Origin of the sequence: Paenibacillus polymyxa, assembly GCF_001719045.1 — a bacterium.
GTDB lineage: Bacteria > Bacillota > Bacilli > Paenibacillales > Paenibacillaceae > Paenibacillus > Paenibacillus polymyxa_B.
In genome coordinates, this window is record NZ_CP015423.1 from 1,820,001 (window position 1) to 2,281,373 (window position 461,373).

Annotated in this window: 365 protein-coding genes, 14 tRNA genes, 7 rRNA genes, 2 pseudogenes, 1 riboswitch and 1 other annotated feature (2 of these 390 running past the window's edge); of the genes and pseudogenes, 65 read left to right on the plus strand and 323 right to left on the minus strand. The window is 46.5% G+C overall.

Annotation, left to right across the window (positions count from 1 at the left end; all coding sequences use genetic code 11):
* The 15 genes from AOU00_RS08265 to AOU00_RS08335 all read right to left on the minus strand — a co-directional run.
* Positions 1-848 carry the 5' portion of a nucleotidyltransferase-like protein gene (locus AOU00_RS08265; RefSeq protein ID WP_237166322.1) on the minus strand. The gene continues 7 nt to the left of window position 1, outside the view, so 848 of the gene's 855 nt are visible here — the first part of the coding sequence; it begins with the start codon at positions 846-848; its stop codon lies off the left edge, out of view.
* A gap of 136 nt (positions 849-984) precedes the next feature.
* On the minus strand, positions 985-2,703 hold the full coding sequence (locus AOU00_RS08270; RefSeq protein WP_069290368.1) for a glycosyl hydrolase family 18 protein: 1,719 nt from the start codon (positions 2,701-2,703) through the stop codon (positions 985-987).
* A gap of 183 nt (positions 2,704-2,886) precedes the next feature.
* Positions 2,887-3,318: a Fur family transcriptional regulator gene (locus AOU00_RS08275; protein WP_013311903.1), complete on the minus strand. Its 432-nt coding sequence runs from the start codon at positions 3,316-3,318 to the stop codon at positions 2,887-2,889.
* A gap of 108 nt (positions 3,319-3,426) precedes the next feature.
* A complete protein-coding gene (locus tag AOU00_RS08280; protein ID WP_069290369.1) occupies positions 3,427-4,830 on the minus strand; it encodes a DUF4097 family beta strand repeat-containing protein in 1,404 nt (467 codons plus the stop codon).
* Positions 4,831-4,837: 7 nt separating this feature from the next.
* On the minus strand, positions 4,838-5,491 hold the full coding sequence (locus tag AOU00_RS08285; RefSeq protein WP_069290370.1) for a hypothetical protein: 654 nt from the start codon (positions 5,489-5,491) through the stop codon (positions 4,838-4,840).
* A gap of 83 nt (positions 5,492-5,574) precedes the next feature.
* On the minus strand, positions 5,575-6,288 hold the full coding sequence (locus AOU00_RS08290) for an MgtC/SapB family protein (RefSeq protein ID WP_023990255.1): 714 nt from the start codon (positions 6,286-6,288) through the stop codon (positions 5,575-5,577).
* A 98-nt stretch (positions 6,289-6,386) separates the two neighbouring features.
* Positions 6,387-6,848 (minus strand): GNAT family N-acetyltransferase, encoded by a 462-nt coding sequence (locus AOU00_RS08295; RefSeq protein ID WP_069290371.1) that lies wholly within the window; start codon positions 6,846-6,848, stop codon positions 6,387-6,389.
* Between the two features lie 131 nt (positions 6,849-6,979).
* The gene (gatB, locus tag AOU00_RS08300; RefSeq protein WP_013311908.1) at positions 6,980-8,425 is read right to left on the minus strand and encodes an Asp-tRNA(Asn)/Glu-tRNA(Gln) amidotransferase subunit GatB; all 1,446 of its coding nucleotides are present in this window, start codon (positions 8,423-8,425) and stop codon (positions 6,980-6,982) included.
* Positions 8,426-8,451: 26 nt separating this feature from the next.
* A complete protein-coding gene (gene gatA, locus AOU00_RS08305) occupies positions 8,452-9,909 on the minus strand; it encodes an Asp-tRNA(Asn)/Glu-tRNA(Gln) amidotransferase subunit GatA (protein WP_069290372.1) in 1,458 nt (485 codons plus the stop codon).
* Between the two features lie 27 nt (positions 9,910-9,936).
* Positions 9,937-10,224 carry an Asp-tRNA(Asn)/Glu-tRNA(Gln) amidotransferase subunit GatC gene (gatC, locus tag AOU00_RS08310; RefSeq protein WP_013311910.1) on the minus strand — a complete coding sequence of 96 codons (288 nt, stop codon included), beginning with the start codon at positions 10,222-10,224 and terminating at the stop codon, positions 9,937-9,939.
* A 304-nt stretch (positions 10,225-10,528) separates the two neighbouring features.
* Positions 10,529-10,915, minus strand: coding sequence for a hypothetical protein (locus tag AOU00_RS08315; RefSeq protein ID WP_061831452.1), 387 nt, complete (start codon positions 10,913-10,915; stop codon positions 10,529-10,531).
* 80 nt (positions 10,916-10,995) lie between these two features.
* Positions 10,996-11,205 carry a hypothetical protein gene (locus AOU00_RS08320; protein WP_061831453.1) on the minus strand — a complete coding sequence of 70 codons (210 nt, stop codon included), beginning with the start codon at positions 11,203-11,205 and terminating at the stop codon, positions 10,996-10,998.
* 242 nt (positions 11,206-11,447) lie between these two features.
* Entirely contained in the window at positions 11,448-12,077 is a 630-nt protein-coding gene (locus AOU00_RS08325; protein ID WP_061831454.1) for an MBL fold metallo-hydrolase, read from the minus strand.
* Positions 12,078-12,080: 3 nt separating this feature from the next.
* Positions 12,081-12,650, minus strand: a complete 570-nt coding sequence (locus AOU00_RS08330) for a thioredoxin family protein (RefSeq protein ID WP_061831455.1) — start codon at positions 12,648-12,650, stop codon at positions 12,081-12,083.
* Between the two features lies 1 nt (position 12,651).
* The gene (locus tag AOU00_RS08335; RefSeq protein WP_069290373.1) at positions 12,652-13,266 is read right to left on the minus strand and encodes an undecaprenyl phosphate transporter UptA; all 615 of its coding nucleotides are present in this window, start codon (positions 13,264-13,266) and stop codon (positions 12,652-12,654) included.
* A gap of 144 nt (positions 13,267-13,410) precedes the next feature.
* On the opposite strand from AOU00_RS08335, the gene AOU00_RS08340 reads away from it, so the two are divergent.
* Entirely contained in the window at positions 13,411-13,734 is a 324-nt protein-coding gene (locus AOU00_RS08340) for a hypothetical protein (RefSeq protein WP_013311916.1), read from the plus strand.
* Positions 13,735-13,814: 80 nt separating this feature from the next.
* On the opposite strand, the gene AOU00_RS08345 is transcribed toward AOU00_RS08340, so the two are convergent.
* Both AOU00_RS08345 and AOU00_RS08350 read right to left on the minus strand, forming a co-directional pair.
* Entirely contained in the window at positions 13,815-15,029 is a 1,215-nt protein-coding gene (locus AOU00_RS08345) for a class I SAM-dependent methyltransferase (protein WP_025721769.1), read from the minus strand.
* A complete protein-coding gene (locus AOU00_RS08350) occupies positions 15,016-15,672 on the minus strand; it encodes a DUF6483 family protein (protein WP_069290374.1) in 657 nt (218 codons plus the stop codon). Before AOU00_RS08350 ends, AOU00_RS08345 begins: the two co-directional genes overlap by 14 nt.
* Positions 15,673-16,066: 394 nt before the next feature.
* On the opposite strand from AOU00_RS08350, the gene AOU00_RS08355 reads away from it, so the two are divergent.
* Positions 16,067-16,633 carry a pyridoxamine 5'-phosphate oxidase family protein gene (locus AOU00_RS08355; protein WP_069290375.1) on the plus strand — a complete coding sequence of 189 codons (567 nt, stop codon included), beginning with the start codon at positions 16,067-16,069 and terminating at the stop codon, positions 16,631-16,633.
* A gap of 93 nt (positions 16,634-16,726) precedes the next feature.
* Here the strand turns inward: AOU00_RS08355 and AOU00_RS08360 are convergent, their stop codons facing one another.
* A complete protein-coding gene (locus AOU00_RS08360; protein WP_069290376.1) occupies positions 16,727-17,521 on the minus strand; it encodes an alpha/beta fold hydrolase in 795 nt (264 codons plus the stop codon).
* An 88-nt stretch (positions 17,522-17,609) separates the two neighbouring features.
* Positions 17,610-18,200 (minus strand): spore protease YyaC, encoded by a 591-nt coding sequence (gene yyaC, locus AOU00_RS08365; RefSeq protein WP_069290377.1) that lies wholly within the window; start codon positions 18,198-18,200, stop codon positions 17,610-17,612.
* A gap of 120 nt (positions 18,201-18,320) precedes the next feature.
* Here yyaC and AOU00_RS08370 point away from each other — a divergent pair, with 120 nt between their 5' ends.
* Positions 18,321-18,548, plus strand: a complete 228-nt coding sequence (locus AOU00_RS08370) for a DUF1128 domain-containing protein (RefSeq protein WP_013373034.1) — start codon at positions 18,321-18,323, stop codon at positions 18,546-18,548.
* 196 nt (positions 18,549-18,744) lie between these two features.
* Here the strand turns inward: AOU00_RS08370 and AOU00_RS08375 are convergent, their stop codons facing one another.
* Entirely contained in the window at positions 18,745-19,464 is a 720-nt protein-coding gene (locus AOU00_RS08375) for a pirin family protein (RefSeq protein ID WP_069290378.1), read from the minus strand.
* 231 nt (positions 19,465-19,695) lie between these two features.
* Between AOU00_RS08375 and AOU00_RS08380 the strand changes: the two genes are divergently transcribed.
* The 4 genes from AOU00_RS08380 to AOU00_RS08395 all read left to right on the plus strand — a co-directional run bounded on the left by AOU00_RS08380 (position 19,696) and on the right by AOU00_RS08395 (position 21,816).
* Positions 19,696-20,400, plus strand: a complete 705-nt coding sequence (locus tag AOU00_RS08380; RefSeq protein ID WP_069290379.1) for a phosphatase PAP2 family protein — start codon at positions 19,696-19,698, stop codon at positions 20,398-20,400.
* 137 nt (positions 20,401-20,537) lie between these two features.
* Entirely contained in the window at positions 20,538-20,795 is a 258-nt protein-coding gene (locus AOU00_RS08385) for a GlsB/YeaQ/YmgE family stress response membrane protein (protein WP_069011991.1), read from the plus strand.
* Positions 20,796-20,846: 51 nt separating this feature from the next.
* A complete protein-coding gene (locus AOU00_RS08390) occupies positions 20,847-21,248 on the plus strand; it encodes a YtxH domain-containing protein (protein WP_023990268.1) in 402 nt (133 codons plus the stop codon).
* A gap of 91 nt (positions 21,249-21,339) precedes the next feature.
* Positions 21,340-21,816 (plus strand): DUF5665 domain-containing protein, encoded by a 477-nt coding sequence (locus tag AOU00_RS08395; protein WP_061831461.1) that lies wholly within the window; start codon positions 21,340-21,342, stop codon positions 21,814-21,816.
* A gap of 115 nt (positions 21,817-21,931) precedes the next feature.
* Here AOU00_RS08395 and AOU00_RS08400 read toward each other — a convergent pair whose 3' ends face one another.
* The 11 genes from AOU00_RS08400 to AOU00_RS08450 all read right to left on the minus strand — a co-directional run bounded on the left by AOU00_RS08400 (position 21,932) and on the right by AOU00_RS08450 (position 33,979).
* On the minus strand, positions 21,932-22,891 hold the full coding sequence (locus tag AOU00_RS08400) for a magnesium transporter CorA family protein (protein WP_061831462.1): 960 nt from the start codon (positions 22,889-22,891) through the stop codon (positions 21,932-21,934).
* Positions 22,892-23,011: 120 nt separating this feature from the next.
* Positions 23,012-23,785 (minus strand): sigma-70 family RNA polymerase sigma factor, encoded by a 774-nt coding sequence (locus AOU00_RS08405; RefSeq protein ID WP_013311929.1) that lies wholly within the window; start codon positions 23,783-23,785, stop codon positions 23,012-23,014.
* Positions 23,782-24,234, minus strand: coding sequence for an anti-sigma B factor RsbW (rsbW, locus tag AOU00_RS08410; RefSeq protein ID WP_061831463.1), 453 nt, complete (start codon positions 24,232-24,234; stop codon positions 23,782-23,784). The genes AOU00_RS08405 and rsbW overlap by 4 nt, the downstream gene beginning before the upstream one ends.
* An 18-nt stretch (positions 24,235-24,252) precedes the next feature.
* Positions 24,253-24,591, minus strand: coding sequence for an STAS domain-containing protein (locus AOU00_RS08415; protein WP_023990272.1), 339 nt, complete (start codon positions 24,589-24,591; stop codon positions 24,253-24,255).
* 99 nt (positions 24,592-24,690) lie between these two features.
* Entirely contained in the window at positions 24,691-26,361 is a 1,671-nt protein-coding gene (locus AOU00_RS08420) for a response regulator (protein WP_069290380.1), read from the minus strand.
* Positions 26,362-26,380: 19 nt separating this feature from the next.
* The gene (locus AOU00_RS08425) at positions 26,381-27,250 is read right to left on the minus strand and encodes a CheR family methyltransferase (RefSeq protein WP_023990274.1); all 870 of its coding nucleotides are present in this window, start codon (positions 27,248-27,250) and stop codon (positions 26,381-26,383) included.
* Positions 27,251-27,329: 79 nt separating this feature from the next.
* A complete protein-coding gene (locus AOU00_RS08430) occupies positions 27,330-31,049 on the minus strand; it encodes a response regulator (RefSeq protein ID WP_069290381.1) in 3,720 nt (1,239 codons plus the stop codon).
* The gene (locus tag AOU00_RS08435) at positions 31,033-32,214 is read right to left on the minus strand and encodes a PP2C family protein-serine/threonine phosphatase (protein WP_069290382.1); all 1,182 of its coding nucleotides are present in this window, start codon (positions 32,212-32,214) and stop codon (positions 31,033-31,035) included. Before AOU00_RS08435 ends, AOU00_RS08430 begins: the two co-directional genes overlap by 17 nt.
* A gap of 235 nt (positions 32,215-32,449) precedes the next feature.
* Complete coding sequence (locus tag AOU00_RS08440; protein WP_023990277.1) at positions 32,450-32,791, minus strand: YflT domain-containing protein; 342 nt, start codon at positions 32,789-32,791, stop codon at positions 32,450-32,452.
* Between the two features lie 96 nt (positions 32,792-32,887).
* The gene (locus tag AOU00_RS08445; RefSeq protein ID WP_069290383.1) at positions 32,888-33,406 is read right to left on the minus strand and encodes a hypothetical protein; all 519 of its coding nucleotides are present in this window, start codon (positions 33,404-33,406) and stop codon (positions 32,888-32,890) included.
* Between the two features lie 51 nt (positions 33,407-33,457).
* A complete protein-coding gene (locus tag AOU00_RS08450) occupies positions 33,458-33,979 on the minus strand; it encodes a DUF948 domain-containing protein (RefSeq protein ID WP_069290384.1) in 522 nt (173 codons plus the stop codon).
* A 260-nt stretch (positions 33,980-34,239) separates the two neighbouring features.
* On the opposite strand from AOU00_RS08450, the gene AOU00_RS25730 reads away from it, so the two are divergent.
* Positions 34,240-34,407, plus strand: a complete 168-nt coding sequence (locus AOU00_RS25730) for a DUF1328 domain-containing protein (RefSeq protein WP_028541846.1) — start codon at positions 34,240-34,242, stop codon at positions 34,405-34,407.
* A 125-nt stretch (positions 34,408-34,532) separates the two neighbouring features.
* On the opposite strand, the gene AOU00_RS08455 is transcribed toward AOU00_RS25730, so the two are convergent.
* Together AOU00_RS08455 and AOU00_RS08460 are read right to left on the minus strand one after the other, a co-directional pair.
* Positions 34,533-35,699 (minus strand): C40 family peptidase, encoded by a 1,167-nt coding sequence (locus AOU00_RS08455; protein ID WP_025718737.1) that lies wholly within the window; start codon positions 35,697-35,699, stop codon positions 34,533-34,535.
* Between the two features lie 191 nt (positions 35,700-35,890).
* The gene (locus tag AOU00_RS08460; protein ID WP_061831470.1) at positions 35,891-36,760 is read right to left on the minus strand and encodes a cation diffusion facilitator family transporter; all 870 of its coding nucleotides are present in this window, start codon (positions 36,758-36,760) and stop codon (positions 35,891-35,893) included.
* Between the two features lie 410 nt (positions 36,761-37,170).
* On the opposite strand from AOU00_RS08460, the gene AOU00_RS08470 reads away from it, so the two are divergent.
* Entirely contained in the window at positions 37,171-37,356 is a 186-nt protein-coding gene (locus tag AOU00_RS08470) for a hypothetical protein (protein WP_029517162.1), read from the plus strand.
* 156 nt (positions 37,357-37,512) lie between these two features.
* Here AOU00_RS08470 and AOU00_RS08475 read toward each other — a convergent pair whose 3' ends face one another.
* The 8 genes from AOU00_RS08475 to isdC all read right to left on the minus strand — a co-directional run bounded on the left by AOU00_RS08475 (position 37,513) and on the right by isdC (position 47,601).
* Positions 37,513-39,141, minus strand: a complete 1,629-nt coding sequence (locus tag AOU00_RS08475) for an ABC-F family ATP-binding cassette domain-containing protein (protein WP_061831472.1) — start codon at positions 39,139-39,141, stop codon at positions 37,513-37,515.
* A gap of 281 nt (positions 39,142-39,422) precedes the next feature.
* On the minus strand, positions 39,423-40,202 hold the full coding sequence (locus tag AOU00_RS08480; RefSeq protein ID WP_069290385.1) for an ABC transporter ATP-binding protein: 780 nt from the start codon (positions 40,200-40,202) through the stop codon (positions 39,423-39,425).
* On the minus strand, positions 40,192-41,175 hold the full coding sequence (locus AOU00_RS08485; RefSeq protein ID WP_069290386.1) for a FecCD family ABC transporter permease: 984 nt from the start codon (positions 41,173-41,175) through the stop codon (positions 40,192-40,194). Before AOU00_RS08485 ends, AOU00_RS08480 begins: the two co-directional genes overlap by 11 nt.
* Before the next feature lie 14 nt (positions 41,176-41,189).
* Positions 41,190-42,149, minus strand: a complete 960-nt coding sequence (gene isdE / locus AOU00_RS08490) for a heme ABC transporter substrate-binding protein IsdE (RefSeq protein WP_061831475.1) — start codon at positions 42,147-42,149, stop codon at positions 41,190-41,192.
* A 162-nt stretch (positions 42,150-42,311) separates the two neighbouring features.
* Entirely contained in the window at positions 42,312-45,917 is a 3,606-nt protein-coding gene (locus AOU00_RS08495; RefSeq protein WP_069290387.1) for an NEAT domain-containing protein, read from the minus strand.
* Positions 45,918-46,015: 98 nt separating this feature from the next.
* Positions 46,016-46,513, minus strand: coding sequence for an NEAT domain-containing protein (locus tag AOU00_RS08500; RefSeq protein WP_069290388.1), 498 nt, complete (start codon positions 46,511-46,513; stop codon positions 46,016-46,018).
* Between the two features lie 32 nt (positions 46,514-46,545).
* Positions 46,546-47,013, minus strand: a complete 468-nt coding sequence (locus tag AOU00_RS08505) for an NEAT domain-containing protein (RefSeq protein ID WP_025718712.1) — start codon at positions 47,011-47,013, stop codon at positions 46,546-46,548.
* 72 nt (positions 47,014-47,085) lie between these two features.
* Positions 47,086-47,601: a heme uptake protein IsdC gene (isdC, locus tag AOU00_RS08510; protein WP_069290389.1), complete on the minus strand. Its 516-nt coding sequence runs from the start codon at positions 47,599-47,601 to the stop codon at positions 47,086-47,088.
* A gap of 398 nt (positions 47,602-47,999) precedes the next feature.
* On the opposite strand from isdC, the gene AOU00_RS08515 reads away from it, so the two are divergent.
* From AOU00_RS08515 to isdG, 4 genes are read left to right on the plus strand one after another with little or no spacing between them, the layout of a single operon-like run.
* Entirely contained in the window at positions 48,000-48,980 is a 981-nt protein-coding gene (locus tag AOU00_RS08515) for an ABC transporter substrate-binding protein (RefSeq protein WP_069290390.1), read from the plus strand.
* Between the two features lie 9 nt (positions 48,981-48,989).
* On the plus strand, positions 48,990-49,988 hold the full coding sequence (locus tag AOU00_RS08520; protein WP_172828278.1) for a FecCD family ABC transporter permease: 999 nt from the start codon (positions 48,990-48,992) through the stop codon (positions 49,986-49,988).
* Positions 49,985-50,776, plus strand: a complete 792-nt coding sequence (locus AOU00_RS08525; RefSeq protein WP_061831482.1) for an ABC transporter ATP-binding protein — start codon at positions 49,985-49,987, stop codon at positions 50,774-50,776. The genes AOU00_RS08520 and AOU00_RS08525 overlap by 4 nt, the downstream gene beginning before the upstream one ends.
* A gap of 1 nt (position 50,777) precedes the next feature.
* A complete protein-coding gene (gene isdG, locus AOU00_RS08530) occupies positions 50,778-51,128 on the plus strand; it encodes a heme oxygenase (RefSeq protein WP_069290392.1) in 351 nt (116 codons plus the stop codon).
* A gap of 219 nt (positions 51,129-51,347) precedes the next feature.
* On the opposite strand, the gene AOU00_RS08535 is transcribed toward isdG, so the two are convergent.
* The 4 genes from AOU00_RS08535 to AOU00_RS08545 form a co-directional block, all read right to left on the minus strand.
* On the minus strand, positions 51,348-52,358 hold the full coding sequence (locus AOU00_RS08535; RefSeq protein ID WP_025718701.1) for an MBL fold metallo-hydrolase: 1,011 nt from the start codon (positions 52,356-52,358) through the stop codon (positions 51,348-51,350).
* A gap of 211 nt (positions 52,359-52,569) precedes the next feature.
* On the minus strand, positions 52,570-52,680 hold the full coding sequence (gene cydS, locus AOU00_RS27690) for a cytochrome bd oxidase small subunit CydS family protein (protein WP_414126406.1): 111 nt from the start codon (positions 52,678-52,680) through the stop codon (positions 52,570-52,572).
* A 6-nt stretch (positions 52,681-52,686) separates the two neighbouring features.
* Positions 52,687-53,718 (minus strand): cytochrome d ubiquinol oxidase subunit II, encoded by a 1,032-nt coding sequence (locus AOU00_RS08540; RefSeq protein ID WP_069290393.1) that lies wholly within the window; start codon positions 53,716-53,718, stop codon positions 52,687-52,689.
* Positions 53,715-55,061 (minus strand): cytochrome ubiquinol oxidase subunit I, encoded by a 1,347-nt coding sequence (locus AOU00_RS08545; protein ID WP_061831486.1) that lies wholly within the window; start codon positions 55,059-55,061, stop codon positions 53,715-53,717. Before AOU00_RS08545 ends, AOU00_RS08540 begins: the two co-directional genes overlap by 4 nt.
* 416 nt (positions 55,062-55,477) lie before the next feature.
* Here AOU00_RS08545 and AOU00_RS08550 point away from each other — a divergent pair, with 416 nt between their 5' ends.
* Both AOU00_RS08550 and AOU00_RS08555 read left to right on the plus strand, forming a co-directional pair.
* The gene (locus AOU00_RS08550; RefSeq protein ID WP_069290394.1) at positions 55,478-56,611 is read left to right on the plus strand and encodes a virulence factor; all 1,134 of its coding nucleotides are present in this window, start codon (positions 55,478-55,480) and stop codon (positions 56,609-56,611) included.
* Between the two features lie 121 nt (positions 56,612-56,732).
* A riboswitch (Lysine riboswitch) is annotated at positions 56,733-56,935 on the plus strand.
* 134 nt (positions 56,936-57,069) lie between these two features.
* Positions 57,070-58,536, plus strand: coding sequence for an amino acid permease (locus tag AOU00_RS08555; RefSeq protein WP_069290395.1), 1,467 nt, complete (start codon positions 57,070-57,072; stop codon positions 58,534-58,536).
* Positions 58,537-58,654: 118 nt separating this feature from the next.
* On the opposite strand, the gene AOU00_RS08560 is transcribed toward AOU00_RS08555, so the two are convergent.
* Positions 58,655-60,031, minus strand: coding sequence for an MFS transporter (locus AOU00_RS08560; RefSeq protein ID WP_069290396.1), 1,377 nt, complete (start codon positions 60,029-60,031; stop codon positions 58,655-58,657).
* A gap of 47 nt (positions 60,032-60,078) precedes the next feature.
* Positions 60,079-61,206: a transglutaminase domain-containing protein gene (locus AOU00_RS08565; protein ID WP_069290397.1), complete on the minus strand. Its 1,128-nt coding sequence runs from the start codon at positions 61,204-61,206 to the stop codon at positions 60,079-60,081.
* A 280-nt stretch (positions 61,207-61,486) separates the two neighbouring features.
* On the opposite strand from AOU00_RS08565, the gene AOU00_RS08570 reads away from it, so the two are divergent.
* Genes AOU00_RS08570 through AOU00_RS25735 form a run of 3 tightly spaced genes read left to right on the plus strand, consistent with a single transcriptional unit; the run spans position 61,487 to position 63,945 of the window.
* Positions 61,487-61,732 carry a FeoA family protein gene (locus tag AOU00_RS08570; protein WP_016820309.1) on the plus strand — a complete coding sequence of 82 codons (246 nt, stop codon included), beginning with the start codon at positions 61,487-61,489 and terminating at the stop codon, positions 61,730-61,732.
* On the plus strand, positions 61,723-63,732 hold the full coding sequence (feoB, locus tag AOU00_RS08575) for a ferrous iron transport protein B (RefSeq protein ID WP_069290398.1): 2,010 nt from the start codon (positions 61,723-61,725) through the stop codon (positions 63,730-63,732). The genes AOU00_RS08570 and feoB overlap by 10 nt, the downstream gene beginning before the upstream one ends.
* A 36-nt stretch (positions 63,733-63,768) precedes the next feature.
* Positions 63,769-63,945: a FeoB-associated Cys-rich membrane protein gene (locus AOU00_RS25735; RefSeq protein ID WP_081330694.1), complete on the plus strand. Its 177-nt coding sequence runs from the start codon at positions 63,769-63,771 to the stop codon at positions 63,943-63,945.
* An 87-nt stretch (positions 63,946-64,032) separates the two neighbouring features.
* Here AOU00_RS25735 and xylB read toward each other — a convergent pair whose 3' ends face one another.
* Positions 64,033-65,556 (minus strand): xylulokinase, encoded by a 1,524-nt coding sequence (gene xylB, locus AOU00_RS08580; RefSeq protein ID WP_069290399.1) that lies wholly within the window; start codon positions 65,554-65,556, stop codon positions 64,033-64,035.
* Between the two features lie 57 nt (positions 65,557-65,613).
* Entirely contained in the window at positions 65,614-66,930 is a 1,317-nt protein-coding gene (xylA, locus tag AOU00_RS08585) for a xylose isomerase (RefSeq protein ID WP_061828897.1), read from the minus strand.
* Between the two features lie 134 nt (positions 66,931-67,064).
* Between xylA and AOU00_RS08590 the strand changes: the two genes are divergently transcribed.
* Positions 67,065-68,237: an ROK family transcriptional regulator gene (locus AOU00_RS08590; RefSeq protein WP_069290400.1), complete on the plus strand. Its 1,173-nt coding sequence runs from the start codon at positions 67,065-67,067 to the stop codon at positions 68,235-68,237.
* Between the two features lie 181 nt (positions 68,238-68,418).
* Here AOU00_RS08590 and AOU00_RS08595 read toward each other — a convergent pair whose 3' ends face one another.
* The gene (locus AOU00_RS08595; protein WP_007432162.1) at positions 68,419-68,649 is read right to left on the minus strand and encodes a glutaredoxin family protein; all 231 of its coding nucleotides are present in this window, start codon (positions 68,647-68,649) and stop codon (positions 68,419-68,421) included.
* A 58-nt stretch (positions 68,650-68,707) separates the two neighbouring features.
* Positions 68,708-69,649 carry a thioredoxin-disulfide reductase gene (gene trxB / locus AOU00_RS08600; RefSeq protein ID WP_023990316.1) on the minus strand — a complete coding sequence of 314 codons (942 nt, stop codon included), beginning with the start codon at positions 69,647-69,649 and terminating at the stop codon, positions 68,708-68,710.
* A 281-nt stretch (positions 69,650-69,930) separates the two neighbouring features.
* Here trxB and AOU00_RS08605 point away from each other — a divergent pair, with 281 nt between their 5' ends.
* On the plus strand, positions 69,931-70,662 hold the full coding sequence (locus AOU00_RS08605) for a ZIP family metal transporter (RefSeq protein WP_061828899.1): 732 nt from the start codon (positions 69,931-69,933) through the stop codon (positions 70,660-70,662).
* Positions 70,663-70,743: 81 nt separating this feature from the next.
* Here the strand turns inward: AOU00_RS08605 and AOU00_RS08610 are convergent, their stop codons facing one another.
* Both AOU00_RS08610 and AOU00_RS08615 read right to left on the minus strand, forming a co-directional pair.
* Positions 70,744-71,205, minus strand: coding sequence for a hypothetical protein (locus tag AOU00_RS08610; RefSeq protein ID WP_069290401.1), 462 nt, complete (start codon positions 71,203-71,205; stop codon positions 70,744-70,746).
* Between the two features lie 10 nt (positions 71,206-71,215).
* The gene (locus tag AOU00_RS08615) at positions 71,216-71,770 is read right to left on the minus strand and encodes an NAD(P)H-dependent oxidoreductase (protein WP_061828901.1); all 555 of its coding nucleotides are present in this window, start codon (positions 71,768-71,770) and stop codon (positions 71,216-71,218) included.
* 132 nt (positions 71,771-71,902) lie between these two features.
* Here AOU00_RS08615 and AOU00_RS08620 point away from each other — a divergent pair, with 132 nt between their 5' ends.
* Together AOU00_RS08620 and AOU00_RS08625 are read left to right on the plus strand one after the other, a co-directional pair.
* A complete protein-coding gene (locus tag AOU00_RS08620; RefSeq protein ID WP_069290402.1) occupies positions 71,903-72,538 on the plus strand; it encodes an efflux RND transporter periplasmic adaptor subunit in 636 nt (211 codons plus the stop codon).
* A gap of 9 nt (positions 72,539-72,547) precedes the next feature.
* Positions 72,548-74,071, plus strand: coding sequence for a DHA2 family efflux MFS transporter permease subunit (locus AOU00_RS08625; RefSeq protein WP_069290403.1), 1,524 nt, complete (start codon positions 72,548-72,550; stop codon positions 74,069-74,071).
* Between the two features lie 101 nt (positions 74,072-74,172).
* Here the strand turns inward: AOU00_RS08625 and AOU00_RS08630 are convergent, their stop codons facing one another.
* The 28 genes from AOU00_RS08630 to AOU00_RS08770 all read right to left on the minus strand — a co-directional run bounded on the left by AOU00_RS08630 (position 74,173) and on the right by AOU00_RS08770 (position 112,091).
* Positions 74,173-76,155 carry a heavy metal translocating P-type ATPase gene (locus tag AOU00_RS08630; RefSeq protein WP_335582238.1) on the minus strand — a complete coding sequence of 661 codons (1,983 nt, stop codon included), beginning with the start codon at positions 76,153-76,155 and terminating at the stop codon, positions 74,173-74,175.
* 308 nt (positions 76,156-76,463) lie between these two features.
* Positions 76,464-77,915, minus strand: a complete 1,452-nt coding sequence (locus tag AOU00_RS08640) for a PEP-utilizing protein (protein ID WP_069290405.1) — start codon at positions 77,913-77,915, stop codon at positions 76,464-76,466.
* Between the two features lie 306 nt (positions 77,916-78,221).
* On the minus strand, positions 78,222-80,663 hold the full coding sequence (locus tag AOU00_RS08645) for a heavy metal translocating P-type ATPase (protein WP_069290406.1): 2,442 nt from the start codon (positions 80,661-80,663) through the stop codon (positions 78,222-78,224).
* A 186-nt stretch (positions 80,664-80,849) separates the two neighbouring features.
* Positions 80,850-81,218: an ArsR/SmtB family transcription factor gene (locus AOU00_RS08650; RefSeq protein ID WP_007432172.1), complete on the minus strand. Its 369-nt coding sequence runs from the start codon at positions 81,216-81,218 to the stop codon at positions 80,850-80,852.
* A gap of 158 nt (positions 81,219-81,376) precedes the next feature.
* Positions 81,377-82,498, minus strand: coding sequence for an NADH:flavin oxidoreductase (locus AOU00_RS08655; protein ID WP_069290407.1), 1,122 nt, complete (start codon positions 82,496-82,498; stop codon positions 81,377-81,379).
* A gap of 177 nt (positions 82,499-82,675) precedes the next feature.
* Positions 82,676-83,011 carry a cytochrome o ubiquinol oxidase subunit IV gene (gene cyoD / locus AOU00_RS08660; RefSeq protein ID WP_013311980.1) on the minus strand — a complete coding sequence of 112 codons (336 nt, stop codon included), beginning with the start codon at positions 83,009-83,011 and terminating at the stop codon, positions 82,676-82,678.
* On the minus strand, positions 83,012-83,620 hold the full coding sequence (gene cyoC, locus AOU00_RS08665; protein ID WP_023990327.1) for a cytochrome o ubiquinol oxidase subunit III: 609 nt from the start codon (positions 83,618-83,620) through the stop codon (positions 83,012-83,014).
* Positions 83,620-85,596 (minus strand): cbb3-type cytochrome c oxidase subunit I, encoded by a 1,977-nt coding sequence (locus tag AOU00_RS08670; protein ID WP_013311982.1) that lies wholly within the window; start codon positions 85,594-85,596, stop codon positions 83,620-83,622. The genes cyoC and AOU00_RS08670 overlap by 1 nt, the downstream gene beginning before the upstream one ends.
* A 25-nt stretch (positions 85,597-85,621) precedes the next feature.
* Entirely contained in the window at positions 85,622-86,605 is a 984-nt protein-coding gene (cyoA, locus tag AOU00_RS08675) for a ubiquinol oxidase subunit II (protein WP_061828908.1), read from the minus strand.
* 346 nt (positions 86,606-86,951) lie between these two features.
* Entirely contained in the window at positions 86,952-87,200 is a 249-nt protein-coding gene (locus AOU00_RS08680; protein WP_061828909.1) for a hypothetical protein, read from the minus strand.
* Between the two features lie 223 nt (positions 87,201-87,423).
* A complete protein-coding gene (locus AOU00_RS08685) occupies positions 87,424-88,770 on the minus strand; it encodes a GH1 family beta-glucosidase (RefSeq protein ID WP_069290408.1) in 1,347 nt (448 codons plus the stop codon).
* The gene (locus tag AOU00_RS08690; protein WP_069290409.1) at positions 88,767-91,247 is read right to left on the minus strand and encodes a glycoside hydrolase family 95 protein; all 2,481 of its coding nucleotides are present in this window, start codon (positions 91,245-91,247) and stop codon (positions 88,767-88,769) included. Before AOU00_RS08690 ends, AOU00_RS08685 begins: the two co-directional genes overlap by 4 nt.
* Before the next feature lie 106 nt (positions 91,248-91,353).
* Entirely contained in the window at positions 91,354-93,048 is a 1,695-nt protein-coding gene (locus tag AOU00_RS08695; protein WP_069290410.1) for an ABC transporter substrate-binding protein, read from the minus strand.
* Between the two features lie 74 nt (positions 93,049-93,122).
* Positions 93,123-94,025 (minus strand): carbohydrate ABC transporter permease, encoded by a 903-nt coding sequence (locus AOU00_RS08700; RefSeq protein WP_023990333.1) that lies wholly within the window; start codon positions 94,023-94,025, stop codon positions 93,123-93,125.
* 15 nt (positions 94,026-94,040) lie between these two features.
* On the minus strand, positions 94,041-95,054 hold the full coding sequence (locus AOU00_RS08705; RefSeq protein WP_069290411.1) for an ABC transporter permease: 1,014 nt from the start codon (positions 95,052-95,054) through the stop codon (positions 94,041-94,043).
* A gap of 454 nt (positions 95,055-95,508) precedes the next feature.
* The gene (locus AOU00_RS08710; RefSeq protein ID WP_069290412.1) at positions 95,509-95,892 is read right to left on the minus strand and encodes a cupredoxin domain-containing protein; all 384 of its coding nucleotides are present in this window, start codon (positions 95,890-95,892) and stop codon (positions 95,509-95,511) included.
* Positions 95,893-95,947: 55 nt separating this feature from the next.
* The gene (cydC, locus tag AOU00_RS08715; protein ID WP_069290413.1) at positions 95,948-97,714 is read right to left on the minus strand and encodes a thiol reductant ABC exporter subunit CydC; all 1,767 of its coding nucleotides are present in this window, start codon (positions 97,712-97,714) and stop codon (positions 95,948-95,950) included.
* Positions 97,695-99,455 (minus strand): thiol reductant ABC exporter subunit CydD, encoded by a 1,761-nt coding sequence (cydD, locus tag AOU00_RS08720; protein ID WP_069290414.1) that lies wholly within the window; start codon positions 99,453-99,455, stop codon positions 97,695-97,697. Before cydD ends, cydC begins: the two co-directional genes overlap by 20 nt.
* Positions 99,455-100,468: a cytochrome d ubiquinol oxidase subunit II gene (cydB, locus tag AOU00_RS08725; RefSeq protein ID WP_061828918.1), complete on the minus strand. Its 1,014-nt coding sequence runs from the start codon at positions 100,466-100,468 to the stop codon at positions 99,455-99,457. Before cydB ends, cydD begins: the two co-directional genes overlap by 1 nt.
* Positions 100,455-101,861, minus strand: coding sequence for a cytochrome ubiquinol oxidase subunit I (locus AOU00_RS08730; protein ID WP_069290415.1), 1,407 nt, complete (start codon positions 101,859-101,861; stop codon positions 100,455-100,457). Before AOU00_RS08730 ends, cydB begins: the two co-directional genes overlap by 14 nt.
* 404 nt (positions 101,862-102,265) lie before the next feature.
* Complete coding sequence (locus AOU00_RS08735; protein WP_069290416.1) at positions 102,266-103,924, minus strand: response regulator transcription factor; 1,659 nt, start codon at positions 103,922-103,924, stop codon at positions 102,266-102,268.
* On the minus strand, positions 103,917-105,707 hold the full coding sequence (locus AOU00_RS08740) for a cache domain-containing sensor histidine kinase (protein WP_069290417.1): 1,791 nt from the start codon (positions 105,705-105,707) through the stop codon (positions 103,917-103,919). The genes AOU00_RS08735 and AOU00_RS08740 overlap by 8 nt, the downstream gene beginning before the upstream one ends.
* A gap of 162 nt (positions 105,708-105,869) precedes the next feature.
* Positions 105,870-106,451, minus strand: a complete 582-nt coding sequence (gene def / locus AOU00_RS08745) for a peptide deformylase (RefSeq protein ID WP_069290418.1) — start codon at positions 106,449-106,451, stop codon at positions 105,870-105,872.
* A 299-nt stretch (positions 106,452-106,750) separates the two neighbouring features.
* Complete coding sequence (locus tag AOU00_RS08750) at positions 106,751-107,725, minus strand: polysaccharide pyruvyl transferase family protein (RefSeq protein ID WP_023990345.1); 975 nt, start codon at positions 107,723-107,725, stop codon at positions 106,751-106,753.
* Positions 107,700-109,079 (minus strand): lipopolysaccharide biosynthesis protein, encoded by a 1,380-nt coding sequence (locus AOU00_RS08755; protein ID WP_069290419.1) that lies wholly within the window; start codon positions 109,077-109,079, stop codon positions 107,700-107,702. Before AOU00_RS08755 ends, AOU00_RS08750 begins: the two co-directional genes overlap by 26 nt.
* A 72-nt stretch (positions 109,080-109,151) precedes the next feature.
* Entirely contained in the window at positions 109,152-110,105 is a 954-nt protein-coding gene (locus AOU00_RS08760) for a glycosyltransferase family 2 protein (protein WP_069290420.1), read from the minus strand.
* A 39-nt stretch (positions 110,106-110,144) separates the two neighbouring features.
* Positions 110,145-111,086: a glycosyltransferase family 2 protein gene (locus AOU00_RS08765; protein ID WP_023990348.1), complete on the minus strand. Its 942-nt coding sequence runs from the start codon at positions 111,084-111,086 to the stop codon at positions 110,145-110,147.
* A gap of 204 nt (positions 111,087-111,290) precedes the next feature.
* Positions 111,291-112,091, minus strand: coding sequence for a DUF1836 domain-containing protein (locus AOU00_RS08770; protein WP_069290421.1), 801 nt, complete (start codon positions 112,089-112,091; stop codon positions 111,291-111,293).
* A gap of 206 nt (positions 112,092-112,297) precedes the next feature.
* Between AOU00_RS08770 and AOU00_RS08775 the strand changes: the two genes are divergently transcribed.
* Both AOU00_RS08775 and bacA read left to right on the plus strand, forming a co-directional pair.
* A complete protein-coding gene (locus AOU00_RS08775; protein WP_172828279.1) occupies positions 112,298-113,686 on the plus strand; it encodes a hemolysin family protein in 1,389 nt (462 codons plus the stop codon).
* A 127-nt stretch (positions 113,687-113,813) separates the two neighbouring features.
* On the plus strand, positions 113,814-114,611 hold the full coding sequence (bacA, locus tag AOU00_RS08780; protein ID WP_081330696.1) for an undecaprenyl-diphosphate phosphatase: 798 nt from the start codon (positions 113,814-113,816) through the stop codon (positions 114,609-114,611).
* A 141-nt stretch (positions 114,612-114,752) separates the two neighbouring features.
* Here bacA and AOU00_RS08785 read toward each other — a convergent pair whose 3' ends face one another.
* The 7 genes from AOU00_RS08785 to AOU00_RS08815 all read right to left on the minus strand — a co-directional run bounded on the left by AOU00_RS08785 (position 114,753) and on the right by AOU00_RS08815 (position 120,774).
* On the minus strand, positions 114,753-115,079 hold the full coding sequence (locus tag AOU00_RS08785) for a thioredoxin family protein (protein WP_025721930.1): 327 nt from the start codon (positions 115,077-115,079) through the stop codon (positions 114,753-114,755).
* Between the two features lie 210 nt (positions 115,080-115,289).
* The gene (locus AOU00_RS08790; protein WP_069290422.1) at positions 115,290-116,201 is read right to left on the minus strand and encodes an aldo/keto reductase; all 912 of its coding nucleotides are present in this window, start codon (positions 116,199-116,201) and stop codon (positions 115,290-115,292) included.
* A gap of 157 nt (positions 116,202-116,358) precedes the next feature.
* A complete protein-coding gene (locus tag AOU00_RS08795) occupies positions 116,359-117,102 on the minus strand; it encodes an alpha/beta hydrolase (RefSeq protein ID WP_069290423.1) in 744 nt (247 codons plus the stop codon).
* A gap of 33 nt (positions 117,103-117,135) precedes the next feature.
* The gene (locus AOU00_RS08800; protein ID WP_069290424.1) at positions 117,136-118,116 is read right to left on the minus strand and encodes a siderophore ABC transporter substrate-binding protein; all 981 of its coding nucleotides are present in this window, start codon (positions 118,114-118,116) and stop codon (positions 117,136-117,138) included.
* 12 nt (positions 118,117-118,128) lie between these two features.
* Entirely contained in the window at positions 118,129-118,887 is a 759-nt protein-coding gene (locus AOU00_RS08805) for an iron ABC transporter ATP-binding protein (protein ID WP_028541804.1), read from the minus strand.
* On the minus strand, positions 118,881-119,831 hold the full coding sequence (locus tag AOU00_RS08810; protein WP_013312013.1) for an iron chelate uptake ABC transporter family permease subunit: 951 nt from the start codon (positions 119,829-119,831) through the stop codon (positions 118,881-118,883). The genes AOU00_RS08805 and AOU00_RS08810 overlap by 7 nt, the downstream gene beginning before the upstream one ends.
* Positions 119,821-120,774: an ABC transporter permease gene (locus AOU00_RS08815; RefSeq protein WP_069290425.1), complete on the minus strand. Its 954-nt coding sequence runs from the start codon at positions 120,772-120,774 to the stop codon at positions 119,821-119,823. Before AOU00_RS08815 ends, AOU00_RS08810 begins: the two co-directional genes overlap by 11 nt.
* A 323-nt stretch (positions 120,775-121,097) precedes the next feature.
* Here AOU00_RS08815 and AOU00_RS08820 point away from each other — a divergent pair, with 323 nt between their 5' ends.
* From AOU00_RS08820 to AOU00_RS08835, 4 genes are all read left to right on the plus strand, one after another.
* A complete protein-coding gene (locus tag AOU00_RS08820) occupies positions 121,098-121,775 on the plus strand; it encodes a response regulator transcription factor (RefSeq protein ID WP_069290426.1) in 678 nt (225 codons plus the stop codon).
* Positions 121,772-122,689: a sensor histidine kinase gene (locus AOU00_RS08825; RefSeq protein WP_069292026.1), complete on the plus strand. Its 918-nt coding sequence runs from the start codon at positions 121,772-121,774 to the stop codon at positions 122,687-122,689. Before AOU00_RS08820 ends, AOU00_RS08825 begins: the two co-directional genes overlap by 4 nt.
* A gap of 108 nt (positions 122,690-122,797) precedes the next feature.
* On the plus strand, positions 122,798-123,475 hold the full coding sequence (locus tag AOU00_RS08830) for an ABC transporter ATP-binding protein (RefSeq protein WP_069290427.1): 678 nt from the start codon (positions 122,798-122,800) through the stop codon (positions 123,473-123,475).
* On the plus strand, positions 123,472-126,018 hold the full coding sequence (locus AOU00_RS08835) for an ABC transporter permease (protein ID WP_069290428.1): 2,547 nt from the start codon (positions 123,472-123,474) through the stop codon (positions 126,016-126,018). The genes AOU00_RS08830 and AOU00_RS08835 overlap by 4 nt, the downstream gene beginning before the upstream one ends.
* Before the next feature lie 111 nt (positions 126,019-126,129).
* On the opposite strand, the gene AOU00_RS08840 is transcribed toward AOU00_RS08835, so the two are convergent.
* Positions 126,130-126,660, minus strand: a complete 531-nt coding sequence (locus tag AOU00_RS08840) for a GNAT family N-acetyltransferase (protein WP_069290429.1) — start codon at positions 126,658-126,660, stop codon at positions 126,130-126,132.
* A gap of 249 nt (positions 126,661-126,909) precedes the next feature.
* On the opposite strand from AOU00_RS08840, the gene AOU00_RS08845 reads away from it, so the two are divergent.
* The gene (locus AOU00_RS08845; RefSeq protein ID WP_053326124.1) at positions 126,910-127,884 is read left to right on the plus strand and encodes a ring-cleaving dioxygenase; all 975 of its coding nucleotides are present in this window, start codon (positions 126,910-126,912) and stop codon (positions 127,882-127,884) included.
* 162 nt (positions 127,885-128,046) lie between these two features.
* On the opposite strand, the gene AOU00_RS08850 is transcribed toward AOU00_RS08845, so the two are convergent.
* The 4 genes from AOU00_RS08850 to AOU00_RS08865 all read right to left on the minus strand — a co-directional run bounded on the left by AOU00_RS08850 (position 128,047) and on the right by AOU00_RS08865 (position 134,552).
* Positions 128,047-129,744 (minus strand): M3 family oligoendopeptidase, encoded by a 1,698-nt coding sequence (locus AOU00_RS08850; protein WP_053326125.1) that lies wholly within the window; start codon positions 129,742-129,744, stop codon positions 128,047-128,049.
* A 237-nt stretch (positions 129,745-129,981) separates the two neighbouring features.
* On the minus strand, positions 129,982-130,791 hold the full coding sequence (thiD, locus tag AOU00_RS08855) for a bifunctional hydroxymethylpyrimidine kinase/phosphomethylpyrimidine kinase (RefSeq protein ID WP_013312022.1): 810 nt from the start codon (positions 130,789-130,791) through the stop codon (positions 129,982-129,984).
* 197 nt (positions 130,792-130,988) lie between these two features.
* Positions 130,989-132,395: a DNA-binding protein gene (locus tag AOU00_RS08860; protein WP_069290430.1), complete on the minus strand. Its 1,407-nt coding sequence runs from the start codon at positions 132,393-132,395 to the stop codon at positions 130,989-130,991.
* A gap of 246 nt (positions 132,396-132,641) precedes the next feature.
* Positions 132,642-134,552, minus strand: a complete 1,911-nt coding sequence (locus AOU00_RS08865) for a bifunctional 2',3'-cyclic-nucleotide 2'-phosphodiesterase/3'-nucleotidase (protein ID WP_069290431.1) — start codon at positions 134,550-134,552, stop codon at positions 132,642-132,644.
* 257 nt (positions 134,553-134,809) lie between these two features.
* Between AOU00_RS08865 and AOU00_RS08870 the strand changes: the two genes are divergently transcribed.
* The 4 genes from AOU00_RS08870 to phnE (AOU00_RS08885) all read left to right on the plus strand — a co-directional run bounded on the left by AOU00_RS08870 (position 134,810) and on the right by phnE (AOU00_RS08885) (position 138,327).
* Positions 134,810-135,778 (plus strand): phosphate/phosphite/phosphonate ABC transporter substrate-binding protein, encoded by a 969-nt coding sequence (locus AOU00_RS08870; RefSeq protein WP_025722520.1) that lies wholly within the window; start codon positions 134,810-134,812, stop codon positions 135,776-135,778.
* Positions 135,779-135,911: 133 nt separating this feature from the next.
* Positions 135,912-136,682, plus strand: coding sequence for a phosphonate ABC transporter ATP-binding protein (gene phnC / locus AOU00_RS08875; protein ID WP_039273947.1), 771 nt, complete (start codon positions 135,912-135,914; stop codon positions 136,680-136,682).
* On the plus strand, positions 136,679-137,533 hold the full coding sequence (phnE, locus tag AOU00_RS08880; RefSeq protein WP_028541790.1) for a phosphonate ABC transporter, permease protein PhnE: 855 nt from the start codon (positions 136,679-136,681) through the stop codon (positions 137,531-137,533). Before phnC ends, phnE (AOU00_RS08880) begins: the two co-directional genes overlap by 4 nt.
* Entirely contained in the window at positions 137,530-138,327 is a 798-nt protein-coding gene (gene phnE / locus AOU00_RS08885; RefSeq protein ID WP_013312028.1) for a phosphonate ABC transporter, permease protein PhnE, read from the plus strand. Before phnE (AOU00_RS08880) ends, phnE (AOU00_RS08885) begins: the two co-directional genes overlap by 4 nt.
* Positions 138,328-138,413: 86 nt before the next feature.
* Here phnE (AOU00_RS08885) and AOU00_RS08890 read toward each other — a convergent pair whose 3' ends face one another.
* The 14 genes from AOU00_RS08890 to AOU00_RS08955 all read right to left on the minus strand — a co-directional run bounded on the left by AOU00_RS08890 (position 138,414) and on the right by AOU00_RS08955 (position 152,152).
* Positions 138,414-139,544 carry an aminotransferase class V-fold PLP-dependent enzyme gene (locus AOU00_RS08890; protein ID WP_069290432.1) on the minus strand — a complete coding sequence of 377 codons (1,131 nt, stop codon included), beginning with the start codon at positions 139,542-139,544 and terminating at the stop codon, positions 138,414-138,416.
* Between the two features lie 162 nt (positions 139,545-139,706).
* A complete protein-coding gene (gene cysW, locus AOU00_RS08895; RefSeq protein ID WP_069290433.1) occupies positions 139,707-140,582 on the minus strand; it encodes a sulfate ABC transporter permease subunit CysW in 876 nt (291 codons plus the stop codon).
* A gap of 92 nt (positions 140,583-140,674) precedes the next feature.
* On the minus strand, positions 140,675-141,508 hold the full coding sequence (gene cysT, locus AOU00_RS08900) for a sulfate ABC transporter permease subunit CysT (protein WP_039273937.1): 834 nt from the start codon (positions 141,506-141,508) through the stop codon (positions 140,675-140,677).
* A gap of 78 nt (positions 141,509-141,586) precedes the next feature.
* Positions 141,587-142,648 (minus strand): sulfate ABC transporter substrate-binding protein, encoded by a 1,062-nt coding sequence (locus AOU00_RS08905; protein WP_069290434.1) that lies wholly within the window; start codon positions 142,646-142,648, stop codon positions 141,587-141,589.
* A 354-nt stretch (positions 142,649-143,002) separates the two neighbouring features.
* Positions 143,003-143,686: a hypothetical protein gene (locus tag AOU00_RS08910; protein ID WP_039273932.1), complete on the minus strand. Its 684-nt coding sequence runs from the start codon at positions 143,684-143,686 to the stop codon at positions 143,003-143,005.
* A 116-nt stretch (positions 143,687-143,802) separates the two neighbouring features.
* Positions 143,803-144,297 (minus strand): putative periplasmic lipoprotein, encoded by a 495-nt coding sequence (locus tag AOU00_RS08915; protein ID WP_039273930.1) that lies wholly within the window; start codon positions 144,295-144,297, stop codon positions 143,803-143,805.
* A gap of 28 nt (positions 144,298-144,325) precedes the next feature.
* The gene (locus AOU00_RS08920) at positions 144,326-145,189 is read right to left on the minus strand and encodes a leucine-rich repeat domain-containing protein (protein WP_069290435.1); all 864 of its coding nucleotides are present in this window, start codon (positions 145,187-145,189) and stop codon (positions 144,326-144,328) included.
* A gap of 131 nt (positions 145,190-145,320) precedes the next feature.
* Complete coding sequence (locus tag AOU00_RS08925) at positions 145,321-146,622, minus strand: pyrimidine-nucleoside phosphorylase (RefSeq protein WP_025722513.1); 1,302 nt, start codon at positions 146,620-146,622, stop codon at positions 145,321-145,323.
* Between the two features lie 32 nt (positions 146,623-146,654).
* Positions 146,655-147,362, minus strand: a complete 708-nt coding sequence (deoD, locus tag AOU00_RS08930; RefSeq protein WP_039273925.1) for a purine-nucleoside phosphorylase — start codon at positions 147,360-147,362, stop codon at positions 146,655-146,657.
* 88 nt (positions 147,363-147,450) lie between these two features.
* Positions 147,451-148,635 carry a phosphopentomutase gene (deoB, locus tag AOU00_RS08935; protein ID WP_172828280.1) on the minus strand — a complete coding sequence of 395 codons (1,185 nt, stop codon included), beginning with the start codon at positions 148,633-148,635 and terminating at the stop codon, positions 147,451-147,453.
* A gap of 29 nt (positions 148,636-148,664) precedes the next feature.
* The gene (locus tag AOU00_RS08940; RefSeq protein ID WP_039273923.1) at positions 148,665-149,843 is read right to left on the minus strand and encodes a NupC/NupG family nucleoside CNT transporter; all 1,179 of its coding nucleotides are present in this window, start codon (positions 149,841-149,843) and stop codon (positions 148,665-148,667) included.
* Positions 149,844-149,918: 75 nt separating this feature from the next.
* A complete protein-coding gene (locus tag AOU00_RS08945) occupies positions 149,919-150,314 on the minus strand; it encodes a cytidine deaminase (protein WP_029519322.1) in 396 nt (131 codons plus the stop codon).
* A gap of 31 nt (positions 150,315-150,345) precedes the next feature.
* Positions 150,346-151,008 (minus strand): deoxyribose-phosphate aldolase, encoded by a 663-nt coding sequence (gene deoC / locus AOU00_RS08950; protein WP_039273921.1) that lies wholly within the window; start codon positions 151,006-151,008, stop codon positions 150,346-150,348.
* A 208-nt stretch (positions 151,009-151,216) separates the two neighbouring features.
* On the minus strand, positions 151,217-152,152 hold the full coding sequence (locus AOU00_RS08955; protein WP_039273918.1) for a DNA-binding transcriptional repressor DeoR: 936 nt from the start codon (positions 152,150-152,152) through the stop codon (positions 151,217-151,219).
* Between the two features lie 275 nt (positions 152,153-152,427).
* On the opposite strand from AOU00_RS08955, the gene AOU00_RS08960 reads away from it, so the two are divergent.
* On the plus strand, positions 152,428-152,841 hold the full coding sequence (locus AOU00_RS08960) for a chemotaxis protein CheW (RefSeq protein WP_069290436.1): 414 nt from the start codon (positions 152,428-152,430) through the stop codon (positions 152,839-152,841).
* Between the two features lie 60 nt (positions 152,842-152,901).
* Here the strand turns inward: AOU00_RS08960 and AOU00_RS08965 are convergent, their stop codons facing one another.
* The 6 genes from AOU00_RS08965 to AOU00_RS08990 all read right to left on the minus strand — a co-directional run bounded on the left by AOU00_RS08965 (position 152,902) and on the right by AOU00_RS08990 (position 161,390).
* On the minus strand, positions 152,902-154,023 hold the full coding sequence (locus AOU00_RS08965) for a slipin family protein (RefSeq protein ID WP_069290437.1): 1,122 nt from the start codon (positions 154,021-154,023) through the stop codon (positions 152,902-152,904).
* An 822-nt stretch (positions 154,024-154,845) separates the two neighbouring features.
* Positions 154,846-157,764 carry a glycosyl hydrolase gene (locus tag AOU00_RS08970; protein ID WP_069290438.1) on the minus strand — a complete coding sequence of 973 codons (2,919 nt, stop codon included), beginning with the start codon at positions 157,762-157,764 and terminating at the stop codon, positions 154,846-154,848.
* 261 nt (positions 157,765-158,025) lie between these two features.
* Positions 158,026-158,334, minus strand: coding sequence for a hypothetical protein (locus AOU00_RS08975; protein ID WP_155765232.1), 309 nt, complete (start codon positions 158,332-158,334; stop codon positions 158,026-158,028).
* A gap of 13 nt (positions 158,335-158,347) precedes the next feature.
* Complete coding sequence (ribD, locus tag AOU00_RS08980; RefSeq protein WP_069290440.1) at positions 158,348-159,448, minus strand: bifunctional diaminohydroxyphosphoribosylaminopyrimidine deaminase/5-amino-6-(5-phosphoribosylamino)uracil reductase RibD; 1,101 nt, start codon at positions 159,446-159,448, stop codon at positions 158,348-158,350.
* Positions 159,445-160,209: a GTP cyclohydrolase II gene (locus AOU00_RS08985; protein WP_069290441.1), complete on the minus strand. Its 765-nt coding sequence runs from the start codon at positions 160,207-160,209 to the stop codon at positions 159,445-159,447. Before AOU00_RS08985 ends, ribD begins: the two co-directional genes overlap by 4 nt.
* 83 nt (positions 160,210-160,292) lie before the next feature.
* Positions 160,293-161,390 (minus strand): FAD-dependent monooxygenase, encoded by a 1,098-nt coding sequence (locus AOU00_RS08990; protein WP_069290442.1) that lies wholly within the window; start codon positions 161,388-161,390, stop codon positions 160,293-160,295.
* A gap of 251 nt (positions 161,391-161,641) precedes the next feature.
* Here AOU00_RS08990 and AOU00_RS08995 point away from each other — a divergent pair, with 251 nt between their 5' ends.
* Positions 161,642-161,977 carry a winged helix-turn-helix transcriptional regulator gene (locus tag AOU00_RS08995; RefSeq protein WP_069290443.1) on the plus strand — a complete coding sequence of 112 codons (336 nt, stop codon included), beginning with the start codon at positions 161,642-161,644 and terminating at the stop codon, positions 161,975-161,977.
* Between the two features lie 169 nt (positions 161,978-162,146).
* Here AOU00_RS08995 and AOU00_RS09000 read toward each other — a convergent pair whose 3' ends face one another.
* The gene (locus tag AOU00_RS09000; RefSeq protein ID WP_069290444.1) at positions 162,147-162,539 is read right to left on the minus strand and encodes a winged helix-turn-helix transcriptional regulator; all 393 of its coding nucleotides are present in this window, start codon (positions 162,537-162,539) and stop codon (positions 162,147-162,149) included.
* A 149-nt stretch (positions 162,540-162,688) separates the two neighbouring features.
* Between AOU00_RS09000 and AOU00_RS09005 the strand changes: the two genes are divergently transcribed.
* Positions 162,689-163,207: a DJ-1/PfpI family protein gene (locus AOU00_RS09005; RefSeq protein ID WP_069290445.1), complete on the plus strand. Its 519-nt coding sequence runs from the start codon at positions 162,689-162,691 to the stop codon at positions 163,205-163,207.
* A 193-nt stretch (positions 163,208-163,400) separates the two neighbouring features.
* Positions 163,401-164,102 carry a YoaK family protein gene (locus tag AOU00_RS09010; RefSeq protein ID WP_069290446.1) on the plus strand — a complete coding sequence of 234 codons (702 nt, stop codon included), beginning with the start codon at positions 163,401-163,403 and terminating at the stop codon, positions 164,100-164,102.
* A 12-nt stretch (positions 164,103-164,114) separates the two neighbouring features.
* On the opposite strand, the gene AOU00_RS09015 is transcribed toward AOU00_RS09010, so the two are convergent.
* Positions 164,115-165,290, minus strand: a complete 1,176-nt coding sequence (locus AOU00_RS09015) for an alanyl-tRNA editing protein (protein ID WP_069290447.1) — start codon at positions 165,288-165,290, stop codon at positions 164,115-164,117.
* A 238-nt stretch (positions 165,291-165,528) separates the two neighbouring features.
* Between AOU00_RS09015 and AOU00_RS09020 the strand changes: the two genes are divergently transcribed.
* The 3 genes from AOU00_RS09020 (at position 165,529) to AOU00_RS09030 (ending at position 168,754) form a co-directional block, all read left to right on the plus strand.
* Entirely contained in the window at positions 165,529-166,062 is a 534-nt protein-coding gene (locus tag AOU00_RS09020) for a MarR family winged helix-turn-helix transcriptional regulator (RefSeq protein ID WP_069290448.1), read from the plus strand.
* Positions 166,063-166,200: 138 nt separating this feature from the next.
* Positions 166,201-167,520, plus strand: coding sequence for an HlyD family secretion protein (locus tag AOU00_RS09025; RefSeq protein WP_069290449.1), 1,320 nt, complete (start codon positions 166,201-166,203; stop codon positions 167,518-167,520).
* A complete protein-coding gene (locus tag AOU00_RS09030; protein ID WP_069290450.1) occupies positions 167,504-168,754 on the plus strand; it encodes an ABC transporter permease in 1,251 nt (416 codons plus the stop codon). Before AOU00_RS09025 ends, AOU00_RS09030 begins: the two co-directional genes overlap by 17 nt.
* 96 nt (positions 168,755-168,850) lie before the next feature.
* On the opposite strand, the gene AOU00_RS09035 is transcribed toward AOU00_RS09030, so the two are convergent.
* Positions 168,851-169,411: an NAD(P)H oxidoreductase gene (locus AOU00_RS09035; protein WP_069290451.1), complete on the minus strand. Its 561-nt coding sequence runs from the start codon at positions 169,409-169,411 to the stop codon at positions 168,851-168,853.
* A gap of 162 nt (positions 169,412-169,573) precedes the next feature.
* Here AOU00_RS09035 and AOU00_RS09040 point away from each other — a divergent pair, with 162 nt between their 5' ends.
* Positions 169,574-169,969 (plus strand): winged helix-turn-helix transcriptional regulator, encoded by a 396-nt coding sequence (locus AOU00_RS09040; protein WP_013373192.1) that lies wholly within the window; start codon positions 169,574-169,576, stop codon positions 169,967-169,969.
* 41 nt (positions 169,970-170,010) lie between these two features.
* Here AOU00_RS09040 and arsC read toward each other — a convergent pair whose 3' ends face one another.
* The 4 genes from arsC to AOU00_RS09060 form a co-directional block, all read right to left on the minus strand.
* Positions 170,011-170,430, minus strand: a complete 420-nt coding sequence (gene arsC / locus AOU00_RS09045) for an arsenate reductase (thioredoxin) (RefSeq protein WP_069290452.1) — start codon at positions 170,428-170,430, stop codon at positions 170,011-170,013.
* Positions 170,431-170,455: 25 nt separating this feature from the next.
* A complete protein-coding gene (locus tag AOU00_RS09050) occupies positions 170,456-171,745 on the minus strand; it encodes an arsenic transporter (protein ID WP_069290453.1) in 1,290 nt (429 codons plus the stop codon).
* An 88-nt stretch (positions 171,746-171,833) separates the two neighbouring features.
* A complete protein-coding gene (locus AOU00_RS09055; RefSeq protein ID WP_069290454.1) occupies positions 171,834-172,187 on the minus strand; it encodes an ArsR/SmtB family transcription factor in 354 nt (117 codons plus the stop codon).
* A 79-nt stretch (positions 172,188-172,266) separates the two neighbouring features.
* On the minus strand, positions 172,267-173,859 hold the full coding sequence (locus tag AOU00_RS09060) for an alkaline phosphatase family protein (protein WP_081330698.1): 1,593 nt from the start codon (positions 173,857-173,859) through the stop codon (positions 172,267-172,269).
* A 188-nt stretch (positions 173,860-174,047) separates the two neighbouring features.
* Between AOU00_RS09060 and AOU00_RS09065 the strand changes: the two genes are divergently transcribed.
* Positions 174,048-174,821, plus strand: a complete 774-nt coding sequence (locus tag AOU00_RS09065; RefSeq protein WP_069290455.1) for an alpha/beta fold hydrolase — start codon at positions 174,048-174,050, stop codon at positions 174,819-174,821.
* Positions 174,822-174,829: 8 nt separating this feature from the next.
* Here AOU00_RS09065 and AOU00_RS26230 read toward each other — a convergent pair whose 3' ends face one another.
* On the minus strand, positions 174,830-175,003 hold the full coding sequence (locus AOU00_RS26230) for a hypothetical protein (protein WP_155765233.1): 174 nt from the start codon (positions 175,001-175,003) through the stop codon (positions 174,830-174,832).
* 113 nt (positions 175,004-175,116) lie between these two features.
* Here AOU00_RS26230 and AOU00_RS09070 point away from each other — a divergent pair, with 113 nt between their 5' ends.
* From AOU00_RS09070 to AOU00_RS09075, 3 genes are all read left to right on the plus strand, one after another.
* On the plus strand, positions 175,117-176,622 hold the full coding sequence (locus AOU00_RS09070) for an alpha/beta hydrolase family protein (RefSeq protein WP_069290456.1): 1,506 nt from the start codon (positions 175,117-175,119) through the stop codon (positions 176,620-176,622).
* 88 nt (positions 176,623-176,710) lie between these two features.
* Positions 176,711-176,884 (plus strand): helix-turn-helix domain-containing protein, encoded by a 174-nt coding sequence (locus AOU00_RS25745; protein ID WP_231109398.1) that lies wholly within the window; start codon positions 176,711-176,713, stop codon positions 176,882-176,884.
* Between the two features lie 182 nt (positions 176,885-177,066).
* On the plus strand, positions 177,067-178,293 hold the full coding sequence (locus AOU00_RS09075; RefSeq protein WP_069290457.1) for a sugar efflux transporter: 1,227 nt from the start codon (positions 177,067-177,069) through the stop codon (positions 178,291-178,293).
* 7 nt (positions 178,294-178,300) lie between these two features.
* On the opposite strand, the gene AOU00_RS09080 is transcribed toward AOU00_RS09075, so the two are convergent.
* Together AOU00_RS09080 and AOU00_RS09085 are read right to left on the minus strand one after the other, a co-directional pair.
* Entirely contained in the window at positions 178,301-179,518 is a 1,218-nt protein-coding gene (locus AOU00_RS09080) for a macrolide family glycosyltransferase (RefSeq protein WP_069290458.1), read from the minus strand.
* Between the two features lie 189 nt (positions 179,519-179,707).
* Entirely contained in the window at positions 179,708-183,016 is a 3,309-nt protein-coding gene (locus AOU00_RS09085; protein WP_069290459.1) for a pectinesterase family protein, read from the minus strand.
* A gap of 188 nt (positions 183,017-183,204) precedes the next feature.
* On the opposite strand from AOU00_RS09085, the gene AOU00_RS09090 reads away from it, so the two are divergent.
* On the plus strand, positions 183,205-184,044 hold the full coding sequence (locus tag AOU00_RS09090; RefSeq protein WP_023990412.1) for a helix-turn-helix transcriptional regulator: 840 nt from the start codon (positions 183,205-183,207) through the stop codon (positions 184,042-184,044).
* Between the two features lie 225 nt (positions 184,045-184,269).
* On the opposite strand, the gene AOU00_RS09095 is transcribed toward AOU00_RS09090, so the two are convergent.
* The 8 genes from AOU00_RS09095 to AOU00_RS09125 form a co-directional block, all read right to left on the minus strand.
* A complete protein-coding gene (locus tag AOU00_RS09095) occupies positions 184,270-185,307 on the minus strand; it encodes a threonine aldolase family protein (protein ID WP_069290460.1) in 1,038 nt (345 codons plus the stop codon).
* Positions 185,294-185,755, minus strand: coding sequence for a MarR family winged helix-turn-helix transcriptional regulator (locus AOU00_RS09100; protein ID WP_069290461.1), 462 nt, complete (start codon positions 185,753-185,755; stop codon positions 185,294-185,296). The genes AOU00_RS09095 and AOU00_RS09100 overlap by 14 nt, the downstream gene beginning before the upstream one ends.
* 175 nt (positions 185,756-185,930) lie before the next feature.
* Positions 185,931-189,041, minus strand: coding sequence for an efflux RND transporter permease subunit (locus AOU00_RS09105; protein ID WP_069290462.1), 3,111 nt, complete (start codon positions 189,039-189,041; stop codon positions 185,931-185,933).
* A complete protein-coding gene (locus AOU00_RS09110) occupies positions 189,038-190,429 on the minus strand; it encodes an efflux RND transporter periplasmic adaptor subunit (protein WP_069290463.1) in 1,392 nt (463 codons plus the stop codon). The genes AOU00_RS09105 and AOU00_RS09110 overlap by 4 nt, the downstream gene beginning before the upstream one ends.
* A 201-nt stretch (positions 190,430-190,630) precedes the next feature.
* Positions 190,631-191,281: a response regulator gene (locus AOU00_RS09115; protein ID WP_069290464.1), complete on the minus strand. Its 651-nt coding sequence runs from the start codon at positions 191,279-191,281 to the stop codon at positions 190,631-190,633.
* Positions 191,278-192,510, minus strand: coding sequence for a sensor histidine kinase (locus tag AOU00_RS09120; protein WP_069290465.1), 1,233 nt, complete (start codon positions 192,508-192,510; stop codon positions 191,278-191,280). The genes AOU00_RS09115 and AOU00_RS09120 overlap by 4 nt, the downstream gene beginning before the upstream one ends.
* 251 nt (positions 192,511-192,761) lie before the next feature.
* On the minus strand, positions 192,762-192,932 hold the full coding sequence (locus AOU00_RS26570) for a hypothetical protein (protein ID WP_165179260.1): 171 nt from the start codon (positions 192,930-192,932) through the stop codon (positions 192,762-192,764).
* Positions 192,933-192,951: 19 nt separating this feature from the next.
* A complete protein-coding gene (locus AOU00_RS09125) occupies positions 192,952-193,146 on the minus strand; it encodes an H-type small acid-soluble spore protein (protein WP_069290466.1) in 195 nt (64 codons plus the stop codon).
* Between the two features lie 199 nt (positions 193,147-193,345).
* Between AOU00_RS09125 and AOU00_RS09130 the strand changes: the two genes are divergently transcribed.
* A complete protein-coding gene (locus AOU00_RS09130) occupies positions 193,346-194,545 on the plus strand; it encodes a macrolide family glycosyltransferase (RefSeq protein ID WP_069290467.1) in 1,200 nt (399 codons plus the stop codon).
* A 75-nt stretch (positions 194,546-194,620) separates the two neighbouring features.
* Here the strand turns inward: AOU00_RS09130 and AOU00_RS09135 are convergent, their stop codons facing one another.
* From AOU00_RS09135 to AOU00_RS09165, 6 genes are all read right to left on the minus strand, one after another.
* Positions 194,621-196,036 carry a glycoside hydrolase family 32 protein gene (locus AOU00_RS09135; RefSeq protein WP_069290468.1) on the minus strand — a complete coding sequence of 472 codons (1,416 nt, stop codon included), beginning with the start codon at positions 196,034-196,036 and terminating at the stop codon, positions 194,621-194,623.
* Positions 196,037-196,119: 83 nt separating this feature from the next.
* Complete coding sequence (locus AOU00_RS09140; RefSeq protein WP_069290469.1) at positions 196,120-196,947, minus strand: carbohydrate ABC transporter permease; 828 nt, start codon at positions 196,945-196,947, stop codon at positions 196,120-196,122.
* Positions 196,947-197,831 (minus strand): carbohydrate ABC transporter permease, encoded by an 885-nt coding sequence (locus AOU00_RS09145; RefSeq protein ID WP_069290470.1) that lies wholly within the window; start codon positions 197,829-197,831, stop codon positions 196,947-196,949. Before AOU00_RS09145 ends, AOU00_RS09140 begins: the two co-directional genes overlap by 1 nt.
* A 61-nt stretch (positions 197,832-197,892) precedes the next feature.
* Positions 197,893-199,218, minus strand: a complete 1,326-nt coding sequence (locus tag AOU00_RS09150) for an ABC transporter substrate-binding protein (RefSeq protein ID WP_069290471.1) — start codon at positions 199,216-199,218, stop codon at positions 197,893-197,895.
* A gap of 164 nt (positions 199,219-199,382) precedes the next feature.
* Positions 199,383-200,360: a LacI family DNA-binding transcriptional regulator gene (locus AOU00_RS09155; protein ID WP_069290472.1), complete on the minus strand. Its 978-nt coding sequence runs from the start codon at positions 200,358-200,360 to the stop codon at positions 199,383-199,385.
* 306 nt (positions 200,361-200,666) lie between these two features.
* Positions 200,667-202,013 (minus strand): cellulase family glycosylhydrolase, encoded by a 1,347-nt coding sequence (locus tag AOU00_RS09165; RefSeq protein ID WP_069290474.1) that lies wholly within the window; start codon positions 202,011-202,013, stop codon positions 200,667-200,669.
* Between the two features lie 385 nt (positions 202,014-202,398).
* Between AOU00_RS09165 and bglS the strand changes: the two genes are divergently transcribed.
* Complete coding sequence (gene bglS, locus AOU00_RS09170; protein WP_061828971.1) at positions 202,399-203,112, plus strand: beta-glucanase; 714 nt, start codon at positions 202,399-202,401, stop codon at positions 203,110-203,112.
* A gap of 873 nt (positions 203,113-203,985) precedes the next feature.
* Here the strand turns inward: bglS and AOU00_RS09175 are convergent.
* The 8 genes and pseudogenes from AOU00_RS09175 to AOU00_RS27010 all read right to left on the minus strand — a co-directional run bounded on the left by AOU00_RS09175 (position 203,986) and on the right by AOU00_RS27010 (position 246,065).
* Entirely contained in the window at positions 203,986-221,463 is a 17,478-nt protein-coding gene (locus AOU00_RS09175) for a non-ribosomal peptide synthetase (RefSeq protein ID WP_069290475.1), read from the minus strand.
* A 229-nt stretch (positions 221,464-221,692) separates the two neighbouring features.
* On the minus strand, positions 221,693-223,426 hold the full coding sequence (locus AOU00_RS09180; RefSeq protein WP_069290476.1) for an ABC transporter ATP-binding protein: 1,734 nt from the start codon (positions 223,424-223,426) through the stop codon (positions 221,693-221,695).
* Positions 223,423-225,249, minus strand: a complete 1,827-nt coding sequence (locus tag AOU00_RS09185) for an ABC transporter ATP-binding protein (protein WP_061832125.1) — start codon at positions 225,247-225,249, stop codon at positions 223,423-223,425. Before AOU00_RS09185 ends, AOU00_RS09180 begins: the two co-directional genes overlap by 4 nt.
* Positions 225,239-228,547, minus strand: a complete 3,309-nt coding sequence (locus tag AOU00_RS09190) for a non-ribosomal peptide synthetase (RefSeq protein WP_069290477.1) — start codon at positions 228,545-228,547, stop codon at positions 225,239-225,241. Before AOU00_RS09190 ends, AOU00_RS09185 begins: the two co-directional genes overlap by 11 nt.
* Positions 228,548-228,701: 154 nt before the next feature.
* Positions 228,702-243,653 (minus strand): amino acid adenylation domain-containing protein, encoded by a 14,952-nt coding sequence (locus AOU00_RS09195; protein WP_420488440.1) that lies wholly within the window; start codon positions 243,651-243,653, stop codon positions 228,702-228,704.
* A 26-nt stretch (positions 243,654-243,679) separates the two neighbouring features.
* Positions 243,680-243,805 carry a hypothetical protein gene (locus AOU00_RS27450; RefSeq protein ID WP_257785372.1) on the minus strand — a complete coding sequence of 42 codons (126 nt, stop codon included), beginning with the start codon at positions 243,803-243,805 and terminating at the stop codon, positions 243,680-243,682.
* A 568-nt stretch (positions 243,806-244,373) separates the two neighbouring features.
* A pseudogene (locus tag AOU00_RS09200) lies at positions 244,374-245,261 on the minus strand (aminotransferase class III-fold pyridoxal phosphate-dependent enzyme); the annotation flags it as partial.
* Between the two features lie 414 nt (positions 245,262-245,675).
* The gene (locus AOU00_RS27010) at positions 245,676-246,065 is read right to left on the minus strand and encodes a PDDEXK family nuclease (protein ID WP_231109526.1); all 390 of its coding nucleotides are present in this window, start codon (positions 246,063-246,065) and stop codon (positions 245,676-245,678) included.
* Between the two features lie 453 nt (positions 246,066-246,518).
* On the opposite strand from AOU00_RS27010, the gene AOU00_RS25750 reads away from it, so the two are divergent.
* The gene (locus tag AOU00_RS25750) at positions 246,519-246,818 is read left to right on the plus strand and encodes a helix-turn-helix domain-containing protein (protein WP_081112527.1); all 300 of its coding nucleotides are present in this window, start codon (positions 246,519-246,521) and stop codon (positions 246,816-246,818) included.
* Between the two features lie 1,042 nt (positions 246,819-247,860).
* Here AOU00_RS25750 and glmS read toward each other — a convergent pair.
* From glmS to AOU00_RS09340, 26 genes are all read right to left on the minus strand, one after another.
* Positions 247,861-249,693: a glutamine--fructose-6-phosphate transaminase (isomerizing) gene (glmS, locus tag AOU00_RS09210; protein ID WP_061832056.1), complete on the minus strand. Its 1,833-nt coding sequence runs from the start codon at positions 249,691-249,693 to the stop codon at positions 247,861-247,863.
* Positions 249,694-250,326: 633 nt separating this feature from the next.
* Complete coding sequence (gene glmM, locus AOU00_RS09220) at positions 250,327-251,667, minus strand: phosphoglucosamine mutase (RefSeq protein ID WP_013312125.1); 1,341 nt, start codon at positions 251,665-251,667, stop codon at positions 250,327-250,329.
* Between the two features lie 69 nt (positions 251,668-251,736).
* A complete protein-coding gene (locus AOU00_RS09225; protein ID WP_061832058.1) occupies positions 251,737-253,206 on the minus strand; it encodes a CdaR family protein in 1,470 nt (489 codons plus the stop codon).
* Entirely contained in the window at positions 253,203-254,036 is an 834-nt protein-coding gene (gene cdaA, locus AOU00_RS09230; RefSeq protein ID WP_013312127.1) for a diadenylate cyclase CdaA, read from the minus strand. Before cdaA ends, AOU00_RS09225 begins: the two co-directional genes overlap by 4 nt.
* A gap of 221 nt (positions 254,037-254,257) precedes the next feature.
* Positions 254,258-254,881 carry a zf-HC2 domain-containing protein gene (locus AOU00_RS09235; RefSeq protein WP_039275208.1) on the minus strand — a complete coding sequence of 208 codons (624 nt, stop codon included), beginning with the start codon at positions 254,879-254,881 and terminating at the stop codon, positions 254,258-254,260.
* Positions 254,882-255,030: 149 nt separating this feature from the next.
* Positions 255,031-255,597 (minus strand): RNA polymerase sigma factor SigW, encoded by a 567-nt coding sequence (gene sigW / locus AOU00_RS09240; RefSeq protein ID WP_016818747.1) that lies wholly within the window; start codon positions 255,595-255,597, stop codon positions 255,031-255,033.
* 191 nt (positions 255,598-255,788) lie between these two features.
* Positions 255,789-258,581 (minus strand): phosphoenolpyruvate carboxylase, encoded by a 2,793-nt coding sequence (gene ppc / locus AOU00_RS09245; RefSeq protein ID WP_061832059.1) that lies wholly within the window; start codon positions 258,579-258,581, stop codon positions 255,789-255,791.
* Between the two features lie 738 nt (positions 258,582-259,319).
* Positions 259,320-259,390: transfer RNA gene (locus AOU00_RS09250), tRNA-Gly, on the minus strand.
* Between the two features lie 9 nt (positions 259,391-259,399).
* Positions 259,400-259,473 (minus strand) — tRNA-Pro (locus tag AOU00_RS09255).
* 20 nt (positions 259,474-259,493) lie between these two features.
* Positions 259,494-259,570, minus strand: a tRNA-Arg gene (locus tag AOU00_RS09260).
* Between the two features lie 5 nt (positions 259,571-259,575).
* Positions 259,576-259,650, minus strand: a tRNA-Gly gene (locus tag AOU00_RS09265).
* A 10-nt stretch (positions 259,651-259,660) separates the two neighbouring features.
* A tRNA-Leu gene (locus AOU00_RS09270) sits at positions 259,661-259,741 on the minus strand.
* A gap of 11 nt (positions 259,742-259,752) precedes the next feature.
* Positions 259,753-259,828, minus strand: a tRNA-Lys gene (locus tag AOU00_RS09275).
* Positions 259,829-259,832: 4 nt separating this feature from the next.
* Positions 259,833-259,907, minus strand: a tRNA-Gln gene (locus AOU00_RS09280).
* A 55-nt stretch (positions 259,908-259,962) separates the two neighbouring features.
* Positions 259,963-260,038: transfer RNA gene (locus AOU00_RS09285), tRNA-Val, on the minus strand.
* 11 nt (positions 260,039-260,049) lie between these two features.
* A tRNA-Glu gene (locus AOU00_RS09290) sits at positions 260,050-260,121 on the minus strand.
* Between the two features lie 11 nt (positions 260,122-260,132).
* Positions 260,133-260,205: transfer RNA gene (locus tag AOU00_RS09295), tRNA-Thr, on the minus strand.
* A gap of 3 nt (positions 260,206-260,208) precedes the next feature.
* A tRNA-Asn gene (locus tag AOU00_RS09300) sits at positions 260,209-260,284 on the minus strand.
* A gap of 19 nt (positions 260,285-260,303) precedes the next feature.
* Positions 260,304-260,420: ribosomal RNA gene (gene rrf / locus AOU00_RS09305) — 5S ribosomal RNA — on the minus strand.
* A 147-nt stretch (positions 260,421-260,567) separates the two neighbouring features.
* A 23S ribosomal RNA gene (locus tag AOU00_RS09310) occupies positions 260,568-263,494 on the minus strand.
* A 189-nt stretch (positions 263,495-263,683) separates the two neighbouring features.
* Positions 263,684-263,759, minus strand: a tRNA-Ala gene (locus AOU00_RS09315).
* Positions 263,760-263,780: 21 nt separating this feature from the next.
* Positions 263,781-263,857 (minus strand) — tRNA-Ile (locus AOU00_RS09320).
* 38 nt (positions 263,858-263,895) lie between these two features.
* Positions 263,896-264,012 (minus strand): 5S ribosomal RNA (gene rrf / locus AOU00_RS09325).
* Between the two features lie 103 nt (positions 264,013-264,115).
* Positions 264,116-265,671, minus strand: a 16S ribosomal RNA gene (locus AOU00_RS09330).
* The 16S, 23S and 5S rRNA genes sit together here with 13 tRNA genes alongside, the layout of an rRNA operon.
* 420 nt (positions 265,672-266,091) lie before the next feature.
* On the minus strand, positions 266,092-266,322 hold the full coding sequence (locus AOU00_RS09335) for a hypothetical protein (RefSeq protein WP_013312131.1): 231 nt from the start codon (positions 266,320-266,322) through the stop codon (positions 266,092-266,094).
* 192 nt (positions 266,323-266,514) lie between these two features.
* Entirely contained in the window at positions 266,515-267,129 is a 615-nt protein-coding gene (locus AOU00_RS09340) for a stage II sporulation protein M (RefSeq protein ID WP_069290479.1), read from the minus strand.
* 98 nt (positions 267,130-267,227) lie between these two features.
* On the opposite strand from AOU00_RS09340, the gene pdaB reads away from it, so the two are divergent.
* Together pdaB and gerD are read left to right on the plus strand one after the other, a co-directional pair.
* Positions 267,228-268,007: a polysaccharide deacetylase family sporulation protein PdaB gene (pdaB, locus tag AOU00_RS09345; protein WP_061831406.1), complete on the plus strand. Its 780-nt coding sequence runs from the start codon at positions 267,228-267,230 to the stop codon at positions 268,005-268,007.
* A gap of 106 nt (positions 268,008-268,113) precedes the next feature.
* Positions 268,114-268,866: a spore germination lipoprotein GerD gene (gene gerD / locus AOU00_RS09350; protein WP_061831405.1), complete on the plus strand. Its 753-nt coding sequence runs from the start codon at positions 268,114-268,116 to the stop codon at positions 268,864-268,866.
* Positions 268,867-268,901: 35 nt separating this feature from the next.
* On the opposite strand, the gene AOU00_RS09355 is transcribed toward gerD, so the two are convergent.
* The 87 genes and pseudogenes from AOU00_RS09355 to rfbC form a co-directional block, all read right to left on the minus strand.
* Positions 268,902-270,008 carry an Mrp/NBP35 family ATP-binding protein gene (locus AOU00_RS09355; RefSeq protein ID WP_069290480.1) on the minus strand — a complete coding sequence of 369 codons (1,107 nt, stop codon included), beginning with the start codon at positions 270,006-270,008 and terminating at the stop codon, positions 268,902-268,904.
* A 59-nt stretch (positions 270,009-270,067) separates the two neighbouring features.
* The gene (gene cwlD, locus AOU00_RS09360; RefSeq protein ID WP_061831403.1) at positions 270,068-270,844 is read right to left on the minus strand and encodes an N-acetylmuramoyl-L-alanine amidase CwlD; all 777 of its coding nucleotides are present in this window, start codon (positions 270,842-270,844) and stop codon (positions 270,068-270,070) included.
* Between the two features lie 68 nt (positions 270,845-270,912).
* Complete coding sequence (gene sat, locus AOU00_RS09365) at positions 270,913-272,082, minus strand: sulfate adenylyltransferase (RefSeq protein WP_061831402.1); 1,170 nt, start codon at positions 272,080-272,082, stop codon at positions 270,913-270,915.
* A 53-nt stretch (positions 272,083-272,135) separates the two neighbouring features.
* Positions 272,136-272,828, minus strand: a complete 693-nt coding sequence (locus AOU00_RS09370; RefSeq protein WP_069290481.1) for a phosphoadenylyl-sulfate reductase — start codon at positions 272,826-272,828, stop codon at positions 272,136-272,138.
* 1,247 nt (positions 272,829-274,075) lie between these two features.
* Positions 274,076-274,468, minus strand: a complete 393-nt coding sequence (gene rpsI, locus AOU00_RS09375; protein WP_013312140.1) for a 30S ribosomal protein S9 — start codon at positions 274,466-274,468, stop codon at positions 274,076-274,078.
* A 20-nt stretch (positions 274,469-274,488) separates the two neighbouring features.
* Entirely contained in the window at positions 274,489-274,926 is a 438-nt protein-coding gene (gene rplM / locus AOU00_RS09380) for a 50S ribosomal protein L13 (RefSeq protein WP_013312141.1), read from the minus strand.
* Between the two features lie 183 nt (positions 274,927-275,109).
* Positions 275,110-275,895: a tRNA pseudouridine(38-40) synthase TruA gene (truA, locus tag AOU00_RS09385; RefSeq protein ID WP_061831400.1), complete on the minus strand. Its 786-nt coding sequence runs from the start codon at positions 275,893-275,895 to the stop codon at positions 275,110-275,112.
* A gap of 151 nt (positions 275,896-276,046) precedes the next feature.
* Positions 276,047-276,412, minus strand: coding sequence for a 50S ribosomal protein L17 (gene rplQ / locus AOU00_RS09390; protein ID WP_013312143.1), 366 nt, complete (start codon positions 276,410-276,412; stop codon positions 276,047-276,049).
* A gap of 34 nt (positions 276,413-276,446) precedes the next feature.
* Complete coding sequence (locus AOU00_RS09395) at positions 276,447-277,391, minus strand: DNA-directed RNA polymerase subunit alpha (RefSeq protein WP_007432558.1); 945 nt, start codon at positions 277,389-277,391, stop codon at positions 276,447-276,449.
* 135 nt (positions 277,392-277,526) lie between these two features.
* Positions 277,527-277,922 (minus strand): 30S ribosomal protein S11, encoded by a 396-nt coding sequence (rpsK, locus tag AOU00_RS09400; protein WP_013312144.1) that lies wholly within the window; start codon positions 277,920-277,922, stop codon positions 277,527-277,529.
* 19 nt (positions 277,923-277,941) lie between these two features.
* Positions 277,942-278,310 (minus strand): 30S ribosomal protein S13, encoded by a 369-nt coding sequence (rpsM, locus tag AOU00_RS09405; protein WP_007432560.1) that lies wholly within the window; start codon positions 278,308-278,310, stop codon positions 277,942-277,944.
* 21 nt (positions 278,311-278,331) lie between these two features.
* A complete protein-coding gene (gene rpmJ, locus AOU00_RS09410) occupies positions 278,332-278,445 on the minus strand; it encodes a 50S ribosomal protein L36 (RefSeq protein WP_003333770.1) in 114 nt (37 codons plus the stop codon).
* 118 nt (positions 278,446-278,563) lie between these two features.
* Positions 278,564-278,779, minus strand: a complete 216-nt coding sequence (infA, locus tag AOU00_RS09415; RefSeq protein ID WP_006212898.1) for a translation initiation factor IF-1 — start codon at positions 278,777-278,779, stop codon at positions 278,564-278,566.
* Positions 278,780-278,781: 2 nt separating this feature from the next.
* Complete coding sequence (locus AOU00_RS09420) at positions 278,782-279,090, minus strand: KOW domain-containing RNA-binding protein (RefSeq protein WP_013312145.1); 309 nt, start codon at positions 279,088-279,090, stop codon at positions 278,782-278,784.
* A 9-nt stretch (positions 279,091-279,099) separates the two neighbouring features.
* Positions 279,100-279,639: a M24 family metallopeptidase gene (locus AOU00_RS09425; RefSeq protein WP_061831399.1), complete on the minus strand. Its 540-nt coding sequence runs from the start codon at positions 279,637-279,639 to the stop codon at positions 279,100-279,102.
* Positions 279,640-279,644: 5 nt separating this feature from the next.
* Positions 279,645-280,289, minus strand: coding sequence for an adenylate kinase (locus AOU00_RS09430; RefSeq protein ID WP_061831398.1), 645 nt, complete (start codon positions 280,287-280,289; stop codon positions 279,645-279,647).
* A gap of 90 nt (positions 280,290-280,379) precedes the next feature.
* Positions 280,380-281,678, minus strand: coding sequence for a preprotein translocase subunit SecY (secY, locus tag AOU00_RS09435; RefSeq protein WP_061831397.1), 1,299 nt, complete (start codon positions 281,676-281,678; stop codon positions 280,380-280,382).
* On the minus strand, positions 281,678-282,118 hold the full coding sequence (rplO, locus tag AOU00_RS09440; RefSeq protein WP_013312149.1) for a 50S ribosomal protein L15: 441 nt from the start codon (positions 282,116-282,118) through the stop codon (positions 281,678-281,680). The genes secY and rplO overlap by 1 nt, the downstream gene beginning before the upstream one ends.
* Positions 282,119-282,161: 43 nt before the next feature.
* The gene (gene rpmD / locus AOU00_RS09445; RefSeq protein ID WP_013312150.1) at positions 282,162-282,347 is read right to left on the minus strand and encodes a 50S ribosomal protein L30; all 186 of its coding nucleotides are present in this window, start codon (positions 282,345-282,347) and stop codon (positions 282,162-282,164) included.
* Positions 282,348-282,359: 12 nt separating this feature from the next.
* Positions 282,360-282,857, minus strand: a complete 498-nt coding sequence (gene rpsE, locus AOU00_RS09450; protein WP_013312151.1) for a 30S ribosomal protein S5 — start codon at positions 282,855-282,857, stop codon at positions 282,360-282,362.
* 27 nt (positions 282,858-282,884) lie between these two features.
* A complete protein-coding gene (gene rplR, locus AOU00_RS09455; protein ID WP_007432568.1) occupies positions 282,885-283,253 on the minus strand; it encodes a 50S ribosomal protein L18 in 369 nt (122 codons plus the stop codon).
* Between the two features lie 115 nt (positions 283,254-283,368).
* On the minus strand, positions 283,369-283,911 hold the full coding sequence (gene rplF / locus AOU00_RS09460) for a 50S ribosomal protein L6 (RefSeq protein WP_013312152.1): 543 nt from the start codon (positions 283,909-283,911) through the stop codon (positions 283,369-283,371).
* A 33-nt stretch (positions 283,912-283,944) separates the two neighbouring features.
* Positions 283,945-284,343, minus strand: coding sequence for a 30S ribosomal protein S8 (gene rpsH, locus AOU00_RS09465; protein WP_007432570.1), 399 nt, complete (start codon positions 284,341-284,343; stop codon positions 283,945-283,947).
* Between the two features lie 32 nt (positions 284,344-284,375).
* The gene (locus AOU00_RS09470; RefSeq protein WP_010348808.1) at positions 284,376-284,561 is read right to left on the minus strand and encodes a type Z 30S ribosomal protein S14; all 186 of its coding nucleotides are present in this window, start codon (positions 284,559-284,561) and stop codon (positions 284,376-284,378) included.
* 76 nt (positions 284,562-284,637) lie between these two features.
* Positions 284,638-285,183 carry a 50S ribosomal protein L5 gene (rplE, locus tag AOU00_RS09475; protein WP_007432571.1) on the minus strand — a complete coding sequence of 182 codons (546 nt, stop codon included), beginning with the start codon at positions 285,181-285,183 and terminating at the stop codon, positions 284,638-284,640.
* 31 nt (positions 285,184-285,214) lie between these two features.
* A complete protein-coding gene (gene rplX, locus AOU00_RS09480) occupies positions 285,215-285,568 on the minus strand; it encodes a 50S ribosomal protein L24 (protein WP_013312155.1) in 354 nt (117 codons plus the stop codon).
* A 36-nt stretch (positions 285,569-285,604) separates the two neighbouring features.
* The gene (gene rplN, locus AOU00_RS09485) at positions 285,605-285,973 is read right to left on the minus strand and encodes a 50S ribosomal protein L14 (RefSeq protein ID WP_007432573.1); all 369 of its coding nucleotides are present in this window, start codon (positions 285,971-285,973) and stop codon (positions 285,605-285,607) included.
* A gap of 34 nt (positions 285,974-286,007) precedes the next feature.
* Positions 286,008-286,271 (minus strand): 30S ribosomal protein S17, encoded by a 264-nt coding sequence (gene rpsQ, locus AOU00_RS09490; RefSeq protein ID WP_007432574.1) that lies wholly within the window; start codon positions 286,269-286,271, stop codon positions 286,008-286,010.
* 50 nt (positions 286,272-286,321) lie between these two features.
* Positions 286,322-286,519, minus strand: a complete 198-nt coding sequence (rpmC, locus tag AOU00_RS09495; protein ID WP_007432575.1) for a 50S ribosomal protein L29 — start codon at positions 286,517-286,519, stop codon at positions 286,322-286,324.
* Positions 286,509-286,943, minus strand: coding sequence for a 50S ribosomal protein L16 (gene rplP / locus AOU00_RS09500; RefSeq protein ID WP_007432576.1), 435 nt, complete (start codon positions 286,941-286,943; stop codon positions 286,509-286,511). Before rplP ends, rpmC begins: the two co-directional genes overlap by 11 nt.
* A 2-nt stretch (positions 286,944-286,945) precedes the next feature.
* Positions 286,946-287,611, minus strand: a complete 666-nt coding sequence (rpsC, locus tag AOU00_RS09505) for a 30S ribosomal protein S3 (RefSeq protein WP_013312156.1) — start codon at positions 287,609-287,611, stop codon at positions 286,946-286,948.
* A 13-nt stretch (positions 287,612-287,624) separates the two neighbouring features.
* Complete coding sequence (gene rplV, locus AOU00_RS09510) at positions 287,625-287,957, minus strand: 50S ribosomal protein L22 (protein WP_013312157.1); 333 nt, start codon at positions 287,955-287,957, stop codon at positions 287,625-287,627.
* A 36-nt stretch (positions 287,958-287,993) separates the two neighbouring features.
* A complete protein-coding gene (gene rpsS / locus AOU00_RS09515) occupies positions 287,994-288,272 on the minus strand; it encodes a 30S ribosomal protein S19 (protein WP_007432579.1) in 279 nt (92 codons plus the stop codon).
* A gap of 72 nt (positions 288,273-288,344) precedes the next feature.
* Positions 288,345-289,175 (minus strand): 50S ribosomal protein L2, encoded by an 831-nt coding sequence (gene rplB, locus AOU00_RS09520; protein WP_013312158.1) that lies wholly within the window; start codon positions 289,173-289,175, stop codon positions 288,345-288,347.
* A 30-nt stretch (positions 289,176-289,205) separates the two neighbouring features.
* Entirely contained in the window at positions 289,206-289,496 is a 291-nt protein-coding gene (gene rplW, locus AOU00_RS09525) for a 50S ribosomal protein L23 (protein ID WP_014278314.1), read from the minus strand.
* A complete protein-coding gene (gene rplD / locus AOU00_RS09530) occupies positions 289,496-290,119 on the minus strand; it encodes a 50S ribosomal protein L4 (RefSeq protein WP_013312160.1) in 624 nt (207 codons plus the stop codon). Before rplD ends, rplW begins: the two co-directional genes overlap by 1 nt.
* A 26-nt stretch (positions 290,120-290,145) precedes the next feature.
* Positions 290,146-290,769, minus strand: coding sequence for a 50S ribosomal protein L3 (gene rplC / locus AOU00_RS09535; RefSeq protein ID WP_013312161.1), 624 nt, complete (start codon positions 290,767-290,769; stop codon positions 290,146-290,148).
* Positions 290,770-290,801: 32 nt separating this feature from the next.
* Positions 290,802-291,110 carry a 30S ribosomal protein S10 gene (gene rpsJ, locus AOU00_RS09540; protein WP_005544556.1) on the minus strand — a complete coding sequence of 103 codons (309 nt, stop codon included), beginning with the start codon at positions 291,108-291,110 and terminating at the stop codon, positions 290,802-290,804.
* A gap of 339 nt (positions 291,111-291,449) precedes the next feature.
* Positions 291,450-292,640, minus strand: a complete 1,191-nt coding sequence (tuf, locus tag AOU00_RS09545) for an elongation factor Tu (RefSeq protein ID WP_023990558.1) — start codon at positions 292,638-292,640, stop codon at positions 291,450-291,452.
* Positions 292,641-292,734: 94 nt separating this feature from the next.
* On the minus strand, positions 292,735-294,813 hold the full coding sequence (fusA, locus tag AOU00_RS09550) for an elongation factor G (protein ID WP_029514491.1): 2,079 nt from the start codon (positions 294,811-294,813) through the stop codon (positions 292,735-292,737).
* Between the two features lie 47 nt (positions 294,814-294,860).
* Entirely contained in the window at positions 294,861-295,331 is a 471-nt protein-coding gene (rpsG, locus tag AOU00_RS09555; RefSeq protein WP_007432586.1) for a 30S ribosomal protein S7, read from the minus strand.
* A gap of 50 nt (positions 295,332-295,381) precedes the next feature.
* Positions 295,382-295,804 carry a 30S ribosomal protein S12 gene (rpsL, locus tag AOU00_RS09560; protein ID WP_007432587.1) on the minus strand — a complete coding sequence of 141 codons (423 nt, stop codon included), beginning with the start codon at positions 295,802-295,804 and terminating at the stop codon, positions 295,382-295,384.
* A 144-nt stretch (positions 295,805-295,948) separates the two neighbouring features.
* Positions 295,949-296,200 carry a ribosomal L7Ae/L30e/S12e/Gadd45 family protein gene (locus AOU00_RS09565; RefSeq protein ID WP_007432588.1) on the minus strand — a complete coding sequence of 84 codons (252 nt, stop codon included), beginning with the start codon at positions 296,198-296,200 and terminating at the stop codon, positions 295,949-295,951.
* 216 nt (positions 296,201-296,416) lie between these two features.
* Positions 296,417-300,031: a DNA-directed RNA polymerase subunit beta' gene (gene rpoC / locus AOU00_RS09570; protein WP_029514492.1), complete on the minus strand. Its 3,615-nt coding sequence runs from the start codon at positions 300,029-300,031 to the stop codon at positions 296,417-296,419.
* Positions 300,032-300,171: 140 nt separating this feature from the next.
* On the minus strand, positions 300,172-303,717 hold the full coding sequence (rpoB, locus tag AOU00_RS09575; protein ID WP_061831396.1) for a DNA-directed RNA polymerase subunit beta: 3,546 nt from the start codon (positions 303,715-303,717) through the stop codon (positions 300,172-300,174).
* Positions 303,718-304,072: 355 nt separating this feature from the next.
* Positions 304,073-304,675, minus strand: a complete 603-nt coding sequence (locus AOU00_RS09580; protein ID WP_061831395.1) for a class I SAM-dependent methyltransferase — start codon at positions 304,673-304,675, stop codon at positions 304,073-304,075.
* Between the two features lie 148 nt (positions 304,676-304,823).
* Entirely contained in the window at positions 304,824-305,189 is a 366-nt protein-coding gene (gene rplL / locus AOU00_RS09585; RefSeq protein ID WP_010348819.1) for a 50S ribosomal protein L7/L12, read from the minus strand.
* Positions 305,190-305,257: 68 nt separating this feature from the next.
* Positions 305,258-305,761, minus strand: coding sequence for a 50S ribosomal protein L10 (rplJ, locus tag AOU00_RS09590; protein WP_013312168.1), 504 nt, complete (start codon positions 305,759-305,761; stop codon positions 305,258-305,260).
* Between the two features lie 74 nt (positions 305,762-305,835).
* Positions 305,836-305,987, minus strand: a sequence feature (ribosomal protein L10 leader region).
* 68 nt (positions 305,988-306,055) lie between these two features.
* The gene (gene rplA / locus AOU00_RS09595) at positions 306,056-306,748 is read right to left on the minus strand and encodes a 50S ribosomal protein L1 (protein WP_013312169.1); all 693 of its coding nucleotides are present in this window, start codon (positions 306,746-306,748) and stop codon (positions 306,056-306,058) included.
* 87 nt (positions 306,749-306,835) lie between these two features.
* The gene (gene rplK / locus AOU00_RS09600) at positions 306,836-307,261 is read right to left on the minus strand and encodes a 50S ribosomal protein L11 (protein ID WP_007432595.1); all 426 of its coding nucleotides are present in this window, start codon (positions 307,259-307,261) and stop codon (positions 306,836-306,838) included.
* Positions 307,262-307,334: 73 nt separating this feature from the next.
* Entirely contained in the window at positions 307,335-307,868 is a 534-nt protein-coding gene (gene nusG / locus AOU00_RS09605; protein WP_007432596.1) for a transcription termination/antitermination protein NusG, read from the minus strand.
* Positions 307,869-307,890: 22 nt separating this feature from the next.
* Positions 307,891-308,082: a preprotein translocase subunit SecE gene (gene secE, locus AOU00_RS09610; protein ID WP_013312170.1), complete on the minus strand. Its 192-nt coding sequence runs from the start codon at positions 308,080-308,082 to the stop codon at positions 307,891-307,893.
* A 20-nt stretch (positions 308,083-308,102) separates the two neighbouring features.
* Positions 308,103-308,252: a 50S ribosomal protein L33 gene (gene rpmG, locus AOU00_RS25755; RefSeq protein ID WP_023990562.1), complete on the minus strand. Its 150-nt coding sequence runs from the start codon at positions 308,250-308,252 to the stop codon at positions 308,103-308,105.
* 334 nt (positions 308,253-308,586) lie between these two features.
* Complete coding sequence (gene sigH, locus AOU00_RS09615) at positions 308,587-309,231, minus strand: RNA polymerase sporulation sigma factor SigH (protein WP_016324748.1); 645 nt, start codon at positions 309,229-309,231, stop codon at positions 308,587-308,589.
* Positions 309,232-309,393: 162 nt separating this feature from the next.
* Positions 309,394-309,915 (minus strand): NYN domain-containing protein, encoded by a 522-nt coding sequence (locus AOU00_RS09620; protein ID WP_007432599.1) that lies wholly within the window; start codon positions 309,913-309,915, stop codon positions 309,394-309,396.
* A 4-nt stretch (positions 309,916-309,919) separates the two neighbouring features.
* Positions 309,920-310,666, minus strand: a complete 747-nt coding sequence (rlmB, locus tag AOU00_RS09625) for a 23S rRNA (guanosine(2251)-2'-O)-methyltransferase RlmB (protein WP_013312173.1) — start codon at positions 310,664-310,666, stop codon at positions 309,920-309,922.
* A 55-nt stretch (positions 310,667-310,721) separates the two neighbouring features.
* Entirely contained in the window at positions 310,722-311,180 is a 459-nt protein-coding gene (locus tag AOU00_RS09630) for a Mini-ribonuclease 3 (RefSeq protein ID WP_069290482.1), read from the minus strand.
* Complete coding sequence (gene cysS, locus AOU00_RS09635) at positions 311,177-312,580, minus strand: cysteine--tRNA ligase (protein WP_069290483.1); 1,404 nt, start codon at positions 312,578-312,580, stop codon at positions 311,177-311,179. The genes AOU00_RS09630 and cysS overlap by 4 nt, the downstream gene beginning before the upstream one ends.
* Positions 312,581-312,604: 24 nt before the next feature.
* A complete protein-coding gene (cysE, locus tag AOU00_RS09640; protein ID WP_069290484.1) occupies positions 312,605-313,285 on the minus strand; it encodes a serine O-acetyltransferase in 681 nt (226 codons plus the stop codon).
* Between the two features lie 487 nt (positions 313,286-313,772).
* Positions 313,773-315,233, minus strand: coding sequence for a glutamate--tRNA ligase (gene gltX, locus AOU00_RS09645; protein ID WP_069290485.1), 1,461 nt, complete (start codon positions 315,231-315,233; stop codon positions 313,773-313,775).
* A gap of 39 nt (positions 315,234-315,272) precedes the next feature.
* A complete protein-coding gene (gene ispF, locus AOU00_RS09650; RefSeq protein ID WP_025723806.1) occupies positions 315,273-315,749 on the minus strand; it encodes a 2-C-methyl-D-erythritol 2,4-cyclodiphosphate synthase in 477 nt (158 codons plus the stop codon).
* The gene (gene ispD / locus AOU00_RS09655) at positions 315,746-316,444 is read right to left on the minus strand and encodes a 2-C-methyl-D-erythritol 4-phosphate cytidylyltransferase (RefSeq protein ID WP_061831389.1); all 699 of its coding nucleotides are present in this window, start codon (positions 316,442-316,444) and stop codon (positions 315,746-315,748) included. Before ispD ends, ispF begins: the two co-directional genes overlap by 4 nt.
* A 69-nt stretch (positions 316,445-316,513) precedes the next feature.
* A complete protein-coding gene (locus tag AOU00_RS09660) occupies positions 316,514-317,599 on the minus strand; it encodes a PIN/TRAM domain-containing protein (protein WP_069290486.1) in 1,086 nt (361 codons plus the stop codon).
* A gap of 193 nt (positions 317,600-317,792) precedes the next feature.
* On the minus strand, positions 317,793-318,539 hold the full coding sequence (gene pssA / locus AOU00_RS09665) for a CDP-diacylglycerol--serine O-phosphatidyltransferase (RefSeq protein ID WP_069290487.1): 747 nt from the start codon (positions 318,537-318,539) through the stop codon (positions 317,793-317,795).
* Positions 318,540-318,593: 54 nt separating this feature from the next.
* Positions 318,594-319,670, minus strand: coding sequence for a DNA integrity scanning diadenylate cyclase DisA (gene disA / locus AOU00_RS09670; RefSeq protein ID WP_013312183.1), 1,077 nt, complete (start codon positions 319,668-319,670; stop codon positions 318,594-318,596).
* Positions 319,671-319,682: 12 nt separating this feature from the next.
* Positions 319,683-321,056 (minus strand): DNA repair protein RadA, encoded by a 1,374-nt coding sequence (radA, locus tag AOU00_RS09675; protein WP_013312184.1) that lies wholly within the window; start codon positions 321,054-321,056, stop codon positions 319,683-319,685.
* A 240-nt stretch (positions 321,057-321,296) separates the two neighbouring features.
* On the minus strand, positions 321,297-323,741 hold the full coding sequence (clpC, locus tag AOU00_RS09680) for an ATP-dependent protease ATP-binding subunit ClpC (protein WP_023990572.1): 2,445 nt from the start codon (positions 323,739-323,741) through the stop codon (positions 321,297-321,299).
* A gap of 44 nt (positions 323,742-323,785) precedes the next feature.
* Positions 323,786-324,850 carry a protein-arginine kinase McsB gene (locus AOU00_RS09685; RefSeq protein WP_039274956.1) on the minus strand — a complete coding sequence of 355 codons (1,065 nt, stop codon included), beginning with the start codon at positions 324,848-324,850 and terminating at the stop codon, positions 323,786-323,788.
* 28 nt (positions 324,851-324,878) lie between these two features.
* Positions 324,879-325,403, minus strand: coding sequence for a protein-arginine kinase activator protein McsA (locus tag AOU00_RS09690; protein WP_023990574.1), 525 nt, complete (start codon positions 325,401-325,403; stop codon positions 324,879-324,881).
* A 69-nt stretch (positions 325,404-325,472) separates the two neighbouring features.
* Positions 325,473-325,937 carry a CtsR family transcriptional regulator gene (locus AOU00_RS09695; RefSeq protein ID WP_013312188.1) on the minus strand — a complete coding sequence of 155 codons (465 nt, stop codon included), beginning with the start codon at positions 325,935-325,937 and terminating at the stop codon, positions 325,473-325,475.
* A gap of 539 nt (positions 325,938-326,476) precedes the next feature.
* Positions 326,477-327,664 (minus strand): GNAT family N-acetyltransferase, encoded by a 1,188-nt coding sequence (locus AOU00_RS09700; RefSeq protein WP_061831388.1) that lies wholly within the window; start codon positions 327,662-327,664, stop codon positions 326,477-326,479.
* 163 nt (positions 327,665-327,827) lie between these two features.
* Positions 327,828-327,944 (minus strand): 5S ribosomal RNA (rrf, locus tag AOU00_RS09705).
* Between the two features lie 146 nt (positions 327,945-328,090).
* Positions 328,091-331,015 (minus strand): 23S ribosomal RNA (locus AOU00_RS09710).
* A 233-nt stretch (positions 331,016-331,248) separates the two neighbouring features.
* Positions 331,249-331,324, minus strand: a tRNA-Ala gene (locus tag AOU00_RS09715).
* A 97-nt stretch (positions 331,325-331,421) separates the two neighbouring features.
* Positions 331,422-332,977: ribosomal RNA gene (locus AOU00_RS09720) — 16S ribosomal RNA — on the minus strand.
* A 378-nt stretch (positions 332,978-333,355) separates the two neighbouring features.
* Positions 333,356-335,371 carry an NAD-dependent DNA ligase LigA gene (gene ligA / locus AOU00_RS09725; RefSeq protein ID WP_069290488.1) on the minus strand — a complete coding sequence of 672 codons (2,016 nt, stop codon included), beginning with the start codon at positions 335,369-335,371 and terminating at the stop codon, positions 333,356-333,358.
* Positions 335,372-335,461: 90 nt separating this feature from the next.
* Positions 335,462-337,786, minus strand: coding sequence for a DNA helicase PcrA (gene pcrA / locus AOU00_RS09730; RefSeq protein ID WP_069290489.1), 2,325 nt, complete (start codon positions 337,784-337,786; stop codon positions 335,462-335,464).
* Positions 337,787-337,827: 41 nt separating this feature from the next.
* Positions 337,828-338,538 (minus strand): heptaprenylglyceryl phosphate synthase, encoded by a 711-nt coding sequence (locus AOU00_RS09735; RefSeq protein WP_061831731.1) that lies wholly within the window; start codon positions 338,536-338,538, stop codon positions 337,828-337,830.
* Positions 338,539-338,664: 126 nt separating this feature from the next.
* A complete protein-coding gene (locus AOU00_RS09740; RefSeq protein WP_069290490.1) occupies positions 338,665-339,537 on the minus strand; it encodes a phosphatidylinositol-specific phospholipase C/glycerophosphodiester phosphodiesterase family protein in 873 nt (290 codons plus the stop codon).
* A 106-nt stretch (positions 339,538-339,643) separates the two neighbouring features.
* Positions 339,644-341,044: an undecaprenyl-phosphate glucose phosphotransferase gene (locus tag AOU00_RS09745; protein ID WP_069290491.1), complete on the minus strand. Its 1,401-nt coding sequence runs from the start codon at positions 341,042-341,044 to the stop codon at positions 339,644-339,646.
* Positions 341,041-341,949 (minus strand): glycosyltransferase family 2 protein, encoded by a 909-nt coding sequence (locus AOU00_RS09750; RefSeq protein ID WP_069290492.1) that lies wholly within the window; start codon positions 341,947-341,949, stop codon positions 341,041-341,043. Before AOU00_RS09750 ends, AOU00_RS09745 begins: the two co-directional genes overlap by 4 nt.
* A gap of 371 nt (positions 341,950-342,320) precedes the next feature.
* Positions 342,321-342,413: a putative holin-like toxin gene (locus AOU00_RS27695; protein WP_219727884.1), complete on the minus strand. Its 93-nt coding sequence runs from the start codon at positions 342,411-342,413 to the stop codon at positions 342,321-342,323.
* A gap of 185 nt (positions 342,414-342,598) precedes the next feature.
* Complete coding sequence (locus tag AOU00_RS09755) at positions 342,599-343,240, minus strand: glycosyltransferase family protein (protein ID WP_237166330.1); 642 nt, start codon at positions 343,238-343,240, stop codon at positions 342,599-342,601.
* Positions 343,241-343,258: 18 nt separating this feature from the next.
* Positions 343,259-343,543, minus strand: a pseudogene (locus AOU00_RS27015) (glycosyltransferase); the annotation flags it as partial.
* A gap of 158 nt (positions 343,544-343,701) precedes the next feature.
* The gene (rfbD, locus tag AOU00_RS09760) at positions 343,702-344,574 is read right to left on the minus strand and encodes a dTDP-4-dehydrorhamnose reductase (RefSeq protein WP_069290494.1); all 873 of its coding nucleotides are present in this window, start codon (positions 344,572-344,574) and stop codon (positions 343,702-343,704) included.
* A gap of 1 nt (position 344,575) precedes the next feature.
* On the minus strand, positions 344,576-345,595 hold the full coding sequence (gene rfbB, locus AOU00_RS09765) for a dTDP-glucose 4,6-dehydratase (protein ID WP_069290495.1): 1,020 nt from the start codon (positions 345,593-345,595) through the stop codon (positions 344,576-344,578).
* A gap of 27 nt (positions 345,596-345,622) precedes the next feature.
* The gene (gene rfbC / locus AOU00_RS09770; RefSeq protein ID WP_069290496.1) at positions 345,623-346,168 is read right to left on the minus strand and encodes a dTDP-4-dehydrorhamnose 3,5-epimerase; all 546 of its coding nucleotides are present in this window, start codon (positions 346,166-346,168) and stop codon (positions 345,623-345,625) included.
* Positions 346,169-346,251: 83 nt separating this feature from the next.
* Here rfbC and AOU00_RS09775 point away from each other — a divergent pair, with 83 nt between their 5' ends.
* Positions 346,252-348,126, plus strand: a complete 1,875-nt coding sequence (locus tag AOU00_RS09775; protein ID WP_069290497.1) for a hypothetical protein — start codon at positions 346,252-346,254, stop codon at positions 348,124-348,126.
* A gap of 68 nt (positions 348,127-348,194) precedes the next feature.
* Here AOU00_RS09775 and AOU00_RS09780 read toward each other — a convergent pair whose 3' ends face one another.
* The 8 genes from AOU00_RS09780 to AOU00_RS09815 form a co-directional block, all read right to left on the minus strand.
* Positions 348,195-349,298, minus strand: a complete 1,104-nt coding sequence (locus tag AOU00_RS09780) for an acyltransferase family protein (RefSeq protein ID WP_069290498.1) — start codon at positions 349,296-349,298, stop codon at positions 348,195-348,197.
* Positions 349,299-349,357: 59 nt separating this feature from the next.
* Entirely contained in the window at positions 349,358-350,086 is a 729-nt protein-coding gene (locus AOU00_RS09785; RefSeq protein ID WP_069290499.1) for a sugar phosphate nucleotidyltransferase, read from the minus strand.
* A 13-nt stretch (positions 350,087-350,099) separates the two neighbouring features.
* Positions 350,100-351,239 (minus strand): glycosyltransferase family protein, encoded by a 1,140-nt coding sequence (locus tag AOU00_RS09790; RefSeq protein ID WP_061831720.1) that lies wholly within the window; start codon positions 351,237-351,239, stop codon positions 350,100-350,102.
* A 69-nt stretch (positions 351,240-351,308) separates the two neighbouring features.
* The gene (locus AOU00_RS09795; protein ID WP_237166385.1) at positions 351,309-355,145 is read right to left on the minus strand and encodes a glycosyltransferase; all 3,837 of its coding nucleotides are present in this window, start codon (positions 355,143-355,145) and stop codon (positions 351,309-351,311) included.
* Positions 355,146-355,187: 42 nt separating this feature from the next.
* Complete coding sequence (locus AOU00_RS09800; RefSeq protein WP_013312205.1) at positions 355,188-355,601, minus strand: FAD synthase family protein; 414 nt, start codon at positions 355,599-355,601, stop codon at positions 355,188-355,190.
* The gene (gene asnB, locus AOU00_RS09805; RefSeq protein WP_237166331.1) at positions 355,598-357,124 is read right to left on the minus strand and encodes an asparagine synthase (glutamine-hydrolyzing); all 1,527 of its coding nucleotides are present in this window, start codon (positions 357,122-357,124) and stop codon (positions 355,598-355,600) included. Before asnB ends, AOU00_RS09800 begins: the two co-directional genes overlap by 4 nt.
* A gap of 25 nt (positions 357,125-357,149) precedes the next feature.
* Positions 357,150-358,457 (minus strand): ABC transporter ATP-binding protein, encoded by a 1,308-nt coding sequence (locus AOU00_RS09810; RefSeq protein WP_028542103.1) that lies wholly within the window; start codon positions 358,455-358,457, stop codon positions 357,150-357,152.
* Positions 358,458-358,467: 10 nt separating this feature from the next.
* Complete coding sequence (locus AOU00_RS09815) at positions 358,468-359,256, minus strand: ABC transporter permease (protein ID WP_028542104.1); 789 nt, start codon at positions 359,254-359,256, stop codon at positions 358,468-358,470.
* Positions 359,257-359,406: 150 nt separating this feature from the next.
* Here AOU00_RS09815 and AOU00_RS09820 point away from each other — a divergent pair, with 150 nt between their 5' ends.
* A complete protein-coding gene (locus AOU00_RS09820; protein WP_061831717.1) occupies positions 359,407-361,866 on the plus strand; it encodes an O-antigen ligase family protein in 2,460 nt (819 codons plus the stop codon).
* Between the two features lie 112 nt (positions 361,867-361,978).
* On the opposite strand, the gene AOU00_RS09825 is transcribed toward AOU00_RS09820, so the two are convergent.
* The 3 genes from AOU00_RS09825 to galU all read right to left on the minus strand — a co-directional run bounded on the left by AOU00_RS09825 (position 361,979) and on the right by galU (position 367,769).
* Complete coding sequence (locus tag AOU00_RS09825; protein WP_061831716.1) at positions 361,979-363,319, minus strand: lanthionine synthetase C family protein; 1,341 nt, start codon at positions 363,317-363,319, stop codon at positions 361,979-361,981.
* A 3-nt stretch (positions 363,320-363,322) separates the two neighbouring features.
* Positions 363,323-366,532 (minus strand): lantibiotic dehydratase, encoded by a 3,210-nt coding sequence (locus tag AOU00_RS09830; protein WP_061831715.1) that lies wholly within the window; start codon positions 366,530-366,532, stop codon positions 363,323-363,325.
* Positions 366,533-366,890: 358 nt separating this feature from the next.
* On the minus strand, positions 366,891-367,769 hold the full coding sequence (gene galU, locus AOU00_RS09835) for a UTP--glucose-1-phosphate uridylyltransferase GalU (protein WP_061831714.1): 879 nt from the start codon (positions 367,767-367,769) through the stop codon (positions 366,891-366,893).
* Positions 367,770-367,957: 188 nt separating this feature from the next.
* On the opposite strand from galU, the gene AOU00_RS09840 reads away from it, so the two are divergent.
* Both AOU00_RS09840 and AOU00_RS09845 read left to right on the plus strand, forming a co-directional pair.
* Positions 367,958-368,989 (plus strand): glycosyltransferase family 2 protein, encoded by a 1,032-nt coding sequence (locus AOU00_RS09840; RefSeq protein ID WP_061831713.1) that lies wholly within the window; start codon positions 367,958-367,960, stop codon positions 368,987-368,989.
* Between the two features lie 14 nt (positions 368,990-369,003).
* Positions 369,004-369,441: a GtrA family protein gene (locus AOU00_RS09845; RefSeq protein WP_257785374.1), complete on the plus strand. Its 438-nt coding sequence runs from the start codon at positions 369,004-369,006 to the stop codon at positions 369,439-369,441.
* 136 nt (positions 369,442-369,577) lie between these two features.
* Here the strand turns inward: AOU00_RS09845 and AOU00_RS09850 are convergent, their stop codons facing one another.
* From AOU00_RS09850 to AOU00_RS09865, 4 genes are all read right to left on the minus strand, one after another.
* Positions 369,578-372,088: a U32 family peptidase gene (locus AOU00_RS09850; protein WP_069290501.1), complete on the minus strand. Its 2,511-nt coding sequence runs from the start codon at positions 372,086-372,088 to the stop codon at positions 369,578-369,580.
* A gap of 422 nt (positions 372,089-372,510) precedes the next feature.
* The gene (locus AOU00_RS09855; RefSeq protein WP_069290502.1) at positions 372,511-372,951 is read right to left on the minus strand and encodes a GNAT family N-acetyltransferase; all 441 of its coding nucleotides are present in this window, start codon (positions 372,949-372,951) and stop codon (positions 372,511-372,513) included.
* A 193-nt stretch (positions 372,952-373,144) separates the two neighbouring features.
* The gene (locus AOU00_RS09860) at positions 373,145-375,058 is read right to left on the minus strand and encodes a stalk domain-containing protein (protein ID WP_069290503.1); all 1,914 of its coding nucleotides are present in this window, start codon (positions 375,056-375,058) and stop codon (positions 373,145-373,147) included.
* A 49-nt stretch (positions 375,059-375,107) separates the two neighbouring features.
* Positions 375,108-376,352 (minus strand): S1C family serine protease, encoded by a 1,245-nt coding sequence (locus AOU00_RS09865; RefSeq protein WP_069290504.1) that lies wholly within the window; start codon positions 376,350-376,352, stop codon positions 375,108-375,110.
* A gap of 359 nt (positions 376,353-376,711) precedes the next feature.
* Here AOU00_RS09865 and AOU00_RS09870 point away from each other — a divergent pair, with 359 nt between their 5' ends.
* Positions 376,712-378,337 (plus strand): nitrite/sulfite reductase, encoded by a 1,626-nt coding sequence (locus AOU00_RS09870; protein WP_069290505.1) that lies wholly within the window; start codon positions 376,712-376,714, stop codon positions 378,335-378,337.
* A gap of 112 nt (positions 378,338-378,449) precedes the next feature.
* On the opposite strand, the gene AOU00_RS09875 is transcribed toward AOU00_RS09870, so the two are convergent.
* From AOU00_RS09875 to uvrB, 3 genes are all read right to left on the minus strand, one after another.
* A complete protein-coding gene (locus AOU00_RS09875; RefSeq protein WP_069290506.1) occupies positions 378,450-379,661 on the minus strand; it encodes a hypothetical protein in 1,212 nt (403 codons plus the stop codon).
* Between the two features lie 410 nt (positions 379,662-380,071).
* The gene (gene uvrA / locus AOU00_RS09880) at positions 380,072-382,933 is read right to left on the minus strand and encodes an excinuclease ABC subunit UvrA (RefSeq protein WP_069290507.1); all 2,862 of its coding nucleotides are present in this window, start codon (positions 382,931-382,933) and stop codon (positions 380,072-380,074) included.
* 171 nt (positions 382,934-383,104) lie between these two features.
* The gene (gene uvrB / locus AOU00_RS09885; RefSeq protein WP_061829965.1) at positions 383,105-385,096 is read right to left on the minus strand and encodes an excinuclease ABC subunit UvrB; all 1,992 of its coding nucleotides are present in this window, start codon (positions 385,094-385,096) and stop codon (positions 383,105-383,107) included.
* A gap of 208 nt (positions 385,097-385,304) precedes the next feature.
* Here uvrB and AOU00_RS09890 point away from each other — a divergent pair, with 208 nt between their 5' ends.
* Together AOU00_RS09890 and AOU00_RS09895 are read left to right on the plus strand one after the other, a co-directional pair.
* The gene (locus AOU00_RS09890) at positions 385,305-386,132 is read left to right on the plus strand and encodes a flagellar motor protein (RefSeq protein ID WP_013312221.1); all 828 of its coding nucleotides are present in this window, start codon (positions 385,305-385,307) and stop codon (positions 386,130-386,132) included.
* Positions 386,116-386,931, plus strand: a complete 816-nt coding sequence (locus tag AOU00_RS09895) for a flagellar motor protein MotB (protein WP_061829964.1) — start codon at positions 386,116-386,118, stop codon at positions 386,929-386,931. The genes AOU00_RS09890 and AOU00_RS09895 overlap by 17 nt, the downstream gene beginning before the upstream one ends.
* A gap of 236 nt (positions 386,932-387,167) precedes the next feature.
* Here AOU00_RS09895 and AOU00_RS09900 read toward each other — a convergent pair whose 3' ends face one another.
* Positions 387,168-387,395, minus strand: a complete 228-nt coding sequence (locus AOU00_RS09900) for an aspartyl-phosphate phosphatase Spo0E family protein (protein ID WP_023990607.1) — start codon at positions 387,393-387,395, stop codon at positions 387,168-387,170.
* Positions 387,396-387,601: 206 nt separating this feature from the next.
* Positions 387,602-389,011 (minus strand): DNA-binding protein, encoded by a 1,410-nt coding sequence (locus tag AOU00_RS09905; RefSeq protein ID WP_061829973.1) that lies wholly within the window; start codon positions 389,009-389,011, stop codon positions 387,602-387,604.
* Between the two features lie 255 nt (positions 389,012-389,266).
* On the opposite strand from AOU00_RS09905, the gene AOU00_RS09910 reads away from it, so the two are divergent.
* Positions 389,267-389,656, plus strand: coding sequence for a helix-turn-helix domain-containing protein (locus tag AOU00_RS09910; protein ID WP_023990609.1), 390 nt, complete (start codon positions 389,267-389,269; stop codon positions 389,654-389,656).
* A gap of 84 nt (positions 389,657-389,740) precedes the next feature.
* Here AOU00_RS09910 and AOU00_RS09915 read toward each other — a convergent pair whose 3' ends face one another.
* On the minus strand, positions 389,741-391,138 hold the full coding sequence (locus AOU00_RS09915) for a helix-turn-helix domain-containing protein (RefSeq protein WP_061829963.1): 1,398 nt from the start codon (positions 391,136-391,138) through the stop codon (positions 389,741-389,743).
* A 42-nt stretch (positions 391,139-391,180) separates the two neighbouring features.
* The gene (locus tag AOU00_RS09920; RefSeq protein ID WP_069290508.1) at positions 391,181-392,578 is read right to left on the minus strand and encodes a helix-turn-helix domain-containing protein; all 1,398 of its coding nucleotides are present in this window, start codon (positions 392,576-392,578) and stop codon (positions 391,181-391,183) included.
* A 296-nt stretch (positions 392,579-392,874) separates the two neighbouring features.
* Here AOU00_RS09920 and AOU00_RS09925 point away from each other — a divergent pair, with 296 nt between their 5' ends.
* Together AOU00_RS09925 and AOU00_RS09930 are read left to right on the plus strand one after the other, a co-directional pair.
* Positions 392,875-393,450 carry an RNA polymerase sigma factor gene (locus tag AOU00_RS09925; protein ID WP_061829961.1) on the plus strand — a complete coding sequence of 192 codons (576 nt, stop codon included), beginning with the start codon at positions 392,875-392,877 and terminating at the stop codon, positions 393,448-393,450.
* On the plus strand, positions 393,422-394,558 hold the full coding sequence (locus AOU00_RS09930; RefSeq protein ID WP_069290509.1) for a DUF4179 domain-containing protein: 1,137 nt from the start codon (positions 393,422-393,424) through the stop codon (positions 394,556-394,558). The genes AOU00_RS09925 and AOU00_RS09930 overlap by 29 nt, the downstream gene beginning before the upstream one ends.
* Positions 394,559-394,630: 72 nt before the next feature.
* On the opposite strand, the gene AOU00_RS09935 is transcribed toward AOU00_RS09930, so the two are convergent.
* The 9 genes from AOU00_RS09935 to ftsE all read right to left on the minus strand — a co-directional run bounded on the left by AOU00_RS09935 (position 394,631) and on the right by ftsE (position 407,145).
* Positions 394,631-394,990, minus strand: coding sequence for a BLB8/JUQZ-1 family protein (locus AOU00_RS09935; RefSeq protein WP_069290510.1), 360 nt, complete (start codon positions 394,988-394,990; stop codon positions 394,631-394,633).
* 279 nt (positions 394,991-395,269) lie between these two features.
* A complete protein-coding gene (locus AOU00_RS09940; protein WP_069292029.1) occupies positions 395,270-399,334 on the minus strand; it encodes a glycosyl hydrolase in 4,065 nt (1,354 codons plus the stop codon).
* Between the two features lie 301 nt (positions 399,335-399,635).
* A complete protein-coding gene (locus AOU00_RS09945) occupies positions 399,636-400,019 on the minus strand; it encodes a hypothetical protein (RefSeq protein WP_069290511.1) in 384 nt (127 codons plus the stop codon).
* Positions 400,020-400,292: 273 nt separating this feature from the next.
* Complete coding sequence (locus tag AOU00_RS09950) at positions 400,293-400,850, minus strand: class I SAM-dependent methyltransferase (RefSeq protein WP_023990616.1); 558 nt, start codon at positions 400,848-400,850, stop codon at positions 400,293-400,295.
* Between the two features lie 177 nt (positions 400,851-401,027).
* Complete coding sequence (locus AOU00_RS09955; RefSeq protein WP_069290512.1) at positions 401,028-402,344, minus strand: PDZ domain-containing protein; 1,317 nt, start codon at positions 402,342-402,344, stop codon at positions 401,028-401,030.
* Positions 402,345-402,508: 164 nt separating this feature from the next.
* On the minus strand, positions 402,509-403,975 hold the full coding sequence (locus tag AOU00_RS09960) for a S41 family peptidase (RefSeq protein ID WP_069290513.1): 1,467 nt from the start codon (positions 403,973-403,975) through the stop codon (positions 402,509-402,511).
* A gap of 206 nt (positions 403,976-404,181) precedes the next feature.
* Positions 404,182-405,465, minus strand: a complete 1,284-nt coding sequence (locus AOU00_RS09965; RefSeq protein ID WP_069290514.1) for a M23 family metallopeptidase — start codon at positions 405,463-405,465, stop codon at positions 404,182-404,184.
* An 86-nt stretch (positions 405,466-405,551) separates the two neighbouring features.
* On the minus strand, positions 405,552-406,469 hold the full coding sequence (gene ftsX, locus AOU00_RS09970) for a permease-like cell division protein FtsX (RefSeq protein ID WP_013312238.1): 918 nt from the start codon (positions 406,467-406,469) through the stop codon (positions 405,552-405,554).
* Positions 406,459-407,145 carry a cell division ATP-binding protein FtsE gene (gene ftsE / locus AOU00_RS09975; protein WP_023990620.1) on the minus strand — a complete coding sequence of 229 codons (687 nt, stop codon included), beginning with the start codon at positions 407,143-407,145 and terminating at the stop codon, positions 406,459-406,461. Before ftsE ends, ftsX begins: the two co-directional genes overlap by 11 nt.
* Before the next feature lie 223 nt (positions 407,146-407,368).
* Here ftsE and AOU00_RS09980 point away from each other — a divergent pair, with 223 nt between their 5' ends.
* The gene (locus tag AOU00_RS09980; protein WP_069290515.1) at positions 407,369-408,787 is read left to right on the plus strand and encodes a VanW family protein; all 1,419 of its coding nucleotides are present in this window, start codon (positions 407,369-407,371) and stop codon (positions 408,785-408,787) included.
* A 71-nt stretch (positions 408,788-408,858) separates the two neighbouring features.
* On the opposite strand, the gene AOU00_RS09985 is transcribed toward AOU00_RS09980, so the two are convergent.
* Positions 408,859-410,022: an S-layer homology domain-containing protein gene (locus tag AOU00_RS09985; protein ID WP_069290516.1), complete on the minus strand. Its 1,164-nt coding sequence runs from the start codon at positions 410,020-410,022 to the stop codon at positions 408,859-408,861.
* Between the two features lie 265 nt (positions 410,023-410,287).
* Between AOU00_RS09985 and AOU00_RS09990 the strand changes: the two genes are divergently transcribed.
* Positions 410,288-411,076 (plus strand): alpha/beta hydrolase, encoded by a 789-nt coding sequence (locus tag AOU00_RS09990; protein WP_069290517.1) that lies wholly within the window; start codon positions 410,288-410,290, stop codon positions 411,074-411,076.
* A gap of 74 nt (positions 411,077-411,150) precedes the next feature.
* Here the strand turns inward: AOU00_RS09990 and AOU00_RS09995 are convergent, their stop codons facing one another.
* From AOU00_RS09995 to argC, 13 genes are all read right to left on the minus strand, one after another.
* Complete coding sequence (locus AOU00_RS09995) at positions 411,151-412,785, minus strand: glycosyltransferase family protein (RefSeq protein ID WP_069290518.1); 1,635 nt, start codon at positions 412,783-412,785, stop codon at positions 411,151-411,153.
* A gap of 103 nt (positions 412,786-412,888) precedes the next feature.
* Positions 412,889-414,490 carry an ArnT family glycosyltransferase gene (locus AOU00_RS10000; protein ID WP_061829948.1) on the minus strand — a complete coding sequence of 534 codons (1,602 nt, stop codon included), beginning with the start codon at positions 414,488-414,490 and terminating at the stop codon, positions 412,889-412,891.
* Positions 414,487-414,906 carry a GtrA family protein gene (locus tag AOU00_RS10005; RefSeq protein ID WP_061829947.1) on the minus strand — a complete coding sequence of 140 codons (420 nt, stop codon included), beginning with the start codon at positions 414,904-414,906 and terminating at the stop codon, positions 414,487-414,489. Before AOU00_RS10005 ends, AOU00_RS10000 begins: the two co-directional genes overlap by 4 nt.
* Entirely contained in the window at positions 414,869-415,876 is a 1,008-nt protein-coding gene (locus tag AOU00_RS10010; protein ID WP_025721702.1) for a glycosyltransferase family 2 protein, read from the minus strand. The genes AOU00_RS10005 and AOU00_RS10010 overlap by 38 nt, the downstream gene beginning before the upstream one ends.
* Before the next feature lie 23 nt (positions 415,877-415,899).
* The gene (locus tag AOU00_RS10015) at positions 415,900-418,359 is read right to left on the minus strand and encodes a cyclic di-GMP-binding domain-containing protein, MshE-related (protein ID WP_069290519.1); all 2,460 of its coding nucleotides are present in this window, start codon (positions 418,357-418,359) and stop codon (positions 415,900-415,902) included.
* Entirely contained in the window at positions 418,352-418,603 is a 252-nt protein-coding gene (locus AOU00_RS10020) for a hypothetical protein (protein WP_069292030.1), read from the minus strand. Before AOU00_RS10020 ends, AOU00_RS10015 begins: the two co-directional genes overlap by 8 nt.
* A gap of 449 nt (positions 418,604-419,052) precedes the next feature.
* A complete protein-coding gene (gene argH, locus AOU00_RS10025; protein ID WP_069290520.1) occupies positions 419,053-420,465 on the minus strand; it encodes an argininosuccinate lyase in 1,413 nt (470 codons plus the stop codon).
* A gap of 87 nt (positions 420,466-420,552) precedes the next feature.
* Positions 420,553-421,788 carry an argininosuccinate synthase gene (locus tag AOU00_RS10030; RefSeq protein WP_061829944.1) on the minus strand — a complete coding sequence of 412 codons (1,236 nt, stop codon included), beginning with the start codon at positions 421,786-421,788 and terminating at the stop codon, positions 420,553-420,555.
* Between the two features lie 63 nt (positions 421,789-421,851).
* Positions 421,852-422,808 carry an ornithine carbamoyltransferase gene (gene argF / locus AOU00_RS10035; RefSeq protein ID WP_069290521.1) on the minus strand — a complete coding sequence of 319 codons (957 nt, stop codon included), beginning with the start codon at positions 422,806-422,808 and terminating at the stop codon, positions 421,852-421,854.
* A 48-nt stretch (positions 422,809-422,856) separates the two neighbouring features.
* Positions 422,857-424,119, minus strand: coding sequence for an acetylornithine transaminase (locus tag AOU00_RS10040; RefSeq protein ID WP_069290522.1), 1,263 nt, complete (start codon positions 424,117-424,119; stop codon positions 422,857-422,859).
* Between the two features lie 53 nt (positions 424,120-424,172).
* Positions 424,173-425,012 carry an acetylglutamate kinase gene (argB, locus tag AOU00_RS10045; protein WP_061829941.1) on the minus strand — a complete coding sequence of 280 codons (840 nt, stop codon included), beginning with the start codon at positions 425,010-425,012 and terminating at the stop codon, positions 424,173-424,175.
* Positions 425,013-425,130: 118 nt separating this feature from the next.
* Positions 425,131-426,357, minus strand: a complete 1,227-nt coding sequence (argJ, locus tag AOU00_RS10050; RefSeq protein WP_069290523.1) for a bifunctional glutamate N-acetyltransferase/amino-acid acetyltransferase ArgJ — start codon at positions 426,355-426,357, stop codon at positions 425,131-425,133.
* Between the two features lie 103 nt (positions 426,358-426,460).
* Positions 426,461-427,510, minus strand: coding sequence for an N-acetyl-gamma-glutamyl-phosphate reductase (argC, locus tag AOU00_RS10055; RefSeq protein ID WP_069290524.1), 1,050 nt, complete (start codon positions 427,508-427,510; stop codon positions 426,461-426,463).
* A gap of 416 nt (positions 427,511-427,926) precedes the next feature.
* On the opposite strand from argC, the gene AOU00_RS10060 reads away from it, so the two are divergent.
* A complete protein-coding gene (locus tag AOU00_RS10060; protein ID WP_069290525.1) occupies positions 427,927-428,850 on the plus strand; it encodes an SMP-30/gluconolactonase/LRE family protein in 924 nt (307 codons plus the stop codon).
* A 94-nt stretch (positions 428,851-428,944) separates the two neighbouring features.
* Here the strand turns inward: AOU00_RS10060 and AOU00_RS10065 are convergent, their stop codons facing one another.
* The 4 genes from AOU00_RS10065 to hpf form a co-directional block, all read right to left on the minus strand.
* Positions 428,945-429,844 carry a YitT family protein gene (locus AOU00_RS10065; protein ID WP_069290526.1) on the minus strand — a complete coding sequence of 300 codons (900 nt, stop codon included), beginning with the start codon at positions 429,842-429,844 and terminating at the stop codon, positions 428,945-428,947.
* A gap of 97 nt (positions 429,845-429,941) precedes the next feature.
* A protein-coding gene (gene prfB / locus AOU00_RS10070) for a peptide chain release factor 2 (protein WP_155765234.1) occupies positions 429,942-431,055 on the minus strand; the annotation gives its coding sequence in 2 pieces (ribosomal slippage) (positions 429,942-430,982 and positions 430,984-431,055; 1,113 coding nt in all).
* A 461-nt stretch (positions 431,056-431,516) separates the two neighbouring features.
* The gene (gene secA, locus AOU00_RS10075) at positions 431,517-433,967 is read right to left on the minus strand and encodes a preprotein translocase subunit SecA (RefSeq protein WP_069290528.1); all 2,451 of its coding nucleotides are present in this window, start codon (positions 433,965-433,967) and stop codon (positions 431,517-431,519) included.
* 412 nt (positions 433,968-434,379) lie between these two features.
* Positions 434,380-434,940, minus strand: coding sequence for a ribosome hibernation-promoting factor, HPF/YfiA family (hpf, locus tag AOU00_RS10080; protein ID WP_013312261.1), 561 nt, complete (start codon positions 434,938-434,940; stop codon positions 434,380-434,382).
* A gap of 434 nt (positions 434,941-435,374) precedes the next feature.
* Between hpf and AOU00_RS10085 the strand changes: the two genes are divergently transcribed.
* A complete protein-coding gene (locus AOU00_RS10085) occupies positions 435,375-446,477 on the plus strand; it encodes a DUF7507 domain-containing protein (RefSeq protein WP_069290529.1) in 11,103 nt (3,700 codons plus the stop codon).
* A 159-nt stretch (positions 446,478-446,636) separates the two neighbouring features.
* Here the strand turns inward: AOU00_RS10085 and AOU00_RS10090 are convergent, their stop codons facing one another.
* The 16 genes from AOU00_RS10090 to csrA all read right to left on the minus strand — a co-directional run.
* On the minus strand, positions 446,637-446,834 hold the full coding sequence (locus AOU00_RS10090) for a cold shock domain-containing protein (protein WP_013312263.1): 198 nt from the start codon (positions 446,832-446,834) through the stop codon (positions 446,637-446,639).
* A gap of 262 nt (positions 446,835-447,096) precedes the next feature.
* On the minus strand, positions 447,097-448,185 hold the full coding sequence (locus tag AOU00_RS10095; protein ID WP_061829932.1) for a hypothetical protein: 1,089 nt from the start codon (positions 448,183-448,185) through the stop codon (positions 447,097-447,099).
* A 322-nt stretch (positions 448,186-448,507) separates the two neighbouring features.
* A complete protein-coding gene (locus AOU00_RS10100; protein WP_237166335.1) occupies positions 448,508-449,428 on the minus strand; it encodes a DUF2920 family protein in 921 nt (306 codons plus the stop codon).
* 80 nt (positions 449,429-449,508) lie between these two features.
* Positions 449,509-450,657 (minus strand): aminotransferase class I/II-fold pyridoxal phosphate-dependent enzyme, encoded by a 1,149-nt coding sequence (locus AOU00_RS10105; RefSeq protein ID WP_061829930.1) that lies wholly within the window; start codon positions 450,655-450,657, stop codon positions 449,509-449,511.
* A gap of 19 nt (positions 450,658-450,676) precedes the next feature.
* Positions 450,677-451,303 (minus strand): acetyltransferase, encoded by a 627-nt coding sequence (locus tag AOU00_RS10110; protein ID WP_061829929.1) that lies wholly within the window; start codon positions 451,301-451,303, stop codon positions 450,677-450,679.
* 12 nt (positions 451,304-451,315) lie between these two features.
* Positions 451,316-452,455 carry a UDP-N-acetylglucosamine 2-epimerase gene (gene neuC / locus AOU00_RS10115; RefSeq protein ID WP_061829928.1) on the minus strand — a complete coding sequence of 380 codons (1,140 nt, stop codon included), beginning with the start codon at positions 452,453-452,455 and terminating at the stop codon, positions 451,316-451,318.
* Complete coding sequence (gene neuB / locus AOU00_RS10120) at positions 452,452-453,480, minus strand: N-acetylneuraminate synthase (protein ID WP_061829927.1); 1,029 nt, start codon at positions 453,478-453,480, stop codon at positions 452,452-452,454. Before neuB ends, neuC begins: the two co-directional genes overlap by 4 nt.
* Positions 453,481-453,496: 16 nt before the next feature.
* Positions 453,497-454,213 carry an acylneuraminate cytidylyltransferase family protein gene (locus AOU00_RS10125; RefSeq protein WP_069292031.1) on the minus strand — a complete coding sequence of 239 codons (717 nt, stop codon included), beginning with the start codon at positions 454,211-454,213 and terminating at the stop codon, positions 453,497-453,499.
* The gene (locus tag AOU00_RS10130) at positions 454,213-455,232 is read right to left on the minus strand and encodes a UDP-N-acetylglucosamine 4,6-dehydratase family protein (protein WP_061829925.1); all 1,020 of its coding nucleotides are present in this window, start codon (positions 455,230-455,232) and stop codon (positions 454,213-454,215) included. The genes AOU00_RS10125 and AOU00_RS10130 overlap by 1 nt, the downstream gene beginning before the upstream one ends.
* 29 nt (positions 455,233-455,261) lie before the next feature.
* Positions 455,262-457,070, minus strand: coding sequence for a motility associated factor glycosyltransferase family protein (locus AOU00_RS10135; protein WP_081112448.1), 1,809 nt, complete (start codon positions 457,068-457,070; stop codon positions 455,262-455,264).
* 128 nt (positions 457,071-457,198) lie between these two features.
* Positions 457,199-457,543: a hypothetical protein gene (locus AOU00_RS10140; RefSeq protein WP_061829923.1), complete on the minus strand. Its 345-nt coding sequence runs from the start codon at positions 457,541-457,543 to the stop codon at positions 457,199-457,201.
* Positions 457,543-457,926 (minus strand): flagellar export chaperone FliS, encoded by a 384-nt coding sequence (gene fliS / locus AOU00_RS10145; protein ID WP_061829922.1) that lies wholly within the window; start codon positions 457,924-457,926, stop codon positions 457,543-457,545. The genes AOU00_RS10140 and fliS overlap by 1 nt, the downstream gene beginning before the upstream one ends.
* Before the next feature lie 14 nt (positions 457,927-457,940).
* Positions 457,941-459,413, minus strand: coding sequence for a flagellar filament capping protein FliD (fliD, locus tag AOU00_RS10150; protein WP_061829921.1), 1,473 nt, complete (start codon positions 459,411-459,413; stop codon positions 457,941-457,943).
* Positions 459,414-459,427: 14 nt separating this feature from the next.
* Positions 459,428-459,811 carry a flagellar protein FlaG gene (locus AOU00_RS10155; RefSeq protein ID WP_061829920.1) on the minus strand — a complete coding sequence of 128 codons (384 nt, stop codon included), beginning with the start codon at positions 459,809-459,811 and terminating at the stop codon, positions 459,428-459,430.
* Between the two features lie 173 nt (positions 459,812-459,984).
* Positions 459,985-460,755 carry a flagellin N-terminal helical domain-containing protein gene (locus AOU00_RS10160; RefSeq protein WP_061829919.1) on the minus strand — a complete coding sequence of 257 codons (771 nt, stop codon included), beginning with the start codon at positions 460,753-460,755 and terminating at the stop codon, positions 459,985-459,987.
* A 388-nt stretch (positions 460,756-461,143) separates the two neighbouring features.
* On the minus strand, positions 461,144-461,373 hold the 3' portion of the coding sequence (csrA, locus tag AOU00_RS10165) for a carbon storage regulator CsrA (protein ID WP_061829918.1). The gene runs 4 nt beyond the window's last position; the window shows 230 of its 234 coding nt (coding positions 5-234); its start codon lies off the right edge, out of view; its stop codon occupies positions 461,144-461,146.

Below are 461,373 nucleotides of genomic sequence, written 5' to 3' on the forward strand. Positions count from 1 at the left end.
AGGGAGTAACGCAGTTCACGATTTTGCCCACGATCCCTAAAATCCCCGGCAGCTGTTTCTCTAATAAGTGAACGATATACCAGTTTACGGAGCACGACGGTAAGATCCAATTGAAGATTCTTTAGTTCTGGATGGTTAATAAGTTCATTTATAGACCAGGGTTCCCGTCTGCTGCCTAATATACGGAATAGCGGAGATGAGCACTCCTCCATTTTTGACATCACTGAAAATTCACAAGCAAGCAATACTAGTTCAACCCGTTGTTCCAAGGTTTCCGTACTTAATGTGAGTTCGTTATACAGTTTGTCAATCGTTCGATCCAGAGGCTGTACCTGAACCCATAAGTGAATCTTTGGATAAATCCCCCGTTCAATGAGTTCAATAGATGCCCAATGATCCAATGCTTTCAGAACACTTTGATAAGCGTCAATGATCCGCCCTTCTCGCACCGCTCTTTTACCATGAACGTAATTGACCAGAAAGCGGGAGAACTCATGAAATCGCTTCTGCTCCCGTAGTGGATCGTTAAAATCAACAATTTCCTGTCTTAAAAGACGGACCCTCTCATCCCGTTCCCAGACAATACGACCTTCTAGCACATAATCTATAATGTTGGCTTGTTCACCAGCGATAATCCATTCCTTCAGACAACTGAGCGTTGCGTACAACACTTGGCATCTTAAGCCATTCATAAATAAGTGTTGAATAGAACGAACCGGCTTGGTGCCTTCTCCAATAATTAGAATGAGTTCATCAAAGTCATACAACATCGAACCGTGAAAATACTCTCCCGGCTTTCTGTACGAAATAATACCTATTGAATCTTCCTGCAACAATTCATCATACATTAGGTTTAATTTGGTTAGCTGCACTTCTCCCTCCATACCTGCAAGGCGGCTATGACCGCAAATTGGATATTTGGATACATGTGATCATTTCTACATAAATAAGAAACTTCCTTCTTCAATTGTATAAATTTTTATCTTATTCACTTATTTTTTTCAGTGTTACCCAAGCGTTTTCATCTGCAAAGGTTCGATTCCACGCCCCAATTCCTCCGAGCTTCAGCGATTTGGCAAGTTCTACTCTTGCCTTCAAAGATACCTGATCCTCTAGCCAAATCTTTTTGACCACGCCGTCTTCTGTATACTCGACATAATTCTGGCCTTCGGCAGCTCTAAACTTGGGCTTCAAGTTAAATTCGGCTATGATACCGGCTGCTGACTTCATACCAAGTGATTTGGAGGTGACCTTAATCTTCCCTTCTTTGGGAGTCTCGGACCACACGCGAGTATATAACGGAATACCTAAAATCACTTTTTGAGGCGGCACTTCATCTTCCTGAATAATTCGCTTAATTGACGCTTCCGTCCATGGTAGCGAGGCGACAGAACCAGCCTTTGGACTAGCCGCCCAATGCTCATCATACGCCATTACCATAAGGTAATCTGTGATGGTGCCCAATGATTTTCGATCCAAAAAAGCTGACCACATCTCACTTTGAGATTTAGGCGTAACATCAATGGACAGTATCAAATCATGTTCCCTAGCCATCGGTTTAAGTTCCCGCAAAAATTGGGTGACATTGGGGCCATCCTTTGTATGAACATTTTCAAAGTCAATATTAATACCATCCAGATCATTTTCTAGGGCAAGTGAAATCATCTGATCAACAATCGCCTTTCGACGTTCAAAGGTAGACAATGCTTCAGTTGTTAATTCGGGATTAAAGCTGTTGCTCAACAAGCCCCAAACCTCCATCCCCTTGCGATGTGCCCAGCTGACATAGGCAGGATCTGCCTTGCTTTCTACAGTGCCCTCAGGATCGACGACACTGAACCACGTAGGACTCACCACATTTACTCCAGGCATAGGATCAAACTTGGAAGGATCGGGCTTGCGATTATAGACGGCTTCCCAAGCGAGGTTTACTGGCCTACCCTCCCAATGTTTTTCCGAGATGGACAAATCGTCTTTAGCCGAAGGGATCACAAGCTCTTCTCCTTCAGCGATATGGTCTGACTTAATGTATCCCGCATAGCCATTGTCTAATTGAACAAAATACCAATCTCCTTGTTTGGACCAAATACGTACCTTCGTCCGCTGAGATATATCTGTCAAAATGAAAGATAGGCTGGAGGCTTCTTTACGCAAGGCAATTCTAGCATCCTGTGGGCCATCCTTCTTTTCTACACTCCCCAGCCTGACCTTCTCTCCAGCTTTCATTAGGATGACAGCACCAGTTACAGGGTCTTCGTGTATAGAAACGCCGTATACTTCACGTACAGCCTCTATCGGGATATATACCTCTCCACTGATCACCTGAGGGGCTACGCTAAGCGCATATGTCTTACCATTCAGTTCCCCTTGTGCCTTCGAAACCTTCATATAGAGCAGGCTTTGTCTCGTCGCCATAATGACGGTTTGGCTATCATCCTCATAGCGAACCGTAGGATCAATTTGACTTTGCACCAATTTAAGCGGCATCAGCATGTTCTTGCCCGAGCTTTGAGCTTCATACCCAGTCAACTTGCCCTGCATAAAAATAGGACGGACACTGCCCTGCCAATCGGGTTTCTCGTGAAGGGGATTACCAAACCATACGACAGTAATTGCGCATATAATCGCTGCAAATAATAGCAGGCTTGCCGCTCCTTTGAATCGTGAACGTTTACGGCGGCGTCTGGAATGATTTCTGGCCAATATTGAACCTCCATTGTATGAACTTTGAATTCGTATTTTGTAACCACAACAGATTACTTAAAACAAAAATACAGTGATTTAAATAAAAAAACGCGGTAAATCCCCACTTATGGGGAATTCCTCACGTTTCCAATCCATTACAATATATACATACCGCACAAAAAACTTCTATTCCTTGTTTCGTTACGTTTGTTTGTTACTACAAGCTTTGCATACTCCGTGTAACTCCATACGATGTCCATGCACCTCGAAGCCTGTTTCCAACGCGGCATGGCGTTCCACATCAGCCAAATAGGGATAACTGAAATCTTCAATCTTTCCGCATTTTTCGCAAATGATGTGATAGTGCTCCGAAATATTGGCATCATAACGACTGGCGTTATCTCCATAGGTCAACTCATGTACCATACCCGCTTCTATAAACATCTTTAAGTTATTATAAACCGTAGCCACACTCATACTTGGAAACTTGGACTCAAGCGCTCGATATATTTCATCTGCAGTCGGATGCCCCATGGTTTCCATCAAATAGTTTAATATGGCATGACGCTGGGGTGTTATGCGTACACCTGTCTTCTTCAGAAGTTCCAAAGCATGCTGGACGCGTGCCGCCATATATGTCCACCGCCTTATCCCTTACTTACGATCCTATCAATTACCACGCATCTATTTACAACTTACTTCTAAACCTACTCACATTGTACGGTCTACTCAAGTTTCTTGTCAACGCGCCGTATTGTCGCCGGATGTTCCTATAGAGGTATCTGACTCAGGAGCTCCGGGTTCAGCCGGAGAGCTATCAGATGTATCGGGCGCAGTCGTACCCCCGGAATCCTCCAAGTCGGGTAACGACGGCATCAGTAACTTTTTAATCGTTAAATTGCTGTTACCCTCTACGTTGATCGCATACTTACCTGTCCCATTCTGGCCTGAAATACTTTTACTATCTATTTTAAATGGAAAATCGGATTGAAGATTACCATAACTGCTTGAACCCTCTAACTGAAAATCTCCATTCGACGGAAGATCCAATACGATATCACCGACAGCACTGTATATTTTCCAATCTCCGCCCACCTGCTCGCTATGCACTTTGATAGAGCCATTAAGCGAATTTGCATTCAGCTTGGCTGTAGAATTCAGCACATTCATGTCACCATTCTGAGTATCTACGGTGATGTCCCCTTCCGAGCGAGCGAGTTGAATATCACCTACCATGGTGTGTAGTGTCACAGCTCCTTCAATATCTCCTGCCTGCATATCGCCACGGTTCGTGCGCACATCTACATCTCCAGAAATCCGATGCAATTTAACCTGACCGTTCAACGTGCCTCCCTTGACATTGCCGATAGCGTCATTAACAGTGAGATTTCCATTACCGCTCTCGAGCCGAATGCTGTCAATAGCATCAACTCCATTCAAGGAAATATTCCCGTTGGAGGTTCTAATCTGCACATTGAACCGCCGGTCCTCCGGCACGGTGATCAGCATATTCACACGGGGCTGACGTTTGCTTGATGCTCCGTACGACTTTGCCTCTGGACGAATCATGATAGTCTTGCCGTCGGTAGAAGTCAGTGAAGAAGCTTGAGCAATCTTGTCCGCTTCGGCAGCAGGCGCTTGATCCACCCATAGAGTCCCTCGTACCTCTATATTGGACACAGGCCGTCTGATTAGTGTTACATCACCATTAACCGAATCAACTACTAAATCGGACGTCTGCATAGTTACAGGTACCAGTACACCACCCATATCATACCGATTCTCTTTAGCCTGGCTAAAATCCATAGAGGCTGACGTCAGATTGAGACTGACCCGGTTCCACAGATACATATAATGATTTTGCTGGGTCACGATAAAAACCGAGGCTGCCACTACCAAAGCGGACAGAATCCCCTTTAGGTCAGGCCTGAATCGCCTTCCGTTGTCAGACTTGCCTTCTTTCCGATAGTACACAGCAAAAAAAATCAGATATTCCAGTCCCCAAAGCACGAAGATTACGGGCCACCAAACGAGGAGCTGAAGCATATATTCAGTATTTTGAAACACATCTACAATAAGCAAAATGCCTACAGCCATCAACAGAAGCGAAGAGGTGTAGCGACCGACTCTTATTTTACGGTGCACGCCAGCTTCACCCTCTTTCTTTCAACTTTTTACGCTTAAAGGACAGAAAGGCTTCCCTTAGAAAAAGGGATAAACCGATCATCATTAATAAAATGGCCAGCGTCAGGAATCCATAATCCTCAAAGAAATTGCTCAACCAGCGAGGTTTCATGCGAAACAAAATCATAAGCCCACCGCCTGCCACCATCAGCACAGCAAAAGCAAAGCCTCTCTCCCATGCATAAAAAGGACTACTTTGCTGACCTTTAGCATCCATTCGTGCATAACGATCTGGCTTACGCCGATAACGAACCATGTAATCTGCTGACTGTAAGACATCATATACATTATAAAAATATAAAACGGGTATGAACAATCCAAGCAAAATAAGTAATGGGATGTTAATCCTCAAGCCATCAGAAGAAACATACAGCATCGCAAAAATATCTAGCAGGAGCAACACAATAAAACTAAGCCCCCTAATAAACAGCCCTAAAAAAAGATGTCCCAGTCCGGGTAACAATGCGGCCATGATAATGGCAATCACTTTGCGAAATTTAGCGTATTTTAGACGCTTCCCCTGTCTGGGTTGTTCCCGCTGTTCCGGCGCTTGTAGCTGCCCAGCCTCTCCAGACGGTAACGGTTGTTCCGAGTTCATGCCATCCTCCCCTTTGAATCCCATGCGTGGCTCCGCTGAAAAATACTTCAATGCTTACATAGTACCCCAATCGGATTTAAGAGTAACTGTTAAAAAAAGGTATACTATTACTCAACAGAGACTGCAGCTATATCTTCCCATTGTCGTAAATCAGCTGCAATACGTACGGGATTAAAATCATGACGGGACAGCACCTCTAGGGAAACCTCCATACTCTGCCGATCTGGATGTAATTCGTGAAATGGGACATTTTCATGTTCTTTAATCATTATTTTACGTATTTCCACTTTTTCTTGCTCTAAATAAGTCGAAATCTGCTCCAGCAATCCGTGAGACGACAATCCGTACAATGTAATAAGATGACGCTTGCGTCCACGCATATATCGGAGTTCGACTTTGTTAAATACCCATAAATTTAAAAACACGAGCACCGTTGCCGCAATAGACGGGAAATAAAAGCCTGCTCCGACCCCAAGACCAATGGCAGCCACGACCCAAATGGAAGCCGCAGTCGTTAGTCCGGTAATCGATTTACCTGTGAACATAATCGTCCCTGCACCCAAAAAGCCTACGCCAGTGATTACAGCCGTAGCCAAACGAGCGGGATCTATGCGTACATTAGCTTCTTTAATAAAATCGGCAAAGCCGTAAATGGAGAGTAGCATAATCAGCGTCGAACCAAGACTGACCATAATATGAGTCCTCAAACCAGCTGCGTGATTGGAACGTTCGCGTTCAAAGCCAATGAATCCACCGAGAAGCATGGACAGCAAAAGCCGTAAAATGATATGTGAATCGTCTATAATCCACGGATTATTCATTCAAGTCACTCCTCCCGGTTATGTCGTACTTCCCACTCCGGGTGCGCGGTTTGTGGGCTTATGTGCATTTTTAATGCCAATTTAATGATATTTCAATGCTATTCCAACTTATGCAGATGGTAGGTGGTTAATTCCACGCCTGGGGCGACCTCCGCCGCAGATACGGGGCGAAAGCCATGTTTTCGATACAATGTCACCGCAGGAGTATTTAAAGTTCCTGTAGAGACGATAAACAACGGGATATTTTGATATTCATTCAAAACATGCTTCATTAAAGAGTCTGCAATACCTTTTCGAAAATGATCTGGGTGAACCATCATACGTGTAAGGGTAAGCGAATCGGGCGACTCAGACTGCACAGCCAGTGCCCCTAGCAATTCACCTTCCTCCAGCCACCCATAAAAAGACTCTCCACAGCTTCTCAGCGTATCCAATGTATCCATCAGTGGAGGAATCTCATCAAACCCAATCAGCTCAGCTTCCAGCCTATAGGCAACGTGCTGTAGACGCCATATCTGACTGACGATATCATCATCTTCCAATGAACATAGGGTAACCATGCTGTTTTCCCTCCTAAGGAAACTCATAAAATGCCATCAGGATTCTAAAGTTTGTTCGTGCCAATCGTTCTCAGCGTCTATGCAAAAGGGGCCTGTCCCTAAAAGACAAGCCCCCTGTCAAATCTATGCCATTAGCGGTTCAGCACTTCCGTCAGTAACTTATTAGCAAGGCCAGGGTTTGCCTTTCCCTTGCTCTCCTTCATCACCTGACCGACTAGGAAGCCGATGGCCTTTTGCTTGCCGGCTTTGTAATCTTCGACCGATTGCGGGTTAGCTGCTACAACTTGTTCGACAATGGTCAAGATTGCACCCTCATCACTGATCTGTACAAGCCCTTTTTCTTCAACAATTTGCTGTGGCAGTTTATCACTTTCCAGCATTTCCTTGAAGACCGTTTTGGCGATTTTGCTATTGATCGTTCCCTTCTCCAGCAGTCCGATCATTTCGCCCAAGCCCCGACCGGTCAATTTAACTTGCGACAGCTCTACACCGGCACTGTTCAAATAGCCGAGTAGATCCCCCATAATCCAGTTGGATACTGCTTTGGCATCCTTGGTGAATTGAAGGCTATCCTCGAACAAATCGGCCAATGGCTTGGAGGACGTAATCACCTGAGCATCATACTCAGGTAATCCATATTCCGAAGTGTAGCGTGCTTTACGCTGGTCAGGCAATTCAGGAATCGAAGCACGGATGCGTTCTTTCCATTCCTCATCTATATGCAGTGTAACCAGATCCGGGTCTGGGAAATAACGATAGTCATGGGCCTGTTCCTTACCACGCATAGACAAGGTTTTACCTTGTGCCTCATCCCAACGACGTGTCTCCTGTACAATCGTTCCGCCTTCGTCCAGCGTCTGCTCCTGTCGGAACTGCTCATATTCCAGTCCGCGCTGTACGCCACGGAAGGAGTTCATGTTTTTCAGTTCCGCTTTAGTTCCCAGCTCTTTTTGTCCATGCGGACGAAGACTGATATTCGCGTCGCAGCGAAGTGATCCTTCCTCCATCTTCACATCGGATACATCACAATACTGCATAATGGCACGTATTTTTTCCAGATAGGCCTTGGCTTCTTCCGGCGAAGATATTTCCGGCTCCGAAACGATCTCGACCAATGGTGTGCCGACCCGATTAAAGTCGACCAAAGATGCGTAGCCACCATCAACATGTGTTAATTTCCCTGCGTCCTCTTCCAGATGCAGTCGAGTAATACCGATACGCTTTGTCTCACCATTCACTTCAATATCAATCCAGCCATTTTCGCCAATGGGTTGATCGTATTGTGAGATTTGGTAAGCCTTAGGTGAATCGGGGTAAAAATAGTTCTTACGGTCAAACTTGCTCACATCAGCAATGGTGCAATTCAGCGCCATTGCTGCTTTCATTGCATAATCAACGGCCTGACGGTTCAATACCGGCAATACCCCTGGATGACCGAGACAGACCGGACATGTATGAGAGTTGGGTGGTGCTCCGAAGGATGTCGAGCATCCACAAAATATTTTAGACTTCGTATGCAATTCCACGTGCACTTCAAGTCCGATGACCGTCTCATATTTGGATGTAGTTGTAGACATGAATAGGTTCCCTCCTTTTTAGCAAATTACAGCTGCGGACGCTGCTTGTGAAATTCGGTATTTTGTTCAAAAGCATGAGCTACGCGTAGCACGGAAGACTCGTCAAAGGCCTTTCCGATAATTTGTAGTCCGACTGGCATTCCATCCGCAAGACCACACGGAATGCTGATGGCTGGCACACCAGCCAAGCTCACCGGAATCGTCAAAATGTCGTTCAAATACATCGTCAATGGATCATCCACTTGTGAGCCGATTTTGAAAGCAGTTGTCGGTGCAGTAGGTCCGATAATTACATCATATTGTTCAAATACACGATCAAAATCCTGTTTAATCAGTGTGCGCACTTTTTGAGCTTTCAAATAATAAGCATCGTAGTACCCGGAGCTGAGTGCATAGGTACCCAGCATAATCCGACGCTTCACCTCGGGACCAAAACCCTGCGTACGGGACTGATGGTAAAGATCAAGCAGGTTGTCCGGATTGTCAGAACGCACACCATAGCGTACGCCGTCAAAGCGGGCCAGATTGGACGACGCTTCGGATGAAGCCAACAGGTAGTAAGTCGCTACCGCATATTCCGTGTGCGGAAGAGATACCTCTTCCCATACCGCGCCCAATCCTTCCAGCGTTTTCAGTGCGTCGAGCACCTTTTCCTTGACCTGTGGATCTACGCCTTCACCAAGATACTCTTTAGGCACAGCGATACGAAGTCCTTTTACATCCCCGGTTAAAGCGTTCAAATAATCAGGAATGTCTACCTTTGCAGAAGTGGAGTCCTTCTGGTCATAACCTGCAATAGCTTGTAGGACATAGGCCGAATCCTGAACATTTTTAGTAATAGGTCCAATTTGGTCTAAAGAGGAGGCAAAAGCCACCAGTCCAAAACGGGATACTAGACCATAGGTTGGTTTCAGGCCAACTACACCGCAGTAAGAAGCGGGCTGGCGAATGGAACCACCTGTATCCGAACCGAGCGTGAAATAAGCCTCACCCGCTGCAACAGCCGCAGCCGAGCCGCCACTGGAACCGCCGGGAACACGTTCTAAATCCCAAGGGTTACGTGCAGGGAAAAAGCTGGAGTTCTCGTTAGAGCCGCCCATGGCGAATTCGTCCATGTTCATTTTACCGAGTGTCACAGTTTGCGCTGCGCGCAACTTGCTAACAACTGTGGCATCGTAAACAGGATCAAAATTTTTCAAAAACTGACTGCCACATGTTGTACGTAGCCCTTCTGTCACAATATTATCCTTAATACCAACCGGCAGACCAAACAATAATCCTCTTTCCTCTCCGGAAATCAGCTGATCATCCAGCTCACGTGCGGATGCACGGGCCTGTTCCTCGTCAACGGTAATATAAGCTCTGATCTTGTCTTCCCGCGCACCAATTGTCTCCAGAGCGTGTCCCACCAGATCACTCACGGAAATTTCCTTTTGATGCAGCTTGTTATGTATCTCGGGCAATGTGTTATTGAACAAGCTCAATTTGCATCCTCCTTTCAAATATGAGATCTATTCCAGAACAGCAGGAACCTTAAACTGTCCGTCTTCTTCTTCAGGTGCATTGCGCATCACTTGCTCATGTGTCAAACTTTCACGAACTTCGTCGTCTCGCATGACATTGCTGACGTGCAGCACATGAGTGGTCGGTTTTACCTGCTCCGTATCCAGCTCATTCAGCTTCTCCGCATAATGGAGAATGGCGTTTAATTGTCCTGTCATCGTTTCTTCTTCAGCCGCGGTCAGATTCAACCTAGACAGCTTGGCTACGTGACGGACATCTTCCGTGGAAATGTTCATACAAAACCCTCCTCATGTATATGAGGATTTTGCAAAAAGTCCAATAAGCGACTGGAATCGAATTTTGCAAAATCCTGATATTAAAAAATGCTGCACCGAACTTTGAAATAACGTTTTTAATTATAGGATAGAACCCTTTACAATTCAATCTTTGACGCGGTACAGAAGCAAACTGTACACCAATGAGGGAAATGTTGCTAAAAGAATATAAAAAAAGCACCTCTCGGTGCTCTTTCGAGATAACTATAAGAGCTGAGATTGTGCCCATTATATATTTTTAAAAAGAGTCGGCAGTAGCCGACCCCTATATCCAAGCACGCAAATTGACTTGTCTGATAAAATCAGCCTGTGACAACAACTCTGCCGCGGTTTCTTCTTCTTCAGTCTCTACCGAATCAAGACCACCGTTCATTACATGCTTGAACAGTTGCTCATTATGAGTAGCAAGGGCATAATCTATCAGCGCTTCACGCTCAATCCGCTCGGCTTCTAGCTTGAGAATACTCTCCTCCAGCTCGATGTCCCCGGATGGTACAAAAAAATTGCGGTTCACCTTCGGTACGCGAATGACATAGTCAAAAGCATTGTCCGCATTACGGTCGTAAGCAATGATATAACCATGTTCGCCCACAGGAAGATTCTGCTCAAAAGCATCCGCGACGATCATAATTCTAGCTCCTAAATGATGCATCGTTAGCCCCCCCGTTTGTCTGAACTTATCTGCTAAGTCTACTAAAAAAAAAGTAGCTTGTCTATATCATCTATGTATCTTCATAATCGACCGTCTCCACGTCCCAACCTGTGTTCATTCAATCTCACATGCCAGTTTTGTGAAGGGATTCCGCCCCGTCGTTTCACCTTTTTCCAAGTTATGATCTTCGGTTCGGAACCTACCACAGAATCTTCAATATCTATTATATTGGGAACACGGAAACTACCTCCAATCTCACGTTGTACCCCATATATATGTTTTCTTTTCATTCTTGCTCCCCCTTGTGATCTGACGGCCTCATGCCTCTTTATCCTCTTAATGGGCAAAAAAAAGAACGCAAACCGGGATTCATCCACAGCTTGCGTGCTTCGCGAGTTTAGTATGTAACTTTAATAAATTTATGTTAACAAAAATAAAAACCTTTGTCTATACATAATTTATAATTTGTTGTCGAATTGGGGCAAAACTTGTCACACCTTTAATTTTGCCCCTCCTGAAAGGTTCATCACATTTACCGGATATACGGATTGTTAGCTTTCTCATAACCGATGGACGTTTTGGGACCGTGACCGGAATAGACTGTAACGTCATCTCCGAGCGGAAACAATTTGTTTTGAATAGAATCGTATAAATCCCGTTCCCGGCCACCCGTCAGATCCGTGCGTCCAACGCCCTGACGGAATAGCACATCCCCGGAAAAAAGATCTTTGCCACACAGAAAGCTGACACTTCCGGGTGAATGGCCCGGTGTATGGAACACCTTGAACGTGTGCCCGATCAGGTTCAATTGCTGACCTTCCGCCAAATCATATTCGGCAGGACCGGTTGAGATTGGTGGAGATGCCTCTGGCCACATCAAGGAGCCATTCAGCTTAGGAGATGTGAGCCAGTCTTGCTCCAAGGCGTGCAAATACACCGGGCATCCTTTAGCATTGCGAATCTCCTCCACCCCACCAATATGGTCAAAATGGGCATGGGTCAGCAGGATAGCTTCAATAGTCAGAGACTCAATCGCCCTCAGCAAAGGACCCGGATTCATTCCTGGATCAATAATAATGGCGCGCTGTGGATCATCCCCTTGAAGCAAATAAGCGTTCGTCTGAAGTGGACCGAGATTAAAGCTGCGAATAGATAGCACCATAAGTTAAAATCCCGAGATCAGCTCACGTAATTCCTGAACAATCACAGGATGGACCTCGGTTCCCTCCCCATATTTTTCAGCCATTTCTTTACGAGCAACTGCGATTTTTTCTTGATAATCATCGGCTTCCCGATCTGGATTTTCACGTTTGAATTCGATCATAATTTGTTGGACATGTGCAGGGCGTGGTCCCCAGTGGCCAAGTACGTGACCTCCTGTATCCGCAAAAATCACAATCGGTACAGCACGTCCGCCCATTGTCAGGAAGTCATCCATCAGCGCCTGATGGTTTTCCAAGATTAATACTTCGGTCGGAATCCCGCTATTTTCCAGTGCACGGAACACAACTGGCACATTACGTACCACATCCCCACACCAGTCGGCAGCCAAAATAAGCACGCGCAGATCATCCCGATGGTTCAGGCTTTCAAAATACTCTCGATCCTCTTCGCGATTCCACACAAACTGATCGTACCCAGAGCGGAAGGCTTCTTTGTTCTTTTCCATGCCCTCCATAAACTGTTCAGGGCTTAAGCCCTTTCCGAAGTATTGCGATACATTAGTACGGCTCATGTTATACACTTCCTTTTTTGTTTTTGGACAAAATCCATTTGATAACAAAATAAATGATCAAGAGCGCAAGGGCAACCAGCAAAATCGGTTTGATGTAAGGTGCTGCCACTTCGTCAATTTGCTCCCACTTGTCTCCTAGCAGCATACCTAAATATATAAACAAAACAGACCAAGGTATAATCGCTAGCGTTGTCAAAATAATAAAGCGCCATACGTTCATTCGAGCCAACCCGGCAGGGATTGAGATGGCATGACGCACAACAGGAATAAAGCGAGCTGTGAAAATGACCCCTGTGCCGTATTTGTTAAACCAGGCTTCAGCATGGTCGACATGACTTTTTTTGATAAGTATGTATTTCCCGTACTTATCTAATACCGGTCTGCCGCCATAGCGTCCAATCCAGTAAATGAACAACTGGGCCAGAACCCCGCCAATCGTTCCAAAAACGACTGCGCCAAAAAAATTAATATGACCCGAGGATACTAAAAAGCCACCATAAGCGAGGACAATTTCGCTTGGAATGACCTCAACCATCAAGCCTAGCATAATACCAAAATACCCAAGACTACGAATGATCTCAAACAAATAATTAATGATACTAGATATTTGGTCCAATTCTCTTCCCACTCCCTGCCTGTTTCTCTATTTTCATTAGTGTATCACAGCGGCAGAACAAGTCGCCACTTCGACCAAATAGGGAGGTCAGTGACCCCGGCTCCTCTGCCCGCATAAGTTGGGAGAGAGAGGAGGGGGTACAATATGCCTCCCGGCAAATTCCCCAAACATGACAATTCACAATCCCGTTTACCCACGGCTCGTGGTATCCGCCGCGCATGTACCAAAGAGTTGTATCGAACCTGCAAACGTCTGCCTGTTCACATTGCTCCTGATCTGGTCAAGCAGGGCGAGGAGCTATACTGCCGCAAGGTCGTCGGACACCTTATCTGGATTGCGGAAAACCATAGTAATCGCAAACTACTATGCGACTGGTGGGACGAAGATGTCAGCGAGGAGCTCGCGGCATTGTGGAAGGTGGATCGCGATGTCTTGTGCACCGCTTTTAGAAGCGCCTATGGCGGATAGATATTGGCGTACTGCAACCATGAACTGTGAACTACAAAAAAGTGGAGCCACCCCGCAGTGGCTCCACTTTTACTATATTCCTAGCTATGTGTCTGCTTCTTCCCCGCTCCTTCGGGAAGCAAATCCGCACAAGCGCGTTCCAAATAAGGATCAGCATGAATAAAATCCCGAAATGCTGTGTATTCACGCCACAAAACGGATTGTTCTCCCGCCTGCCCTTTGACGGCACGAATCAGAATATTTTTAGGTGTATGCTCCATGTCGATAAATTCCAATAGCTGTGTCCGATATCCCATCATATCCAGCAGTTTGGCCCGGATTCCATCCGTTGCCAGTGCAGAAAAACGCTCCTTTAAAATACCGTGGGAAAGCAAAGGCTCCAATACTGGATTTTCTAGTTGGCTGAACAGCTCATGCTGGCAACACGGAACCGACAAAATAACGGATGCTCCCCAGCGGACGGCCTTTTCCAGCGCCGCATCTGTTGCTGTATCACAAGCGTGCAAGGTAACGACCATATCCACCTGTTCCAGTTCGTTATAGTCTGCGATATCACCGACCAAAAACTCCAACTGTCGATATTGCAGCTTTTGAGCCAGAACATTACAGGTTTCAATGACATCTGCCTTCAAGTCCAAACCAACGATCTGCAATGGTCGCTTTTGCTGTACAGCCAAATAGTGATACAGAGCAAAGGTCAAATACGATTTGCCACAACCAAAATCCACAATCGTCAATGGGCGGCCTACCGGAAGGCTAGGCAATACATCCTGCACCATTTCGAGAAAACGGTTAATTTGACGAAACTTATCATACTTGCGGGCCAGTACCTTACCATCCTCATTCATAATCCCCAGCTCAATCAGGAAAGGAATTCGCTCTCCTTCTTCGAGTACATATTGCTTTTTGCGATTATGAGACAGGTCGGCTTTACTTTTGCTCGGTGACTTTGTCAGAATGGATACTTTATATTTTTTACTGATCAGCACTTGGTAGTCTGCATCTTTGGCGCATAGAAGTCCTTGGCGGAACGTGTCCTCAAACAAGGCAGTCATACGCTCATTAGCTTCGTCAGGGGTCAGATTTTCATGAATGACTTTGTTGCTATAATGAAAAGCAAACTGGTAATGCAGCTTATTTTTCAATTCTACAGGTTTGATTTGCACTTTAGTAAAAGAAGCATCCTCCCGTTTGCGAAGCTGACTCAGCGTCGCTGTTATGAGGGATCCTCCCGTGGTCAATTGGTATATAAGTTCGCGCAGTGAATCCAAAAGGTACATCTCACTTTCTTTCATGTAATTGGGTGATCTCGGTCAAACCCTCGGTGACTTCCTGGCGTGAAATTCCACCCAGCTCCAGCTCTGCATTGGTCTTATCCAGTAATTGACTGTAAAACGCCTCCGCTTCGGATAGAAGCTCTGGCTGCTCCCATGCCAATCCAAACCAGACATCGGCGGCTTCGTCCAGCCTGTTTTCTCGCTCGTAATGAACAGCCAACAGTTTGCTGGTTTCAGGGGGAAGCTCATATTCACGCACCAGTTTCACGATACACGCTATTCGTTCAGGCAAGACCTGCAGATCACGAGTCGCGCCATTCGTATCGCTGTACAAATATAAATGAAGAGATTTCATCAAGATTCGTATGCCCTCGTCTGTTCTGCTGGTTTCCAGGTAAATCACGGCTTCTTCTTCCAAAATGCGAGCCACCTGCTGAAGCTTATCCGCTTCAATTCCAGGGCCCAATCGGAAAAGCTCAATAATTTGTTCCGGCGGCAATCGTCTGAGCAGATCTGAACGAAGACGAAACTGCTTGTTGAGCAGGTCATCTAGCTGTTTTAGCGCTTCGACATGTTTATTTTCACGCCTTAGACCGAGCACCGATGCTACTGCGGATGTCAATTCTTCCATCATACTGAGCAAATAATCTTTTCTAAGCAAGCCGTTCCCTTCCTTTCATCCCGATGCCTAGACAACCAGAAACTCTGTCTTCTGATTGTATGACATCCTTGTCTAAAAGCCAAATGCCCTACCATGCAGAAATACCACTTATAACCTTCACCCTCAGTTAATAACATCAATGATCAGGAAGTCAGAATGCTCACGTATGGCAGTGAATTCCTACGATACAGTACTTTATAGCTGATCATGTGACTAGCGAATGACGGTTTTTTTTAAATCAATATTGCTTCTTCGTTAGTGTTGTGATATTTTTGTTTCATACGAAACAAAAAATAATCAGTATATTTAAACATCCCACAAAATAATTCATAGTAATTATTTTCTTTAGAAACAAAATTTATATGAATATTTTTGTGAGAAAGGATGATGGAGTTTGGGTAAACAATTTAGCTCGATATTACCGGAACATCAAGAGTTTATACAGCGGCAGCACATTTTCTTTGTAGGATCAGCACCGCTATCCAAGACAGGGCACGTTAACCTTTCCCCCAAGGGATATGATTCCTTTCGTATTCTATCGGACCAAAGGGTAGCCTATCTCGACTTGGCGGGAAGCGGCAACGAGACAAGCGCCCACATTATCGAGAACGGACGGGTAACAATCATGTTTTGTGCATTTGAGGGCGCTCCCAGTGTACTAAAGCTCTATGGTACTGGTACCGTCGCGCTGCCCGATACTAAGCAATGGAATGAACTGTACCCTCTCTTCAAACCGCTTCCCGGTGCAAGACAAATCATTGTTGTGGACGTTCACATGGTGCAGAATTCATGTGGTTTTGCGGTTCCCTTTATGACATACACGAGCGAACGGGAAAAGCTGAAGGAAGTCTCGATTCAGATGGGAGAAGAAGCACTTAAAAAATATGCCTATGAGAAAAATCTGGAGAGTATTGACGTTTTGCCGACAGCGTTTGCCTTTAACAAAAGCAATATAAATTAGACACCTTACACACCTAAAAATAATTGACTACTCAAAAACCGGAACCTTCTGTTTATCACATCAGAAGGTTCCGGTTTTTGGGCTTACCTTAGTCTACCTTTTCAAGTTTTGCTCTAAAAATGTCAAGATGGTGTTCGCTAATAACTCCGGTGCCTCGAACAGGCTCATGTGACCTGTTTCCGGTAGGGTAACCTGAGTTACTCCGGCCCGATCTGTTGTAAACGTCCGCGCTGGAGGAACCGCCTGATCCTGCTCACCCGCTACTAAAAGGGCTGGCAATGCAGAAGCCGACAACACATCCCGCCGATCAGTACGCTCGCGCATAGCCAGTGATGCTCCGACGGCTCCTTGTGGTGGTGTTTTGTAGCCAATTTCTTTGACTTTAAGTAATTGGCTGGACATTGACTTCACATGATCAAGAGCAAACAGTCCCGGTACGAGTCCATCTACAAAGGTCGTAATCCCCTCCGTTTGGATGGTGGATACAGCCTTATTCCGCTTTTCTTTACCTTCATCCGTATCTGCATATGCTGTGGAATGAATCAGTCCAAAGGCTGTCAGGCGTTCTGCATGTCTCTGCACTGCCGAAAGGGCAAGATAGCCTCCTAGGGAGTGACCAAACCAGGCAGCCTGAGGAATGTCCAATTGTTCTTGAAGTTTAAGCACATCATCTGCCATTTGATCAATAGTATAGGCTCCTAGTGGAGCATCGCTGCGTCCGTGTCCACGCAAGTCTGGAACAATACAACGATAGCTTTGGGATAGCAAGGGAACAACCTCATCCCAGTAGGAAGAGCTTCCGCAAAATCCGTGCAATAGAATGATCGGATCTCCTTTTCCCTGTTCGGCATAGCAGATCGTCGTTCCTTCGCATAATACCTTTTCCATGTGGAACCCTTCCTTCTCTGTATATAATCTATTGGATCTGAATATATTAGTGAGTAGAACATGCTGATGTATATTATTAAGCAGACCATCAATATCTGAAACGGTAACCCTCTGGAAAATCTTGCAAATCTGTTTTTAAACCAAATTCATAAGCCGCCGCATTAGCAATATGCGCAGCCATGGTCATGACCAAGTGAAGCGACGTCATTTGGAGTGTCCAATAGGGTTTGGGACTGCGCTCATTCACAATCGCTGCAACACTATAATGACCAACAGACGGCAGAGACAGCCCCACCGATCGCGCAGGAGTTAGCGGTTCACGCGCAATAAGAAACATTCCCGTTGAGCCGTGCTGTCCAAGACAAGCATCTATGGCGATCACATGATGATCTTGGGGAATGCACTCCAAGTATGAAACCAGATGATCTGCATCACAGGGCTCCGTCATTGTGCCAATCACGTGCGGAAAACCTTGCTCCTTGAGCATGGTGCCTACCAGTGGCCCGAGTGAATCACCCGATGAGCGATCTGTACCGATGCAAACAAAAGTCAACTTATCTATAGCATGCTGATGATGAATTTCTCGGAAAAACGGCGCGAGTCCATCTCGATCTGTTTTCTTTACATTATGTTCTAAGGACGAGCGACCGGGTGCGGAAGCTCGATTATACAAAGACAACTTTGTCCATCCTCCTTGATTCGGTTGTATATCAGTAATCTGGCTTTCAGTACATTCTACAACAAAAACATGATACAATACAGGCAACTTCCCCTGTTATGAAAGGATGGAAAATTAACGATGGATTTGTCTGTACCGTCTCATGCCAACATTGAGTATATGATTGAGGGTATTAAAACCAAGCTCCGTATGGCGAGTGGTGCTGCTATGCAGGCATCCGCTTTCTCGCTGGAGCAATACGAGGACATCCATGATGTCTATGATATGGTGATAAGCAAGCCTAACCTGAGCATTTCAGAGGTTGAAGCTATTGTTTCTGAACTGGGTAGATTGCGTAAGTCCTCCTGAATTAGCTTATAGGAATACAGCTCAGCTGTATTACAACCTATCATCATGAACAACAGCCTTCATGATAGTGGCCCTGTCAGCGTAAATAAAGCTCGTATCTCCGCTCGTCTCAACAGACGTGCACCGGGATACGAGCTTTATTTTTTCGAATGCATATGCGCATTTTCATACACTTCTTCACTCACTCAAGGATACTTCAAGGCAAATCCGCTAACACCAGTTCAGATATATCCTCATTGCCTGTAGCTCGTATCTTTAAGTTACAGCTTTTTTGAATTCGCGCGGCATCGCCAGGCCCTAACTGAAAATCCCCATCCTGGCACGTAACTTCCACATGACCGTTAACTACATAGATGTGGGTGCGGCGCTCCTCTTGCTGCGGATATTCAAGCTGCTGTCCTTTTTCCAATCTGCTCAGATACAGATTTATATCCTGCGCGATGGATAACGCCCCCTCCACTTCTGAACCAGACACAACAGGCTGAAGCCGATTTAGACGTTCACTGTGCTTGAATCTTTGCACCTGATAAGAAGGCTGAATGCCAGGACTCTCGGGTAAAAACCACATTTGCAAAAAACGAACCGGTCTTTCATCCCCAGTATTTCGCTCTTCATGTTCAATTCCGGTGCCTGCACTCAGAACCTGGATCGAGCCGCTTTTCAAATCCTGCTCATGTCCTAAGCTGTCGCTATGATGCAATTGGCCTTCAATCACGTAGGTGACGATTTCCAAATCGTGATGCGGATGTCTTTTGAAGCCTTGCTGCGGTTCAAGCTCGTTATCATTATGGGCTAGCATACAGCCAAAATGGGCATTGCTCGGATCTTCATAATCGGCAAACGAAAAGCTAAACTCACTATGAATCCACCCTTTATTTGAGGTATGTCTTTCTGCCGATGTCACTATTTTAATCATCCTTAACACCTCCATGGATTACAGTTCCGTAAAGCAGCTTTGCTTCGTGATGACTATTCCACTTCCGGCCCTGGCATTACAAACGCTGTGATACGATCCCTTTACCCCGGGCTTATATGCCTCAATCAGCCTGTCGTCTCCGTCGGGTTTTGCTCTTAAGTTCATTATTAGTTAAGTTAATAGTACGAAAAATTGAATCTATCATAGCCATAAGGAGGAGATTTATTACATATGCTATCTCATGAACCCCAACCATCCCGGTTCCTACCAAGCTATTTGCGCCGTAGTCTGTGTGCATCTATTATCATGATCGCTGTGTTGCTTCTCATCGCCTACTCTGTGAAGTGGATTGGCACAGCTCCTTTTCTATATTGGGATGAACGCATACAGGATGCCGTTTTTCCAGACACAGCAGCTGCTCGTTACCAACTGCTAACCATCGCTATATTCATTACATCTTTAGGTTCACTCCGCATGTCGTTGATCATCGCCCTCGGTGCTGCTACCTTGTGTTGGGTCAGCCTTCGTTCAAAAGCTTATTCCTTTGCGATCCTAAGCAGCTTTACGGCGATGTGGGTGCTAAATACGCTCATTAAGGAAATTTTGCAACGGGAACGTCCGTCACTTCAACATTTGGTTGAAGCCGGGGGTTATAGTTTTCCCAGCGGTCATGCGATGATTTCTATGGGATTTTTCGGAACGATATTTGCCATTTGGACCATAGAACGAAAGATTCGTGGGCGTTCGCTCTTTCTTCCGTGCGCTCTGGGTGCACTACTGATTCTCTTGATTGGATTAAGCCGCGTATATCTAGGCGTTCACTTTCCTACAGATATCGTGGGTGGCTATATTGCGGGTATAATTTGGCTGGTGTTTACCGTTCCTGTGATCTATTGGCGAGCGCGCATGCAGCTTCCTTCCACTCCCCACCGGTAAATGTCTGAGTCGGCTTTTTGTTTCACTCCGGGTCACGACGTTTATATACGAAGTAAGCAAGGCTCAGCAATATCGAAGCTCAGCATTCATCAAAAACGTTATGGTTTTGTGAACTTAGGATAAGGGAGGCGATCCTTGTGTGGGGAATTGTACTAAGTATTGTAATGGCTATTATTATCGGATTGATTGGCGATGCACTGGCTGGTCATGAAATGCCTGGCGGCATTGCCGGCTCTATGATTGCTGGATTTGTAGGAGCTTGGCTAGGTGTCATGCTATTGGGAGACTGGGGCCCGGTCATCGGAGATTTTGCAGTCATTCCAGCCATACTCGGAACCGCATTGTTCGTGTTCTTGCTCGGACTGGCGTCCAGGCTATTAAGAAGGGCTACCTAAAATTTTATATATATTTTTTATTCTTTAATTCTATAAGAGGAGTGATATAACATGAGTAACATTGACAATCAAAATATGGCAAGTACTTCAGGTTTTGCAAAAGGTTTATTTATTGGAGGTTTGATTGGTGCTGCCGCAGCCCTGCTATTCGCGCCGAAGCCGGGTCGTGATTTGCGTAGTGATCTGTCTGATAAAATTACAGTTGTCTCCGATAAAACAAAGGACGTGGCATCTGTAGTGAGCAGCAAAGCGACAGATTTGGCCAAAACCGTTTCCACCAAAACAGCAGATGTAGCCAAAACGGTATCCGAGAGCAAAGACAACATCGTATCCAGCGTAACCAAGGCTTCTGCAGATGTCGCTAATGAAGCAGCCAAAGCGGATAAAGAAGTTATGGATGCAACGGCTCAAGCGGCCAAGGATACGCAAAAACAATTGAATGCAAATTCCTAACAGCTACACATTCTGATGGCAAAAAATAAGCCCTACACTGAACAGCCAGCATGCAAGAAGCTGGCTGTTTTTAAATGATAGAAAGGCTGGGATGACAATGAACAAGCCAAATTCCTATGGAGATGATCTTACCGCGAAGAACAAAAGAACCTTTCATCCCCTACAGGCTCAAGATCAGCCAGATGAAGTTTCATCCAAGCAGACTTCTTCTACTCATAATCATGTTAAAACACATGATCAGGAGAGGGACTTTGATGTAAATGAGCATCCTTTTGAGCTGCGCCATGAGGTCAAGCGGCTTAACAAACGCTTAGATCAAATAGCAGATACGCTCGAAAGAGCAGAATTCAAAGATATTCTGGAGAACTACTCCAGCACTAAAAGAAGAATTATGAGCAATCTGACCGCAGGCATTGCACGTGGTCTCGGTCTTACGCTGGGCACAGTGGTTATACTCGCCTTGCTCGCTTGGTTGCTCAGTTTCCTGGTACAGTTAAATCTTCCGGTCATCGGAGATTTCATCGCCGAATTATTAGGATATATCAAAATGAGCCAAGGTACTAAGTAATCGTCCTTATCTCATTTAAAAACGATCCATCGTAACCGATAATAGACTCCTCAAAGAGCCTCCAGTTACGATGGATCGTTTTTTATTTGTACATTGTAACAGCTGTAATCAACCGCTACAATTTGTTGCGCTTGTTAGCCTTCAATAAATCTCCTGTCCACCCCTTCATCATCAGCCAGCCGTACATTCCCGCCATACTTAGCAATGTGGCAATAATCACGGTGGTAAAACCCCAGCCTGTTTTAATCCAAGGCAGATTTTCAAAGTTCATGCCCCATATAGCGCCCACTACGGTTGCTGGTGTAAATACGGCGGTGACAATGGTGAGCGTCTTCGTAATCTCATTCCCCCTAAATGCGGAAATGGCGTCGTCAATGGAGATCAATGTGTCGATTTCCTTTTCATAATGCAGGAAAAGTCCTTCCATCCGAGTAACACGGTAAAGTAACTGCTTAAAAAAACGATTCTCCTCCAGTTGATCCAGATATGCCTCCCGAGAAGCCGTCACCAGCTCTGAAAAAGGAATGAACATATTGCTCCAATACAACAGCTCGAAACGTGCATTCAATATAGAATCCATCAGCGTACGGGCATTCCTTTTCTCCATCTCCTCTTCCAGTCTTCTCAGGTTGATCTCGAACTTATCCATACCTGTATGAAAATAATGAAGCACGGCTCTCGCCAATACAAACATGCCGTCAGCTGCATCCTCACACTGTTCCAGCATTTTTTGGCGTTCCGCGGTGTGCATGATTTCACGGGTATTTTGATCCAGATTTAACGTCACTAACTTCTGGTTTAGAACCAAAAAATAAAACTTGTTGCAATTACGCTGACTGTCGATCTCCTCCTGAACGGAGTAGATCAGCGACCCGTACATTAAGGGCTGATTGCCATCTGGAAAGCGCACAGATATAAAGCTGGATGGAATGTCCTCTACCTTGTCCAGCCATTCCGCGGCTTCTGGGAGCTTCTCCTTCAAGTGCTGTATGACCGAATCTTGCCAATTCCCAGCACTGATGTCCCACCATTCCCATCCTCCACGAAAGGAAGAAATCTGTTCAAATGCTGTCATGGATTCCAACCTTCCTCCCAACTTTTTTCGCTTTATAAAAAGGACACGCTTCCCATATCGGAATAACGTGTCCTTACGATGTGACGCCAAATATGTTAAGCCAAGAATTCCGCGGTCTTCTCATGAAATAGAGGAATTAGACATAATCTGCTTCAGCTTTTCCGTTGCCCGCTTCTGAATACGTGAAACGCTCATCTGCGATACGCCCAACGTCTGTGCAATCGCACGTTGAGATTGACCGTCCTGAAATGCCAGAAGAAGCACCTTTTGTTCCTGCTCCTTCAGTTGGCTTAAAGCCTGCTGCAAATCCATTCGTTTTTCCACAGTGTCATAATCGTTAGCATCCGAGCTAATGAGCTCGCCTAACGTAGCTGCACTCTCTTCCTGAGATAAAGGAGAGTCTAGTGAAACATAGTGATAGCACTCACGACCAGCAAGCACCTCGATCGTTTCTTCTACGGTAAGATCCAAATAGGTCGCAATCTCGTCTACATTGGGTGAGCGTTCCAATTTAACGGTCAGTTCATCAATAGCATGTTGAACAAGCGCACCCTTTTCCTTAATGCGGCGAGGAACCTGGATGTACCAGGATTTGTCGCGCAAATAATTTTTCATATGTCCCAGCATACTTTTCATAGCATACGGTTCAAATGGGATACCCAAGCTGATATCGTATTGCTGAAGCAGACGTATCAAAGCCATCTGACCGGTCTGATATAAATCCTCGTATAAGTCCGGACGGTTACGGGAGATCTTCCCGGCAGCCATCTTGACCATTGGCTCATACTTGCGGATCAGCACGGTAGCAATCTCGTTATCTTTTGTTTGCTGGTACTCCCAGATTAGACCAACGGCTTCATCCATCGACTCCGGGGGAGTTACCTTTTCATTCATACTCTTTCCTCACTTCTGGTTAGGCGCTTTACCAGCACCACTTCGGTGCCTTTTCCTGTCTCATTCAAGATATGGACATCGTCCATAAGCGCCTGCATGAGATAAAAGCCTAATCCGCCTATCTGCGCATCATTCAACTCCTTGTCATGCAAGGATGCGATACGGGACGGGTCCTCCACACGTTCAAAGCTCTCCCCTTCATCTTTGACACGAATGGACAACGAAGCTTCATCAAATTCAAATGTCACTTCCACGACTCCCCCCTCATGACCATATGCATAAAGGACAGAGTTATTACAGGCTTCCGATACAGCCACTTTCATGTCTTCAATATCCTCATAAGAGAATCCCATTTTCGCGGCAATACCGTATAAATTTAATCTTACAATATCAACAAAGTCAGCAGTTGCCGGCAAATTAAGAACTACTTTTTGAATTTGAGCATTCATTTCTTTTTCTTTCCTTTCCTATTGGGAATTCTCCTGGGGGACAAAGAATTTGGCAATACCGGTCATATCAAACAGCTTTTGAATTTGAGGCGGTACCTCTTGAACAGCAAAGCGAGACTCCATCCCATGCCTTGCTTTTAAAATGGATAACAAGATACCAATACCCGTGCTGTCAATGTATTTAAGGTCTCTCAAGTTAATAATCAAATCTTGGCTGGACTCCCCCACCAAAGGCTCCATCACCAGACGAAAATCAGGTGCTACCGAAAGATCCAACTCTCCACTCAGATAAACGGTATTTACGCCATCGGTTGTTTCTGTAATTGCATTAAATTTCTCATTTTTATTTGTATTCATAGGCCTACTCTCCCGAAAAAAGATTTCCCTACATACTAACCCATTATACGAGCGTTTGAATCACGGTATAACTTTTTAAACACTACCAAATGCCACCATCTAGGCTTCATTGATTTGATCTTTACCCGGCTGCATTGGAAAATGGTCCGGAGAATGCCGTAGCAACGCCTGTTTTACACTGCTGATTTTAACGGGCTTACTAATATAATCGTTCATCCCAGCTTCAATACATCGAGGCTGAATACCCTCCATGACGTTAGCCGTCATGGCGATAATGGCAGGTTGGGATCTTCCCGCCAATTGTTTACGCATTCTACCCGTACATTCCAGACCGTCCATCACGGGCATCTGCAAGTCCATAAAGATATAGTCATAGTCCTGATTCGCCATGACCATATCAAGCGCCTGTTGCCCATCTGCTGCCACATCTGAAGCTAAACCAAGCTTATCCAGTATATTAACCATTAGCTTCTGGTTGATCGGATGGTCATCCACCACCAGTACAGGTTTACGACTTGGAGACTCCTGATGTGGAATTTCCCAATCGTGGCTGGACTCCCCCTTCAGTTCATTTTCCTCAGCAAAGCCAAGCTTCATTGTAAAATGAAACGTCACGCCTTGTTCTCCACTCGTATCTACACGAATATCTCCGCCCATCATATTCACCAAGGTTTTACAAATGGCAAGTCCTAACCCGGTACCACCATATTTACGCGTCATTGAAGAATCCAGTTGGGAAAAGGGCTGAAATAGCCTTCCGACCTTAGCCGAATCAATGCCAATGCCTGTATCCTTCACAGAAAACTCAACGGTAAGTCCATTGTCACTGTGCTCTTTGACAGATGCGAAGACATATACCCCGCCTCGGTCTGTAAATTTGACGGCATTGGATACCAGGTTAATCAATACTTGTCGCAATCGCCCCATATCTCCATATAACACCGGTGGCATCTGTTCATCGAGAAAATAAACCAGCTCCAAATTCTTTCGGTTGACTTCTACTGTAAACAGGCTGAAAACTTCCTTGATACAGGAAACCAGATCAAAAGGATATTCCTCTACCTCCATTTTGCCTGACTCCAGCTTGGTAAAGTCCAGAATATCATTAATGACCGCTACCAGCGCGTCTGCGCTACGACGGATGATATCAGCATATTCCTGCTGATCGGTCTGCAGCTCTGTCTCCATCAGCAGATCAATCATGCCAATAACACCGTTCATAGGTGTACGGATCTCATGGCTCATCATTGCCAGAAATTCCGTTTTGGCATTGGCAGCAATCTCTGCTGCCTCCTTGGCGGCAATCAGTTCGCTGTTCATCTTCTCAAGCTCCTGCGTCTTGTGGTGAAGCAGCATGGATTGTGTCTTCAAGCGTTTGTTTGTCAGATACATTTGCACGAAGCCTTCAATTTTGGACTTGAGAATTTGAGGGATGAACGGCTTCACCATATAATCAATACCACCGGCCGAATATCCCGCAAACAAATGCTCAGCTTCCTTGCTGTTAGCTGAAATAAAGATGATCGGAATATCCTTTGTTTTCTCTCTGGCCTTGATTAACTTTGCAGTCTCAATTCCATCCATACCCGGCATCTGCACATCAAGGACTACAAGTGCGAATTCATCTTTTAATAGACATCGCAGCGCTTCTTCCCCGGATGTGGCTTTTACCAGATTATATTGTTCACTCTCCAGCACCGCCTCAAGAGCGAGCAGGTTCTCAGGTCTGTCATCTACCAGCAATATATGAATCGGTTCATGAAGCCCCATGGAATCCTCCTAAGCATCTCTATTTAATCTTCCGGTATATTTTTTCTATCCGGTCCAGCGGCTCGTAGGAATCACTATAATCGGTAAAATGTATGGATTCCTTGGCCCCAAGCACCAACACACCAAAATGACTTAAGCTATCATAAAACAACCCATGTACATGGTTGCGAAGTTCGTCGTTAAAATAGATCATGACATTCCGGCAAAAAATCACATTGAACTCGTTAAAGGACCGGTCTGTCGCTAAGTTGTGCTCCGCAAAAATAATATTCTTCCGTAAAAAAGGATGAAACATCACTGAATCATACTTGGCTGTATAATATTCAGAGAACGATTGTGTGCCCCCGGACTCCAAATAATTTTTGGTATACAGCTTCATTCGGTCGATCCCGTATACGCCTTCCTTCGCCTGCTGTAAAGACAGGTTATTCATATCCGTCGCATAAATGCGAGCCTTATCATATAAGCCTTCTTCATGCAGCAAGATCGCCATAGAATATACTTCCTCACCAGTGGAACAACCTGCATGCCAGATTCGAATGTACGGATACGTTCGCAAAATAGGAATGATTTTCTGCCTGAAATTTAGAAACAGCTCCGGGTCACGGAACATCTCGGTCACCGGAATGGAAAGGCTTTGTACCAGTCTATCGAAGGCGCTGCGATCATGCAGCACCTTCTCCTGAAGTCCTGATATCGTGCTTACGTTCTCGGACTGCGCATGATAATAAACACGCCGCTTAATCGAAGGCAGAGCATAGTTACGAAAATCGTAGCCGTACAGCCGATGTATACCTTCCAGCAACAGCTCAATCTCAATCAATTCCCGCTCAGTATCATTCGATTTCACTTCATTAGCAGCATTATCCGCCATATCCTTAGATGTCATAATCTCTCTCCAATTCCTAAATAGGTTTTGCCTATGCCGCTCCAATCATGTGTCGATTTATATTACCCATTTTTTTGGGTTACGAATACAACCAAACCCGCATTAATGATAAAAGCTGTTCGGTTTGAATCGGTTTTTTCACATAATCGGAAGCGCCTGCCTCAATACACTTGGAACGATCATCCTTCATGGCCTTGGCTGTCAGGGCAATAATAGGCATCTTCTCGAATTGTGGCATTAGCCGGATACGTCGCATCGCTTCATATCCATCCATTTCCGGCATCATCATATCCATCAGCACCAGATCAAAATCAGGTGTCTGTTCCAGCAGTTCCAGTGCTTCTCTTCCATTTTCCGCAAAGGTAACCTCCATACGATAGCTTTCCAGCACACTAGACAGAGCAAATACATTGCGAATATCATCGTCTACCAACAATATTTTTTTTCCTTCAAACAGTTCTTCCTTGTTGTATAGCTTCTGCAAAATTTTGCGTTTGTCCTCAGGAAGGTTCGCCTCTACACGATGCAAGAACAACGTTGTTTCGTCCAAAAGCCGTTCCGGCGATTTAACATCCTTAATAATAATAGACTCTGCATATTTACGAAGTTGCGTTTCTTCTTTGCTATCCAGATCTTTGCCTGTATAAATAATGATCGGCAGATCAGTTAGCTGCTCATTCTCTCGAATACGATCCAGCAGTTCAAAACCAGTCATATCGCTCAGCATCAGATCCAGTACCATGCAGTCATACCGCTGGGTAGCCAGCTCATTTAGTGCTTCCTGACCTGTCGATACCGCCGTAATGGCAACATCATCATGATCGATCAGCTCAATAATGGATTTACGCTGATTATCATCATCTTCAACCACAAGGAGACGTTTGACCATCTGGTCCGTATACGATTTGATATGTGAAAATGCTTTATCCAGACTTTCCTTCGAAGATGGCTTTTTGAGATAGGCAATCGCACCCATCATCAAGCCCTGCTTCACATCATCTATGACCGAAATAACATGCACTGGAATATGACGTGTCGATGAATTTCCTTTTAGCTCGCCCAAAATGGACCAGCCATCCATCACAGGTAATTGAATATCTAATATAATAGCGTCCGGCAAATAAGACTGAGCCATGTTGAGCCCATCGTCTCCTTGGAGAGCGATCAGGGCCTTAAAGCCCCGACTACGGGCCATATCGTACAAAATATTAGCAAAATTAATATCATCCTCAATAATCAGCAGCACTTTATCCTGTGAGGTAATCTCGTTTCGGTCGTCCCCCGGATGTATAATGTCCGCTGCTTTGTTTTTCGAAGGCATCTGATATAATGGCAAACGTTTAGCAGGCATAATCATGGGAAGATCCGTTTCTGCCGAGGCTACGACATTCTCAAAATCCGAATTCACAACCGTACCGTTAAATTCCTCTCTCGAATGAGAATCCATATCCTCAGCCGTTGGCGTTTGTTCCGGCAAATACAGTGTGAAGCAACTGCCCTGTCCCTGCTCGGATTCCACCGTAATAACGCCGCCCAACAATCTGGAAAGCTCGCGGCTGATCGACAGACCTAGTCCTGTCCCTCCGTACTTCCGGCTGGTTGTACCGTCTACCTGCTGGAAGGCTTCGAAGATCAGATCCGTTTTATCGGAAGCAATCCCAATGCCCGTATCACGCACAGATAGAGCCAGATAGGCTCTTCTTGGATTTAGCAGACCAGGAAGCTGCTCTCCGTTTGCCCGGGATACATTGAAACGAATAGAACCTTCCGTGGTGAACTTGAACGCATTGGACAGCAAATTACGTAAAATTTGTTTGAGACGATAACCGTCACTGATAATGGCATCTGGCAGGTTCTCTTCAATCTCGGTATGCAGTTGAAGCTCACGTTGGGCTGCGACCGGAGCAAAATTCTGCTCCACAAACAGTTCCAGTTCCTTCAAGTGGACCGCTTCATGGTTAATATCCATTTTTCCAGCGTCCACTTTGGATAAATCCAGAATTTCATCAATCATTTTCAACAAATCGGCGCCTGACATATAAATGGTTTGTGCATATTCCACTTGCTTTGGCTTGAGATTGCCTTCCTTGTTCTCAGACAAGAGCTGAGAAAGAATAAGCAAGCTATTTAGCGGAGTACGCAGCTCATGAGACATATTGGCCAAAAACTCGGATTTGTATTTGCTTGTGATTCCTAGCTGCATTGCTTGTTGCTCCAACTGAGCTCGTGCATGTTCAATCTCGTCGTTCTTTTCTTCCACTTCTCGAACTTGTTCTTCTAGCGCTCTCGTTTTGGCAATCAGTTCAGTATTAAAATGCTCCAATTCTTCTTGTTGACGTTGTAACAATTCCTCTGAACGCTTGAGTTCTTCTGTTTGCTCCTCCAAATTTTCGTTGGAGCGCTTGAGTTCCTCTTGCTGAGTTTGTAGTTCTTCGGATTGGCATTGCAATTCCTCAGTAAGTGCCTGAGATTCGCGCAGCAATTGCTCTACACGCATCCGTCCCTTGATATTGTTCAGAATGATCCCCAAGCTCTCTACTAATTGAGCAAACAGCTTGGTTTCCAGATCACTGAAGCGATCCAGTGACGCTATTTCTACAGCACCAATACACTCATCCTCGAACAAAATAGGGAAAATCATAATTCCCACGGGCTTACTTTCTCCTAAGGCAGAGCCTATGGACAAATATCCGTCAGGAGCCTCTGTAATCAAGATCGGCTTACGATCCAGAACACATTGTCCGAGCAATCCTTCGCCCACATGGATAATGTCCCTAATCGAATTTTCGCCAGTCACCTTTGCATAGGAACCGTATAACTTAAAACGGTTGTCTTCTACATCTTTCCCTTGCAAATAGATGGCTCCATAGCTGCCTCCCAAGATGGGCGTAAACTCACTAATGAACATCTGAGCAACCTGCTCCAGTGAATTTACGCCACGGAACAACTCAGTCACCCGAGCAGTATTGGCATTAAGCCAAGTTTGGTCCTTCTGCGTTTGAAGGACGGAATGTTCAAATTTCCGCTTTTCTTCCAAGTCTCCGGCCATTTGTTGAAATACACGAGCGACCTCACCAATTTCATCTTTGGAGGCAACACTTATTCGGCTGATGGCCCTGTACTTTCCCTTGCCAAAACCATTAATCATGAGATTCACGACATTTAGACCTTTGGCAATGCTTGGGAGCACCCACAAAATAACCAGTAAGCCCATGATCAGGCCGGCGGCCATCAGAATTGTGGTAATCTGCACAGATTCTTCATACGCCAAATTGGCCTGCTTCATGTCGCTATCAATTTCCCGATCCTGAAAAACGGCAAGGGCATTAATACTATCCATCGCCTCTTCTTGGGCAGGCAAACCAGTACTATTGCGGAAAGCGTTAGCCTCATCAATACGATCTTGCCCCAACAAAGAAACCAGTCTTTGTTCGTAACTTAAAAATTCATTCCACGCGACGGCTACCCGATCAACCTGCTGTTGCTCTTCACTGGTGCCGGAATTCGTTTGCAGACTAGTCAGCACTTTCGTTCCAGTAGCCGAAATATCGTCCAGCTCGCGTTTGGCCTCACTAACGGAGGAACCTGGATTCAAGATCAGATTGGCCATCACTTTGGCCATATCATTCACCTGCCCGCGAATAGCTGTTGTTTTCCGGACCTTCATATATCGATCCTGATAAACCTGGTTTAGCTGTTCATTCAGGCTCCCCATCCGGTCATAGCTGATTAGCGTCAGCACAAGGAGGATCGCCATAAGCGATCCAAAGCCGATCAGCAGTTTATTTCTGATTTTCATGCAAGCTCTCTCCCTCTTTCAATGAAATCCAGATCAGGCACTTATCATCATCGCGATCCTGTGGCGTCTCATTACGAAAAAATGCATCCAGCATCGCTTCTTCGTTCCATTCCTCATACTTACGTAGACACTCAGTCAGATACTCCAACTGCTCCTCATATTCACCTTCCACCGCTTCCAGCAAGCCATCCGTATACAAAGCGATATGTCCAGTTCCTTCATAATGAATCGTGTGCATTTCTGCATCAATCTTATCAAACAAACCAACCGGGCTACATGCACGGTCAAATTTGGTAATGCTGCCATCCTGGTTGAACAGCAAACCGGGAGGATGTCCCGCATTTACATAGTCAATTCGCCGTGAACGGGTATCAATCACCATATAAATCGCCGTAAAATAATACTGTACCAGCTGCTTGCCCAGATCCAGTTGATTAAAACGACGATTCAGCTCTTGTATGACTTTCTCAGGCTCCACATATGTGGTCACCGTATCCTTAAGTACAGACGCAATGAACATGCAGAACAACGAGGAAGAAATGCCATGCCCCATCATATCAAGCAAAATGATGGCATATCGCCCCTCCCCTAACGGATACCATGAATATAAATCCCCTGCCAGTTCAAAGGAAGGCTGATAGAGCGCATTCACTTGCAGCACTTGGTCATGGATGGCAGGACTAAGCACCGCCTGCTGCACCATCGCGGCCAGCTTCAACTCATCCTGAATTCGCTGATCCCGATCCTTATGCCAATCCTTCTCCTGTTTGAGACGCAAGGCAGACCGGATTCGCGCCATGAGCTCTACCTTGTTGATCGGCTTCGTGACGTAATCGACGGCTCCCACATCTAGAGCTTCGGCCAATTTTTTGGAATCTCCTACCGCCGTTACCATAATAATCGGGATATCTTTTAAATGCTCATATTCCTGCACAATACTGCAAGCTTCAATGCCGTCCATTTCAGGCATCATCATATCCAGCAGCACCAGATCAATATCGGAAGGACGGGGCCGAAGACTAATGGTACGGTCGCCGATTCCCAGATGCTCCAACATTTCTGCGGCCGAGCTAGCAGAGATCACATCCCGATAATTTTCTTTTTTCAGTATTTCACGAATAATAATGACATTCGTCGGGTTATCGTCAACAATTAGAATTCTCATTGGCCTCTCCTTATCTGTAACTCATGTATTATACTATACCTGCTTAAACGGCAACACCCTTGTTGATTGGAAGTAGTGTTTCCGTAAGAAGGCATTCCAAAAACATAGATAAGGAATGAGGCTAAAACCCCATTCCTTATCTATGTTTTTGGAGGACCCGCGAAACACTTGTGCTGCGGTCAACATCCTCTTTTTCGAATCTAATGTCACTCTGCTTTTATGTTGAACAGCAATATCACGCTTTTTTAGCAATGACCAGCACTTTACCCTGATCCAGTTCTTTTTCATAAAAGTCAGCTTCGGTATCTGTAAATCCCAAAGAAGTAATTTTAGCGCGAAGCTCATCGCCACGGGAACGGAACAAGTTGGCTAATGAATCGAAAACGCCCTCTTCCTTAATCCCGATTTCCTTGGCATCCACCGTATCGGCAATACGATCTGTCCGATCCTGATCATGAGCGAGCACGAACACATCCTCATAACGATAGCCCGTGTTACGCAACTCATTTACTGCTTCAACGGCTTGTACACCGTTATCTACCACTTTGGCATAAGATTTATGATTGGTCTGATTCATGTTTCTCACGCTCCTTTAAGGATTGACTTCTCTGACTATTACACTTCACATATCCATTTGAAACTTCCATGTTATGTCACGCCTCGTAAAAATCGATTACCACTCCGTTTCATCAAAAAACTCAACATACTTAGGTTTATCAGACGTCTCATCCATAAACACTTTGATTGCACGTTGTCCGCGTACATAGACCTCTCCGTCTTCCGCCGTGAATTGCGAGCCACCCAGCGCCTGATCCAGCGTTTTCCGTTGCAGCGGCAGCCACTTATCATTTACCTTGATTCGACCAGCAGCAGGATCTACATGCACATAAGAAACGACGTCCTCACGCATACCTACGACAACATCTGGATATTGGTATTCTGTAGAAAGCAGCAGCGTATCTTTTTTGACTCGTATTGGCTTACCCAGTTTTTTTAATACATCCGCACGGGTATCATCCAGAGATATGCCATTTAAGGTATGAAAATCTGCTGGTACAGCATGTGGAGTGGGTATCGTCTGCACAGTCCTAACCATATGCCCCGCTGTTTGCGGGGAAACGGTTTGCTGAACCGTATCCTGTCCGGAAAAGGGAGTGAGCAAACCAGCAGCTAGTAATAACGTCTTCATCATAAATCTCACCCTTTCAATGAATTTCCTGTAGTTTACGGTTCAGCCACTATGCTACTGACGCATTTTCTGCCACACCCCAGCAGCGATGTCTACATAACCCAACCAGTTTTTACCCGGTTTGGCCGCAGGTTCCTCATACGTCGCATTGTAGCTCTGAACCGTCCGCTCCGTTGCGGTCAAAGGTCTATTCGGTGTCGTTGCCTTGATCGCGTGATCCGTTCTGGAGGTATTACTCGCAGCGCTATGCGATTTCTGAAACCGTGTCATTAACGCTGTTGAAGCCTGCTTGGCAGCCAGCGTCACTTCGCTGAGTACCTCTCCCAAGTTTCTAACCGATTCCATCACTGGCTCCACTTGCTTCAATTTATGATCAACGTCTGCGGTGATGTCATTCGCATGTCGAACCGTTTGTTTTACTTCATAACTCAGTTCATCTATCGTTTTTTGTACATCCTGCAAGGTTTGAGTCACCTTATCCAGAGAGCCTTGTGCTGCTTTTAACGTTTTGATGAGGAAAATAACGAGAACTGCAAATGCGATAGCAATAATAAAAATGCTGACCTGTGTTAACATAGCGTAACCTCTCTTTCGTCTTTCACGATGATGTTTATGATTACTGCATAGTTACCCTTTAGATTCAGACACGAAACAACGTCCAGGCTGGCTTCTTCTCCGCTCCAAACGTTATGATTCACGGACTCTCGCACCGTTTAAAACACCATATAACGATGGCACAGCCACGAATAATCTATAGAAGTCATTGTCATCTGCAACCACGCTCTATCGGAGCGTGAGTATGCCACATTATATACAATTAAAGGAGGATACAGAACATGCTAAAATGGTCCGCTTTATTCTTAATTTTTGCTGTGATCGCCGGGATCTTAGGTTTTTTTGGTATCGTCGTGTCCATAGCTGCTACAATCGCTAAAATATTATTTGTGATATTTCTGGTGTTGTTCGTCATTTCACTCTTTACCGGAAGAAAACGGGTTTCATAGTTATCGGATGCTAGCTGCACAAGAGCAATATTCTAAATGTTTATAAAAAAAGGATGTTCCCACCCTGGTTAACAGGGCTGTGGAACATCCTTTTTTGATGTAGCTTTTTAACAGTTAGCAGCGCTTTATTGAATCACGCTGCCCCCAAACAGGAAACGATCCTGCCAAGGCTTACTGAAATCCGTAACTTTTACACCGCCACCCGCTACAGAAAACGTATGGAGAAGCTTGTTGTCTCCCAAATATACAGCTACGTGTGTAATCGTTTGGGAGGAATTATCCAAGGACGTGTACGCCCCGGAAGATGCATTATAATTTGTAAAGAAGAGCAAATCGCCACGCTTCAGTGTAGTCATGTCCGTATTCGGCTGACTGTTTTGCTTGATCCACTCACCCTGTGAACGAGAATCTGCCGGAAGCTGGATACCTACAGCCTGACGGAAAATTTGACGGGTAAATGCCGAGCAATCAAAAGTAGCCGTACTGTTACGATCTGAACCATATTCATATGGTGTTCCGAGATAAGTCATCCCCGTGTTAATAACCTGCTCTATTGCAGCCGCTGCATCACCGGAAAACATGTTCATAGTTGACGCAGGAGAGGCTGTCACAGGTATTGCGGTAGTATCAGGAGTGGTTGTCACCGGAGCAGACACAGGTTGCTGCACAACAACGCCCTCACCAATACGAATATACTGTGGAGACGAGCTGACGTAGCCCACCGTACCATCAGCATTGGTAACCTTGAACCAATAAGCATTACTTGGGTCGGTAATCGTAACGACATCCCCTGCATTCAAATAGCCCAAAACCTCGGAAGAAGTGGATGCCTCCGCCCGCAAACGAACGGACGTTTGAATCGTGGCTTTCGTTTGACCGGCAGAACTATTCACTGAGGCGACTGCCTCTTTAGCTGAAACATTTTTAACTGACTCTGTGGCTTCCGATTTACGAGTGGTAGACGGGGTGACAGCAGCAGCGACGCTGGTAGCGCCAATTTTTATGTACTTGTCGGAGCTGCTAGTGTATCCGGTTACTCCATCAGAAGTCTTGATCTTATACCAATAGCTGTTCGTTTTCTCCAATACCGTTACGGCCTCTCCCTGCTTCATAAAGCTGACTACATCCCCTGTAGTCGAAGGACCGGATCTAAGCTTTACAGCCGCCTGAATAACCGCCTTCTGTCCTGTGGATGCTGTTGATGCCGCTGCGTCAACCTGACCCGGCGCCACATGAATTGCTGCCAACAGCGCGGCTGACGTCATGAGCATTCCCATCACGCGTCTTCTCAATGTTGCACCTCCTGGCTGTTTTTACGAATTTGAAGAGCATATCCAATTCCGACGAATATAGCCGGACATGCCTTCATTATAGTAAAAGCAGCAGGAAGAGAGATATAATCCAAACGTCACAAAAGGAAGCGTATACGCCTTTTACATATAGGTCTAAAGTCACTTTTAATACTAACAATTTAATAATTAATCTATAATTTGGGTTCTACATGGACATGGACATGCATCGTGTTATGAACCTCTTGCAGGCGTTCCTCAATCCGGTCGCTGATCCGATGCCCTTCAATCAGGCTGAGTTGCGGATCCACCTCAATGACCACATCCACCAGCGCATGATTGCCGTGTACACGTGCCTTAACGTCCCGAATCCCCTCTACTCCAGGTATACAGGCAATCGTACTCCGTAAGTCAGACAGTTCTTGCTCATCAAATCCATCGGTCAAGCTGTGCGTGGAATCCTTAAAAATATCCCATGCTGTTTTACATATGATGAATCCTACCGCGATCGCAGCTACAGTATCCAGCCAGGGTAGCCCGAACTGTGCGCCGATAATGCCAACTGCTGCCCCAACACTGACAAGTGCATCCGATAGATTATCCTTGGCCGCTGCCAGCAAAGCCTTATTGTTAATTTGCCGTGCCAGTCTGTTATTGTAAAGGTACACTCCCAGCATAATCACCGCACAAATCACAGCTACACCCGCTGAGGTGATATCCGGTATTTGCTTTCCGCCCTTAAAAATGCTCCCGATCCCATCAATAAGCACCTGCAAACCGACGACAGCCATAATAAAGGACGCCAGCAGCGCCGCGATCGTTTCTGCCCGAAAATGTCCATAGGCATGGTCAGAGTCCGGTGGTTTTTGGGAAATTCTCAGCCCCACCAGTACAGCAACCGACACTACAATATCGGTGACATTATTGAAGCCATCCGCCCGCAACGCGCTAGAAGCAAATATATATCCGCTAATCAGCTTAAAGGCGGACAGCAAGAGATAAGCAGCAATGCTCACCCACGCCCCACGCTCACCTTTTCGTATTTCTTCATAGACATTTACCACAACGTAGGACACTCCTTCAAATATATAGTTTCCAGCAGAACGATCTCACCGGGCCCAAAATAAAAATAGCAGCATCGCTGCCCTGAATAATAACAATTTGTCTTGGGTTAACTGTTATTTTCAGGATAGCAGACGAACTTTGTGTGGGTCTAGAGAAACAGTCTTTCCGCTCTGCATCGCTGTAGTAACAACGAAAAAGTATTGCCAGACCCCATTCCTGTAGGTTACACAAAACATTTTTTCCTTCACACAAAAAACATACGTTTTCTCTTCCACCCCACCCGAGATGTGTGTTATCATTGTTGCCCTTGTCCCTTCTTTTAAAAACGTATAAAATGAGGACACAGCCGCGTTTTTCTTCAATCCAGCATGATTGACATGAATCTGGCGGCAACAGGAGGAATTTATTCATGAGCGATGCCAATGAACCACGTAAAGTTAATCTCGCAGATGCCATTCGGGAAAAGCTGGCACAAAAAAAACAGCAGTCCGGCGCTTCACAGCAGGGCGGCTTTCAAGGCGGTTCCACCAAAACACTGAAAAGCCAAAATACGAAGAAGCCGAACAACCAACGCCGTCGTACAGGCGGATCATAATCCACCTCATAGCCTTAATAGGGTATCAAAGGTCTGGCGTACCTCACTGCCAGAACCAAGTAAGCTATGGGCATGGTACAAAAACGAAAAAGAGGAGTCTCCCTGCCATCTTAATGGCCTGAAGGAGCTCCTCTTTCGTTTATCTAGTTGCTGAAGTTAGCCGATTTCTACCGGATACATACGTTCACGCAACTTTGTGATTTCTTCATTTTCCAAGTACTCATCATAGCTCATCGTACGGTCGATTACGCCGTTTGGTGTAATTTCCACGATGCGGTTCGCGATCGTTTGAATAAACTGGTGGTCATGCGATGTGAACAATATAGTACCATCAAAATCAATCAGACCATTGTTCAGCGCTGTGATGGACTCCAGATCCAAGTGGTTGGTCGGTTCTTCCAGCAGCAACACATTGGCACCGTTCAGCATCATTTTCGCCAGCATACAGCGAACCTTTTCGCCCCCGGACAGCACACTTGCTTTCTTAAGCGCTTCTTCTCCAGAGAAAAGCATACGTCCCAAGAAGCCGCGCAGGAACGTTTCGTCCTGATCCTTGGAATATTGACGGAGCCATTCCACAAGATTCATGTCCACACCTTCAAAATAGGTGGAATTATCTTTCGGGAAATAAGCCTGGCTAGTTGTAATCCCCCAAGAAAATTCTCCGCTGTCTGCTTCAATCTCGTTCATCAACACCTGGAAGAGCGTCGTTTTAGGCAAACCGTTCGGACCCACAAACGCGATTTTATCGCCCTTGTTCACAACCAGACTGAACTCGTTCAACACTTGCTCGCCTTCAACGGTTTTACTGAGACTGTCTACGGTCAGCAGTTGTTTGCCTGCTTCACGCTCAGGCTTGAAGTTAATGAACGGATATTTACGGTTTGAAGGACGGATATCGTCCAGCGTAATTTTATCCAGTTGCTTTTTACGTGAAGTTGCCTGTTTGGACTTGGAAGCATTCGCGGAAAAGCGCTGAATAAAGGCTTGCAGTTCCTTGATCTTTTCTTCCTTCTTCTTGTTCGCATCACGAGTCAATGCAAGCGCAAGCTGGCTGGACTCGTACCAGAAGTCATAGTTGCCGACGTACATCTGGATTTTACCAAAATCGATATCCGCAATATGCGTACATACCTTGTTCAGGAAGTGACGGTCATGGGATACAACGATGACGGTGCCTTCATAGTCCATCAAGAAATTTTCCAGCCATTGAATGGATTCGAGATCCAAATGGTTGGTAGGCTCATCAAGCAGCAAATTGTTGGGACGACCAAACAACGCTTGAGCCAAGAGAACGCGTACCTTGTCGTTCCCGCTCATCTCAGACATATTTTTATCATGCAGGTCACGCGGAATACCAAGACCGATCAGCAATGCAGCTGCATCCGGCTCGGCATCCCAACCGTTCAGCTCTGCAAATTCGCCTTCCAGTTCACCGGCACGCAAACCGTCTGCTTCGGAAAACTCCGTTTTAGCGTACAGCGCATCTTTTTCCTTCATGATTTCATACAGACGCGTGTGACCCATAATAACGGTTTCCAGAACCGGGAATTCATCGTATTCATAATGGTTCTGCTTGAGGACTGCCATCCGTTCGCCCGGTGTCATGTGAACCTCACCAGAATTGGCTTCGATTTCACCGGAAAGAATTTTCAAAAAGGTGGATTTACCCGCGCCATTCGCCCCAATCAGGCCGTAGCAGTTCCCAGGAGTAAATTTGATATTTACGTCTTCAAAAAGTGGGCGTTTACCATAACGAAGCGTTACGCCGCTTGTACTGATCATATAAGCATACCATCCTTATCATTAGTAAAGTGCTAAACACAAAATTACCGACGGCAATAGTATAACACACAAAAGATCGGATTCGAACCGTAGTATAAGCATAACCGCCCTGAATCTCATCCAATATCTTATAAATAAAATAAAAAATGCTTCTGTCTCCACGATTGTCACCTGACAAACACATGGACCAGAACCATTTTCATGTTTTAAATTCGTTGAGATGCCGTGAGGACAGACGCGTTATTCAGTCGCAGCATTGATTGTTCTGTGCGTCGTAAACGTCAGGAAACCCCGACACCTATCGGAATGAGGTACATGCCCGCTTCATCATCCTGTTTGATTACGACCTCCACGTCATAGACCGCCTGGATCAGCTCAGATGTAACGACCTCTGTAGGTGGGCCGTTCGCTATAATACGCCCTTCCTTCATGGCAATCATCACATCGCTATACCGAATAGCCTGATTGATATCATGCAGCACCATCACGATGGTCAGTCCATGTTCCTGGTTTAACTGCCGAATGAGCTCTAAAATTTCAAGCTGGTAGTACATATCCAAATAGGTGGTCGGCTCATCCAAAAATAAAATTGGCGTCCGCTGTGCCAAGGCCATTGCAATCCATACACGCTGCCGTTCTCCTCCTGAGAGCTGATCCAACGTGCGAGTTCTACGTTCGTTCAGGTTAGTGCAGGCTATTGCCCACTCGATCGCCTCCTCATCCTCATCACGTCTCGCTGTGAACATGTTCTTATGCGGCAACCTTCCGAAGCTGACGAGCTTTTCTACAGTCAAGTCGGAAGGTGCCTCATTCTGCTGATGGACTACCGCCAGTTGACGGGCCAGCTCCTTGGGCTTGTAGTGGGCTATCTCCTTGCCGTCCAGAATCACCTGGCCCAAGCGGGGAACAGCATTGTTGGACATCACGCTGAGCAGCGTCGATTTGCCGCATCCATTGGGACCAATTATGGTCGTAATCCGTCCCGACTCAATAACAGCATTAATAGCGTGCAGACGATCCGTTTTCCGATCATATGTGAAGGTTATATCCTTAATGTCCATAGGTGCGATCCGCCTTTCTGATCAGGAATATCAGGAACGGCCCGCCAATGACGGCCATAATAATAGAAGCCGGGATTTCATTGGGAGCAAGCACCGTCCGCCCCAGTGTATCCGCGAGCAGCAGCAGCAAGCCGCCGCATAATGCAGAAAATGGAATCAGCCACTTATGATCCGAGCCAACTAGGTAGCGGGCACAATGCGGAACGAGCAGGCCGATAAAGGCAATTACTCCTGCGATGGCTGTAGCCGTTGCTGCAAGCAGCACTGCAATCACAGAAATCAAAAGTCGTGCGCGCGTTACATTGAATCCTAGATTTTTAGCTGTTTTATCTTGAAGGGACAAGAAATTGCACCAAGAGAACACGAGCATGGCTAAAATTAGCCCAATCCCGCCATAGGTCACAATAACCTCGACATCTACCCATTTTTTCATAGACAAGGTTGATGTAGTGACCTGGTTAATACTGGTGACCGCATAACTGCCTCGATAGTTAAACGACTGACCTAGACCGGAAAAAATGGCGTTCACAGCTACCCCGATCAGAATGAGACGAATCGGATGCAAGCCAGATTTCCACGAAAACCCATAAACCATTAGGCAGGCTAACGCACCTCCAATAAATGAAAAGAACGGCATCCAGAAATAAAGCGCCGGAAAGACCGTCACCGCAATCAGCGAGATCAATGCCGCTCCCGAAGAAATGCCGATAACCCCAGCATCCGCCAGCGGATTTTTCATGACGGCTTGCAGTAAAACACCCGCCACTGCAAGGGCTGCACCTGCCATTACGGACACGAAAATTCTCGGTAGTCTCAGGTCCTTGACCACATTCACCTGATCATCTGTACCTGTCCACAATCCGGTCACCAACTGACTCAAATCCACCTTGAGACTGCCTGTCATCGCTGAATACAGCATGACGCCAACGAGCAAGACAATTACAACAATAAGGCTCCAACCTTTTTTGGACATGTCATCAGCTTCCTTTAATTCGAAGGATACAGCATTTTCATCAGCTCATCCAGCGCCGAGTTTGCCGCTAAATTCCCTGTTGTGCCAAACAACGGTTCAGGCAGATCATAGACATGCCCATTTTTCACAGCGTTGAAATGCTTCCAGATATCGTTAGTTTTGAACTCTTCATCGAACATTTTCACTACTTCATCCGGCATCCCGTGTGCAGCGCGCAAAATGATATCGGGGTTGGATTGCTGCAAGGCTTCGGTATTGTGGGCAATGAACTCCACCTTCTCGCCCTGAACCACATTGGTTCCGCCTGCAATTTTAACCAGATCCCCAATATAGGAATGCTCGGTAGCCACCAGATAGCTTCCCGGTACTCCCAGCAAAATCAATACTTTAGGGGATTTCTTCCCTTTGATCTTTTGTTGAATCTCGGCTACTTTGGCATCCAAAGCTCCATTAATCTCTTTGGCCTTATCGGCTTTGCCAAACGTGTCTCCCAGCTTTTGAATTTCTTTTTGCATATTCGCGAGACTTTCAAAATTTAAAAATTCGGCATTGATTTTCAAATCTTTAAATTTAGGCTCCAGATCATATTTCAGTGTCGTCACCGACAGTACGTCCGTCGGCTTCAATGACATCACTTTTTCCATATCAGGACTCATCGGATTACCCACATCAGGCACATCCTTGTAACGGTCAGGCAGCACTTTCGTGCTTGTCGGCTTGCCTGCCAAATCCAGGCCTAGTGCATCCGTGATTTCCGCAATGGCTACCGTAGTCGCCACAATACGAGGAGCTTGAGCTTTACCGTCAGACGACTTTCCGGTTGCATTAGATGTTGCCGCTGATTTCGAACCATCGCTCTGGTTCTGCCCGGCCTGTGCCCCTCCCGAACATCCAGCCAGCAACAAGATCACGATGCCGATTAACATATACAAACCAAATGTTTTTCCTTGAGCCAATGCTATATACCGTTTCATGAAAATCCAGTCACCTCAATTCAAAATGTAGAAAAACAGTCAGTAGGAGCCCCAACTTTTCGGGTATGTAAATGCTGACAAGTCTTGATGCCGGGGCACCAAGACTTGCTCGCATACAAACTTTGCTGTTATTCAGACTTCATTGATTATCACAACCTGAGGCTACTTCGCTTTTAGGCTTTCTTCATCAAATTGGAACTGAACTGTATACCAGTGATCATACGGCACTCCGCCAAGGACCAAACCAGGCACAATGACGTGTGTGTAAGCACCCATTTTCTGAGACAAGTCCCCTACCTCGAATTGAACGACACGTGTATCGCCGGATGTCGAGATTACTTCCACATCTTTCAGGGTACCGTTTTGCTCTACTTGGAGAGCTGGCATCCATGAGCTATTTTTCAAAGTAATTTGAATATAGCGCTTGTCTCCCTTTTCAATCAGTGTAGCTGGCTTGTCGAGATAACCGTCCATAACGGAAGCTTCACTCGTTTTATCTTTAAATACGTTGTAATTAATCGTGTATTGCTTCTCGGAAGCCGTTTGAACCGGTTGCTCAACTACTGGTTTTGTTTCAGCCACAGATGCAGTTGTTTCTGCTGCCTTGTCCGTAGAAGCTGCTGTTGGTTCAGTTGCGGTTGCAGTTGTAGCTGCATTGACTCCCTCACCTTTAAGCGATGCACGGTCAAATTGAATCTGTCCGCCGAATTTCTCATTTAGAATGTATTTCTCAGGCAGATATACCTGTGTGTACACACTCAACTTTTTATCCAGATCAGGCACTTCAAACGCAATAGTGTGCGTGTCACCTTTTGTGTCGGAAGCCACAATCGTTGGATTGGCATAACGGCCTTCAAAATCCGTTTGGAATAGCTTCAAAGCCTGGTTGTCCGTAACGGTTACATGGGCCTGAACTTTACCATCTTTCACAATCAATTTCGCTAGATTTTGTACAAAAGGAGCCGCTAGAGAATCCTTATCCGTTCCGTTCGCAAGCACACGGAAGTTCGCAGTGTACTCTCCATCCGCTAAGTTGTTTTTCCCTTTTTCTGCTTCAGCCGACTTCTTGTCGTTGTAATAAGCTACATTACTGGTATCGAATTTAAATTCAAAATCGTATACCTTCTCTACCCGATCCTCCGTCTTAAAGACCATCGGAGTGGCACTTGCCACTTTAGGGGCTTCATAGACAACTAGTTGGCCTTTTACATTGTTTTTAAAGTCATTTACGCTAAAACGAACGTGCTTCGTATTGCTTGCTGCATCTTCCTGGGTCACTTCTGCGTCTCGGTAGTCCCCGCTTGCGTTGTCCCAAATGCGCAACGCCTTCACTTCATTACCGTTTTGCAGCTTCAGACCTACAAATTGTTTGTCGCCTTCCACGACCAATTGCGCTGGTTCATTAGTGATAAAGCGTTGAGCTGGAGAATCCACTCCTGTGGAACCATCCGACAACAGAATGCTGAATTTCAAGGCATATTTCCCATTGACAAGCTTGTCAAAATCCAATTTTACGATAGGATCTGTAGCTCCTGTAGAGGAAGGCTCGACAAAGCTGCGAATAGTAGCAGGCTCGAATTGAAATTGCACATCATATACGTGATCATATGGGATGCCGCCCAAATCCAATCCAGGTACGATCACATGCGTATTCACTGTCACTTTATCCGAGAGATTTGGCACTTCAAATTGTACTGTTCTTGTATCTGCGGAGGTCGATTGCTCAACCACCGGAGCTTCTGCACCATTTACTTTAAAGGTTTTGATCCAGCTGCTCTTGTCCATTTTGATCTGAATCACATTTTTACCGGACTGTCTTAGCAGTGTGGCTGGTTTTTGCATATAGCCATCCATCACAGATATTTCATTGCTTCCATTTTTGAGGACGGAGAAATCAATGCTGTATCTGCCGTTTTCAGTCACGGGAGTTGTGCCGCCGTCTGTTCCTTTTACTGCAATGCTGCTGCGGTCAAATTGCAGACGAAGCTTATGATCCATCTCATAAACCCCACCCGGGTAGGTCGTGCTCACGTGTACTTGTGCATTCAGAATAGCATCCAGATCCGCTACTTTGAATTTCACAACACGTGTATTAGCATTCTTGTCCTCACTTACGATATCTGCATCTGTCAACGTTCCGTTTTGTTCTGTTTTGAACTCCGTCACCGTTGCGCTGTCTTTGATGGTAAAGGAAGCTTCATACTTGCCTTTCAATGCCGTCAGTGTCGCTGGAGATAATAAATATTGCCCCATTGCCGATTTTTGATCCTTTGTTGCGTGCAATGCATCGAAATGGATTGAATACGTTCCATCAGCTAAAACCTTTCCTGGCGTCCCAGGATCAACCGGGGATGGAGTATTAGCTATGCTGCTCTTGTCAAATTGCAGACGAAGCTTATGATCCATCTCATAAACCCCACCTGGATAGGTCGTGCTCACATGTACTTGTGCATTCAAAATCGCGTCCAAATCCGCTACTTTGAATTTCACAACACGCGTATTGGCTGTCTTGTCCTCACTTACAATATCCGCATCTGTTAACGTTCTGTTTTGTTCTGTTTTGAACTCCGTTACTGTGGTGCTATCTTTAATGGTAAAGGAGACTTCTTTTTGTCCCTTCGATACCGTCAAAGTCGCTGGAGACAACAGATATTGTGCCATCGCTGACGCTTGATCTTTTGTGGCGTGCAGCGCGTTAAAGTTAATCGAGTACGTTCCATCCGCCAAATCTGATGGTGCGGGTGCAGAGGCCAGCTGAAGATCTACGTTATAAGTATTCACGTAGCCCAGCTCAGGCCAGTTGATGCTTACCCATGCGTTCAGCTTGGCAGGCAGATCTTTTACTTCAAACTCGATCATACGTGTATTCGCAGTTTGATCTTCACTTACAACAGAGGTGTCGGTTAACACTCCATTTTGCTCTACCTTGAAACCATCAATCTGCTTACTGTTCTTTAATGTAAATTGGACATATCGTTTACCACCACGCTCAATTAGAGAGCCTGGTTTCTCCGTATACCCATCCATCATTGACTTTTCATTGCTTTCATCTTTCAAAAGGGTAAAGTCCAAATCAGCGAGTTTCTCTCCTGTATTAGGAGGCGTTACCGGTGGTGTTACAGGTGGAACCGTTGGATTCTCCGTTGAGTTTTTAAGTCTCAAACTGGAAGGATCAAACTCAATCCATTCCTTCACTGAACGGTCTGGATCGGTATCTACATACCATGGAGAACTGCTATTAAATCCAAACTCCGTATTTACATTTTGATGAAAATCATAAACATCGAAGCTTACAGTCCCGGAAGTTTTCCCAGAATCCACCTCTATTTTTGCGGGAGCTGTTTCCCCGTTTTGTTCAACTAAAAATTTCGAAAGACCTTGAGATTCCGCAAACTTAAATGAAAAATGGTATTTTCCATCCTTAATGATCAAATCTCCAGGATAGGTATAGTTTGTTTTGAAGCTTGAATCCCTAGTGCTACCGCTGACTGTCTTTCTTAAAGGTTTGTAATCGATCAGGTATTCTCCATCTGCATAGGTCGCATCAGTAGTGGTCACAGCATTGGTAGGCTCAGCATATGTGCTGGGCACTTCTACCGGAATCTCATAAGTAGCATAAGTAGCACTAGTGACTGTAGTGCTTAAATCGGGCAAATTCGACGAAGTGGACTCACCCTCAGGTGTTGCTCCTACATATGGTGAAAATAAAGAAAACAACATTAGAATAGCAGCAAATGTCGTTATAAATTTGTTAAATCGGCTTTTCAAGGTGATGTATCCCCCTACTTAAAATATACTCATTTGGAGCTTTGAAACTAAGCTCCAAATGAGTATTCAATTCAAAATTATATTTTCAAAAAGAAGTCTTAGATATCGCTGTCGTCGAATTGGAATTGAACAACATAGTCGTGATCGTACGGAATACCACCAGTGTATTCTGCAGGCACACTTACATGCAGTTTAACGTTCAATTTTTGAGACGGGCTAGTTACAGGGAATTCGACTATTCTTGTATCCCCTGATGTGCTTACTACAGTCGCATTCACATACTGACCGTTTTGTTGAGTTTTGAATTCAGTAACCCAAGCACTCTTGGTAATAGCTACTCTCACTTTATATTGACCATTCGTAACAATCAGTGTGGCTGGTTTTTTCACATAACCATTTGTATCCATGTAAGATGGCTGAGTCGTTCCATCTTTATAAACGGTATAAGGCAATTGATACGTTCCATTAGGCAAAGCCGCGTTTGCTTTATTGGCAGAAAATGGAGCTAGTACCACAAAAACAAGCGCTGCCATCACTACAGTAAGCATTACTTTTTTCAAAGACCATTTTTCCATACGATTCATAATCATGTTCATGTTCTTAATCTCCTTTTACGCTTTATTTTGGATTAGATTTCGTCGAATTGCAGTTGTACATCGTACTTGCCTGTGTAGCCGATTACTGGAATTGTGATTTCAGCGTAAGCATTCACTTTTGCATTCAGATCAGCAACTTCGAATTCCACTACACGAGTGTTGTTCGCAGTATCTGTGCTTACCACAGTCGCATCTTGCAGTACGCCATTTTGCTCTACTTTGAACGTTGTAATCAGATTGCTGCTTTTCACAGTCAGACGAACGACATTTTTGCCATTAGCTACCGTAACCTGAGCAGGCTTCGTCAGGTAGCTATCCAATCGAGAAGTTTCATTGGTTTGATCCTTCAGAACGGTATAGTCTACGTTATACGTGCCGTCGGCTGCTGCCGCTTTAGCTGAGAATGGAGCAACGAGTGCAAAAACAAGCGCTGTCATGATCAATGCTACAAATACCTTCTTAAAAGAAAATTGCTCAAAGCGATTCATTACCATATTCATATCTACACACACTCCTCCATTTTTTATGCTTCAATTTGTGTTGATTTTATGAACGATAAAGATGGCTTGAATTTACTTCTTGGAAGATTTAGTTGATTTCGCTGACTGGACGGCTGCTATTTTTTTGACGCTTTTGGAATCAAAAGCGAAGCGGATCGTATAATCATGATCGTAGTTATACGCAGGGACAGTAACATGGATTTTAGAGATTAACGGGCTGTTCACACTCGTAATTGGAAATTGTACGGTGCGGGTATCGGTTTTGGCATCCTTATGGATGACCTTTGTATCGATGATTTTGCCTTTGTAATCTACTTTAAACCCAGTTGTCCATTCGCTATGATTCAGCTTAATTTGCATGGTCATTTGACCTTTTTTTACATACAACTTAGCTGGTTTTTCAAAATAATCATTAGCCATGGACACCGAATCATTTTCTGCCTTGAGGATATTGTATTTGAGCGTGTATGTACCATCCGCCAATGTTGGAGAAGCCGCAGCGGCTACTACAGATGACGAAGTTGGCCAAAAGCTCAGCACACTCACCAGCAGAAACACAGCAATAATTGCAGAATACCCCTTCTTCATTTTGACAGCAGTCCCTCCCCACGAGAATAAACTAATTGATTATCATTCTCAATTGATAATTTAAAAAAAATAGCTCTTTTCGAGCTTGTCTCCCCACCTCTCTATTCCATAATTTCGCAAAATCAAGTAAACCCATCACCAATATATCTTACACTTTTCGAAAATGTCAATATGTATTTGCATGTACATAATCCCTTGATATATGCTATTTTTTAAGAAAAATTTGTAGTTCCTTCTTCTATAATTCGAATTACTCTCTTTTATTTTTAATTCAAAATTTATTTAAAAATTTACCTTTTTCAATTGACAATCCTCAGTGATATTCATTATCATTCTCTTATACATAAATGAAAATGATTATCATTATTGTTTAACTTGAAAATTGCAGGAGGAATAACATGAAATCTTATGTGTTGTGGTCATCCGCAGCGCTTTTATTGACAGTTACCGGATGCAGTAATGGTACCTCGACCGCAGATCACAAACCAGCCAGTGCTTCCGTATCTACCGCTTCAAGCACGACAAGTGGCGCGACGATTCAAGTTACTGATTTCTCAAAACGGATGTTGGCCTTTCAAAAGGTCCCTCAACATATCGTTGCGCTCAGCAATGGCGATCTGGATATTATTTACGCATTGGGCGGGACAGCCGTGGGCAGGCCCAACTCCAATGGACCCTCCGTCGTACCTGCTGCTGAAAACGTTCAGCAAATAGGCTCCACTCACGAAGTTGATCTGGAGAAAATTACGATGCTCAAACCGGATGTCGTGCTAGGCAATTATCCTATGAATGAAAAAGACATTCCAGCCATTGAAGGAGTCGGTTCACAGCTGCTGCTGACGGGAGCCAATTCAGTTCACGATATTCAGTCGCAAATTACGCTGTTCGGACAATTACTGCAAAAGCAGGCTCAGGCCGTGAAGCTAAATCAGCAAATTGACCAACAAGTAGCTAAGCTGCAAAAGGAAACCGCTTCTGCCTCCAAACCGAAGGTGTTGCTGGTCTACGGAGCCCCGGCTACGTATATGGCGGCACTGCCAAATTCACTAAGTGGAAACATACTGGAAGCTGCGGGTGGCTCGAACATCGCCGCTGATTTTCCGGGCCTGCAAAATTTCCCGCAATATGCGCAGCTGAACACAGAACGCATCATCGAGGCTGACCCTGACTACATCTTCATCATGACCCATGGCAATACGGAAGATGTTAAAGCCGCATTTATAAAAGAAATGCAGGAAAATGCAGCTTGGAACGGAATCCGAGCAGTCAAAAACAATCAGGTCGAGGTTTTACCTTCAGATCTGTTCGGTACGAATCCGGGCACACGTGTCACTAAAGCGCTGGATTTGATGCATCAAAAGCTGTATCCGGCGAAATAGGCGATGGAGATGAACAAACTACAGCGCGCCAGAAGACGCACCATCGCCTGGATTACCCTTCCGATTCTACTGCTGGCCGTCTCTGTGTACGGTCTGGCCTACGGTTCGGTGTCGATTCCACTTCAAGAAATCTATCATGTTTTGCTACATAATGATGAATCTACCTATCGCACGATCCTGATAGATCTCCGGCTACCTAGAGTATTAGTAGGTTTACTGGTGGGAGCTTGTCTTGCAGCTTCTGGAGCACTTCTTCAAGGTGTGATGAAAAATCCATTGGCTGACCCTGGCATTATTGGTGTATCGGCTGGAGGTGGACTTGCCGCCGTCATTACGATGGTGATGCTTCCACAGCTCAGCTACCTTCTTCCGATAACCGCCTTTTTGGGAGCCTTCCTGAGCGCAATCGTCATTTATCTGCTGGCTTGGGACCGAGGGGCATCGCCTGTCAAAATTGTGCTCGCTGGCGTTGCGATCAACGCGCTGCTGGGCGCACTCACTAACGGCGTAATGGTCATGTACAGCGACCGCGTACAGGCCGTTCTTCCTTGGCTATCCGGCGGATTAAACGGAAGAAGCTGGCATCATCTAGAGTTTATGGCGCCTTACGCCATCATTGGATTAATCGCCTCTTTCTTTGCAATTAAACCTGCTAATTTACTGCTGCTGGGCGACGATTCAGCACAGCTGCTTGGTCAGCGAGTAGAGCTTCAACGTATGCTCATTATCCTGCTGTCTGCCCTGCTCGCCGGTACAGCGGTCAGTGTAGCTGGGCTAATCGGCTTTGTAGGACTGGTCGTTCCCCATGTCATACGGCTGCTAATCGGGGAAGATTATCGTTTCCTCCTCCCCCTTTCCATGGTAGGCGGTGGAACGCTGGTTGTCCTAGCAGATACGGTGGCACGATCTTGGTTTGACCCGATTGAACTGCCTGTAGGTATTTTGTTAGCCGTCATCGGGGCACCGTTCTTCTTAATCCTGCTCAAGAAACGGGGGAGTTTCGGATGACAGCCATTCAGAGTGAGCATATCTCCTTACAACGTGGGTATTTCCAGCTGGACGATGTGAATATCACCTTGCCTGCTGGTCAGCTCACCGCGATCGTCGGACCGAACGGTTCAGGCAAGTCCACGCTTTTGCGGATTATGACCCGGTTGCTCAAGCAGGATCAGGGTCAGGTTTCCGTGCTGGGCAAACCCGTGCAGGAGTACAAGCGGCGTGATTTTGCCCAGACGATTACAATGCTGCCGCAAATGAAGGATATGCTGCCGTTATTGACGGTCCGCGAGCTGGTCGCTTACGGGAGATCTCCTCATGCCAAAGGCTTGAGGGTACGCCATACCGGACAGGACCAGCAAATCGTGGACCATGTCATGAAGATCACGGGCATCCAGCCCTATGCAGATCGAATGTTCCATACTCTATCAGGAGGTGAACAACAAAAAGCGCGAATTGCAATGGCTTTGGCCCAACAAACAGGTATTCTTTTGCTCGATGAACCGACCACTTTTCTGGATATCGCCCACCAATTTGAAGTTATGGATATGCTGCGGCGTATCAATCACGAGTCCGGCTTGACGATTGTTATGGTACTGCATGATTTGCAGCAAGCTGCGGCCTATTGTCATCATATGATTGCACTTAAAAAGGGACGAATCGCCGTTGCCGGCGAACCCCGTGAGATTTTGACGTCTGCTTTTCTTCGCGACATTTATGAAATGAACGCTACCATCAAATTTGAGGATGGCTATCCGGTTATTATACCGACCATACCACATCATTCAGGAGGAATTTAATATGGTTATCGTTACAAATACATCTAAAATCACACCGGGCAATGCACATTTACTCATCGAAAGATTTAACAAAGAAGGAAAAGTTGAAAAAATGGAGGGCTTTCTCGGTCTGGAAGTACTGCTGACTGAAAACACGAAAGATTATGAGGAAGTAACCATCAGTACACGCTGGAAAGAAAAAGAGAACTTCCAAGGCTGGACGAAAAGCAAAGCATTCCGCGAATCCCATAGCCATCGTCAAATTCCGGACTATATTATTGAAAATAAAATCACGTTCTATGAAGTTAAAATCGTTCGTCATCCCATCGCCAACAGCGATTCCTCTTTGGCAAGTGATTCCGAAGCAGTTTAATCCTGCATTATAGCTAAAAACCAAAAAAAGCGGCTCGGCAGGCAAAATTAATTGTCCGCCGAGCCGCTTTTTTTATCAGGATTTTGCAAAATTTGATTCCAGTCGCTCCGAAGTACAAGATATAGACGAACTAAAACATTTCGATCTATATCTTATTCATTGGAAGTCGCTTATTGGATTTTTGCAAAATCCTCTTATATAAGGATTATGTCGAATTCCTCAGATTGTAGTTGAGCAGCGACGTCCAATTTTCAGCGTCTCTCCGTGCCCAAGAACATGAATGCGTTCCTTCGCAATACCCATACGCTCACGCTCCGCTTCGAGCCGGTCCAGCGCCTCTCTTGGCGTATCATCCGCCAGCTTGAAGGCTCCGTAGTGCATCGGAATCATCTGATCTGCGCCACAATCTACAAACCCTTGCAATGCCTCCTCCGGTGTCACGTGCTGCGAGGTCATGAACCATTCCGGTTCGTACGCGCCAATCGGCATAAAGGTCAGATCAATGGCAAAGCGCTCGCCAATCTCCTTAAACCCACGAAAATATCCGGTGTCTCCCACAAAATACAACGTTGGTGCATCCTCTGAGTCTGCACTAGAATGAGGATTGGATTCCGTGACGGACGTGGCAGAGCCAATCACCTGCTGTTCACTTTGCAGAACGTATCCACCCCAATGCGAAGTATTGGTATCAAACGGCGTGCGTCGTGTCCAATGCTGGGCTGGAACAAACGTAAATCGTACCCCTCCTACCGTAAAATGCTCCCACCATTGCAGCTCATGACAGTTACGAAAACCTTTGCGGATCATTTTCGCCTTTAACCCCGAGGGGACAAGCATCAACGTATCTGCACGATATAATTTCCGCAACGATTCTAAATGTAAATGATCATAATGGGAATGAGACAGCAGAATGATGTCCAGTGGTGGTACATCCTGAATACGAATGCCGGGCGGAGCCAACCTTTTATCAAAAGCCATACGCTCTGCCCATACCGGATCGGTGACGATATTCAGCCCAAGATACTGGATGAAAAAGGTGGAATGTCCCACCCAGGTGGCTGTCGCCATCTCCCGATTGCTATGCAGAAATTCCAGCTCCGGGGGATGGTTTGGCACAACGAACGTATAATCCTTTATTTTGCTGCGTCGCTCCTGCCGCCATTGTCTGAATTGCTTGATTGTTTTATCGGTATTTACATGATCCATATTGTTAAAACGTACTTTGGGCATGATGCAGCTCCCTCCCTGATGAACCCGTTCTCCAAAAAACACAGCGGTTCAATTTAACTATATATTGTCACTCGAGTGTGAACATAAAATGATGCAACATCCTGATATATGTAAAGTATAATTCAATCACGTCTGTAAAGGAAATTCTGCGATAATACAGCAAAAACAGACCTCCCGTATCAATCAGGAAGGCCTGTTCTACCTGTAGTTGTCAGTCCTGTGGATTTTTAAAGCGTGCCGAATAAATAAACAAAAACGCTATCGCCACGACAATAATGATAGGTGACTCGTACATAATCGTAAAATGCTCGAAAGCAGCCACTCTAACTCACCCTTTCTTCCCTTCATGTCCGCGCACATATTTTGCATCGAATAGAAACAATCTTAATATCAGAATCAGCGAAGGGATCAGCACTAGCAAACCCGCAACAAACGCCGTAATCAACGCATACGCCATCGTAGAATTTGTAAAGCTGTCGTAGACATTAATGTAGGGATACAGAACATACGGGAGATGCGAGCGGCCGTAGCCATACCAGGCAAATGCAAATTGCAGCATCACCAATATGAATGATACCCCCAGATGCCGCCGCTGCCATACCAGATAAACTGCTCCCGCAAAGCATATGAAGGATGCAACAAACATCCAGGCTATGTTCAGCATATTGGTAAAATGATCTGGATTTTGTTTGTTAATCTGAAAAAATGCGAGCAGACTCGCAACAATCGTTGGACCGCTCCAAAGCAGCGCATATCCCCGTACAATTTCAAAAGCGACCTTGTCTCCCGCCCTTTTGGCATAATAGGCCAAAAACATCGCCGAGATATACAGCACGCTCACCAGCGCCAGAATAATAACCGCCCACGTGTAGGGATTACTTAATAGCTGACCCCATTGCAGGTGTACACCTGTACTGTTTTCTATAATAATGCCGCCCTCCGAAATAGCGAGAACTGTGGACAGTGCCGCCGGAATCAGCAACCCTGTCGCACCGTACAACGCCATGTAGACGATATTATTTTTACCGGAATGCCCATACGTATTGTATGCATAATACACTCCCCGGATGGCAAGAAGCACAATCGCAATACTGCCGGGAACGAGTAACGCCGTACCATAGTAATATGCTGCATCCGGGAAGAACCCGTTTAATCCCACCACAAAAAAGATGAGAAATACGTTTGTTACCTCCCACACCGGGGATAGATACCGTTGAATGATATTGTGGATTTTGTTCTGGTGGCCTGTTAACACACTGTAAAAGCTGAAAAACCCTGCACCAAAATCAATGGATGCCACAAGCAAATATCCGAACAGGAACGTCCACAAAATGGCGATACCTACAATTTCATAGCTCACTTGCCTTCAGCCCCTTCCAGGCCCAGCTGCCTTATCTCTTCCACCGCATCCTTATTGCGGAATAGCTTGCTGAGTACCTTAATGGCCGAGAAACACAACACCAGATACAAAATAACAAACAACACCAGCATCCACCCGACACTCGTAGAAGTGGTTGCTGCTTCGGAGACCTTCATATATCCGCGTAAAATCCACGGCTGTCTACCGACCTCCGCAAACATCCATCCGAGCTCAATAGCTACCATCGCCATCGGCCCCACCAGAATGAGCGCCAACAGCAGCCATCTGGGGTACGGTTTGCGACCTGGCAAACGCTTGCGGATCAGATACAGCAGTGGGATGACGAGAATCAGCACTCCTGTGGTGATCTTGAGGTCAAACATATAATGAATAGACAGCGGCGGACGCTCCTCCACCGGATAGTCATTTAATCCCTTAACCTCCGTACTGGGCAAATTACCAGCCAACACACTAAGTGCATAAGGCACTTTCAGCGCATACTTGATTTCACCGTTCTTATCCATGTATCCGCCATATACGAAGGGCGCGTGTGTCATCGTATCAAAATGCCATTCGGCGGCGGCCAGCTTCTCCGGCTGATATTTGGCCAGAAATTTACCGGATGCGTCTCCAATCATCACGGTGCTGATGGCAAACACAATGGTACAGGTAGCAGTCAGCTTCAGCGCCTTTTTAAAATAAGGGTGATTACGCCCTCGCAGCATGCTGTAAGCAGCCAGCCCCATCAGCACACCAGCGCTCAATGTATACGAGGAAGCCAATACATGGGACACTTTGGTCGGCGTAGCCGGATTTAGCATAGCCTCGATGGGATGAATATTTGTCATGACTCCATTTTTGAGTGTAAAGCCTTGAGGTTGGTTCATGAACGAGTTCACAGTTGTAATAAAAACCGCTGAGGCAGACGAGGCAATCGCTACCGGGATGAGCAGCATCAGGTGAAAATATTTGCTTTTAAACCGATCCCAGGTATACAAGTAGATGCCCAGGAATATAGCTTCAATGAAAAAAGCAAACGTCTCCAAAAATAGAGGCAGCGCAATCGCTTGTCCAGCCACCCGCATAAAGGTGGGCCAAAGCAAGCTGAGTTGCAGACCAATGGAGGTGCCTGTAACGACACCCACGGCAACGGTAATGACAAACCCTCGCGCCCACCGTCGGGCCAGCAGTGTATAATGCGGATCACCAGTTCGCAGCCCGCGCCATTCTGCTAGTGCAATCATTAAGGGTACGCCGACGCCGATGGATGCAAATACGATATGAACAAACAGGGTAATTCCGGTCAGCATCCGGCTTAGCAATACAGGGTCCAGTGAAGACAAATGGGTTTCACTCCTTCATTTCACATTTTAAACATCGCAGATCACTCTGGATTACCAACTAAGGAGTCAAGCGAGCTATGCTTTTAATTACGGCATATAGCATGATGGCCGCAATTACTATACATACAATAATGAGCGTTCTTTCCTGCTTGCGGAACATAGGAACGCCTCCTTCACTTATCTATTGGCGCATTTTGGTAACCTATTCACAGTTTGGTTCATTCTATCGAGTTTTAACCCTGCTTCTGCATTGAATGTAGCAGTATTTCTTTTTAGTGTTTACCTGAATTAGTGTGAGATATGTCATTGTGTTTTTCCTGTATACGCGAACTTATCTTTGGAGACATTCGCAGAATGAGTTACAATACAGATAAGCTATATATGGAGAACTTTTGAACAGGAGGCTGTACTGAGCTATGAAAATAACATCTATCGAGCCTACTCCCAGTCCGAACACCATGATGCTGCATCTGGATGAGCGACTGGAAGCGGGTATCCGCAGAACATATACACGGGACAATGAGCGTTCCGCTCCCCCATTTATCCGGCGCATGCTGGGCATTGAAGGGGTCAAAAGCGTGTTTCACACGACCGACTTTGTAGCCCTTGACCGCAAAGGGAATGCAGATTGGTCTACCATTCTGGGTCAAGTCCGGGATCAGCTAGGCGAGGAAGGCGCTGACGCCAATTGGGATTTGCCAGAGGAAACCTCTGGAGAAGCATTTGGCGAAGCACAGGTCTTTGTGCAATTTTTTCGCGGCATTCCTATGCAAATTCGAGTCAAGGCGGGGCAGCAGGAGGAACGAATTTCCTTGTCCGACCGCTTCGTGCAGGCCGTTACCCGTGTAGCGAGTGCAACGCTGATCAAGGAACGCAAGCTGAGTGATTACGGCGTCCGCTATGGTGAACTGCCGGACATTGCACGCGAGGTCGAGCAGGAATTGGAGGCAGCCTTTCCGCAAGAGCGGCTGGAGCAGATTATCCAACAGGCGATTGCCCACGGCGCAAACAACAGCGAATTCGTAGAGGAACGCCGCGAGTGGAGCGATGCCGAGCTGGAGAAGGCCCTGCAGCACGAGGATTGGCGCACACGCTACGCTGCGCTGGATCGGCTGGAACCGACGCCCGAGCATTTGCCGCTTATCCGGCAAGCGCTGCATGACGACAAAATGCAGCTGCGGCGGCTGGGCGTCGTCTATCTGGGCGATATTCGCTCACCGGAGGCGATGGATCTGCTAGCCGAGGCGCTGCGCGATCCTTCAGCGGCAGTACGCCGCACCGCAGGCGACACGTTGTCGGACATCGGCGACCCGGTCGCTACCAGCGCAATGATCGGAGCCCTGTCGGATAGCAGCAAGTTGGTGCGCTGGCGGGCGGCACGTTTTTTATACGAGGTTGGAACCGAGGATGCACGTGATGCGCTGGAGAAGGCTGTCGATGATCCCGAATTCGAGGTTAGTCTGCAGGCTAAAATGGCGCTGGAACGCATCGAATCAGGCGAACAAGCCGCGGGCACAGTTTGGCAGCAGATGGCCAAGCGGAACTCTTAATTTAAGATTCTACAGGTGATTTTCAAAAAATTGTCGATTGTCAGAAGATGTACAGGTACGATATACTGTAGTTCGCTATACAATAAAATATCATGTCATACACCTCATCAACCCTGTTTTATGATGAGGTAGAGGTCGCGGATGTAATCAGTACACCGGAGGAGACGATAAGAGCCGTCTGAGATTCCAGTGGAAAGGTACACCCGCCGAAGTATGCGGAGCTGACTCTTTGTAAATACTCCGAATGCTGGGGCTGCTAACCGAAAGGAGCAGAACTGTCACACGCTGTCCTAACACAGACACGTGTGTTGAGCTATCTTGTTATGGAAGAAGGTATGGTGCGGAATGCATAGACAAAACCGCAGGCGTATTCCCTGCGGTTTTTTGATTTATATACTCCCCCTCCTTCTGGCTCTTGCCCTGACATGAAATACAATTTCATGAAGGAGTGTTTGAACGTGCAACACAAAGCAACACCTGACGCAACCTTGCGTAAAAGTCTCAAAGCCCGCCATATGACGATGATCGCCCTCGGCGGCTCTATCGGTACGGGCCTGTTCCTCGCCAGTGGAGGCGCGGTTGCCGAAGCTGGACCCGGCGGTGCGCTGCTGGCTTATGCAGCAGTTGGCCTCATGGTCTACTTCCTTATGACCAGCCTCGGTGAGTTGGCTACATTTATGCCTGAATCCGGCTCTTTTAACACCTATGCAGGTCGCTTCGTCGATCCGGCTTTTGGTTTCGCCATGGGCTGGAACTTCTGGTACAACTGGGCGGTGACGATTGCTGCCGAATTAGCAGCAGCGACCGTGCTCATCAAATATTGGTTCCCGGAAAGCCACTCTGCCTGGTGGAGTCTGTTATTCCTAGCCGTAATCTTCGCGTTGAACGCATTGACAGTCAAAGGCTACGGTGAGTCTGAATACTGGTTCGCCATGATTAAAATTGTGACCGTGGTCATCTTTTTGACCGTAGGTGTGCTGATGATCTTCGGTATTATGGGTGGCCCTGCGGTTGGCTTTGCCAACTTCACGGTAGGAGACGCCCCGTTCCATGGCGGATTCTTTGCTGTATTGGGCGTATTCATGGCAGCGGGATTTTCCTTTCAGGGAACGGAGCTGATTGGGGTAGCCGCTGGAGAGAGCGAAAATCCGCGTGAAAATGTGCCGCGCGCCATCCGTCAAATCTTTTGGCGCATCCTGTTCTTTTATATTCTCGCGATTCTCGTGATTGGGTTGATCATTCCGTACACCAATCCAAATCTGCTGCGGGGAGATATCAGTGACATCGGTGTCAGCCCGTTCACGCTCGTATTTGAAAAAGCAGGGCTTGCGATTGCTGCTTCTGTTATGAACGCCGTTATTTTGACTTCCGTATTGTCGGCAGGTAACTCGGGTATGTACGCGGCAACTCGGGTACTATACGCTTTGGCACGGGAAGGTAAAGCCCCGCGTTTCCTCGGACGTATCAATAGACGTGGCATTCCTATGAATGCACTGCTGATCACGACCGCTGTCGGTATGCTAGCCTTTCTCGCCTCCCTGTATGGAGACGGTGTAGTCTATAACTGGCTGCTGAATGCTTCTGGAATGTGCGGATTTATTACGTGGGTCGGGATTGCAGTCAGCCATTATCGTTTCCGCCGTGCCTTTACTGCACAGGGCCACAGTCTGAGTGAGCTTCCATACAAAGCCCGCTGGTTCCCGTTTGGGCCGTTGTTTGCCTTCGCTCTGTGTATCATTGTCATTATCGGGCAAGGGGCGGATGCCTTCACCGGACAGGAGATTGACTGGAAAACGATGATCGCTACGTATATGAGTGTGCCGCTGTTCCTTCTGCTGTGGCTCGGCTACAAATGGATCAAACGTACTAAAATCGTTCCGTTAAAAGAATGTGATTTGAGTCCAGATGCTTCTTCGGATAAATAATAGAAAACAGTAAAAAAAGCCCGTCTCCACATATCAGGGAAAACACGCTGGTAAGCCTGGTCCAAGACCATTTATCCGCATTTTCACCTGTATATGCCCGGAGACGGGCTTTTTCTGTTTATTTGGAGGAAGGTTCCAATGAAGCTGACAAAGACATGGATAAGGCACGACGACTAAAAACACCGTATATAACAGCAATCAGCGTCAGCACTGCAGAAAACAAGTACAAATTAACGATGCCCAGATGATCTGCAATCCAGCCCATTAACAGGAGCGAAATACAAAAGGTCAAACTTGTCAGTGTGGCCTGGGCAGACAGCACCTTGGGCAAATCATGTACAGACACACTCATCTGCATCATCGTGCGGCGGGATACGACAGACATTTCCGCAGGTAGTCCCATCAACAACACGATAAGCAGCGTCAGCGGCGGTAATGTGTTCAGTGCGTACCATGCTGTCAGCAGCCCGTAGCCTGCCATCCCCGCTAACATGGCGGGCAGCAGCCTGCGCTGCAAATGCTTGACGCAGGCGAGGACAACGATGCCGCCGCCAATCGCTCCTGCAAAATACGCTGCATTGATGTATCCCCACCATGCCTCGCTCTTGTGCAAAACCTGCTGGGCGAAAGCAAGCGTGAACGCGCCTACCCAAACCGAACCCCCTAGAAGGTCAATCATATCCATAAAAATAAGAGCTTTCAGTCTGCGACTGGCTCCGATAAGGCTCCAGCCTTCACGAAGTATTTCCTTTTTACGTTTGGGAGGTAGTGCAGGGCTCTCTGATTCCGGGCCATACAGTGTATCTTCCAGCTGTGAAGGGGGCAAGTCATGATGCCCTTGCCCGGGCTCAGTACCAGTTTCGGAAACCGAAACATCTCCACCTCGCACCCTTGTTCCAGGTTGCAGCAAATAATGGGCTTTGCCCTCTAGTGGATCTCGGATCAAGCTGGTGAAGATCATTGCTACCATATAGAGTCCACCAGCCACTAGCAGTGTTTTTTCCGAGCCTAGCATGGCTACGAGCACCCCACTAAGCCCCCACCCCGCTAATTGCACCGTCTGATCGCTGACCGACACCAGACTGTTTGCCCGCATGAGTCCTTCCCCAGACGCAAGGCGAGGAATCAGTGCATTACGCGCAGGCGTGGTCCATCCATCCAGAAAGGACATGGCTGTCACCAACGTAAACACAATCACCCATATCGGCTCCGTACCCGCTGACCACAAGTGGCCCAGCAGAACAGCGAAGAAAACCAGTTGTCCGAACTGAGAAACGAATAAAATAAAAGGAAGCTGGAATCGGGCCAAAATGAGCGGTGCTAAAAAGCCGCTGATCATCTGTGCTCCCATTCGCAGCAACGGAACGAGCACCGAAGAGAAGATGGAGTCCGTTTCATGAAAAACCAGAGACACAAGTGCCATAATGTAAAGAATGTCGGCCGCATTAGACATGGTCTGCGTGCCAAGCAAATAGGTAAAGGAACGCTTGTGCATATAAATAAAATACTCCTTTGTTAATGTAGCTTTTTACAGCAAGATGATTAGGTCCATTTCAGGGTTACACGAAGATTGCCGGTACTTCCTAGATCCGTAATCTGATAGGAAATGGATTTCAAACCGAGTTGATATAAGGATTGTAAATCCTCCTTGAGACTTCGCTCCGTTCCCTGATAGGCAAAGGTAAGTGTCGTCCCTCCCTTATTTACAATCTTACGTACCTGTTCCTTAATGTCGGCAGATGATTTAACCAGACCCTTGCCGTCTTGCAGCGGATATTCGAGGGTATTGTACAGTTTTTGATACACAGCAGCCTTTGATCCTCCGGCAGTTACTAGTGCTGATAAGGTTTCCCGATACAATGTATTCGCCTGAGGATACGGCTTAACCCATGAATGATCCCGCCGCATTTCGGTATCCGTCAGCAGATAATATGAAGTGCTTACCTCGTTCGCGCGATCCGGGGTTGGATCATCCCATGTCGTATCCATGTGATACCATCGACCATCTAATAAAACCAGATTCCATGCATGCAGCTGACCCCCTGCTCTTCCTTCCACAATCCGGTTCGTAATGCCTGCACGTTCCAGCATTTTATAGGCCAGCAGTGAATAACCCTGACAGACCGTGCTTCCCGTTTTCAGGCCATCATAGGCTGTGTACTTTTGCTGTGCTTCATCATACTTCAGGCGAACGACGATCCAATCATGAATGGCCTTTACCTTCTCATGATCCGTCATTCCCTTCGTCATAATATCCCCCAGCACCGCTTTAACTGTGCTATCCACATATGCTGTCTGTTCCTTCGTCTCCCGGTAGCTTAAACGAATCGTAACCTGAGCGGAGGTCGTTGTTCCTGTATAGCTGAATGCGTAGCTTTTGATCGTATAATTCACATACGGATCGCTCTCCATGGCCTGTTGGATGGCCGTCTGTAATTGCTGCTTGAGACCGTTCACTCGCCCTTGATATGTAAAGGTCAGCGTTTCACTCCGCGTAGCCATTGCCTGTAAAAGCTTGTTCTGAAGCTGCTGCGATGATACGGATGGAGCCGGCTTAACCGACGTCGCATACACATTGCTGCCCCACTCCACAGCCTGCGGCAGCAACACAGCCAGCGCTGCACCCGCAACCAGACATTTTACAAGCCTAACCCCGATTTTTCTGTTCATACAGAGCGTTCCTGCCCTTCTTAGCATAGTTGTAAACAGCTATATCTTACCATAAAAACAGTTGCCCCAAACGCTCTAGTTTTGTCGGTTGCAGACGAGTAAGGGTGCAGTTCAAGACAGGTTGTGACATCATACTCGGCTATATAACAGATCGGATAATGAGCAAACATGTCGTTCGTAGAGAGTTTTATCACAGCAATCTAGATTTCCTCATGATATGGTACTGGCATCGGAAGTAAATGATATTGATTCTCATTCTAGATCAGAAAGGCTGAGCACTATGCCAGAATGTATCTCACTCCTTCGTACGCCACTGGGTCAGACTGTGCGTTTGCAATCTCTCGCCCCTCTTCATCCCTCATTGCGCCGCCGCTTAACAGACATGGGCATTAACGAAGGTTCCATCATACGGTTAAAAAAAATCAGTTTATTGGGCGGTCCTATTGTCATTGAATGCAACGGCCAGCTGGTCGGCCTTCGCCAAAATCAGGTGAAGCAACTGGAGGTTGTTCCAACATGGACATGATCGCTCTATTCGGTAATCCCAACACAGGAAAAACCTCATTATTTAACAAGCTGACTCGTACGTATGCAGAAGTAGGAAACTGGTCCGGCGTCACAGTGGAAAAGAAAACAGGCATCCTGCGTGACAAGTCTGCCGTATTGGTGGATTTGCCGGGCGCCTACTCTTTACTCCCTCTTTCGCTGGATGAAGGTGTCGCAACTCGATATTTGCTGGAAGAACCTCCTACGGCCCTGATTAACATTGTGGATGCCTCCCAGCTCCAGCGTAATCTCTATCTAACCGTACAACTACTGGAGTATGGCCGTCCGCTTGTACTTGGCTTAAACATGACTGACGTAGCCGATGCCACGGGTCTTCGTGTAAACAAGGAATTGTTAGCCGATCAATTGAACGTTCCCATCATTCCTATGGTGGCGCGTACAGGCAGTGGAAGTAAGCAAATGCTCGCTTCTCTTCGGGAGGTAAGACGTACATCCAATGCTTTTCAATTGGACTACGGCCCTGCCGTTGAAGCTGCTATTACCGATATTTGCAACTTGCTGCCAAATGCACCTGTGCCGCAACTGCGGTGGGCCGCACTGCAATGTCTGGAAGGCAATCCTGTCGTCATGGAATGGATGACGAATGAGGTACAGCGTGAACAAGTAACTGCACGCATCCACCGTTGCGAGGAAGAACTTCTCGGTGAAGGCCATGCCATCACCCCTGCTCAGCATATTCGTTCTGTACGAACAGCATGGATTGCTGATCTGTGCACCAAGGCACTCGACACCTCCAAACTCAGACCGCACAGCCTGACGGATAGGCTGGATGCACTATTAACTCACCGGTATCTGGGGATTCCGATCTTTTTGCTGCTGATGTACGCTACCTTCAAGTTCACCTTCGATTGGGCGGGGACGATCCTTTCAGATATGCTGGATGGATTTTTTTCAGGGACACTCAGCACTTGGATTTCTGAGTTACTCGTTCACTTGAACGCGTCTGCTTTTACGCAAAGTCTAGTCGTGGACGGCATCGTGGCTGGAGTCGGGGGTGTGCTTGTATTTCTGCCTCAAATTGCTATTTTATTTCTGATAATTTCAGTGATCGAAGACTCTGGTTATATGGCACGGGTCACGATACTCATGGATCGCCTGATGCAAGCCGTTGGCTTGAACGGGAAAAGCTTCATTCCCTTCATCATCGGATTTGGCTGCAATGTCCCTGCGATTATGGCGGCACGCACCATTGAACAGCCCAGAGAACGTCTCATTACCACGTTGCTGGTGCCCTTTATGTCGTGTTCAGCCCGCCTGCCGGTATATGCGTTGTTTGCGGGTGTGTTTTTCCCAACACATGCGGCAAGCATTATCATGCTGATGTATGTGTTAGGAATCATCGTTTCACTTATACTTGCCAAAATTTTTTCCAAAGTATCCATTTTGTCGGGTGAGCCCTCCCTCTTCATCGTGGAACTTCCTCCCTATCGAGTGCCGCAGGCTCTTACACTATTCCGCAGCACATGGGAGAAGGTCAAAGGCTTCGTCCGTAAAGCCGGAACCATTATTCTTGCAGGTTCCGTTGGCATCTGGCTCTTGTCCAATTTCGGTCCGCAGGGCTTCGGGGCAGAAATGAATGACAGCCTGCTTGCCACCGTTGGGGGTTGGTTCGCTCCATTACTGGCCCCTCTCGGTTTTGGCACCTGGCAAGCAGGAGCTTCCCTGCTCACAGGCTTTATGGCCAAGGAAGTTGTCGTATCAACGATGAATATTATTTACCACGTTCCCGATATGCAGGGACTTGAACTACAAGTCAGACAGGCCTTTACACCGCTTGCCTCTTTTAGCTTTATGGTGTTCATTCTGCTGTATGTTCCGTGTCTGGCTACAGTAGCGGTCATTCGAAAAGAAACCCTTTCGTGGCGTTGGACCGCATTTTCTGTGATCTATCCTTTGACCGTCGCATATATCATCGCCGTTTTGATCTATCAATGTGGCAGATTATTAGGTTGGGGTTAAGTCAGGCCCTATAGTAAATAAAAGGAAGTGAATTCCATGATCAATATCATGATTTTATTGGCGATCCTCGGTTATAGTGCATGGGTGCTGGTACGATTTTTGCGAAAAAGCCGTCAAGGCGCCTGTGCGGGGTGTTCGTCGAGCAAGTCATGTCCTGGCTGTGCCGTAAGTTCTATGAATGAAGATCATGCGAAAATCAAGAAAAGTATTTAATTCATGCTCATCATCACATGAAAAAAGCGGTTCCGGGGGTTCTTCCACCCGAAGCCGCTTCTTATTTACACTTAAAGCTCACCGTATTCAGCGATATACTGCCAAATGCTCACTTAGCTCACGCGTGTGCAAGTAAACTTCACGGTACAGCTCGTATAGGCCTTCATACTGTGCCACACGTTCCGGGTTCGGGGAATATCTCGCTGCTTCACGCAGAAAAGCTTCAGCGCACGCTTGCAGAGATTCAAACCAGCCGCTACCATAAGCAGCCAGCATGGCCGCCCCCAAGGCAGGCCCCTGCTCGCTTTCCAGCTTGATGATATCCGCGTTAAAAATATCTGCCTGCATTTGCAGCCATGCCTCATTACGCGCACCGCCGCCGATGGAAATCACTTCATTCACCGTTTTGCCCGTTCCTCTGAGAATATCAATGGATTCCTTGAGCGAAAACGTAATTCCCTCCAGCACCGCTCGTGTAAAATGAGCAAGCTTATGCCCCGCATCCATCCCGATAAAGCTTCCTCGAATGGTTGCATCTGGATGAGGTGTACGTTCGCCGACGATATAAGGCGTGAACAGCAGCCCTTGGCTGCCCGGCTCAATAGAGTTCACATCTGCCAACAGTGCATCAAAAGAATGCTCTGGTGCAAAGGTATCCTTAAACCAGGTCAAGCTGTATCCGGCCGCGAGCGTAACCCCCATAATATAATAAGCATCCTGCTCACTATGATTAAAAAAATGCGCCCGCCCCTGCACATCAATATCCTTGCGTTCCTCATAGGAAAGTACAACCCCTGAGGTGCCGATGCTGCACAGGGTGCGGCCTTCGCTCAAAATGCCAGCGCCAATCGCGCCACATGCATTGTCCGCACCACCTGCAAAGACCTTCGTTTCAGGCGAAAGTCCGCTCTGCTCCGCAATCTCCGGTAACAGTGTACCCGTCTGATCAAAGGATTCCACCAGCGGCGGGAACAGCGACAACGGTAGGTCAAACGCGGCAGCAATCTCTTCGCTCCACTGCTTGTTCGCAATATCCAGCAGCAGCGTGCCCGCCGCATCCGAATACTCCGTCGCCAGCTCTCCTGTCAGACAGTAGCGCACATAATCCTTGGGCAGCATAAAATGTGCCGCACGGGCCAGCACATCTGGCTCATGCTCCTGCACCCACAGCAGCTTGGGTAGCGTGAAGCCTTCCAGCGCGCGATTACGTGCGATGTTCAGCAGTTCCGATCCGAGCTTTTCTTCAATACGACGGCATTGTGCTGTTGTACGCGTGTCATTCCACAGAATAGCCGGACGAAGCACTTGGCCTTCCTTGTCAGTCAGCACAAGCCCATGCATCTGTCCCGAAAAGCTAATACCGTCTACGGCATCTGTGCCGCCGATTCCGGCCTTCTCCGCAAGCTGTTTCAGTGATGCTAACGTGCCACTGACCCAGTCCTCAGGGTGCTGTTCACTATGCCCTGCCTTCGGCTGATGGAGCGGATAAGACTGAGAGGTTTCATAAGCCACCTGCCCCTTGCGGTTAACCAGCACCGTTTTGACCGCGCTGGTACCCAAATCTACGCCAATGACATAGCGTTCCTGCTCCTGATTTAGCTTCTCCTGCATTGGAGTTCCTCCTTCCTTGTCATCGTGCAGCCGTTGTTTCATATATAAGTCCTGGTATTAGTCAGCCAAAATGTATTGATTTAATGTTGCTTTCAGATATTCCTGACGACCGGATACGTTTTTACGTGGTGCTTCGTTCGCCAGAGCATATTCAGCCAGAGAAGCAAGCGTTGCTTTTCCAGATACGATGTCTGCTCCAATACCTTCCTTAAAGCTGCTGTAGCGCTTCTCAATAAAGTCTTCAAACACACGATCCTCGATCAGTTTGGCAGCTACCTTCAACCCCTTCGCATACGTATCCATACCTGCGATGTGCGCAAGGAACAAGTCTTCCGGCTCAAATGATGCTCTGCGCACCTTGGCATCAAAGTTGATACCGCCACGGCCCAAGCCTTCATTTTGCAGCACTTCATACATGGTTAGTGTGGCATCATACAGATCAACCGGGAATTCGTCCGTATCCCAGCCCAGCAGCAAATCTCCCTGATTTGCATCCAGTGATCCCAGCATGCCGTTAATCCGTGCTACACGTACTTCATGATCAAAAGTATGACCCGCCAAAGTTGCATGATTAGCTTCAAGATTAAGCTTGAAATGCTGATCCAGATCATATTTTTGCAGGAAGGCAATCGTCGTCGCCGCATCAAAATCATACTGATGCTTCGTTGGCTCCTTCGGTTTTGGCTCAATCAGGAACTGGGCGTCAAAGCCAATTTCACGCGCATAGTCTACGGCCATATGGAACATACGTCCCAAATTGTCCTGCTCCAGCTTCAAATCCGTGTTCAGCAGTGTTTCGTAGCCTTCACGCCCTCCCCAGAAAACATAGTTATCTGCGCCCAGACGTTTGCCCACTTCCAGTCCTTTTTTAATCTGAGCAGCTGCGTGTGCGTATACATCTGCATTGCAAGTCGAAGCAGCCCCATGCAAATAACGTGGATGGCTAAACATGTTTGCCGTGTTCCACAGCAGTTTTTTCCCTGTAGCTTTCATATGTTCCTCAATTAGATCCACGATGGTATCCAGATTGCTGTAAAATTCCTTCAATGACGCGCCTTCTGGTGCAATATCCACATCATGGAAAGCAAAATAAGGTAAATTCAGCTTATCTAGCAGCTCAAAGGCAGCCTCCACACGTGCCTTCGCCAAATCCAGCCCGGTAAACTTGGACCATGGACGTTCCGCTGTTTCTACACCAAAAGGATCGGAGCCGCCTGCAACCAGTGTATGCCAATAGGCCATGCTAAAACGCAAATGCTCCTCCATCGTTTTTCCCGCTACAATTTCCTGTGGATTATAAAATTTGAACGCAAAAGGATTGTCGGATTGCTTGCCCTCAAAGTTAATTTTAGAAACCTGTTCGAAATAAGCCATTATAAGTTCCTCCTTTGTAGTAAACGTTTACAAAAATGATTCTAGCACAGCCAAAAGACTTTGTCTATTGCTTAAACTAAGTTTGTTTTTATGATATAATATTAGGAATTACACCAACAGGAAGTGAATTAACCATGAATGTCACTGGCGATCAGGCGCTTGTCAAAAAGCTAAATAAATCGATTGTGCTGGAGCGTATTCGCCTTCATGCTCCGCTATCCCGGGCACAGTTATCCAGTCAAACTGGATTAAACAAGGCTACCGTTTCCAATCTGGTGGCAGAGCTCATCACCGATGGACTTGTATATGAGACGGGATTAGGGGAATCCAGCGGCGGGCGTAAGCCTTTAATGCTGCTGTTCAACAGCCGTGCAGGCTTTGTACTCGGTATTGAGGTGAGCGTACAGTACATCAAGGGCGCTCTGACCGATCTGGCAGGTACCATTGAAACTGAGCTTGCCCTTTCCCTAACTCAGCATGATCCCGCCTTTGTTATGGAACAGATTCGAAAGCTCGTTCAGGAGCTCATGCAGGCCACTCCTCCCTCCCCTCACGGTATTGTCGGCATTGGGCTGGGGGTGCCGGGTATGGTGGATGAAACCGGAACCGTTTTGTTCGCACCCAATCTGGGCTGGGAAGAGGTTCCGCTGCGGCAGCAACTTGAGGCCGAGCTAGGTCTGCCCGTCGTAGTGGATAACGAAGCTAACGTCGGCGCACAGGGCGAGTTGTACTATGGGATGGACGGCGATCACCGACAGCAGGTGCGGGATCTGGTTTACATCAGTGCAGGGTCCGGGATCGGAGCCGGGATTATCATTGATGGCAAACCGTATCAAGGAGCTTGGGGGTACGCCGGAGAAACGGGTCATATGACCATTGATTGGAACGGACGGCTCTGCTCCTGTGGTAGTCGTGGCTGCTGGGAGTTATATGCGTCGGAGAAGGCGTATTCAGCATCCACATTGAAACTTCCTGCACATAATACAGCGGAATTACTGCCATTTGCTCAGCAAGGTGAAGCTAGTACATTAAGCGTACTTGATGATATTGGGCGATATTTGGGTGTGGGTATTACCAACATTGTGAACAGCCTTAACCCCGGGATGCTTATCATCGGCGGTCCACTGGCGGAAGCCAGACCTTGGTTGGAACAAAGCATGCGTGATGTGATTGACGAACGTGCCCTGCCCTATCACCGTCGGCAACTACAGATTCGTTTCTCCACGCTTGGCAGCCGTTCGACGATGCTAGGTGCCGCCTATGCAGCGACAGCTCCTTTTCTGGGGCGAGTACGCGTGTCTTTATAAGAAAAAAAACATACGGGAACACTTAGGTTCCTGTACGCCCACTTTTCTCGGAATTTTGCAAAATCCTATAAAAAAGATTAGGGACTTATAAAAAGGCCCCCTCCGCAGTATGTAACTGCGATGGAGGCCTTATCTATACCCTATAACGATCCACAGGACCGTCGTCTGCTCTTAGGTTGGATTAAGCGTTCAATACTTTTTCAAACTTGGTTTTGTTCATACCGGAAATACGTTCTTCTCCGATCAAAGTCAATGGAACGGCACGAATGCCCATATCCCAAACCTCTTGTGCAAAAGCTTCATTGGTTTCAATGTTGCGTTCTTCGTACTCTACGCCTTTTTCACTCAAATAGCTTTTTACTTGACGGCAATGCGGGCAGTTTGTAGATGTGTATACTATTGCTTTTTCCATGAATATCACCTCATCATTTATTTTGTTACAACATATTTATTCATATTTCCAAGGATCATTACAGGGCCAGTGCGCTGTGCTCCAGGCTTTCAATGTACTTCTCGCTGTCCATAGCAGCCATGCAGCCACTACCTGCTGCGGTAATCGCTTGTCTGTAGCGAGTATCCTGTACGTCACCACAAGCGAATACGCCAGGCACGTTTGTTTCGGAAGTACCCGGATTTACGACGATATAACCGTTCGCATCCGTTGTAATTTGTCCCTCAAGGAAGCCTGTATTCGGATGATGACCAATCGCCACGAATACGCCGCTAACTGTAATGATTTCCTCTTCACCTGTTGCATTATTCAGTACTTTCAAGCCAGTGACTCCATTCTCGTCCGCAATCACTTCTACAGGAGTACGATTAAGCGCCCATTCAATTTTGTTGTTCGCACGAGCACGATCCTGCATAATTTTGGAGGCGCGCATTTCTTCACGACGATGTACCAATGTCACTTTGGAGGCAAATCGAGTCAGGAAATTGGCTTCTTCCAATGCAGAGTCTCCACCGCCGATGACAACAATTTCTTTGCCACGGAAAAAGAAGCCGTCGCATGTTGCGCAAGTGCTTACACCACGTCCGATATTATCCTGTTCACCGGGAATACCCAGATATTTGGCAGTCGCCCCTGTGGAAATAATCAGCGTATCGGTAACCAGTTCACCCAAACCCTCTACATCCAATGTAAATGGACGAGCCGTTGTGTCTACTTTGTTTACCCAGCCTGTGCGGAATTCAGCTCCAAAACGCTCCGCTTGCTTACGCATATTATCCATCAAATCGGGTCCCATGATTCCTTCAGGAAAACCTGGGAAATTTTCGACTTCCGTAGTTGTAGTTAATTGTCCGCCTGGCTGTGGTCCTTCGATCACCAGTGGGCTCATGTTAGCGCGTGCCAGATAAATTGCAGCGGTCAAACCGGCAGGGCCGGTACCTATAATAATGGACTTGTACATATCTTGGTTCCTCCTAAAATATCATAAGTATTATATAACGAGTTTTCAGCACCGGGCGCTGGGCAGCTGCATATACTCTAAAAGTAATTCCACCAGAAGCTTATCCCAAAATGTGGACACCCGGATATTGCAAAAACGAATCACTTGTTTTGTAGCTTCTTATGACTTAGACTGATTCTAAATCCTAATTTCATTATGCTGAAATAGCTGTAAACAGTCAAATGAAGTTTTCATGAAGCGAAGTATAAAGATAAATCAGGTATGGAGGGATTATCCCGATTATGAATGACGTTTTTTTAGGTAGCTTTATTTCTGCCCTGTCCACTGGACTCGGCGCCGTGCCTATACTGTTTATGCGCAATATCACGCATCGGCTTCGCGATGTTCTGTTGGCTTATGCCGCAGGAATTATGACCTCTGCATCCGTGTATAACCTCATTCCCGAAGCAATCCAGCATTCCAATTGGTTCGTGCTGACTGCGGGAATCCTGCTCGGCTGTCTCGTATTACTGGTGATGGAAATGTACATTCCCCATGCGGATTTGGAGGACCCAGACTCCAAGACCTTTCAACTGGAGTCCAAATCTTTTCTCATTATCGCAGCTATTACATTGCACAATTTGCCAGAAGGACTCTCTGTTGGGGTCAGCTATGCAAGTGAAACTCAAAATCTCGGCAATCTGATCGCCTTCTCTATCGGCCTGCAAAATGCCCCGGAAGGCTTTATCGTAGCGTTGTTCCTTGTGAATCAAAATATCGGCCGTTTCAAGGCCTTGGGCATTGCTACCCTCACCGGAGCCGTGGAAATCATTACGAGTCTGATCGGGTTTTATTTGAGCAGCTGGGTGAACGGACTGGTACCTTACGGCCTTGCTTTTGCCGCCGGAGCCATGATGTTTATTGTCTACAAGGAATTGATTCCCGAGAGTCACGGGGATGGCAACCAGCGGATCGCCACATTTTCTTTTATTCTCGGCTTAATTACGATGATTGGGCTAACCGAATGGCTATAGCCGAGCAACACAAAAAGGCTGCCGTCTGCCTGTAATCCAGACAGATAAGCAGCCTTTTTAGTATGTTCACATGGAGATACCTCATTTTTTTTGGTTCATGGAGCGCAGTGCTTCACGATACTGCTCGTCCTCACTTTTGTGAGTTTCCTTCTCTCCATTGGATATTTGGGAACGTCCATCCTTTTCTTCGTCCTTCCTGGCAAAACCACGTAAAGCCGCACGATAATCCTGATCTCCGTAAGCATCTTTGATATTCTCTCGATCCTTTTCTACCTTCTTATCCGTCTGGATATCAGGCACCTTGTGTTGTTCCTCCGCATAATGTTCTTCGAAGTCGATATCCTTATGCGGCATCTCTCGCGTAGAATCTATCCTTTCACGTGCCTCGGGTTCCACCTGTACAGGATAAGGACGTTTGCTTCTTTGCCGTGACTCCTCTTCCGTGGGGCGAGTTTTGGGAGAGGATTTGCGCGTCATCTTTGTATTAAATACCAGCAAAAAAATAAAGGCAACCGCAGCTACTACGATAAAAGCAATGGTCATCGGTAGCCTCCTATTCTCTTTCAGCGCTACGGTACCGTCCCGCTATCTCAGCGACCCGTTTGCCCAAAGAACGACCTAGTGCAAGATCATCACCCGTTGGAAGATTAGGCGGACCATTGGGGTCTGTCTCCACTGGACATGTTACCCCTACGCCGTAATAGGAGCCGTATAATGCATTTTCCGTAATATTAGCGGGCAGTCCTACAATAATCATGCCTTGATGAAGCATCGGAGTAATCAAATTCAGAAGCGTAGATTCCAATCCACCATGAACGGTAGCTGTTGTGCAAAACACAGCGCCGATTTTATCCACCAGCTTGCCCTGCGCCCACAGATACCCCAGCTTATCAATCCAGCTTTTCAGACCGCTGCTGATGGTACCAAAATGGCCCGGGCAACCCCATATAATGGCATCCACACTCACTAGCTCATTCACATCGGCCTCATTCACATGCTTTAACAACACTTCCGTATGCTCAAGGTGTGCTCCTTCTGCGATCGAGCGAGCGAGACGTTCGGTATGCCCATTTTCACTGTCATATACAATCATGATTCTGGTCGTCATTATGCGCATCATCCTTTGTCAGCAAAATCATCTTTTTCGCATGCGCTCTTAACCTTGCCCGAAACCCATCTGAATATTATGAATCATTTGACGCATACTTTGAAAATCCAAGAACTAGGGAGGCATGTAAACATGAATTCACGCGCCATATTAGTCAACCTGCTAGTTATTATCATTATTCTGGCAGGTGGTGGAGCCGCCGCCTATTACTACAATCAATCCGCCAACTACATAAAAACCGATAATGCCCAAGTGAGCGGACAAGCAGTTACCGTTGCCTCTCCAGGCGCTGGCAAACTCACTGGCTGGAATGCTGAAGTTGGTAAGACCTACACCGCTGGAAGCACGCTTGGTAGTGTAGAAGGAGGAGGAAGCCGAATTAGCGTTACGATTCCAACCGATGGTACCATCGTACAGCAATCTGCAGTCAACAACTCGACTGTTGGGGCAGGCACACCCTTAGCGAAGGCTTTTGATCTAAACAATTTATGGATTACCGCCAATATTGACGAAACGGCTGTACAAGATCTTCAAGTAGGACAGACGGTAGATGTATATATTGATGCTTACCCGGATACGTCCCTGAGCGGTAAACTCGAAAAGATCGGCCTGGCGACCGCATCAACTTTTTCACTACTGCCCACTTCTAACACCACTGCCAACTATACCAAGGTGACACAGGTCGTGCCTGTCAATATTTCCATTCAAGGTTACAAAGGGCTGGGTATTATCCCGGGAATGAGTGCGACCATCAGAGTTCACAAGTAGGAGGCTGTCATGGATCAAAAAATGTCCGTCGGACGTATTCTGTCCGTGCTGCTGCTAGGCGCCTTCATTTCGATTTTGAATCAAACGCTGCTCAACGTGGCCATTCCACATTTGATGAATGATTTTAATGTATCTGCAACAACCGTTCAATGGCTATCCACCGGATATATGCTAACCAACGGGATTCTGATTCCTATCACTGCTTTTCTGATTGAGTCATTCGGAACACGTGCGCTATTCATCTCCGCGATGGGGTTATTTACGGCCGGGTCTGTCGTCTGTGCTACCAGTACCGGCTTTGCGCCTATGCTGGTTGGACGCGTTATTCAGGCCAGCGGAGCGGGCATTATCATGCCTGTGGTCATGAACGTGTTCCTGACTGTGTTTCCCCCCGAAAAACGAGGCGCTGCTATGGGGACCATGGGGATTGCCATGATGTTTGCCCCGGCGGTTGGACCGACTTTATCCGGTTGGATTGTGGAGCACTATAGTTGGAGACTGCTATTTTTGCTGGTGATTCCGTTGGCAATCATTGATATTCTGTTTGCCATACGCTGGCTCAAAAATGTATCCAAGCTAACGAAACCGAACTTTGATCTGTTGGGAACCATCTTTTCCACACTGGGCTTTGGCTTCCTACTGTATGGCTTTAGTTCAGCTGGAGACAAGGGCTGGGACAGCAATACGGTAATACTTACACTCGCTGCCGGGGTTGTGTTTATTGTAATGTTTATCGTGCGCGAGCTGAATATGGTACAGCCGATGCTGGAGTTCCGTGTGTTTAAATATGATATTTTTACCGTATCGACCTTAGTCGGGGCTACCGTCAACATGACGATGTTTGGCGGGATGCTGCTGCTACCGATCTATTTGCAAAATATACGCGGCTTTACGCCGCTGCAATCCGGTCTGCTGCTGTTGCCGGGTGCACTGCTGATGGGTGTGATGTCACCGATATCAGGGGCAGTATTTGACCGTATAGGCGCAAGGCCATTGGCGATCATTGGACTGATTATTACAGCAGTCACAACCTGGGAATTCAGTCTGCTGACCGATGCCACCACCTACGGACATATTATGATCATCTATACGATTCGCAGCTTCGGAATGTCATTGCTGATGATGTCCGTCCAGACGGAAGGGCTAAACCAGCTACCTGCCCATCTCGGTAGCCACGGTACAGCCATGTCCAACACAGTACGGCAAATTGCCGGGTCTATCGGTACCGCTTGGCTCATTACTGTAATGAGCAGCCGAACGACAATTCATGTAGCGGATTATGCGAATGTCGCTACCACCGCCAATGTTCCTTTAACCGAAGGGGTAGCACAGTTGGGACAAACCCTCGCGCAAACGGCGGGCATTTCAACAGAAAGTGGCTCATCGTTGGCGCTACAACAGGTGTACCGAAGTGCCGTTACAGAATCAACGATCCATGGCATTAATGATGCCTTCATCATTGCTACAGGGATTGCGCTGGCGGGGCTATTGTTTTCCTTGTTCTTACGACGATCTACGCCGCGCCGAAGATAGACGTACAGCGTTTCGAGGCTGCAAAAGAAGGAGCATTCACCCCCTTGGATTTTAAGAGGTATGAATGCTCCTTCCTGTTTGTCATCTTGTGATTATTAGTCCTATGACCGCAATAAGCGCAGGCCATTCAAAATGACCAGTATTGTGCTGCCTTCATGCCCAATAACCCCAAATGGCAAGGCTATATCCTGCACAAAGTTGCTGATCACAAGCAGCAAAATGACACTTACCGCGAAGACCATATTTTGTTTGACCACCCGCTGCGCCTTGCGCGCCAGTGCTATCGTCGGAGCGATCTCCTCGATTCCATCGTTCATCAGTACCACGTCAGCGACCTCTAGCGCTGCTCCGCTGCCATGCATCCCCATGCCTAGTCCTACGGTTGCTGCTGTCAACGCAGGAGCGTCGTTCACACCGTCGCCGACCATGACGACATGCCCGTACTGCTCCCGCAGCATACGAATATGGCTGACTTTGTCCTCCGGCATTAAGCCAGCATATACAGCGTCGACTCCGGCCTGCTCCGCGATCACAGCGGCCGTTTCTGGACGGTCTCCGGTTAGCATGACAACCCGGATACCCTGCGCTTGCAGGCGTTTCACGGACTCTTGAGCCTGCGGACGCAGCTCATCACGTAGTGCCAGCATTCCGGCAATCCGATCATCCGCGAGGATGATGGATACGGTTTTGCCCTCAGCTTCCAGCCGGGCCCGACTCTCCATCCACTCTGGCTCTGCCAGAGGACTAGGTCCATCCAGCACATCTGTGCGACCGATTTTCCATTTCACCCCGCCTATGATGCCTTCCATCCCCCATCCAGTGAGTGCCTGCACTTGCTCAGTTGGGAGAAGCTCTCTCTGTCCCAATTCAGTTTCGGCTTTGGCTACAATCGCTCGCGCCAGCGGATGCAAAGAATAACTTTCAATTGTAGCGACAATGTGCAGTAGCTCATCGGCATCGTATTCTGCGGCGGTAATCCAATCCGTGACGACAGGTGACCCCATCGTTAACGTGCCTGTTTTGTCAAAAGCAACAACAGAAGTCAATGCCATATTCTCCACATGTGCGCCACCTTTGAACAGGATGCCCCGTCGGGCACGGTTGGAAATGGCCGATAGCATCACTGGCATAATGGATGACACGAGCGCACAGGGTGAGGCCACGACGAGGAAAACCATAGCCTTGTAGAACGCTGCTGCCCACGTCCAGCCTAATGCGATGGGTGCACCGGCAATGACGATCAGCGTGACAGCAACAACAATTCGGGCGTACACCGATTCGAACGTTTTAATAAACCGCTGGGAATCAGGAACTTCGGTCTGAGCCTCTTCCACCATACGAATGATTTTTGAAAATAAAGTGTCCTCTGAGGACTGACTAACCTCTACATATAGCACGCCTTCTCCATTAATGGTGCCCGCATATACTTCGTCACCTTCCACCTTATTTACCGGAACAGACTCCCCGGTAATAGATGCCTGATTCACTGCCGAAACGCCCTTGGAGATTCGGCCGTCCGCCGGAATCAGTTCGCCCGGCTTCACCAGCAGCAGGTCGCCTGGCAACAGTTGCTCAATGCCGACTGTTTCCGTCCCCTCGCGAGACAAGCGCAAAGCCGTTTCCGGCTTCAACGCCATGAGCTCAGAAATATCCTTACTACTACGCTCGGTGGTATAGCTCTCCAGCGCACCGCTGAGTGCAAAAATAAAGATCAGCATGGCTCCTTCATTCCAATAGCCAATGGCCGCAGCTCCTAGAGAGGCAGCGATCATGAGCAGATTAACATCCAGATCATGTTCTCGGATCAGTGTTTCGACCCCTTCTCTGGCTTTGGACCAGCCCCCAAGGGCATAGGACACTACATACAGAATGACCGATAGCCATTGCCACCAATGGGAGGCTCCCCATGCCATCAGCATCAGCAATCCACTACCTAGAGCAGCTTGCATCTCCTTATTTTTCAGCATGCTTTTAAGCTGAAATTGCGGCTTGCGATTCGGACCGGGTCGTCCGCTGCCACTTTTTTTTGAAAGGGTTCGGTTAGAGGGAGACAATGTATCTTGTAATCGTTGAGTAGCTTGCATCACGTCACGTTCCTTTCCATATTTTGTTCCTTGTACTAGCATTTCATTGAGAATGATATCCATTGTTAAGTGCCCTAAAATAGCACATGCTGCTTCGGGAAGCCCGAAGCAGCATGTTTGACAATGAGAATGATAATCATTTTTGCATCTATACAATTATTTTGGATTAGAGAAACTTTTGTTTTATTATATACCTTTTCTTTTCCACTTGTAAACCAGCAATGGCCTAAATAAAAAAAGATACCCGCGCAAACACCGCAGGTATCCTCCATATTTAAAGAATCCTATTCCAAGAATTCCGGTTATCTTCAGGCTAAAGGAAACTTCCACGCATGATTGTGTGCAGTTCCTGAAGTGTGCTGACGATCTGCGGGCTGTTGCAGTCCCAAACGCGCAGCCGCAAGGCGTGCAGTGGGAACCGCTGTGTCCGGGCAAATGACCCCCGTCAGCTCATTCTCCCAGATCGAAATCCTAACCAGAGAATGGTTAATTTCATCTATTGCTACCCATAAAGGAAGCTCAGGCTTTACACGTCGAACAGCTTCCATTATGCATTTTATCGTATCACTATTATTCTCATGACCATCGACACCGGATGGAATCAACTGCTCCTCAGCCCTAATGTCATCGGATAGAGTTGGTATGACTTCTAAAATGACCGTATCGGCAAAACGTGCCAGATCTGCAGCTTGAGCCACCTGCTTGATCTGCCGTGCGCTCACTTTGAACATGTTATTGGAATTGGCTGACTCCCCCGACCGTGCGGCTTGCCTGTTCCCTGTTTGGCTTACGTTAGGCACCAAAGACGGGGCAACTGTCAAAAGCACGCCTACCCGATATGGAATGCACCGAAGACGCCCGCATAAAGTCTGCTCTGCAACGCCGTCAATCCAGTCTCGCGTTGCCCGGAATTCGTCCACGTCAGCCGGATTGCGCACTATAATCTCCAGCTTGGGTTCTCCCCCCTGCCGCACGCTCCGCAACGCCGCACGCAGTAATGCCTCCAGCTGCATATCTTGCAAGCTTCCAATACCCACTGCATTGTTCTGCTCAATTAGGGCTATAGTGAGTGGTGATCCGTTCAAAGACTCGAATAAGCTTTCATATTGTGTTTCCAGCAAACTGATAATTCGACGGGACAAATGCTCACACAATCCAGGCAGGCCAGATGCCTGGTTAAAGGTTTTGTACGTGTCAGATGCACGTGAACCGGGAATAAGGATGGGATCAGGCTCCCCGTCAGGGGCATGAATCGTCTGTCCAGACTCTGCTACGTCCAGATAGGCATAGCATAGTTTCCCTACACGGCCAGATGCCAGTGACAAGGGACCATGCAGAAGACTATAACCGTCATAACTGCCTATTTCCGATGCTGTCTCTGTGCTTATACGACTCAAACTTGCAGGAGCATCGGCATAAATCCGTATGGAGGTGCGCCTGTATTCATCGCTCCATTTTAGGAGTGTGCCCATTGCTTGCCCAATATCGTTATCGTTATTCAGCATCGTTTCCCCAAGTAATTCCGGATTCGCAGCCATCAAAGCCTCTGCTCGACTGATTACGCCCTGCTCAGCTAAACCAACCAGCCAGCCCAACGGATCTTCCTCCTGTGTAGCAGATGCTTCATGGCTGCCTGCCTTTAGCGTCTCCATAGCCAACCTCTGTGCAGCAGCCTCCATACCCGGCTCTGGAACTTTGAGATCCCGGCTATTTTTGCCACCCAACAGCTCTGCGAATACATGCATCAGTTTAGCCTCCATGCTATTAATCCATCCTTTCTTCCGTCAGCAAGTTGGCACACACGAATTCGAGTACCCCTCCAAACAAAGAAAACGCTTACCCATAATGGAGCAACCGAATCTTACATGGGCCTTACTTGTAAAGCCCCTACCTTAACGTATTAGGCACGCCACACATTTATACATTTCGGCACAACTATCCTACATTCCAAAATAAATCTCTATCCTGCTGGTACAAGACCACTCGAAAAAGGAACCTATAAAATAAACACCCCCGGTCTTCACAGGATGCCTACATCCGATGTTAACCCGGGGGTATTTATTTTTTTACTCGTAAGAACGAACCTTCAATACACGCATCACATTCAATACAGCTAGCAATGTTACACCTACATCGGAAAATACAGCCTCCCACATCGTAGCAATACCGAATGCTCCCAGCGTAAGAAACACAGCTTTGACACCTAGCGCAAATATAATGTTTTGCCATACGATACGACGTGTGCGCTTGGCGATATGGATCGCCGTAACCAGCCTTGAAGGCTCGTCGTTCATGATTACGATATCTGCCGCCTCAATCGCAGCATCCGATCCCAAACCGCCCATCGCTACACCGACATCTGCCAGCGCCAGTACGGGTGTATCATTAATCCCATCGCCTACGAACAAAATTTTGTCGCTCGTTTTTTTACTTGCAGACAACTGCTCGATGGCTTCGGCTTTGTGCTGAGGTAACAGCTCTGCCCGTACTTCATCCAAACCCAACTGTCGTCCTACGGCCTCGGCAACAGTCCGATTGTCACCCGTCAGCATGATGGTTTTCACCACACCCAACTTTTTCAGTGAAGCAACCGTTTGGGCTGCGTCTTCCTTAACCTCATCTGAAATCAGAATGCACCCGGCATACGTTCCGTCTACAGCCACATGTACGACCGTTCCTTCATCCAGCGTCCCTGCTTGCTGCGCCACGTTAAAAGCCACATGCTCCCGCTCCATCAGCTTGGCGTTTCCGGCTGATACCAGACGACCATCAATTTGTGCCTGAATCCCGTGACCGGATATTTCACTATATTGCTGAACCCGTTCTGCTCTGAGTTCTTTACCGTAGGATTCACGCAGAGAAGCAGCAATAGGATGTGTGGAATGCAGCTCCGCCAAAGCGGCGGTTTCGAGCAGGGTTTCGTTTGTAAAATCTCCGGCAGGATAAATCCCTGTTACACGGAAAACACCTTTGGTGAGTGTGCCTGTTTTATCAAAAACAGCGTATTTCACATGATTCAGAGCTTCAAGATAGTTCCCGCCCTTGATCAGGACACCTGAACGGGAGGCTGCCCCAATTCCCCCAAAGAAGCCCAGTGGAATGGATACTACCAGCGCACAAGGACAAGAAATAACGAGGAAAACAAGCGCACGGTATACCCAATCTGCAAAATGTGCACCCGGCACAACAAGCGGTGGAACAACCGCCAACAACAGCGCTACAATAACCACTACTGGAGTATAGTATCTGGAAAATTTCGTGATAAACTTTTCAGTCGGCGCTTTTTTGGCACTCGCATTTTGCACTAATTCCAAAATTTTCGAGACCGCCGATTCACTAAATTCTTTGCTAACCTCTACCGTTAGAAGTCCGTTCGTATTGATAAATCCACTCAACACGTTGCTTCCCTGCTCTACGGTACGAGGCACGGATTCACCAGTCAACGCAGAGGTATCCACATGCGATTTACCATCTATAACTTTACCATCCAGCGGGATCTTCTCGCCCGGCTTAATCACAATCAAATCCCCAATGCGAACGTCTTCTGGGGACACTCTCCGTACGGACTCAGCCGTCTTCAGGTTGGCATAGTCCGGTCTAATATCCATCAGATCACTGATGGATTTACGTGAACGGTTAACTGCAATGCCTTGAAACAGTTCTCCGATTTGATAAAAGAACATGACAGCTACGCCTTCCGGGTATTCCCCAATCGCAAATGCACCAACAGTAGCCAGCGTCATCAGGAAGTATTCGTCAAAGGCCATTCCACGTACCAAACTGCGTGCAGCCTGCAAGACAACATCACCGCCAACGATGATATATGCCAGTAAAAATAGGGCCAACTTGCCTACACCTTCGACAGGTAACCACCAGGCAATAGCCGCAACGACCGCACCAATAGCCAAACGCGCAATCATGCGGCGCATACCGTCCGTACCGTGATCATGCGTATGCCCAGCGTGGCTATCATCTCCATGCGAATGTGAATGAGCGTGGGTGGCTTCACCATGTTCGTGCTCTGCATGGTGGTTGTGATGCTCGTGTGCATGATCCCCGTGGTCGTGTCCATCGTGCGTATGGGCTTGCTTGCCATGTGCTCCATGATGATGACCAGCGTGGCTGTGAGAAGCATGTTGCCCGATCTCCTGTGTATGCCCTTCACCTTCACTATGATGCTCATGACCGCATGCACAACCATCTGTGCAGTCTGGCTGTACTGCACCAGCATTGCTTCGGCTGTCTTCACGCAGGCGTCCACGAGCATTTTTTACAACCATTCGAACATGCGGCTCGAGTCTGTGAACTTTCCGTTCAGTCTGGCGAAAAACCTCTTCCTTTTGATCCGAACTTGTGGTCATCGTCAACGTTTTCGTAACAAAATTGACCGAGCAATCCATGACCCCTTCTATTTTACTGACTCCATTTTCAATCTTGAGAGCACAGTTGGCGCAATCCAAACCTTCCAAAATCCATTCATGCCGTTCCGTTCTTTTTAGAGCATCCATAGTCATTGGCCTCCAATTAACTATATATGAGCAACTGTTCATATATTATTTGTTAAGGCCATTATATTCAGGATCAGGGTCAAAAGTCAATGACTCTAGCCCTTTTTAACAAAAAAATCGAATTCAACGGACAAACGCCAAAAGAGCGCCAATCGCTTGGCGCCCTCTGTTGTTTTATCCCAAAAACTATTGATGTGATATGTGCTGATGGGTTTGCAAAAAGATCTGCTCCACATGATTATCATCCAGTGAATAAAACACCGTCTTGCCTTCTTTGCGTCGTTTGACAATACGCAGGTTGCGCAAATAACGAAGCTGGTGGGATACCGCAGATTGTCCCATGTTCAACACCTGGGTCAGATCATGAACACACAGTTCTTTTTGTGCCAGGGCATAAATCAGCTTGATTCGTGTCGGGTCACCCAGTGCTTTGAACAGCTCCGACATTTTGTATGCGATGGAATCCTCAACAAGGGAAGATTTTATGCGCTCAATTTCCTGATCTGAACCGTGACAAGCCGGCTCGCAATCCAAAGCTTCCGTTTCAGAATTCATCCTTTTCACCCCGTGTATTTCGACTTGATGCTCCTATTATAGCAAATTCGTAGAGTTTACGAATAGCTTATATTACAGCTTGCCCTGTAACAGAAAACTTCCAAGTCTCAATGCTTACCTAACACTATAGCTTTACACTACTTAGAGCTTAATAAAGCTTAATTCAACGTTTTTAATACTTCATCACTGTAAGGAATAATTTCATCTATTTGTTGATCACGTAACTTCACCGCAAACGCTGGATCAACCAGCAAAGCACGCCCAACCGCAACCAGATCAGCTTCCTCTCGTTCTACTTGCCCCACGAGTTGTTCTAATCTTGCCTCTACATTACTGGATTGATCGGTTTGACGATTATTATTTTCCAAATCACTCAAAAAGGCCTTCTCCAAACCAATCGAGCCCACAGTAATCACTGGCTTGCCTGTTATCTTTTTGGTCCAAGCTGCCAAATTTAGATCAGACCCTTCAAATTCCGGTTCCCAAAAACGGCGGCTTGAGCAATGGAATACATCCACCCCGGCCTTCACTAATGGAGTGAGAAACTGTTCAAGTTCCTGTGGTGTTTGGGCCAGCTTTTCTTCATAATGGTACATCTTCCACTGGGAGAATCGCAATACAATTGGGAAATTCGGCCCTACTGCACGACGACAAGCCTCAATGACCTCCACCGCAAACCGAGTACGCTGGACCAAGTTGCCTCCGTATTGGTCGGTGCGCTTATTGGTTTTGTCCCAAAAAAATTGATCAATTAAATAGCCATGTGCTCCATGAAGCTCAATACCGTCAAAACCCACTCGCTGGGCATCGGCAGCGGCCTGTGCATAAGCGGAGATAATATCTGCAATCTCAGCCTCCGTCAATGGCTCAACCACCTTTTCGCCGGCGGGAGAGATACCGGATGGACCGACAGGCAATGCCTCGGGATTCGGTTGATTATCTGCACCTATTTTACGGGCCGTACCCACATGCCAGAGCTGCGGTATAATCTTGCCACCTACCGCATGAACCTCCTCAACTACCTTGGCCCACCCCTTTAATCCCTCACCATAAAAATTAGGAATGCTTGTGTGCTCCACAGCTGCGGGATGATTAATAGCAGTTCCCTCTGTAATAATCAATCCTACTGCATTTTCGGCACGGCGACGATAATACGCGGCCACGTCAGGCCCTGGAATACCTTGAGGAGAAAAATTCCGTGTCATGGGCGCCATAACAATCCGATTGGGAAGAGATAAATTACCTAACTTAAAAGGTTTAAACAGTAATTCTGTGTTCATTACTTTTTCCTCCGCTCTCCACTAGTATTATCGTTTTCACTCTACTGTTATACAATTCCATTTTACACATATGTAAACTTGAGTTCAAGAAGCCACAGTTTTTATTTTAATAAGCTACACAAAAAAAGAAGAAGCGGCTCTAAGTCCGCTTCTTCTTTCCTAATTCGTTTGTACTTATTAGTGTGCTACCATGTTGTATTCCATAATCCATACAGAACCACCAACAACGGTCAACAGGATAACTACCCCGAAAATCAAAGTCATGACATTCCAGCGTGGTCCATTGCTCTCACGAATGTGCATGAAGAAGAAAAGCTGAACCAGAAATTGCAGCACTGCCGCGGCTAAAATAACAACCATGGTCGAAGTGCGGCTCAACATATGATTCATAACCACACCGAGAGGAATGATGGTCAGTACGATGGACAGAATAAACCCGATAACATAGGATTTCACTGAACCGTGAGAATCATCATGACCATGCGAACCCGCTCCTGTTTGATGCTGTGCCATCTACATCACCCCCATCAAATAGACGACTGTCAGCAAGAAGATCCAGACAGCGTCCAAAAAGTGCCAGTACAAGCTCAATGCCGAAACTTTCCCCTTCGTCTCTGGTGTAAGCCCGCGTTTTTTCAACTGGAACATGAGTCCAATCATCCAAACCAGACCTAACGAAACGTGAAGTCCGTGCGTTCCGACTAAAGTGAAGAATGCCGACAAGAACGCACTGGTTCCAAAATTGGCTCCTTCGTGTACCAACTCAACAAACTCGTAAACCTCAAAACCGATAAAGCCAAGACCCAGGATCGCCGTCACGATTAACCAGTTAATTAATCCCTTCATGCTTCCTTTGTTCATGGCCAACACAGCCAGACCACTTGTGAAGCTGCTCGTGAGCAAGAGGAACGTTTCAATAATAACGCCCGTCATGTTAAACAGCTCTGCGCCACCCGGTCCTCCGGCTGTGTTGTTCCGAAGGACGACGAAGGTTGCGAACAAGGTGCTGAACAGGATTACGTCCGTTACGAGGAAGATCCAAAAACCAAGCATCTTCAATTCTTGCGGATCGTGATGCCCGTGGTCATGATCATGGCTTTGGTGTGCTGCTGCTTGTGCCATTATACAGACCCCCTTATTGCCGCTTCCGTGCGTTTTACTTCATCCGCAGGGATATAGTAGTCGCCATCATAGGAGAAGAACGAACGGCAAATCATACAAATTGCCACACCGATCAGTCCTGGAATATAGAAGAACGACCATCCGAATACGAACCCGAAACCTGCAATGAAAAAGAATACCGACATAATGAATGGAATCGCCGAGTTCTTCGGCATATGAATCGCTTCAATTGGCGGTTGCTTTCTGAAAATACCTTTTGCACGTTTATCTTTTTCTGCCCACCAGTCATCACGTTCTTCTACTTGTGGAATGGTAGCAAAATTGTACTCCGGTGCAGGTGAAGGAATCGACCATTCCAACGTATGGCCACCCCAAGGGTCGCCTGTTGTATCCTTCAGCTTACGGTAATTCTTGATGCCCAGAAGAATTTGAAGAACCTGGAACAAGAAACCAATCCCCATCAAGAATGCCCCAACGGTCGAAACGAGGTTAAGCGGCTGCCAACCGGTATCCCAGCCGTAAGTGCTCAGACGACGCGTCATACCCATCAGACCGAGAGAATATTGTGGAATAAAACATACATAGAAACCGATGTTCCAGAACCAGAAAGCCCATTTACCAGGCGTTTCAGGCAATGTGAAACCGAACATTTTAGGCCACCAATAGTACAGACCTGCCAAGTAACCGAACACTACACCACCAATCAGAGCGGAGTGAAAGTGAGCGATCAGGAAGTAACTGTTATGGAACTGGAAGTCAGCAGGCGCTACAGACAACATGACGCCCGTCAAACCAGCAATCAAGAAGTTCGGAATAAAAGCAATTGACCACATCATAGGAGTCTTGAATGTAATCTTACCCCGATACATCGTGAACAGCCAGTTAAATACTTTAACCCCTGTCGGTATTGCGATAACCATCGTCGAAATCGCAAAGAATGCATTAACATCTGCGCCTGATCCCATCGTGAAGAAGTGATGCGCCCAGGTGAAGAAGGACAAGATCGCAATAATGAACATGGCGTAAACCATGGACTTGTATCCAAACAATTTCTTTTTGGAGAATACGCTGATAACCTCGGAATAAATACCGAAGGCAGGCAAAACTACAATGTATACCTCAGGGTGACCCCACATCCAGATCAAGTTGATATACATCATCGGGTTACCGCCGAAATCAAGCGTAAAGAAGTGTCCTCCTCCGAAGCGGTCAAGGAACAGCAATGCCAAAGTAACCGTCAGAATCGGGAATGCGAAAATGATAATAACACATGACGAAAATACGGACCACGTAAAGACAGGCATTTTCATCCAAGTCATACCAGGTGCACGCATTTTAATAATGGTCACAATAAAGTTGATCCCTGTAGCCAATGAACCTATACCCGAAATCTGAATACCCCAGATATAGAAGTTCTGACCGACGCCTGGACTAAATTGCAGTTCTGAAAGCGGTGGATAACTCAACCAACCTGCATCTGGCGAACCGCCGATAACGAAGGACAGGTTGAACAACATCGCTCCCATAAAGAAAAGCCAGAAGCTCAATGCGTTCAGGAAAGGGAACGCAACGTCGCGCGCACCAATTTGAAGTGGTACGGCAATGTTAAACAAACCAAACATCAACGGCATCGCCATAAACAGGATCATGATCGTGCCATGTGTTGTGAAAATCTGGTTGTAATGCTCAGGATGCAGTAGTGTAACATCCGGTGTAGCCAGTTGAACACGCATCAATAATGCATCCACGCCTCCGCGGAATAACATCAAGATGGCCGCAAGAATATACATAATACCGACTTTTTTATGGTCAACGGTAGTCAACCAGTTTTTCCAAAGCCAGCCCCATTTTTTGAAATAAGTGAGCACAAACACGATCCCGATCGTCGCTAATGCGATGGAGACGTCCGCTCCATAGATCATTGGGTCTCCAGTAACGAAGAAAGTGGATGCAAACTCTTTTATTTTGTCAAGCATTGGGGGCCTCCTTCCCTATAATCATTTAATTGTGTCCGCTCATATTCATATGACTCATGTCCATTGCCGCATGATCTTCTGTGCCGGACTGAGAAGAACCTTCTGTGGATGTAGCTTCACCATGTCCAGCATGTGGGTTAGAAGCGCCCTCCACTACATACTTGTTAACAATGTCTTTGAACAAGCCATCTGGAATCGAAGAATACTCATCAGGCTGGGACAAACCTGGTTTTGCAAGCGCCAAATAGCCGTCTTTCGTCAGCGGCTTAGACTGCTTTTTGATGTCAGCGACCCAGTTTTTATACTCTTCATCCGACTGGACTTCTACATCAAAACGCATTTGTCCAAAATGCTCACCGCTAAAGTTTGCACCCGAACCAAAGTAAGTTCCTTCGTGATCGGCCTGCAAATGCAGTTTCATAGCCATGCCTGACATGGTGTAGATTTGTCCGCCCAATTGCGGAATCCAGAATGAGTTCATCGGGGCGTCAGCAGTCAGTTCAAAACGGACTGGAACACCTTTAGGAATGTGAACTTGGTTAACTGTAGCTATACCTTCCTCTGGGTACATAAAGAGCCATTTCCAGTCCAGTGAAGTCACTTGAATGGTTACTGGCTTTTGCGTACTTGCCAACGGCTTGGAAGGCTCCAGCAAGTAGGTATATCTTGCAGTAATAACCGCAATAATACAGATAACGATAATTGGAATAGCCCACCATGTGGTCTCCAGCTTTTTGCTGTCATCCCAGTGGGGTTGATACTTCACCTTGTTTGTCGGTGTATCACGATACCGCCAAATGATGAAGAAAGTCAAAATCATGACCGGTACAATTATTAGCGCAGACAATGCCGTTGTAAGAATGATCAGCTCTTTTTGTGCTTGCCCAACGGGTCCTTTCGGATCGAAAACAACGTATTTTCCGCCAGCATAAAAACACGTCCAAATGAGCAATGCTACCGTGAGCACGGTCAAAACCAACGCAATAATCGCTTTTGGTTTTTTGTTCATGTTGTTCCCCTCTCCTTAAATAATAAATTACTCAAAACTTTACGAACTCCTGTAATGTTGCCCCTATATAAGATAGCAGAAAAGTGGCCACTTTTTTTATTGTTAACAGAATTGTCGATTATTTGTCCGTTTTTTGTGAAAAACATCTCTAAAAATAAAATTTCTCTTGCAAATTCAAAATTTCTTATTAATACAAAGATGACATAATAAAAACGTTATTTGTGTATCTTAAAGAAGTTATATTAAAGAAAAAAGCGGGACTCCTTACAGTTATCATCCTACACTGCTCGAAGCCCCACATTGTTGTTTTCAGCATATATTTGCTTTAAATCATTTTTAAATTGTATTAACTGCGGCCGTTTTCCTGGTCTTCCTTCTTGCGTGCAATGACAAATGATTTCCCAACTAGAAAAATAAAAATCCCGGCAACAACGCAACCAATGCCTGTCATTAAATATATATTCCGATCAGTTAAATTACCTATATCAAGCAAAATAAGGATAATACCTGCAATACAGGCGATCCAAGCGATAACAGATACCGTTCGGCTCATTTGCCCGTCAGTTGATCCTGATTTCCTAAAATTTGCAGCCATACCCTCCACTCCCTTCGGTCTAAAATAATTTTTAGCGCCCTCGTCCGGTATTTTTGTCAGTATGCACATATCTTGCTTCTTTATTCCCTTGGTCTCTACATACCTGAAACAACCCTCTGCATATCTTGACTATTATTACCCCGGAAGACCCAGTGTTCAAACAAAAGGGAGCAGAGACAGGCCTAAATCTGCCTTATTTTCAAAACATCTCTTCGTTTATCGTTTAACGTCTGGTCTCCAACCAGTTATTACTTACTACATTTCGATACCAATAGTAACTTTCCTTCGGGGTGCGGACCTGTGTGCGGAAATCGACATGAATCATGCCAAATCTCATATTATATCCCTCTGCCCACTCAAAATTGTCCATAAGTGACCATGCCATATATCCTTTGACATGAAGGCCGTCATGAATAGCCCGGTGTACCTGCACCAAATGCTGCTGCATATACGAAATACGACGGTCATCCTGAACCTTGCCATTCACGACATCATCGTTGATGCAAGCCCCATTCTCTGTGATATAAATATCGAGGTTACCGTATTTTTGCAAATAATGCAGTACCTCGTACAGCCCACGCGACTCCACTGGCCAACCGATATCCGTTACAGGTAGCCCCATATTGATTTCTTCAGATTGAAGAAACCCGGCTTCAGGATTAAAACGATTAACTGACATAGCATAGTAATTGATACCGATCATATCAATAGGCTCGCCGATAATATCCATATCTCCATCCTGAATAGGCACGGTGGCTCCCTGCTCCGCAAACCAGTCTACCAAAAACTGAGGATACGAGCCTTGATAAATAGGTTGAAGAAACCAGTCACTGTGCAGGGAAATAGTGCGCGCACAAGCGGCTTTATCTTCCTCAGATGTGCTGTAAGGAACAGCCCAGGAGACATTGGGAGCGATACCGATCTGGCCACTGGTGCCCAGCTCGCGGAAACGGCGCACAGAAAGACCATGCGCAACTAGCAAATGATGTCCTACATTAATGGCTGTCTGAAGATTTGTCAGACCCGGGGCATGAACACCCAGCATATTAGATAAAAAGGCGATGCACCATGGTTCATTGAATGTTAGCCAATGGTGTATTTTACCGTGAAACTCGCGGAACATCGTTTCTGCAAAATGGACAAACGCTTGAATCGTGCGACGATTCTCCCATCCTCCAGCATCCTGAAGCGCTTGAGGCAGATCCCAATGGTACAGTGTACAAAACGGTTCAATCCCATTTTCGTTCAACAAATCGACTACGCGATGATAATAGTCCAATCCTTCTTGATTGACTTCACCGTCACCATTGGGAAATATACGCGGCCAGGACACTGAAAAACGGTATGTACGAATGCCCAGTTCCTTCATTAGACGGATATCTTCCTCGTAGCGATGATAGCTGTCACAAGCTACATTGCCGTTATCACCGTTGAATACTTTGCCAGGTGTATGGGCAAAGGTATCCCAGATCGACAAACCTCTCCCATCCTCCTCATAAGCTCCCTCGATTTGATAGGCTGCCGTCGCGGTCCCCCACATAAAGTCCTGCGGAAATTGAAAAATGGTCATATTGTCTCTTCCTCTCCTTCAATTATAATCGTATGTTGGTTCGTTATTTCCTGCTCTTTGGTAAAAATCCATGACAAAATAAATCCTCCATGCTCAGGATCAGGCAGAGCCTGACGAGCATCTGCGCTAAACGGATGTGCGCTCCGAATCGTGCAGCTTCCTGCTGAGATGGATGTGACCAGTTCGGCACGGACAAGCCGGGAACCGGACCATTCCATGCCGACCGTCATCCCGCCATGTCCCTTCAATCCACTGACCCGTCCCTCCGACCATGCCGTTGGCAAGGCAGGCAGTAACGTCAGCTCTCCCGGACGGCTTTGTAGCAGCATTTCTGCAATCCCCGCCGTCGCACCAAAATTACCGTCGATCTGAAAAGGCGGGTGAGCATCGAATAAATTAGGATAGGTCGATCGCGACAGCAACGTGCGAACATACCGATGTGCGGCGTCGCCATCTTCCAGCCGAGCGTACAGGTTAATCAACCAGGCACAGCTCCATCCGGTATGACCACCACCGTGATCAAGCCGTCGACGCAGCGATATGCGGGCTGCCTCAGCCAGCTCCGGGGTATCACGGATGTGAATTTGTCGACCGGGATATAACCCATATAGATGCGAAACATGTCGATGCCCAGGCTCCGCTTCCTCAAAATCGATAAACCATTCCTGTAACTGGCCGTGACGTCCGATTTGATAGGGCATTAACCGTGCCCGTGTCTCCTCGCAGCGGTTGCGGAATTCATCGTCTAATTCCAGCAGGTCTGCAGCTTGAATGCAGTTATCCAACAGCTCCCGAATCAGCGTCATATCCATGGTGGAGCCCATAGAGATACTGCAATCCTCGCCGTCCGGCGTTTTAAATTTATTTTCAGGTGATGTAGATGGACATGTCACAAGCCGCCCCTCCGGGCCTTCCACGAGCCAGTCCATGCAAAAGGCTGCCGCCCCCTTCATGAGGGGATAAGCTTGTTCTGCCAGATAGGCTGTATCCAGGGTAAACAGATAGCGCTCCCATAGGTGAGCAGTGAGCCATACACCCCCAAGCGGCCAAAACGCCCAACTGGCATGGCCTCCTGAAGGCCCGGCGTATCTCCACACATCTACATTGTGATGAGCTGCCCACCCTTGAGCACCATAATGGATGGAGGCTACCCTCCGTCCCGTACGAGCCACTTCTCCAATCATGTGCAGCAATGGTTCATGGCACTCGGCAAGATTGCATACCTCTGCGGGCCAATAGTTCATCTGAGCATTGATATTGGTTGTATAATTACTGTTCCACGGCGGCTGCACCCGGTCATTCCAGATGCCCTGAAGATTGGTAGGCTGACTCCCCGGACGCGAGCTGCCCATGAGCAAATAGCGGCCATACTGAAATAACAGCACCTCCAGCCCCAGGTCGTCCTGACCTTTCTGATAACGTTCTAATCGCAGATCTGTCGGTAGAACGGAGTCGTCGGTTAGAGTATCACCTCTCAGTTCTAATACAACGCGGTCAAACAGCTTTCGGTGATCCTGTTCATGGCGTTGCCGCACCTGCTCATTTCCCAGCGAAATTGCTCCGTCTAAAATGACTTGACATGCTTCTGCTGACTCCGTTGCATCACTATTCGGCATAGCGTGAAATCCCCGAAATCCGGTAGCTGCTGCCAAATACACCGTGATTTTATCCGCGCCCGAGATGATCAGTGCTCCATCAGCACCCTTCGTCAAGGTTCCTCCCTCGGGAATAACCCTCGCCTGAACTGCAAAAGCCATCCCCAAATCATTTTCATAAACGACAGACTGTGGATGATCGCCGTGATAATTAGATTCCACATGACTGGGCGCTCGCCCAGTCAACGTAATAAAGTCCCTGATCGGCTCATCGGATGGATCGTCCTCTTTATCGCTATCCCATTTGGATGAATCAACAAAATGTATATCCTCTCCAATCTCGTCTTCACAAGGATGGAGGGAAGTGATGCGCACAGATGCATGGATCTTCCCAAGCTTATTCGCAGTCAGTGACACCATCATGATTCCATCTGGCGCACTGGCGATAACTTCACGGGTATAGCAAACTCCATCACTCTGAAAAGTGACCGCTGCCGTTCCAGTCAGCAAATCCAGTTCCCGTTCATATTGCACAATTTCCCCTAGGCCCTCCTGCGTAATCCACAAATCTCCCAAAGGCTGATAGGCTTCCGTATCGCGACCTAGCATATTCGCATTAATCAGTTGTTCCGCTTCCTTGTATTTTCCATCTGCAATCAGCTTTCTGACAGGCTGCAAATATCGCAAAGCATCATACTGAACGCCGTCTCTGGGAAACCCGGACCAGAGCGTATCCTCGTTTAATTGCAAATGCTCCTCTCTGATTCCGCCAAATACCATAGCTCCCAGTCTTCCATTGCCGACTGGCAATGCTTCCTCCCATACCTCAGCAGGCTGGCGATACCATAAACGCAGGGACTGTGGTCTTTTGCCTTTCGTCACATCAAACCCTCCCCCATCAAGATGAAACAGAGCGCTAATCCCGTATGGACCATAAGGACAAGCGCTCTGTCATTCCGGCATTCAAAATTTCGTTAAAAGCAGTCAGCTACTTAGAAGCCTTACCGCTCCATAACTCCACTCTGTCCTTTACCAGTTGCGTGTATTGCTGTTCCATTTGGACAGCTCCGGCGGCATCCAGTTCTTTAATCATGTTGTCGTATACCGTATCAAAATTGGAAGCTGGTGCTAAAATAGCTTCGGGTATACGTTTGCGGATAATGTCTGTCGTTTTTTTGAATGTAACGTTATAGTTGGATTCATTGTCTGTTGTTAGATTATAGGCTGCCCCCCAAGGCTTTACATCAAATTCTTTCTTGTCCGGGAACAGATCTTTCCACGTTTTTACGCCATACGCTTTAAGCGATTCTTTCTCTGGCTTCGAATAAGCCGCGATAATTTGTTCCGGGAATTTGGCAGTATAGTAGTTGCCTGTAGGGTCCTTCACGCCGTCACCATAGTGTCCACTGATGAGCGTGTACAAATCTATACCCGTGGATTTGTTGAAGTTGGTTGTATTGTTCGTTTTTTGCTCCAGTACATCAGCCGGAATGACGCGTTTGCCGTCTTTGATCTCATAATGCTTGCCCTCGATCCCCCAGTTCACTAGCACCTGTCCTTCATCGGAAGCTAAATAATCAAGGAATTTAATAGCCCGCACCGGGTCCTTGCAATTTTCCGTAATACCTACACCATAACCGGACGCGAAGCCCGTATCCTGAAAGGAGCTATCCTTGTATTTCTCCGAGAGTGTAACTGGAAAATGCGCGTAGCTGGAATCGGCCTTGCCTGAAGCTTTTAACGCATTTTCGGCATCCTGATACCCCCACTCCTGATCAATTAGACCGAGGACACGGCCGCTGGCAATTTTGGATTTGTATTGATCACTTTTTTGCACAAACGAATCTTTATCGAGCAGCCCTTCATTGTACATGTGGTTCAACCAACGGAAATATTCCTTTTCTTCAGGACGTTTGTAATGAAGCTTCGCTTCAAATATTTTGGGATCAATAAAATATTCACCATCATCTGGCGCTCCAGTCGTCTGGAAGGCAGGATTCGTTACGGTAATCATAATTCTCCAGTCGTCTGCATCCAGCGTGAGTGGGATCGTTTTTTTGCCATTGATCGTTGGGTGCTTGGCTGTATAGGTTTTGAGTACGTTTTCATAATCCTGTAGCGTTCTTACCTTTGGATATCCTAACTCCTTGAGCACCTTATGCTGAATTTCAAATCCGCCCGTCGCGTCAAAACTCTCCTGTCCCACACCTGCATACGTAGGAAGGACATAGATGGATTGATCTTTATTACTGTATTTCAAACGATCCATATAGGGTCCATATAGCTTTTTGAGATTGGGTGCGTGATCGTTGATCAGATCTGTCAGATCAATCATGGCCCCCGCATCCACAAGCTTGTTAATATTCGCTTTAGGAGAAACCAAGTCCGGGTATTCTCCACTTGCTGCCATCAAAGCAATTCGGTCATCTCCACCTCCGCCGCTGACATCAAATTCCGCATTCAAGGTTACACCTGTTTTCTTGGTGATTTCCTTGCCTATTTCATCCTTCATTCCATTCCATTGCGGGCTTGTATCTGCTCCGAAGAAGCTAAACGTAATCGGGTCTGTGCCGCTGGACGTGCCTTCCTTCGCTGCTTTATCGCTTCCTCCACAACCTGCGAGTGCGGTAAGAGACACCGCGAGCAAGGGAATCAGTGCAAATCTGGACCAGTGTTTGTTCATGTATAAATCCTCCTATATTCCTATGATGACTGCTCCTGCAAATAACTTCTATTTCACTACCGGTATCCCAATTTTTAAGATTTCACTGCCCCCAGCGTCATACCGCCTACAAAATATTTTTGCAAGAACGGATACACCATCAGGATGGGGAGCGTAACCGTAATCGTGATTGCCATTTTAATCGACTCTGGTGAAATTTGGGCCATTTGCTTAGCCATATCGTTACTATTCGTCATACTGGAGCCGCCTTGCTGCGTACTTTGCAGTATCTTCATCAGCTCATACTGTAGCGTCGTCCATTGCGGCGCCCCACCATTATACAAATACGTATCAAACCAAGCATTCCACTGACCTACTGCCAGAAAAAGAGCAATCGTTGCCAATACTGGTTTGCACAGCGGCAAAATAATTCTCCAGTAAATCGTAAAATCATTCGCCCCATCGAGTTTGGCTGACTCCTGCAGCGCATACGGCAAACCGTCCATAAAGGAACGAATAACAAACACATTAAATGCGCTAATTAAGCCTGGAAAAATGTACACCCAAAACGAACCCAGCAGATGCAGATCACGCATCAAAATAAACACGGGCACCATCCCGCCGGAAAAATACATCGTCAACGCCAAAAACGTAGAAATAAACTTACGAGCGCGAAACTCGACCCGACTCAATGTAAAAGCAAGCATAGACGCGCAGATCAATCCGAGTACCGTCCCGACCAAAGTACGAAGAATAGATATTTGCAGTCCCTGAAGAAGGCCATCGTACTGGAAAATCGTTTTGTAATTTTCGAGCGTAAATTGGCGGGGCCATATATAAATACCGCCGCGAACCGTGTCCGTTGAATTGTTCAGGGAAATCGCAAGTACGTTCAGAAACGGGTACAGCGTCAACACCACGATCAGAGCCATGAGGATATAGTTGAACAGATCAAACAGCTTCTCAGATCGGGTAGCATTAAATGCCTTATTCGTCATTTCGCCTCTCCCTCCCTACATAATGCTTTCTTTAGTTAGTTTTTTGAATATACCGTTCGCCGTAAACAACAGCAAAATGCTAACCAGTGAGTTGAAAATACCAATTGCCGTCCCATAAGAGAAGCGACCCAAATTAATCCCATAATTGAGCGCGTACAGATCCAACACCTCGGAATAATCCGTCACGAGACTATTGCCAAGCAAGAACTGCTTTTCAAAACCATTGCTCACCAGATGTCCAATCGCCATAATGAACAAAACCGCAATTGTCGAGCGGATACCCGGAAGTGTAATATGCCACATCTGTCTCCAGCGGCTCGCTCCATCCACGCGCGATGCTTCATACTGTTCTTGATCAATTCCGGTGATTGCAGCTAAATAAATAATCGTATTCCAGCCCGTCTCTTTCCAGATGTCGGAAGCGGTTACAATGTACCAGAACCAGCTCCCCTTTGCCATGAACTGAATCGGTTCATCCACAATATGAAGCGCTACCAATATATCGTTGACAATGCCTCCGTCAATGGACAGCATCTTGGTGACCAAACCGGCTACAACTACCCAGGATACAAAATGCGGAAGGTAGGATATTGTCTGCACAAACCGTTTGAACAGCATACCACGCAGCTCATTTAACAGAATTGCAAAGAAGATCGGTACGACAAAACCAAATATAATCCCCATCAGGCTCATCGCTAGCGTATTGCGTAATACCAGATAAAAACGTTCATCCTGAAATAGCTCAATAAAGTTATTCAGCCCTACCCATTTCTGGTCCGAAAAAGATTTGGCTGGCTTATAATTTTGAAACGCCATCGTCCAGCCCCAGAGCGGAAGATAGCTGAAAACAAACACCCATATGACGAAAGGAATAGACATAAAATAAAGATACTTTTGCTGCTTCACACTGTCCCACAAGCCTTTTCTACCACGTTCAGGCTTCGGGCCGCGAGCCTTGCGCGGTCTTCCCCGGTTGGATTCAGGAATCACAGCTCCATTACTGGAAGCGGTTTCAGTTGAAGATCCCATAACAAGCTCCTCCTCATCTCTAGATACTATTATCATACTTTGCTGGCTCGGAAGCGGGTACCCGACGAATTAGGGGAAAAATCAGTTCAAAATTAGATATATGGGATGAAAAAAATTACATTCGTGCCACTACGCATGCGGATGGTGCTTCCCTCGCTGTTGTCCCCGGATTTCTTGAATAAGCAACCAAAGGTAGAAATCCGGGGACAAAGGCGACCGCTTCGCTTGTCCAGCACCATTCCGCCTGCTCCGTTCTCATGTAAATTTTCTGAGAGAAGTCTTGTAAAAAACAAAAGATCAGCAATGTAAGCTGATCAGAGGTAAAGGATAAAGGATAATGCATATTGCACCACAGGTGGATGATGGTATATATACAGACTGTCGCAATTAACCTAATTGATTAAAGGAAAAAAAATAGCTTTCTAGCATCCATGTGCTAGAAAGCTATTTTGATTCATTTTACCGTGATCGTCCCGTAGTACATGTACATGCCACAATTATACTCATATACCCCCGGCTTCAAGTCCTTGACGGTAAAATAATTATTTTCGTGATCCAGGTAAACGTCCATTCCGATCTTCAACGACTGCACTTCATCAATGCAAGTAAAGGATGTCATTTTCTTGAAATTGATTTTGGTTGGAACGCCGGCTTTCACTTCAATATTTTCAGGATAGAAACCGTCCCCTTTTACACCCACTGTAACAATCTCATATTTGGTCTTGTCCGGCTCTTCCTGAGCTTGTTTAGGTTGAGTGGCCGGAAACGACGACACGCTCCCCTGAAAATAAAATAAGACAAACCCGCCCATGCTCAGGGCTACAAAACCAATCAGCATCAAATGCCAATGCTTAGAGATAAGTGCTGTTAATAAAAATTTTAATTACCTCATTTCACAGGCTCGGATGATCCAGCTCATACAGGTTGCGGTATCGGGGATGCTCCTGCCACAGCTGTTCATGACTGCCCCGCATGGAAATGGTGCCCTGCTCCATAAAGATCACCTCGTCCATATGCTCCATTCCCGTCAGATGATGCGTGATCCAGATGAGCGTTTTACCCTCCAGCACACGAAACATCGTCTGCATGAGCTCATGCTCTGTCAGCGGGTCAAGCCCCACTGTCGGCTCATCCAGTAAAACAATCGGGTGATTTTTCAGCAAAATCCGCGCCAGTGCAATTCGCTGTTTTTCTCCACCGGAAAAACGAAGACCTGTCTCCTGCATTCGGGTATCGTAGCCCTCCGGCAAAGAATCAATCAGGGCTCCAAGCCCTACCTGCTCTGTTACTGCACGAACCTCATCCAGCGTAGCATCGGGTCGTCCCAGCCGAATATTGTTCGCTACCGTTGTATCGAATAAATACGGCTGTTGGTTTAGCACTGCAAATAGACTGGAGTATGCTCCACCTGTATATACGGGAATGCCTGCGACAGTGACGCTACCTTCATCAGGCTGCAATGCTCCCTGAATCAGGTTCAGTAGCGTGGACTTGCCCGCACCACTGCGACCAAGCAATGCAACCTTTCCCCCCTGTGGTACGTGCAAAGAGATATCACGAACGCTCCATTCCTGCGTTGTCGCATAGCGGTAGCTTACGTTGTTCAGCAGCAGGTCTCCTCCGTGGCCCAATCGCATAGCGGTAGCCTGTTCCTCTAGAATATCTGCTGTTCCGCCTGCTCCAGGTGTAGGTGTGTCTTTCTCCGAATCCTTTAACCGTCGAACTGAATCCTGATACTCCGGCGCATGAACCACCGCTTCTCCAGCGCGAACGAAGGCATCCAGCAATGGAAAAGCCACAAGGGCAAAGGATGCCAGCCATGTGGCTTCTATACGATTCTGTGCTACCAGTCCTCCAGCCCACACAGTCATAATCACAACCCCGGCACCTACAACGCATTGTGCGATCCAATGAGAACGCCACTCGCTCCGGCGAAGTGAATTTTCCATTACGGCAGCCCTATTGTGTCGTTGTGTAAAGGTGCTCAGGAAATGCCCAGTCCGTCCGCTCAGCACCAGATCACTCATGCCGAACAGAGCATCCGTTAGCTCCTGATAGGCTTTACTCCGTTCCTGCTTGAACACTCGCCGTTTGGCGAGTGAGGTCCATAGTGAGATAGCTGGGGCAATAAAAAGCAAAAATCCACCATATAGTGCCATGAGCAAGGCAAAGGTTCCGTCCATCCGTCCAAGCGCCCAGATGCCTGCTGCATAAATCAGCAAAGCCGATAGCGCAGGCAGAACTAGCTTCAGATAGATGTTTTGAAGCTGCTCAATATCCTCTGCCAGCATTCCCAAGAGGTCCCCTGTACGGAATTTGCTGCGAATCATCAGCGCCTGCGGTTCCACTGCCCGATATAAGCGTACCCGCATACGGGACACAAGGCGCAGTGCGGCATCATGTCCTACCAAGCGCTCCAGGTACTGAATAACCGCTTTACTAAAGCCAAATGTTCGCACAAGCACAATGGGAACGTACACCATTAATATATTTTCCGGTTTTAAGGCCGAACGGGTAATCAGATGACCGGACGTAAAGAGCAACGCGCCCGCACATCCAATGGCCAATGCACCCAAAAGAGCAGCTACCAGAAAGGCCCAAAAATATTGTCTCAGATACGTCACAAACCAGCCTTGTCTGCTATTGTCCGTTACTCTCATATCGTCCGTTCCCTCCTTCCGACATCCCCGTCAGCAATCGGTAATATGCCCCCTTACGGGCAATCAATTGTTGATGGGAACCTACTTCTTCCAGACGACCTTGATTCATCATCCAGACACAGTCCATATCTGGCATCCAATGTAGCCGGTGGGTGGCAAGAAACACTCTTTTGTGTTTCAAAACCGATAAAATCGTCTGTTTTAGCTCCCACTCTGTCTCAATATCCAGATGCGCCGTAGGCTCATCCAATAAAATGACCGGACGGTTACTGAGCAATGCCCGCGCCAATGCAATCCGCTGCGCCTGCCCTCCGCTCAGTGTCCTACCTGCTTCACCAATGGGCTCATTCATTCCACCCGGAAGACCGTCTACCAGTTCACGCAGTCCAACCGCGTCAATCGCCCACTCTACCTGCTGGTTGGATGCCTCAGGTTCATAAAAGCGGATATTATCTGCCAAAGAAGCGCTAAACAGGTAAGGATGCTGTGGAATATACGCAATATGCCGTTGCCATTCAGTTTTGGCTTCCCCACCCAATCCGCATCCATTCAGGAGTAGCTCGCCTGAAGTCGGATCAGCAAAGCCGCCAAGCAGACTAAGCAGCGTCGTTTTACCTGCACCGCTAGCTCCAACGATGCCGATCATGTTCATGTGCGGTTCAACATGTGCAGACACATGTTCAAGCCGGGCAGAACCGTCTTCATTCAGGAGGCACACATCAGACAGCTCAAGAATGTCCTGTCCCGTGATGTCCAATCCTTTATCGTTAGCTGCCGGTTTATTCGGCTTGGTCGCATCATCCTCTGTACTGAGAATGGAGCGTATTGCTCCCCAAGCCTCCTTGCCATCCAGTGAAGCATGATAGTCTGATCCCAACTGGCGTATAGGCATAAAATATTCTGGCGCCAAAATAAGCACCGCCAGCGCTGCCTCCAAACCCACCGAGCCACTAATCAGGCGCAAACCCAAGCCTACCGCGACAAAAGCGACCGATAGCATACTAAAAAAATCAAGGGCAAATGAGGAAAGAAACGCTACCCGCAGCGTGCGCATCGTTGCCGTGCGGTATTGGTCGCTGACCTTCCCAACCGTTTCCCCATGCTCTTGGCTACGACCCAAAAACCTTAGTGTCTGAAGTCCACGCAGCGAATCCGTGAAATGGTGAGATAACAGACGATAGGAACGCCACTGCTTGTCTGCCTGCTTCCGCGCCGCCAAGCCGAGCAAAATAAAGAAGCCTACCAGGATTGGCATCGTAGTCGTCAAAATGACACCTGAAATGACATCCAATGTGAAAACATACACAAGCACAAGTATAGTTACAGCCATCATGTCAATCATACGAGGAATGGACAGTTCCAAATACGTGCGAAAACGATCCATGCCGTCCAGCGCTAGCGTCACCAATTTGCCACTGCCTTCCTGCGCTGCAAAACCCGGCCCCCGTTCGAACAAACGTGCAAGCAGACGCTCCCGTAAGGAAGCGCCTGAAGCTTCGGCAAAACGGCCTGCTGTCCGGCGTTGCAGCCAGATCATCGTATGCCTCATTGCAAAAGCTGCGAAAAACAACGCCAGCGACGGCCAAGCCATTACCAGCGGATTTTTATCAAATAAAATCGTAACAGCCTTTGCCAAGAAGACTGCTTGTGCAATCACTGCGGCCCCCTGGAGCAGGGAAAGGGCAGCCAGTAGCAGCATCACTGGCCGAATGCCCTTTAATTCAAACCATGCCTTATCCATTAGTATTCCAAATGATCCTTCTCACTGAGACGCTTATGGAAAACAAAATAGCTCCATGCCTGATAAGCCAACACAAAGGGTAAAAGCGTTGCTGCAACAATCGTCATGGCTTTCAGTGTGTAATGACTGGAGCTTGCATTATAAATCGTTAAATCAAAAGCACTGTTAATCGAGCTCACCATAAATCTTGGGAACAAACCGACGAATAACGAAACGAAGGTCAGTAAAATCACTGCACCTGTCATCCCGAAGGCCCATCCTTCACGGCGCTGCTTCAGGAAGTACCATGTCAGCACATAGGCGACAATTCCCACCGCAACCGCAGCATACATAAAGGGACCGCGACGTGCAAATAAATCCGTTGCAAAATAAGTCCATACCACCATGCCAGCGAGTAAAATGCCCAATACCGGGAGAAATTTGGACGCAATCACGCGAGCGCGATCCCGTACTTCTCCAATCGTCCGCAGGGAAATAAACGTCAGCCCGTGCATTAGACACATTCCGACCACTGTCAGTCCAATCCATACGGTGTATCCATTGAATACATCGGAGAATCCAGCTTTCAAATCCATGTTTTGCTGAATAGGTACACCTTTCACCAAAGCCGCAAAAGCCATACCGAACAGCATCGGCGGTAGAAAGCTGCCAATCAGAATGCAGGCATCCCACGTTCCTGTCCACCATTTCCCTTCAGCCTTGCCGCGGAACTCAAAAGAAACTCCACGCAAGATCAAACCTAGCAAAATAAAGACAAATACCAGATAATATCCGCTGAACATGGTTGCATAAAAATGCGGGAAAGCGGCAAACATCGCACCTGCTGCTGTAATCAGCCACACTTCGTTGGCATCCCAGAATGGACCAATCGTATTGATCATCAAACGTTTTTGTTGGTCATTACGCGGCACCAATCCTGTGGCCATTCCTACGCCAAAATCAAAGCCTTCCAGAAAAAAGAAGCCAGTAAACAGCACAGCAATCAATAGGAACCATAAATCATTTAGCGACAATGGTGTCACCCCCTTGAGCAAAAGGATCATGAATTACCGTTTGTTGATGCGGCTCAATATCTGGACCTTTGCGAGCCGTACGGTAAAACAGAAACGCCAGCACACCTGTTAAAATTAAATACAATGTGGTAAATGAGATGAACGAGAACAACACTTCTCCAGCCACAACAGTAGGCGAAACAGAATCTTTCGTTTGAAGTAAACCAAATACAGTCCACGGTTGGCGACCTATTTCAGTCATGATCCAACCTGAAGTGTTCCCAATGAATGGAAGGGATATCCCCCATATCATAAGACGGAAGAACCAGCGATGTGAACCTTCCAACTTTTTACGGAACGTCAGGTAAGCTCCGTATAAAGCGAGTGCAATCATGCCACATCCCGCCGCAATCATAATGCGGAAGCTCCAGAACGTGGTTCTTACTGGCGGGATATAATCTCCCGGACCATAGGTTTTCTCATATTCTGCCTGAAGCTCATTCATACCAGGCACAGAGCCGGTAAATTTACTATAGGATAGAAAACTCAAAGCAAAAGGAACTTTAATCTCAAAGGTATTTTCCTTTTTTCCAGGATCAATCCATGCGATAACTGTCCAAGGAGCGGGGTCACCGCTGTTCTCCCATAAGCCCTCACTGGCAGCCATCTTCATCGGTTGTGTTTTCACTAAATATTGAGCCTGACCATGACCAAACAAAGGAATAGCTATGGCGCTGATTAAGGCAACAATAATGCTCAATTTGAAAGAAGGTTTAAAAAAGTCCATATTCTTTTTTTGCATCAGCTTCCATGCACTGATACCCGCGATCAGAAATGCTCCTGTCGCAAAAGCAGCAAACAGCGTATGCGGAAATTCCCATAGCAGTTGTTCGTTCGTTAGCAGAGCGGCAAAATCTTTCATTTCTGCACGTCCATTTTGAATCTCATATCCTACGGGACGCTGCATGAATGAATTAGCAGCTAGAATCCACAATGCCGATAACATCGTACCGATAGATACCAACCACATACAGATTAAATGGACCGTTTTGGACAATCTTTCCCAACCGAATACCCATAATCCGATAAACGTCGATTCTAGAAAAAATGCAAGCAATGCTTCAATCGCCAGCGGCGTACCGAATACATCACCGACAAAACGGGAAAAGTCCGACCAGTTCATCCCGAACTGGAATTCTTGCAAAATCCCGGTGACTACGCCCAGTGCAAAGTTAATCAGCAGAAACGTTCCCCAGAATTGAGCCATTTTTTTGTACAAGTCATTTTTCTTGATAACATACATCGTCTCCATAATTGCCACCAATAACGACAATCCAATAGAGATCGGCACATAAACAAAGTGAAGAATCGTTGTAGTTGCAAACTGCAACCGTGCCAAATCCAATACGTCCATGATGTTGCTCCTCCCCCTGCACTTCTCTTAACAATGATTTATAGTATTATAATCTGAAGTCTTCTCCATTTGTGATAGTATTCACATTCTTACATATGCAGCGGTCACTTTTTAGAAAATGACTCACTCCGTACCTTCACCATGGCTGTCATGATCCGGCTTCAGATTTATCCCCATTATATAGAATAAATTTAAATGAAATAGAATCGAAAATGTGAACATCGTGTCAAAGCTGTGTCATAATGGTGGCGATTTGATGAAAACGCCCTAAACTCCATAACAAATGTGACATTTTCGATTGATCTATCCATTTTTTCATCATAAAAAAAGAGCCTCTCTTCGTTCGAAGGTTATACCTCCGACATCTGCAAGAGAGACTTCATAGCGTTAAACCTAGGAATCTATCAACAGCCATCTGTTCCTCCGTTCTTTTGAACCCGATTACGGTAGGAGGAAGGTGACATTCCAGCATACTTTTTAAATTTACTATGAAAATAATCTGCATTCGCATATCCCACGCGTTCCGCCACCTGGTGTACCTTAATTCCTTGTGCAAGCAATTCCCTTGCTCGCTCAATCCTCACCTTATCCAGGTAGGCATTAAAGGCCTCGCCAGTATGACTTTTGAACAGTTTGCCCAAATAGCCACTATTGTAATTGAACATATCTGCCAGTAACTCCAGTCGCAAATTTTCATCATAATGACTATGTATAAAGTCAATCATTTGTTTCATGATGATGCCCTTGCCACCAGATTCAGTCTGGCCAATCCATTGCAACACATGCTCCAGCGAGTGATCCACCAGCTCGCCCAATGTGGAATAAGCATATACATCGGTTATAAAGCTGGAGTGCTCCTCCAGCACGGTTCTGCTGTGATCCTGTCCGGCTACATACTTGTTTAACGCCAGTGTGAATGTTTGGGCGAACGCCGCCTTGATTGCAGATTCTGTGCGATAAATCCGTGGAAATTGGTCTTCCATTTCCTTAATGACACGGGTTGCAGCTTCACTATTAGCCATATCTAGCGCATAGTACAGCTTTTCTGCATAACGTAGGGGATCATTTGTAGCACGATCAGACGCTCCACTCATTTCAGCCTCAACTGTCTCCAATTCGTGTAGGTCTCCGGAAAGCATGACTCTTTCTGCCCGGAACAAAAACGTACGTTCTAACAATCGTAGTGCCTGTTCAAAAGATCTGGGAATGTCGTTAAGAATGGATACAGGATCACCGGCAGCCACATAAATTTCCGTTGCCCACGGCTTTAGCTCCTGTCGCCAAGCAGCCAGTAACTGAACAGCATCTTTCTCCGTTTTTAACGTGGCGGGAAGCAAAAGACCCATATATATTCCAGCCTCAAACATGATACCTCTGCCCTGCTCATGGCACAATTCCGTTAGCCGCTGCTTTGCTGCCGACTGCCGAGCTTGCCGATCCCAGTCAGGAATACGTAAATCCAGCAGAATAACCTGATAGCTACTCCAGTCCAACGCTGGTAACGCGGGCTGTTGTCCATGTTTTCCGTTACCGCTTTGATGTTCAGCTTGCTCGGATGCTTTGTGCAGAGAATCGCTGCCTTCTACGGCATTACGAGCATGCTCTCGATGAACCGGAAACAATAATGCTTCGATCCAATTACGCTCATGGGAAGGCGTACTTCCCCATTTACCGTCTTCTTTCTCGTCCTCAATGTTTTGCCATACCCGTTTCAACTCTGTCGTCATTTCTTCCTCATCAACTGGCTTCAGTAGATAGCCATCTACCCCGAAGCCCAAGGCTTGCCGTGCATAATCAAAGTCTGCATATCCGCTTAATATGAGAAAATGAAACGGCTCTCCGTTCTTTTCACGTATGCTTCGTATGACCTCCAGTCCACTCATCCCGGGCATACGAATATCTACAATGACCAACTCCGGCCGATGCTCTCCGAACTTATCCAGAGCCTCGCGTCCGTTCCCTGCCGTATCGACAATACGGAAGCCACAATTCCCCCAGTCAATAATAGAGGACAATCCTTCACGAATCGCAGGCTCATCATCTACAATCATTGCTTTATACATTTGACTCTTCCTCCCTTGGTATGGAAAAGTATACGGTTGTTCCTACTTGTAATGCGCTTTCAATATGCAGTCCATAACGTTCGCCGTACATCAATGTCAGACGTTGATGTACATTACGCAGGCCAATACTGCTCCCTTCCGGCTCATCCGCCCCCCTGATCCGATCTAGCAGACGGGTCAGTTGCCCAGCTTCCATGCCGATCCCGTCATCTTCTACTTTAATTTTCAACTCTCTTTGTTCTATTGTAATATCTACCTTCACGGTAACTGGCTCTTCCTTATTTTCCAGGCCATGAATGACTGCATTTTCCACCAGCGGTTGTATGATTAAGGGAGGAATCGACATGTCCGTCGCGCTTTCTTCCAAATTCACTTCATAGATCAAACGATTTCCAAATCTGAACTGCTGAATTTGCAAATAGGATCGCACCATATCCAGCTCCTGTAGTACCTTCGTTTTACCACTGCCAATCTCCAGATTCCGACGCATCAGCCTGCCAAGCAAACGCACCGTCGTTGCAATTTCCGCTTCCCCATTCAGATGTGCTTTCATTCGAATGGACTCTAACGCATTAAACAGAAAGTGCGGATTAATTTGGCTGGCCATCATTTTTAGCTTGATATCCTTTTGTGCCAATTCCAGCCTGTTGTTGTGCTCACTCGTCTCATAGACCTGCGCCATGAGTTGGCGAAAACTACTCACCATATAGTTGAAACGGCGGGATAAATCCCCGATCTCATCTCTTCCCTCCACACTCGATACCACATGAAAATCGCCCGCGGCTACCTTACCCAGCTCATAGCTCAACCGCTGTAGTCGTTTGGTAATCAGCCAGGAAATGATGGTGATCAGAATCAGTGCCATAACCAGCACTGCAAGAACACATAAAGCACCAATCAGGCTGATTCGGTTGGCTCCCTGTACAATATGCTCCGTCGAAAACACTGAAATAATCGTAAATCCGCTCACACTGGAGGCGGGCAGCAGCTCATCCACGATGATGTTGGAGGGCACTCCGTTGATTTTCGCTTCATATATCCCCTTACCCGCACGCTGGACGTCAAAGCCCAAATGTAAATCGCTCAACGTTTGGCCCACCGACTGTGGATGAGTAGCTGCGACCACAATCCCGTTACGATCTGTAATCAATGTTTCAAAAGGCTCCTTGCTCAGCATATGATTCAACTCGGTCTGGCTCAGCGATATCATCAGAACTCCCTTGGTACTGTATTCGGGAAATGGAATTTGCCGTACCAGGCTCAGGCGATTAACCGGGTTATCTTCCTTATCCTGAATGTAAAACCAGTTAATCGCCGTCCCCTTCAAAGCCGTCTGGAACCACGGCTGCCGCTCAATGTTAGAGTCCACTGGAATAAACTCCAGATTATTGACAAGCGTCGGATTGTACGAATAGAACCGGATGGTAGCAACTTCTCTATATTGCTGAGTATACTCATTAAAATCCTTGTATTGATGATACGCATTCATCAGCTCTACCATACCCGGATACCGTCGGTTCGCCATCTCCCTCAGCCTTTTATCGAACATGAGCCCATTTGAAATATCCGTTGGCACACGCAGTAAATTTGCCGTCTGGCTCTTGATCTTTTCCACATTGTTTACCGTCTGGGCAATTGCACTATTCAATGCCTGCTCTCGCAAATAAAAAGTAACGCAACCGCCGACCACCAGCACCGGGATCATGACAATCAGTACGTAGGAGAACAGCAGCTTATTCCGCATACGCATATTATTCATCAAAAGCCGTACTCCACGATTCATGCCATCCCTCCCATAAGATAAGCGCTTACATTTTTATGTATTTTCACATTCTCTATCACAATCTACACGTTTCCAGTTTAAAGCTTCGTAACCTCTATATCTATATTTTTGTAAAATTTAAAAATGTGGCGAACGGAGTCACCACACTTTACGATTCCTAAACTATTTACGTACAAAAGGTTCGATATGCACTCCCTGCGGCAGCTTATGCGGATCTTCCGGGTTGATACGGTCATAGAACATAATGCCGTCCAAATGGTCCATTTCATGCTGCACTACAACCGCTGCATAACCTTTGAAAGTCAATAGCTCCTGTGTTCCGTCTGGTAAAGTGGCCTTAATACGAATTTTTTCGTAACGCGGTACATATCCGGCTACGTACCGATCTACAGACAAGCACCCCTCACCCTGTTCCAAATAAATCATGGACGTGGAGTGACTGACCAGCTTCGGATTAAACAATGCATACTCTACCGTTTTGTCCCCATCTTTATAATAAATAGCGCACATTCTTTTGTTCAGACCTACCTGATTCGCAGATAACCCCACACCCGGGCGCAGCTCATAACGGGTAGCCAGCTCTTCATTTTGGCTATTTTTCAGATAATCCAGCATCCATTGCATCTGTTGCAGGTCCTCTTCAGACAGCGGCAGGCATACCGGCTCAACCTTTGTGCGCAAAATCGGTTCCCCTTCACGCACGATATCCTTCGTGAGAAGCATGTCCATCGATTGATTACTCATTCGTCAGCCTCGATTCATTTAAATAAATATACTTTCATGTTATTCTTCAAAAGTTAGGGAGTTCCCAATATTCCTACAAGTTTTATCCCATAAATTATATCTATTCATGAAATGAATTGTCAAAATGAAGCGGTATTTAAGCCATTAAATATTCATTGCCTTAATGGTTTATCTAATTAACAATTATACTGATGCTCTATATATCCTTAAACGAAAAACCCCCTTAACCAATGAAGTGGTCAGGAGATTTTTTGCCGTTATCATACCTTTGAAATTAATCTACGTATCTTTTCTTACTATTAAGATGGCTGCTCCAACGCACTTGGAGCTTCACTAAACAGCTGCGCCTTTGGATTCGGCTGTGTCCAGGTATTATAATATTGCGAGTTCTTGCCGTAGGAGTTGTCAATGACAACGTGCGGCATATCAAGCAGACAGGCCAGAATGTGACCATGCAGCCGTGAAGTGCGAACCTCTCGATAAGAGCTGAACAGCGTAACCGCTTTGTTCATGAGATGGTCTGTATACTTGTACCAGAATGTACGCGTAGGCAACGGGCCACCAATTTTCTTATCCAGTCGATAAAACTTCTGGAAATAGACAATTCCCTTCACTTCCAGCGGAGTGAACAAAGTATCCCAGTCCAGCCGGTGAGCGGCATCTGCCTCGTCATCGAACTTCTTTTGTCCACCCACCGTTTCAATATCAGTCCGCAGGAAATACAATACATCCTTCACGGTTTCCGTAGTCGGCTTCAATGGCCAGAGCTGGTGTGCCATATCAGGACATAGTGTGATACTGCACTGGTTCAGCTTGTCCTTAGCCCACTGATAAGAGCGAGTATCCCGCACAAACATATGTAGATCCGGATGAGCATTGAACAAGGCAGCGACTTCATTAGCCTTCTGTTCAGATTGAAAGTGGATCGTCTGCGGCATAATCACAATTCGGTGGTTAGGGAAATCGCGAACGATGCGTTCTCGCAAATTTTGGTGATTTGAATAGAGATCGCCGAAGTTGCCGCCGCCGTGGCACACGATAATCCAGTCACCCGGAATTTGGAGCCGATCGGGAATATCCATAGCGCTATAACGGGCACGGACACGTATGCCATTATCCTTGAAGAACGCTTCAGTGCCTTTCATGATGAGTACATCCCCACCGTTATTATAGACGGGATAATCGACATAAATGATATTCGAACCTTGGGGGACTACGTCGAGAATGACGCTCAGCTTATTTTTCAGTTTAGCCATGGGATGCAAATTCGGCATCTTTCAGTTCTCCCTTCCTGCGCTTCTTTTGTATAGTCTGAATGACAAATGTAATATCATTTTTATCAAAAATGATCCGTGATAGCGGAACATTGAAAAACATCGGGAATGAGAACAGTGAGAACGCCAATCGTACACAAGCGCCCACAAGCAAAGCAATCGCAATGCCGTCCAGACCGAAGATCGGTGTACAAATAAAAAATAGACCGACGGTGATCGCATAGGCTACAATTTGCCGGAACAATACCAGTCCCGGACGTCCCAGCGCGTTAAAGGCCGAAGCCAGAATCCATGAGCCGCCACCAATGATACATTCCAGTGACAGCAGATAGAACGTTAGCGATGCTTCCAGGAAAGCGGGGCCGTACAGCAAACCCAGCATGTATCGTCCAATGAAGAGAGCAGGCACAATGACGATTAGCATCGCAGCCATAGAGATGCGAAAAGCACGTCCTACCGTTTCGACAATCTTGCTATGCTCCATCCCCGTCACTTTTGGAAAGGTAACGTTAGTGACGGCATTTTGCACCACATTGAACACACGAGACAAGGCGTAGACGACAGAGTACAGGCCGAACGCTTTGGGTGATAGCAGCGCCACTATAACGATTTTGTCCGTTTGTGTGGACAGCGTCCCCATCAGCTCCATCCCGTAAACCCTCGCTCCATAGCTATAATAAGGACGAAGCACTTGGCGGCTGGTAAATGGACGGAAAGCACGCACATTCATATACTTGCGCAAACGGAGGAACGCCCACACTAGTGCAAGGAAACTCGCGGCAAAATTCACTGCCCCAGCCAGCTGCACATTGAGCAAGCCCATCAGCCACAGTGTCACCAGACCGATGAAATTCAGTAACGGGTAGTAAAACAACAGACCATTATATACGCTAAACCGATCCAGTCCTTGCGACAATGCTGTCGTCAGCGCTGTAAGCACTGCCAGTGGTATGGCTGCCGCACAATAAAGCTGGGACAGTTGGATGATGTCCGCACCATAACCATTCAGCCACAGCGGCATGCATATCCAGGCCACAGCCCCTGCCAACAAGCTGGCAGGCAACTGAATCCAGAGCGACAACGCCAGCAGTTCTTCCGTCGTGCCTGTTTTCTTCTTGATGTTGTAAATTAACGACGTTGGTAATCCGAAGCTCAACACACTGCCGATCAGCGTAGGCCAGAACAGAACTGCCGCCAGTTCTCCTTTCCCCTCTACTCCGAGCATACGTGCGGTCAGGATGGAAGTCAGGGTCGTGACGATTAGCACAAAAAAATTGTTAAAGCTCGTGCGCATGATCGTTTTAGCGAGACTGTCACCCGTGAATACTTTCCTTGCTGCTGTCCATGTGCTCATGTTACGTCCAACTCCTGTTCCTTATTAAGCCTCTCGTCTCTATGCTCAATCGCGTCTTATGACGCACCTCCATCAGCCTACCGTTTTTTTGGAATTACGTTCAGGCAACTGTCCCCCGCCAACAGGCTCCTTCGGACTTGAAAAGATCGCTTTCAGCGCTCTTCTATAGCCTTGAATGGCAGTATGATTTTTCTTGGGCTTTTCTCTCAAAATCTGATACAACGTCGTCCAGTATAGTGCTGCATAACCGATCGGCCCAGATCCCTCTTCACGCAGGAGATGAATATGATTCATCACCCGCATATAAGTAACCTGCTCCATATTGTCGCGTGAGGACGGCGATTCGTGATGAAGCAGCGTAAGCGCCGGGTTAATGTACAATGGGCCGCTTTTCATCGCGATGCGCGAAAGTAACAAATCCTCGCCTACGCTATAGCTTTGCAACCAAGATACCGGCTCCAGACCGCGAATCGCTTCACGACGAAATGACATATTACAGCCATGGAAAAACTGGGTTCTAAACGTCTTCTTGGCCTTATGCCAGTTATACATCGAGCCGGACTGACCGCTGAGGGATAGCCTTCCTTTGGACAAAGACTGCTGGAATGACAGCAAGCATCGAATTGTTCCCATGAAGCTGTTACTCATTCCCTGTGCGATACCGCCGACACCAGCGGCCTGCGGGTAAGCCTCATAGGTACGCATCAACTCATTCAAGTAGTTGCTCGGCAGCTCAACGTCATCGTCAAGGAACAAAATGATGTCACCCTGCGCAAGTTCAGCTGTCTTTACACGAGATAACCATAATCCCGGCTGCTCCTTGCGATGATATCGGTAGGTAATTCCCGCTCTGCCTAACTGACGCTCATAACGTTCCAGCACATGCTTTGGCAGTTCTCCGTCGTCAATAATCCATAGCTCGGTTTCACATGCCTCCGGTGCTCCCCCGATGGCAATTGAATTGATGCATCGGGTCAGATCATCAACCCGATTTCGGGTGCACAGAGCAATGGACAAGCTTAACATCATACTCCCCCTTTATCCTGTCAATGTGTATAAAACGGATTACTGAACCGCCGGGCCTAAATATTCGTTATATTTTTGCTTGCGCGGGTTCAGAATGAACAACACCCCCTGCTTGTATCCATCTGCGGCATTAAAATTACGACGCAGCGTTTCTTTGAGCATCAAGTAGGATAAGGTCCATAAAAGGGCTCCATACTGAATCACTCCAGCCTTTTTCAAGGCAAGAAAATAATAGTGGTTAATCGCTGTTGCCTTGGCTACTTTGCCCGCCTTATCGCGCGAGCTTGGAGATTCATGATGAATGATGGTTAAGTCAGGATTGATAACTAATTTGCCGTAACGGCTCGCCAACTGGCACATGTACAAATCGTCAGCCACGGCATAACTGGTCATCCACGGATACGGCTTCATGTCCCGAAGCGCATCCCTCCGAAATGACATATTGCAGCCATGGAAAAATTCTGTATCGAAAACCTCCGTTGCTTCGCCCCAACGCAGCAAAGAACCTGCCAGACTACTAGGCGAGAGCTTGCCGAGGGATGAAGACATCTGAAATGTCAAAACGCCCAGCAGCTTTCCTGCCCGGCTCGAATGTAATCCCTTTGCAATCCCTCCAACACCCACAATCGTTTCATCCTGATCATAGGTATCGAGCAAGCGCCGGATATAGAGTTTATCGTCCAGTTCTGCATCATCGTCAAAATACAGCACAATATCATACCGCACAAGGGACAAGGCCTCATAGCGGGATAACCAAACGCCGGGACGACTTTTTTTATAATATTTCAAAACGCTTTGAGGCAATCCGGATACCATGTGACGGTACTGCTCGATCTGTTGGTCGGAAATATCGCCGTCATCAACAATCAGCAGTTCTACAGCCGTATGCTCCAATTGCTGCTGTACTGCAATAGATTGTATACAGCGTGTCAGGTCTTCGATCCGGTTGCGGGTACAAATGATGATGGAGACATCGGACATGCCATTACCTCCTGTGTGTGTATCCAGATGCTTTGGAAGAGATATTCAAAGTTTTTCCAATTGCTGGATTATATATGTTTATTGTATCTTTGACAGCGTTTTAGTGTATATACCTCTTTTGTATACTTTTTCAGTCTCCAAAAGGGTAGACAATCCTCTAAAAAGAGAAAAAAAATAGGATTGGCTTCTAGTGCCAATCCTGATTTACCCTTGGAAGTCCAGAAACAACGTCGCATTCACATACCTACGTGCCATGGACAAAAAATAACTATTTTGCACCGCTACTGCTGCCACCAGCAAAGTATTACGCACCGCTTCACACTGGTTAGGGGTCAAATGCTGTAAACGACTGGTGTATTGATCAGCCGCCTGAACCAGCAGCTCCTCTGTCGCACCTTCTTGACGCTGCTGTCCTGTAATGGAATTTCCGTTGTCCTTTGCATAGCCTGCTCCAGCAACATCGAGCATTTGGTCTCCATTCGCATCCAGCTCCTCAAACAAAGTTGAATAGGCAGCGTACAAATCGACCGGCTGAATCAGATCGTCCGTATCATCTTCGGGTTGTTGGAACAGGATATGAAATAGCTGACGGATGGATTCAAAATCAAGACATGATTTTAAATCTTCCACAATGAGCAATATAGCTGCCTGGTTGACCGAGTATTTTTTGCCGATCTTCGGAGCGCCGAGAAATTCCTTGAAGTCACGTTTGACCCAATTTTGCATAGAGGCCAGTGAGACATGGCTGTATTCGACCAGTTGACCCAGGGAAACGATCTCCTGTAGCGAAAAGGCTGCGCTGTGCTTACCCTTTATAATTTTATCTAGCACAGGTGTCACGTCGGTGTATAAAAATGTCGGCATCGTGCTCCCGGAGCGGGCAAGATGGCTATGAGTGCGCCTCCAGGCGTCCTGAAGAACGGCAAAAGGCTGCAATTCGCGGCGACCTTCCATGGCCAGCAGCAAATGGGCCATATCACGACGAGTAAGGGTAAAAGACTCCATCTGCTTTCCTCCCTTTCTTACATTTCAAGTTCATTTGAACTCATCATACGCCCTCAAACTAGGCTTGTAAAGCGAAGCAATGAGCCGTGCGGGTTCTATTATGCCTTATTTTTCGTGTAAATTGGAGGTAGGTGACCTGCTACGATTCCATATGAACCTTGTATATTTCCTTTTAAGTTCTTAAAATAAGTTCAAGTGAACTTAAAATGGAGTTCCTTAAAAAATTGAACGAAAAAGGGATGAGTGAAAATTATATGGGTATAGGTGTCAGTCTATTTTTGTTTGCGGTGTTGATTTTATTTAGTGCTTTCTTCGTGGCTACCGAGTTTGCGATTATTAAAATCCGTTCCAGCCGGGTCGATCAGCTGGTCGTGGAGAACCGTAAAAACGCACTGGCGCTACAAAAAGTCGTCAATAATCTGGACGGCTACCTGTCCGCCTGTCAGCTTGGTATTACGATTACAGCGTTGGGACTCGGCTGGCTCGGTGAACCGACCGTAGTCAAATTGCTGGAGCCTATCTTTCAACAGCTCAACATCAATGGGGATTTTTCACATATCCTGGCCTTTATTATTTCATTCGTCATTGTAACTTACCTGCACGTGGTGATCGGTGAACTGGCTCCCAAAACATTGGCGATCCGCAAAGCGGAAGCTGTCAGTCTGTTAACCTCTCCAGTCATCGTGTGGTTTAACCGGATTATGTATCCGTTTATTTGGCTCCTTAACGGATCGGCCAATCGTCTGGTTCGTCTGTTTGGTCTTCAACCGGCTAGTGAGCATGAAGAAGCACACTCTCAGGAAGAAATTCAGATCATTTTGTCCGAAAGCGTGGAAAGTGGTAAGATCAATAACACCGAATATGGCTACGTAAATCGTATCTTTGCTTTTGACGAGACCGTTGCCAAAGAAATTATGGTGCCACGTACAGATATGGTATGCTTGTTTACGAATCGCTCGCTACAAGAAAACATGCTGACTATTCACGAAGAGCAGTATACCCGTTTTCCGGTGGCGACAGATAGCAAGGATCAGATCATTGGTATGATTAATACCAAACAGCTATTCCTTGAGTATGATCGCAATCCCGAGCTTGTTTTCGACAGCCTGATTCAACCGATCTTGACCGTTCCGGAAGTTATCCCCGTCAACACGCTGCTGAAACGTATGCAGAAGGAGCAGGTTCATATTGCTCTCCTGGTCGATGAATACGGTGGAACCTCCGGCCTCATTACCATTGAGGACATTTTGGAGGAGATTGTTGGCGAAATTCGGGACGAATTCGATAAGGATGAACGGAAGGAAATCGAGAAACTGACGGAGAACAGTTATTTGATGGATGGTAAAGTGATGCTTTCCGATCTGAGTGATCTGACTGGCTTGACATTGGACAATGAAGACGTGGATACTGTCGGAGGGTGGGTGTATAGCCGGGTTCCGGAACCTAGACAGGGCAAGGAATTCATAGAAGATGATGTGAAATTTATCATTCGTGAAATGGGTAAAAATCGTATTCGTCGGGTGGAGATTATTTTACACCACACATCCCCCGCATCTGAATTGGAAGCAGAATCGGACACTTCTTCCCGGGAGTGAACCGTGTGACCTGAGCGTTTATCTTTGCACTTGTGACACTTGCGTTCACTCCTACTGAAATGACATATTCCCAGGGCAAACGACTTAGGTCGTTTGCCCTGCACGCGTGTAAGGAGGAGCTAGTAAAGTGGATATTTTATCTTCTATTATTATGGGAATTATTGAAGGACTGACAGAGTTTTTGCCGGTCTCTTCGACGGGTCACATGATCCTCACGGCTAATCTTCTAGGATTAAACACAGAGAATGATACGGTCAAAACGTTTGAGGTTATCGTGCAATTAGGTGCTGTGCTGGCGGTCGTCGTATTATACTGGCGCAGATTCCTGAGTCTGTTTGATTTCAGACGCAAAATCTCGAGTCAGCCACGTCTAAACCTGTTACATATTATTTTAGCCATGATCCCTGCGGGCCTGATTGGCGTACTGTTCCGTGATGTAATTAAGCAATACCTGTTTGGTCCTGAAACGGTTTTATACAGTTTGGTGATCGGGGGCCTGCTCATGATCGCAGCTGAAAAATTTCATCCGCCTATTAGATCATATACGCTGGATGAGATCACGTACAAACAAGCATTTACCATCGGTGTGTTCCAAGTCCTAGCTCTGTGGCCAGGCTTCTCCCGTTCAGGCTCAACCATGTCTGGGGGCCTATTCGCACGTGTAAGCCATACGGCAGCCGCGGAATTTACATTCCTCGTATCTGTTCCGATCATGCTGGGTGCATCGGGTATTGATATGATCAAAAGTATGGATCATCTGTCTATGAGTGATTTTCCAGTGTTCGCGGCCGGCTTTATTACGGCCTTTATCGTCGGGATGCTGGCGATCAAAACATTCCTTGGTCTGCTCAAACGCTTGAGCCTGACTACGTTCGCCATTTACCGCTTCGTGCTGGCGGCTGTGTTCTTTTTCATTATTTTATAAGCCATTGTTTGGTGCCAATAACCAATAACCAATAACTAAAAAGGGATATCCATAGGGTCTGAATGATCAGCCTTGGATATCCCTTTTACTATTTTGCGGAAAGGATAGATCGTACTGAACTATCCCTATCATGCGTTCTGATTATTGTTTGGATTCCAGCGTAGTCAAATATTCCGAAATTTGAGCTGGCGTTTTAGCGTATTTGCTGTGCAAATGAGCAATTTTTTCGCCATTACGGAACACGAGCAGACTCGGAATGCCGCGCACTTGATTTTCGTCGGCAATCGGCTGAAATTTCTCTGCATCAAGCGCAAAGAAGCGCTTATCCGCGTTTTCCTCAATAATGCCGTCCATAAATTTATCCAGTGTCTTGCAATCCGGACACCAGGTTGTATCAAATTTCACGACGGTCAGACCGTCACCGTTAATTAAATCCTGATATTGCTGCTGAGATTCGATGCGTTCCATTCGTTGGTCCCTCCTAGAGTGTATTTATAACGTCTCCATATTCACATATGAATTATAAACCGAGGCTTATTCCTATATTGTAATGGTTCTTTTATAAATTGCAACTTGGATAGGTACATGTTCAAGCGTGTACTTCGGTTATAGACTGAAATGTAGCGTTTATAGTTAGGAGCAACAGATGAACACACTTTTGTACCATCATTGCCCTTATCAGCGGTATTGCGCATCATAACGATTGGCTCGGCTGATTTGCTGTAGTGTCTGCCGCTCTTGTTGAGTTAGCGGTGCAATATCCGCAGCAGAAATATTATGCTCCAATTGTCCCAAAGAGCTTGCACCCGGGATCACAGCAGCAACCGTCGGATGTGACAAGCTATAACGAATAGCTGTCTGACCCATACTACGGTCCGACCCTGCAAATGCCTTTAATTGCTTACGCACATCCAGCAGCTCTGCTTCATTGTAGTCCAGATATCCCTTGGCTATCTTCCCTTCCCCTTCGTCAGCCAATACACCACTGGCCACAGGCCCACGTGCAATCACGCTAATTCCCCGCTCCTGAAGCAAAGACAGTACCTCTTCCTCTGCACGCCGATCCAGTAAACTATACTGATTCATAACACTAACGATATTCGAACGTTCAACATATTCACGGATGACATGAGGGCGAATGGAGGAAATACCATAGTAACGAATAACGCCCTCCCGCTGTAGTTGCTCAAAAGCCTCTATGGTTTCGTCCATCGGATCGTCAATCGTCCCTCCGTGCAGCTGATACAGGTCGATGTAGTCCGTTCCAAGGCGACGCAGGCTCTCTTTAACAGCAGACAGAATATATTTCTTGGATGGGTCCCATCCCCAGCCCTCCTGCCCCGGTAGACGCCGATTGCCGACCTTGGTCGCCAGGATGACCTCCTGCCGCCGTCCACGGATCGCTGCACCCACGATTTCTTCATTGCGTCCGTGCTGGTACAAATCTGCCGTATCCAACAGGTTTACGCCCCCGTCTAGCGCTTCATGAATCAAGTAAACACCTTGCTGCTCCTCCGTACCGACCGACATACATCCCAAACCAATTTCACCTACCAGCAAATCCGATGATCCCAGGCGGTTTTTTTTCATTTATGCTCCCCTCACTTCCAACAACGTATAACTTTAAATTTTTAATATTTCTCTATTATACGAAAAAAATATACAAAAAAAACAACCCCAAAGACATAGAGACTCCACGCTCTCCAATCCTTTGAGGTTGTTGTATGAGATTCGTATTCCATTCATGCTATCCGAACAGCCATTGGACGGCCTTAGGAAATTGACGCTGAAAACAATCCACACGATGTACCGCATCCTGATCCAGCTCAAGAAGCACATCTTTTGCACCCAGTCCCTGTGTCCGCAGCACCTCGTGTGCCTGGAGGGTCAGCGGAACCATATCTTTTTGTACATTCGTCTTCCCTTCACCTTCACGGGTCCCGACAGATATATACAAGCGATGTGTCCCATCCCTCACAGTTGCACAAGATGCAGATTGCATATAATCAATCATACCCGGATACCAATACGAGCCTGAGATGGAACCGACGCGTCCGAATACGTCCTTATACTTGAATACGGCATACATGGAAATTAATCCGCCCAATGAGGCGCCAATGATCCCCGTATGCTCCGATCCAGTGCGCACTGGATATCTTGCCTCGACGTACGGCATTACTTTTGTAACCACAAACGCCAAATAGGCATCTCCGCCACCGCCAAAAGCAGGTCTTCCTTCTACTAAAGCCGCTGCCTTCCAAGGCGTGTAATCATCCAGTCGATTTACGGGCTCAATACCTACCAGCACCACACGGGGCAGCTCTTCCGTAGAAAAACCTCTTTCCAACTCATCCAACCCGCTTAGAAATAAAGAGCTGCCATCCTGCACATACAGCACAGGATACAGCTCATTATGATTCACGGAGACGGGAGGTGTATAGATGTGTACAAGGTACCCATCTAATAGAATTTCATCTATATGACCTTTCATCCTACACAGTCCTCCATGATGTGAATGTATTCATTACAGTGCAGCATCCATTTCCTTGATCATTTCAGACACAGATTCTAGACCATTACCTGACAGGTACCAGTAGTTAGGATCAAGGTATACAATATGACCGTTTTTAAATGCATTGGTTTTCTTCACCAGTTCATTCTCCATGGTTTGTTTGCCTGTAACCTGTTCCTTGCCTTCTTCGACCACCACAGCCCCACGGTCAACGACAAAAATATAATCCGGATTTTTTTGCTGTACATATTCAAAAGAAACCTTTTGACCATGCGTGGATACTTTAATGCCAGGATCTACAGGGGTTACGCCAAAAGCATCATGAATGATACCGAAGCGAGATTGTGAGCCATATGCGCTCAGGCTTCCTTCATTCGTCAGCACGATCAGTCCTTTAGCTTTGCTCGCTACAGCCTTGTCATGTACGGCCTTGATGGAGCTATCAATCGCAGCCAGTTCCTGCTTGGCAGCATCTTCTTTGTCGAAGATTTGACCTAGTGTTTCAACGTTTTTCTTAAAGGAATTGATATAATCCTTGGTGTCTACAGCCATCGAAATGGTCGGTGCAATTTTACTCAACTCTTTATATGCATCAGCTTGTCTGCCACCGATGATGATCAGCTCAGGAGACAGATCACTGATTTTCTCGTAATCCGGTTCAAACAGCGTACCCGCACTTGCATATTTGGAATCTTTAAATTTGCTCAAATACGTAGGAAGATCCTGCTGCGCTACTGCCGCAACGTCAACGCCCAGCTTATCCAGCGTATCCAATGAACCGAAATCAAAGACAACGACATTTTTTGGATTAACTTTGACTTGTACCGGGTTTTCATCCAGTGCGTGTTTGACCGAGATGGTTTTGGATTCCGTTGTTGCAGTAGAAGAGCCGTTGCCAGTCGCTTCCGGTGTTGCCGGAGCTGCTGTGCCACAGGCCGACACAATCAGTACCAATGCAAGCATTAGCGTTAAAAACATCATATTTTTCTTCATTTAACATTCCCCCTAAGTGAAATAAACGCAAATTTTATGGTCACCAATCTGTTGAATCGGAATATCCATATCGTACAAATCCTTTAATACCTGACTATCAATCATCTCGTCAGCCGTTCCTTGTTTTAGCAACCTGCCATCCTTCATCCCTACAATATAGTCTGAATAGCAGGAGGCAAAATTAATGTCATGCAACACGACCAGAATCGTTTTGCCGAGATCATCCACCAAACCGCGCAGCGTCTTCATAATCTGAACCGAATGCTTCATATCCAGATTGTTCAGCGGCTCATCCAGCAGGATGTATTCTGTGTCCTGAGCCAGAATCATGGCAATAAAAGCCCGCTGTCGCTGTCCCCCACTAAGCAAATCAATATGCTTATCTTTCATATCCTCCAGTCCCATGTAGGCCATAGACTGCTCCACCATTTTGCGATCCTCGCTGTTCAATCTGCCTTTGGAATACGGAAAACGGCCGAAGCTGACCAGCTCCTTCACGGTTAAGCGAATATTGACATCATTGGTCTGTTTTAAAATAGATATCTTCCGGGCTAGCTCCTCGCTTTTCGTCAGGCTCACGGCCTGCCCGTCAATGAGGATTTCTCCCTCATCACTGTCAGTCAGGCGACTAATCATCGACAACAAAGTGCTTTTTCCAGCGCCGTTAGGTCCAATAAAGGAGGTAATCGTGCCTTTAGGTACAGTGACGGATACCTGATCCACCACATTTTTATTCCCGTAGCGTTTGGATACGTTTCTGACTTCTACCATGACTTATTCTCCCGCAGCAAAAGATACAGGAAGTACACCCCCCCGATAAAGTTAATAATGACACTGACCGTTGTCGATAAGTCAAATACTCTTTCTGCCAGCAGTTGGCACCCTGCCAATGCAATGACGCTAACACAGATGGAGGCCGGAATAATATAACGATGCTGATAGGTTTTCATCACCTGATAAGCCACATTGGCCACAATTAATCCGAGAAACGTAATCGGCCCGACAAGCGCTGTAGAAATGGAAATGAGAATCGCTACAATTACCAGCAGCCTTTTAATGATAAAACCATAAGGAAGACCCAGGTTAATCGCATGCTCCCGTCCCAGCGACAGCACGTCCAGATACTTGATGAATCTCCAAGCATAAGCGAATACGAGCACAAGAATGAATACAGAAAGCCACAGCAGCTCGGTGTTTACATTACTGAAGCTGGCAAAGCTCTTGTCCTGGATTTTCGCAAATTCGTTCGGATCAATCAGTACCTCCATAAAGGTAGATAAACTGTTAAACAGCGTGCCGAACACCAAACCAATCAGCAAAAGTACATAAATCCCGCGTCCATCTTTGCGGAAAATTAATTTGTATAGCAGTCCTGCGAACAGCACCATCAGCCCCACCGATAGCAAAAAGTTCAATTCTTTGCTGGTCGAAATGAAGGGTACGGAACCAAATGCAAAAATAATCGTCGTCTGAATCAGCATATACAGTGAATCCAGCCCGATAATACCGGGAGTCAAAATTTTATTATTCGTAACCGTCTGGAAAATAACGGTTGCAAAAGCAATGGAGCCACCTGTCAGAATGAAGGCTGCGATCTTTTTCAATCGTCGTGGCAGCGCGTAATGCCAGGTGTGCGGAAGATCTATAAACACGAAAGCAGCAATCAACACAAGCGCGGCAGCGGCTAATATTCCGATTTTTAATTTAGGATTCATAAGCCCTTCTCCTCAGCAGCAAATACAAGAACACCGCGCTCCCGATCACACCAACCGTAAGCCCTACAGAAATTTCATACGGATAAATGATCACCCGTCCCAAAATATCGCAAAACAACACAAAGACGGCGCCCAAGATCGCTGTATGGGCCAGGCTTTTTTTCAGATTATCCCCCATATACATGCTGACCAGATTGGGTACAACCAGCCCCAAAAAGGGAATCGTCCCGACGGTTAAGATGACAACAGAGGATACCAAAGCCACGATCACCAAACCGACATTGACAGTGCGCTTGTAATGTACACCCAAGTTGGCCGCAAAATCCTCACCCATGCCTGCAATTGTGAAACGATTCGCATATATGTACGCCAGCGCAACCAAAGGAACACTAAGATATAGCATCTCGTAGCGACCACTCATGATTAGAGAAAAATCCCCTTGCATCCACGAAGAAATGCCCTGAATCAGATTATATTTGTAGGCAAAAAAAGTCGTTACCGAATTTAAGATGCCTCCAAACATCAAACCGACCAGCGGGATAAATACCGGGTCCTTGAAACGGATTTTATCCAGTATTTTCATAAAAATCAGTGTTCCCCCTAGAGCAAATCCAAAAGCCGTCAGCATCTTCGTCCAAAATCCTGCCGCTCCAAACACCATAATAGCCATCAGCACACCCAATCGTGCCGCATCCATCGTCCCTGCGGTGGTGGGCGATACGAATCGGTTCCGGGTAAGCTGCTGCATGATCAATCCACAGATACTCATACTCGCCCCTGCGATAATGATACTGATCAATCGTGGGAATCTGCTAATTAGGAGTACCTGCGCCTGATCGTTGGTTAAGTGGAACAAATCAAGTGGAGTTACATCATGAACACCAATAAACACCGAGGCGAAGGCCAGTACCAGAAAAGCCAGTATTAAATAACGTAATTTCATCTCTAACTAAGGGAGCCTGTCCAATAACCTGTACCAAGCTTCGGCCCTGTCCTCCCCTCAATAATGATAATCATTATCAAAAATCAACTAGCATAAATTATATCAGTCATCTCTTATCTGTCAAATTTTTTGCAATGAATAAACCATGTCAAAAAAGGTGTTAGCAAAACCTGAATAGTCTAAAGAGCGAATGAGCAAATAAGAGCAATATCCTGTAAAATAGAGGTGGAAGATTTTGGGGCTCTCTTTTCCATTTTTACTGTAAGCAGTTCTTGAAATTCGGGATTCATTAACTTGATGAATAAAAAAACAGGAGGAAAATGATGAATCACATACTAATCGTCGAGGACGATATCGCCTTGAGTAACGGTATTGTTCTTGCCCTTAAAGAACCTAACAACGTATTTACACAAACGTATGACATTGCTGCTGCAAAAGAACAATTAAACGTTACTACCTTTGACCTAGTCATTCTTGATATTAATTTACCAGATGGAAACGGGCTTGATCTTTTAACAGATATACGAAAAAAAACAACTATACCCGTCATCGTTCTGACTGCGAATGATATGGAAACAGATGTCGTCACTGGTTTTGAACTGGGTGCTGACGACTATATCACCAAACCCTTCAGTCTTATGGTACTGAGAGCAAGAGTTGGCGTTCAGCTAAAGAAATCCAGATACTCGCTTGCAGACTCCACTCAGCTAGACAATTTTTCTTTTTCATTCGAGAGAATGGAATTTATTAAGAATGGTACACCTATTGAACTAAGTAAAACGGAGCAAAAATTGTTGCGCATCCTAATCAATAATCGAGGAAATACCGTTTCGCGTGATCATTTGATAGACAGCATCTGGACTGACGGGGCTGAATATGTAGGTGAAAATGCCTTGTCAGTTACGATAAAAAGGCTACGTGACAAGCTCGAGGATCATCCTTCCTCCCCACAATATATTAAAACGGTTTATGGGCTGGGCTACACATGGGCGTTGAAATGACAACACTCCACTATATATGTATTGGAATTGCCGTTGTTGCTGTATGCACCGCTGTGGGTGCTATTATGCTGTATCGCAGGAGCATCCATAAAACAATGAAAACCATTGAGAACATGCTGGATGCCGCGATAAATGGCAGCTTCTCAGAGGATGTCTTTGATGAATCCGTTCTCTCTGCAATAGAAGCTAAATTTGCGAAATTTCTTTCCATTTGTTCCGTGTCCTCCAAAAATCTGCTTGCCGAAAAGAATAAAATAAATGAGCTGATTTCCGATATTTCACACCAAACGAAAACACCATTGGCCAACATCCTGCTTTATTCCCAACTACTTAGCGAATACGAACTATCACAGGATACCTCCACTTGTGTGAAAGCTCTATCTGCACAGGCCGAAAAGCTTAACTTCCTGATCCATGCATTAGTGAAAACTTCGCGGCTTGAAACGGGGATTATCACGGTATCGCCAAGGCGGGAATCTGTTCAAAAGCTCCTTGATGCTGCACTGGAGCAAATGATGCCAAAAGCAGACGCCAAAGGGATTTCTGTTGTTATGGAGGACACCGTTATTCATGCTTATTTTGACCTAAAGTGGACGAGTGAAGCTGTCTATAACATTATGGATAACGCCATAAAATATACAGAGACAGGCGGAAGCATGATTATAAAAGTGATGGCATACGATTTGTTTTGTCGAATTGATATTACCGATAGCGGCATAGGCATTGCAGAAGGAGAACAAGGTAAAATCTTTACCCGCTTCTATCGCTCCCCCACTGTTAACTCGCAAGAGGGTGTAGGTATTGGACTGTTTTTAGCTAGAGAAATTATCGCTGCGGAGGGTGGTTACATCAAGGTAAGGTCATGCTACGGCAGTGGCTCCACCTTCTCGATTTTTCTTTCTATGGATACTTAATTCTTTCAACACTGTTAGATTTCAGAAAGATTGTGGAAAGATTAGTGTGTTAATGTCTGTACTGTAGATGATTACGATCCAGACATTTTTTTGTGAAGGAGAACGTATATGGCTCTATTAAAAACTCAAGCACTAAAGAAGCATTATGGTAATGGAGATACTGCTGTTCATGCCTTAGATGGTGTGAATCTGGAGGTGGAAAGCGGCGAATTTGTCGCTATTGTCGGTACTTCGGGGAGCGGCAAATCTACCCTTCTGCATATGTTGGGCGGACTTGATCGTCCGACAAGTGGAACCGTTACGATTGATGGTAAGGATATTTCTTCACTGAAAGACGAAGAATTGACTATTTTTCGCAGACGAAAGATTGGCTTCGTGTTTCAAAATTACAACCTGGTACCTGTCTTGAATGTCTACGAAAATATTGTGCTTCCTATTGAACTGGACGGTAAAGAACCGGACAAAGCCCACGTAGATAAAATTGTACATACTTTGGGTCTTGGCCAAAAGTTGAATAACCTACCCAACCATCTATCGGGGGGCCAGCAGCAGCGCGTAGCCATCGCCAGATCATTGGCAGCGAAACCTGCGATTGTTTTAGCAGATGAACCCACTGGGAACCTGGATAGTAAAACCAGTCTGGATGTGATGGGATTGATCAAGGTATCCAGCCAGCAGTTCCGCCAAACGATAGTGATGATTACTCACAACGAGGAAATTGCGCAAATGGCAGACCGGATCATCCGCATTGAGGACGGTAAAATGGTCGGCGGTGAAGGTAAATGATCAAGGTAAAGAACAAAAAAGTAATCCGCAAGCTGGCAGATAAGAGCTTCAAAGTAAACAAAACCCGTAACCTCTTTGCTATTGTTGCCATAGCTCTCACTTCTTTGTTATTTACAACACTGTTCACTATGGGGATTGGCGCTGTGGAAAGCTTACAACGGGCGACCATGCGACAGGTCGGTGGAGATGGACATGCCGTACTTAAATATATAACGGATGACGAATTTAATCATGTCAAGGATCATCCATTGATCAAGGAAATAGCCTATAACCGTATATTAAGCGACCGAGTTATAAACGATAAATTCCTAAAACGCCATACGGAGTTCTGGTATTACGATGATGTAGGGTTGAAGCTAGGTTTTATTGAGCTTAAAGAGGGGCACAAGCCTGTCGCAGAAAATGAAGTGATTGCAGACTCCAAGACGTTGCAGCTATTGGATGTTCCACCGAAGATTGGAGTACCTTTGAGATTAAAGCTTAACATACGAGGTAAAGAAGTACAGCGGGATTTTGTCCTCTCTGGCTGGTGGAAAAGTGATCCTGTATTTAACGTAGGACAAATATTCGCTTCTAAAGCCTATGTCGATGCTCATGCCAAGGAATTACAAAGCAACTATAAAAAGGATCACTTCCATACTGGAACGATTAGTGCATCTATGATGTTCGACAATAGTTTTGATTTGCGAGGAAAGCTCAATAAAGTGATTACCGAAAGCGGTTATTCACTTGACGAAGATGCACCAAACTATATCGCGAATAATGTAAATTGGGCATACATCTCAACCAATTTTAGTTTAGATACAGAGACAATCATAGCGTTAACTTCTGCCCTGTTACTGATCATGTTTACCGGTTATTTGATTATTTATAATATTTTTCAAATATCGGTGATGCGAGATATTCGTTTTTACGGTCTTTTAAAGACGATCGGTACAAGCGGTAAACAAATTCGCATAATTATTCGTAGACAAGCGCTGATTCTATCAGTGTTAGGAACCCCGGTAGGATTAATAGCAGGTTTTTTTATCGGTAAATCGCTCGTACCTTTTATTATAAATATGAGTGTATATAACGGTACTGAGATATCGGTATCTCCTAACCCATGGATTTTTGTCGGATCGGCTTTGTTCGCACTCATTACCGTAATGATCAGCACTTTCAAGCCAGGCAGAATTGCGGCAGCTGTTTCGCCAGTTGAGGCAGTAAGATACACAGACGGAAATACCAAGGGCAGCCGTAAGCTGAAAAAGTCCACTGAAGGCGCTAAAATGATCCACATGGCTCGCTCCAACTTGGGGCGTAATAAAAAACGCACTATTTTAGTGGTGATTAGTCTTTCTTTAAGCTTGGTGCTTCTAAATACAGTATTCACGCTGTCTCAGAGTTTTGATATGGATAAATTTTTAGCCAAATTTAATGATACCGATTTTCTCATTGCTCATGCTGGATATTTCCAGGTTCCGAGTAGTTTTAGTGGGCATGAAAATGAAACCACTGAAAGTTTTATTAAGGCTGTACAGGCACAACCAGGCTTCGAAGAAGGCGGCCGATTATACGGTGACCCAACAGCTTTCACGGCTGAAAATACAAAGGGAATTACGGATGATACCCAGAACACTGACGCTCACGGCAACTTCCTTGTAGACGTGTATGGGCTGGAAGATTTGCCCCTGCATCGGCTGCAGTTGATTGATGGTGAGCTTGATTTTAAGAAAATGGCCTCAGGTAAGTATATTCTGGAGGGAGTCGAACTGAACGACAACGACAAGCCTTACATGGAAAGCATTCATCATAAAGTGGGCGAGAACGTTACTTTGCATAGTTATGTGAGAACAGCAAATGATGCTCCATTGGGTAGAGAGTATTTAACACAAAAGTTTACAGTGCTTGGCCATGTGGGTATCAAATCCACCAATTCAAATCGCATTTCGAGCTATAATAGCTTTTACCTCCCGGCGGAAATATACAAATCACTTGTAAAAGAGCCTGCTATGATGAGCTATGCCTTTAATGTATCTTCAAATCAGGAAACGTCCATGCAGAGCTTTTTGAAGCGATACACAGAAACAATTGAACCAATGATGAGCTATGAATCCAAGATTACATCCAGAAACGCTTTATCAGGTATGCAAACTACTGTTATAATGATCGGCGGCTTGCTCAGCTTGATTATTGGCTTGATTGGTATCCTGAACTTTATTAATGCGATTTTAACCAGCATACTGACCCGCCGCAAAGAATTCGCTATGCTGCAAAGTATCGGCATGACCAAAAAGCAATTGCGCGGAATGCTGATTTATGAAGGACTATATTATGTTGGGGCTACTAGCCTAACCTCTATTCTATTGGCAATCTTATTTTCTCTTTTGATTGTGAAACCGTTATGTAGCCTGCTATGGCTTTTAAGCTATCACTTTATAATTTGGCCACTGTTTGTCTCATTGCCTTTACTGTTATTGCTTGGGATACTTATTCCAGTAGCAGTCTATTCTATGAACAACAAACAAAGTATTGTGGAGCGACTTCGAGAATCAGAGTAGATGCACCTAAAAATAAGAAAGTAAAATACCCATACGCGTCAAAAAAGATGACTTCTAATCCATTCAGAGGTCATCTTTTTATGCTTAGAAAGGTTTTTAGTTGCAGAACAACTATAACCTCCACTCTTCCCGTAAAAGCCCCATTCGGATCGAATCATAATACTCTCCATTATAATATCTGCACTTTCGAAGCCGGGCTTCGAGGGTCATGCCCAGCTTCTCTCCCACCTTCATCATCCGATGGTTTCCTGACCAGGTTGTAAAGCCTACTCTTACTAGAGGCAATGTATTAAACAAATGAGTGATCCATAGTCGGAGTGCCCTCGTACCATAACCACCGCTCCAATACCGTGAATCAAAGATACCTATCCCCATTTCAAGCCATTGAGAAGGCTGATGCTCCCAATAATAGCTCACTGATCCAATGACCTCGCCTTCCACTTCAATGATCCAAAAGTCATCTTGTCCGATTCGCTTTTCCTTCTCTTTTAAATAATCATCAAAAGAAAGTGGCTTATGTTCATAGTAGGGTGCATCCCACTGCTTCCATTCCGGTGCTTCTTCTTTAAAAGTTAACGTCCAAAGAGCCGGCAGGTCTTCTTCTGTAACAGGCCTAATCGTTAAATCCTTATCCGTATACATCGAGTACACTCCTTTTATAATAAAATTTGTTCTATCTATATTGGGCTATATCGGGTTTTATTGTATCTGCTTTTGCATTATTTCGAATTTCTATTTTTGTCCGTCTTTGGAGCTAGTGCAAATTCAAGTTGACAAACAATCAAAAAACATATATCTTAATATCAAGATAATAAATATAAAGAAAAGTTTTTCGACTGTTTATTTTGTTTAGAAAAACCTAATCATATAAAAACCAAGGAGGATAATGACATGAAACTATTAGGATTGCATCACGTTTCGGCGATTACAGCGGCAGCGGCTAAAAATGTTGATTTTTATACTCAGGTAATGGGACTTCGGTTGATCAAGAAAACGGTGAACCAAGATGATGTTAGTGTATATCACCTTTTTTACGGAGATGAGCGTGGAACTGCGGGTACAGAAGTCACTTTCTTTGAAATTCCACATGCGGGACAAACTCGTACAGGAAATAACAGCATTTCAGCACTCTCCCTACGGGTACCGAACGACAAGGCACTGGATTACTGGAAAAACCGCTTCGAGCAGCTGGATGTAAAACATGGCGAAATTACGGATCAAGCAGGACGCCTGGCGCTTTCGTTTGAGGATTTTGAAGGACAACGCTTCTTCCTCGTTTCAGATGAGCATGATCACGGAGTGCGCGGCGGCACGCCTTGGGAGAAAAGCCCTGTCCCTGCCGAATACGGCATTGTAGGACTTGGGCCGGTTCATCTGACCATTCCTAAAGCGGAGAATACCATTCTTATTCTTGAACAGGTTATGGGTTTCCGCAAAAAGGGCTCCTATCCTTCTCCTGTGGCTGGACAACCGGATGTGGTCATCTATGAAACGGGTGAAGGCGGTACAGGAACCGAAGTTCATCTGGAAGAGCGCAACGATCTGCCACAAGAGCGACCAGGACGCGGCAGTGTGCATCACGTAGCCTTCCGTGTTGAAACTGAGGAAGAGCTCAAACAGTGGGTAGACCGTATTGGGCAGCTGCAAATTTCCAACTCAGGCTTTGTAGATCGCTTTTACTTCCGTTCCTTGTACTTCCGTGAGCCGAACGGCATTCTGTTTGAATTGGCAACCGATGGACCCGGCTTTGATACGGATGAAGAACTCGAGTTTCTGGGTGAATCGCTGGCGTTACCGCCATTTTTGGAATCGCGCCGCGCATCTATTGAAGCCAATCTCAAACCGCTTAACACCAAACATGAATAGAGATATATTTAATCTAAAATAAACACAAAGCCGGGACTTTCTACATCATGTAGAGGTTCCCGGCTTTTCTCGTGCAACTGCTCTGCTTTCATTAAAAAAAGCATCTCATCTACAAGCTTTTCAGCTTTGACAGGTAAGCGAAATGCCCTTTTTTAGTTATGCTTACAGCTTTTTATCATCCACACTGTTCAGCCATGCTTCGATTTCTCCGATTACAGAGGCGATACAGCCATCTTGGAACGGCGAGATTAGTCCAGCCAACTCAACCAATCCGGTAAAAGATCGACTTCCTCCGGCACGGCATAGCTTCAAATAATCTTCCCACGCAGCTGTCCGGTCGATACTCATGCGTTTCCAGAATTGGAACGCGCACAGTTGCGCGAGTGTATAGTCAATATAGTAGAACGGGGATTGAAAAATATGACCCTGTTTGTGCCAAAATCCGCCCTGCTCCAGATACTCGTTGCCTTCATAATCCAGATGCGGTTTATACTTACGTTCAATGGAGCGCCATGCGCTTTTACGTTCGGCGGGGGTCCAGTCTGGATGTTCGTATACGGCATGCTGGAATTCGTCCACGGCTACGCCGTAAGGCACGAACAGCAACGATGAGGATAGATGTTCAAAGTGATATTTGTCCGTATCTTCCTCGAAGAACAGATTCATCCAAGGCCATGCGAAAAACTCCATGCTCATAGAGTGGATCTCAGCCGCCTCCATAGTTGGCCAATGGTACTCAGGAATTTCAAAATGTCGGCTTTCATAGACCTGGAAGGCATGACCTGCTTCATGCGTCAATACGTCGATATCACCGGATGTACCATTGAAATTTGAGAAAATAAACGGCGTGCCATATTCACTCAAAAATGTACAATAGCCTCCGCTTTGCTTGCCCTTTTTGCTGATCAAATCCATCAATCCACGTTCGATCATAAAGCTAAAAAATTCATGTGTTTCCGCTGAAAGTTCCTCATACATACGTGCTCCATTACGAATGATCCACTCCGGGTCACCTTTAGGCGTAGGATTGCCTGACAGGAAGTTGAAGCCCTCGTCATAATAGCGAAGCTGATCTACTCCGATCCGTTCGCGCTGCCGCTCCTTCAGCTTGGTTGCCAGAGGAACGATGTGCTTCAGCACCTGCTCGCGGAAATTGGCTACCATTTCGGCATTGTAATCTGTACGTCCCAAGCGGGCATAGCCCAATTCTACGAAGTTGTCATAGCCCAACTTGTGTGCCATGCGCGTGCGTACCTTCACCAGTTCATCATAAATCCGGTCCAGCTCGTCCTCATGCTCACTCATAAATTGATATTTAGCCTCGGAGGCCTGTTTGCGCGTCTCCCGGTTGGTAGCCATTTCAAAAGGCAGGAGCTGCGACAATGTGCGTTCTTCTCCCTCGAACGGGATCTTCGCTGAAGCAATCAATTGAGCATATTCCGAGGTCAGCTTATTTTCCTGCTGTAAATCCTCAATAATATCCGGATGGAACGACTTGAGTGCTACCTCGGCAATACTGAAAAGCTGGCTGCCCCATTGACTCTCCAACTCGGTTCGGAATGGAGAATCCACCAATGCCCGGTAGTAATCGGTTACATACTCCTGAATAACCGGCATGAAATCATCAGCATACTCTTGCTCCGCTTTGTAAAAGGCATCCTCCGTATTAATAGAGTGCCGAACTTCCACCAATTGCAATTGTGTTTCCACATTACTGCGCAGCTTGTTAATCGCATGAATCACTTCATTTTGACGTTCTACGCTGTCTGCTTCACGAAACTGCTGCAACAGCGTTTTAAACCGCTGTTCAATTTCAGGTTGCTCTGGTCGACTGTAAGCCATTTGGCTGAATAATGTCATTGCTTCGGTTCCTCCTTAAATGTAATAAATCTGATGCCTATTATACAGTACGATTAGACCAAACTGGAAGCTGCAATTCCAAAAAAATACAACCTCAAAAGCCGCAATACTATGTATTGCGGCTTTTAAGCCTCATCTAACTCTATATATCAAAAAAGTCATGATCTAAAACAATCTAATATATATTCAGCCTGATGGAGATTTATAAGTCTTTCTAAGATCGCAGACCTTCATGCTTTATTGATTTTGCAAACGATGTGCCGCATGCAGGGTCGGACCGACGAATTCATTCAGCTTGAAGCTACCTTCAATGGCCTGTGTAATAAATCTCTTGGCCTGATCCACTGCTTCGCGTACAGTCAGCCCTTGTGCCAAACCAGCCGTTACCGCTGCCGAAGTGGTGCAGCCTGCACCGTGGGTAAAGTTTGTTTTTACAACATCGGCTTCAAACCAGTCAAAAGTGATTCCGTCATATAGCAGATCCATCGCTTTACCTGCGCGAATTTTGCCACGGTCCTTGATCAGTACATGCTTAGCTCCACGCTCATGGATAATCGCAGCCGCTTCCTGCATCTGCTCCAGTGTCGTGATCGGTCCATTCTTCGCCAGTTGCGAAGCCTCGAACAAGTTCGGTGTTACCAGGTCAGCGCCAGGAATCAACAATTCCAGCATCGCCTCTGTATTTTCCGGCTGAAGCACTTCATCCGTGCCTTTGCAGACCATAACCGGGTCAATTACGATCCGCTTCAGATCATGCTTTTTCAAATGGCTGGCTACCAGCTCGATAATTTCAACGGAACCAAGCATACCGGTTTTCATCGCATCAAAACCGATACCTTCCAATACAGTACGCAGCTGCGCTTCTACCACATCCAACGCAACAGGATATACAAGATGATCCCAGGTTTTAGGACCCATCGCTACTACGGTTGTCAATACGGTCATACCATATACGCCAAGCTCCTGAAAGGTTTTCAGGTCTGCCTGAATACCCGCTCCACCGCTTGTGTCGGAGCCGGCTATCGTTAATGTTTTGGGAATCGTCATTTGTACATGCTCTCCTTCACTTTCTATGCTGCATTTATCCTAATCCCGCTTGCGAAACTTGTCAACGCGCAAAACGGTCCTTTCTATGTTAAAAGTCACAAGCGACAGCAGCAGCTAAAAAACGAGAACATCCCCTTTTGAAACAGGAACATCCTCGCAATAACGTGTTATATGAAGAATTCGAATGAAATTTGGAATTATAAATATCCACCGGTACTGTGATCATAGGCATGATTCTTTTCATTTGCACGTACGCCCAGACACAGACTCTGATACAGCTGCTGCTGTTCCGGTGTAGCAAAATTCCGATGCTGCTCAAATAAAGCCATACAACCAATGATATGTTCGGTATAGCTATTATCGACAGACAGTTTCAAGCAATGCAGTATTTGTCCCACTCCCTCGGGGTAATCGCCTTTTCGGAAATAATATTCCGCATACACCTTGCAAAAGGATGCAAAGCGAAATGCATTAAAGTGCTTGCGATAATGAGTGTCCCATCGTTCCGGTGCAAGTTCCCAGAAGCTCTTGAGTTGCTGACTAAACAGTCCCAGTTCGGCATCCACGAAATAACCGAACCGGTTCGCCGATTCGAGCAAGGTGTTCAGTCCTTCCAGTGTCTCATCCGGATGCTCACGCAGGTAAGTAATATATTCATAGATTGCAGAAGTGTTGCCCATTTTAATTTCAATACAAAGTCGGTTGCCCTGTGCATATACACGATGTAGGTTGACTACTTTCCAGCCTTCTTCGTCTAAACCCTCAAACCAGCTCAAATCTGCATAACCTTCAATCCATTGCTTGGATTCCTCATATCTGCCCTGAAACTCATAGCAGCTGGCCTTGAGCAGATGCCCCTGAGCATAGTAATAAACGAGCGGTTTAAGCAGCTCCAGGTGCTCATCTCCAAAACGGTTCCGATTGCGATACAATGCCTGCGCCAGCTCTCTTAGCTCGTCCGCATACATTTCCATCTCGGACCATTGCATTTTTAAAGCAAACACTTGAGATAGCATATGTAAGCCTTCCAGTGCGTAAATTTCCGGTAGACGACTACGGTACAAATGGAATTGTACAGCAGCCTTCAAGTTCCGTTGGTTATCCTTAATCTGAATCTGGAATATACGGAAATAGCTGATCGCCAACCGTTCAGAGTGGGTATACTTCTCACTCTCGATGACACAATCATACAGAAGCATGGCGGCTTCATGTCTGCCATCCTCAAACATCGCTTCTGCGGTCTCAAAAATAGCAGGAACGTTCGATAAATCGTCCATCAAATAGCCAAGTACACTGCGTATACACTCCAGCTTGTTCAACTCTGAGCAACGTAGGAGAAACGGACGCAACCTCCTCCAGTGTGGTAAGGAATGAATAAAACATTCATCCACATACATCTCGAACAAAGATCCTTCTTCCAATCCCATGGCCTCGGTAATCAGATCAAGCTGATTGACTGAGATAGGCCGTGGTGGGTTCCGATTAAGTATACCGCTAAGTGTACCCGGATTTACCTTGGAAGCATCTGCAAAACATTGCATTGAAATGCCTTCACTTTGAATATACTTTTCTATTTCTGCGCGGATCGTGGTGTTTTTTTCCAAAGGGACACCCCCTCAAACGAATGATGGTGACTTTTTCATTACCTTTTAAACCAAAATTTGTTTAATCAAAGTATATGTCTATTTATACGAGAGGTCAATAACTTTAAACACGACTCAGGACATATAAAATCACGAATTTTGTACGATTTTAAAACTGTTTTATGAAAAAAGACCGTCCTCTGCGGGACAGTCTATTTCTATTATTTTGATGCTGTGGACTTATAGGACAAAAACTAGTTAGCAGTTCTACCGTGAACTTCCGAAATCGATGGCAAACTTAGCATATCCCTCTACTGTTAACCCTTCATAAAGCAACTCCGAATAGGCATTAGCGGCATCCGTTGCTTGCGGCGAGGTCAGGAACGTCACATGCGGACGCCCTGACCATGGGGCGAGGGACCAATGGCCGTCAGCTTTTGGCGTCAACGTCTTCATATGCCGCACATATTCGGTCAGCACATGACGGTTCTCATCCGGTGAAGCAAGTATAATTCGCTCTCCACCCGGATTGACCAGCGCAGAGGAAAACGCGCGATAGTTATTCGTAATAACCAGATAATTTTGCTGCATATCCATCGGTTCGCCATCAAAAGACATCTGAATGATTCTGTGTGCATCTGGGTCCTTTAGGCCCCCGTCAGCATCATATCTGGCTGGCTGTGTTACATCAATCTGATACCTGATGCCGTCGATGATATCAAAATTAAAGCTTGGAAAATCAGAATTAATCAGCTCTTGCTCTTGTTCTGCTGAAGGATCAATTTGCCGGAATTGTCCAGCAGACCACTCTAGCCATTCCCGGATTTCCGTTCCGGTCAGTCGAACGACATGCAGCGTATTCGGAAAATTGTACAGATCGGCGATATGCTTGATCGCCAACGTCCCCGCCGGAATATGGGTATAGTATGATGGGCCATATCTGCCGCCTGTTTTAAAAGGAGCTGCTGCCGACAGAACGGGCAATCCTTCGTACTCGCTCCCTTGCATCTGCTGCTTCACATACCACATTTGCGCATCATTCACCAGCTGAACCGAAGCATCATCCATCACCTGAGCAAAAAAGCTGTTCACCGCCATCGTCGTCTGACCTACAGGTGCACGAATATACTCCAATGTTCCGGCGTGCTCTTCTGCTACCGCCAGCTGAATGGCAGTATCCGGTTGTACCAGCGCCTCCTTGCGTATCGGATCATACACCGGGCGTACCTCGGCAGCAGATGCAGCCACTTGCCACTTCCCTCCACTAAAGGCCAGCTCCAGATCAATGATACCCAGATGATCCCCCCAAAAACCCGGTTCCACTGCTGGAATATCGTGGATGGTACCTCGCTCTAGATCAACACCTGTTTTCCCCATAAACGAAGGTCCGGGAAATACTTTATGTGCATGACCAAACACAATGGCATCGATCCCTTCCACCCTGCTCAGATGCAGCACTGCATTTTCCATATCAAGCGTTTCGGGAATATCCTCTAAGCCTGCATGGGGCATGGCAATGATCAGATCGGCTCCCGCCGCCTTCATTTGTGGAATAAACCGTCTTGCCGTTTCCAGCATATCTTTGACAATGATTTTTCCCTCCAGCCACGCCTTGTCCCATTGCATAATTTGCGGAGGGACAAAGCCGATGACCCCCACCTTCAACAGATGCTTACCGCCTGCTTCATCCTCTACCGCCTTATCCAGCAATAGATAAGGTGTAAAGTAATTTTGTTCTTGTTCTCCCGCTATATAAATGTTGGCATTCACATAAGGAAATTGCGCTCCTTGAAGGCAAGTCTGCAAGTATTCCAGTCCATAGTTAAATTCATGATTCCCGATATTACCTGCCTCATATCCAAGCAGATTCATGGCTTTATAGGCGGGATGCACCGCGCTTGGGTCTTGTTGGATTCGCTGTACAGCATAATCTCCCATTGGATTCCCCTGAATCACATCTCCGTTATCCAGCAGCAGGTGATTGTGCACCTCCGCCCGGGCTATTTGAATCAAGCTGGCTGTTTGCGCCAGACCGTAATGCAGCGTTTCCTGATCCGTATAATAATCGTAATTCCACAAACTGACATGCAAATCGGTTGTAACCATAATGCGAAATTTCACTCTCACAAGACTTACATTGTCTTGGTCTGCCTTTTCGTTAATATCCAAAATATCCAATCTTGTTCTCTCCCTCAGCTTCGGTCATAGAGCTTGAACAAGTCTAACAGAGCACTGTTAAGAGAATGTTAAAATAAGCATTTCGCATAAATCCAGAAAATGGTTTTTACCATACGATAAATTTTACATCATTTTTACCAAAGTCAGGAGTGGTTTTAACCCTAGCTGTGGGACTAGCTGTTAAGATTTGGTTTGTCACAGCATTTACAGGTTTTTAATTTTATTTTCGTTATTACTATGTTTAGGGGGAAATTATTTTGTTCAAAAAAGCACTGACCTTGTGCATGACCTTCACACTGGCAGCGGGTCTAGCCGCTTGTGGATCCAATGCAAGCAATAACAACAGCGCGTCCACTCCGGGTACAGATGGCTCTAAAAACGAAAGCACAGCCTATGTTCCTAAGGAGTTAAAGGTACAGTTCGTTCCTTCTCAAAATGCAGATACGCTCGAAGCCAAAGCCAAACCGCTCGAAAATCTACTGGGTGACAAGCTTGGAATCCCGGTGAAAGTAACGGTATCTCCTGACTACAATACAATTGTGGAAGCCATGTCTTCCAAGCAGGTAGATGTAGGATTCCTTCCGCCGAATGCTTATGTACTGGCCCACGATAACCGTAAAGCAGCCGATTTGCTGTTGCAAGCTCAACGCTACGGCATTGAAGATGCTACAGGCAAGGACACGACTGAAAAAGTAAACTTTTATAAAGCAATGATCGTGGTGAAAAAGGATTCTCCGATTCAAAGCCTAGCTGATCTGAAAGGCAAGAAGGTTGGCTGGCAAAATGTAACCTCCTCCGCAGGCTACGTGTACCCTGCAGCAGAACTGAAAAAAGCTGGCGTGGACCCGGACACGGATGTGCAGGGTGTGACAATCAAAGGCCACGATGCTGCTATTCTGGCGTTGCTGAACGGTCAAGTTGATGCGGTAGCTGTTTTCCAGGATGCACGTAACACGGTGAAGAAGGAAATCCCGGATGTATTTGAAAAAACTCGCGTCATTCATTACACAGCTAAAATTCCAAATGACACCGTCAGCGTACGTTCTGATATGGATCAAGCGTGGAGAGACAAGATCAGCCAAGCCTTTATTGACATTGCCAAAGACCCTGCAGGCGGCGAGATCATTAAAGAGATTTACACCCATGTAGGTTATGAAAAGGGTGACGATAAAAACTTCGACTCCGTGCGTGAATACGCCGAAGCCGTTGGCCAAGCGGTTAAGTAATCGGAGCAAACTAGATACTGTAATGAAGTAACAGCTAGGAAACAGGCTTTACGAATGACAGGGCAGCACCGTCCATGTATTCATGGCGGTGTTGTTTTCATTCCACCCCATCGGGGGAGAAAGTTGGGAGCATATGATCGAATTCCGTAACGTATCGAAAACATACCCGAACGGCACCAAAGGGTTGAACCATATTAATTTGACGATTCAGGAGGGAGAAATGGTCGTCATCGTCGGCTTATCCGGTGCAGGTAAGTCTACCCTGCTGCGTTCCATTAACCGACTGCATGACATTACGTCCGGCGACATTGTCGTGGGTGGCAGGTCCGTCACGTCTGCTGGAAGCAGCGAGCTGCGGCGCATTCGCCGTGATATCGGCATGATCTTTCAAAGCTTCAATCTGGTTAAGCGTTCGACAGTGCTCCGCAATGTACTTTCCGGCCGCGTCGGCTATCATTCGACGCTGCGGACCATTCTCGGTCTCTTCCCGAAGGAGGATATCGAACTGGCACTAACAGCGCTGGAGCGCGTGAACATCCGCGAAAAAGCTTACAGCCGGGCAGATGAACTGTCCGGTGGCCAACAGCAACGCGTATCCATCGCCCGCGCCCTGGCGCAGGAGGCTAAAATCATTCTGGCGGACGAGCCTGTCGCATCGCTGGACCCGCTGACCACCCGCCAGGTCATGGATGACCTCCAGCGCATCAACCGTGAAATGCAGATTACGACCATCGTCAATCTGCATTTCATTGATCTCGCGCGCGAATATGCAACGCGGATCATCGGATTGCGCGCCGGGGAAGTGGTCTTTGACGGCACACCGGAGGAAGCCACGGATGAGGCCTTTGCGGAGATCTACGGCCGGGCCATCAAGCATGATGAGCTGCTGGGAGTGGGATCATGAAGCCCGACTCTACTGCCCAGCCGCTCTCTTCGACGCAACCGTCACCGCATGCTGGACCGCCACAGCCAAGCAAGCCGCCCGCAGGGCCACCTTTGCCAGGACGTTACAAGCGTTATGCCACCTGGATGATTTTTATCGTGGTGCTGGTAGCCTGCTCCATTCATACGGATGCCACACCTTACCAGTTGATCGTCGGCTTGCCGGAGATGGGCAAATTGTTGGGCGAAATGTTTCCACCCGACTGGAGCTACCTGCCTACCATCTGGAAACCCATGCTGGAAACGATCCAGATCGCCATTGTCGGCACGACACTGGGAGCCATATTGGCGATCCCTGTCGCGTTGCTGTGTGCCTATAATGTGATGCCGCGCAAACTGATTTCGCTGCCGATGCGCACGATCCTGAACCTAGTACGGACAATTCCTGATTTGCTGTTTGCCTCAATCTTTGTGGCGGTGTTCGGCATCGGGCCGTTTGCAGGGATGCTCGCCCTGCTCTTCTTCTCCTTTGGCATCATAGCCAAGCTGACCTTTGAGGCGATTGAAGCCATTGATCCCGGGCCGCTGGAAGCCATGACCGCTGTTGGCGCGAGCCGCATTCAAGTCATCGCCTTTGGTGTGGTTCCGCAGGCTCTTCCTTATTTTGTGTCGTACTTACTGTATACCTTTGAGGTTAATGTGCGCGCGGCTTCCGTTCTGGGCCTGGTCGGGGCTGGCGGTATCGGTCTGTTGCTTGACCGTTCTCTGGGGCTGTTCCGATATGATCGGGCAAGCATCATTATTCTACTGACCCTCGTCATCGTCCTTGCGATTGATTACGGCAGTAACCTGCTACGGAGGAAATTATTATGAATGATCCTACGCTTCGCAGACCTATTGGCTCCCGCCTACGCCTATGGGCGATAGCTATTCTGCTAATCATCATTTATATTTGGGCTTTTCGCGGGATGCAGTTTGAAGGATTACAGGGAACGGCTAAAAGTGTCTCTGTCGCTATATTGGACGGCTTCCTTCATCCCGACTGGTCGTTCGTCTACATCCCTGAGGGAGAGGATTTGCTGCGCGGGTTGCTGGATACGCTGGTCATTTCAGTGCTCGGAACCTTCGTGTCCGCATTTGTCTGCCTTCCGTTCGCCTTTTGGGCGTCCAGCAATATGACCCGTCTACGTCCCTTATCGGGTAGCGGGAAATTTGTGCTTAGTGTCATCCGGGTTTTTCCCGAAATGATCGTCGCCATCCTATTTATCAAAGCCGTTGGCCCCGGCTCGTTTGCGGGTGTGCTTGCCCTCGGCATTCACTCCATCGGCATGCTGGCGAAGCTTTTCTCGGAAACGATCGAAAGTGTCGATCACGGGCCTCAAGAGGCTTTGATCGCGTGCGGTGCCAACCGTTGGCAGGTGATTTTCTTCGCCGTGCTACCGCAGGTGATTCCACAGTTTCTTTCGTATTCGCTTTACCGTTTTGAAATTAATATCCGTTCCGCTACCACGCTCGGTCTGGTCGGTGCAGGTGGTATCGGTACTCCGCTACTGTTTGCACTCCAAATGCGCAACTGGAACCGTGTAGGCGTTATCTTGCTCGGCATTGTGGTCCTGATCATTTTGACGGATCTGATTTCCGGCTGGCTGCGCAAACGGATCGTATAATTAAATTCTAAACGTCCAAAAAGCCTCTCCTGTGTAAAAAGGGATGTTATACTCCCATTCACTCGGAAGAGGCTTTTGCCGTTCGTTCACCATCGCCCTGCCAATTCATCTATGACCCGTCGGACTTCCTCAGCCGTATTGTAAAAATGCGGAGCCACACGGATAACATCCTTTCGTGCTGAAACGATCATATTTTGGCTTCTCAAATTCCTTTCCACAGCCGACACGTCGGCTACTTCAACAGCGAGCAGGCTTGGTAATGTGCCTCCCCTGTAAGGTACACGTATGTGTAACCCTTTGCGCCGTCCATATTCAACGGAAAAATCCAACAACTCACTCATATAGGCCTGAATACTCGTGACTCCAATCTCCAGCAGCAGCTTTAAGGCCGCATTGGCGGCAAAAATGCTAATGAAAGAAGGCAATCCCGTCTCAAAGCGTCGGGCTCCCGCCGCCGGAACCGGGTGAGCAATATCAAACCGGGAAGCGGGCTTCTGCCCAAGCCAGCCTGTAAGACGGGGCTTGAAGCGGTCTATTCGGTCCTTGCTTACATAAAGAAAAGCCACGCCCGGAATTCCAAGCATATATTTGCGTGCTCCCGCGACCAAAATATCTACGCCCATTGCCTTTACATCCACTGGAATGATCCCTGCAGACTGATAAGCATCCACAAACAGCAACGCCTGATTTCGGTGAGCTATGTCTGCAATGGATTTTAAATCCTGCTGAAATCCGTTGGTATAGTTCACTTGTGACACCATAACGAGTGCAGTTTTCTCCGTAACATGCTCCTCATACTGCTCTATCGTCACTTCTCCCTCGATGGAGGGGATACAGCAGATGTGATCCCGGAACATCTCCTGTGCCTGCCAGATGTGTCCCACCGTCGGAAAGTCGGTGTCCGCATACACAATGCCTTCTTTTCCCGGTACATAAGGAAGGGCTGTGGCCACCCCGGCAATCGCCTCAGAGGCTGAGGACAGGACCGCAATTTCGTCAGGCTCCGCCCCAATGAGCTTGGCAAAATGCCCTCTAGCCTCCTCCAAACGTGCCATAGACAGATCGCCGTTATGACCGTGTTGCAGCAAACTTCGATGATATTCCTCAATGGCAGCGGAAACCGGCCTTGATACGGCCCCCTGGGAACAACTCCCTACATGGATATGTGAGGACAGCACTGGAAACAGCTGACGGTAGGACTGAAACGGATGTTTCATTTTTCCCTTCGCTCCTCCTGGGCACACCAACGTGCCTTGATATAATCATTTTATTATCCATATAAGCCACCTTAGAACAAGGGCCTCTCTTCCCATCTTCTCGCCGTTAACAGACGATAGACGCAAAGAGAGGCCCTGAGGAATCATATACAAAATCATAAATTAATGCACGCGTTTGCGTCCAAACCAGCTTTTAAGCACCAAAGTAGCCAGAGCTAGTAACAATAACAACGAGGCCACCGCAAAAGATGCCGAGAACTGATATTCGTTATACAAAATTTCTACATGCAGCGGCAGTGTATTCGTCTCTCCCCGGATATGTCCAGAGACGACGGACACTGCACCGAACTCACCCATGGCTCGCGCATTACACAAAATGATGCCATACAGCAGACCCCACTTGATATTCGGCAGCGTCACTTTCCAGAAAATGCGCCAGCCGCGCGCGCCCAGCGTGACCGCCGCTTCTTCCTCCTGCTGTCCCTGATCTTCCATCATTGGAATGAGTTCTCGCGCCACAAATGGAAAGGTGATGAACAGCGTCGCTAAAATAATACCAGGCAGAGCAAATATAATTTTAATATCATGCTCGTCCAACCACGGTCCAAGCCAGCCCTGTGCGCCGAACACTAATACATACATCAGCCCTCCGACGACAGGAGAGATGGCAAAAGGTAAATCAATCAAGGTGACCAGCAAGCCTTTGCCGCGAAATTGAAATTTCGTGATCAGCCAAGCGGCAGCTACACCAAATACCGTATTCAGCGGTACCGTTATCGCTGCCACCAGCAGCGTCAACCGCAATGCAGACATGGCATCTGGGTCCCGTAACGCTTCGACGTAGACGCCCCATCCTTGCTTGAGCGCTTCGGTAAGCACGACGATTAGCGGCAATACCAGCACCCAGAGCAAAGCTAAAAAAGCAGCACCAATCAGCGTCCACTTCACCCAAGTGGCCTCGGTCGTGACCCTGTTGGGCGGTGCGGATGAAGGCACTGGTGCAGAAGCAAGCTCCTGCCCAGTTATTGCTTGTGACATGGTGTATCCCTCCTTAGAATGCGGGTATCATGCGCAGCCCTGTATGTTAACGTTAGATAATTACATTAGACAGTTGCGTTTAGGCAGTTACGTTAAACTGCACGGCGCCGTGACCAGCGCTGAATGCTGTTAATCACGAGTAGCAGCACGAATGAAATCACCAACAGCATCAACGCTACCGCCGTAGCTCCTGCATAGTCATTTTGCTCCAGCTTGGACATGATGAGCAATGGAGCAATTTCCGTTTTCATCGGCATATTGCCAGAGATGAAGACGACAGAACCGTACTCGCCAATACCACGGGCAAAGGCGAGCGCAAAACCCGTCAGCAGCGGTGGCACCAGCTCCGGCACAATAACGCTGCAGAAGATACGCCATCTGCCAGCTCCCAGCGTAGCAGCGACCTCCTCCTCATCCTTATCCAGCTCCTCCAAAACCGGCTGAACTGTCCGTACGACGAACGGAATGCCAATAAACATCAATGCTAGCGTAATTCCCGTCTGTGAGTATGCCAGCCTCCATCCAAGCGGTTCAAACAATGAACCGATCCAGCCGTTCTGCGCATACAGAGCAGTCAAAGCAACCCCCGCTACGGCAGTAGGCAAAGCAAAGGGCAGATCAATCACCGCATCAAAAATTCGTTTCCCCGGAAACTCATAACGCACCAGCACCCAGGCTATCAATAAACCGAGAAACAGGTCGATCAGCGCCGCAGCCGCGGCACACAAAAAGCTTACCTTGTAGGAAGCCAGCACCCTAACATCAGTCGCCACGTCCCAAAATTTTTCCCACGTCAGTCCAGTTGAATTCAGAAGCAGTGCCGATAAAGGCACCAGCACCACCAGACTGAGATACAGCACACTAAAACCCATTGTTAACCCGAACCCGGGAAGTACGCGTTTTCGGGTGGCTTGCACTTGACTCATGTTCTGTTCATCCCTCTCTGAATCCATTCACTATGACACTCGCGGCTACCGATCAATCGCTTACACAGTCCACCTATTTTATGAACTGCCGGGTACATAAATCTGGTCAAAAATGCCTTTGTCGCTGAAATGCTTCTGCTGCGTCTCCTTCCATGTCCCGAATACATCCTTCAAGGTTACGAGCTCCAAGTTAGGAAATTGGTCCTTGAACTTTGCCGTCACACTCTCCAGTGTTGGGCGATAATAATTTTCGGCAGCAATGGTCTGCCCTTCTTCACTGTACAAATATTTCAGGTACGCGTCCGCCACCTCGCGTGTACCTTTTTTATCTACCACCTTATCGACTACTGCTACCGGAGGTTCAGCCAATATACTGATCGATGGATATACGATATCGAATTTATCCGCACCCAGCTCCTTCACGGAGAGCAATGCTTCATTTTCCCATGCAATCAGTACATCGCCAATTCCACGCTCTACGAAAGTCGTTGTCGCTCCACGTGCTCCGCTATCCAGTACCGGCACATGCTTATACAGGTCCTGTACAAACTGCTGGGCTTTAGCTTCATCGTTATTGTTCTTCTTGAGCGCATAGGCCCAGGCTGCAAGATAGTTCCAACGTGCCCCGCCCGAAGTTTTAGGATTCGGTGTAATAACTTGCACATCGCCACGGATTAAATCGTCCCAGTCCTTGATCCCTTTCGGGTTCCCTTTGCGCACCAGTAACACGATGGTTGAAGTGTACGGGGCGCTGTTATGCTCATATTTACTTTGCCACCCTTTAACAAATCCTTTTTCCTGTAGCGCATCAATATCGTAGCCCAGGGCCAGAGTTACCACGTCCGCATCCAGCCCGTCCTGCACAGAACGACTTTGCTTGCCAGATCCTCCATGAGATTGCTTGATCGTAACCTTCTGTCCTTTTTCCTTCTCCCAATGGGCGGCAAACGCTTTATTATATGCCTCATACAGCTCACGGGTCGGATCATAAGAAACATTGAGCAACTCCACTTCCTTGGAACCGGCAGCAGAACTACCATCCGCCTGCGTCCCTCCCTTGCTTGCCCCGCAAGCGCTCAGCATAATCGTTAAAACCAAAGATAGTCCGAGAATAAGTCCACTTTTCCATTGCCTTTTCATCAAGACACCCCGCATTCTATGTAATTTGTATTCATTTACGCCTGTTATTTACAGACATAATCAAAAAAAGAGCGGAGAATTCCCTGATGCAGCTCTGATAGGTCAAACCTGTCGCGTGGACAGTGTCTGCCTGCTGTTCCTAGAGGTTCTCCGCCAAAATGGCGAGATCATACTTTAATTCTTTAATTCCTACCTGTTTAATGAGTTATATGGATATAATACGAGAGTTTAGGAGTGATGTCAAACCTTTTTTTGGTATGTATCATCTGTACTTTTCTTTCTTTAAAGGGGGGCAGTCAGAAACATGATATATGTTTCCGACCGTTTAGAGGTCATTTACACACGGAGTACGACTTAGTTGGCAACCGTTTCAAGATTAATCGAAAAGACTCCAAAAAGCTTCGGATTGTCCGTAGCTCTTCTCAACCACAGTTCACCGGAACCCACCATGACTCCCTGATAATTAACAAACAAATCATCTGTCTTTTGATTCACCAGCGCCTCGCGAATTGCGTCCGTAAAAATCTGATCATACTTGGCCAAAAAATCTTTCTTATTCGGAATCGTTAGCGACTTTTCACTATCATTAACACGCAGAGGGTACAAAATATAATCGGCCACTTTCTCCTTGTCATTGTCGGCAACTGCCTTCTGCAGCGCTTTGAACGTGTTCAAAAACGCTTTAGGATCTTGAATACCTGCTACCTCAAATGGATTTTGCGATGGATTGGAGACTGCCGGAGAAGAAGATGTATCCGATGAAGCAGCTGGAGCCGAAGGAGCTGACTTTTGTGCATCCGTACCGCTGTTTTCTGCACTCTCGCTCTCTTTCGCTGCTTTGTCACTTTGGGCTGAACCGCTACGATTACCACCGGCTCCGTTCTCGATTACGCTTGTACTGCTTCCAGTATCAATGGTTTCAGCATTCTTATCCTGACCACAGCCAGTAAGTGCTACAAAAGTAAGTGTAAGTAAAATGGCTGTGAGTGACAGCCTCCGTGACATCTTTTGATTACCGAATTCATGGTTTTTGGGCACAACGGGTCATCCTTTCTGCTTTCTGCTCTGACCTATTCTGTTCATTAAGTCTTCAACCGTTCTATTGTAACATAAGTAGACTAATGACCGCATGTCGCCCCCTTTTTGGAAGGAGCTTACAGTGTAATATATGCGAAGGTTTTAACGTTTCCTTGCGATCCATCGTCCGTACTTACTTTCAAAATCATCTCTTTCAAGGAGTCATTTGCAGCTTCATCCTGCCCCTCTGGCTTTACAAACAGCAGATCGTGGCGTTCTCCCGGCTGCAACGTTTGGCTGGAAAACCCGCTCGTTGACCCTTGCAAGTCTAATCCATTCGCACTATTGAGCTTGTATTGTACGGGTTGCTTTCCTGTATTCTTGATACTGATGTACAACTTGTGCCCCTCTTCAAATCTAAAGCTCGTTTGTCCTTGTCCTCCAAATTGCATTCTTTGGTCATGTACGATACGCTTCGCTACGCCCCCTTGCTCATTCTGCTTGCTAAGCGGTGCTGCCTGATGCGTTACACTCGCCGATGATGTAGTATGCGTGCTCGTTGAAAGATTAGCAAAAGTGGCATAACCCACAATTGCCCCTGCAACCCCCATCCAAACCCATTTCTCCACCATTTGATTTCCTCCTCTTCTTATCTATCCTTCAGTCGTCACCGTGATTGCACAGATGGAACGGCTTATCTTCTATAAGGAAGCGATCAAGCCAAGTCATTTTATATATAAAGTCGGGTGCCGGGCGATCATAGCATCCACAGCTGATCCTCAGGCTTTTGAGCCGGGTCAGCTTGGCAATATCAGCCGGTAGCTCTTCCAAATCCGCTACTTGTATCGTCAGTGACTCCAACGATTCCAATTCGAACAAAGCATGCGGTAGTGTTCGTATATCCTGCTCGAAAATGGTCAGATGCTTCAGAGAATGCAGTTCTCTAATCCGTTCCGGTATCTCCCTCAAGCCAAACGACATAAGCTCCACTCGATCCGGTTGATTCCGAATAGCATCGTTCAGAAAAACATCTATATTCTGATGATATTCAGGTTTGTGAATAAACACACCGGGGATAAGCTTCTCCAATTCATCCGCTTCTTCTGTAGCCATGTTTAGTCTACCTATTCGTTCGTGAGCTATGTTAATGATCCAATCCTCTCCATCCGCATTCTGGAAGCACAAATCTTCAGGCAATTGGGGATGTACCCAGGAAAACAGACTGGACGCCGCTTGCTTTAATAGTCCCCCTGCCTCAGGCGCACATTGGTATCGGTAAAATGTTCCTTGTGTGTAGGCAATGGAATGCATGCCCCTAATTTCCTCATATGAGTGTGTGGACAGTAAAAAAGGTTTCAATTGCTGTAACAATTCCTTGAACAGGACATCCTGGTCGATCACTCCATTCTCATCCTCTGTCGCCCATTTATGTATGCCTAGCATAAACGTGTCTGCCCGTTCCATAGCATAATCAATCAGTCTTTCATAGGCTGCCCCCCGAACATCGCTGTATAATCTGAACATGTCTCTCCCCCTCTGTGCCCTCCGCCTTACAATAAAAAAAGCCGAACTCATATCTATTATGAGTCCAGCTGTCATATTTTTCAAACTTAATCAAAGACACCCAATACGACTTTTTGTATAGGGCTTACCGCTTACTCTGTCACCGTTCCGTAGATCAGCACTGGTGCTTCCGCATGATCCGCAATACGGATGTTCGCGTAGATTTTCTCCAGTACTTGAGCTACATCTTCACGGTTCGCATGGATGGTAACCAGTGAATCGCCTTTTTGAACAGCATCCCCGACCTTTTTGTTCAGCATCAAGCCGACAGCCAGATCAATCTCGGATTCTTTGGTCGCACGTCCTGCTCCAAGCAACATCGCAGCGGTACCGATTTCGTCAGCCACGATTTCAGCTACCACACCGTCCTGCTTCGCAGGCACCTCAATAAGATACTGTGCTTGTGGCAAGCGTTCAGGATGATCCACCACAGAAGCGTCACCACCCTGATTCGCAATAAACTCTTTGAATTTCTCCAGTGCTTTTCCATTGCGAATGACTTCTTTGAGCTTTTCTTCGGCGTTTTCCAGGGATTCTGCTTTCCCTGCCAAAAATACCATCTGACTGCCCAAAGCCATACACAGCTCTTCCAGATCTTTCGGTCCTTCGCCACGCAGCGTATCAATCGCTTCTTTCACTTCCAGCGAGTTACCGATGGCCAGACCCAGCGGTTGACTCATATCGGAAATGACTGCCATCGTTTTGCGACCCACATTGTTACCGATGCTCACCATGGCATGTGCCAGTGCTTTGGCATCATCTACGGTTTTCATAAATGCGCCTGCACCTGTTTTTACATCGAGCACGATGGCATCGGAGCCGGCAGCGATTTTCTTACTCATAATCGAGCTGGCAATCAGCGGAATCGAGTTGACCGTCGCCGTAACGTCACGCAAGGCATAGAGCTTTTTGTCCGCAGGTGTCAGGTTGCCGCTTTGTCCGATGACCGCAATTTTGCTGCGATTCACCAAATCCACAAATTCGTCCTTGCTGATTTCGACGTGGAAGCCTGCAATAGCCTCCAACTTGTCGATTGTTCCTCCGGTATGCCCGAGGCCGCGGCCTGACATTTTGGCTACCGGAATGTCCAAGGCCGCTACGAGTGGAGCCAGTACCAGCGTTGTTGTATCACCCACACCGCCAGTGGAATGCTTATCGACCTTTACACCTTCAATCGCGGACAGATCAATGGTATCACCCGAATGAACCATCGCCATCGTCAGATCAGCGCGTTCGCGTTCAGTCATATCTTTGAAGAAAATGGACATCGCCAATGCACTGACTTGATAATCGGGAATTTCACCCTGAGTATAGCCTTGGATAATAAAATTAATTTCCTCCGTACTCAGTTCTTTTCCGTCACGTTTTTTCTCAATCAAGTCTACCATTCTCATATGTCATTTCTCCTCACTGTGCGTATGATCGTTTACAGAGATACTGCTGTATCCAGTGCAACTTCCATCATTTCTTTAAAGGTTGTTTGCCGTTCTTCCGCGGTCGTTTCTTCCCCCGTCAGCAAATGATCGCTTACCGTCAGAATCGTCAGTGCGTTTACGCCAAACTTGGCTGCCAACGTATATAAAGCCGAAGTTTCCATCTCTACACCCAGCACGCCGTATTCCATCAGCTTTTGTACCACTGATTTGTCATCACGGTAGAAGCTGTCTGAGCTGAATACATTACCGACATGCATGTTCAAGCCTTTGGCAACACCACGATCATAAGCGCCCTTCAATAGATCGAAGCTGGCAATCGGCGAGTAGTCGTAGCCGCCAAAGATATGGCGGTTCATACCGGAATCCGTACAGGATGCCTGTGCCAAAATGACGTCACGAACGTGCACATGCTCCTTCATTCCGCCGCATGTACCTACGCGGAACAGGTTTTTCACACCGTATTCGCTAATCAGTTCGTTGACATAAATACTGATTGAAGGCAGCCCCATCCCAGTTCCCTGCACAGATAGGCGTTTGCCTTGGTACGTACCCGTGAATCCGAGCATTCCGCGAACCTCGTTGTAACAGATCACGTCCTCCAGATACGTTTCAGCAATAAATTTTGCCCGTAGCGGGTCTCCTGGCAGCAAAATCGTTTCTGCAATTTCTCCGGGTTTGGCTCCAATGTGTACACTCATATTTTTTATTCCTCCGTCCCATTTGTCCATGCTTGTATCGTTATTTATATCGTTACTAGTAATCTTGCTTACTCTTGCTAGTCCTTGATTACTGAAGCTCTGCCAAAAAGCTCGTTCCGTGTTCAGGCAGTTTTACACCAAAGTTATCTGCTACAGTCGCTCCAATATCAGCAAAGGTTTTACGAACCGCAAGCTCCTTGCCCCCAGCTGTAAAACGCGGGGAATATGCCAGCAAAGGTACATATTCGCGGGTGTGATCCGTTCCACGATACGTCGGGTCATTCCCATGATCTGCAGTGATGATCAGCAGATCGTCATCGGTCATTTTGGCAAAAACCTCTGGCAGACGCGCATCGTAATCGTCCAAAGCTTGACCATATCCCTGCGGATCACGACGGTGACCGTATACAGCGTCAAAGTCCACCAAATTCAGAAAGCTTAATCCGGTGAAGTTCTCATCGAGCGTAGCCACCAGCTTATCCATGCCGTCCATATTGGACACCGTACGCACCGCCTTCGTCACACCCTCACCGTCATAAATGTCGGAGATTTTACCCAAGGCGATCACATCCAGGCCTGCATCCTTCAGCTCGTTCATGGTGGTGCGACCAAACGGCTTGAGCGCATAATCATGTCGATTGGAGGTACGGGAGAAGTTCCCTGCCTCGCCTACGAACGGACGTGCAATAATGCGACCCAGCATGTACGGATCTTCCAGCGTGATTTTACGGCAGAACTCGCAAATCTCATAGAGCTCCTTCAAAGGTACAACTTCCTCATGCGCCGCAATTTGCAGCACAGAGTCCGCCGAGGTATAGATGATGAGCGCTCCAGTTTTCACGTGTTCTTCGCCCAGTTCATCAATGATTTCCGTTCCGCTAGCAGGCTTATTGCCAATAACTTTGCGACCTGTGTGCTCCTCAATGCGTTGAATCAGCTCATCCGGGAACCCATCAGGAAATACACGGAAAGGAACTGCAATGTTCAAGCCCATGATTTCCCAATGGCCCGTCATCGTATCCTTGCCATTGGACGCTTCCTGCATCTTAGTGTAATACGCGAGCGGCTTGTCGGCCGCTGCTACCCCTTCTATGGAACGAATATTGGACAGACCGAGCTTACCCATATTCGGCATCTTCAGGCCACCGCGTTCGCGGGCAATATGACCGAGCGTATCTACATCGTAATCATCAAACTGGGCAGCATCCAGCGCTTCGCCGATACCAACCGAGTCCATAACCACCAAGTGAATCCGTTTGAATTTAGACATCATAAAAATCCTTTCCTGACTCGCTGTTTTTTTTACAAAAACAACCCTGCAATCGTTGCCGACAGCACGCTAACCAGCGTTGCCCCGTACAACAGCTTCAGACCAAAGCGGGCCACCACATTTCCCTGTTTTTCATGCAGACCCTTCACAGCCCCGGAAATGATACCGATGGATGAGAAGTTAGCAAAGGATACGAGGAATACCGATACGATCCCGACCGTGCGCTCCGACAAGCCTGTTTGCTTGGTCAGATCCAGCATGGCCACGAATTCGTTGGATACGAGTTTGGTAGCCATAATGCTGCCCGCCTGAACGGCTTCGTTCCACGGAATACCCATGACAAAAGCGAAAGGCGCAAACACATATCCAAGCAGCGCCTGAAAGCTGATTCCAAACAACCAGGAGAAAATTCCGTTAACCATGGCAATCAGCGCCACAAAACCGATCAGCATTGCAGCTACCGTAATAGCAACCTTGAAACCGTCCATAATATATTCCCCGAGCATTTCGAAGAAGGACTGCTTCTCTTCCTCCTGAACCTCCAGTAAATCGTCTTCCTTCTCAATCTTGTACGGATTAATAATGGAAGCGATAATAAAGCCGCCGAACAGGTTCAATACCAAAGCTGTGACCACATATTTGGGATTTAACATTTGCATGTAAGCTCCCACAATCGACATGGACACTGTAGACATCGCAGACGCACACAGCGTATACAACCGATGTTTTGGCAGCAGACCAATTTGCTTCTTAACGGAAATAAACACCTCGGATTGACCCAAGATAGCCGAAGCTACAGCGTTGTAGGATTCCAGTTTACCCATTCCGTTTACTTTGCTCAAGACAAGCCCGATATATTTAATAATAAAAGGCAACACTTTTACATATTGCAAAATACCAATCAGCGCGGATATGAACACGATTGGCAGCAGTACACCGATAAAGAACGGTGCTGCTCCTTCATTCGCAATTCCGCCAAAAACGAAGTTAATCCCTTCCATAGCATAATCAATCAGACTTTTAAACCCTTTTGCAAAACCTTTGACTAGAATTTCACCAATCCCTGTATTCAGCAATACAAAAGCTAGCGCCGCCTGCAACACAACCATAACCACCAGCGGACGATATCTGATTTTGCGCTTGTCACTGCTGGCAACGTAAGTAAGTGCAAATACAACAAGCAGTCCCACCAGAGCGATTACATATTTCATTTAATTTCCCCCTCATTACATTAAGCGCTTACATTACCCATAAAAAGAATGCGCCCCAAAGAGGCATTCTTTTTTTTATTTCCCCAGATCCGCAGGTCGAAAGGCACCCGGCAGTAATTGATCCACCGTCCACTCTTCCGTGTTGCCATGAAGGTTTGTCAGATAAATTTTGGTATCTTGATGAGCAAATTCGGAAATGACCTGACGACAGGCCCCACATGGAGACACAGGCCCTTCCGTATCAGCTACAACCGCAATCGAATCAATTTTACGGCAGCCTTCGGATACCATTTTAAAAATCGCTGTCCGCTCTGCACAATTGCATAAGCCGTAGGAGGCATTTTCCACATTACATCCGTGATAAATCGTGCCATCGCTTCCGAGAACCGCAGCACCCACCTGAAAATTCGAATACGGAACATATGCCTGTTTACGCGCCTCAAGCGCTTTTTGAATCAATTGATCCTTCATCGCGAATCCCTCCATGACTTTAAAATGAAACTTAGTAGGAAGATGTAGACTGCTCACCCTCGATGATCTTCACACCGGAACTTGCACCGATCCGACTTGCGCCAGCTTCTACTAATTTTTGCACGTCTTCCAGACTGCGTACACCGCCTGAAGCCTTAACACCAATCTCAGGTCCTACCGTTTTGCGCATCAAAGCCACATCTTCCGCAGTAGCTCCACCTGTTGAGAAGCCTGTCGAGGTTTTCACAAAATTCGCTCCCGCTTTGACGGACAGCTCACATGCCAGTACCTTCTCTTCGTCTGTCAGCAGGCAGGTTTCGATAATCACTTTTACCAGTGTACCGGCAGCTGCCTCCACGACCGCACGAATGTCCTGCTCGACGAGCTGTACATCACGTGCCTTCAAAGCGCCTATGTTAATAACCATATCAATTTCAGTCGCACCGTTAGCAATAGCATCTTTCGTTTCAAATGCTTTTGTTGCGGACGTGCTCGCTCCCAGCGGGAAACCGATAACTGTACAGATGGCTACGCCTGTGCCTGAGAGCTGTTCTGCTGCATAAGCTACCCACGCCGGGTTCACACATACAGAAGCAAACTGATATTTTTTGGCTTCGGCAGTCAATTTCGTAATTTCATCCTTCGTCGCATCTGCACGCAACAATGTATGGTCGATTAATGCTGCAATGTTCATATCTAAAAGCTCCTTCATTAGATAAATAGTGTGAAGACAAAAGTCATTTATTTCTCTGTGATGAGACCATCATAGCACGGCTTTGAACATATGTAAAACACATTTTGAAATTATGTTCAAGCTTATGCACAAGGCGTCACCTACAATTCATATTACCCTGTAGGGACGTGCCATAACCGTATATTTTGCTGGGTTGAGACGACTTGCTCTATTGTAAAAGTGCTTGAGCCGTAAACTGATCCGTCACCAAAATATTCGCATACTTGCCACGCAGCGATGCTCGAATGGCCTCCACTTTACGCTGGCCTCCAGCGACCAGAATGGACTTCTCCTTCTTTCGCAAATCAGGCAAATCAATCCCGACGGTACGGCTATTGATTTCCTGACTGCATATATTGCCCTCAGCGTCAAAAAAGCGCGAGCAAATATCGCCCTTGCCAATTCTTTGCAGTAGCTTCTGCTCTTCCCCGTTAAAATAGCCCAATCGGAACAGCAACGCATCCTCCTTGACCGTCCCCACCGTAAACACAGCGATGTTCGCCTGCTTGCCAAGTTCGATAATGCGCTGGATATGCCGATCCTCCTCGACCATTTTCTTAACAGCGTGACTGTCGAAAATCACAGGCAGCGGTAAATACCTTGCTATGGTATGAAAGGCTTCTGCGAACAAATTCACGGTTTCCACGGCATATGTGTTGACATGTGAATGGCTCACGCCTCCTTTGAGCTGAACCACCTCAACACCCTTGACCTGCTTTTGTTGGAGATGAAGCGCCACGGCATGCATTGTTGTTCCCCATGTCACTCCAATAATATCAGCATCCTGTACCGTTTCATGCAAATAATCGGCTGCTTTTTTGCTAATATGCTTCTTAATCTCCTGATATTCATTTAACGGTGAATAACAGACTAACACGGTATCCAGTCCGAATTTCTTCTTCACCTGCTCTCCGAGCGCGTCCATATCCTCCATCGGGTCCACAATACTGATCCGCACGTATCCCTGTTCCTTGGCAGCCTGAAGTAACCGCGATACCGTAGGACGCGAAACCCCGAGTCTGACTGCGATATCTTGCTGACTGTAGTCGTTTAGATAGTATAATCTGGCTGCCTCGATACTTAATCGCTGCTTTTCATGATCCATTCTACCTCAACCCGCTTATCTTAAAATGTAGTGCCATCGGACACAGCTTTAGTCCCCAACATTATATATGAAGGGAAACGTGAAGCCACGCCTTAGCCGTATGATTGTTAATTTGGAAGATTTAACTGCTCGTTTGTGATATTCTGTGATTAACTACAACTACTTTACCGCATTCTCAACTTTATCGTTCCATCTGTCAAAACGCAATAGCTAACCCATTTTACCGCTCATTCACAACCTGTGATGGCTTATCTGAATATGTAAGGAGAATTGCTATGTCTGAATTTATTGTGTGCAGTCTGGCGGACAAAAAGTTCGCTTTAAACTTTGTGGAAGTAGAAGAAGTCATGAATGCCAAAAAAGGGACTCCACTTCCCTTTTCCGAAGCGTGGCATGAAGGAATGGTAACTATTCGCGGTGGTGTCTTTACAATCCTTAATTTACGCAAAAAACTGCTTCTTCCTGCATCAAGCGATTCCTCCGAAGACAAAATGATTTTGCTCAGCCGTGCGAAGATTGCTCTGCTTGTCGATCAGGTGGAGGACACGGCTTCTGCCGAGGACAGTCAGCTACAAAGCAATGAGGAAGAATGGCAGCGCGAGTTGTTCCCTACTGTGATGGAGCATCAGGGTACCCTCATTCCGGTGATCGATATGGACGCTTTTCTTGCATCCACCAAGACGAACTAAAACGCAAAATACTCCCGAACCTTGAGCCGGCTTGCACTCATCGTTCGGGAGTATTTCCAGTTATTGGAGTCCCTGCCCCTCTTTCATGTGAACCAGCGTGTTCAGCTGCTCCAGCAACGTATTCCCGCCAGTCAGCGAAATCGTGCCAATCTTCTCGCAGATTTTTTCCATGAATTCCAGTTCTTTAAGACGATAGAGGGTGGCATTCTCGTCCATCAGCTTGGCCGTATTGAGCAGACTACGAGTGGATGCCGTCTCCTCACGTCGTGTGATAAGGTTGGCCTGTGCCTTCTTCTCTGCCAACAGCACGGTATTCAGAATATCCTTGATATCCCCTGGCAAAATAATATCCTTCACCCCTGCTGACGTAAAAGTCACTCCATATTCGCCGCTCTGCTCATTTAGTCGAGTCAAAACATATTCCGCAATCTCCTGCTTCATTTTCAGCAAATCATCCAGCTTCATCGTGCCAACGTACTCACGCAGCAGCAGTTGAAGCATAATGTACATTTGTTCCTCGTATGCTCGGAATTCCAACGCCCGCAACGGGTCGATGATACGGTACTGACAGACAAAGTTGAGGCGCAGCGTGATTTTGTCCTCTGTCATGATTTCCTGTCCCATCAGGTCCAACTGCTGCTGTCGCATATCTATCGTTTTGATCTCTGTATTCACTGTGGACATCCAGAAATAATATTTGCCCGGTTTCAGCTCACCCTGCAACACATTATCGTAATACAAAAAGCCCATTTCATAGCTGGCCACCTGAAGTGCCTTCCAGAAGCCCGGTGTCTTGGACAAGAATGCTTGCCCCAACAATGCCTTATCAATTGCAGGCTGCCGAGTATCTGCACGAACAAAACGATGCTCCTTAAGCATGTTCCAAAAAGCATATTTCCCAGCCGTCAGAAGCCCCACAAACCGATTATCCTCATAATGCAATACATATTCATGGTCCTCTACATCGATGACATTCAATTGTTCAAGCAATAGGGGATCTGCCAAAAACAAACGAATATCATGACCCGGTACAAAAAATGGTTCGGCTACATTCAAAATTTCAACTGCTTCCTGCTGAAATGTCTTTAATAGGTAAGTTCCTGGGTGCAACAACTTGTGGTAGCTTCCTTTTTTGAACAGCAGCCCGCGCTCATCAGATTTAATCGTTATCTTCTTAAACATCGTATCACTCCTAGTATTTAAAATCCTCCACTTAAAAATGTACATTTCCGTGTGTAGCGGCTCCACGTTCCATTTGATCTTCCGATCGCTGTTGCCACTGAATTTTTGGATTTGATGAACCCGTTATAGGGTTAAAATTCAGTGGCAAAGGCGAACGCTTCGCTTCTCCAGATTCAAATGGACCGCTCCGCTGATTCGCGCATAGTCAACACACATTTTTAAAATGAGGATTTTTTTTTATTTTTTTAGTAGGGTTAGGACCCTTGCAGAGCATTCCTTCGGGGTGGACGGCGGGGCCAAGCTTGAGGAAAAAGGAAGATACCGCCTGTTTCCGTGTTCTAGGGATGGGATTCATCAGCCCAACATCGACTGTGAATCTGTATCCCCGAGACCTCAAAACCTGTCGGCGCTTGCTCTCTCCGGTATCCGCTGGCCGCATAGCCATCGCCCCGATATCTGTCATCGAGACCAGACATGGGATGCTCTCATCCGGGTCTTTTCATTGTTTTTATTCGATCATTCGAATACTCTACCAGAAGTCGCGTGGAAGGCGATTGGGAATTGAACCCTAATTGTTGATAGATACATCAGATTTACAGGATACCTGACCCCATCAGGGTAGGCACTGCGGGACCTTTGGAAATCCACGCCTCGGTAATATCTTCCTGTATCAGCCTTTATCATTATCGCGCAACCTGGAACTCACGAACATGGCGAAAGTATTACGACCCTATAAAAAAAGATACAGGAGAAGCGTATGTGCTTCCCTTGTGTCTTTCTTTCTATAGTTAACTGTCGCGTTCGTATCTTAGGTCTGATCCACTAGGATGTTTTTTCGAAAACGGGATCAACGCTCGGTAGTGGAAGTTGTGGAACGTCTGTCGTTGTAGAAGAAGTCTGCTGGTGTGTATAGCTGAATGAAGGGGTCTCGTATTGCAATCCCGCCTTTTCATAGGTAAACCAATAGCTGACAGCCTTCCCGATATCGAGGTCTGTAACCCGCTGCTCCCAGACACCGCCGTTGTTTGTCATCCGGTAATTGAGCTGTTGTCCACCCGTTAAAGTATAATGCACGTCAACATAGGCTGAGGCTGTTTTGGGTGTAAATTGAAGCAATGCTTCACGATCGCTGACAAAGCGAGCTCCTACTTTATAATCTTCCGTTTCTCCGCCACCCTCATTACCACCAGATGCTGGCTCTGTCGTTACCCCTACCGCATTGCTTGCTGCAGATAGGTTACCAGCTGCATCTCGAGCCTTAACGGTAAAGCTGTAAGTGGAAGCTGCACTCAGCCCTGTAATTGAAGCGGAAGTACCGCTTATCTCTGCTGCCTGAGCCCCGTCCTTATAAACGATATAACCCGTAACGCCAACATTGTCTGTAGCTGCATCCCACTCCAGAGTGACCGCCGAAGCCGTTTTGGTCGTAGCTCGAACATTCGCCGGGATGGATGGAGCCTCCGTATCAGGCTGCGGATTGCCACCGTTGCTTCCATTTCCGGTATTAAAGCTATTCGGCTGCACAGTAATACTATGCCCATCTGAGAAGGTTACTGTTTTGACCTGGTTTGTAAAATTGTAGGCCACATAAGTTTTTACACCGTTTTTATGAAATACGGCATAAATAGGTGAATTAGCGGTGATGCTGCGGTCGATGTTGCCTAAAGCATCCAAATTGTAGATCCAGTGGTAGGCATTCGCCTTGGAATTCCCCGCTTCCGGTGTCATGGCCGCTACGCGTGCACTGAATTTGGCCTTGGCATCGGACGGGTTCGAGATTGCTCTGTACATATACACAATATCTTCCCATGGACTGAAATTCCCACCGCTTTTTCGCAGGAGATCGTTATAGTTCTTAGCCGCATACTCCGAATATTGCGTCAGATACAAGGAGGCCGAGGTAATCGGGAGCCAGTTGATACCATGCACCTCTGTGGCATTATCGGTCCACCATGTTGCATTCCCTACCGTTTTACCACCCCAGATCATGCTTGCCGTCGCGCTTTGCATCCCTGCAGGGGTGTTTGTGCCATGCACATCAAACCAGTATTCGTTAATGGCGTTCATTTCCGTTGTGTATAGATAGATGCCGAGATCACGAGTTTGAGTATTTCCCGTCGCCTCGCCCCATAAAATAAGACCGGCCCAAGCATTCATCGCTTCCGAGGAGGATTCGTTGTTGTTGCCGTCGCCAAATTTGGCATGGCCGGAAGCCCAGGTATGCCCGGCATAGGGATCAAAATTACGCAAATACGGAAATTTTGAATCAGACCTGTCGGTATTGGCAATGTCGCGAATGAGCAGCTGCACCATTTGTCCCCATTGGGAATCGGATGCCCAGTTCTTGTCCACACGTGCAATTTCGGCTGCGGCCTTGATAAAGTATCCATAATGGAAGTGATGGTCATTTAATTCTACCGCACTACCAAAGCTGTCAGGATAACCGATCAATGTCCCCCAATGGTTGTTATACACAAATAGACTGGAGCTTTTCAGATTCCCCGAGCTGTCACTGGCCTTAAACCAGTCCTGCAGCCGGCTTTTGATCTCATTGCGGAACTGGGTCGCTGCTGCGGTATTGCCAGCCTGGTCGGCAATCGGCGCCAGCGCTGCCAGCTTGCCCAGACGTTTTCCAGTCCAGTACGTGTCTCTATCGCCGGAGTAGACTTCCGCTTTCGCTTCGTCTATATAACTGTTGAGCGTCTTTTTATCGTAGGACCCCAAGTCGGGCAGGGAAGGCAGTACCCCTGTAAACTTCATTTTCGTTTGAAAAGAAGCACCCTCTGCTGTTTTCATCAGACCACGTACAGAATTGTACGTATAGCCTAGCAGGGGTTGTGATGAATTTTTCCACTGATGTGGGTATAAGGCAAAAATAGTGCCGCTTTGTGTACCTTCCTTCGCTGTTGTTGCAACAGTAAAGGTGGTCGTTACCTCGGAAGAGGCTTCGTTATAGCTGTACTGCGCTTTGGAGCTTGTAACGAAAGAATAGGCGTATTGCTGAAATTTGTCCAATGTCGCGGTTGTTTTGTCAGGCAAAGCCGCCACTGTAAAATAGTTTTTCCCGTTCAATTGATTGATCAGAGTACTCGTTCCGAGGCCAGACCAGGTAGTGCCGGAAGGACCAAACAGACCATAGTGTGAGCCATTAACCGTAATGCCAAGCACAGGAGAACTAGCTGACCCAGACCATACCTCTGGCACCCCATTAAATGAAAGCTTGGGATTGCCACCGCCAAACTCAAAAAAAACATAGGGGGAGCCGTGTCCATAGGTAGCACTCATTTTATTGCTGCCGCTTTGAAATAATGATTTGACAAACCAGTCGCTGAAACCGTCCACCTTGGCGTCGGAAAATGAAGCGCTTACAGAATGGCCGACGGTAAAATCGTTCACATCATCCATCCAGCCTGCGATGTATCCAGGATTTACTGTAATTTTCCCACTCGGGTTAAAGATGCGTAAACCGTTTTGCTGATTTTTCAAGGCAAGGGGATGCGGATATTGAGCCTCGGAGTACGGTACCCAGGCTAGACTGCTCCACCAGTCATTGGTAGGCATTGGGCTGGTTACATTCGCTGTTTTGTAAATCTCGGTTTGCGGTGTTGCTGCTCCGGTAGGTAGTGTGGTTGAATATGAGCCAGCGCCTTGTGTGACCTCACCCGAAAAGGCTTTAGTAGAAACTGGTGCAGCTAAAAATATCAGACTGGCACTTAACAAGCATAATATCGTTTTTTTCACAACCTACATCCTCCTTTGATTTCTCTAATCCCTTTTACTGCAAGGCTTTTCCCTTCTCTCTTCCAAGTTGAATTCAACTTCATTGTGCTCGATCCCAATTTCCAGGTCAATCCTTTTATTTCTATATTCTAACTAAACGAGGCGAAAGCCTCTGAAAATCCATAAGAAACCAGGACGAAAAACCCAAGCATGCGTAATTATGTTATCTCGACTTCACCCCATAAGACATTCACCCTATGAGTTATTCATCCCATTAACCATTCACCCTAATAAACGTTTAGCATATAAAAAAAGAATCCTCCAGGCCTTTTTGCCCTTCAGATTCTCTGTTCTTTTAAGTATATGAGCTTTTGAGTATTTAAGTCCTTTTGCCCTTCCCATGCTCCACACCATTTCGGAAAAAGAGTGACTTTGCGGCGGGCAGTGGCGGAGCGAAGGAGTTGAATCTGGAGAAGCGTAAGCGTTCGCCTTTGCCGTGGGATTCTTACCTTTAAATATCTTATACAATCCGAAGAATCCCACTGCAACAGCGATCGGAAGATCAGCCCCTTCGCGGAGCGCCTTCTTCACCCGCAAACAACACTCATATTTCCCGCTCAAAATACCCTTCTATTTTCCAGTCTACGCCCACCTGCGTTACGCTCAAATCCTGCAATGCCACCGCATCGCTCATCGCAGACACGCCCTCTCCCCCGAGAAATCCCGGGGCAGCGCGTCCTCCAACCAGCTTTGGTGCAATGTACAGCACCAGCTTGTCTGCCAGCCCTTGCTGCACGAACGAAGCGTTCACCTCGGCTCCGCCTTCCACGAACACCGATGATACCTCCGCCGCACCCAGAATATCCAGCATTTGCGGCAGGTTCACCCGATCGCTGTTTTCATCCTGTGTCGGATATATCCTCACACCAAGCTGTTCCAACTGGCTTCGCTTGCTTTCATCATAAGTGCGTCCTGTGAATATCCAGGTAGGTGCCTCCCCATCTGTAATGACACGGGCATCCAATGGAATTCGAAGCTTGCTATCCAAAATGATACGAATCGGATTCCGTCCTTCCGGTAGACGAGTCGTAAGCTGAGGATTATCGTGAATCACCGTCTGTACACCGACCAGGATTCCCACATGCTCGTTACGAAGACGATGCACATCCTCCCGTGCAGCCTCAGATGTAATCCACTTGCTTTCCGAGGTCCGGGTCGCAATTTTACCGTCCAGCGTTACTGCCGATTTGATCGTAATAAAAGGACGCTTGCTCACGATATATTGATTGAACACTTCATTCATGCGGATGGATTCCTGCTCACATACTCCGACAATGACCTCAATGCCCGCATCTTTCAAAATCTGTACCCCTCTGCCGGAAACCAGCGGGTTCGGGTCCAGCGCTGCAATCACCACTCGACGAATGCCAGCCTTCACAATCGCTTCCGCGCACGGGCCTGTCCGGCCGTGATGGGAACACGGCTCCAGCGTTACGTAAATCGTCGCTCCCTGAGCGTGTTCACCCGCCATACGCAACGCATGAATCTCGGCATGTGGCTCGCCGGGCTTCAGATGAGCGCCGATCCCAACGATACGACCGTTGTTGACAATGACTGATCCGACGAGCGGATTCGGTTCTGTTTGCCCTTTAGCACTTCTGGCATTTTCCAGTGCCAGGCGCATATATTTTTCGTGAGTGGTCATAGAACCTCCCTGAGATCGGAATCCCGCAAATGGCCGGATCGTTCCACTTTTGTATTCAAATACCGTTCATTATATTGCGACACATCGCCCCAGAGAGGCATGCGACCCGCCACATTCATACCCGACTTCTTCAAAGCATCCATTTTTTTAGGATTATTTGTAATCAAAGTTACCGGTCTTTGTCTCAGGTGACGGAGCACACTAATGGCATCCGCATAGTTGCGTGTATCATCTTCAAAACCCAACTGATGATTGGCTTCGACAGTATCCATGCCTTCTTCCTGCAGAATATAAGCCATTGCTTTACTAAACAAACCGATTCCGCGGCCTTCATGGTTAGCCAGATAGAACAACGCACCCGTTCCATGTTCCACGATCATTTTCATGGACTGGTGGAGTTGAAATCCGCAATCACAACGCTTGCTACCAAAAATATCTCCAGTATGGCAAATACTATGCATGCGAACTAATGCATTTTCCGACTGTTCAAGATCGCCATACACCAAAACGCTTGACTGTTGTCCCTCTGCCAAATCCAGTGTGGACAATCGCTTCACAATCGTCTCAGCAGTGGCATTAAGTAAGTCCTGACGATCTTCCTCATCCCGTACGGGCAACCAGCAGTACCACTGAAAAACAACCGTTTCTCCTTCCATATTAACTGGCAGCTTGATCGGTCCTACCAAAATCGTCGAAGATTGCTCTCCACGAACGGTTTGAATTTTATCGTTAAGTAGCGTAGCTACATCTTTTTGGTTCATCTCTCTGCACCATCCTTTATATGAGCTCTATATAGAAAAATGCCTAATTCTTCAAAGGCTAATCGTTATTGTCAGGGTATAAATCATTGAACTATGTGTAAGAAATGTTCATGAAACGTGGATTCCATCGTCAGCTGCCGTTCCTGAAGCTCGGTGACAGCCTGTCGTCGTCCGTCTTCGAACGCCTTTAGGTCTCCTGCGGTATAGCTCTTCTGTCGTAAACGAAGAAGCTCACTGGCTAGCACATCAGCATCCTTCAAAGCTGCATTCAAGCCAAAAGCTCCGGTAGGTGTCATGGTATGCGCCGCATCTCCAATAAGGACCAGTCCGTTCTGCGTCCAGGTGTCACTGCGGCTGCTGAAAATATCCAACGGTACGAAGTCCTTCCATGAACGAATGTGATCATGCACACTATGCTTCAAATCTGGAAAAGCCTCGGTAAACAGTTGTATAAATGGTTCAAAGGATTGCTTAAACAGGGTTGAAAAGCTACCTTCCTCCACATTCCAGCCAATTTGAATATAGCCTTCAGCCTGCGAGAATAAAGCCAACTGCCCTCCGTTGACCCGTGCCAGACGGGTGACGGGCTCCCACCCAGCAGGTGCCGTGATTTTCGCCCATAGCAGATCATAGCCGTGTCGAATGTTCGCCACAGGCATCTGAGCCAGCTTGCGCACAGTCGAATGGCGACCGTCTGCCCCTACAATCAACGAACTGTCAATCGTGATCTCATGACCGTTCTTATTGCGGGCGATCAAGCCCGTGTACCCCTGCTCACTATTACCTTCCAACGCAGTCACCGTTGTACCCGCCAGGTAACGGAAGGACTCGTAGGTTGACGCCTGCTTGAGCAAAGCCTCCAAAAATCGAGGTTGTGGAATGTGCACTCCCACATTACCATGGTTTGAAGCTGGCTCGACCGTTTTGACCTGCTGCCGATGCTGCCAATACTCGATTCTTGTGGAGGCGAGAATATAATCCTCATGAATTTGTTCGAGCAGCTTATGCTTTTGGATCACTTCCTGACCCTCATCATTTAAAATTTCACCGCGGAAAGCCTTTCCGGGCAAGCTCTGCCGCTCAACCAATATCGTGGAAACACCCTGCTCCGCCAGTAGACAGGATAACAAAGTCCCTGCGGGTCCTCCCCCAACTACACACACTTCACATTCCAGCTTCATCCGACTTCCCCCTGCGCCCAAACCATAACCACAACGATTCGTTCGTACCTGTTCATTTTATCATTAATCATATCAAAATAAGTTCAAATTTTAAGTATTCATATATAAGGCTCCGTATCAAATCCAACAAGTTACTTTATGTAACAAAGTATATTTATATCATTCGATTTCGTCAAGTAATAAATTTATGTAAAGTAAAATCATTTACTTTTAACAGTGAATCGTTAATAATAAGAGCATGAGGTGATCACATGAACATTCCGCAGATGTGCCCACGGTTTGAAAAAGCTATGGAGCTACTAAGCAAACGTTGGACGGTGTTGATCGTATTTCAACTAACCAATGGTCCGCAACGTTTCGTCGCTATTGAGAATTCAATCCCTAATTTAAGCGGAAAGGTCCTTTCGGACCGTTTGAAAGAGCTGGAGGAAGAAGGGATCATACAACGTATGGTTTATCCTGAGAAGCCTGTACGGATTGAATACTCTCTTACAGATAAGGGACGCGATTTAGCTCCTTTGTTTGACCATATCGGTACTTGGGCTACACGTTGGATTGAGGTTCTACCAGCAATTGAACAGCAATGATCCATATCGGCTACAGCTATTTTTCCTAAACTAACATGATAAACACACACAGACTGCTAACATGCCAAAGAACGCCTTTGCTCTAAGTGCAATTTGTACTCATAGTGCAAGGCGTTCTTTTTTTCATATGACAAAGCGATAATGTCCACCTTAGATCGCATCCAAGATTTTAGACGTTTCCCTCACTGCTGCGTTGCATTTCTTCACGAATGGATTGCACCCGTTTTTTCCCCCAGTCATACATCATCTCCACAATCGGTAAAATCGTCATTCCCAGCTCAGTCATTGAATATTCCACTTTTGGAGGCACTTCGGGATACACTTCCCGGTGCACAATACCGTCCTCCATCAACTCCCGCAACTGATTGGTCAGCACTTTATGCGACAGCTTCGGAAACAGCCTTTGCAGGTCACTGAAACGGTGCGCTCCTTCCACACCCAGATGCCATAAAATGACGACCTTCCATTTTCCGCTTAACACTGACAAGGTTAGTTCCTTTTCGCAGTTATAGTCTCCGTTAACGATCTTTTCCCTTATTTCTTCTCTCAGCGTATCAGTCATATATCAACTAACTCCTTCTAAACCATCATGGTCTTGCACTCTAATAGTAACCTGCAGGTAACCTCCGTACTTGAAAGTGCATTCTTCACAGCCTGACGAAGCCACCCTACAATAGTAGATAACGTTACACATTCAAGGAGGAATAAAGTATGAGTAAAAAAGCTCTTTTTATTATACCCCCAGAGCGCTTTAATGAGGATGAATTGTTTAAACCCAAGGAAGCACTGGAGCAAGCAGGTGTTACTGTGACGCTAGCTAGTACAAAAACAGGCGAAATCACGGGTGACTACAACGGTAAAGCGACAGCTGATCTTGTTTTTACAGACGCTGTGCTGGCTGATTATGATGTAGTATCTGTGATCGGCGGATCAGGAACGAATGATCATCTGTGGAATAATGCAGATCTCCAAGCTCTGCTAAAACAAACTCATGAGCAAAAGACTTTATTGGCTGGCATCTGCGCAGGCTCTGTAGCCGTGGCTCAAACCGGACTGCTCTCTGGCAGAACGGCTACATGCTATCCAGTGGATGTACAAAAAGATCAGCTCCAATCGCATCAAGCCGAATATGTGGCGCAGCATGTCGTTGCGCATAGCGATATTATCACGGCCGATGGCCCGGATGGTGCTGAGGAGTTTGGTAAAGCCCTCGTTCAAGCTCTGCAATAAGCACATTCTCGAAGTTCCAGGTGGCACTTTAAACAACACTGCAACAAGCCGCATCACGTCCTTTCTATTGTATGGGACCTGATGTGGCTTCTTTGTGTCATTTTCATGCTAAAGTGACTAATTTAATTGTATGGTCCTGGATTTTCGTGTTAGCTTTAAAGAATCGACGTTTAGCATAGGAGGCTTATATGCCGTGATTATGAAAGGCAAAATCCATTTACATCAGGTAACGTCCGAATCGTTACGACTGGGCGCCTTACTATCATTAGTAGGGGGCTTTTTGGACACATATACCTTTGTTGGAAGAGGCGGTGTTTTCGCCAACGCACAGACAGGCAATATCGTGCTGCTGGCTGTCAAAGTCATTCAGGGGCACTGGATTCAGGCGTTATCCTATATCCCACCCCTGATCGCCTTTTCACTGGGCGTTTTTGTTGCTGAAGGGATTAAACGAAAATCAACCCACCGTCTAACTCCGGACTGGACCCGCGCAATTATTTTATTGGAAATTGCGATTTTTTTCATCGTGGGACTGATTCCGCAAGAAGTTCCCAATACGGTAGTGGTGGTGATCGTCTCGTTCGTCGCTTCCGTACAAATGACTTCCTTCCGCAAGCTCATTGATGTGCCGTACACCTCTACGGTCAGCACCGGTAACCTCCGATCAGCTATCGAGGCTGTGTATGTCGCCATAACGACCAAGGACACGAACGCTGCCATTCGAGCGATGCGTTATGGTGTCATCTTGGTAGCCTTCTTGGTAGGGGCTTTGCTGGGGGGATTTCTGACTTTGACGATTGGAGATAAAGCCGTTTGGGGTGCTGTTGTTGCACTTATTTTTTCTTTTATTTTATTTACAGAAAAGGAAAAGTGGAAGCTGCCGCTGCGTCACTAATCCTCCATTACATCAGCCCTGAATGAACTGCCGCTGGGCCGTTTCAAAGAAATTCAAGAGGTCATTGCGGGACGAGAATGCTGCCTGAGCAGATTGGTTGCTACCGCCCCCCTTACCGTGAAACGCGCCCAGATTTTCCTTTAAAAACGCTCCGCAGCTAATAGATTGGGTACCGTTGTGTGCCAAAATGATTTTGTTTTCTGCTGTTGTGGCAAATAAAACAAGCAGATCATGCTCAGCTGTCAGCTTGGTAGCCAATTGCTGCATGTCCTGAAGGGATTTTTGCTCGAATACATGAGCAAGAACATGCCCCTGCACAGCAGATAGCAACTCTTTCGCCTGGTACGAAGCATTTTCCTCTTGTAGGAGCTCCACTTGCGCCTTAAGCTGCTTATGCTCCTGCTCCCATTTTTCGAATCGGGTCAAAATATCTTTTCGCCCGGTATTGAACTTCGTAGATAACACGTCCAATATCTGAACACTATCGTTAAAATCCTGGAGTGCGCGAACGCCACATTTGAAATGGATTCTTGCCATCCCCTTCTGCTTCTCCCATTTTAAGCATTTAATGATCCCAATTTCCCCGGTCTGAGCTACATGTGTGCCGCCGCAAGCATTATATTCAATGCCCTCGATCTCGACAATCCGAATATTTTCTGTCACTTTGGGCGTTTTCACCAGCGGAATATCCTTCAATTGCTCACGGGTTACAAAAAAACTTTTTATGCTGCGATTACTATAGATTTGCTGATTTACTTCCTGCTCGATTGCCGATAGCTGCGCAGGCGTTACATCCGAACAGTTCACATCAATCGTGGCATATTCTTGTCCCAGATGAAAGCTTTCAGTACGCGCACCTAACAACTCTAGACAAACCGCTGACAGCAAGTGCTGCCCGCTATGCTGCTGCATATGATCAAATCTGCGCTCCCAATCCAATCGGCAGGCTACTTTCCTATCCTCCGGCAAACGTTCTACCTGATGCCAAATGTCCCCATCTTCGAGAACAACATCTAATACACGGACGCCCTGAATTGTTCCTGTATCACAAGGCTGGCCTCCACCATGCGGATAAAAGGCCGTTTCCTCCAAAATAACCAAATATTTTCCGTCTCTTTCCATGCTCTGTGTAATATGAGTGTCCCACTCCGTAAGATTTGGAGCAGTGTAGTATAATTTTGTCGTCATTCCAGGTTCCTCACTTTTGAGTTTTTGGTCTCGTACGATATCCACTTATTATCAAACACTTCATTGTAAATATCAATGTAGGGAAAAGCTTGAACCATTGCACGAACAACCTCCATATGGTGAAAAATCGCATGACGATTAACAAAATTTAGCTTGAAATTCATTTTTGAATAGATTAAGATTAGTCGGCTAACTAATTTGTCGATTGGAACATACTGTAAGAAGAAAGGAGAACCTTATGGATTTTGATTTACGGGATTTGCCCACTCGTGAGGCGCTACAAGAATTTTCTGTGCGTATCCCTGAGATTGATGTAAGAGCGACGGAAGCTATGTTATTTTTTATGCGAGTATCTTCCAGTGTTTTTAAAGTCAGCTTTGAGGGCTTTGAGAAGTTCGGTATATCTCATGGTAAATTTTCGATATTAATTCTTCTGTACCGCAACATCCATACAGGATTGCTGGCTACAGAGCTTGCGGAGAAAGTAGGGGTTAGCAAGCCTACCGTTACCGGTCTGCTTGACCGCCTGGAACGCGATGGGCTTATTATTCGATCTGTTCATCCTTCCGACCGCCGCATGAGCATTGTTAAACTGACCGATCAAGGAACAGAAATGATGGAAAGACTGCTGCCTATACATTTTACAAGCACTTCCACACTGATGAGCCACCTGTCCACCGATGAAAAAGAGCTGCTCCTGACTTTACTGCAAAAAATAGAAAGCGGCATCCCTCAAGCAAAAGAGATATATAAAGCAGCAAAACCAGAATAAGTTTTAATTTTGCATTTTGGTTAGCCGACTAACTTTTAAAATATTAAATAAAAGAATAAATAAAATGTACATATCAGGATATTTATTTATTCGAGTCTCTGTTTAACTCATTTTATGAATTTAAGGAGCGTATTACTCATGAATCGCACACAAGTCACCAGCCTCATCATCCCTCTCATTTCTATCGCCTGTCTTATCGGCGGGGGGTTCCTACTCCAGACCAACGGACAAGATCAAGTCAATGCTTCTCGATCCGTTAAAGGCACAACACTAAATGCGGATAGCATTCATGTATCGTTTGAACAAGTAGGAGGCAAAATCCTGAACATCCCGGTAACAGAAGAAACTAAGGTGAAAAAAGGAACTGTCCTTATGACTTTGGATTCCACAGATGTGGATCTGCAAATTGAGCAGCTGCGGACACAAATCGCCCAGTTCAATACGCAAATCAGTCAACAACAGCAATCCATCCATTTAGGGTATACACGAGCAGCAACTCAGGAAAAACAGGCACAGCTAGATATCGCGCAAGCTCAAGTGACTGAGCGTAAAAGTCAGGCGGCATTGCAGCGGGTACAAGCGGCTGAGCGTCAAGCCACTGCTGCGGAACAACAGGTCAATAACGGGACTCGGGCTGAAGATGTTCAGCAGCAACGAATTGCCGTAGCTTCAGCCACCAAAAACGTTCAGACGGCGCAGACCAACTATAAGCGTAATAAAGCACTCTATGATGCAGGAAGTGCATCCAAAGCAGCGTTGGATGATGCCGAATCCTCTTTGACTTTAGCGACAAATCAGTTGAGCCAGCAAAAAGAGTCTCTTCAAAAACTACTTCATGGTGCCACTTCCGAAGAACGTATGCAGGCCAGTGAACAGACGACACAAGCAGCCGTTTCGGTAAAACAAGCCGAGGAAGAAATTCGCGGTGCCCAATTGTCCGTCGATCGTTCCAAAACCCAGCTGGAAACCATTCAGCAGAGTCGTCAACAGTTGGCAGATCAGAAGCTGGCTATTGACCTCTTAAAGCAACAAAAAGACACACAGGAAGTTCAGCTTAAAACGTTGCTGCTCAAAAAAGAACGCCTGGTGTTAAAAGCACCACAGGATGGCAAGGTTACTTCGATTAGTACCAAAGTCGGCGAAAATGTGGCGCAAGGGGCTCCTGTGATTACCCTAGAAACCAATGATTTATATTACGATCTCTATGTGAATGAAGAACAAGCGGGGAAATTCAAGGCCAACCAAGAAATTAAAACTCATATCTCTGGTCTCAATAAGGACCTGAAAGGTACGGTACGCTACGTAACTGCTGCACCACAATTCGCTAATGTGAAGATGTCCCGTGAAAAAGGAGAAGCAGATACTGCTACATTCCAGGTACGTGTATATGTAACAAGAGAAACCGCTTTGCTACCAGGCATGACAGTTGAGGTGAATACAAATGAAATCTCTTCGTGATGAATGGTCGTATCTGGTTCACTCCAAGTATCCGATCATAGCTATTATCTTCCCATTGATTGCCGTACTGGGGTATTCACTGTTGCTCCCAAGCAGCCAAATTAACGACGCTAACGTGGTAGTAGTGGATCAAGATAACACAGCTTACAGCCGTGAGTTCATTCAGAAAATAGATGCTTCCCCGTATATGAACGTAGCTGAGATTGTTTCGTATACGGACAACCCTGAACAGTATTTTTATCATGAACAATATTTGGCTGTTATTTCATTGCCGCATGGTTTAGAGGATAATCACAATCGCTCCCTTTCCAGCCGCGTGGGTCTCATTCTCGATAATACCAATGTTCAATCTATTACTTCGATTCGTACAGCTATGCAGGAAATTAGCGTTTCCGAGAATATGGAATTGTCTGTTCCAGCTATGTTGAAAACCGGGATGAACGCAGAACAGGCTCAAGGGGCCCTCAAAGGTATCGCCTTGGAAGTGCGTTCCCTGTTTAATCCAACTAATGACTATCAGAATACGACGATACTTGCATTCACTTGTATGTTCTCTTTTATGATACTGAATATAAATAGCTTACCTCTGGTCGCCAGACTCCGGGTTTCCAAGAGGCTGGCTGCTGAGCTGCAAAATCCATTCAACATCCTGCTGCGTATGCTTCCTTATACGCTGTTCTCGACGGCTGGCTTGATCTTCTCTCTCGGGATGCTTAAAGTGTTTGGAGGAGGCCGTTTCGAGGCCAATCCAATTCTCTTTATAATTCCAGTTGTCCTGTATGTATTCGGTACCGTTTGTATCAATGTCCTGGTTGCATGGGGCGCTGCACATCCGGGAATAGCCATTGGCAGAATGGTGATGATACTCATGCCTGCTTTTGTTCTATCGGGGGCTGTTCTTTCCAGATCACTGTTTCCACCTTTAGCGATTCAAATCGGTGATTTCTTCCCCTTTGTATGGATGTATAAATTCCTGCGCACCATGGGTCTGCGTGGTGCACCTTTGCAAGAGATGCTTCCCGAACTCGGTTCTCTGTTACTATATGTGGGTGTACTCTCCATGCTGGTGATCGCCAGAGCCCTGTGGGAAAAACAGAAGCTGGCCAAGCAAACTGCGGGTTCTGCTTCTGAAAAGGGCTCACCACATCCCGTTGTTCCAGCAAGCACAACTGGCGGCGGGTTATCTATGCAAGGGGCACCGTCAGCACCTATGCACGAGCCTATAAAAGGATAGGGTCTCGTCTATAAAATAAAAAAGGGTTAAGTGCCGTCTAACGAGCCTTAACCCTTTTTCAATAATATTAACTTCCCATTGTTATCAGAATAAAACTCACTTATATGCCCGACCTAATTGATAAGCGTGCTCCAGTAAACCTGCAATGTATTCTTTCGACTCGGACAAAGTATCATAGAAGAACTCCACCTTGGACTCTCTTACTCTTGCGTAACCAGCAATGGCTTTATTCAAATAATTAGTAACCAAATCGTGATATTCATACTTGATCAGATGTTCTTTCGTCCCTCCCGCCAAGCACATCCACAACACCTGCTTCGTCGTAAATTCCTGAAGTAAACCTTTGTTCCAGACTTTATCCAGGTACCCTTTTAGCATGGAAGGCACACTGTACCACCATAGTGGAAACACAAAGACCAGAGCGTCCGCAGCTGCAATTCTATCCATCTCTTTCCGCGTTTCAGGAGCATATTGTTTATGGGTCGTATTCCAATCCAGCTCATCTGCCGCGCTATATACCGGATTAAACCCATCCCGATCCAAGTCCAAAATATCTACCTCGTGCTTATTCTCCTTCAATCCCTCTACAAAACGATTCATGACTGCAAGGGTAAGTGAATCCTCTCTAGGATGCGTAACGACCAATAGAACTTTCATGTTATCCGTAACCTTCTTTCTCCTCATAATTGTTGAACCCTGTCTACAGATGCTATTATGGATGTTATACATTAGAGTGTGAAGTACGCACTTCAATGTACTGTAGGTACTTTAAGGTTCCTTAGTGCCTTTTGTACTACAGATCGGAGAGGGGGAAAGTCTATGGAAGACAAAGCCAAAACCTATATGCTCGGGATCGAGGCAACTTTGGAGGTCATCAGTGGAAAGTGGAAAGGCATCATCCTACATCATTTAACCAGCGGCAGAAAACGTACATACGAACTTCGTCAACTCATTCCGAAAATCACCCAAAAAGTGCTTACCCAACAGCTTAGAGAGCTTGAAAAGGATGGAATCATCCACCGCATCATTTATAACCAGGTTCCACCCAAAGTGGAGTACGAGCTTAGTGAATATGGATGGGATTTTAAAGATCTGCTTGATCGTTTTTGCTTATGGGGAGAAGATCATTTGGATAGGATCTATGGAGATAAAACAAAGGTGCTGGAAGAGTATTCTGTGAAGGAAAAAAACGCCAAACAAGCACCACCTCTTTAAGGAGGCGTGCTTGTTTGAAATACTATAGCTGTGTACCTTGTTTATTCACCAGTCTCCGCAAATTTCCGAATACGAGCCCCGACTTCATCCCGTACACGCTGGAACACGCTCCATTTCTCTTCTTCTGTTCCTTGTGCTTTAGCCGGATCATCAAATCCCCAATGTTCACGACGAACGCGCGGAGGTGTGATAGGACATTTATCTGCAGCATCTCCGCATAAGGTCACAACCAAATCCGCGCTGTTCAGCAAAGCAGGATCTATAATATCTGAAGTTTGTCCGGAGATATCGATCCCTATTTCATTCATCGCTTGCACCGCTTTAGGGTTAAGGCCGTGTGCCTCAATGCCCGCACTGTATACATTCCAACGGTCTCCCAAGTATTTTTTGGCCCAGCCTTCTGCCATTTGACTGCGACAAGAATTACCAGTGCATAAAAAGTAAATTGTCTTCTTTTCCATCATTACCGTCTCCTTCAATGTTCAATTATGAAATGATTAACCATAGATATAAGCCCAGTAGGGTCATAAAAAGTGTAGGAATGGTTAAGACAATGCCTGTCTTAAAATAAGTCCACCAAGAAATTTTTACGTTTTTCGAACGAAGCACATGCAGCCACAACAACGTGGCTAATGAACCGATCGGAGTTATTTTCGGCCCCAGATCAGAACCAATGACGTTAGCATAAATCAACGCCTCTTTGACCATACCGGTTGTATGGGTGGCATCAATGGCAAGCGCATTAATCATGACCGTAGGCATGTTATTCATGACCGACGAGATAATCGCCGCAATAAAACCCATGCCCATGGTGGCCACAAACATACCTTGATCAGCAGCCGCTTGAATCACATGGGCCAGCAGATCCGTCAAACCGGCATTTCGTAGACCATACACCACAACATACATTCCGATGGAGAAAAATACGATGGCCCATGGAGCGCCCTTGATGACTTCTTTCATCGGCACTGCAGGGCTTCTACGCGCCATCAATAAGAAAAAGATAGCAATAATACCGGCCACCACCGAAACGGGAATGTTAAAAAATTCGCATGCAAAGTAGCCAACGAACAAAACCGCGAGAACGATCCAAGACATACGGAACATTTTTGGATCTTTAATCGCTTCCGCAGGCGTGATTAATTGTGCCGTATCAAACGTTTTCGGAATTCTTTTGCGAAAAAAAAGATACAGTACTCCTATACTGGCTGCTAAAGAAAATAAATTAGGTACAATCATGCGACTCGCATATTCCATAAAGGTGATCCCAAAGAAATCGGCTGACACAATGTTGACCAAATTGCTGACCACAAGCGGAAGCGACGTCGTGTCTGAAATAAAACCGCTCGCTATGATAAAAGGAAAAATCATTTTCTCATCCAATTTAAGTGCCCGAACCATCGCCAGTACAATCGGTGTCAGTATTAAGGCGGCACCGTCATTCGCAAAAAAAGCAGCAACAACGGCGCCAAGAAGGGTCACATAAACAAACATCCGGGTTCCGCTTCCTCGTGCAGCTCGTGCCATGTGAAGCGCCGCCCATTCGAAGAAGCCGATTTTATCAAGCACCAATGAAATCAGAATAATGGCTACAAAAGCCAGTGTCGCATTCCAGACAATATGAGTAACTTCCCAAACATCATGTAAATCGACGACACCCACCAGCAAGGCGAGTATGGCACCGCCGCAGGCAGACCAGCCGATAGACAGATTTCTAGGCTGCCAGATCACCAACACTAAAGTGGCTAAAAATATAATGCATGCCAACAAAATCAATGTTTTAAACCTCCATTACATTACCTTATAAACATATACTTATGTTAAAAACACCGTCTATCCCCCAAGGAGATAAACGGAACAGCCTTTAGGATGAGCAGCAAGCCGATGAATCCGGTGCACAAAATGCTATCGGCTCCTCTTTATTCAGCCATTTTAAAATCTGCTTGGAGTCTGGCATACGCTCAAGAACGGCTTGAATTTGCGGCTTGTCGTCTACATTTAAGGAATAGTATACCCACTGACTTCGTCGTTCTTCTTTTACAATTCCTTGCGACTTTAATTTTCTCAAATGTTGGCTAATTGCTGGCTGCGACATATCAAAGATATCTACAAATTCGCAAACACACCATTCTCTTTCTCTTAGCAGGGAAAGCATAGCCAAGCGGGTTTTATCCCCTAGTAGCTTTAAATGATCGGCTATATAACCAAGTTGCTCCAAAGTGTAACCTCCTTTCATTTATATAACTGTATGCTTATATACTAATGGAGTACTTTTTTAATATCAAGAACAATAATAACTATCCATTCACCAATTGCATAATCCAGTCTTTTATATCAACGATTCGCAGTGTTTTGGGGCGTGTATTCGTTCCGGAAATAATTAATGGGACAAGGGAATCTTTTTCATGCAGCGATCCATGTGCTCCCCCTCCGATGTGGGTAGGAGAACTTTCACTGACGAGTTCATATCCGGGTTGGACCGTGACGACAACGTATTTTCCTTCATGAGAGTTCATTGCCCCGTATAACCTCGCCAAAACGTCAGGATATTTTCCGTACTTGATCCGGTTGTTATTTATCGTAATATCCACAAGGTCCTTTTCGCCCGATAATGTCCATGATTGTCCATATTCATCGGTGTATTTTCCACCAGGATGATAAGAAAACAGCTTACCCTTTTTCCCCTTTGTAACATGAATATTGTTTTTACCATCTTTCATAGCGATGATATCGAGCTTTTCCTCTTTTTGTAAGCGCTTCACTACATCAGATAACTCGACGTTATCATTAATCGCATAAACATAAGCCATTCGTTCATTCGTGGAAATGACAATTTGATCTTCTTTTTTTACTGATTGATTTAATTTTGCTATGCGGTAAGGGTTTAACAGCGGCTTTATCTCAACAGTCGCTACCTGTCGATCATCATAAACCGCGCTTTGCGCACTATCACCCATGACAATCCATATCGCATTTTTTACAGCCTGTTCCCACGAACCGTATGCGTTCAACACGGTTTGCAGCGCTTGATCCGCTTTTTCAATTCCTTCCAACTGAGCCGGGCCTTTTTTATGCACCGAACTATCATTTTCTGGAAAATATGTGACAGTTACGCTTGGAAGTTTTTTTTGATTGATTAGAAAAGCGGTATCTTTTGCGGAAAACTCGTCGTTCATCCCGAATTTTTTCCACGGAGGAGTATTCCAGCTATTCTTTGGATCCAGTTGTGCAAAAGTTGCATAAGAAAACCATTTAGGTCCTGTTATTCTCAATTGTTCTGGCACACGATTGCTGTTCGTTATAAAGCGAGGTACTTTTAAGTCATGTTCCGTTCTTCCTCTAAAAACAATAGCGTTGATTGATGCCGATTCTTTTCCTTTGTCGGCCAGCTCTTCGTGAATTGTTTTTGTTTTTTTGTTCAAATGAACTTGATTTAACTGATAAATAGCATCCATAAATACTTGCATTTGATCTATCTTCAAGGCTTCTTTGGCACCATTGCCGTAGAGAATCATGCGTTTCTTTTGGTCGCTGTACCAAACGAGTCCAGGCACATGATGTTGGTCTGCATACGTTCCCGTTAATAATGTACTGTCGATTGTCACAGACATCGTGGGAAATGAACTCACTACATGCGGGAAATATTGCCCTTGATTAAGGAGATATTGCATTGCCGGAGCACGGCCTGCTTGAATCGCATCTTGCAAAGGCTTATCCATTAACGAATCAATCAAGATCATAATGACAGGTTTTTTCCCCATTTGATTTACTGTGATAGGTGGCTTCACACTCTGTTGTTTTAGCTGTTGACTGGAGTCCGCTCTACAGCCCAAGATCAACAACAATAAACTTAGCACTACTGCAATGGTAACTTTATTTTTCATGCCCATGTATGTGTCCCTTTCTTAGAAAAACTTGATCCTCTTATTTTTTTCTTGTACTAAAAATATTATTCCTGCATTGGATCATCGGGACAAAGGTATCTCATACAAGCAATTAAAGTTACACCTCCATGAATTTTTTGGATCTAATAGGCCAAATTTAAGATCAAACCATTTAGGGAGGGAGCATAACCACCATGACTACGACAAACATAAACGAATACTCCATGCATTATATGGATTCTGGTGAAGGAATGGCCATCCTATTCATTCACCCTCCAGTACTCACAAGCTTAAATTTCACATACCAAATCCAAGGACTCTCGCCCCATTTTCGAACGATAGCTTTTGATATTAGAGGACACGGTAAAAGTCAGCCTTCCGAGCAAACGGTTACTTACCCTCTCATCGCCCTGGATATTAAACATTTGATGGACCGGATGAGCCTTGATAAAGTATTTCTGTGTGGATATTCTACCGGGGGCTCGATAGTACTTGAATTCCTCTTGACTTATCCAGATCGGGCATGGGGAGGCATTGTTATTAGTGGAATGTCGGAAGTAAACGAATGGCGACTAAGAAATAAAATTTCTTTGGGCATTGCTCTTTCCAAAATCGGCACAATCGGTACGATTGCCCTTTCTAATGCTTGGTCACAAACGAAACAGCTATCTTTATTCCGTAAGTTATTCAACGATGCGAAGCAGGGAAATCCCAGGAATGTCGAACAATATTATCGATACAGCTTGAAGTACAACTGCACCTCACGGCTCGGGGAAATCCATCTTCCTGTCCTGCTCGTTTATGGTGAAAAAGATAAGCACTTTCATCCCTATGCCAAAATATTGCATCAACAATTACCAAATAGTGAGCTGGTTTTCCTTAAGAAAGCTGATCATCGCCTTCCTACGAAGGCCGCCGGATTATTGAATGAACTGATCAAGCAGTTCGTAGATCGGTTCAGCCTTTAAAGCAAATCCTACAGGATAATTCCACAAACATAGCTACATCCCACTCCTGTTACGTTAAGCGTCAAATAGCCCCCCACCTGTTCAACATCCGTTGGCCATGACATGCGGCGGATGGGGTATTCCTTTCCGGACCCCGGCCGAAAGGCAGGAATCAGTACATTACATGCCGTTTTCTGCGCCATCGTTGCGCAACCTTACAAGAGTGTTAGGCAATTGTCATCTAGATCAATGGTATCAACCTAGCTGCTCCTCTATACTAATCCATTGATAGGATTATTTTTAAGGGGGAGTTGGCGTGAGGTTTTTTGAAATGCTGCTATTCTTTTCAAGTGCTTGTTTGTTGGCACTCCTGTTCATTATCAATCAACGTATCCGAAGACCAGCTTTGCTCCTGACAAGCGGAGCAGGCTCCATTTTTTTAGTGATACATTTGCTTGTCGAAGGATACAGGGTTCAGCTTTTATTTTTATACGGATTTACGATCCTGATGCTTATGCATTCGCTTATAGACGTTTTCATAACGCTGAAAGTCGTTCGGACTGCCTCGCGAATCCGTAGGGTGCTGGGCCGTCTTTTTATCGTGATTGGGCTAATCGCAACGGCGTGCTTCCTCTATGTGTTTCCCGTATTCGACTTTCCGGCGCCAACCGGCGAGTTGAAGGTAGGCACGCAAGTCTTTCATTTCATCGATCCAAGCCGGGAGGAGACATTTGGAAAAACCGCGACAGGCAAAAGGGAATTGATGGTTCAGGTATGGTATCCGGCTCAAGCTGGCACCGACAAGTACGCTCCCTTTATTCCAGATACCCAGATTTTACGTTATATGGCCGCGGACTATGGCCTTCCCGGGTTTACTTTTCAACACCTGAAGTACGTATCCAGTCATGCTTATTCGGGGGCCGAAGTCTCTTCGGCACAGACTTCATACCCGCTGATCCTTGCGAATCCCGGCAATGGCTCTTCCAGGTTCCTCCACACGTCGCAAGCCGAAAATCTCGCGAGTCATGGATATATCGTGGCAGTGATCGACCACACCTACAATACATTTGCAACCGAGTTTCCGGACGGGCGAATCACGACCAGCACAACCAACGACTTATTCTCGCCCGCCCATGATTACCAGACGAGTAGAGGAAATCGTGACAAGTTGGGAAAAGTTTTAACCGGCGATGTGGCGTTTGCGCTGGACCAATTCGAGCTCATCCAATCGGGGCAGTTTCCAAGTCATCTAAAAGGGAGGATTGATCTCGGTCATGTCGGGGTGTTCGGTCATTCCATCGGCGGAGCGACGGCCTATGACGCTTCTTACGATCCGCGAATCGCGGTTGGAATAGACCTTGATGGAGGGCTTTATCGACTGCGTGACAGAGAGGGTCTGCGAAAGCCGTTTTTGTTCATCAACTCGGAAAGCTATTTCGAAAAATTAAAAATGGTGATGGATAACCGGGTCTACACGGATGCAGAGCTTAACCGTATGGGCTCAACAAGAGAGTGGGAGGATCAAGTAACGGAAGATAAAAAGTTGGAGCTTGAACGGATGCGCGAAGCGGTCGACGAAGGGGGACAAGTCCTCTATATCGAAAATACGGAGCATTTGAATTTTGCCGACGTACAGTTTATTTCTCCGATTTTCGAAATGCTGGGCATTACAGGAAAGATTGCACCCGAAAGAGCGAACTCCGTTATCAATGCCTATATGCTGGATTTCTTCGATAGGTATCTGAAAAATCAAGGCGGAATCTTAATGAAAGGACCGGATAGCCGCTTTCCGGAGGTGAAGTTCGTAACCTCGCTATTATAAATTACGGAACAGGCTACCGATTTTGATATGCTCCCCTTCAAGTAGGCAGGTTTAATAAATAAACCGCTACTTGAAGGGGAGTTTTCCTTTGTCTAAGAAGAACGAATACAATGCGATTGAGAAACTAGCCATCATACAGGAGTTAAAAGCAGGACAGAGCAGCCGTGTGGAAGTAGCCAAAAAACATAACATCAGCGTTACCACCTTAGTGAAATGGCGACATCGCTATGAGTTGTACGGAATGGGGAAGCGAAAGCTATGAGCAAGGGGCGGTCTACCAATCATCAGGAACGAATAGACAGTATCTTTGCCTGTATATTGTCCTGCTCATCAAAGCGAAAAATAATATATAATATTTTACACCATGTAAATATACAAATTATGCTAAAGTCATATATAGTTTGGTTAGGATAGGTATGTATTCGGAAGGAGTGTAAAAATGAAATGCTAAAGCGTATTCAGAATCTTTTTGTTATCCCTAACTACCCATTGTTCATGATCTGCATGTTATTGCAAGGCATGGCTATATCCATCAGCGCACCTTTTTTAGCTGTATATTTTACAAGTACACTTGGCGTATCTGTGGGAACCTTTGGTGTGTTTACAGCGGTGACTTTGATTTGTGGAATATGGATAAGCTCTCTGATTGCCAAACGTTCTGATACCGGATTAGATCGTAAACAAATTTTGGTGATTTGTACGTTATTTAATGCCATAGCCTTTGCAGGATATCTTGTAATCCAAAATTTTTATGTACTTTTTGTTTATATGACGATCTTTACGGCCATTGGTGCTCCTGGGATGCCGCAGTTATTTGCCAGTGCACGTGAAGCAGTAGATCGCAGTAAATCTGCGGATCACGCCTTTGCTAATTCAACACTTCGGTCTATGTTTTCTCTCGGATTTATTACCGGGCCGCTTTTTGGTTCCTTTTTGATTGCACATACGGGCTTTAAAGGTATCTTTATGGGGACGACCTCTATTTTTGTTCTTATTGCTGTTCTTTTATTCTTTTTTATCCAGCAGCCTCCCGCTCAGCTTAAACATAAGAATCAACTTTCACTTCATAACATTACATTACATAAAAATATTGAGATTCTGATCCCATTCTCAGTTCTTACTCTGCTCTATACGTCTCACTGGATGAACAATTTAAATATTTCCTTGTTCATCATTTACAATTTAAAAGGTGACACAAGTGACGTTGCTCTAGTATCCAGTATTTGCGCCATTTTAGAAATACCTTTGATGCTTATGCTAGGCGTACTAGCAGCTAAATACTCCAACCGTTTGCTTGTATTTTTAGGGGCATTAACAGGAGTTGTCTATTATATTCTTGTCCTTATGTCTACGGAGATGTGGCAGCTATTCGTGGGGCAACTTCTTCTAGCCTTCTTTGTTGCAGTGATTTCTGCCATTGGCATTAGCTACATGCAGGATTTGTTGCCCTCTCTTCCAGGGTACGCATCGACGCTATATTCCAATGCGACAACCATCGGAAGACTGGTGGGGAGCTTGATGGGCGGGTTAACCGCTCAATGGATGGGTTACCGAAACACCTATTGGGTATGTTTGGCCCTAATCATCTGCTCCCTGGGTCTCCTGGCAATTTCGAAGAAATTAGAGTTTGAAAAATCTGCTGCTTTAAAAGAAAGGAATCACAGTATATAGACTGCGCTTATTTTTCTATGGTGGAGAAATGACTCATAATTGTATCTGCCGCATGTCTGTACCCACCAGCCTGGCGTAATGATTCGCCGATCACATGAGCCTGTTCTTTATAGGTTGGATGACTCAATACCTCTAATAAGGCTGCTCTCAAACTAGCGGGTGTAAGCTTATTTTTATCCACAACAACACCCGCTCCCAGTTCCTGCACCCGACTGGCTACGATCGGCTGATCCGATGTTAAAGGAATCATGACCTGCGGTACATTGTAATATAAAGCTTCACTTGTACTGTTCATCCCCGCATGTGTAACAAAAGCGTCCACATGCTGAAGTATTTCCAATTGCGGAATATAAGGCTTGATTATAAAATTGTCAGGGATACATGGGGCCAATGGCTCCATGTCTGTATAATTGCCTGAAGACAGCACAAACTGCACAGGCAAATCACGAAATGCTGCAAAACAAAGCTTATAAAATTCCAAGTCTTTATTCAAAATAGTACCCATCGAAATGTAAACCGCCTGTGGATGCAGAACACGAAGTTGTTCGAACGGGAAAGATGGAGCATCTTTACGCGGTACAATAGAAGGACCTGTAAAAATAAAACTGTGATCCAGTTTTTCAGCTTGCGGTTGAAAATAGCGGCTTGTATAAACGATTCTTAAGTGTCCGCCATGAGGAGCAATCTTTTCTATAGCTGGAGCCTCAACCTGAAGCTCCTTAGCTAGTTGATGCGTTATTTGCATCGTAGCCGTGTACAACTTCTTTACCTCCGGATCATTGTCATTCATGCCTTGCCCCGATCCCAATGGCTCTACGAAAGCAAAAGAAGCGATAGAGCACACAGCAGGGATTCCTAGCTTCTCAGCAATAATCGTGCCTCCCCAGCCCATCAAAGAATCATAGATTAAATAATCATAGGTTCTGTTTTCAATAACTCTCAAAACCTCTGGAATAATCGGAAGAATCATACCTTTTACCATCATGTACACAAATTGATAATGATGTTTGTATTCTGCTGGCTTTAAATCAGAGTCTTTAGAAAAAGCATCATCCACAAAAGGGTAGGTGATCATCTGTGCTCCTGTCTGTTGAATTCTCGTACGATATTCTTCCGTACACACGTAGTCAACTTTCTCCCCACTGTCTACCAACCTTTTTACTAATCCTAATGTCGGATTAACATGACCTTCAGCTGGCGTGATCACTACTAACACACGTGCCATACCTTACACCTCCAAATCAATAATAAATTTCAATTTGAGATAAATGCACTTTTAACATAGCAAACATTTACCATATAAACAAGTATTTTCAATACCGAAAATCAAGTATGTATCCTCTACTCAAACTATAGAAATAAGCGAGGCTGAACGCTAGAAGCGCTTGCCCCGCTTAACCACTGAACATCAAATTTAAAGACGCCAATCCCAATGATCTGTCCCGCTCAGAACAGCTTCAACGGTGTACTGACTTGCTTCATCAGCGGTAAGCTGTTTGGCCCAAGATACACGCCCGCTACTTCCTGCACCTGGTCCAAAGTTGTCAAACTCTCCAAATCTTGCGGTCTGCTCATTGGATTCCTTGCCCCAATTGTTCCAGCCGCCCGGCTTGATATGGTCATCCATATAGGTCTTCAAAAAAGTAACATGAGCATAAGGGCGCCATGGCCGTCCAAGATCCACCTTGCCTGTCAAGCCATTTTCTGTTGTCAGACGACATTGAATAAATACAAAGCCCGGCTTGTTCTCTTCTGTTGAAGCTGCTGTCACATATCCAGCACGCAGGCTGTGTATGATCGAATTATCAAACACGGCAGGTGCATTGCCAAATATAAAATCTACACTACCACTGATGTAGCTGTCCTTAAAATACTGTCTGCCACGGTTCACAAGCAACGTATCCTGTAGGCCGGTAATTTTGACATTGTGATACTTACCACGATCACCTTCGGCATATAACGCTACAGCCTGCACCTGCCCGGTTCCTTCTGTATTGGCAACCGTGACATTCTCCAACACAAAATCGGGACTTTGCACACGCATTGTATAGCTGTTGCTTGTTCCTAATTCTTTTCCGTCCACCACCGTTTTGGCCGTATCATCAAAAGCAATGATCGTTTTGTCGCGGTCTTCTCCGATAATACTCAGATTTTTTTTGGAGGAATTCACCTTTATTTTTTCACGATACGTACCGTTTTTGAGATGGATAACTGTCCTTGTGTTGCTGTCGTCAGGGACTGCGTCAATCGCTGCCTGGAGAGATGTAAAGTCAGCAGGGCCATAGGTCGCTACCACCACACTAGTGGGATGAGTTCCTCCTGAGTCTGTCAGGTTGCGGATGGTGACATTGCTGAATTCCGACGTATTGTAATTCCATACATCGTTTTGTTGTTTGGATGCATCGGTGGCCAACCCGAACAATAGCGGCTGATTATCCGGCACATCTATAACAGTTTCACCAACCTTCTCCCAGTTCGTCACACCATCTGCGGATACCCAGCCGGTAACCTTTTGTCCTTGTCGTACCAGACGAACCGAATATGGCGTTGCAATAAACGTCTCCATTGACGCACGTTTCGTCTTGGCATCCGTTTGATCACGACTAATAAGAATACCCTGTTTGCCATATTTAACAAATGCTAAAGACATAAAGGCCATTTTTGATCCAGGCTTTAGCGACTCACGAATCATTACACCCGCTTCGGCATTATCATCCACCGGAGTAATTTGTTCCACACGGGCTGTAATTTCAGTGTCACCTTCCCATTTTTGATAAGCATAATGGAACATATCTGCCTTACCGTCAACGTCTCCCGCTGACTTCAGTCTTATACTGCTGCCGCTTGCATCTTCTTTTAAGACCTGAGTATGCCCTTTTATATAACCATCGTTGCCCTCAGAGCCAATCTCTTCGCTGAGCCAACTTCCCGATGGCGCAGTCGTATTGACGTGAATGGTAACAGGATTGGAAAATGTAGCCGTCCCCATGCGGTCGGTCACCCGTACAATAATATTATGGGTACCGTCTGTTACATGATTCCAATCGAGATGATAAGGCGCGGTCTCTACTTTACCAACAAGTTTGCCGTCAATGATAAATTCAACATGAGCAATACCATCTTTGTCCTTGGCTGTTGCTGTTATGGTCGCATCACGGCCTGCTTCTAAAATATCGTTATGCTTTAGTGAACGTCCGTTTGCATCCGACACCTGAACGACGGCCTCTGGATTATCCACCTCATTTCCATTCGACAGCTTCTCAATAAGATCATTTAAATAGACCTCCAAATTGGTATATCCCTTGACAAAATGAGCATACGTCCCTGTGCCGGCAAGCCCCTGACCGTTACGATCATCTGCATTATTGGGGTCCAGCCCATGGGCACGTTCCCATTCATCCGGCATTCCATCATGGTCAGTGTCAGCAAGCTCCGTCGTCGTTACGTTAGAATCGTCGTAAATCCACCCTGCTTCACGCGGAGAGTTAATAAATGCACCCGTTCCATTCTTCACATCATTCATAATTCGGGCGTCCACCGCATCTCTTCTTGGCAGCGTGGCTCCTGAGCCGGCAAGCACCTCCGTATATGCGGTTTGTGCATCTGTCGCTTGATATGGACCATACGCATCCGGTGAAATTCCGTTGTCGTATTCCCCTCTGACTTCAATCGGCTCCGCCAAACGGGTGGAAGGATCAATAATTGACCCAATGGATGTGCCAAGCTGCCAGTTGTCTTTCGTAACCGAGTCATTGCCGTACATGTAGTTACCACCAATAAAGATGCGTGTTTTATATTTTTTACTACCCACGTCTACAAAAATTTGACCGTGAACGTCCTCATATGTGTTGGGGCCATACTTATAATAGTTATTCAGCACATTATACGATCCTTCACCGCCACCGTATGAAGAGAAAAATCCCCAGTTATAAATGACATTATTGGTCATTTCCACAGCGTCGATTTGTTTTTTATCGGTTGGAAAACGCGGATTACGACTTGCATTGTGAGCCAACAAATTATGATGATAGGTGGAGTTTCGCCCGCCCCATATGCCGCCATAGCCGTGGCGACCTTTCTGATGCGTGGTCATTAGCATACTTTCGGACGCAATGGACCATTGTACCGTTGTATTGACGTTGTCATACAGGCTCAGTACCTCATCCACCGACCAGCTAAAGGAACAGTGATCAATCATTATGTTTTTATGGTATCTGGCTCCTAACGCGTCATCCTCACTGGGGTAACGGTCGGTCAATCGGAAACGCAGGTAACGGAGAATGACGTTATCTGCATCAATCCCTGTCGTGTAATCGCTTACAGTTATACCATCGCCAGGAGCTGTCTGACCCGCAACCGTCAGGTTGTTTCCAAAGATTTTAAGTGGCTCCTTGAGATGAATCGTTCCACCCACCCGGAATACGACCGTCCGATTATCGGAGCTGACCGCTGCACGAAGAGATCCTGGTATTATCTGTTCCCCTTTGCCGTAGTCTGCCAGCGTGGTAACCTCATACACTTCACCTCCGCGTCCACCGGTAACATATTTACCGCCACCCTCAGCCCCCGGAAACGCCGGAATATCCGTCGCCACTTTTGACACCTTTGCGTTCTCTGTTCCTATTGCAGTCTCCGCTTGGATTAGTGGTGGGCACAAGGTCAACAGCAATGAACCCACAACCACATTACATAGCACCTTTTTCCATGTACGCTGCTTGCTCATATTCTGTTTCCTCCCTAAGATTTTCTTCCACATCAGCGCATATTTTTATAAAAACACGATCCGAGACGTTCAGAAGCGCCTTCACCTCCTTTCATCAATCTTTTCTGCTTTTATCATTGGCAGGTTGTCATATATACTGGTGGTATATGAATGCGCTTACTTATCTTAATTTGCAAAGGAAGAAGCACATGAATGAAATGAAAGAAGATAAATATGTCATTGGAGAACAACAATTCTCCATTCATCACATCTATCGTACCGGTTTCACGGTTATGCCCCGGCCTCATGTCCACGAGAACTATGAGCTGTATCTCTTACTGCGAGGCGAACGCATCTATTTTATGAATGGCAAGGTATACACCGCTCGCAAGGGGGATCTAATATTCATCCTTCCTCATGACTTGCACTCTACCGCCAGCACACAATTGCAGGAAACAGAGCGCATTTTGATTCATTTTTCTCCGACATTTCTCCCACAGCAAGATCATGACATTCTTGACCTGCCGCCGTATCAGCAATCCGCGTTGCTTCGCTTACCTGCGAGAGAGCAAGTGGAGGTTGAACGTTTATTCCTACAGATGAATACCGAATGCAGGAATAAGCAGCCTCTGCATGACCGTTGCGTACAGCATTTACTGCTGGAAATGCTTATTCTGGTGCACCGATCGGAAGCGATCGAGCGAAGTGAACCTGTTTCCTCTCATCCCATGCATCAGAAAATCACGGAAATTTCTTCTTTTATTCAGGATCATTACAATGAACCGTTAACTCTCGAACAAGTGGCCGCATGCTTCTTCATTAGTCCAGCTTACCTAAGCCGTATCTTTCTAAAGTTGACTGGTTTTCATTTCAGCGAATACATCCGCGTAGTGAGGGTCAGGGCGGCCCAAACAAGACTTCGAACCACCAAAGACAAAATCCAGCATATTGCAGAGGATGTCGGGTTCGGTCATGCTTCCCACTTTAATAAAATCTTCAAAAAAATAACTGGGCTCTCCCCTCTTCAGTACCGCAAGCAGGTTCGGTAGATATACAGTGTAAAGAATTAGACGCCGATTTTATACATCCGCTCTTGTCTTGTTTTTCCATTTTTATATCCACTTGCTCTTTCATGGAACTAAAGACAAGCCGCTTTGGAATAAGTAAAATGCACAAAAAAAACCATACTTCGCTGCAATGCATGCAACGAAGTATGGCTATTCCATAGTCATTTTACATCTTTAAAATTATATAAATTACTCTTTCTATGACCTTTATCGCAATGTTTTAATATCCTGAATCAGCATTGCAACATTTTCTTTCTTTGTAGCCCAACTGGTACAGAATCGAACAGCACTATGTGCATCATCAACCTTTTCCCAAAAGGAGTAAGTATATTTTTCACTCAATGTCTTTAGTATACGATCTGGCAAAATCGGAAACTGCTGATTGGTTGTAGAACGGTATTGAAAAGAAAAACCTTGCTCAGATAATCCGTTTTGAAGCAGCATTGCCATATCTATAGCGTGTTTGGAAATTTCAACGTATAAACCGTCTTCAAACAAAGTTTCGAATTGAATGCCTAACATTCTTCCCTTAGCCAGCAGTCCTCCTTTTTGCTTGATCATATATCGAAAATCTTTTTTCAATGTATCATTTAGAATGACTACTGCTTCTCCCATCAAGGCTCCAATTTTGGTCCCGCCAATATAAAATACATCGCATAGCTTTGCTATATCTGCTAAAGATACGTCGCTATCTTCGGCCACCAAGCCATAGCCTAATCGGGCTCCATCTATAAACAGTGGTAAACCACACTCTTGACAGACTCTACTTAATGCTTCCAGCTCTGATTTGCTATAAATCGTTCCATTTTCAGTAGGTTGGGAAATATAAACCATCCCGGGCTGTACACTATGCTCAGGAGCGGCATCATTCCAGTGAGCGTCATATAGCTCCTTTACCTGCTCGGCCCGGATTTTCCCATCATCACTTGGCAAAGTAAGTACTTTATGCCCAATAGCTTCAATCGCTCCGGTCTCATGTACGGCAATATGTCCAGAAACTGCAGCAACGACGCCTTGATGCGGACGCAGAATAGAAGAAATGACGGTGGTATTGGTCTGTGTACCTCCAACCAAAAAGTGTACATCCGCATTTGGGGAGTCACATGCTTCTTTAATATATGCTCTGGCTTTTTCACAATGATCGTCGACACCATAACCTGGAGTTTGTTCATCATTAGTCTCCAGTAGTCGCTTTAATATGCGCTCATGAGCACCTTCGGTATAGTCGCATTCAAATCGTATCATTCTGTATCCTCTCCAAATTATCCAATTTCTTCTGAATTAACAACATAGAAGCATGTAATTCCTTAATCTCTTCTTCTGAAAGTCCTTGAACTAATTTTAGAATTTGTTCATCAGACCTTTCATTCAGTTGGTTGTAGAACACTTTTCCTTTAGGAGTCAAACGAATCAGATTTGTTCTATTATCCAACGTTGAATTTTCCTTAACAAGAAAGCCCTCTTTGCAAAATTTAGCAATGATCCTACTCATATAGCTGCGATCAATTTTAAGAGATTCGACTAGAGTATTCGCAATACAGGGCTCGATCAACCCGATCTCTATAATGACACGGGCCTCGGTAAAGGAATATCCGCTATCCAGCACATGTCTATCTAAAACACCCAGTATATTCGTATAGAATCGATTAAAACGCCTCATATCCGCTATGATATTAGCATCTATATTGATCATAACTCCCCCTATTTAGTGGACTTTTGCAACAATTATAGTAATGATTTTTGTGGACTATGTCAATGAAATAATAATGAATATCGACAAAAGAAAAAATCGTACATTAAGACACTCGTCTAATGTACGATCCCGCATTATTAAAGGAAAAATGAAGTATATTCTTTTCTATATTTACCTACAAGGTCAATGAGCTATCGCTATTTATAGCCTTTTCCTTCTTATGCTTCCGTTTCAGCTTCAGATGAGCTACGACCATATACAGCGTCGGAACTACAAACAATGTTAAAATAGTTGAAAAAATTAGTCCGAAAATAATGGTCGTTGCCAACGGTTTGAACAAGATCTCGCCTATTGTGGCAATAGGGATCATACCCACAATCGCAGTTAGCGAAGTAAGCAAGATCGGACGGAAACGGGCAGAGCATGCCATTAGAATGGCGTCTGTTAAATCAGCGCCTTCACGCCGCGCATCTTCAATAAACTCTATCAACACGATACCGTTACGCACGACGATACCAGCAAGTGAAATGATACCCATAATACTCATGAATCCAATTGGCATCCCCGAAATAAAACTTCCAAGGATTCCCCCTGCCGCTGCCAGATAAACAGTGGTCATAATAATGAGCGGTGTGGAAACCGAGTAAAACTGCATGGTAATTAAGAGGAGAATAAGAAAAATAACAATCACAGCTAATTTGCCCAAATCCTTAAACATATCAGACTGCGCAGATGTTTCCCCTCCCATCTCCCAGGTGTAGTCTGGTTCAAACTGGGTATTTGTAAGTTTGCTACGGATATCATTAGTGAGTTCTGTAGCTGTACGCCCATTTCCATTGGCTGATATCGTTACCGTCCGTTCCAGATCATAGCGGTGGATTTGTTGGATGGAAAAGTCCGGTTTCATCGTGGCTAATTGGGATAAGGGGATTTGCTCCCTTGCCGCATTGTTCACACTTAATTGTTGGAATAATACCTCAGGATCATGGTTTGGTTTGTTCATGTATATATTGACATCAAGCAATTCCTTACCCGTATCAAAATCCGTTACGTTCACCCCGTCACCCATTAATAGCAAAGTACGCGTTAAATCGGAATAGCTAACCTGATATTTATCCAAGGCTTGCTGATTAATTTGGAAATTCAGATTATAGCTTTGCATACCCATATTATCGGTCACATCTACAGCTCCGGGGGTCCCCGCAACAATTTCTTTGACTTTAGTTGTCATGTTTTGCAGCTTATCAATGTCTTCTCCTTTTATACGGATAGACACCGCACTGCCGACCGGAATACCTAATTGGGGAACGCGAATGCTGATTAATGCAGATGGATATTTAGCTTGTAGCGTATGGGTCCAGTTATCCACTGTTTTTTTGAGATCAAATAGCCCCTCTTTTCCAACGACAGCAATTTGGCCGTTTACCGCTCCCCCAGAGCCGTGACCACCTGCAACATCGCTGTACAGCTGAGGCGCTCCTCCACCTGCCGTTGCCGCCAGCCGCTCTGTTTCTGGCTGTTTTTTGACCCACATGCCAATCTCGTTAATAACCTGATTGGTTGCCTGCAACGATGTTCCTTCTGGCATCGTTACACTGATCGTGGCATCCGCTTGATCGGAATCCGGAAATAATTCAATAGGAACAACAGCAAGTAGTCCATAAGCTGCTGTACCCATCATAAGACCAATAAGCGCTGTTAAAAGTGGGCGTCGCAGTATTCTTGGCATCCAGTTTTTAGAGTACACATTGGATAGAGACTGGATTTGATTCCCCAGAAGTCCAGGTGGCTTAACTGTCCTATTATTCTCTTTTCCTTTACGACGTTGATCATACCATTGACGGAAAATAGGAATGATCGTTAATGACATAATCATGGAAGCCAGCATCGTTAACGAAATAACGGTAGGTATCGGTTTAATAAAGTCACCAATGGTGCCCGGCAGGAATAAAAGCGGGGCAAATGCTGCAACCGTAGCTAGTGTAGCTGTAATGATTGATAAGGATACCTCTTTCGTTCCTTTAATGGCTGCCTCCGTAGCATCTTCCCCAAATTCAGTGCGTCGGCGTTCAATATTGTCATTGACCACGACGGCATCATCAACCAATATCCCTAGCACGATGATTAATCCGATGACTGAAATTTGATTCAGCGTGATTCCTGTTGTGGGCAAGAAAATAAAGCCGATGGCGATGGAAACAGGAATGGCCAAGGCCACAAATGCAGAAGTCAGCAAATTCAAACCTAATGTACATATAACAATGACCGATATAATAGCGATGATCATCTCTTTGGTTAGGTTTCCAAACATTTCATCTACTCGATCATTTTGCGCAAAAAGCGGCTCAAAATGTACATTCTTCGGCAAACTGCTCACAAGTTCATTGATTTTGGCTGTAGTCGCTTTAGATACCGTTGGCACGTCTTTGCCTGTATCTCCACTCACACTGATCGAAATAGCAGGCTTGTTATTCACATACGTATAACTAGCTGCTTTTTTAAAAACAAGTGAGGCTGTCCCTACATCTTTCAGAGATATCGGGAATCCATCGTCATTGCTTGAAATCTGGACGTTATTTAGAATGGATGGATCGGTAGAGGCATTTACCGTCAGCTGATAAGTACGCTCATTGAAATCCATACTACCTGTAGGAACTCTTTCATTCTCATTTTTGATTGCTTGAACAACCTGCTCCCAGGAGATGTTATATTGTTGCATCTTTTGTGTGTCTAAACTGATTCGTACTTCTTGATCTGGTATTCCTTGAATATTAACTTGCGAAACACCCGAGACCGTTTTTAATTGATCTTTCCATTTGTTCATCAATTCATTCAACGAGTATAAATTCTCAATTTTATCAGAAGTAATCGCATATGAACCAATGAAAGAGCTTGTCATGCTATCATTGATAACCGGCTGCATCGCATCAACTGGAAGCTCGGACTGTGCATCCTGTACCTTTGTACGAAGATCAGCCCATACCTTTGTCGGGTCTGCATCTTCAAAAGCTTCTACAGTTATACTGGATTGGCCTTTAGATGAAGTGGAAGAAATCGTTTTGACACCTTGTACGGCTTTAATTTTCTGTTCCATAACCTTAGTAATGGTTTGCTCAATTCTTTCGGGTGAGGCTCCCGGATAGATGGTTGTAACACTGGCTGACAAGGGAATAACATCGGGCTGCTCTTGTTTAGGTAACGATGTAAAATTGTAGAGCCCTAGCACAATGCACATGCCAAAGAAAATGAGTGTAATTTTTTGTTTTTTAACGATATATTTAATCATTCGGACGACTCCTCCGATTTCCCAAGTACGTCATTCCCAATTAAATCACCATTAAATAAGGTTCCTGCTCCTTGTGTAACGATTTGATCGCCTGCCTGTAGTCCAGAGACCACTTCGAGCTGATTATTAGTCACTTTCCCCAGTTTAATCGGTGTTTTGACGGCTTTTCCGTTTACTGCTTTAAAGACATAAGGGTCATTTCCCGTACTAATTACGGCCTCTACGGGCACTAAAAGCGCTTCGTTTTGATCCATGCTTTTAGATGCGCTTATGACTTGACCAGGTTTCCAATTCAGTTCGGGATTGGGAATGCTAACTTCCACATTGATGCTTCCCGTTTTGGAGTTAGTCGATGGATAGATCTGAGTAACGGTCCCTGTTCTAATTTCATCGTAGAGAGATATATTTACTTTTTGGTTTTTCTTCCACGATAAGATTTCACTGTCCGGTACGGGGAGGAGTACTTTTAAAGTCTTGATATTTCCGACAACAAATGCCTCACTCCCGCTGGAGCCCAGTTGGCCATCAGATATCTTTTTTTCAATCACAACACCCGTGATCGGGGAAGTTAAAGTTGCTTTTTTCAGTGACAAGGATGACTGTTCATAAGCAGCCAATGCATCCTCATAGGTAGCCTGCGCCTGAGCTTTACTGGCTAGTCCTTGTTGTATAGTAGCCCTAGCCGATTCCAGCCCTGCCCTGGCCTGATCTACCCCAGCCGAAGCTTGGGCACGCTGTTCCTGGGATGCCCCTGCAAGCAAAAGAGACAATTTCTCTTGCGCATCACTTAAGCTTTTTTGTGCGTTTGCTAATTCCAGCTGCGCATTCTCATTTTCCGTTAATGATACTGCACCTGCCTGGAATAGACTTTGGGACCGTGCGGCATCCGCTTTCTTCTTGTTATAATTATTAGTTGCTACAGTAACCGCATTTTGAGACTGTGCAATCTCCTGCTTTTTGGCGCCATTGTTCAATTCCTGCAATTTGGATTGGGCCGCGTTGACCTGGGATTGTGAACTATGAATGCCCGCCTGGGCCGATTGGACAGTAGCCTCCGCTTGGCTAACACCAGCCTTTGCCTTTTCCATGGTTGCCTTTGCCCGATCCAGCTGTAACTGGTAAGCAGATGTATCTAGCTTCGCAAGGACACTCCCTTTTTCTACTGAATCCCCAACCTCGACCATGGTGTTCAATATACGTCCATCCGCTTCAAAGGAAACATTGGCCTCATTACTTGCCTGCAATGTTCCCGCCAAATTAAAATCATTGGCCAAAGGTTTCATTGCAAGTTTCTCAATTTTTACCGGGTGACTGGCTTCTGTTACAGAGTTCTCCGATGCACTGGAGCAACCGGAAACTACTAAGGCTAATGCAACCCCTGCAATCATTATCCTGATTTCTTTTCTCTTCAACTAATGTCATCCTCTCTGATTCTCTCTTCTAAAGGTGCTATCAGCAACCCGTGGGTCAAGTAAACTTTTTCATCCTTTTTTCATGTTATAACAATGCACAAACAAAAAAATCGTACAAAGGGGCAAGCACCTTATGTACGACTGGGCAAATAAATAACATATTTTCAGTTATTATTTCTAAAGCTGTAAAATACCACGTTCCAACGAAACGGCAACGGCTTCGGATCTGGAATCAACACCAAGCTTGTTATAAATATTCGTTAAATGTGCTTTTACGGTACGCTCGGAAATTCCCATATCAAACGCAATTTCCTTACTTTTAAAACCATGTGCAACAGACTTTAATATGTGTCTTTCCTTATCAGTCAGAACTAAGCTTCTTTCGTGTGATTCTATCTCAGCTTCTCTCTTATTCGTAGTAGCAAATACCCTTGCTGTTATTTCTGGCTGAAGCAGCGTTTCACCCCTTAGCGCAGACTCAATAGTGCGAAATAAGTTTTCTCGACTGGTATCTTTTAGTAAATATCCTTTTGCTCCCAAAGAGAGTCCCTTAATCATTAAATCATCTTCGTTATAGGTCGTCAGGATAATGACTGGTGTGTCATTTTGTTTTTCTCTGAGGGCTTTCATGGTTTCCAAACCACTCATTTGTGGCATATATAAATCCAACAATATGACATGTGGCTGAAGTTCTTCGATCAATTTAAGAGCCGTTACACCTTCTCCAGCTTCACCAATCACTTCATAACTGTCATTGGTCTCCAGCACCAGCTTTAATCCTTCTCTAACTACCCAATGATCGTCGACGATTAAAATCTTGTATTTCATGATAGGTCTCCTTTAGTAAGAGGCGCCTCTATTTTTATAGCTGTACCTTCTTGAAATATACTGCTGATATTGATTTTTCCACCCAGCATCCGTACACGTTCATGTATGCCTATTATTCCGTAATGCCCTGTTTGCTTGGCAATAATATCCGTATCAAATCCTTTTCCATCATCGCGAATCTCAATTTCAATCATGCCTTCTTTATCTAAAATATGAATCCATACGGTATTAGCATGTGAATGTTTCGCTACGTTGGTTAAACACTCGCTTATAATAAACAATCCATGTTCGAACAACAGTCTGGGGACTGAAGCTTTAATTTTGATGTTGCGTATTACACGAATGCTCGTAGCCATTGTAAATCGCTGTATTTCTTCCTCCACTGCTTCTGCAAAATCAACTTCCGAGATGGTTTTCGAACGAAGATTGTCTATAGCTCGCCTTGAATCAGACAATGTTCTTCGCACTTGTGACATCGATTGTTGGACGATCTCCTGAGCTCTTTGCGTACTCCCTTTTGTCAGATGGGCATCAATGGCTTCAAGTTGCATGATTAGCCCAGCAAGCCCTTGAGCCAGCGTATCATGAAGATCACGGGCCATACGTTGTCGTTCGTTAGCAATTGTAAGTTCTTCGACCTTTTGATGTGCGATTTCAAGTTCTTTAAGAACGTTTTGCGTTCGGATTCGTGCTTTGACTTGTTTGAGAAAAAGAACGGCATAAGCTACTATAACAACTGCAATTAGAAAAAATAGAGGGATGAACAACACAAATTGCTTGCCATCATTATGCCAGACCACAGCAACACAAAAAAGTACATAGGAGATCAAAAATACAAGAATGACCTTAAGCGGCTTGTAATAAATACCTATACTCTGACCCACCAAAATTGGCATTAACCCAACCAGTACAATCGAAAAACTCTCAGGTAGAAGAAATGCACTTGAAAAGATCAATCCCCCTTGCACAACAAAATAAGCCCAAGAAAAATATTTTGCAACTCTATGAGCATGCAAGTACAAGAGGATGTGCAATATGATGATTACAGTGAATAAGACACTTTGCAGCAGATTTAGACCACTAGACAAATGTTGAAGAATGACAGACTCACTATAAATTATAAAAATCCATATTATAGTTAATACTTTTGAAATATCTTTCTTCTCAAATTCACCTTCACTTATTTCCGGATCTAGATTTTGAATCTGTTCATTGAATACATCAATCATAATTCCCTCCTACAATTCTGAATTCGGCTTTTCAACTTATTAGAGACAACGCCGCTATGACGACCTGGTCCATTTAGTTTGAACAGAAATCATTTATATATTATTTTACAAAAAAACAAACAGAAAAAAACGTACACATGGGCAATATCATTTGTACGTTTGGGCATTAAATACTATTTGTTCGACTCCAGCCAAATATGTGTCATATAAAAAGCACGCAACAGGTTATCCTGTGCGCGCTTGGTCATTCTCTATTTCTCCTCCAACTCATCCGGTACATCGTATTTATTGATATGTGAAGTTATTGCTGCAACTGCTTCGCTGGCATCCGTCGTGGCCGGTACTTCTCTAACCACATCATCCGTCTGGTCACGAAAATTCAAACGGTCTGCCTCGATTTCCTTCTGTTGATTTGGTTTCATTTTTCATAGCGCTCCTTTCTTATTCCAGTGCCTGATCTCGTTCTGTTAACGTGTATAAAGGTACTTCCCGTTCCTCTTCTGGATTGCTCAGCGCATAAATGCGTGCCGTCTCACGCTGTTCATTCACATGCTGAATATAAATGGGTAGCCCATCGCACAACACATCCGCCATGATGGAAGAGGACGCTATTTCTTGCGCTCTTTGAACATTCACTTAGAAAAAACCTCCCTTGCTAAGTAGAGTTCGCCTTTACTATGCACGAGTTAAATATTTGTTATACACATTTCATGCCAACATGTGTTTCACGATCATGAAAGGATATCATTTGAAAAAATAAATATTATTGTTATTATGGATTAAGAGATTCAGTGAAAACTGCGATCTTAATTGTAGAGAAAAGGAGTAATGATGGATGTTAAACGTATTAATGGTTAACTTTCCGGCAGAAGGACATGTAAACCCCACGCTTGGGATCACGCAAGCCTTTGCAGCACGAGGGGACCAGGTTCATTACATTACAACTGAGAAATACAAGAATAGACTCGAAGCAGTTGGAGCGAAGGTTCACCTGCATCCTGATCTGGTCAGGACTGCTTCCATTGATACCAACACTCCGGCAGGACTGAACGCATTTATGAATATTCATATCCAGACTTCGATGGACATCTTAGCCATCACTCAGGAGCTGTCCGAGCGTATTCAATTTGACTTGGTGTTCTATGATCGATTCGGAGCTGGTGAATTAGTAAGAGATTATTTGAATATTCCAGGCATTTCTTCATCCCCATCTTTTCTCATTTCAAATCATCTGATGGCTGCCAATCTCTTCCGCTCCGACGCTAAAGTACCGTTTCATCCTGATGAACAAGTCACGTCTTCACTGCATCTCATGAAAGAAAGGTTCGGTGTTGCTCCCAAAGATCTGGTTCAATTTATGAACAATTCAGGAGATTTGAATGTTGTATATACGAGCAGATATTTTCAACCGAATGGTGAACAATTTGGGGACGAGCATCTTTTTATTGGCCCCAGCTTCCCGGAGCGCAAAGGAGAAAATTTATTCCCGCTGGACAGACTACAGGGTAAAAAGGTTTTATATATTTCGATGGGAACTGTGCTGGACCACACTGAAGACTTTTTTAACACCTGCATTGAGGCTTTTTCCGATTTTGAAGGCATCGTCGTGATTGCAGCTGGCGAGAAAGCTGACTTTACCAAAATTAACCCGGCTCCTGAGCACTTTATCATCTCGTCTTATGTTCCTCAATTGGAGGTATTACGTCATTCAGATGTATTTATTACTCATGGTGGAATGAACAGTGTGAATGAAGGAATTCACTTTAATGTACCCTTGGTCGTGCTGCCTCAGGACAAGGATCAGCCCATGGTCGCGCAGCGGTTAACGGAACTTCAAGCGGGCTATCGAATAACTAAGGATCAAATCAATACACAAACGTTAAGAGATGCCGTACATGAGGTAGTGTCAAACGCAGCGTATAAAGAGGGCGTACAAAAAATAAATGACAGCTTCCAGCAATCCGGCGGTACAAAAGAAGCTCTCGCAAAAATTGATGCTTATCTTGATGCTTATCTGCAACATAAGCGCGCCTAAAATCATACGAGCAAAATGGCCACAAAAAAACAGGAAACTGACCATCCACGGTCAGGTTCCTGTTTGTATGCGATTCTATGCAAGGATATCCCACTTCTGGAACGAGACAATCGTACAGTTTCCGTTCGCAAATGCACGAATACCTTTTGATTCCATTCCGGGATACACTCTTCCTGTGAGAACGTATTCGCCGTCGCCGATGAATATCTCCACAGAGCTTTTATCGACAAAAATCCGAAGCTCCAGACGCCCCTCTTGTAATTCCAAGGGCACTCTTCTCTCTCCGCCCGGTCCGATACCGGCACGCTCACGGTTAAAACGGAACAGACCGTCATCAGGACGATACGAGAGTACAGTCTCCTCTTCGTCGCCCACCCGCAGCTTCAAGCCGAATTCATCCGTATGGCCAGCCTCGAACTCAAATACGACCTTCAGTTCGTAGCTATCTCCGCGCGTGTCCATAATCTGCTCACCTGTCAGTAAGATATCCCGCTGTTCAAACAGATTGGATCGGTAATTTTCCACCTCTTCAAGCGGACGGAACAGCAATCTGTCGTGGTCGATCACCGCTTCCCGCGAAAGACTCATCGCACCAGCCCAATGGTGCCCCTCCTGAGTCGGCATCTCCGATTCCCACATATCCATCCATCCGATAACGATACGCCGCCCTTTATCATCCAAGGTTGACTGTGGGGCATAGAAATCGAATCCGTGATCCACCTGAGCATACCGCTCTGCCGTAAATGTTCCGGCAGCGGAATTGAAATCACCTATACCGTACATGGTGGAATGCAGATTGCGGTAAGCCTCCCCCTGTGCAGGCATGCGCTGCGGGGATAGCATAAATACGTGCCGACCACCGAGCGGGAACAGATCTGGACACTCCCAATTATCACCGAAGCGTCCGTCACTCACGGCTAGTACATTGACATACGTCCAGCTTTTCAGGTCTTCAGAACGGTAAAGCAGTACAAGTCCGTTCCCTTTGGCATCATTAGAACCGAGAACGGCGTAATATTGATCTTCGTGCCTGAACACCTTAGGGTCACGGAAGTCTTTACGGCTGATCGTGTCCGGTATAGCGTCATAACTGATGACCGGGTTGCCCTCCCACTTTTCGAACGTTATTCCGTCTTCTGATACTGCAATTCCCTGCGACTGCTTGTAATCCTGATCTTTGTCAGGCCCGGTTACAACATGCCCGGTATACATCAGGACAAGCTTTCCGTCCTGCTCAATCGCACTGCCAGAGAAGCAGCCATCCTGGTCGAACTCACCGTCCGGTGCCAAAGCGATCGGTAGATAATCCCACTTCATAAGATCGCGGCTGACTGCATGTCCCCAGTGCATCGGTCCCCATACTGATTTATACGGGTAATGTTGATAGAACAAGTGATATTGCCCGTTATATTGAATGAAGCCGTTCGGATCATTCATCCAGCCCAGTTCAGCCATTAAATGGTAGTGCAGCCGATAATCTGGCCGAAGCATATGCTTCGATTGGGAAATAAATTGATCTGCACGCTCTCTCGTATACGTTCTAGTCTGTTTGATAAAGCATCCTCCCCCTGCAGTTATTTAATCGAGCCTTGCATAACACCCTGAATAATATACTTCTGGGCGAACAGATAGATGATAATGATCGGAAATATCGTCAGTACCAAACTTGCCATCAATGGACCATAATCCACTGTATAGGTTCCATAAAAGTTGTACGTGGACAACGGAAGTGTCCTTTGCTCCGGATCGACCAGAATAAGGGAAGGTAACAGAAAATCATTCCAGATCCACAGTACATTGAGAATGGAAATGGTGGCAGTCGTGGGCATCAGTACCGGAAACACAATCCGGAAGAATGTCTGAAACCGCGTGCAGCCGTCAATTAGCGCCGCTTCCTCCAGTTCCTTTGGAATACTCTTTACAAAACCATGATAAATGAAGACGGCCAGCGAGCTGCCAAAACCGATATACATGTAAATCAGCGACCACTTGCTGTTCAGCAGATCAAGTGACCCGTAGATTTTCACCAATGGAATCATGATAGCCTGGAATGGAATGATCATGGATGCAACCATTAGCATAAATGTATATTGGTTGAACTTGGTGTTGTTTCTGACAAAATAATGGGCCGTCATCGCCGCGAACAGTGAAATAAACAGAACACTTAACACCGTTATGACCAATGAGTTGGTGAAGGCAGCGATGTAATTCATTTTATCAAATGCATTCATATAATTGACCGTACTGAAGCTCTCTGGAAGCGATAACGGATTTGAGGTGATGGCCATGTTTTCCTTGAACGAATTGATCAGCAGAAAGACGAAAGGTACGATGAACAATATGAGTATGACTGTCAGCACAATGAATTTGATCACGGAGGAAGCAATTCTTTTTCTTGTCATTACGCCTCAACCTCCAACTTCTTGCTAAAATAAACCTGAAGCAGAGTGATGAGAGCAACCATCAGGAACAATACGAATGCTTCTGCCTGCCCCACACCATAATCACGGGAAAGGAATGCCTTTTCATACACATGCATCGACACCATTTGAGTACTGCTGAACGGCCCACCTTTCGTGAGTGCAAGGTTCACGTCATAGACCATAAATCCGCGCTGCAGGGACAAGAATATACATACGATGAAAGAAGGAACCATCAAGGGCAGCACCATTTTCCGCAGTCTGGTCCAGCTGTTTGCCCCATCAATGCTTGCGGCCTCCATAATATCATTCGGGACACCAGTCAACCCTGCGATGTAAATGACCATCATGTAACCCGCGTTCTGCCACACGGTTACAATCACGAGTGCCCAGAACGCTTTGTCGGGATCAGCCAGCCAAGTCGTGCTGAGCGACTGTATGCTGGCATGTTGTCCCAAATAGACAAGCACGTTGTTGAATATAAACTGCCATATAAAACCGAGCACAATGCCGCCGACAAGGTTGGGCAGGAAAAATCCCGCCCGGAAAATACTCTGTCCTTTTAACCCTTTTGTCAGCACATAAGCCAGCATAAAAGCGATCACATTGATAAGAACAACGGTATAAAACACATACTTGAGCGTCAAGCTGAACGATTTCCAAAACTCAATATCTCTAAAAACAGCCAGATAGTTTTGGACGCCAACCAGCGATAGTGTGGTGGAAATACCATCCCAGTTTGTGAACGTCAGATAGATGCCGTACAAAAATGGAATGATCATTACCGTTATGAAGGCAAACAAGGTTGGTCCGGTAAACAGCAGCCGCGTCCGCAGCCGATTCCATACTCCTTTTTCCTCAATCATGATGCCCCCCCTCTCTTTGTCCCTGATTTCTCTCTCTATTCCGGGTAATTTGAAAACAACCTTATTTTACGGTCTTCCAGTAGTTTTCGATTTCTTTAACCAGTGTTGCTCGATCGCCCTGTTTCGCCAGATACTTTTGCATGGAAGATCCTGTCTTGGACCAGTGGTCGGCAGGCAGCATGCTCATCGACTGCTCTGACTTGCCTTTTGCGATATAATCCTGGATGGACTTGCCCAGCGGATCGGCCGCAGGCAGTGTAATATTTTTGAACGCCGGGATGATGTTTGCTTGGTTCACGAGGAAATCCTGGCCTTTCTCTTCATAGACGATCCAGTTCAGGAACTTCTTCGCCGCCTCTTGCTGTTCTGGAGTAGCCTTCTCCTTGTCAATAACAATGCGCTTGGATACAGCAGACGAAATCTCCTGATTGCCGTAGTCATCGGCATTGTTGCTGATGGGTACAGGCAGAAAACCATATTCTTTGTTAGCGGTATCAAAACTGTTGATTTGCGGCCATGCCCAGTTGCCCATGAACCAAATGCCAACTTCACCTTTGCCGAGCAGTTCCGGTCCGCGTTCATAAGTTCCTGCTAGCGGAGAAGCCTGATCGATATTGTATTTCATCATGACGTCGAATGTATCCATAAGTCCGTTAAATACAGGATTATTAGCCAAGTCCGCCTGGCCCGCTTTTAGTGACGCCATGAATTTGTCCACTTCAGCCATGTCTTTGTTCTGGCCTGCATAAGCAAGAGGCAAATAATGAGCGCCCAGGGACCAGTCCATTGATGAAATCACCAGTGCTTTCTTTCCGGATGTCTCGATTTGCTGAAACAGTTTTTCAAGGTCATTTCGGGTTTTAATTGTGGTGGGATCAAAGCTTCCGCCTACCGCTTTATCTACAACGGCTTTATTGTAAATGAATCCGTAGCCTTCAACAGCCAGTGGAAACGCGTAATTTTTACCATCAACTGTCGTAGCATTAGTAGCGCTTTCAACAGTGTCCGCATTCCACTTTTCCCCGCTTAGATCGAGGATACGGTCCTTAAATTTCTCAACATCGCCTGTATCTAGCATGATCATGGTCGGCGGGTTTCCTGATGCATACAAGGCAGAGGCACGCTCAAAAGGAGATCCACCAGTCGGAACCGGCTGGATTTCAACAGTAATGCCCGGATTGTCTTTCTGGAACGCCTTCGCGGCTTCCTCCAGCTGTGGAAGGATTTCGCCTTTGGAGTTCAAAAGCGTAATTTTCACATTTTTCGAATCCCCTGATCCCCCTCCAGAAGCCGAATTACCTTCTCCTCCGGAGCCACTGCATGCAGATACCACCATAACCAAAAGGAGCAGCATTACCATCCATTGAACTCTTTTGAATTTCCTCATTGTTGTCATCCCCTTATTTATATAATGGCTCTGAACACTTAAATAAAACGCTTACAAACGGATTATATGTCAATGGTTTAACTTGTGTCAATCGTTTGACATGTTGAATTTTTAACATGTACTAAAAAAAATCTGTTCCCCTTGTTAGAGGAACAGATTTTCATTCAGGTCGTTGCACGCTCAATTAGTTCAACAGGCAGCAGATTGACAGGTTGTACCTGCTCCCCTTCCGCCTGCCTGCGGATCAGCTCGACCGCCAGTCTGCCGATGTCTGCAATCGGCTGTCTTACCGATGTAAGTTCCGGCGTCAGCCAGGAAGCAACGCTTACATCATCGAAGCCTACAATGCGCACATTCTCTGGCACATGCCTTCCAGCTCGAATATATTCTTTCAGCGCAAAAGCCGCAATAATATCACTTGTTGCGAACACTCCATCAACATCGGGATGTTCATGAACGAGTTTTGAAATGATTCGCTCGTACTCCTTCTGGTCGAACACATTCAAGTCTGTTTGAACGATCACATGCTGGACACCATCCCTGCCCACGACATCCCGGAATGCTTTGGTCCGCTCATTGGACAGCATGTTCAGCTCCAGATTTCCACATATATGCGCAATTTTCTGGCAGCCTTTGCTGATGAGCAGCTCCGTAGCCAGCTCGCCTCCGCGATAATTATCCGAGGATATGTAAGGAATACACGGGTCAATCTGTCTATCAAATGTCACAATCGGTGAATTCAAATGTCGGTACTCTTCTACTTCTAATGTATGGCTACCCATAATGATGCCATCCACCCGGTTCCGCTTCAACATATCGATATACACTTTTTCCTTCACGGGATCCATATGGGAATTGCACAGCAGGACCTTGCAGTTTTGCTGATAGGCATAGAACTCAACCTGATTGGCAAGCTCACTGAAGAAAGGATGCGAGACATCGGGAATAATCAGGCCAATAATATTAGACTGCTTGCGCAATAGGGATCGTGCTATTTCATTCGGTTGATAATTAAGTTCCTCCATTGCATCGAACACTTTTTTGCGTGTAGTTTCGCTAATATATCCCCGGTTGTTCATTACACGGGATACTGTTGTGACCGACACGCCCGCTTTTAATGCTACATCATGAATTGTCGCCATATTAACCTCTTCCCGCACAAAATAAATACATACAAACTATACTCTCTCCTCATCATTTCAACAACCTTACATAACGGAAGCCTAAAAATGGACGTAAATGTTAGGTGACTGAACTTTGCGAATCCCAAATTAGAGGTTACAGCAAGTTCTACTAACTTCATAAACTGATCCTCATACATAATTCGCGAAGAGCTTTCTTCTTCCATTTGTTCACCGCCTGCTGAGTGATTTTGAGTTCTCATTTCTATAAAATAATACAACAGCCTATCCAATTGGATAGGCTGTCGGTAGCTGAAAGAATTAACATCATTCTGATTGTGCGTCAGTCGGTGCATTAATGTATGTATCTGTAAGCACATCAGTCGGTGCATCCGCAGGCACATTATCCGTTGCTGATTCACTGTTCTGGAGTAGTGCTCTCGGATAGGCCTGTGCACGCTCATAGTACCAGTTAAACAAGAAGCGGGCCATCGCCTGACGTCGGGTATCGCCATCCCACTTTAACCCTGCTGTTGGGTCCGCAAATGAACTCCTTGCTCCAGATTCCAGCAGAAAGCCATTCATGTGTGCGGTCATGCTGACATTACCGGCTGCTGTAAAAATGGACTTCGTGTTTTTCCCAAATCCATCATTAGAGCCGTTAAACAAATTCCAGTACTCTGAATCGCCGGGTTGTGTCTTGAACCAGGTAAATTCTGTAACATTTATTGGATAGGCTTGAGCTGCCGCCTTAATGTTGGAATTCCATTGCGATTGCAGCTTGTCCTTGTTATCATAAGCTCCGTAGCCTGGATACCAGTGGACAGCATAGCCGTAGTTGTTCAAGGGGTCTGTCAGCGGGTGTTTTGCCACCGGGCTGTAAAATTGGTTGTATCCAAGTCCTGCAGCCCAGATGACATTATCCGCTCCTTTACTTCGAATCGTGGAAATGATAGAGTTCTGGAATCTTCTCAGATCATTCCAATGGTCAAGAAAATCATTCTCACCGGGATAGCCTCCCCAATGCCCATTCGCATACGACTTAATTGGCTCGTTGATCAGTTCAAACATGACGTTATCCGCGCTATTAATAGCAGGCTGCGAGGCAAGATACCCCCAGATTTGATTAAATTTGTCCAAATTGGATTGTGTTGTACCCTGATCGTTAGCTAAAGTGAAATCAAGACCAAGGGTAACATAAACGCCCTTTGTTTTCGCATAATTGATGTATGGAATAATCACATTTTGTGTAACTGCCTGTAAACCGGCGAAGTTGTATGACCCTGCGGCCACATCTCCCATATCCTGGCGGTCAATAAACAATCGGACCTGATTCATATACCAACCGTGGTTGCTTCCATACTTCGGTCTGGTGTCTGTAAAGGTGTCGGTGATATCCTTCAAATAAGCCAAAATTGCTGCATGACGATTGTTACCATTCAATTTGAGATAATAATTACTATTTTGATAGGTCCAGTATGCTCCCGACGGCTGATGCCAGCCACTCAAAACAACAGGTTTTCCGCTGCTGTTCACCAATTGATTGCCCCTGACATGGAGCTCTCCCATGGGCATACCTGACCATGCATCTATATGTTGGTCAAACACCGGTTTTAAAGGCAATATGAATACAAGTATCAGAACTATTTTACATACCATACCTAATTTTTTCAAAGAAAGGCCTCCTCCTCAAAAATTTAATTGACTATTATGCCAAAAGAATAAAATGGTATAAACATGTAGTGGCTGCGCTTCCTGAGTCTATCCTATTGCAAAATCATCACCTCCCTTAATGGAAGATTATAACGTTTATTTGTATTTCTTGCATCTAATTGTATAACTTACATTTCCAAACCACAACTTGATAAAATTTAGTTTTTTTGAAATTATTTTTCTATCGTTAAGTTTGCTATAGTCTACGCCTCAATTTCAAGCTACAATGAAGATACCAAATATGGAAGTCTTTTATATTTTTTCGGTAAGCCGGCCAATACTTGAAATAATGTATCATTGCCAGCCGTTTCTTTCATGTTTGGTCAATCTTTTATGGAGGTGTAAAATGAAGAAGAAATCTTGGTTCACTTTAATGGTCACGGGTATTGTCTCTCTGTTTTTTTCGGTAAGCGTTTATGCGGGGAATGTTTTTTGGGAACCACTTAATGGTTTCAATTCTGGTGCATGGCAAAAGGCGGATGGATATTCCAATGGGAACATGTTTAATTGCACTTGGCGTGCTAATAATGTCAATTTTACGAACGATGGCAAAATGAAGCTTGGCTTAACAAGTTCTGCGTACAATAAATTTGACTGTGGAGAGTATCGATCGACGAACACTTACAGATACGGCTTATACGAGGTCAGCATGAAGCCTGCTAAAAATACTGGGATCGTATCTTCCTTCTTTACGTATACGGGACCTACTGATGGCACGCAATGGGATGAAATAGATATTGAATTTTTAGGCAAAGACACGACAAAAGTGCAATTCAACTATTATACAAACGGGGTCGGTGGTCACGAGAAGATTGTTGATCTGGGCTTTGATGCATCAAGAGGCTTCCACACCTATGCTTTCGATTGGCAGCCAGGGTACATTAAGTGGTATGTTGACGGGGTTTTAAAGCATACGGCAACTACAAACATACCAAGCACACCAGGCAAGATTATGATGAATTTATGGAATGGTACTGGCGTTGACGACTGGCTGGGTTCGTATAATGGAGTGAATCCGCTATACGCCGAATACGATTGGGTAAAATACACGAGCAATTAGCCCGTAGTACAAAAGCAGCCCTGTAGGGGCTGTTTTTTTTGATGATGCATTGAGTCAGCCATGTTCGGCCATGAAGAAAACCACCGGAAATCTATTCAAAGCTGGCGATCATCGATGCGCAGCTTGAATATAATCAGGGATTTAATAACTCCTCAGTTTACCCCATACGTTTGTAGGTGATTGGAATTCATCTGCTTCAATTACTTTAAAACACCAATACAGGAAAGGATTCATGTAACTATACTACGCACTGATTGAGCCAAAGCTGTAGCCTCTGAATTTAATAAAAAAGCCCGGTGTACAAAGGTACCAACTTTAATGTAACTAAACAATAGTTTGTCAGGTGATAAAAAAGTCTGAAACCACCACAAATTACCATAAAAAGGAAGTTGGAAACTTGTACTATTACGATAATATAATTTTCATAACCATTTCCTCAATATACTGAATGTCGCATATAACGTGCTTAAATGATCAATTTTCTTTTTCAAAGAATTATCTCTAATAATCTGTCCATCTTTAGTCCATTGTCCATATATTTGAACTAACCACCCTGTAGTTCGTGAGAGTTCAAGAAGTGCTGTGCCATTATATCTCTAGCTAGTTTATTAATTCTCTTTTTTTGTTCGAATGATAGCTTGATTTTACTTCATTCTTTAAATAGTGAACTTATGGAATGGTTTGATTCTTAGTATACCAAAGGTAAACTACGATTTCTGTTGTGTTTTGTCGATTTTCCAATAAATTGAAATCGTTGCTCAGCGGAACTTGACGTCAGATTCCTGTGGTGGATTTTTCCCTTTCATTTGGAAAAAACACCCGGCAGGATGCGTACCGAGAGAAATACGGCATACACCCAAGCCGGGTAAGGGATTAGAAAATAATATCAATGGCCTCTAGCACATCTTGCTCCTGTTCGGATTGCCCGTTCAGGGAAATATCCTTCAACAGCACCGAAGGCTGTTCGCAAATTTGGGTGATGATCACGAGCAGGTCCTGAGCGAAATTGTCGATCAGATTGCGCGTAAACAACTTGGTGGCATATTCAAACTGCCCGTTCATTCCCTCATCCAGCAACGAAATGACCAAGGTAAGATCAAATTGGGAAACCGTATGAGTTTCCGGATAAGATTCGATCTTGATATCCCCGAAGCTTTGAACATTATCTTCCTTGGTTTCCAGAACAAACATGATATCGAATACAGGATTGCGGCTTTGATCTCGCGGCGCCTGCAGCTTTTTCACAAGCTCCTCGAACGGATAATCCTGGTGGTCGTAGGCCCCCAGCATCGTTTCTTTGACTTCGTTCAAGTAAGCGAGGAACATCTTCTCCCCGGACGGATAATGGCGAATCGCCAAAGTGTTGACAAACATTCCGATGAGCGGCTCCAGGTCGGCATGTGTGCGGCCCGAAACCGGTATGCCTACAATGAAGTCTTCTTGTCCTGAGTACTTGCTGAGCAGGATTGAATAGGCCGCCAATAACACCATATAAAGGGTGGCACCGTTCTCATCGGCGATGCGCTGCAAGCTATCGGTCATCTGCTTGTCGATGCTGAAAGGCAGCACATCTCCCTCAAAGCTGCGAGCGGCAGGTCTGACAAAGTCCGTAGGCAATTCAAGCGTTGGCAGTTCGCCTTCCAGCACGTCCAGCCAGTAGGCTTCCTGACGTTTCAGCCGCTCTTTTACAGGTTCGGACTGCTGCCAAGCGGCAAATTCCTTGTATTGAATCCGAAGCGGTTCCAGAGTCTCACCGTTATACAGGCGCAGCAACTCTTCGACGAAGATGCCCATCGACATGCCATCCGTGACGATATGATGAATGTCCAGCATGAGCAGATGCCGTTCCGCTTCCCATTCGACTAAGCCCACACGCAACAGCGGCGGCCGCTCCAAATCAAAGACGCGCACAAAGCCGTCTACGATGCTCTTCGTTTCACTTTCCGTCGCTTTCGTATACTCGACGGCAAACTTCAAGTCCGGATAAACTCGTTGTACCGGTTCGCCGTCGACCATTTCGAAGCCGGTTCGCAAAATTTCGTGACGAGCTATCAATCCTTTGAGCGCCGCCTCGAATTGATTCCGTTCCAAGCGCCCGACGAGAACCGTCATGCCGGACATGTTGTAGCTAAGCTCGGCGCCTTCCATCTGCTGCTGGATGTACAGCCGTTTTTGCACGGAGGAAAGCGGATAGTAATCCCTCTTATCCAGAACCGGAATGGAGAGGTGTTCCTGCCGCTCCAATTGGCTGATCGCTTCGGCCATCGCTTCGATGGTCGAGTGCCGGAACACATCGCGCAGCGGCAGGTCCACGCTCAGCTCCTTGTGCACCTTGCTGACCAGCGTCGTCGCCCGCAGGGAATGCCCGCCGAGGTCGAAGAAGTTGTCCGTCACGCCAATCGTGACCGGTCCGAGCACGTCCTGCCAGATGGCGACCAGTTTCGCCTCCAGTTCGGTGCACGGCGCCACGTATTCGCGGCCTGCGCTTGCTCCCCCTTCCGGCGCCGGCAGCACCTTCCGGTCGATTTTCCCGTTCGGCGTCAGAGGCAGGCGCTCCAGCTCGACGAAGTACGACGGGATCATGTAACCCGGCAGCTCGCTGGAGATCGCCCGTTTCAGGTCTGCCGCCGTCAGTTCGCCATCCGTTGTGTAGTACGCGCACAGCGCTTTCTGCCCGTTCGCGTCACTTCGAACCAGCACCACCGCTTCGCGCACGCCTTCCACCCGCAGCAGCTGCGACTCGATCTCGCCCGTCTCGATCCGGTAGCCCCGGATTTTCGCCTGGTTGTCGATCCGGCCGATGAAGTCCACGTTGCCGTCCTCCATCCACCGCGCCAAGTCTCCCGTGCGGTACAGTCGCTCGCCCGCGGCGAACGGGCTGTCTACGAACTTCTCTTCCGTCAGCTCCGGACGGTTCAAGTACCCGCGCGCCACTCCGACTCCGCCGATGACCAGCTCGCCCAGCACCCCGACCGGCACCGGGTTCAGATGCGCATCCACGATGTAGAATTTCGCATTCAGCCACGCTTTGCCGATCGGCACATTGCCTGTCTGCGGCAGCTTCGCCAGCTCCTCGTCGTAGAAGCTGGAGTCGATCGCCGCTTCCGTCACGCCGTATGCGTTGATGATCCGGAACAACGAGCCGAAGCGTTCCTGCAAGGTCCGGTAATCCGCCACGCTGCAGCTGTCCGAGCTCGTGATCAACAGCTCCATCCAGCTCATATCCAGCCGCTGCTCGTGCACGTACTCCAGGAACGGCACGATCAGCGCCGGCGTCGATTCGAAGATGGTGACCCGCTCCCGCTCCATCCAGTGGTGCAGACGAGACGGATCGATCCGGTCGTCCTTCGGCACAATCACCATCGTGCCTCCGTTGTACAGCGTCCGCGCGATATCTCCCACGAACACGTCAAACGAGAAGCTTGCGAGCTGCAGCAGCCGCACCGGGAACTGATCCAACCGGTATTCCCGCCGGTAGCCCGCCGCCGTATTCACCAGGCTGCGGTGCTCGATCATCACGCCCTTCGGCTTGCCCGTCGTTCCCGACGTGTAGATCACGTACGCCAGGTCCTCTGGACGGGCTTCATGGAAGCTGTCGGTGCCAACATTCTGATGGCTCTCATCGCCGTCGTCCACAGCATCCGTCAGCTTGCCGGAGACCATGCCGGAGCCAATCGGCGCATTCGTCCGCTCCTCGCTGTACGAAGTTTCGTCGTCGAGGTACAGCACCGCCGCCAGCGCCAGCTCCTCTTCGTCGAGCCAGGCTTCGGCACGCTCTCGCAGCGCCGTTTGCGTCAGCAGTACCTTCGCTCCGCTGTCTTCGAGCATGAACCGCACGCGCTCCGCCGGGTAATCCGGGTCGAGCGGCACATATGCCCCACCCGCTTTCCAGACGGCCAGAACGGCCACCAGCAAGTCCACCGAACGCTCGGCGAGAATGCCAACGATCGTCTCCCGGCCGATGCCGCTTGCACGCAGCGTGGCCGCCAAGCGGTTCGCCCGCTCGTTCAGCTCCGCATACGTCAGCCGGTCGTTCTCGTACACGACGGCCGCCTCTTCCGGCGTGCGCTCCGCCTGTTCCTCGAACAGCCGGTGGAACGCGGCCGCAGGAGCCGCTTCCGGCTGCGCCGGGTTAAACGCGCCGAGAATTTGCTCTTTTTCCGCCGGTGTCAAAATGCCCAGCTCGGCAATAGTCGCCGACGGGTTGCGGAGAATGGATTCAAGCAGCTGCAAGTAGTGAGCGGCCAATTTCTCCACCGTCTCGGTTTTATAAAGAGCAGTGGCGTATTCAAACAGATATTCCAAGCCTTCCTCGATCTCCGTGACGTCCAAGCTGAGATCGAATTTAGAAACAATTTCTTCGCTGGCATACGTCGACAAATGGAGTCCGGGAAGCTGGATTTCCAAATTCTCTGTATTCTGCAAAGCAAACATCGTATCGAACAGCGGATTGCGGCTTAAATCGCGAGCCACGTTCACCTTATCCACCAGTTCCTCAAACGGATAATTCTGATGTTCAAAAGCGCCCAGCGTCGTCTCCTTGATTTCCTTCAAGTAGTCAAGGAACGTCTTACCGGCAGCCGGATAACTGCGGATGGCCAGGGTATTAACGAACATCCCGATCAGCGGCTGAACGTCGCTGTGATTTCTTCCCGCAATCGGCGTACCGACCACCACGTCTTCTTGCCCTGTATATTTATGCAATAATATTGTATAACCAGCAAGCAGAACCATGTAAAGTGTTGCGCCGTTCTCGGCTGCAAGCCGTTTCAGACCCTCGCTTTGCTCGCTATGCATAAACAATTGCAGCGTGCGGCCCTCGTAGCTCTGCATAGCCGGGCGCGGATAGTCCGTCGGCAATTCCAAAACCGGCAGCTCTCCGCGGAACATGTCGAGCCAGTAGGCTTCCTGCTTGGCAAGCTGAGCTTTCTGCTCGTCCGATTGCTGCCATACCGCATAATCTTTGTACTGAATGCGGAGCGGCTCCAACTGCTCCCCGCTGTACAAGCGGACGAACTCTTCGATCAGTACGTCAATCGAAACGCCGTCAGATACGATATGATGCGTATCGAACATTAGAATGTGCCGGTCCGGCGCCAGTTCGGCAAGGCCTACCCGCAGAAGTGGCGGCTTCGCTAGATCAAACGGACGAACGAATTGGCGCACCGTTTCTTCCGCCTGCTCCCCGCTGATCTGCACATATTCCACCTGGAAGGCGGCTTCTTCGTAAATCCGCTGAACCGCTTCGCCTTTTACCATCTCAAAGCCGGTACGCAGCGTTTCATGACGAGCTACGAGCCCGCGGAACGCTTCTTCAAACCGCTGCCGATCGAGCTCCCCTTCGAGCAGCATAGCTCCCGGTATGTTGTAGCTCAGCTCGGCTCCTTCCAGCTGGTTCAAGATATAGAGACGTTTCTGAGCGGAAGAGAGCGGATAATACTCGCTAGGTTCCGCAGCCGGAATAGCCGTGAACGAGCCGATCTCCAGCCGCTCCATAGCCGCGGCCATTTCCTCAACCGTCGAGTAGCGGAATACGTCGCGAAGCGGGAATTCAACGCCTAGCTCCTTATGCATTTTGCTGACAAGTGTCGTCGCCCGCAGGGAGTGTCCGCCGAGGTCGAAGAAGTTGTCCGTTACGCCTACCGCCTTCTCCCGAACAAGCACATCCTGCCAAATGGCGGCCAGCTTCGCCTCCAGTTCGGTGCGCGGCGCCACGTATTCGCGGCCTGCGCTTGCTCCCCCTTCCGGTGCCGGCAGCGCCTTCCGGTCGATTTTCCCGTTCGGCGTCAGAGGCAGGCGCTCCAGCTCGACGAAGTACGACGGGATCATGTAACCCGGCAGCTCGCTGGAGATCGCCTGTTTCAGGTCCGCCGCCGTCAAGCCTTCTTCCGCTGTATAATAAGCGCACAAAGCTTTCTGACCTTCTTGATCTTCCCTGACGACGACGACCGCTTCCTTCACGCCACCTACACTCAGCAGCTTCGCTTCGACTTCGCCCGTCTCAATCCGGTACCCCCGGATTTTCGCCTGGTTGTCGATCCGGCCGATGAAGTCCACGTTGCCGTCCTCCATCCACCGCGCCAAGTCTCCCGTGCGGTACAGCCGCTCGCCCGCGGCGAACGGGCTGTCTACGAACTTCTCTTCCGTCAGCTCCGGACGGTTCAAGTACCCGCGCGCCACTCCGACTCCGCCGATGACCAGCTCGCCCAGCACCCCGACCGGCACCGGGTTCAGATGCGCGTCTACGATGTAGAATTTCGCATTCAGCCACGCTTTGCCGATCGGCACATTGCCTGTCTGCGGCAGCTTCTCCAGCGGCTCGTCGTAGAAGCTTGAGTCGATCGCCGCTTCCGTCACGCCGTAAGCGTTGATGATCCGGAACAACGAGCCGAAGCGTTCCTGCAAGGTCCGGTAATCCGCCACGCTGCAGCTGTCCGAGCTCGTGATCAACAGCTCCATCCAGCTCATATCCAGCCGCTGCTCGTGCACGTACTCCAGGAACGGCACGATCAGCGCTGGCGTCGATTCGAAGATGGTGACCCGCTCCCGCTCAATCCAGTAGTGCAGACGAGACGGATCGATCCGGTCGTCCTTCGGCACGATCACCATCGTGCCTCCGTTGTACAGCGTCCGCGCGATATCTCCCACGAACACGTCGAACGAGAAGCTGGCGAGCTGCAGCAGCCGCACCGGGAACTCATCCAACCGGTATTCCCGCCGGTAGCCCGCCGCCGTGTTCACCAGGCTGCGGTGCTCGATCATCACGCCCTTCGGCTTGCCCGTCGTTCCCGACGTATAGATCACGTACGCCAGATCCTCCGGACGGGCTTCATGGAAGCTGTCGGTGCCAACGTTCTGATGGCTCTCATCGCCGTCGTCCACAGCATCCGTCAGCTTGCCGGAGACAATGCCGGAGCCAATCGGCGCATTCGCCCGCTCCTCGCTGTACGACGCTTCGTCGTCCAGGTACAGCACCGCCGCCAGAGCCAGCTCCTCTTCGTCGAGCCAGGCTTCGGCACGCTCTCGCAGCGCCGTTTGCGTCAGCAGTACCTTCGCTCCGCTGTCTTCGAGCATGAACCGCACGCGCTCCGCCGGGTAATCCGGGTCGAGCGGCACATACGCCCCGCCCGCTTTCCAGACGGCCAGCACGGCCACCAGCAAGTCCACCGAACGCTCAGCGAGAATGCCGCCGATCGACTCCCGGCCGATGCCGCTTGCGCGCAGCGTAGCCGCCAAGCGGTTCGCCCGCTCGTTCAGCTCCGCATACGTCAGCCGGTCATTCTCGTACACGACAGCCGCCTCTTCCGGCGTGCGCTCCGCCTGTTCCTCGAACAGCCGGTGGAACGCGGCCGCAGGAGCCGCTTCCGGCTGCGCCGGGTTAAACGCGCCGAGAATTTGCTCTTTTTCCGCCGGTGTCAAAATGCCCAGCTCGGCAATAGTCGCCGACGGGTTGCGGAGAATGGATTCAAGCAGCTGCAAGTAGTGAGCGGCCAATTTCTCCACCGTTTCGGTTTTATAAAGAGCAGTGGCGTATTCAAACAGATATTCCAAGCCTTCCTCGATCTCCGTGACGTCCAAGCTGAGATCGAATTTAGAAACAATTTCTTCGCTGGCATACGTCGACAAATGGAGTCCGGGAAGCTGGATTTCCAAATTCTCTGTATTCTGCAAAGCAAACATCGTATCGAACAGCGGATTGCGGCTTAAATCGCGAGCCACGTTCACCTTATCCACCAGTTCCTCAAACGGATAATTCTGATGTTCAAAAGCGCCCAGCGTCGTCTCCTTGATTTCCTTCAAGTAGTCAAGGAACGTCTTACCGGCAGCCGGATAACTGCGGATGGCCAGGGTATTAACGAACATCCCGATCAGCGGCTGAACGTCGCTGTGATTTCTTCCCGCAATCGGCGTACCGACCACCACGTCTTCTTGCCCTGTATATTTATGCAATAATATTGTATAACCAGCAAGCAGAACCATGTAAAGTGTTGCGCCGTTCTCGGCTGCAAGCCGTTTCAGACCCTCGCTTTGCTCGCTATGCATAAACAATTGCAGCGTGCGGCCCTCGTAGCTCTGCATAGCCGGGCGCGGATAGTCCGTCGGCAATTCCAAAACCGGCAGCTCTCCGCGGAACATGTCGAGCCAGTAGGCTTCCTGCTTGGCAAGCTGAGCTTTCTGCTCGTCCGATTGCTGCCATACCGCATAATCTTTGTACTGAATGCGGAGCGGCTCCAACTGCTCCCCGCTGTACAAGCGGACGAACTCTTCGATCAGTACGTCAATCGAAACGCCGTCAGATACGATATGATGCGTATCGAACATTAGAATGTGCTGGTCCGGCGCCAGTTCGGCAAGGCCTACCCGCAGAAGTGGCGGCTTCGCTAGATCAAACGGACGAACGAATTGGCGCACCGTTTCTTCCGCCTGCTCCCCGCTGATCTGCACATATTCCACCTGGAAGGCGGCTTCTTCGTAAATCCGCTGAACCGCTTCGCCTTTTACCATCTCAAAGCCGGTACGCAGCGTTTCATGACGAGCTACGAGCCCGCGGAACGCTTTTTCAAACCGCTGCCGGTCGAGCTCCCCTTCGAGCAGCATAGCTCCCGGTATGTTGTAGCTCAGCTCGGCTCCTTCCAGCTGGTTCAAGATATAGAGACGTTTCTGAGCGGAAGAGAGCGGATAATACTCGCTAGGTTCCGCAGCCGGAATAGCCGTGAACGAGCCGATCTCCAGCCGCTCCATAACCGCGGCCATTTCCTCAACCGTCGAGTAGCGGAATACGTCGCGAAGCGGGAATTCAACGCCTAGCTCCTTATGCATTTTGCTGACAAGCGTCGTCGCCCGCAGGGAGTGTCCGCCGAGGTCGAAGAAGTTGTCCGTTACGCCTACTGTCTTCTCCCGAACAAGCACATCCTGCCAAATGGCGGCCAGCTTCGCCTCCAGTTCGGTGCGCGGCGCCACGTATTCGCGGCCTCCGCCTTCCGGTGCCGGCAACGCCTTCCGGTCGATCTTTCCGTTCGGCGTCAGAGGCAGGCGCTCCAGCTCCACGAAGTACGACGGGATCATGTACCCCGGCAGCTCGCTGGCAATCGCCCGCTTCAGGTCCGCCGCCGTCAAGCCTTCTTCCGCTGTATAATAAGCGCACAAAGCTTTCTGACCTTCTTGATCTTCCCTGACGACGACGACCGCTTCCTTCACGCCACCTACACTCAGCAGCTTCGCTTCAATTTCACCAAGCTCGATCCGATAGCCGCGAATTTTCACCTGGTTGTCGATCCGGCCGATGAAGTCCACGTTGCCGTCCGGCATCCAGCGCGCCAGGTCGCCCGTCCGGTACAGCCGCTCCCCAGCGGCGAACGGGCTGTCTACGAATTTCTCCGCCGTCAAATCCGGGCGGTTCAAGTAACCGCGGGCCACACCCGCTCCGCCGATAACCAGCTCGCCCAACACCCCGATCGGCACCGGCTTCAGATTCGCATCCACGATGTAGAACTTGGCGTTCAGCCACGCTTTCCCGATCGGCACGCTGCCCGTCTTCGGCAGCTTCTCCAGCGGCTCGTCATAGAAGCTGGAGTCAATCGCCGCTTCCGTTACGCCGTAGCTGTTAATAATACGGAACTCCGAGCCGAAGCGCTCCTGCAAGGTGCGGTAATCCGCTACGCTGCACGCATCCGAGCTTGTGATCAGCAGCTGCATCGAGCTGAGCTCCAGACCCTCGGCATGCACATGCTCCATGAACGGCACGATCAGCGCCGGAGTCGATTCGAATACCGTCACGGCGTAGTCGCGAATCCAGCCGTAGAGGCGGGTTGGATCAATCCGGTCGTCCTTCGGCACGATGACCATCGTGCCGCCGTTGTACAGCGTCCGCGCAATGTCGCCGACGAACACGTCGAACGAGAAGCTGGCGAGCTGCAGCAGCCGGATCGGGAACTGATCCAGGCGGTATTCCCGCCGGTAGCCCGCCGCCGTGTTCACCAGGCTGCGGTGCTCGATCATCACGCCCTTCGGCTTGCCCGTCGTACCGGAGGTGTAGATGACGTAAGCCAAATCGCGCGGCTTGTTCACATTCGCCGGATTCGATGCGAGATCCGCCGCTAGTACGTTCTTCTCGGCTTCTGCCGTGGCGGACGTTTCGGCAGAAGCCGTTTCCGCTTGCGCCAAAGCCTCCGCCTCTGCGCCTGCTTCGCCCACAGCCGCTCCGAGGCTGTACGTCGCGGCGTCGTCAAGCGCAAGCACCGTTTGCAGCACTAGAGCTCCGTCGCTGCGCCAAGCTTCCGCCTGCTCCAGAAGGCGGGTCTGTGTGAGCAGCACCGACGCCCCGCTGTCCGCGAGCATATACTCGATCCGCTCCGCCGGATAGTCCGGGTCGAGCGGCACATAAGCGCCGCCCGCTTTCCATACGGCGAGCACCCCGATCAACAGCTCCGCCGAACGGCCGGCCAGAATGCCGACCACCTGCTCCGGCTTCACCCCGCGCGCCCGCAGTGCATACGCCAGACGATTCGCTTTGGCGTTCAGCTCCGCATACGTCAGCTTGCTGTCTTCGTAGACAACCGCCAGCGCTCCCGGAGTGCGCTCCGCCTGCTCCTCGAACAGCTCGTGGAACGTTCTCTCTCTCCACGACTCATCCGCTTCCAAACCTGTACCCTCTGCGGCGGGTTGCTTCGCAAGAGCCGATGACGACACGTCAAACCCGACCAGCAAATCATGCTTTTCGCTGTCCGTCAAGATATCCAAATCCGAAATCCGCGCACCCGGCTGAGCCAGGATCGACGCCAAAAGCTGCTCGTAATGACCCGCCAGCCGTACCATCGTTTCCTGTCTAAACAACGAGGTAGCGTACTCGATCTTGCAAACCAGCTCGTTATCGGCTTCCACGATATCAAGGCTAAGATCAAACTTTGCCGTCTTTTCCTCGATGTCGAACAGCGACCATTGCAAGCCTTCCAGGGTTAAATCCAAGCTTTCGTGCTTTTGCAAAGAAAACATGGTGTCAAACAGAGGATTCCGGCTTAAATCCCGGCTCACCTGAAGAACTTCCACCAGCTCCTCGAACGGATAGTCCTGGTGCTCGTAGGCTCCAAGCGTCGTTTCCTTCACTTCCTGCAAGTAATCCAGGAACGTCCGCTCCGCCGCCGGACCCAAGCGAAGGGCCAGCGTATTGACGAACATGCCGATAATCGGCTGCAGGTCGGCGTGAGAACGGGCAGCAATCGGAGTGCCGACCACTATATCTTCCTGTCCCGCGTATTTATGAAGCAATACGGAGTACGCAGCCAGCAGAAGCATGTACAGCGTCGCCCCCGAATCGCCGGCAAGCCGTTTGAGAGCTTCGCTTTTCTCCGCATCCAGCGTAAACGTGAGCGTTTGACCGTCAAACTGCTGGACGGCCGGGCGGGAGAAGTCGAGAGGCAGCTCAAGAACCGGAAGCTCGGAGCTGAATACCCCGCGCCAGTATTCCTCCTGCCGTTTGATGCGCTGGCGCTGCTCCTCGGATTGCTGCCAAACGGCGTAATCCTTATATTGAATCCGCAGCTCCGGCAATTCTTCCCCATTGTAAAGCCGCACGAATTCGCGCAGCAGCACGTCCATGGAAAGGCCGTCGGAACCAATATGATGAATATCCAGCGCGAGCAGGAATTTCTCTTTCTCCAGTTCGATCAGCAGGGCGCGCAGCAAAGGCGGCTGGGTCAGGTCAAAAGGCTGAATGAAGCCTTCAAGAATGGCCGCAACCTGATCTTCGCTTGCTTGAAGCTTCTCGACCTTGAAAGCTACGAGCGGATGAATACGCTGAACCGGCTCCCCATTCACGATTTCAAAACCGGTGCGCAGCATATCATGCCGGGCCACCAAAGTTGTCAGCGCCTTTTCCACTTTGGCCTCGTTCAAAGCCCCTTCCAACTGCAAGGCACTTGGGAGGTTGTAATTCAGCTCCGAGCCATCCAGCTGGTGCAGGACGTACAGCCTTTTTTGCGCGGAGGAAACCGGATAGTACGCTTTCTCTTCCGCTTTCGGAATCGAGCTGTGCCGCGTTTCTTCCAAGCTGGCAATAGCCCCGGCCATCGACTCTATCGTCGTATAGCGGAACACATCGCGCAGCGGAAGTTCGACGTTCATTTCCTTCTGAATCTTGCTGACAAGGTTCGTCGCCCGCAAGGAGTGGCCTCCGAGCTCGAAGAAATTGTCCAGGACTCCAATGCCGGAGTAGCCCAGCACTTCCTCCCAGATCTTCACAAGCTGGGACTCCGTCCGGTTACGCGGCGCTACGTATTCGACGCCCGTTTGCAAGCCGCCTTGCGGCTCCGGCAGCGCTTTGCGGTCCACTTTTCCGTTGGACGTCAGCGGGATGCGCTCCAGCTGCACGAAGTACGACGGGATCATGTACCCCGGCATTTCCTGGGCCAGCGAGGTTCTCATTTCGCTGACCGTCAGCGTCCGGTCCGCCACAAAGTAGGCGACAAGCGCCTTCTCGCCCCCGCCGTCCTGACGGGCGAGCACCACCGCTTCTTCCACGCCCTCGACGTTCAGTAGCTGCGTCTCGATTTCGTCCAGCTCGATCCGGTACCCGCGGATTTTCACCTGATGATCGATCCGGCCCAGGTATTCGATGTTGCCGTCCGGCAGCCAAGCCGCCAAGTCGCCCGAGCGGTACAGTTTCTCCCCCTCCACAAACGGGGAATCGACGAACTTCTCCGCCGTCAGATCTGGACGGTTCAGGTATCCTCTCGCAAGGCCTTCCCCGGCCACGTACATTTCGCCCGCTACGCCGATCGGCACAGGGCGGCGGTTTTCATCAAGGACGTACACGCTCAGCGTCGGGATCGGCTTGCCGATATTGCTCTTCGCCGCCTCCATTTCGACCCACGTGATTTCCTTATACGTAACGTGAACCGTCGTCTCGGTAATGCCGTACATATTGATCAGCTTCGTCTCCGGGTACTTCGTCTTGAAGCCCTTGAGCAGCAGCGGACTCAGCGCTTCGCCCCCGAAGATGACGTTGCGAATCCGCAGATCGTACGGATGGTCCGCCAAGACCTTACGCAGCAGCTGGTAGAAGTACGTTGGCGTCTGGTTCAAAATCGTGACCTGTTCGCGGCCCAGCAGCGCCAGGAAATCGGCCGGATTTTTCGCCGTAAGCGGCGGTACGATGACCAGCTTGCCTCCGTACAGCAACGCTCCGTACATTTCCCAGACGGAGAAATCGAAGCAGAACGAGTGGAACAGCGTCCACGTGTCGGACGGCCCAAAGTCGAACAGGTTCTTGTCGTTGAACAGGAGGCGCACGACGTTCTTATGCTCGATCAGCGTTCCTTTCGGTCTGCCGGTCGTTCCCGACGTGTAGATGACATATGCCAGGTTGCCCGGCCCGGAAATCGGCTCCAGGTTCGAAGCGTCCAGCGCATCGGCGGAGTCCGCCCCTCTGTCGCCCCAAACGAAATCGTCCAATTCAAGGCGCGTTCCTGCAAAGTCGGTCTTCTCGTGCAGATGCTTTTGAATCAGCAGTAACGGCGCGCCCGAATCCTCGATCATGAAGCGGATGCGCTCCTCCGGGTAGTCGGGATCGACAGGCACGTATGCTCCGCCCGCTTTGAGAATCGCCAGAATGCCGACAATCATATCGAGCGAGCGTTCGGCCAGAATCGCTACCAGCTGGTCCGCTTCTACTCCCGTCTCCCGCAGCTTCCGCGCAAGGCGGTTGGATCGCTCGTTCAGCTCGCGGTAGGTCAGCTGCCGCTCGTTCATGACGGCGGCCACGTTGTCCGGGTAAAGCTCCGCCTGCTCTTCGAACAAGCCGTGAATCGTCTGCTGCTGCGGGTAGTCCGCCTCCAAATCGTTGAAACCGCGCACCAGCTTGCGGATTTCCTCCTCCGTGAGCATTTCCAGCGAGGCAATATCCCCGTCCGGCCCTGCTGCGATGGTTTCGAGCAGCTTGTCATAATGTCTGGCGAACCGCTCCGCGGTCTCCTGTTTATACAAAGCCGTAGCGTACTCCAACCGGCATTCGAGCTGACCGTCCAGCTCCGAAATATCCAGGAGCAGCTCGAACTTGGATGTTTGGTTTTCCAGTGGATAAAACGATTGCTCCAGCCCCTCGATGACAATTTGCTCGTTCTCCGTATTTTGTAGGGAGAAGAACGTGTCAAAGAGCGGATTCCGGCCGGTCGCGCGCGGAATGTGAAGACTTTCTACCAAGTCTTCGAACAAATAATTTTGGTGTTCGAAAGCCCCGAGCGTGATGTCCTTGATTTCTTCCAGGTACGAAAGGTACGGCTTGGAACGCTCCGGACGGCTGCGAATGGCCAGCGTGTTGATAAACATCCCTACGATCGGCCGCACTTCTTCCTGCGTTCTTCCGGCAATCGGCGTGCCTACGATCAGATCTTCCTGACCCGAATATTTATGCATAAGGATGGTGTAAGCCGACAGCAGCACCATGTACAGGGTCGTCCCTGTCCGTGCCGCCAGCTCTTTCAGCTTCTCCGTCCGATCTTTCTCGATATAAAACTTCACGGTTCGGCCGTCAAAGCTTTGCACCGCAGGCCGCGGGAAGTCCGTCGGCAGCTCCAAGACCGGCAGCTCGCCCGACAGCTGTTCCAGCCAATACTCCTTCTGCGGCTGGAGCATCTGCCCGTAAGCTTCGGAATGCTGCCAAACGGCATAATCTTTGTATTGAATGCGCAGCGGGGCCAGCTCCTCGCCCCGATACAGGCGGCTGAACTCGTCGAAGAGCAGCGCTGTCGAAATGCCGTCCGAGACGATATGGTGCATATCGAACAGCAGAATGTGGCGATCCTCGGCGACTTCGATCAGGCCGATGCGGAGAAGTGGCGGCTTGGTCAGATCAAACGGGTGATAGTAAGCTTCCACCACTTGCTCCACTTCCCGCTCGCTCGCTTGGAAATAATCTACAGCAAACTCCACCTCGTCATAGATGCGCTGGACAAGCTCGCCTTGAACCTGCTCGATCCCGGTACGCAGCGTCTCATGGCGCTGAATCAGCGCCCGGAACGCGTGCTCGACGCGCGTGCGGTCCAGCTTGCCTTCGAGAAGAAGCGCCGCCGACATATTGTAGCTGCGCTCGGCCCCGTCAAGCTGGCGCAGGACGTACAGACGCTTTTGCTCGGATGAAACCGGATAGTACTCGGCCTCAGCCGCCTTTGTAATCTCATACGTCTCCTGCTGCCTTAAACCGCCGATTCTTTGGGCTAGCTGTTCGATCGTGGTGTAGCGGAAAACTTCCCGCAGCGAAACCTCGACTTGCAGTTCTTTCCTAATCTTGGAAACAAGCGTAGAGGCCCGCAAGGAATGACCACCCAAGTCAAAGAAATCGTCTTGGACTCCAACTCGCGCAATACCCAGCACCTGCTGCCAAATGAGAGCAAGTCTTGTTTCCAGCGTTGTGCGAGGAGCCACATACTCACGGCCTGCTTCTACCTCTCCGGTCGGTTCAGGCAGCGCTTTACGGTCAATTTTGCCGTTCGGCGTGAGCGGAAGCTTATCAAGAGACACCAGCCGGGCCGGAACCATATGGGCCGGCAGCTCTTGCTTCAATTGGGACAGCAGATCGCTCAGCTGCAAGGAAGCATCCGCCGCGACGTAGCCGCACAAATACTTTTGCCCCTGCTCATCCGTACGGTCGGTCACCACAACCTGCTTGACGCCCCGGAAACGCAGCAGGGCCGTTTCAATTTCGCCGAGTTCGATCCGGAACCCGCGAATTTTCACTTGATAGTCGATCCGGCCGATGAAGTCGACGTTGCCGTCTTCCAGCCAGCGGGCCAAATCGCCTGTCCGGTACAGACGTTCGCCCGGCACAAACGGGCTGTCCGCAAACTTCTCGGCGGTTAGGTCCGGACGGTTCCAGTACCCGCGCGCCACCCCGGCGCCGCCGATGACAAGCTCGCCCGGAACCCCTACAGGAACCGGCTTTAACGCGGCATCGACAATGTAAAACCGGGCGTTCAGCCAAGCTTTGCCGATCGGCACATGCCCCGACGGCGGCAGCTTATCCAGCGGCTCACCGTAAAAGCTGCTGTCAATGGCCGCTTCGGTAACGCCATAGCTGTTGATGATGCGGAATTGTCCGCCGAATCTTTCCTGCAGCAATCGGTAATCGGTGACACTGCAAGCATCCGAGCTGGTAATCAGCAACTGCATGGAGCTAACGTTCAGCCCTTCTTCATAAATATACTGCATGAACGGCAGGATGAGCGCAGGCGTCGATTCGAATACCGTAATGTTTTGGTCCCGAATCCAGCCGTATAAGAGGTTCGGATCAATCCGGTCATCCTTCGGCACAATCACCATCGTGCCTCCGTTATACAGCGTTCGCGCGATGTCTCCGACGAACACGTCAAACGAGAAGCTGGCCAGCTGGAGCAGCCGCACCGGAAACTGATCCAACCGGTACTCGCGACGGTACGCATCTGCCGTATTCACGAGACTACCGTGCTCGATCATGACGCCTTTCGGGCGTCCCGTCGTACCTGAGGTGTAAATCACATAAGCCAAGTCTTGCGGGGCGCTGTCGGCAGATTCAAATTCCACGGTTAAGGCATCCCCGTTATAAATCTGTTCATCGTCCATGGCATAGACAGCTTGAAGCTTCAGCCGGTCATCGGCCAACCAACCTCTGGCCCGCTCCAACAGATGACGCTGCGTAAGCAGCACCGATGCATCGCTATCGCTGAGCATGTACTCAATCCGCTCCGCCGGATAATCGGGGTCCAGCGGTACATAGGCTCCGCCGGCTTTCCAAACGGCGAGCACCCCGACCAGCAGTTCCACTGAACGCTCCGCCCAGATTCCCGTAATCGTCTCCCTTCCCACGCCCTGTTCGCGAAGGAGAGAAGCCAGCCGCTCGGCGCGTTCGTTCAATTCGCCGTAGGTCAGCTGTTTGTCCATGTAGACGACTGCCGGATGATCCGGATTTTCCCGGGCAAACTTTTCAACATACCGATGAAATGTTTCTCCCTCGCTCAGCCCTGCCACCGGCGGGTTAAAAACGTTGAGAATGCGGTGTCTCTCCTCATCGCTCAGCAGAGAAATCTCGCGTACCGGCAGTTCGGGAGTCTGAAGAAACTGGTCCAGAACGGTTACATACTGTTCCATAATCCGATCAATCTCGGCCGTCTCGAACAGGCCGGTACGATAGGAAGCATGGAGAATTACATGGCCTTCATTCAGCATATGGTCGAAGCGCAGCAGCAAATCGTCCATCTCGTGCCTAGCGAAGTGAGACTCCAGGCGTACCTTGATTTCTTCGTACTCCACGATTTTCAAAGGCAGATATTCCAGAGACGTGCGGAACAGCCCCGAAAGATCGTTGCGGCCGTGTTGTTCGCGTAAATCCTGGATCAATTGGTTATAAGGGTATTTCTGATACCGCAGATCCGCCGTATTTTCCTTGGAAACCGTTTGGATCAAGGAAAGCACGTGCCCGTCTGGATTCAGACGAATCCGCGTAGCCACGGTGCTGACGAACATGCCGATCGTTTCTTTTTCCTTCTTGCTGGTGCGATTGGCGAAAACCGTGCCGACCGGAACATCGGTGCTGTCGGTCAGCTTGTACAATAAGGCGTACATGGCGGACAGAAATAACGTATATAAGCTGACCTGATATTGTTCGCTGAAGGCCAGAATGCGTTCATACCGGGAACCGTCCAAAGTGATGGCCAGTTTATTGGATTCGCTGCCGATCGAGAATGGCGGATACGATTTAATGCCGGTCGTTTCAGGCAAAGTGTTGTACTTCGTCAGCCAGTATTCCTTGCCTTTTTGATAACGCTGCGATTGCTCATATTCACACTCCGCGGAAATATAATCCAGATAGGAAGGGGCCTGGTAACTGCTGGAGATGCCTTTGCGCAGTTCCAGGTATTTTTCCATCACCGCATGCAGCAAAGCATTGACGGACAAGCCGTCGGCGATAATATGGTTTACCGTCAAATTGAGCCATACTTGGCCGTTCGCAAAATGGATAATCGTAAATTGGTAGAGGTGTTCGTCGAACACGCTGGCCGGTTTTTCGCTTACTTCTTTCACCCAAGCATAGAATTGTTCGGTTGTGCCTATTTCGAGGCGGCTTATCCTAGCTTGGACATTCTCCGGCTCTTCGAACCACTGCGTTGGATTTTGCAAATCCCCGCTAATTCGGATTCGGAAAACGTCATAGGTTTTGACGATCTCTGCCGCCGCTTGCTCCAGAAGCTGTGTGTTGATCTCGCCCGTAATCTGGTAGGTCGCGGAAAGCATCGTGATGGACGTTCCCGGATTCATAATTTCCATGAACCATATTCGGCGCTGGGCTTGCGTTAATCCATATTGCTCGTTGGTATTCTCTCTCACATCGACACACTCCCGGTTTAGAGATTCTTTATAGATAGGCTTTGTACCTAGATGTCACTTAGTCACTCTTAGAAGAACCGCGCGGCCATTCCCGGAACGGCTCCTTCGGACTCTGTCCCCTTTTTCGTGTCTGCGTTTTCTGGTAACTACCGGTTATAAAGTAATACCTTGGATTACTAAAAGACTCTGTCGCATTCGCAAGCAGGAAGCCGCCCGCCGTAAAGCGGGTCTAGCCGTACAGCCGGGCGTAATAACCCCCGAGCGCCAGCAGGTCCTGATGGCGGCCCCGCTCGACGACCGTCCCTTGGTTCATGACGGTAATCAAATCCGCATGTTCCACGGTGCTGAGACGGTGGGCGATCAGAATGGTGGTGCGCCCCTTCATCAATACGTTCAGGGCCTGCTGTACCCAATGCTGGGATTCGTTATCCAGCGCGGAAGTCGCTTCGTCCAGCAGCAGAATCGGGGCGTTTTTGAGAATCGCCCGGGCAATCGCAATTCGCTGCCTTTGTCCGCCCGACAACGACGCTCCTCTCTCTCCCACCGGCGTTTTATACTGTTCAGGAAGTTCCTGAATGAAATGGTGAGCGTACGCCGCTTTGGCCGCTTCGATCACTTCTTCATCCGTTGCATCCGGGTTGCCGTAGCGGATGTTTTCCTCAATCGTGCCGGTAAACAAGAACGGCTCCTGTGGAACGTATGCAATCTGCCTGCGGATTTCGTCCAGCGTGTAATGGCCGAACGGTTTGCCTTGGAGCAGGATTTCTCCGCTGTCCACAGGATAAAAGCCGAGCAGCAGCTTGATCAGCGTACTTTTGCCGCTGCCGCTGGCCCCCACGATAGCGGCGACCTGGCCGGGAAACACCTGCATGGAGATGTCGACAAGCACCTTTTTATCCGCCTGATAGGAAAATTCCACATCGCGAAACTCCACCGCAGCCTCCGACACGAGCTCGCTGTGAGGAGATCCCAAACGCTCCGGTTCCTCTTCCTCTCTTAGTACCTCTTGAATCCGGTGAGCGCCCGCGATCGAATTTTGGGTCATCGACAGAACCATCCCCAAGTTCAACAAGGCGTGCGTCAGATTCACTTGCAGAACCGCCAGGGCAGCGACGCTTCCCATTCCCATCAGTCCGTAGGCATAAAGAAGACTGCCGATGACGATGATACCGCAGAACGTGACGTAGCTGATAAAATGATTCACCGCAGCCTGCATGCCGTTCTTCTGCGCGGTTTGCCGAAGCGTCTGCGTCATTTGTTCGTTCAACGCCTTGTACTGGCCGTAAATCGTGCGGATGCGGAACAGCTTCACAATTTGAATGCCGCCCATAAAATCTTTGAATTTTTCGGTCATTTTACCGAGCGTTTGCAAGCCTTGTTCGGACAAGGCGCGAATATCCCGCGCAAATTTCAGGCTGACCACGGAGGACAGCAGCAGAATGACGAAGGATACGCCGGCAAACCGCCAATCGATCAACACCATGGAGACAATGGAGCCGATGCAAAAGACAACTTGAAGCAGCAAAACGAAGTAAACCTGCGAGAATGTAAACTCAACGGTCGTTACGTCGTTGTTCACCCGCGACAGCAAATCCCCATGGTGCGTCTGCTCCAGGAATCTCGTCCGCACCCGGCACAGCTTGTCATAAAGACGTTCGCGGATATTCAGCACAGTCAGCTCGACACTGCGCTGGTATAAGTAAATGAACCAGGGAGAAATCACATTTTCCAGGAACAAGGCCGCGCCCAAAATAATAAAGGCTTCCACCATCAGGGACGTATCTCGAGACACGGCGAAATCAACCAAGTTATGTACGACCAAGCTGAAGGCGATCAAGAACAATGTCTGGGTGAGCGCCGTCACGGCCAGGCCAATGGCGTACTGGGTTTTGCGCTTGCGGTTCATAAACATCAGCAAGTAGCCGAGTTCTTTCACTTGCGAGAGCCATCCGCCCTTTTTCATGTGTACGCCACCTCCCTGCGTTCGGCAGACTCGGTAAATTCCTGATAGTACGACTGGGCGTACAGTCCCTTCATCTTCAGCAATTGTTCATGAGTGCCCTTTTCAACAATACTCCCCTGTTCCATGACCCAAATTTCGTCGGCGTTTTGTACTGTAGAAAGCCGGTGGGCAATAATCATCGTCGTTCTCTGCTTCATCAATGCGCCCAGCGCTTCCTGAACCGCGCTTTCCGACTCCGGATCAAGAGCCGACGTTGGCTCGTCCAGCAGCAGAACGGGAGCATCCTTAAGAAAAGCCCGGGCCATTGCAATGCGCTGGCGCTGCCCGCCGGACAAAAGGCCTCCGCGCTCTCCGACATACGTCTGGTAGCCGTCGGGAAGCTGCATAATGAAGGAATGCGCCTGAGCGGCTTTAGCGGCTTCGATAATCTCGTCCATCGACGCTACTTCCCGCCCGTAGCCGATATTTTCAGCGATCGTGCCGCTAAACAAATATGAATCCTGGGTTACCACGGAAAAATGCGACCGAAGCTGCTCCGGATCGACGCCGTGGATCAGGCTGCCGAACACGCGGATCTCGCCCTGGTCCTCTGGAAGCGGATAAAAGCCGCATACAAGCTTAAACACCGTGCTCTTCCCTCCGCCGCTCGCTCCGACAAGCGCGATCGTCTTCCCTTCCGGCACCGAGAAGCTAACATTCCGCAGGATCGGGGAGCTCTCCTCATATCCGAAGGTTACGTTCTGAAACTCGATGGGGGCGGCGCTCGCTTTCGGAAGCGAACGGCCATTTTCCGTTTCGGTCGGCTGCTCGACGATTTCGGAGACCCTTCTCAGGGCACCGGCCATTTCGAACGTCCGCGTGATGAGCTCGGGAATATGCTCCAGCGGCTCCAGACACAGATTCAGCAAATACAGGAAGGCGATCAGCTCTCCCGCGCCTAGCTGCCCATTGTAGATCAAATAGCTTCCGTAACTGACGGCGAAAATGATCGGGCTGATCATCAGCGTGGAAAGCAGCGGGTTGACCCAGGCTTCCCGCTTTTTCACGGCCAGCTTTTTTTGAGCCGTCAATTGCAGCAGCACTTGGTAGGAGCGAGATAACATGCCGGATAGCAGGTAGCTTTTTACAATAGGCATACCCCCAAGCGTATCCTGGAGGTTGACGTTCATTCGGCCCATGTTCGCCTGGGCTTCCTCCGTCAACCGCTCCAACTGCTTGCCGATCCATTGGGAAACCAGCAGCGCTACGGGAAATAACAGCAGGCTGTACAGCATCAGCTCCCATTGGAGGTAGATCAAATAAGCGAAACAGCCGATGAACACCAGCGGATGATAAAACCACTGGGCGAGGTCCCGAATCATAAACTGCTGGATCAGCTGCAGGTCGTTGTTGATCCGCGACAATACGTCGCCGGAGTGCTGCTTTTCCAAGTAGGAGACTGGGAGTTTGCCGACATGACGCATGACATGGTTGCGGATATCCTGCACCGCAGAGGCGCTGCTTCGCTCCACGCCGAAGCTCATGAAAAACTTCGCCGGCACACCGATCAAGATGACCACAAAGACCGTGTACACGATTTGCAGAACGATTGGCCCTGCCCCCTTCTCAGCCTGGGTGGTCAGCTGCTCGATCAAACTTCCCATCCATATCTCAATAACGGCGGCGGCAATCGCGGACAAGATACCGACGATCATCCAGCCTTTGTGACGGCTTACATAGGACATCAGCCAGCGGAACGCTTTCCAGGCGGCGTAAGCGGTTTGGCGCTTGGAAGGCGCCGCTGTGCCTTGTTCTAGAACAGACGGCTGGCGGTCAGCTTCCATGCAGTACCCCGGCCTCCGCTTCGATCTGCCGCTTGACTTGCTCTAAGATGTCCCGGATGACGACGGCCGTTTCTTCCACGCGCGCGAGTTCCAGCAATTCCTCGTGCGCGCCCTCCAGCCGATAATCGGCGTAAGCTTGCGTCGTTGCCCCCCGCCAGGAAGGCAATTGGTGCTCCAGGCGGAACGCTTCGCTGTCCTTCGCAATCATTTCGTAAATCCGGGCCGGGATCGTGCCGGAATTAATAAGCTGCGCTTCGTACGCCAAGGTCGCTTTGACCTTCCGATGAACCCGCTCCCGCACGAGCGGGTTGCTCATTAATTCCTTCTCTTCTTCGTCGAAATCGGCAAGCGTTTCTTCAAGCTCTTTCTCCGACGTTTCGGAAGGCGTCAGCGTGTCCTTAATCCACGAGTCCACCATGAGCACGTCCGTTACGGAATACCCTCTTTTCTCCATCGTTTTGGCTACCTCGAACGTCAGGTTGCCTCCGAAGCAGTAGCCGAGCAGCACGTAAGGTCCTTCCGGCTGGATGCGGACGATCTCGTCCACATAACGGTTCAGCATGGCCTCGTAATCGACGGCATCGTCAATAAAATCAATGCCGTAGAGCACGAACCAGCCGTCGAGCCTGCTTGCGAGCTCTCGGTAACCGATGCCGAAGCCGCTGCCCGGAGGGAAGCAGAACACGTTCAAATCTCCTGCTTTATTCAGCTTAATGAAGGAGTCTCCCCCTTTATCCAGGCCCAGATCCCCCTCTCCCAAAGCCATGGCTTCAACTGTTAAATTGTGGAATTGGCGGTTCAGCGGTATCTCGAGGCCCGTTTCATCGTAAACGGCTTGAACGAGCCTCATCAGACTTAACGAATTGCCACCCAACTCAAAAAAGTTATCCTTTACGCCGACCTGCGGAACGCCAAGCGTATCCTGCCAGACGCGGGCGATCTTCATTTCGAGCAGCGTTCTCGGCGCGACATATTCCGCTCCTCCGGCCGCGGCTTCCTCCGGCGCGGGCAGCGCTTTGCGGTCGATTTTCCCGTTCGGGGTCAGCGGCATCCGCGAAAGCTGCACGAGGTGCGAAGGAATCATATACCCCGGAAGCTGCTTGGCGAGCTCCTCCTTGAGTTCATGCACCGCCAGCCTCGTTTCCGCCACGTAATAAGCGACAAGCTGCTTATGGCCGTTCGCGTCGTCGCGGTCGAGCACCTTAGCTTCTTGCACGGCGGCGATCTTCAGCAGCTGCGTCTCGATTTCGTCCAGCTCGATCCGGTACCCACGGATTTTCACCTGATGATCGATCCGGCCCAGGTATTCGATGTTGCCGTCCGGCAGCCAAGCCGCCAAGTCGCCCGAGCGGTACAGTTTCTCCCCCTCCGCAAACGGGGAATCGACGAACTTCTCCGCCGTCAGATCCGGACGGTTCAGGTATCCTCTCGCAAGGCCTTCCCCGGCCACATACATTTCGCCCGCTACGCCGATCGGCACAGGGCGGCGGTTTTCATCAAGGACGTACACGCTCAGCGTCGGGATCGGCTTGCCGATATTGCTCTTCGCCGCCTCCATTTCGACCCACGTGATTTCCTTATACGTAACGTGAACCGTCGTCTCCGTAATGCCGTACATATTGATCAGCTTCGTCTCCGGGTACTTCGTCTTGAAGCCCTTGAGCAGCAGCGGACTCAGCGCTTCGCCCCCGAAGATGACGTTGCGAATCCGCAGATCGTACGGATGGTCCGCCAAGACCTTACGCAGCAGCTGGTAGAAGTACGTTGGCGTCTGGTTCAAAATCGTGACCTGTTCGCGGCCCAGCAGCGCCAGGAAATCGGCCGGATTTTTCGCCGTGAGCGGCGGTACGATGACCAGCTTGCCTCCGTACAGCAACGCTCCGTACATTTCCCAGACGGAGAAATCGAAGCAGAACGAGTGGAACAGCGTCCACGTGTCGGACGGCCCAAAGTCGAACAGGTTCTTGTCGTTGAACAGGAGGCGCACGACGTTCTTATGCTCGATCAGCGTTCCTTTCGGTCTGCCGGTCGTTCCCGACGTGTAGATGACATAAGCCAGGTTGACCGGCCCGGAAATCGGCTCCAGGTTCGAAGCGTCCAGCGCATCGGCGGAGTCCGCCCCTCTGTCGCCCCAAACGAAATCGTCCAATTCGAGGCGCGTTCCTGCGAAGTCGGTCTTCTCGTGCAGATGCTTTTGAATCAGCAATAACGGCGCGCCCGAATCCTCGATCATGAAGCGGATGCGCTCCTCCGGGTAGTCGGGATCGACAGGCACGTATGCTCCGCCCGCTTTGAGAATCGCCAGAATGCCGACAACCATATCGAGCGAGCGTTCGGCCAGAATCGCTACCAGCTGGTCCGCTTCTACTCCCGTCTGCCGCAACTTCCGCGCAAGGCGGTTGGATCGCTCGTTCAGCTCGCGGTAGGTCAGCTGCCGCTCGTTCATGACGGCGGCCACGTTGTCCGGGTAAAGCTCCGCCTGTTCTTCGAACAAGCCGTAAATCGTTTTCCCCCGCTCGAACCCGGTTTCGGTGTCATTAAATCGCTTCAGCAGCGTCTCCCTCTCGTCTGGGGACAGCACATCGGCTTGTCCGAGCTCCAGATCCGGCTGAAATAAAAGCACGGACAGCAGCCTAACAAGATGGTCGGCCGCCTGTTCCACAAATGCCCGCTCGTACCGCTGCCCGTCAAAGCTTATTTCCAGCTCGATGGAGTGGTTTTGGCGGTCGAAGCGAAAAAACGTATCGGCCGCCACCCGGTTACCCAGCGGTTCCGGATGAATCGGGGCGAAGGATACGACGGTGTTGACGACCGGGAGGCCGTCCCCCGTATAGTCCAGATGGAGCGGCTCCACCATTTTCCGAAAAGGCAGGTGCTGATGCTCCAGCGCCTCGCCGATGGAGGCTTTGATGCCCCCGAGCAGCGTTTTCAGCGTAGTCTGGCGGCTTACGGACGTCTTGATCACCAAGATGTCATGCGGCGGCGGAGTCCCGTCGGGGTCTGCGCTATAAGAAGGCATGCCGACCAGCACTTGGTCCCGCCCGGTATATTTGAACAGCAGGCTTTTTACTCCTGCCAAAACAATCATGTACAAAGCCAAATCCGAACCGTTGGCGAGGCAAATGATTCTCTCCGAGAGTTCGCTCGGCAGAGTACGGTGAAGCAAGCCCGGCTCGGCCGCAGCTTCCCCGTCGGCGGATAATTTGGAGGATTGACTGTAGGGAAGGAAGCTCAGGCTGTCTTCGGCGTCAAACTTGCCGCTCCAGTACCGTTCTTCCTTTTCAAACAAAGATTTCATTTGTACCTCCCCTAAAAATGAAGTGACCGCATGCCCCGGCGCAGGTCCGAAAAAGCTTGCTTTCGGCCTGCGCGTTTACGGGCTTGGACGTTGTTCGCCGTCTTCCTTGGGATGCGCGCCGCTTTCGCTTGACGGCGGAGGCGCGCTTATAGGATTAGAACGCGAATTCGATCGTATCGACGGCACTCTTTGCGCCTGCCGCCGGTTTATGACATTCAATCCGGCTTAGCTCGAGTTGTGGATTTTCCGCAATTTGAGACAGTACCCGCAGGTAATCCTCGGTCAAGGTGCGGATCATCGCTTCTTTGAACAGCTTGGTGGCGTAGAAGAAGCCCCCGCTCAGCGCCCCGTTGTTTTCATACATAAACAGCGTCAGATCGAACTTCGCTTCTTCCAAATGGTCAAGCTCGTAAGTCTTCAGGCTGACCCCTTCCAGCTCGGCGTCTCGTTCTTCGATATTTTGCAAGTCGAAAACGGCATCGAACAGCGGGAAGCGGCCCGGCTCCCGCTTCACATTCAAACGCTCCACGAGCTCCTCGAATGGATAATCCTGGTTCTCGAAAGCACCCAAAGCCGTTTCCTTCACTTCTTCCAGGTAGGACAAGAACGTTTTGTCGCCCGACGGACGATTGCGGATCGCCAGCGTATTGACAAACATCCCGATGACCGGTTCCAAATCGGCGTTCGTTCTTCCCGCCACCGGGGTGCCCACGACCAAGTCCTCCTGCCCGCTGTACTTGGACAGCAGCACGGTATAAGCCGCAAGCAGCACCATGAACAGCGTGCTTTCACGCTCGGCCGCCAATTCGCGCAGCCGCGCAGAGAGAGAAGCTTCGACGTCGAACTCCAGATGCGCGCCTTCGTAGCTACGAGCCGCAGACCGTTCGTAGTCCATCGGCAGGTCCGCCGTCGGCAGCTCGCCTTCGAAGGTTTGCAGCCAGTACGCTTCCTGCCGCCCGATCCGCTCTCGGTGGGCCTTCGACTGCTGCCAAACGGCATAATCCTTGTATTGAATGCGCAGTGGCGGCAGTTCTTCCCCGGCGTAGAAACTCGAGAACTCATCAATCACAATCGCCATCGATACGCCGTCGGACACCATATGGTGCATGTCGAAAAGGAGAATATGCAGGTTCGGCTCCAGCTCGATGACCCCGGCGCGCAGCAGCGGCGGCTTGCCGAGATCAAACGGACGAACGAAGCTGCGGACGATCTGCTCGATTTGAGCCGCATCCTCTTTATCCGCTTGATGATGCTCGATAGCAAAATCGACCTGCGGGTAAATCCGCTGAACCGCTTCGGCCTTCACGATTTCAAAACCGGTGCGCAGCGATTCATGCCGTGTTATCAATTTCCGCAAGGCGGCTTCCAACCGGTCTAAATCAAACTCGCCTTCCACCTGCACCAGCTCCGGCATGTTGTAAAGCTGATCCGCTCCATCCAGCGTGTGCTGAATGAACAGCCGTTTCTGCGCGGAGGACAGAGGGTAGTACTCTCTCTCCTCCGCTTGAGGAATGGCCTCATGCTCCCGCCGTTCCATCCGGGCGATTGCCTCGGCCATCGCCGCAATCGTCGAGTGACGGAATACGTCGCGCAGCGGCAGGTTGACGTTTAATTCCTTAAATACCTTGCCCGCCAGCGTCGTCGCTCGCAGGGAGTGGCCGCCGATGTCGAAGAAGTTGTCGTGAACGCCAATCTCCTTCGCAAGCCCCAGCACCTCCTGCCAAATCGCCGCCAACTTCGTTTCCAGCTCATTGCGCGGTGCGACGTACTCCGTTCCGCTTCCCGCTTCCCCTTCCGGCGCCGGCAGCGCCTTCCGGTCAATCTTTCCGTTCGGCGTCAGAGGCAGGCGCTCCATCTCTACGAAGTACGACGGGATCATGTAGCCCGGCAGCTCCTGCGCTAGCGCGCTGCGCAAATCGTTCACCACCAGCTCCGCTCCGGTATCCGGCGTGTAATACGCGCATAGCGCCTTCTGCCCGTTCGCGTCACTTCGAACCAGCACCACCGCTTCGCGCACGCCTTCCACCCGCAGCAGCTGCGACTCGATCTCGCCCGTCTCGATTCGGTAGCCCCGGATTTTCGCCTGGTTGTCGATCCGGCCGATGAAGTCCACGTTGCCGTCTTCCATCCACCGCGCCAAGTCTCCTGTGCGGTACAGCCGCTCGCCCGCGGCGAACGGGCTGTCTACGAACTTCTCTTCCGTCAGCTCCGGACGGTTCAAGTACCCGCGCGCCACTCCGACTCCGCCGATGACCAGCTCGCCCAGCACCCCGACCGGCACCGGGTTCAGATGCGCGTCCACGATGTAGAATTTCGCATTCAGCCACGCTTTGCCGATCGGCACATTGCCTGTCTGCGGCAGCTTCGTCAGCTCCTCGTCGTAGAAGCTGGAGTCGATCGCCGCTTCCGTCACACCGTATGCGTTGATGATCCGGAACAACGAGCCGAAGCGTTCCTGCAAGGTCCGGTAATCCGCCACGCTGCAGCTGTCCGAGCTCGTGATCAACAGCTCCACCCGGCTCATATCCAGTTGCTGCTCGTGCACGTACTCTAGGAACGGCACGATCAGCGCTGGCGTCGATTCGAAGATGGTGACCCGCTCCCGCTCAATCCAGTGGTGCAGACGAGACGGATCGATCCGGTCGTCCTTCGGCACAATCACCATCGTGCCTCCGTTGTACAGCGTCCGCGCGATATCTCCCACGAACACGTCAAACGAGAAGCTTGCGAGCTGCAGCAGCCGCACCGGGAACTCATCCAACCGGTATTCCCGCCGGTAGCCCGCCGCCGTGTTCACCAGGCTGCGATGCTCGATCATCACGCCCTTCGGCTTGCCCGTCGTTCCCGACGTGTAGATCACGTACGCCAGGTCCTCCGGACGGGCTTCATGGAAGCTGTCGGTGCCAACATTCTGATGGCTCTCATCGCCGTCGTCCACAGCATCCGTCAGCTTGCCGGAGACCATGCCGGAGACAACCGACGCATTCGCCCGCTCCTCGCTGTACGACGCTTCCTCGTCGAGGTACAGCACCGCCGCCAGCGCCAGCTCCTCATCGCCGAGCCAGGCTTCGGCACGCTCTCGCAGCGGCGTTTGCGTCAGCAGCACCTTCGCTCCGCTGTCTTCGAGCATGAACCGCACGCGCTCCGCCGGGTAATCCGGGTCGAGCGGCACATACGCCCCGCCCGCTTTCCAGACGGCCAGCACGGCCACCAGCAAGTCCACCGAACGCTCGGCGAGAATGCCGACGATCGTCTCCCGGCCGATGCCGCTTGCGCGCAGCGTAGCCGCCAAGCGGTTCGCCCGCTCGTTCAGCTCCGCATACGTCAGTCGGTCGTTCTCGTACACGACGGCCGCCGCTTCCGGCGTGCGCTCCGCCTGTTCCTCGAACAACCGGTGGAACGCGGCCGCAGGAGCCGCTTCCGGCTGCGCCGGGTTGAACGCGCCGAGAATTTGTTCTTTTTCCTCTGCCGTCAGCAAGTTCAGCTCGGCGATCTTCGCATCCGGATGGCTTACGATCGTTACGAGCAGCTGCTCGTAATGTTTTGCCAGCCGTTCGATCGTCTCCCTTTTGTAGAGAGCCGTCGCATATTCGAAGCTGTAATCCAAGCCGCCGTTCTCCTCGCCCACATCCAAGCTGATATCAAACTTCGCGGTATCCAGTGCGCTCGGATAAGGAATCAGGCGAAGCCCTTCCAGCTCAAATTCCTCGTTCTCCGTATTCTGCATCGTAAATAGCGTGTCGAAGAGCGGATTGCGGCTTAAATCACGGGTGACTTGCACCTTGTCCACCAATTCTTCGAACGGATAGTTTTGATGCTCGAAGGCGTGGAGGGTCGTTTCTTTGACTTCGTTCAGGTATGACAGGAATGTCTTCTCCGAAGCCGGATAACTGCGGATAGCCAGCGTGTTTAAGAAAATCCCGATCAACGGCTGCACATCTCCATGATTCCTTCCGGCAATCGGCGTACCGACGATCACGTCTTCCTGACCTGAATATTTATGCAGAAGGACGTTATACGCCGCAAGCAGCACCATAAACAGCGTCGTGCCCGTTTCCGAGGCCAGCTGCTTCAGGCCGTCGGTTTTCGAAGCGTCGAAGAAAAACTCCAGCGTTTGGCCTTCGTAGCTCTGCACGGCCGGACGCGGATAGTCGGTCGGCATTTCCAGCACCGGAAGCTCGCCTTGGAACATGTCCAGCCAGTACGCCTCCTGCCGCTGAAGCCGTTCCTTCTGCTCCTGCGAATGCTGCCAAACGGTGTAGTCTTTGTACTGAATACGCAGAGGCTCCAATTGCTCGCCGCCGTACAAGCGGACGAATTCTTCAACAAAGATTTCCATCGAGACGCCGTCGGAAATAATATGATGCATGTCGTACATTAGAATATGGCGTTTCGGAGCTAGCTCGACAAGGCCTACCCTCAGCAGCGGAGGCTTCGCCAAGTCAAACGGACGGACGAAACGGCGAACCGTCTCTTCGGCCTCTTGCTCATCCGCTCGATAGAACTCCACGGCAAAATTCACGTCCTGGTAAATCCGCTGCGATGCTTCGCCATCCACCATTTCGAACCCGGTGCGCAGCGTTTCATGCCGCGCCACGAGCTTACGGAACACTTCTTCGAACCTTGCTCGGTCCAAAGCACCCTCCAGCAGCATCGCTTCCGGCATGTTGTAGCTAAGCTCCGCGCCTTCCAGTTGATTCAGGATAAAGAGACGTTTTTGAGCAAAAGATTGCGGGTACACCTCTCGGTCATCCGCCATCGGAATGGCAACGAATGTCTGCTCATCCAGCCGGGAAATGGCGGCCGCCATGCTCTCGATCGTGGAATGGCGGAACACGTCGCGCAGCGGCAGATCCACGTTCAACCCTTTATGAATCTTGCTGACCAGCGTCGTCGCCCGCAGGGAGTGACCGCCGATGTCGAAGAAGTTGTCGTGAACGCCAATCTCCTTCGCAAGCCCCAGCACCTCCTGCCAAATCGCCGCCAGCTTCGTTTCCAGCTCATTGCGCGGTGCGACGTACTCCGTTCCGCTTCCCGCTTCCCCTTCCGGCGCCGGCAGCGCCTTCCGGTCAATCTTTCCGTTCGGCGTCAGAGGCAGACGCTCCAGCTCCACGAAGTACGACGGGATCATATAGCCCGGCAGCTCCTGCGCCAGCGCGCTGCGCAAATCGTTCATCGCCAGCTCCGCTCCGGTATCCGGCGTGTAATACGCGCATAGCGCCTTCTGCCCGTTCGCGTCACTTCGAACCAGCACCACCGCTTCGCGCACGCCTTCCACCCGCAGCAGCTGCGACTCGATCTCGCCCGTCTCGATCCGGTACCCCCGGATTTTCGCCTGGTTGTCGATCCGGCCGATGAAGTCCACGTTGCCGTCTTCCATCCACCGCGCCAAGTCTCCCGTGCGGTACAGCCGCTCGCCCACGGCGAACGGGCTGTCTACGAACTTCTCTTCCGTCAGCTCCGGACGGTTCAAGTACCCGCGCGCCACTCCGACTCCGCCGATGACCAGCTCGCCCAGCACCCCGACCGGCACCGGGTTCAGATGCGCATCCACGATGTAGAATTTCGCATTCAGCCACGCTTTGCCGATCGGCACATTGCCTGTCTGCGGCAGCTTCGCCAGCTCCTCGTCGTAGAAGCTTGAGTCGATCGCCGCTTCCGTCACGCCGTATGCGTTGATGATCCGGAACAACGAGCCGAAGCGTTCCTGCAAGGTCCGGTAATCCGCCACGCTGCAGCTGTCCGAGCTCGTGATCAACAGCTCCAACCGGCTCATGTCCAGTTGCTGCTCGTGCACGTACTCCAGGAACGGCACGATCAGCGCCGGCGTCGATTCGAAGATGGTGACCCGCTCCCGTTCAATCCAGTAGTGCAGACGAGACGGATCGATCCGGTCGTCCTTCGGCACAATCACCATCGTGCCTCCGTTGTACAGCGTCCGCGCGATATCTCCCACGAACACGTCGAACGAGAAGCTGGCGAGCTGCAGCAGCCGCACCGGGAACTGATCCAACCGGTATTCCCGCCGGTAGCCCGCCGCCGTGTTCACCAGGCTGCGGTGCTCGATCATCACGCCCTTCGGCTTGCCCGTCGTTCCCGACGTGTAGATCACGTACGCCAGATCCTCCGGACGGGCTTCATGGAAGCTGTCGGTGCCAACATTCTGATGGCTCTCATCGCCGTCGTCCACAGCATCCGTCAGCTTGCCGGAGACCATGCCGGAGACAACCGACGCATTCGCCCGCTCCTCGCTGTACGACGCTTCGTCGTCCAGGTACAGCACCGCCGCCAGCGCCAGCTCCTCTTCGCCGAGCCAGGCTTCGGCACGCTCTCGCAGCGCCGTTTGCGTCAGCAGTACCTTCGCTCCGCTGTCTTCGAGCATGAACCGCACGCGCTCCGCCGGGTAATCCGGGTCGAGCGGCACATACGCCCCGCCCGCTTTCCAGACGGCCAGCGCGGCCACCAGCAAGTCCACCGAACGCTCGGCGAGAATGCCGACGATCGTCTCCCGGCCGATGCCGCTTGCACGCAGCGTAGCCGCCAAGCGGTTCGCCCGCTCGTTCAGCTCCGCATACGTCAGCCGGTCGTTCTCGTACACGACGGCCTCCGCTTCCGGCGTGCGCTCCGCCTGTTCCTCGAACAGCCGGTGGAACGCGGCCGCAGGAGCCGCTTCCGGCTGTGCCGGGTTGAACGCGCCGAGAATTTGTTCTTTTTCCGCCGGTGTCAAAATGCCCAGCTCGGCAATCTTCGCATCCGGACAGCTTACGATCGCCGCAAGCAAATGTCCGAAATGAGTCGACAGCCGCCGGATCGTGCTTTCTTTATAAAGAGCCGTTGCAAATTCAAAGCTGCACTCCAGGCCGCCGTTTTCTTCCGTTACATCCACACTCAGGTCGAACTTGGCCGTGCCGTATTCGCTAGGGTACGGGGACAATTTCAGCCCTTCCAGCTCAAACTCTTTATCCTCCAAGTTTTGCAGGGAGAACATCGTGTCAAACAGCGGGTTGCGGCTCAAATCCCGGCTGACCTGCACTTTATCGACGAGCTCTTCGAACGGATAATTCTGATGCTCGTAAGCGCCTAAGGTCGTTTCTTTCACTTCCTCCAGATACGACAGAAAGGTCTTCTCCGAAGCCGGATAATTGCGGAGCGCCAGCGTATTGACGAACATTCCGATCAAAGGCTGCGTGTCTCCGTGCGTTCTGCCCGCAATCGACGTTCCGACGATCAAATCGTCCTGACCTGTGTATTTTTGCAAAAGCACGGTATATGCCGCAAGCAGCACCATATACAGCGTCGTTCCTCTTTGAGCGGCCAGCTGCTTCAAGCCTTCGTTCGTTGCCTCGTCCACGAAGGACGTCAGCGTTTGTCCCTCAAAGCTCTGCACGGCCGGACGCGGATAGTCCGTCGGCATTTCCAGAACCGGCAGCTCGCCCCGGTAACGGTCCAGCCAGTAAGCTTCCTCGCGTTTCAACTGCGCTTTTTGCTCGTCCGACTGCTGCCATACCGCATAGTCCTTGTATTGAATGCGCAAAGGCTCTAATGACTCGCCGCCGTACATACGAACGAGTTCCTCGACTAACACGTCCATTGAAACCCCGTCGGAGACGATATGGTGCATGTCGAACATCAGCAAATAACGTTCGGCTGCCAGCTCTACGAGCTCCGCCCGCAGCAGCGGAGGCTTCGCCAAGTCGAAAGGCCGGATGAAGGCCTGCACGACTTCGGGCGCTTCTTCCTCGCTCACATGACGGTACTCGACGGCAAAGTCGACGCTCTCGTAAATGCGCTGTACAGCTTCGCCTTGTACGATCTCAAAGCCGGTTCGCAGCGTTTCGTGCCGTGCGATCAGTCCGCGGAAAGCCTTCTCCAGCAGGCTCCGGTCAATCGATCCTTCCAGCAGCAGCACGCCCGGCATGTTGTAGCTCTGATCGGCCCCTTCCAGCTGATTCAGGATAAACAGCCGCTTCTGAGCTGAGGAAAGCGGATAATATGCTCTTGCGTCCGCCAGCGGAATCGACGAGAACGACTGCTCTCCGATCCGGGAGATGGCGAGAGCCATCTCTTCGATCGTCGAGTAGCGGAATACGTCGCGCAGAGGCAGCTCGACGTTCAGCTCCTGATGCACCTTGCTCACCAGTGTAGTCGCCCGCAGGGAATGGCCGCCCAGGTCGAAGAAGTTGTCATGAACCCCGATGTGCTCCAGTCCGAGCACGCTTTTCCAAATTCCCGCCAAGCTGGCTTCCAGCGGAGTCCGAGGCGGAGTACGTTCTTCGCCCGGCTGCAAGCTCTCCTCCGGCGCCGGGAGTGATCGGCGGTCGACCTTGCCGTTCGTCGTCAGCGGGAGCCGCTCCAACTGGATCAGGTACGCCGGAATCATATAGGCCGGCAGTTCCTGGGAAAGCACGCTCTTCAGCTCGGCCGCCGGAAGCTCGCGGTCCGCTTCATAATAGGCGCAAAGCTGCTTCTCGCCGGAGGCGTCTTCCCTCGCGAATACCGTCGCTTTCCGAATTCCCTCCACTTTCTGAAGCTGAGCTTCGATTTCGCCCAACTCAATGCGGAAGCCGCGGATTTTCACTTGGTCGTCGGTCCGTCCCACGTATTCGATCGTGCCGTCCGGCAGCCATTTCGCCAAATCCCCCGTCCGGTACATGCGCTCTCCCAGCACAAACGGATTGTCCACAAATTTCTCCGCCGTCAGCTCCGGCCGGTTATTGTAGCCCCGTACCAAGCCTTCTCCGCCGACGCAAAGCTCCCCGGCCACGCCGATCGGCAGAAGCTTATTCCGGCTGTCGACGATATACACCTTCGTATTACTGATCGGCCGTCCGATGGGTACGGTAACCGCCGACTCATCGACGAAGTCGACCGGAAGGTACGTGGTATAAACCGTGCTTTCCGACGGGCCGTACAGGTGGTTGAGCCTGCCCGGTCCGATATGGGCGAGCGCTTTACGTACATGTCCGACCGACACTCGCTCTCCTCCGAACAAAATCGCCCGGACATCCCGCAGGCAATCGACGTTCACATCTACAAGGACGTTGAAGAAAGCCGTCGTAATCAGCATGACCGAGATGCGCTCACGCTGGATGAGATCCGCCAGCCGGACGATTTCCAGCAAAGTCTCGCGGGGAACCAGCACCAGCCGCGCCCCGTTGGTCAAAGCGCCGAAAATATCGAAAATCGCTCCGTCGAACGAATAGCTCGAAAGCTGGAGGACATGATCCCGTTCGGTGATGTCGATATAATTCGTATTTCGCACGATCCGCACGATGTTGCGGTGCGAAACAAGGTTGCCTTTCGGCTTGCCCGTCGTGCCTGAAGTATAGATGACGCAGGCCAGATCCGTCGCTTCGGTGCCCGGATTTAGATTTGTGCCGTCCTCGTGATAGAAGGACTCGTCATCCAGTAAGATCACGGAGTCCGAACCCGCCAGGCGCTCGCGCAAGCGGCTTTGCGTCAGCATGACCTGCGCTCCCGAATCCTCAATCAAGAAACGGATACGCTCCTCGGGATATTCCGGGTCAATCGGTACGTAAGCCGCTCCGGCTTTGTGTGCCGCCAGCATGCCCACCACCATTTCGATGGAACGCTCAGCCATAATGGCGACCAGACGGCCTTTGGATATCCCGTGGCTACGCAAGGTACGGGCAAGGCGGTTGACGCGTTCGTTCAGCTCGCGGTAGGTCAGCTCTTGCTCATTCAAGGAGATGGCGGCTGCATCCGGGATGCGCTCCGCCTGCTCTTCGAACAATTGAATGAGCGTCTTCCCGCGCGGAAATTCCGTGGTGGTGTCGTTAAAACGTCCGAGAAGGTCGGCCTTTTCCGCCTCCGTCACAAGTTCCAGCTCGCCCACGGTAATTTCCGGGTTATCCGTCACCTGCTCCAGCAGATGGACGAGATGCCCCTTGAGCAACTCGATGCTGTCTTTATCGAACACTTCGGCGTTAAAGTCGAATCGAATTTCGATCTCGACTCCCGGCACCACGGTCACGTTGAAGTTATAGTTCGTCTGCTCCTCCATCTGAACGTCAGCGATGGTAAGGTCGCCGTGCTGCTGGTCGCCCGCCTGCTCCATCTGCTCGTCCACTGGATAGTTCTCGAAAGCGATGATATGGTTGATCAGGTTCTGCTTTTGCACGCTGCGGGCTTGAATTTCATACAGCGGATAGTAATCATAACGCCCGGACTCCAGCGCCCGCTCTTGGAGCTTCGCCATCAGGTCGGCGAACACGGTGTCCGCTTCGCTCGTGACGCGAACCGGCACCGTATTGATGAACAGCCCGATCATGGACTCGATGCCCGGGATTTCCGCCGGTCTTCCGGCCACGACGCTGCCGAATACGGCATCGTTTGTTCCGTTATATTTTTGCAGCATTACGCCCCAAGCGGCTTGCAGCAGCGTATTGACCGTAACCAGGCGCTGTTTCGCCACCCGGTCCATCCGCTCGCTCAAGTCCTTGCCCAGCTCGGCGGTGACGTGATCAGCCGTAAATCTGCCGTTTGGCGCCGGTTCCTTTTGTCCCGGGAGTACGGTTTGCCCCTCATAACCTGCCAGGAATGCCGTCCAATAGCCGGATGCCGCCTGATCGTCCTGTTTCTCCAACCATTCGATATAAGCGCCATAATCCGATCCCTTATCTCCCGCTGGCTGCTTGCCGGATGCCAAGGCCGAGTACGTCTCAAACAGCTCCTGCGTCAGCTGCGGCAGGCACCAGCCGTCCATCAAAATATGCTGGAAACTCCACAGCACATGATAGCTTTGCTCTTCGGTGCGCAGGATCGTAACCCGAACGAGCGCGTCATGTTCCATGTCGAAGCCGCGAAGCTTGTCATCCTCGGCCTTTTTATCCAAATACGCTTGTTTCTCGTCCGCCTGCAAATGAAGCAGCTCTTCATATTCAAAGCCGACCGGCTTGTCGCGGTATATGATTTGCAGCGGCTCGCCCGCCGGTCCTTTCACAAAATTCGCCCGCAGCACCAGATGACGTTTCGCAAGCTCCATCCAGCTCCTCTCGAAAAGCTGGACGTCGAGCGCTCCCCGCATCGTAAACCGAGTCTGCTCGAAGTAAGCGGCCGTTTGCCGGTCAAGCGCGCTGTGGAACCACATGCCCTTCTGCATCGGCGTAAGCGAGTAAATATTTTCAATTTCCCCGAGATGGCCCGAGCGCTGGGCGATTTGCTCCAATTCCGCGATGGTCAAGCCTTTAAATTGCACGTCGCTCGGCGTCAATTCGGTGTTTTCTTTGCCTGCGCAGTGGGTAATGAGCTCTCGGAGACTTTGCTCAAGCCGCTGAGCGAAGGCTTCCATCGTTTCCTTGCGATACTGCTTCCGGCTGTAGCTGAGATCGAGCGATAAAGCGCCGTCCAGCACCATGCCGTTGATATCCAGCACAAAGCTGCGGGCCTGCCGGTCGCTGGCCGGGCTGCCGCTGGAATAAGAAGATATGCCGATCTCGTCCTGATTGACATCATCGTCGAACTGGCCGAGGTAGTTAAAATTAATTTCCGGCTCTGCGCCCCAAACAAAGCCATCCTCCGATTTGGAGAGATAGCGGCATACGCCGTACCCAAGCCCCTTGTTCGGAATGCGGCGCAAGCTTTCCTTGACCTGTTTAATCTGATAGGCCAAATCCCGGTCGGTTTCCGGCTCCAGGACGACCGGAAACTTGGTCGTAAACCAGCCGACTGTGCGCGTGATGTCGATATCCGTTCCGATCGATTCGCGTCCGTGTCCTTCGAGATTGATCCGCACCCGTTCGTGTCCCGTCCACTTGCGAACAGCTATGCCGAGTGCCGTTACCAAAATATCGTTCATTTCGGTGTTGTAGGCCCGGTGAACCCGCTTCAGCAGCAGCTCCGTTTCTTCGGGAGTCAAACGGACAAACAGCGATTCGCTGTCCTGCTGCGTCGTAACGTCCGCCTCCAGATCCTTCGGCACGGCCGGAACCGCAATTTGTTCCACGGCCTGCCAATAGGCCCGTTCCTTCGCCATCTCCGGGCTTTGCGCGTAAGCGGCCAACTGCTCGGACCAAGTGCGGTACGCATCCGTTTTCGCCGGGAAACGAATTTCCTCGCTTTTGCCGGCCTGCTCGTAACCCACAGCGAAATCCTCCATCAAAATGCGCCAAGACACGCCGTCCACCACGGCATGATGAACCGCGAGCAGCAAATGATCGCCGTCCGCGCACCGGAACAGTCCCGCCTTCACGAGGGGCCCGTTCTCCAGATCGATGCCCGCTTGAATGTCCGTTGCCTTCGCTTCCACAGCCTGGGCGGTATTCTCCGCATCCTTGAAGTCGAACACGTCCAGCGTGAACAGCCCGCCTTCCTGAATCGCGCGATTCCGCGCGCTAAACCCTTGTTCCGTCTTGCGGAACACCATCCGCAAGGCGTCATGATGCTCGGCCAGCTTTTGCAGCACCTGACGTACCGTCTCTTCGTCGAAGCTTTCCTTCCGGTACAGCATCACCGACTGGTTGAAATGATGCGGGGCCGCAAAGGAGCTCTCGAAAAACCAAAGCTGAATCGGCGTCAGCGCCGTTTCACCCGTTATTTCGCCTTGATCGATGGTACGTCCGATCGGTTTCACATGCAGGCTGAGCTGTGAGATAGTCGGATATTTGAACAAATCCCGGATTTCCAGCTTGTACCCGGCTTGATGAAGCCGCGAAGATACTTGAATGGACTTGATCGAGTCTCCGCCCAGCTCGAAGAAATGATCCGTTACCCCAACGCGATCGGCGTTCAATACCGCCTGCCACACATCGGCAAGCGTCCGCTCGGCTTCATTGCGGGGAGCTACGTACGCGCCGCCGGTCAGCGCGTTTCCTTCCGGAGCGGGCAAAGCCTTGCGGTCGATTTTGTCGTTCGGCGTGAGCGGCATCCACGGAAGCTGAACAAAATGCGCTGGAATCATGTAATTCGGCAATTTTTGCGCCAGCGCGCTTCTCAGCTCGCCGAGCGTAAGCGGGCGGCCCGCGACCAGGTAAGCGCACAGTTCTTGCCCGCTTTTGCCTTCCCGCGCGATTACAATCGTCTCCTGCACGGAGTCGATCTTCAGAAGCTGCTCTTCAATCTCGCCGATCTCGATCCGGAATCCACGGATTTTCACCTGATGGTCAATCCGGCCCAAGTACTCAATATTTCCGTCCGGGAGCCAGCGGGCCAAGTCGCCCGTCCGGTACAGTCTCTCTCCGGGCTCAAACGGGTGTTCGATGAATTTCTCCGCCGTCAGATCCGGCCGGTTCCAATATCCCCGGGCGAGGCCGACGCCCGCGATGCATAATTCTCCCTCCACTCCGATAGGCGCCAGCTGATTCTGTGCGCCCAGTATATACAAGCGATGGTTCCAGATCGGACGTCCGATCGGTATCGCTCTGCGTTCGGTGTCATGCGTAGACGCCGCCCACACGGATGTGGCAATCGAGGCTTCCGTCGGACCGTACGCGTTATAGTACTGTACCTTGTCTTTCCACTGCTGCACGAATTCGGCTGAAACGGCGGAGCCCGCCGTGATGAGCCTGCTCAGACTCGGCAGGCGGTCTGAATTCAAATAAGCCGCATAAGTTGGCGGCAAAGTGGCGATCGTAATTGCATGCTCGTTCATGAAACGTTCGAACAGCTGATCATCCAAAATCGTCTCGGTTGACGGTATATATAAGGTCGCCCCGAAATACAGAGCGTTGAACATCTCCCAACACGACGCATCGAACGATAGGCTGGCGAATTGCAGCACTCGATCCTGTTCGGTCGTGTGAAGCGTATGGGCAAACGTCAGTTCCAGGCTGACCAGCCCGCGATGCTCCAGCATGACCCCTTTGGGTTTGCCCGTCGTACCTGATGTATAGATGACATAAGCCAGATCGTTCGGACCGCTGGCCGGCTCCAGGTTCGAGCCATCGTCGCTGTAGGCCTGCTCGTCATCCAGCGCCACCACGGTCCCTTCGAACGGCACCTGCTCCAGCAACTCCCTTTGAGTCAGCAGCAGCTGCGCGTTCGAGTTCTCCAGAATGTAGCGGATGCGTTCTTCCGGGTATTCCGGGTCGATCGGCACGTAGGCACCGCCAGCTTTCAGAACCGCCAGAATGCCAACGACCGTCTCCAGCGATCTCCTGGCCATCAAGCCTACCAGCTGATTGGGCAGCACGCCGACCGATCGCAGCGTCCGCGCCAGCCGGTTCGCCCGTTCGTTCAGCTCCGCGTACGAAAGCCGCCGCCCCTCAAAGACAACCGCCGTCGCTTCGGGCACCCGCTTCGCTTGCTCCTCCACGAGCTGATGAATCGTCCGATCACGGGGATAGTCCTTCTCGGTATCGTTAAAGCTTTGCAGCAATTGAAATTTCTCGTCCTCCGACAGCATGTCCGCCCGCACGATGTCCAGCTCCAACTCGTGAAGCCCCACGGCCAGCAGGCGATTCAGATGGCCGACGACCCGAGTCATGAACTCGGAGTCATATAAGTGCTCGTTATATGACAGTGCTAGCTGTATCGTCCCGCCGGTTAAGCTGAATTCAAAGGAACAATCCGTGACCACGTTTTGCCCGATTTCGTCCAGATGCAGCTCCTTAAGGGATACTAGCGTATGGACGACGGGTATCCCGCCTGCATATTGCAGGTCCAGCTTCTCCGTCATTTTCAAGAACGGAATATGTTGATGCTGAATCGCTTCCGGCAAGGAAGTCCTCAGCTCGCTCAGAAGCGTTCTAAAAGTCGCACCCGCCGAAAGCGAGTTTTTCAAAATGATCGTATGATTAACGGATCGGCGCGTCTCCGTCGGTTTCCGTACAACCGGCATGCCGACCAGAATGTCAGAAGCGCCTGTATATTTATGCAAGAGCGACTGAACACCGGCGAGCAAAATCATAAAAGTGGCCAGCGGAGCGCCCTTGCTCATTTGAAGTACTCGCTGCGCCACTTCCTCCGAAAGCGTCCCGCCGACGGTTGTCATAATGGGCGCCAGGGAGCTTGGAGCTTTGCTGTATGGCAGCCGCGTCAAGGTATAATCGTCGCTACCGAATTTTTCGTTCCAAAACAACATTTCTTTTTCAAAAGCCATCTGGATCGTTCCCCTCTCTTCATCGGTAAAAGCAATCCGGCGGAGCATATGCCGCAGCAACGCTCCCCGCCTTTTCAAACATGTGACAACAATGTCAATGGCTTTCGCCAGGTCACCGCTTCGCTTGCCCGGTTGATCGCATGCGGCAATCCTCTGCCTAGCAGCTGTCCCGCTCGGCTCCCATGCGTGAAAGACAACAAAGAGCATCGTTCTACGCAAGAGATGCGGCTGCTTCCGGCTCCTCTGCTTCAATATGCTTGCTGCGGACGAGCTGCCCGAAGACGGGCTTTGGTTTAACATTGGGTTCGGAATTGGATTTGGGGGTGAACAAGGGATGTTCCTCCCATCGATGTAAGGCTTACTGTAGGATTCCGGCCGGCCAGCAGGAAGTCGGCCGTACCTCCGGATTCGGCACCGGAGCTGCCTTTGTCGAAGCCTATGTTTAAGGGATATTGATACACTCTATGTACGATTTGTATATTCCCCCACCTGGTGTGGATAAGTAAAGATCCGGCTGCGGGGTAGTGAGCTTTTCCTGACGATTAGATGTGACGATGGTGCTGCATGAGGCTCAAAGAATGCTCCGTATGGCATGAACGGGACAGCCCTTGGATTGGCGGTGAATTCCATGCTGTCTGACGGTACCGCAGGCAGTATGGAGAGAAAATCTTCCAATGGGGTGAAAACGTTATCTTAACATCAGGGCCGCACGGCCCCCGGAAGGCACTTCCGTGCCTCTTGCCGGGGCGGCCACCGGCTTGGCCAAGCTTAGGTCGTTACCAGCAAATCCTGGGTCTCCTGAGAGATCACCTGCTGCATACTGGACTTGATAATGTCGCAGCCGGTGGCCAGATGCTCCATCGAGACGGTCAGCGGAGGCATGATCTTTAGTACGCGGTCTCCTCTGCCGGCTCTTTCAATGATTAGCCCGTTCTCGAAGCTGATCTCCGTCATCCGCTTCGCCCCGGCTTCATCCGTGAAGCCCGAGACGTCAATGCCCCAGATCAGGCCGAGTCCGCGGATGGCGATGGACGGATGCAGAGGCTTGATTTCTTTGTCAAAGAACGAGCGCACAAACTCTTCCTTCTGCTTCACCTCGGCTTCCAGGGCGGCTCTGTCCCGGAACTCGAGAGCGGCCTTCGCGGCCGGCTTGTCGATTCCAGAGTGCGAATCAGTCAGGATATTCTCGATATAGCCGAGCGTATCCATTTCTGCGAAAGCCCCGCTCGGGTGCGGCATGAACGTAACTCCGCCCAGAGGAAGCCCCGCCCCTTCCCTCATAGACTTGGAGCTTGTCGCCGACAGGCTGCCGATCGACATGCCGTGGAAGCCGCCCATGAATGCGAATATCCCGGTTCTCTTCTTCGCCTTGCGTGCGAGCTTAAGGGCCGCTTCCACCGCGTTCGTCCCCGTCGGACCGCAGACTTGAAGCTTGTAATCCAGCTTCTTCGGCTCCAGGATCCGCTCCGAGAAGCTCTTGAAGAATTCGCGCTTGGCCATTGTATACATATCCAGACCGTGCATAATCCGGTCGGAGGTCAAGTAATCGAGAACCTGGTCCTTGATATAATCGTTGTTATGACCGTAATTCAGTGCCCCGGCACGTGCAAAAAAATCAATATATGCTCTTCCGTCCTCAGAATATAACAGCTCCCCACCTTCTGACGTCATGGATCAACATATTCTCGGCTGTCATTTTCCACAATTGTCGGTCTCCGCATGCCGGCTTGCTGGGTAGCCAGTGGACTGGTCTCTCGCACACAGCTTGGATAGGTATAAAAACCATCCAATTCTATTTTCTATCATAATTGGAAAGATGACCTAGGTAGAATTATATCAAAATTTCCAATAATGTATAGTAAAACTTCAGTTAAATTTGGTCAACATGGTGTTAATATTTTGCCTAAAAAGAGCGAATGGAGAAGAAACGCTGGGAATGGTTTGCCATCAATCGAGGAATTCGACGCGTGTCGACATTCAGGCGGGGTGCCGGCCGATTTGGGAGATCTTCCCTGTAGACATTCTCTGTCGGTGCTCCGAATCCTTGCGCTTTGCGATAACTTAACATGATTACCTGACGAATTTCTGGAAGCCTGGCTGGAAACGTGACTGGATGTCAGCTGGATACTCTGCTGGAAAATCCGTTGGATACTCGCGTTTTAGGTCGGGTGTAACGTTAACTCCAGACGGTCCAATATCGTTCGAATGATCTCGTATGCCCGATCCGCATCCTTCTTGGGGATATATTGGCGCTCTACGGTTTGCGGAATGTGCAATAAATTTTATACTTTCTTCTTGTTTTACTGTAAGCAACATATCTGTAGTCATAATGATGGGAAGCTTATTCTTGGGGTCAGTTGGATGTTTAATGCCTAACTTTTGTGCAATATAGAGGGTTTTATCTAGGGGTAATAAAGGAAATTGTTCGCGAATATCAATCTCTTGCTCTGACCACTCCATTTGGTAATGATGTGCCAATTCAAAGTGTTCAGACAGATAATGGTGAAGTCGACCACTTTTCCAACCAAGGTTTATATTCCGAAAAGTGGCCTTGACCTCTTCCTTCTTTGATTTTCCGTTGAATAGATGCTATAGATTTACTTGATCGAATTTTGTTCATTATTCACCTTCTTTTTAGAACTACTAAATCAGAGGAAAGTTCAGTTATCTTTTTCTACTCCTAAGATATATTTTAGTTTACTTCAAAATACAAATGTAGAATATAACAACTCACAGCTTTATACAATAGCAAAGCGATATTTTTTAGCTATATTTTACTTTGTATCCTATTCATAGCTACTCGTAGAGTACAGTAGGGTATGAAAAGCTATAATATGGGCTATAAGTAGGTATAATTAGTAAGCAGATGGGTCGGGTTAAAACCTATTTGATATTCTCAATAGAGGTGAACTCATGAATTATTTGGGACAGCCATGTAGAAATTTAAGACTACTCCATAAATGGACACAAGAGGAACTTGCTAATAAAATCGGGGTAACCAAACACGTTGTTTCTAATTGGGAGCGAAATGTAGCACGACCTGAAATTAATCATTTAATATCTTTAGCAGAGGTTTTTGATGTTACAACCGATTATTCACTTTGTATTGCTAATCAAATGACGTTCCCCTACTGTGTGGACTCAATGATACAATTCATTCGGACCTTAATAACGAGAAAATCAAAAAATCCTTTGATCTTTTATCATTTCTAAATTCTGGTTTTCGAATTGAATTAAATGGGCAGGTATTAGAACAAGAAGATTTGAATCTAATCGGTAAAAATATTACCTTTTTAATGGAGCATTTTGTCTCTCCTTTAAAGAAAAGATATAGTAAATAGAAAATTTTAGTACCCATTAGTTCACTTAAAGAAGTAGCGCCTCACACCTTCTTTTACAATTTAATTAACTATGTGTTAGCTGAAGTTTTACTTTTAGGGATAGTCTTTCAATATTTCTTTTGCAAGTTTCATTAGTTGCACACTCTGTAAATAGATCTCTATGTTAAGACCTTGCAATGATTCTTTTACCACCAATCTACATTCTTCATAATCTTCAAATCCATTTCTTATGTAAATTGATTTTAGATCAGTTGGGGATCTAATGCTGAGGTTCCAACCGCCTTCTTTCAAAGCTCTTTCAAACCATTTCTCACATTTTTAATTTTTTTATGCATAAATGCCATGAATAATCGGTATACGGATAATTCGTGACTTTTATGTACCAAAATTAAAATGAGTAATTCTAAGACATATTATTAAGGAACTCCCGCGAAAGATTAGTACCGAACAATCTTCAGTTTTATAAAATCAATAATTTCATCTCTATCTTCTTTAGTAAGTTCTCGAAACAAAGAAATAAGTTCTAATTCCTGAGCTTCAATGGCTAAATTAAAAATAGTGTTCTTTGATACAGGCGTATCTTCAAAGATTAACCACTCTATATGAGAAGTGAAGTTTTCTTTAATTGCTATAATTATATCAAGAGAGGGTATGTATTTATCTTACTCCAGCTCACTCAACGTTCCTTGAGAAATTCCAATTATATTTGCAAACTTTATTTGATTCAAGTTGTTTGTTTTTCTAATAGTTCAAATTCGTTGCCTATTGTAGACATAATTACCCTCCTAAGCTAAAAAGATCCCGATATATTATCGGGATCTTTCTTGATGTTTGTAAAATGACTAGTTCCAGACTTTTTTACTGGTTCCACACTTTTTTATCACCAGACAAAAGTCATAAAAGCAACTTAAAGCTTATTCTACAGTAACACTTTTCGCCAGGTTACGTGGTTTATCAACATCATGACCCAGGGCAAGAGAAGCGTAGTAAGCCAATAATTGGAGAGATACAACTGAAATTGCAGCAGACAGAATTGGAAGTGTCTTCGGAATAGCAAATACCTGATCCACGGACTTCAGCAACTCAACTGCGTGCTCTTCGTACGTAATCGCAAGAACATCTGCACCACGAGCCTTGACTTCCTTAATGTTGCTCACGGTTTTCTCCAACACGGATTCCTGTGTTACCAAAGCGATAACCGGAATGCCGTCTTCAATCAATGCCAGTGTACCATGCTTCAATTCACCCGCAGCATAAGCCTCGGAATGAATGTAGGAAATTTCCTTGAGCTTCAGGGAGCCTTCCTGTACTACAGCATAGTCCTGACCGCGACCAATAAAGAACAGGTGCTTGTGGCTTGCAATTTGCTCAGCATAGGCTTTGATCGCATCTGCTTTACCCAGCATCTCTTCCACTTGCTCTGGCAGGGATTCCATAGCAGCCAGCACATGAGCTACTTGCTCATCCGTTTGTGTGCCACGCACTTGAGCGAGATACAAACCAAACAGATAGAACGCAATCAACTGTGAAGAATATGCTTTAGTGGAGGCTACGGCAATTTCCGGTCCTGCCAGTGTAACCAACACATCATCTGCATCACGGGCAATGGAGCTACCGACTACGTTTGTAATCGCCAGTACATGAGCGCCATTTGCTTGTGCTTCACGCAGGGCTGCCAACGTGTCAGCAGTTTCACCGGATTGGCTCACCACGATCACCAATGTCTCTGGTGTTACGATAGGTGAACGATAACGATATTCGGAAGCCACATCATTTTCTACCGGTATACGAGCCAGACTTTCAATAACTGTACGACCAATCAAACCAGCATTGTAAGCTGTACCACATGCAACAATTTGAATGTTACGGATATTTTTAATTTGTTCTTCTGTCAGCTTCAGCTCAGGAAGAACAACTTTTTTAGTATCTTTATCGATACGGCCCAACATTGTGTCACGATAAGCCTTAGGCTGCTCGTGAATTTCTTTCAACATGAAATGCTCATAGCCGCCTTTTTCCGCTGTTACAGCATCCCATTCGACATGAATCATTTCCCGAGAAATAAATTGGCCTTCGATTGTCATTAATTCGACAGCATCACTGGTCAAAACTGCCATTTCGCCATCGTTCAAAATAAATACATTGCGTGTATATTTCAGAATAGCCGGAATGTCGGAACCGATAAAGTTCTCGCCTTCTCCCACACCAATAACCAGCGGGCTAGCTTGACGAACAGCAACCAGCTTATTAGGCTCGTGCTCTGTCAGCACACCCAGTGCAAAAGCACCGCGCATAAAGGTAATTGCTTTTTGTACTGCTTTAACGATATCCCCTTTATATTCACGCGCAACCAGATGGGAAATAATTTCCGTGTCCGTTTCGGAAATAAAGGTATGACCTTCGCTGATCAGCTGCTCCTTCAGCTCCAGATAGTTCTCAATAATTCCGTTGTGAACTACGGAGAACTTTTGGCTCTCATCCAAATGTGGATGGGAGTTTTCATCAGAAGGCTTACCGTGCGTTGCCCAACGTGTATGTCCGATACCTGCATGGCCTACCAACGGCGTACCATCCAGTTTAGCTTCCAGATTCGCCAGACGACCTTTAGCCTTGGCTACTTGCAATCCTGAATCTGTAAACACGGCAATCCCCGCAGAGTCATAACCGCGATACTCCAGCTTTTTCAATCCGTCAATCAATACCTCTTGCGTATTCTGATTACCAATATATCCTACAATGCCACACATATTCGTTATCCTCCCGATCATCATTTCACAAGACGACTCATCACAGGACTAACGTGTGCGGTAGATTGTGGAATAAAGTTCATTCATCTATGAAGTTGTCAATGATAACTATAGAATTTACAGGCATCTCTTCACGAATGTAACGAAATTCCCAAACCGCGCACGCCAATGATGATGGCCGCACATTCATGAAATGAATCTTATAATTTAGGTTATAAAATAATAAAAGCATCTACCGGTGCGTTGTGTAAACAGTTGCCTGCTCATTTTCCGCTGCCGGTTTACGGCTTGATGCTTCACCGGAAGGTCCCCGCCGAATGTTTCGAACACCTTCACCTCGTCAGCTTGTTTTGTCGTGAACCGATTTGCGAGCAACTTTATCTCAACTGAATCCGTTGCTTCTCCACCAAGTTCCCCCCGCACAAAATCAAGCTCTGGCGCTTGTATTACGTTACCTTACAACCCTCGCTTTCTCTATCTGAGTCACAGCATCCCTATATTATATTCAGCTAAGTATCATTTGGCAATGACACTTTATTCATAATTACACTATGAAGGCCATAAATCGTTAGTAAATAACCGCAAACGCCGTTGCCTGCTTCTTTTTCACAGGCAACCGACGTTTACAAAATTTTAAACTAATTCTTTCTTCACGACATCTACGATCTGACCGACAAATTGCTCCAGTTCGTCCTTATCCGGGCCTTCGGCCATCACACGAATAAGTGATTCTGTGCCTGAAGCACGGACCAATACACGCCCATTATCGCCCAATTGTTGTTCCACCTGCTCAATTGCTTCTGCAATGGCAGGATTCCCTTCGTAATTGCGTTTGTCCTGCACACGCACATTTACGAGCACTTGCGGATACTGTTTCATGAGCGATTTTAGCTCACTCATTTTCTTGCCGGATGCTTTCAAGGTATCTACCAGCTGAATCCCAGTCAGCATGCCATCGCCTGTCGTATTGTGATCCAGGAAAATAACATGACCAGACTGCTCACCGCCTAGGTTAAATCCACCCCGTCGCATTTCTTCCATCACATAACGGTCCCCGACCGCAGTTTTTGCAGTCTTGAGTGCCAGCTTTTCAGTAGCTTTATAAAAACCGATATTACTCATCACTGTCGATACAATGGTGCTGTCCTTGAGTTTTCCCGCACGGTTCATTGCATCTCCGCAAATGCAGAGAATATAGTCGCCGTCTACCTCTTCCCCGTTCTCATCAATCGCGATTAGACGGTCGGCATCGCCGTCAAAGGCCAAACCAATATCTGCTTTCAAGCGGCGTACTTCCTCTTTCAGCTTTTCAGGATGAGTCGAGCCGCAATGATCATTGATGTTCAAACCGTTCGGCTCGGCACCAATGGTGTGTACCTCAGCTCCCAGTTCTGCAAAAAGCTTCGGTGCCAGCTCATAAGCTGCTCCGTTAGCACAATCCAGTACAATTTTTAACCCTTCAAAAGAATGGCTAATTGTTGTTTTCAAGAACTCCAGATAATCGTAGCGAGAATGCTCGTCTACAACAACCGTTCCCAATCCACCGCCAATCGGACGAGGCAGTTGGTCTTCTTTTGCATCCATGAGCTCTTCAATTTTCAATTCCGTTTCGTCTGTCAATTTAAAACCGTCACCGCCAAAAAACTTAATGCCGTTGTCTTCAACTGGATTGTGTGATGCTGAGATCATTACCCCAGCGTCAGCTTTCAATTGACGTGTGAGATATGCCACCCCAGGTGTCGAAACAATACCTAGACGAACCACATTAGCCCCAATGGACAGCAAACCGGCTACAAGAGCCGATTCCAGCATCAGTCCGGATATCCGTGTATCCATACCAATAACAACTGTCGGTTTCTCTACATTACCTGCTAAAACATATCCGCCGCAGCGGCCAATGCTATATGCCAGTTCGGCTGTAAGTTCCTGATTAGCAACGCCTCGTACACCATCTGTACCAAAATATTTCCCCATGTAAAATGACTCCCTTTTTTTGTCTAATAAATCTTGATTATTTTGATTATTTACTACAGATAAAACATGTTATGGCTGACTGTTCTCCGAGGTTCCATTCGCAGAAGAATCTGCGCCGTTATGAGGATTTGTTTTATCCTCCGCAGCTGCGTTGTCCCCGGTCTTAGCGTCAGAGTCCCCACCTTGACTGCCTTGCCCCTCCTGTGGCCTCTCCTGCCCCTTTTCGCCACTACCAGAGGGGTTTGATTCATTCTCACTATTCGGATTCATTACAGCAGGCGTAGAAGGACTCTCAATGTTGACCGTTGCCTTTAGTTGGTCAGCATTTCCGGCTTGCGTAATATATTTAGGCAAGCCTACTTTCAGAGTAACCTCGTGTTGACCAGCCGCGAGGCCACTTACATCTGCCACCAAACTAATATCATCATTGGTTAAATTATTTACCATATCCTGCGGGCCCTTCACAGTAACATCCATCGTCTTACCTACGGGTGCTGTAACAGTCGTAGTCGCTTTATCTCCTGCACCTTGTAAAACGATTGGGATGCCTGACAGCGTCCTTTCCGTATCTGTGACTTCATTGGAAGGGACGACGGTCACCTGAATTTGTATTGACCCTGGCTCGATTTTATCAGAACCTGAGGGGGCTGCCAAATTAGCTTGAACTGTACGAGTCCCCGCTTCCGTGAATTGACTTAAATCCAATGTAGCTGTGACGTAAGAACTGAGGCTGCTCAATACATCCTGCGATGCATACACCGCCGCTTCCTTCACGTTTGCATTGACTTTAGAAAGCGCCAATCCGTCTGGCAACTCTCCAGCATAGACAATCTTAACAGGCACAGATTTCGCCTGCTGAGTTACCGGAATTTCAACGGACACAGTGGATGGCTCAATGACCGCTCCTGTAAGTTCCTGTCCCTTTTTGTTATAAGCCTTCAGTTTTACACGCTTCTGTTCAAACTTTTCTGAGATACCATCCGTATTAACAGCCCCTTGAACGGCAGTAACGGTACTCAACTGGCTTTTAGGCAAGGTAACCTTCACGGTTTGAGGAGCAATTACAGGCTTGCCAAGCTGCAGTCCCCCATCTGGGTTTCCTTTAGGAACTATAGATACATTAAATGATTTCGTTTGTTTTTCCTCAATCGTCACTGTAACACGGTTAGGAGTCATAGACACCAACTCCACTCCATCCGGCAAGTCCGGTTCGAGTGACAATGTTTTAGTACCTGCTCCTAAGCCGTTTAAGTTTAGCTTTGCCTGATAATTATCCGCGAAAAAAGAAGTCAGCACAGAGCGCTGTCCTCTAACCTCCATCTTAACATGGTCAGTATCCATGGTAGACAATACATATTTTGAATCATCCAGACCACTAGCCTGAATGCCCACATTATCAATCACTTTATTATTATAAGAAACGGTCAGCGTAGATGAAGGTGTACCTGTATCTAGATGGACCATTCCCCACAGCAGGACAGCAACCGCAAGCGCCAATATCTTGGAAATCGTATTATTGTTAATCCATTTGTCCATCATGAATTTCCACGGCCTCCCCTCCGATTCCAGAATGAGCCGCGTTTTTCTTTCAAGGACGGTGTTGGCCGCAACTCCTCATACAGCTTGGAGATTAGGGATTCTTCCTTAATGTCGCGCACGACCTGTCCATTAATGGCCAAAGAAATTTGCCCTGTTTCCTCCGATACCACGACAGTTACGGCATCCGTTACCTCACTCACCCCAATCGCAGCCCGGTGACGGGTTCCCAACTCCTTGCTGATGAACGGATTTTCCGATAATGGCAAATAACAGGCCGCAGAAGCAATCTGTTTATTTTGAATAATCACCGCACCATCATGCAAAGGCGTATTAGGAATGAAGATGTTAATTAGCAGTTCAGAACTGACTACGGCCTGTGTCTTGATACCAGACTCCGTATATTCGTTTAGCCCTGTCTCGCGCTCAAATACAACCAAAGCTCCTATTTTCCTACGTGATAGATAATTCAGCGCCTTAATCATTTCTCCGATTAGCTTGTTAATCTCTTCATCATCCGCAGACGAACGCCCAAATAATTTTCCACGCCCCAACTGCTCCAGTGCACGACGCAACTCAGGCTGAAAAATAATAAAGATAGCCACCACACCAAAGGTGAACATCTGGTTCATCAACCACTTGAGCGTATACAAATCAAACCAGGTGCTGACCGCCCAAATGACAACTAGAAACAGAATCCCTTTCAACAATTGAACTGCACGCGTTCCGCGAACAAGTAAAATAAGCTGATACATAATATAGGTTACGATCAAAATGTCGATAATATCTTTAATGGACTCTTTCCAAGTCAGGTCCGCAAAATAATCCAACATGCGCATGCCCCCGCAATTTTCTGTAGTGAGTGGGTGTAATATGTACACAGTATGCTCTCTCTATCTAGGTTATAACGATCAGGCTCACGTTGCAAGCTGTGTGACAAAAGAACCGCTAAAATCAGTAAAATACAGTACAATTCGCCAGCTTCATATACAAAAAAACGCCTTTTCCAGCGGAAAGAGGCGCTCGATATTGTCCTTGCCATTTCAAGCTTCTTTTATGGAGAAGAGGGTCCCCCGAATAAATCAGTAACCTTGTACCAAATCCAATCCAAGGTTTGATCGATACTTTTAACCTGTCCTGCAATATGGGCGGTTGAAGCTTGATAGTAAGAGCCGTCAATCACAGTAAGATTTCCTTCCACATCACCGTATACACGGGCCTCACCATTTTGTACTGTTAAATCTCCGGCAATGGATTTCCCTTCAGGTACAATTACAGTATCGCCCTGAATAACAACTTGATCTAGATTGCTTCCTTTGACTACCAATTGATGGTCCGTGCTAGAAAAGCTGACCATACTTGAGCATATCACAATAAGGAAGAAGGCGGCAGCTGTTACAGCGGGATGCCTCTTCACCCAAGTTAGCATAGGCACCGCAGGCTGTCTTTTATGCGGCGGCAAAGCATTCATAATGCGAAATGTCAGCTCATCCGATACACACGGCACTTGATGATAGCGTGTACCGTAAAGCATCGCATCCGTCCGCTCCAGCTCTTTAAAACGCATGCGGCATTCCGGGCAGTCTAACAAGTGTTGTTCCAACTCATGTTTGTCCTGCTCAGACAGGTCGCCATCTAGATAGTCATGCATAAAAGAGACGGCTTGTTTGCAATCCATATGAGCCAATCCTTTCTAATATTCTTCCGTGTTTCTCAACATAACATGCTCCGGCTTAGAAACTTTGCTCATCTTACATACGTTACAACGAGCATTATGTTTCATAAAACATCTATGCAGACTCTTTTCCTAGAATCTATGCGTATGATCTATAGCTTGTGCTCCAGTTTTTTGCGCAGAAAATCCCGCCCCCTGTGTACTCTTGTCTTAATAGTGGTAACTGGGAGATTGAGCACATCGCTGATTTCCTGTAAGGAAAGCTCCTGCAAGTACCGTAAAACCATAATCGTTCTGTATTTATCTGGAAGGCTGTCAATGGCGTCATGAATCAAAGCCTGCGTTTCGGACAGAAGCGTACTCCCCTCAGGGGTAAGCTCTTCACTGGCGAGCATGGCGTACCCATCGACACCTTCCTGATCATTCATTTCAGCATCAAGTGAGTATGTAGGTTTTCTCCTTCGCAGACGATCAATGCACAGATTTGTAGCAATTCGATAAATCCAGGTTGAGAACTTCTGCCCATGATCATATTTTTCCAAATTACGATACACACGCAAAAAAGTTTCCTGCACCAGATCCTCCGCCTCATGGCGATTACCTAGCATCCGGTAGGAAAGATGAAAAATCCGATCTTTATATAACTCGACTAACTCCGCAAAAGCTCGCTGATCGCCTTTCTGTACCAGCCTTACCAAGCGGCTTTCCATATTATCCACTCTATACTCCCCCAGACTTGCTGATGGGTTACTTATTACATGTTTATGATTATTCATCGTAGTTTAATTTTATCCAGAAATCAACTGTAGCCTTGTTACTAACTGCAAGCACGCCTACCATCAATATACAAACAGCACAATCGGGCACCCCATGAGTACCCGATTGCCTGTTTTCGTACAACCGTACTATATCAGCCCGTATTTCTTAAGCCTGCTGCAATTCCGTTAATTGTCAACAATACCTCACGCAGCATTTCAGTGTCATCACCGTTCTGATCCCTCAGCTCCCGTAGCTCACTTAGCAATTGAACCTGCAAGTAACTTAACGGATCGACATAAGGATTACGCAACCGGATAGATTCCTGAATAACCGGCACGTCGTCCAAAATCTCGGATTGTCCGGTTATTTTCAAAATCAACTCAGATGTCAGCTTGAACTCCGCTGAAATCTGCCCGAAAATACGTTGCCGGGCCTCTTCTTTATCCGACATCCCAGCGTACTCTTCTGCAATCAGTAAATCCGCTTTAGCGATTGCCATTTTCAGTGTATCAATAAGTGACCGGAAGAAAGCAGAGTCCCTAAACATCGTTTGCAACACTTTAAGATTATCCTCATTGTTTTGATAGAAGCTTTGCAAGCCTGTTCCAGCCGCATACCATGCAGGTAACAAGTAACGGCTTTGTGTCCATGCGAAAACCCACGGAATGGCGCGCAAGTCCTCAAAACGTTCGCTGTTCTTACGCTTGGAGGGACGAGATCCGATATTCAGTTCCCCCACCTCGGGCAACGGTGTAGATTCTTTGAAGAAGTTGAAGAAATCCGGATCCCGGAAAATCAAATCCTGATACTTATCCAGTGATACTTGGGAAATGCGGGCGATAATCTCCTCCCAGCTATCCTCAAACACTTCCTTCTTCCCGGAACGATGATATGCCACAGCTGTAATCAGCGCCGATGTTGCCTGCTCCAAGCTCCGGTACGCAATGCCTCTAAGCGAGTATCGGGACGATAGTACTTCGCCTTGCTCCGTGATTTTTATTCCGCCTCCAATCGTATGAGGAGGTTGAGCCAAAATACTGCGATTAAGTGGCATTCCTCCACGTCCGAGCGCACCTCCACGTCCGTGGAAAAACTTCACTTTTACGCCAAACTCATTAACTACTTCGGTAATTCTATTCATAGCGACCCGAAGTTCCCAGTTCGCTGTAACTACACCGCCATCTTTATTACTGTCCGAGTATCCCAGCATAATCTCCTGAAGGTGGTCCATCGCAGCCACAGATTGTCGATATACAGGCAAGTTCATCAATCTTCTCATAATATCAGGTGCAGCGTGTAGATCATCTATTGTTTCGAACAAAGGAACGGATTGCAGCGTACAGATAACAGTGCCATCCTTCTCGATGCGGAACAGGCCCACCTCTTTGGATAAGACCATAACCTCCAGTACGTCACTCGCTCCCTCAGCCATACTGATCAAGTAGCTTGTAATGGACTGCTTGCCGAATTCCTCCTGAGCTAAATAAATCGTACGATATACGTCAAGACATTCCTGTGTGCTATCGCTATATCTTAAATATGGCGAAGTAATCGGACGAGGTTCATTCAGCAGCTTTTCCAGCAGATTTATTTTTTCTTCTTCTGACAGCTTACTGTAATCCGACACAATATTCATTTTAGAAAGAATTTCAGTCATCGCACTTTCATGTTCTTGACTATGCTGACGCACATCCAGTGTAGCTGTATGGAATCCAAACAACTCTACCTGGCGAATCATCTTTTGAATATATGTGTTTGCCACATAATCGGCAAAATGATGACGCAGGCTGTTGTCAATAACATTTAGGTCTGCAATGAGCTCTTCCGCAGAATTATAACGCTCATGGGTACCCTGTTTGCTTTCATCCAGGATGTTGTTCACTTTAGCAATCATATATGCCAGTTTAATGCGGTAAGGCTCTTTTTCGTTATGCCATACTTCCATCTTTTTAAGTGTAATATGAGTACGGTCTTCTTCAATAGAAGCCAGTAGATCATCGGAAACTCGCACAATGCTGGTGCTGAAACTCAAGTAACCCATGAGTTCCTTTAACGTGTGCTGATATTCTCTCAAAGCCAACTTGCGCTGCATACGTAACGTTTCCCAAGTCACATGAGCTGTCACAGACGGATTGCCGTCCCGGTCTCCACCGATCCAGGAACCAAATCTCAGATAAGTGGGTATGTGCCATTTTTGTTCGGGATAATATTTGTCCAAACATCGTTCCAATTCTTGGTACACATCTGGCAGTACATGAAACAAGGTCTCGTGAAAATAATACATTCCATTTCTTACTTCATCTAATACAGTTGGCTTGCGATCACGCAACTCATCTGTCTGCCAAAGCGTAATTACTTCGTTTAGCAGATTCTCCCGTACCTGTTCCCGCTCACGTAAGGTAAGCATCGGATTATCCAGCAGCATGACGTCCTCGGAAATGCGCTTGTGGATATCAAGTATTACTCGTCGTGTCGCTTCTGTAGGATGTGCGGTCATGACCAGCTCCAAAGAGAGCTCATTCAGCAAGTTGCTAACGTCCTCGGCGGAGAAGCCCCCTTGTTTAAGCTCCTGAACGGAACTTTCAATGGAACCAGGTTGAACATCTTCACCAGCGGAATGCTCATAATCCCGCTTACGACGAATACGATGGTTTTGCTCAGCGATATTCACCAACTGAAAATAAATCGCAAACGCGCGAATAACCTGGTGACGAATATCCGTATCCAGTCCGCTGACCATTTGTTTGAAATTCTCATACAACTCCGGTTGATACCCGGCACGTAACGATTTACTTGTCTCACGTATTTTCTCCACGATATCCAAAAGTTCGTTGCCACCCTGATGAACCAAAACCTCACCAAGAATATTCCCTAGAAAACGAACGTCCCGCCGCAGCAGATTGTTGGATTGGTTTTTGTTAGCGGTTAACGTAAGCTCAGTCATGCTTTTCCCCCCATCTGATCTGTTCCACACCATATACAGTTGTAGCAAAGGTACGTATACATACGAAATTTGACACTTTCTTAACATCATACAATAAAACCGCATGAAAAGCTGCAAAATTTACAGTAAAAAATCATGTTTTTGAAATACTTCTTTTTGGTAAAATATTGGATTTTTATGCAAAAAGATGAAATCGATAATAGAAATGAATGTATACACTAGTGATGCGTGAAACATTATGCACAGTCTCTTATAAAGAGTGTGGTTTTAAAGGTCCAAATTCATGCAACATGCTGTGTATATGTTTATTAATTGTTGACAAAGTCAACCCCATTATCCTTCTATCCACAAAGATATACACAAATTAGCCATTTCCTTAGTGTTTCTAGGGCATTTCCTCTTTAAGACTTTGCTTTTACCCACATAAATAAAAGGGAATGTGCACAACGCAAGAGCAGATGCAGAGTTATCACCATGAATTCGTACCATAATAGCTATAGGATTCCTATATTCAAAGGATTTGATCACGAAATTAGCCTTACTGCAGGAGATCGGGGGTACGCTAGAGGGGAAATTCGGGATCTAGATGTCATAAGTAACAAGAGCCTATGTACAATATGCACAAGTCATCCCCAACTGTGCATGACAGGAGATATAGCTGCATTAACTTATATACATAGAAGTAAATGTAATGTGAACAAAATAAAAAGAAGCCTTTCGGCTTCTAGGTAATCGGTAAGCGGGTGATGGGAATCGAACCCACGCTATCAGCTTGGAAGGCTGAAGTTCTACCATTGAACTACACCCGCAAATTAGTATCGGGATGACACGATTTGAACATGCGACCCCCTGGTCCCAAACCAGGTGCTCTACCAAGCTGAGCTACATCCCGATATTATACTTTTTTAAATATGGCGCGCCCTGAGAGATTCGAACTCCCGGCCTTTTGATTCGTAGTCAAACGCTCTATCCAGCTGAGCTAAGGGCGCAAATATGGAGCGGACGACGGGAATCGAACCCGCGACCCTCGCCTTGGCAAGGCGATGCTCTACCGCTGAGCCACGTCCGCAAAAACAAGATGCGCGTGGAGGGACTTGAACCCCCACGTCAAAGACGCTAGATCCTAAGTCTAGTGCGTCTGCCAATTCCGCCACACGCGCATGTAATACAATGGTGAGCCATGAAGGACTCGAACCTTCGACACCCTGATTAAAAGTCAGGTGCTCTACCAACTGAGCTAATGGCTCTTAATGGCTGGGGATATAGGATTTGAACCTATGCATGACGGAGTCAAAGTCCGTTGCCTTACCGCTTGGCTAATCCCCAATATGCATATGATTCACAATTCCCCAAGATTTCATCCAGGTAAGAGGATGAAAAATGGTGGAGGCTGAGGGGCTCGAACCCCCGACCCTCTGCTTGTAAGGCAGATGCTCTCCCAGCTGAGCTAAGCCTCCATACTATCCTATGACCCGTAGGGGATTCGAACCCCTGTTACCTCCGTGAAAGGGAGGTGTCTTAACCCCTTGACCAACGGGCCATCTTATAACAAGCTCTCAACCGGGTTCGAACCGGTGACCTCATCCTTACCATGGATGCACTCTACCTGCTGAGCTATGAGAGCAAATGGCTCCCCGAACAGGACTCGAACCTGTGACAACTCGATTAACAGTCGAGTGCTCTACCAACTGAGCTATCAGGGAATATTAATCATAAAGCTCTGCTTGGCGACGTCCTACTCTCCCAGGACCCTGCGGTCCAAGTACCATCGGCGCTGGAGGGCTTAACGGTCGTGTTCGGGATGGGTACGTGTGGAACCCCTCCGCTATCGCCACCAAACATGAATTTACATCGTAAATTCTTTTTCAGGAATCAGCATCGCCAAATGCTGTGTGTTCGCTTGTTTCACATAAGCCACTTGGGCTTATACAATACAAAACTTACACCCTGAAAACTGGATCCGAAACTTATTTGCATTTTATTCTTTAGGATAAGCCCTCGACCGATTAGTATTGGTCAGCTCCATGCATTACTGCACTTCCACCCCCAACCTATCTACCTCGTCGTCTTCAAGGGGTCTTACTCATTGGGAAATCTCATCTTGAGGGGGGCTTCACGCTTAGATGCTTTCAGCGCTTATCCCTTCCGTACATAGCTACCCAGCGGTGCTCCTGGCGGAACAACTGGTACACCAGCGGTACGTCCATCCCGGTCCTCTCGTACTAAGGACAGCTCCTCTCAAATTTCCTACGCCCACGACAGATAGGGACCGAACTGTCTCACGACGTTCTGAACCCAGCTCGCGTACCGCTTTAATGGGCGAACAGCCCAACCCTTGGGACCTACTTCAGCCCCAGGATGCGATGAGCCGACATCGAGGTGCCAAACCTCCCCGTCGATGTGGACTCTTGGGGAGATAAGCCTGTTATCCCCAGGGTAGCTTTTATCCGTTGAGCGATGGCCCTTCCATGCGGTACCACCGGATCACTAAGCCCGACTTTCGTCCCTGCTCGACTTGTAGGTCTCGCAGTCAAGCTCCCTTCTGCCTTTGCACTCTTCGAATGATTTCCAACCATTCTGAGGGAACCTTGGGGCGCCTCCGTTACTCTTTAGGAGGCGACCGCCCCAGTCAAACTGCCCACCTGACACTGTCCTCGCACCGGGTCACGGTACCAAGTTAGAACCTAGATACGATCAGGGTGGTATCCCAAGGATGCCTCCCTTCAAGCTGGCGCTCAAGATTCAACGGCTCCCACCTATCCTGTACAGATCGTACCCAAATTCAATATCAAGCTGCAGTAAAGCTCCATGGGGTCTTTCCGTCTTGTCGCGGGTAACCTGCATCTTCACAGGTATTAAAATTTCACCGGATCTCTCGTTGAGACAGCGCCCAAGTCGTTACGCCATTCGTGCGGGTCAGAATTTACCTGACAAGGAATTTCGCTACCTTAGGACCGTTATAGTTACGGCCGCCGTTTACTGGGGCTTCGGTTCATAGCTTCGCCCCGAAGGGCTTACCACTCCCCTTAACCTTCCAGCACCGGGCAGGCGTCAGCCCGTATACTTCGCCTTGCGGCTTCGCACAGACCTGTGTTTTTGCTAAACAGTCGCTTGGGCCTTTTCACTGCGGCCCCCTCGGGCTATTCACCCTACCGAGGCACCCCTTCTCCCGAAGTTACGGGGTCATTTTGCCGAGTTCCTTAACGAGAGTTCTTCCGCGCGCCTTAGAATTCTCTTCTCGCCTACCTGTGTCGGTTTGCGGTACGGGCACCTTCTCCTGGCTAGAGGCTTTTCTTGGCAGTCTGAGATCATGACCTTCGCTACTATAATTTTCGCTCCCCATCACAGCCCAGCCTTACGATGTGCGGATTTGCCTACACACCAGCCTCACTGCTTAGACGGACATCCATCAGTCCGCGTCACTACCCTACTGCGTCACCCCATCGCTCATAACGGATTACGGTGGTACAGGAATTTCGACCTGTTGTCCTTCGACTACGCCTATCGGCCTCGCCTTAGGTCCCGACTTACCCTGAGCGGACGAACCTTCCTCAGGAACCCTTAGGCTTTCGGCGGATCTGATTCTCACAGATCTTTTCGTTACTCATACCGGCATTCTCACTTGAATGCAGTCCAGCGCTCCTTACGGTACACCTTCAACCCGCATTCAACGCTCCCCTACCCCTGATGCAAGCATCAAGCCATAGCTTCGGTGGTGTGTTTAGCCCCGTTACATTTTCGGCGCAGAGTCACTCGACCAGTGAGCTATTACGCACTCTTTCAATGGTGGCTGCTTCTAAGCCAACATCCTGGTTGTCTGTGCAACTCCACATCCTTTCCCACTTAACACACACTTGGGGACCTTAGCTGATGGTCTGGGCTGTTTCCCTTTCGACAATGGATCTTAGCACTCACTGTCTGACTCCCGGAACTAAATCGATGGCATTCGGAGTTTGACTGAGCTTGGTAACCCTTGCGGGCCCCGCACCCAATCAGTGCTCTACCTCCACGATTCTTCTTTCCGAGGCTAGCCCTAAAGCTATTTCGGGGAGAACCAGCTATCTCCGGGTTCGATTGGAATTTCTCCGCTACCCCCACCTCATCCCCGCATTTTTCAACATGCGTGGGTTCGGGCCTCCAGTGCGTGTTACCGCACCTTCACCCTGGACAGGGGTAGATCACCCGGTTTCGGGTCTACGTCCACGTACTCAAGATCGCCCTATTCAGACTCGCTTTCGCTGCGGCTTCAGCTCTTCACCTTAACCTTGCACGGGAACGTAACTCGCCGGTTCATTCTACAAAAGGCACGCCATCACCCATCAATAGGGCTCTGACTTCTTGTAAGCACACGGTTTCAGGATCTATTTCACTCCCCTTCCGGGGTGCTTTTCACCTTTCCCTCACGGTACTGCTTCACTATCGGTCGCCAGGGAGTATTTAGCCTTGGCAGATGGTCCTGCCGGATTCATACGGGGTTTCACGTGCCCCGCACTACTCGGGATCCGTCTCGGAGGGAACAAGTTTTGAACTACAGGGCTTTTACCTTCTCTGGCGGGCCTTTCCAGACCTCTTCATCTAACCGGTTCCTTTGTAACTCCATGTGAGACGTCCCACAACCCCAAGGAGCAAGCTCCTTGGTTTGGGCTAATCCGCGTTCGCTCGCCGCTACTGACGGAATCACTATTGTTTTCTCTTCCTCAGGGTACTTAGATGTTTCAGTTCCCCTGGTCTGCCTCTATTCTGCCTATGTATTCAGCAGAAAGTGACTGTCGATGAAGACAGCCGGGTTTCCCCATTCGGACATCCCGGATCAAAGCTTGCTTACAGCTCCCCGAGGCTTTATCGTTGTTCGCCACGTCCTTCGTCGGCTCCTGGCGCCTAGGCATCCTCCGTGTGCTCTTTGTAGCTTAACCTAGACTTTTCTTTCGAAGAAAGAAAATGTCGATGTTCGATAAAGAATGATTTTTGCCAAAGGCAAAAGATCTTTCCTTATCTGCTACCTTTATTTCACTTGTTTACACAAGATCAGCTTAAAGGAATATTCTAAAACGCAATTTCGTTTCGGTATCCAGTTTTCAAGGTGCAATGATAATAAATCTTTTTGGTGGAGCCAAGCGGGATCGAACCGCTGACCTCCTGCTTGCAAGGCAGGCGCTCTCCCAGCTGAGCTATGGCCCCAAAAGGAAATATAAAGTTATATGGTGGGCCCTAGTGGACTCGAACCACCGACCTCACCCTTATCAGGGGTGCGCTCTAACCAGCTGAGCTAAGGGCCCATAATAAACCACCAAAGAAGTTCTTCTTTAGTGGTTGCGCTTGGCGACGTCCTACTCTCCCAGGACCCTGCGGTCCAAGTACCATCGGCGCTGGAGGGCTTAACGGTCGTGTTCGGGATGGGTACGTGTGGAACCCCTCCGCTATCGCCACCAAACGTTCGAGAGTTTGAGCTCTCAAAACTGAGCAACGAGTGAGTAGTTTTTGAAGCTTACGCTTCATATTTGAATGTTTCCGTTGCAGGAAACGATTCTCCATAGAAAGGAGGTGATCCAGCCGCACCTTCCGATACGGCTACCTTGTTACGACTTCACCCCAATCATCTACCCCACCTTCGGCGGCTGGCTCCCTTGCGGGTTACCCCACCGACTTCGGGTGTTGTAAACTCTCGTGGTGTGACGGGCGGTGTGTACAAGACCCGGGAACGTATTCACCGCGGCATGCTGATCCGCGATTACTAGCAATTCCGACTTCATGTAGGCGAGTTGCAGCCTACAATCCGAACTGAGACCGGCTTTTCTAGGATTGGCTCCACCTCGCGATTTCGCTTCCCGTTGTACCGGCCATTGTAGTACGTGTGTAGCCCAGGTCATAAGGGGCATGATGATTTGACGTCATCCCCACCTTCCTCCGGTTTGTCACCGGCAGTCTGCTTAGAGTGCCCAGCTTGACCTGCTGGCAACTAAGCATAAGGGTTGCGCTCGTTGCGGGACTTAACCCAACATCTCACGACACGAGCTGACGACAACCATGCACCACCTGTCTCCTCTGTCCCGAAGGAAAGGTCTATCTCTAGACCGGTCAGAGGGATGTCAAGACCTGGTAAGGTTCTTCGCGTTGCTTCGAATTAAACCACATACTCCACTGCTTGTGCGGGTCCCCGTCAATTCCTTTGAGTTTCAGTCTTGCGACCGTACTCCCCAGGCGGAATGCTTAATGTGTTAACTTCGGCACCAAGGGTATCGAAACCCCTAACACCTAGCATTCATCGTTTACGGCGTGGACTACCAGGGTATCTAATCCTGTTTGCTCCCCACGCTTTCGCGCCTCAGCGTCAGTTACAGCCCAGAGAGTCGCCTTCGCCACTGGTGTTCCTCCACATCTCTACGCATTTCACCGCTACACGTGGAATTCCACTCTCCTCTTCTGCACTCAAGCTCCCCAGTTTCCAGTGCGACCCGAAGTTGAGCCTCGGGATTAAACACCAGACTTAAAGAGCCGCCTGCGCGCGCTTTACGCCCAATAATTCCGGACAACGCTTGCCCCCTACGTATTACCGCGGCTGCTGGCACGTAGTTAGCCGGGGCTTTCTTCTCAGGTACCGTCACTCTTGTAGCAGTTACTCTACAAGACGTTCTTCCCTGGCAACAGAGCTTTACGATCCGAAAACCTTCATCACTCACGCGGCGTTGCTCCGTCAGGCTTTCGCCCATTGCGGAAGATTCCCTACTGCTGCCTCCCGTAGGAGTCTGGGCCGTGTCTCAGTCCCAGTGTGGCCGATCACCCTCTCAGGTCGGCTACGCATCGTCGCCTTGGTAGGCCTTTACCCCACCAACTAGCTAATGCGCCGCAGGCCCATCCACAAGTGACAGATTGCTCCGTCTTTCCTCCTTCTCCCATGCAGGAAAAGGATATATCGGGTATTAGCTACCGTTTCCGGTAGTTATCCCTGTCTTGTGGGCAGGTTGCCTACGTGTTACTCACCCGTCCGCCGCTAGGTTATGTAGAAGCAAGCTTCTACATAACCCCGCTCGACTTGCATGTATTAGGCACGCCGCCAGCGTTCGTCCTGAGCCAGGATCAAACTCTCCATTAAAGACCAACCGAAGTTGGTTTATAGAAAGAGCGATAAGCTCATTTTGAAACTGACGAGATAAAATATCTCATTTTCGCTTCCATTTCATACAACCTAATGGCATGTACCAAAATTTCTGCGTTGGATTTCGTAAACAAAATCCGTACTCACTCGTTGTTCAGTTTTCAAAGATCAAACTTGCATAATGTCTTACTTTGTTTCGTCACCGCGTCTCAGTGGCGACCTTTATAATATATCATCTCTTTTTAGAATTTGCAAGAGTTTTTTTTAATTTCTTTTTTCGAGCAAATCCTTCAAAAAGGAACGAAAATTAATTTACCATGAATATTGAATAGAGTCAATACTTTTTTTGATATCAGAAAGTATAAGCTTTTTAAAATAGTTTACTTCCTGATATCTCTGATATGTTTTCTAACCTATCTATTGTTTGGTTTGTGGGACTCGCCCTCTGCGAGCATATTTTGATAGTTCCTTGGCGGGTGCAAAACGGGCATACATGCGGAAGACTGTTTTATATCGAAGTGCGATTGCGTAGCGAATATCTTGATCCAATCGAGTATCGCTCATATCAAGCAGCATTTCATCTAGCTCCTTACGAAGAACGTAGTCAAGTTCCTTGCATTCTTTTTCGTTAAACAGCATTCCCAACATATGACCAAACTCCCTTATCAGCAGATTATATAGTACTTATATTTGCTCAACTATTGTTCCAATCTTTACCTGTTTTTAAACTCAACTGCTAAGGTTTCAAACTTCCCCCGATTAATCTTCAGCTTCTCTTTAAGCTCTCCCCTTTGTTATGTTCAATTTTCAGGAAATATATAAATAATTGGCCATAATATTTTATTGTGACAATAAACGATAAGTTATGCCACTCTCAATAGCAGCTGCTATAAGCAGTAAGATGACAGACCATAGGGACACCCTCAACGTTTGTTTCATAAATACATTCCACGATGGGCCAGTTCCTTTGCGCTTTAGCCCTATGCTTGTACCTATAGTAGACATTATGTTAATTCCAAACTTCAATCCGAAGGCACAGGCGATAATCAAAACAGGCAATTCAATCACACCGTGAGGCAGCAACCCTTTTACAACAACTTCATACATACTTCTTCCCATATCTGTCTGCAAGTGTACTACAAACCCTAAAACCATACCGTTCACAATCAAAAATATAAACGGTACGATTCCAAATACAGCCCCCATAAATATGACCAGCACACATTTAATTGCATTATTGAAAAAGATAAATACAAAAAAACTCCATTGTGGATGCTCAGAATTCTGCAAGTGCTGCGCTACTTCTCCCAGTCCCTCCATTTGTTGCGCCAGCATGGATTGAATAGTGCCTGTACTTAACCACCCCACTATAATACTTGTGCAGAAAAGAAGTGCAGAGATTAAAATCAACCGTCTTGTCATGTGTAAGTCGTGAAAAAATGCGTTTAGTCCCATTTGATAATTCCTCCTATTAGCCCAATGGAATAATTGACAACCCCTGGCATAGCTTTAAGTAAACAAGCACTTCTAGGATGAAAGGGGCGTTATTAACCATGAATTCTTTTTTTTATGTATTAAACGGTAAAAAAATCAAACGATTCTTAATCGTAATGGCTGCAGCCATCTTTACTGTCGGAGTCATTTATGTAGAAACCGATAATGTTACAGTTTTTTCCGAGGAAGCACCAACCGCTATTTATAGTGTGCCCACGGACAAAAAGTTGATCGCTCTCACCTTTGATATTAGTTGGGGCGATAAGCGCACTGCCCCCATCTTAAAAGTCCTTGAGGATAAGAAAGTGACCAAGTCCACCTTTTTTCTTTCTGCCCCTTGGAGTAAAACACATCCGGAACTTGTGAATCAGATTAAAGAAAGCGGATTTGAGATCGGCAGTCATGGCCATAAACACGAAAATTACAGTAGCTTAAGCGATGAAGATATTCGTAAGCAGATTTCAATTGCTCATACCACATTAACCGAACTGACGGGACAGTCCCCGAAGTTGATCCGTATGCCTAATGGCGACTTTGATAAAAGAGTCCTTCAGGTTGCCGGCACTTTAGGCTACAAAACCATTCAGTGGGATACAGATTCCCTGGACTGGAAAAACCCTGGTACTCAGGTCATAATCGACCGTGTTGTAAATAAAGCGCATCCTGGCGATATCGTCCTTCTGCATGCCAGTGATTCCTGTAAACAAACGCATGAAGCCCTGCCGGTCATTATCGACAAGTTGCGAGCACAAGGCTATGAATTCGTGACTGTATCTGAACTGCTTCAACAGGGTACAGTAAAAGGCAAAGAGGTACGCGATCAGGCACTGGGTCTTTAAGGAGTTATTTTACATCGTTCTCAGCTAAAAACCAAAAGCAAATCGACATATTTCTCCCCATTCATCCGCATACTATCCACATTCATGATGAAGGAGGAATACGGCCATGAATTGGACTCGTTTGCGATTTGTTAGCACGGTATGCGTACTGGGCGTTGCACTGAGTGGATGCGGCTCGGATCAGGGTTCTGCGCCCCCCCAGAACAGTTATAAAGAGATGAAAACGATGGTTGTCGATATCCTGAAAAGCGATGACGGAAAAAAAGCGGTAGAGGAGGCTTTAACCGGGGAAAACAGTTCATCCAAAGAAGGACAATCCGGTCAAAGCAGTGAAGAGGGTGGGTCTGGTGGTGGGTCTGGTGGTAGCATGGGAATGAAAATGCTTATGCCCATGCAATCGGCTGAACAGATGAAGATCGCAGTCAAAGATACTTTGGTATCACCTGAATATAAAAAAGAAATCGAAAAAATTATGACTGATCCACGTTTTGCCGGAGAATTTGCCAAAGCCATCAACAGCCAAAGCAAACAGCTTCATATGCAACTTATAAAAGACCCTTCTTATCAAAAATCAATTGAAGCAATGCTCAAGTCACCAGAATTAACCAAAATGTATATGGACTTAACTAAAACCCCTGAATATCGCAAACAATCTATGACAGTCATGCATGATGCCATGCAAAATCCGATTTTCCGACTTGAGGTTATGAATTTACTCAAAACCGTCGTACAAGAGGAGCTTCAACCCAAGGTTGAGAAAAAAACCGGTGAGCAAAGCGGTGCAGGCGGCGATAAGCAAGGTGGTGGTGGTGGAGGTAGCGAAGGTGGGGGCGAAGGAGAACAAGGAGGAAGCCAATAATAAAAAGGCTGGTTTAATAAACCAGCCTTTTTTCTTTATTCAGATTCCGTGTGCAAAATCGTAATCTGAGCAGCAATATCATTGTAAATGGTCCCCGTAGCAGACTCAGATTTATATACAGATGGAGAAAAGTCGGCCTCTGACGGATGGTTATCTGGAATACCCAGCGGAATTTGAGCAAGAAGTTTTGTATGAAGAGTGTCTGCCAGCATAGCCCCCCCTCCTCGCCCAAAAACATAATCCTTTTCTCCAGTGGAGGACACATAATAAGACATGTTCTCCACAACGCCGATGACCTTATGATCCGTTTGAAGCGCCATTGCGCCTGCACGTGCAGCTACAAAAGCCGCCGTTGCATGTGGAGTAGTGACAATGATTTCTTCACTCTGCGGAATCATTTGATGTACGTCAAGCGCTACATCGCCAGTGCCTGGTGGTAAATCGAGAATCATATAGTCCAGTTTTCCCCATTCGACATCACTAAAAAACTGTCTGAGCATTCTCCCCAGCATGGGACCTCTCCAGATCACCGGGTTGTTTTCTCTAACAAAGAAGCCCATAGACATGATTTTGATACCAAATCGCTCCACTGGCTGAATGATACCATCTTCGACAGTAGGCACATCCTCTACTCCAATCATATCCGGCACACTGAATCCATAGATATCCGCATCAATCAAACCCACACGCTTCCCCTGTCTAGCTAAAGCAGCCGCCAAATTTACAGCTACTGTCGATTTTCCGACACCACCTTTTCCGCTTGCAATGGCAATAAATCGTACGCCAGATGCTGGGCTAAGCAGCTCATGTTCTTCCATGCCAACAGCATGTCCTTTGGTCAAAACCGGGTCAGCCGCTTCCTCGGCCTCCTCTCCATTTTGAAGGGCAGACTTTTCATGCTCAGATGCCTCACGAATACGAATATGAACGTGACTTAATCCCGCCTCTTCTAATGTCTGCCGTATTTCTCGTTCCAACTCTTTCAGCGTCTCTTCCTGGCTATTCAGGGTAATGGCAGTCAAGGATACCCGATCCTCTTTAACCACCACATCCCGAATAAAATGGAGATCGACTAGACGGCGTCCTGTATGAGGCTCCCGCACTTGTTGAAGTAGCTCTATAACTTGCTCTCTTGATTGCATGAATTATCAGCACCTCTGCTTTAATGAATTACGGAGTGGTAAACACTTACAGTATACCACTATCTGGCTTCAGGTGCTGGTGAGATCCCCTTTTCCCCGGCACTGTAACGCAAAATCCCCTTATATATGGACGCCGCCACCTGCCTTTGATAGTTCACGTCACTAAGTCGTCTAGCTTCCTCAGGATGGGACAAAAATCCTACTTCTACAAGAGCTGATGGCATTTTGAGAGCTTTCAATAAATAAACTGTGTTCACGGTCTTAGCCACTCTGTCCGTATTTTCCAAGTTGCGTTTGATCTCTTCCTGAATTAAAGACGCCAAATTCCCGTTATCTGCATGGTTAGGTACGTAAAAGGTTTGGGCTCCACTCCAACGGCTCGACGGAATACTGTTCATATGGATACTTAGAAAGAGGTCTGCTTTCTGCTCCTCAATTATACGCACACGCTGCTTCAAATCCTCCGTTTTTCTTCTGGAATAACCTTTCGTTTCTTGCTGCGCCAGGTCGCGATCATCCTCACGTGTCATGACAACAACAGCACCTGCTTGCTGTAAATAATCCCGCAAATAAAAAGCGATTGCCAGATTAATATCCTTTTCAATAATCCCTTCTTTGCTAACCGCCCCTCCATCAGGCCCTCCGTGTCCAGCATCTAGGGCAATTACTTTACCAGTAAGGGGTAAACTCCAATGGGTCCAAGCTCTCGAAGCAGGTATCTCATACAATGCCAGTGTAATAAATAGAACGGCGAGACAACAGCCCAACAGCATTTTTTGCAACGTCCGATAGCGAATCCACAGTGTAACCTCGTTTTTACGATTATTTTTTTGCATAACAAAACGCCTCCGTCCTATACAGATACTAATAATCTATATGGGACGAGGCGTGTAGATAGTACAACTCAGGCATGAACAAATTCTTTCATACCTTCAATCAGCACTTGAGCGACTTCTGGTCGTGTAAATTCAGGTGGCGGGCAAACCCCAGAGCGCAACAATTCCCGTACCTTGGTGCCCGAGAGCGTTAAATGATGCTCCTTGGGATGTGGGCATGTTTTACTTGAGGCCATATTTCCACATCGGGTGCAATAAAAACTGTGTTCAAAGAACAATGGAGTAATCCCCAGCTCTTCAGGTGTAAAGTGCCTGAAAATTTCCTGTGCTTCGTAGGTACCATAATAGTCTCCTACACCAGCATGATCCCTTCCAACAATAAAATGGGTGCAGCCATAGTTTTTTCGCACAATAGCATGGAAAATGGCCTCTCTAGGACCCGCGTATCGCATGGCAGCAGGAAATACCCCCAGAAAAGTCCGATCAGCCGGATAATAATTGTCCAACAGCACCAGATAGCTCTTCATACGCACATCTGCCGGAACGTCATCTGACTTGGTTTCACCAACGAGTGGGTTTAGAAACAAAGCATCCACAATCTCCATCGCGCTTTTTTGGATGTACTCATGTGCCCGGTGTACCGGATTTCGTGTTTGAAATCCTACTACTGTTTTCCAGCCTTTTTCTGCAAAATAGTCGCGTGTCTGTGATGGTGTATAGTAAAACTCACTAAATTGTGTGGGCTCAGGCCGATTCAGCACTTGCACACATCCACCAACATACGTAGCAGGTCGATCTAACAGTTTTTTTACGCCAGGATGAGCCGGGTCATCCGTCTTGAATACTCGTCTGGCTTCCTCAGCCTGATCTACCTGATAAATACTTTCAATATCAAGTACAGCATAAATAGTACCATCTGTTTCACCCACCAAAGCCACCTGCTGACCTAATTTCAATTCACTGGCTACACTTTCTGCAACTGCAAGAGTAATGGGAATACTCCAGACTGTACCATCGGCAAGACGCATATCTGTTACCACTGACCGATAATCAGATTCATTCATAAACCCCGTCAAAGGAGAGAATGCCCCCACTCCAATCAAATCCAGATCAGAAATGGTCCATGAGTTTACACGGATTGGAAACAATTCCTCTGCGGCCTGCAAAAGTGCTTTTTGCTTCGGTCCTGTAATGATTTTATCAACAAGTGTTCCGCCATGCGGAAGAATTGCAGTCATAATGCACTTCCCTTCTCTTCATAAATATGACTCATAGCTACCTGAATACCATTTTATTGATGGAGCCCGCACTCCGTTTTCTCATTACCTGACCAGCGACCTGCACGAGGATCTTCACCTGGTAGGACCTCACGGGTACATTGCTCACAACCAATACTGGGATAATTGCGGTCATGCAATGGATTATACAGCACTTCATGAGTACGGATATAGTTCCATACATCCTCGGATGTCCAGCTTGCCAAGGGGTTAAATTTAACGAGTCCAAACTTTTCGTCATACTCTACCTTTTTTGAATTCACACGGGTAGGGGCCTGATCCCGGCGAATACCGGTAATCCATGCATCGTATTGTGACAAAATACGTGTCAGCGGCTCAACTTTGCGTATACCACAACATGTGTTTGGATCTGTTTTCCACAGTTCCTCTCCATGCTCAGCCGCTTGCTCTTCAGGAGTAATTAAGGGAGAGACCCTAACAAAATCCAAGTTATATCTGGCTTTCATCTGATCTCGCGTATCATAAGTTTCTTGAAAATGAAAGTCGGTGTCCAAGTAAAAAATGTCGGTGGAAGGGCTAATTTTTTGAAGCATATCTACTAGTACTACATCTTCTGCTCCGAAGCTACAAGCAAAGGTAAGATTGGGAAATGTAAGAACAGCATACTGGATAATTTCCTCTGGCGTAGCCTCTTCCAGTTCAATTGCCTTGACTCTAATCAACGCTTCTTTCTCCAATAAATTCATTATCAATGCGCCTCCATATGAAGATTCATAAATAAGTGTCACTCCAATACCGACTAAACTAATAAGATTAAATACAGTATAAAACTTTCACAATCATTGTCAATCCACCGCAAAATGCCCTGATGCAAGCATTTATCCACCTAAATTTGCAGGAATGTTGCTCTGTCAGCATTCTTTAATGCTTTCTTGCGTATCCAATCAAGTTCATTGACTTTATATAAAATATTCTTATACCAAACATTTGAAAAATGGCCCATAGGCCCAGTGCGCGGCAGCCATCGGTAATGCTGAACAGCTTTGGGTTGCTTTGATCAAGCAAGAACCATCTGTAGAAGAAAGCAAGCATCGTTTCTAAATCTAAGATTATCGAAGGATGCTAACCGAGGGAATTGAAAATGACTTTAGGTTTCACTCTACTATTCTGGAGCTCTGGCGTCAGCGATGCCTTCATTCTGAAAATTATAAAAGGAATGACTGCGCGCTGAACTCTTAGTATACCTCTATTCAATCCTAAAGCGCTCGTAGCGGCAATTCCCGAGGAATTGATCACTGGACACAAGCAAGACTCTTATCGCTACTAGAAGCCTATTTAAAGCCTGTCATCAATGAGGGGCGATATTATGAGGTTAGACAGTCGGACAATACATGGTGCTCCCAGTTATAGTTTGGAGCGATTGCTGTGTAGACTATTTCTATTACCAGTAACATGTACATCGGCGTTGCAATTGCAGTAGCCTAGGAAGCGGACACTGCTAGGCTAAGGACCGTCCTTCTGCTCCGTGCACACAAATAAAAAGAGGTATTCCTTGCCGTATCCCTAGCTACGCCCAAAACAGCTGTACAAGAGGCATAGACAGTGCCAGCCAGAACATATCAAGGAGGACTTTACATAAACAAGTGAAAGCAAAGTATCCTCGTGAAACAGCACTTAGCAGAGAATATTAAGATGAGGCTATATAGAATAACCGAACATTATATTTTTAGTCACAGGTTATAAACATTACAGAATAAACTGCGTTGAAATAGCAAACTGTATTTGTGTATAACAATATCATCTTCAATTCCATGGTGGATAACTTTTCGTATTCCGTGCATTTGCATGCAGTTATTTATGTATTCGCTGAAACATGCTGAAGCTTGTAACTTTTAGAGCAGGTCTACTTATCCACATGTGGATAATGATCAGGAAATGACTAAATAAAAAAGAACCCTTTCCATAAGGAAAAGGTTCTTCTGTATTCGAAATATTAACGTTTCGAGAACTGTGGTGCACGACGAGCGGCTTTGAGACCGTATTTTTTACGTTCTTTCATACGTGGGTCACGAGTCAAGAAACCTGCTTTTTTCAAAGCTGGACGGAATTCTGGATCTGCTTTCAACAGAGCACGGGAAATACCGTGGCGAATTGCGCCGGCTTGACCAGAGATACCACCACCATGAGCGATAACGAGTACGTCATAGCTGCCAACTGTTTCTGTCAGGTTCAGTGGTTGTTTTACGATCAGTTTGAGTGTTTCCAAACCGAAATATTCATTAATATCACGCTTATTGATGACAATGCGTCCTTCACCCGGTACGAGACGAACACGAGCTACCGAATGTTTACGACGACCTGTCCCATAGTATTGTACTTGTGCCATGAAACTGTCCTCCCTTTTAATTATCCGCGAAGTTCGTAAACTTCAGGTTTTTGTGCTGCATGTGGATGCTCAGTGCCTCTGTAAGCTTTAAGTCTCAGCTTCATTTTCTCGCCTTGACGAGTTTTAGGAAGCATACCGTGAACAGCCAATTCTAACATACGCTCAGGCTTGTTCTTAACCATTTCTTGTGCAACCGTTACTTTCAGACCACCCGGATGCAGGGAGTGACGGTAGTATTTCTTGTTCTCCATTTTTTTACCGGTCAATACGATTTTTTCCGCATTGATTACAACAACAAAATCACCTGTGTCCACATGTGGTGTAAATTGTGGCTTGTGTTTGCCGCGAATCAACGCAGCCGCTTCGCTTGCCAGACGGCCGAGCGTTTTGCCTTCGGCATCAATGATGTGCCAGTTGCGCTCAACTTCATTTGGCTTCGCCATATACGTAGTACGCATGAAAAGTATCCTCCTTAAGTTCGTTAACAGAAATCATCATTTATCTTCGTTCGTTAAGTTGCTGCATTATTGATGGATTAGATGTTAATTTAAAGTGATCATCTTAATTGGGGCTGTGGGAAAGCCATTAAGAAAACACAACTTTTATATTACAGGATAACCATCAATTCCGCAAGGGTAAAATCAATGTTTTTTGATGTTTTCGTCGTACTCTACATTCCAGAGCGTTAAAGCGTGTCCAACGGCCGTAGGTCCAGCCTTTGAACGATTTTTCGCCTCCAAAATGGAAGGAATATCATCCGACGATTTTTTGCCTTCTCCCACTTCCAGCAAAGTACCCATAATAATCCGAACCATGTGCTGTAAAAATCCGCTACCTGTAATATAAGTATGGATAATTCCCTGATCATCCGAGCCCGGACGTGAAAAGGAATGGTCTACTGTCATATAGGCTTCGTAAATAGTGCGAACATGATTCGTCTTTTGGGAACGTCGAGATGCGAACGAAGTATAGTCAAAGGTGCCCACTAAATGAGCCAACCCTTCCTCCATCGCTCTTACATCCAGTCTCGTTGGATGATGGGCCTGTGTACGACGGTGAAAGATGTCCGGAAACCGGTTCGCATTAATGCTGTACCGATATGTCTTCCGCTTCGCCATGCGGCGTGCATGAAAGGACAGTGGCACCTCTCTCGCATCCGTAACGATGATATCACGAGGCAACCAGGCATTAAGTGCCAGACACCAGCGCTGTAACGGAATCGGCGATTCAGTGTGAAAATTGAATACCTGCCCGTATGCATGTACACCTGCATCTGTACGGCCTGAGCCTGTAATTTTAAGACGCTCGCCCGTCAATGAGTAAATAGCATGTTCAAGGCAGTCCTGAATGGTGTTACCGTCAGGCTGCGTCTGAAAGCCATCATAGTGGGTTCCGTCATAGTTCACCTTCATGCACAAGTTCCGCATGTTTCTCACACCTTTATAGGGGTAGTCTCTGGCCTTACAAGGAATAACCGAACATAACAAAGGAGAAGTCCCTCAAGGACTCCTCCAAGAGAAAAAAAGGGTTGTTCAGAATCAAGCCGATTCTGTCCACCCTTCCCTCATCTTCGCCTGTCTACGCGCGGTCAACCAATTCCAGATATACCATTGGAGCGGCGTCGCCACGACGAGGTCCCAATTTCAAGATACGAGTGTATCCACCTGGACGCTCAGTGTAACGTGTAGCCAATTCGCTAAACAGCTTTTGGATTGCATCCTGCTCACCATCCAAAGTTTCACGGCGAACGAACGCAGCCACTTGACGACGTGCGTGCAGATCTCCTTTTTTCGCTTTGGTGATCAGTTTTTCAGCAATAGAACGAACTTCTTTCGCTTTAGCCTCAGTAGTTTGGATACGCTCATACAAGAACAGATCGGTTACCAAATCACGAAACAAAGCTTTACGGGCACTGGAGTTACGGCCCAATTTTTGGTATGCCATGTAATTTCCCCTCCTTCACAAAAACGTTGCTGTACTATTCTTCCGTACGAAGTCCTAAACCAAGTTCCTCAAGCTTCTCTTGTACTTCTTCCAAAGATTTGCGACCCAAGTTACGGACCTTCATCATATCTTCTTCAGATTTAGTCGTGAGTTCTTGTACCGTATTGATACCAGCGCGCTTAAGGCAGTTATAGGAACGGACGGAGAGATCCAGCTCTTCGATCGTCATTTCAAGAACTTTTTCTTTCTTGTCTTCTTCTTTTTCAACCATAATTTCAGCATCTTTTGCCTCGTCCGTGAGACCCACGAACAACATCACATGCTCGGTCAAAATTTTGGCTCCAAGGCTCACTGCTTCCTCGGGACGAATACTTCCGTCAGTCCAAACCTCAAGTGTCAGCTTGTCGTAATTCGTAACCTGGCCGACACGCGTATTTTCTACGCCGTAGTTCACGCGTGCAATCGGAGTGTAGATGGAGTCGACGGGAATGACGCCGATCGGCTGGTCATCACGTTTGTTCCGATCCTGCTTAACGTAACCGCGACCGCGATTGGCAAAAATACGCATGTGAAGTCTCGAACCCGGTCCGAGCGTAGCAATGTGAAGATCCGGATTAAGAATTTCCACATCACTATCCGCACGGATATCTCCTGCCGTTACAACTCCTTCGCCTTCCGCATCGATTTCGAGTACTTTCTCTTCATCCGAGTGGATTTTAAGCGATAAAGCTTTCAAGTTCAGAATGATCTCCGTTACGTCTTCCTTCACACCGGGAACCGTTGCAAACTCGTGCAGAACCCCATCGATCTGAACCGATGTGACTGCTGCCCCCGGTAACGAGGATAACAGAATACGGCGAAGCGAGTTACCCAACGTCGTACCGTATCCGCGTTCCAGCGGTTCTACTACGAATTTTCCATAGGTGCCATCATCATTGACGTCAACCGTCTCAATTTTCGGCTTTTCGATTTCTATCACTGCAATATCCCTCCTTCAAAACGTCGCTCCTATATGAAACATTCACCTTATCCATAGTCTATCATGCAGTATACCTAAACATCCATTCTTGGCAGTTTGTGCCGGATCTATACTACACGCAGAGGAGAAATCTCATTAGACGCGACGACGTTTTGGAGGACGGCATCCGTTATGAGGTACCGGAGTTACGTCTTTAATCAGGTTAACTTCCAAACCAGCAGCTTGCAAAGAGCGAATTGCTGCTTCGCGACCTGCACCAGGTCCTTTAACCATGACTTCGACAGTTTTCATGCCGTGTTCCATAGCAGCTTTAGCAGCAGTTTCTGCAGCCATTTGTGCTGCGAATGGAGTAGATTTACGGGAACCACGGAATCCCATGCCGCCTGAGCTGGCCCAAGAGATTGCGTTACCGTGTGGATCTGTGATCGTAACGATCGTGTTGTTGAACGTGGAACGGATGTGTGCCACGCCAGTCTCGATATTTTTACGGTCACGGCGTTTTGTACGTACAACTTTTTTCGGTTTAGCCATTGAATGTTATCCTCCCTTCTTATTTCTTTTTGTTCGCTACAGTCCGACGAGGACCTTTACGGGTACGAGCATTAGTTTTAGTACGTTGTCCGCGAACAGGCAATCCACGACGGTGACGAACACCACGGTAGCAGCCAATCTCAGTCAGACGTTTAATATTCAAGGAAATTTCACGACGCAGATCGCCTTCTACTTTAACTTCTTTGTCGATCGTTTCACGTAATTTGCTCACTTCATCTTCAGTCAAATCACGAACACGCGTGTTTGCACTGATGCCTGTTTCCTTCAAGATTTTCTGAGAAGTCGTTTTACCGATTCCGAAAATGTAAGTCAAGGCGATCTCAACGCGTTTGTCACGTGGCAAATCCACACCAGCTATACGAGCCATTTTACGCTACACCCCCTTCTATTAACCTTGTTTTTGTTTGTGTTTCGGATTTTCGCAAATAACCATTACATTCCCTTTGCGGCGAATGACTTTGCATTTTTCGCAAATAGGTTTTACAGAAGGTCTTACCTTCATGTTGATTACCTCCTCCAAGCTTTACCCTGGTAAAACTCGCTTCGTGAACATTCACATCGTTTTGCCGAGCAAAACAAGTTTTTTTAAATGACATACGTTTAATAAAAACCTGCATGAATTACTTGCGGTACGTTATACGGCCTTTGGTTAAATCGTAAGGCGATAACTGTACAACCACCTTGTCGCCTGTCAAAATACGGATAAAGTGCATCCGCAGCTTTCCGGAAACATGAGCAAGAATTTGATGACCGTTCTCCAGCTCTACCTTGAACGTAGCGTTCGGTAGTGGCTCGATTACCGTACCTTCAACCTCAATGACATCTTCTTTGGCCAAAGTCAGTCTCCTTTCTCTTCAGCTTGGTATTCGGACGAGTCCAGGAAAGTTTTCACTGCATGGCGCAGCTTTCCGTTCGTCACCCGACCGCTTTCGTTTAAACTGTTTACAATCTCGCTACTAATCTTTGGCTGAGGCACCAAATGAAGAACATTTTTCTTCTTCGCTTGATCAAACTTTCGTTTATCCCCATCCGCAATATATACAAACCTGCTATCTGCTACTGAAACGACAACCGCAATCTGTCCGGCACCTCTGCCCTTCAGAATCTTCACCAGCTGACCGATTTGCAGGTTTCCTTGCTGAATCATTCCAATCACCTACGCACTCAGTTTCGTGAAAATGTCCATGCCGCCCGTTTCGCACGTCACCGCTTGCTCGTTATGAGCACATGAGGTTACGTTCATCGTAACGACCGTCCAGTTGTCTTCCAGCGTCCCTACATGGTGAGAACCTATCTGAATCATAGATTCAATAGCCAGCCCAATGCCGGTTTTCAGCCTCGGCCCCTGCTCAGGAATACCACGGTTTGGATTCTCAATATATTGCCGAATGGCATGCGACATTGTAAACTGGCGAGTTTTCGCGATGATATCGCCTTTGTTTAACTTGCGTTTGCCGGGAAATCCGTGCACCAGTTGTTCGTTGACTGAAGCGCAAATGCTAGCAGGAAAACCGTTATAACCTTTAAAAGACGGCACAGCTCCCTGACTGCGAATATACCGATCAGCTAAATGATCAAGTTCACCGGTCGTAATACCGGGCTCGATGTGTCCTGCCAAGAGATGATCCGTCTCCGTATCTATTCTCTTAGCTTTCCTCATTAAGCTTGATTCCGTCCCCGACTTGCAAATGATCATTACAGCTAACCCCGCAACAAGGACACGATATTTTGGGAAACCACATCAATATCCTGTTCTCCGTCAATATGACGCAGAAGATTCTGGTTCTCATAAAACGTGAGGAGTGGTGCTGTTTTATTACTATATTCTTCAAGTCGTGTTCTTACGCTATCTTCATTATCGTCAGGACGCTGATAGAGTTCCCCACCGTCTTTATCGCAAATGCCTTCAACCTTAGGAGGATTAAAGACAATATGATAGCTAGTTCCGCAGCTTTTACAAACCCGCCGTCCTGTGATTCGTGCCAACAAGTTGTCACTATCCACTTTCAAGTTGATGACGTCATCTAGCTTCGTATTCAAACGACCCAAAATTTGATCCAAGGCTTCAGCTTGAGCCAAAGTTCTTGGAAAACCGTCCAGCAAGAACCCTTTCTTGCAATCTGGCTGTTGTAGCCGTTCTTCAACGATACCGATTGTTACGTCATCCGGAACAAGTTCACCCTTGTCGATATATTCTTTAGCTTTAATGCCAATAGGTGTTCCCTGTTTCATCGCTAGGCGAAAAGCATCACCTGTCGAGATATGAGGAATGCCGAATTCCTTCACAATGACATCTGCTTGTGTACCTTTACCAGCCCCCGGAGGGCCCATGATCAAAATATTCACAATCTGTCACTCCTCAAGACGACCCCTACACAAGAAACAGCACAAAAGGTGCCGGTAAGCATGCGAACATCCTAAGCCGGTACCTATTGCCTATTTGTTGATGAAGCCTTTGTAATGGCGTTTGATCAGTTGGCTTTCGATTTGCTTCATTGTATCCAATGCTACACCAATGATGATGAGCAATGAAGTACCGCCAATTTGCACGGAACGAGGCAAGCCCGAAAGCGAACCGAAGAATACCGGCAAAACGGATATGACTGCCAGAAACAAAGCTCCTGTCATTGTCAAACGTGACATTACTCGTGTCAAGTATTTCTCCGTGGCTTTACCCGGGCGAATTCCCGGAATATAACCGCCGTTTTTCTTCATATTGTCGGCCATTTGCTGCGGATTCATCTGTACAAAGGTATAGAAGAATGTGAAACCGATAATCATTACGACATACAAAACCATGCCCAGCGGCTTGTCATAGTACAAGTAAGTGGTAATCCACTTAGCCCAAGCATGATCTGCCCAGAAACTCGCAATAATTGTCGGGAATTGCAGCAATGATACCGCAAAGATTACCGGAATAACGCCTGCCGCATTAATTTTCATCGGAATATGCGTATTCTGGCCACCGTACATTTTGTTGCCAACTACACGTTTCGCGTATTGTACCGGGATTTTCCGAATACCTTGCTGGATGTAGATAACACCAACAATAATCAGAACAATCACCAGGGCAATTATAATTGCCTTCAGAATATTCATAAACAGCTGATCTGCCTGAATAAACTGAGATTCTACAACCGTCCGAATATGTCTTGGAATACCCGCAGCAATCCCTGCGAAGATAACAATAGAGATACCGTTGCCGATTCCCTTTTCAGTAATTTGCTCACCGAGCCACATAAGGAACGTAGTTCCTGCTGTAAGCACAATGGCAATAACCAGATAATCTGCAAAAGTGGCTCCTGGAATCATCGCTGCACCGTACAGTCGATTAAAGCCAATCGACGTTCCGAATGCTTGAATCAGGCCAAGTATTACCGTACCATAACGCGTAATTTGAGCCAACTTCTTTTTACCATGCTCTCCTTGTTTAGCCCATTCCGCAAGTTTCGGAATCACGTCCATTGACAGCAACTGTACAATGATGGACGCTGTAATATATGGCATAATCCCGAGGGCGAAGATCGAAAACTGATACAATGCGCCCCCTGAGAAGGTGTTAAGGAGTCCAAACAACTCGCTTCCTGCCTGATCCTGAGAAGTAAAGACTTGCTTATTCACGCCGGGAACCGGCACGAAGGAGCCAATACGATATACAAAGAGTATAAACAGGGTAAACAGGATTCGGGTTCTAAGATCCTCAACCCGCCATATATTTTTCAGGGTCTTGAACATTAGATCACCTCGGTTTTACCGCCGGCAGCTTCAATTTTCTCTACCGCAGATTGAGAGAACTTGTTCGCTTTAACTGTCAACTTCACAGTGATTTCACCGTTACCCAGAATTTTAATTCCGGATTTGGCGTTTTTCACAATGCCATTGTTCAGCAAAAACTCAGGGCTTACTTCTGTACCCGCTGCAAAACTGTTCAAATCTTCGATATTCAAAACCGCATACTCTTTACGAGTAGGATTTACGAAACCGCGTTTAGGCAAGCGACGATACAGTGGGTTTTGACCACCCTCGAAGCCCGGACGTACACCACCGCCGGAACGAGCGTTTTGACCTTTATGACCACGACCAGAAGTTTTACCCGTACCGCTACTAGGACCACGACCCAAACGTTTACGTTCTTTGCGGGAGCCTGGAGCTGGGGAAAGCTCATGTAACTTCATCGTTCGTTGCACCTCCTTGATTATTGTTAAAATACTTTATTTCTTAAGCCTCAATTTCTTTAACAGAAACCAAATGGCTAACTTGATTAATCATCCCGCGAATAGCTGCATTGTCGGGTTGAACTACTTTATGGTTGATTTTACGCAAGCCGAGCGTTTTAACAGTCGTTCTCTGATTACCAGGACGGCCGATCAACGAACGAACGAGGGTAATTTCTAATTTCGCCATGATATTCCCTCCTTAGCCCAGCAGCTCTTCGATGGATTTGCCGCGCAATTTTGCAACTTCTTCAGCGCGTTTCAAGCGGGACAAACCTTCCAAAGTCGCATTGACCATATTCATGGAATTCGAAGAACCCAAAGATTTTGTCAAGATATCACCTACACCAGCAAGTTCCAGTACAGCACGAACCGGGCCACCAGCGATAACTCCAGTACCTTCCGATGCCGGTTTCAACAGAACCCGGCCAGCACCGAACTTACCTGTAACAAGGTGAGGAATTGTTGTTCCTACGAGTGGAACGTGAACCAGGTTTTTCTTAGCATCTTCAATACCTTTGCGAATTGCATCAGGTACTTCGCCAGCTTTACCGATTCCAGCGCCTACCCAGCCGTTGCCGTCGCCCACTACTACCAGAGCACTGAAGCTGAAACGGCGTCCGCCTTTGACAACTTTAGCTACACGATTAATATTTACTACTCTTTCAGTCAGTTCCAAAGTATTCGGATCTACACGCAAGTCGTTAACCTCCTTTTGAGAAATGTCTTAGAATTCAAGGCCTGCTTCGCGAGCTGCATCAGCCAAAGCTTGAATCCGTCCATGATACAAGTATCCACCACGGTCAAATACGATGTTAGCATGACCTTTTTCTTTCGCACGTTTAGCAACGAGTTCGCCAACTTTACGAGCTGCTTCTACACTACCGCCGTTTTTGATTTCGCTGCTCAGTTCTTTATCCATAGTGGATGCAGATACCAATGTTACACCAGCTACATCATCAATCAGTTGTGCGTAGATATGCTTGGAAGAACGGAACACGTTCAAACGAGGACGTACAGCCGTACCTTCGATTTTCTTACGTACACGCAGATGTCTTCTGACACGTGCTTTATTTTTATCTTGTTTTGTAATCATCTCAAGTTTTCACTCCCTTCAGTTTGCCTTTTAAAACTTTATACTAAGACGCACTGGGTAAAAAAGAAGTACGAAGTCCTTCCAGCAGAAAGACCGCACAAAGTCGGTAAGAAACTTATTTCTTCTTACCGGCTTTACCTTCTTTACGAATGATGCGCTCGCCTTCGTATTTAATCCCTTTACCTTTGTACGGTTCAGGTTCACGAACGGAACGAATTTTAGCAGCGTAGGCACCTACACGCTCTTTATCAATTCCGCGAACGATGATTTTAGTGTTCGAAGGAACTTCGAATTCGATGCCCGCTTCCGGTGTGATTTCAACCGGGTGAGAGTATCCAACGTTCAGAACGATTTTATCTCCGGATTTGCTTGCACGATATCCGACCCCAACCAGCTCCAGAGATTTTGAAAACCCTTCAGTTACACCACTTACCATGTTGTTGACAACGCTGCGGGTTGTTCCATGCAAAGAGCGGTGAAGTTTGTTGTCCGAAGGACGAACTACATTAATTTCATTGTTTTCCACAGTAACGGACATGTCTTTATGAAGCTCACGAGTCAATGTTCCTTTAGGACCTTTAACTGTGATTGCTGTGTTGTTCAAAGTCACGTCAACACCACTTGGTACTGTGATTGGTTTACGACCAATACGGGACATATCTGTTGCACCTCCTATCTTTTAAACGTTATCTTACCAAACGTAGCAAACAACTTCTCCGCCGGCTTTGGACTGACGCGCTTCTTTGTCAGTCATGATACCTTTGGATGTTGAAATGATTGCGATCCCGAGTCCACCCAGTACGCGTGGAATCTCATTGCTCTTCGTGTAAACGCGAAGACCTGGTTTACTGATTCTTTTCAAACCTGTAATAACACGCTCGTTGTTCGCACCGTATTTCAAGAAAATACGGATGATCCCTTGTTTGCTATCTTCAACAAATTCCGCATCACGAATGAATCCTTCACGTTTCAGGATGTCGGCGATTTGTTTTTTCATTGTAGATGCAGGCATTTCTACTGTTTCGTGACGAACTGTGTTCGCGTTACGAATACGAGTAAGCATATCTGCAATTGGATCAGACATAGTCATTGTGTATAAACCTCCTTCCCAAACAGGACTTTTTACCAGCTTGCTTTTTTCACGCCAGGAATCTGGCCTTTATAAGCTAATTCACGGAAGCAAATTCTGCAGATCTTAAACTTTTGCAGTACCGAATGTGGACGACCACAACGCTCGCAACGAGTGTAAGCACGAACTTTAAACTTTGGTGCGCGTTGTTGTTTGACTTTCATTGAAGTTTTTGCCACTTAGCCTGACACCTCCTAAATAGTTTCGGAGAACAGGGTGTCTTTAAAATCAGACGCCCGAAACGTTATGCCAACATTATTTTGCGAAAGGCATGCCCAGCTGAGTCAGAAGCTCACGGGACTCTTCGTCAGTTTTGGCAGTCGTTACGATAACGATGTCCATACCACGAACTTTATCAACTTGATCATACTCGATTTCCGGGAAGATCAACTGTTCTTTCAGACCAAGCGTGTAGTTACCACGTCCGTCAAAAGCTTTTGTCGATACACCATGGAAGTCACGTACGCGAGGAAGAGTAATGTTGAACAATTTGTCCAAGAAATAATACATACGCTCGCCACGAAGTGTTACCTTTACACCGATCGGCATGTTTTCACGCAATTTAAAACCTGCAATAGATTTTTTTGCGCGAGTGATTACTGGTTTTTGACCAGCGATCAGCTGCATGTCGTTGAGAGCTGAATCAAGTACTTTGGAGTTTTGGACTGCGTCGCCAACACCCATGTTGATTACAACTTTCTCGATTTTAGGCACTTGCATCACTGTTGTATAGTTGAACTTCTGCATCAAAGCAGGAGTGATTTCTTTCAAGAAACGTTCTTTCATTCTTGTTGTAGCCATGAATCATATACCTCCTTTCTTCAAAAAATAATTAGTCGATCACTTCGCCAGAACGTTTTGCAATGCGCACTTTTTTTCCGTTATCCAAAACTTTGTAACCAACACGGGTTACTTTTCCGCTCTTCGGATCAATGTGCATAACGTTGGAAACGTGAATCGGAGCTTCTTTCTCGATGATGCCGCCTTGTGGATTCAACTGATTAGGCTTTTGGTGTTTTTTAATCATGTTAACACCTTCCACAAGCACACGGTTTTGACGAGGGTAAGCAGCGATAACGCGACCTTTTTTACCTTTATCTTTACCTGTAATCACCAGAACAGTGTCGTCTTTTTTGACGTGCAGCTTGTTGTTATGGGATTCCAGAACTTTTTTCACTTTTGGCATTTCGTACACCTCCTACGGGCACATTTTAAGGTGAGTTTAGATCACTTCCGGAGCCAAGGAAACGATTTTCATGAAGTCCTTGTCACGAAGTTCGCGAGCAACTGGTCCGAAAATACGAGTACCACGTGGGCTCTTGTCTTCTTTAACGACCACTGCTGCGTTTTCGTCAAATCCGATGTAGGAACCGTCTTTACGGCGGATAGAACGTTTAGTACGAACAACAACCGCTCTTACTACATCACCCTTTTTGACAACGCCGCCTGGTGTTGCTTGTTTTACGGAACAAACGATCAGGTCACCAATTTGAGCTGTACGACGTCCCGTACCACCGAGCACACGGATACACATCAGTTCCTTCGCGCCGGAATTGTCAGCTACAGTCAAACGTGTAAATGGTTGAATCATTTATTTATCCTCCTTTCGGAAAAACTACACTACATTAGATTATAACAGCTTTTTCAACGATTTCGACCAGTCTCCAGTTTTTGTCTTTGGACAAAGGGCGAGTTTCCATGATTTTAACAGTATCACCAATTTGTGCGGTGTTGTTTTCATCATGAGCTTTGAATTTCTTAGTTACTTTAATGCGTTTATGGTAGAGATCATGTTTTTTGTAAGTTTCTACAGCAATCACAATCGTTTTATCCATTTTGTCGCTGACTACTTTACCGACTAATACTTTACGGGCATTACGTTCGCTCATTGTTGGCCTCCTTCCTAATTACAGGCGGATTTTCCACCCGGTCTGATATCTTAGCTAATCCCAAGTTCTCTTTCACGGATCACAGTTTTAGCACGAGCAATTTCCTTACGCACAGCGCCGATCCGAGTCGGGTTATCAAGCTGACCGGTAGCGAGTTGAAAACGAAGGTTGAAAAGTTCTTCTTTAAAACCGGAGATCTTTTGTTCGATTTCAGCAGTGGTTAGGTTGCGGAATTCACTAGCCTTCATTTGCTTCACCACCCAATTCTTCACGTTTCACAAACTTAGTTTTGATTGGCAGTTTGTGAGCGGCAAGACGCATTGCTTCACGAGCAATCTCTTCCGGAACACCAGCAAGTTCGAACATAATCTTGCCTGGTTTCACTACTGCAACCCATTTTTCTACGTTACCTTTACCACTACCCATACGAACCTCAAGAGGCTTCTGAGTAATTGGTTTGTCAGGGAAAATTTTAATCCAAACCTTACCACCACGTTTGATGTAACGAGTCATCGCAATACGAGCAGCTTCGATTTGACGGTTAGTAATCCATGCAGGTTCAGTAGCTTGCAAACCGTACTCACCAAAGTTCAGTGTAGTACCGCCTTTCGCACGACCCTTCATATGACCACGTTGTTGTTTACGATGTTTTACGCGTTTTGGTACCAACATGATTAGTTGCCTCCTTCCTGAGGAGCTTGTTTCTTAGCTGGAGGAAGAACCTCTCCACGATAGATCCATACTTTTACGCCAAGACGACCGTAAGTAGTATGAGCTTCCGCTGTACCATAGTCAATGTCGGCACGAAGCGTATGCAGTGGAACTGTTCCTTCGCTGTACCCTTCGGAACGAGCGATTTCGGCACCGCCAAGACGTCCGCCTACTTGAGTTTTAATTCCTTTTGCTCCGGAACGCATAGTTCTTTGAATTGCTTGTTTCAAAGCACGACGGAAAGAAACACGACGTTCCAATTGTTGTGCAATGCTTTCAGCAACCAGAATTGCATCCAGTTCAGGATTTTTAATTTCAGAAATATTGATGTGTACCTTTTTACCGCCTGCGATTTTAGTAATTTCATTACGCAGATTTTCAACTTCGGAACCACCCTTACCGATAACCATACCTGGTTTCGCAGTGTGAATCGTTACGTTGACACGGTTAGCTGCTCTCTCGATTTCAACACGGGATACAGCGGAGTCTTTCAATCTTTTTTTCAGATGTTCACGAATTCTAACGTCTTCCAGCAAAAGATCACCGAAATCTTTGCCTGCATACCATTTGGATTCCCAATCACGGATAATACCGATTCGGAGTCCGACGGGATTTACCTTTTGGCCCACACGTTTTCCCTCCTTATTTTTCAGATACCACCAGAGTAATATGACTGGTGCGTTTGTTGATGCGACTTGCACGACCCATTGCACGCGGGCGGAATCGTTTCATTGTAGGACCTTGGTTTACAAAAACCTGAGATACTACCAATTTATTTACGTCCAAAGAGTAGTTGTGATCTGCATTTGCAATCGCAGAATTCAACAATTTCTCAACGACTGGAGAAGCGGACTTTGGAGTGTGACGAAGAATTGCGATCGCCTCACCAACCTGCTTACCGCGAATCAAATCGATAACAAGTTTCACTTTGCGAGCAGAAATCCGTACGGACTTAGCATGTGCTTTTGCTTCCATTGAGTTTACCTCCTCTCAAACACTACGCTGTGTTGATTATCTTCTTGTTTTCTTATCGTCATCCGTATGGCCTTTGTACGTACGTGTTGGAGCAAATTCGCCCAATTTGTGTCCGACCATATCTTCCGTTACGTATACTGGCACGTGTTTACGACCATCATATACACCAAACGTATGTCCGATAAATTGTGGGAAAATCGTAGAGCGACGGGACCAAGTTTTGATTACCACTTTTTTGTCCGACTCATTCAAAACCTCTACTTTTTTCAACAGGTAACCATCAATGAATGGTCCTTTTTTGAGACTGCGACCCATTTATGAATCCTCCCTTCGTTAAAACGTAGTCGTTCCTTAATATGTTAACGTGCGACTTAAGCGCACGTTTTATTACTTAGTACGACGACGAACGATGTACTTATCAGATGCTTTACCTTTTTTACGCGTCTTGTAACCAAGGGTTGGTTTACCCCATGGAGACATTGGAGATTTACGTCCGATTGGAGCGCGACCTTCACCACCACCGTGTGGGTGATCGTTAGGGTTCATTACAACACCGCGAACTTCAGGACGTTGTCCCAACCAGCGACTACGACCAGCTTTACCGATCTTCACCAGTTCGTGGTCTTCGTTACCTACAGAACCGATTGTAGCGCGGCAAACTTTCAGAATGCGGCGAACTTCACCAGAAGTCAAACGAATTGTAACATACTTTTCTTCTTTACCAAGAAGTTGGGCTTCCGTACCAGCGGCGCGAACGAGTTGGCCACCTTTACCCGGTTTCAATTCGATGTTGTGGATAACCGTACCTACTGGAATGTTTTCCAACGGCAAGGAGTTACCGATTTTGATATCGGAACCTGCACCGGATACCACTTCGTCTCCTACTTTCAGACCTTTAGGAGCGATGATGTAACGTTTTTCACCATCCACATAGTGAATAAGTGCGATGTTGGACGTACGGTTTGGATCATATTCGATCGTAGCAACGCGGCCCGGTATTCCATCTTTGTTACGTTTGAAGTCAATAATACGGTATTTACGTTTGTGTCCGCCGCCTTGATGACGAACTGTAATTTTACCTTGGTTATTGCGTCCAGCTTGCTTGCTCAGAGGTGCCAGCAACGATTTCTCGGGCTGATTAGTTGTAATCTCCTCGAAAGTAGATACAGACATAGCACGTCTGGCCGGGGACGTTGGTTTATACTTTTTAATTGGCACTGAGTTTCCCTCCTTACTTTACAGTTTCAATTATACCGTTTCAAAAAACTCAAGCGGCTTACTGTCTTTGCTCAGCGTTACGAACGCTTTTTTCCACTCGCTCGTATAGCCGGAATGACGTCCGTAGCGTTTTGGTTTTGCAGGAACACGAAGCGTATTTACGCTACTTACTTTCACGTTAAAAATGGCTTCGATTGCTTTTTTAACTTCGACTTTGTTAGAACGAATGTCAACCTCGAAAACGTATTTCAAGTCATTCATCATGCCAGCCGTACGTTCGGTGATAACCGGACGTTTGATAATATCACGAGGATCCTTCATTACGCGAGCACCTCCTCTACCTTCTGAACTGCTTCCTTCGTAATGATCAGTTTGTCGTGTCCGAGCACATCAAGAACATTAATGCCGTCTGCGGCTACAAACTTCACACCAGGAATATTACGAGCGGACAGTGCTACATTATCATCATAGCTAGGAGCTACGATCAATGCTTTACGATCAGCTTTAAGGTTATTCAAAATGGCTGCGAATTCTTTCGTTTTAGGTCCGTTCAGTGTAAGAGCGTCCAATACGATAATTTCATTCTCAATCACTTTGGATGACAACGCCGATTTGATCGCCAGACGACGAACTTTTTTAGGCAATTTGTAAGCATAGCTGCGTGGAGTCGGACCGAATACAGTACCGCCACCAACCCATTGCGGTGCACGGATCGAACCTTGACGAGCGCGGCCAGTACCTTTTTGTTTCCAAGGTTTACGTCCGCCACCACGTACTTCAGAACGTCCTTTTACTTTGTGAGTACCTTGACGCAGGGAAGCCAATTGCATAACAACAGCGTCATGAAGAACGTGCTTATTCGGCTCGATACCGAACACTGCGTCGTTCAATTCAATTTCACCAACTTGGCTGCCGCTAATATTAAATAGTGCTACTTTTGGCATTTCGTGTTCCTCCTTTCTTCAGTTGTTTATTTTTTTACCGTTTCTAATACTTTAACGAAGCTATTTTTAGGTCCTGGAATGGAACCTTTCACGAGCAATACATTACGTTCTGTATCGATCTTAACAACTTCAAGACGTTGGATCGTTACCGTTTCATGCCCCATGTGTCCTGGAAGGTGTTTACCTTTAGGAACGCGGTTAGCTTGAATGGAACCCATAGAACCTGGACCTCTGTGGTAACGCGATCCGTGTGCCATTGGTCCGCGGCTTTGTCCCCAACGTTTGATAACGCCGGCAAAACCTTTACCTTTAGAAATACCTGTTACGTCAACGAACTCGCCTTCTGTGAAGACATCAGCCTTCAGTTCTTGGCCAACCTCGTACGCAGCAAGGTCGATGCCACGAAGTTCACGAACGTAGCGCTTAGGTGCAGTATTTGCTTTTTTCGCATGTCCTGCTTCAGGTTTGTTGGATCTTTTTTCTTTCTTATCAGAGAAACCGAGTTGGATAGCTTCGTATCCATCGTTTTCCAGATCTTTCTTTTGCAGAACAACACAAGGACCTGCTTCGATAACCGTAACAGCAAGTACGTTACCTTCAGGGGTAAACACTTGAGTCATTCCGAGTTTTTTTCCTAAGATACCTTTCATGTTGACACCTCATTTCTTTTCCTAATTACATATTACAATTTAATTTCGATATCTACACCGGACGGCAGGTCCAAGCGCATCAAGGCATCCACAGTTTGTGGAGTCGGGTTAACAATGTCGATCAAACGCTTGTGTGTGCGCATTTCGAACTGTTCCCGGGAATCCTTGTACTTGTGTACCGCACGGAGAATAGTAATGATTTGTTTTTCAGTTGGCAGCGGAATTGGCCCGGATACACCTGCGCCCGAACGTTTAGCTGTTTCAACAATTTTCTCAGCGGATTGATCAAGAATTCTATGATCGTAAGCTTTCAAACGAATACGAATTTTTTGCTTTGCCATTTTAGTCCCTCCTTCTATCGCCCAATTTGGTATCGGACATACTCCGTGAAAATTTTCCGACAGCCCTCCCATGGCAAAGGGGCCGGGTGTGTCAGTAACCTCTCACATCATCGCACAGTCACAAACAACATTAGTTATTATATCGAATAGTTCTGCCTATTGCAAGCAAAAACGAAAAAACAATGCATCTTATTTTCAAAAGATGCAGTTGTGCTCGCAGCTCGCGATTTTCCCCAAGAGAAAAGCCCCCGCACCAGGGCAGGGGCTCGTTTAGCTTCGTTCCAATACAACGTTACTCGTTCCAGTACACTGTTACTCTATTTAAAGGCTAAAGCCTTCTTATTTGGAGATTGTTGCTACAGCACCAGCGCCAACTGTACGTCCACCTTCACGAATAGAGAACTTAGTTCCTTCTTCGATAGCGATCGGGTTGATTAGTTGAACAGTAACTGTGATGTTATCACCAGGCATTACCATTTCGGAACCTTCTGGCAAAGTAATGATACCAGTTACGTCAGTTGTACGGAAGTAGAACTGTGGACGGTAACCAGTGAAGAAAGGTTTGTGACGTCCGCCTTCTTCTTTAGTCAAAACGTAGATTTGAGCAGAAAATTCTGTATGTGGGTTAACAGAACCTGGCTTAGCCAATACTTGGCCACGCTCGATTTGTGCACGATCTACACCGCGAAGCAGTGCGCCGATGTTGTCACCAGCTTGAGCGGAATCAAGCAATTTACGGAACATTTCTACGCCTGTTACTACGGATTTACGGGATTCTTCTTGAATACCGATGATTTCGATTTCGTCGCCCACTTTAACTGTACCACGCTCTACACGGCCTGTAGCAACTGTACCACGACCAGTGATGGAGAATACGTCCTCGACAGGCATAAGGAAAGGCTTGTCAGTGTCGCGTTCTGGAGTTGGGATGTAAGTGTCGATTGTTTCGAACATTTCAACGATTTTCTTAGCCCAGTCGCCATCTGGGTTTTGCAGTGCTTCACGAGCGGAACCGCGAGTGATTGGAGTGTCGTCGCCTGGGAAGTCATACTCGCTCAGCAAGTCGCGAACTTCCATTTCAACCAATTCCAGCAACTCTTCGTCTTCAACCATGTCGCATTTGTTCAGGAATACAACGATGTAAGGAACACCAACTTGGCGGGACAACAGGATGTGCTCGCGAGTTTGCGGCATTGGGCCGTCAGCTGCGGATACAACCAGGATCGCTCCGTCCATTTGTGCAGCGCCAGTGATCATGTTTTTAACATAGTCGGCGTGACCTGGGCAGTCAACGTGTGCATAGTGACGGTTAGGTGTTTCATATTCCACGTGTGCAGTGGAGATTGTGATACCGCGTTCGCGCTCTTCTGGAGCTTTATCGATTTGATCGAATGCTACAGCAGCACCACCGTAAGTTTTGGACAATACAGTTGTGATTGCAGCAGTCAAAGTAGTTTTACCATGATCGACGTGACCAATAGTACCGATATTAACGTGCGGTTTGTTACGTTCAAACTTAGCCTTTGCCATTTGAACAATTCCTCCTCAATAACTTGTTTTATTTTAGGCTGCCGGATGCCTTTTTGGTAAAACCTTAAGCATACCGGTCAGCTGATACATTGTATTACTCGCCGCCTTTGGTTTTGGCAACGATCTCTTCAGCAATGCTCTTCGGTACTTCTTCATAATGAGAGAGTTCCATGGAGAACACGCCGCGTCCTTGTGTACCGGAGCGAAGTGTAGTCGAGTATCCGAACATTTCGGACAAAGGCACCTTCGCACGAATGATTTGAGCTCCACTGCGGGAATCCATACCTTCAATCCGACCACGACGGGAGTTCAACATACCCATTACGTCACCCATATATTCCTCAGGAACCGTTACTTCAACTTTCATAATCGGCTCGAGCAATACTGGTTTACATTTGTCTTTCGCTGCTTTCAGCGCCATTGATCCGGCAATTTTAAATGCCATTTCATTGGAATCGACATCATGGTATGATCCGTCCACGATTGTAGCTTTAACGTCCACAAGCGGGAAGCCTGCGATAACGCCGTTTTTCATTTGTTCCTCAATACCAGCAAGAGCAGGAGCGATGTACTCTCTAGGAACAGAGCCGCCGACTACCTTACTTTCGAATTGACTACCAGTACCTGGCTCGAGCGGTTCGAACTCAACCCATACGTGACCATATTGACCACGACCACCGGACTGACGAACGAATTTACCTTCGACACGTGCTGGAGCACGGAACGTTTCACGGTAAGCAACCTGTGGTTTACCCACATTTGTTTCTACCTTGAACTCACGACGCATACGATCAATGATGATGTCCAAGTGAAGCTCACCCATACCCGCCAAGATGGTTTGACCTGTTTCTTCGTTAGTATGAGCGCGAAGAGTTGGATCCTCTTCAGTCAACTTACCGAGAGCTACAGACATTTTATCTTGGTCAGCTTTGGTTTTAGGCTCAACCGCGATTTCGATAACCGGATCAGGGAAGTTCATGGACTCGAGAATAACAGGACTCTTCTCATCACACAGTGTATCACCTGTACCTGTATCTTTCAAACCTACGGCAGCCGCAATATCACCAGAGTAAACTACAGTGATTTCTTGACGACTGTTCGCATGCATTTGAAGAATACGTCCGATACGTTCGCGTTTACCTTTTGTTGCATTCAATACGTAAGAACCGGATTGAAGAACACCGGAGTATACGCGGAAAAATGTCAACTTACCAACGTAAGGATCCGTCATGATTTTGAATGCCAATGCGGAGAATGGCTCTTCATCGGAAGAGTGACGTTCAACTTCCGTACCGTCTTCCAAATGCCCTTGAATACTTGGCACATCAATAGGAGCCGGCAAATAGTCGAGAACAGCATCCAACATCAGCTGAACACCTTTATTGCGGTAAGAAGATCCACAGATAACTGGGAAGATTTTAACTTCTACAACACCTTTACGGAGAGCGGCTTTAATTTCGGCAACCGAAATTTCTTCGCCTTCCAGGTATTTCATTGTCAATTCTTCGTCCAGTTCAGCAACCTTCTCGATCAATTCATTACGAAGTTCTTCAACTTGATCTTTGAATTCCGCAGGAACTTCTACTTCTTCGATATCTTGACCAAGATCATCTTTGTACATATGAGCTTTTTGTTCAACGATATCGATAATACCAGTAAAATCATTTTCTGCGCCGATTGGCAATTGAATCGCAACTGCGTTCGCTTGAAGGCGATCACGCATGTCAGAGACAACATTCAGGAAGTCGGCACCAATGATATCCATTTTGTTTACATATGCGATCCGTGGAACGCCGTAGCGATCAGCCTGTCTCCATACGGTTTCGGACTGAGGCTCAACGCCTTCTTTCGCACTGAAAACACCAACTGCTCCGTCCAATACACGAAGGGAACGTTCAACTTCAACAGTGAAGTCAACGTGCCCCGGGGTGTCGATGATATTGACGCGGTGACCTTTCCAGGCAGCGGTCGTCGCAGCGGAAGTAATCGTGATTCCGCGCTCTTGTTCTTGTTCCATCCAGTCCATTGTCGCAGCGCCTTCGTGAACTTCACCGATTTTGTGCGTACGGCCTGTGTAGAACAAGATCCGCTCTGTTGTTGTGGTTTTACCCGCGTCAATATGAGCCATGATCCCGATATTACGTGTATTTTTCAAGGAGAACTCTCTTGCCATGAAATGGGTCTCCCTTCAAAATTGAAGTTATTTTTTTGAGCTGAATCCTACCAACGATAGTGAGCAAACGCTTTGTTCGCTTCAGCCATTTTGTGCGTGTCTTCACGTTTTTTCACGGAAGCGCCTGTGTTGTTGGAAGCATCAATAATTTCAGCCGCCAAACGCTCTTCCATGGTTTTCTCACCGCGGTTGCGGGAGTAGTTTACGAGCCAACGTAATCCCAGGGACGTACGTCTTTCTGGTTTTACCTCGATTGGTACTTGGTAGTTGGCACCGCCGACACGGCGTGCTTTAACTTCCAGGACTGGCATGATATTCTTGATAGCTGCTTCAAAAACTTCCATCGGGTCATTCCCCGTACGTTCTTGGATAAGCTTGAACGCATTGTACAGAATGCTTTGAGCAACGCCTCGTTTTCCGTCGAGCATGATGCGGTTGATCAAGCGGGTAACCAACTTGCTGTTGTATACCGGATCTGGCAACACGTCTCTTTTGGTAACTGGACCTTTGCGTGGCATGGATATCCCCCTTTCTTACATGTTAAACCGACATACGCGGTTTATATTCATTAGGATTTTTTAGCTTTAGGGCGTTTTGCGCCGTATTTGGAACGAGCTTGCATGCGGTTGTTTACGCCTGCAGTATCCAAAGCACCGCGAACGATGTGGTAACGCACACCCGGAAGGTCTTTTACACGACCGCCGCGAATCAGCACTACGCTGTGTTCTTGAAGGTTATGTCCAATACCTGGAATGTAAGCAGTCACCTCTACACGGTTCGTCAAGCGAACACGAGCATATTTACGAAGTGCGGAGTTTGGTTTTTTCGGAGTCATAGTACCTACACGAGTGCACACTCCGCGTTTTTGCGGGGCACTGATGTCGGTAGCTTCACGTTTCAAGGCATTAAAACCTTTTTGCAAAGCCGGTGATTTCGATTTCTCGATTTTGGCTTGACGTCCTTTACGAACCAGTTGGTTAATAGTTGGCATGTTGGTTGCCACCCCCTTCCTCAATTTTTGCTGTTACTTTACAAACCTTATCTAAGCCCACAGACCCAGGCGGTTCATAAAAGAACAAATGAAAAGTCTTTGCCGCCAAGAATAACAATTCCTTAGACAAAAACGTTCCTTACCCTATTGTTTTACGATAGCAGCCATTGCGGCTCCCACTTCAATCCCACATGCAGCTCCGAGATTTTTCATTGTGTCTACGAGAGTCACTTTGACTCCTTGCTTGTTGCACAAAGCAATGATGTTGGAAGTGAGACGCTGATCTGCGTCTTCTGCCACATATACTTCTGAGGCAAAGCCCAATTCTACCATACGAATGGTTTGTTTGGTACCGATTTTGACATGAGCATCTTGCAGTCCTTGTTCTTTAGACATATCTCATTCCTCCGAAAAGACCCAATAGCATATAGGCTGCTCACGCACCTTTGCTATATTAGCATTGACTATAAGTAATGTCAAGACAATTATAAACTATAATTCATTTAAACAGAATAGTACGATTCATTTTTGAAAAGCACCGGAGCACCGTCTGCTGTAGCTTTTATGCAAAGCTTATGTCTACGGTGTTCCGGCAATCATACTATTTTTATATTACTCGGCCGAAATTGGTTCGAGCTCCTCAGATGGAGACTGCCCCTCTTCCGGTTGGGCAAATTTCACGCTACGGTAACGGTTCATACCTGTTCCCGCAGGAATCAATTTACCAATAATTACGTTCTCTTTCAGTCCAAGCAACTGATCGACCTTGCCTTTAATAGCTGCATCAGTCAGGACACGAGTAGTTTCCTGGAAGGATGCTGCTGACAAGAAGGAGTCAGTTTCCAGAGATGCCTTGGTAATACCGAGCAGTACCGGCTTGGCTACCGCTGGTTCTTGGCCGCTGAGAATCGCTATCTTGTTTGCATTTTCATACTCATGGACATCAACAAAGGAGCCTGGAAGTAAGATCGTGTCGCCCGCATCAATGATACGGATTTTACGCAACATTTGACGAATCATAACTTCTACGTGCTTGTCGTTGATTTCTACACCCTGGTTCCGGTATACGCGTTGAACTTCCTGAAGGATATAGTTCTGTACCCCGCGAATACCTTTAATACGTAGCATTTCTTTAGGATCAATCGAACCATCCGTCAGTTCGTCCCCAGCTTCAACAGTCATACCTTCGCTTACGCGCAGGCGGGAACCATACGTTACTGAGTATGTTTTCGTTTCGGCTTCACCCTGAATGTCGATCTCACGGCGGTCTTTACCTTCACGAACTTCTTTAACTGTACCGTCAATTTCACTAATAGTTGCCTGACCTTTAGGATTACGTGCTTCAAAAAGCTCCTGGATACGAGGCAAACCTTGTGTAATATCGTCACCCGCTACGCCGCCTGTGTGGAACGTACGCATAGTAAGCTGTGTTCCTGGCTCACCGATGGATTGTGCAGCGATGATACCAACTGCTTCACCAATCTCAACGTGTTTACCAGTAGCCAGATTGCGACCGTAACATTTCTTGCAGACGCCATGTTTAGCCCGGCAACTTAATACAGAACGTATTTGAACTTTGTGTACGCCAGCTTTAACAATCGCTTCAGCTTTGTCGGAGTCAATCAATTCGTTACGTCTAGCCAAAATCTCGCCAGTCTCAGGATGACGTACAGTTTCAAAGCAATAGCGACCTTCCAGACGGTCATAGAGATCCTCAATTACTTCTTTACCGTCCTGGATACGACTTACTGTGAAGCCTTTATCCGTTCCGCAGTCTTCTTCGCGCACGATAACATCCTGCGCCACATCTACGAGACGACGAGTCAGGTAACCGGAGTCAGCCGTACGAAGGGCTGTATCCGCCAAACCTTTACGCGCTCCGTGAGTGGAGATAAAGTACTCGAGTACTGTCAGACCTTCACGGAAGTTTGATTTGATTGGGAGTTCGATAATACGTCCGGATGGATTGGCCATCAGACCACGCATACCGCCGAGCTGAGTAATCTGTGATTTGTTACCCCGCGCTTTGGAGTCCACCATCATCATGATGGAGTTGTAGCGATCCATGGACTTCATCAATACTTCGGTAATATCATCTTTCGCTTTAGACCAAATATCGATAATCCGGTCATAGCGTTCTTCATTCGTAATCAGACCACGACGGTACTGATTCGTTACAACTTGCGCTTTGTCTTCGGATCCCTTAAGAATCTCTTGTTTTTCCACCGGCACGATTACGTCCGATACAGCAACGGTTACCCCTGCACGAGTGGAATACGTAAAGCCAAGCTGCTTGATTTTATCCAGAATTACAGCTGTTTCTGTTGTATGGTAAGTCTCAAAACAACGGGCAATGATATTACCAAGGTAATCCTTGCCTACCCCGCTAGCTTGCGGAGCGTTTTGAATGGCTTCTGTAAGATTTACACCCTTTTCGTAAACAAAGAACTCCTCCGCAGTACCATAAAGCAGGTTCGCACGGGTAGCATCATTGATGTACGGGAAGCTTGCCGGGAAAATTTCATTAAAGATAATTTTACCAACCGTTGTGATCAACATCGCTTCCTGTTGTTTTTCCGTAAAGCTCGTTTTATTCAAAGCTTTAACCGGAATAGCTACACGAGCATGAAGTCCAGCTGTACCACGTTGGTAAGCCGATATAGCTTCATTCATGTTGCGAAGGATCATATTGCTTCCTTCTTCTTCTTTGTTATCCATAGTCAGATAGAAAGAACCAAGAACCATATCCTGGGAAGGTGTAACAACTGGCTTACCGTCTTTCGGATTCAAAATGTTGCCGGATGCTAGCATAAGCAAACGAGCTTCAGCTTGGGCTTCCGCAGACAATGGAACGTGAACAGCCATTTGGTCACCGTCAAAGTCGGCATTATATGCAGTACATACGAGCGGATGCAGACGAATCGCACGGCCTTCAACCAAAATCGGTTCGAACGCCTGGATACCGAGTCTATGCAGCGTAGGGGCACGGTTCAGAAGAACTGGATGCTCCTTGATTACTTCTTCCAGCACATCCCACACTTCTGCACTCACACGCTCTACTTTACGCTTCGCGCTCTTGATATTGTGCGCCAAACCTTTGTTCACCAGTTCCTTCATAACAAAAGGTTTGAATAGTTCCAGTGCCATTTCTTTTGGCAAACCGCATTGATACATTTTCAAGTACGGGCCTACAACGATAACGGAACGACCAGAGTAGTCAACACGTTTTCCGAGCAAGTTCTGACGGAAACGTCCTTGTTTACCTTTCAGCATGTGGCTGAGGGATTTCAAAGGACGGTTACCTGGACCTGTAACAGGACGACCACGACGACCATTATCAATCAAGGCGTCAACAGCTTCCTGCAACATCCGTTTTTCATTTTGCACGATAATATCTGGCGCACCTAGATCTAACAACCGTTTCAGACGGTTATTACGGTTAATAACACGACGATACAAGTCGTTAAGGTCAGAGGTAGCGAAACGACCACCATCCAACTGTACCATCGGACGAAGCTCAGGAGGAATAACAGGAAGTACGTCCATGATCATCCAATCCGGTTGGTTGCCGGAGTTACGGAATGCCTCAATAACTTCAAGGCGTTTGATCGCACGGTTACGACGTTGTCCTTGAGCTGTACGCAGCTCTTCTTTCAAGAATTCTAACTCTTTGTCTATATCCAAATCTTGAAGAAGCTTTTTAACCGCTTCAGCACCCATACCTGCCTGGAAGCCATAGCCGTATTTCTCACGGTAGCTACGGTATTCTTTCTCGGACAGGAGTTGCTTTTTCTCCAAAGGCGTATCTCCTGGATCGGTTACAACATAAGATGCGAAGTAAATGATCTCTTCCAGAGATCTTGGAGACATATCAAGAGCAAGACCCATACGACTTGGAATGCCTTTAAAGTACCAAATGTGCGATACAGGAGCAGCCAACTCAATATGGCCCATACGCTCACGGCGAACCTTAGCACGAGTAACTTCTACTCCACAACGGTCACAGACAACACCTTTATAGCGTACACGTTTGTACTTACCGCAATGACATTCCCAGTCTTTCGTAGGTCCGAAAATTTTCTCGCAAAATAGTCCTTCTTTTTCCGGTTTAAGCGTACGATAGTTAATCGTCTCCGGTTTTTTGACTTCTCCGCGGGACCAAGAACGAATCTTTTCGGGGGAAGCAAGCCCGATTTTCATATATTCGAAATTGTTAACGTCCAACAAGGAGCAACCCTCCTTAACCAAATCCTGAGTTTTTAGGTTTGATACCGCCCAGCAGCACCGGGCGGTATCAAGAAACCTGATCCATCCTAGAATGGATCAAGGTATATAACAAAGCTGATATGAGTCAGTCAGCAGTCAAACTACTCTACGCCAACCTCAGAGCCTTCCAGATTCAAACTCAGCTTATCGCCGGTTGTGTCATCCTCATCATCAAGCTCTCTCATTTCGATCTCTTGTTCGTCTTCAGACAGAATCTTCACGTCCATACCCAAGCTTTGCAGCTCTTTGATCAAGACCTTAAATGATTCTGGAACACCCGGTTCAGGTACATTTTCACCTTTGACAATGGATTCGTAAGTTTTAACACGTCCAACCACATCATCAGATTTCACAGTCAAAATTTCCTGAAGCGTGTACGCTGCACCGTAGGCTTCCAATGCCCATACTTCCATCTCCCCGAAGCGCTGTCCACCGAATTGAGCTTTACCACCCAATGGTTGTTGCGTAACAAGAGAGTAAGGACCTGTAGAACGAGCATGGATTTTATCATCGACCATGTGCGCCAGTTTGATCATGTGCATGACACCGACAGTAACTTCACGTTCAAAACGATCACCCGTACGTCCGTCATACAACACAGTCTTACCATTACGCTGCATGCCTGCCTCTTCCATTGTATCGAATACGTCATATTCCTTGGCACCATCGAATACTGGAGTTGCCACATGAATACCAAGACGCATTGCAGCCATACCCAGATGGACTTCAAGCACCTGTCCGATGTTCATCCGTGAAGGTACACCCAACGGGTTCAGAACGACCTGTACCGGTGTGCCATCCGGCAGGAACGGCATATCTTCTTCAGGCAAAATACGAGCAACGACACCCTTGTTACCGTGACGTCCAGCCATTTTATCGCCTTCGGAGATTTTACGTTTTTGAGCAATATATACACGAACCAACTGATTTACACCTGGTGGCAGTTCATCGCCATTTTCACGTGTAAATACCTTTACATCTACAACAATCCCGTCTGTTCCGTGAGGAACTCTCAAAGAAGTATCGCGAACCTCGCGTGCCTTCTCACCAAAGATTGCGTGTAAGAGACGTTCTTCAGCTGTCAATTCAGTCACACCTTTAGGTGTTACTTTACCAACGAGAATGTCACCTGCGCCAATTTCAGCACCAATACGTATGATACCACGCTCATCCAAGTTGCGAAGCGCTTCTTCACCGACATTTGGAATGTCGCGAGTGATTTCTTCAGGTCCAAGCTTCGTGTCACGAGCCTCGGATTCGTATTCCTCAATATGGATTGAGGTGTATACATCTTCCTTAACCAGTTTCTCACTCAGCAAGATCGCATCCTCGTAGTTGTAACCTTCCCAAGTCATGAAGGCAACGACAACGTTACGTCCCAACGCCAACTCACCCATCTCTGTAGATGGACCATCCGCAAGAATATCGCCAACTTTGACAATATCTCCTCTGTTCACAATCGGACGTTGGTTGATGCAAGTTCCTTGGTTAGATCGCATAAATTTGTGTAATTTATACTTAACAATGTCGCCCTTCACTTCAGCGCCATCTACAGTTTCGATACGACGCAACCAAATTTCGTTAGCCGAAGAACGTTCGATAACTCCGTTGTATTTGGATACAACGCAAACACCGGAATCTTTTGCAGACTTGTGCTCCATTCCTGTTCCGACCAATGGAGACTTCGGAATCAGAAGCGGGACAGCCTGACGCTGCATGTTGGAACCCATCAATGCGCGGTTAGAGTCATCATTCTCCAAGAACGGAATCAGTGCAGTCGCGACCGATACGACCTGTTTAGGCGATACGTCCATGTAATCGACACGGCTACTAGCCATCGGAATAATGTTATCAGACTGTTTGTTATAACGGACAATGACAACCTCATCCTTAAAGGTGTTTTCCTCCGTCAATTCCGCATTCGCCTGAGCTACGATGTAGTTATCTTCTTCATCAGCAGTCAGGTAATCAATCTGGTCTGTAACTTTTCCGGTTTTTGGATCTACCCAACGATAAGGAGCTTCGATAAACCCATACTCGTTAATGCGTGCAAAAGTGGACAAAGAGTTGATCAAACCAATGTTTGGTCCCTCTGGTGTCTCGATAGGACACATACGGCCGTAGTGACTCGGATGGACGTCACGCACTTCCATGCCCGCGCGTTCGCGCGTCAAACCGCCGGGTCCGAGTGCGGACAGACGACGTTTGTGCGTTAATTCAGCAAGCGGGTTCGTCTGATCCATAAACTGAGACAGCTGCGAGCTACCAAAGAACTCTTTAATCGAAGCAATTACTGGACGTATGTTAATCAATGCCTGTGGCGTAATTACATTAGCATCCTGAATCGACATTCTTTCGCGCACTACGCGTTCCATACGGGATAAACCGATACGGAACTGGTTTTGGAGCAACTCACCTACAGAACGCAAACGACGGTTACCCAAATGGTCAATATCGTCCGTACTTCCGATTCCGTGAAGCAAGTTAATAAAATAACTGATGGAGGAAATAATATCGGCAGGCGTAATATTCTTAACCGATTTATCAATATTTCCGTTAGCAATCAGTTTTACTACTTTACCATCCTCAATTGGTGAGAACACATCGATTGTTTGAAGTGGAATATCATTGCTTTCTAGCACACCACTCGCAACATGATACGTACGATGTCCTACTGATTCCTCCAGTTGGGCCAAAATCTCGTCCAACAGGCGGCGATCTACCATTTGACCGGCTTCAGCGATGATTTCACCAGTTGTTGTATCAATCAAAGTCTCAGCAAGTCGTTGATTGAACAAACGGTTTTTAATGTGAAGCTTTTTATTGATTTTGTAACGGCCTACGTTGGCCAGATCATAACGTTTAGGATCAAAGAAGCGAGCAACTAGCAAGCTCTTTGCGTTATCCAGTGTAGGCGGCTCACCTGGACGAAGACGCTCATAAATTTCAATCAGCGCTTTCTCGGTGGAATCCGTGTTGTCTTTATCAAGTGTGTTGCGGATATATTCGTCATTGCCGAGCAAATCCAGAATCTCAGCATCAGTGCCAAAGCCCAGCGCACGCAGCAACACCGTAACCGGAATTTTACGGGTACGGTCAATCCGGACATAGATAATATCCTTCGCATCCATCTCCAGTTCGAGCCAAGCCCCCCGGTTAGGAATTACCGTTGCGGTGTATGTTGTTTTCGCATTCTTGTCGACTTTTGTGCTGAAATAGACGCTGGGAGAGCGAACCAACTGGCTGACAATAACCCGTTCCGCACCGTTAATAATAAACGTACCCGTTTCAGTCATCAGCGGGAAGTCTCCCATGAATACTTCCTGCTCTTTCACTTCCCCGGTTTCTTTATTAATAAGCCGGACTTTTACCCGAAGCGGTGCTGCATACGTAACGTCGCGTTCCTTTGCGTCGTCAACGGTATATTTGGGTTCTCCGAGAGAATAGTCGATAAACTCCAGAATCAGATTTCCAGTGAAATCCTGAATTGGAGAAATATCCCGAAACATTTCCCTTAATCCTTCCTCCAAAAACCAATCATAGGATTTTTGTTGGATCTCAATCAGGTTCGGAACCTCGAGTACCTCATTAATACGTGCATAACTGCGCCGAGTGCGTCGACCATATTGAACAAGATGTCCTGCCAACTTAAACTCACCCCTCATGTCTACTCACTTTAAAAATACATTGCGAACCTCTGTTTGTGACCTTATAATAAGACACATACAGAAGATTCAATCTTACAAATACAGAAAAGCCCTTACTCGAATGCATTCGAAAAAAGAGCACCGTATCAGCAGAATCCTCTTACCGGAAGATCTTCATCACTTGTAGATTTGCCCAAAATGGTTGTATTATACGTAATAGAGATAAATACTATACCTACTACGCATAAATCTATTGACATTTCAACAAACTAAAGCCATGGAGGGCATCCTAATACTGACATTTTATAATAATATCACAGACCAGGATTCAAGTCAATGGTCCTATTGCATTTTCTTAAAAACTTTTTTCAGCTTTCAAAATTCGATAACCTTTATCCTTTGTAACTTCTTCTACATGACCGAAAAGGCTCTCTATCTTAGCACTCGCCGAAGGGGCCCCCTGCTTTTTCTGAATGACTACCCACAAAGCTCCACCTTCGTTTAAATGCTCATAAGCAAGCTCAAAAATGGTATGCACTGTTTCTTTTCCTGCACGTATAGGAGGATTCGTCAAGATCACGTCAAAGCGTTCATCCTTCACTTCCGCAAACAAATCGCTTTGCTTAATGGTGACATTCTTAACCCCATTACGTTCCGCATTCTCTATCGCAAGTTGAACGGCTCGCTCATTAATATCAACCATTGTGACGTGTCCCTCTGGGACAAGCGCGGCTGCCGCCAGACCAATCGGGCCGTAACCGCATCCTACATCCAATACCGAGGCTTGTGCAGGAAGCTGCATCGCTTCAATCAGCACACGACTCCCGTAATCAATTCCCTGCTTCGAAAAAACGCCTGAATCGCTGGCAAAACGGTATGACCGCCCCCGCAGCACTGTTTCCAGGCTCCGTCGTTCATGCGCCGTCTCTGGCCGCTTGGAGTAATAATGATCAGCCATTCATGCCCACCTCTTTCGGTTGTACTACCATCATAGCCTTTACAATAACCTTTCAGACATGCTGGTACTACCGTTTTACAGCAACAAACCCCTTGAAGATCACCTCAAGGGGTTTGTTTTAGTCCATTGTCTGCTAGAAAGCAGTCAATTATTTTACTTCTACAGAAGCGCCTGCTTCTTCCAATTTTGCTTTAATGGATTCAGCTTCTTCTTTAGCGATTTTTTCTTTCAGTGGTTTTGGAGCGTTGTCAACCAGTTCTTTTGCTTCTTTCAGGCCAAGACCTGTGATTTCGCGAACTGCTTTGATAACGTTGATTTTGGAAGCGCCAGCGCTTGTCAAGATTACGTCGAACTCGGATTGCTCAGCTTCAGCTGCGCCACCTGCTGCGCCACCTGCTACAGCTACTGGAGCTGCTGCAGTTACGCCGAATTCTTCTTCGATTGCTTTCACGAGATCGTTCAGTTCCAATACGGACATACCTTTAATTGCTTCCAAGATTTGCTCTTTACTCATGGTTGAACCTCCATTTAAATTCGTATTTTTTTGTTCTCAACTGCTATACAGCAGGTTTAATCCCTAACTTATGCGCTTTGCTCTTCTTTTTCTGCAACAGCTTTAACTGCAAGCGCGAAGTTGCGCACAGGAGCTTGAAGCACGCTGAGGAGCATGGAAAGGAGACCTTCGCGGGATGGCAGTTCTGCCAGTGCTTTGATTTCCTCAACACCGATAACGCGACCTTCTACAACTGCACCTTTCAGTTCCAGTGCATTGTTCTTCTTAGCGAAATCGTTCAAGATTTTAGCTGCAGACACTGCATCATCTTTGCCGAACGCGATTGCAGTAGGACCTGTCAATACTGCGTCCAGTTCAGTCAATTCTGCTGCCGCAGTTGCACGGCGGAGCAGTGTGTTTTTCAGCACTTGAAATTCGATTCCGGCTTCGCGAAGCTGCTTACGCAGCTCAGTTACTTGGGCAACATTCAGACCGCGATAGTCTGCAACCACAGTCGTTACGCTCTCGCGCAATTTTGCAGCTACAACTTCAACAGCTTCTTGTTTTGCTTGAATCACCTTTGCATTTGCCAAACTGTACACCTCCTGATCAATTTATCCGCTTTGTTCGAAGCACCCACTCTGGTGATCTTACAAAGCTTGCTTTCATAAGCATGAAAAAAGCCTCCGTAGAGTACGAAGGCTTGATAAATCTACATGGACGGGACAAGCCCGTCACATGAAACGTTCTATCATAACACCTCGGTAGGAAATTAAGCCCAAAGGCACCTACTGTCTACGGTAAGCATATTCAACTTTAATGGTCAGTCACAAGGACTCACAACTTTTATAGAATAACAAATTTGATTGAACATGTCAATCAAAATATTATCTGTAAACAGATGCGTTCACACGTGCACTTGGTCCCATAGTCGAAGAAATAGCGATGTTTTTCAGGTATACACCTTTAGCAGCCGCTGGCTTCGCACGGTTCAAGGCTTCAACCAAGGCTTTAAGATTCTCGTTCAGCTGTTCAGCACTGAAGGAAGCTTTGCCGATTGGCGCGTGAATTTGACCGGCTTTGTCGAGACGGTATTCGATTTTACCGGCTTTAATTTCTTGAACAGCCTTGGCAACGTCGAAAGTAACTGTGCCTGCTTTAGGGTTAGGCATCAAACCTTTACCACCGAGCAAACGACCCAGTTTACCAACCTCACTCATCATATCAGGTGTCGCAACGCAGACGTCGAATTCGAACCAGCCTTGTTGGATTTTGTTGATCATATCTTGATCGCCAACAAAATCAGCGCCAGCCGCTTCCGCTTCTTTCACTTTGTCACCTTTTGCAAATACCAGAACGCGTTGTGTTTTACCCGTACCATGCGGCAGGACAACAACACCACGAACAGCCTGGTCTTGTTTACGGGAATCTACGCCCAGACGAACTGCTGCTTCAACGGTTTCGTCGAATTTAGCAGTCGCAGCCTTTTTCACCAGTTCAACGGCTTCTAAAGGCTCGTAAGTTGCTTCGCTGTCAATCAGCTTAGCAGCTTCCAGGTACTTCTTACCATGTTTAGCCATAATGTTTTCCTCCTTATGTGGTATTAGCGGATATTCCTCCCACACTTGCCGGACAGTCAAACTGCCGGCACACGAAGATTAATAAAATTAATCTACGATGGTGATACCCATGCTGCGAGCAGTACCTTCAACCATACGCATTGCCGATTCTACGGAAGCTGCGTTAAGGTCAGGCATTTTTTGCTCTGCAATTTGACGAACAGCAGCGCGATTTACAGTTGCAACTTTCGTTTTATTCGGTTCACCGGAACCTTTTTCGATTTTAGCAGCAACTTTCAACAGAACAGCAGCCGGTGGAGTTTTGGTGATGAACGTAAAAGAACGATCCTCAAATACCGAAATTTCAACCGGAATAATCAGGCCTGCTTGATCAGCAGTACGAGCATTGAACTCTTTACAGAATGCCATGATGTTGACACCTGCTTGACCCAAAGCTGGACCTACTGGAGGCGCTGGATTAGCTTTCCCTGCAGGAATCTGCAGTTTTACCATTTTAATTACCTTTTTTGCCATGGATGACACCTCCTTGACTCAATAGTGGTAGACGGACCTATCGATCCTCCCACAAGAAACCTGTAAGAAAAATCTATATTTTCTCCACTTGAGTATAATCCAACTCAAGCGGGGTTTCCCGTCCAAACATGTTGACGTGAACCTTAAGCTTGCTCTTCTCAACCAAAATTTCTTCCACGGAGCCCACAAAATTCGCAAAAGGACCAACTTTAATTCGCACGGATTCCTTAACATCGAATTCAATCTTCGGTTTCGGCTCTACCATGCCCATATGCTTCAGAATCTGTTCAACTTCTTCTGGAAGCAATGGCGTCGGTTTGGAACCCGAGCCTGTCGACCCTACAAATCCCGTAACACCTGGTGTATTGCGTACAACATACCAAGAGTCGTCGGTTTGGACCATTTCGACTAAGACATAACCAGGGTAGACTTTACGCATAACGGTTTTTTTCTTACCGTCCTTGGTTACCAGTTCTTCTTCCATAGGAACAAGAACACGGAATATCTTGTCTTCCATGCCCATGGACTCAACGCGTTTTTCCAAATTGGCTTTGACTTTGTTCTCATACCCTGAATAGGTATGAACGACGTACCATCTTTTTTCCATATCAAGCCACCTGGAACCCTTCCTAGATAATCGCTTCGATCACAGCGGAAATGCCGATATCGAGAACCCAAAAATAAATCGTGACGAACGCAATTGTCCCTATGACAATCAACGTATAGTTGGTCAGTTCTTTACGATTGGGCCAGCGAACCTTCTTGAGTTCAGCCCAGCTTTCAGAGAAAAAGGAAAACAGAGACTTGAAACTGCGTTTCACGCCGACTACACCTCCAAAAACTATCTGGTTTCCCGATGAGAAGTCTGTTCGTTACAGGACTTACAGAATTTCTTCATCTCCATGCGGTCGGGGTGATTACGCTTGTTTTTCGTCGTTGTGTAATTTCTTTGTTTGCATGTTGTACAAGCCAAAGTAATAATTACCCGCATGATGTGCACCTCCCGAAGACATCCAACACCGGAAGTCTCATAATTGATCCTAAAAAAAACCGCGAATTTAGGCCTACCTAAAACACTTTATCACACGGGGTTTTCCATGTCAACGAATGTTTGCATACAATTCGTAGTCCCGGCTGTGGTGCATTTTAACATCTGTGCATCCTTTAAAACTGTTCTCTGAAAAGCTGCTTCAAAAATCAAGGCGATATCTATTATTCATCTTTTTTAGTATAAATCATTTGTAACACTTATAAACCTGCATAGCCTACCTATAACGAATAAAAAAAGACTCGGACTCGAGCCTTTTCCCTGTCAGCCTCTACTTTCAACTATCTCTTACTTCCAGATACTTTTCAAGTTTACGCTTGACCCGTTGCAGCGCGTTATCAATGGATTTCACATGGCGGTCAAGATCCTCTGCAATCTCCTGATACGAACGTCCGTCCAGATACAACATAAGTACCTTGCGTTCCAGCTCGCTCAGAATCTCGGACATCTTGTCCTCAAGGCCCACAAACTCTTCCTGATTGATTATCAGCTCTTCAGGGTCACTTACTTGTGTTCCGCAAATCACATCGAGCAACGTGCGGTCTGACTCTTCATCATAGATGGGTTTGTCCAGAGATACGTAAGAGTTCAGAGGAATGTGCTTTTGTCGTGTAGCCGTCTTAATTGCCGTAATAATCTGTCGTGTAATGCACAACTCGGCGAAAGCCTTGAACGAAGCAAGCTTGTCTCCCTTAAAATCACGAATGGATTTGTAGAGACCAATCATGCCCTCCTGAATAATATCCTCGCGATCAGCACCAATCAAGAAGTAGGATCTGGCCTTGGCCCGTACAAAGTTCCGGTATTTGTTAATCAGAAACTCCAGCGCTTCCCCATCACCTTCATGGACTGCTCCGACAATGTCTTCATCATTTTTGTAATCAAACTTTGACAACATGATATCCTTGAGGTCCACACTCACTAACAATCCCTCCGGCTGCAACGCAAGGTACCCGTTACTCTCTCAAATATACGACAAGTATACGCGATGTAACCTGATACCGTCAACCACAACAACCTAAAAAAGAAGAGCGCTAACAAAATTGTCAATGGTTTCAAAATGGAGGAGTCCCCAATTATTGGTTTATTCTCTTCTCCATCGTTCAAACAACTTTCGAAGCTCCGGACTCAGTTTGGCATCTAGCGAGTTACGGGACAATTTGGCACTATCCTGCTGGATTCGCTTCTGCACTTCCCTTTCGGACTCCTCAATCTCGATCAGTAATTCCCGCGCCGACACCCTGAGTGCACCTTGTCCAAATGCGACATGTTGCTCTACCTGATCGCTTGTCGCTACGTAAATACTTCTTCTTTTACTGCTCAGCTCCCGAACCAATCGCTCGATGCACTCATCAGCAGTTTCTTTTTCTCTGGTAAAATAAATCTGGACTTTGCTCTGAGCAAAAGTTTTACCTAATCCTGGCACCCTGTAAGCATCAAATACGACGATGACTCTTCTGCCGGAATACGCCTGATGATCCGCCAGTCGTTCAAGAAGTCTGTCCCTCGCTTCCTGCATACCAGATTGTACCAGTGCGGAAAGTTCGGGCCAGGCTCCAATCATGTTGTAACCGTCCACAAGCAGAACATCCCGCGTGTCAGCCATATCGTTAGCCCCGTGCCTGTCGTCCGCGCAATACTTCGTACATGACAACACCCGCAGCTACAGAAGCATTAAGGGAATTAATTTGCCCCGCCATTGGCAGCTTGACGAGTACATCGCATTTTTCACGGATCAAACGGCCCATTCCTTTATTTTCGTTACCAATGACAATAGCTACTGGCCCCGTGAATACTCCATTCCCAAAGACAGGATCTGTCGCTGTAACATCCGTGCCAACTACCCATACACCTTCTTCTTTAAGACGATCAATGGTTTGTCCCAGATTGTTTACACGCGCCACCGGGACGTACTCCACAGCACCTGCCGATGTTTTGGACACTGTTACAGTTACAGCTGCAGAGCGCCTTTTCGGCACAATAACACCATGTGCTCCAGTACAGTCCGCTGTACGAAGGATGGAGCCCAAATTATGAGGATCTTCAATCTCATCCAGCAAAATTAAAAACGGCTCTTCTCCCTTATCACGAGCAGTGGCGAGCAATTCTTCCACTTCAACATAGGCAAAGGGCGCAGCTTGCGCGACCACTCCCTGATGCTGAATGCCCGGAACCATTTGATCCAGCTTACGCTTGTCCACCTGCAAGACAATAATTCCTGCTTTTTTGGCCTCAGCTGTAATCGGCAGCGTCAAATGTTTTTGTGCATTATCCGCAATCCATATTTTATTTATCGTTCTGCCTGAACGCAATGCCTCCGTTACCGAATGCTTACCGGCAATCCATTCTTCTTCCATCTCTAGCTTCCTCCCGGGACACGGCCGATGCTTGTTCCATCCAGTCCGTTCCCATTTATGATTTTTCTGTATTTTCCATCTGTGCAATTCCGTACGTAATCAACTCTCTTAATCTGTCCAAATGTCCATCACAATAAAGAGATCCAATTAACCCTTCCAGTGCAGTGGCATGACGATACTCAAGCACATCAGCATTTTTAGGCAAACTTCCTGATTTAGCATTTCTTCCTTGTCGGACAATATCGCGTTCTTCTTCCGTCAGTACCTTTTCCAATAGCCCCAACATACGACTCTGCGCCTTGGCAGAGACTAGCCCTGTGGCTCGGCGGTGCAGATGATTTGGACGCAGGTTGGGCTGTGCCAACAAATATTGCCGGACAGCTACCTCATACACTGCATCACCAATATAAGCTAGTGCAATGGGAGGCATCAAACGAGCTGGCTTGGACGCAGGGTACGGGAACCAGTTCCCCGTACCTGCCGATGCTCCTGAGTTCAGTGGCTTATCACTCATTTTCGCCGCCACCGCATACCCTGCGCTGTATCTTCAAGCACAATGCCTTTTGCAGCCAACAGATCGCGAATTTCGTCAGCTCTACCCCAGTTTTTGGTCTTACGAGCTTCGACACGTTCTGCAATTAACTGCTCAATTTCGTCATCCAGCAACTCTTCACTCGGTTCCGAATAAATGCGAAGAACGTTATTCATCGATTGAAAGGTATGCAATACAGCTTGTAGTTCCGCCTGATGTACGACATCTCGCTGCAACAAATGGTTTGCTTCGCTAACCCAATCAAATACAGCAGTAATCGCATCAGGTGTATTGAAATCATCATTCATTTTTTCGCCAAACTGCTGCAAAATTCCGTCGAGCTTCGTTTGCAGTTCCGTCGATACTCCCCCATTACCTTCCAGCGCATTAGCTAAACGATGCTTCACATTGGCAACTGCATTGGCGATCCGCTCGACGCTGTTCTCTGCCTGACTCATAGTCTCTTGGTTGTAGTTCAACGGATTCCGGTAATGCGTCGACAACATAAAATAACGTAAAGCCTCCGGCTTGTGATGAGCGCGCAAATCTTTAACCAAAATACCATTACCGAGTGATTTCGACATTTTTTCATTATCTATGCGAATATAGCCGTTATGCATCCAGTAGCGAGATAATGGCTTACCCGTGATCACTTCGGATTGTGCGCATTCACATTCATGATGCGGAAATTGCAGATCCTGTCCGCCCCCATGAATATCCAGTGTATCCCCCAAATAATGGCGAGCCATAGCAGAGCATTCGATATGCCAGCCTGGTCGCCCATCTCCCCAAGGGCTCGACCAATAAATTTCGCCCGGTTTCGCTGCCTTCCAGAGTACAAAGTCCTCAGCATTTTCCTTGCGCTCATCCACATTGATGCGAATACCGAACTGAAGCTCTTCCAGATTTTGACCTGACAGTTGTCCGTAATCTTTGAACTTTTTGGTTCGATAGAACACATCGCCATCATTCTCATAGGCATAGTCCTTGTCTACCAATTCCTTAATAAAATCAATAATCAGGTCCATGCTCTCTGTTACACGAGGGTTCATACTGGCAGCAGGAACATTCAATCCTGCCAGATCCTCATGGTAGGCAGCAATAAATTTCTCAGCAACTGCCGAAACCTCCATATCAAGTTCCCGAGCTTTGCGGATTAATTTATCATCGACATCCGTAAAATTCACCACATAGTTTACATCATAGCCCAAGTACTCCAGGTAGCTGCGCACCACGTCAAATACAATTACAGGTCGTGCATTGCCAATATGAATGTAATCATACACGGTAGGTCCGCATACATACATTTTAACCTTCCCAGGCTCCAGTGGCACAAAAGGCTCCCGACTCCTCGTCATTGTATTATAAATTTGAAGCGGCATTGTTATGTTCCTCCCTCATGAAAATCATTTTTCTAATTTATTCTCTTGGGTCACCTGATGTTTCTGAGCAGATGCCCCATCCTTCAAATCAGACATTTCTGCACGCAAACGTTCTATTTCCCGTTGAAGTTCTCGCATAGAGTCCACAACCGGATCAGGCAATTGATGACTAAGTCGGTCTGGACGCCTACCATCCTGTCTGACAACTCGCCCCGGGATGCCCACCACCGTACTGTTTGGTGGAACTTCTTTGAGCACAACCGAGTTAGAGCCAATGTTGGATTGTGCCCCAATCGTGAAAGAACCTAATATCTTTGCACCGGAGCCGATAACAACATTATTCCCAATGGTCGGATGGCGCTTCCCTTTCTCTTTCCCAGTCCCACCGAGTGTGACCCCCTGATACAATATGACATCGTCGCCAATCTCACAGGTTTCACCGATGACAACTCCCATGCCATGATCAATGAACAGCCGATCTCCGATACGAGCGCCAGGATGAATTTCAATGCCTGTCATAAACCTTGATACCTGGGATATAACACGGGCTAGAGTACACCAGTTTCGCAAATAAAACCAATGTGCGATTCGATGTGCCCAAAGGGCATGAACGCCGGAATACGTAAAAATGACCTCCAGCTTACTCCGGGCGGCCGGATCATTATCCAAAACAGTCTGAATGTCGGATTTGAAATGTCTGAACATGTCGCCCTCCTATTCCCTTCATATCCTTGCCGCATCATCACTACACTTCACGTTCCGCCAATTTTCGCATCCACCAGCACTCTTCGACATTTTTCAATCTATAACGAGTCTGAGTCTGATAAAAAAAGAAAAAGCGCCTCCGCAGCCTAAGCTGCAGAGACGCATGAACGTGGTCCCACTCTGCTTCGAACATATCTGCTGCATAAAAAGCAGACAGTCCGTCTTTGGCGTCCTGTAACGGGAACGACTCGGCACGCCCTTGTCACATCAGCATTTGACGCTAATGAAAGTTCGGGCGCACGGCTCCCAGGCGCATTTCCTCCGCAGGTCATCTGGACGGCTCTCAGCCTGGGGTTTCCCCTCGACCGTCCTCTCTGGCAGATGCCCATATGCAGTGTACTTCTCCTGTTCGCAGCCTTTACACGTAAATATCAATCCGTATCAATGGAGTCATTATAGCGAAAAGACAACAAATTGACAAGAAATATCAGCCTTTAATTTGTGCCTTGAGACGATCCAGTACCTTGTCACGTCCGAGCAAAAAGATGGTTTCGTTCAAATCCCGTCCATGCGTTTGGCCTGTGAGAGCCACACGAATCGGCATGAATAGTTGTTTTCCCTTAAAACCCGTTTCCTTTTGAACTTCCTTGATCAGCTTAGCCATTTGTGGAGCTGTAAATTCCTCGCTCGTTTCAACTTTACCTGCAAAAGCTCTAAGTACCTCAGGAACCTGCTCTTCGGCCAATACAGCTGCTGCTTCAGCATCCAGTTCCAGATGTGAACGGAAAAACAACTCAGACAACGCTACAATATCGGATGCAGAAGTCATCTGTTCCTGGTATAAACGAACAAGGGCCTTAGCCCAATCCAGTTGTTCCGAAGACAGTTCAGTCGGCAACAGCCCCGCTGCCTGGAGATGTGGAATCGCCATGCTGGCAATTCGCTCAGGATCAGCCTTTTTAATATAGTGATTATTCAGGTAAGCAAGCTTATTGGTATCAAACACAGCTGGACTTTTGGACAAACGATTAGGATCGAAAATCGAAATCAGTTGTTCCCGATCATAGATCTCTTCTTCGCCTTCCGGGGACCAGCCCAGTAGTGCAATGAAGTTGAATATAGCTTCTGGCAAATAGCCCAACTTGTCATACTGCTCCATGAACTGAATAATGGATTCGTTACGCTTACTGAGCTTTTTGTGATCCTCGCCTACAATCAGCGTCATATGACCGAAGCGTGGCGGTTCCCAGCCGAGAGCTTCAAAGATCATCAACTGCCGCGGTGTATTGGAAACATGGTCTTCGCCCCGTAGTACATGCGATATTTTCATCAAATAATCGTCAACCGCTACAGCGAAGTTATATGTCGGAATACCATCCTTTTTGACGATAACAAAATCGCCGCTTTCCTTGGAATTAAACGTAATTTGACCTTTAACGATATCATCAAACGTATATTCACGATCTTCCGGTACGCGAAAACGAATACTTGGTACACGGCCCTCTGCTTCGAATGCCTGGCACTGTTCTTCTGTTAGATCACGATGTTTTCCAGAATAGCGTGGTGTCTCCCCACGTTCCGTCTGTTCTTCACGCTCGCGCTCCAGCTCTTCTTCAGTGCAGTAACAGCGATAAGCCAAACCACGATCCAGCAAATCCTGCCAGTACGTTTTATATATGTCCAAGCGTTCCGTCTGACGATAAGGTCCAAACTCGCCTCCCACGTCTACGCTCTCATCCCAGTCCATACCCAACCATTTCAAATATTTAAGTTGGCTTTCTTCTCCGCCCTCAATATTGCGCTTCACATCTGTGTCTTCAATACGAATAATAAATTTTCCACCTTGATTGCGAGCAAACAAATAATTAAATAATGCCGTTCTGGCATTTCCAATGTGCAGATGCCCTGTAGGGCTTGGTGCATAGCGTACACGAACTTCCGTGCTCATATAATCTCCTCCAAATTGAATTACTCAAGATGATAGCATTTACTTGATAAGACAGACAACCGATTGAGCCGCGATTCCTTCACCCCGTCCGGGAAACCCGAGTTGCTCTGTCGTGGTCGCCTTGACGTTCACCTGGGATAGCTCCTCTGCTTCCAGCGCCCGTGCGATGACTTCATTCATCTGCGGAATATACGATGCCATTTTGGGCTTTTGTGCGATAATCGTAGAATCGATATTCCCCAAGCGATATCCTCGCTCTTTAGCTAGCCCCCACACATGCTCCAGTAGCTTAAGACTGTCGGCATCCTTAAATTCTGGGTCATTATCCGGAAAATGCTTCCCGATGTCTCCCAAGCCAAGCGCGCCTAGGATAGCATCACTAATGGCATGCAGCAGCACGTCTGCATCGGAATGGCCCAACAAACCTTTTTCATACGGAATATTCACACCTCCGATGATGCATGGCCTTCCTTCCACCAGCTGGTGGACGTCAAATCCTTGTCCCACTCTGATCATTTGATATCCTCTCCCTCTGTTTTTACCCATAACGCCGCCATATCCAAATCCTCAGGCGTAGTAATTTTGATGTTCTTGTAGCTGCCTTGAACGACAGTAACCGGAATTCCTAGCCGCTCTATCAGCATAGAATCATCTGTTCCCAAGAATCCCGACTGCTCCGCTTCCTCATAGGCTCGCAGCAGATCGGAAAGACGAAAAGTCTGTGGCGTTTGAATACTCCACAGACTTCGGCGATCCGGCGTTGCTGTAATGATACCATCCCCGTTCACTTGCTTGACTGTATCCTTTACAGGTACTGCCGCTACAGAAGCACCAGTACGCTGGGCTGCCTCAAGGCATGAACGTACAAGCTCAGGTTGAATGAGTGGACGCACACCATCATGCACCATCACCCAATCCGCTTGTAAGTGGCGCAGACCGCGATAAACCGAATGCTGGCGTTCATTGCCACCAGCCACCACCCGTACATTTTTACCGATTTTGTATTGATGAATCCAATCTCGGCAGCGTTCCACATCTCCTGTCCCAGTCACCATCACCATTTCATCCACTTCGGGCATAGCTGCGAATATTTCAAGTGTATGTATGAAGATGGGCTTGTCCCGCAAAAGCAGAAATTGCTTGCTCTCCTGCGTCCCCATACGGGAGCCGCGCCCTGCTGCCACAATGACAACTCCTACCCGATTGTTCATTCAAATAACTCCTGCCCTGATCGCTTTGGACGATCCGTATGATAACACATCTACTTCATCATACCGCGTTTATTGAGCTTTTTCCAATAATTTTGGTTTAGCAAAGATCATACGACCGGCAGAGGTCTGAAGTACACTCGTGACCAGTACCTCCATCAGAGAGCCAATATAGTCACGTCCGCCTTCTACAACAATCATCGTGCCATCATCCAGATAGGCTACACCCTGCCCATGCTCCTTGCCGTCTTTAATAATCTGCACCATAATTTCCTCGCCGGGCAATACGACAGGCTTCACTGCATTCGCCAAATCGTTAATATTCAGCACCGATACACCTTGCAGTTCGCATACTTTATTCAGGTTAAAATCATTAGTTACAACTTTACCCTGCAACACCTTTGCCAGCTTGACCAGCTTACTATCGACCTCTGAAATTTCCTCAAAATCACCTTCGTAAATGAGCACATTCACATCTAGCTCTTTTTGGATTTTATTCAAAATATCCAGGCCCCGGCGTCCACGATTACGCTTAAGTAAATCTGATGAATCTGCAATATGCTGAAGCTCCTCCAGCACAAATTCAGGAATCACAATCGTTCCTTCAATAAAACCTGTCTTGCAAATATCTGCAATACGTCCATCTATAATGACGCTGGTGTCCAATATTTTATGTTCCTCCAGCTTGCGTTCTTCTACACCCGTTCCCCGACCAAAAAAACCAGAACTCCAAAAGGATGACAGCTCGTCCCGCTTTTCTAGTCCAACCATCAATCCTACATATCCGCATATCACGGTAACAGCGGTCTGGATAAGTTGACCTGGGGCCCCCAACCATGAAAAAAGCGGATAAACTGCTAAGGAAAGCGTCAATCCCACCGCTAAACCAATCACACCTGCCATCATCTCGTTCATCGGAATTCGTACCAAGCCTTCAATGCCCTGCTGCAATCGATTCGCCACGGATGCCCCTGCGAATGAACACCCAGCCATAAATAGCACTGCTCCCGCCATCATCCAAACAATCATTCCCAGTAAAGACCCATCACTCAACCATTGTGGCATCCACGATACAATGCCTCCTACCCGCTGGTATAACGTATAGCCAAACCATGCTCCGCACAATCCTGTAAAAGTTAAAATAGCCTTTCTCCACATTGAGTCTCTATACCTCCTTTATTTTCTTTGCATATAGTCAGCTGCTTATTGGATACATAGCATTTCTCTTACCAGTATGATCCATTTCCCACATAACTAACCCTGTGTTTTCACTTTTTATGCATAAAAAAAAGCATTTATCTCCCTAAAATGATTCAAGGAAATAAATGCTTATTCTTGTTCTTGCTTGATACTAGCGCTGTGAATGACGATATTGATCGTCCTGTTCTTCCTGACTGGAACGCTCCCGCTCACGTCCACGTCTGCGTGACAGCTTACGAATGTTCAGCTTCATACCATACAATGCATACAGCACCAGCGGTACAAAAATCAGCTTCGATAGCTGGTCAGGGAATTTAACAGCCAACACCACCGCTGCAATTACGACCCATGGAGCAACCCAGATCGCTTTTTTCGGAAGGCCGACCTTTTTAAAATTCGGATATCTCATGGAGCTGACCATCAAATAAGAAACCAGCAACATGGCAATCGACATGTATAACAATGAAATATCGTTATGGAATAAGGACAAAGTGGCTAATACGCCACCTGCTGCCGGAATTGGCAACCCCGTAAAATAACCTGGTACACCAGGACGTACGTTAAATCGAGCCAAACGCAACGCTCCGCACATCGGGAAAATGGCAGTAACCGTCCAAGCGAGAGCCGAATTCGCATCATGAAAAGCAACCATGTACATAATAACTGCGGGAGCAACACCAAAAGATATCATATCTGATAAGGAGTCCAGTTCTTTACCGAATTCGCTTTGGGCATTCAGGACCCGGGCCATCCTACCATCCAGTCCGTCCAACAACATGGCGACAATAACCATAATAGCGGCAAGACTGTATTTTCCGTCTACCGCCAATAAAATGGCGATCATTCCGAGAAACAAGTTACCTAAGGTACACATGTTCGGAATTGATTTGGTAATCATCTCTTCACCTCAATGTATGAATTGTTCCATTATAATCCTTTCACTGTATTACATTTACATTTGCCTGTCAATGAAAACTTGTTCCTGCAAACGTTTAAGACCTTCTTTAATCGTACGCGCACGAACCTCTCCAATACCATCCACTTCATCCAGTTCTTCTATCGTTGCTGTGATGACATGTGGAAAACGTCCAAACCGCTCCACCAGATTATGAATAATCACATTCGGCAAACGCGGTATCTTGTTCAGTACCCGATAGCCACGTGCAGCAATATACTCCTCTGATGTCGCAGCTGAAGAAGGGTAGCCTAGTAAGCGTACAATATGATTCACATCCAACAATTCGTCGTCCGTAGAACGTTTGAGTCCCAATATAATTTCACGAATCTTCTCGTCGCTATCGTCTTTGGCATAATCCTTATACAGCAACCAAGCTTCTTCTTCAATGTTGCTGACAAGCTCTTCCATCTGCATACTAATCAGACGGCCCTCATTTCCGAGCTCGTTAATAAATCGTTTGATTTCCATTTTGATGCGCAGCACCATTTCGATCCGCTGGATGACATTAACGACTTCCGGCATGGTAACCAGCTCTTCAAATTCAGATGCTGTCAAATTCGTAGAGGCTTGCCCCAACACGGATCTATATTTTTCTAACGTCTGAATAGCCTGATTGGCTTTCGTTAGAATAACCCCGATTTCCTTAAGCGCATACCGTAATGTCCCCTGATACAAGGTAATAATATTACGCCGTTGGGAAATAGACACAACTAATTTGCCAGTCTGCTTTGCAACTCGTTCTGCTGTCCGGTGCCGAATTCCCGTCTCAATTGAAGAAATGGAGGAGTCCGGAATCAGTTGTGTATTGGCATATAAAATTCGTTTTAAATCCTCGCTCAATATGATTGCGCCGTCCATTTTAGCCAACTCATACAAATAGTTCGGTGAAAAATCACAATTGATGGAGAAACCGCCATCCACGACTTCCATAACTTCTGGGCTATAGCCAACGACCAGAAGAGCACCCGTTTTGGCACGCAAAACGTTTTCCAACCCGTCGCGAAAGGGAGTTCCCGGTGCCACAAGCCGCAGCAAATCGTTCATTTTATCCAGTTGGCTCGCTTCTTTCATTCTCAATGCCCCCTAATCTAATGCGGCTGCCAGTGCATCTGCCACCGTTCCTACTCCTATAATTTGTATCCCTTTCGGATGTGTCCAGCCCTTCAAACTTTTCTCCGGCATGATCACGCGTTTGAAACCTAATTTCTCCGCTTCTCGTACTCGCTGTTCTGCTCGGGATACCGCGCGCACCTCACCTGTCAGTCCCACCTCGCCAAAAATCACATCATACGGCTTTGTAGGAGCATCCCTAAAGCTGGAAGCAATACTCACAGCTATAGCCAAATCCACCGCCGGTTCATCCAACTTCACGCCTCCGGCTACGTTGAGATAAGCGTCCTGGTTTTGCAAAAACATGCCCATCCGTTTTTCTAGCACGGCTATGATTAATCCCATTCGATGATGGTCGACTCCTGTGCCCATTCGGCGTGGAGAGGGAAAATGTGTAGCTGCAATCAATGCTTGCAGTTCAACCAATACAGGTCGGGTTCCTTCCATACTGGCTACAACAGTAGAACCTGCCACACCCAGTGGTCGTTCAGACAGGAAAAGTTCAGAAGGATTCGACACCTCACGCAAACCGCTTTCAGCCATTTCAAAAATACCAATTTCATTTGTAGAACCGAAACGATTTTTAACTGCACGCAATAACCGATACGTATGGTGACGCTCTCCTTCAAAATAAAGTACACAATCAACCATATGCTCCAACAAACGCGGACCTGCAATGGCCCCTTCCTTGGTCACATGTCCTACCAATACCGTAGCAATACCTAGCCCCTTGGCAATTCGCATAAAGCGTGAAGTACACTCCCGCACCTGAGCCACACTACCTGGTGCACTCGTCACCTCAGGCAAATATACAGTCTGTATCGAGTCGATGACCAAAAACTCCGGCTTCAAGCTGTCCACCGCTTCTTCAATCGTCTCCAAATTCGTCTCACATAATACGTATAGGCTGGGGGACAAGGCACCGAGCCGATCTGCACGGAGTTTCGTTTGACGGACAGATTCCTCCCCAGACACGTACAGCACCTTTAAACCAGTTAAAGCCAGTTCATTAGATGTTTGCAGCATGAGCGTAGATTTACCGATTCCCGGATCACCGCCCACCAAAACGAGTGAACCCGGCACCACACCTCCACCGAGTACTCGATTCAATTCGCCAATTCCCGTCAAAATTCGTGTTTCTTTGCCACTCTCCACCTCTATAATAGGGAGTGGCTTGTCTTTTGTGCTATGAGTAAGAAGGGAAGACCCCATTCCTTGAGTTTTTACAACGCTTTCCGTTTCTTCGACCATGGAATTCCATGCCTGGCATCCAGGACATTTTCCGTACCATTTGGGCGATTCATAACCACATTCCGTACAGGAAAATTTAGTTTTCACTTTAGCCATACTTTGTTCCCTGGCTCCTTATTGACGACGATGATGTCAAATTTATGTTCATACAGCCCAGAAAGAGCTGTAACAATAAAAGTTTACCATTGAAGCTTGGCGGACGTAAAGCAATATCACAAACTTTCCCAAAGCACTTACCCAACCTTTTCACCGTGTTTTATACACAAAAAGGGTGTCTTCGCAATAGCTTTCCAGCTTGCGAGACACCCTTTTCTACTATTTATTTAGTAAACTGCTTTAGGACTTGGCAGATACATTATCCTTTTTGGTTACAGTCAATGCACCGTTCTCCTCATCAATGAAGAGTGAGTCACCTTTAGTAATGTTGCCAGTCAACAGTTCCTCGGACAGGCGATCTTCAATATGCTTCTGGATTGCACGACGCAATGGACGCGCACCATACGCTGGATCAAAGCCTTCCTTGGCAAGGAATTTTTTAGCATTGTCTGTCAACTCGAAGTCCACCTCATACTCATTCAGGCGCTTACGCAGCTCCTCAGACATGAGTGATACAATTTCGGCAATATGTTTTTCTTCGAGAGAATGGAAAACGATAATTTCATCAATCCGGTTCAAGAACTCAGGACGGAAGCTTTTCTTCAGTTCATCCATCACTTTGCCCTTCATATTATCGTAATCCGCTCCAGCGTCCACTACAGCTGTAAAACCAAGCGTGGAGTTACGTTTAATCGCCTGTGCACCAACATTAGATGTTAGGATGATGAGTGTATTACGGAAATCAACGACACGACCTTTGGAATCTGTCAGACGCCCATCTTCCAGCACTTGCAGAAGAATATTGAATACTTCTGGGTGTGCTTTTTCAATTTCATCCAGCAACACAACAGAGTATGGCTTACGACGTACCTTCTCAGTCAGTTGACCGCCTTCTTCATATCCAACGTACCCTGGAGGCGCTCCTACCAGACGGGACGTGGAGTGTTTCTCCATATATTCGGACATATCGATACGGATAACCGCATTTTCATCTCCAAACATGGATTCAGCCAAGGCGCGTGCCAGCTCTGTTTTACCAACCCCAGTTGGACCGAGGAAAATAAAGGAACCAATTGGACGCTTCGGATCTTTCAGTCCGGCACGTGCCCGGCGAATCGCCCGGCTTACTGCCTTAACTGCTTCATCCTGTCCAATTACCCGCTCATGCAGCAACTCTTCCATATTCAACAAGCGGTGTGTTTCTTCCTCTTTCAGCTTGCTGACTGGAACACCTGTCCAGATTGCAACGACTTGAGCGATATCCTCTGGGGTAACTTCGGAATCTGTACGACCCTGTTGTTCTTTCCATTGGTTTTTCGTTACGTCTAACTCTTCACGGATTTTTTGCTCTGTATCACGCAGCGCTGCCGCTTTTTCAAACTCCTGACTTTGTACCGCTGAATCCTTTTCCTTACGAATATCTTCCAGACGGTTTTCCAGCTGTTTCAGGTTTGGCGGTACAGTGTAAGAATTCAGCCTTACTTTGGAGCCCGCCTCATCAATAAGGTCAATAGCCTTATCTGGCAGGAAGCGGTCGGTGATATAACGATCTGACAATTTTACGGCCGCTTCAATAGCCTCATCTGTGATCTTTACACGGTGATGCGCTTCGTAACGGTCACGCAGACCATACAAGATTTGAATCGCCTCTTCTGGAGAAGGTTGATCCACTGTAATTGGTTGAAAACGACGCTCCAAAGCAGCATCTTTCTCAATATATTTGCGGTATTCATCCAGCGTGGTCGCACCGATGCATTGCAGCTCGCCACGTGCCAGAGCAGGTTTCAGGATGTTGGACGCATCAATTGCGCCTTCCGCTCCACCAGCACCAATCAGCGTATGCAGCTCATCAATGAACAACACGATATTACCCGCTTGACGAATCTCGTCCATAATTTTTTTCAAACGATCCTCGAATTCACCACGATACTTAGTGCCTGCTACCACAGAACCCATATCCAGTGTCATTACGCGCTTGTCGCGCAACGTTTCGGGAATCTCATTCGCTATGATTTTTTGGGCCAATCCTTCGGCAATCGCCGTTTTACCTACCCCAGGCTCACCAATCAGAACCGGATTGTTCTTTGTACGGCGGCTGAGCACCTGAATCACGCGTTCGATTTCCTTGCTACGCCCAATAACAGGGTCCAGGTTGTTTTCCTTCGCAGATGCCGTCAGATCGCGTGCCAGACTGTCCAGAGTTGGCGTGCTGACATTAGCTGGAGCACCGTGATGGCTGGAAACAGCCTCGCTGCTACCGAGTAATTGAAGCACTTGCTGACGCGCTTTGTTCAGGCTAATGCCCAGGTTATTCAGTACACGTGCTGCTACGCCTTCGCCTTCACGAATAAGACCAAGCAAAATATGTTCTGTACCTACATAGGTATGGCCCAGTTTACGGGCTTCATCCATAGACAGTTCGATGACTTTTTTGGCGCGTGGAGTATAGGCAATGTTCGTCGGTTGCTCTTGACCACGTCCAATCAGCGTTTCCACTTCATCCTGGATTTTTTCCAGTCCCAGTCCTAAACCGATTAAGGCTTTCGCTGCTATTCCTTCACCTTCACGAATGAGGCCTAGCAAAATGTGCTCTGTGCCAATGTTGTTGTGTCCCAATCGAACAGCTTCTTCCTGAGCCAAAGCAAGCACTTTCTGTGCACGTTCCGTAAATCTTCCAAACATCATATATCCTGCACCTCCACAGTGTGTATTTCAGATCATTCTATATATTAAAGGGTTGTGCCTAATTTTTGCCGGATCAGCTTCGCCCGGTACATATCGCGCTCTTCGGTATTCATTTTATCCCCAAAGCTTTTTTGCAGGAACCCGGGTTGTGTCATCACATTCAGCTCATTCATCGCTGCGGTGGAAGGACGCTCCAAAATCCCCAAATCTACGCCAAGACGCACATCGGACAGCCGCTGTGCAGCCTCCTTGGAATCCAGTACTGCTGCATATGACAAAATACCGAATGAACGCATCACCCGATCTGTAATTCGCAGCATAGATTCATTCATTAGCCGTTCTCTGGCAGAACGCTCGTGCTCAATAATTTGTAGCACCACGCCATGTAGATTCTCTATAATTTCCGCTTCGGTTTGTCCTAGTGTAATCTGATTAGATACCTGAAACAAATTTCCGACCGCTTCGCTACCTTCACCGTAAATGCCGCGAACCGTAAGACCTACCTGTGAAACAGCAGACAATATACGATTGATTTGATGAGTCATGACTAATGCGGGCAAATGCATCATCACCGAAGCTCTCATACCTGTGCCGACATTCGTCGGACAACTGGTCAGAAAACCTCTCCGATCATCAAATGCATAATCAACATGCGCTTCAAATGCATCATCAATAATCATAGCGCGTTCCCAAGCTTCCCTAACCTGACATCCCGGATATAAGCACTGGATTCGCAGATGATCCTCTTCGTTTATCATAACACTAACCGATTCATCATCGCTAATTAAAACAGCACCGTTACGAGATTCGTTCGCCAAATTAGGACTAATCAAATGCTTCTCAACCAGCACCCGCTTGTCGATCTCATCCAACTCGGATATTTTCAACGTATGAAAAGTACCAAAACCACCTAAATCATCATACTGAAGGATATCCGTTAAGCGTTGAAGTGCTTCTTCCGACTGCTGATTGGTAGCAAGCATGGGAAAAGGCAGATGCTGCAAGTTACGCGCAATTCTCACCCGGCTGCTAATGACAATCTCCGAATCCGCAGCATCACCACGCATCCAGTCACTTAGCGGCTTCTCCGTAAACCGAATATTGGGCATTACGCATCCCTCCTACTCTTCACAAACTTTACTCTTCAGTCATTTCTTTTTCAAGCTCTCTGATTTGATCCCTAAGCTCAGCAGCTGATTCAAATTCTTCCTGTACAATATGCTGTTGCATCTCTTTTTTCAAATCGTCAATTTGCCGTTTAACCTTCAGGCGGCCTCCAGTGCGAACCGGAACTTTACCAACATGATTCGTACTGCCATGCACACGCTTGAACAGAGGGTCCAGACGACTATCAAAGTATTGATAGCACGACGGGCATCCGAAACGTCCCAGCTTACTAAACTGTGCATAGGTCATGCCACAATCCTTGCATTGCAGGTTTTGCGGACCACTGTGGCCTGGAGACTGGCTCTTTGTACTGGAGTCAAAATCCAGCATCCCCGACAACAAGCTATGAATCGAAAAGCCGTTAGGTGTTCCAGGGATCATCTCCCCTTTTTCCTTGGCACACGTCTCACAAATATGAAACTCTGTCTTTTCGCCATTCACAATTTTGGTGAAATGCAAAGTTGCCGGCCGCATATTACATTCTTGGCACAGCATAAAAGCACCTCCTTTAATGTCAGGATTTATACCAATCCCTACATCCAAACGTTAGTCTCTTTTCACACACTATTTGGTCGCCAGCAACGAGATCAGCATAGCCTTAAGCAATCTTGCTCGCAGTTGATCACGATAGGGAAGCTTCAGTAATAATGTATCCCTCGATAAGGCAGCCTTCATTAGATTAGCTTCCCTTTTGCTTAAAAAATGGGCCTCCTCTAACTGATAAATCAGTCCTTCTGCTGCCGATTGGCTTATTTCCTCCCCGATGCTCTGATGAAGATGTGTATGGATGGCATGCTGTGCAGGCAGCTGAATTCGCTGAATACGAATGTAGCCCCCGCCACCGCGTTTACTTTCCACCACATAGCCTTTTTCCAGCGTAAACCGGGTGCTAATTACATAATTAATTTGCGACGGCACGCAGGAAAAGCGGTCAGCCAGATCATTGCGCTGAATCTCCACTAAACCTTGGGGACTTTCCAGCAATATACTCTTTAAATATTGTTCAATAATATCGGAAACATTGCGCATTTCATCATCCTCCACTAACGGAAACGCAAGTATTCAAGTACATTTCACGCTCCACAGAGTCCGCCGTATATTGAACTTAACCAAACGGTAAAGTCACGAATCTAAGCTGTATTCAGGCTGTTGCCTATTCTACACTCATTGGAATTGTACCGTTTTGTCTCTAGTGTGGCCTTTATTTGCGATTAGTCATACACTTCTCTTATTTTCATAAAAGGCAGTTCCTAACTATACGCAAATCATTTCGATCCTCGTTTGCTTCTTTGCTATTAAAATTACTTTATACGGCCAATCCACCAAAATACTTCTACAGAACCTCACGAGCTTTGATTGACTTTGACTTTCTTTGACTATATTCATATTATAGCACATTATTCATTTTTGCCAAGGGGTCAATACCATTTTTCGCAATCTAATTATGTTTTATACAATACCATAAAAAAACTCTTCCCAATTACAGAAAGAGTTTTGGAAATTATAATAAGCACATAAGTTATATTCCCTGAAAAACGGGAACATAAGAAGATCTAAATGGGCCTTTATCAGAAAAAATCCAATAAGAACGTTTGTTTTACTGGTATTACACGTTTAAGCGCAGACACAAATTCACTGCCCCCTTCAATACGCCCCCACTTATACAGATCATCAGCCTGCTGGTAGCCAAGCATCAGAGTCGTCAATGACTGAATCCCAAGTTTCAAGTCAGCTACCATAGCGTTTTCAGATGAATTGCTTGTATCCACTCTCTCCAGATGTCCTTTCCCTTCCGTAGTAATTGTTAATCTCCATACTCCTTCATTCCATGGTGCATATCGATCTATCAGATTTAAGGTTAAACGTGTTTCCTCTCCAACCTGCTCAAAAGGGTATCTTTCTACAAAAGCAGCTGCATCCACAATGCGACCCATAAAATAAGGCACGATCTCCTGTTGAATTCGCGGATCATCAAGTAAAAATGGCAGATTGTCATCTGCTGGAACGTAAATAAATTTACCATGGGTTATCATGGAGTCATGATTTGCAAAATAAGTCCATAAAGCCTGACGGGCCGTCTCATTTTCATAAACCAACTCATCACAATTCAACTGTTTATCTTCAATTTTGTATAGTGCATATCCCTGAGGATCGCCTGTTTTTGAGTAATATACCGCAGTTCGATAGTTCTCATTTAAAATCCGCTCTTGCCACCATTCCTTATCTCGTACCAGCGTGCCATTATAACGAGATGCATACGCTTGATACACTTGGTCCAGTTCTGAAATATCTTTGACATCGCGTTTGACTGTACCTTCTGTTTTAAGTTTTGCAGGGAATTTATCAATGGGAATGACGTACTTTTTGTATTCAATATACGTTTCCCATCCAAATTTACGATAGAAGGCAAAGGAGAAAGGATGCAGAAAAGAAAGGCTTTGTCCCGCAAACTTCATCTCTTCAAGCGCATGCGTCAACAAACGTGAAACCATGCCTCCGCGACGCTTTTCCGGCCACGTTGCCACACCAGCAATGCCTCCCATATCAAAAACCTGACCATTTATGTATACCTGTAGCGGTAACAAAGTCAATTTAGCATTCAAGTCATGTCCGTCGAATATTCCCCATGTTTGCTCTGGTTTGAACTTCTTCCCAGCTTTCTCCAGATCCTCCAGGGACATTGTAAACTGAAAAGCATATTGAGATAATTCAATAGCCGCTTCAAATTCCTTACGTTGTAATTGTCTGATCTCCATAACTTCGTCACCTCGCTTGTATACTTGGGCATCCATAAAAAGATTACACACTTAGAGTGTGGCAAACCCCATTCTCTCTGTCAACCTTAGAAACAGGTGGTCATCTAAAAACGCATAAAAAAAGGATGATAATCTCATTGAGATTATCATCCTTTTCACTTTTGCTTGGCGACGTCCTACTCTCCCAGGACCCTGCGGTCCAAGTACCATCGGCGCTGGAGGGCTTAACGGTCGTGTTCGGGATGGGTACGTGTGGAACCCCTCCGCTATCGCCACCAAACATGAATTTACATCGTAAATTCTTTTTCAGGAATCAGCATCGCCAAATGCTGTGTGTTCGCTTGTTTCACATAAGCCACTTGGGCTTATACAATACAAAACTTACACCCTGAAAACTGGATCCGAAACTCATTTGCGTTTTATTCTTAGGATAAGCCCTCGACCGATTAGTATTGGTCAGCTCCATGCATTACTGCACTTCCACCCCCAACCTATCTACCTCGTCGTCTTCAAGGGGTCTTACATACTGGGAAATCTCATCTTGAGGGGGGCTTCACGCTTAGATGCTTTCAGCGCTTATCCCTTCCGTACATAGCTACCCAGCGGTGCTCCTGGCGGAACAACTGGTACACCAGCGGTACGTCCATCCCGGTCCTCTCGTACTAAGGACAGCTCCTCTCAAATTTCCTACGCCCACGACAGATAGGGACCGAACTGTCTCACGACGTTCTGAACCCAGCTCGCGTACCGCTTTAATGGGCGAACAGCCCAACCCTTGGGACCTACTTCAGCCCCAGGATGCGATGAGCCGACATCGAGGTGCCAAACCTCCCCGTCGATGTGGACTCTTGGGGAGATAAGCCTGTTATCCCCAGGGTAGCTTTTATCCGTTGAGCGATGGCCCTTCCATGCGGTACCACCGGATCACTAAGCCCGACTTTCGTCCCTGCTCGACTTGTAGGTCTCGCAGTCAAGCTCCCTTCTGCCTTTGCACTCTTCGAATGATTTCCAACCATTCTGAGGGAACCTTGGGCGCCTCCGTTACTCTTTAGGAGGCGACCGCCCCAGTCAAACTGCCCACCTGACACTGTCCTCGCACCGGGTCACGGTACCAAGTTAGAACCTAGATACGATCAGGGTGGTATCCCAAGGATGCCTCCCTTCAAGCTGGCGCTCAAAGTTCTACGGCTCCCACCTATCCTGTACAGATCGTACCCAAATTCAATATCAAGCTGCAGTAAAGCTCCATGGGGTCTTTCCGTCTTGTCGCGGGTAACCTGCATCTTCACAGGTATTAAAATTTCACCGGATCTCTCGTTGAGACAGCGCCCAAGTCGTTACGCCATTCGTGCGGGTCAGAATTTACCTGACAAGGAATTTCGCTACCTTAGGACCGTTATAGTTACGGCCGCCGTTTACTGGGGCTTCGGTTCATAGCTTCGCTCTTGCGAGCTTACCACTCCCCTTAACCTTCCAGCACCGGGCAGGCGTCAGCCCGTATACTTCGCCTTGCGGCTTCGCACAGACCTGTGTTTTTGCTAAACAGTCGCTTGGGCCTTTTCACTGCGGCCCCTCGGGCTATTCACCCTACCGAGGCACCCCTTCTCCCGAAGTTACGGGGTCATTTTGCCGAGTTCCTTAACGAGAGTTCTTCCGCGCGCCTTAGAATTCTCTTCTCGCCTACCTGTGTCGGTTTGCGGTACGGGCACCTTCTCCTGGCTAGAGGCTTTTCTTGGCAGTCTGAGATCATGACCTTCGCTACTATAATTTTCGCTCCCCATCACAGCCCAGCCTTAACGATGTGCGGATTTGCCTACACACCAGCCTCACTGCTTAGACGGACATCCATCAGTCCGCATCACTACCCTACTGCGTCACCCCATTGCTCATAACGGATTACGGTGGTACAGGAATTTCGACCTGTTGTCCTTCGACTACGCCTATCGGCCTCGCCTTAGGTCCCGACTTACCCTGAGCGGACGAACCTTCCTCAGGAACCCTTAGGCTTTCGGCGGATCTGATTCTCACAGATCTTTTCGTTACTCATACCGGCATTCTCACTTGAATGCAGTCCAGCGCTCCTTACGGTACACCTTCAACCCGCATTCAACGCTCCCCTACCCCTGATGCAAGCATCAAGCCATAGCTTCGGTGGTGTGTTTAGCCCCGTTACATTTTCGGCGCAGAGTCACTCGACCAGTGAGCTATTACGCACTCTTTCAATGGTGGCTGCTTCTAAGCCAACATCCTGGTTGTCTGTGCAACTCCACATCCTTTCCCACTTAACACACACTTGGGGACCTTAGCTGATGGTCTGGGCTGTTTCCCTTTCGACAATGGATCTTAGCACTCACTGTCTGACTCCCGGAACTAAATCTATGGCATTCGGAGTTTGACTGAGCTTGGTAACCCTTGCGGGCCCCGCACCCAATCAGTGCTCTACCTCCACGATTCTTCTTTCCGAGGCTAGCCCTAAAGCTATTTCGGGGAGAACCAGCTATCTCCGGGTTCGATTGGAATTTCTCCGCTACCCCCACCTCATCCCCGCATTTTTCAACATGCGTGGGTTCGGGCCTCCAGTGCGTGTTACCGCACCTTCACCCTGGACAGGGGTAGATCACCCGGTTTCGGGTCTACATCCACGTACTCATTCGCCCTATTCAGACTCGCTTTCGCTGCGGCTTCAGCTCTTCACCTTAACCTTGCACGGGAACGTAACTCGCCGGTTCATTCTACAAAAGGCACGCCATCACCCATAGATCGGGCTCTGACTTCTTGTAAGCACACGGTTTCAGGATCTATTTCACTCCCCTTCCGGGGTGCTTTTCACCTTTCCCTCACGGTACTGCTTCACTATCGGTCGCCAGGGAGTATTTAGCCTTGGCAGATGGTCCTGCCGGATTCATACGGGGTTTCACGTGCCCCGCACTACTCGGGATCCGTCTCGGAGGGAACAAATTTTGAACTACAGGGCTTTTACCTTCTCTGGCGGGCCTTTCCAGACCTCTTCATCTAACCGGTTCCTTTGTAACTCCATGTGAGACGTCCCACAACCCCAAGGAGCAAGCTCCTTGGTTTGGGCTAATCCGCGTTCGCTCGCCGCTACTGACGGAATCACTATTGTTTTCTCTTCCTCAGGGTACTTAGATGTTTCAGTTCCCCTGGTCTGCCTCTATTCTGCCTATGTATTCAGCAGAAAGTGACTGTCGATGAAGACAGCCGGGTTTCCCCATTCGGACATCCCCGGATCAAAGCTTGCTTACAGCTCCCCGAGGCCTTATCGTTGTTCGCCACGTCCTTCGTCGGCTCCTGGCGCCTAGGCATCCTCCGTGTGCTCTTTGTAGCTTAACCTAGTATTTACATCGTAAATACGATTTGCTCTGAATTTCGGTTCAACACGAATGTGTGAATGAAATTCAAGGCAGCTACCTTTATTTCACTTGTTTACACAAGATCAGCTTAAAGGAATATTCTAAAACGCAATTTCGTTTCGGTATCCAGTTTTCAAGGTGCAAAGCTGTTTGATTATCAGTCAATCTCTAAAGAGTTAATGATCCTCATACAGTTTTAGATGAAATTGTAATTGGTGGAGCCAAGCGGGATCGAACCGCTGACCTCCTGCGTGCAAGGCAGGCGCTCTCCCAGCTGAGCTATGGCCCCTCACAAGTTCCATCAAAACTGAACAAATGGAATGATGATTGTTGAAGCTTACGCTTCATATTTGAATGTTTCCGTTGCAGGAAACGATTCTCCATAGAAAGGAGGTGATCCAGCCGCACCTTCCGATACGGCTACCTTGTTACGACTTCACCCCAATCATCTACCCCACCTTCGGCGGCTGGCTCCCTTGCGGGTTACCCCACCGACTTCGGGTGTTGTAAACTCTCGTGGTGTGACGGGCGGTGTGTACAAGACCCGGGAACGTATTCACCGCGGCATGCTGATCCGCGATTACTAGCAATTCCGACTTCATGTAGGCGAGTTGCAGCCTACAATCCGAACTGAGACCGGCTTTTCTAGGATTGGCTCCACCTCGCGATTTCGCTTCCCGTTGTACCGGCCATTGTAGTACGTGTGTAGCCCAGGTCATAAGGGGCATGATGATTTGACGTCATCCCCACCTTCCTCCGGTTTGTCACCGGCAGTCTGCTTAGAGTGCCCAGCTTGACCTGCTGGCAACTAAGCATAAGGGTTGCGCTCGTTGCGGGACTTAACCCAACATCTCACGACACGAGCTGACGACAACCATGCACCACCTGTCTCCTCTGTCCCGAAGGAAAGGCCTATCTCTAGACCGGTCAGAGGGATGTCAAGACCTGGTAAGGTTCTTCGCGTTGCTTCGAATTAAACCACATACTCCACTGCTTGTGCGGGTCCCCGTCAATTCCTTTGAGTTTCAGTCTTGCGACCGTACTCCCCAGGCGGAATGCTTAATGTGTTAACTTCGGCACCAAGGGTATCGAAACCCCTAACACCTAGCATTCATCGTTTACGGCGTGGACTACCAGGGTATCTAATCCTGTTTGCTCCCCACGCTTTCGCGCCTCAGCGTCAGTTACAGCCCAGAGAGTCGCCTTCGCCACTGGTGTTCCTCCACATCTCTACGCATTTCACCGCTACACGTGGAATTCCACTCTCCTCTTCTGCACTCAAGCTCCCCAGTTTCCAGTGCGACCCGAAGTTGAGCCTCGGGATTAAACACCAGACTTAAAGAGCCGCCTGCGCGCGCTTTACGCCCAATAATTCCGGACAACGCTTGCCCCCTACGTATTACCGCGGCTGCTGGCACGTAGTTAGCCGGGGCTTTCTTCTCAGGTACCGTCACTCTTGTAGCAGTTACTCTACAAGACGTTCTTCCCTGGCAACAGAGCTTTACGATCCGAAAACCTTCATCACTCACGCGGCGTTGCTCCGTCAGGCTTTCGCCCATTGCGGAAGATTCCCTACTGCTGCCTCCCGTAGGAGTCTGGGCCGTGTCTCAGTCCCAGTGTGGCCGATCACCCTCTCAGGTCGGCTACGCATCGTCGCCTTGGTAGGCCTTTACCCCACCAACTAGCTAATGCGCCGCAGGCCCATCCACAAGTGACAGATTGCTCCGTCTTTCCTCCTTCTCCCATGCAGGAAAAGGATGTATCGGGTATTAGCTACCGTTTCCGGTAGTTATCCCTGTCTTGTGGGCAGGTTGCCTACGTGTTACTCACCCGTCCGCCGCTAGGTTGATTAGAAGCAAGCTTCTAATCAACCCCGCTCGACTTGCATGTATTAGGCACGCCGCCAGCGTTCGTCCTGAGCCAGGATCAAACTCTCCATTAAAGACCAACCGAAGTTGGTTTATAGAAAGAGCGATAAGCTCATTTTTAATGCTAGCGATTCTTCTTTATAAAAGAAGAAATCTTTTTTTCATCATCCATTTGTTCAGTTTTCAAAGAACTTGTCTGTTCTCGTTCGTTCAACGAGCCAGGAGTTATATCATATCATGTTGGTTGCTTTCTTGTCAAATCTTTTTTTCAATTATCTTTTCAGCAACCTCGCTTCAAGAAATGATACTCTCAAAGCAACGTCTAATAATATATCATGCCTAAAGTTATTTAGCAAGCATTTATTTATATCTATTTTATTTCCTACTATACAACAGATAATAAGGCAGCCACCCCGCCCCAGAGCGGAATGACTGCACTCATTGCAAAACTATTATTCTTGTTCCAGCAGTCTGATAAATTCATCCTCATCTTCTATGGTGTCAATTCCGAGCTGTTGGGCCTTAGCCAGCTTACTCCCAGCCTTTTCACCAGCTATGACTAGATCCGTCTTTTTCGATACAGACCCCGCAACTTTGGCTCCCAGCGCCTCCAGCTTGGATGCAGCTTCGTCACGCGTAAGCTGATGCAAGGTACCTGTAAGCACGACCGTTTTGCCACTGAAAAAGCTGTCTGTCTTCTTCTCCTGTGGAGCTTCAGGGGCCTGAGCTTTCACCCCTAGAGACAGCATCTTTTCAATTCCCGCCTGAGTAAATGGATCTGCAAAGAAAGCAACAATGCTTTCGGCTACGATCCCGCCCACATCCGGTAGTTCTATCAGTTCTTCCACCGTAGCGGACATCGTCTTGTGCAAATCACGGTAGTGTTCAGCCAACATGCGTGTTGTTGCTTTACCGGTATTTGGTATACCTAGACCATAAAGGAAAGAAGCCAAATCTCTCTCTTTACTCTTTTCAAGTGCTGCCAAGAGGTTACTGGCCTTTTTCTCACCAAACCGCTCCAGCTTCACAAGATCATCATATTGGAGTGTATACAGATCCGCAGGCTCGCGCACTTCCAGTTCGTCATGCAGCTGTATGGCCGTTTTGTCACTGAATGTCTCAATATCCATAGCATCACGTGATGCAAAATGGGAAATACGAGCTACAATTTGTGGTTTACAACCCAGCTTATTGTCGCAAAATAAATGGGCACCTCGCTGCTGCAACGGAAACCCGCAGGCTGGACAATGATCTGGTACGACAATTTCCTCTCCGTCGTGCTCAGATGTTACCTTTCCTAATATCTCCGGAATGACATCGTTTGAGCGACGGATAAACACACGTGCACCCAAAGCAAACTTCAGGTTTTTGCGCTCGATGTCACCAGCATTGTTCAGTGTACAATTTTGTACAGTGACTCCCGCCAGTTCTACCGGCTCTACCCTCGCAAGTGGGGTGATTTTACCCGTTCGTCCTACATTCCACTCAACCGAGTTAAGCACCGTAGTTGTTTCCTCGGCTTCGAACTTATAGGCCACCGCCCAGCGTGGGAATTTATCGGTATACCCGAGAGCCTCACGTGTGCGCATATCTGTAATTTTCAATACTGCCCCATCAATGAGGTAATCCAATCCGGCACGAGATTCTTCAATCTCAATCAGTTGCTCCATTACATCTTCAAAATTATCAAAGTAAGTCAGGTAAGGGTTTACCTTAAAATGATTTTCACGCAGGAAAGTCATCATTTCCTGGTGGCTGTTAAACTGGATACGGTCTGCATAACCCACATTGTAGAAAAATGCATTCAATCGCCGTTCTGCTGTCACTTTGGGATTCAAGTTACGCAAAGCGCCAGCTGCAGCGTTGCGTGCGTTTTTAAGAGGGTCAGCGGCAGTCTCATTATATTTGGACAGTACAGAGAGATTCATTATCCCTTCTCCCTGAACTTCAATAGTTCCATTTCGAAAAGGAATTGTAAGTGGCACGGATTTAATCGTTTTTACCTGCGCCAATATCCCCTCACCCACCACACCATTACCGCGGGTAGAAGCCTGTACCAGCTGTCCATCAGTATACGTCAGGTTCAGCGTTAGACCATCAAATTTAAGTTCTATCGCATAAACTGGAGATGGCAAAGGTTGCTCTGGGTTCTTGGTATTGTAATCATTGACCAGCTTCACGACACGCGCGTTCCATGCACGCAGCTGTTCCATATTCTGAGCTTTATCAAGGCTCCATAATGGGGCAAGGTGGCGATGCGGTGTGAACCCTTTGAGTAACTCCCCACCCACACGCTGTGTCGGCGAATCCGGCAGCACAAGGCCGCTCGTCTGTTCAAGCGCTACCAGCTCGTCATAAAGCACATCATATTCTTTGTCGCTGATCTTGGGTTCATCCAGTGTGTAGTAATGATAGTTATATGTGTTCAGTTCAGCAACAAGCTGCTCCATCCTGTGCATTGGGTTCATGCAGGCGTATCCCTCCGGGAACTTCATCAGGGCAGAGGCCCTAAGCCAAGCTGCCACTCATGAGGTTCGAGATTTAATGATGTTTGAGATTTATTCTACTTTTGTAATCGGTGCAAAGCCAGCTAACAGTCGTTTAACCCCTACTGGAGCCGGGAAAGCAATTTGAAGCTCCATATCATTGCCCGTCCCTTTTACAGCTACAATAGTTCCAATCCCCCATTTACCATGCTGTACCTTGTCTCCGGCAGCAAAAATGGAGGGGCCTCCTGCCGAAGCAGCCGGAGTGGGTTTCGTGGATGAAGATGTCGTTACTGTTACTCGGGGTGACGCGGAAGCGGACGAACCACTACGGCTCATCGTATCAAACGAGCGTTCTCCACCAAAGTTGCTGCCACTACCTTTATTCAGTCCGCGCCCACCATAAGATCCGCCTACATTGCCTGAACGACGGTAGCGGTCACGTTTGATGATCGTATCCTCTTTTAACTCGTCCGGAATCTCTTCGAGAAAGCGGGAAGGCGGGTTAGCTGTGGTGCGGCCAAACAGAGTGCGCATCTGTGCGCATGTAAGGAACAGTTGCTCCTCTGCACGGGTGATCCCGACATACGCCAATCTGCGCTCTTCCTCCAGCTCTTCGTTATCCAGAAAGGCACGACTATGAGGGAATACTCCCTCCTCCATACCGACAATAAATACGATGGGAAACTCCAATCCTTTGGCGCTATGCATGGTCATCAATACAACCGCATCGCTTTGCTCTTCTTCATCGTCATTCATGGAATCAATATCGGCAATCAGCGCAAGGTCGGTCAGGAAGGAGACGAGTGACTTGTCTTCCGCTCCTTTTTCAAATTCCATGGTTACCGACAGGAACTCATCAATATTCTCCAAACGTGAGCGCGACTCGAGTGTATTCTCGTTTTGTAGCTCCAAGCGATATTGGGTGGTTTCCAGCATTTTTTCTGTTAACTCGGTAACCGACAGGTAGTCTACCATCCGACTTAAACCTTCGATCATATCGTAAAACTCTACCAACGCATTGCGCGTACGTCCTGCAAAGCCCAAATCGTCTACAACTTGAAGGACACGGAAAATTGAAACTCCACGTTCTGCTGCAGCTGCCTGCAATTTGCCGACGGTTGTGTCTCCGATGCTTCGTTTTGGCACATTAATGATTCGGATCAAGCTGATGTCGTCGTCAGGATTGGAGAGCAGGCGAAGATACGCCAGCAAATCCTTAATTTCCTTCCGATCATAGAACTTGATACCGCCCACGATCTGGTAAGGAATATCCGATTTAATCAAAATTTCCTCGACAACCCGAGACTGAGCATTCGTACGGTACAAAATGGCATGATGGCTATATGTTTTGCCCGCATTAATATTCTTATGAATTTCGGAGGCGATAAAGTAGCCCTCATCATGCTCAGAGTCAGCACGGTAAACTTTAATCTTGGCGCCGCCTTCTTTGTCAGTCCATAGTTTTTTCGGCTTGCGGCCTGTATTTTGACCAATAACTTCGTTGGCAGCATTGAGAATATTTGAGGTGGACCGGTAGTTCTGCTCCAGCAAAATGGTGCGCGCTTCCGGGTAGTCCTCTTCAAAATTCAAAATGTTGCTAATATCCGCACCCCGCCACCGATAGATGGATTGGTCACTGTCACCTACTACGCAAATCCGGTGATGCTTGTCGGCTAGCATTTTGCACAGCATGTACTGCGCACGGTTCGTATCTTGATATTCATCAACATGAATGTATTGAAATTTCTTCTGATAGAAATCCAGTACCTCAGGTACTTCTTTAAAAAGCTGAATCGTCGCCATGATCAAATCATCAAAATCAAGAGAGTTGTTATTTTTAAGTCGTTGTTGGTACTTGGTATATACCTTCGCCACAATCCCCTCAAAATAATCGCCAATCTTGCGTTCATACATTTCGGGAGTGACCAGTTCATTTTTAGCCGTACTCATCATAGACTGAACCGCTTTGGGTTCAAACTTTTTGGTGTCTATATTCAGATCCTTCATACAACTCCGAATGACAGACAATTGATCCGTAGAATCCAAAATGCTGAAATTCGAGGTGAATCCAATCCGCTCGATATCCCGACGTAAAATACGCACACACATCGAGTGGAAGGTGGATACCCACACATCTCTTCCCTGTGGGCCAATGAGCTTGGATACGCGATCCTGCATCTCACGCGCGGCCTTGTTCGTAAAGGTAATCGCCAAAATGCCCCATGGAGCCGTCTTGCGGGTCGCAATGAGGTAAGCTATTCGATGTGTAAGCACCCGCGTCTTACCACTGCCTGCGCCAGCCATAATCAGCAGCGGACCATCTACCGCCTCCACAGCCTGACGCTGAGGCGGATTAAGGCGAGCTACCGCCTCGTGTATATCTATTGATTGCATGCGTGCATGCTCCTTTCCCTGAGCTTCCATAAATTCACGTTCTATACTTCCAATTTCACAGCTACCGTCTCCAGCGCTTTCGCCAAGTCACGATAAATGATGTTCCCTACTACAATGGTGTCACAAACGGCAGCCGCTTGTAACGCGGTAGATTTATCCACGATACCTCCCCCGTATAGGACACGAGAGCGCTCCGTACTGCGATGTATTATCTGCACCAGCTCCATATCCCCAAAAGCACCGCTATATTCCACATATACAATCGGTAGATGCATGAGCTTGTCAGCAATCTGTGCATATGAGGCGGCTGATGTAGCACCCAGCGAAGTATCTGCTCCGGTAAGCTTAGCGACCGTAGAATCACCGTTCAAAACAATATATCCTTCCGCCACAAGCAAATCCCACGGGATCATATAACCAAACTGTTCAATCGCACGTTGGTGCTGCCCTAGAATCCAATTACTGTCAGTAGTATTCAGTACCATAGGAATCATATATAGATCAAACCCTGGCACTACAGCCTCCAGATCGGACACCTCAAGCACGCACGGCACCTCATAACGCCGAACCCTCGACAGCAAATCCACCGTATTTTCATAGGTAATACCTGAGGAACCTCCTACCATAATCGCATCCGTACCAGACATACACACAGCGTCAAGCGCACCATCATCCAGTTCCTTGTCAGGATCAAGCTTAAACACATGCCTCCATGATTGAATTGAATCTGCCAACACACATTCCTCCAGCATTCATTGCTTTTGTCATGATCCAGGCGAGCCGAATTCCAATATCCAAAAGCGTTCTATGCTAAGTCTATGATAGTGCTTAAAAGGTGTCAATGTTCGTATCAAATGGGAACACCCCGTTCAGACAACTTATGGTCGTAGCGCATACATCCAACTGCGTTCACTAAGTTCTTTTTCCGTTAAACTATCTGTATAGAAACCTCGTACACCCATCTGTTCATACTCAGCCGCATCCTTCAACTCATTAATGGTATTTACGTAGCACACTGCCCCTGCCTGACGCAAACTTTCCACTAAAGCACCACTCACCCGATTCTCTGGTAAAGTTACTGCCGTTATATCATTTTGTTGTACAAATCGAATGATCTGGTCGTCCTTATCTTCTGTGGCATAGAGCGTATAAATAACGGATGGATAGGGATAAATACTCCGTAACGTTCGCAACATTTCTTCATTATAAATTTGAGGAATAATACGGGACAAAAGCTCGGGGTTTTTCTCCTGTGCCTGACGGGTCAGTTGCGCAAACAACTGTTTGATTTGGACAGGGTCCTGTTCTTTCGTATCGGTCACAATATAAGCATCCGGGTATGTTTCCAATAAATCCAATACATCCTTCCAATCTACTGGGGTATAGGAACCGTGTATGGGGGTGTTCTTAAATTGATGATAGCTCCAAGGTTTTCCGCCCTGTTCCGTAGCAACTGCATGTTCCTGTTGCATTTGCTCTGTAAAAGATTCTGTCCATTCATGGCGCGCCACCAATTGTCCATCCGATGTAAACATCAGGTCGACCTCGAATACGCGGCTGCCTTTTTTATAATTTTCCACAAACGCTTCACGCGCATTAGTATAGGCCAAACCATCAACGGCTCCCATGGCATGCGAAATCACACGGTGCGTGGTAAAGCCAGTATGTTCTTCTGTAGATTTTCCTTTGTATGCCAGTAAAAATGTGCCGATTAACATTAAAAGAATAACCGCAACAATCAATCGTTTCATGGGGTGTCACATCCTTTTCGTACAGGTCAATACCCCACATACGCATGCTCAAAACAACTGCCAGACGCAAAAGCACCCTCCGGCTAAACCGAAGGGTGCTTCTGTATTAATACGCGTTCTTGAAACCGTTGCGAATCGTGCGGAAAATAATTTTAATATCGAATAAGAGCGACCAGTTCTCAATATAGAAGATGTCATGTTTAATCCGTTCCTCAATAGATGTATCTCCACGCAACCCGTTGCTCTGTGCCCAGCCTGTGATTCCAGGACGAACATGATGCTTCACCATGTATTTTGGAATTTCCTCACGGAACTGATCCACATAATAGGGTCGTTCTGGGCGCGGACCAACGACACTCATATCACCCAGCAGAACGTTGAAAAATTGCGGCAGCTCGTCGAGACTCGTTTTACGAATAAAAGTACCAAAACGTGTGCGTCTTGGGTCATTAGCAGTCGTCCAACCCGTATCTTCAGTTCCAGGAGGCAGTACCTTCATCGAACGAAATTTGTACATTCGGAAGGTGCGACGATTCAAGCCCACCCGCTCTTGCTTAAAAATGATGGGCCCTCTGGATGTGATCATTACACCAATCGCCACTGCCAGCATGATCGGAGACGTCAGAAGAATCGCGAATAAAGAGAATAAAATATCGAATAGACGCTTAAACAATCGATTCCCCGCCACATCCAGTGGAATATCCCGTACATTAATCATCGGCATACCTGCAAAGTTATCAAAGTACGGACGAGCCGGCAAATAATCAAAAAAGTCAGGGATTATAAGCGTGCGCACTCCAGCCTTTTCACACATGTTGATAATCTTGGGGTACTTATCATGGGCATCCAGCGGCAACGCCAGAATGACCTCGTCAATCATCAGACGCGACAGCGTAGCCTCCAATTGATCTAAGCCTCCAAGAATCGGGCGGAAATGCGCTTCTTCCTCTTCACTCCAATGCCGCTTATCATCCAGAAAGCCCACGACCTCGTAACCCAGATCAGGATACTGTCCAAGATTATGATAAAATCGTTGGCCTAGAGTGCCCGCTCCGAGAATAAGCATGAATTGCTTGTTGTACCCTTTTTGACGGAGAGCTTTAAGAACTTGCTTCAAAAAGAACCGGTAAAACAAAATAAGCAGCACATTCCCAGCCATATAGATCGCCAGATAGGACCGCGAAATGTCGATTTGCTTCACGAAAAACATCACACTCAACAGCACGAACAGCCCAACGATATGAATCTGGGTGACTCGGAATACGTCGTCTGCAAACCGCTTTTTGCGTTTGGGCGAATAGAGCGAGAATAGCATTCCCAGCACTACGGCAATCAGGCCGTAGATTAAGCTCCAGCCTCCATATACTTGAATAGGAAGCGGTTCTTTATAGGTGATCCATTCACTTTCAAATTTGAAAAACCAAGCGATCAGAAAGGACAACTGAATGACCGCGAAATCCGCCACAATATATAATTGGGTTAAAAAACGCTGATTTCTGCGTATCATGCTTTCACCTCAGTACGAGATTGTTCCCCGCTGTCCGGCTTGACCGGTGCGGACAACTTATTTTTTAGAAAGGCCATTCCAAATTTTACGGTAATTCCCGCATATACAGCCATATTGGTGATCCAACTGTATTGCTGTTTATAATGCTTACGATGAAATACCCACATAGCTCTATGAAACTCATAAATAATTTTCAAAGGACGACGGCGAGCGCTGCCCCCTTTGATATGAATAATATATGTGCGCGGGTAGTAGTAAATGCCCCACCCGGCTTGCTTAATCCGGTAACACCAGTCAATATCCTCACCATACATAAAAAAGGTTTCGTCCAAGCCCCCAACCTGGTCAATTGTCTCCCGGCGCACCAGCATAAAAGCACCTACCAGTACATCTACAGGATACTCATCGTCCGGGCTTAGATGCCCAAGCTGATATTGATTGTACTTCGGGTTATCCGGGTAACGCTTCGACCAGCCGAAAGCGTAGTAAAAAGAAGCTGACGGCGTTGGAAATCCTCGCTTACAAGCCTTATCTAGCGAGCCATCTGGCAAGATGACCTTACAGCCCGATGCCCCCATCTCCGGATGCGTGTCCATAAACTGAATCATTGTATCCAGCGTATCCGGCTGCACCAACGTATCGGAGTTCAGCAGCAATACATAACGCCCGCTGGCTACTTCCATCCCCTGATTGTTCGCCTTGGCGAAACCTGTGTTATCCTTATTAGCTATCAATGTAATATCCGGGTATGCAGCACGAATAGCCTCAACAGACCCGTCACTGGAGTGATTATCGATAACAATCACTTCATATCGATACTGCGTCTTTGACGCATACACTGACTGCAAACAATCCAGCGTCAATCGACACGTGTTATAGTTGACGACCAGTATGCTTACATCCATATTTAAAACGCTCCTGACAAATTCAGTAATCTATTCTACTATCGCCTATTATAGCATACCGCGCAGACCACGGGGCGCAAAAAAGCACATAACTTGTAGCCTTACATAGTTAGTAGAATTTCACAAAATTCGATTCCAGTCGCTCCAAAGTGCAAATATAGACAAACGAAACCATTTCGATCTATATATTGTTCATTGGAAGTCGTTTATTAGATTTTTGTAAAATCCTCGGTTGAGGTCTAAAATTCATCGTGGTAAGATATACATGGAAAAAGGGCTGGTGCCAGCCAGCCCCTGCGCAACCAACGCTCCAAGAGCGGACGGTTTTGGAACAATCAGGCCGAAAATAGACCCTTCCTTGCGGGGGCGGTCTATTTTCGTTTGTTAAACTCTAACAGTGTGACGATTAACGCCCCGAACGTCAGCATTAAACTGAGCGCCTCAAACACTGTCACAGGCTTCACCCCCCTCCTCGGGAGAGTTAGCCGACCGCCCTTGGCAGCTCTATCGGTTGCACGTTTCAATTATACTATATTTTTCCATAAAGGAACACGCATTCGATGGTATTTTATCTAGTATTCATTTGCACCTTTGACTATTTGACGCTTATATATGGAAAAAAGTTTCAATATTTTTTCTTTCCATACCTCTATAACTTCCTCAATACAAAAACCAACTTATAAATCCAGTTGTCCAACCGTGACTGCCTGTAAAATGGAGACTGCCAAATATATTTCATACGAGAAAACACACCCTTTTGGTAGCTGTCCAGGAATTGATCCATATCTTTATACATTTGAGGGGACATGTCTTGTCCATAAAGTTGAATAAATTGTTGGGCTTGTTTGCTTAAAATATAGCGATTTTTTCCTTTTGCAAATCTACTTAGTCTTTTCCTCCACTTGCTAACCCAGCCATCCGTAGAACCTCCCAGCACATTGTTTTGATGCTGCCGATACCAAATGTACGGATCGGGGTCAAAAACAACCTCACCAAAAGAGGAAGTGCATAAGTAAATCCACCAGTCATGCATGATAATATTATCCAAAGAAGTCGGAATTCTCTTTTTCACGAGCTTGAGTGTTTCTTTATTGATCACCATGGTACAACCTACACATACATTCTCAATGAGAGCATTATAGAAGGATACAGGTCGGGGGATGTAAGCTGGCCATACTTTGAGTGGTTCCAATATTTGAGAGACCATTTGAGTAGCAGAACAGTACATCAGCGGTCGGCTCTCATCCTGAATCCTGAGATGAGCCACAGCCTGAGCAAGTTTATTCGGCATCCACACATCATCCTGATCACAAAAAGCGTAATAGTCGAATGTCTCAGACGATCTTTGAATCAGATCAAAAAAGCTTTTAATAACCCCTACATTGCTCTCAAGGCATAAAAAAATCTGTTGAGGATAACGTTGCTTCAGCGCTCTCAACTTGGCAACCGTATCATCTGTCGAGCCATCATCACGAATTAGAATCTGAATTTCTACGTCTTTTTGATTGATGAGACTTTCTATTTGCTCATCTAAGTAAGCTGCTCCGTTATATGTAGATAATAAAATTTGTACGTTAGGTCTGTTCAGAGTAATGACCTCCTTCTTTTAAAATGTGCAATAGAGGGACAATATGTTTCATCTGCTTATACATTATAATGCTCATCGTCCTTAATCAACATAGGCCTTAATATAATAAAATCTCCCAATCATGAACTGATGGGAGATTTTTGATATTTATAATAAGGTTTTATTTACTCGGATGTACTAAGACACTCCTGCAAAAAATCACGCAATCCCTCACGCCAGTCGCGCAAATCATTCAATCCATTGGTTCGGATCGCTATATGCTCCATAACAGAGTTACGTGGCCGCGCTGCTGGTCTGGGGAATTGCTCTGTGCTGCATGGTTCCAATTTCGCTGTGATCTTGGCATCTAATATTTCCGCCGCATCCTGTAAAATAGCTTGCGTAAATTCATACCAGGTACAGGAGCCGCTATTGGATGCATGGTATACGCCGTACTTCTCCGTTTGAATCAATTCCGCCAAAAAACGTGCCAGATCCACCGTATAGGTAGGTGAACCCTTCTGATCATTCACTACCTGGAGGAGCGGCTTCTCCTGTCCAAGCTTCAGCATCGTTTTGACAAAATTGTTCCCGTGCAATCCATATACCCAAGATGTACGAACAATAAAATACCTAGAGGAAAGTGTTTGGGTCAATACCTCCCCCGCCCGTTTGGACTTTCCGTAGATACTCTGCGGATTGGTATTATCGTACTCATGATATGGCTGTTTTGCCGTTCCATCGAACACATAATCTGTGCTGATATAAACCAGCTTGGCTCCAACCTTTTCCGCAGCCATTGCCATATTACGTGTACCTGCCGCGTTGACTTGATAAGCCCCGTCTACATCGGTCTCCGCTGCATCCACAGCCGTATACGCTGCACAGTGAATTACGGCATCAGGTTGGTACTGTTCCACGATCTTCACAGCCTGCTCCAAATCCGTGATATCCAGCTGTTCCCGATCGTATCCAAGAACATCATGTCCTTGCTCCTGAAAAACCTTTACTACATCTTTACCAAGTTGACCGGATGCTCCAGTAACCAATACCTTCATTTTACGCATCCCCCAAGCGGGAACCGTACTGCTTTGTATAGTATTGTTGGTATTCACCAGATTGAATACGAGTCCACCATTCTTCGTTGTCTAAATACCAACGAATCGTTTCTTTAATGCCGGTTTCAAAAGAGTGCTTTGGCTTCCAGCCCAGCTCATTCATGGTCTTCGTTGGATCAATGCCGTAACGGCGGTCATGACCTGGACGATCCTGCACATACGAAATCAGAGATTCTGGCTTGCCCAGCTCCTCTAATACTGTTTTGACGATATGCACATTTGTCCGCTCGTTATTTCCCCCGATATTGTATACTTCACCCAGTTTACCCTGATGAATGACTAGATCAATTGCGCTGCAATGATCCTCTACATACAACCAGTCGCGAATGTTCAAGCCATCCCCGTATACAGGTAGCTGTTGGTCGCTCAATGCACGTGAGATCATTAGCGGGATCAATTTTTCAGGAAACTGATATGGACCGTAGTTGTTAGAACAACGCGTGATGTTCACTGGTAAACCGAAGGTTTCATGATATGCACGAACTAGCAGATCGCCGCCTGCCTTGGATGCAGAATAAGGACTATTAGGCTGCAACGGAGTTTCCTCCGTAAACAAGCCTGTTTCTCCCAAAGATCCATACACCTCATCTGTTGATACCTGTACAAACTTGGTCACGTTATATTTCTTGGCCGCGTCCAGTAGCACTTGCGTACCCAATACGTTTGTTTTCACAAACACTTCCGGTTCCAGAATACTCCGATCCACATGTGACTCCGCTGCAAAATTAACCACCACATCAATCCCCTGCTGCATCAGTTGGTCAATCGCTTGTGCGTCGGTAATATCTGCTTTGATGAAGCTATGCTTGGGGTTATTTTCAATGGATTTCAAATTTTCCAGGTTACCTGCATAGGTAAGAGCATCTATATTTACAATTTCATAATCTGGATGCTGTTTTAACATATACAATACAAAGTTACTGCCTATAAATCCGGCCCCGCCGGTGACAAGAAGTTTCATACTGACCTCCTAAATCTTATTATTCCTCTAATCAAAATTAATGTCAGCGTCGGCCAGTGCCGGATGCTTCTGATCCTTCTCTGAAAGAATAGCATGAGAAGTTGGCCAATCAATCCCTAGTGCTGGATCATTCCACAGAATTCCACGATCATTTTCAGGTGAATAATACTCGTCTACCTTATACAGCACTTGAGTGTTAGGAACAAGCGTACAGAACCCATGAGCAAAACCCTTGGGCACCAGTAGCTGACGTCTATTATGTTCACTCAAGATTACCCCGACCCATTGACCGAATGTTGGAGAACTTTTACGAATATCCAAAATCACATCGTAGATAGCTCCAGAAAGCACACGAATGAGTTTGGTCTGTGCTTTAGGATTAAGCTGATAATGCAAACCACGAATCACACCGGCTTCTGCAGACAAGGATTGGTTATCTTGAATAAAAGCATGGTCTATTCCGTTTTCTTTCATGATCTGTTCATTGTAACTTTCCATAAAAAAACCACGGTGATCACCATGAACCACGGGTTCAATGATTTTTGCACCTGAAAGTACTTCCTTTATTATCATTCACGAAACCTCCAACATCTTGAGTATATACTTTCATTTATGATTACTATAAAATTAATAAGCACACTATATTGGGAGGGAATATGCTTTTGAATTTATCGAGAGTTAATAAAAATTTTGTTTGGTCCTATTTGGTTTTGACGTGGCTACTTATCCCGATTCTAATACTGTTTAAAGTCGATTCTTACTATATTTCCATATTATTCGGTCTAAATATTGCACAGTCGTTTGTCATAGGTGCTACATACATTTTACACATTAGTGGTATCTTAACATATGCCAAGAAAGAAATAATGGTGCAGTACCTAGCTTTTGGCGGTTATCTAGTTGGAATAATATTCATTTACGCCTTCCTTCAAAGGGAACATTTCATTTATTATTGGGACTTTTCAGCCTATTGGAATACATCCATACAATTTAATAACCTTTTAAGTACAGATTTTATAGCAGCTTCTAAACAAATCTATGCAAGCATTTTAAGAGATGATTATTCCGTTTTCCCAACAATCTTTCTCTCTTTACCATTAAAGTTCTTAGGTACAAGCTACATGAGCTATGTCTTGGCAATCTATACCTGCTTCTTGTATCCTTCTTGTTTGATACTTTTCTTATTATGTATCAAGATTGCTGATCAAATCCAGTTAAACACAAAATTGAACATTTTCATGATCTTTGTACTTACATTTACCTTTCCAATTATGATAGCTCCTATGTTAGGTGGATATCTGGATTCTATAGGACTTATTTTTATTTGCTTGTCGCTTGTTATCTTATTTAATAATGACTTTGAACGTTTAAATTTAAAAGCAGTTTTACTCTTAGCCGCTTGCCTAGTATTACTAACATTTACAAGAAGATGGTATGGGTTTTGGATCGTATCTCTTTTTGGCTCGATCAGTATCGCTTTTTTGTTCAAATGGATTCTAGAAAAAGAGTTTCGCTTCAAGCAGCTCTTGCAGGTTATTTTAAATTTTTTCATTATAGGATCTTCAAGTGCATTATTTCTTATTATATTCTTCAATGAATTTATTCAAAGAGCCCTAACCAATAACTTTAAAAACGCCTACTCAGCTTATTATTTTGGTGACGTCTTAAGTAACTTACAGAATTTATTTTATCATTATGGTGCCTTCATTTTTCTGATAGCTCTTGTTGGTTGCATAGGCTTGTTATTTATTAGTAAAACTAGGTATATATCAATCTTTCTAGTTACAAACTTGTTTATTACGTACTTTCTTTTTACAAGAATTCAAAGCTTAGCTTCTCAGCATTATTATCTTCTTACCGTGAACGTATTAATTTTATTTATTTGTGGCGTTATTCTTATTCTAAACTATTTGTCCAAGATAAAATATGCAAAAAATGTTTTCTTAGTTATTCTAGTTTATTTAGTCGCTTGTAATTTCTTGGTAACGTTCACTAATGTAAATGCACGTCCTGTTACCTATTTTTCTTCTTTATTCAGTGACTTTAAACAAACACCTAGAGTAAGAACAGATATACCTGTTTTAAAACAATTAACGACTTATCTTAAGGAAATCTCATCAGAGCAGCATAAAGTATATGTTCTGTCTAGCTCTGGAATTCTTAATGATGACATACTCAGACAGATTGAAATGCCTGACAATAGCAACGCTCTTCCATTTATGAATCTGACCCATCACGTTGATTTAAGAGATGGTTTTCCAGTGTCGTTTTTTGAGTCCGATTATGTCGTGATCGCATTACCTACACAATACCATTTAGGTGAAAGTGGTCAAAAAGTTGTAGGTATACTCGCAGAAGAGGTTATGAACGGATCTCTTAAAAATAATTATAAACCTTTAAAGAGCTATGCCCTTGATAATAACGTTAAAGCCATAGTCTTGAAAAAGACATCATCCATCACGAAGGAAAAAGTTGAACTAATACGTTCACAATTCAAAAAAATATACCCTGACAATCCAGATCTTTTCTAATTCAATACAGATGTCGATGCATACAAAAAAGCCCTCGATTTTTATTCGAGGGCTTTTTAAGTTAATCGTTAAACAATCTTACTGGGAATTGTTGCTGTTTTATTAGAACTACCAGAACTAAATTTTTTGCCAATCAGGAAAGGTAAAAATCTATTAAATAGTTCAATAAAAAGAATACAACTTAAGAAGACAAGCAAGGTAGAAATAACAACAAATGAAATTCCATCTAAATACATATTTGTTGTAACAGAAAACTTCTCGTAAAAATTCACATTCTCCCAGAAGCTAAGTATTAATCCATGCAGACCAAATATAATTAAAGAGTTTTTACCAAAATAGGACAGTAAACTAGATGACTCAATTTTTTTGGATAAGTATATATAAAATATTAAACTAGCCAATACCGACAGATAAAATAATACATAATTATGTCCATAGTAATTTCCTGACATGCCTGGTTTATCATTTATTAAAAATAATAAAAGACCCAGAAATCCCGCTACGTAAGCAAAATATGGTTTGTTAATTCTAATTTTTTCAATAAAATATTGTTCATTCAATTTGAATATATAACCACAAATAATTAAAGAGGCTGCATTAATTGACGTGCCAAATGACCAAGGAAGTGCATGTGTGTCAAGCTTGCTTAAGAATGCACCAAGTATGGTTAGCAATATCCAAAATATATACATATAACTTCTTTTGGACGAAATTTTCAAGACCAAGTACGAAATGATCTGGGCTAAGAAGAGACAAGGTAGGAACCAAAGAGACATATTTAGAATACCTAAGTGATCTCCATCTGCATATAAAAAAGTTTCAATAACAATCATTGGATCGAGCGTTCCGACAATCCCCATCCAGTGCATCCAACCAAAATACAGTAGTGAGCATATATACAGAGTCGTATATGGTAAAAGGATTGTTTTGATTTTAGACCACAAAAAACTACTAAACTTATACTTCTGAAAATTAGAAGTAAACCCAGAAGCAAAAAAGAAAAGAGGCATATGGAAGGAATAAAAATAGCCTATAATAAAGCTCTTATCCATCATTTCATTACCTTTAAAACCATGGGGCACCAAATGTGAGAATACTAAAAAAATAATCGCCAATCCCTTTAGTACATCCACCCACTTTATTCTAGTTGGAAGAGCTTTTACAATTTGCATTTAAATAGACTCGCTTTCTTAATTATTTAGCATAAGGTATCTTTAGTTCTATGATAATACTAAGAAAACAGCTCATAAACCATTTCACTTACTAATTTGTTAGCAAGCATCAAAGAACTATGTGTTCCCGCATCAGTCCACCAGTTCTCTAAAATATCAAATGTAAGTTGATTTCGTTGAATATAAGCGTTATTAACATCTGTTATTTCATATTCTCCTCTTGCTGAAGGAGTCAAGGTCTTGATGATATTGAATACAGAGTGATTGAACATATAAATGCCCGTAACTGCATAATCACTCTTAGGAACCTCTGGCTTTTCTTCAATATTTACAATGTTATCGCCTTGTAGTTCTGGTACTCCATAGCGATTAGCATCAGGCACTTTATGAAGTAATAATTTCGCTCCTGATTCTTGAAGTTTGAATTTTTCAACAAATGATGATATATCATCTTTAAAAACGTTGTCCCCCAAAATAACAACCATCTTGTCATTGCCAACAAAATGCTCAGCTAAAAGCAAGGCCTGTGCAATCCCCCCGGCTTCATCTTGCACTTTGTAAGTCAGAGTAACTCCAAGGTCGACACCACTTCCTAAGAGATTGACCACATCTCCCATATGTTCTTTTCCAGTAACGATTAAAATATCATTTATATTCGCCTTTTTGAGTTTATCAATAGAGTAATATATCATCGGATATTTACCAATCGGCAACAAATGTTTGTTTGTAACTTTAGTAAGGGGGTATAATCTAGATCCAGTCCCTCCAGCTAATATAATCCCTTTCATATCTAAGTTCCTCCTATTGAAGCTCTTTTATAAGCAGCTCCATAATGGTTTTTGCACGAGCTTCCCAATTATTATGGACTACGAAGTTTTCCAGTTGCTCTTGATCATAAAAAGGGCGTTGTAGGGTATCTATATCCATTAGATATTTTCTTATTTCCTCTAAACTATGATATAGATAAATCCCTTCCTGATTTAAGAGCCTTGTTTCTTCGCTATCCACCGCTAATATCACTTTATTAAAACTCAAATACTCATAAACTTTTACTGGATTGATCGTATCAATTCTATCCGAATTCCTCAAAAAGGGGTATAAACAAATATCAAAAGCATCAATAATTGCACCAATTTCTGATTTAGGAACAGTCTCATAATATTTAATCCTATTATGCTGTTCAAAATTATAATTCAGGTTATTTCTCCCAACCAAACATACAACAAATTTCTCATCAAAATCAGTAATAGCCTTAACCGCTTCTACATCAAACCAGTGGTCAATCGCTCCCACATAGCCAAAAATATAGTAGCCCTCTTGCTTTAAACGTCTCAATTCATCAGCAACCAAGCTATCTACATTTATGTTTAGTATAGCTGTATCCACAGCATTTTTCACTAAATAAGATTGTCTACACAATGTTTGAGAATGCTTATGCAAATGATTACTTGTAGAAATAACCAGATCCGCCTTGGCAAGTAATTCAAGTTCCCACTTTTCGAGTAATTTCTTCATTAATGCATTGTTAGTTAGAAATACATAGTCGTCCATTCGATCAAACACAATCTTCTTCTTATTATTATTTGATTTAATAAGAGGATAAAAGACTGGACTTCCTAACCAAATGATATCTGCACTGCAAACTAAATCTTTCAACTGTCTTTTTTCAAACCATTGATTCAAATGGAATATGTCTAAGCTTTCAAAGCTTCTAGGTAATCTCAGACTGCCCGAAGGCCTGAATATTTGAAGACTATCATTAATGATTTGATTTCTTCTCTTATAATCTGAGTTCTGCCTTACAATACTATTAAGTATACTAATGGATGGTTCTACAAAGGTGATGTGAACCCCCGGCATTTTAGCAAACTCTTCGGCCAAATGTTGCGGACGTTGTTTTAAATCATTCCAATAGATTGGAGAGAAATATAAAATTTTCATTTAACCGCTCCATACTAATAAAGGCGCCCCTTATTTTTTATAAAAGAGGCGCCTTTAAAGTTTTATTAATTATCTATATGCTCTTGCCAACTGTTTTCGGGAATTTATATCGTTTTCCTTCATTTGTATTAATTCTTCATACGCTTCAACTGTGTATTGTTTATACAGAATATCAATTTCAACGTCTCGATTTTTAGTCGGAATCTTCTGCAAATGATCTAATTCAGCTTTAACAATTTCGAGGTGATTCTTATCTGCCTCAATATCCGATTCCATCGGCGCATACAGATCCTTTTGCAATTGGTAATTAGTCAAAATACTGTTTCGCATTGTCTTTCTAACATGCTCAACAGTATATCGGGAGGTGTCCACATCATGAATGACCTTCATTTTAGGATTAAGACCAACCTTATAGCCGATTTCTCTCATAGCAAAAGATACAACAATTTCTTCTCCTCCAGCGTAATTGTTTCCTTTACGCCCATAGGCGCTTCTAAAGCCCCCAATTCGCATTAGCGCAGCATGTCTAACCGCAAAATTGGCTCCATAAGGGAACTCCCACTGAAAATTAGAATCGATAATTTCTTCGCCTTCCACGATAAGCTGGCTCCAGTATGCTTCAGTACCTGGTTTAACCACTTCTGGCCGTTCCTCATGTAAATTGAGTATGATATTCCCACCCATGACCCCGATATCGGGACGATCTGAGAACCCTCTGATGGTTTCCTCAAGCAAGTTAGAGTTTGCAATAGCGTCATCATCAATATAGAGTATGACCTCTCCTTCTGCCCCAAATAAACCAACATTACGTGCAAAGGAAAGACCTTTTAATGGAGCCTCCATATATCGCAGGAAGGATTCGTCAATATTATAGGTTGCTCTGAAATCACGAACCAAATGATGAATCTCATCATTCAAATAATCATTATTTACAACGATAATTTCATAGTCTGCTTTATCCAACGACTGTTCTATGACAGATTTAATCGCATTCGATAGCTTTTCACTCCGCTGGTAAGTACAAATAATAACTGATAATCTCTTATTATAAACGGGTTCACTTTCAATGACCGCCTCAATACGGTACAAGTGATCGTTCTTAACCTTCGTATTTATAAGAGAGAACAGAACTTCCGTATCCTGTGCAAAAAAGTCATAATTGCTATCTGTTTCACCATTCATTTTATCCTTTATTTTCAGATCCCACGGATAGTTAGCTACAAATGTATCTGTTGTATGCTCTGATTTATCTATAAGCAGTGCATACATAGACGATAAAGCATTAGAATCAATAAATTCAAAATCATGGACTTCGCCTGTTTTTATATATAAATAGCAAATAGGCGTTGCCAAATTAAGACCAATAATCGTATTCACTTCATCTCTTCCAACCACAGTATGTCCTTTAGCAAGAACATACTTCTTAAACCCACCAACTTCAGTAGCATCTCCCTCAATGATCCATACTAATGGGGTCAGATAAAAATCTCTTCTAAAATCATCAAGTACCATGAGTTTATATCTGTTAGAGGTGATGCCCAGTTCTTGATCTAAAGCGGTCAGTGACTTATCGTGCCAGCGATAATCATATATAGGCTCATCGAACGTCACATGTTTGAGCTCAAATAGAGAGTTCACTCTCATCCAGTAATCATAATCTTCAAGGGTATGCTTATAACTAGAATAGTCACCCAATAACTGGGTTACCTTGGCCCTATACATAAAAGCTGCACCAATCGTATTGTTAGGATATACGTTTAACTCCAATGCAGACTTAGGCAGCATAACATTGCCACTGAACTGTGGTTCTTCATACCAGCCATGGTTGGAAATCACTTGACCAGCAGAGTCGATTAACCTCATGTTCGCATATACCATACCAATATTTTCATCACTTTTAAGATCAGCTACCATCTTCTCCAGGAAATTTTCAGGGAGGATATTATCTGCACTTGTCCACGTATGATATTCACCCTTGGCTAGTTTAAAACCTCTGGATAATGTTCTTGGTATTTTACGATTTTCCTGATGAACTACTCTGATACGATGATCTGCTTTAGCATACTCATCAATAATTTCTGCCGTTGAGTCTTTTGAACCATCGTTAATAATAATGAGTTCAAAATACTTGTAAGATTGCTGCAGAATACTATCAATAGCTTTTGATACATAATCCTCACCGTTATATACAGGAAGGACGACCGATATAAGATCCTTCTCAAATTTAATCTCGAACTTATCAAGCTCCAGAGAAAATGAGTTATCTTTAGATACTTTATAATTGTAAAATTTATACTCATACCAGGTTAATAACTGCTTGTAATTCCCTTCATCTTTGCGTAGATCAATCGGCTGATCCCCCGCGTTCGTTCTGTTAAGCTTATGCGACACTTTAGATTTTATCTTTTTCAGTAAGATAGTGGTGCCATAACTTTTCCATACTCTATATCCCTTAAGAACATATATCATTTTGGACTTGTGTAAGATATGTTTAAGTTTATTCGCCATTTTCCACCTTTTAGAGTTATATATATTGTGAATCTCTGTAGACAGTCTTCCATTATATTCTTCCAACTCACTGAACTGGGTGTTCAGTTCATTATATTGACCAAATAGTTGTCTATATTGATGATTTAATATATCCAAGTTGTTTTTTTCATTATTATAATCCTGTGTAAGTTGAACATATTTCTGTTCTAATTCGTCTTTCTTTTCAGACAGGGATTTAAAATCTGCTGACATGCTACTTATTACATTTTCCTGATGATCTCGCGTTTGAATCAATGTGTTAATCTGATCCATATGCTCAACAATGTGTTGTTTTTGCTGCTCTATTTCTTGGCTTTGAGCATGATTATGAGCTTGTAATTCATTAAATTCATTATTCAGGCGTGTATGCCCTGCTCTATAAGCATGGTCCACGTCATCTTTTAGAAATCTGCTAATTACATCCATACACTTATCTATCGTCTCTCTTCCTTTAACCGGAAACATCTCTAAAGTAAATTTCCTTCTTTGTTGTATTAGTTGTTCATCTAAGATTGCATTAAGTAAGGTTTGTTTAATATTGCCGTTATCGCTCACAAAAGGAACAATGTTTTGCTGAACTATTTGTTCTTCCAAAGGTAAAATCCCCTCGAAAGATTCTGTTTGGGGATGTTGGAATATTACAATTGGAGTGTCCGTAAACAGCGCATCAAATATAGCCCCAGAGCCGTCAGACAATATCACATCAGCTTCCTCTATTAAATGAACAAGAGAAGCCTTATGATCAAGCACATCAGGAATATGAGACTTAACTAGACTAACCCGATCATGCTCCAAAAAAGAAGTGCCATGATGCAATTTCACCTTCATATTAAAGGTATCTGACATTTCTTCAATATGGTTCATAACAAGCTCAATAGACGACTCATTCCCATACGTAGGCAAATAAAGCAAATTATATTTATCCGTTTCGCGCTTCTTCCTTTGAAATTTGGCGTATTTAATCATTCCAACGATTTCAGTCTGAGTGTACGCTGCCAAAACCGAGGAATCATACAGCCCATTACAAAAGATAAAATCGAAATTTCGACTCCATGTGTCTAAATTCCAGTTTGGCTTAGCCATTCCATACTGATATCTAAACTTATAATCGGACTTAACTTCCAAATAATAAGGGAGATAAGGATAGAAGGCTATTTTATATGCCTTGTCAGGTACAGAGCTTGTTAGAGTCAATTTTATACCATTGTTCTTCAAATAATGATAGGTATCTAAGGACATGTCTCCCCAATCTTCTTCTTCAATGTGAGGGACATAAATATCACAAACGATCTGCTTTCTTTCACACTCCTCAATTAAAGGCTTAATCGTTTCATATAAAACTAGATTGTGAATGACAAAAGCTATAGATCTGTTCATATTCACTGCAAAACCTCTTCCTTTCAGGCAAAAATCTTATACTTATTTTCTTAATTTCAGTAATGTCTCATTCAGTAAAGTCGATGATGTACTCTTCGTATAGGGAAAATATATAATTTTCACTCCAACTTCCTTAAACTGCAACTCATACTGGTCCCAACGTTCATTTTGAAACCAATCATCACCAACGAACATTACGTCATATTTTAATTTTTGCCAAACCTCAAATTTATCCATGGAGTCCTGAGGAATTACAGTATCAACAAAGCTGATGTTTCTGACAATCTCAATTCTTTCCTCAAAAGGAATTACCGCTTTTTTGTACTTATATGAAACCAACTCATCTGTGGTCACACCAACAATGAGTTTATCACAGAGTGATTTAGCATTTCTCAACAAATTCAAATGCCCAATATGAAATAAATCGAAGACCCCGGAAGTATAGCCGATAATCATAAGATTTCTCCTAACGTAGTTAAATTGAAGTTAAACCATTTGTCGAATGTCGTCTTCCCTTCAATTTTCTCAGAAGATAGGACTTTTTCAAGTTGAACAGGAAAACCCACCTTTTTTCTGTTTACAATCTCTGCAGGGACAATATCTTTAAAAATTCTCTTGAGAGGAGCCTTAACAACCCCATCCTTCATTTTGTACAGAGAATTTACACCTGCAAGCCTTTCAATTAATCTATAGTCCAAGAAAGGAGACCTTGCTTCCACGGAATTTAACATTGAGGCACTATCCAGTCTTTTAAGTAACCCTCTCAAATGGGCTTGTTGAAAGAATGCAGCTACGATTTTTTGAGGCGACTTTAACTTCATGAAAGGTGCCAAAGCGTCTTCTACAATCTCTATATCATCTTCAGATCCGTAGGTGTAGAGTTCACTAAAGGTACGGATATCGAAGTCTGTAGTGCTACTAGCCCATCTGAAAATACGGTCATACCCAAAGAAAAGCTCATCAGCGCCTTCTCCACTTAATATGACTGTATTTTTAGCAGATGCTTGCTGAGTCATATGATACAGTAACACTTCATTGGGCACAGACAGAGGCTCTTTTTTTACAGTTATAAGCTCTCGAGCTAATGATAAAAAGTGATCAGGTTCAAACAATATCGGATGATGAATGGTATTGTATCTTGTTGCTGCGATTTCAGACCACTGAAACTCATTATAATCTTCAAAACCAACAGTCCAAGTATGCTCTACTCTGGCAAGTGCGGTAATAATCGTACTGTCCAATCCCCCGCTTAGGTAACTTCCAATTTCAACATCTGCGATCTTACGGTACTCTACTGCAGAGCGAATTAGAAATTCAAGTTCCTCATCGGAAGGAGGTTCTTTTTCAGAGTAATCAATTTCCCAATATTTAATAAATTCGCCATTCTCGTAATAATATCCTGGTGGAAACTCTTTTATTTCATTATAGATAGTACGATCATTAAAAAAGCATCTCATCTTTTTATATTGTCTTACGGCTTCTTGATCTATAGAAATGTTGTGGACTAATGGGAGCAATGGAGCAATTTCAGAACTGAAAATGAACTCTTCCCCATATCTGCTGTAATAAAGCGGCTTTACTCCCATACGATCTCGTGCTACAAAAAATGATTTCTGCTGGATGTCTAAAACAATAAAACTGAACATTCCATTAAGCCAATTCAACATTTGGGGACCATATTGAATATAAAGCTTCAATAAAAGTTCAGTATCTGAGTTTGTTCTCATTTGAATTGAATAACTGGAGGCTAATTCTTTATAATTATAGATCTCTCCGTTAAATATAATCACATATCTTCCGTCATCAGAGAAAAAGGGCTGATCACTTCTCCGATCCAAATCTAAGATACTTAATCTGTTATGCCCCAGCATAAAGTTTTCACTCTGATATACACAAAGTGGGGCCGTAGGCCCCCGGTGTTTCATTATATTTAAAGAATTAAGAAATACTTCTTTATTTATGGCTACATTAGAAAACAAAATCCCACACATTTTATCACCAGCCTTAATTAATGACTTGCAAATCTATTGTGTTATCTACAAATATTAATCCTGGTACGTAATTATTCTCGGGCTTAGGAACCTCAAAAACAGCTGCTATACTTACGCTATCCAGATAAAGAGGCTCAAAAGGCTTAGGCTTCAAACCAATAGAAATGGTGTATTTACCACTTTCAGATAACAGATTACGGAAATTAAAGTTAACCTCCAGAATGCCTCCCGCTTGCATTTTCGGAACTAATTTTGCTTTATTATAGATATTCATGCCAAACACATCGACACCAGTATGGTTTCTAACCATGTAGCCAATAGTTCCCTCAGAATCTATATCTTTATAATATTGTGCCAATAAACGCAAAGTAACCATTTCGCCAAAAGGGACCTGGTTCACAACTTCTCCATTGACTAACAAGTCCGCTCTTATAAAGCGCGCATCTCCCGTTCCAGAACGAAACTCATTGGCACGTTTTGCAAAAGCAGGATCCTCTTCTAATAGCAACAGCGAACTCTTCTTATCTGTTTCGGAATTAACAAATACATCCAAAGATTGAACACGTTTCATATCTGCAATTTCCTGGTTAACAATATTTTCATAAATTTGTGCTACACGTTTCACTGGACCAATTTCGACCATGTGTCCTTTATCAATCAGCAACGCTGTATCACAAAAACTTTTAATGGTATCCATGGAATGAGAGACAAATAAAACCGTACTTTTTTTGGAGAGCTCTTTCATTTTGGTAATACATTTTGCCTGAAAATAAATATCTCCAACAGACAAGGCCTCATCTACAATCAAAATATCCGGATCAACATTGATGGCTACTGCAAAAGCTAATCTGGCAAACATACCACTGGAGTACATTTTGACTGGTTGATTAATGAAGTCCCCGATATCCGCAAAGGATACAATAGATTCAAGTTTACCATCCATCTCTATTTTGCTATACCCCATAAGGGTTCCGTTCAAGTATATGTTTTCCATTCCTGTTAAATCTGGATTAAAACCTGCGCCCAATTCCAAAAGAGCAGCAACTTTCCCATTCACTTTAATGCTTCCGTTGGTGGGAGTAATCACGCCTGTGATCATCTTTAAAAGAGTCGATTTTCCAGAACCATTTTTACCAATAATACCAATCGCTTGTCCTTTATTTATGGAAAAAGACAGGTCACTGATGGCCTTAAATTCAGAATGATACTTTTTTTTAAAGGGATGAACGGCCTCTTTTAATCGCTCATTGGGATTATCATATATTTTATATATTTTAGTGACATTATTAACTTCCACAGCAACTGATTCTGTTTGATTCATCATTTTCTCCTCACAATACATCTGCAAAATGAGATTTCATTTTCTTGAAAATTTTGATTCCTATAGTACCAGCGATAATCACAATAGCCCAAAAGTAGATCGTCATTGATGGATGCTCCCAGAACCATTTGTGATCAATAAAAGTATCCCGATATCCTTCGACGATATAAAAAACAGGATTTAGTTTAAAGAAAAACTGATACTTATCTTCAACAATATTTAAATTCCAAAAGATCGGCGTAAGCCAAAAGAATAGCTGAATAAATACCGCAACAACTTGACCAACATCCTTTACAAAAACAACTAATGTCGCTGTTATGTAAGAAATGGACAAGGAAAGAAAAATCGTGGCTAATAAATAATAAAGGATTTGAATGTTATAAATCGTAAATTCAACATTGTAGATTTTAAACATAATGAAAAGAACAATGATAAAAAATACATGTACAAAAAGAGCAGACAAAATTTTCACCATCGGCAGCAAACCAACTCGGAAAACAATCTTCTTTACCAAATAATTGTTTTCAATAATACTATTGGTTGCAGTTGCTAAGCTTTCAGAAAAGAATAACCAAGGCACCATTCCTGTTAATAACCAAAGTATAAAGGGAGTATCTCCAATAGGTACATTTTTAAAACCAACCTGAAATACGACCCAATAAACAAGTATAGATACCATAGGATGTATAAAAGCCCAGAGTACCCCCATGAATGAACCAAGGTATCTAGATTTAATATCTTTTTTAGACAATTCCCAGAGTAACTTTAAATTTTTCGAAAAGTTTTGAGTTAAATTCATACGAGTGTGTCACGACCTTAAACATGGTTTGGTAAGTCTCTTACAATCAAACAGTGTAAAAATTTGGTAGGGTCTTTGTTGTGATATGGCTCTAACAGCTACGATATGCTAAAATGTTGACGTATCTACAAGAAAAGGAGATTGTAAACCTTGTCGAATCCAGTATACGGGAAACAGGCCAAAACGTCGACCCGTGACGATAAAAGGCCGGCTATGTTTTGGGTGTTAATTGTTGGCATGATTCTGTTTTTAGCTTGGGCTCCCTTCCAGGCTGCACTTTTTAATGGGCAAATGCTCGATTTTGAAAAGCCTCTCTATTGGGCTGTTATCATCGCCTCGATTCTGTTGATCCTGGCAATCGTATCTTATTATAAAAAATTCAAGCTGGAAGAGCAAAGGGATTGGCTGGCTGTATTAGTACTACTGCTTCCCTTGACTTATGTGCTTTCACTGGCATCAGCAGCTTCACATTACCTGGCCATGAATATGGTGGTGGTACAGTGCATATATGCAGCCCTGTTTATCATCTCAATTTATCTACTCCAGGATCGCTTAGGCAATAAGATTATTCACAATCTGATTATGACTATTGCTTATGTCATTGTAGGCTTTGGTTTTATTAACTGGTTCGGACAGTGGGTGCTTGCCGGCAAGCTGGTAGGCTGGCTTAGCCAATATGTGTATCATGACCGTTATATCAATGCAGTCATGACAGATACAAATGGGCTCCGGCTGACATCCGTGTTTCAATATGCGAATACATATGCCGCCTTTCTAATGGCTTTCTTATTCGCTGCCGTTTTTTGTTTAATGAAATCAAAATCATGGTATGGCAAAGCTACTCATGGTTTCATGTTGGTGCCCATTCTGGTCTCTCTATTCCTGACCTTATCACGGGGCGGTCTAGTTATGCTGCCAGTCGTGTTCGTCCTGCTCTTGCTTTTCCTTAAACCTGCACGCCAAATTATATGGATTTTGCATTGCGCCATTGCTGGTGTAGCGTCAATATCTATCTTGTCGCCGATTACAAATATGGGATTACAACTCAATAAGACCTACAACGGCGGAGAGGCTGCCAAAGCTTGGGGATTACTTATTGGCGTCTCCCTGGCTGTAGTTGTCGTACTGTGGCTTGTTGAACGTTATCTGGCACCAAGGTTGGAAAGTGCCCTCACAGGGTGGACTTCCCGTAAGTTATCCAACCTGTGGCTGCCTGTCGGATCAGTTGTGGTGATTGGCTTGCTGGCTTTTCTGTTTATTGGAACTGGCCTACGCAGTGTTCTGCCTGAAAACGTCCAGGTCCGGTTGGAAAACATCAATTTCCGCCAGCATAGTGTACTTGAACGAATTGCATTCTATCAGGATGCTGCCAAATTGATTAAAGATCATCCTGTTATTGGCACAGGCGGCGGCGGTTGGGCTTCTTTGTACGAAGAATATCAGGATTATCCTTATAGCAGCCGTCAGGCCCATAACTTTTTCATGCAGTACCTAGTTGAAGTAGGTATTTTCGGTTTTGTAATTTTAATGTCATTTATCTTATATATTTTCTATAAATATACTCGTAGCTATATTAGACAAAATGATGAAGAGCGGGATTCTCACTTTCTGTATCTTATTCTGGCACTCTCAATCTTACTTCACAGCTTACTGGACTTTAATATGAGTTACGTGTTCATGGGCATACTGGTATTTGTGAGTCTAGGCGGCATGGCCGCTGCTATGGACAGCAAGCCTCTTAAACGCTTATTCATGAGTGCTTCCGGTTTTCGGATCACGTACAGTGTAGTCATTGGTATTCTGAGTATCGTCGCGCTATTCTCAGGTTTTCGCTTTGTGCAATCGGCTAATGCCGCTTCATATGGCAAACAGATCATGGCGGTCAGCACATCTTTTGAGGAAATTCAAAGTGCTATTAATAAAGATCTTGAACTTCGCCCTACTCACCCCGATTCTGTTCTAAGATTGGCTGCACTATACAAAAATGTGTATGATCAAACGAAAAAAGAGGAATTTTATAATGCTGCAATAGAGATACTAAATACGGGCTTGAAGGCAGAACCGTATAATAAAACCATGTATAACTTCAAAGTTAACCTTTTACAAGCAAAAGGTGAGCATGAGCAAGCTTTCAGCATTTTGGAAAATAATATTCACAAATTTAACTGGGACAATGATTGGTACAATATGTTGATTACCCAGGCCTACACTATTGGTAATAAGGCACGTGAGCAGAAGGATACAGCCAAGGAACAGAAGTATTTCCAAGCAGGTCTTGCTGCTTATCAGAAGGTTCTTGATGGGGTAGCCCATCTTAAGACGATTCCACCTGAAATTGAGTTGACACGTACCTTTGAAGTAACCTCAGGTATTGCGCTTAGTACTGGCAAGATTGAGTTCATGTCAGGTAAGCCTGCTGAGGCTGCAAGCATCCTTAAAAACGGCCTGAAGGACGACCTGAGCGATGCTACGAATCGTGAGGTTGCTCGTTATTACGTTGCTGCCCTACAGCAGCAGGGCCAAAACGACGAAGTTTTATATAACAAACTGATTCAAACTGATCCGAAAGAGAAGGAGCAAATTGAGCAGTTAAAGTCCTTAAAGCTCTAGGTATACCATTTAACATTGAATGCAAATACAGAGCTACATCAACCAAAAAAAGGAACATCAGAAGTTTTCACTTCTGGTGTTCCTTTTTTCATCCTAACTTTTACTTCTCCTGCTATGTGATTAATAAGCTCCTTCCCCAAAAACTTCCCTCGGATTCAAGGCTATCCAACAAAGTCATAGCAATACCTGAAACACCATCCAATAAACCTACGAAATCCAAATGTTTGACCGATTGGGTATCCTTTACGATATCACAAAAACCGAACGCTAATTCACTATCAAACTTTTCAACGACTTCTAAAAGCAAACCTCGGGCATATTCACACAGCTCGATATCGCCCGTATCCAGATACATCTGATGGGTAAGCTTTATTAATCCCGAATAGCCATGACATACCGTTGGAGAATATATGCTCCAACGTTCGCGGGGACGTGCGTATATGGATTTAAAGGCATCCACAGCAAGCGACTTTAAGTCTTCATTCTCTAGAGCCCTCCCTGCCAACCATAAGCTTCTAGCAACCCCTGGAGATCCATAACACCAGGCTTCACGTTCTGTTTCATCGGGAATGATTCCGTTCATATACTCTTTGTAGCTTATATTATTGGGCCAATACCACCCAAAATCATTTTTTTGCTTCCAATGGTCCAACCATGAACTGTATCGCTCTATAGCCTCCTTATGGCCTGATACTCTCACATTTTGGTGCCAGGCTATCGACAATAAGGCCAACGGACCAGGAATACCATGGGCCAACCCCATGTTAAAATATCCTTCGGGATACCTCAACTGCTCATGTGAGGGTAAATTGTGAACAGGGATATACCAGCCTGGAAGAACCTCACCCTTCCAAGCTCTCTCTCCACTTAACATGACAAGATAGCTGAGAACATCTTTAAGGAGATCTCTCATCTCAGGTACATCTGGGAACAATAACAGATATCTACCTATTCCACTCCACCCTGAAATGACATCATAGTCATGAAAATTGACCCCTGTTTCTAGATTATTTTTTGAACTTTCCAACAAAGCTACGCCATAGTGAACGATTAAATGATTAATCTGTTGAATAAAACTATGGTATTTACGAAGTTTGTCAGATAGCGCATAAGCCGTAAACCCAATGCCCGACAGCCCGCTCCATAGCGATAAAGAGATGTTCTCCTCTAGCTTAAGTGCTTCTCTTGTATTTACAAGATATTGATGTGCATATCGTGTAAATGTATCCTCTTGAAATACAACACCCAATCTCCCGAACAATAGACTCACTGCTGGATAGCCACTCGCAAGGCTTATATTATCCCATTTATAATCCTCTTGAAAGGCTGTTTGATTTGTCTTTGATGAGCATACAGCACTTACATATTCTGGGTCTGCCAATCTTCTTGCAACTCTTTGTACAATCTCCAGAATAGTCTGACGCAAATCTTCCGATATTCCTGTTGTGATCATATTTCAGTTCTCCTTATTATTCATTCGCTTTGTGTACTTCTGAGCACGGTTCAGATGGTAAAGGGCATGGCTTAATAGTGACATTACTTTCGCCTCTTTCATTCGATCCGTACCTATCAGTCTGTTCAGGTGCATGTGAATAAAACTTTCCATAATATCCAATAAAGGTTCGCCCCCGTATGTTTCCTCTTTTATCTGAAGGAAGCTCTCCTTATATTGCTTTAGTTTTTCCCTACGAGGTTGAAAGCGCTCTATCATAAATTCACCATAATCATATGCTCTCAATGAACTCCATTGATCTGAAACATCGGATATTGACATGTACCATGTACGATTTTTTTGAAATGTTTTGGTGTGATTATTGTGCCAATCTTTCTGTTGAGACCATTCAGCCTGTTTAGCTAATGCAGGTATCCATTGATTTAACATATCAACCACACTAATAAACGCAATATGTTCCAAATCAATCTTCAACTTCTTGTTATATTGCAAAAAGATGAATTCAGAAGTAAGTTTGGAATCCTCGGCAAAAATCTCTTCAGCCAGTTGAATCAAGCTTTCTCCGCCGTATCTTTCCACCTCTGGCACGTATGTATCATACACAACTTGGTTCAGCAGTCCTTCCTGCTTGAGCTTGTTCGCCCACGATTGAATAGCAGGAATTAGTTGTGCACACAACATTGCTGCATCTCCATGAAATCTCACACGTACATGATCGTCAGAATCTCTATATCGAACGATAAAATATCGATCAATAATTTTTTGTTTTTCTGCCAACTCACAAAACGGCCTGAGGTAGTTCCCAATAAATTCTCTTTCACGCTCAGACATGCCATACAGCTTGACGTAAAGCCATTCATCTCCCGGAAAGTAGACATTCATCCTACTAGTACTGATAGGGTTTTGCATAGCACTAGGCTGAACAAGATCCTTTATACCAGACGGGACTATTCCATTCATTCTTATTAAAGGAATGACATACTCAGCAATGTGGTGTCCTTTAGTGGACTCTCCCCATACTTCATTCCATTCAAAACCGCATTCAGTCAACCAAAGGGATGCAGGACCTGAAAGCTTTTGATATTTATCATATAGTTCGGATATACAAAAATCATGTGTAGTATCCATTAATAATCTGTTATCATCAATGGTTATATACACGTGCCGCGGAATACTCCACTCCTTCCTATACCTTTCAAATGCATGAGCCCAATCACTTTTGTTATGACATCCCTGAAAAGCCTCCATACCTGCATTTAAAGACCACATCGCTGGTGAAAGAATAGTATTACCGTACTTTACGCGGGGCAGAAACGGAAATCCTGAGAGGCTTCCCCATTGAAACGATGAAATATTTCTTTGCCCTTCCTGTTGAATTTCACGTAAAAATCGATAAATATTAGGCGCCCTATAATAATTCAGCATATTTGTAGATATAGGTATCACTCTCTTATTCAAAGAACGTGATATTAAATAAAAAGAGTTGTGTGTACAACCTACATATAAGTCAGATAAAGGGATGGTTGCCGCTCCATCATCTGTGTAATTATTCGTTCCAAGGATAATCTGATGAGAACAAGATCGATTTGTTATAACAACGTTTGAATGCCTATTATTAGTTGTTAAATAAATAAGTTCCGCAAAAACTACGTTTGGATCCTGAACAGATTGTAGCTCATAAATACTGGAGATTTTCCCTTGTGCAACTTCATTTAGAATCGGACCAAATCTGCCAAATGCTTTGCCTGCACCTGGGTCTCCTGAATTGGGATTTATAATCAATTTATAACTCTTCTTTTTCAGATCGTTCGAATTCGAAGCGGCAATGGTAACATACATCTCTAAAGATGGCGGAGGTATGAGATCAGATGGAACACTTTCTATTTTTTTGATCTTTTCATCTGTAAGTTCAATCTCGATACTACCTTGTTTGATCGCTTCTCCAACCCAACATGCTAATTGTTTATCTCTGTCAGTATTGGTAGCGGGTATTTCCCAACTTCGTCTGCTCACAGGATATTCATAACCTGGAGGAGCTCCTAATCCCATATCTTCATCCAACAGTTCTAACAAGGGAATCTGACGATGTAATCCATACTTCTCAATAAAAGCACTCCGATAGGTCTCAAGATGCGGATTGCACACATCATTCGATAATCTCCATAAAATTTCGGCAGCTTCGGCAACCTCTTCAGCTATACTGTGGCTTAAAGTTGCACTTATTATAGATGTTTCCATATCAATTTGGAGTGGATCTTTGCAAGGAAACATTTTATTCATGCTGTTGCTTATGTCTATATATAGCTCTTCCCCCTCACCTACAGAGGTTTGATTATATTGTTGTACGTGGTCATGAATCTTTTGAATGGAAGTCTTGAGATCGTCTATACCTGTTACGGATGCTAGTTGCCCTTTTAAATATTCAAACGGCATTTCAGAGTTACGAATGGATAGAGGCGGCCTTAAATCACTTATTAAAAACTCTTGCTCTACTAACTTCATCAAAAAATCAAATAACTGCTCTCGATTCATAGTGGGGAACTCTTCTTGCATCTTAATCATTAACAACTTTATGGGAATAGGCTCTTTTGCACAGTGAATGGCATAGTCCACAAACTTGGAAATGCGGATTGAACTGCTTTTCACTTCGTTAGTGGAATCACTATGATCTATAAAATTAAGATAAGGTAACTTCATACGCGATCCGGAAACATACAAGATCGGATTCATACGAACTTTGATTTGCTTAACGACATGCCTCATACGTTCCAAACTCTTTACGAGATCCATTAACCATTGCATATCTGGACGTGCTACTTTTCGGTTACAGCTCAGCTCTCCTAATACAAGTTTGTTTTCATTATTAAAGGAACCCACAGCAACACCAGCAAAAAGACCATAAGGGGTAGCTCGTGTTGAAAGCCTAATCATATAATAAGCTAATGCTTTGATAACCTTATCTACTTTCTTTAAATTTGAATTGTCTATTATTTGATTAACAGAGTTCATTAATGAGGGACTGGCAATCAAAAGTGCCTCACGGATAATATAATCCTCCAAAATATGAAATATTTTATTTTGCAAACCTTCATTCCAAGGTTCATTAAATAATTCTTTGTACTGTTCAATAGACAACAACGGAATTCTAACTAAAAAAAATTCCAAAGCTTTGAACATATTCATATCTGTATTCCTGCTCTCAGCGTTCTTCATAGCTCATGAGCCTCCTTAACGTAAAATAACCCCAGATATAGGAATCATATCTGGGGTTGTTTGGTTAACTAAACACAGCAGTTGCAAGTTACGTATTTATTCCAACTATAGCAAGAAGAAGCGGCACAGGAAACAGAGCGAGTAACACTACATTGAGGTGCCGATTTAACTGATAAAGTACTAATCTGCAAGTCCAAATCAAGGGTGTCTTCTTGTTTCAAAGTGAATAGTCCTAAAGAGTTCAACTTTATACCTCCTTCCCTTAAAATAAGATACTATTTGGAATATTGCTCTCTTATTTTAAGGGGAGAACTTAAAAATCCAGAACTTCTTTTTATCGCATACAATTACAATTTTGTTACATTTTATCAATATCTTCAATAACCTTTCTCATATAAGCCAGTACTTCATCCTTGATTTCGTTATGCTGTAGAGCATAATGGATCGTTGTTTCAATGAATCCCAATTTCTCGCCAACGTCATGGCGATTCCCGTCAAATTCGTAGGCCAGGATCGGATTCTTTTCTCCCAGTTTGGACAATGCATCCGTCAACTGAATCTCCCCGCCTACTCCCGCAGATTGCTGACCCAGGATATCAAAAATATCAGGCGTCAAGATATAACGTCCCATGATCGCCAAGTTGGAGGTTGCTTCTTCCTTCTTTGGCTTTTCTACCAATCGTTCCGCTTCAGAGATTTTGGAAGTAAGTGCATGACCTTCTACTATGCCATAACGATGTACCTCGTTCCAATCCACTTGTTTTACACCTACAACAGAACGCTGATACTCATCGAACACGTCTATCATCTGTTTGAGGCACGGATTCTCAGACTCAACGATGTCATCCCCTAAAAGGACAGCAAAAGGTTCGTCACCGATAAACTTACGTGCACACCAGATGGCATGCCCCAACCCTTTGGGTTCCTTTTGACGAATATAGTGGATATCTGCCATCTCCGATGGTTTACGCACTTCATTGAGCAGATCCCATTTTTCCTTCGCAGTCAAATTATGCTCCAGCTCAAAGGAGTAGTCAAAATGATCCTCAATCGCCCTTTTACCTTTACCAGTAACGATAATGATATCCTCTATACCAGATGCAACAGCCTCTTCAATAATATATTGAATTGTTGGTTTGTCTACAATGGGAAGCATCTCTTTAGGCATCGCTTTCGTAGCAGGAAGGAACCGGGTTCCTAATCCCGCAGCAGGAATAATCGCTTTACGGATTTTCATAGGTTAAAACTCCTTTTCAACAAAGCTTACTAAATTATTCAATAATTCGATTAACGTTTGTAAATTGCTAATAGTTTATTATAGCACTTAGTCATTGCAATGTTATATAATTTAAGTAAACCATATTATAAACTAAAAAGGATAGAAATTTGAGTACCAGATATGCCAAAATTTGAGGAGAGAGTTCTTTGGATTCAATAATCAGTAACCCTGTTTTAACGTTAGTTATTCCCTGTTATAACGAAGAAGAGGTACTGCCTGAAACTATAAGCAGACTTACGGTCATTCTTGAGGAGTTGGCAGAGAGCCAGCTCATTTCTAAACATAGTAAAATGTTGTTTGTTGATGATGGTAGCCGTGATAAAACATGGGACATCATAGCATCATATAATCTAAAAAACCCTTTTGTCAGTGGTCTCAAATTGGCAAAAAATGCCGGCCATCAAAACGCCCTATTATCTGGATTAATGGAAGCTAAAGAGACATCTGATTGTGTGATATCCGTTGACGCTGACCTGCAGGATGATCTCAATGCCATCCGAGAATTTATAATAAAATTCAAAGAAGGTTATGACATCGTATATGGGGTTCGAAAAAGTAGAACCACCGACACATTCTTCAAGCGTTCAACAGCCCAAGGCTTTTATCGTGTTATGAGTAAAATGGGAGTCAATATTGTATACAATCATGCGGATTACCGTTTAATGAGCAAAAGAGTTCTCCAGGAATTAAGCAACTTTAAAGAGGTAAATCTCTTTTTACGTGGTCTAGTTCCGTTAATAGGTTATAAGTCTACTGAAGTTTATTACGATCGACATGAACGCTTTGCAGGAGAATCCAAATATCCTTTAAAGAAAATGCTCGCTTTTGCTTTCGATGGAATCACTTCATTTAGTATAACCCCAATCCGGCTTATCTCAGCGGTAGGTTTTGCAATGTTTGGCATAAGCTTATTAATAGCTGTGTACACCATTATTAGTAAGCTCGTTGGAACCACTGTCTGGGGCTGGTCTTCTTTAATGTTGTCCATCTGGTTCATAGGTGGTCTGCAACTTGTAGCACTGGGACTCATTGGCGAATATATCGGTAAAATATATAAAGAGGTAAAACAAAGACCCAAATATATTATTGAGACCCTATTAGATTCCCAGAGCACCCTAGATACTGAAAACACAAAAAAAGTGAAAAATAGTGAGAGGGAAGCTGTGGCTGTCCAATAAACAGATGCGAACAGGTGACTAATTTGACTTTATTTCAGAATAGCTTTTTCCGTTTTCTTGTCGTAGGTGTCCTAAATACAATATGCGGCATGTCCGTCATGTTCCTGCTCTTTAATACTTTAGGGACTAACTACTGGTTATCGACCTTTATTGGTAATTCTGTAGGTGCCACTGTAAGCTATTTCTTAAACAAAAGATTTACTTTCAAAAACAATGCAAGCCATGGACAGACCATTTGGAAGTTTGTCTTTATCATATTGATATGCTATTTACTATCGTATTGTCTCAGCTATCTAATCAGCCACTTCCTGATCTCAAGTCTGAGTATTAAAAATAATGCAATTTTAGGCAATCTGTCCATCCTAATCGGGAATATCTTCTATACTTTAATTAATTATGTCGGGCAAAAATTCATTGTTTTTTCCAAAAAAACGAAAGTCCAGAAAGTATAACAATACGAGATTCATAGTATTTCAAATGGACTTATTGATAAAAATAGGGTATGTGCTCTCAAAGCACATACCCTATTTTTTCTTTTTCTACGTTCAAATATCAAAATAAATAACTGTGATAACCTGTAGCATCCTTTTACTTCACCAGCTGCCCACGTGTAACACCCAACTGATTCGTCGCTTTCAGCGTCTTCCATACTTGTGTTCCACTGATTTCTCCGCGCAGGGCACGGTTATAGAGATCAATAACCTCATGCACTTGCTCCGGTGTCTCCTCCAAAAATTCCACGCGGTAACGGGACACGCCCAGCTCCAGGAAGTTGGACAGATATTCCGCGCCGGATTGCTCAATCGCGTTGTATACCGTGTTGCGGCAGCCTTCGTCCACACGGACCGGATGAGACATACCAATTCGATCACGCAGGGATGCGCGATGGTCCTCACATGGACGTCCACAGTTAGTGTAGTCGGTGCCTTCACTCATAAAGGTACAGTATACGCAATGTTCAGTATGGAACATTGGCATATGCTGCTGGATCACGATCTCCAGCTTATCAGTACGTGTACGTCTGAGCATATCGACCATTTGCTGAATGTTCAGATCGTACGAAGGCGTAACCAGGTCGCAGCCGGAATCCAGGAACAGATCAGCCGCTTTATGGTTGGCTATGTTCAGCGAGAAGTCACCAATCAATTGCGGGTGATGTGCGTCCGGGTTCTCCAACCGATGTCGCAAGTAGAAATACAGTGCCCCTGGATTGCGTACCAACACAGCATCCGGCTTCAAGCGCAGGATGTTGTTGTGGTAGCCATTTTCACCCGGCATGTGAATACGCGGGGTCGCCAGCGCAATTCGACGGCCTGCAGCGTGCACAGCCTCTACGGCTGCCGGGAATTGCTTGATGAACTCGAAGTCGGCGTAGATGAATTCCACGCCGGCCTCGAGCGCAGCCTCCACCTGAGGGAGGCTGCGGCACAACGCGGTCAGCTCTGCCTGACCGCGTGCCACAGACGATGCCGGAGTCGATGCATCGTCATACACCTCGACCGCCCGTTTCGTGTACACGGGCGGTTTGGGGCGCTCGCCCGCGAGCAGTTCCACCGCCTGGCGGCGGATACCGTTCAGCTCGCGCATCGGCACGATGACGTCCCCATGCAGATGGACGTCCAGCTCTTCCAGCTGGAACACCGTTCCGCCCAGTCGGCCGAACTGCTCTTCGAGCAGTTCATGCGTCATCGGACGCTTCTGGGCAATTTCGAGCTCCAGCTCGGAGTCCACGCGGACCGTTGTGCCTTTCTGCACGTCGGTCCACCATGTCGACAGCGGTTGCCCTGGAGAGCCGCTGACCCGCACATGTACCGGGAAGACCCGGTACGGCTTGTCGGTGTCGTACGACTGGCGCAGACGTTTGTCCAGCGCTGGGTCGTTGGTTTTCCAAATGCGGTCGCCCACGTGCACACGGCGCAGATCCACATCGTTGCGTCCCGCTACGATGTCGATGATCCAGCCTTCTCCGGCTTCGCCTTCAATCTTCACGCCCTTGCGGCGGATATCGTATACGCGTCCGCCTTCTTCTTTTTGCGTGGGATCTCCCGCATCGAATACAATCCCATCGCCACGCTTGAGTGGGGCATCAATACGGCACACTACGCCATCACGAAGGATTTGTTCCACTCGGCCCAGATACACCCCCCGGCTTTTCGGGAACGTACCGTCAACCAGCTTCTTGTTATTGGTCCCTTCGAGAAAACCGTGCGTAAAGCCGCGTGAAAAGCTCTGCTGCAGCTCGCGAATATCTTCTTTGCTGGTCTTGGACGTATCGCCATCAAAATACTTATCAATGGCCTTGCGATACTTGCTGACCACATTCGCCACATATTCAGGTGTTTTCAATCGTCCTTCAATTTTAAAAGAAACAACACCCGCGTCGATCAGTTCAGGCATCAAGTCGATCGCTGCCAGATCCTTAGGTGACAGCAGATACGTCACATCTGCCATTGGTTTCTGCTCTCCATCTACCATCAGATCGTAAGGCAAACGACATGCCTGTGCACACTCACCACGGTTAGCAGAGCGGCCGCCCCACATTTCTGAAGTCAGGCATTGGCCAGAATAAGATACGCATAACGCTCCATGTACGAATACCTCCATTGGAAGTCTCGCCTGATCCCCTATTTTTTGGATCTGTTTCAGGTTGTTTTCGCGTCCAAGCACGACCCGTTCCATATTGTACGGTTTTGTAAACTCTACCGCTTCCGGCGAGGTAATCGTCATTTGGGTAGAACCATGAATCGGAAAATCCGGTGAAATGTCGCGGATCATTTTCACCAGGCCCATATCCTGGACAATTAAGGCATCGACTCCAGCATCAATACAGGCATCGACCAGCTCCTTAGCGTCCTCCAACTCGTTTTCAAATACCAATATATTGAATGTTAAAAAACCTTTAACCCCATAGCTATGCAAAAACGCCATAATTTCAGGCAGTTCCTCCATGCGAAAATTATTCGCCCGTGCTCGTGCATTAAACTTTTCCACCCCGAAAAAGATCGCATCAGCCCCGTTTGCCACCGCCGCACGCATACAATCCCAGTCACCGGCTGGTGCCAGAAGCTCGACATCTTCTCTTCGTACTGCTGATTTCATTATTGCCCTCCCCATATGCTGAAAACGAATGATCTCCGAGGGATAATCGTTGTTTTCAGGGCAGCTATGCTGCTTACTTGGTAATCTCATGGATGTTCCATAGACTCATTCCAAAGCTGATCATGTTTAGTCAGGGGAATGGAAGCCTACTAAGAATCATATTTTAAATCCTATCCGTCTCTATCATCTTGTCCGATCATCCACACACTGAACCATCGGTTCCTCGCGTGAATTACATCCAACTCAAAAAATCCGCATCACAAACATCTGCGGCAGAATCATTCTTATCTTGTAACTAATCTAGTGTACCAGACTGCGACCTAAGCTTCTACACTTTCCAAGCGATTCCTTTAAAAAATAATACTAAAAACACCTCCAATCCCGTCAAGCGGTGCTTTGGAGGTGAGTCATCCTATCATTAACTAGGCAAACCTATACTTCGCAAGCATTTCTCCCCAGGGTGATATTCCCTTCTCCCTGAAGCCTGTTTTACTATATAGCTTTCTAGCTAGTTCATTGTCTGGTTTATACCCAATCATGATAACATCCGTCCTATCAGTGGCTTTCCTTATTTCATCGATAACCAGTAACATCGCATTGTAGCCATAACCTTGACCTTGAAATCTTTCGTCAATCATAAATCGGTAAACCCAGTAATTTCCGTCATCCGGGTCTAAACCATACATTGTAAAACCAATTAATTCGTCATCATTATAAATTACTTTAGATAAAAATCCATCTAAAAACTGACACTCCGCAATCGAAAAAAGGTTAGATACCATAAATCTTTTTTGCTCAGGTGTCGGTTTAAGTTCGGCACATGCTTCCCAATTATGTTTGTCGACTGCTTTTAGCGTAATCATTTTGGATTCCTCCTATACGGGGAAATCCGTATAGACTTCCCTAGTGCTTACTTCACTCATTATAAGATTGGTGGTATTTGGCGGGCGCCAGTGAAGCGTGCCATTTGAATCCGAAGAAGCGTCAACGCTCGTAGGCTCAAATGGCACGCGTAGCGCTTCCCCCACAACCTCGCTAATCTTTTACCTACACCTTCTACTTCACAAAATTAAACGAATTTAACGTCGAATCCAGTGCGTTAGACTGTACAGCCGTGTTGTTCGCATCATTTAATGTTGTTGTCACAGTATACGTTTTTCCGTCACGTTCCAAAACCAATTGGTGGCCTGTGTAGCCAATGCCTTCCTCTATACGATGGAATGTAAAGGACACTGCCGGAACACCAGCAAACGTTACGTCCTTAACTTCCTCAACTTTGAGGTTTTTGTAGTTCTTTGCTTGCTTATCATAGAAGTCCTTGAGCTGGGATACCGTTAGTTCAAATGATTGGTCGTTGTCGATTTTGATGGAAAAACGACCTCCGGTAAACTGGTACTCTACATCGCCCAATTCAAATTGATCGCTAATCGCGGTCCAATATCGTGGGATATTCACCGTATATTCATAGGCTTTCGACGTCTTTTTGACCGTTTTCGTTTTGTCCGTCAAATAGTCGTCTTCTTCCAACTGTCCAAAGTTACTTGCTACGGTTTGAAAATCGATTTGAAGCGAGGAGATGAGCGCGTTGAACTGATCATTTCCTTTGCTTACTTTTTCAGGCACTGCGTATTCAGCCAAATAGCGATATCCATTTTGCTGAATCAGCACATTGTACTCTTTGACCCATCCATCGCCAAAATTATAGCGGTACTCCTGTACTAACCCTTGAACGCCTGCAACCTCCAGCGGATACGTCTTCTGTGCCTCATAAGCTGTGGACACAAAGGAATCGCTCAGCCATTTTTGCAGCTGCTGGCCCCAGTTCTCCAACTTTCCATCCGCTGGAGCCGAGGTTACTTTCACGCGGAAGCTCGATCCATCATTACTTTCATATTGCATCCGTTGATCGTCCATTTTCCAGCCTGCGGGTATGCTGAGTGACACACCGTAGTCTGGATTTCCGGCCTCGCGTGTGCCTCCTACGACAGTGGACAAGTCTTTAATACTTTTATCCTGCGCATTAAAAGAGGTCTTGAAGGAATTTAACAGTCCCGCATACTGGGCCAGATCTTTATAATTCGTTGCTTTAGCATCGGAAAAATAAACTACATACAATCGTCCGTTGTCATAGTACTGACGATTTTCCCACAATACGCCGTCCCCATCCTTCGTAATGACACGAGCATAAGGTACCTTCGCTTTCGGGAAGGATTTTCGATCGATCACAGTTTCTCCCGTTTCCTTGGCTGCCTGCACTAATTGTTGCAACAGATCGTCCGCATTCAGTGGAACCGGCTGTGACGCTGTGTGCACTTCCATATAGTACGCACTGTTCTCGTCCATAAAAGTGGAGATACTCTCATCTCCACCTCCCTGACCGATGACGAGACCTGTTGGATAGTTCATAGACCAGCCATAGTAACTGTTCCCGATCTGCGTCTTGCCCTCATCATTATCAATGTTCGGTGTCTCTTCAGCTACCGTGCCCGCCTCTTCTTGTGCTTCCATCCGAATAATGATTCCGGCGCCGTTCTTCTCCAACTTACCGCCAAGCCCTTCTGCTACTTGACGCAGAGGCACCATGAGAATACCTGATGACATTTCCGGTGGAGCTGGAAGTGTCACCTTGTGACCTCTCACCCAAGCAGTACGGCTACCAATGGTCAGCGATACAACATGAGTTCCGCTAGTGATTTTAACCACATTATCTTCAGCCAATCGAATTTTGCTGTTAAATGCCTTTTTAAAAATACCAGCTGGAACCATCAGTGCACCACTTTTTGAATATGGCTTCGTAATATTGGCATTATGGCCGTTCACGATGGCTGTATTGCTGCCGCTTTGCAACCGCAATTCCAGCATGGTTTTATCTTGATCTGCTGCAACTGCTGGCAAAGCGGAAAGCAGAAGGGACAATGCGACAGCGCCGACCCCCAGCTTACGCATCATTTTTCTTTGAATATGCTTCACAGTAAATCTCCCTTTAGCTTTATTTTATAGATTCAAGAGCCGTTATTGTTCACTTTCCAGTAGTTGCCCCTTGAGCTGGCTCCGATGTTTCCTTAGGAAGCGCTACGCCGCCATCTTCAGCGGCCTCCGAACCGTTCGAATCTTCACCATCTTCTCCAGACTGAATGGACTCATAGATTTCACCATTATCCTGTGTCAGTACTAGCTTGCGCTTCACAATATCACCGTCCGACTGCATTAGTACACTCACCGTTTGACCTGGTTGATAGTTTTTAAGCAGCTCATTGACATCAATGGCCGAAGCTACACGCTTACCGTTAATGCTATACAGCTCATCGCCTTCCTTGATTTTGGCCTGAATGGCATTGGCTGAGGTAATTTTCGTAACTTTCAGAGGGTCCTCGGTAGGTAATCCAACGATAGCTGACCAGCTCTCTTCCAGACTCAGACCAAGACTGGCACGCCGAACCTCTCCGTATTTGAAAAATTGGCCGATGACATATTTCACCGTATCCGACGGAATCGAAAAGCCCATATTTTCAATGCCGACCGCCGAGAATTTCATCGTATTGATCCCAATGACCTCACCCTTGAGATTGACCAGCGGACCGCCGCTGTTACCAGGATTGATCGCGGTATCACTTTGGATCAAACGATAAGCAGCGTTGACACCACGGTTCAGCCCGCTAACAACACCCGAGGTTGCCGAATTGCGAAGTGAAAAGGATATAGGCGTACCAATAGCCACTACCTGCTCACCTACCTGTAGACTGTTCGTTGAAGCTGCCAAGGTGGCGGGTTTGAGGCCGCTTGCCTTGATTTTGACTAATGCCAAATCACTGATCGGATCGCTGTAGCTGTCGGTGATTCCGTAAGATTTTCCGTCCGAGGTTACGACCACGGCATCACCTAATCCTTCGATAACATGTGCATTCGTCACAATCCATCCATCGCTACGAATGATAACACCCGTGCCGTGAGCTAGGTTGTATCGATCTCCTCCTGCTACGGTCTCTCCCGTGGCTGAACGGCCAATGATACCGACCACAGAAGGAGATACATTTTTAACCACCTGCGGCACACGATCGGCCGATAACGTATATGTACCATTTGCGCTGTTATATGCGCCGCTGGTTCCTAATGCTTTATTCATATCGCTTACGTTAACATAGACCCCACCATTAATGACTTTGGCCTTTAACGCAGTCCCACTGCTGGCTGCACCTGCCGTTCCAGAAACACATAGAGCGCTGCCCAAAGCCAGAACAACTGCCCTTTTCCCCATCTTACGCATATACTCACCATTTCCTCTCTTACATGACCCTGTTCTATCAGTTAGTCCAAATCTACCATAGAGGGGACACGTATACAATCGCTTTAAGCCCTATCTTTTTCTAAAAGGCGCCGTTTGCTACATCCCTGTCCTCTCATGCTATTTATATTATAAATTTTCCAAATCCTTATATCAAAAAAATAAGCAAAAACGATAAATAATCGTTATACCGTTTAGGTCATTCCTTCGTTTACGGGCATAACCAACTATGATACCATCACATTATATCTTAGTTTTATTGTCGGAAATAAAGAATAAAATCATGAGTCCTCTATCCAAAACACTAAAGTATAAATAAGCACCCACAGGAGGTTAAAAGAATGGCCTACGAACCAATCTGGAACGCTCATCCCGATAAGCTTAACAAATTCGAGTTAGTCAAGCTGGAAAAGGACGGTCTCGACGTTATCCGTACCATTATCGAAAACTATGCCAACGAAGGCTATGACTCGATCTCTGCGGACGATATGGATCGTTTCAAATGGGCTGGGGTATATCAGCAAAAGCCCAAGGATGGTCATTTCATGATGCGGGTCCGCATCAACACAGGGATCATGACTTCAGCACAGGCACATGCATTGGCGGACATATCCGCGCTATATGGACGCGGTCTTGTGGATGTCACCACTCGCCAGGCGATTCAATTTCACTGGCTGACGGTCGAAAGCTTACCCGATATTTTCGAAAGACTGGAAAAAGTCAATTTGTATTCCTTTGAAGCCTGTGGAGACTGCCCGCGTACCATTGTCGGTAATCCGCTGGCTGGCATCGATCCCAATGAATTGGTGGATACCCAGGAGATTGTAGATGAAGTAAACCGCTTTTTCTTATTAAATCGTGACTTCTCCAATCTGCCGCGCAAGTACAAAATGTCTATCTCCGGTAATACGTACAATAATGCACAGGCTGAAATTAACGACCTGTCCTTCACTCCAGCCACCAAGATCCTCGACGGAAAAGAAGTGGTCGGCTTCCATGCGATGGTTGGTGGAGGTTTGTCCGCCAAGCCGCATATGGCACAGTCTCTGGATTTGTTTGTTCGTCCTGAGGAAGTACTGAAGGTTGCTATTGCTGTCACCACCATTTTCCGTGATTACGGCTATCGGGAAAAGCGGCACCATGCCCGCTTGAAATTCCTCGTTGCCGATTGGGGCCCAGACAAATTTCTGGCTAAGCTCACCGAGTACATCGGTGAAATGCCCGGACGAGGCGAGGACAAAACGATTGGCTGGCAAGCCGCCTATTTTGACGGCGTGCATCCTCAAGCTCAAAAAGGTCTGAACTATGTCGGTCTGAACGTTCCTGTCGGTCGCCTTAGTGCTGACGAGTTACATGAACTGGCCGACCTGGCTGACCGCTATGGCGATGGTCAGATTCGTACCACGATGTCGCAAAACATTTTGCTGAGCGGCGTACCGGATGAGCAGGTGGATGAACTACTGGAAGCCCCCGTCCTGCAACGCCTGACACCACAGCCCAAGCATTTTATGAGTCGTACGGTATCGTGCACAGGAAATGAGTTTTGCAATTTGGCGATTGTGGAAACCAAAAAACGGGCGGTTGACGTTGCCGAGTATTTGGATCAGCACGTACAATTGGATGAAAAGGTGCGCATTCATTTTATCGGTTGTCCGAATTCCTGCGGTCAAAAGCATATTGCGGACATTGGTCTGCAAGGCTCGCTTATTAAGACACCGGAAGGCTTGGTCGACGCGTTCGATATCGCTGTCGGCGGAGCGCTTGGAGCAGGCGCCCAGTTTAACAAGGCGCTCAAAGGCCGCGTACGCGGGGATCAGGTTGGACCTGTACTGGCAGAGCTCATTCAGTTCTACAAAGAAAACAGGAGCGCCGGCGAAAGCTTTTACGCATATGTACAGCGTGTAGGTATTCCGACTTTCCAGGAAAAGCTGTCTGCCATTTTACAATCCAGCCACGTTGCATCCTAAATATAGAGTCTATTAACAGCCTGCTTGTATTACATATACAAGCAGGCTGTTTCTTATCGTCATACAACCTCGCAATATCGTTTCCCTCAATTCCACAAAAAAAGACACCGGATTACTCCGGTATCAATATTTTCGCAAAATCCAGTACTGTTGGCTTATGAGCACCTGTTGTAGATGTCACCACCACGTAGCCTGAAGGTATCTTGTATATCAATCCCGTATCGTATCGGATGCCGAAGGAATTATCCTCCTTATAATGAGTCCTCGTTTCCCACACCTTCGTACCGTTTCCTTTCAGGCCTGTAATGGTGATGCCATGCATTTTCGTGGTTTTACCCAGTGGATCATATTGATCACTGAACTGGACATACAACTGCTCCTCAGGCAGATACACCCGGTCAGCCGCATAGTCCTCTGTATTACCAAATAATTGCAGGCCATTACTTAGCACCTGTGTACGCTTGCTGTTTCCTTTAAGCCCTGTTACAGCAATATGACCGCTCGGCAACTCACGTACTGCGGCAATTTCTTTACCTGATCCTAAGTCCAGATGGATGTCACGAATATCGCGACCATATACATCTGCTTGTACCCCAACGGGACCATCTGAGCTGTTCAAAAGCGCATAATATCCATTGTGACTGCCGACCAGCCAACCCGAGGTCACTCCGGCCGTCGTTCGATTCCATTGTAGATCGCCAGTTTCAGTGTATTTGAGTACAGTGAAGGACTGCTCCGCAAGGTTTAGATAGGAGACCAGGAAACTGCCATCCTCCAGTGTCTCCAAACCAACCTGAGAATCCTGCCCATGAGATATCAAGCCATCTGTGGGTAATGTTTTGGACCACAAGGTGTTTCCATCCTCGTCCAATCGGGAAGCCTGCAACTCTCGTATTCCGTTCGGTTTTGTATAATCAATCAGAAACAGCAAGCCCCTATCCGGCGTCTCCCGCTGGACTCCCCTGCTGCTTGTCCCGGGTTGTACGTTCAGGTCCTGCTGATGTTTCCATACAGCCTCCACAGAACTGTCCAGCTTGCCATATGTGACGTGTACTACACTTGCTTCTGTATCGTCCTCGACGTTCAGCATTAAAAACCCACCATTCGCTGCGGGTTGAATGTAATCATGAGCGTTTTCTAAATCCTTAATACTGCCAATTGCTGCACTTGTTTCGATTTCGGCTTGTTTGGGCGCAAACGCTTCAGACACCTCGGAGGCATAGGACGGTGCAGCACTATAACCCATCAAACATGCCGCCAAAGCAGCTCCTGCTACCCATGAATATACACGTGTACGTAAAACTCTACTTTGCTTAATCTTCAAGCGTTCCAGCTCCCTTCATGACTTCCTCAATGATGTTGTATGAACCTTAGATGTGATAAAACTACAGACGGTTTCGCTTCAACTTGTAATGGTTGTCACGCGGGCAAGGAACTCCGTATGATGCTAAGTAATCATAAATTATATATTTACCTCTTCAAGCCCGAGCCTAAACATCCAAAACTCCAAAATTTAGAGACTACTCAGAGACTTTCTGTCGATGAATATACGTATAGATTTATTATTCCAGCGCTTGGTAAACTATGTGTCACATGCTTTAACGCAGGAATTTGATAAAAGTTTTCTTTTTTTACAAAAAAAATAAAACCCTGCAAGACGAAGGCATCAATACACTAGTTCGTATTCTGCCTTCCTGCCTGTGCAGGGTTTTTAAATCGTACGTTAAATGGTATCTATAGATCGACTGTCTGAAGCGCTTGACTACGCTGGGTATCCCGTTCAAGGATCGGCTTTAAGTATCGGCCTGTATAGGATTCTTCGACTCTCACGAGTTGCTCCGGTGTCCCGGTAGCCAAGATCGTTCCACCGCCGCTTCCGCCTTCCGGTCCCAAATCAATCAGATAATCGGCTGTTTTAATCACATCCAGATTATGCTCAATAACCAGCACCGTCTCTCCTGAATCAACCAAACGATGCAGCACCGTCAATAATCGGTCAATATCGTGAACATGCAGACCGGTTGTCGGCTCGTCCAAAATATAAATGGTTTTGCCTGTGCTACGACGATACAATTCGGAGGCCAGCTTCACGCGCTGTGCTTCACCGCCAGACAAGGTAGTTGCAGGCTGACCCAGCTTGATATACCCCAATCCTACATCCATCAGCGTCTGGATCTTGCGATGAATCTTCGGAATATTTTCAAAAAACTCCGTTGCATCCTCAACCGTCATCTCCAGCACATCGGCAATACTTTTCCCTTTGTATTTAACCTCCAGGGTCTCCCGATTATAACGCTTGCCTTTGCACACTTCGCATGGAACATACACATCCGGCAGAAAATGCATCTCAATCTTGATGATACCGTCGCCTCTACAAGCTTCACAACGGCCTCCCTTAACGTTAAAGCTAAAGCGGCCTTTCTTGTAGCCTCGTACTTTGGCCTCGTTCGTCTGCGAGAATAAATCACGGATATCATCAAATACACCAGTATACGTTGCAGGATTGGAACGCGGTGTACGGCCAATTGGCGATTGATCGATCTCAACAACCTTTTCGATATGTTCTAGTCCGCGAATTTCTTTATGCTGCCCTGGACGTACTCTCGCCCGGTTTAGATCACGCGCTAACGTTTTGTACAAAATTTCGTTTACCAGTGTCGATTTTCCAGAGCCGGAGACACCAGTAACAGCTGAGAAAACACCCAGCGGAATTTTGACATTCACATTTTTGAGATTGTTCTCCTTGGCTCCGCGAATCTCCAGCCACTTATCAGCAGGCTTGCGCCGCTCGGTATTGACCGGAATGAACTTGCGTCCGCTCAAATACTGCCCGGTTAAGGAATTCGGGTCTTCCATAACTTCCTGCGGAGTCCCCTGCGACATGATCATCCCACCATGGATTCCAGCTCCTGGCCCAATATCAATGATATAGTCCGCCGCCATCATCGTATCTTCGTCATGCTCCACGACAATCAACGTATTACCGAGGTTCCGCATATGCTCCAAAGCACTTATCAGACGGTCATTATCTCGCTGATGCAGACCGATACTAGGCTCGTCCAAAATATAAAGCACACCCATCAGACTGGACCCGATCTGTGTCGCCAGTCGGATACGCTGTGCTTCACCGCCTGACAACGTGCCTGCCGCACGGCTTAAAGTCAGGTATTCCAGACCAACGTTAACGAGGAATCCCAGACGGCTGTTAATTTCTTTTAAAATGAGATTGGCAATCGACATCTCCTTCTCACTCAGCTCCAGTGTATGGAAAAAGTTTGAGGCTTCACCGATAGACAAAGCTGTCACAAAAGCTATATTACGCTCTTGAATGGTTACCGACAGACTTTCTTTTTTCAGTCGGTGTCCCTTACAGGTGTTACATGGCTTTGCACTCATAAACCCTTCAATAAATTCACGTATACCTTCAGAAGCCGTATCACGATAACGACGCTCCAGATTGGGGATAATCCCCTCAAAGGTCACATAGGCTTCCTTACGTTGACCAAAATCATTCTCATAGCGGAAACGGATCTTCTGCTCTCCCGTTCCATGTAAAATGAGGTTCATTTGTTCTGTCGTCAATTGACTAACAGGAATGTCCTGCGGAATACCGTAGTGCTCGCATACTGACTGTAAAAATTGAGGATAATAAGTGGAAGTTCCACCACTCCAAGCCTGAAACGCCCCATCCTCCACACTTTTTTCAGGATCGGGAATGAGCAGATCAGGGTCAACTACCATTTTAACTCCTAACCCATCACAATCTGGACAAGCGCCAAACGGACTATTAAAGGAAAACATTCTTGGAGACAGTTCATCTATGCTGAATCCACAAATAGGACATGCAAAGTTGGAGCTGAACCGCAACTCCTCTTGCCCCATAATGTCTACGAGCAACTGCCCACCTGAAAGATTCAGTGCCGTCTCAATAGAGTCAGACAGACGCGCACGTACATCTTCCTTGACTACGATGCGGTCTACGACCACTTCAATCGAGTGCTTCTTGTTCTTTTCCAGCTCAATCTTCTCAGACAATTCACGTAGTTCTCCATTCACACGTACCCGTACAAAACCCTGCTTGGCTATATCCGTAAACAGTGTTTTATGTTCACCTTTGCGGCCGGATACCAATGGAGCCAGAATCTGAAGTCTTGTCTTTTCAGGATACTGTAAAATGCGGTCTACCATCTGTTCAACGGTCTGTGAAGTAATTTCAATGCCATGTTCAGGACAATGAGGATGACCCACCCGAGCAAACAACAACCGTAGGTAGTCATAGATTTCGGTAACCGTTCCGACAGTAGAACGCGGATTCCGACTTGTTGTTTTCTGGTCAATGGAAATGGCAGGAGACAGACCGTCAATCGAATCAACGTCTGGTTTCTCCATTTGTCCGAGGAATTGACGGGCATACGCAGATAAAGATTCCACATACCGCCGTTGCCCTTCCGCATAGATCGTATCGAAAGCCAGCGACGATTTACCTGAGCCGCTAAGCCCTGTCAGGACGACGAACTTGTCCCGTGGAATCGTCACGTCAATATTTTTGAGATTATGCGCGCGTGCGCCTTTGATGATGATGCTTTCATTCGCCAAATGTTTCATCTCCTTAGCCGTAGTTCACGTCATGCTATATCGCATTGGATTATCCCATGGAAGTGATATATCGCAAAGAGAACGACCACATAGGCCGCCCTCACTATTTTTAAAAGCAAAGCAATCAAACATTTTTTTTCATATGTTTTGCTTCTAGCTTATTCTCAATCTTTAATCAGCTCGTAACTCCAGCAAAGCATCACGCAGCTCGGCTGCCCGCTCGAACTGTAGGTTCTTGGCGGCGTCTTTCATCTCTGCTTCCAGACGCTGAATGAGTGATTGACGCTCCTTCTTGGAAAGTTTACCCGTCTCATTAGGAAGGTAATCATTCTTAGACTCTGCCACCTTGGTTGCTTCAATAACATCACGAATCTTTTTACGGATGGTTTGCGGGGTAATCCCATGTTCTTCATTGTACTGAATTTGGATCGCACGACGACGTTCCGTTTCCTTTATCGCTTTATCCATAGAATCGGTAATCTTATCGCCGTACATAATAACACGACCGTCACTGTTCCGTGCTGCCCGTCCGATCGTCTGAATCAGAGAGCGCTCAGAACGCAGGAAGCCTTCTTTGTCCGCATCCAAAATCGCGACCAGCGATACTTCCGGCAAATCGAGGCCTTCCCGCAACAAGTTGATCCCGATCAATACATCGAAGGTCCCTAGACGAAGATCCCGCAAAATAGCCATCCGCTCCAACGTCTTAATCTCGGAGTGCATATACCGAACCTTGATGCCTACTTCTTTTAAATAGTCAGTCAAATCTTCAGACATCTTCTTCGTAAGTGTGGTCACCAGTACCCGTTCTTCACGTTCTATGCGAAGCCGTATCTCACTAATGAGATCGTCAATCTGCCCCTTGCTCGGACGCACCTCAATAATCGGATCAAGAAGCCCGGTAGGACGAATAATCTGCTGTACCATCGTTTCGCATTTCTCCATCTCATAGGGTCCTGGAGTAGCCGATACATAGATGATCTGACTTACCTTGTCCTCGAACTCTTCAAACTTCAACGGGCGATTATCCAATGCGGATGGTAGACGGAAACCATGTTCTACCAGTACATTCTTACGTGCTTGGTCACCGTTATACATGGCACGAATCTGCGGCAACGTAACATGGGACTCGTCAATGACGATCAGCATATCATCCGGGAAATAATCCATCAGTGTATATGGTGTCGCACCTCGCTCGCGGAATGTCAGTGGACCTGAATAATTCTCGACACCGGAACAAAAACCAACCTCTTTCATCATCTCGATATCATAGCGGGTACGTTGTTCCAAACGTTGGGCCTCTAACAGCTTCCCTTGCTCCTTCAACTCCGCTAACCGCTCTTCAAGCTCACGTTCAATGTTGACCAATGCTACCTTCATCGTATCCTCATGAGTAACGAAGTGAGATGCCGGGAAAATGGCAATATGATCACGTTCACCGATCAATTCACCCGTAAGCACATTAATCTCGGTAATTCGTTCAATTTCATCCCCGAACAGTTCTACACGTATAGCGTGTTCCCCATGGGAAGCCGGGAATATCTCCACAACATCCCCCCGTACACGGAAAGTACCCCGCACGAAGTTGATATCGTTCCGCTGATATTGAATATCGACCAAGCGGGACAAAATCTGATTGCGGGGTTTCTCCATGCCGACTCTAAGCGAAAGCAGCAGGCTTGAATATTCTTTCGGTGAACCCAAACCATAAATGCAGGAGACACTCGCTACAATAATAACGTCACGACGCTCAAACAGAGAGCTTGTCGCCGAGTGGCGAAGTTTATCAATCTCCTCATTAATGCTGGAATCCTTCTCAATATACGTATCGGAAGACGGGATGTATGCTTCCGGTTGATAGTAATCATAGTAGCTGACAAAATAATCGACTGAGTTATTCGGAAAAAATTCTTTAAACTCACTCGCCAGTTGAGCAGCCAAAGTCTTATTATGTGCAATAACCAGCGTAGGCCGATTCAACTTGGCAATGGTCTGTGCGATGGTAAACGTCTTACCTGTTCCCGTAGCACCCAATAGCGTCTGATGCTTCTTTCCTTCTGCAATTCCCTCTACCAATTCAAAAATGGCCTGAGGCTGATCGCCTTGAGGTTGGAATTCCGACTGAATTTCAAAAGTCTTGTCGCTAACAACGATATCACTCATTGCCCTGCATCACCCTTATCGTCTAAAATGGAAACATCATGATTTTACACCAGTCGAGCTTTAACGTCTTTACCTGTAACTCTATGTCGATATTTCCCGAGCAATGATACTTGGGAAATATGGTTGGATAAGAATGTTTGTTCCCGTATTATACCTCTTTCTTACCGTGGATGCAAACGATAAGTCTTGAATAGGAGTGAATTAAATTTTGGATATCACCATCGTATTGGGCATCATCGCCGGAATCATAGCATTAATCGGTGGCTTCTTATGGGAAGGCGGCGAATTTACAGGGCTGCTTCAAGGTACATCGGCTCTCATTGTATTTGGGGGAACTTTCGCCGCAGTTGTGATCAGCTACCCAGCTTCCAAGCTGAAGACGATCCCCACCGCCCTACGGATGGCATTTAGCCGTGAGGACAATCCTACGAAGCAATATATAGAAGATTTGGTTTCCATGGCTGCCACCTCACGCCGATCCGGTGTGCTTGCGCTAGAGCGTACTTCATCAGAGCATCCGAATGCATTTTTGCGTGAAGGTCTTCAGTTGGTCATCGACGGCACCGAGCAGGAGCAGATCAAACAGATTTTAGAGCTTGAGTTAGATGCCATTGAACACAAACATGAAGGGTACGCCAAAATATTTGAATCCGCAGGCGGTTATGCCCCTACGATGGGGATTATCGGTACTGTCATGGGCCTGATCCATGTACTGGGCAGCCTGACCGAGCCTACTGCGCTTGGTCCGTCCATTGCTGTTGCTTTTATCGCAACACTATATGGTGTTGCTAGCGCCAATCTGATCTTCCTGCCCATCGCATCCAAAATAAGAGCTGCCAGTGAGAGTGAAATTATCACTATGGATTTGCTGCTGCAAGGTATTTTGGCTATCCAAAACGGAGAGAATCCAAAGCTTGTACGCAAAAAGTTGGAGTTCTTTATCCGCTCAGAGCAAAATATAGATCGCAAACCGCCTCGTCGCTCACGCACAGAGGACGCTTCTCCAAAGGAGGACTTCCATGAGAGCGCGAGGTAAGCGCCGTGGGGGTCAAGGAGGCGGCGGAGACCATCGTGACCGCTGGATGATTACCTATGCCGATCTGATCACCCTGCTGCTCATATTTTTCGTTGTGATGTATGCCATGAGTAGTCTGGATGCTAAAAAATACGATGTCGTTGTTCAATCCCTCCAGGATACGTTCCACAAGGGAGATTCTATTTTGGAGCAAGGCTCGGGCATTACAGGTACTGCCGATCGTTACACCAGCAAGAATCCACCCACGACCAAGCAACCACCAGCCGATAAAAAGGAAGCTGGATCGACAAAGCTCACCGAACGTGAACAAGCATTCCGCACGCAGGAAAAAGAGCTGCAAAATTTAATGGGTGTCATTCAAGAATATATTACGGACAACAAACTGGAAAACCAAATTTTCGTGTCAGATCAACCGCGTGGTATTGTCATTACGCTAAATGACCGCTTTTTATTCGATCAAGGTAGAGCAGCACTCAAGCAAGGCTCTGCCAACACGCTATCCAAGTTGGCCAGTCTGTTTCGAGATTTGAAAACACCGATTAGCATTGAGGGCCATACGGACAACATTCCGTTCACACGCTCCTCGAACTCATCGACGTATAAGGATAACTGGGAGCTTTCCGGCGCACGGGCACTTTCTGTACTCCGATTCTTTCTCGACAGAGAGCAACTTTCACCCTCAGGATTTCAGTATGCGGGGTATGCAGATACCCGGCCGGTTGGTGACAATAGCACCGAAGCTGGACGACAAAAAAACCGTCGTGTCGAAATCACCGTGCTTCGCCAGCTTCAACAGTAAAACCCAAAAACCTCCTGAGTCACGCAATAACGTGAATCGGGAGGTTTTTTTGATACATATTCATCATTAATACATGGCTTCCGCTCTGATGTAGACGCAAAACAATAAACCGTACGAACAACGTGTATAAGAGCGGCGTACGAGATGCAATAGAGATTATTTTGTTTATTCTATATCCCACTATGTATTAGAAGCCCTGTTGAAGTTAGGTTTTATCTTGTCATGATACTTGATAATTAATAAGATAGGACAAGCTCGTGTTGCTTCTCTTGTATTTGTGAACTTTGGGGTATGCTCTGTTGTCTGCGATAGCTATATTTCCAGTCACTGTATTTATTAAGGAGTCGATCCAACTCCATGGACTTGATTAACACCCGCCGATCCTTCAATCCCACCTCATTCGCCAAATCATTTAGTTCCTTCCGCTTTTCTTCGATGCATTCCTCCAATTGTTTCCATTTCACATCAATAAACCTCCTGTTCGGTGTGGTATTTACATTAGTTTACAAGCTGATACCTTCCCTACAGGTTAAAAATATAATAAAACCCAGTTCATTCCTTTAACGGGATGAATCAAAAAAGCCAGCCTCAGTAAGGCTGGCTTTTTGATAACTATTAAGCTCCAGTTCCATGTCCAAAAACAGTAATAGTATGGGTCAATTCAAGGAAACTAAAAAGCCCTATAATTAGCATGTATTTCAGGTTTTTTACTTGCATTGGTTAAAACCTCCTCCATGATACTTTCATATTCTGCTTTTTGGTCTTTCGTGGCCTCAAGTCTGAATCTTTCGAACAAAGCTGTACAGACCATACACTTTTCTTTGTTATTGATTTCAAGATATTTTCTTAAGCTTTTTAAAATATAATAAACACCTTTCTCATGGAGAAGGTTATTAAACATATATATGGCCAGTTGGTAACACAAATCAGCATAAGTGTCATAACTAAATGACTGCTTATAATAACTCGTACCAACAGATAATTCAGTATTAAAGGACGTAAGTTCGTTAGAAAACTGCTGTAGAATATGTTCTATCAAAAAATCATACTTGTTAGCCGACTCTACTATCGTTAATAACCCCAATAAAATTTCAGGAGGGTTACTTTTAAGAAATTGAATATACATTGGCAAACTACTTGTATCGCCCATAAGAATATTCAAGTTAAGTTGATTAGCATTTGCCCAAAGTGTGAACCTTTGCACTTCTTGCTGACCAATTTCCCCTAAATCTTCAAACCAACTCAAATCGGCATAGCCAGAAATAAACTGCATGGCCTCTTCGTATTTCCCTTGCTTTTCCAACGCATTTCCCTTCGTCAAGTAACCTTGACCATAGTAGACAACTAAATGTCTCTCAGTTTTCAATGTAGAATTCTTTTTATTAGTTTCTCTACTTTTACTTACAATAGTTGCAAGCGCTCTTAATTCATCTGCATAACGCTCTGCTTCTTTCCAATGATGCAAGTTGTAATAAAGATTTGACAGTTTAAGCAGACCATCTAAATGATAATCTAAGGGTACCCGATTTCTAAAGGGTACAAATCTTAGGGCGGCTTCCAAATTTATCTTCATATTTTCACTAACAGATATTGAAAAAATTCTATAGTGACTGATAGCCAACCTCTCGGAATGTTGGTATTTTTCATTTTCAATCACACATTCATAGAAAGGAATTGCCTCTTGTAACTTCCCTTCTTCATAAAGCTCCTCTGCCAAAGCAAATATTGTTGGAATGTGGTTAAGATCTTCCATTAAGCGTGAAAGCACTTTCTCCACGCATCGCAGATTTCCTACTTCAACACAACGTATCAGGAACGGCTTGACCCTTTTCCAATGTGGTCTTCCATCATAAAAACATTCATCCACATACAGGTCATACAACCAGCCCTCTGGATAATTAAACGCTTTAGTAATCAAGTCCATTTGTCTTACGGAGATAGGTTTAGGCGGATTCCCATTAAGCATAGCACTAAATATGCCCCGATTAAGACCCGTAGCTTGTCCAAAACTATTAAAAGTGTAGCCACCAAGTTTTAGTTCTTTCTCAATTTCCGAACGGATCGTGGTTGCATTTTCCAATAAAAACACCCCCGGCGTATTCAGATGATTTTAAAAAATCACCCTCCTCGACAATCAATTACAATATACTAGAAATTATATGAATAAATTGGATGACGGTCAACCCCTTTTCTACACTGTTTTATTATATTATGGAATTTGATGTTTATTAAATAGTTCTCATAAAAACTAAATATATAACAATTTAGGCAATTCAATTACCTCCACGCCTGATCTGGCTTTGTCTACACTCATACTATAGGAGTGTGGAGGTCTATGGAAACGACGAAACTTATAGGAACGAAAATTCGCCAATTTCGAAAATTGCGTGATATTACACAAGAACAACTGGCAGAAGCATCCGATTCAACAGGCTCCTACATAGGGAAGTTGGAACGCGGTGAAGTCAATGTGCAGATCAAAACATTAGAGAAAATAGCAGAGGCGCTGAACACAAACGTATTTGCATTTTTTAACTTTAATTCATATGAAGAACTCAAAAGCCAGCCCTGGATATGGGGATGTATTCATATTCTTTCCCAGCAGAGTGAAGCGGAACAGAATAAAGCTTATCGGATCTTAAAAGAACTGTTCACCTCTTCAGAGGGTGAGCTTTTAGTGAGTAAATCAGGTGATTCGGATGCTAATGATAAATTAAATTCTTAGAATTAGCGGTGCGCAATACTCTCTAATGTAAAAAAGGCTATGTCTCTCTACCTATAGTAGAAAAGTACATAGCCTTTTTGAGTTTTAAGGCGTCATTTGCTTAATGTTATATTCGACAGCTTTAAGTACTTTTTCATATTCTGCCCGTTGTTCATGTGTCGAATGGTCTTTGTATTTCTCAAACAATAACGTGATAGACCTGATATAGAAAGCCTTATCATTCAACTGTGAGGTTGCTTTGAGACTGTTCAACATACTATCGATCGCCTCAGAATAGTTCCCCTTATTAAAATAATAGCGACTAAGCTCAAGAAAAAAGCGAGAATAGGTCACTAGGTCATAGTTCGTCATATAATAAGAAATATTTGTGCGTAAGTTCCTAGATTCATTAATATTCTCAGCAAAAAGGATCAAAATATCGTCTACTGTGTAATTGTAGGTATTGGCCGACTCTATTATGGTTAGTAGTCCAAGTAATATTTCCTGAGGATTATTCCTAATAAGTTCCACATAAGCGGGTAAATTAGTCATATCTCCCATTAGAATTTCTAAATTCAAACGGTTTGCCTCTGCCCACATTTCAAATTTCTGTGCCTCTAAAACTCCCACTTCATCTAGCCCTTTAAAAGAAGTCAATTTTTCATAGTAAGGTATAAATTTCATTGCTTCTTCATACAGCCCTTGCTTTTCAAGGGCAACTCCCTGTATTAAATAGGCTTGACCATAATAGACGATTAGATTTCTTTCTGTATTTAGAGGCTTGATTTCATGTTTTTTCAGCCTGGTTAGAATCTGCTGTTCAAAAATATTTTTTGTGATCTCCTCAAGTTCTTTAGCATATTGTATAGTTGTCTCACAATCATCAACTTGGTAGTACACATTTGCCAGCTTTAATAAAGCATCCAGTTGATGATTTTCAGGCAAGTTTCTGCGATATGGAGCAAATTTTATAGCTTGTTGACGATTATTCTCCAGATCTTTGTTTAAAGAGCAAGAAAATAGCCTATATTGGCTGACAGCCAGCCGCTCCGAGTGGTAATATCTTTCGTTTTCTATCACACACTCGTAAAAAGGGATCGCTTCCTTTTCTCTGCCTTCAAAATGTAACTCTTCTGCAAACTCAAATACCGTCGACACATAGGATAAGTCCTCCGTTAGTCTCGACAATACCTTTTGAATACACTCCTTCCTCCCCAACTCCACACAACGCAATAAAAAAGGTTTGATCCGTTTCCAGTGCCCTTTCCCCTCGTGAAAGCATTCATCTATGTATAACTCATACAACCAGCCTTCGGGATACCCTAATGCCTTAGTAATCAAGTCCATCTGCCGAACGGAGATGGGCTTGGGTGGGTTACTGTTCAGCATGGTGCTGAATGTACCACGGTTAATACCAGATATTTTACTAAAGCTGCTAAATGTATAGCCTCTCTGCTTTAGTTCCGTCTCTATCTTCGAGCGGATCGTAGGTGTATGTTCCATGTACATCCCCCTTGTGTGGTCAGATAACCATTAAATATTAGTTCAGGGAACCAATTGCTTCATACCAGAACGTACTTCTTCAAGCACTTTTCCATATTCTGCAAGTTGTTTATGTGTAATATGGCCTGTTAGTTTTTCGAATAACAAGGTTACTCCTTTAATAAAAGTACTCTTCGTATTTAACTGAGTGGATACCCTAAGGCTTTTTATTATATTGTCAATAGCTTCTGAATATCTGCCTATGTTGAAATAGTAACGCGCAAGTTCCAGATACAAGCGGGAATAATTCCATAAAAGAGTACTTATTTGATAGTGTGATGGTGTTGAGACGAATTTCTCATAATCAGCAATTTCGTCAGAGAAAACATCTAGGACATTTTCTAAAGAGAAATTATACTTGTTTGCCGACTCTATAATGGTAATCAGACCATGAGAAATTTCTTGGGGATTTTGCTGTATAAGCTCGACATAAGCTGCTAAGCTGCTGACATCTCCAATTAAAACTTTTAAATTAAGAAGATTAGCCTTTGCCCATAATTGGAGCATTTTCACCCCTTGTAGACCATTTTCATCCAATCCCTCAAACCATGACAAATCTTCATAATAGGGAATGAATTTTAAAGCCTCTTTATACATTCCTTGATTCTCCAACGCGTTCCCGTGCAATAAATACCCTAGACCATAGTATACGACAAGGGGCTTCTCACTATTGAAGTTATCCGGTTTCCTATTTTTCGAACAACTATAAACTTGCTGATGATAGACACTTATAGCCAGTGTCCGAAGTTCTTTCGCATACTTTATCGCATTCTCCCAATTACTTGTGTTGAAATAAACATTAGTTAACTTCAATACTCCATCCAACTGATGATTCTCTGGCAAGCTTTTGCGAAATGGATCGAATTTAATAGCAGCCTTCAAGCTGCTTTCTAAATCTTCAGTAAGCGAGTAACAAAACAACCTGTATTGACTAATAGCCAAGCGCTCCGAGTGGTAATATCTTTCGTTCTCTACCACACACTCGTAAAAGGGGATCGCTTCCTTTTCCTTACCTGCTTCGTGCAGTTCTTCTGCAAACTCAAATACCGTCGATACATAGGACAAGTCCTCGGTTAGCCTCGACAATACCCTTCGAATACAGTCCTTTCTTCCTAACTCCACACAACGCATTAAAAAAGGCTTAATCCGTTTCCAGTGCCCTTTCCCCTCGTAAAAGCATTCATCTATGTACAACTCATACAACCAGCCTTCGGGATACCCTAATGCCTTAGTAATCAAGTCCATCTGCCGAACGGAGATCGGCTTGGGTGGGTTACTGTTCAGCATGGTACTGAATGTACCACGGTTAATACCGGATATTTTGCTAAAGCTGCTAAATGTATAGCCTCTCTGCTTGAGTTCGGTCTCTATCGTCGAGCGGATCGTAGGTGTATGTTCCATTTCAATCCCCCTCAATATAGTTACAGATATATCGTAGGTCATACTTAACATGTGATTTCGACCATAAGAACTTCATTACATTACAAAATAACTAAAATAGTGAAATATATGGTCTATAAAGTCATTTTATTTTATGATGCCTTAGAAGGAAGTCTTTTTTTAATGAATCCCGTGATAATTGAAAAGTTAAATGAGGTACATCTGGAGAAGCATTAAAAGCAAACTTCAAGTTTTTTTAGTTGAATGTCACAAATGCATATCTTTTTCAGTTATATAGGCAGAAGGGAGGGACGTTAATGGAAAAGCTAAATACAAATAATCAAAACGCAGATATCAATCTTGTCATAGAGCAGGTCCAAGCAGGCGACAAACAAGCATACACACATATCATACGGCGTTATCAACAACAGATTTTTTTATACTGCTACTATTTACTTAAAAATCGGGAAGAAGCGGAAGATGCTGCTCAAGAAATATTCATTAGAGGGCTAGAACATATACATCATTTTGTACCTACCGTCTCTTTTTCAGCTTGGCTTTACAAAATCGCTCAAAACCACTGTACTGACTTATTAAAAAGAAACGCTAGAACATTCAAATCCTTCATTCAGTACAAACTGAATCTAAAGCAACAGCCGATACACGAATATACAAATTTAATTCACGAGTTACTGGATCAGCTATCATTAAAAGATCGTCAAATTTTATTATTACGTTCGCTTGAGGATTACAACTACGAAGAGATTGCTACAATTATGGGGCTGAAATCATCCACGATCCGAAAAAGATATGAGCGACTCCGTAAAAAGCTAATCAACTACAATGAAAAGGGAGGAAAACAAATTGAGCACTCATTTAAACCCGGAAGATAAAGAAATTGAGCACTTACAAAAGCTTATTCGGAATACCCCATTCCAAGTGGATTTAATTGATAGAACTATGGAACGCTATGGTAATATGAAAACAAGACGCTATGAGCGCTCTAACTCTCGTTCAAAAAGGGTTCGCAATACTTTTTTCGGAACCTCCGCTGCACTTGTAGTAGCGTTTGCACTTGTAGTTAGTACTGGTTTTATTTCACCAACAATGGCTGCATCCTTAAAACAAATTCCAGGTATTGATTCTATATTCCAGCTTGCTGGTGATCTTGGTTTACAAACAGCAGACGAAAAAGGGCTAGTATCAAAGCCCAATCTTAGCGATACTCACGATGGCCTGACTCTCAGCGTACCAGAGGTCATGTTTGACGGAACACGTGTATCCATTGCCTTAGAACGACAAACCACTGACAAAAGATTTACAAAAGAAACAGTATCATCACTGATCAACGATATAATACTTACTATTAATGGGAAAGAAATAAACTCTTATGCACCTGCTAATACAAGCAACTCCATTGATCCTTATATGATTCCTGGAAAAAGCTCCAACTCAGTAATTATACAGTTCTCAGATTTACGTAACCAGGGGGGAAAATCCTTTCCAGATAAGTTTGATTTAACACTTTCCATGCCCGTGGCAGGGGTTCAGCAACCGTTCAAAATTCATATCCCTGTCGAGAAGAATACCAAAAACAACATAGTACAGACACCTGGCCTCAAGCGCCAGTATGAGAAAATTCATTATACATTGGAAAAGATTGAGCTGACCCCAATTACAACTAATATAACTACACGTATTGAATTACCCAAACCCCTAAAAATCTCTACTTTACCTTTAATAAGTTATGAACTTTATGATGATAAGGGAAATGAAATAAAACAAATCGGGGGCAAAGGTTGGAGTGCAACAGACGGTAATGTTCTAATGACTGATTCTCAGTTTGAACCCTTTATATCCCCTCCAAAAGTTATTACTATTAAAGTTTATAAATACATTTTTAAAGAAGGGAATAAAAGTCAGTTTGAATTGGATAAGGACGGCAACCCAATAAAGGAGTATTTCCCTGATCTAGAGATCAGCTTACCAATAAACTCATAAAAATAGCTGTCGAGAGGAATCTCGACAGCCTCAGTGAAGAAAGTGAAAGTATATTTCTCTTTCTTCACTAGCTTATCTTTTAACTATAAATGTATAAACGCCTAACTTGTCACCATTAGATTTATATGCCGCCACTTGGGCTGTACCATATCCAATAACTGTAGCTTTATTGCCAGTGAGCTTAATAACGTTACTTCCATACAAAAGCATCCAGTTTGAACCTTCCATGTAGAAGTCACTTCCCATACCAAGAGGTACTTCTGTATCTTGCAGTTTAATAGGTGCCTTTTCTCCGTTAGCAGGCACAAATGTTACTTTCACTGTGGCAGGAGCTCCAACAGATATTGTTGAACTTACTGGTGAAGCGGATGCTACTCCCCCTAAAGATAAAGCTAACGCAGAAATTGATAGTGCTAAGATCGCTCTTTTCATTTGTCATTTCTCCTCTTTAAGTATTTTTACTGATTAAACATTAGACTTCCAAGCAATTGTAGACAGTAGACATCACCAAAATACTAGTTTTTTCATTTTTTCATCTCCTCCCTACTAACTAATTCCATTCTAATTCTTGATGTGTTACAAAAAAGATTAAAATAAACATATCATTTCATTTTTTACAGAATAATCATATATGATTTTTCTCGTAAAAATAAATGAGCAGGTAGGATACTAAATCCCCCTGCTCATTTCAGCGATAGTATTTATATCATTTTAATTAGCTGTCGGTTCGGTTCCCCAAACAAGTACGCCATTATGATACAACGTAGCTTTCGTATGATCGGCGAATGAAGTCTGCGTTCCTTTATACGAGTAATCGTCACTTTCGTTATAGTTCGACCAGTCTGCTTTATGAATACGGGTTTGAATTCCGCCTGTGCTTCCTCCAGGTGCTAACACGCCTGCATCCGAGTTGAAGCTGACTTCCAAATAATAATCAGCGCCTCCTACAGCTTTATCCATTTTAACCAGCTTACCATTCAGTTTCGAGCAGCTCAGCGTCGCATAGTCGCAGTTGAATGTCTGCGCGCGGTCGCCGTCGATCGTGTAGTAGTAGCGAATTTTCAACTCGTTGATCGGTACGGAGGTTGTACCTTTGTTTACAATTTGGAAATGCGGGTTCAAGTGATTGTCGTTCACATTTGTATCCGCTGTGCGATACTGGAGCACCAGTCCCGTTGTCGGCTGCTGAGTATCCGCTTTCGGCGCTGCGCTAGCCGTGTTCGAAACCGTTTGACCTGCATCGTTCTTCGCTACGACTTGGTAATAGTACATCGTGTCTGCCGTTACGGCTTTGTCGGTGTAGCTGCTTCCGTATACATCACTTGCTACTGTGGCGAAAGCGCCATTTTCAGCCGTCGAACGCTTCACTTCATAGCTTGCTGCATTCGCTGATGCTGTCCAGCTCAGCTTTACTTTCGCCGTTTCACCCGCTGCGTTCAGCGTGAAGCTGCCCGGTACTGATGGCTGCTCGGTAATACCATACGTTTTTAAGTTGGTCGGGAGCTTTTCAAGCGTGATGACGTTCGGATGATTATACACTTTTTTCAGATGCTCAAGACTGTTTTGTTTGCCGTCTCTCAGGAAATCCCCATACCATGTAGCGAACCAGCTCCAATGGGCTTGATACGCCTTCATCAGGTCAGGGTCCGGGATAGGTCCGTTTTCGCTCATGGCAACTAACTTTTTGTCCTTACCCAACGTAACAAGGTCTTCGTATTTTGCAATTTGTGGGTTGTAGTCGCCTGCTTGCGGATAAGAGTCGAAGCTCAAAATATCCACATACTCATCTCCCGGATACCAGTCGGGAGCAACAGAGTTCCAGACCCAGATCAGATTGTTCAATTTGTGCACATTAGTCAAACGATCGTGCATCAAAATATATAATTTTTTAACAGACTCAGGACCTTTAGCGCCCCACCAGAACCATTTACCTTCCGCTTCGTGCAAAGGACGGAACAACACAGGAACTTTCGCATCCTGCAACTTCTTCAATTGCCCTGCAATCACATCGATGTCGCGAATAAGCAATTTATAATCTTCGGACTCTGGATGATTCATCGCATATTCTATATCGAATGTAGTCGAATCGGCATAGAAGCCTCTCCACCATTCTTTTCCCTGCGTATCGATCAGACCTTTCGGCGCGTTCCAGTGCCATACAAAGGTAACAATTCCCCCTTGCTTATCCCATTCAATCGCCTTTTCCGTCTCTGTGGAACTAAGACCGTGTTCCGCTCTACTTGGCGAATAGTCGATCAGGTCAAGCGCTGCAATAGCCGGCTTTTTACCTACATTGGCTTGAAGCCAATCAATTTCGGTTATTTCCTCTTGACCGGAAAGCATATTCTTCCCGTATTGATCAACCAGATAGTTCATCAATGCTCTTGCTTCTACCGTCGCATTCGGATTGGTGAGCGTTTTGGTTACCGCATGTGGTGGACGGTCAGCAGCTGGCTCCAGCTTGACGTAGTCGATATCATACCAGCCCCAGCCTGTTTCAAAACCGATCGTGTTCGCCCCTGCATTCAACAGAAGCTTGCCTCCGGAAGTTTCTTTAAAATCAGCCGATTTCGAAAGTATCAGCTCGCCAAACGCTTTGCCGTTTAAAGAGAAGTTGGTGCGTTTGTCATCATGAGGCGAACGGTAGCCGATTGTAAGATTGTACAAGCCTGCCGCCTCTGCCTGGATCGTCATCGTCAGGGAATCCCCTGCATTGTGGAAATTAGTTACATAACCAGTACCGGAGAAGCCGGTTCCGCTGGATTCCACAATGGTTCCCTTCAGCGTGCCATCTTCGGCTTCATAGCGATCCGGTCCGTCTACAGGCGTTCGCGGAACCGCTTTCAAAACATTGGATTCGCTCGTTCCCGCCTTTGTTAGTGCGGTTATTTTATAATAATAAGAAGTGCCGTTCGTTACGTTCGTATCCGTATAAGACGTTTCGACCAAGTTGGATGCTACAGCAGCAAAAGGACCGTTTTCATACGTTGCCCGCTGTACACTGTAACTTACAACTCCGCTGGAAGCGTCCCAGGATAAATCTACTTTCCCATCGCCAGCCTCAGCCCTCAGCGCAAAACTTTCAGGACCTTCCACAGGTGGCACAGACGTATCATTGCCAGCAGTCAAGACGATGTGATAAGCCGTCAAAGGCGGTACTGTATAGGTAAAGCGGTTGCCTGAAATTTGTGTAATTGGCGCTGCTTCTTTAATTTGCGAGCTATTTTTGTCGAAGCCCCATACTTTACCGGAACCGTAAGTCGTCTCACCGGAAAGATCAAATTGGGCGTCGAATGCACTGTCCATGCTTTTATTCATGACAACGAGGTGCAGTTCTTTGTAGGATGCATCCGTTACGGAAGCATGCACCGAGCTATTAACAATATCCGACGTTTGCGCGTTAACGCTGATATCACCGAAAGTAGAGCTTTTTCCGTCATAATTGCGGTAAAGCTTGTAAGCGGCACTAACGTAGTTGTTGGCACCATCCTTTAACTTCCAGTAGTTTGCCATATAAACATCGTTTTTGCCCAAGATGCCCAACACATCGGTCATAGCGATACCGCCGGAAATATCATTTTCGCCGCCATAGCTATACTCAGTCAAGGCCAGCTTGGTTCCCGGGTAATACTGATCCACCGACTGCTTTAATCGAGGCAGTAAAGGCAAGAATTCACTGTTCCATTGAGCGATCCAACTATCTTCCTTGTAGGTCGGGTCCCACAAGGTACGAGGCGCCTGCATTCTGGCTTTCTTCGTATCGTCATTGCCTACCTCATTCGTAATTCGTATGCCTCCACCCATCGCTTCAGGATACCAGTGCACATCGAAAACATCCAGCAATCTCTTGCCTTCAGCTTGCGAACTGAGGCGCATTTGATCGAGGTAATAGTCCACGAACCAGCTGTAGTTGCCTTTTACAGAGTTCCAATCAGGTGCAGTTTGAAGATCTTTATAGGCGCCAAAACCGTAAAGAACGGGCCCAAAAATTTCCGCACTCGCGTCAACCGCCTTAACGGCTTTGGATAAACTTACCGACCGCTCTACCAACTCTTTCGCTCCGACCTTTTCACCATGAATGCGCGGATGCGTATGCGACCAGAGAGCGGGTTCATTGTCGAGCGAGTATCCTTTCACACCTGTTTTTGTTGAAGCAGAGCCATACTTTTTTACTAAAAAGTTGACGAATTCATCCGCATAAACCTGATTGTCTTTCAGATCAGGCTGCAATTGAAACGGCGCTTTTTTAGCGTTTACGACCTCATTCCACCGAGCGGAAGGAGCCTTTTCGCTTTCCTGCACACTTCCGTTTCCATCCTTGGCCACATAACCGGCCATCGGCAGCGTAACTAAAGAATAAGTGCCCTGCTTCAGCGATTGATCGTGAAACGAGGTTGCCACCGCACCTGGCTTTTCACATTCGACTTTTGTCAATCCGGCGTTGTCGCATAAATAGCTATCGCTGGACTGCATCCAGTCGCTTCCTGCATTGGACATATTGTTTTCCCAGTTATATCCGGTCATTCGATTGCCACCAAGTCGTCTGGCAGTCAGATTCTCATCGCCTGCCAACTCCTGATTCGTACCATAAATATAAGGGCTAATAGGCTTACGATCCTTGGATGTATCGACTTTAATGGTAACAGTCTTTGCCGTTTGACCGTGAACTACAGTTGGAGTCGGTAGAGCACCCCCTACTATAATCGTGCATGCCATGACGACAGGCAGCCATTTGGAACGTTTGGACCAAATACTACTACTATTTTTCGCCTTCATGCCGCTTCCTCCCTTCAATTTAAAAAGAGCGGCACCCATAAGAATGCCCCTCCTTGAGGCTTTAAGGCCCCTTCCCTGTCCCCAAACGAGCTTATCGTTCCGTTGCAGCGTCATATCCGTGCTTGAAATGTTCCAGCCGAGAACAACACCCTCTTTCTTTGAAACTGGATTTATAATATTACCTTAACACAAAGGTATATTGACATTTTTAACTATTGTTTTAATTAGATAGTATTAATTTCTTAAATAACCATATAGCTTGAGGTATCCCAATAGCTCTTGCTCATCCACACTGTCTTACCTAGCGCACTTTATCCTTTTGAATAAGCTTATAATAGATGCGTGCAGGCTCTGATTCTCCAGTGGATAAAATGTATTCTGCCAAAGGTGCGCACAGTTTTTGGAGATAAAAGGAGTATAGCAGCTCGGCCGTGTCAAAATGAATTTTCAACACTTGCTTCATCAAGCCTTCGAATTTGGAGTAATCCAGTTCTTCCGGGGTAATATCAAACGGGTACTCAGGAAAGGCTTTTTTCTGAATTTCAACAAACTGCTCCCTAAGCTTCGGTTGATTGCCTGAACGGGCAGCCGAGAAATTCATCATAAAAAAAGACACAAAATCCGTTTCACGGTCACTTAACTTATAGTACTCACACCAACGCATGAATATCAGCGGTTTTACCATATATAAATCTCCTTTAACAAAAGTTCAGATTTATCATGAATCTTACAAAAATCTAGCAGGTTCCATCTTATGTAATATATAGGTTAAGCCCCATTTTAAAATATGATTCCTTAAATGAATTTTGCTTTTTAACATATCCCCTTCTTATATATCTATGAAAGTGTACAACAAAAAAAGACCGTTTCAGCATCTCAATGACGCTGACCAAGTCTTCTCATAATCATCCGTATATTCACATTCGTATTTATTCTAATCCTCTACATAGCTGCAAAGTTACAGGCTGCAAGTGAACACATAAGCGGGCGGGACATTGCAGTTTACCTTTTTAATCTGAATGTCAGCAAAAAAGGTGCGAAAAAAATTGTGTTTGACCTTGCTGTACTGGAACGTAATAAATTTGCCTTCCTGGCCCAAAACCTCAGCCGTTTGTCCCAAAATGAGGCTGGATAATGCAGCGGGCAAGCTGGTGAAAGGGAGCCCTGACACGACATAATCCACTTTTGGGACCTCATACTGTCGTATATACTGAGCTACATGCTCAGCCGATCCATGAATAATGTGTACCCTCTCCAAGTGTCCGTACTTGCTTTGTAGCGTTTTGTAAAACGATTCATTAGCTTCAATCACTAAAAGTAGCGTTTCTGGACGCTTGTTCAAAATAAGCTCTTGCGTAAACACACCGGTTCCTGCACCATATTCAATAATGCACGATGCTTTGTCAAAGTAAATCGGTGTGGCAATTTGTTTGGCCAACTGTCTTGAGCTGGGTATAACAGCGCCTACGCTGCGTGGATGCCTGATGTACTCTCGAATAAAGTGGATCGCGTTCATCTTTTCCTCTCCCTGCTTGACACACATGATAGGCATTCGGTTCATCAACGCTTCTTATTACATATTCATTGTATACCGATCAGAATATTGATTTCAAGCAGGCTACTGTCGGCATATAAAAAGAGCGTAGTCTTATTCGACTCTAATCAAATAATGACTACCCTCTTGTTGTAACATCTATTTGTCCATGGTATCCAAATGTGCCTTCTCTGCCTGCGATGCCTGTCCAGCTTTACGTCGGCGTGCGCCTATGTGCATGGCAACAATCCGGTAGATGGAGGCTGGCTGTATGGATACGGCCCAGCTCGCGTCTGCATCAGGTGCAAGCACAACCCCTAGCTGGTGATGATCGCCATCGTACATGCCTCGCTGCACAAACTTGCTCTCGCCCTGCAGATTGCGTACCTCCAGCTTACAAAAAGCAGAGTTGATCTGCAAGGCCTGGTGTAACTCGGCACGGGTATTCACAACAATCCCATTCACGCGGTAAATGGCCTCGCCCGGCAGTATGCCCATGGCTGTCGCCGGACTGTCTGGCAGCACAGCGAGAACACGCATCCCTTGCTCCGGATGGACAAACATCGGGCTAAGACGACTTTCCTCTATATTACCATACCAGATCAGCGCCTCATGAGCCAGAAAGGAGAATAACGCTGCTAACAATATCAGCGGACTCCACCATGCAGCCAGCAAGCTCAGCAGAAGTAAAGCCACACTATACAGGAGCAAACGGTTCGAAGTAAGTACCGCCTTCTGTCGTGGTAGCTGGCCTAGCGTCACGCTGCTGAAGCCCATCAGGACTGGCAAGGCTGCCAGCATATACCCGGTTCCGGCATCGCCGCCGAACAAAGGTGTCCAGGGAAGCGTAAATCCTCCCTGAGTCGGTACCAGCAACAACAACGGAATGGGCCAGAGGTCTTCCATACGATAGCCGCCAACCAATCTTCCCCGTTTGCCCTCGACAAACAGCGGAGTGGCCGCCTTCCCCCCTTGCCAGCGAACCAACAGCGCCTCAGCCACATGCAGCACGGCGACCAACACCAACAGTGCTGGAATATCCAATCCGCGGATAGCTGCTACTGATGTTCCGAGCGCTCCTCCAGGTTGCCAGCCACTGGCCACGTTTAGGAAAAATTGAACCACACCTAGCAGACCTACCGAATAAGCGAGACACAGGTAACGGACGCGTACCAGCATGAGCAGTAATGTCGCTACCCACAGGCATACGATGGAAGCCGAGTTCAGATGCACGCTGACGAACATTCCCAGAGCAGATAGCGCCATTCCAGCAAGCAAACCACTCCATACGACACGCCAGGTCTGTGAAGCCCAGCTATGCATTTTGGTATGAAATAGCTTGCGCTCCAGCAGCATTTGCCGACGATAACCAAGTGCTACAATGAGTATTGAGATATAATAAAACGGCTGCAAAAGCAGGTACAAGCAAGCATTTAAGACGCTCCATCCCCATTGTAATGCCCATTCCAAGTCCATTCACACTCCTTATGCCCCTGGCCCGCTGTATAGCGGATCACGTACATTTCATATCCATTTATTCTATATGAAATTGCCAACGTAGGGAAGACAAACCGACAGACTGCAAATAAATCCCAATATAAAAGGAGGCTGTTTCCAGCCCCCTTGTTGTAGCCTCACTATTATTTCGCTACGCTTGTCTTCATTTCCTTCCGAATCTCTTCAATCCCCTGCTTGAGTTGATTATCATTTTTCGGATCACGAATTTTCTCAATCAGCTTGGCTTCCATCGCTGCTGCTGTCTTCGCATCAATGATGCCGCTAGCCGTCAGCTTCGCTTGTTTTTGAAAAGCAATAACAGAGCTTTCAGTTACTTTGTCAAAATAGCCATCCTCGCGACCTGGGTTGTAACCCAAGCCTTGTAGAATGATTTGTGCATTTTTCACATCACTGCTATTCATATTGTATTTCAGGGACTTTTCCTTGTTCAGCGGTGCTACTGTGAAGTATTCAGGCTGTTCCACCGCGATATTCGGCTTAATCCCTTTTTTATGAATCCACGTTCCATTTGGCGTTAACCATTTGGCAATCGTGATTTTGAGCAGGCTACCGTCACCCATTTGCTTGTCATAGCTGGTTTGTACAGTACCTTTACCAAAGGAATTTTCCCCAATCAACACGGCACCCGCTGATTGCTGGAGAGCACCTGCCAGAATTTCGGACGCACTTGCGCTACCTTTATTCATTAGCAAAGTCACAGGATAATTTTTGCGTGAACCTTTGGATTTCTCTTCTTCACGCTTCTGATTCTTGTCTTCCACTTGTACAATCGTTTTGCCAGAAGGTACAAATTGCTGTGCAATATCAATGACTACGGAAAGCACGCCGCCCGGGTTATTACGCACGTCAATGACGAGCCCTTTAAGCCCTTGTTTTTCGAGCTTCGCTAACTCTTCCTTGAAACGTTCTGCTGTATTCAAGGAGAACTGGGTGATCGTGATGACGCCTACACCGTCGCTTTCCATATGAGCCGTTACAGTTTCCATATCAATGCTGTCACGGGTAATCGTGTATTCGAGCGGATCAGGAGAGCCACTGCGCTGAATTTTGACTTTCGCCTGACTGCCTTTAGGTCCACGGATTTTGGAAACAGCCTTGTTTAGATCCAATCCGTCCAGTGTTTCACCATTAACAGACAAAATAATATCCTTAGAGCGTAATCCTGCCTTCTCTGCCGGGGAGCCTTTAATTGGCGTGACTACAACTACTTTCCCGTTTTCCGCTGCTACTTCAGCTCCGATCCCGGTAAAAGAACCTTCTATGGATTGCTCGAATTGTTGTGCAGTTTCTTTACCCATATAAGAGGAATACGGGTCACCGAGCGACTCCATCATACCATTGATGGCGCCATCCACCAGCTTGGTACGATCCACATCCTGATAATATTGTCCTTGAATCAAGTCCATCGCCGTCTCAATTTTGCGGATATCACTTCTGGAGGTAGAACTGCTACCTGTCACACTCGCCAGCAGTCCTTCGCCCAGAGCGCTGTTCCCTACTGTAGTCGTTCCAGTATAGGCAAAAGTGAGCAGACTGCCGCCAAGCAGCCCGATCACCATCAAGAGTATCGCTGTACTTTTTTTCAACATCTAATCGTCCACCGCCTTCTCATTATCTTGTATCCTATTGCCTTACAACGCATATCCATCCACGAAGTATACGTCTAGCTTGTACGGAATATGTTAATTGTATCCTACTCTGTGTCTCAATGCACATGTTCTTCATCGGATATTAACCATTACAGCAAAGCCCTATCTACAACCGTAATGGCTATAAATAGGGCTTACCTTATCTACTATAAATAGTTCATCGGATTTACAGGTTTGTTATTTTCGCGCACCTCAAAATGACAGTGAGGTCCTGTGGAATTGCCCGTCGAACCAACTTCTGCAATTTTTTGACCACGTTTCACAGTCTGCCCCGTATGAACCACCGTACCGCCATTGCGAATGTGTCCGTATAGGGTCCATAGTCCGTCTCCATGGTCAATCACAACTGTGTTTCCATAGCCACTCCACCATTCGGCAACAATGACAACACCATCTTCGGCTGCATGAATATCGGTTCCCTGCGGAGCCGCCATATCAACACCTGTGTGGCCTTTAAGCTTACCGGTAATCGGATGTACCCGCATGCCAAAAGTAGATGAAAGTCGGTAATGGGATACAGGTGTAGCCAACGTGCCTGTTCCACCTGTATACGTACTGGCTGCCGCATGGCTTGAATTCGAGGCGGCACCTGAGGATGAAGATGCATATCGTTTGGCTTCAGCCGCACGTGCAGCCGCTCTAGCGCGTGCTGCTTTGGCAGCCTGCTCCGCTCTAAGCTTGTTCTTCTCCTGCACCAGACCCACACGTTTGTTAGCGAGTGCTACCAGCATGTCATTTTGCTCTTCGCTGATTTCATCTGACTCAGCAATATCATGATCGTAATTGGAAATCAGTCTTTGCTTCTCTTTTTCCTTCGAATTCAGTTCTGCTTTAGCGTCCTGCTTGAGCGCATACAGCTTCTTGGCATTTTTATATTCCGTGTCCAGCTGTTTCTTCTTGCTTACGACCAATGCCTTGTCCTTTTTATGCTCGTCCAACAGGATTTGATCCTGCTCCACGATCGTTTTCAGGGAATCTACCCGGCTGAGAAAGTCACTAAAACTGGACGAAGACATCAGCACGTCCATATATGAGACGGTTCCATCCGTATACATCAAGCGCACACGGGTTTCCAGCATTTTTTCCCGTGACTGGATACGATCAATGGCCTCGGCTAAATCTTTTTTAGTCGCACGCAGATTATCTTCCGTTTGATCAATCTGAACCGCAACACGAGTTAGCTGATCACTGACGCTGTTAATCTGAGCAAGCACAATTTTCAGGTTTTGCACGGTTTTATTTTTGTAATGTTCAGCATACTGTTTATCTTGAGCAGCCTTTTTCTGTTGTTGCTTGGCAGATTGGGCCTGCTTTTCCAATTGGTTCAGCTGCGAATTGATTTCACTCATGCTTTTGGCATATCCGTCAGAAGGCTGGATTAGCAATGCGGCTACCAAGGTAGCGGCCAACACAGATCCTGTTTTTTTCAACTTGCACTCCCCATCCTTTATCGCAAAATAACACCGGGCTTCCCCGTTCTAATTGATATCGAACACGACGTCCAGCCAACGCTTCTTTATACTTTTAAGAACTTGCGCATGGACAGGGTACTGCCAACAATTCCGACCAGCATCCCCAAAATAATCAGCAATGCACTCAACTGAATCCAAATGCCTTCAAGTGGCATTAGCTTCAACATATTCAGAGCTATATCGCCCTGAACGGCAGTCAGCAAACGCTGATAGCCCGTAAATAAAATACCTACAGTAATAAGGGAACCAATGAGACCAATAAGCGCGCCTTCGATAAAAAACGGCCAGCGTATAAAAAAGTTGGTTGCACCGACCAGCTTCATAATGCCAATCTCTCTGCGTCGTGCCAATATGGTCACGCGAATCGTATTCGAGATGAGGAACATGGACATGATCGCCAGTCCGGCGACGAATATAAAGCCTACATTACGAATGAGCTTCGTAATTGTAAAGAGTGTCTCTACGGTGCCTTTTCCATAACGAACCTTTAAAATCGGCTTCTCTGGATGCAACGTATTCAGCTTCTCAATCTTTTCGGCCACAAATGGAACCGTTGTTGGTTCAATAACCTCTACCACAATTTTGTCCGGGAGTGGATTGCTGTCCTTGTCAAAACCCTCCAGCAGCTCCTTGCCGCTGTCTCCCAAATCTTTGCGCAGCTCCTCCAAACCCTGAGCTTTAGTCACAAAGGTCGTTTTGCTGATTTCCGGCATCGCCGCAATTTCCTTTTGCAGCGTTTCACGCATGTTCTGCTCTACATTTAGCTCCAGAAATACGTTAACCTCCACCTGACTATCTGCCTGATCAGCCAGGGAATTGACGTTGAGCACCAGCATGATAAATACGCCCAATATAAGTAATGACACAATAATCGAGGTGACGGATGCCACGGACATCCAGCCATTGCGGAATATGTTTTTGAAACCTTCCCGCACATGACGTAAGAAGGTGTTAAAAGTCATATCCGTACTCCCCTCTTACCTGATCCCTTACGATGTTGCCATTTTCAATGGCAATGACACGTTTACGCATGGAGTTCACGATGTCCTTATTGTGGGTCGCCATTACAATAGTCGTGCCCCGAAAATTAATTTCGTCCAGCAACTGCATGATCTCCCACGATGTTTCGGGGTCCAGATTTCCCGTAGGTTCATCGGCAATGATCACGGAAGGATTGTTCACGATCGCCCGTGCAATTGCTACACGCTGTTGCTCCCCACCGGAAAGCTGGGCAGGCTCACGATTCATTTTTGTTTTCAAGCCAACCAGTTCAAGCACTTCTGGTACCCGTTTGCGAATCAGCTTCTTGGGAGCTTCAATAACTTCCATAGCAAAAGCCACATTCTCATAAGCCGTCAAACGCGGCAAAAGCCGGAAATCCTGAAAAATGACTCCGATGTTACGACGAACGTAGGGAATTTTACGCTGCTTAAGCTTCCCAATATTAAAACCATTAACTGAAATTTGCCCCTTGGTAGGTACTTCTTCTCTATAAATAAGCTTCATAAAAGTCGATTTCCCCGCTCCAGACGGGCCGACTACGTATACAAATTCATTACGGTCAATTCTGACCGATACTCCTTGAAGTGCGTGGGTTCCGTTAGTATAGGTCTTCCACACATCCTGCATTTCAATCACTCGATCACTTCCCGTTGCTTAATCATATTACGCATAACCTAATATCCATTCGACATATTCCATGCATTTCCTTTAAAAACTTCTCTATTTCATCATACCGTTTATCATTGTAACAAATTTGTTACCTAAATAGTACCGAAAGTTTTCTGCTTTTGGCACATATATATGAATATTATGGCACACGAATCGCTATCAAGCTTATCAGACAGGAGACATCTGCATTATGAAAAAAATTCATTTATCTGTCATTTGGATATGGTCTGGTGTTCTGGCGCTGGCCATGTTGTGGGGAGGACTTCATCTGTACGCCGACAGACAAACGCTGCCGGAGGGAGTGAGGGTCGGAGGAATGAACGTAGGAAGCATGGATCACACAGCCGCTCTTCAGCTGGTGGATAAAAAATTGGATGCATTGAAGCAACGTCGACTGCTTCTGACGGACAGTGACAGCAGTGCACAGGATATAAAACTTACACTTGGGGAAGCAGGAATTCATTATAAAGCGGAGGCATTTCGGAATGCCGTGAAGGCACTCAGCTCGGAGCATCTATGGACTCGTGTGCAGACACGTTTTAGCTTCGAAAAAGAATGGTCTATCATATCTTTCCGACAGGAGGAGATATTAAGGGCCCGATTCGGAGCCGATTGGGAGGAGCAACGATACGGCATGCCTATCAATGCTGTGCGTCAGATTGACGGGAATGATCAGGTTCGTTATATTCCAGGGCGCTCTGCCCGACGCCTAGATTGGCCCAGATTGGACGCTGCACTAGATAAGGCGCTGCCCAAGGATTTTACCGCTTCGGAAGAGCCCGTACGAGTGGAATTACCTTTCCGTCAGCTGGAACCGAAAATTTCGGTGGACAGTCTACGGAACGAAGGGATTGAGCGCAAAATCGTACAGTTCTCCACCAGTCTCGGCAGTAGCTCGGAAGGACGCGTGTATAACGTTAATTCAGCGGCAAGCACCGTTGATGGTCTAATTCTTAAGCCAGGCGACATATTCGACTACGGTCAATTGATCGCCAAGGCTGAGCGCACTCATGGCTTTCGTGAAGCTCCAGTGATCGTCAACGGTCAGTTGGAGTCCGGCATAGGCGGCGGGATTTGTCAGGTATCCAGCACGGTGTATAATGCAGCGCTGCGAGTCGGCTTGGACATTGTTGAGCGCCGCAACCATTCTTTGCCAGTCAGCTACCTCCCCAAAGGTCAGGATGCGACTTTTGCTACAGGGTCCATTAATTTTCGTTTTAGAAACAATACAGGCAAGCATTTACTGCTTCGTGCCGCTGTCCAAAACCGAACGCTTACTGTTAAATTTTTTGGTACATTTCCATCCAATGTTTCGTATGAACTGGAATCCCATACGGTTCGCGTACTTCCCATACCGGAGAAGAGACTCCGTAATGACTCACTTTCCCCCGGCTTCTATCAAGTACTTCGGCAAGGCAAAGAAGGGTATGTGGTAGAAACATTCCGGGTAAAAAAGGTAGACGGAAAAACTGTAGATCGCACCCGAATCAGCCGCGATACGTATCGAGCGCAGCAACGCATTATAGCTAGTTATGGCGGTGGCACATCGTCTGAGCCACAAACACGTGAACCCGAGAAATCTATTGTCGAGGACGGTATAAGCGAATAAACAAAAAATCCCCCTTCCACTGTCGGCTGGACTTGTTCCAGGCAGAGTGAAAGGGGGATTTTAGCTATAAATTACTCGCTGCGTTTACCCAAAACAGAAATTTCTACAGGCTCACTTTCGTTACCGTCTGCATCTTCAGCTTTGATTACCAGCCTAACCGTTGCTTTTTGAGCAAGCACACTGATACTAAATGTGCCATCATCTTTGGCTACTGCACTACCGATAGGCAGTTCGTTGGAATAGGCGGTTACTGTGGAACCTGCTTTAGCTGTCCCCGTAATTGTACCTTCTCCATCATACACATTGTTGACTTTCAGAGCTTCCGTAGTTGCTACTGCGTCAGTAGCTGTGTCTGTAGTGCTATCTGTAGTCGTATCCGTAGTTGTGTCTGTATCTGTGTTGGTATCTATTGTTGTAGAGTTGTCCGTAGTCGTGCTATCTGTGCTGGTACTTGTGCTGCTATCTCCTGTTTCGCTACCAGAAGTAGTTGACGTGTTACCATAAGTGGAATCTGTCACGTTGCTGTATGTGGAGTCCGTCACCGTTCCACCAGGAGTCGTCGTCAGATTATCGACAGAGCTCAGGTTGTAACCGGAAGCAGCGTCCAGAATAGCAATCGCCTCTGCACGAGTCAGCGACTTCAGTGGCTGGAATTTACCATCCGGATAACCGTTGATGATTTTTTGCTCCGCAGCTGCCGCTACACTTTTCTTCGCCCAAGACCCAATTTTGTCGGAGTCAATGAATTTAGTAACATCTGCTGCGTTACCCGCAGTCAGTCCAATAGCTTTGCCTACGATAGCCGCAGCCTCTTGACGTGTTACCTTACCATTTGGTTTGAGCTTGTTATCTGCATAGCCGCTTATGTAGCCTGCATTCACGGCACTTGTCAGCTCGTTGTATGCCCAGTGCGAAGCTGGAACATCTGTGAACGTTCTGCTTCCATTACCGTTTACTTTCACACCACCCGCATATGTTACGTCTGTCACTGCTGGAGTTTCCTGTGTGAACGTTCCCAAGCTGCGATTCAGAAGAACAATAAATTCTGCACGTGTGATTGCCGCATCTGGTTTTACCGCCCCGTCCAATTGCCCTGTGGCTGACCAGCGTTGCACCTGATCTCCTGCCCAATGTCCACTTGTAGTTTGGGGAGCAGCTGCCGCTGCACTGAATGCGCTAAGAATAAGACCTGTACTCAATACACCTGTAACTGTGTTTCTTAACTTTTTTCCCATGCTATAAATTCCTCCTCTGATTGGATTCATCATTCTTTTTTAAACACTTTACCAGAAATCAAACCCAAATAACCCCCAAATTAAAAAAATCGTCCCATATAACCATACCCCCACCTAATGTAGGATAAATAAGAAACGGGACTTAATACCTAGTTATTCACTTGGATATGTATATTTAGACAGGCTAAGGTATACTGAATGAATACTCGGTCATATGCTGGAACACCGCAATGAGGTCACAAAACCCTAGGAAAGAGGTCTTCTTATGGCTCTTATTCAATGTCAGTTTTATTCGGAAGTTCTAGGTCTGAGCACATCCATGAATGTTATTCTTCCTCAGGCAACCCGTTCGCAAATCGGACTAGAGGGCAAGCAAGGAACCGGGCCACATCCGACGCTATATTTGCTGCATGGCCTGTCGGACGATGATTCAACCTGGTTGCGTCGAACCTCCATTGAACGCTATGTCGCCTCATTGGGCCTAGCTGTCGTCATGCCCCAGGTACATCGGAGTTTCTATACGAATATGGAGCAAGGAGCGGCTTATTGGACCTTTATCAGTGAAGAATTGCCGTCTTTGGCACGTTCATTCTTTCCTCTGTCCGACAAGCGTGAAGACAATTTTGTAGCCGGGCTTTCTATGGGTGGATATGGTGCTTTTAAATTGGCACTCCAGCATCCAGAGCGTTTTGCAGCCGCTGCGAGCCTTTCGGGAGTCATGGATTTACACGCATCACGCACCGATCCTATGCAAAATGCGATGAGTCCAGCGGAGTGGCTTAACATTTTTGGTCCAGATGAAATACGTGGAACGGATCACGACTTGCTGGAACTGTTACAACGTCATGCTGCCTTGGGGACCTCGCTTCCCCGGCTTTACCAATGCTGCGGCACGGAGGATTTCCTATATAAGGGAAATCAGGCTTTCCGTGAAACATGTAATACTACCGGAGTTCCGCTGACCTACGAAGAAGGTCCTGGGGCTCATGAATGGGGATACTGGGACGCGAAAATTCAGGATGTACTGGCGTGGCTACCACTCAAAGAGCACTAAACAGGTTAAAAAATCCCCGCAGCTTCCCTCATCGCACCATGGCGAAGGGATAGGCTCGGGGATTTTTTTGCACATTACGGATTTGTCGTGGTCTCCGTCGAGGGAGAGGCTTTAGTTAGTGACTTGGGTAGCACCTTGTACAAGCGCCACTCACCGTTAAACTCACGTTCAAGCTGGACCCAAGGAGCGCCTTTTTCATATAAATTCGGGTATACCATATTGATTTTACTCAGTGGCATGCCTGACATGATCTTAGGTACAAGGATATAATCCACATGGTTATCCTGCGGATAACTTAATGCCTTATTGAACGAATAATCACTGGTGATCAGGAAGCGTTTGGGATATTGGCTGTAGACAATCATGGTGTAGGCTGAAGCCGAATCGGTCATAATGGTAGACTTCGGCAGATGCTCATCCAACCAGACGGCAATCTTACGATCTGACTCCTGTCTCACATAGTTCACATTACCCGTTCGTGTGAGAAAGCTGTTCTCATCCGGTGCAATATCCGGGCGAGTCAACGCATAGGAAAGTAATCCAGCGGTAAGCAGCAGACTGACCGACACCAGACCAAAGGCTGCCCTCCGCCATCGTCCCTGAAGCTGGCTCAGCTCATAAGGCAACCAAGCTACAGTAATTGGGAACACGTACATAAAATAACGAAACCACCCATACGAAGATTGCTTCATCATAAGTAAAAACTGCAACCCCGGCACTGACAGGAACAGCAGCAAAATAATCAGTGTTCCCCATCGGAACAAGCGTCCACTCAACAGACGAATGAACAGAATAGCAAACAACGGTACCGAATACCAGAGTGTTTTGGAAGCAATAAATTTCAAGGCCACCAGCGGATTGGAGAAAATCTCTACAAACTTATCATCATTCAGCAGCTCTGCCGATTGAGCTGTGTTCGAATACTCCGAATTCAGGAAGTAAAAAGCATTCCCCATAATGAGATAGTTGAAGAAAATCCACAACAGCCCGGAAAAGACCACGGGGAGCAGAAGCAGTAACCAAGTTGCCTCGACCTTGTGCAGTTTTTCTCGCAAGGCCAGCTCACGTCTGCCTATGTTTCGATGTAGAAACATGATCGCCAATACCACTCCACCCGCCATTGCCACGCCCAGAGGAACCGCTTCATAGCGAGTCCAGAACGCCATGGCAAGCGCTAATCCAGAAACAATCAGGCTTGCCGTCATGCGATCCTTGAGCCACAATGCAAACTCAATCACCGTCATCATAATGAAATATATGTATAGCGAATCGCTCAGCCCATTGGCACCAAACAGTAAAATAAACGGATTCAGTGCATACAGCAGTGCCAGCATGATGCTCATCCCTGAGCTAAGCCCTGTTCTGACCCCAGCCCGATACAGCAGCATAGCGGTCAAAGCGGCAAAGGTAGCACTAAGAATGACAGCAGCCAATCCATAGGTAGCTAATGCCGGAAAGATTGGATACAGCAGTAGAATCACCATTTCCAGAAGACTAGGTAGTGGATTCCAGATAAATCCGATTGCGCCCAGATGCGGGTCACGGCTGTACAACACATAAAATGCATTAGCTACGCGACTGAGCGCGTCTGTGTGCATATATCCCAGAACATAGCTGAAATAGATGCCCGCAGACAACTCCAATGCAAGTATAAATACAAACAGACCTATAGCCATCCATCTGCTTGCAGACCATTTGCGAAAGGACATTCCTCTCGTTCCCCCTCAAACTTCTTGCGGTGATACAGCTGTAGCCCACTCACACCCTACAGCTGTATTCTTCCCTCCGCTACGATGCACTAAAATATAATAATTATTTCGATTCTTCATGCTCTATTTTGTACAGTCGCCACTGCCCGTCAAAGTCATGTACCAGTGAGGCCCACGACGCTCCCTTTTCGAACAAATCAGGATAGTTCCGATTTACCTGATCCAGCGGTACCCCATCCACCAAGCGCGTGACCAAGACATAATCCACCTTGGAAGCAGGCAGATCCATTAAAGATTCCCCAAAATCAAAATCACTCGTAATCATAAACTTCTTCGGGATTTTGCTGCTCAAAATGATCGGATAGGCGGCATAAGAATCTGTCAAAATGAGAGATGAACCATAATGCTCATCCAGCCACGGCGCTATTTTCCGCTCAATAATTTGACGTTCGTAGCTTTCATTACCACTATGCGTCAAATAGCTGTGTTCATCTGCTGCAATCGCGGGGTTCGTCAGTGCGTAGGATAACAAGCCTGCTGTTACCAACATTCCTGCTGTTACCAGAGAGATTCCGATCCCCCTCATTTTCCCCTTCAATAAACTTAGCTCATACGGCAACCAGGCAACCGTAATCGGGAACACATACATAAAATATCGGAACCACCCAAAAGAAGAGTGCTTGAGCATCAGCAAAAGCTGAAGTCCAGGCACCGATAAAAAGATTGCTAATAGCGTAAGCGTGCTCCAACTCAACAGACGTTTGTCCAACAAACGTATGAGCAAAATGGCAATCAACGGAGCAGCATACCATAAGGTTCGTTGCCCGATAAACTTTAGCATCAGCACAGGGTGGGCAAACATGGCCACAAAGCGTTGATCCTCTAACAAAGCCGCTGATTGTGTGGAATTGGAATATTGCGAGCGTAAAAAGTAAAGCGGATCGCCCATGATAATCCAGTTAAAAAAGAGCCACAGCAGACCGGAAAAAACAAGTGGCAACAACAATAGAAGCCATGTCGCTTCCACCTTGTACAGGCGCTCTTTTAAAGACAATTCCGTTCTAAACATCTCTCTGTTTGTACGCCACCTATGCAGAAAAAAGATCGTCAGCAATACACCCAAAGCCATCGCAACGCCAAGCGGAACCGCTTCATAGCGTACCCAAAAAGCCAGTGCAAGCGCAAAACCGGATACGATCAAATTCGCCGCCTTGCGATCCTTCAACCACATACAAAATCGACTCACTGTCAACAGGATGAAAAAGATATATGGCGAGTCACTTAAGCCGTTGAAGCCAAACAGAAACATAAATGGATTCAGTGAAAATAATAGCGCAATCAGCAAGCTGGTTGCACCGTGAAGCCCCAACTGTTTGCCCGTCGCATACAATAATGCCGCGCTCGCCCCTGCAAACAGGCTGCTCACAATCACTGCAGCCAGCCCGTGGGAAGCGAGTACTGGAAATAAAGGATAAAACAACAGCACAATCAGTTCCATCAAACTGGGCAGGGGATTCCATACAAACCCGATAGCACCCAAGTGTGGGTCACGACTGTATAGCACATAAAATGCGTTAGCCACTCGACTGAGCGCATCGGTATGCATATAACCAAGATACCATGCAAAATACACACCCACGGCCAGTTCAAGAGCAGTAATACAAGCAAACAATGATAGAAATTTTCCGTGTTTTCTTAAAATCATGAAACCTCTTTCTGACGCTGTTGCGGAACGGAGAAGATCCAGTAGCGGTTCCAGAAATAATTATGAACAGGCACGATGATGGTAGTTAGTACTTCACCGATCAGATACGACCAACCGATCCAGTGAATGGTCACGTACATCAGAGCGGCATTTAAGAGCAAGCCACAGGTACAGACCAATAAATATTTAAGAAACTGGGTGCGGCTTCTCTCGCCGGTAGGCTCGAACGTCCAGTTTCGGTTCAGCACATACGAAACGAGCAATGTAACTACGAATCCGATTGTAGTAGCCATTACTGCTGGTACCGTAAACAGCTCCACCAGTAGCACAAGCACACCCACATGGATACCTGTACCCAGCAATCCCACAATACCGTATTTAATGATTGGATACTTTAGATATGAACGTCTGATCATGTTGATTAAACTCCCTGTCCACCCACAATCGGTCAGCATTCGCCCGTTTATCTGCTATCAGATAGCGAGGCCTAGCTTTAACTTCGTGATATATGGCGGCAATATATTCTCCTACCACTCCAATCGACAGCATGAGTACACTGCCAATTATCAAGAGCAGCAAAATCACAGTGGTAAAACCGGTCACAGCGTCACCCGTTAATTTGCGCATTAAGGTCTGAATCCCCAATACGACTGAAATCAGCATAAAAATGAGGCCCATCAGACTTACTACCCGCAACGGTACTGTCGAGAATGAAACGATCGCTTCTGCTGCTAGTCGAATCAGCCCTAACGGACTCCAGCGGCTTGGCCCCTCTTCGCGTGGAGCCACCCGGAATGAAATCTGGGTTTTGCGGAAACCTAGCCAGGCTGTCATCCCGCGGAAAAACGGCATCCGCTCTGGCATCGCCATCCAGGCATCCACCACTCGTCGATCCAGTAGCTTATAATCGGAAGCATCCTTGAGATTAAAGCCTGTCAAGCGGTTCAGGGTCGCGTAGAACAATGAAGCACCGAGCTTTTTGCCCACCGACTCTTCTCCCCGAAATTCTTTCACACATTCGACCAAATCATAACCTTCATTTTGCCATAAACGTACCATTTCTCCAATCATTTCAGGAGGATGCTGCAAATCACCGTCCATGACAATAATCGCATCGCCAGAGGCATTTTCCAGACCTGCGCACAACGCCAGCTCCTTACCGAAATTCCGACTCAGCCGGAGCGCGAGCAAAGAGGGCATACGACGGGACAATTCGGACAGCTTAAGCCACGTATCGTCTTTGGAACCATCATCTACTATGATGAGCTCATAGCGTGAGGTGACAACAGACAATACCCCATCAATTACCTTAAGTGAACGCTCGAGATGCGAGCTTTCATTGTACATGGGAATGACGACGGATAAAAAAGGTGTTTTTGTCTCCATTCTTGCTCCTTCTTTCTTCATATTCAGGAGGACTGTGCCGGGGTATCATCCAAGTCGTGCATATCGGTCAGACCATGCGTGGTCTTCTCCCAATAGAACGGCTTGGTAATGAGCTGCCAAGCGGCTTTCACCGCAGCTATACTCATAAGTACCCAATATAACGGCGAGAGTAGCCCGTATTTGACCATCGCGTATGAAAATGTTCGTTCACCGCGCTCTTCCAGTTCCCCGATGACCCAATACATTCCGGCCACATTACTGAATACGAACAGAAAGTTACCGATATAAAACTCCGCGCTGGCCAGGTAATACACATAACCCGGGAATAGCTTGGGAATAAAGGACAACTCCCAGCCAAACCATAAAATAAGCAACCCCCAAAAAATCGGATTCAGCAACGGCAACATCGGAGTTGCCAGAATCATCACCTGAAAGCCGAAAAAGCCTTTCCAGCCCACTTCGCGCACCAGCTTAACCGGATTGCGCATATGAACCAGCCATGTCTGCATATACCCCTTGATCCAGCGTGACCGCTGACGAATCCAGTTGCCCACGCGGCTGTTAGCTTCCTCCCATGTGCGGGAATCGACAATAGCCGTTTTGTAGCCGCCTTTATACAGACGTATGCCCAGATCGGCATCCTCGGTTACATTGTAGGGGTCCCACGCATTAATATCTTTTAATACAGATACCCGAAAATGATTGGATGTGCCGCCTAACGGAATTGGGGTATCTAACTGCATAATACCCGGCAGCAGTAACTCGAACCACATACTGTATTCTTGAGTGAACCAGCGGGTCAGCAAATTTTGTGTGCTATTAAAATAGTTAAGCTTCGCCTGAATACACGCATAATGCTCAGGGAGTGAATCAAACGCCGCAATGACCTTTTTAAGCTGATCAGCATCGGGACGATCCTCAGCATCGTAAATCACGACAAACTCGCCACGTGCCCGAATAAGTCCATAATTACATGCCTTCGGCTTGGTTTTCGGCAAACCGTCTGGAACGACCAGTGTCGTGTAATAGGCCGGCAGCTTCATTTCCCGAAGTAGCTCAATCGTCTCTATGTCGTCCTCTTCAATCAGCAGCCGCACATCCAGCTTGGACTTTGGATAATCCAGTTGCTCCAAATTCCGCAATAACATCGGAAGCACGCCCGCTTCCTTATACATAGGTACAAGAATGGTATAGATCGGCAGTTTCTTTTCATCCATGGCGTCAACCTCTTCCTTCGTAAAACGAAGCTGCGCCCCACGCCGGGAACCGAGATAAATAATGCCAAACTTAAATAGCGTCATCGCAAAATAAAACAACTGAATCATCATATTGATGATCAACACCGTTTTCCAACTGTTCCAGAGGAGACCGAGCAGTGTAATCATACCCATGGCCGCGAACACCCAGAGCTGTCCCTTTGTAAAGGTCGTCCGTGCTGAATTGTGTGGTTCTTTTTCCAATAGCCCGGTCGTGCTCTCCTGCATCATTTCTTCACCGTAGATTTTACCCCAGAGCTGCTCCATCTCTTCCTTCGTAGCAAGCACCTGCTCTACCGGCATACCCAAAATTTCCTCCAGCTTCAAGCGTCGCTCTTCTGGCAGTGGATCGCTGACCGCCACAATATAACGGTTCATATATTGATGGATGACGACCACGCCATATGCCATCGCCACTTGCTCGGGTAGTTTATACGCCGCATCCAGCGCGAGTTCCTCACCAATTCGCCCGATTCGGTTCTGTGTAGCAATCGCGCGGTACAAATCCGCAGGTTCCAGCATTTGCAATGACAGCAAGATGTCTCCCAGTAGTCCGCCGCTCTTCGCCTGGAACTCCAGTGCACGCTCCAGTTGTTCCGGTAATATATAGCCGGAACGAACCAGCATATCGCCTAGGCGCTCCTTGGACTCGTCGCCGCCAACCTGTTCCTGTAGCTGCTCGGCTGTAATGAAGCCCATTTCTACAAGAATATCGCCCAGCCTGCCACCGTAACGCTTCTGGTTGCGGATGGCATCTGTCAGCTGATCGCGGGTGATCATCCCGTTCTCCACCAGTTGATCCCCCAGACGGGCCTTGCCGTTTCGTCCGCTCTGCATTCCTCTTACTGCCTCTTCGCCTTCCGTACCAGAGATACTGGAAGCAGCGCCCATAGCGGTTCCTGCCGCTACCTGTTCCTGCCCAGATGCATATTGGACTTGAGCCTCCTGCACCTGTCCATCCTGTAACCCTTCATCCAGCAATTGTTCCACAGCTGCTGCTGTATCATTGGCGTTCTGTATCGCCTGGATACGTAGTTCTGTATCCTGAAGTCGCCGTTCCAACTCTTCGATATGAAAATCAAGCTTGTACAGCACCGGGGCCTGCTCTGACCGCTGAGCCTCTAGCTGTTGTTGCAGTTGTTCGATTCGCTGACGCTCTTCTTTTATTCTTCTCTTGGTTTGGCGAATTGAAACTCCTCCAACCTGCCACCTAAGCTTGTCACCCATGAATTCCCGCCCTTTCAATCCAGCGCCGCTCTTCCGCAAGCGCATCCGCAAGCAGCTGCTTTAACTCCGCATCCCGCTGCTTTTTCCGTTCCAGCGCCGCGTGGAAAAGTTCCCGCTCCTCACGCAGTAACTCCTCCGCTTGCACCCGTTCCTCATGCAATGAAGATATCAGTTGATCGGCTTCAGAAGCGCGATAACCGATCCAAGCGCTCTTTAACTGACGCGCCGTCCTTTTAGTTCTCATAATACCTCCCTGGATCATCCCGACTCTGCCTTCAGCTACGTCGCTACTTTAGAGCTTTTACTTACCGTTCTCCTAAAAAACCAGGACATACCTATGTTCTCATTCAAGCCCTTCATTTACACATTTATGAAATTCGCCTGATCAAAAGAGCCCCTAGTAACTTGACATTTACTTATTGAATATAGTTCTTGTCCTATTGAATTGGTAATTCGATGAAAAACTTAGTGCTATTCTACCATAATCATCATAGGTGTAGTATACAAAAATGTAAATTCTAGAAACTTTCACACCAGTGTATTAATAGGTATTTGGAACTATGAATTAATGCCCCAAAAAACACAAAAGACACCGCGAACGGTGCCTTTGAAACTTAGATTGCTGATTCCTTAAAACTTGATTTTACACAGCATCCCGCTGCTATGCAAGAGAATAATATCTTTCTTTACTGATTAATTTTTCGGCTTGTGCCCTTCAAACCATGTTGATGTATTCGCCAGGAGCTGTTCACTGCGCCCAATAGCTGCCTGTACCTGTCCGGTAGCGGTTCCGCCATATACATTCCGTGCATTCACTACCGCTTCTGGTTGAAGTACCTCATAGATACGCTCGTCAAACAGATCCGAAAACTGCTGGAATTCGTCCAGTGTCAGATCAAGCAAGTATTTTCCATGCTGGATGCAATACAGTACGGTTTTGCCAATGACCTCATGCGCCTGACGGAATGGAAGCCCTTTGCCGACCAGGAAGTCCGCAATATCCGTTGCGTTGGAAAAATCCTGGTTGACCGCTTGACGCATACGATCCTTGTTCACCTTCATCGTGGCGATCATCGGTGCGAACAGTTGCAAGGCTCCTTCCAGCGTAGCAACGGTATCGAACATCCCTTCCTTGTCCTCCTGCATATCCTTGTTGTATGCCAGCGGCAAGGATTTCAATACAGTCAACAAGCCCACGAGGTTTCCATAGACACGTCCGGTTTTACCACGTACCAGCTCTGGTACGTCCGGGTTTTTCTTCTGCGGCATAATGCTGCTGCCTGTGCAAAAAGCATCATCCAGCTCGACAAAACCAAACTCCGTGCTGCTCCATAGCACCAATTCTTCGCTCAGACGAGACAAATGCGTCATAATCAGCGAGGCGCCAGCCAGGAACTCTACGATAAAATCCCGGTCGCTGACGGCATCGAGGCTATTTTCATATACGCCATCAAACCCCAGTTGCTCGGCTACAAAGTGACGGTCGATCGGAAAAGTGGTTCCGGCCAAAGCGCCAGCACCGAGCGGCAACACGTTAATCCGCTTGTAGCTGTCTTTGAGTCGGTCAATATCACGCTCCAGCATAGACACATACGCCAGCAGATGATGTGCAAATAAAATAGGCTGCGCACGCTGCAAGTGTGTGTATCCAGGTACAATCGTGTGCAGATTATCCTTTGCCTGGCCGATTAATGCAGCTTGTACGTCATACAGCATACCCACCAGCGATACTACACGTCCTCGCAAGTACAAGTGCATATCCGTTGCTACCTGATCGTTACGGCTGCGCCCCGTGTGCAGCTTACCCCCGACCGGACCAATGGCCTCAATTAGATTTTTTTCAATATTCATGTGAATATCCTCATCCGAAACGGAAAATTCAATTTCCCCATGGCGGATACGCTCCAGGACCGTGTGCAGTCCTTCCTTGATCGTGTCTGCATCCTCCTGCGGAATAATTCCGCATTTCCCCAGCATGGCCACATGAGCCAAACTGCCTTGAATATCTTCTTCCGCCAACGCCTGATCAAACCCGATAGAAGCCGTATATTCCTCTACCAACTTGTTCGTTTGCTTCGTAAAGCGTCCGCCCCATAGCTTACTCATTGCATGATCCCCTCTCTGCAATACAAGCCGTCCTCGTCGTTTGGACAAGAACGGCCCGCATTCCGTACATTTTTTTAGGTTACATTATTATTTATGATTTTGTGTTACGCCCGCGTTGACCTTTAAACGCAGAGCATTCAAACGGATAAAGCCTGTTGCATCGCCTTGATCGTAGGCTTGTGTCGGGTCGGCTTCCATGGTTGCAATGTCCGGGTTGTACAAGCTAACCGGGCTTTTAACGCCTGCACCGATAACGTTGCCTTTGTACAGCTTCACGCGCACGGTACCACTGACATTTTTCTGACTCTCATGAACCAGAGCCTGCAAAGCGACACGTTCCGGTGCGAACCAGAAACCGTTATAAACCAAGGTAGCATAACGGGTAATCAGACTATCACGCAGATTCATAACCTCGCGATCCATCGTGATGGATTCCATTTTGCGGTGAGCTGTGAACAGGATAGTACCGCCCGGCGTCTCATAGACTCCCCGACTTTTCATGCCGACAAAACGGTTCTCTACCATATCCACACGTCCGATACCATGCTTGCCGCCGAGCTCATTCAGTTTTTCCATCACTTGCAATGGACTTAGCTGTTCTCCGTTCAAAGCGACGCAGTTACCTGCTTCAAATTCCAACTCCAAATATTCTGCTTCATCAGGAGCGTCCTCAGGCGCGTTGCTGAGCAAGAACATTCCTTTATTTTCAGGAGCACTTGGATCAAACCAAGGGTCCTCCAGCACGCCGCTTTCATAGCTGATATGCAGCAGATTACGGTCCATGGAGTATGGCTTGGCTGCAGAAGCAGTTACCGGAATGTCGTGTTTTTCCGCATAGGCAATCATTTCTGCACGGCCCGGGAACTGATTGCGGAACTCTTCCAGCCGCCAAGGTGCGATCACCTTGATATCCGGCGTCAACGCCGCCGCGTTCAGCTCGAAGCGTACCTGATCGTTACCTTTGCCTGTTGCCCCGTGAGCAATGGCTGTTGCTCCCTCGGCAATCGCAATATCGACCATCCGCTTAGCGATCAATGGACGTGCAATACTCGTTCCGAGCAAATATTGTCCTTCATATAAAGCACCCGCCTGAAACATCGGATAGATAAAATCCTTGGCGAATTCATCACGCAGATCATCAATGTACACTTTGGAAGCCCCTGTAGCGAGTGCTTTTTCCTCCAAACCGTCCAGTTCTTCCTTTTGACCGATATCTGCGGTGAATGCGATGATTTCAGCATCATAAGTTTCTTTGAGCCATTTCAGAATGACCGACGTATCCAGACCGCCGGAATATGCGAGTACGATTTTTTCTTTTGCCATTGTTGAAGTCCTCCCCGAATGCTTCTAGCCTTTATCTTCTTTACCTATCAATACCTATCAATCTTATGCCATTAAAGCAACTAACAGCGCTTTTTGCGCATGCAGACGATTCTCTGCTTCATCAAAGATGACCGAATTCGGACCATCGATTACGCCTGCGCTTACTTCTTCTCCACGATGCGCAGGGAGACAATGCAGGAATAAATAATCCGGCTTCGCCAGCTTGACCAGCTCCTCATTCACCTGGAAGTCGGCAAAAGCAAGCTCCCGCTCCTTCTGCTCTTCCTCAAACCCCATACTCGCCCACACATCTGTGTAGATCGCATCCGCATCTTGTACTGCTTCCTGCGGACTCTGGGTTATAACGATCTCACTCCCTGTCAGTTTGGCAATTTCACGGGAAGCTGCGACCACACTCGGGTCCGGCTCGTATCCAACTGGACTTGCAATGGACACATGCACTCCAAGCTTTGCTCCCCCAATCAAGAGGGAATGAGCCATATTGTTACCGTCTCCGATGTAAGCCAATTTGAGCCCTTTTAGCTTACCCTTTTGCTCATACAAGGTTTGATAATCGGCTAGTACTTGGCATGGATGCGCCAAATCACTCAATCCATTGATCACAGGAACGGACGCATAACGTGCCAACTCTACCACATTATCGTGCCCAAAGGTACGAATCATAATGCCATCCAGATAACGTGACATGACTTGAGCCATGTCGCTAATCGGTTCGCCGCGTCCCAGTTGAATGTCATTTTTACTGAGGAAAAGGGCATGCCCGCCCAATTGATACATACCGACTTCGAAAGATACCCGTGTACGTGTAGAGGATTTTTCGAAAATCAGTCCGAGCGTTTTCCCTTTTAGCGGCTGATAAGTTTCCCCGTTTTTGTGCTTACGCTTAATTTCAATGGCGAGATCAATTAAATACTGGATTTCCTCTGGAGAGTAATCGTCCAGCTCCAGGAAGTCCCGTCCTTTCAAATTCATCTGCTGCAGTGCGCCGCTCTGGCTCATGCTATCGTCTCCTTTTACACTCTAGTCTATGATAATTTGGCCTTTACACTAAGCCAAATGCTCCCGAAACAATTCAGCAATCAAGGTTACAGCCTGATCTATTTCGTCTTTCGTTACATACAAGTTAGGCAACAGACGAATCACGTTTGGTCCTGCTGTAATGAACAGAATGCCCTTCTTCTGTCCTGCCAAAACAAGCTCCGCTACCGGTTCCGCACACTCAATACCAACCATCAGACCTTTTCCACGGATATCCTTTACAAAAGGACTATCCCCAAGCTGCTTTTGCAGACTATGGAAAAGGTAATCTCCCATCTCAGCTGCACGTTCTGGTAGCTTGTCATCAATAATCGTTTCAATAGTAGCTTGAACCGCTGCCATAGCAAGTGGCGTACCACCAAAGGTAGAACCATGACTGCCCGCTGTGAACGCTTCACGCAAATATCCCTTGCCTAGCATCGCACCCACAGAGAAACCACTGCCCAGTCCTTTCGCCAATGTAAAGATATCCGGCTCTATACCATAATGCTCAAAGGAAAACAGTTTGCCCGTCCGTCCCATACCTGTTTGTACCTCGTCAATGATCAGCAGCAAACCATGCTCGCGGCACAGCTTTGTAATCACATCTACGAAAGCAGGGTCTACCGGATACATGCCACCTTCGGCCTGCACCATTTCCAGCATAATTGCCGCCGTGTGCTCACTAATGGCTGCTTCAAGCGCCGTCTGATCATGAAGCGGAACACTTTTGAACCCGGCAGGAAGCGGTAAAAATCCCTCTTTAACTTTGTCCTGACCCGTAGCGGTCAAGGTTGCCAGCGTCCGTCCGTGAAAGGATTGCGTGAACGTAATGATTTCGTAGCGACCGGTCTGCTTTACCTTCTGGTGGTAACGACGCGCCAGCTTAATTGCAGCTTCGTTCGCTTCGGCCCCGCTGTTGCAGAAAAACACGGCATCTGCGCTGCTGTTTGCTGTCAACAAGGCAGCGGCCCGTTCCTGCCCCGGAATATGAAACAGATTAGATACATGCCACAATTCATCGATCTGTTTTTTCAATCGTTCAGCTACTGCTTGAGGCGCATGGCCGAGATTGGTAACGGCAATGCCTGACATGAAATCCAGATAACGCTTGCCCTGATCGTCCCACAGCCAGCTTCCTTGTCCTTTCACCAGTGTAAGCGGGTACCTTGCGTAGGTTGGAAAAAGGGAGCTTTCTGTCTGCGCTTTTGCCGACACCTTTTCCGTTTGCACTCCGCTTCCATCCGTACTTGGCATTTCCTCGCTCACCAGCGTATTCGGTTCCTTACTCATTATGTTCACGCTCCTTTATCGTTTGGTTATATAGGTCGAGCTATATATTGCAATTACTGCATACGCACGATGCGTGTTCCAATTGATTCTCCGCCCAGCACACGGCTTAGTACCTGCGGTTCGCTACCGTTCACAATGACGACTTCCTTCACTTTGCCGTGGATACAGGCAATAGCCGCTCTCACTTTCGGGATCATACCACCATATATTTCACCTGTGCTGATCATATCCTCAATCTCCTGTACGGTGATAGAATCCAGCACTTTCTTTTCTCCGCCATACTTCTTCAATATGCCTGGTACATCTGTAACGACGATCATCCGACTGACCCCCAGATGAGAGGCTACCGCACCCGCCGCTGTATCTGCATTAATGTTGTAACGCTGACCAGATCGATCAATCCCGATGGGTGCAATAACAGGCATATAGTCCATATCCAGTACACCTGTAATAATAGAGGCTTGAACGGATGTTACCTCTCCGACCCAACCGACCTCAGCGGCGTTCGACACAGGCTTGGCTTCGATTAAATAGCCATCACTGCCTGACAACCCCAACGCTCGGCCCCCATGCATCCCTATTCTACGTACAATCTGCTTGTTAATACTGCCTGCCAGTACCATTTCCACGACATCCAGCACGGGTTCGGTCGTTTTGCGTAATCCATGAATAAACTCTGTTTCGATCCCCAGCTTTGCCAAGTTATCGGAAATCGCAGGGCCACCGCCATGTACAATGACAGGTTGAAGACCTTCCGACTGCAAACGCGCCAAATCTTCAAAAAAGGAATCAGGTAACGCAGCCAGCGTACTTCCTCCGCATTTCATCACAAAATTACGACGTGCCACTCCCGCATGATTCGCTTGATCCGCGTGTTCCACTGCCGATTGCATATCATCTCTCCTTTTCTTCTCTGCATATCCGTGCAATTTTCAAATGATACTGGACTTCTATCCGCTCGTTGCTTCTATTATCTACAATCCTTATTCAATCCGTATTTTATTCTGGTCTCTATGTCCGATAAGCAGCGTTTATCCGCACATAATCATAGGTTAAGTCACAGCCCCATGCTGTAGCCGTTCCGTTCCCGTGATGCAAATCAACAATAATTTGCACCGTATCTCCCCTCAAATAGGCTAGCGCCTCTTCTTCGTCAAAAGCGACCGGACTCGATTGGCTTAGCACAACAATATCACCCAAGCGAATATCTACCGTATCTGGATTAACTGGCTCTCCAGCACGCCCTACGGCCGCAATAATCCGTCCCCAATTCGCATCTGCTCCGAAGACGGCTGACTTGACCAGACTGGACCCAACCACCGTCTTGGCTATCGCTTGAGCGGACGCATCGCTTACCGCTCCGCTTACAGACACCTCTACTAGCTTCGTAGCACCCTCTCCATCGCGAGCAATTGCCTTCGCCAGCTCTCGGCAGATATAGGTGAACGCCTCGGCAAAAGCGTCCCAATCGGGATGCCCAACGTTCAGCTCACGATTGCCAGCCAGTCCGCTCGCCATGGCGATTAGCATATCGTTCGTGCTCGTATCCCCATCCACCGTAATCATATTAAAGCTGGTATCCGTTGCCTGCTTTAATAGTTGATGAAGCGCCGTCTGTCCGATCGCTGCATCACAGGTCATAAAAGCGAGCATTGTTGCCATATTCGGATGTATCATGCCCGAGCCCTTGGCCGCCCCAGCGATGTGTACGGTCACACCGTCCACTTCAACCGCCACACACGCTTCCTTTTTAACTAAATCCGTTGTCAGAATGGCTTGCGTAAATTGCTCTGCTCCATCGTTTGCCCCGTTCATACGGTCAGGTAAGGAGGATATACCGCCAAGTACACAATCCATTTTCAAATGCTCGCCGATCACGCCCGTCGAGGCGACGGCTACATTGCTCTCAGCAACACCCAGTTCATGAGCCGCAGCCGAACGCATAGCGTAGGCATCCTGCTCTCCTTGTTGTCCCGTGCAGGCGTTGGCGTTCCCGCTGTTCACCACTACTGCCTGCAATCGGCCATCTGCCAAGCTCTCGCGGGTCACCTTCAGCGGTGCAGCCTGAAACACATTGGTGGTGTACACCGCAGCAGCTGTCGCTTCTACCTCGCAACGAATTGCCCCCATATCGTTGCGGTTCGAATTTTTCAGTCCGCAGTGTAATCCCCCGGCTGTAAAGCCACGCGGAGTTACGATGTTGCCTCCGTTTACTACTGTAAACTCTACTTTGCCCATAATTATGTGCCCTCGTTCGCAACATATTCGATGAATGACAGCTGCCTGTATTCGAAATTCCGCTCGCTGACGTTTCCGTATCCATGTTGCGGTTACTTGCTACTTACGGATATACCGGTATGAAGCCCAGCCCGAGGTTCTCCTCCCATCCCATCATCAAATTTAAATTCTGAATCGCCTGTCCAGCGGCACCCTTCACAACATTATCAATGACGGAAATAATCGTAAGGCGCCCGGTTCGAGCATCTGCTGCAAAACCGATGTCGCAGTAATTCGAACCCAATACTTCCTTCGTTGCTGGCCATATACCTTCACCACGTACACGGACAAAAGGATGCCCTTTATAATAATCCCGGTATAACCCGATAAGATCCTGATCTGTATGGTCACCCTTCAGCGTGACATAAATTGTACTCATAATTCCTCGGGTCATGGGAACAAGTTGTGTCGTAAACGTAATCGTAACGTCCTCGCCCGCAATATCACCCAGTACCTGTTCGATCTCAGGGATGTGCTGGTGCTTATTCACCTTATAAGCTTTAAAATTCTCGTTCATTTCCGCATAATGCGAAACGAGGCTTGTTCCCCTACCTGAGCCGGATACCCCGGATTTGGCATCTACAATCAGCGACCGATGGTCAATCCAATCCGCTTTCAGTGCAGGAATAATGCCCAGCAATGTTGCGGTCGGATAACAGCCTGGATTAGAAATAAAAGAAACGCCCGCCAGCTTTTCTGCATACACCTCACTGAGTCCGTATACTGCTTGCTTGAGATACTCGGGTGAAGCCGCAGGCTTTTTATACCATGCTTCATACGTTTCTCCGCTTCGAAGCCTGAAGTCCCCGGAAAGGTCAATGACCTTCAGTCCGGCATCAAGAAGCTGCGGCACTAACTTGGTACTAACGCCCGATGGCGTAGCAGTGAAAACCAGATCGGCCTTGGCAGCAATTTCGTGGACTTCGACACCGTCCAAATCCTGCACCACAATGTCCGTCAGATGTGGAAACCCGTCACTGATTGGGACACCCGCGCTGGATGAAGAAATAACAGATACAATCTCTACTTGCGGATGATGAACCAAAAAACGAATCAGCTCCACCCCGCCATACCCGGTGGAACCGACAATTGCCACTTTTAACTTGCTGCTCACAGACCTTCCTCCATTCCGTTCCTATGAAATATGTATTATTATACGACTCTATTCATATAAATACAACACCTCATGTCATGTTATTCCTCCAAATTTAAAATATGCGCTCTTACCTATTCTTTTGACGGGCAGGCAGTACAGGCTATAATAAAGGGAATAAAAAATAAACAGAGGGCCTCTTGAATACAGTCTGCCGTTTTGCATAAAGAAAAGGGGGATATTCCCTTTAAATTATTTCACATATTGGTATTCATCTCGATTGGTCATTTGCTGCACTTTATGAACTTGTTGAACATGAAGGGAGTACACGTAGCACTACACACAAGAGCAAATCACATGGGCTGCATCTAGTGAATCTGCGCAGAGGAGCCGCTGAAGCGGATAATTGGGGTCGAAAATAAACCAAAACGTTAGGAGTGCTACACATCGAAACATATACAGCGAATATCGTTATAGATGCAAAAGCAAAGTTAGGCGAGGGGCCTAGCTGGGATCAGCGGTTTCAACGTTTATTTTGGGTCGATATTGAAGGTTTTCAATTGCATATCTATGATCCCTCTACGTGTACAGATTGTACAATAGATGTTGGTGAACATATTAGTGCAGTTGTACCTTATCTCAAAAATAAAGTAATCGTAGCGCTGATTAGTGGTCTATATTGTTTGGATATTGAGACAGGGGCCAAAGTATTGATTCATGATCCTGAGGAAGGTAGACTAGGTAATCGTTTTAATGATGGAAAATGCGATCCTGCAGGGCGTTTTTTAGCAGGAACAATGAGCCTAAATGACGAACACGCGCAAGGGGCATTGTATAGTTTGAGCACAAAAGGCCATGTCTCCTTACTGGTTGATAAAGCCTCCATATCTAATGGATTAGCCTGGAGCGCAGATCATCGTACAATGTATTACATTGATACTCCAACATTGGAGGTCGTCTCCTTCGATTACGATGTGGCACAAGGTACGATTAGGAATAAGCAACTGGTGGCTAGATTGGATGAAAGTGAAGGGTATCCAGATGGCATGACAATCGATGCGGAGGGCATGTTGTGGATCGCGAGATGGGGCGGTAAACGTGTCTCCCGTATCCATCCTGCTCATGGAGAAGTGATTGCTGAGGTGTCACTCCCCGTCAATTGTGTGACTTCGTGCGCTTTTGGCGGTGAACATCTGGATGAGTTATATATTACGACTGCTCAAGATGATGATAGTGCCGATCAACCCTTAGCAGGCGGTCTATTCATGGTAAAAACAGGAGTAAAAGGGACGCCAACCTCGTATTTCAATCAAGGACAAACGGCAAATTGGCTTGAACGATTAGTAAAAGAATCTAGCTAGTAAAGCCATTCTGAAGAGAGAAGAGCCCACTACATTAGTGGGCTCTCCTGCATGGATTCAGTTAAGAGCATGCCTCCAGAAGGCCCTCTTGGTTTCAGCTTTCCTTCTTAAACCCTTCACCCAATACCTCACGAGTATTACTAATAATCACAAAGGCTTCTGGGTCTACCAAACGGACGAGCGTTTTAAGGCGAGTTACCTCGTTTTGTCCGACTACAACCATAAGCACAGGACGTTCTTCGTTCGTGTAACCGCCCCGTCCCGCCAGCTCTGTCAATCCCCGGTCCAAATCCTGCAAAATAGCCTGCGTGATCGTTTCTTTCTGATTGGATATGATGTAAGCCACTTTGGAGTAGCTCAGTCCCATTTCCACGGCATCAATGACCTTGCCCGTTACAAACAAGCCGATCAATGCATACAGTGCCCGTTCCGGCGAGAGGGCGAAACCAGCCAGTGTGATCACCGTGCCATCCATCAACATGACACAGAGAGAAAGACTAAAACCCGTATACTTTTGAATAATCTGCGCCAAAATAGCCAGTCCACCCGTCGAGCCCCTGCCCCGAAACACGGTACCTAAACCCAATCCTACTCCGATTCCACCATATAGCGAAGCCAGCAACGGATTTGTTGTCGGTACTGCCCAGTCCTTCGTCACATAAACGAACAGCGGAAGCATAATACTTCCCAGCAAAGAACGCAAACCGTATTTTTTCCCTAACAGCAGTACCCCTGCGATAAATAACGGAATATTCATTCCCCACTGCGTATAGGCGGGTTCCAGACCAAACAGGTCCTCGCCCAAGATAGACAAGCCCGATACACCTCCGGATGCGATCCGGTTTGGGAGCAAGAACATGTTAAAGGTCAGCGCTGTAATGAAAGAGCCGAGTATAATCAGTAAAATATCGGTCACGTTGCGTGCGGGTCCGCTGGCGGCAATCAGAGGCTTGCGTCGTCTTCGGCGGACAGCGGGAGGATTCATTTGAGACATCATTCTTGTTCTCCTTTAGTAAAAAAATACCGTTACACAAAAATTCCTACAGTCCGCAGGCACATGGTCTGCGGACTGTAGGAAAACGTACAGGCTATTATTCTGCGTCCAGCTTAATTTGGCTGCGCAGGTAACCATCAATGAATGGATCGAGATCGCCATCCATGACAGCTCCTACGTTGCCAGTCTCCACGCTAGTACGGTGATCCTTAACCATGCTGTATGGATGGAACACGTAGGAGCGAATTTGGCTACCCCATGCAATATCGGACTGTTCTCCGCGGATTTCGTCCAATTGCTGACGTTGCTCTTCGATCTTACGCTCGTAGAGCTTGGAACGGAGCATCGTCATGGCACGCTCTCGGTTCTTGATCTGGGAACGTTCATTTTGACAGGTCACGACAATACCGGAAGGTAAATGCGTAATCCGAACGGCTGAATCGGTCGTATTAATATGCTGACCGCCCGCACCACTGGCCCGGTACGTATCAATTTTGAGATCTTCCGTGCGGATTTCAATGTCCACATCATCCGCAATTTCAGGCACCACATCACAGGATACGAACGATGTATGCCGACGGCCGGAGGAATCAAATGGAGAGATACGAACCAGCCGATGCACGCCTTTCTCCGCTTTCAGATAGCCGTAGGCATTATAGCCTTTAATCAATAGTGTTACACTCTTAATCCCTGCTTCATCACCCGCTAGATAATCCAGGGTCTCTACCTTAAAGCCCCGTTTTTCAGCCCAGCGTGTATACATCCGTAGCAACATTTGTCCCCAGTCTTGGGACTCAGTTCCGCCTGCTCCCGGATGCAACTCCAGAATGGCATTAAGTTTGTCATACGGCTGATTCAAAAGCAATTGCAATTCAAACTCCTGAAGCTTACTCAGCAGAGAAGTGACACTGTTCTCGATCTCTCCAGCCAGTGTTTCATCGCCTTCCTCATCAGCCAGCTCAGCCATCATACCAGCGTCTTCATATTCCTGACGAAGCTGTTCATAGCTGTCTACTGATGACTTAACAGCATTCATTTCTGCAATTACACCTTGAGCCTTATCATTATCATCCCAAAAGTCAGGTGCAGCCATCTTTACTTCAAAGTTTGCGATCATTTCCTGTTTGAGATCTAAGTCAAAGAGACCCCCTAAGGTTTGTTAGTTTCTTGCCTATTTCTCGCAAATCATGCTTTACACTTGGATCAATCATGATGTCATTCTCCTTTTAATATATGGTTAGGGGGAGTGGAGCATTGTGAGTTACGGCTGGGTGAGGAGACGCTGCGCGAATGATTTGATCTTACGATCGCTGACGCTTCTCCAGATTCAAATCCTCCGCTTCGCTACCGACCGCCGTAAACGCCGTAAAGTCAAACTGCTTTTTAAATAACTGGCTCTGGTTATGTGAGCCAGATTAACTGCTGAATTAACTGACAAACAAGCAGATACCTGCTTGCTTGTCATAATTGTTTTAAAAGAATTGAGAGCAATCTAGCCATTCATCAATATTCAAACTGACCCTCAAACAGAAGAGCTATAAGTTGAACAACATATCAGTCTCACCCCTGTATGGCACAAAATGGCCGACGGTCAGTGGTTGAACTGCCGCCTGCCATTATATGCACTGCAGGGAATAGTGTATCTCAAGATTTCTCCCTTAATTTCAATCCGTTATTTTCTACGCGGACGCGAAGGAGCGGATTTCTTTTTAGGAGCCGCGGGTTCACCACTCGTCGAGATTTTATCTTCGTCGATGACAGCCTGACGCTCTTGATTGGATTCAATTTGTGCTTTCATGATGTATGTCGCTACTTCCTCTTGGATGCTAGCAATCATAGCATGGAACATTTCGAAGCCTTCAAATTGATATTCGCGCAGCGGATCAGTACCGCCGTAAGCACGCAAGTGAATACCTTGACGCAATTGATCCATAGCATCAATATGGTCCATCCATTTGCTATCGACTGCACGCAGTACGATAACTTTCTCGAACTCGCGTACCATATCTTCGCCAATCATTTCTTCACGGCTGTGGTATCTGTTGGTAACTTTTTCGAAGATCATATCCACGATCTCCTCTTTTTCCTTGCCCCACAGGTCGTCACGTGTAAGTGTATTTTCCTCAAGCAGGTTGTTGTTCACATACTCTGCTACTTCTTCAAGTTCCCAGTTTTCAGGAATGTCATCACCGCAATGAGCTTCCACCACACGCTCAATGACAGGCTTGATCATGTCAAACACAATTTCCTTGATGTTCTCTGATTCCAGCACCTCACGGCGTTGCTTGTAAATAATAGCACGCTGCTGGTTCATTACATCATCATACTGGAGAACGACTTTACGTTGATCAAAGTTGTTGCCTTCGACACGTTTTTGAGCTGATTCGATAGCACGTGTAATCATACGACTCTCGATAGGTTGGTCTTCCTCGAAACCCAACCGCTCCATCATATTCAGTACGTTGTCCGCACCAAAACGCTTCATTAACTCATCGCCCAGCGATAAGTAAAACTGTGTGGAACCCGGATCACCCTGACGTCCTGCACGTCCGCGAAGCTGATTATCAATACGACGGGATTCATGACGTTCTGTACCGATGATGTGCAAACCACCGAGTTCTGATACGCCTTCGCCCAGTACGATGTCAGTACCGCGTCCAGCCATGTTGGTAGCGATGGTAACTGCGCCAGCTTCACCTGCACGGGAAATAATCTCAGCTTCCTCAGCATGATACTTGGCGTTAAGCACTTTGTGACGAACGCCTTTGCGTTTCAGCATTTCAGAAAGAAGCTCCGAGTTTTCAATAGAAACCGTACCTACTAATATCGGCTGGTTCTTTTTGTTACGCTCCAGGATTTCATCTACCACTGCATGGAATTTGCCTTTTACGCTCTTGTACACTACGTCAGGCATATCCACACGCTGGTTGGGGCGATTCGTCGGAATTTGGAGCACTTCCAGACCATATATTTTTTTGAATTCTTCTTCTTCTGTTTTCGCTGTACCCGTCATCCCCGCCAATTTGCGGTACATACGGAAATAGTTTTGGAATGTAATCGTCGCTAGCGTCATGCTTTCATTTTGTACAATGATGTTTTCCTTCGCTTCAATGGCTTGATGCAAACCATCACTATAACGGCGTCCAGCCATCAGACGACCTGTAAACTCATCGACAATCAGAACTTCACCGTCAGCTACAACATAATCCACATCCAAACGCATAATAGCATTAGCCTTCAATGCCTGTACAATGTGATGATTAATTGTAACACTTTCCTGATCGTACAAGTTTTCGAGACCAAAGAAATTTTCAGCTTTGGATACGCCGTTTTCGGTCAAAGCAACCGACTTCACCTTAATATCCAGCGTGTAATCTTCTTCAACATTCAGGCTCTTCACAAAACGGTCGGCCGCGAAATACAACTCTGTCGATTTCTGAGCTTGTCCTGAAATAATCAATGGTGTACGAGCTTCATCGACGAGAATGGAATCGACCTCATCAATGATACAGAAGTACAACGGACGTTGAACCATCTGCTCTTTGTAAAGCACCATATTATCGCGTAGATAATCGAACCCGAACTCGTTGTTTGTACCGTACGTGATATCACAAGCATACGCTTCCTGCTTGGCGGCATGATCCATATTGGCCAAATTCAGCCCTACGGACATTCCCAGGAAGTTATAAATCTGTCCCATTTCTCCGCTGTCACGTTGCGCCAAATAGTCATTGACCGTAACCACGTGCACGCCTTTGCCCAACAGAGCATTCAAATAAACCGGCAGTGTTCCTACCAGTGTTTTACCTTCACCGGTTTTCATTTCGGCAATTTTACCTTCATGCAGCGCAATACCGCCGAGCAACTGTACGTCATAATGACGTTTACCCAGCACCCGTTTGGACGCTTCACGAACCGTTGCAAAAGCTTCCGGCAAAATTTCTTCAGCCGTAGTCCCTTGTTCGACCCGAGCTTTAAATTCCTCCGTCTTCGCTTGCAACTCCTCATCCGAGAGCTTTTCGAAATCCGGCTCTATCTTATTGATCAGTTCAACCGTCTTCATTAAACGCTTGACATCACGTTCATTGGTATCTCCGAAGATTTTCTTAACAATTCCTAGCATGGTTTACCCCTTTCACGCAAAACAATTAATAGAATCAATTTCACAATAAGAAAGGGTCCATGATGAAATTGATTCCCGATATGTTTGACAGGCCCGGCTGTACCAGCCCATCGTGCGATGTTCTTTGCATAAATTGTAACAGTTTGTAGGACATGCCGCAACACAAGCAGCCTCCAGATTTGCATCCGGTTAAAGATACCAAAACAATTGACGCACGAGATACACAACTTGGTTATACTTATCCAAGTTGAATTTTCCTTACATTTACAAAAAAACATATAAAAGAGCCTTATCCCGCCAGATTCGCAAGGATAAGGCTCGTGTTGTTTTCATTTTCCTAATATCCATGAAGCATGCTTCATTCGAAATCGTTCTATTCATTTTAAAATGTGAAAAGTTCCTACTTCACAGGCTATTCCCGTTCGATCAGACCGTATTTACCATCATTGCGCTTGTAAACTACGTTAACTTCTTCGTTGTCAATATTGGAAAATACAAAGAAATTATGTCCAACCATGTTCATTTGAAGAATAGCTTCTTCCACATCCATAGGTTTCAATAAGAAACGCTTGGTGCGGACGACTTCCAGCTCATCCAGTTCTACATCCTCATCTTCAGCAACAGCCACGCCTCCTGCCGGATCTTCCACAAAAAGGGTTTTCAAACTACCTTCCTGACGGAATTTTCGGTTTAGCTTGGTTTTGTGCTTGCGAATTTGCCGTTCAAGCTTGTCTACCACGGCATCAATGGATGCATACATGTCATCGCTCTCGTCTTCGGCACGGAGTACAAGCCCCGGCAAAGGAATGGTTACTTCTACAGTGTGCAAATCTCTGGTTGTGCTTAACGTTACACTTCCATCAGACGTCGGGGGTGCATCGAAATACTTTTCAAGTCTGCTGAATTTCTTATCAACGTAGTCCTTCAAAGCGTCGGTAACCTCGATCTGTTGACCTCGTACTGTTAAGTTCATAGGGCACGCCTCCTTTGCCCCTTCAGTATAGCACATATGTTAACGCCAAGTAAAAAAAGAACCAACATTTCGAAGCTATTTTACAAAGTTCTTCTTTTTTCGCTAAAACGCTTCCCATAACGTCATTCTTTGAAAACAGGTCTGTTTAAATTTGACTTGCATACATATGTGAATAATGAGTGCATATACGAATATTGCTCCGCTGACGTCATGACAAACAACTATTTTTGGCTTCATGCTAAGCGATTTTTATCGAAAAAGGGGGTGTCCCTTTCCCGCTTGACAGGTACATGGACTTGTGCGGTATGCAAGGCCTGGTTACAACCCAGACAATTTATACGAAAGGATTATTACACCCAGCCTAGCTGGCTCTTCCCTATACGGAGATCCCAAGATAACGGATTTGGAAGAGATGGAAAGTAGGAAGCTAATCCATGGCTTTTATTCAGCGTTACGTAACGAACCAGACGGGGGCTGTCACCTTTATAGGGAATACACTTGGGCTGGCACGCTCTAATTCGGTAGGAGTGCCGGGAACAACGACCAGCATTGGCGCGTTCATCACAACCAATACAGCCTCTCGCTTCGGCACGTATCCATTTGGCACGACTTCTGCCTTTACCAGTAACTCATCGACAGCATTCCTTGTGCTCCCTGCGGGCAGTACGGTGCTGTACGCTGAGCTTATTTGGGGAGGAAGTTATGCCAACGGCAGTACCAATGTATTGTCCAGCACCAACAACCCGGTCACATTTCAGACACCTGCTTTATCTACTACGGTCAGTCCTGAATCTGCAACATCAGTCAACGTCACCAGTCTCAGTACCTATGTGAGAACAGCGAATGTCACAAATCTGGTCATTCAAGGCGGTGCAGGGGCATACACGGTCGGAAATGTGACGGGCACCATCACGGTTCCCGATTCCACCAACACCAACCATGCCGGCTGGACGCTGGCTGTGGTGTACAATAACCCATCTCTGCCCTTCCGTAACCTGTCGCTACGCGTTGGTGGTGAAGGGGTCAGTACCGCTACAGGCTCGGTTAATGTGGTGGTGAGTGGCTTTGCCACGCCCGTACAGGGGACTTTGCGCGGTAGGGCGCTGATTAGCGCCCAAGAGGGTGACGTGGACATCACTGGTGACCGTGCGTTGTTTGGACCTACCACATCCAGTTTGACTGCGTTGTCTGGGCCTAATAATTTTTCAACTAATTTTTTCGCTTCTCAAATAAACGGAGACGACGGTACATTGGTCATGACCGGGACCTTCGGTACATTGGTCATGACCGGGACCTTCGGTACAACTAATGCCGTGAATGGGGCACCTGGAACGCAGGTGACGGGCGGAAGGCAAGGCTGGGACATTACCAATGTCGATATTTCCTCCACGCTGCTCAACAGCCAAACCACAGGCGTCCTCCAGCTGACAACAAATGGCGACATTTACACTGTAAATGCCAATGCCATTCAAATTGATATCAATGCTCCGCTGGTGACCCTGACCAAAACTGCCAGCTCTACAGGCTTGGTTATTGGCGATACAGTTACCTATACGGTTAACATTTCGAATACGGGGCTCGTCAGTGCTTCCAACACAGTGCTTACCGATACCATACCAGCCGGGGCTACCTTCGTACCCGGCAGTGTTGTTGTCGCGGGCACAGCGCAGCCAACAGCCAATCCCGCTACAGGTATCACAGTGGGCAGTGTAGCTCCTGCTTCCACGGTAACCATTACATTCCGTGCAACCGTCACTTCATTGCCAGCAAACACCCAGCTGGGCAATCAGGCATCGGCATCCTTTTCCTTTCAAACCGTGCCTGGAGGACCTGTCATTTCTGGCAACGTTCCGTCCAACACTGCCAGTACACCAATCTATCAGCCTGTTATTGGGATTGTTAAAAGTGCCAATACAACGGCTGCTACAGTTGGAGATACGATTACGTACACGTTTCAGATATCCAACACAGGCAGCATTGCTGCAAATCTCAGCTTTTCGGAGAGCATTCCCGCCGGATCATCCTTCATACCGGGCAGTGTGACCATTGGTGGTTCTTCCGTGCCTGCTGCCAATCCCGCTACTGGTTTTTCAGTAGGAACGATTAATACAGGTGCTACTATACCCGTGACCTTCCAGACCCTCGTCAATGTGGTCCCCGCCTCTGGTAATCTGACCGATCAGGCGGCTTACACGTATACCTTCACACCGCCTGACGGACGTGTATTGAACGGAAGCGGGACATCCAACACGCTCACCATTTCCGTATCCTCACCAAATGTGACCGTGACAAAAGCCTCTTCCCTGGCAGCAGCCGCAGTCGGAGAGACTGTTCAATTTACCATAACCGCCACAAACAACGGAATCGCCAATGTGACCAATGTAGTCGTTACCGATCCGCTGCCAAGCGGAGTTGCCTTTGTACCTGGTAGCGACACCGTGAACGGAACTGCTTCTGCGACTGCTACACCTGTGAATGGCATTCCGATCGGCACTTTAGCTCCAGGCGCATCGGTTACGGTTGTATTTCGGGCAGCCATTAATTCTCTGCCTTCTCCTACACAGATCAACAATCGTGCAACTGTCAGCTTCACTTCCGGGGCCTTTACCGGATCATCTTTGTCCAATCTTGTAACCATACCAGTCGTTATTGCAGCGCCGACGATTACCAAAAGCGCCAGCTCCAACCGTGCCAGCGTTGGCGGGACGATTACTTATTCATTCCTCATCGCTAATACCGGAACAGCGGTATTAAACACGACTTTGACGGAAACTGTACCGACAGGCTCCACCTTTATTCCCGGAAGCGTCATTGTCGGCGGGTCCTCAGTGCCAGGCGCCAATCCTAATACGGGAATTGCAGTGGGCACCGTAAGCCCTGGTGCACAAATTACAGTCTCATTCCGGACGACAGTGGATTCCCTACCACCCGGGGGTGGATTAAACGATCAGGGCCTGCTCCAATATTCATATCAGTTGCAAGACGGAAGAACCCTGTCGGGCTCACTTCTCTCCAATATTGTTTCCGTATCGATTTCGCTTCCCAACGTAGCAGTAACCAAGTCTGCGGGGTTCACATCCGTTAGTGTTGGCGAAATGCTGACCTACAGCGTGAACGCCGTAAATAACGGAATTGACCCCATCACAAACACCGTGATTACCGATCCACTCCCCGGCAGCGTGTCATTTGTGCCCGGAAGCGTAACCGTCGGTGGTTCACCTGTGAGCACAGCCGACCCAAGAAGTGGCATTCCAGTCGGCACCATTGGCGCAGGCGCATCCGTACAGGTGTCCTATGCTGTGCTGGTCAATGCCGTTCCGTCCGTACAGCCGCTGCAAAACACAGCCAGTGTCAGCTTCACCAGCGGTGCTTTTACCGGAACATCCCAGACAAATACCGTCTCTGTGCCGGTTTATCAGCCTCGCATCAGTGTGGTCAAATCTGCAAATACAACAGCCGCTACGATAGGCGACACGATTCTGTACTCATTGTTGGTCACGAACAGCGGAAACTATAACGCATCTGTAACGCTGACAGATGCTATTCCTGCCGGGTCCACATTTATGGAGAACAGCGTGGTAATCAATGGCGTTAGTCAGCCCGGAGCCAGTCCAGCAGCAGGTATTTTCATCGGAACCGTGTCGCCGCAAAGCCCTATCACATTGACATTCCAAACTGTAGTGGCTTCTCTTCCAACACCATCCCAACTGACAGACCAGGCCACCGCCGCCATTTCCTTTACGTTGCCCGATGGGCGAGTGCGAACAGATAGCACATCGTCCAACGTGTTATCCATTCCTGTGTCAGCGCCGAATGTGTCCATTTCGAAGACTGCAGACCGTTCCACCGCCATTCCGGGTGATTCGGTGTTATACACCCTGACCGTACTCAACAACGGAATCCAGACCGTGAGCAATGTGGTCGTTTCCGATCCTATCCCGGCCGGCTCTCAATTCACTGCGGGTAGCGTAACGCTGAATGGCTCCACAATAGCCAGTGGAGATCCGTCTTTAGGTATCGTAATTGGGAGCATTGCCGCTGGAGGGGGAGCTACGATCACTTTCAGGGCAACGGTATCCTCTCCATTGCCAAGTCCGCCGCAGCTCACCAATCAATCGCGTGTCAGCTACACCAGCGGTGCTTTTTCAGGCGTATCCGTATCTAACCCGGTGACAGTGGCTTTGAACGCTCCGGTGTTAAGCGTAAGCAAAACCGCCGAGCCTATATCAGCCACAGTCGGAAACATCGTAACGTACTCTGTGGCAGTAACCAACAGCGGTAATATTGCAGCTGCTGCCACATTGATAGACAATATCCCCGCAGGCTCAGCACTGGTACCGAACAGTGTGGTTGTCAACGGTGTTCCTATTCCCGGTGCCAGTCCCGAAACAGGTCTGTCTATTGGCTCCATTGCACCTGGAGCCGTGACTCAAACAACTTTTCAGGTGGTGATTACTTCCGTGCCTTTACCTCCCCAACTCACCGACCAGGCGAATATCAGCTTTTCCTTTCAACCGCCGGATGGCCGGATTGTTAACGGCAATGTTTCGTCCAATATTGTCACAATTCCTGTATCATCACCCAATGTGCAGGTAAGTAAAAGTGCTTCGGTAGCTGACGCAGTTCCCGGCGATACAATAACTTATACCATTACAGCTACCAATAGCGGAGTCCAAACCGTGACGGATGTTCGGGTAAACGATACGATCTCGTCGGGCTCCACTTTTGTTCCTGGCTCGGTTATTGTAAATGGAACGACATTGCCGTCAGCCAGCCCCTTAACGGGGATTCCAATCGGTTCCGTCGCTGCTGGTGCGTCAACAACTGTCACCTTTTCCGTGTCTGTCAACAGCCTGCCTACCCCACCTCAGCTGAGTGATCAGGCTACAGTTTCTTTTACCAGCGGTACACTGAATTTTACATCACTATCCAACACAGTTGTCGTCCTTGTTTACCAGCCTATTATCAGTCTTGTTAAAACCGCAAATACGAGTCAAGCAACGGTAGGCGACACCGTAGTCTATACACTCACCGCCCAAAATACAGGTAATCTAGCAGCGACCGCCACCTTCACCGATGCCATTCCATCAGGCTCCTCCTTTATACCGAATAGCGTCACCGTGAACGGTCTGCCTGTTGCTGGAGCCAATCCTCAATCAGGGATAGTGGTCGGAAACATTGCAGCAGGGGCTTCTGTCGCCCTTACCTTTCAAGTGGTCATTAACGCTGTCCCTGCTGGTCTGGGCCTATTAAATCAAGGTTCGGCCACATTCACCTTCCAGCCACCTGACGGCCGCACATTAAATGGAAGCGCACAATCGAATCCGGTGTTCATTCCCGTATCCAATCCGAATGTCACCGTGACCAAAACGGTCAATCAGACCTCTGTAGCCTTCGGCGATACCATTACGTATACCATTAACGCAGTAAATAGCGGCATTACACCCGTAACGGGAACTGTCTTTATCGACCCGATTGCTGATGGCACTACTTTTATACCTAACTCCGTACAAGTCAATGGTGTCACTATACCGGGAGCCAACATCGCCACAGGCGTATCCGTAGGCACTGTCCCTGCTGCCAGCTCAGTAACGGTCACCTTCCAGACCACGGTAACATCCTTGCCAGCGTCAGGTTTGTCAACGGATCAGGCAACGGTCTCTTTTAATTCCGGGGCTTTCGCAGGTCAATCCGTCTCAAATCAGGTCAGCCTGCCTGTATTACAGCCGATCTTGAATGTGACCAATACCCTCAGTGCAGATCGTGCAACCGTAGGGAATACACTTGGCTTTTTCATCACTGTAACCAATACCGGCAACGCGCCCGCAGAAACGGTCGTGCTTGATCTGTTGTCCAGCTCGCTTAGTCTGAATCAAAATAGCGTACTGGTCAACGGTTCGCCCATTCCCGGAGCAGACCCGATTACAGGCATTAATATCGGTTCAGTCGCCCCAGGTGCGACGGTAACCGTCTCGTTTAGCGCCGTGGTCATATCAGTACCACCTGGCTCCATACTAACCAACCAGGCCACTGTGAACTACACGTTCCAGTTACCAGATGGACGAACGCTGACCGGAAATGGTGCAGCCCTACCTGTATCCATTCCGATCTCATCACCGAATGTTACCGCCACGAAGGCAGCTGATGTGGCTGTCGCTGTCGTGGGTGATTCTATCCCCTATGTCATAACTGCGTTCAATAACGGACTCGATCCGGTTACTAACGTAATCGTCACAGATTCCATTCCTTTTGGAACTGCCTTTGTCCCGGGCAGCGTTACAATCAATGGCACTCCTGTTGTTACAGCCAATCCGCAAAACGGCATTCCTGTCGGAACGCTTGGAGCTGGGGGCGGAGCCACCATTCGCTTTTTGCTTAACGTACAATCACTGCCTTCGCCAGCGTCCATTACCAATGAAGCGACCGTCAGCTTTACTTCAGGTGTATTTAACGGATTTTCGGTATCCAATCCCGTTACCATCCCTGTGTATCAACCGATCGTCACTGTAACTAAAAGCGCGGGAACGGGAAGAGCTACGGTTGGAGATACTGTAACCTATACATTCTCCGTTACGAACTCTGGAAACATCGGCGCAGATACCGTCCTTAGTGATCCCATTCCGGCAGGGGCTGCTTTTATACCTAATAGTGTAGTGATCAATGGCACCGCCGCACCTGGTTCAGATCCAAGTGTTGGGATTCCATTAGGTATCATAGGTGCAGCTACGACTGTCACTCTGACCTTTCAGGCAGTCATTACCTCACTGCCCGCATCAGGTACATTGGTCAATCAGGCGACCGCAGCTTACAGCTACCAACCTCCAGATGGTCGTGTCCTGACTGGAAGTGCAGTATCTCCGTCTGTGACCGTCTCGGTCTCTTCGCCAGATGTGGACGTTATCAAAACAGCCTCCGCTACAGATGCCGTAGTCGGAGATACCATTACGTATACTGTGATTGCTACGAATAACGGAATCAGTCAAGTCGTCAATGCCGTTGTATCTGATCAACTGCCACCCGGTACCAGCTTTGTTCCGGGTAGCGTAACCGTGAATGGAACTTCGGTGCCTGCTGCGTCGCCAAGCTCCGGTATCCCTGTGGGCACCATTGCTGTAGGTGGTTCGGCAGCAGTTACATTCCAGGTCTCCGTCGTTAGTCTGCCGCAACCGCCGCAAATAACCAATCAAGCGACCGTCAGCTTTACTTCGGGCGCGTTGACCTCGTCTTCGCAATCCGATCCGGTCACCTTGCCCGTTTATCAGCCGATCATCGGCCTGACCAAAACCGTCAATACCGTCAACACACAGATCGGATCAACATTGGTCTATACCCTGACGCTAACTAATACCGGAAATATTGCCGTTATACCTGTGCTGTCGGATAACATTCCTGCTGGCTCTGAACTACTGTCTAACAGCGTAGTCGTTAACGGCATCCTTGTACCGGGGGCTTCGCCAGTTACAGGCATAACACTCGGATCACTGGCCCCTTCAGGCAGTATTACAGTGAGCTTCCAAACCATCGTCTCGTCTCTGCCAACTCCGCCTATATTGACCGACCAAGGGCAAGCGAACTTTACGTACTCACCGCCAGATGGTAGGGTGATGAGTGGTTCCGTCACATCCAATACAGTCAATGTTGCTGTGTCTGCACCTAATATTCAGGTGATTAAAACATCCAGTCTGGCAGCCGCTGTAGTCGGAGATACGATCAGATATACACTGAGCATCACGAATAGCGGTGTGGATTCAGTCACAGATACTGTTGTAACCGATACAATTCCTGCAGGTACCTCCTTCGTTCCGGGCAGTGTCCTAATCGACGGAGTAGCCTTCCCTAATGCCTCTCCGGTTGCTGGAATTGCCATTGGAAACGTCGCACCTGGAAATACATTCGTCGTCAGTTTCCAGACAACTGTCCAGTCTTTGCCGCAGCCACCACTGCTCACAGATATTGCAGCTGTCACATTTACTAGCGGAACGTTCACTGGCACTGCCTTTTCCGATCCACTCATCGTACCTGTGTTCCAACCGTTAATTGCAATTACTAAGGCATCCAGCACTCTTAACGCCTCCGTCGGCGATACACTGACCTACACGATTACGGCCGTGAATAACGGCAATATTGCAGCAGCGCTTACCATCAGCGATAACATCCCGGCCGGATCGACTTTCCTTGCCAACAGTGTCAGCATTGCTGGCAGTCCGCAACCTGGATTGTCCATCGAAACTGGCGTTCCAGTTGGATCCGTGCTGCCAGGCGGAACGGTATCTGTAACGTTCCAAACCGTTATCAATACTCTGCCTAATCCACAGGTACTGGTCGATCAGGCATCAGGCTCATTCACTTTCCAACCACCAGATGGCAGAACTGTATCTGGATCTGCGGTATCCAATCTAGTTAGTATCTCTGTATCCTCACCAGACGTTAGCATCGTCAAAGGAACGACGGCTACCGACGCCATTATTGGCGATATCATCACCTACACACTGGCTGTCTCCAACAATGGGATCAGTACAGCCAGTAATATAGTGGTTTCAGATATGATTGCGGCGGGAAGCTCCTTTGTGAATGGCAGTGTTACCATAAATGGAACTTCCTTCCCTGATGGAAACCCTGGCTTTGGCATTGCCATCGGTACGCTCGCTCCAGGAGCTGTTACTACCGTTACGTTCCAGGTTCGAGTCGACTTCTTGCCAACACCGGCACAATTAACTAATCAGGCATCCGTTAGCTTTACCAGCGGAGTATTTACTGGCAGCTCAACATCTAATGTGATAACCATTTCGGTCTTCCAGCCGATCCTGACAGCAGTCAAAACAAGCAATACCAATAATGCCACAGTCGGAGACATCATCACTTACACGATTGTCGTATCCAACACGGGTAACATTGCAGCCTCGACTACTGTAAGTGACAATATTCCAGACGGCTCTGTATTCCTTCCGAACACAGTCTCGATTAACGGCATTGCAGCTCCCGGTGCAAGCCCGGTTTCTGGCATCCCGACTCCAGCCATACCACCAGGACAATCGGCAACCGTCACTTTCCAAGTGCTGGTATCCTCCATCCCTGCAACCGTACTGCTGGTCGATCAGGCTGAGGTAGACTATCGCTTTAATGCACCAGATGGACGAGAGGCAGGCGGTTTCCATTTATCCAACATTGTTGAGGTAGCCGTGTCACCGCTAGACATCACATTAAGCAAAAGCGTAAGCTCACCTTTCGCCACTACTGGCGATACCTTGACGTATGAACTCGTGATCCTCAACGAGGATACGAATACCGTGCAAGATGCCCGTTTGCTGGACACTTTGCCAGAGGACATCGAGTTTATTACAGGTTCAGTTCAGATTAATGGATCTACGGTGGCAGAAAGCGATCCCGGCACTGGCATACCTTTGCCACCGTTAGAAGCGAATACCAAAACCGTCATATCCTTTGATGTCCGTATCACAGCGACAGAACAGCCAGGACCACGTACAAATCAGGCGCGCTTGTTACTCTCAAATGATGAAGAAGCGAGTGCCGTTTTGTCCAATGCTGTCACCATTGCCTTACTTCAGCCTGTGGTGAAACTGACGAAAACAGCCAGCACGGAGAGCGTACAGCCAGGCCAAAGCATCACCTATTCTATCGTCACAGAAAATACGGGAAATATCGGTGCGTTTGGCTTGTTAACGGACTCATTGCCATCGGAGCTTTCTTTTGCTCCTGACTCTGTTTCGGTTAATGGAATCCCTCAATATGGGGTCAGTCCAGGGCAAGGCATTGCCCTAGGTACCATCGCACCAGGAGAAAAAACGACTACCGTCTTCTCCGCGCTTGTCATTCGTGCCTCCGAGTCTGGCACACTGGTGAATCAAGCTTCGCTGGCTTACTCCTACCAGCTGCCGGACGGACGAAGCACGAATCTGGTAACTGCTTCACCTTCTGTCTCGGTTAAAGTAGCCCCTACTGCTAGAGGAGCCTTGTCAGCCGTGCTACGCACAACAGTGTCTACTGTCGCATTAGGGGATGCTGTACCTTATCAGCTGACTCTTGTTAACGATGGAGGCTCGGTCATTACCGATGTAGTATTAGCCGATTACGTACCGAATGGAACCATCATAAACCCGGATAGCTTGAGAATTAACGGTTCTCCACCTGCTGCTAGCAAGCCGGGTGAACCATTATTTATCGGCAGCTTACAGGCGGGACAGACAATGGATGTATCCTACAGCGTGAACGTTCAGTCTCTGCCTCTCGGAGGACGTCTAAACAATAGCGTACGGCTTCAATATGCTGGCAGTGACGGTGCGAGCGAGGTTACCAGCAACACCGTGACTATAACTGTTTTTGATCCACAGCTTGCCGCAAGTATCTCTACGGAAAATACGGAGGCCATCGCAGGAGAAACCCTTACTTATACGGTACTGCTCAACAACTTTGGCAACGTAACATCCGAAGTTACACTGCAACATTTCATTCCTGCCGGGACTCTATTGATTCCTGACAGCATACAGTTGAATGGTCAGTCACTGTCGGGAGTCGATCCTGCTGTCGGTGTTAGCCTTGGGTCTGTGGAACCCGGACAGTCATTGACACTGACTTATCAAGTGACCGTATTAGAGACGCCTCCATCCGGCTACATCGTAAATCAAGCTGCCTTCGCCTACTCGTTTACGTTACCTGGAGGAAGATTCGTATTGGGGACATTGAATACCAATACCGTAACGATCCCAGTTGTATTCCCACTGCTCGAATTAGTTAAAAAGGTGAGTACCACGGATGCCTCTGTAGGCGACACACTCACCTTCACCATACAGATTACTAACAAAGGGGGAATCACAGCGCAGTATCCGCTGTTCACAGACCCGTTGCCGCATGGACTCATTTATGTACCCAACAGCCTGACTATTCAAGAAAAAGCACAGCCAGGCGCTAATCCCGCTGCAGGTATCACGCTCCCGAATATTGCACCAGGGGAGACGCTCACCCTTACATTACAGGCACAAATCCGTGAAGCACCTGCAGATGGAACATTCAGCAACCAGGCCACCATCGAATATACCTCACGTCGTAGTGGAGGAGAGACCATTCAGGAAACCTCCCAGACCAACACCGTCGGCGTGACCGTTATTGCAGCCATCCCTAAACTTACGCTTAGCTCCAGCGCTTTGCGTGTTGGCCAAGAAGATACCCTGTCCTTTACCGTCCATGTGGAAAACATCGGAAACACCCCACTGGAAGAGCTCTTGCTCACTGCACCATTTGCAGCCGAAGATTTCATTTTGCTACGAACTGTCACCGTGAATTCTGTGCCACTTCCGCATCCTAACCTGCTCCAAGGTATTCCGTTAGGTCGGCTTGATCCAAACCACAAAGCAGTCATCGTATTCTCTTTCGACATCGAATCTGCGCTCCGCGCGTATCTGATCGCCCAGGTTATCCTGCGCTATCAATTCCGTTATCCAGACGGAAGCGTAGAGAAACAATCTGCCTCCTCCAATACCATTTTTGTGGAGATGGCTGACTTTGACGGTTCTCTAGAGTAAATGTTCTATTGTGTTAAGCTCCTTACCACTGGGTAAGGGGCTTTTTTATGTAATTAGAAAACATAAAAAAGCCCTGGAATATATTCCAGGGCAGTTGCTAGCGCGTTATCCATTGCTAACCATCTTACCAATTATGTAGGTCGGCTATGCCGGGGATGATTATAATTTGGTTACGTTAGCGGCTTGTGGTCCACGTGCGCCTTCGACAATGTCGAACTCCACGTCTTGTCCTTCTTCAAGTGTTTTGAAGCCTTCTGTTTGAATTGCGGAAAAATGTACAAATACGTCGCCGCCGTCAGATGTTTCAATGAAACCATAACCTTTTTCTGCGTTAAACCATTTTACTTTACCTTGCATGCACTAACATTCCCTTCGTCATCAAATGAAGTGAAGCTCTCGCCCACATTTCCGACTATACCACCCAAAGTTATCCATTGTCAATTGGAATTGATAATGTTTTCATTCATAGTTATTCCAATTTTACAAAGCGACCTATTCCTATAGATTGAAATGATATATTAGGCAAAAGAGTTTACTATACTTGTATAGTAAACTCTTTGTGAATGTTTGAAACTTCTAGGGGAAAAAACATTGAAAATTTTTGTTATTTCTTTTTTACCTAATTATAGTAAACTACCGTTGGCTGGGGCTCAATTCCTTTTGCATAGTAGTAATTCAAATTACTTACAAAATCAATTACTTTCTTTGTATCCAGATCATACACAAGAATGTCTGGATCTCCAGCCATATCAATAAAATCTAGGCGTCTAGGCGTAGTTCTGCCACTGGTGTCAACAAAAGAGGAACTGTGATACGGTGGGTTGCCAGAACTATATGCAGATTCAAAATAGGTAAAAAGCGTGTCTGCATTTAGAACAATCAGAACAGCATTATCCGAGCTTGCATAATTTGAGGTATACTTCACAGGCGTAGTGATACTTTTAATCCGAACATCTGATACATTATGACTCCTTGAAGAATAACTGCCCCCACTGGAAAAGTTGAATTCTCTTGACCATTCCAAATTCGGGTTTGCCACCGTTGTGTTGGCAATTTGGGTCCCATTCACCTTAATATCTCCATTTGGATACTCAATGACCGTATATAACAAATTGTTAGAGTAGGATGTTAGCTTGGCCGTCTTACCATTAATCGGTGTATCCGCTGGCGAGGCCGCATTCATGTGGATACTATAGCTTTCACCTACCGTTCCTGTGGAGGTAACACGAAGTCCCCAGTCCCCTGCTTTTAAGTCTGTAGCAAACTTCAATTCAGAGGCCTTTCCTCCAAAACCCGTCAAACTTGCTGTTCCCGTGCTCCAATCAATCGAATACAAATCAAATCTATAATTGGGATTACTGGATTTGATCTGAGCCAAAATGCTTCTATCCGTAGGTACGTTAAAGAACCAAAAATCTGTTGGATCAGTTGTCGTTAAAGAATCAGTGAAACTCATGAGGTCACCGTTCACATTGAAATTAGACATTAATGTAAGCCGATGATTGTTCACTTTAAGAGTCTCGCCATATACAGCCTCAGTCGTGCTAGTAGGTTCCAGCGCTTGAGTCGTATTAAGCGAAAGTGACGTATCAGTATCCTTCGCCGTTGAACTTGATGAGCTGGCTTCAACTGAGGATGGAGCTATTGACATACTGCTTAAAAATAAAATGGCTGATAAAATTCCAGTAAGATATTTCCCCCACTTCATAAACATCATCCCTTCTCAGAATATTTAAAATTATTCATAGATTGAAAATAATCCCTATGGATGATGTACTAATTCTATAACATACTTAATTATCCTTTATTCTAAGGTTTCGTCTTAGACGATCTAGATTGTAGAAAATACATTCATGGGTAACATCAAACATAGTTACAACCGCCCTTTCTCCCCTAACTCACTTATTAATAATGAGATTAAAGCACAAAAAAACGCAAGAAGACCATTTGTTAAATGTCCATCTTGCGAGTCCGGTTTTCCCGTATGGAGTCTTTGTTATTAGTTACTTCTAATTAGTTACTCTTTTACTTCAAACTCTTGATTGAATATTCAACAACGGAACTTGAAAAGTGTAATCAAATTCGTAAGCATAATTATTAGTTTCTATTTTGTTATTATTAATAGAAATCCTGTCGTTAAAAGTAAATTCAACGTTAAGATCATTTAACACATATTCAAATAATAATAGAAGGTCTGCATCCAAACTATGAGAACTAGATTTAAAAATTCTCTGATCCATATTTTCACGAGTTATCTCATGTAGAACACAATTATTAAGCGATAGACAAAAGTCTCTTTTGTCCTCTATTGTGATTATTTTGTCATCTGCGCCATGAAAAGAGTGAATTGTACATTGGTTATTCACTTTCTTAGAAACTGATGGTAAATGCAAAATTTGTGCGTCGATAATAAGCTGCTTTGCCAAATAACTAAAATCAGTTAAACTTCCATTTATAGTTATTTGACGATCGCCTAGAAGATATAACGGAAATATCCAAGCTGAATTATCAATGATTAAAGAAAATAGAGAAGGGGCAAATATATTACATAGATATGCTATATAAGCACCATGCGACTGTCCATAAGCTATGATTTTTCCAGCATTGAATGTTAACCCATTATCTTTAATGATTTCCGCTAGTACTGTGACAGCTGTTATATTATCCAGAGCTTGCATGATTCCCATGTCATTAAAGTTTGACACTGATTCCTGTAGTCGTTCAGCTTGCATGAACTCCCATCCAAAATAGTCACATTGCACCGTAATTAGATTAAATTTATCTGCAAATGTAGAACGCATTTTTTTATAAACATTCGAATTAGCATTCCCTCCAAAACCAGGGATTAGTAGCAATATCCCAGTATCATCGTTGATAACATCTGGTTCAGAGAAGTAAATCTTCAAATTCCTAGGTGAGTAATTATTATATATATTCGGATGTCCATTCATTATAAAATCATAGTTTCTCGACATTCTTTCACTCCCATTGATTCTAGTAAATTGTCTATTTCATTTACACGATATCTATACTAGTGATTGAAAGCATTTTTTATTAATTGAATAACAAACTCTTGATTTTCCCTTGTCATGTTCGTATCTGAAGGAAGACAAATTCCGTTTAAAAACAACTCTCGGCTGATATCCCTACCCACTTCATGTGTAAAATAGTCTGCTTCATTGAACAATGGCTGTAGGTGCAATGGTTTCCATACTGGGCGGGACTCAACATTAAACTTTTCCAAATAATGAACTAATTCATGAGCCTCAATTCCTACTTTCGTGGAATCAATCTGCATAGCAGTTAACCAACGTGTGGATTTACCAAAACCCTTTTCAGGCATAAAATATACGCCATCTAATTCTGACAACATTTTATGATACAATCCAAAAATATCTCTTTTTTGTGAAATTCTATCTTCTAGAACCTTTAATTGCCCTCTTCCAATCCCTGCAAGTACATTGCTTAAACGATAATTATAACCCAACATACTATGTTGATAGTAAATCGCCTTATCTCTTGCTTGTGTTGCATAATGTCGCGCTCTACTTAGTGCTTCTAAATCATCTGAAACCAGCATACCTCCGCCAGAAGTAGTAATAATTTTATTTCCATTAAATGAAAGAATGCCGAATTTCCCAAGCGTTCCACTCATTTGCTTGCCGTAAGTTGCTCCGAGTGATTCCGCAGCATCTTCTACAATTGGCACCTCGTAATAATCACATATTTTTTTCAACCGATCGTAGTCTGCACTCTGCCCATACAAATTGACTATAACTACAGCTTTAGGTTTCTTTCCCTTATCTGCATAAGTCTTGAATGCTCGCTCTAGTGCCTCAGGGGACATATTCCAGCTGTCTGGTTCCGAATCGATAAAGACAGGAATTGCACCTTGATATAAGATCGGATTAGCACTGGCAACAAAGGTAAGAGAAGAACAAAAAACAATATCATCCTTTTCCACACCAAGCAATATCAAAGACAAGTGAATTGCTGCTGTTCCAGAACTTAGGGCAACTGCGCCTCCACATCCTAAGTAATTTGCCACCTCTGCTTCAAAAGCATCTACATTTTTACCTAGTGGAGCAATCCAGTTTGTTTCAAAAGCCTCTGTGATATATTGTTGTTCAAACCCGCCCATATGCGGCGAAGATAAATAAATTCTATCTCGATTGGACATTTTGCTTCATCCCTTATCCTTATAGGTTTTTTATTACTCTGGCTGGACAACCCACAACTGTAACTTTTTCTGGCAAATCGCGGATGACACAAGAAGCAGCACCAACGATGGTATCACACCCTACACGAACACCAGGTATAAGACTTGCACCTATTCCGATATGAGCACAGCACCCGATTTGAACTCCACCTGCCATATGTGCACCTGGGGAAATATGCACGAAGTCTTCTATTCGGCAATCATGGTCTATAGTAGCCGCCGTATTAACAATGACATGCTCTCCAACGTACGCATCAGCGTTAATTACAGCATTAGGCATGACAACCGTCCCTTCGCCAATGAATGCGCTGGGTGCGACTACAGCACTTGGGTGAACAGCGTTACCAAATTGGACTGAAGCAGCTTTTAATTGACTTACAATCTTCCTTCTGGTTGTATTATCTCCGATTGCCACAATGAACAGCGCCTCTGGATACAGAGATAATAGTTGAGCAATCTGATTACGGTCCCCCAAGATCGGCAATCCGTTCCATGCTTCTTCTTTACAATGGTCATCCAGAACTCCAATGATTTCTTCACCACAGGACCGTAAAATATCCACGATGACCTTGGCATGTCCTCCTGCTCCAAAAACAATATAGCTCAAGGCCCATCCTCCTTAATAGGTAATTGTCTTTTGAATAAGCTGCTCTGACTTGGATGTTCGGTTCAATATATCTACGATGCGAGAGCTTGTGTTATCTCTACTGTAAATATTGTCGGCTGCTTTAACAATTTGTTGGAAAGGCTCAGACATTGCGTACTCCATTGCAGAAATCAGTTCGAGTTCGTCAGCTGCAATATCTATTGTGTTCACAGAACGCTCTCTGCCTGTCTGACGAGTTCCAATATTAATGACTGGAACATGAAAGGAGGCAGCCTCAATAATCCCCGACGAAGAATTTCCAATTAACATTTTTGCATTTTTCAACATCGTCAGATAATCAAGTTGCTCAAAACTAGTTACAAGGTGCATCCCTTTTCTTGCAGCAAAACGATTATATACATCAACAATCGCATCAGCTCCAGCATCCGAATTTGGCATCACACAAATTACCTCATTCTCCCCAGCCAAGAGAACTTCCATCATCTTACCAAGGATGTGCATATCCGCTTCTTCCGTGGTGACAGGATGATAAGCAAACAGCACATATTCGTTATCTATATTCAGATCGTATTTACGCTTCGTCCTCCCTAGCTCAGGCAGGGATGTGTTCATCATCGTTTCAATTCTCGGAGCGCCGACTACATGAATTCTCCAAGGTTCCTCGCCAAGCCTGATTAGGCGCTCTCTGCTTCCATTTGTAGCCACAAAGTGGATGTGGGCCAACTTACTAATTGCATGCCGAACAGACTCATCAATCGTGCCGGATACTTCTCCACCATGCAAATGAACAAGCGGAATGTTCATGTGAGAGGATACAATCGCAGCTGCAAGCATTTCTCCCCGATCTCCTAATACAACAACGAAATCTGGTTCCAAAGCTTCTACGGCTTGTGTCATGCCCATGATTGCTATTCCAATAGAGCGAGACATATTAGCATGAGTAGATCCCTGCAGTAGACAGTCTACCTTAGCAGATACACGAAATCCGTCCTTTTGGATAGCGTCCAATGTATACCCATGCTGTGGAGACAAATGCATTCCTGTAACCAACAGGTGGAGCTCCAGAGCATGTTCTTCCTCAAGAGCCCGCAAAACCGGGTAATATATCCCATAATCAGCTCGTGTTCCAGTAATCACCAATACTTTTTTCATTGCACATCATCCCATGATAACAAATAGTCTTCATGTACATCCTTTAAAAGCCGCTTACCAACCAAGTCATCAAAATATTTAGGCTCTATTCCAGTACCCGGACGCTTGATAACTAGATCTTCTCGGGTTAATTGCTGGCCTGTTTTTTTAGGTGTTGCCATCACAATACTTTTTCTTGCAACGGCTCTGGTGCTTTCCTCAGAAGGCATACACCTTTTAACACCATCCCCTAGGGCCTGCTCCACATTACGAATCGCAAGAACCATTTTTGAGAAATCAGCAGGCTCCAGCGAAGCCTTATGGTCAGGACCTGGAAGATTTCGATCCAATGTAAAATGCTTTTCAATAATTCTAGCTCCCAGTGCTGAAGCCGCTATAGCGATCTCAATCCCAGCCGTATGATCTGAGTAACCTGTGACCTTATTAAAGGCAGTAGATATTGTTTTCATAGCTAGCAGATTCACATCTTCTAAAGGCGCCGGATAGTCAGAAGTACAGTGTAGTAATAGTACTTCACTTTTTTTTAATGCTTGTAATGATTCTCCAATCTCACCTAAATTAGACATCCCGGTCGATAGAATAATCGGACGCCCATAGCTATCAAGCTTCTGAAGAAAGGGGATATTGTTCATATCTCCTGATCCTACCTTGAATGCGTCAATATGAATTGAATTCAGAAACTCAGCACTTTCTTCATCAAAGGGTGTAGAAAGGAAATCTATCCCTTTATCCTCACAGTACCTTTTCAAAAGAACAAAATCCTCAAAGCTCAATTCCAACTGTTTTAACATATCTAGTTGGCTTTCAGTCGAATTGGTATTTTCCGTCTGATAATTAGCCTTCTGGGCGTACTTGGTTACCAGCTTTTCGCTTTTAAAGGTTTGGAATTTCACTGCATCGGCACCGCATAAAATCGCTTGATCAATACACTCGAATGCAAGCTCCAATGATCCGTTATGATTGACTCCTACCTCCGCGATAATATAGATGGGGTTGCTACCATTATTTGATAAGAGGTTTTTCATGTTATATCCCTCCCTCCTACTGCAAGGATTCCTTGTGATTGGATTCTCTCCCAAAAAACTCTGCCATTTTTAAATCAAACTCGTCATCTATGTCAATAGATCGTTCTTTAGGCATAATGTAGCCACAATTATTAGGACCAACCAGAGTGTCACTATTCATCAACAGATTTCTTTTTACGATATAGATGGCTCCGTTTAGAGCATGTAGTTCTTTCAGATCTTGTCTCCTCAAATGCTCCCGTTCACCTTTCAGGTAGGGCGTAAGCCGACCGTTATCCATTTCCCTTAGTAGATAGGGTTGCACTCCAGACAAAGTGACACTTTGAAGTGAATCAGCCTGATGATCTAAAAATATTTTATATGCCTCTTTAATGTCCATAGCATTTCGCAGTGGAGATGTGGGCTGCAGCAGCATAATAACATCAAAAAATTGATTTTGCGTCTGCTCATAAAATTCAACTGCATGCTTCAATACATCAATACTTTTAGCTTCATCGGTAGCCAGTTCATCGGGCCTTATAAACGGAACAGCCGCTCCAGCTTGGCCTGACACATAAGCAATCTCTTTACTATCCGTTGAAACTATAACTTCGTCTACACAACCACTGTTTAGCGCGGCTTCAATGCTATATTGAATGAGCGGTTTATCATGTAACAATCTTATGTTTTTACCGGGTAAACCTTTTGATCCACCCCGCGCAGGAATAATCGCCAAACATTTGTGATTGCTCATCATACAATACCTTTTGTGAAGCCCAATCCGTTCTGTTCAATAAGCTCCCGAATGGCTTTCGGGAAAATCTGTGGTGCAGTCATCGAAGAATATTCTTGACGAATTGCCCTTTGAAATCCTTCATAATCTTGCTCTGCGGTATGAAATAACGAAGGAATGATATACATTTGTCCATTCTCCAACGCTCTTTCCGATTCCTCAAGCGTCATGAGTTCCTCATATAGCTTTTCTCCCGGCCGGATTCCGGTCTCAATGATTTCTCCACGATAGGGTTTACCAACTGCCTCTTCATACGAATCAACCAAGCATTGGGCCAAATCCGTAATTTTGAGAATCGGCATTTTCAGTACAAATACTTCTCCACCTTGCGAATAATGCGCCGCATCTATGACCAATTGAGCGGCTTGGGGAATAGACATCATAAACCGAGTCATCTCTGCATGTGTGACCGTCACCGGTATCCCTTTAGCAATCTGATCCCGGAATAATGGAATAACGGAGCCCCTAGATCCCATAACATTTCCAAAGCGGACACAGGAGAAAATGGTACGTTTGCTCCCTTTATACAAGTTGGCGGCAGAAATCAAACGCTCTGATAGCAGCTTCGTAGCTCCCATCGTATTCGTTGGGTTTACCACTTTATCTGTGCTGATGGCTACTACTTTTTCTACATTATGCTCAATAGCCGTCTCAATTAAATTCTGTACACCAATAACATTCGTTTTCACTGCTTCCATAGGGTTATACTCGCATGCAGGCACATGTTTGAGAGCAGCAGCATGAAAAATATAATCCACATCCTCCATAGCATAACTCAGTCTTTGCTTGTCCCTGATATCACCGATCAGATAACGGATATTCGTATATTCTTTTAATTCCTGCAACAGATCAAACTGCTTGCTCTCATCCCTGCTAAAAATCCGTAAGGCTTTAGGGTTATACGACAAAATAATACGTACAATTTCGCTTCCAATCGAACCTGTGCCGCCCGTAACCAATACAATCTTGTTGGTAAACATAATGACCTCCAGAGTGTAAAACGATTAATTTATATATTTTTATGGACCACTGCATCCCTATCTGTTTTTTTATCTAAACGGCAAATCGATTCCGAAAACATTTCTTCAAGTATTGGGATTTGTGTTGTAATATCCTTTAAAATCTTACCAACGTGCTCATAAATTAAATCAGACTTACGAGTCAACTGATGTTCTGTCACAATCACAGGAAGCACCTGATCAAAACGCGCAATTTCGATAGGCATAATGGACTCAAATATAGGTGAGAACCAGTTCCTGTTGGCAATCAATCCCCACATCTGCTCTATGGATTCCATCATATTTTGAGCCTTTGCCGGTTTAGTTCGGCTAAACTCGCGTAATTTATTCATAAGCTTGTGAATGGCTGCAATCTCAGAGCGTACATTGGAAAGGTCCTCACGTGTCGCTATCAGCTTATCTCTAACATCCTGCACCTTATTCATATCAACAGCAACATTTTTTTCATTTATCAAATCGGTAATTGCATCAGGATGAACAGATTCTGAAGCTAACAATTTATACATCTCTTCCATGGGATTGAAAGGAGCACCCTCAATCACTGCACCATTGCGGCTTGAATTAACGAATTCGATTCTCGGAAGGGCCGTAATGAGATTTTCGAGTCCATCCTTCATCAAAGAGAAACTCTCATCTGTAGTATTGTATGTTCCCTTTACATTCAGTACTTTCTTAGGCGCTTCTTGCACTGTCTTATCAGTAGCTTCGGCTGCAAAATGTTCAATTCCATCTGCGTAAAATTTGTTATCAGGGAACGACAAATCCTGACCTGCAAGTATGATCCGTTTAGCCCCTAAACATGCTGCTGCTTGAATAGCCGTTCCTGCAACCGTTTCTGTGGGGGATATAAAGAGTTCCTCTTTACTGAGTCCAAAGAAATACTGAGATACAGCATCACTTTTCATAATACTATGAATTTTCTCTGCACAGTTCTGATCAGAGATTTCATAATAAGATGAGGAGGTAAACAATAAAGGCTGCTCCCTTGTTACAGAAGAAGCAAAGATTTTCTTATTGACTGGATGTCCATCCATAATGACAGCAAGGTGAGGCTGTATTCCATGCTTTACTAAAGCCTGAATACTGGAGCCTGCTGAAATAATCAGTACATGAGGACGTAATTTTTTCAACCATTCGATATCTTCTTGTAACGATGGTCCCGATGATACAACAACCACCGTTGCACCCTTAAAAGCATAAAAAAGTCGCTCAATGGAAGGAGTGTATAACACATCAGAAAGGTGATATAGATAATTCCGAGTCCATTCTTCTCGAAAACGATTCTCTGTATGTTTATCTACCAGGAAGCTCTGACGATATTCCTGAAATTGTTCCTTTACTTCACGCAATAAATTCATATCATCTGATAGATACTTGCGCAGTGCGATAAACCCCAAATCTTCCAGCATATAACTACTTAACATATGAAACATCATATTGAGCTGAGATTGGCCAACCGATAACCAGTACAAATTGGGATGTCCCAGTAAAAGACTGAGGTCATAATCCGTTACTGCCTTCCGAAACAACTGCTCATCCGGCTCGTATACAAACAACCAGTGGTTCGGATACAATTCGAGGAGGTCAGCAATACTGAGCCCCCTTTCAAACCCATATACAAAAATAATCTTACCATTTCCAATAGATCCATCGACAGCATTGAGCCAAGCGATATCCCTTTCAAAGGGCTCAGTAAACAAAGGTATAGATAAGTCATCATTCAGCAAACTATTTATTTTGGTTGCAACATGAGGGAACCTTTGCTCTAGAATTGTATGGTTTATTTGTAGTTGAGACAAGGTAATACCACCGTTTCACATTAATATTTGTTAATTAGTATATCGGATTTACTCTTAATGGAATGAACCTTTTCACAAAAATCCCCCCATTCTAAATCGAATAGGGGGTACGCTCCATAAAGCATTTTTTATTTGCGATGATCAATAAACAAACTGTCTACAGAATAAGCTTGCTGGTAAGCATGCTGCTGCACACGAATGGCTCCACGTTTCTCCATCCAGTGGCCTGCTTCATCCTTAAGTGCTTGCATACGCTGCAAAATTATAGAATCGTTGCTTAGTATATTACGGATTTTCTGCTTATCATGTTCCGTTAATGATAGTTGATAGGGCTGCATCTGTTCTACAATGCGCTGTCTTTGATCTGCAAACTGTTCAAATTCTTCCTCATTTAAATTCAGAAGATTAACCAACACTACTTCTGTCTTATGTTGCAGTTCTTCAAGGAGTACTTGCATATTAGGATCTGCCATCACACACTACCAACTACACCAGGCATTTTCGCGGCTTCCAGCCAAGCCTCCCGTAGGTCAGTCAAATGTTCCAGCACCTCCTGTGCAGGAGCGGCTATCTTGTGAACATTCGCCTCAATCAGCTCATGCAGCATATATTCATACACTCGCAATAAGTCATGGGATATTGGATACTCAAAATTCAACGCAGATATTAACTCATGTACAATAGCTTGCGCTTTACACAAATTATTATTCGCTTTCTCGTTATCCTTATTCTCTATACCCTCAATTCCCGCACGAACGAAACGAATAGCCCCATCGTACAGCATAATCAGCAATTTAGGCTTGGATGCAGTTTGCGCTTGAGTCTGCCGGTATTTCTGATAGGGTGTATTGATCAATTGTAAAACCTCCTTTATGACGACATGCCTGTAAGACTCGAAGATGTAGTATTATATTTGCTTATTGCCGTCTCCATCGCAGTGAATTTTTTGTAATAGTTAGTCTCAATCATCGTTAGACGGCTTGTCATATTACTGATTCGGCGGTCCAGACTCGACAATTGCTCTCCCATTGTGCTCGTAGTAAGAAATGAAGCTGTTAGTTCCTTACTTACTTTTGAAGTACCCGCTGTATCGGCCATTCTTTGAAGTGAAGTATTCGAAATCTTTTTAAGTTTAGCAAGAATACCATCTTGTTGTGTATATTTATTTGTTAATAGGGTACTTGGGTCCTGCTTCCCAAAAAAATTCGAGATAACATCTGGATCTTTTTCAACCGCTGCGCGCAATTTGTCTGCATCCAGAATAAGCTTGCCTTTGGTATCATACGTACCCGTAGTGATCCCAAGCTCAGACATCATTAAGGGTTTATTCTTACCATTTGCATCAACTCTGCCGATGTCTACACCTTGAATCATGGCACTACGCATCTCAGATAATGTATCCTGCAGGATAGGATCGTTTCTAAGCATGCCACTCTTGGCCTTGGTTGTCCAGAGCTTGGCTTCATCATCGCTCATAGCGGCTCTTTGTTCCGTTGTAAGCGGAGCGTATTTTTTATATCTCTCCTCACTAACCTTGCCATTGAGTGTAGCGAGAACATCATTATAAGCATCGACAAAACTTTGAATATTTTCCACAATCTTATCGGTGTCTTTGGTAGCTTCGATCCTTGTCGCAGCACCACCAGCTGTCTTCAGTGTAATATCAATTCCATTAATTATAAAATTATTTGATGACTTTTTGACTTCAAGTCCATTTACCTTTAGCACAGCATCGGTTCCATTCGTTGAAGACAGTTTAAACTCACTACTAATTTGAGCATCGATATTGAATGCTTGGGAACCGGTGGTTTTACTTGTTAACGACAAACCAGATTTGGCATCATACAGGGCAGTTACTCCTGTCTTGCTGTTATCATTAATTTTTTTGACAAACGATTCAATGGTTTCGTTTGCATCTACATCAATAGTGGTCCCACCAACCTGAACCGTACGAGCTGCCCCATCGGCAAAGGCAAGCTCAGTGCTTGCCTTTTCAGACCATGAGCTGTCTGAGACGGATCTTGCGGCAGTAGCGAGATTGGTTACCGAGATATCCAATACTCCACTGGCAGACGATGAAGCCGATGCAGTCAACGCGTCACTATTTCCCGTTACTGTCACTTTCTGCGGATTCATTGAAGCAGTGCGGCTTAATGTCGTCAGTTTATCTTGTAGAAATGAAACAATTTTAGTACTGGACTCACGATAGTTTTCTCGTTTCCATTCCATTAGCTGCTTTTGTTGAGTCAGCTTATCGAGAGGTACACGCTCAGCAGTCATCAGCTTTTTAACTGCTGCATCAATATCCATGCCTGAGGCAAGGCCACTTATTCTAGTTACCATAATTGTATGTCCTCCTATACTTTCTTATCGATAATGATTCCTGCAATTTCCATCATTCTGGCTGCTATATCCAGAATTTTCTCGGGGGGTACCTCACGAATCAAATCGCCCGTTTCCTTGTTCATCACCTTTATCATGATTGCATGCGTCTTTTCATGCACAGAGATCTCAAACGTCTTCTGTGGGCCTTGTATAGCATCAATTACTTTCTGTAACTCCAAAACTGCTTCCTCATGTGATGGTTGCTTCTGACCGGTACCACCTCTATTGGTTGTTTGAATAGCATCTTGTACAGCAGAATAATTTGTTTCGGCATCTGAAGGAGCTTCATGTTTTACTCCAGCTGATGGCTGAACCGGCAAATGACTTCCAGTGCTAGGGGGGATCATCGAATCCACAGAATAACCTCCATTAATATTTTTTAGATACAATAAAACCGTTCTATATTTGAAAAGCTAATACATTATATATCGGTAAAATGCGTACAATTATTTACGAAAAAAACTAAAATAAAACAAAAAAAGATCCTGCAAGAAGCAGGATCTTTTTTTGTAACGGCTGTCGTTTAAAATTAACGAAGCAACGACAGTACGCCTTGTGGCGCGGAGTTTGCTTGTGACAGCATTGATTGGGAAGCTTGTAGCAAGATGTTGTTTTTGGACAGAGCAACCATTTCTTTAGCCATGTCAGTGTCACGAATACGGGATTCGGAAGCTGTCAGGTTTTCTACAGTTGTGCCCAAGTTGTTGGAAGTGTATTCCATACGGTTTTGCATAGCACCCAAGTTAGCACGTTGCTTAGCAACTTTTTCAATTGCATTTGTTGTAGCAGACAAAGTTACTCCAGAAGTAAGACCACGAATTTGAGTGGAATCGATACCTTTAACAGTGAGAACGAACGCGTTATCATCAGCTTGGATTTTAACGCTTCCACCGGAAATCGCAATACCGTTGAATTTAGTGTTGGACAGGATTGCATCAATTTGACCGCCCAATTGACCAAGCTCAGCTTTGATGTTAGATTTATCGCCAGCGCTGTAAGTATCATTGAGTTGTTGAACGCTCAGTTCTTTCATACGAGTCAACATGGAGGATACTTCGTTCATTGCACCCTCAGCTGTTTGTGCGAAAGAGATACCGTCTTGAACGTTACGTTGTGCTTGTTCCAGACCACGGATTTGACCGCGCATTTTTTCGGAAATGGAGAGACCCGCAGCATCATCAGCTGCACGGTTGATACGCAGACCTGAAGACAATTTTTCCATGTTTTTGCTTGCTGCCGTGTTGTTCAATTGCATGTTACGGTGTGTATTTACTGCAGGTAAATTGTGATTGATAATCATTTTAAATTTCCTCCCTGAAATGGTTTGATTCCCACGTCCTTGTGGTATAAGCGTCTTCACAGGTCGGCCGCCCTGAAGAATTACCGCTCTAAACTATATATCGACCCTTAGGCTAGAATTGTTTATAGCATTCCGGCTTTTTTTAAAAATATTTTCCTAGAGGTTTACGACTCGGTTATTTCGATTTAAAACCAACATTTTATACGATGACCTTGCCCTATTCCAACCTGTTCACACCTGACTTAACCATCAAACAATCACCCAGGTGATAAAAGTGGAATACATGATTATATCAAGCACTGTTCCAGATGAATAAGTATAAAACAAAGGCCTACACTTTACTCGTGTCGGCCTTTCTCAATGAATGTGCACTACTATTATTGTTTAATCAGGACTTTCTCTTATTCATTTCCAACATTGCATTTTGAATAGCATTCGAATCCATAACAGCAATTTGATTATTTTGCTGAATAGCATCAAAGACTTCTTTTCGGTAAATATCGATATCCTTAGGAGCAGAAATACCGATCTTAACATTATCTCCTTCAACAGAAAGAACTGTAATGACAATATCATTCTGAATTACAATGGATTCACCCTTTTTACGTGTTAAAACCA

Excerpts from the sequence above, each read along its gene's own strand:
- AOU00_RS08405 (WP_013311929.1), bottom strand. The coding sequence starts at position 23,785 with ATGAATGAAAAGGTAACTCCCCCGGAGTCGATGGATGAAGCCGTTGGT.
- AOU00_RS10085 (WP_069290529.1), top strand. The coding sequence starts at position 435,375 with ATGGCTTTTATTCAGCGTTACGTAACGAACCAGACGGGGGCTGTCACC.
- AOU00_RS08435 (WP_069290382.1), bottom strand. The coding sequence starts at position 32,214 with ATGAGAATTCTAATTGTTGACGATAACCCGACGAATGTCATTATTATT.
- AOU00_RS10160 (WP_061829919.1), bottom strand. The coding sequence starts at position 460,755 with ATGATTATCAATCACAATTTACCTGCAGTAAATACACACCGTAACATG.
- AOU00_RS09105 (WP_069290462.1), bottom strand. The coding sequence starts at position 189,041 with ATGATTAAATATATCGTTAAAAAACAAAAAATTACACTCATTTTCTTT.
- AOU00_RS08670 (WP_013311982.1), bottom strand. The coding sequence starts at position 85,596 with ATGCTTGACAAAATAAAAGAGTTTGCATCCACTTTCTTCGTTACTGGA.
- AOU00_RS09005 (WP_069290445.1), top strand. The coding sequence starts at position 162,689 with ATGAGTAAAAAAGCTCTTTTTATTATACCCCCAGAGCGCTTTAATGAG.
- AOU00_RS08925 (WP_025722513.1), bottom strand. The coding sequence starts at position 146,622 with ATGAGAATGGTAGACTTGATTGAGAAAAAACGTGACGGAAAAGAACTG.
- AOU00_RS08615 (WP_061828901.1), bottom strand. The coding sequence starts at position 71,770 with ATGACGACCAGAATCATGATTGTATATGACAGTGAAAATGGGCATACC.
- rplM (WP_013312141.1), bottom strand. The coding sequence starts at position 274,926 with ATGCGTACTACGTATATGGCGAAGCCAAATGAAGTTGAGCGCAACTGG.
- nusG (WP_007432596.1), bottom strand. The coding sequence starts at position 307,868 with ATGGAAAAAAGATGGTACGTCGTTCATACCTATTCAGGGTATGAGAAC.
- feoB (WP_069290398.1), top strand. The coding sequence starts at position 61,723 with ATGGACATGATCGCTCTATTCGGTAATCCCAACACAGGAAAAACCTCA.
- phnE (WP_013312028.1), top strand. The coding sequence starts at position 137,530 with ATGAATGATCCTACGCTTCGCAGACCTATTGGCTCCCGCCTACGCCTA.
- rpmD (WP_013312150.1), bottom strand. The coding sequence starts at position 282,347 with ATGGCGAAATTAGAAATTACCCTCGTTCGTTCGTTGATCGGCCGTCCT.
- ispF (WP_025723806.1), bottom strand. The coding sequence starts at position 315,749 with ATGATCAGAGTGGGACAAGGATTTGACGTCCACCAGCTGGTGGAAGGA.
- xylA (WP_061828897.1), bottom strand. The coding sequence starts at position 66,930 with ATGGCTTATTTCGAACAGGTTTCTAAAATTAACTTTGAGGGCAAGCAA.
- AOU00_RS08830 (WP_069290427.1), top strand. The coding sequence starts at position 122,798 with ATGGCTCTATTAAAAACTCAAGCACTAAAGAAGCATTATGGTAATGGA.
- AOU00_RS09915 (WP_061829963.1), bottom strand. The coding sequence starts at position 391,138 with ATGGAACATACACCTACGATCCGCTCGAAGATAGAGACGGAACTAAAG.
- deoD (WP_039273925.1), bottom strand. The coding sequence starts at position 147,362 with ATGAGTGTACACATTGGAGCCAAACCCGGAGAAATTGCAGAAACGATT.
- AOU00_RS09025 (WP_069290449.1), top strand. The coding sequence starts at position 166,201 with ATGAATCGCACACAAGTCACCAGCCTCATCATCCCTCTCATTTCTATC.
- AOU00_RS08400 (WP_061831462.1), bottom strand. The coding sequence starts at position 22,891 with ATGACAGCATTTGAACAGATTTCTTCCTTTCGTGGAGGATGGGAATGG.
- rplQ (WP_013312143.1), bottom strand. The coding sequence starts at position 276,412 with ATGGCATACCAAAAATTGGGCCGTAACTCCAGTGCCCGTAAAGCTTTG.
- rpmJ (WP_003333770.1), bottom strand. The coding sequence starts at position 278,445 with ATGAAGGTAAGACCTTCTGTAAAACCTATTTGCGAAAAATGCAAAGTC.
- AOU00_RS08630 (WP_335582238.1), bottom strand. The coding sequence starts at position 76,155 with ATGCAAGCTACTCAACGATTACAAGATACATTGTCTCCCTCTAACCGA.
- AOU00_RS09995 (WP_069290518.1), bottom strand. The coding sequence starts at position 412,785 with ATGTCCTTTCGCAAATGGTCTGCAAGCAGATGGATGGCTATAGGTCTG.
- argH (WP_069290520.1), bottom strand. The coding sequence starts at position 420,465 with ATGAGTAAGCTATGGGGCGGACGCTTTACGAAGCAAACGAACAAGTTG.
- AOU00_RS08425 (WP_023990274.1), bottom strand. The coding sequence starts at position 27,250 with ATGACATCTAAGGATATGGCGGATAATGCTGCTAATGAAGTGAAATCG.
- AOU00_RS10105 (WP_061829930.1), bottom strand. The coding sequence starts at position 450,657 with ATGTCCAATCGAGATAGAATTTATTTATCTTCGCCGCATATGGGCGGG.
- isdG (WP_069290392.1), top strand. The coding sequence starts at position 50,778 with ATGGTTATCGTTACAAATACATCTAAAATCACACCGGGCAATGCACAT.
- rplR (WP_007432568.1), bottom strand. The coding sequence starts at position 283,253 with ATGATTACAAAACAAGATAAAAATAAAGCACGTGTCAGAAGACATCTG.
- AOU00_RS09925 (WP_061829961.1), top strand. The coding sequence starts at position 392,875 with ATGGAAAAGCTAAATACAAATAATCAAAACGCAGATATCAATCTTGTC.
- trxB (WP_023990316.1), bottom strand. The coding sequence starts at position 69,649 with ATGTACAAGTCCATTATTATAGGTACCGGCCCTGCCGGTTTGACCGCT.
- AOU00_RS08785 (WP_025721930.1), bottom strand. The coding sequence starts at position 115,079 with ATGGAACGCATCGAATCTCAGCAGCAATATCAGGATTTAATTAACGGT.
- AOU00_RS09065 (WP_069290455.1), top strand. The coding sequence starts at position 174,048 with ATGACTACGACAAACATAAACGAATACTCCATGCATTATATGGATTCT.
- AOU00_RS09985 (WP_069290516.1), bottom strand. The coding sequence starts at position 410,022 with ATGGGAAAAAAGTTAAGAAACACAGTTACAGGTGTATTGAGTACAGGT.
- AOU00_RS08470 (WP_029517162.1), top strand. The coding sequence starts at position 37,171 with ATGAGCGATGCCAATGAACCACGTAAAGTTAATCTCGCAGATGCCATT.
- AOU00_RS09110 (WP_069290463.1), bottom strand. The coding sequence starts at position 190,429 with ATGATTGCAGGGGTTGCATTAGCCTTAGTAGTTTCCGGTTGCTCCAGT.
- isdE (WP_061831475.1), bottom strand. The coding sequence starts at position 42,149 with ATGAAACGGTATATAGCATTGGCTCAAGGAAAAACATTTGGTTTGTAT.
- AOU00_RS08505 (WP_025718712.1), bottom strand. The coding sequence starts at position 47,013 with ATGAATATGGTAATGAATCGCTTTGAGCAATTTTCTTTTAAGAAGGTA.
- AOU00_RS09095 (WP_069290460.1), bottom strand. The coding sequence starts at position 185,307 with ATGATACGATTTGAATGCGACTATACCGAAGGTGCTCATGAGCGCATA.
- rpsQ (WP_007432574.1), bottom strand. The coding sequence starts at position 286,271 with ATGAGCGAACGTAATGCCCGTAAAGTATTAGTCGGTAAAGTAGTCAGC.
- AOU00_RS09000 (WP_069290444.1), bottom strand. The coding sequence starts at position 162,539 with ATGACTGATACGCTGAGAGAAGAAATAAGGGAAAAGATCGTTAACGGA.
- rpsH (WP_007432570.1), bottom strand. The coding sequence starts at position 284,343 with ATGACTATGTCTGATCCAATTGCAGATATGCTTACTCGTATTCGTAAC.
- deoC (WP_039273921.1), bottom strand. The coding sequence starts at position 151,008 with ATGAACATTGCAGCATTAATCGACCATACATTGTTGCGTGCAGATGCG.
- AOU00_RS09960 (WP_069290513.1), bottom strand. The coding sequence starts at position 403,975 with ATGTTGAAAAAAAGTACAGCGATACTCTTGATGGTGATCGGGCTGCTT.
- rsbW (WP_061831463.1), bottom strand. The coding sequence starts at position 24,234 with ATGAATGCTCAAATTCAAAAAGTAGTTCTTAATTTGCCGGCAACTGCT.
- AOU00_RS09035 (WP_069290451.1), bottom strand. The coding sequence starts at position 169,411 with ATGAAAGTTCTATTGGTCGTTACGCATCCTAGAGAGGATTCACTTACC.
- AOU00_RS08795 (WP_069290423.1), bottom strand. The coding sequence starts at position 117,102 with ATGAAAGGTCATATAGATGAAATTCTATTAGATGGGTACCTTGTACAC.
- AOU00_RS08450 (WP_069290384.1), bottom strand. The coding sequence starts at position 33,979 with ATGTTAACACAGGTCAGCATTTTTATTATTGCTATCGCATTTGCAGTT.
- AOU00_RS09425 (WP_061831399.1), bottom strand. The coding sequence starts at position 279,639 with ATGATCATTTGCAAGTCGGGGACGGAATCAAGCTTAATGAGGAAAGCT.
- cydD (WP_069290414.1), bottom strand. The coding sequence starts at position 99,455 with ATGGATAAGGCATGGTTTGAATTAAAGGGCATTCGGCCAGTGATGCTG.
- AOU00_RS08645 (WP_069290406.1), bottom strand. The coding sequence starts at position 80,663 with ATGGATGCTCTAAAAAGAACGGAACGGCATGAATGGATTTTGGAAGGT.
- uvrB (WP_061829965.1), bottom strand. The coding sequence starts at position 385,096 with ATGAGTGATATCGTTGTTAGCGACAAGACTTTTGAAATTCAGTCGGAA.
- AOU00_RS08960 (WP_069290436.1), top strand. The coding sequence starts at position 152,428 with ATGTCTGAATTTATTGTGTGCAGTCTGGCGGACAAAAAGTTCGCTTTA.
- bglS (WP_061828971.1), top strand. The coding sequence starts at position 202,399 with ATGAAGAAGAAATCTTGGTTCACTTTAATGGTCACGGGTATTGTCTCT.
- phnE (WP_028541790.1), top strand. The coding sequence starts at position 136,679 with ATGAAGCCCGACTCTACTGCCCAGCCGCTCTCTTCGACGCAACCGTCA.
- AOU00_RS08840 (WP_069290429.1), bottom strand. The coding sequence starts at position 126,660 with ATGTATACGGATAAGGATTTAACGATTAGGCCTGTTACAGAAGAAGAC.
- AOU00_RS27010 (WP_231109526.1), bottom strand. The coding sequence starts at position 246,065 with ATGGAGTGGTCAGAGCAAGAGATTGATATTCGCGAACAATTTCCTTTA.
- AOU00_RS10015 (WP_069290519.1), bottom strand. The coding sequence starts at position 418,359 with ATGGGTGACAAGCTTAGGTGGCAGGTTGGAGGAGTTTCAATTCGCCAA.
- argB (WP_061829941.1), bottom strand. The coding sequence starts at position 425,012 with ATGCAATCGGCAGTGGAACACGCGGATCAAGCGAATCATGCGGGAGTG.
- AOU00_RS25750 (WP_081112527.1), top strand. The coding sequence starts at position 246,519 with ATGAATTATTTGGGACAGCCATGTAGAAATTTAAGACTACTCCATAAA.
- rlmB (WP_013312173.1), bottom strand. The coding sequence starts at position 310,666 with ATGGAAGAAGAATGGATTGCCGGTAAGCATTCGGTAACGGAGGCATTG.
- AOU00_RS10030 (WP_061829944.1), bottom strand. The coding sequence starts at position 421,788 with ATGGCAAAAGAAAAAATCGTACTCGCATATTCCGGCGGTCTGGATACG.
- AOU00_RS08380 (WP_069290379.1), top strand. The coding sequence starts at position 19,696 with ATGCTATCTCATGAACCCCAACCATCCCGGTTCCTACCAAGCTATTTG.
- AOU00_RS09185 (WP_061832125.1), bottom strand. The coding sequence starts at position 225,249 with ATGGAAGCTGACCGCCAGCCGTCTGTTCTAGAACAAGGCACAGCGGCG.
- AOU00_RS08750 (WP_023990345.1), bottom strand. The coding sequence starts at position 107,725 with ATGCCGAATTTGCATCCCATGGCTAAACTGAAAAATAAGCTGAGCGTC.
- clpC (WP_023990572.1), bottom strand. The coding sequence starts at position 323,741 with ATGATGTTTGGAAGATTTACGGAACGTGCACAGAAAGTGCTTGCTTTG.
- cydC (WP_069290413.1), bottom strand. The coding sequence starts at position 97,714 with ATGAGAGTAACGGACAATAGCAGACAAGGCTGGTTTGTGACGTATCTG.
- AOU00_RS09630 (WP_069290482.1), bottom strand. The coding sequence starts at position 311,180 with ATGAGTGATAAGCCACTGAACTCAGGAGCATCGGCAGGTACGGGGAAC.
- rplW (WP_014278314.1), bottom strand. The coding sequence starts at position 289,496 with ATGAAGGATCCTCGTGATATTATCAAACGTCCGGTTATCACCGAACGT.
- AOU00_RS08890 (WP_069290432.1), bottom strand. The coding sequence starts at position 139,544 with ATGAAACATCCGTTTCAGTCCTACCGTCAGCTGTTTCCAGTGCTGTCC.
- rpsM (WP_007432560.1), bottom strand. The coding sequence starts at position 278,310 with ATGGCTCGTATAGCTGGTGTGGATTTGCCACGTGACAAACGCGTTGAG.
- tuf (WP_023990558.1), bottom strand. The coding sequence starts at position 292,640 with ATGGCAAAGGCTAAGTTTGAACGTAACAAACCGCACGTTAATATCGGT.
- AOU00_RS09780 (WP_069290498.1), bottom strand. The coding sequence starts at position 349,298 with ATGCAAATTGTAAAAGCTCTTCCAACTAGAATAAAGTGGGTGGATGTA.
- AOU00_RS08915 (WP_039273930.1), bottom strand. The coding sequence starts at position 144,297 with ATGGTGGAGAAATGGGTTTGGATGGGGGTTGCAGGGGCAATTGTGGGT.
- ppc (WP_061832059.1), bottom strand. The coding sequence starts at position 258,581 with ATGACTGAGCTTACGTTAACCGCTAACAAAAACCAATCCAACAATCTG.
- AOU00_RS09015 (WP_069290447.1), bottom strand. The coding sequence starts at position 165,290 with ATGACGACAAAATTATACTACACTGCTCCAAATCTTACGGAGTGGGAC.
- AOU00_RS08595 (WP_007432162.1), bottom strand. The coding sequence starts at position 68,649 with ATGGAAAAAGCAATAGTATACACATCTACAAACTGCCCGCATTGCCGT.
- AOU00_RS09895 (WP_061829964.1), top strand. The coding sequence starts at position 386,116 with ATGAGAGCGCGAGGTAAGCGCCGTGGGGGTCAAGGAGGCGGCGGAGAC.
- AOU00_RS08330 (WP_061831455.1), bottom strand. The coding sequence starts at position 12,650 with ATGAGCCGTACTAATGTATCGCAATACTTCGGAAAGGGCTTAAGCCCT.
- thiD (WP_013312022.1), bottom strand. The coding sequence starts at position 130,791 with ATGACGATTCCCAAAACATTAACGATAGCCGGCTCCGACACAAGCGGT.
- AOU00_RS10090 (WP_013312263.1), bottom strand. The coding sequence starts at position 446,834 with ATGCAAGGTAAAGTAAAATGGTTTAACGCAGAAAAAGGTTATGGTTTC.
- AOU00_RS08815 (WP_069290425.1), bottom strand. The coding sequence starts at position 120,774 with ATGAAATTACGTTATTTAATACTGGCTTTTCTGGTACTGGCCTTCGCC.
- AOU00_RS09825 (WP_061831716.1), bottom strand. The coding sequence starts at position 363,319 with ATGATCACAACAGGAATATCGGAAGATTTGCGTCAGACTATTCTGGAG.
- ribD (WP_069290440.1), bottom strand. The coding sequence starts at position 159,448 with ATGACCACTCACGAAAAATATATGCGCCTGGCACTGGAAAATGCCAGA.
- rplO (WP_013312149.1), bottom strand. The coding sequence starts at position 282,118 with ATGAAGTTACATGAGCTTTCCCCAGCTCCAGGCTCCCGCAAAGAACGT.
- AOU00_RS08485 (WP_069290386.1), bottom strand. The coding sequence starts at position 41,175 with ATGTCCAAAAAAGGTTGGAGCCTTATTGTTGTAATTGTCTTGCTCGTT.
- cyoA (WP_061828908.1), bottom strand. The coding sequence starts at position 86,605 with ATGAACAAAAAACCAAAAGCGATTATTGCGTTGGTTTTGACCGTGCTC.
- def (WP_069290418.1), bottom strand. The coding sequence starts at position 106,451 with ATGAGTAATCAATCGATGGACATGCTTCTCACGAAGGATATCGTGCGT.
- rfbB (WP_069290495.1), bottom strand. The coding sequence starts at position 345,595 with ATGAAACTTCTTGTCACCGGCGGGGCCGGATTTATAGGCAGTAACTTT.
- AOU00_RS09565 (WP_007432588.1), bottom strand. The coding sequence starts at position 296,200 with ATGTCTAAAGAACAAGGACTGCAAGATGCTCATGTCAAAATCGGTACC.
- AOU00_RS08610 (WP_069290401.1), bottom strand. The coding sequence starts at position 71,205 with ATGACCATTGCTTTTATCGTAGTAGCTGCGGTTGCCTTTATTTTTTTG.
- AOU00_RS08325 (WP_061831454.1), bottom strand. The coding sequence starts at position 12,077 with ATGGTGCTATCTATTCGCAGCTTTAATCTCGGTCCACTTCAGACGAAC.
- AOU00_RS09335 (WP_013312131.1), bottom strand. The coding sequence starts at position 266,322 with ATGTTGGGAATGCTGTTTAACGAAAAAGAATGCAAGGAACTTGACTAC.
- gltX (WP_069290485.1), bottom strand. The coding sequence starts at position 315,233 with ATGAGCACGGAAGTTCGTGTACGCTATGCACCAAGCCCTACAGGGCAT.
- AOU00_RS08320 (WP_061831453.1), bottom strand. The coding sequence starts at position 11,205 with ATGAAAAGAAAACATATATATGGGGTACAACGTGAGATTGGAGGTAGT.
- AOU00_RS08740 (WP_069290417.1), bottom strand. The coding sequence starts at position 105,707 with ATGAATCGTGGAGTACGGCTTTTGATGAATAATATGCGTATGCGGAAT.
- argF (WP_069290521.1), bottom strand. The coding sequence starts at position 422,808 with ATGAGCCAGAGCGGCGCACTGCAGCAGATGAATTTGAAAGGACGGGAC.
- AOU00_RS08390 (WP_023990268.1), top strand. The coding sequence starts at position 20,847 with ATGAGTAACATTGACAATCAAAATATGGCAAGTACTTCAGGTTTTGCA.
- galU (WP_061831714.1), bottom strand. The coding sequence starts at position 367,769 with ATGAAAATCCGTAAAGCGATTATTCCTGCTGCGGGATTAGGAACCCGG.
- rplA (WP_013312169.1), bottom strand. The coding sequence starts at position 306,748 with ATGGCTAAACATGGTAAGAAGTACCTGGAAGCTGCTAAGCTGATTGAC.
- AOU00_RS08475 (WP_061831472.1), bottom strand. The coding sequence starts at position 39,141 with ATGATCAGTACAAGCGGCGTAACGCTTCGTTATGGTAAACGCCCACTT.
- AOU00_RS08440 (WP_023990277.1), bottom strand. The coding sequence starts at position 32,791 with ATGAATCAGACCAATCATAAATCTTATGCCAAAGTGGTAGATAACGGT.
- AOU00_RS09855 (WP_069290502.1), bottom strand. The coding sequence starts at position 372,951 with ATGATTACGCTAAAAGCAGTCGACAAACATAATTGGGAAGCATGTGCC.
- neuB (WP_061829927.1), bottom strand. The coding sequence starts at position 453,480 with ATGAAAAACCTCTTATCAAATAATGGTAGCAACCCCATCTATATTATC.
- AOU00_RS09030 (WP_069290450.1), top strand. The coding sequence starts at position 167,504 with ATGAAATCTCTTCGTGATGAATGGTCGTATCTGGTTCACTCCAAGTAT.
- AOU00_RS09850 (WP_069290501.1), bottom strand. The coding sequence starts at position 372,088 with ATGAAATCAGCAGTACGAAGAGAAGATGTCGAGCTTCTGGCACCAGCC.
- AOU00_RS09100 (WP_069290461.1), bottom strand. The coding sequence starts at position 185,755 with ATGATCAATATAGATGCTAATATCATAGCGGATATGAGGCGTTTTAAT.
- AOU00_RS08590 (WP_069290400.1), top strand. The coding sequence starts at position 67,065 with ATGAATGTCACTGGCGATCAGGCGCTTGTCAAAAAGCTAAATAAATCG.
- cyoD (WP_013311980.1), bottom strand. The coding sequence starts at position 83,011 with ATGGCACAGCATCAAACAGGAGCGGGTTCGCATGGTCATGATGATTCT.
- AOU00_RS08705 (WP_069290411.1), bottom strand. The coding sequence starts at position 95,054 with ATGGGATCTTCAACTGAAACCGCTTCCAGTAATGGAGCTGTGATTCCT.
- AOU00_RS08650 (WP_007432172.1), bottom strand. The coding sequence starts at position 81,218 with ATGAATTCTGAAACGGAAGCTTTGGATTGCGAGCCGGCTTGTCACGGT.
- AOU00_RS08790 (WP_069290422.1), bottom strand. The coding sequence starts at position 116,201 with ATGAAAAAAAACCGCCTGGGATCATCGGATTTGCTGGTAGGTGAAATT.
- AOU00_RS09075 (WP_069290457.1), top strand. The coding sequence starts at position 177,067 with ATGCTAAAGCGTATTCAGAATCTTTTTGTTATCCCTAACTACCCATTG.
- AOU00_RS08845 (WP_053326124.1), top strand. The coding sequence starts at position 126,910 with ATGAAACTATTAGGATTGCATCACGTTTCGGCGATTACAGCGGCAGCG.
- isdC (WP_069290389.1), bottom strand. The coding sequence starts at position 47,601 with ATGAAGAAGGGGTATTCTGCAATTATTGCTGTGTTTCTGCTGGTGAGT.
- ftsX (WP_013312238.1), bottom strand. The coding sequence starts at position 406,469 with ATGACTTTTAACACCTTCTTACGTCATGTGCGGGAAGGTTTCAAAAAC.
- AOU00_RS08810 (WP_013312013.1), bottom strand. The coding sequence starts at position 119,831 with ATGAATCCTAAATTAAAAATCGGAATATTAGCCGCTGCCGCGCTTGTG.
- rplF (WP_013312152.1), bottom strand. The coding sequence starts at position 283,911 with ATGTCCCGTATTGGTCGTAAACCAATCACAGTACCAAGTGGTGTTGAC.
- AOU00_RS08605 (WP_061828899.1), top strand. The coding sequence starts at position 69,931 with ATGAATGACGTTTTTTTAGGTAGCTTTATTTCTGCCCTGTCCACTGGA.
- AOU00_RS26230 (WP_155765233.1), bottom strand. The coding sequence starts at position 175,003 with ATGGCGCAGAAAACGGCATGTAATGTACTGATTCCTGCCTTTCGGCCG.
- AOU00_RS09935 (WP_069290510.1), bottom strand. The coding sequence starts at position 394,990 with ATGAAAAGAGCGATCTTAGCACTATCAATTTCTGCGTTAGCTTTATCT.
- AOU00_RS08625 (WP_069290403.1), top strand. The coding sequence starts at position 72,548 with ATGGATCAAAAAATGTCCGTCGGACGTATTCTGTCCGTGCTGCTGCTA.
- rplP (WP_007432576.1), bottom strand. The coding sequence starts at position 286,943 with ATGTTGGTACCAAAACGCGTAAAACATCGTAAACAACAACGTGGTCAT.
- fusA (WP_029514491.1), bottom strand. The coding sequence starts at position 294,813 with ATGGCAAGAGAGTTCTCCTTGAAAAATACACGTAATATCGGGATCATG.
- phnC (WP_039273947.1), top strand. The coding sequence starts at position 135,912 with ATGATCGAATTCCGTAACGTATCGAAAACATACCCGAACGGCACCAAA.
- AOU00_RS08430 (WP_069290381.1), bottom strand. The coding sequence starts at position 31,049 with ATGAAAATCAGAAATAAACTGCTGATCGGCTTTGGATCGCTTATGGCG.
- AOU00_RS10065 (WP_069290526.1), bottom strand. The coding sequence starts at position 429,844 with ATGTCTCAAATGAATCCTCCCGCTGTCCGCCGAAGACGACGCAAGCCT.
- AOU00_RS09120 (WP_069290465.1), bottom strand. The coding sequence starts at position 192,510 with ATGATTGATGTATTCAATGAACAGATTCAAAATCTAGATCCGGAAATA.
- sat (WP_061831402.1), bottom strand. The coding sequence starts at position 272,082 with ATGACTGCAATTCTTCCGCATGGCGGAACACTTGTTGATAAAATCATT.
- AOU00_RS08285 (WP_069290370.1), bottom strand. The coding sequence starts at position 5,491 with ATGGGATTCAAAGGGGAGGATGGCATGAACTCGGAACAACCGTTACCG.
- AOU00_RS09685 (WP_039274956.1), bottom strand. The coding sequence starts at position 324,850 with ATGCCCAATATTCGGTTTACGGAGAAGCCGCTAAGTGACTGGATGCGT.
- cysW (WP_069290433.1), bottom strand. The coding sequence starts at position 140,582 with ATGTCACAAGCAATAACTGGGCAGGAGCTTGCTTCTGCACCAGTGCCT.
- AOU00_RS09775 (WP_069290497.1), top strand. The coding sequence starts at position 346,252 with ATGCTTTTGAATTTATCGAGAGTTAATAAAAATTTTGTTTGGTCCTAT.
- cysS (WP_069290483.1), bottom strand. The coding sequence starts at position 312,580 with ATGCCGCTTCAAATTTATAATACAATGACGAGGAGTCGGGAGCCTTTT.
- AOU00_RS09920 (WP_069290508.1), bottom strand. The coding sequence starts at position 392,578 with ATGGAACATACACCTACGATCCGCTCGACGATAGAGACCGAACTCAAG.
- AOU00_RS08825 (WP_069292026.1), top strand. The coding sequence starts at position 121,772 with ATGACAACACTCCACTATATATGTATTGGAATTGCCGTTGTTGCTGTA.
- AOU00_RS08850 (WP_053326125.1), bottom strand. The coding sequence starts at position 129,744 with ATGACATTATTCAGCCAAATGGCTTACAGTCGACCAGAGCAACCTGAA.
- AOU00_RS09145 (WP_069290470.1), bottom strand. The coding sequence starts at position 197,831 with ATGATTGAGGAAAAAGGAGTATGGAATCGGCTGCGGACGCGGCTGCTG.
- AOU00_RS08570 (WP_016820309.1), top strand. The coding sequence starts at position 61,487 with ATGCCAGAATGTATCTCACTCCTTCGTACGCCACTGGGTCAGACTGTG.
- AOU00_RS09140 (WP_069290469.1), bottom strand. The coding sequence starts at position 196,947 with ATGACAAGAAAAAGAATTGCTTCCTCCGTGATCAAATTCATTGTGCTG.
- AOU00_RS09800 (WP_013312205.1), bottom strand. The coding sequence starts at position 355,601 with ATGATTATCGGCTATACTTCCGGGGTCTTCGATTTATTTCATATTGGG.
- AOU00_RS08290 (WP_023990255.1), bottom strand. The coding sequence starts at position 6,288 with ATGAATAATCCGTGGATTATAGACGATTCACATATCATTTTACGGCTT.
- glmM (WP_013312125.1), bottom strand. The coding sequence starts at position 251,667 with ATGGGGAAATATTTTGGTACAGATGGTGTACGAGGCGTTGCTAATCAG.
- AOU00_RS08500 (WP_069290388.1), bottom strand. The coding sequence starts at position 46,513 with ATGAACATGATTATGAATCGTATGGAAAAATGGTCTTTGAAAAAAGTA.
- AOU00_RS09750 (WP_069290492.1), bottom strand. The coding sequence starts at position 341,949 with ATGGATGTAAGCATACTGGTCGTCAACTATAACACGTGTCGATTGACG.
- ligA (WP_069290488.1), bottom strand. The coding sequence starts at position 335,371 with ATGAACCCAATGCACAGGATGGAGCAGCTTGTTGCTGAACTGAACACA.
- AOU00_RS09080 (WP_069290458.1), bottom strand. The coding sequence starts at position 179,518 with ATGGCACGTGTGTTAGTAGTGATCACGCCAGCTGAAGGTCATGTTAAT.
- pcrA (WP_069290489.1), bottom strand. The coding sequence starts at position 337,786 with ATGCAATCAATAGATATACACGAGGCGGTAGCTCGCCTTAATCCGCCT.
- AOU00_RS10100 (WP_237166335.1), bottom strand. The coding sequence starts at position 449,428 with ATGAATGGACATCCGAATATATATAATAATTACTCACCTAGGAATTTG.
- AOU00_RS08905 (WP_069290434.1), bottom strand. The coding sequence starts at position 142,648 with ATGAAAAGGCAATGGAAAAGTGGACTTATTCTCGGACTATCTTTGGTT.
- AOU00_RS08340 (WP_013311916.1), top strand. The coding sequence starts at position 13,411 with ATGCCTCCCGGCAAATTCCCCAAACATGACAATTCACAATCCCGTTTA.
- AOU00_RS08515 (WP_069290390.1), top strand. The coding sequence starts at position 48,000 with ATGAAATCTTATGTGTTGTGGTCATCCGCAGCGCTTTTATTGACAGTT.
- AOU00_RS09090 (WP_023990412.1), top strand. The coding sequence starts at position 183,205 with ATGAATGAAATGAAAGAAGATAAATATGTCATTGGAGAACAACAATTC.
- AOU00_RS09810 (WP_028542103.1), bottom strand. The coding sequence starts at position 358,457 with ATGAATCAAACAGAATCAGTTGCTGTGGAAGTTAATAATGTCACTAAA.
- cysT (WP_039273937.1), bottom strand. The coding sequence starts at position 141,508 with ATGAGTCAAGTGCAAGCCACCCGAAAACGCGTACTTCCCGGGTTCGGG.
- rplX (WP_013312155.1), bottom strand. The coding sequence starts at position 285,568 with ATGCCAAAAGTGAAAAAAGTTCTGGAATCCCATAACAACAAGCTGCAC.
- AOU00_RS09785 (WP_069290499.1), bottom strand. The coding sequence starts at position 350,086 with ATGAAAGGGATTATATTAGCTGGAGGGACTGGATCTAGATTATACCCC.
- pdaB (WP_061831406.1), top strand. The coding sequence starts at position 267,228 with ATGAATTCTTTTTTTTATGTATTAAACGGTAAAAAAATCAAACGATTC.
- AOU00_RS08520 (WP_172828278.1), top strand. The coding sequence starts at position 48,990 with ATGAACAAACTACAGCGCGCCAGAAGACGCACCATCGCCTGGATTACC.
- AOU00_RS08275 (WP_013311903.1), bottom strand. The coding sequence starts at position 3,318 with ATGGCGGCACGCGTCCAGCATGCTTTGGAACTTCTGAAGAAGACAGGT.
- AOU00_RS08735 (WP_069290416.1), bottom strand. The coding sequence starts at position 103,924 with ATGTATAAAGCAATGATTGTAGATGATGAGCCTGCGATTCGTGAAGGA.
- AOU00_RS09135 (WP_069290468.1), bottom strand. The coding sequence starts at position 196,036 with ATGCTTCGGCCAGATTATCGGCTGCACTACCATTTAATGGCTGAACTG.
- rpsK (WP_013312144.1), bottom strand. The coding sequence starts at position 277,922 with ATGGCTAAACCGAAAAAAGTTGTACGTACAAAACGCCGTGACCGTAAA.
- AOU00_RS08655 (WP_069290407.1), bottom strand. The coding sequence starts at position 82,498 with ATGAACACAGAATTACTGTTTAAACCTTTTAAGTTAGGTAATTTATCT.
- AOU00_RS09235 (WP_039275208.1), bottom strand. The coding sequence starts at position 254,881 with ATGGATTGCAAACAAGCCGTCTCTTTTATGCATGACTATCTAGATGGC.
- AOU00_RS10020 (WP_069292030.1), bottom strand. The coding sequence starts at position 418,603 with ATGAGAACTAAAAGGACGGCGCGTCAGTTAAAGAGCGCTTGGATCGGT.
- AOU00_RS25735 (WP_081330694.1), top strand. The coding sequence starts at position 63,769 with ATGATCAATATCATGATTTTATTGGCGATCCTCGGTTATAGTGCATGG.
- cysE (WP_069290484.1), bottom strand. The coding sequence starts at position 313,285 with ATGTTCAGACATTTCAAATCCGACATTCAGACTGTTTTGGATAATGAT.
- AOU00_RS09865 (WP_069290504.1), bottom strand. The coding sequence starts at position 376,352 with ATGCGTAAGATGGGGAAAAGGGCAGTTGTTCTGGCTTTGGGCAGCGCT.
- AOU00_RS26570 (WP_165179260.1), bottom strand. The coding sequence starts at position 192,932 with ATGAAACCAAATCAACAGAAGGAAATCGAGGCAGACCGTTTGAATTTT.
- argJ (WP_069290523.1), bottom strand. The coding sequence starts at position 426,357 with ATGGGCAAAGTAGAGTTTACAGTAGTAAACGGAGGCAACATCGTAACT.
- ispD (WP_061831389.1), bottom strand. The coding sequence starts at position 316,444 with ATGAACAATCGGGTAGGAGTTGTCATTGTGGCAGCAGGGCGCGGCTCC.
- rplV (WP_013312157.1), bottom strand. The coding sequence starts at position 287,957 with ATGGAAGCAAAAGCACATGCTAAGTCCGTACGGATTTCTGCTCGCAAA.
- AOU00_RS08370 (WP_013373034.1), top strand. The coding sequence starts at position 18,321 with ATGGATTTGTCTGTACCGTCTCATGCCAACATTGAGTATATGATTGAG.
- AOU00_RS09910 (WP_023990609.1), top strand. The coding sequence starts at position 389,267 with ATGGAAACGACGAAACTTATAGGAACGAAAATTCGCCAATTTCGAAAA.
- AOU00_RS08920 (WP_069290435.1), bottom strand. The coding sequence starts at position 145,189 with ATGTTCAGATTATACAGCGATGTTCGGGGGGCAGCCTATGAAAGACTG.
- AOU00_RS09620 (WP_007432599.1), bottom strand. The coding sequence starts at position 309,915 with ATGGCTGACACGCGGGATGTTCTGCTTGTGGACGGTTACAACATGATT.
- AOU00_RS08775 (WP_172828279.1), top strand. The coding sequence starts at position 112,298 with ATGGAGTTCCTTAAAAAATTGAACGAAAAAGGGATGAGTGAAAATTAT.
- AOU00_RS09085 (WP_069290459.1), bottom strand. The coding sequence starts at position 183,016 with ATGAGCAAGCAGCGTACATGGAAAAAGGTGCTATGTAATGTGGTTGTG.
- AOU00_RS08800 (WP_069290424.1), bottom strand. The coding sequence starts at position 118,116 with ATGAAGAAAAATATGATGTTTTTAACGCTAATGCTTGCATTGGTACTG.
- hpf (WP_013312261.1), bottom strand. The coding sequence starts at position 434,940 with ATGAACTTAACAGTACGAGGTCAACAGATCGAGGTTACCGACGCTTTG.
- AOU00_RS08945 (WP_029519322.1), bottom strand. The coding sequence starts at position 150,314 with ATGAAGGATCAATTGATTCAAAAAGCGCTTGAGGCGCGTAAACAGGCA.
- AOU00_RS08535 (WP_025718701.1), bottom strand. The coding sequence starts at position 52,358 with ATGCCCAAAGTACGTTTTAACAATATGGATCATGTAAATACCGATAAA.
- AOU00_RS08805 (WP_028541804.1), bottom strand. The coding sequence starts at position 118,887 with ATGGTAGAAGTCAGAAACGTATCCAAACGCTACGGGAATAAAAATGTG.
- AOU00_RS10125 (WP_069292031.1), bottom strand. The coding sequence starts at position 454,213 with ATGAGCAATCACAAATGTTTGGCGATTATTCCTGCGCGGGGTGGATCA.
- secY (WP_061831397.1), bottom strand. The coding sequence starts at position 281,678 with ATGTTCAAGACCCTGAAAAATATATGGCGGGTTGAGGATCTTAGAACC.
- rplL (WP_010348819.1), bottom strand. The coding sequence starts at position 305,189 with ATGAGTAAAGAGCAAATCTTGGAAGCAATTAAAGGTATGTCCGTATTG.
- AOU00_RS08770 (WP_069290421.1), bottom strand. The coding sequence starts at position 112,091 with ATGGAGTCTTTTACCCTTACTCGTCGTGATATGGCCCATTTGCTGCTG.
- xylB (WP_069290399.1), bottom strand. The coding sequence starts at position 65,556 with ATGCAGGAGAAGCTAAATCAGGAGCAGGAACGCTATGTCATTGGCGTA.
- AOU00_RS25730 (WP_028541846.1), top strand. The coding sequence starts at position 34,240 with ATGCTAAAATGGTCCGCTTTATTCTTAATTTTTGCTGTGATCGCCGGG.
- rpsS (WP_007432579.1), bottom strand. The coding sequence starts at position 288,272 with ATGGGTCGCAGTCTCAAAAAAGGACCATTCATTGATGGTTACCTGTTG.
- AOU00_RS08985 (WP_069290441.1), bottom strand. The coding sequence starts at position 160,209 with ATGAACCAAAAAGATGTAGCTACGCTACTTAACGATAAAATTCAAACC.
- gatB (WP_013311908.1), bottom strand. The coding sequence starts at position 8,425 with ATGTCTACAACTACATCCAAATATGAGACGGTCATCGGACTTGAAGTG.
- AOU00_RS09980 (WP_069290515.1), top strand. The coding sequence starts at position 407,369 with ATGAAAAAAATTCATTTATCTGTCATTTGGATATGGTCTGGTGTTCTG.
- AOU00_RS08345 (WP_025721769.1), bottom strand. The coding sequence starts at position 15,029 with ATGAAAGAAAGTGAGATGTACCTTTTGGATTCACTGCGCGAACTTATA.
- AOU00_RS08395 (WP_061831461.1), top strand. The coding sequence starts at position 21,340 with ATGACAATGAACAAGCCAAATTCCTATGGAGATGATCTTACCGCGAAG.
- AOU00_RS10130 (WP_061829925.1), bottom strand. The coding sequence starts at position 455,232 with ATGTTTACCAACAAGATTGTATTGGTTACGGGCGGCACAGGTTCGATT.
- AOU00_RS09815 (WP_028542104.1), bottom strand. The coding sequence starts at position 359,256 with ATGAATTTAACTCAAAACTTTTCGAAAAATTTAAAGTTACTCTGGGAA.
- gerD (WP_061831405.1), top strand. The coding sequence starts at position 268,114 with ATGAATTGGACTCGTTTGCGATTTGTTAGCACGGTATGCGTACTGGGC.
- AOU00_RS08420 (WP_069290380.1), bottom strand. The coding sequence starts at position 26,361 with ATGGGGCTTCATGAACCGATTCATATATTGCTGGTAGATGACAGACCT.
- AOU00_RS10140 (WP_061829923.1), bottom strand. The coding sequence starts at position 457,543 with ATGGCAGATCCTAATATGCAAGTACTCCTTGAAGAACTGCAACATAAG.
- AOU00_RS10010 (WP_025721702.1), bottom strand. The coding sequence starts at position 415,876 with ATGGAGACAAAAACACCTTTTTTATCCGTCGTCATTCCCATGTACAAT.
- AOU00_RS08765 (WP_023990348.1), bottom strand. The coding sequence starts at position 111,086 with ATGTCCGATGTCTCCATCATCATTTGTACCCGCAACCGGATCGAAGAC.
- AOU00_RS09370 (WP_069290481.1), bottom strand. The coding sequence starts at position 272,828 with ATGAATTTATTGGAGAAAGAAGCGTTGATTAGAGTCAAGGCAATTGAA.
- AOU00_RS09700 (WP_061831388.1), bottom strand. The coding sequence starts at position 327,664 with ATGGAGATCAGACAATTACAACGTAAGGAATTTGAAGCGGCTATTGAA.
- pssA (WP_069290487.1), bottom strand. The coding sequence starts at position 318,539 with ATGATTACCAAATCAATTCCGAACATGTGTACCTTAGGTAACTTGTTT.
- rplC (WP_013312161.1), bottom strand. The coding sequence starts at position 290,769 with ATGAAAGGTATCTTAGGAAAAAAACTCGGAATGACTCAAGTGTTTACC.
- AOU00_RS08565 (WP_069290397.1), bottom strand. The coding sequence starts at position 61,206 with ATGAACAGAAAAATCGGGGTTAGGCTTGTAAAATGTCTGGTTGCGGGT.
- disA (WP_013312183.1), bottom strand. The coding sequence starts at position 319,670 with ATGAAAGAAGCGAGCCAACTGGATAAAATGAACGATTTGCTGCGGCTT.
- AOU00_RS09040 (WP_013373192.1), top strand. The coding sequence starts at position 169,574 with ATGGAAGACAAAGCCAAAACCTATATGCTCGGGATCGAGGCAACTTTG.
- AOU00_RS08955 (WP_039273918.1), bottom strand. The coding sequence starts at position 152,152 with ATGGATCATGAAAAGCAGCGATTAAGTATCGAGGCAGCCAGATTATAC.
- rpmG (WP_023990562.1), bottom strand. The coding sequence starts at position 308,252 with ATGCGGGTAATTATTACTTTGGCTTGTACAACATGCAAACAAAGAAAT.
- AOU00_RS10040 (WP_069290522.1), bottom strand. The coding sequence starts at position 424,119 with ATGAGTAAGGAACCGAATACGCTGGTGAGCGAGGAAATGCCAAGTACG.
- rpmC (WP_007432575.1), bottom strand. The coding sequence starts at position 286,519 with ATGAAGGCTAGTGAATTCCGCAACCTAACCACTGCTGAAATCGAACAA.
- rpsJ (WP_005544556.1), bottom strand. The coding sequence starts at position 291,110 with ATGGCAAAGCAAAAAATTCGTATTCGTTTGAAAGCTTACGATCATAGA.
- AOU00_RS08295 (WP_069290371.1), bottom strand. The coding sequence starts at position 6,848 with ATGGTTACCCTATGTTCATTGGAAGATGATGATATCGTCAGTCAGATA.
- AOU00_RS08730 (WP_069290415.1), bottom strand. The coding sequence starts at position 101,861 with ATGGACGTATTGGATTTGGCACGGTTGCAGTTTGCAACTACAACGATT.
- AOU00_RS08415 (WP_023990272.1), bottom strand. The coding sequence starts at position 24,591 with ATGAATACAAATAAAAATGAGAAATTTAATGCAATTACAGAAACAACC.
- AOU00_RS08685 (WP_069290408.1), bottom strand. The coding sequence starts at position 88,770 with ATGACCATTTTTCAATTTCCGCAGGACTTTATGTGGGGGACCGCGACG.
- AOU00_RS10005 (WP_061829947.1), bottom strand. The coding sequence starts at position 414,906 with ATGATCAGACGTTCATATCTAAAGTATCCAATCATTAAATACGGTATT.
- AOU00_RS09955 (WP_069290512.1), bottom strand. The coding sequence starts at position 402,344 with ATGGACTTGGAATGGGCATTACAATGGGGATGGAGCGTCTTAAATGCT.
- AOU00_RS09940 (WP_069292029.1), bottom strand. The coding sequence starts at position 399,334 with ATGAAGGCGAAAAATAGTAGTAGTATTTGGTCCAAACGTTCCAAATGG.
- rplD (WP_013312160.1), bottom strand. The coding sequence starts at position 290,119 with ATGCCAAAAGTAGCACTATTTAATATTAGCGGCAGCCAAGTTGGTGAA.
- AOU00_RS10095 (WP_061829932.1), bottom strand. The coding sequence starts at position 448,185 with ATGAAGTGGGGGAAATATCTTACTGGAATTTTATCAGCCATTTTATTT.
- rplK (WP_007432595.1), bottom strand. The coding sequence starts at position 307,261 with ATGGCAAAAAAGGTAATTAAAATGGTAAAACTGCAGATTCCTGCAGGG.
- AOU00_RS08315 (WP_061831452.1), bottom strand. The coding sequence starts at position 10,915 with ATGCATCATTTAGGAGCTAGAATTATGATCGTCGCGGATGCTTTTGAG.
- AOU00_RS08700 (WP_023990333.1), bottom strand. The coding sequence starts at position 94,025 with ATGACGAATAAGGCATTTAATGCTACCCGATCTGAGAAGCTGTTTGAT.
- AOU00_RS09150 (WP_069290471.1), bottom strand. The coding sequence starts at position 199,218 with ATGAGGAAATTCAAAAGAGTTCAATGGATGGTAATGCTGCTCCTTTTG.
- AOU00_RS09355 (WP_069290480.1), bottom strand. The coding sequence starts at position 270,008 with ATGCAATCAAGAGAGCAAGTTATAGAGCTACTTCAACAAGTGCGGGAG.
- AOU00_RS09225 (WP_061832058.1), bottom strand. The coding sequence starts at position 253,206 with ATGATGGACAAATGGATTAACAATAATACGATTTCCAAGATATTGGCG.
- AOU00_RS08695 (WP_069290410.1), bottom strand. The coding sequence starts at position 93,048 with ATGAACAAACACTGGTCCAGATTTGCACTGATTCCCTTGCTCGCGGTG.
- AOU00_RS08990 (WP_069290442.1), bottom strand. The coding sequence starts at position 161,390 with ATGAAGCTGGAATGTGAAGTGTGTGTAGTTGGGGGAGGACCCGCAGGG.
- cdaA (WP_013312127.1), bottom strand. The coding sequence starts at position 254,036 with ATGTTGGATTATTTTGCGGACCTGACTTGGAAAGAGTCCATTAAAGAT.
- AOU00_RS09790 (WP_061831720.1), bottom strand. The coding sequence starts at position 351,239 with ATGAAAATTTTATATTTCTCTCCAATCTATTGGAATGATTTAAAACAA.
- glmS (WP_061832056.1), bottom strand. The coding sequence starts at position 249,693 with ATGTGTGGCATTGTAGGATATATTGGTAATCAGAATACGCAAGAGGTA.
- fliD (WP_061829921.1), bottom strand. The coding sequence starts at position 459,413 with ATGGTAACTAGAATAAGTGGCCTTGCCTCAGGCATGGATATTGATGCA.
- AOU00_RS10000 (WP_061829948.1), bottom strand. The coding sequence starts at position 414,490 with ATGATTTTAAGAAAACACGGAAAATTTCTATCATTGTTTGCTTGTATT.
- AOU00_RS09155 (WP_069290472.1), bottom strand. The coding sequence starts at position 200,360 with ATGGCGACAATTCATGATGTAGCATTAAAAGCGGGCGTGTCGGTCACA.
- cyoC (WP_023990327.1), bottom strand. The coding sequence starts at position 83,620 with ATGGCACAAGCAGCAGCACACCAAAGCCATGATCATGACCACGGGCAT.
- AOU00_RS09020 (WP_069290448.1), top strand. The coding sequence starts at position 165,529 with ATGGATTTTGATTTACGGGATTTGCCCACTCGTGAGGCGCTACAAGAA.
- AOU00_RS08820 (WP_069290426.1), top strand. The coding sequence starts at position 121,098 with ATGAATCACATACTAATCGTCGAGGACGATATCGCCTTGAGTAACGGT.
- AOU00_RS08550 (WP_069290394.1), top strand. The coding sequence starts at position 55,478 with ATGAAAATAACATCTATCGAGCCTACTCCCAGTCCGAACACCATGATG.
- deoB (WP_172828280.1), bottom strand. The coding sequence starts at position 148,635 with ATGATGTCTAAATTCAAACGGATTCACTTGGTGGTTATGGACTCGGTT.
- rpsG (WP_007432586.1), bottom strand. The coding sequence starts at position 295,331 with ATGCCACGCAAAGGTCCAGTTACCAAAAGAGACGTGTTGCCAGATCCG.
- AOU00_RS08375 (WP_069290378.1), bottom strand. The coding sequence starts at position 19,464 with ATGATTAAAATAGTGACATCGGCAGAAAGACATACCTCAAATAAAGGG.
- AOU00_RS09060 (WP_081330698.1), bottom strand. The coding sequence starts at position 173,859 with ATGGGCATGAAAAATAAAGTTACCATTGCAGTAGTGCTAAGTTTATTG.
- AOU00_RS09690 (WP_023990574.1), bottom strand. The coding sequence starts at position 325,403 with ATGCTGTGCCAAGAATGTAATATGCGGCCGGCAACTTTGCATTTCACC.
- AOU00_RS09795 (WP_237166385.1), bottom strand. The coding sequence starts at position 355,145 with ATGAACAGATCTATAGCTTTTGTCATTCACAATCTAGTTTTATATGAA.
- AOU00_RS08760 (WP_069290420.1), bottom strand. The coding sequence starts at position 110,105 with ATGTTAAGCTTGTCCATTGCTCTGTGCACCCGAAATCGGGTTGATGAT.
- AOU00_RS09420 (WP_013312145.1), bottom strand. The coding sequence starts at position 279,090 with ATGATTCAGCAAGGAAACCTGCAAATCGGTCAGCTGGTGAAGATTCTG.
- AOU00_RS09755 (WP_237166330.1), bottom strand. The coding sequence starts at position 343,240 with ATGCCGAATAAACTTGCTCAGGCTGTGGCTCATCTCAGGATTCAGGAT.
- AOU00_RS08620 (WP_069290402.1), top strand. The coding sequence starts at position 71,903 with ATGAATTCACGCGCCATATTAGTCAACCTGCTAGTTATTATCATTATT.
- AOU00_RS09660 (WP_069290486.1), bottom strand. The coding sequence starts at position 317,599 with ATGTGGAGAAAGGCTATTTTAACTTTTACAGGATTGTGCGGAGCATGG.
- AOU00_RS08560 (WP_069290396.1), bottom strand. The coding sequence starts at position 60,031 with ATGCACAAGCGTTCCTTTACCTATTTGCTTGGCACGCAGACCATGTCT.
- AOU00_RS09195 (WP_420488440.1), bottom strand. The coding sequence starts at position 243,653 with ATGCTCCGCCGGATTGCTTTTACCGATGAAGAGAGGGGAACGATCCAG.
- AOU00_RS08360 (WP_069290376.1), bottom strand. The coding sequence starts at position 17,521 with ATGGAAAAGGTATTATGCGAAGGAACGACGATCTGCTATGCCGAACAG.
- AOU00_RS08835 (WP_069290428.1), top strand. The coding sequence starts at position 123,472 with ATGATCAAGGTAAAGAACAAAAAAGTAATCCGCAAGCTGGCAGATAAG.
- AOU00_RS09745 (WP_069290491.1), bottom strand. The coding sequence starts at position 341,044 with ATGATACGCAGAAATCAGCGTTTTTTAACCCAATTATATATTGTGGCG.
- AOU00_RS08965 (WP_069290437.1), bottom strand. The coding sequence starts at position 154,023 with ATGTTTAAGAAGATAACGATTAAATCTGATGAGCGCGGGCTGCTGTTC.
- AOU00_RS09115 (WP_069290464.1), bottom strand. The coding sequence starts at position 191,281 with ATGAAATACAAGATTTTAATCGTCGACGATCATTGGGTAGTTAGAGAA.
- rplE (WP_007432571.1), bottom strand. The coding sequence starts at position 285,183 with ATGGCTACAACAAGAATGAAAGAACGTTTCTTGAAAGAAATCACTCCT.
- AOU00_RS09190 (WP_069290477.1), bottom strand. The coding sequence starts at position 228,547 with ATGAAATCTTTGTTTGAAAAGGAAGAACGGTACTGGAGCGGCAAGTTT.
- rpsL (WP_007432587.1), bottom strand. The coding sequence starts at position 295,804 with ATGCCAACTATTAACCAACTGGTTCGTAAAGGACGTCAAGCCAAAATC.
- AOU00_RS09580 (WP_061831395.1), bottom strand. The coding sequence starts at position 304,675 with ATGGCTGATCATTATTACTCCAAGCGGCCAGAGACGGCGCATGAACGA.
- AOU00_RS08640 (WP_069290405.1), bottom strand. The coding sequence starts at position 77,915 with ATGGAGGCTAAACTGATGCATGTATTCGCAGAGCTGTTGGGTGGCAAA.
- cwlD (WP_061831403.1), bottom strand. The coding sequence starts at position 270,844 with ATGCAAAAAAATAATCGTAAAAACGAGGTTACACTGTGGATTCGCTAT.
- radA (WP_013312184.1), bottom strand. The coding sequence starts at position 321,056 with ATGGCTAAAGTGAAAACTAAATTTTCCTGTACGGAATGTGGTTATGAA.
- rplN (WP_007432573.1), bottom strand. The coding sequence starts at position 285,973 with ATGATTCAACCATTTACACGTTTGACTGTAGCTGACAATTCCGGCGCG.
- AOU00_RS09990 (WP_069290517.1), top strand. The coding sequence starts at position 410,288 with ATGGCTCTTATTCAATGTCAGTTTTATTCGGAAGTTCTAGGTCTGAGC.
- rfbC (WP_069290496.1), bottom strand. The coding sequence starts at position 346,168 with ATGATAATAAAGGAAGTACTTTCAGGTGCAAAAATCATTGAACCCGTG.
- arsC (WP_069290452.1), bottom strand. The coding sequence starts at position 170,430 with ATGGAAAAGAAGACAATTTACTTTTTATGCACTGGTAATTCTTGTCGC.
- AOU00_RS09950 (WP_023990616.1), bottom strand. The coding sequence starts at position 400,850 with ATGAACGCGATCCACTTTATTCGAGAGTACATCAGGCATCCACGCAGC.
- AOU00_RS09870 (WP_069290505.1), top strand. The coding sequence starts at position 376,712 with ATGGCCTACGAACCAATCTGGAACGCTCATCCCGATAAGCTTAACAAA.
- AOU00_RS09830 (WP_061831715.1), bottom strand. The coding sequence starts at position 366,532 with ATGAAGAACGCTGAGAGCAGGAATACAGATATGAATATGTTCAAAGCT.
- AOU00_RS08680 (WP_061828909.1), bottom strand. The coding sequence starts at position 87,200 with ATGGCTGCAAATTTTAGGAAATCAGGATCAACTGACGGGCAAATGAGC.
- gatC (WP_013311910.1), bottom strand. The coding sequence starts at position 10,224 with ATGAACATTTCCACGGAAGATGTCCGTCACGTAGCCAAGCTGTCTAGG.
- AOU00_RS09695 (WP_013312188.1), bottom strand. The coding sequence starts at position 325,937 with ATGCGCAATGTTTCCGATATTATTGAACAATATTTAAAGAGTATATTG.
- AOU00_RS08710 (WP_069290412.1), bottom strand. The coding sequence starts at position 95,892 with ATGCTGATTGGTTTTGTAGCCCTGAGCATGGGCGGGTTTGTCTTATTT.
- AOU00_RS08940 (WP_039273923.1), bottom strand. The coding sequence starts at position 149,843 with ATGAAATATGTAATCGCTCTGGTGGGACTGCTTGTTGTATTTGCACTT.
- secA (WP_069290528.1), bottom strand. The coding sequence starts at position 433,967 with ATGCTAGGAATTGTTAAGAAAATCTTCGGAGATACCAATGAACGTGAT.
- truA (WP_061831400.1), bottom strand. The coding sequence starts at position 275,895 with ATGCGGAACTTGTGCATGAAGGTGAACTATGACGGAACCCACTATGAT.
- AOU00_RS08525 (WP_061831482.1), top strand. The coding sequence starts at position 49,985 with ATGACAGCCATTCAGAGTGAGCATATCTCCTTACAACGTGGGTATTTC.
- AOU00_RS08445 (WP_069290383.1), bottom strand. The coding sequence starts at position 33,406 with ATGATGAAGACGTTATTACTAGCTGCTGGTTTGCTCACTCCCTTTTCC.
- AOU00_RS09340 (WP_069290479.1), bottom strand. The coding sequence starts at position 267,129 with ATGGGACTAAACGCATTTTTTCACGACTTACACATGACAAGACGGTTG.
- neuC (WP_061829928.1), bottom strand. The coding sequence starts at position 452,455 with ATGAAAAAAGTATTGGTGATTACTGGAACACGAGCTGATTATGGGATA.
- AOU00_RS08755 (WP_069290419.1), bottom strand. The coding sequence starts at position 109,079 with ATGAGCACATGGACAGCAGCAAGGAAAGTATTCACGGGTGACAGTCTC.
- AOU00_RS09740 (WP_069290490.1), bottom strand. The coding sequence starts at position 339,537 with ATGAAACGATTGATTGTTGCGGTTATTCTTTTAATGTTAATCGGCACA.
- AOU00_RS09945 (WP_069290511.1), bottom strand. The coding sequence starts at position 400,019 with ATGGTAAAACCGCTGATATTCATGCGTTGGTGTGAGTACTATAAGTTA.
- AOU00_RS09130 (WP_069290467.1), top strand. The coding sequence starts at position 193,346 with ATGTTAAACGTATTAATGGTTAACTTTCCGGCAGAAGGACATGTAAAC.
- rpsI (WP_013312140.1), bottom strand. The coding sequence starts at position 274,468 with ATGGCACAAGTACAATACTATGGGACAGGTCGTCGTAAACATTCGGTA.
- AOU00_RS09180 (WP_069290476.1), bottom strand. The coding sequence starts at position 223,426 with ATGAAAAAGGGCGGATGGCTCTCGCAAGTGAAAGAACTCGGCTACTTG.
- AOU00_RS09735 (WP_061831731.1), bottom strand. The coding sequence starts at position 338,538 with ATGCTGGAGGAATGTGTGTTGGCAGATTCAATTCAATCATGGAGGCAT.
- AOU00_RS08480 (WP_069290385.1), bottom strand. The coding sequence starts at position 40,202 with ATGGACATTAAGGATATAACCTTCACATATGATCGGAAAACGGATCGT.
- rfbD (WP_069290494.1), bottom strand. The coding sequence starts at position 344,574 with ATGAAGGTATTGGTTACTGGAGCATCCGGTCAACTTGGTAAAGATGTA.
- AOU00_RS08995 (WP_069290443.1), top strand. The coding sequence starts at position 161,642 with ATGAACATTCCGCAGATGTGCCCACGGTTTGAAAAAGCTATGGAGCTA.